Raw genomic sequence first — 457,150 nt, 5'->3', positions numbered from 1 at the left:
CGTGCGGTCGGACCCGGTATGTCGGCCTTCTGGCCCCACAGACGAAACTTCATGTCGTCACTCCCCCGGTTCGGAACGCTACGGGGCAAGGGTGCAGGGGAGGTTAGCAAGGCCGGTGAATCAGCGGTTAAGAACCGGCCTCAATTACCGCCGACTGCACCGGGCGGCGTGCGCTTTGCGAGGCGATGGTAACGGGATAGGTGCAATTGCGGCCCTGCGCCTTGGCGGAGTACAGCGCCAGATCGGCGTGGCCGACCAGATCGGCGGGCCTTTGGCCGGCCGCCGGCCGCAGGCTGGCAACGCCGATGCTCACGGTGACGGCCGCGCCGGTGTTCAGTTCCTCGACCTGGGAGCGGATCCGTTCGCCGAGCTCGATCGCCTGGGACTGCGACAGGCCGGGCAGCAACAGCGCGAATTCCTCTCCGCCGTAACGCGCGGCGCAATCGCTGGCGCGTTGCGCGTGGCCGGCGATGCAGCCGGCGATTTCGACCAGGGCCACATCGCCGGCCTGGTGGCCGAAGGCATCGTTGAACGCCTTGAAATGGTCGGCATCGATCATCAGCAGCGCCAGCGGCGCGTTTGCGCGCAACGCGCGGCGCCATTCCCTGGCCAGCGTGGCGTCGAAATGCCGGCGGTTGCCGAGCCCGGTCAGCGCATCGGTGATCGCCAGCCGCGCCATCTCGTCCTCGATGCCGGCGCGCTTCTTCATCTCGCGCATCAGCAGCAGCAGCACGGCCAGCACGAGCAGGAACAGCGCGCCCATCGCGCCGGCAATCACCAGCGCCTCGCGGCGCCAGTCGGCGAAGATCGCGCGGGTCGAGCGGCCGACGATCACGATCAGTGGATTGCGGGCGTCGCGCCAGACATAGAGCCGCTCGATGCCATCGACCGCGCTCGTCGCGACATGGGAACCGGACAGCGCCGCCAGCGCCTGCTGCACGACCGGCAGCCGGCTGACGTCGGTTCCAATCACCGCCATGTCCAGCGGCGCGCGCATGATCTGCAGCCCGTCCTGCCGGACCACGCTGACAACGTCGTCGGGCTGCAAATGCAGCCCCGCGACCAGCTCGTCGAAATAGCTGTAGCGGATCATGCCGGCGACCACGCCGAGAAAGCGGCCGTCGCGCGTCGCGATGCGCCGGCTCAACACCAGGCCATAGGTGCCGTCGTGCAGCATCGGTTTGGAGATATACAGCCCGGCCAGCGGATCGCGCCGATGCACCTTGAAGAATTCGGCGTCGGCAAAACTGCGCGCCGTCGCGGGCTGCGCGGCGGAATCGATGGTGACGGTTCCGGCCTCGTCGAGCACCTGGATGGCGCCGAACTGCCGCGGCGGCGTGGTGTGATCGAATAGGATCGCCTGCCGGATCGACGGCGTGGCGTTGAGCACTTGTGGCGCCGTCATGTTGGCGGCCACCGCGCTCAGCGACAGGTCGAGCAATTCGACGTTGTGGCTGATGTCGCCGTCGATGCGGGCGGCGACATTGCCGAGCATCTGCTGCGCCAGCCGCTCGTCGCCGGTCCGCATGCCGAGCAGCACGCTGCCGCAGATCGCCATGAAGCCGATCACGGCGAGCAACGCGCCGGCAAGCAGCCAGCGCGGAGATATCCGTCGGATAGGTTCTGGAACTGGCCGTGCTGGCATCAGATGTGGTCGCACCCATTCGGCGGCGTTGCAACGCATCACCTATCATCGCTCCGCGCGATGTCCGACAGATACGACCGATATCCAGTAATGTTTCGCAGCAGCGACGCGACAATGTGAATGCACGGTTAACGACAGCGGCGCATTTCACCGGATCTGTGCCGCCGCGCGCCGGGGACCATGCGGTCCGTAACTGCTTTTGGCGACGTCAAGTTGTGCCGCAGGACATGGCGATGACAGCGCGCCGGCGTGGGCCGGTTGCCGCGCGAGCACGAAGGTTTGGCCGCTGCGGCTGATCGCAGCCACCACGACAACGGCGGCGGGCTGTCGCCCGCCGCCGTTGTCGTGGTCATGCGATCGGTTCGCGTCGTGTTCCGTTACAGCATCGAGCGATCGACGTCGCGGATTTCGCCGGTACGGGCGTCGACATCGACCTCGATATATTTGCCGTTGATATCGCGGCCCTCGATCTCCCACTGATCGCCGTCGAAATTAGTATTCGACACCGTCACCACGCCGATCTCCTGGGCCACCACCAGCGCCTGCTGCAGCGTGAACGGCCCCTGCGCGACCGGCACCTCGCGGACGTAGCGCTCACCGACATAGACGTCCGCCGCCAGCACCGGCGTCGCCGCCGAGATCGTCACCGCCGCCAGCATGGGCAGCATCGCCTTGCGCAGGATGTTATTCATCGGAAACTCCTCGATTGATCTTGCGCTTCGCAGCGCACCAAAAGAAGAACCGCGCGGGCGGCGGCGTGTTCCCGAACGAAATGGGGCGATGTTGTGGTGTGCCATACCGAAATGCTCGCCGCAAATGGCTTTCCGTTTTAAGCGGAGTTATTTGCTAGACCATTTTGATGCCGACCGTTTTATCGTCGCTCGTCGAAAACGCGCCGACAGTATAACTATCATCTTCTAACTCAGGCTCAATCATTGCTGTTGCATAAATAATCTGATGTTCGACCTTGCTCTCTCGGGATATACGAAGCATCTGAAGTTGAAAATTCTGACTTCGTATGGCCTCGACCCCCATGTTTTCGTGAGAGTCGATCATACAAAAGCGTGGGTGTCGAAAAAAAGGATTCTTTGTTGCCGCTGCAAAGAAACCCAGAAAGAAGCTGCTCCTTAGGATTGCTCGCGAACTAGCGGAAAAGTAATTTTCGTCGTCCACCGTGATTTTATTGTCCGAGAATGTAAAGCTGACACTTTGAGGGTCTTCGAAGATATCTTGGCGGCGGAGATCGAGAATCAAGAGCTTCTTAATTTCAGTGCTTATGCTTGTGTATGCAGCCGCCATTCGGGCTTCTTGTTGAGCGCGCAGACCTTCATTGTCAGACTTCAGCTTGTATATTTCACTTTGAAGCGCATTCTTACGATCGGACAATGCGCGAATTGTCTCGGCCAGTTGCGCCTTCTGCTCAATATCTTCAGCTTGCCGCTGCAGATATCCCGATCTGCGATGAAGCTCTCGCAGTCGCTCTCGCTCAGTGCTTGAGGGAAGCGATTGTATGCTAGCGAGCCGCCGAGAGGCTTCTTTCCAGGAAGACTCCATCGCTCGAATTTGAGATTCTAAAATAGTATATTTTTCTTCCCGACGTGCCTGTAACATTTCTGATTGTCGAATTTGAAGCCCGGTTGTCAATATAAGTCCCGCAATGCGTCCCTTTGTCTGCTCTGAATCAAATGGCGTCTTGCAGAGATGGCAAGCATGAGGAGTTTCTAGATCCAAGACGGCATAACACGATGGGCAAGACTCAAATCGAACCGCTCCAATATGTTGTGCGACCGTCGAAGAGTCTTGTAGCGCCTCTAATTTGTTGTTCAGCGCTCTTAAAAAGCCAGCAGAGTCGGCTATGGCGAGGGCTAATGCGTCTCGATCATGTTTAGCCTTGAGCAAACTAGCTTGAATTCTTTGAACTTCTTTGTAGGATTTTTCTTGCTGGACAAGCGTAAGCTTATCCTTCTTTTCTAACGTATAAAAAGCCCTCTCGGCGATTTGGATGGCGTTGCCAATTTCAACGCGTTCTCGTTCGAGGACGCTTCGCTGAGCGTCGATCCAATCATAAGTAAATCCTTGATCTGCTTTTCCCAGCACCGAAAACAGGCTTCTCAATTGTCCGTTTACGGTATCAAATTCCTTGTCGAGTTCCCGCACCCTTTGTTCGTTGTCATAAACGGTGGAGTCGTAGGCCCCGCAGAGCAGGCGGCCGACTGTATCTCGTAAATCGGCTCTATCGAATGGCATTACCCGAAAAATCTGTTCGACCGGGCTGAGTTGGTCCGCGTAGAGCAGACGCAGGATCTGATTCATTGTTATGTGGCCTGAAAGATCGCTTGATACTTCCGGAACGCCCATTAGCTTAAACAACGCTTGAGAAAAGCTCTCGCGGCTTGCGCCGCCTTTATAGGGAAAGCGCAACCATTCACTGCGAGGCGCGCTCTTGGCGTCGTCGTAAGCTCCACCAAAGATATCCATTGGTTGCAAACCGCTAGTTTCAGATATCTCTCGGCTAAGCGTCGCGCTAAGTCCGTTTAGGCTGACCTCCACAATTACCCTTGAGCACAGGCGAGCTACGGCACTCCAATCAGAGAGGTCGCCACCTAATCCATAGAAGATGAAGTTTAGAACTGTGGACTTTCCAGAGGAGTTCTCTCCGCGAACAACGTTGACACCTGCATGAAAACGCTCGTCGTAAACTACCGCCTCGCGTCGCTCTACGACCAACCGCTTCACTATCAGCGTAGGTTCAAATCGCGTCATATCGAGAATCCATCAATTGACTGCGGGCTTTCAGCCCGTTCTCGCCTGAAACATCGTAGCCTGTTGCGAGGATCCTTAAAAAATCGACTAGGTCAGATTGCTCGTAATTGATGCGCGATATTCTGTCGGCGAGTTCAATTGGAATCTCGTTCTGAGTTGGTTTAAAAATTCCTGCTTTAAAACTACCTTCATCGATGTATCCTCTTAGCGCTAGCGTTTCTAAGGCGGCAATTTGCATGGGCTTCATTCTCTCAAAGAGCAGTTCGGAGTCGGGCTGTTCGCCGTAGGGGGCTAGGTGTGCATATTTTTCTGCAAGTGCTTTGTAATGCTGATGCGAGGGTGCAAGTCGCAATGATCGTATTCTGAAAGGGAACAGAAGGAAAAAATCAAGTATGCGAACATGTTCTACGTGTAGCGGGGGAGACTCCGATAAGATGGAGCGTAGGCGTAGGATGCGAAAAGCTGCGTGTAGCGGGTCAAGCGCTGGTTGGAAGACTAGTTGGTTCACCTGTGCCACCGTACGAAACACTGTTCGGCCAACCAATAGACCATCCCTAATGCTGTATTGTGATCGATTTCAAATACGCTTGCGCCGCACTCACTCACGGTCGGCTCGATGACCTGAGCCCCTGAACTTCCGCCAAAAATGGGTAGAATCCGTCACCTGAAGGGAGACGGAGATGAAGCAGTCGAGGTTCACGGAAGAGCGGATCATCGCGATCCTGCGGGAGCACGAGGCAGGCTCAAAGACCGGGGACGTTTGTCGCAAGCACGGGATCAGCAGCGCGACGTTCTACAAATGGAAGGCGAAGTATGGTGGGCTCGATGTGTCGGAGGCCCGCCGCCTGAAGGTTCTGACCGACGAGAATGCCAAGCTAAAAAAGCTGCTGGCCGAAGCGATGCTCGACAACGCCATGTTGAAGGATCTCAATTCAAAAAAATGATGACGCCCGTCGCGAAGCGACAAGCTGTGGCTCACCTTTGTTCAAGTTTTGAGGTCAGCCAGCGGCGGGCGTGTGCGGTCATCGGAGCGGATCGAACCTCGGTACGCTATCGCAGCGTGCGGCCCGACGATGTTGTCATTCGCGCGAGGTTGCGCGAACTGGCCAATATCAGACGGCGGTTTGGCTACCGTCGCCTGCTCCTACTGTTGCGCATCGATGGCGTTTCGATCAATCACAAGAAGCTGCGGCGTCTGTACGCCGAGGAGCGGCTTCAGGTTCGACGGCGTGGTGGTCGCAAGAAAGCGCTGGGAACAAGGGCTCCGATGACGTTGCCCCAAGGTCCCAACCATCGCTGGTCGCTCGACTTTGTCAGCGACACGCTGACCGACAGCCGGCGCTTCCGCATGCTGGCCGTGGTGGACGACTTCACCCGCGAGTGCATCGCATTGGTTGCCGATACGTCGCTCTCGGGCACAAGGGTCGGCCGAGAGCTCGATGCGGTGATCGCCCGGCGTGGTCCCCCGCTAACGATCGTCAGCGATAACGGTACCGAATTTACCAGCATGGCCATCTTGCGATGGTCACAGCAGACCAGGATCGAATGGCACTACATCGCACCAGGCAAGCCGCAGCAGAACGCATTCGTAGAAAGCTTCAATGGGCGCCTGCGCGACGAACTCCTGAACGAGACGTTGTTCTCGTCCCTCAACCATGCCCGCGAAGTCCTTGCTGAATGGCAGGACGACTACAACACCGTCCGCCCTCACAGCGCGATCGGCAATCTTCCACCGGCTACCTATGCCAAGCTCCACGCGTCCGACATGCAACGGGACGGACCGCATGAGCTGATTTGGGGCTCGCGCCCCGTCCCGTTGCATCACCGAGCCACACAGGCTCAAATGATCAAAGGATTCTTCCCATCGCTGGATGAAGCTTGGGGCTCAGGTCATCGACAATAAGTTCATTGACCATTTTATTGACGCCAGCTTCGTCGAGTGATGCGATTTGAGGTAGAATGAGATCATTAAAATGGCGCTCGGCTCTTGCGAGCAGATAGACAAAGATCTGCTGAGCGGAAGCATACAAGGACCATTGCTCAAGGAGTTTCGCGAACATTTCTTTCATCTCTATCGCGTCGGCGTATGCCGTCTCTCTTCCAACGTGTATAAGTTTGGCTTCAAGGCCATTAATTCCGTCGTGAGCTTTGTTGGAGTAATAGCGCTGCAATTTATGGATCGTATTCTGAGTTTTCTGATCGCCCTGCAGTTCCGCGTCCAGCTTTTCAAGCAGTTGCTCGACTATGCCAGCCGCTCGCGGGGGGGCATTGTTGATGATCGTCGAGTTTATGTCGCGACCTGCTATATGTCCCTTCGCGCTCGCGTTGGATTGAATGACGCTCACCGAAGTCGTTTCGCCCGTCATGAGCGCTCTACCGCTTAAGAATTGTAGACTTATCTCGTCCTACGAGATCCCCACCAGCGTGCGCTCCGGTTTGGTCCGTAATGGAACTCGATCCATCTGCCTGATTTTTTCGGGAGACTTTGAATGTGACTAGAGATCCACCAACCGCGCCAGCGCATATGCCGCCGACGAAACTGCCGATCTGGCTAAGGTGATTCACGATAAAATCGAGCACGTATCCTCCCGTCTAAATCACTCAAGCCTTTGTCAACTACAAGGGCGCAATCTCTGATAGCTTCTCGCTAAGGTATATTGCAATTGTCTTGACGGATCTGAACGCAAAAACGGCCGGATCTTGCGATCCGGCCGTTTTCAAATTCTGCAGTTCGAAGCCGCTATACGCTGCCGGCGCAAACCTTACGCAGCCGGCGCTTCCGCGACGCTGACTGGGGCGGCCTCAGTGGCCGGGGTCTTTTTCTCGATGGCGCGCTTGAGCAGCACGGCCTTCTGGGAGAGTTCGCTCTCCTTGGCCTTGATCAGATAGGCGTCGAAGCCGCCGCGGTGATCGACCGACTTCACGGCGTTGGTGCAGACGCGCATCCGCACGCCACGGCCGAGCGCGTCCGACAGGAACGTCACATTGACCAGGTTCGGCAGGAACCGGCGCTTGGTCTTGTGGTTCGAGTGGCTCACCTTGTGGCCGACCTGGGGGCCCTTGAGTGTCAGTTCGCAGCGGCGGGACATGGCGAAATCCTTGTTCATCCCCGCGCCAGCCTTTGCCAGGCAGGGGTTGTAAATCTAAGTCCATTTTCAGGAACCGCGGACCTATAGGGCGGCTGGGCCGCAGCGTCAAGATATCCGGGCGCAATTAGCCTGGGATCGGCTGTTTTACCGCAGCGGCCACGGCGCGCCTCGCGCCGTTTCCGGTGGCAGTTCAATCATATAATCGACGTATTCAAGCCGGAATTATCGCGACATCCGCGGCCTTGCTTGGGCAGTATAGCGGTGGATCGCGCGCGCGGTCCATCGCCGCCAGGGCGCCGCTCGAGGAATTGCCGACGTGAACCTTGTCGAAAAGCCGCTTTTCGCCCGCCTCGTGCTGCTGACGGCGGGCCTTGCTCTGACGAGCTTGCTGGGTGCTATGGCGCCCGCCGCGGCCCAGGGGCGGCTCGACGCGAAATATGAAGCCAGCCTGGCCGGCATTCCGGTCGGCCGCGGCGGCTGGACCATCGAGATATCAGACGATTCCTACAGCGCGGCCGCGCAGGGCGGCACGTCCGGCCTGTTGAAGGCCTTCGCCGGCGGCTCCGGCACCGGTTCCTCGGCCGGCCGTGTCGTGGTCGGCTCGCTGCTGCCCTCGACCTATAATGCCACCACGCTGTCGTCGAAGAAGTCGGAAGCCATCAAGATGGTGCTGGCGTCCGGCTATGTGAAGGAGTTTTCGATCGAGCCGGAGCCGCCGGCCGATCCCGACCGGCTGCCGATCACCGACGCGCATCGCCGCAATGTGCTCGACCCGATGACCGGCTCGCTGCTGCGGGTGCCCGGCAGCGGCGATGTGCTGGCGGCGGATTCCTGCCGCACCGGCACGGCGATCTTCGACGGACGGATGCGCTACGACCTCAAGCTCGATTACAAGCGGATGGAGAACGTCAAGGCCGAGAAGGGCTATCACGGCCAGGCCGTGGTCTGCGCTTTGTATTTCACGCCAGTGTCCGGCTACATCCCGGACCGCGCCGCGATCAAATATCTCGCCGCCCAGCGCAATATCGAAGTCTGGTTCGTGCCGATCGCCGGCACAAGGGTGCTGGTGCCGTTCAAGGTCACGGTGCCGACGCCGCTCGGCACCGCCGCGCTGGAGGCGACCGAATTCGTCACCACCGCCGCGCCGCCCAAAACCGCCGCCAAGACGAATTGAGGTCGCCTGCACCCTCCCCCTCAAGAGGGGAGCGACTGTCTTTCGGGTCAAGCGTTTTTGGGCTGCCATGGCGTTTTGTCCCGGAGGATGGCGTTGAGGATGGTGAGTAGCTTGCGGGCGACCGCAATGATCGCCACCAGCTTGGGCTTGCCGGCGGCAACGAGTTTGTCTCGAAACAGTTTGAGCGTCGGATTGAAGCGAGCGGCGACCATGGCGCCCATGAACAGCACGCCGCGCACGCTGGCTCTGCCGCCGCCGATGAAGCTCTTGCCGCGCCATTGGCCGGATTGCCGGGTCCATGGCGCCAGACCCGCAAGCGCGGCGATCTGACGGCGATCAAGCGTGCCCAGTTCCGGCAATTCGGCGATTAGGCTGCGGGCAATCGTCGGCCCGATGCCCGGGACCGAGGCCAGCAGATCTTCCTTCTCGGCCCAGGCCGGCGTGCCCTGGACGTGATCGCGGATATCGTCGTCCAGTTCAGCCAGCTCTTTCTCCAGCGCCTTGCGCAGCCGGGCGATGCTCTTCTTCAACCGCGGATTACTGACGCGACGGGCACGCTGGCTTTCCGCCGCGATCATCTCGACGATCTGGCGCCGGCGCGCGACCAGATCGGCAAGCAGGCGCGTCATCTCGTCGGGCAGCTGACGCAGCTGCGGTTTGGTCGCCTCGGCAAAATGCGCGATCACCATGGCATCGATCGGATCGGTCTTGGCGCGCTTGCCAACCGCGTTGGCAAAGAAGCGCACCTGCGCCGGATTGACGATCACCACCGGCAGGCTTGCTCCGCCGAGGCCCGCTGCGACAACCGTCTCGAAGCCGCCGGTCGCCTCGATGGCTACCAGCCGTGGCGAGATCGCCTTCAGTCGTCCGATCAGTTCGTCGATCCCCGCGCCATCTCGGGCGACCGCAAAACTCTGGCCCGTTGGGCGTACCGCTACGTCCAGCCGGTCCTTCGAAACATCGATGCCAACGTAAATCGCGTCCATCTGATCCCATCCTTGCGCAAGCGGGCTCGCAAAGCGGCCCAAGCGACTGTTCGGGTTCGATGGAACGGCAGGCGAAGACCCACGCTCCCCAACGGGCTTGGTGTCCCTCAGGTGATGCGGTCTTTCGCCTGCCACCGCTCCGCCAAGCTTAGCAGAAACGGCATTCGGCAAATTACAAGGGTGAAGAAGAGTCCGCTTGACTCAAATCCGCTTCGGAGTCCTCGCGGCGTTAACGAATGCCGCGCCGATGCGGCCCTTGTGACGCCTCCGCAAACTTGATCTAGTGAGCGCAAGCAGGGCGCTGCGCGAGATGTTGGGGTGGTGCGGCCGGGATGGTGCCGAGTCACCGATTCGGGCCGCTTTCGTTCCGGCCCCGTTCCAAAGCTTGCCGCGTGCCTCCGAAAGCGTCGCAAACTGATACACACTTGAAAAGTCGGCGACGCAGAAATACCTGAAAATATGGCCTTTTCTTCCCTCCCGCCGATGTCGAACGGCAGGGCTCCCGGTAGCGGCGTCACCGCCGTGCTCGGGCCCACCAATACCGGCAAGACCCATCTGGCGATCGAGCGGATGCTGGCGCATTCGTCGGGGATCATCGGCCTGCCGCTGCGCCTTTTGGCGCGCGAGGTCTATAACAAGATCGTCGATCGCGCCGGCCCCGAGGCGGTGGCGCTGATCACCGGCGAGGAAAAGATCAAGCCGGCCCGGCCGCGCTACTGGGTTTCCACCGTGGAAGCGATGCCGCGCGACATCGACGTGGCGTTTCTAGCCGTCGACGAGATCCAGATCGCCGCCGATCTGGAGCGCGGCCATGTTTTCACCGATCGCATCCTGCATCGCCGCGGCCGCGACGAGACGCTGCTGTTGGGCGCCGCCACGATGCGCCCGATCATCGAGCGGCTGCTGCCCGGCGCCAGCATCGTCACCCGGCCGCGGCTGTCGCATCTGGAATTCGCCGGCGACCGCAAGATTACAAGGCAGCCCAGGCGCACCGCGATCGTCGCGTTCTCGGCGGATGAGGTCTACGCCATCGCCGAGCTGATCAAGCGCCAGCACGGCGGCGCGGCCGTGGTGCTGGGCTCACTCAGCCCGCGCACGCGAAATGCCCAGGTTGCGATGTTTCAGTCCGGCGACGTCGATTATCTGGTCGCCACCGATGCGGTCGGCATGGGGCTCAATCTCGACGTCGATCACGTCGCCTTCGCCTCCGACCGCAAATATGACGGCTACCAGTTTCGCCGGCTCAACCCGGCCGAGTTCTCGCAGATCGCCGGCCGCGCCGGCCGCGCCACCCGCGACGGCACCTTCGGCACCACCGGGCGCTGCCCGCCATTCGAGCCCGAACTGGTCAACGCGCTGCAGAACCACACCTTCGACAGCGTCAAAGTGCTGCAATGGCGCAATTCCAAGCTGGATTTCTCCTCGATCGCGGCCTTGCAGGTGTCGCTGGCAATGGTGCCGAATCATGAGGCGCTGACCCGCGCGCCGATCGCCGAAGATCTCCGCGTACTCGATCACTGCGCAAGGGATCCCGACGTCCGGGAGTGGGCGCAGGGCAAGGAAGCGGTCGAAAAGCTCTGGGAGGCCTGCCAGATCCCGGATTACCGGCGCATCGCGCCGGCCGCGCATGCCGAGCTGGTGGTGACGATCTACGGCTTTCTGATGCAGAAGGGGCGGATCCCGGATAATTGGTTCGGCGCGCAAATCGCGCAGGCCGATCGAACAGATGGTGATATCGACGCGTTATCGGGGCGAATCGCCCAGATCAGGACGTGGACCTTTGTGGCAAATCGTCCGGATTGGCTCGTCAATCCAGACCGTTGGCAGCAAATCTCTCGCGATTTGGAAAATAAACTGTCAGATGCACTGCATGAACGGCTCACCGAGCGTTTCGTTGACCGCCGTACCAGTGTATTGATGCGCCGCTTGCGGGAAAATACGATGTTGAATACTGAAATTGGTAAGACTGGCGAAGTGATCGTAGAGGGCCATGTGATTGGCCGTCTGGACGGTTTCACCTTTGCGCCGGATGCGGCCGAGGCCGGCTCGGACGCCAAGGCCTTGCAGGCCGCCGCCTTGAAGGCGCTGGCCGGTGAAATCGAGGCGCGCGCCGAGAAACTGTCGAAGGCCCCCGACGACCAGTTCGTGCTGGCCTCCGACGGCACGCTGCGCTGGACCGGCGACGCGGTGGCCCGGCTCAACGCCGCCGACGACGTGTTGCATCCCCGCCTACGCATCATTTCCGACGATCGACTGGCTGGCCCGGCACGCGAGGCCGTGCAAACCCGCCTCGATCTCTGGCTCAAGACACATATCGAAAAACTGCTCGGGCCGTTGTTCGACCTGACGAAGGCCGAAGACATCACCGGCATCGCGCGCGGCATCGCCTTCCAGCTCACCGAGGCGCTCGGCGTGCTGGAGCGGCAGAAGATCACCACCGAGATGAAGGATCTCGACCAGCCGTCGCGCGCCACTTTGCGCAAATACGGCGTGCGGTTCGGCGCCTATCACATCTATGTCCCGGCACTGTTGAAGCCCGCGGCGCGCTCACTGGCGCTGCTGCTGTGGGCGCAGAAGCAGGACAATGTCGACATGGCGGCGCTGTCCACCGCCCAGCATCTCGCCAGCTCCGGCCGCACCTCGTTTCCGGTCGACAAGCTGCTCGACCGCGACGCCTATCGCATCCTCGGCTATCGCCAGTGCGGCGAGCGCGCCGTGCGCGTCGATATTCTCGAACGCCTCGCTGACCTGATCCGCCCTGCGCTGTCGTGGCGCGAGGCCTCGCCCGGCGAGAAGCCGGCCGGCGCCTTCGATGGCCGCTCGTTCGTGGTGACGCAGGCGATGACCTCGCTGACCGGTTCGGCCGGCGAGGATTTTGCCTCGATTCTGCGCGCGCTGGGCTATCGCATGGAGAAGCGCCCGCCGCTGCCGCCAGCCGCACCGAAGCCGATGGCTGCGACGACGCCGGTGGAAGTGGTTGCCGCCGACGCCGCGGTTGAAGAGCCCGCGATCGCCGTGGCGACCCAGGATATCGCCGACATCAGCAGCGATGCGCCGTCCGAAGGCGATACCATTGCCGCAGATGCTGCCGCCGAAGAGCCCGCGGTCGCCGTCGAGACCCAGGATATCGCCGACATCAGCAATGATGCGCCTGCCGTGGCGGAGGTGATCGGTTCGCCGTCCGCCTCGCTGTTGCCGGGCGTCGATCTGGTGCCGGCCGAAACGCGCGACGAAGCGCCCGTCGAATTGCAGCCCGATCCGGTAGCAGCGGTCGAAGAACTTGCCGCTGAAGCTGCTGCTGTTGACGAGGCGGCCCCCGCTGAAGCCGCGGCGCCGGCCGCTGAAGCCGAGCTGATCGCCAATGCCGTCGGTGCCGAGGCGCCGACGGCGGACGCCTCTGCGACGGAAGTTTCCGCGGAAGCCGTCGCGCCCGTCGAGGCCGCCGCACCCGAAATGGTGGAAGTCTGGCGCCCCGGTGGCCGTTCGGAAGAACGCCGCCCGCCGCGTCACGACCGCAACCGCCATCAGCGCCAGGCCAATCCGTCGAACGCCGCTGCGCCCGCCGAAGGCGAAGCGCCGGCCGATGGCGCCAAGCGCGAGCGCAATGACCGTCCGCGCCGCGATCGCAGTGAATTCCGCCGCCCGCGTCCTGATGCGGGTGCGGCCAATGCCGGCGCGCCGGCCGAAGGCGCCCCGAATCGCGGCCCGCGCAACGACGACAACAAGGGCCGTCCGCCGCGCGAGCGGTTCGGCGACAAGAAGCCCGGTGGCGACAAGAGCTTTGGCGACCGCAACAAGGGCAAGTTCAAGGGCGGCGACCGCGACAAGGGCGGCCGTCCCGATCGCAACGATCGCAACTCCGGTGGCGCGACGCGGCCCTACGCCTCGAGCGCTCCGCCGCCGGAGCGTAACCGTCCGATCGATCCCAACTCGCCCTTCGCCAAGCTGGCCGCGCTCAAGGAACAATTGACCGGCCGCAAGGATTGAGACGACGAACTCCGACCTCTCCTCGTCATTGCGAGGAGCCCTTGCGACGAAGCAATCCAGTTCTTGCCGAGTTTACGGCTTTCTGGATTGCCGTGTCGCTTCGCTCCTCGCAATGACGGTGGAGAGGTTTGGATTTGTGCAGCGACAGGTGGTGATTGGAACGCCAGCGTCTCGATAAATGGCTGTGGCATGCGCGGGTGGTGAAAGCCCGCAGCAGTGCTGCTGCGCTGGTGGAAAGCGGCCATGTCCGCATCAACGGCAATCGCGAGAAATCGCCGGGGCACGGCGTCAAGATCGGCGACGTTCTGACCGTGGCGCTGGACCGCACCGTGCGGGTGATGAAGGTCGAAGCCTTTGCGGAACGGCGCGGTGACGCCACCGCCGCGCGGGTACTTTATGCCGACGTGCCGCTGCCGCCGGCGTAGATCCAGAAAGATTCTGTTCCCGATTCACTATTTGCAGCAGCTTCCTGCTAATCGCGTTTTGCAGACCCTGATACGCGCCGCGTCCCTTGCGGCGACCTTGTGGGTGCGCTACGCCACGGCTTGAAAAACTGATCGTTCCGGAGCCGTGGATGACCTACGTCGTCACTGAAGCCTGCATCAAGTGCAAGTATACCGACTGTGTTGAAGTTTGCCCCGTGGATTGCTTCTACGAGGGTGAGAACATGCTCGTCATCCATCCGGATGAATGCATCGACTGCGGCGTCTGCGAACCGGAATGCCCGGCCGATGCCATCAAGCCGGATACCGAAGCGGGCCTGGAGAAGTGGCTCGAGGTGAATACCGAATACGCCAAGCAGTGGCCCAATATTACCCAGAAGAAGGACGCGCCGGACGACGCCAAGGAATTCGACGGCGTCGATGGCAAGTTCGACAAGTTCTTCTCGCCGGCGCCCGGCAAAGGCGACTGAGCCTGACGCCGGCGCTCTGCGCTCGGCCAAGCTATTTACCCTGACCCGATTAAACCCTGCCGATTGCCTCCCCAAAGGCCTCGACGGGGCATAAATCATTGATTTTTGCGGGAAATGTGCTATTATAGGCACAATTCAATAGTCGGACCCCGTGGTGCCGCTTGAGTGGCCCTGTCGGGTTCCCCGTTTAATCATCCAACAGGGGCGCGACAGATTCCGCGCACGGGCTGTGTCACAGAAAACGCGTAAAAAGAGTGTTGTGAAGGCGGCGAAGGCTTCGCCGTCGAAAACTTCTTCGAAGCCCGCTTCGAAGAAGGCAGTTGCGGCCAGCCGCACTGCAAAGAAAGGCCGTGCCCAGGCATCTGTCAAGGATACCCGGAGCAGCGCGAAGGTCGCGGCGGCCAAATCCTCGAAAAATAAAAGAAGTGCAATGCCCAACAAGACTGCAAAACCAGCCGCCAAGGTTGCTCCCAAGGTGGAGACCAAGGCGGCCGCGAAGCCTGTTGCTGCTGCCAAGCCCGTCGCCGCCAAGGCGCCTGTCGCCAAAGCTGCTGAGAAGGTCGCGCCGAAGGAAGCCGTGAAGGTCGCCGCCAAGCCGGTCGCTTCTGCCAAGGCGCCCGTCGCTGCCGCAGCCAAGCCGGCCGTGGCCGAGCCGAAGAAGGCGCTGACCCAGCGCCAGGGCTTCAAGACCGGCGAGTTCGTGGTCTATCCGGCGCATGGCGTCGGCCAGATCCTCGCGATCGAGGAGCAGGAGATCGCCGGCGCGAAGCTTGAACTGTTCGTGATCAGCTTCATGAAGGACAAGATGACGCTGCGGGTGCCGACCGCCAAGGTCGCCAATGTCGGCATGCGCAAGCTGTCGGAGCCGGCGCTGGTCAAGCGCTCGCTGGAGACGCTGAAGGGCCGCGCCCGCATCAAGCGCACGATGTGGTCGCGCCGCGCCCAGGAATATGAGGCCAAGATCAATTCCGGCGACATCGTCGCGATTGCCGAAGTGGTCCGCGATCTGTTCCGCTCTGACTCGCAGCCCGAGCAGTCCTACAGTGAGCGCCAGCTCTATGAGGCCGCGCTGGACCGTCTGTCGCGCGAGATCGCGGTCGTGCAGCACGTCACCGAGACCGAAGCGGTCAAGGAGATCGAAGGTCAACTCGCCAAGAGCCCGCGCCGCGGCGCCAAGGCCGAAGCGGGCGCCGACGCCGGTGCGGATGATGCCGACGGTGACGATGATGTCGCCGCCGCGGACGAAGCCGCGTAAGCGTTACGCAGGTATGAGTTTGAAAAGCCCGGCCGCAAGGTCGGGCTTTTTGCTGGGTGGACTTGTAGCCCGGATGAAGTCAGCGGGCAGCGCGTAGCGCGGCGCGGTGACGCAATCCGGGAAAGGCGCATGTGGTTGGGCCGGTCCCGGATTGTCATCCGGGCTACGCCTCAATCCACCACGATCTTCACGCGCTCGCGCGCCTTGATGCTGGCGTTGTTGTCGAGCCCGTTGAGGACGCGAAAACGCTCCACCGGGCGGTCGACGCCGGTCATGCGGTGGGCCATCGACTCCACGGTGTCGCCCGGCTGCACCGTGACCACCTTGATGCGCAGCGGGCGCGCTGCCTGGATCTCGGCCAGCGTCAGGCGGCGGAACGAGTTGACGGTGTCTCGCGCGTTGCGCTCGCTCTCATTGCCCTTCTGCTTGGCGGCAAAGATGAAGCGGTAGACGTCGCTGCCGAAGCGCAGCGCGTAGACCTTGAACTGCCACTGGTCGCCCTGCGCATTCGCCGACGCGGCGGGAAAGCCGTTGATGGTCAGTTCTTCGGTCGAACTCCTGTCGACATTCTCCATCCAGCCGGAATTGAGATAGTCGGACAATGACTGCTCGGACGGCACCCGCACCACGTCGAAACGCATCGCCTGGTTGCCGCCCTCGCGCACGCCGATCACCGCCTGCGCGGTATTGTCGAGCGTGAAGGATTCCGGCGCCTGGAAGGTGAAGCCGAGTTTCGGATGCAGGAATCGGCGGCCGCGGACGAAGCCTTCGCTGGGATCCTCGCCATAGACGATGTTGTCGATCGCGGCGAGATAGGTCTCGCGGTCGCGCTCGCCGCCTTCCGGCGTCGAATATTGCCGCGCATTGGCCTGCGCATTTTGCACCCGCTCCGGCGTCGCCGGATGCGAGGACAGGAAGTCCTGCGCGCGCGGATCGAGCGGGGTGCGGCCGGCCTTCATCGCGGCGTTGCGCTCCATCGCGGTAAGGAATCGCGCTGCGCCGAACGGATCGAAATGCGCGCGCGCGGAAATGCCGACGCCGATGCCGTCGGCCTCGAATTCCTGCGCCCGCGAGAAGCTTGCCATTGTCAGCTTGGATTTTGCCAGAGCGAGCGCGCTCAAATCGGGGTCAGAGCCCATCTCGGTGACGACGCGCGTCACCACCGCGGCCTGGCGGGCCTGCTCCTCGCGGATCGAGGCGTGGCGGGCCAGCACATGCGCCATCTCGTGCGACAGCACCGAGGACAGTTCGGACGTGTCGGACGCCAGTGCGATCAGGCCGCGCGTGACATAGAGCTGGCCGGACGGCAGCGCGAAGGCGTTGACCGCGCCGGAATTCAGGATGGTGACCTTGTAGGCCAGATCGGGCCGCTCGGACGCCGCGACCAGCCGATCGACGGTCTTGCCGATCAGCGCCTCCAGCCGGGGGTCATCATAGGAGCCGCCATAGGAGGCGAGAATCCGCTCATGCTCCTTCTCGCCAGCCGGGGTCTGCACCACGGCCGGTTTCGCCGGCGGGGCGGCCGGCTTGCCCGGGCTGAACGGCTTCGACGCGGTCTCGAAGCGGCTGACGTCGCCGCAGGCGGACAAGGCAAACGACAGGCACAGCAAAACCGGCGCAGCCCAACGGCGGCGGCTCAGACTGGTTTGCCGTCCCTTACCCGTCACGTCGCTTCTTCCTGCCCTGTGGCCTATTTGTCCCCGACCACTTCGATCTGCCCGACCCGGACTACCTCGATCCGTGGCCCGCCCCGCCGCTCGATGAAGCCGCGAACCCGAATCCGCCGTCTTTCGAAGGACTTCGGCGAAATACCCGCGCCCTCCAGCGTGACCATCATGCGCCTTGAAATAGTCACGGCAAAGTCCTGTGTCCAGTTCCGGCCAAAATTGAGGTAGGTCATGCCGCCTGCGGTGCGAACCGACAGCACCCGGCCTTCGACCAGCCGGAAGCGCCCGACATCGGCCCGAATATCGCCCGGACTTTCCGCGCTTTTTATGACGCCCGCTTGACCCCAAAGGCCGACCCTCGCCCGGCGCGCCGCGGCCTCCGCCGCGGTGAGGTCCGCGGCGCAGTCCTTGTCCGAGACGGCGAGGGAGGCCAAGGCAGTGCCCTGCGCCAGCAACTCGCTCTGCACTGAAGGGGTGGCGCCGTCGAGAAATGCGAAGGCCGGCTGTCGGCCGTAACGGTCCGGCGCGTCGGTCTCGCCGTGCAGCGTGACGCTGCGACCGGCTATCAGCCCGGCCAGCGCCGCGGCGGCGTCGGTCGTATCCGCGGGCTCAATGCCCAATAGTCGAACTTCGCGACCATCCTGCAGCCGAAACGTTCTGACGTCGATCACCTCCGCGACGCGGCCTTCCCCCTGCGGGGCGAACCGGCAGCCGGTCGCGTGCGCCGGACCGGTGGCGGCGAGACCCAGTATCGCCGCCACCATGGCGCGACTCACTCTCATCTTCGCTGCACGCATCCGTGCCCCTGCCACGCGTCGTCAACTACGTCGCGATGATAGCAACATTTCATTCCGCTAGGCGGCACAATGCCGGCCTGATGCGCCCGATATCGCCGTGCTGCTTGCCGCTGCAAAGCGCTTGCGGCATGATCGCGAGAACAATCACGGACATCGCGCAGCAAACCGCGGGTCCACAGGGAGGATAACTTGACGAGACTTATTTCAGCACTGCTGGCTTCGACCTTTATGTTTTCCGCAAGCGCCGCGATGGCGCAGACCAAGCCGTTGAAGCTCGGCGCGATTCTCGACATGTCCGGGCTCTATGCCGACATCACCGGGCCGGGCTCGGAAACCGCAGCCAAGATGGCGGTGGAAGATTTCGGCGGCGAAGTGCTGGGCCGCAAGATCGAGATCGTCGCCGCCGATCATCTCAACAAGGCGGACCTCTCCGCCAACATCGCGCGCGACATGCTGGACAATCAGGGCGTCGAGGCGATCATCGATGTCGCGGCGTCGGCGACGGCGCTCGCCGCCAGCGAAATCGCGCGCGCTCGCAACAAGATCATCATATTCAACGGACCGGGCTCGATCCGGCTCAGCAACGAGGCCTGCGGGCCGTACACTGTGCACTACGTGTTCGATACCTACGCGCAGGCCAACGTCACCGGCCTCGCCACGGTGAAGCAGGGGCTCGACTCCTGGTACTTCCTCACCGCCGACTACGCCTTCGGCCAGGACCTCGAGCGCGACACCACGGCGGTGGTGCAGAAGGCCGGTGGCAAGGTAGTCGGCGGCGTCAAGCATCCGCTCAATACCTCGGACTTCTCCTCGTTCCTGCTGCAGGCGCAGAGCTCGAAGGCCAAGGTAGTGGGCCTCGCCAATGCCGGCGGCGACACCATCAACGCCATCAAGCAGGCCGCCGAATTCGGCCTCACCAAGAGCGGCGGCCAGAAGCTGTCGCCGCTGCTGGCCTTCATCTCCGACATCGACAGCGTCGGTCTGGAGACCGCGCAGGGCCTGATCCTGGCGGAGGCGTTCTACTGGGATCTCAACGACGGCACCCGAGAATTCACCAAGCGCTTCCAGGCGCGCACCAAGCGCGTGCCGACCTCGGCGCAGGCCGGTGTTTATTCGTCGGTCGGCCACTACCTGAAAGCCGTCAAGGCCGCCGGCACCACCGACGCCGCCGCGGTGATGAAGCTGATGAAGGAGACGCCGATCAACGATATGTTCGCCAAGAACGGCAAGATCCGCGAGGACGGCCGCATGGTGCACGACATGTATCTGTTCGAGGTCAAGAAGCCGTCGGAATCGAAGGGGCGCTGGGACGACTACAAGCTGCTCGCCACCGTCCCCGGCGACCAGGCCTTCCAGCCGTTAGAGGCCTCGCGCTGCCCGCTGGTGAAGAAGTAGGAGTAGAGATCGTCATTCCGGGATGTGCTTGCGTCGGCGAAGCCGACTAAAGCGCAGACCCGGAATCCCGAGATGTTCATCGTCCCATGCCGAGGTTCCGGGTTCGCTCGCAGCTCGCGCTGCTTGCGCCTCGGAACGACACCGACAGTAACCCACAGGACTTCCTTATGACCGACCTCGTACTGCAATCGCTCGACAACGGCCTGCTGACCATCACCATGAACCGGCCGGACCGGCGCAATGCGCTGAATGTCGAACTGACGCAGGGGCTGGTGGCGGCGGCGCGGCGGGCGGCGGAGGACCATGCGGTGCGCGCGGTGCTGCTGAAGGGCGCCGGCGGCACGTTCTGCGTCGGCGGCGACGTCAAGTCGATGGCCGCCGGCCACGCGCCGCTGCCGTTCGAGGCCAAGCGCGCCAATCTGCGCCGCGGCATGGAAGTGTCGCGACTCCTGCACCAGATGCCGAAGCCGGTGGTGGCGCAGCTCGACGGCGCCGCGGCGGGCGCCGGGCTGTCGATCGCATTGTCCTGCGACCTGCGCGTCGCCTCGGCCTCGGTGAAGATCACCACGGCCTTCGCCAAGGTCGGCTTCTCCGGCGACTACGGCGGCACCTACTTCCTGACGCAGATGCTCGGCAGCGCCAAGGCGCGCGAATTGTACCTGCTGTCGCCGGTGCTGACGGCGCAGGAGGCACTGGCGCTCGGCATGGTCAGCAAGGTGGTCGCTGACGCCGAGGTCGAGAAGGCCGCGCACGATCTGGCGATGTCGCTGGCGCAAGGGCCGTCGATCACGCTCGGCTACATCAAGAGCAACATCAACAATGCGGAGACGATGACGCTGGAGGCGTGTTTCGACGCCGAGGCGATCCATCACACCCGCTGCAGCGACACCGCCGACCACAAGGAGGCGGCCTCCGCCTTCGTCGAAAAACGCAAACCGGTATTTCAGGGACACTGACATGGGCGAGATGCGGCTTCGGCAGGTCTGTCTGGTGGCGCCGCATCTCGAACCGGTGGTCGGCGATATCGCCGCGATCATGGGCCTGGAGGTCTGCTACCGCGATCCCGGGGTCGCGAAATACGGCCTGGAGAATGCGCTGCTGCCGGTCGACAGCACGCTGCTCGAGGTCGTCGCGCCGACGCAGGACGGCACCGCCGCCGGGCGCTTTCTCGATAAGAGCCGCGGCTTCGGCGGCTACATGGCGATCTTCTCCTGTGACGATCCGGACGAGCTCGGTCGCCACGCGCAGCAGATCGGCGTGCGGATTGCCAATGTGATCGAGCACGCGCCGTATCGCGGCGTCCAGCTGCATCCGCGCGACTGCCGCGCCGCCTTCATCGAGTTCAACCATACCGAAGGCAGCGACAATATTTTCGGCGTCTATCCGCCGGCGGGGCCGGATTGGCCGCGTTCGATCCGCACCGACACCACGCTGGCCTTGCTGGGCGTCGAATTGCAGAGCCCTGATCCAGAAGATCTCGCACGGCACTGGAGCAGGATCATCGGAGTCGATGTCAGCCGCGGCGAGCACGACGCGCCGCAGATCGTGCTGCCGAATGCGTATCTGCGTTTCATGCCGGGTGGCAATGAGGCGTTGACCGGGCTGACGTTCAAAGTGCGCGATGTGGCGCAGGTCATCGACGCCGCGCGCACCCGCGGCTGCCCGTGCGGCGGCGAGAACTTTCTGCTGAGTGGGGTGACGTTTCATATCGCTGGGTAGGAGCCGAGCGTAGCCCGGATGAAGCGAAGCGCAATCCGGGACCGGCCTATCGCTGCTGGCGCTTTTCCCGGATTTCGTCGCCGTACCGCCGGCGCGGCCCGGCGACTTCATCCGGGCTACGAACTACCTGCCCTTGAAATTGGCCACGCGTCGTTCTTCCGTCGCCTTGACGCCTTCCTTGAAGTCGTCGGTCGCGCGCAGCCGGGTCTGTTCGGCCAACTCGTGTTCGGTGGCTTTGGCGACGCGGTCGGCTAGGTCACCTTTCATCGTGGCGCGGGTCGACAGCAGGCCGAGCGGCGAGTTCTCGGCGATCTCTTCCGCCAGCTTGATCGCGGCGTCGCGCACCTCGGCCAGTGGGACCAGCACGTTGACGAGGCCCATCTTCAGCGCTTCCTCGCCGCCGACGCGGCGGCTGGTGTAGAACATCAGCTCGGCGTTGTTCTTGCCGACGATCTCCGGCAGCGCCACGGTCAAGCCGAAGCCGGGATGGAAGCCGAGTTTTGTGAAGTTCGCGGCAAAGCGCGCTTCCGGGCAGGCAACGCGGAAGTCCGCGGAGACCGCGAGGCCCAGACCGCCACCGATCGCAGCCCCCTGCACGGCGGCAACGATCGGCTTCTTCGCCCGAAAGATCCGCACGGCTTCCATATAGAGATGGCCGATCGAGCCGAGATTGTCGGCGGGGTCGCCGCTCTTGGCCGCCGCCTCGGTTTCCTTGCGGTTCGGATCGCTGAAATCCGCGCCGGCGCAGAACGCCTTGCCCTGCGCGCACAACACGGTGGCGCGGATCTCCGGATCGGCATCGATCTCGTCAAGCGCGTTGGCGATCTGCTGGATCAGCATGATGTCGAAGAAGTTGAACGGCGGCTTGCGGATCTCGATGATCGCGATGTGGCCGCGGGTCTCGACGGCGATGTCTTTATAGGTGGTCATGGGAGTCCTCGTTGTGAATTGTCATTCCGGGGCGCGGGCGGCGTCAGCCGGCCGCGAACCCGGAATCCCGATGTGTTTTCATTAGTTCGAGGTTCCGGGTTCGCTCGGGCGTCGCCCTAGCGCCCCGGAACGACAGTGGTGGGTCAGCGCAGCCCCAGCCCGCGCGCGATGATGCCGCGCAGGACTTCGGTGGTGCCGCCCTGGATGGTCAGCTTCGGCGCAGTGCGGATCGCGAAGGTCAGCATCTCGTCGAGCGTGGCGTGGTTGGTGTGGTCGGCATCGGCGAAGGCCGCGAGTTCGCGGACGCGGTGCGGCAATTGCTGCTCCCAGATCGTTCCGATGTCCTTGACGATCGAGGCTTCCACCACCGGCTCTTTGCCGGCCTGCAGCATGCCGGCCACCGACACCGACATCCGCCGCATGGTGTGCAACTGCGCCACCAGCCGGCCGATGCCTTCGGCGCTGCGCGTGTCGGGATGTGCGCCGATGGTACGAACCAGCTCGGTCAGCACATAATAGGTCTCGAGAAAGCGCTCCGGCCCGGAACGCTCGAAGGCGAGTTCGCTCGTCGCCTGTTTCCAGGCGCCGTCGAGCTCGCCGAGCATGTGGTCGTCCGGCACGAAATGGTCGGTGAACACCACTTCGTTGAATTCGGTCTGACCGGTAATCTGCCCGATCGGGTTGACCTTGATGCCCGGCTTCTTCATGTCGACGAGAAACTGCGTCAGGCCGTGGCGGCGATTTTCCTTGGTCGAGGGCGAGGTGCGGAAGATCGCGATCATGTAGTCGGCCATGTGGGCCGACGTCGTCCAGATCTTGCTGCCGTTGATCAGCCAGCCGCCGTCCGTCTTGGTGGCTTTTGTTTTCGCGGCGAACAGGTCGGAGCCGGAATTGGGCTCGCTCATGCCGATCGAGAAGCACACCTCGCCGCGGCAGATCCGCGGCAGGATATCCATCTTGATATGCTCGGGCGCGTATTTCAGCAGCACCGGGCCGCTCTGCCGGTCGGCGACGAAGAAGCGCCGCACCGGCGCGTTCGCCACGCGCATCTCCTCGGTCACGACGTAGCGTTCGAGATAGCTGCGCTCGTGCCCGCCATATTGCTTCGGCCAGGTCATGCCGAGCCAGCCGCGTTGGCCGACACGGCGCGAGAATTCCGGCGCGTCGGCGTCTTCGCGCAAGGGCTTGTGCGGGTCGAAGGTGCCGGCGGCGATTTCCTCGGCGAGGAAGGCGCGGACTTCGCGGCGCAGCACCTCGCATTCGTCGGGCAGGCGGATCGGATCGAAACGAAGGGCGGCAGTCATGACAATCTCGCTTGTTCAGAAGTCTGGTTGAGCGGGTTCACCGCGAGGCGACCAGCGGCCACAATTCGTCGGCGCCGCGCGCGGCGACCATGCGGCCGAGTTCGACCGCCCAGAAACTCTCGGATCCGAAATCGTCGCGCCAGGCCAGCGCGCGCAGCGTGAAGCGGTGCAGGATGTGCTCCTGCGTGAAGCCGATCGCGCCGAATACCTGATGCGCGATCGCCGCGCCTTTTTCGGCCGCCTCGCCGCAGCGGATCTTGGCGGCGGCCACTTCGAGAAGGATCGCATCGTCGAAGGCGGCGCCATCATGGGACAGCGCTTCGGCCGCGGAGGACGCCGCGGCCAGCGCGGCCGAGGTTTCGCCGGCGAGCCTTGCCAAATTGTGCTGCACCGCCTGGAATTTCGAGATCTTCTTCTCGAAGGCGACGCGCTCGCCGGCATAGGTCACGCTGATGTCGAGCATGCTCTCCATCGCGCCCGAGATCTGCAGGCTGCGCAGCAGCGCGCCCATCAGTTGCAGCGACCGGGCGTCGATACCGGCAGGGGCAGCCGCGATCGACAGCGGCCTGACGCGGTCGAAGGTGACGATATCCGACGGATCGTTCGCAAGATTGAGGCCCTGCTCGATGCGGCAGGCGCCGGCCTCGAGCAGCGCGATCGAGGCGCCACCAGTCCCACTGGCGATGACGGCGATATGCTGGACCTGCGACGCGAACGGCACGCTGCGGGCACGGCCGCTGATGGTGCCGTCGGCGTTCAGCGTCAGGCTGTCCTTCGGGTTGGTCGGTGCGACCGTCATCATCCCTTCGGGCGAGGCGATCTTCGCCTGCGACAGCCACCAGCCGGCCAGCATGGTTTCAGCGAGCGGCACGGAAAGGCCGGCGCGGCCGGCGGCGCCGATCACGGCAAAACCCTCGGCCATGCTGGCGCCGGAGCCGTCGCAGTCCTCCGGCACCCAGGACAGCGGCAACCCGGATTCGGCCAGCGCCTGCCACAGCGCGACCTTCCATTTGCCGTCGGTGCTCTTGTTGATGGTCTGCGCGCCGGCGAGATCGGCGAAAATTCGCTCTGCGGTCTCGACAACGATATTATCCGTCTCCGTCACCGCGTTCCTCACTGCAAGCGCACATCTCGTGCGGCGAAATGCCGGCACCGGTGCGACCCCTGTTGTTGCGATCATGATGCGGAAAAGCACCGGCCGTGACAAGCGTTGCTCCCCGCAGGGCGGCCTGCGGTGGGGACATGCGGTCGCCTTCGGTTATTCCGCGCAGCGGCAGCGACGGCAATTTGCATCATTGGTGCCGGCAACTATGCTGCGGCGGCAATCAAGATCAATACGATCAGGGGGAATGCATGTCGAAGGATGGTTTGTGCGTGGTGATTACGGGGTCGGCGTCAGGTCTGGGGGCCGCGACAGCCGCGATCCTGGCGAAGGACGGCGCGCGCCTGGTGATCAATTATTCGTCGAGCGAAAAGGAAGCGATGGCCACTGCCGAGCATTGCCGCAGCCTGGGCGCTGCGGAAGTCGTTGTGGTGCAGGGCGACGTCTCGAAGGATGAGGATTGCAAGAAGATCATCGCCGCCGCGGCGCCGTGGGGCCGCATCGATGCGCTGGTCAACAATGCCGGCGTCACCAAGCACGTACCGCATGACGACCTGGATGGGCTTTCTGCTGCGGACTTCCAGTGGATCTTTGGCGTCAACACGATCGGTCCGTATCAGATGGTGCGCGCGGCGCGGTCGCTGCTCCAGGCCGGCGCTACGGCGTCGTGCCGGGCGTCCGCGGTCGTCAACGTCTCGTCGATCGCCGGCCTCGCCGGCAGCGGTTCGTCGGTGGCCTATGCCGCCAGCAAGGGCGCGCTGAATACCATGACGCTGTCACTGGCGCGCGCGCTGGCGCCGTCGATCCGCGTCAATACGGTATGTCCCGGCTATATCGATACGCCGTGGTTCACCAAGGGGCGTGGTGCCGATGCCGCCGCCAAGGTGCGCGATGCGGTGATCGCCAAAACGCCACTGAAGCTGGCGTCCACGGCCGAGGACATCGCCAGCCTAATCTGCTTCCTTGCCACCTCGCCGTCGAGCAACATGACGGGCGAAGTGGTGCGGATGGATGCGGGCATGCATCTGTCGTGAACCCGCAGACGTAAAAAAGCCCCGGAGGCATAACCTCCGGGGCTTTGTATGCGCGGATCAGCGCTGGCCGGGATCCGAAATCATCCGGCTGGCGACCAGCCTGTTCCAGATGAACAACACCACCAGCGCGCCGAGCGTGGCGGTGATGAAGCCGGCGCCCTGGTTGGGGCCGTAGTGACCGATCTGCTGGCCGATGAAGGTCGCGAGAAACGCGCCGGCGATGCCGAGCACGGTGGTCAGGATGAATCCGCTGGGGTTGTTCGGGCCCGGCGAAAGCATTCGGGCGATGATGCCGGCGACGAAGCCGATCAAGAGTATCCAGAGCATTGCAATATCCTTTGCGTAAATGAAGTGGGATTAAACCCAGCGCGAGGCGGCTTCATCCTCCGTCGGCACACGGCCGTTTGGCGTGAAATCATCGACGGCGTCTGGCAATTCCTGGCTGAGGTCCTGCAGCAGTTGCTCGCGCGACAGGCCGGTGCGCGAGGTCAGCTGGTCGATCTGATCTGCACCGAGGGCTTCGGCGAGATCGTTCGGCGCAATTTGTTTGTTGGGGCCGGGGCTGACCCAGGAGTCCGCCACTTCCCCGTGGCCGTTCTGCTGGAATTGCTTGAGCAGATCGCCGAGGCCGCCCGACAACACCGAGCCGGCCGCGCCGCCGGCCAGCAGCCCGCCGAGCAGGCCACCGAGACCGCCGCCCTGCGCGCCGCCGGCCTGTCCCGGATGATTGCTCTGACCGCCGAAGATGCTGCCAAGCATGCCGCCGAGGCCGCCGCTATCAGCCTGCATGGTGTTGGGGGCCGGCATCGGCGTCGGCGAAGGCGCCTGCTGGACCTTGCCCGGGTGAGTCCCGTTGAAATGCTTGTAGCCTTTGTAGGCCAGCAGCGCGAGGATCGCCACCGTCATCGGCGACATGCCGCCGCTCTTGTCGTTGGGATCGCTGGGGCCGCGCGGGCCGTTCTGCATGCCGTTGAGAATATCGAGCAAACCCATCGCAATCTCCTGTGGTGCCAGCCCGGAAACGAACATAGCGGTGCGGTATGACGCCTTCAAGCCAAACGGGTTCCATCGGCGGCTGGCGGCGCGGAATTTTACTGCTATCAATGATCCGGGAGACAGCGATGACACAGCGGCCGATTGGAATTGCCGGCGCCGGAAGCATCGGCTGCTTTGTCGGCGGCATGCTGGCCGCCGGCGGTCGCGAGGTCACGCTGCTGGCGCGGGCGCGCGTGATCGAAGAGGTCAGCCGCCACGGCCTGCGACTGACTTCCTTCGACGGGCTCGACCGGAAGATGCCGGCTGCCGGGATGCTGTTGTCCGACGATCCCGCCATCCTGCGCGACGCAGCGGTCATCCTGGTCACCGTCAAGAGCGCCGACAGCCCGGAAATCGCCGAACTGATTGCGCGATATGCGCCGGAAGATGCGGTGATCGTCAGCCTGCAGAACGGCATCGGCAATGTCGATGCGCTGCAGACCATATTGCCGCGGCATCGCGTGCTGGGCGGGATGGTGCCGTTCAACGTCGTGGCCATGGGGGAAGGCCGCATGCATCGCGCCACCTCGGGCGACATCGTCGTGGCACGCGACGACGCCGGCACCGCGCAGGCATTGTCGGTAGCGGACCTGCCCGTCCGTGCGACCGACGATATCGCCGGTGTGCAATGGGGCAAGCTGGTGCTTAATCTCAACAATGCGCTCAATGCGCTGTCCGGCCTGCCGCTGCGCGAACAGTTGGCGCAGCGCGAATGGCGCAGGCTGTTTGCCGACCAGATGGCAGAAGGGCTCGCCGCGATCCGGGCGGCGGGCATCCGCCCGGTCTCACCGACGCCATTGCCGATGGCGCTGACGCCGCTTCTGCTGCGGCTGCCCGATGGCCTGTTCAGGCTGCTGCTCGGTCGCACCATGCAGATCGATCCGCACGCGCGCTCCTCGATGTGGGAGGATCTCGAGCGCCGTCGCCGCACCGAGGTCGATTATCTGCAGGGGGTGATCCTGCGCACCGCCGCGCAACATGGATTGAAGGCGCCGCTGGCGCAGCGCATAGTGGCGCTGGTCAAGGCCGCCGAGGTCGCCGGCCGCGGTTCGCCGGGGCTCACGGCGAGGGAAACAAGGGGATAGTTTCTGTTTGTCGTCCGCGCTTTCGCGGGGACGACACGTGGAGCGCGCGAGCGCCGTATCAATTTCCGGCACGCCTAGCAGAGTATGAGCACTAGCTGCGGATGCGGGCGTCGGCAATGGCTTTTTCGAACAGCGCACTCATCGCCTGGGCGATGCCTTGCGTCGGGCTGACTTCGAAATAGAAGCCGGGCGAGGCGCAGCTCTTCATATTGATGGCGATCTCGCTGTTCGGGGAGGGACCATAAGGTCCGGCATTGAACGGGTCGATCCAGGCATTGTACCAGCCGTTGGTCGGCAGGGCGAGATAGGTGGTGTACAGCACCGCCACCTTGATACCGCGGTCCGTCAGCGTCTTGCAGAGAGCGGGGTTGATAGGCGACTGGCAGCGCCCCCCGTTCGTGGGCTTTTTGCAGCCGCCCGGATTGTACTCGTCGGCGACGCCGTCGGATACGAAGAACACGTATTTCTGCGGTGCGGCGGCGGTTCCGGCACCGGGATTGGTGATCTCACTGTTCAGCGCAGCCAATGCCGTGGTGTAGGGCGTATCCTGATCGTTGTTGTCATTCTGGCCGTTGACCGACATCAGGTCGATCTTGCCGGCCTCGGTCTTGGCGTTGTCGAGATTTGCCGACAGTGCAAACAGGGCGCGAAGACCCGCGGTCTGTGCCGAGGCGCCGAAGTCGTAGATCGCCATCCTGAACTGGCTGTTATAGGTCGCGGTCTGCTTGGCCGTTCTCATCAGATCTTCAGTCGCGGTGCGCAACACGTCGATCCGGGTGGTCACGCCGAGCGTCTTGGCGAGATTGTAGTAACTGTTGCTGTTCAGCTTGTCATGGCAGGCAAAGGCGCATTGGTCCGATGTATTAGCGACCATCTTGGCGACATCGGCAGGCGTTGCGCCGACGCCCATCGATGGCGAGTTGTCCAGCAACAAATAGAAATCAATATAGGCCGGCATCGACGCCGCAGATGTCGACGTCCCCGAGATCGCCAGCCGGCTCCAGCCGATGATCGATGTGAAAGTGGTCGGCACGGTTGCTGAGTACTGCACCGTCGAAACCACCTTTCCGGCGATTTTCTGTACGTCGGCCGAAAAGCCGGTCAACGTGTAGCCGTTGCGGCCCGACATGTTGCCGTTGAAGATGTTGGTAGCGTCGGTGACGCCGGCGGGGATGGCGCCGTCGGTGGTCATTGCACCTGCGGCAATAAACCCCGGCGAGCTCCGGGCGACCGAGCCGACGCTGGCCGCATCGATCGCCGCCTGCATCTTGCCGCGGATCTCCACGGTGCGGCTGTAATCAATCGCGCAGCCGATAAAGGCGATCAGCGGCACCAGCGCAACGGCGAAGATAGTCGCAACATTGCCGCTTTTGGCGTGTCGAAAACGAGCCAGCAGGTCGAGAAATCTGGTCAACACCTGGAAGATCCCATGCTGATAAAGACCTCACTGGTAACATTCTCCGCCTAAATATCGCTTAATCCGATTGTCGAAACTCAACGAAATCAACTACGCAAACGGCTGCCCCGCGTTGAAGTAAACAAGCCGTAAATGCCCGCGGACTCATCATTCGCCGAACTAGCATTCGCTTCCTGTGGATGCGAGTGAGAACAAAACAAGAGCAATTCAGTACATCGCGATGTGACATCAAGGGCTATGTCATTCTGTACTTCTTTAGTATAGATAGCTGCGTGATTTGGCGGTGGTCGATGCGTTCGCGCCCTGAAACTGTCGTTTGATCCTTTAATGCATCCGCATTGCGTGTGCTGATCGAAGACCTCAACTTAAGAATCGGAGCTATTATGGCCAAGGCTGCAAAGAAAAAACTCGTGCGTCGCGAATACACCAAGGAAGACGTCAAGACGCTGAAGGAGCACTCCAAGGCCCAGACGCCGCTGGTGAAGATCTCCAAGGCGATGAAGCGTACCGGCGGTTCGCTGCGCCAGAAGGCCATCAAGCTCGGTATCCCGCTCGGTCATCGCCGCCGCAAGGCCAAGGTGACGAAGGTTGCCAAGACCACCAAGGTCGCGAAGTCGGCCAAGGCAGCCAAGAAGACCGTGAAGACCGCCAAGGCGAAGAAGGCCAAGAAGTAAGGTCTAGCGACCGGATATCATCGCCTGGAGCGCAGTTGCGCTTCAGGCGAACTGCAGAGATATCGCTCGTGGCGAGAGGCGGATGCCGCCCTCGCATGGCGGGGCATGTGCTGCGAAGCGGCAGCGCCACGATCGCCTGTTTCTATAGCTGTCACCTCGTCCCCCCGCCGCCGACGGATGTATCACATGACAATTCGCAACCTGCGGGAGACTGCGGTAATGCTTGTTCTTGTTTTGATCCAGATCGCGCCTGTGCAGGCAGCGGATTATGCCGGCCAGATCAGCGCCTTTCGCCGGGCACATGGCCTTTCCGCGGTGACGCCGGACGGCAAGCTCGATGCGGTCGCGCAGTATCAGGCGATGGCGATGTCCGAAAGCGGCAAGGTCAGCCACGAGGTTGGTGGCCCGTTTCCAAAGCGCATCGCCCCCCTGCGCAAGTCCAGGGCTGCTGAAAACATCGCGGCGGGCTCCACCACTTTCCCCGAGACGCTGAAGCAGTGGCAGGACAGCGCCGGCCACCGCGCGAATTTGCTGATGCCGGGCGCCAGGAAGGTCGGCGTGGCCTATGTCGCCAATCCGAAGTCGCCGTACCGGATGTTCTGGGCGTTGGTGATCACCGACTGAGGCCGCCAGCGCGGCCGTGCTTGCGGATAGGTGCTAGCTCTCTCGCGTGCGACGGGTTTTCGGCGGCGGGCCGAACAGCGCCTTCTTGATGTCGCTCAGCCCGCTCGACAGTTTCGACCAGCCGCAGGCCAGCGGATCGGCACAGTCCGGCTGCTTGACGCGCGGTTTCGGCCGGACGGTGGCGACCGGCCGGATGTCTTTCGGCGGCGGCACTGTCGATGACGCCGGGGCGGCGGCTGGCGGTTGCAGCGCTGCCTGCTGCTCCTCGCGCTGCTTCGTGGCAAAGGCTGCGGCGATTACGCTGCGGCGCTGCTGCTCGAGATACGAGGTATAGTGCTCGTCGATGGCCTTGAGCTCCGCGGCCGTCGGATTGGGGCCGGCGATATCGAAGCTGCGGTTCTGCATGAAATCGAAATAGGTGTACCCGACGCCGGGCTTGCGCCGTCCGGCGAACTGGCCGTCACAGGCCGATAGCAGCGTGGCCCTGTCCTTGGTAGCCGAGCGCCCGGCGCGCTCGGCGCATTCCTCGAAGTCGGCGGGCGCCGCGGTCCACCACTGCGCCAGCGCGCAGGTCGGCGTCAGCGCGGACAGGCCGAGCGTCATCACGGTCAGACATATGAATTGGCCGGGTACCGCCATCGAGCCCGCTCCATCCCTGTTGCACGGCAATATTCATCCGTCCGGCGGCCTTTATCAATGCAATAGACGGCCGTCGTCCCGCCAATCCACACCACCCGCATGGTCGCCATGCGCCGCGCCGCCCGGCGCCGGCATTGCCTTGCCGGCCTTCGCTGCGGCATACACGGGATCTCGCGACGCCGGTCGCGCATCATGGACGCGACCTTGCCCGCACTGACCGACGCCTCCGCCCATAATCCCGGCCCTGCACCGACGCGGGCGCGCGAAGTATCGATCGCGTTGCTGGTGGCCGCGGCGTTCTTCATGGAAAATCTCGACGGTACCATCATCACCACGGCGGTGCCCGCCATGGCGCATGATTTTGGGGTGGCGCCCGTCGACCTCAATCTCGGCGTCAGCGCCTATCTGCTGACGCTCGGCGTGCTGATCCCGATCAGCGGCTGGGTCGCCGACCGGATCGGCGCGCGCACGGTGTTCGCCGCAGCCATCGCGGTGTTCACCGGGGCCTCGCTGCTGTGCGGCCTGGCGGATTCGCTGGGCGCGTTCATCGCGATGCGGGTGCTGCAGGGCATCGGCGGCGCCATGATGGTGCCGGTCGGTCGCCTGGTGGTGCTGCGCGGCACGCCGAAGGAGCGCATGATCAACGCGATCGCGATCCTGACCTGGCCCGCACTGGTCGCGCCGGTGCTTGGCCCGCCGCTCGGCGGTTTCATCACGACCTATGCGTCATGGCGCTGGATCTTCTATCTCAATCTGCCGCTCGGCGCCCTCGCTCTCGCCGCCGCGCTGTGGCTGATCCCCAACGAGCGCGCGCGCCAACCGCGGCCGTTCGACTGGCTCGGCTTCGCGCTGACCAGTGGTGGGCTGCTCGGCATCTTGTGGGCGGTCGAGGTGGTGAGCCGGCCCCACATGCAATGGCGCGAGGTGCTGATGCCGCTGCTGGCGGGCGCGTTGCTGCTCGCCGCCGGGGTGGTGCATATGCGTCGCGCCGCGCATCCGATGCTGACGCTGTCGGTCTTGCGGGTGCCGACCTTCGCCGTCACGATCTGGGGCGGCTCGCTGTTCCGGATGTCGACGGGCGCGGTGCCCTTCCTGCTGCCGTTGCTATTTCAGGTCGGCTTCGGCCTCGATGCGTTTCAGGCCGGCATGCTGGTGCTGGCCGTGTTTGCCGGCAACCTCCTGATGAAGCCGCTGACCACGCCGGTGCTGCGGCGATTCGGCTTTCGCACCGTGCTGATCGGCAACGGCTTGCTCAACGCTGTGTTGCTGGCCTGTCTGGCGCTCCTGACGCCTGCCACCCCGGTCTGGCTGATCGCCACGCTGCTGTTTGCCGGCGGCATGACGCGCTCGATGCAGTTCACGGCGCTCAACACGGTCGCCTTCGCCGACATCCCGCAGCCGCAGATGAGCGATGCCAACACGTTGTTCAGCACCGTTTTCCAGCTGGCGATGGGGATTGGCATTGCGCTGGGTGCGGTGGCGCTGCGGCTCGGCGACTGGGCCGCGCCGCAGCTCGGCCTTGCGCAGGTGCCGGCGGCCTCGTTCCGGCTGGCCTTCCTGGTGGTGGGGCTGGTCGCGCTCCTCGGCATTATTGACGCCTTGCGGCTGTCGCGTGATGCCGGCGACCACGTGTCCCGGCCGCAGGGCAAGGTTGCGCGCTGACGCCGGCCGCACTAGCGACCCGCGCGATGCTCTGGTATGGATCGGGTCAAGCCCCGCATCGATTGCGGGTGTTGCGGTCCCGTAGCTCAGCCGGATAGAGCGACGGTTTCCTAAACCGTAGGTCGCATGTTCGAGTCATGCCGGGATCGCCAGCCAGTTCATTGAAAACCTCGACGCCGCAGGCCGCAGCGCCGGCGCATCACGCGCAGGCGGTTTGACGTATGCCCGGGGCGGTCGGGACCCGCCCGTGACGATACGGCAAAGAAAAAGGCCCGCATTGCTGCGGGCCTTTCGCGTTCTGGAAGGGGTCGGAGCTTAGAAGCCGCCGCCCAGGCTGCCGAGGTTGAAGCGGTAGTTCAGGCCGGCCTTGACGGTGTGCTCGTCGTTCTTGAAGCCGACAGCCGCGAGGCCGGGCTGCAGCGCGGTCACGTTGCCGAAGTCATAATACTGGTATTCGATCTTGCCCGACCAGTTCTGGGTGAACAGATATTCCAGACCGCCGCCGACGGTGTAGCCATCACGGCCGCCGTTGCCCGAGAAGCCGTTGGTGAAGCGCGAGTCAGCCCAGGCGTAACCGCCCTTGACGTACAGCAGGGCCGGACCACCCCAGGTGTAGCCGAGACGGCCGGTCACCGAACCGAGGCCACGGTTGGCAAAGCTGCTCGAAGTGTCGAGCCAGGAGTAGTTGGCTTCCACACCGAACACCCAGTTCGGGGAGAACTGCATGTCGTAGCCGACCTGGGCGCCGCCCATGAACGTGCCGTCATTGCTGCCGCCGACCAGGTTGTTGTTGCCCGGGAAGCCCCCGCCGACGTGACCGCCGATGTAGAAAGCGGTCCAGTTGTAGATCGGCGCTGCGGCCATCGCCGGTGCCTTGGTGTAGGGACGGGCGGCGAGGTCAGCGGCCGAAGCCGGAGCGGCCAGAGCGATGAAAGCGGCGGAAGCGAGCAAAAACTTTTTCATTGTGGGTTCCTTGAGGCCATCCCCGGTGGATGGCTGCATCTGACGCGAACCTAGACGATTGCGCATGGATTACTGTCTCCACTCTGCAACAGTCAGCAACTGCCGATGAGTTCCGAATCCACAATGGCGCCTCATTTGAGATGCCGTGCGATTGGAACAAAGGGCATGATCGACTTTTACGGCGCCGAAAGAACGCTGCGTTGTCGGGATGAAGGAAGATACCAACCATGAGCTTGGTATCGTGACCTGAGCCCCAAGCTTCATCCAGCGATGGGAAGAATCCTTTGATCATTTGAGCCTGTGTGGCTCGGTGATGCAACGGGACGGGGCGCGGAGCCCCAAATCAGCTCATGCGGTCCGTCCCGTTGCATGTCGGACGCGTGGAGCTTGGCATAGGTAGCCGGTGGAAGATTGCCGATCGCGCTGTGAGGGCGGACGGTGTTGTAGTCGTCCTGCCATTCAGCAAGGACTTCGCGGGCATGGTTGAGGGACGAGAACAACGTCTCGTTCAGGAGTTCGTCGCGCAGGCGCCCATTGAAGCTTTCTACGAATGCGTTCTGCTGCGGCTTGCCTGGTGCGATGTAGTGCCATTCGATCCTGGTCTGCTGTGACCATCGCAAGATGGCCATGCTGGTAAATTCGGTACCGTTATCGCTGACGATCGTTAGCGGGGGACCACGCCGGGCGATCACCGCATCGAGCTCTCGGCCGACCCTTGTGCCCGAGAGCGACGTATCGGCAACCAATGCGATGCACTCGCGGGTGAAGTCGTCCACCACGGCCAGCATGCGGAAGCGCCGGCTGTCGGTCAGCGTGTCGCTGACAAAGTCGAGCGACCAGCGATGGTTGGGACCTTGGGGCAACGTCATCGGAGCCCTTGTTCCCAGCGCTTTCTTGCGACCACCACGCCGTCGAACCTGAAGCCGCTCCTCGGCGTACAGACGCCGCAGCTTCTTGTGATTGATCGAAACGCCATCGATGCGCAACAGTAGGAGCAGGCGACGGTAGCCAAACCGCCGTCTGATATTGGCCAGTTCGCGCAACCTCGCGCGAATGACAACATCGTCGGGCCGCACGCTGCGATAGCGTACCGAGGTTCGATCCGCTCCGATGACCGCACACGCCCGCCGCTGGCTGACCTCAAAACTTGAACAAAGGTGAGCCACAGCTTGTCGCTTCGCGACGGGCGTCATCATTTTTTTGAATTGAGATCCTTCAACATGGCGTTGTCGAGCATCGCTTCGGCCAGCAGCTTTTTTAGCTTGGCATTCTCGTCGGTCAGAACCTTCAGGCGGCGGGCCTCCGACACATCGAGCCCACCATACTTCGCCTTCCATTTGTAGAACGTCGCGCTGCTGATCCCGTGCTTGCGACAAACGTCCCCGGTCTTTGAGCCTGCCTCGTGCTCCCGCAGGATCGCGATGATCCGCTCTTCCGTGAACCTCGACTGCTTCATCTCCGTCTCCCTTCAGGTGACGGATTCTACCCATTTTTGGCGGAAGTTCAGGGGCTCAGGTCAATCGGAAGAAACGCCGGATATCGGCGGCGACGATCAGCTTCTCAGCGAGAGCTTCGATCATGCGTACGGCGGTCTGCCAACGGATCTGCGTACGCACGCGACCAGCGCGTTCATTGCTACCAGCATTATCGCGCATGTGCGCGCGAGCGACTGTACGCAGGACGCCATGATGCACGCGGCGCTGGACGCCGTGGAGGAGCTGGAGAAACGCCGGCGCTAGCAGATCGCATTGCCAGCCGTCGTACCGGAATCCTCAGTTGCATTCTCCGCTACGCGCAGATCCATGCTTTGTCAGAACAATATCGTCGACAGGGTATAGGCCACCACGGTGGATACCGAGACGCCGATCAGGCCCGGAATCATGAAGCTGTGGTTGAGCAGATAGGAGCCGATATGCGTCGTGCCGGTACGGTCCATGCTGATCGAGGCGAGGTCGGACGGATAGAAGCAGAAGAAGAAATAGGCATAGCAGGACGGGATCACGGCGAGCATCTGGTGCGTTGACAGGCCGAGCGTATAGCCGAACGGCATCATGATCACCAGCACCGCCGCCTGGCTCTTCACGAAGGCGGAGACGGCGAACATCGCCAGCGCGAAGGTCCATGGCGCGTATTGCACCATCTCCTTGATGTTGCGGATCAGGAATTCCTGGTTGCCGGTGACGAAGCAGTCGCTCATCCAGGCGATGCCGAAGATCGCGATCACCGCGGTCATGCCGGCATTGAAGACGCTGGACTTGCCGACATCCGCCGACTTCACATTGCAGCTGAACAGGATCAGGGCGCCGGCGCTCATCATGATGATCTGCACCACGGTGGTGAGCGGCAGCATCCTCCCGTTATAGTGCGGCAACAGCACCGGAAACAGCGCCAGGATGATCACCGTCAGGATGCCGCCGAAGAACAGACACACCGACAGCGCCGCCGTGCCCGGCAGTTCCTTGCCCAGCGTGGTGACGTCCTGCTCGAGCGAGGCGCGGAATTCGGGATCCTTCAGGCGTTCCTGGAAGATCGGGTCCTGATCGAGTTCCTTGCCGCGGTTCATGCTCCACAGCGCAGCCATCAGCACGCCGATCAGGCCGGCGGGGATGGTGATGCTGAGAATCTGGATCAGGGTTGCGGGGTCATTGTTCTTGGCCGACAGCGCCATGAAGCTGGTGACCGCTGCGGCGACCGGCGAGGCGGTGATGCCCATCTGCGACGCGACCGAAGCGACGCCCATCGGCCGCTCCGGCCGGATCCTGGTCTTCAGCGAGACGTCCGCGATCACCGGCAGCAGCGAATAGACCGCGTGCCCGGTACCGACGCACATGGTCAGGAAAAACGTGCAGAGCGGCGCGAGGATGGTGATGCGCGTCGGATGCGCGCGCAGCAGGCGTTCGGTGCGCTGAACCATCCAGTCGAGGCCGCCGGCGACCTGCAGCGTAGCGGAGGCGGTCACCACCGCGAGGATGATGAGCATGACGTCGATCGGCGGGCTGGCCGGCGGATTGTGGAAACCGATGGTGAGGACGGCGACGCCGAGACCGCCGAGCATTCCCAACGCGATGCTGCCGCGGCGGATGCCGATCAGGATGGCCCCGAGCACCAGAAAGAACTGTATCCAGAACTGAAACATCGTTCGCACCCTTCGCGTGGCTCATCCGGGAGGAACGTCGTGTTATCGTTATCCGACCGCGGTCGGTAAAATCTGAAGGCCCCCTGAGCCTGATCACTATTGCCGCAATCGACGGCGCGACGATTGATGCACATCAAGGGACGGCACATGCATCCCTTGATGTGCTTCGCCGACCGGTCAGCGCAAGGCGGCGACCGCGGCATTCCAGAAATCGTTATCGAGGACGCTTTCGGAAAATTTCGGCTTCGACCGCGCGCTCAGCACTACGCTGATGATGTTGTGCTTCGGGTTGATATAGATGAACTGGCCGAAGATGCCGCGCGCGCTGTAGGCGCCGTCGTCCAGCGAGCCGTCGGGTGCCGGCACCGGCCACCACATGTAGCCGTAGTCCAGCCGCGCGCCGCCGACCTGACGGGACGCGCCAGCCTCCTTCATCCAGCCTTCCGGCAGCACCCGCTCGCCATCGATGGTACCGTCGCCGAGGATGAAGCGACCGAAGCGGGCATAGTCGCGCATGGTGGCGAACATCCCGCTGCCGGCGATCTCGAGTCCGTCCTTGGCCTCCAGCCACCACGCGGCGTCGGCCTCCATGCCGAGCTTCGACCAGATCTTTTTCGACAGGTAATCCGACAGCCACTTGCCGGTGGCGGCGCGGACCAGCGCGCCGACCAGATGGGTGTCGCCGGTCGAATATTTCCACACCGTGCCGGGCGCCGCGATGCGCGGCCGGTTGGCCATGTAGTCGATGATGGCGCCGGGCTGCTGCTCGATCTGCAGTTGCAGCATGTGGCGCCGCTCGGAGTTCGGATTGGTCTGGGTGTCGTCCCATTGCACCCCGGAGGTCATCTGCATCAAGGCCTTGATCGAAACTCCCTCATAGGCGGAGCCGGCGAGTTGCGGCAGATAGTTGGTGAGCGGATCGTCGATGCTATCGATCAGCCCGTCCTGCACGGCGGCGCCGACCAGTGTGGTGGCCACCGATTTGGCCATCGACATCGACAGCCACCGCGTCGCGGGCGTAAGGCCGAGGTCGTAATGCTCCAGCAGCACCTCGTCGTCCTTCATCACCAGCAACCCGGCGATGCGGTTGCGCGCGACGTAGTCGTAGATGTCATAGACCTCGCCGCCCGACGGGATCGGAAATTCCGGCAGCGGGCCGGCGGAATAGTTCAGCGGGCGTGTCGTTGCGCCGGCTCGGATGGTGCGCGCCGGGAAGGCCGAGCCGAGATTGCGAAACGTCTCCAGATGCAGGCAGGGCATCTGCCGGCCGGCATAGCTGCTGACGATGGCTTCGATGGCGTCCTGATGCTCGGCCGGTGAGGGGGATGTCGCGGTGTCGAAATCGCCGTGAGGCGCCATGCGGTTGTTCAACTGATTACCTGCCGTGCCGGTAGAGGAGGGCGCACTATGGCTTATGATCGTGCCGACGCAAGCCGGGAGCGCGTCATCCGGACTTCAACGCCTCGCCGGCCGCCTGTTCGTCGCGCCCGGTCAAGGATTTCACCAGCGACGCCTTCACGCCCGCGACGTGCTCGCGCATCAGGATTTCGGCGCGATGGGGCTCGCGCGCCAGAATGGCCTCGTAGATGCGGTGGTGGTCATCATGGCGGCGGCGGACGTCGCGGTGCTCGAAGGCGACGATGTTGCGGCTCGACGACATCGGGACATGGTGACAGATGCGAATCATCTCGGCGAGCATGCGGTTGCGTGCCGCGGCCAGCAGCGTCTCGTGAAAATCGCCGTTGATGCCGCGGTAGACGGAGATCGCGCCGGCCTCGAAGTGGCCCGGCGCCAGCAACGCATCGCCGGCGACCAGGCTCCGTTCGATCACGGCGCGTTCCTCGGCGGACAGTCCGCGCTCGGCGGCAAAGCGCGCGGCGACGCCTTCCAGCGACGCGCGGATCTCATAGGCATCGACGATGGCGTCGAGCGGGAATTCGCGCACCGTGAAGCCGCGGTTCGGCGCGTAGTCGAGCAGGCCCTCGCCGGCCAGCGCCTGCAACGCCGCGCGCACCGGGGTGCGCGACACCGCCAGCGTCTTGCTGAAGCGGACCTCGTTGATGCGCTCGCCCGCATGCACCGAGCCGTTCAGGATCGCGTCGCGGATCTCGTCCATCACCGATAGCGAGCGGTTGCCGGCGCGCAAGGCGGCCGGTTCGAAAGGGGGTGGCGGGGCTATGTCGGCCATGTTCGGGGCTCTGGCTTAGTGGATACACTTATAAAGCGTAAGGAAACATTCGATCATGCAGTCGCCAACAAATCCACATTTTAATGCGTAAATCTGCCGTATATAAATCGGGCATGTCGCGGAAATGATGAGCAGTTGAAAAAGTGTATGTAATTTCTGTTGACTCGCGCCGGCCATTGGCAATGATGCAGGGGTCCAGCGATAGCGAGGTATATTTCCCATGGCGACCGTAAAACCGATCAGCGAAAGCGCCATCGAGGAAATCACCGCCGATCGCGGGCCGCATTATGAGCCGTTTGGCTGGCATCACTGGCCGGAGCATCCCTGGCTCGCCTATCAGTTTCGCCGTGGCCTGGGCGAAACGCAGGAAGGCGGCGGCAGCGTTTCCGAAGTGATGCTGGCGGGATCGCGCATGATCCCCGGCGATCTCGAAAGCTGGCACACCGAGTGGATGGTGATCGCCGACGCCAACTGGCAGCGTGGCCTCGCGGAAGAAAAGCTCGGTCACATCCGCACCGCGATGAACTGCTTTTTGCGCGCCGCGGATTACTACCGTCAGGCGGAATTCCATCTCGAGCCGGACGATGCCCGCCGGCTGCCGACCTTCGAGAAGATGGAGGCCTGCTCGCACAAGTTCATCTCCTATCTCAATCCGCCCGGTGAAGTCGTCGACATCCCTTACGAGGACGGCAAGCCGATCTGCGGCTATTTCATCCGCGCCCCGTTCCCCGGCAAGAAGCTGCCGGTGCTGATCTGCATGGGCGGCCTGGATTCCATCAAGGACGAGATGTGGTTCATGCAGGCGCATGGCTGCCTGCAGCGCGGCATCTCGGTGCTGATGGTCGATCTGCCGGGCCAGGGCGGCACGCTGCGCCGCCATGGCCTTGCCACCCGCGTCGATTCCGAAGTGCCGGTCGGCAAGTGCATCGACTGGCTGGAAAAGCGCGACGATGTCGATGCCTCGAAGATCGGCGTCTGCGGCTCCAGCATGGGTGGCTTCTATGCCGCGCGCGCCGGCTGCTACGAACACCGTCTCGCGGCGGTGATCTCGCACGGCGCGGTCTGGTCGGTGCATGACATGTGGGGCCAGAAGGGCGATGATTTCGGTCTGGCGATGCACATCCGCTGGGTGTTCGGCGCCAGGACCATGAAGGAAGCCCACGTCTTGATGAAGCCGTTCACGCTGGAAGGGCATCTCGAACACATGAAGGCGCCCTATCTCGTGCTGCATGGCGGCCACGACGTGCTGACCGTGACCGCGGCGCGCTCGACCTACGACCACGCCATCGACAACGGCGTCGATGCCACCTTGCGCGTGCTGGAGCCGGACGAGACCGGCGCCGAGCATTGCCAGCATGACAACCCGACGATCGGCCAGGAAGTGCTGGCCGACTGGCTCGCCGACAAGTTCGGCATCGATCAGCGTGCGTTGCTGAAGACCTCGTTCAACCCGCTGGTGTGATGATGAATCTGGGCGTCGATATCATCAAGGCGGCCGTCGTCGCGATCGACCTGCATCGCGGGCATCTCGACATGTCGGTGGCGACCATGCCGACCACGCCGGACGTGGCCGTGCGGATTATTGCTGCCAACAAGCGCCTGTTCGACTGGTGCCGGACGGTGAATATCCCGGTGATCCACCAGGTCACGTCGTATCGCGACGAGGCCGAGATCCGTGCCAATCCGTTCTGGCGCACCCGCGCCGAAGATCCGAACGCCACGCGCAAGAACGTAATGCGGCACAATATCATCGGCGGCCCCGGCTGCACGGTAATGCCGGATTTGCTGGACCCCCGGGACTTCATCGTCTCCACCAAGAAGCGCTACGACTGCTTCCTCGGCTCCGACCTCGATTTCCTGCTGAAATCGCATGGCATCAACACGCTGCTGATTACCGGCGTGAACACCAATTCCTGCGTGCTGGCGACCACGACCTCCGCCAATGTCCGCGATTATTCGGTGATCGTCGTCGAGGACTGCGTCGACAGCATGGATGGTCCGGCGATGCACGAAGCCGGCCTCGCCTGCATCCGCACCGCCTTCGGCTTCGTGATGGACACGGATGCGGTGATGAAGCTCGACGGGCTCAGGGCATGACGATCAACAGCAACAACCTGAAAGGCCAGCCATGACCGGTCCCATGCAGCCGCGCGAGCGCTCCGACTACTCGGCGATCGTCGACCGCCCCAAGATGAAGCTGCCGGGTGGTGCCAAGATCATCATCTGGAGCATCGTCAATCTCGAGGTCTGGGACATTTCCAAGCCGATGGCGCGGCAGGTGATCCCGGCGCCGACCGGCGCGGTGCTGTTGCCCGACGTCGCCAACTGGAGCTGGCACGAATACGGCATGCGCGTCGGCGTCTGGCGCTTCTTCGATCTCTACAAGAAGCACGGTATCAAGCCGACATTGTCGATCAACGCCCGCGTCTGCGAGGACTATCCGCGCGTAGCCCAAGAAGCCAAGGACGCCGGCTGGGAATTCATGGGCCATGCCTATGAACAGGGACCGATCCATAAGGAGCCGGACCAGCAGGCGATGATCAAGCGCTCGATGGACGTGATCGAGAAGTTTACCGGCAAGCGCCCGGTCGGCTGGCTCGGACCCGGCCTGACGCAGACGCTCGACACCCCGGAATATCTCGCCGAGGCCGGCGTCAAATATATCGGCGACTGGGTCTATGACGACGAACCGACCACCATCAACACCGCCAAGGGACCGCTGGTGACGCTGCCCTACACGGTGGAGCTCAACGACATCCCGATGATGATGGTGCAGCACCACGAGAACGACCACTTCAAGAAGCGGGCGATCGACATGTTCGACCGGCTGTATCAGGAAAGTGAAGACCGCCCGAAGATCGTGTCGCTGGCGATCCATCCCTACATTTCCGGCCAGCCGTTCCGCATCAAATACCTCGAAGAACTATACGACTATTTCAACGGCCACGAAGGTGTGGTGCACTGGAACGGCGAGCAAATCCTCGACTGGTACAATGGCCAGAAGGCAGAGATGGACAACAACAAGTGAACGCCATTCTCCCCCGCATGCCGTCTTCCATCCCGGTCACCGAAGTTCCGGTGTTTGGCGGCGGCATGTTCCCAGTGCGGCGCGTCTATTGCGTCGGCCGCAATTATCTCGACCACATCCGCGAGATGGGCGAAGCCGACGAGCGCGATCCGCCGTTCTTCTTCCAGAAGCCGCGCGATGCGATCGTGCATGACGGCGCGCGCGTGCCCTATCCGCCGTTCACCGACGATCTGCAATTCGAGGTCGAGCTGGTGATCGCGATCGGGAGCAGTGGCAAGAACATCCCGGTCGCCGAAGCGCTCGATCACATCTGGGGCTATGCCGTCGGCATCGACCTGACGCGCCGCGACCGCCAGTATGAATCGCGCGATCGCAAATGGCCGTGGGAAATGGGCAAGAGCTTCGACGCCTCCGCGCCGTGCGGGCCGATCGCGCCGGCGCGCGATGGCCGCTATTTCAAGGGCTGCGCCATCACTCTGTTGGTCAACGGCGTCGAGAAGCAGCGCGGCGACATCGGCCAGATGATCTGGAGCGTGCCGGAGATCGTGGCGCAACTGTCGCAGCAGATGACGCTGCATCCGGGCGACCTGATCTACACCGGCACGCCCGCCGGCGTGGGCCCCGTGGTACCCGGCGACGTCATTGACGCCCGCATCGAGGGCCTGCCGTCGCTGACCATCACCATCACCGAGCGGGAAGCCTGACATGCTGCCGACCGAACGCATCACCTATTCACCGATCGCGACCCGCGCGCCGCTGAAGCTGCCGGACGGCAAGCGGATGGCGGTGTGGGTGATCGTCAATGTTGAGGAGTGGGACATCAACCAGACGATGCCGCGCACCGTTCTGACGCCGCCCGCCGGCGGCTCGCCGATGCCCGACATTCCGAACTGGGCCTGGCACGAATACGGCAACCGCGTCGGTTTCTGGCGGATGCTGAAGGTATTCGACGACTATAAAATTCCCGCGGCGCTGGCGATCAACGGCTCGGCGATATCAGCCTATCCGGAGATCGCGGACGCCGCAAAGCAGCGCAACTGGGAATTCATGGGCCACGGCTTCACCCAGCGCAACATGCAGAAGGTCGAGAACGAGCAGGACGACATCCGCAAGACCGCGGACGTGATCGAGGCCGCGACCGGCAAGCGTCCGCGTGGCTGGCTCGGCCCCGGCCTCACCGAGAGCTGGAACACGCCGGACCTGCTGAAGCAGGAAGGCTACGAGTACGTCTGCGACTGGGTGCTCGACGACCAGCCGGTGTGGCTGAAGACTACGACGTCGCCGATCGTGAACATTCCCTACACGCAGGAATGCAACGACGTCGCGATGATGCTGATCCAGCACCACAAGGCGTCCGAGTATTACGACCGGGCGATCGACCAGTTCGAGCAGATTTACGAGGATTCGGCGGATTCGGCTCGCATCATGGCACTGGTTGTGCATCCCTACATCATGGGTGCGCCGCATCGCCTGAAACACTTCCGCCGCATCTTCGAGACCATCCAGCAGAAAACGGACGTGGCCTTCATGACCGGCGAACAGATTCTCGACTGGTATCTCTCCGTTGGTCCGAAGGCTCCATAGGCACAGATATGAGCTTTTTCCAGATCCTCAACGGACTGACCTTCGCCGCGCTGCTCTTCGTGGTGGCAAGCGGCTTCACGCTGATTTTCGGCCTGTTGCGGATCGTCAATCTCGCCCACGGCGCGCTCTATCTGTTCGGCGGCTATGTCGGCTATTCGGTGGCGACCAAGACCGGCAGCTTCCTGCTCGGCGGGGCCGGCGCGATGGCGGCGATTGCCGCGATCGGCTTCGTGCTCGACCAGGGCCTGCTGCGCTTCGTGCGCGGCAATGAATTGCGCCAGGTGCTGCTGACGCTGGGCGTCGCCTTCTTCCTCAACGATCTCGCGCTGGTGATCTGGGGCGGCGACAGCTTCACAGTGCCGATTCCGCAACTGCTGCGCGGCGGCACCAAGGTGTTCGGCACCTATTATCCGATCTACCGGCTATTCGTGCTCGGCATGGGCATCTTCGTGTTCGCGTCGCTGTGGCTGCTGTTGAATCACACAAGGCTCGGCGCGCTGATCCGCGCCGGCGTCGATGACCGTGAGATGGTGGAAGCCTCCGGCGTCAATATCCAGCGCGTGTTTCTCTTCACCTTCCTGTTCGGCGCTTCGCTGGCCGGTCTCGGCGGGTTGATGGGCGGGGCGTTCCTGTCGCTCTATCCGTCGGCGGATGCGGAAATCCTCACCTTCAGCCTCGCCGTGGTGATCATCGGCGGCCGCGGCAGCCTGGTCGGCGTGGCCGTGGGTTCGCTGCTGGTTGGCTTGCTCAATACGCTCGGCCAGGTGATGTTTCCGGAACTCGCTTATTTTGTGATCTTCGGCCCGATGGCGGTGCTGCTCGCATTCCGTCCGCTCGGCCTGTTCGGACGTGCCACATGACACAGCCCGCCAAAACCACGCATGAGAAGACGTCAGTTCTCGCCGGGATGACCAGTCGTAGCGTCGCAATCGCCGCGGCCATAGTCGTGATCGCCGCGCTGCTGCCGCTGGTGTTGTCGAACTACCAGGTCGGCCTTGCCACCGAGGTCCTGATCTTCGGCATTCTGGCGATGTCGATCGATATCCTCGCCGGCTTTGCCGGCCGCACCTCGCTCGGCCATGGCGCGATCTTCGGCGTCTCGACCTATGTCGTGGTGTATTGCACGGCACAGATGGGCCTATCGCCGGCCGCGGCGTTCGCGCTCGGCGTGCTGGCCGCGACCTGCGTGGCCGCGGTGTTCGCGCTGCTCGCGGTGCGTACCTCCGGCGTCTACTTCCTGCTGCTGACGCTGGCGCTCGGCATGATCGTGTGGGGCGTCTGCCTGCGCTGGACTCAAGTGACCGGCGGCGAGAACGGCATGCGCGCCGATGTCCGGCCTCAGATCCTGCTCGGCCACAGCGCCTTCTACTGGGCGGTGCTGTTCGGCGCGGCCGTCGTGTCCTTTGCGATGTGGCGCTTCGTGCGCTCGCCGTTCGGCCTGACCTTGCGCGGCATCCGCGACAGCGAAAGCCGGATGCGCAGCCTCGGCTATAACGTGCCGCTGCATCTGTTCATCGGCTTCACGGTGTCCGGCGTGTTTGCGGGCATCGCCGGCGCGCTGTATGCGATGTTCAACAATTTCGTCAGCCCTTCCACGGTGGCGCTGGCGCAATCGGTCGAAGGCGTGTTGATGGCGATCGCCGGCGGCGTCGGCACCCTGTTCGGAGCCTTCGTCGGTGCGGCCGCGATCATCGCGCTGGAGAACGTCGTCAGCGCCTATACCGAACGCTGGCAGATGGTGCTCGGCATCACCTTCGTTCTGATCATGATCTTTGCCCCCGAGGGCATTGTAGGCAAGCTGCGCGGCATGCTGTCGCGTCGGTCACGTTAATCCAATGCTTCACCGAAAGGAACTCGACATGGATCGCAGGCAATTTCTGAAGAGCACCGCCGCCGTCGCCGCCCTCGGCGCAGGCGTATCTCCCTGGCGCGCCGCATCGGCGCAGAGCGGCCCGATCAAGATCGGCCTGTTGGCGCCGCTGACCGGCGTCGTGGCGTCCGGCGGCAAGGAAATGGTCGAGGGCGTGCAGTTCTACCTCGAGCAGGTCAAGAACGAGATGGGCGGCCGCAAGGTCGAACTCGTGATCGAAGACGACGCCTCGAACCCTGACACCGCGCTGCAGAAGGCCCGCCGCCTGGTCGAGCAGGGCAATTGCCACATGCTGATCGGCAACCTGCTGGCCAACACCGGCCTTGCGGTGGCCAATTACGTCAAGGGCACCGGCACGCCGTATTTCATTCCGATCATCGCCGCTGATGATCTGACCCAGCGGGCCCGCATCACGAACGTGATCCGCGTCGCCGGCTACACCGCGAGCGCCTTTACCCATCCGTTCGCCGACTGGTGCCTGAAGCAGGGTTACAAGCGCATCGCCACGGTGAGCCAGGATTATACCTTCGGCCACGAGCAGTGCGGCGGTCTGGCCCAGGTGTTCACCGAAGGCGGCGGCACGATCGTGCAGCAGTTCTGGCACCCGCTCAACACCGCGGATTTCAGCCCCTATCTCGGCCAGCTGGCGGAACTCAAGGTCGATGCGATCTTCGCGATGGAGACCGGCGCGGACTCCACCCGCTTCATCCAGCAATATGCCTCGTTCGGCCTCAAGGCCAAGACGCCCTTGCTGATGGCGATGAACGGCACCGACCAGTCGGTGATCCGCACCATTGGCGACGAGGCCGAAGGCATCATTTCGGCGGCGCATTTCGCCGAGGGTTCCGACGTGCCGACCACGGCAAAGTTCGCCAAGGATTACGAGGCCAAGTTCGGCAAGATCCCGTCGCTGTACGGCTTCTCGATGTATTCCGGCATGATGTGGATCGATGCCGCGCTGAAGAAGATGGGCGGCAAGGTCGAGGACCGCGAGGCCTTCATCGACACCGTGCTCAAGACCGAACTCGACGGCTCGCCGCTCGGCAAGGCCGTGAAGTTCGACGCCTACGGCAACCCAGTTTACGACGTCTCGATCCGAAAGGTCGTCAAGCGCGCCGACGGCAAGTTCTGGAACGTGCCGATCACCAGCTATCCGGAAGTCGGCCAGTTCTGGAAGTACGATCCGGAAACCTATCTGAAGCAGCCGCCCTATTCGCGCACCTTCCAGGGCATCAAGAAGACCTGATGATTATAGCGCAATCATAGAAGCGGCGACACTCGATCACCTCTCCCCGTTGGGGAGAGGTCGACCGGCGAAGCCGGGCGGGTGAGGGGCAGGGCGCCGTCGATGGGCCGGTGCCCCCTCACCCCAGCCCTCTCCCCAACGGGGAGAGGGGGCGCACGGCCGGTGCTTCGTTAATTCAACCGTGACTTCGCATATCGATCCTGTTCTGATCTAACCCTACTGGAAACCTCGTGTCCGAACCGATCCTGACGCTGACTGATGTCGTGGTGGCCTTCGATGCTCTGAGAGCGGTCGATGGCGTCAGCCTGAGCGTGCCGCGCGGGCAGCGTCGTGCCATTATTGGGCCGAACGGCGCCGGCAAGACGACGCTGTTCAACGCCATCGCGGGCGCGGTGCCGCCGACCTCCGGCAAGATCCTGTTCGACGGCCACGACGTCACGAAACTGCCGCCGCACCGCCGCGCGCAGCTCGGCATCTCCCGCACGTTCCAGATCACCAATCTGTTTCCGACGCTTACGGTGCGCGACAACATGGTGCTCGCGTTGCGTGGCCTGAGCCCTCGAAAATTCTCGCTGTTCGGCGCGCCGGATACCGACGACACCGAAGCCTCGCGGATCGCGGTGGCGTTGACGGCCGCACTGATCGGCGAGCGCGCCGACGTCATCGTCAAGGAAATGTCCTATGGCGAGCAGCGCCAGCTCGAAATCGCGATCGCGCTGGTGACGACGCCGACCTTGCTGCTGCTCGACGAGCCGGCGGCAGGTCTCTCGCCGTCGGAGCGGTCGATGATCGCCGAGGTGATCCGCTCGCTTAGCCGCGACATCACCGTGGTGCTGATCGAGCACGACATGGACCTGGCGCTCGGCCTGGTCGATTACGTCACCTGCATGTTCGAGGGCCGCGTATTGGTGGAAGAGCCGCCGGAAGGCATCCGCCACAACGCCCAGGTCCAAGAAGTCTATCTCGGAAAGCCGCGTCATGCTTGAGGTCAGGGATCTACACAGCGGCTACGGCGAGGCGGTGGTCGTCCGTGGCGTGTCGCTCGACGTCGCGCCCGGCGAGATCGTGGCGCTGCTTGGCCGCAACGGCATGGGCAAGACCACGCTGATCCGCTCGATCATGGGGCTGGTGCCGCCGCAAATTCGCGCCGGCACGGTGGCCTGGCGCGGCGAGAATCTCGTCGGCATGAAGCCGCATGATATCGCCAACCGCAAGATCGCCATCGTGCCGCAGGGCCGCAGGCTGTTTCCGTCGCTGACCGTGACCGAACATCTCACCATGCTGAAAAGCCCGCGCGCCAAGGACGGCTGGACCGTCGACCGCGTGTTCGGGATTTTCCCGCGGCTCAAGGAGCGCCGCCATCACCGCGGCGGGCAGTTGTCCGGCGGCGAGCGCGGCATGCTGGCCGTTGGCCGCGCGCTGATGATCGATCCGCAACTGATCCTGATGGACGAGCCCTCCGAAGGTCTCGCGCCGGTGATGGTGCAGCATCTTGAAAGCATCATCCTCGATCTCAAGAAAGAGGGCCTTTCGATCCTCCTGGTCGAACAGAACCTGTACAGCGCGCTGGCCGTTGCCGATCGCGTCTACATCATGGAAACCGGGCAGATCGTGCATCAGGGCGACGCCAAGGAAATGAGCCAGCAGACCGATGTGCTGTTCCAGCGACTCGGAGTGCAGTGAGTAGTGAGTAAAGCCATGAACGAAGATCTGTTGCGCGGCATCGCGGCCGACATGAACGACGCCGCTGACGCGGCGACCCGCGTCGGCCGCGCGCAGCCGCTGGTGGCGGACACCAACAGCCGGATCGCAGCAGCGGCGATCGCCGCGCTGCCTTTCGATTCCTCGCCTTACGGCTTTGTCGCCTGGCTGGCCGCGGCGGATAAAACCTGATGACGTCTTCTATTGCCTCCCTCGACCTCTGCACGCTCGCCGACGCCATCGCCGCCGGCGAGATTACGTCTGTTGCGGCCACCACGCTGACGCTCGACCGGCTCGACACGGTCGGCCGCAAGCTCAACGCCGTGGTGCGGCTCGACGCCACCCGCGCGCTGGAAGCCGCCGATGCCGCCGACCGCAAGCGCGCCAGCGGCGCCACGCTTCCGCCGCTGCACGGCGTGCCGCTCGCGCACAAGGACCTGTTTTATCGCGCCGGCGATCTGTCGGCCGGCGGCTCAAAAATCCGCACCGATTTCCGCGCCGATACAACGGCGACCGTGATCGACCGGCTCGATGCCGCCGGCGCGCTCGATCTCGGCCGGCTACAGCTCGCCGAATTTGCGCTGAGTCCGACCGGCTACAATGAACACAACGGCCACGCGCTCAATCCGTGGAATCCGGCGCATGTGCCGGGCGGCTCGTCGTCCGGCTCCGGCGTCGCGGTGGCGGCGCGCCTGGTCGCCGGTTCGCTCGGCACCGACACCGGCGGGTCCTTGCGGCATCCGGGCGCGATGTGCGGGCTGGTCGGCCTGAAGCCGACCTGGGGCTTGGTGCCGACCGACGGCGTGATGCCGCTGTCGGCGTCGCTGGACTGCACCGGCCCGCTGGCTCGCAACGCGCGCGATGCGGCGCGGCTGCTGTCGGTCATCACCGCCGGCGACTACGAATCTGCGCTCGGCGACGGCGTCAGCGGCATGACCATCGCGATCCCCGGCGGCTATTACCGCGAACTGCTGCAGCCGGCGATCGCCGTGCGGCTGGAGCAGGCCGTCGTCGCGATGCGCCGGCTCGGCGTGACCACGATCGAGACTGCCCCGCCGGACATGGCTGTCGTCAACGCGCTGATGCATCTGATGATGAGTGTCGAGGCCGCAACGATCCATCGCCGCTGGCTGATCGAAAGGCCGCAGGATTATTCCGATCAGGTGCGCTCGCGGATCGAGCCCGGCCTGTTCTATCCGGCGACGCGCTACGTCGAGGCGCTATCGCTGCGCGCGCAGATCACGCAAGGTTGGATCGCGTCGTGCATAGGCCGCGCCGATCTGGCGCTGCTGCCGGCGATCTCGATCCCGGTGCCGACCATCGCTGCCACCACCGAAGGCGATCCCGCTGACGTGGCGCGGGTGATCGGCCAGCTCACCCATTGCACCCGCGGCATCAACTATCTCGGCCTGCCGGCCGCCTCCGTGCCCTGCGGCTTCGACTGCGAAGGCCTGCCGGTTGCGTTTCAGCTGGTCGGACGACCCTATGCCGAGGCCACCATCCTGCGCACCATCCATGCCTATCAAGGCGTCACCGACTGGCACCAGCGCGTGCCCGACGCCGCCGAACTGAACTGAGTAGAGTCAATATGCCCATCATCGATATGCACTCCCATGCCCTGAGCACCCGCGTCGAACCGCTGGTCTCCGGCAAATACGACCCGATGAGCAATCCGTATCGCCGCGACATGTCGATGCAGAGCCGCGTCACCGACGCCGAGCAGAACAAGATACTGCCGGGCAAGATGCTCGACATCAGCGCCCGTCGCGCCGCGATGCAAAGCATGGGCGTGGACATCCAGATCATCATCCCGGCACCGGCGCAGCAGCACTACTGGGCCGACGAGGAATTGCTGGTCGCGCTGTCGCGCGTGCAGAACGAGGATATCGCCGCGCTGGTGGCGCAGGACCCCGCGCATTTCGCAGGTATGGGCACGCTGCCGATGCGGTTTCCGACGCGCGCCATTGAAGAGGCCGTTTACGCGGTCGAGACGCTCGGCCTGCGCGGTTTCCAGATCGACACCCGCGTCGAGAACCTGGAACTGTCGGATGCCGCCTTCGATCCGCTCTATGCCCGCTTGGCCGAGCTCAAGGTGCCGTTGTTCGTGCATCCGCTCGGCTTCTCGCAGGGCCAGCGGCTCGGCGATTTCTTCATGGTCAACAGCCTCGGCCAGCCGATCGAAGAAGCGATCGCGATCTCGCATTTCATCATGGGCGGCGTGCTCGATCGCCATCCGGATCTGGCCCTGGTGATCGCGCATGGCGGCGGCTTCCTGCCGTTCTATGCCGGCCGCATGGACCATGCCTGGAAGGTGCGCCCCGAAGTGCGCCGCCTCACGGCGGACGCGCCCTCGACCTATCTGAAGCGGATGTGGTTCGATACCTGCGTGTTCTCGCCGGAGCTGGTCGAGCAACTGGTCGGCATCGCCGGCGCCGATCGCGTGATGATGGGCTCGGACTATCCGTTCGACATGGGCGATCCCGATCCGGTCGGCACCGTGCGCGCGACCAAGCTGTCGGAGGCGGACAAGGAGAAGGTGCTGTTCGGCACCGCCAGCCGGCTGTTCGGAATTGCATAGCCGCCCCGGCGGCAGGCCCTCGCGACGGTGACGTGAATCCGGGGCATGATCGGCGCCGGACAGCACGACAGCCACGGGAGCCGGAATGACGATCAGCTTTAACTTCGCCACCTTGAGCGCGCCGCAACGCTACAAGCTCCTGTGCGGGCTGGTGGTGCCGCGCCCGATCGCGCTGATCACGACCATCTCCGCGGATGGCGTCGTCAACGCCGCGCCGTTCTCGTTCTTCAACGTGTTCTCGGAAAATCCGCCGCTGGTGGTAGTCGGCCTGCAGGTCAAGCCCGACCTGTCGATCAAGGACACCACGCGCAATGTCCGCGCCAACGGTCTGTTCGTCATCAATATGGTGGACGAGGCGCTGGCCAAGGACATGGTGGATTGTTCGATTGGCTTTCCGTCGGATATCGGCGAGCCGGAAGCGCTGCGGCTGCCGATGGCGGCCGGGGTCCACGTCCCGGTGCCGCATCTCGCCGCCGCGCCGGCGGCGCTGGAATGCCGCAAGGTGACACTGATGAATTTCGGCGCCGAGCGCGACCTGCTGGTCGGCGAGGTGCTGGGCATCCAGGTCCGGGACGGCGTGGTCGATCCCGTGACGCTGCGGACCGACTATGCGCAATATTGGCCGGTCGCCCGCATGGCCGGGACGACCTATGCGCGTCTGCATGACCGCTTCGAGATCAAGCCGGACACTTTCGAAAGCTGGCAGAACCGGCCGGTTGCTGCCGACGATTAACCTTTTACCGCGAGTTCATGATCAACGACGCCGAAATCGGTTAATGCTCGCATCATGTCCCGCAAGATCTTCACCGCCATTGCCTGGGCCGTCCTGGCCAGCATCGTCTTCGTGACGCTGTCGCCGATCGGCTGGCGTCCGCATTTTGAGGCGGTCAGCCTCGAGCGCGCCGGGGCGTTTGCCGTCGTCGGATTGCTGTTCGGCCTGGCCTACCCGGACCGCCTGTGGCGGGTGTTGTCCCTGATGGCCGCCGCCGCGTTGCTGTTGGAAGCGCTTCAGCATCTGACGCCCGATCGACATGGCCGGCTGTCGGATGCCGTCGTCAAAATCCTCGGTGCGATCACTGGCGTGGGTATCGCCTGGCTGTGCACCCGCGCCCATGCGGCGTTCGCCCCTGTCGCACGGAAGCGCTGACCGCGCGTCGCCGCCGTGATCAGTCCCGCGAATCAGGCCTCGCCGTTTCGTCAGCCTTGGCAAACAGCCGCGACCTTCGGCGGTGCGTGCGATGCTGTCCGCTGTGGTCCGGGTAAGGTCGCACCAGCCTATCCGATCCAACTACCTAAAACATCCGGCGCCTGCATGATTGGCGAGGATCTGAATGATTTGGTTGCGATGTGTAAAAAGACACCGATACAATCAGCGAGGTCGGGTTTGTTGGATAGTACGTTTCGGTCAAACCGGAAACGGATAGGCTCCGGCGGCTGTCGCGGGCGTGTGAGTTTGGATGGCGTTTGCGTCGCGGGCAATCCCGGTGCGCGGCAACGGCGTCGATCGTTAGGGAGACGTCATGCACCGGCGCTATCAGCACCTGAGTATCCCGACTGAAATCATGCGTTCCGTGGTCGGTATTTCCGAAGCGGGAAGCATCACCAAGGCAGCCAAGCTGCTGGGCTTGAGCCAGCCGGCGATCAGCTCGCAGATCAAGCGCATCGAGCATGTGGTCGGCGGCAGCATCTTCCATAAATCCGCCAATGGCTCGGCCACCACCGAGCTCGGCAAGCTGGTGCTGACGCAGGCGCGCAAGATCCTCGAGGCCAATGACCAGCTTCTGCTGTTGCGCGGCGCGACGTCGGACGAGAGTTCGATCCGCCTCGGCATGAGCAACGTCTACTCGCAACGCATGCTGCAGATGATGAGCCCGGCCGATATGGCCAATATCTGCATCTATTCGGACAATTCCGCCGAGATCGCCAAGGGCCTGCTCGACGGCTTCATCGATGTCGGTATCTTTCTGGGTCTGGTCGAGATGCCGGCGGCGGCGGGGATCGATCTGGTGGCGCAGCGCGACGATGAGGTGACCTGGGTGCGGTCGCGAGATTTCACGCTGAGCCCGGGGGCGCCGGTGCCGATCCTGACCTGGCCCGGCCAGATCATGCATGACCTGATGATCCAGGCGCTGGAGCGCAAGGGAATGGTTTACCGGATTGCGTTTTCAAGTCCGGACTATCATGCCCGCATCGACGCGGCGAAGGCGGGCCTCGGCCTGACGCTGTTGCCGAAGCGGCTGGTCCCCGAGCCGCTGATGGCGGCCCATGAGTACTATCTTCCGCAGAACGCCGAAGGTCTTTCTCTGCGCACGCTCCGGCTTCCGCTGCAGGAACGGCGAGCTGATCGATAGGCTGAAGGAAAAACTGTTCGAAATCTAGCGCGACGCGCTTGAGGCGCGAGATCGCTCCGACCTCACAGCCTCACCATTCGCTTGCCGCGGTTCTCGCCGGCCAGCAATCCGATCAGCGCGGCCGGCGTATTCTCCAGCCCGTCGATGACGTCTTCCTGCACCTTGATCTGGCCCGATGCGACCCATTCCTGCAGATCCTTCAGCGCGGCGTCGCGCTGCGCCATGTAATCCATCACGATGAAGCCCTGCATGGTCAGCCGCTTCACCACGATCAGGCCGGGGACGCCGCGCGGGCCGGTTGCCGCCGGCGCGCCGTCATATTGCGAGATCGCGCCGCAGCAGGCAATCCGGCCGCGCAGGTTCATCTGCGCGATACAGGCCTCGAGAATATCGCCGCCGACATTGTCGAAATACACGTCGATGCCGCCGGGCGCTGCGGCCTTGAGCGCCTTGAACACCGCGCCGTTCTTGTAGTCGACCGCGGCATCGAAGCCGAGCTCGCCGGTCAGCCAGTCGCACTTGGCCTTGCCACCGGCGATGCCGACCACGCGGCAGCCTTTGAGTTTGGCAATCTGCCCGACGATCGAGCCGACCGATCCGGCCGCGGCCGACACCACGACAGTCTCGCCGGCCTTCGGTCGGCCTACGTCCAGCAGGCCGAAATAGGCGGTGAGGCCGGCGATGCCATAGATGCTGAGCAGATGCGTCATCGGCTCCAGCTTCGGCATCTTGCTGAGCTGCTTGGCCGGCACCGCGGCGTAGTCCTGCCAGCCGGTGTCGCCGAACACGATGTCGCCCGGCTTCAGCGCCGGCGATTTTGAGGCGATCACCTCGGCGATGCCGCCGCCGGCCATCACCGTGTTGGTCTCGACCGCCGCGCGGTAGGTCGCGCCATGCATCCAGGCGCGGTTGGCGGCGTCGAGCGAGATGTAGCGCACCCGCAGCAAGGCCTCGCCGTCCTTCGGTTCGGGAATTCCGCCCTGCGATAGTTTGAAATGTTCGGAACCGAGCTTGCCGCTCGGCTTCTCCACCAGCAGGACCTGGCGATTGATGTCAGTCATGGACGTCTCACGGATATTTCTGTTGCGGGCACGCTATGCGGCGGCAAGGTGCGCCACAATGGGTATTTGGTGTTTGCTGTTGTTCGTGGGCCGCGAGCGACGCTCTGTCTTCTCAACCGTCATTGCGAGGAGCCCTTGCGACGAAGCAATCCAGTCCTTGCAAAGCTCGTGGCTTTCTGGATTGCCGCGTCGCTTCGCTTCGCTCCTCGCAATGACGAGGGAGAGGCCTGCGCAAAACTAAAAGAACTGCAGCTCTTTCGCGTCCCCGCCGCGCAGCACGGTGGCGTATTCGATCGCGACGAACAGGCCGCCGGCGACATAGATCTTCTGCTGGTTGTCGCGCGCCAGTTGCCGGCTGATGCGCACCGCGTCCTCGATGGCGTTGGCGATGTGGATCTTCGCCTTCGCATTGGCCTTGCGCGCGGCGGCGCCGACGACGCGGGCATCGGCGCCCTTGTGATGCGCGCGGGTGCAGACGATCGCCTCGAACGACGGCGCGAGATGTCGGGCGATGTCGTCGATGCTCTTGTCGCCGGATACGCCGAGCACCAAGAGCCAGTCGCGCTCCCCATGGATGGCGCGCAGGCTTTGCAGCGCCTGCGATACGCCGTCCGGCGTGTGGCCGACATCGATCACGATCAGCGGTGCCTGCTGCACCACTTCGAGCCGTCCCGGCCAGTCGGTGTCGCGCAGGCCGTGGCGGATGGCCGGTTCGATCGCGAGGTCGGGGCGGGCGCGTTTCGACCATTGCAGGAACAGCGCCGCCGCGATCGCCGCATTGTTGAACTGGAAGTCGCCAAGCACGCTCATCCCGAGCCCGTCGAAGGAAAGGCCGAATAGCTGCAGATCGAACTGCTGTCCGGTGGCGGCCATCATCTCATTGTCGATCGCGATATCGTCGCGCACAAAAACACCCGCGACGTCCCGCGGCCGGTTGTACTCGGCGAGATACCGCTTCAGCGGCCGGCAATTCTCGCCATAGATGATGATGCCGCCGGCCGCGCAGGCGTCGCTCTTGTCGGAGGCGATCAGTTCCAGCGTGTTGCCGAGCAATTGCACATGTTCGTAGTCGACGGACGTCACACAGCATACGGTCGCGCCGACCAGCCGCACCGGATCGTAGCGGCCGCCGATGCCGGCCTCGAACACCATGAAGTCGCACTGCGCCTCCTGGAAATACAGGCAGGCCAGCGCGAATTGCGCCTCGAAGGCGCCGAACACCTCGGTCAGGCCGCCACGCGCAAGGTCCGTGATGGCGGTGGCGACGCGCAGCGCCAGCTCGGCCAGCCCGTCATCGTCGATCTCGACGCCGTCGATGCGGAAGCGTTCGTTGAAGCGATACAGATGCGGCGAGGTGAACAGTCCGGTGCGCAGGCCCGCGGCATGGCCTATCGAGGCGGCGAAGGCCGCGGTGCTGCCCTTGCCGTTCGAGCCGGTGACGACGACCGAATGGCGCTGCAGCCTATGACGGTCGATCGACAGCGCGTCGAGCAGGGCGGCGAGACGCGACAGGCAGATGCCCTCACCATATTTCGGCAGGTTAAACATCGAGCAGTCCGATCGATGCAAATGTGTGGCGCCAGACCCTGACGATCAGATCGTCGCGGCCGCTGTCCTCGAGAAAGCGGATCGAGGGATTGGCGTTGACCTCGATGACGCGGATGTCGGCGGGATCGTCCGCGATGTCCGTGAACAGGTCGATCCCCGCGGCGCGCAGCCCGAGCGCCGTGGCGGCACGGCGTGCAACCTCGAAGGCCGCCTCGGCATGGTCGGGATCGGCGAAGTGCATGCTGCCACCGGCGCTGCGATTCATGCGTCCGGGTATGCGCCACGATGCGCCATCCGGCAAGATCCGGCCAAGCAGGGCGGCATCGACCGCGCCGGGCAGGGAAGAAATACCGCGCTGCGCCAGCGCCGCCGCATCGCTGCCGAGCAGTTCGCCGATCGTCCGTACGCCGTCGCCGACCAGCACCGGCGGCATCTTCCGCACCGTGTACAGCACCTCGCCGTCGAGCAGGAAGACGCGGTATTCCCGGCCATCCACGACCGGCTGCATCAGAACGGCATCATAATAGCGCGAGACCTCATTGAGATAGGCGCGAAGTGCGGCGTCGCCTTCGACGGGCTGGGCGAAATCGCCGCGCGAGCCTGCCAGCGGCTTGAGGAAGGCGGTGCCACCCAGATCGTGCAGATGCGCGATCGCGTCGGCGCGCTCGTGGCCCGGCGGGCGGCGGGCGCTATAGCGCTCGTGCAGGAAAAAATACTGCCCGCCCAGGGTCGCCACGCCGGCGCGGGCCATCACCACGCCGGCCAGATATTTGTCGTTGGCCAGCGTCGCCGCGGTGGCGCTGTTTTGCGGGAAGAAAGAGCCGCGCCCGGCGCCGAACGCGACGCTGCCGCCGTGCGAGCCGACGGTGAAGGCCAACCCGGTTCCGTCATCCATTTCGCTGAAATCCAGCCCCAGCACGTCGCATGCGTATTCCGCATAGATTGACTGGTCCGGGTAGTAAGCGGGCTTGATCGCCCGAAGCCGTTGAAGGGGATGCATCGATCAAACCGTTGGGGTAGTCCCCGAAAAGGTATTATAGTGCGATTGTACCGGATCCGCAGCCACCTCGCCAGTCGGGCGACCCAGCTTGCTTCCGTCCGGGACGCGACGCTGGATCCGTCTGATCTGGCTCAATGCTGCGGTTTCCTTGCCTCGTTAGCCTGATTCTGAAATTAATCGCCCGCCTCGCTGAGTCCGCAATTGCGCTGCAAGGGTTCTTTGACTAATTGTCAACTCGCAGCTGCGAGAAACCCGAAATAGCCAATAGCTGCAAGGGTTTCTCAGCGCCCCGACCCAGCCGAACGATAGAATTGTTCTACAAAGCCCTTACCGGATAGTCAGATCTCATGAGCGCCTTCCATCACGCGACAGTTCTTTCCGTCAAGCACTGGACGGACACGCTTTTCTCCTTCACCGCCACCCGCGATGCCGGCTTCCGCTTCCAGAACGGCCAGTTCGTGATGATCGGCCTCGAAGTCGAGGGCAAGCCGCTGCTGCGCGCCTACAGCATGGCGAGCGCCAATCATGAGCCGGAGCTGGAGTTCTTCTCCATCAAGGTGCCGAACGGCCCGCTGACCTCGCGGCTGCAGAAGATCAAGGAAGGCGACACCATCCTGGTCGGCCGCAAGGCGGTCGGCACGCTGATCAACGACAATCTGCTGCCCGGCAAGCGACTGCTGCTGCTGTCGACCGGCACCGGCCTCGCGCCTTTTGCCAGCCTGATCAAGGATCCGGAAATCTACGACAAATACGAGCACGTCGTGCTGGTGCATGGCTGCCGCCAGGTGTCCGAACTGGCCTATGGCGAACGCCTGGTCGAGACGCTGCAGAAGGACGAATTGTTCGGCGAGCTGATGCAGGACAAGTTAATCTATTACCCGACGGTGACCCGTGAGCCGTTCCGCAACCGCGGCCGCATCACCGACCTGATCACCTCCGAGCGGCTGTTCAATGACATCGGCCTTAAGCCGCTGAACATCGAGGAAGACCGCGTCATGATGTGCGGCAGCCCGCACATGCTGGAAGACCTCAAGAACCTGTTCGAGAGCCGCGGCTTCACCGAAGGCAGCACCAGCACGCCCGGCCATTTCGTGATCGAGAAGGCTTTCGTCGAGCGCTGAACCGCCTACCTATCGCATCCCGAAACCCGCGCCCCGGCGCGGGTTTTGTCGTTTGGGGCGAGGCGCGTTGTGATCCCCGTGTCACCTGAAATGGTGTAAAGCTCGTTGAAGCCATTAAAAAGCGGGGATTCATGGAAACGTTTTTGCTGCCCTTCACGCCGCGCTTCATCGTGCTGACCATTTGCTGTGTCGCGACCCTGCTGCTGCTCGGTATTGCAGTAACGGATCATCGCCTCATCAACGTAGTGGTGATACCTGTCCTGGTGTTCGGCGGGCTGAGCGTGCTCGGGCTGCACGATCTCTTGCAAAAAGACCATGCGGTGCTGCGCAACTATCCGATCTCGGCGCATCTGCGCTTCCTGCTGGAAGAGATCCGGCCGGAGATGCGGCAGTATTTCTTCGAGAGCGAAAAGGACGGCATGCCGTTCAGCCGCGATACGCGCGCGCTGGTCTATCAGCGCGCCAAGATGGTGCTCGACAAGCGCCCGTTCGGCACCCAGCGCGACGTCTATGAAGAGGGCTACGAATGGATGCACCATTCGATGGCGCCGAAGCCGCACGCCGAAGAACATTTTCGCGTTACTATCGGCGGGCCGGATTGCGCCAGGCCCTATTCGGCCTCGGTGTTCAACATCTCGGCGATGAGCTTCGGCGCGCTCAGCCCGAACGCGGTGCGGGCGCTCAATGCCGGCGCGAAAAAGGGCAACTTCGCCCATGACACCGGCGAGGGCGGCCTCAGCCCGTATCACCAGGAAATGGGCGGCGACCTGATCTGGGAAATCGGCTCCGGCTATTTCGGCTGCCGCAACCAGGACGGCACCTTCAACCCGCAGCAGTTCGCAGCGCGCGCCGCCGACCCGCAGGTCAAGATGGTCGAGCTGAAGATCAGCCAGGGCGCCAAGCCCGGCCACGGCGGCGTGCTGCCGGCGGCGAAAGTATCGGAAGAGATTTCGCGGATTCGCGGTGTGTCGATGGGCGAGGACTGCGTCTCGCCGTCCTATCACAAGGCGTTCTCGACACCGATCCAGATGATGGAATTCATCGGCGAGATGCGACGACTGTCCGGCGGCAAGCCGGCCGGTTTCAAGCTTTGCATCGGCCATCCCTGGGAGTTTCTCGCGATCTGCAAGGCGATGCTGCAGACCGGAATCTATCCGGATTTCATCGTGGTCGACGGCAAGGAAGGCGGCACCGGCGCGGCACCGCTGGAGTTCATGGACCATCTCGGCATGCCGATGCGCGAGGGCGTCAACTTCGTGCACAACGCTTTGGTCGGCATCGGCGCGCGCGACCGCATCAAGATCGGCGCGTCCGGCAAGATCGCGACCGCGTTCGATATCGCCCGCGCCATGGCGCTCGGCGCCGACTGGTGCAATTCGGCGCGCGGCTTCATGTTCTCGCTGGGCTGTATCCAGTCGCTGAGCTGCCACACCGATCGTTGTCCGACCGGCGTCACCACGCAGGACCCGGTGCGCAGCCGCGCTTTGGTGGTGCCGCTGAAGACCGATCGCGTCGCGAACTATCATCAGGCGACCCTGCACGCGCTGGCCGAACTGATTGCGGCGGCGGGGCTGGAGCACCCGCAGGACATCCAGCCGGTGCATTTCTCGCACCGCGCTTCCGGCACCGACGTGATGTCGTTCACGCGGCTGTATCCCCCGCTGCGCCCGCGCGAACTGCTCGACGGTACCAGCGACGCGCGGTTTCGCGAGGCGTGGGGGATGGCACGAGCGGATTCGTTTGCGGCGGCGGTCGGCTAAGCTGTCATTCCGGGTCGCGAGCGCGCCAGCGCGAGCGAGCCCGGAATCCCGACATGTTCAGCGCAAAACAGTTCGAGGTTCCGTGTTCGCGTGCGGCTGACGCCGCCCGCGCCCCGGAACGACGAGTTTTTAAAACTCCCCGTGCAATCGCCCGGAAAACACCGACACCGGGCCGCGGTCGCGGTTATAGGCGGGGTTGGCGATCAACTGGTAATCCGCGGTCAACGTAAAGCTCCGGTTGATCGCATAGGCATAATACGTCTCGAGAATCCGTTCGGTGCCGTAGTTCAGCCTGCCGTCGCCGATCAGCAGGCCACGGCCGCCGGCGGCAAGGAAATCGCGATGCGCGCCCGAGAGGCCGTTGATGGCGCCTCCGAGGCCGATCGTGTCGCTGACGCGACCCCAGTAACTACCCTTGAGCGAGAGGCCGGCCGACAGGCTGCGGTCGATGTCGGTGAAGGACAGGATCTCGTTCTGGCCGTCGTTCCAGCTATAGCGGCCGAACATGCCGAAATCGGTGGCGATCTGCTGTTCGGCGTTGACGTAGAAACCGTATTTCAGATTGACGCCGCGGATACTGGCGATGACGTCGGTGATATCGAGCGCCGGATCGGCCGCCGCGATCGCCAGCGCGCCGCGGTAGCTGCCGGTGTTGCCGCGATTGGCGAAGGCGCCGAGGCGCAGTTTGCCGGGCTGGTTGAAGATCTGGTGACGCTCCTCGAATTCGGCGACCACGCCGCCCGAATTGAAGGTGAGAATGTCGCTGTTCGGCGCCGACGGCACCTGCAGCACGGCGGCGCGCACCGCCCAGTCCTTGCGGTTCAGCTCGACGACCGCGCCGCGGGTGAAGCCCGGCAGGTCGGCCGGCATGTCGAACGCCGCCGACGACCACATCGCCCAGTTCATGAAATCGGCGCGCGGATCTTTCGCATAGGCGTTGCCGTCGAAGAAATCGCCGACCGCAAAGCGCCCGACCGTAAGCGTGATGCGATCGACGTCGCGCCGGCCGGCGAGCTGGTTGGCGGCGTCGGGCACGTCCTCCTGCTCGCCGCCGAGGCCGAATGTCTGGCGGAAGTAATAACGCTGCGGACGGATCTTCGGGAAGGTGCCGCCGGCCTTCTGCGCCTCGCCATTCGGGAAGCCGGCGATGCCGAGCGTGCCGTTGAAGCCGAAGCCTTGGGCAAGCTCGGGATTGAGATAGAACTCGCCGCCCTGCCACAGCCGGAAGCCGAGGAAAGCCGTGGTGGTGAAGGTCTCGCGGCCCTGGCCCCCGCCCGGCAGGCTGTAGGCGCTGGCATAGGGCGAGCGGATCGACGGATAGGCCGAGGCGATGAAGGTGGTCTGGCCGTGGATGTTCCAGTTGGCGGATTCCGGCAGCGCCGCCCGCGCAACCGGCGAGGCCGGCAGCCACGGCACATCGCCCAACCGGTAATTGAGGCCCGCTTTCAGCGTATGGATGCCGGGCTGCACGGTGACGTCCGGCAGGCCGTTGTCGGCGAGGCCGTAGCGTTGCCGCGCCAGATCGAGATAGGAATATTCCACCTTGGCGGTCCACGGGCCGCCCACGGCGACTTCGACGCCGGCGCCGGCGGTCCAGCCGAGGCTGGTCCGCGTGGCGCTAGCGATGGCGCTGCCATCGGCATCGTTGACGTCGAGCCGGGTGCGTCCCCAGGCAAGGCCGCCGGTGACATAGGGCAGGAAGCTGCCAAAGGCGTAGCCGACGCGACCGCGCGCCGTGGCGAAATAATCGAAGGTGGTGTCGAATGGTGCCGTCGTCTGTCGTGCGATATCGAGCGGGCTGGTGAAGGTGGCATCGAGTTCAGCGCCGAGCACCACGCGGTTGTCCAACTGCCAGTTGACGCCCGCCTGGTAGCCGCCGATCAGCCCGGTCACCGTCGGCGGAAAGATCACGCCCTGCGCGGGCAGCGTGTTGGTGCCGGGGCCGAAGCTGCCGCCGCCCGTGCCGAAATGGCCACCAAGATAGAACCCGCTCCAGTCATAGGCCGGCGTCGTGCGCGGCGCCTTCACGCGCAGATCGGCCGCGACGGCGGAGCCGTCCAGCAGCGCGCCCAGGGCCAGGCCGGCCAGCACGCGCTTCATGGCAGCGGTCTCAAAAAATTCATATCGCTCGTCATTCCCGGCAATTCGCTAACGGCTAGCCAATCGCAATTTAATCCAAGAACCATCGATTCGACGGTAAGGCGAGCAATTTTCGGCTCGATCAGCAGCAAACGGCAGCGTGATGTGGCAGGAGATGATGACATCTAAATAACGGACGACCCGCCCGGGGGACAGCCGGGCGGGTCGATGCGACACGGGGAGGGTGGTACGACACGGGGTGGATGAGGCGCCCGTGCCGGACGCGGATCCACTTCGGTCGGACGGGAAGCTCAGTAGTTGCAGACCCGGGTGCGGCCGACGTAGTGGCCCCAGGCATCGTACTGGCGAACCAGGCCACAACGGCGATAGCCATAGCCGTAGCCGTAGCCGTAGCCGTCACTGGCGGCGATCGCGCTGCCGACGATGGCGGCGCCGGCGAGGCCGGCGGCGATGCCGTAGCCGTAGCCCGGGCCCTTGGCCTCGGCCTGCTGGGTCGAGGAAGCGATGGTGCCGGCGGCGGTCAGCGCGACGAGAGCGAAAGCAGCAATCCTGGTCTTGATCGACATGGGAAACTCCATCCGTTGGTGCGGCCGGTGTGGCCCGCATGCCCAGTAGTCGCAGGCTTCACGGACGGGGTTCGAGTGAGAGGTCGGCTATTTGGTTTCCGAAGGGTTTCATGGGTTTGCGAGAAGCGTTGCGCGGAGCCAAACTCACGGCCGTTATCCTGAGGTGCTCGTCCGAAGGACGAGCCTCGAAGGATGCGGCCACGGATGCCGGCGCTAGCGGCCATCCTTCGAGGCCGTCGCAACAGCGACGGCACCTCAGGGTGACGGCGGAGAGTGTGGCGACTAGCCGCTCTTCGGTCCATGGCTGAGCGCGGCCACGTCGAATCGCGCGACGTCTTCCAGCAACTCGCAGAACGCCTTCGCGCCGTGCGCGAGCAGCGCCTCGCCCTTTTCGGCTGATGCCTGCGTGGCGTTGCCAATCGCGCCGGAGCGGTTGAGGTCTTCGGCCTGCCAGGCGAACGGCGCCGGGCGCGAGGCCGACAGCCAGCGGTAGTCTTGCTCCATGGCGATCGCCGACGACGCGAAGTTCGCGATCTCCTTCTCGCGCACCAGCTGCGGATAGCGCGCCTGCATGATAGAGGTCTCGACCGCGCCGCCATGAATGCCATGTTTCAATTCATCGGCCGTGAACAGCCCGTCCGGCGCACCAAACCGGGCCCACGAGGTCGCGACGACCAGCATGCCGTATTCGGCGCGCAGATCCTGCGCCACCAGCGTCATCGCCGCCGAGTTGCCGCCATGGCTGGTGACCATCACCAGTTTCTCGATGCCGGCGCGCGACACGCTTTCGCCGATCGCCATCCAGTTCTGCAGCGCGACGTCGGTCGGCAGCGTCAGCGTGCCGGGGAAGGAAAGATGCTCGGTCGAGAGGCCGACCGGTTGCAGCGGCAGGAAGGTGGCGGGCACCTCGTCGGCCAGCTGCCTGCGGACCTCTGCCAGATAGGCTTCGGCGATCAGGATGTCGGTGCCGATGGGCAGATGCGGGCCGTGCTGCTCGGTCGCCGCCAGCGGCAGCACGGCGATCCAGTCGGCGGGTTCGCCGCGGGCGATGTCGGGCCAGTGAATGGCGGTCCAGTCACGGGGAGGCAGCGCAGAAGTCATCGCAAGGCACGTTTCTTTGTCTGGATTTGCGGGGTATTTTGCAGCAACCCCCGGCGACGGGTAGCGTGTCAGACCGAACGCCTGTACCACCCTTTCGCTCGTGCATCATGGGCCAAAACGCGCCACGGAGTCCAATATGAGCCCGCTTTGCCTGTTGCGATCGTTAATCCTGGGCGTTGCCATGACCGCGTCGGTGCTGGCGCCGGCCCGTGCGCAAGCTACGCTGGACAAGGTCAGTTTCGGCACCAACTGGGTCGCCGAGGCCGAGCATGGCGGATTCTTCCAGGCCGTCGCCGACGGAACCTACAAGAAATACGGCCTCGACGTCACCATCGTGCCGGGCGGGCCGAATGTGAACAACCGCATCCTGCTGATCTCCGGCAAGCTCGATTTCTTCATGAGCGCCAACACGCTGCAGGGCTTCGACGCGGTGGCCAACAATGTGCCGGTGGTCGCGGTCGCCGCGGTGTTCCAGAAGGACCCGCAGGTGTTTCTGGCGCATCCCAATCCCAAGGTGAAGACGCTCCAAGACCTCAAGCCGATGACCATCCTGATCTCCAAGGAGGGCGTCGCCGGCTACTTCCAGTGGATGAAGAAGGAATACGGCTTCAGCGAAAGCAAGGTGAAGCCCTACACCTACAATGCGCAGCCGTTCATCGTCGACAAGAACAGCGCGATGCAGGGCTACGTGACCTCGGAGCCGTTCGTGGTCGAGAAGCAGGCCGGCTTCAAGCCGATCGTGATGCTGCTCGCCGATTACGGCTTCGACGGCTATTCGACGCTGATCGAGGCGCGCCGCGACACGGTCGACAAGAAGCCTGACCTCGTGCAGCGCTTCGTCGATGCCTCGATGATCGGCTGGTACAACTACCTCTACGGCGACAACAAGGCCGCCAACGAGGTGATCAAGAAGCTCAACCCGGAAATGACCGACGAGTTGCTGGCCTATTCCACCGCCAAGATGAAGGAATACGGCATCGTCGATTCCGGCGACACGCTGAAGGACGGCATCGGCGCGATGACCGAGGCGCGTGTTGCCTCGTTCTTCGGCAAGATGTCGAGCGCCGGCGTGGTCAAGCCGGATATCGATTTCCGTCGCGCCTATACGCTGCAATTCGTCAACAAGGGCGTCGGCGTCGATCTCCGGCCGAAGAAGTAGCGCATGGCGGTATCCGCGATGCCGGCCACGAGCGACGCCGCGATCGCGCTGCGCGGCGTCACCAAGGTCTATGACAACGGCACGGTGGCCCTAGGCCCGCTCGACCTCACGGTGCGGCACGGCGAATTCGTCTCGCTGCTTGGCGCGTCGGGCTGCGGGAAGTCGACGGCGCTCCGCATCATCGCCGGGCTTACCCAGGCCAGCAGTGGCGTGGTCGATGTCGCCACGCGCTCCGGCCATACGATCGGCTTCGTGTTTCAGGAGCCGACCTTGATGCCGTGGTGCAACGTGCGCGACAATGTGCGGCTGCCGCTGAAGCTGGCGCATGTCGCAAATCGTGAGTCGGACGCGCGCGTCATGGAAGCGCTGGCGCAGGTCGGGCTTGCGGACTTCGCCAGCTCCTACCCGCGCGAACTGTCCGGCGGCATGAAGATGCGGGTGTCGCTGGCGCGGGCGCTGGTCACCGATCCAGATATTCTCTTGATGGACGAGCCGTTCGCCGCGCTCGACGAGATCACCCGCTTCAAGCTCAATAATGATCTGCTCGAGCTGTGGCGTCGCTTGCGCAAGACCGTCGTGTTCGTCACCCATTCGGTGTTCGAATCGGTGTATCTCTCGCAGCGCGTGGTGGTGATGACGCCGCGGCCCGGCCGCATCAGCGCAGACTGCCGGATCGATTCGACCGAGCCGCGCAGCGACGCGTTCCGCACCTCGGTCGCCTATGCCGAACATTGCCGCGACGTCTCGCAGGCGCTGATGCAGGCGAGCGCATGAACGGGCTGGAAGAGATCCCCGCCGCCACCCGCGAACCGCGCAGCCACGGACGCTGGCTGCGCATGCTGCTGCCGCTGATCGTGTTCGCCGTCGGGCTGTCCGCATGGGAGGCCATTGTCCGGCTTGGCGAAATCCCGCCCTATCTGCTGCCGGGCCCGTTGCTGATCCTGCAGACGATGATCTCCGACTGGACGGTGCTGTCGGAATCGCTCGGCGTCACGCTGCTCACGGCGCTGGAAGGCTTCGTCGCCGCAGCTATCGGCGGCATCGCGCTGGCGCTGCTGTTCAACCGCTCGCGGTGGCTGGAATATTCGCTGCTGCCCTATGCGGTGATCCTGCAGGTGACGCCGGTGATCGCGATCGCGCCATTGATGCTGATCTATCTGCCGCAGCAGACCGCCGTGGTTGTGTGCGCCTGGATCGTGGCGTTCTTCCCGGTGCTCGCCAATACCACGCTCGGGCTGAATTCCGTGGACCGGAATCTGGCGGGCCTGTTTCAGCTCTACGGCGCCACGCGACGGCAGATGCTGCTCTATCTCAAGCTGCCGGCGGCGCTGCCGGAAATCCTCGGCGGGCTGCGTATTGCCGGCGGGCTGTCGCTGATCGGCGCGGTGGCGGCGGAAATCGCCGCGGGCTCGGCCGGCGCCGGCTCCGGGATCGCCTATCGCATCTCCGAGAGCAGCTACCGGCTCAACATTCCCCGGATGTTCGCCGCCTTGCTGTTGCTCTCGGCCGCCGGGGTTGTCATCTATATGGTACTCGCGCTGCTGTCCCATGGGGTGTTGCGGCGCTGGCATGATAGTGCACTGCGAAAGGACAATTGATGGCCTCGGCAACTTCATCGGACAAGATCGACCTTCTGATCTACGGGCCGAGCAAGCCGCTGATCGAGCGCGGCTTCACCGATCAGTACGAATTGCATAAGTTCGAGACGCTGGCCGATCTCGAGCGACTCTCCGCTGAGGCCGCCGGGCGCATTCGCGGCATCGCAGTGACCGGCCTGGTGCCGACCAACGCGCCGGTGCTGTCGCGCTTTCCGAAGCTCGAAATCGTGTCCTCGTTCGGCGTCGGCTACGATCATATCGACGCCAAATACGCGGCCGAGCGCAACATCATCGTCACCAACACGCCGGACGTGCTGACCGAGGAAGTCGCCGACACCGCGCTCGGCCTGTTCATCGCCACCGCGCGCGAATTCATCAAGGCGGATAAATATGTCCGCTCCGGCCTGTGGGCGACGCAGCCCTATCCGCTGAGCGTCGGCTCGCTGCGCGACCGCAAGGTCGGCATGGTCGGCATGGGCCGGATCGGCCAGGCGATAGCGCGACGGCTCGAGGCCTCGCTTGTTCCGGTGGTGTATCACTCGCGCAACCCGGCCGCCGGCGTCACGCAGCAGCATTACCCGAACCTGATCGAGATGGCGAAGGCGGTCGACACGCTGATCGTGATCACGCCGGGGGGAGCCTCCACCGCCAACATGATCAATGCCGACGTGATGAACGCGCTCGGACCGCGCGGCATCATCATCAACGTCGCGCGCGGCTCGGTGATCGACGAGCCGGCGCTGATTGCGGCGCTGAAGTCCGGCACCATTCTCGCCGCCGGCCTCGACGTGTTCGCGCAGGAGCCGAAGGTGCCGGACGAACTGCGCGCCATGTCGAATGTCGTGCTGCTGCCGCATATCGGCTCGGCCTCGGTGGTGACGCGCAATGCGATGGACCAGCTCGTCGTCGATAATCTGAAAGTCTGGTTCAACGGCAAGGCGCCGATGACGCCGATCCCGGAAACCCCGGTGAGGGGCCGCTGAGATGCGCCTGCTGCTGCAGGCACTGGGGACCGTGCTGGCGATCGTGGGTGCGCTGCCGGCGTCGGCGCAGGATTCGGCAGCCTTGAAGAAAACCATGGTCGGGCAGTGGGAGCTGTCCACCACCGAGCGCAGCAAGACCTGCGTCGTGACGCTGAAGGCCGACGGCTCGCCGCAGGGACTGAAGCTCGAACTCGAGCCGACGTGCCCGAAGGCGCTGCCTTTTACGAAAGACATCGCGACGTGGTCGATCCGCGGTCTCGATATCGTCCGGCTGCAGGACGGCACCGGGCAGTCGGTGATCGACTTTACCGAAGTCGAGAGCGGAATCTACGAGGGCCTGCGCAGCGGCGAGGGCGTCTACATCCTGCAAAATCTGGCAGCGGCACGCTCGCTGGCGAAATCGATGGACCAGATGATCGGCGACTGGTCGATGATGCGCGGCAATGGCCGCAACATCTGCGGGCTGACGCTGACCAACACCGAAACGACATCGGACAATTTTGCGGTGTTCCTGAAGCCGCGCTGCGATCCTCTGGTGGCGGGCTTCAATCCGGTGCAGTGGCGGCTGGAGCGCGGCGCGCTGATACTGATGTCGGCTTCCGGCGAGACCTGGAGTTTTGAGGCCGACGACAACGCGCAGTGGCGACGGATGCCGGACAGCGCCGATCCGCTGATCCTGGTCAGGAATAATTGAAGTTGGAATAACTCGGTGTTCGTGTTGCACGCTGCCTTCGCATGTCGTCCCGCGCGAACGCGGGGACCCATACACGCTGTCGTGTTGCTTTGCTCGCTAGCAATAGCCTTTTTCAACTATAGCGTCGGAGGTTATGGGTCCCCGCGTTCGCGGGGACGACCGGAGAGTGCTGAGCGAACGACTGCGTCCGCGCCTTCCTAGATCAGCTTCAGCCCCTTCAAACTCGCATGACCGTTCTTGCCGACGATGATGTGGTCGTGCACCGAAATCCCGAGCGGCCTGGCGACGTCGATCACCGAGCGGGTCATCTGGATGTCGGCCTGCGACGGCGTTGGATCGCCGGAGGGGTGATTGTGCACCATGATGATCGCGGTGGCGGACAGCTCCAGCGCGCGCTTGACGACTTCGCGCGGATAGACCGGCGTGTGATCGACGGTGCCGACCTGCTGCACCTCATCCGAAATCAACTGGTTGCGCTTGTCGAGAAACAGGATGCGAAACTGCTCCTTGTCGGCGAAGGCCATCGCGGTACGACAATAGTCGATCACGGTGGCCCAGGACGACAATACGGTGCGGCTCTTCAACTGGCCTTTGCTGATGCGGGAGGCCGCCGCGGCGATCAGCCGGATCTCGGTGATCGCGGCCTCGCCGAGGCCGCCGACCTCACGCAGCCGCGCTTCGGGCGCGTTGACCGTTTCGGCGAACGAGCCGAACTTGCCGATCAGCGCCTTGGCCAGCGGCTTGACGTCGCGCCGCGGCAGCGCGCGGAATAGCACCATCTCCAGCAGTTCATAGTCGCTCAGCGCGTCGGCGCCGGCGCTGCGAAAGCGCTCGCGCAGCCGCTCGCGATGGCCGTGATAATGCGGGGCCTCTTCAAGGCCGGGGAGGGGATCGATGGGCTGCTTGGCATCTGCGGGCATGGACACAACAGGGCAGGTGGAACTGCCCGTCAGCATGCCGTGCCCGGCAGCTTTTGCAACTCCGAATTGCCGGCGGCGATCAGGCCGCGGTCGGCGGCTGTTCGTTATGCCGCTTCGACAGCGTGAAGATCTCGACGCCGGTGGCGGTGACGCCGACGGTGTGCTCGAACTGCGCCGACAGCGAGCGGTCGCGGGTCACGGCGGTCCAGCCGTCCGACAGCACCTTCACATGCGGCTTGCCGAGATTGATCATCGGCTCGATGGTGAAGATCATGCCGGGCTTGAGCGGCACGCCCTCGCCGGGGCGCCCGACATGGATGATGTTCGGTTCGTCGTGGAACAAGCGGCCGACGCCGTGGCCGCAGAAATCGCGCACCACGCTCATCTGCTGCGGTTCGACGAAGCTCTGGATGGCGTGGCCGATGTCGCCGGTGGTGTTGCCGGGCTTGACCACGGCGATGCCGCGCATCAGCGATTCATAGGTGACGTCGATCAGCCGCTCGGCCTTGCGGGCGATCGGACCCACGGCATACATCCGGCTCGAATCGCCGTACCAGCCATCGACGATCAGCGTGACATCGATATTGACGATATCGCCTTCCTTCAGCGCGCGGTCGCCCGGCATGCCGTGGCAGACCACATGATTGATTGAGATGCAGCTCGCGTAGCGGTAACCGCGATACATCAGCGTCGCCGGAAATGCGCCATGGCGGAAGCCGAACTCGCGGACGAAATCGTCGATGGTCGAGGTCAGCACGCCCGGCTTCACCAGATCGGTGAGCTCGTCGAGACACAGCGAGGTCAGCGCGCCGGCCTTCCGCATGCCGGCAAAGGCGCCGGGTCCGTGCAGCTTGATCTGCCCGGTCTTTCGCTGGGCGGCTTCGGTGGCTTCGACGTAACTCATCTGATTCTTGCCAGGCGGGTCAGGGACGGTGATGTCTGATTTGAATATTCAACTTAATGGCTTGAGCGCGTAGCGCAAGTCATGGCGGCGGTGTCCTGATGCTCCATTCAGGCAGGCTTGCTTGAGCGGGAGGCATCCAGCCATGCCGCGCAGCACGTACAGGTGTGGCATCCTGCCATATCAAATAGGGCGCATGCGACATTCAGACCTTACTGTTTCATGTTCTGGTCAAGATTGACTAGCACAATACACTTCCAGGTTGTCGTCCGGTCCTTTTTTTCAATTGCGCTCTCACGCCCCAATGCATCACACCGTCAGGAGAGCCAGATGGCGCGCCGATCTCAGGCTGCATCGTCCTCGAAGGCCGCCATTCGCATCGACGGCGCGCCGAGGCTGTGTACGCCGGTCCGGACCCTGATTATCAGCGACGTCCGGCTTTACCGCGATGCGCTTGCGCTACGGCTCGCCCAGAATGCCCGCATCAATATCGTCGGGGCGGCCGAACATCGCGGCGCGATGCCGGATGTCGAACGGCTCGAGCCCGAGATGCTGCTGCTCGATGTCTGCGACTGGCAGCATCTCGATCTGGTTCATACCCTGACGAAGCTGCGGCCCGGGCTTGGCATTGTGGCACTTGCGGTGCCCGAGGTGGCCGGCAACGTGATCTCCACCGCGCTGCAGGGGATTGCGGGCTGCGTGCCGCGTGACGGATCGATCGACGATGTCATCGCACTGATCGAACGGCTCGCGAGTTGCCGCGACGCCATCGCGCGCTCGGTCTCGATCGTGCCGCCTTCGGGGGATACCAACCTCAATGGCGAAGGCGTTCTAATCGATCTGACGCCGCGCGAAAGCGAGATCGCGCAGATGATCGAACTCGGCCTCTCCAACAAGGAGATCGCGCGCCACCTCGGCATCGAGGTCGGCACGGTCAAGAACCACGTGCACAATATCCTGGAAAAATTGCAGGTGCGGCGGCGCCATCAGGCCGCGCACCGGATACGCGGACGGCTCGCCTCGCTGTAAGGCATGCGGCCCGACCAAGCCGGCCGATCCGCTTCGCGCGGATCGGCCGGACGTTCATCACAGCAATCCTGCTGCCCGCAACTGGGCCAGCCGCTGCAGCAGTGCCGGGTGGATGCCCGGCGACGGCATCGGCGCGGCTGCAAACGGCGAGAATTGTCCCTGTTGCCCGCCGAAGGGCGCGTACACATTGCCCGGGAATGCCGCCGGAGCGAATTGGCCGGCCGCCTCGGCCAACGGGACGTTCTGGGCGGGAACCGCGAACGCACCGGGCGCAGCGGCGGCGGGCTGTGCGGAAGCCTGCGCGACGCCGGCCAGGCCGGAGGTCTGCAGATCCGGCAGCCCGGCGCCTTCGCGCGTCGGATCGCCGAGGAAGCGGACGCCGCCATTGGCGAGGATGGCGAAGAGCTGCGCGACCCGCTGCTCGCTGCGCGCCTGGCTGGCGTCGCGGAGCAGGGGGTGGTGGGCGAGCAGCAGCGCGCCGAGGCCCGTGACGTGCGGTGTCGCCATCGACGTGCCGTCCCAGGCCGCGTAGCCGCCGCCCGGCACGGTCGAGACGATCGCGACGCCGGGCCCGGCGATCGCTATCTGCGGACCAAAGCAGGTGAACTTCGGCGAGAACATCTGTCCGGCCACCATGTTGGGCACCACGTTCTGCGCATGGTAGCTGTCCGGCGGAAACTGGCCGAGCATCCCCATCGCCGCGACCGTGAAGACCGACGGCAGCATGCCGGGGAACTGCACCGGGCCGCTGGCATTGCCGGCGGCGACGATGCAGGCGACGCCGCTGCGCCGCGCCTCCACCAGCTTGTTGGCGACCAGCTCGGAGCCCGCGCTGCTGCCGAGACTCATATTGACGATATCGAGCCGGCGATCGATCGCCTGGTCCAGCGCATCGATCAGGTCGCTGAAGCGGCCGCCGGGAAATACTTTCAGCGCATGGACTTCGGCCTGCGGCGCAAAGCCGCGAATTCCGGCCACGGCGTTCGATGCGGCCGCGATGATGCCGGCACAATGGGTGCCGTGCGACATCGTATCGTTGGTCCAGCTCGTGGCATCACGGTTGTTGGTGAGGTCGACGCCGCGCGTGATGTGGGTGAGCTGCGGATGGCTGTTGTCGCAGCCGGAGTCGATGATGCCGATCTTGACGCCTTGCCCGGCGAGCGAGCCGGCGATCTGGTCGAGCTTCATCTGCCGCTGTCCCCAGCCGACCATCCCGGTATTGGGGAAGTTCGGGAAGGTGTCGCTCAGCGGGCGGAGCTGCAGCGTGTTGACGCCGCTGGACAGCCCCGGTCGTTGAATCATGCGATCCCAGTGATCGGCGAACGGCTTCACATAGATCGCCTGCACCGTTTCGATCGGGCCGCCGAACAGAGTGACGGAAACCTCGCCCCTGTCGTCGGTTTGGCCCTGCGCCGGGAAGCCCTGCCCGTACACATAGACGGTGGCCTTCGGCAGCGGACGACCGCCGAGGCCGACCACGCGGATCCGGATATCGATGCCGACGCCCGGCGCGAAGGCGAAGGCATTGTTGAAGGCCGTAAATCCCGCATCGTCGGCGTGCTGCAGCAGCGCGTCGCGCTCGATGATGACATTCGGCGGCGCGGAAGCGCTGAGCGCCAGGCCGCGCGCCGGATCCATCTCCGCGACGATGATCTCGCCGGTGGTGCCGGCACCGGCCGAGAACGCGCCGAAGCCGCGCGGCTGCACGCGCTTGACGATGCGGACGTCCGGCATGCTGTTCAGCGTCGAGAGAATGACCTCGGTCGCCATCGGCTGGACGCCGGGGATCGGCCGCGAGGCGACCAGATAGCGCGCCGGCCGCACCGCGACGGTGGCATCGACCGTTGTGCGTGGCGGCGCGCCGCCATTGCCGGATGAACTACCATTCGTGCCGTTCGTGGAGCCATTGCCAGACCCCTGGGTCTGGCCATGCGGGGAATCATTGTTGGTCGGCTCAGCCATTGCGTGTTCCTCTCACATTGGTACTGGATGAGCGCCGGCCGCGCGGTCAGAACGGCGTCAGCCTGGCGTTGGGCTCGATGATCAGCGTGTCGTTGAAGCGGGAGCGCAGTTCGTCGAACGACTGCGTCGGCAGATTGACGACCAGCCGCGGCTGGTCCGCGCGTCCGCCGCGCTCGAGAATTTGCGCGCCGGGAATTTTTTTGAGATGCTCTTCGAAGGCGGAAAGGTCGGCCGCGTTGCCGCGCGGCGCGATCAGGAATTGGTCGAAGTCGCCTGACCCATTGGCCATGATGTTCGTCCTTGCTGGAGGGAAGCGCCCGCGGCGATTCCGCCGCAGGCGCCTCGCAATGTGTCAGGTCCGCCGCGGCACGCAAGCGCCGCGGCGGACGATGTTGTCGCGTCACCCGATGTAGCTGCCGGGGTAACCGTAGTTCTGATAGATCGGGACATTGCCGAGACCCTGCGGGCCGGCTTCGAATGGCAGCAGGGTGCCAAGAGCCCCGCCCGCTATCCTGCCGATGTTCTGCCCGAGGTTGCGGTTGCCGAACGCCCGACCGATCGCACCGCCGCCGAGGCCGCCAAGCACGCTTCCGGCAAGGCCGCCGAAGAAGCCCTGCGGCGCGAGTTGCCCATTGGCATCCTGCTGCTGGGCCTGGGCGTAGGGGTCATAGCCCTGCGGTCCGGCCTCGAACGGCAGCAGCCGGCCGATCTGTCCGGCGATGCCGCCGACCTGCTGGCCAAGGCCGCGGTTGCCGAAGCGTCCGCCGATCCATCCGCCGACCGGACCTGCGATCTGGCCGATGGCGTCACCGATGAAACCCTGCGGCGCGAGTTGCGCAGCGGCTTGCTGCTGATATTGCCCATAGGGGTCGTAGCCTTGCGGTCCGGCTTCAAACGGCAGCAGCCGGCCGAGTTGTCCGGCGATGCCGCCGATCTGCTGGCCGAGACCGCGGTTGCCGAGACGCCCGCCGATCGCGCCGCCGATCTGCCCGCCGAACTGGCTGGCGAGGTCGCCGAAGAATCCCTGCGGCGCGAGCTGGCCGCCCGCATCTTGCTGCTGGTATTGCGCGTAGGGATCGTAGCCCTGCGGTCCGGCCTCGAACGGCAATAGCCGGCCGAGCTGTCCGGCGATGCCGCCGACCTGCTGGCCCAGCCCGCGATTGCCAAGGCGTCCGCCGATCCATCCGCCAACCGGGCCGGCGAGCTGGCCGATGGCGTCACCGAAGAATCCCTGCGGCGCGAGCTGACCGCTCGCATCCTGCTGCTGATACTGCGCGTAGGGAACGTAGCCCTGCGGTCCGGCTTCGAACGGCAACAGGCGGCCGAGCTGTCCGGCGATGCCGCCGATCTGCTGGCCGAGGCCACGGTTGCCGAACCGTCCGCCGATCGCGCCGCCGAGCGGGGCACCGACCTGTCCGAGCAGATCGCCGAAGAAGCCCTGCGGCGCAAGCTGCGCGGCGGCTTGTTGCTGGTACTGCGCATAGGGATCGTAGCCCTGCGGTCCGGCTTCGAACGGCAGCAGGCGGCCGAGCTGTCCGGCGATTCCGCCGATCTGCTGGCCGAGACCGCGGTTGCCGAACCGTCCACCGATCGCGCCGCCGAGCGGGGCACCGACCTGTCCGAGCAGATCGCCGAAGAAGCCCTGCGGCGCAAGCTGCGCGGCGGCTTGTTGCTGGTACTGCGCATAGGGATCGTAGCCCTGCGGTCCGGCTTCGAACGGCAGCAGGCGGCCGAGCTGTCCGGCGATTCCGCCGATCTGCTGGCCGAGACCGCGGTTGCCGAACCGTCCACCGATCGCGCCGCCGAGCGGGGCACCGACCTGTCCGAGCAGATCGCCGAAGAAGCCCTGCGGCGCAAGCTGCGCGGCGGCTTGTTGCTGGTACTGCGCATAGGGATCGTAGCCCTGCGGTCCGGCCTCGAACGGCAGCAGGCGTCCGAGCTGGCCGGCGATTCCGCCGATCTGCTGGCCGAGGCCCTGATTGCCGAACCGCCCGCCGATCCATCCGCCGAGCGGACCGCCGAGCTGGCCGAGGGCATCGCCGATGACACCCTGCGGTGCGAGTTGCTGGCCGGCCAGCATTCCTGGCGGCGGCGAGGCGGGTTGGTATCCGTAGAACTGCGAATTCATGGTTGCTTCCTTTTCCGGTGCTGTCGCGATGAAGCTCACGCTCTGATGCGATCCCCGCGCGACGATGAGGGATCGCAGAGAGGCCGGACGATAATTTCGGGGAAGCAGGGCTGGGAATGGATCATATGATCCAGACGAAGGCACATGAACGATTGCGCCCGTTACGACGTGATGCGGCCTGCGCCAGTGAACGAGTGCGAAGCCGAAGAATTTCTTTGTTCAGGATAGCGTCGCGCGACGAAAAATTTTCCGCGCTAACCCGGCATCTCGATCACGGCATTCTCCACCGGCAGTGCGCCGCCGCGAATTCGTAGTTCGCGCACGGGATATGGAACGCGTATGCCTTCGCGCTTGAAGGCGTCCCACAGGCCGAGCATCACGTCGCTCTTGACTGCGTCCATGCCGTCCGGCGAGTCGATCCAGAAGGTCAGCGCGAACTTCATGCCGGCTTCGGTGAATTCGGCCAGCAGGCAATTCGGCGGCTTGGCCAGGCTTGCGCGCGGCGAGGCCGCCGCGACCTCGATCGCGAGCTTGCAGACGAGGCGCGGATCGGCGTCGTAATTGGCACCGAAACTGACCTTCACCAGCGTATCCTTGTCGGTGTAGGTCCAGTTCACCACCTTCTGGGTGATGAGGTCCTCGTTCGGAATCAGGAATTCGCGGCCATCGCCGGCAGCGACCGAGATGTAGCGCGTGTTCATCGCGCTGATGCGGCCGGAACTGTCGCCGATGGTGACGAGATCGCCGGGCTTCACCGATTTGTCGGCCAGCAGGATGACGCCGCTGATGAAATTGGCGACGATCTTCTGCAGGCCGAAGCCGATGCCGACGCCGACCGCGCCGGAGAACACCGCCAGCGCCGACAGGTTGATGCCGACCGCGCCCATCACCAGCGCGATGGCGAACACCATCAGCAACAGCCGCACCAGCTTGACCAGCAGCACCTGGATCGACGGCGTGAGGTCGTGCGCCTGGTTGATGCGGCCTTCGAGGAAGTTGCTGGCGAGGTTCGACAGCCACAGCGCCACCGCCAGCAGCACGCCGAGCTTGATCAGCAGCAGCGGCGTCAGGCGGAGGTCGCCGAGTTCGATGCCGACGGAGTCGAGCAGCGCGATGGTGGCGCCGAGCTGGCCGAGAATACTTAATGCGGCGACCAGCCAGGCCGAGATCGCCACCAGCCGGACCATGAACTCGTTGCGGATCACGCTGGTGACCAGCCGGATCACCAGCCAAGCCAGTGCCAGCTTGGCGGCGACCGCGAGCAGGTAGCTGCGGCTCGGCCAGGTCGAGTGTGACATGACGATGCGGGCGATGGTCATCAGCACGGCGAAGGCCGCGGTGGAGGCGCTGCTGATCAGGATGCGCGTCAGCATCCGCAGCGGGCCGGGCCAGCCCATCGCCAGCGCGGTCAGGTCGGTCCGGGCCCGGATGGCCGCGCCGATGGCAAAGGCGACGCCCGCGCCGGTCAGCATCACGCCGAACTGCAGGTAGAACCACGGCGAGGTGACCTCGGCGCCCCATGACCGGGCCGCGGCCAGCAGCATTTCGTAGCCGTCGTTGAGTTCAAGCATCGTGACGCCCCGCCGCGCGCTGGTTGATTCGATGGGCGGTAGATTCACACAAGCGCCGCGCCGGCGCCATCGGCGGGCATGCTCGGCGTGGCAGGCCGTGCTGCAGCGGTTGGATTGCTCCGGGCAGAAATCGGTTGGCCTCCACCGGAGCCGACGATAGACATGCAGGTGCATCCTTTCACCGCGGAGTCTCATGGCCTCACTCGATTCAGTCAGCCTTTCCATTCTGCTCGGCAGCGTGCTGGTGATGGCCGGGATGCTGTCGAGCCTGCTTGCGCTGCGCTTCGGCGCGCCGTTGCTGCTGTTCTTTCTTTTCATCGGCATGCTGGCGGGCGATTCCGGGCCGGGCGGTATTCGCTTTGACGACGTCCACACGACCTATCTGGTCGGCTCCGTGGCGCTGGCGCTGATCCTGTTCGACGGCGGGCTGAAAACGCGCTTCCAGAGTATCCGCGCCGTGCTCGCGCCCTCGATGATGCTGGCCACCGTCGGCGTGTTGCTGACGGCGCTGATCACCGCCCCGGTGGCGAAATTCGCGCTCGGGCTCGACTGGACCGAGGCACTGCTGATCGGCGCGGTGGTCGCCTCGACCGACGCTGCCGCGGTGTTCCTGCTGATCCACGGCCAGGGCCTGCGGCTGCGGCCGCGCGTCGGCGCCACGCTGGAGGTCGAATCCGGCACCAACGATCCGTTCGCGGTGTTCCTTACCCTGATGCTGGTCAAGATCATCGCGCTGGGCAGTGCCACGGCGGGCCATGTCGCGCTGGAATTCGCCCAGGAGGTCGTGCTCGGCACCTTGATCGGCGTGGTCGGCGGCCGGATGGTGGTGCTGTCGCTGAACCGTGTCGCTCTGCCGCAGGGGCTGCATGCGCCGTTCGTCTGCACCGCGGCGCTCGTGATCTTCGGCCTGTCGCAGATGCTGCACGCCTCCGGCTTCCTGGCGGTCTATCTCGCCGGCATCGTGATAGGCAACCGGCCGACGCGGGCGCATAATTCGGTGGTGGCCTTCCTCGATGCCGCGACCTGGCTGGCGCAGATCGTGATGTTCGTGATGCTCGGCCTGCTGGTGTCGCCGCAGCGCCTGATCGTGAGCATCGTGCCCGCGGTCGCCGTGGCGCTGGTGCTGATGCTGGTGGCACGGCCGGTCGCGGTGTTCCTGTGCCTGGCGCCGTTTCGCTTCAACTGGCGCGAGAAGCTGTTTGTCGCCTGGGTCGGGCTGCGCGGCGCGGTGGCGATCTTCCTGGCCTCCATTCCGATGCTGGTCGGGCTGCCCAAGGCCTATCTGTATTTCGACGTCGCCTTCGTCGTGGTCATCATCTCGCTGCTGCTGCAGGGCTGGACGCTCGCCTTCGCCGCGCGAAAGCTGCTGGTCGCGTTGCCGCGCTCTGACAAGGGCCCGCGGCGCATCGAACTCGACCTGCCGGGCCAGCTCGAACAGCAACTGGTCGGCTATTCGGTGCGGCCGAAGAGTCTGTATCTCAAGCGCGGTTTGATTCCGTCGTGGTCGAAGCCGACGTTGGTGATCCGCGACGAGCGGATTCTCACGCCCGCCGAGGCCGATCCGGTCGAGGCCGGCGATTATCTGTATCTGCTGGCGCCGCCGGAAAAGGCCGAGTCGCTCGATCGCTTCTTCGTCGATATGCCGCCGAGCACCGCGCCGGATCCGCATCTGCTCGGCGATTTCGTGGTGTCCGGCGAGATCACGCTCGGCGACCTCGCCGCGATCTACGGCATCGCCGTGGACCCGGCCGAAACCGGCCTGACGCTGGCGGATTATTTCGACGTCCATCTCGACCGCGCGCCCACCGTCGGCGCCGCGCTGCCGGTGGATGCGATCGATCTGGTGGCGCGCAGCCTCGGCGGCGGCCGGGTCAACGTCGTCGGCTTGCGGTTGCCCGAAGACGAGGAGGCGCCGGCGCCAAAGCTGACACGACGGCAGTTCGCCAAGCGTCGGCTGCTGAAGGTCTGGAAGTCGCTGTCGGGGGCGTGACGGTTTCGTAGGGTGGGCAAAGCTCTGGCGCGCGAAGCGCGTCGGGGCGTGCCCACCGCCAATCGTAACGCGGTGGGCACGGCGCAAGGGCGCCTTTGCCCACGCTACGGCTGAGGCAACACCTCGACGCCGCCAAACGCAGCCACCCTGCCGCGCTTCAGGATCACCACATCCGTCGCCACTTGCCGCATCTCGTCGGGGTCGTGGCTGACATAGACCATCGGGATGTCGGCCTCGTCGCGCAACCGCACCAGATAGGGCAGGATTTCGGTCTTGCGCTCGTCGTCGAGCGCGCCCAGCGGCTCGTCGAGCAGCAACAGCCGCGGCCGTGACAGCAGCGCGCGGCCGAGCGCCACGCGCTGGCGCTCGCCGCCGGACAGGCTGCCGGGACGGCGCTGCAGGAGATCGCCGATATCCAGCAGCGCATTGATGCGGCTTTCCTGCGCAGGATCGCGCGGAAGCGCATTCATCCGCCGCCCGTAATCGAGATTCTGCGCGACGTCGAGATGCGGAAACAATCGCGCGTCCTGGAACACGTAGCCGATGCGGCGACGATGCGGCGGGACATCGAGACCGGCCGCGGTGTCGACCAGTGGTTCGTCGTCGATGCTGATGTGGCCGCGATCAGGCGTCTCCAGGCCGGCGATCAGGGAGACCAGCGAGGTCTTGCCGGCGCCGGAGCTGCCGAACAGACCGGTGACCCGGCCCTCGGTGGTGAAGGCGACTTCAAGGTTGAAATGGCCGAGCTTCTTGCTGACATCGACACGCAGCATGGTCAATTCCCGTGCAGGCGAAGGGTGGCGCGGCGCGCGAACCACTCGGAGGCGATCAGGGCCGCGACCGCGATGCCGATCGAGATGATCACCAGCCGAAGTGCTGCGGTGTCGCCGTCGGGCGTCTGGATCAGCGAATAGATCGCCGAGGCAATCGTCTGGGTCTCGCCGGGAATGTTGGAGACGAAGGTGATGGTGGCGCCGAACTCGCCGATCGCCTTGGCAAACCCCAGCACCATGCCGGCCAGCACGCCGGGCATCGCCAGCGGCAGCGTCACGGTGGCAAACACTTTCCACGGGCTGGCGCCAAGCGTGGCGGCCGCCTGTTCGAGCTTGCGGTCGACCGCCTCGATCGACAGCCGGATCGGCCGCACCAACAGCGGGAACGACATCACGCCGCAGGCGAGCGCGGCGCCAGTCCAGCGAAACGCGAATACGATGCCGAAATGCTCGGCCAGGAAGCTGCCGACCATCCCGCGCTTGCCGAGCGTCAGCAGCAGCAGATAGCCGGTCACCACCGGCGGCAACACCAGCGGCAGATAGATCACGGCATCGACCAGCGACTTGCCCCAGAAATTGCGCCGCGCCAGCAGCCAGGCGACGCCGATGCCGAGCGGGGTAGAGACCAGCGTGGCGATCACGGCGACCTTGAGCGAGAGCAGGATCGCCGTCCATTCGGTGGGGGAGATGTCGAACACGTCGTCAGGTCGTCGGGCTGATCAGGAAGTTGAAGCCGTATTTCTCCAGGATCGTCTTCGACGCCGTGGTCTTCAGGAAGGCGAGATAGCCGGCGGCTTCGGGCTTCGCCATTGCGGTCGCGGCGACCGGATAGATGATGGCCGGATGTGACGAGGCCGGGAAGGTGCCGACGATCCTGACGCCGGGATCGATCCTGGCGTCGGTGGCGTAGACGATGCCGAGCGGCGCCTCGCCGCGCGACACCAGCGCCAAAGCGGCGCGGACGCTGTCGGCCATCGCGAATTTCGGCTCGGCGGCCGCCCAGCTACCGAGCTTTTCGAGCGCCGCTCTGGCGTATTTGCCGACCGGCACCGACTTGACGTCGCCGGTGGCGATCCGGCCGTCGCCGGCGAGTTTCGCGAGATCGAAGCCCTGATCGATCGTGACGTTGTCGAGCTTGGAATCCTTGGCGGCGATCAGCACCATGCTGTTGCCGAGCAGGTTGACCCGGGTCGGCTCGTTGATGGTCTTCTTTACAATCGCGTAGTCCATCCAGTCGGTATCGGCGGACACGAACACATCGGCCGGCGCGCCCTGTTCCATCTGTTTGGCGAGGACCGAACTGGCGGCGTAGGACGCCGTGACCTTGATACCGGTCCTGGCGAAATAGGCGGCGTTGATATCGTCCAGCGCGTTCTTCATCGAGGCGGCGGCGAACACTGTCAGGCTTTTGTCCTGGGCCTGCGCGGACGAATAATTCGCTCCGAGCAGCATCATGAAAGCGAGGGCAGTTACAGAGAATCGGTTCATCTGGCGCTCCATGCAGGTCCACAGCGCGAAGCGCACGCATACCCGGCGTTGTCGAGGGAGGGGGCGACAGGCGGAAGCGCCGTTCCAGCAAGCCCGGCGATTTACGATCGTCGGGCATATCGCGTAGCAACATTAGCAGGCTGAGGGACGGCGTAAAGCCCGATGATGAGCCGTCATCTGTGACTACGGTGCGGCCAGCACCTGCCGGCAGGCGGGCGGCAACTCGGCCAGCGTCATCGGCGGCTTCGGTTTCGGCGGCACCAGCGGCGGCTTCGGATGCAGCACCGCGTCGCTGAACCAGTAGCCCAGTTCGGCCGTGCCGCAGCCCTCGCTGTCCGTCGGCGGCGGCTGCGACTCGCAGTCGGCGCTGCCCGCCGGACATTTGATGCGGACGTGGAAGTGATAGTCGTGTCCGTACATCGGCCGCACCTTGGACAGCCAGTTGCGATCGCCTCTGGCCTCGCGGCACAGCGCCTTCTTGATCGCGGCATTGACGAAGATGCGCTCCACCGCCGGCTCCTGCGCCGCCGCGCGGATGACGGGGAGATGGCTCGGCGTCCACACCGCGGGATCGATATCCAGCCGGTCGCGCCGCACCATCATCACCGCCGACATTTCCTCGCGCTCGTTGCGCGACAATTGCCGGTTGGGCATCGGGGTCAGCCAGATGTCGGCATCGAGCCCGACCTGATGGCTGGCATGGCCGGTGATCATCGGGCCGCCGCGCGGCTGCGACATGTCGCCGACCAGCAGGCCGGGCCAGCCTGCGATCCGGTTGGCTTTGGCCGCCAGCCGCTCCAGCACGTCGATCATCTGCGGATGCGCCCAGTTGCGGTTGCGCGACAATCGCATCACCTGCCAGTTCGGCCCGTTGATCGGCAGCGCTTCGGCGCCGGCGATGCAGCCCCGGGCGTAGAAGCCAAATACCTGCGTCGGCGTCCGCGACGGCAGCACCTTGCGGCCGAACAACTCCTTGGCGCCGAGCTGCGGGTCGTTCGGATTGGCCAGCGGCGGCAGCGGCTTCGGCTGCACACTGCCCTTGTCCTGCGCCCACGCGCCGTCGATCAAAGCGATCGCGACGATGGAAGCGATCGCGACCATCGTCGCGGGAAGTAGCAGCGATGCCATCAGACGTCTGTTCATGCCGGTCCATGTTAGCGCAACTGGACGTCCATTTCAGCCGTGATCCGTTAACACTTCGCTAACTTAATCTTCGACTGGCGCAATTATCGGCACCCCTTTCCCGACGCTGTCATGCGCTTATTTTATCTCGATTTATGAGTGCTTTATGCCGGTCATCCGGTGGCCGAGGACGCCGTTCCGCCGGTTTGTGCCTATTGTCCAGGCAGGTCGATGTACAATGACTCACTACCGCCAAAGCAGAACAATATGGTCACGGCGAAGTGATACCAATTTTTTAGAGACTTTCCCGCACAACCACTTCTTGCAGGATGCAAGTGGAAGCGACATGCCGAAATTCCGGCCAGCGGCGAAGAAGAATCTGAAAGCCGGCGAACCTCCGATCCGCATCGGCCGCACGATGCAAGCTGCGCCAAAGCTGGCGACACGCCGGCGCGCCAGCGAGATCGGCGAGATCGTGCGCCAGCGCGCGCAAGCCGAGGCGGCGGTCGCCGACGCCCGCAAATCCCACGAGCGGCTGCGCGAGGCGATCGACATCCTGCCGCAGGGCGTCGTGTTTCTCGATTCCGACGGTCGCTACATCCTCTGGAATAAAAAATACGCGGAGATCTACAACCGCAGTTCGGACCAGTTCGTGCCCGGCGCGCGGCTGCAGGATACGATCCGCGTCGGCGTCGAGCGCGGCGACTATCCGGAGGCGATCGGCCGCGAGGACGAATGGATCGCCGAGCGGGTCGCCCGGCTGTTTCATCCCGGCGAACGCCATGAGCAGACCCTCGCCGACGGCCGCGTCATCCTGATCGAGGAGCGCCTGACCGTGGGCGGCGACGTCATCGGACTGCGCGTCGATATCACCGAGCTGAAACAGCGCGAGGCCTCGTTCCGGCTGTTGTTCGACAGCAACCCGGTGCCGATGATCGTCTGCGCCCTCGACGACGAACGCATTGTCGGCGTCAACGACGCCGCGGTGGAGCATTATGGCTATACCCGCGCCGAGTTCGAGCGGCTGACGATCCGCCATCTGCAGGCGTTCGAAGCCGAGGCGCCCTGGGCGCGCGACCAGTCCAGCGACGAGCAGCCGGCGCGGACCTGGAAGCACGTTAAGGCCGACGGCTCGCTGATCGATCTGGCGATCTATTCTCGCCACCTGACCTATGGTGACGAGCCGGCGGTGATGCTGGCCCTGATGGATATCACCGAGCGCAAGCGCGCCGAGATGCGGCTGGCGTTCATGGCGCATCACGATGGCCTGACCGGGCTGCCGAACCGCAACCTGCTTCGCCAGCGGCTCGACGAGGTGCTCGCGCACTCCCGTCGCGGCGGCGAGAAGGCCGGCATCTTGTTTCTCGGCCTCGACAATTTCAAGTCCATCAATGACACGCTCGGCCACGGCATCGGCGACAAGCTGCTGCGCGGCGTGGCGCGCCGGCTGCGCTCGACCGTGCGCGAGGAAGACGCGGTCGCGCGGCTCAACTCCGATGAATTCGCCATCATTCAGACCGGCATCAACCGTCCCGAGGACGTCGTGCTGCTGGCGCGCCGGCTGCTCCAGGCGATCGGCGAACCCTTTCTGCTCGATGGCCATTCGGTGGTGATCGGCGCCAGCGTCGGCATCGCGATGGCGCCCTCCGACGGCGACGATTCCGAGCGGCTCATGAAGAACGCCGACATGGCGCTGTCGCGCGCCAAGAACGATTCGCGCGGCACGTTCAGCTTCTTCGAAGCCGGCATGGATGCGCGTGCCCAGACCCGGCGCAAGATCGAGCTCGATTTGCGCGCCGCGCTCCAGGGCGACCTGCTGCGGCCGCACTACCAGCCGCTGATCGACCTCAAGAGCGGCCGCATCACCGGGGTCGAGGCGCTGGTGCGCTGGCAGCATCCGGAACGCGGCATGATCTCGCCGGGCGATTTCATCCCGGTCGCCGAAGACACCGGCCTGATCAATGTGCTGGGCGCGCAGATCCTGCGCCGCGCCTGCATGGAGGCCGCGGCGTGGCCGGACCCCGTGCGCGTCGCGGTCAATCTGTCGCCGCTGCAGTTTCGCGTCGGCAATCTGCTGTCGATCGTGATGGATGCGCTGAAGCAATCCGGCCTGCCGGCCCGGCGACTGGAGCTGGAGATCACCGAGACGCTGCTTTTGGAAAAGAGCAGCCAGGTGCTGGCGACGCTGCATGCGCTGCGTGCGCTCGGCGTGCGGATTTCGATGGACGATTTCGGTACCGGCTATTCGTCGCTCAGCTATCTGCGCAGCTTTCCGTTCGACAAGATCAAGATCGACCAGTCCTTCGTGCGCGACCTCGGCGCCAACCGCGATGCCCAGGCGATCGTGCGCGCGATCATCAGCCTCGGCGTGGGCCTCGGCGTCACCATCACCGCCGAAGGCGTCGAGACCGAGGACGAACTGGCCTGCCTGCGCGCCGAGGGCTGCCATGAGGCGCAAGGCTACCTGTTCAGCCGCGCCCGGCCGAATGTCGAGATCGTCGAATTGCTGCGCGCGCAGAGCATCGTGCCGGAAGCGGACGAGGCGCAGGTGGCGTAGAGCCTGTAGCCCGGATGGAGTGGACGTGTCGCGTAAGCGGCGCGACCACGCAATCCGGGAAGCGTAGCTTGATCGATAAGCCGGCCCCGGATTTCGCTTCGCTCCATCCGGGCTACGCTCACTTCACATATTGGCACCCGCCGTCCTTCATCGGGCGAAACACCTGCTCGCCCGGCACTTCGGCCAGCACCTTGTAGTAATCCCACGGCGCCTTGGACTCCTCCGGCTTCTTGACCTCGAGCAGGAACATGCTGTGCACCATGCGGCCATCCTTGCGCAGCACGCCGTTGTCGGTGAAGGCGTCGCGCACCGGCGTCTCGCGCATCTTGGCCAGCACCGGCTTGGTGGCGCGCGTGCCGGCGGCCTTCACGGCGTTGAGATAATGCAGCGTCGCGCTATAGGTCGCCGCCTGGTTCATGGTCGGCATCCGCTTCATCTTGTCGAAGAACTTCTTGCCGAAGGCGCGGGTGCGGTCGTTGAGGTCCCAGTAATAGGCCTCGGTGATGATCAGGCCCTGCGCCATTTTCAGCCCGAGCGAGTGGATGTCGGAGATGAACATCACGATGCCCGCCAGCTTCTGCCCGCCGGCGACGATGCCGAATTCGGAGGCCTGCTTGATGGTATTGATGGTGTCGCCGCCGCCATTGGCGAGGCCGACGATCTTCGCCTTCGACGCCTGCGCCTGCAGCAGGAACGAGGAGAAGTCCGCGGTGTTGAGCGGATGTTTCGAGGAGCCGACGACTCTGCCGCCTGCGGCGCGCACCACGTCGCCGGTGTCGCGCTCGATCGAATGGCCGAACAGATAGTCGGCTGTGATGAAGTACCAGCTATCGCCGCCCTGCTTGACGATGGCGCTGCCGACGGTGTGGGCATTGCCGTAGGTGTCGTAGGTCCAGTGCGCGGTGTAGGGCGAGCATGACTTGCCGGTGATGTCGGACGACGCGGCGTCCGTCACGATCATGATCTTCTCGAACTGCTTCGACATCTCCATGCCGGCCAAAGCGGTCGCCGAGGTCGGCATGTCGATGATCATGTCGACATTTTCCGCCTCATACCATTTGCGCGTGATGGTGGCCGCGACATCGGCCTTGTTGAGCGCATCGGCCGTCACCAGCTCGATCGGCTTGCCGAACATCTGGCCACCGAATTCCTCGATCGCGATCTTCGTCGCCTCGACATTGCCCTGGCCACCGATGTCGGAATAGACCGAAGCGAAATCGGCCAGCACGCCGATCTTCAGCGGCAGATTGGATTGCTGCGCCTGTGCATTCGTCCCCAGCCAGATTGATACAGCCAGCGTCGTCGCCGCCACCATGCGGTGCGAGATCATTCCGTCCTCCCGATGTTATGTCACGCGCCGTTTTCGGCGTCGTCGTCGCAGCATGGGTCGGCATGAAGCTGCAGGCAAGCGGATTGGATGTTGCGGTGCGCTGGGGCACGCTATCAATCGCTTCAATCAGGCTTGCCGCGCAAGGCCAAGAACGACCAGAAGCGAGCGATCGAGTTGTTGGGCGGTTTCGACGTCGATATGGCCGATCAGGCTGCGAATTTGTTCGCGGCGGATAGCAGCCATCTTGTCCGTCATGATCTGCGAGCGCAGACGTAGTCCGTTTTCCGCGCTCGGATCGACATATGGTCTCAGGGGAAAGCCGTCTTGAATGTCGGTTGTCATCGGACAGATAAAGATCGTCGAAAACTCGGCGTTGAATTCATCGGCTTGAACGATGACGCCAGGCCGCGGTCGTCCAAGATCGCGCGGGGCAATCATCAGAACGATGTCCCCGCGTTTTATCTCCATTCGTCCCAGTCGATCGCCTTGTCCAGCCAATCGTCGAGTTCGGCATTCTGCGGATGCTGCGCCATCAGTTTTGCCTGACGCTTCAGGTCGGCGACCACAGCCGGATCGCGCAGATCCGGTACCCAGTACTGCACCGGCCGAAGCCCCTGCGCGCGCAACCGCTCGCGCCGCGACGCCATGCGTTGCTGCGATGTTTGGGCACCAGTTTTCTTTGGCGTCGTAGACATCTAGAGTAACGTAACATGTTACGAGTTAAGTGCAACAGTCAGCGTGCCGCAAGAAAGCGGCAGCCCATCAACTATCCACCTTCAGCGCGGCAATAAACGCTTCCTGCGGGATTTCGACCTTGCCGAACTGCCGCATCTTCTTCTTGCCTTCCTTCTGCTTCTCCAGAAGCTTGCGCTTGCGGCTGATGTCGCCGCCGTAGCACTTGGCTGTCACGTCCTTGCGCATCGCGCGCACCGTTTCGCGGGCGATCACCTTGCCGCCGATTGCGGCCTGGATCGGGATCACGAACATATGCGGCGGGATCAGGTCCTTCATCTTCTCGACCATCGCGCGGCCGCGGCCTTCGGCGCGGTTGCGATGCACCAGCATCGACAGCGCATCGACCGGCTCGTTGTTGACCAGGATCTGCATCTTGACGAGATCCGCGGCCTTGTAGTCGGTGACGTGATAGTCGAACGAGGCGTAGCCCTTGGAGATCGACTTGAGGCGATCGTAGAAATCGAACACCACTTCGTTGAGCGGCAGGTTGTACTTCACCATCGCGCGGGTGCCGATATAGGTCAGCTCCTTCTGCGTGCCGCGGCGGTCCTGGCACAGCTTCAGAACCGAGCCGAGATATTCGTCGGGAGTGAGGATGGTGGCTTCGATCCATGGCTCATGGATCTCGGCGATCTTGACGACGTCCGGCATGTCGATCGGATTGTGGATCTCGATCTCGCTGCCGTCGGTCAGGTGCATTTTGTAGATCACGGAGGGCGCGGTCGCGATCAAATTGAGATCGAACTCGCGGGAAAGGCGCTCCTGGATGATCTCCAGATGCAGCAATCCTAAGAAGCCGCAGCGGAAGCCGAAGCCCAGCGCGGCGGAGGTTTCCATTTCAAACGAGAACGAGGCGTCGTTGAGCCGCAGCTTGCCCATCGCGGCGCGCAGCGTTTCGAAATCGTCGGCGTCGACCGGGAACAGGCCGCAGAACACCACGGGGACGGCGGGCTTGAAGCCCGGCAGCATCTCGGTGATCGGGTGCTTGTCGTCGGTGATGGTATCGCCGACGCGGGTGTCGGCGACTTCCTTGATCGCCGCGGTGATGAAGCCGATCTCGCCGGGGCCGAGTTCGTCGACCGCGGTCATCTTCGGCGTGAAGAAGCCGACGCGCTCCAGATCATAGGCGGCGTTGGTGCCCATCATGCGGACGCGCATGCCCTTTTTCATCACGCCATCGACGACGCGGACCAGCACGACGACGCCGAGATAGACGTCGTACCAGGAATCGACCAGCAGCGCCTTTAGGGGTGCTGCGCGGTCGCCCTTCGGCGGCGGCAGCCGGGTGACGATGGCTTCCAGCACGAGATCAATGCCGATGCCGGTCTTGGCCGATATCATCACCGCGTCGGAGGCGTCGATGCCGATGACGTCCTCGATCTGCTGCTTGACCTGGTCGGGTTCGGCGGCGGGCAGGTCGATCTTGTTGAGCACCGGCACGATCTCGTGGCCGGCGTCGAGCGCATGATAGACGTTGGCGAGCGTCTGGGCTTCCACGCCTTGCGAGGCGTCGACCACCAGCAGCGAACCTTCGCAGGCCGCCAGCGAGCGCGAGACCTCATAGGCGAAGTCGACGTGGCCGGGCGTGTCCATCAAATTGAAGATGTAGTCCTGGCCATCCTTGGCGAGGTAATTCAGCCGCACCGTCTGCGCCTTGATGGTAATGCCGCGCTCGCGTTCGATGTCCATCGAATCGAGCACCTGCTCCTTCATTTCGCGCGCCTGCAACCCCCCGGTCTGCTGGATCAGCCGGTCGGCCAGGGTCGACTTGCCATGATCGATATGAGCGACAATGGAGAAGTTGCGGATGTTCGAAATCGGGACGGTTGTCATGCGCGCGGGATAGCATTCGCGCCCCCTTGCGGCAACCTTATTGCGCTTTTCCAGCCGATTCCGGGGCTGCGGCCTCACGGCATCCTGATTTCCCCGCCGGCGGAAACGCGCTAGGCAGGGCACATGAAGAAAGCTGTTCGACGCGCCGTTGCCCCGCCAATCTCTCGTCTTCGCCGCCGCGGGTTCGGCCGTCGCGGCGCGGCGCGGCTGATCGCCTGGGCCCGGCACGAGCGCCTCGCGACGTGGCTGGTCGCCGGCTTCGCGCTGGCGCATGGCGTGCTGTGGACCGCGATCCTGACCCAGTTGAAGGCCGCGCAGGACGTGCATTTCGACGTCGCCGAGGGCTACGCCTGGGGCCAGAAGCTGCTGCTGGGCTATGGCAAGCATCCGCCGCTGTCGGGCTGGGTCGCGGGGGCCTGGTTCGACGTGTTTCCGCCGACCGACTGGGCGACCTTTGGTCTGGCGATGGCCACGGTCAGCGTCGGCATGATGATCTGCTGGCAGATCGCCTTGCGCGTGGTCGATCGCCGCCGCGCCTTTCTCGTGGTGGTGATGCTGGCGCTCTATCCGATCTTCAATTTCAAGGGCTTCAAATACAATCCCGATCTGCTGCAACTGGTGACGCTGCCGCTGCTGGTGCTGGCCTATCTGGACGCCTTCGACAAGCGAACGTTGCGCTCGGGCATCCTGCTGGGTGCGGCCGGCGCGCTGGCGCTGATGACGAAATACTGGGTGGTGACGATGATCGGCGCGATCGGCCTCGCCGCGCTGATCCATCCGGCGCGGATGCTGTTCCTGCGTTCCCCGGCACCATGGGCGGCGATCGTGACGCTGGCCGCCTTGATGATACCGCATGGCATCTGGCTCAAGCAGGTGAATTTTGCGCCGTTCCTCTATGCCGGCGGGACCTATGCGATCTCCAGCCATCTGCAGAGCGTGCAACTGGTGCTGGGCTATCTCGGCCACAATGGCGCGCTGCTGGCACTTCCGCTGGTGCTGGCCGCGCTGGCGCTGGCGTGGAGCCCGCGCCGCTGGAAGCTGCCGTGGCAGGATCCCCGCGCGTTCCTGGCCGAGCCGTGGTCGATGCGTGACAATCAGGGCGTCCGGCGCGATCAGGCGCTGAACATCTGGCTGATCCAGGGCATCGTCGCGGTCGGGCCGCCGCTCGGCGCGCTGGCATTCAACGTCTATCTGAAGACCGACTGGGGCATTTCGCTGTTTTTCCTGGTGCCGCTGGCCGTGGTCGCGATCCCCTCGCTGCGGGTGCCGGGGGCTGCCGTGGTGCGACTCGCCGCGATCTGGCTGGTGCTGACGCTGTTGACCCTGGTGCTGGCGCCGCAGATCGCCATCGCCACGCTGCCGCACGATGCCGAGGGCCGCTTCACCCACATCTCGTATTCGCAGCTCTCCCGCCAGCTCACCGAGATCTGGCACGCGCGCTTCCATTCGCCGTGGAAGGTGGCCGCCGGCTACACCGACGTCGGCGAGCAGATGACCTTCTACAGCCCCGACCATCCGATGCCGCTGACGCCCTACGAGCCGTGGCCGTCCGGCCTGACGTCGCTGGAAGAGGCCAAGCGCGAGGGCTTCATCGGCATCTGCCAGATCGACGACTGGAAGCAGGCGATGTGCGACCAATGGATGAGGGAAAACGCCGCGAACGGCGAGAGGATCGTGGTCTCGACGCGGCATTTCTTCAAGGGCCAGGCCAGTGCCGCGACGAAGTGGAACGTGGTGATCGTGCCGCCGGGAAGGTAGGTCCCTTTTTCTTCCTTCTCCCCTTGTGGGAGAAGGTGGCACGGCCGAAGGCCGTGACGGATGAGGGGGATTGAACAAGCCCGGAGATTGTGGCGACCCCTCACCCGGCCGCGCTGGCGCGCGTCCACCCTCTCCCACCTAGCGAAGCTTCGCTTCGCGCGGGGGAGAGGGAAGCAAGAAATTCTATTCTTCGCCGAACTTGTTGCCGACCAGTTCCGTGATGGCGTCGAGGGCGGCTTGCGCTTCGGCGCCCTTGGCGGACACCAGGATGGTGGTTCCGGGCCCGGCGGACAGCATCATCAGGCCCATGATCGAGGTGCCGCCGACCTCTTCGCCATTGCGGGTCACGGTGACCTCGGCATTGAAGCGCTCGACCATCTGCACGAATTTGGCGGAGGCCCGCGCATGCAGGCCACGCTTGTTGATAATGGGGATTTCGCGGGACACGCCGCCGGCTGACGACGCTGCATCGGGCGCGGTCTCGCCGCCGTTCGAACTTGCCTGGTCGGTCCCGTCGGTCATTTGCCGGCCAGAACCCGGCTGGCGATGGTGACGTATTTACGGCCGGCCTCCTGTGCCGCGGCAATCGCCTCCGGCAGGGGCATGTCGGCGCGCACCTTGGCGAGTTTGACCAGCATCGGCAGGTTGATACCGGCCAGCACTTCGACCTTCGGCCGGCTCATGCAGGAGATCGCCAGGTTCGACGGGGTGCCGCCGAACATATCCGTCAGGATAGCGACCCCGGCGCCGCTATCGACGCGGGCGACCGCATCGATAATGTCGCTGCGACATAAATCGGAATCATCCTCTGCGCCGATGGTGACGGCTTCGATTTGCTTCTGTGGACCCATCACGTGCTCAAGCGCCGCCTTGAACTCGTCGGCAAGGCGCCCGTGGGTCACAAGTACTAGACCAATCATAGGAAACTCCTCGTGGGCGCTGCTTGGTGCGCCGCACGAAAGGGCCACTTTGACCATCCAGAGCCCGCTTGCAAGGGGACTCTTCGCAATTCTCCCTTAAAATACCATCTATCGGAAGCGGTTGCGGGTCTAGTCGGTGGCGATAGTGGGACTAATATGGTTACCAATTCCCTTTGAGCAATCGTCCTGGACCTGCTGGGATGTCGCACCCTCGGTCGTGGTCAGGGCGGCCATGACCAGCAGCAGCGCCGAATAGCCGGCCCCGACGGGAATTCTCGGCAGTTCGACGCCGTCGATGACGGTCCGCAGCGCGGAAGGTTCCGGCAACCGTGCGGCGTCCGGGGCATCGAGATCGACCACCCATCCGACAATGGCGCTCGCCGCGTGATCGAGCCGGCGGAGGCCGAGGCCGCGCACCTCGATCAGCCCGGCCAGTTGGGTTGCCGGGCGCACCCACAGCCGGCCCTCTCGCGCCTCGAGGTGGACCCGGTCATCGCCGACCAGTAACGCGGCGTCGAGCGGCCCGGCCTGTCCGGCCCAGATCAGCTCCAGCACCAGCCGCGACTTGCCGGCGCCGGAGGGACCGCGGACCAGCACGGCGCGGTCGCCGATCAGCACGGCCGAGGCATGGACCGTGGGGCTCGACGCGCTCATGTCGCCGGCAACCGGACGACGAAGCGGGCGCCGTGGACCTCGATCTGGCCGTCGGCATCGACCGGGCCAATCCGGTTCTCCGCCCAGATTTTTCCGCGGTGTGCCTCGACGATCTGTTTGGAGATCGACAGACCGAGCCCGGAATTCTGGCCGAAACCCTGGTGCGGCCGGTCGGTGTAAAAGCGTTCGAAGATCCGCTCCAGCGCATCGGGCTCGATGCCCGGGCCGTCATCATCGACCAGGATCTCGATGTCGGCCTTGAGCCGCCGGCACACGATCCGGACCTTGCTGCCAGGCGTCGAGAACGACTGCGCATTGGTGACGAGGTTGGTAATGACCTGAAACAGCCGCGAATCATGGCCGGGCACCGAAAACGTATCGGAGGCCGCACCCTCGAAGCGCAATTCGACGCCGACGTCGTGGCCGAGCTTGGTCTCGTTGGCGACGCCGGTCAGCGTCGTCAGAAGCCGCCGCACATCCACCGGGGCGACGTCGTTGCGCTGCAGTTCAGCGTCGAGCCGGCTGGCATCCGAAATATCGGAGATCAGCCGGTCGAGCCGCCTGACGTCGTGTTCGATCACCGCCAGCAGCCGGCCGCGGCTGTTCTCGTTTTTGGCCAGCGGCAGCGTCTCCACCGCGGAGCGCAGCGAGGTCAGCGGGTTCTTCAACTCGTGCGAGACGTCGGCGGCGAAGGTCTCGATCGCCTCGATGCGGTTGTACAGCGCGTCGGTCATGTCGCGCAGCGCGCCGGAGAGGTGGCCGATCTCATCGCGGCGGTCGGTGAAGTCGGGGATTTCGACGCGGTGGCGGATGCGGCGGCGGACGCGCTCGGCCGAGTCGGCGAGGCGGCGAACCGGGCCGGCAATGGTGGACGCCAGCAGCAGCGACAGCACGATCATCACCACGGCGGCCACCGCGAACACTTTCAGGATCGCGAGGCGCTCGGCGGTGACCATCTGGTCGATATCGTCGCCCTGGGTCGACAGCATCAGCGCGCCCCGCACCGCGCGAAACCGCTGCACCGGGACGGCCACCGAGACGATCACCTCGCCGCGTTCGTTGATCCGAACCATGCTGCTTTTCACGCCGTCGAGCGACTGCGTCACTTCCTGATAGCCGTTGCCGTTCTCCGGGCCGAGTTCGCGGTACAAAGGCAGGTCGCCGCGGTTCAGCCAGGTCCGCACCCCGATCATGGCGCGCTCGGCGAAGCCGGGTTTTTCGCTATTGGGGGGCGGCAGTTCGAAACGCATCACGTCGCCGCGCGCGAACTGGCTGCGGCTGTCGAGGATCAGGACGCCGTCGCGGTCATAGATGCGCGCCCGGGTCTTGGTCGGCGAAATCAACTGGCGCAACACGGGGGCGACGCGTTCCGGGTTGATCGGGAAGTCCAGCCCGGAAAACTCATCCGGCGCGCCATAGGTCTCGCCGGGCTTGAGGTCGAGCAGCCGGTCGGGATCGATGGTGATGGTGTTGGTCTCGACCGTCGCCGAGGCCGCGATCGCGCCGGCGATGATCTCGGCCTGGACCAGCAGGCTCTGCGCGCGGGCATCGATCAGGCCGGCGCGGAACTGCGACAGATAGAGAATACTGGTCACGAGGGCGACCAGGCCGAGCAGATTCAGCGACACGATGCGGCGGGTCAGGCTGGAGAAGGTCAGCGCGACGAAGTACTGCCGCAGGCTGCGCAGCCAGTTCAACGGCCGCTGCCAGGCCCGCACGGGGGTTCCGATGTCGGAGTCCGGCTGCGACGGCGCGGGGCCATCGACATCCGGGTTGCCATCGGGCTGCGTTCGATCCAGCAAAACCAAGCCTGCCTGTTTGTGTGCACGACGCCGCGCCGCCCGCGCGAGCAGGCGCAATCTACGCCACGGCGGCGGGGCCGTCAGGCCCCATCCGCGGCTGCGCGCCGGTCCGATCAGGTTTCCTTGAAGCGGTAGCCGACACCGTACAGGGTCTCGATCATCTCGAAGTCGTCGTCGACCACCTTGAACTTCTTGCGAAGCCGCTTGATGTGGCTGTCGATGGTGCGGTCATCGACATAGACCTGGTCGTCATAGGCGGCGTCCATCAGGGCGTTGCGGCTCTTGACCACGCCGGGACGGGTCGCCAGCGCCTGCAGGATCAGGAATTCGGTGACGGTCAGGGTGACCGGCTCGTTCTTCCAGGTGCAGGTATGGCGTTCCGGGTCCATCCGCAGCAACCCGCGGTCGAGCGCCTTAGCGTCGGTTTCCTTCGGCGGGGCGGCTGGATCCTTCGGGGCGGCGCGGCGCAGCACCGCCTTGACGCGCTCGACCAGCAGGCGCTGCGAGAACGGTTTGCGGATGAAATCGTCGGCACCCATCTTGAGGCCGAACAATTCGTCGATCTCCTCGTCCTTCGAGGTCAGGAAGATCACCGGCAGATCCGACTTCTGGCGCAGCCGGCGCAGTGTCTCCATACCGTCCATGCGCGGCATCTTAATGTCGAGGATCGCCAGATCGGGCGGGCTGGTGCGGAAGCCGTCGAGGGCCGACGCGCCATCCGTATAGGTCATGATGCGGTAGCCCTCGGCCTCCAGCGCGATCGACACGGATGTGAGAATGTTGCGGTCGTCGTCGACCAGAGCGATTGTGGGCATGAGCCTGCTTTCCGAAGCGGGAGTGACGGAGGCGAAGATTCGACGATCCGTCGAGAGAGGTGGCCTTAAGAACACAGTCAACGAGCAATGCAAGCTGGGCTGAAATGTGGCCGAGTTCCATTGAACGTATGAGCTGGGGATGGGTTCCATTTCCCTATAGCCACTCCGTGGGCCGAGAAAAAGGCAGTTAGTGCAATGAAATTCTGGATTTAGCCGATGCAGCCGACCCCCGGTTTCGACCCCGCGGCACTGGCCCGGTCGCTGTTGCGACGCAGCCGGCAGGGCGCGCTGGCGACGCTACGGCCACCGAAAGGTGATCCGTATTGTTCGCTGGTGAACGTCGCCAGCGCCGCCGACGGCGCGCCGATCCTGCTGATCTCGCGTCTTGCAGTGCACACGACAAACCTGTTGGCGGACCCCAGGGTGTCCCTGATGCTCGACGAGCGCGCGCCCGGCGATCCCCTGCAGGGCGCACGCATCATGCTGGCCGGCACGGCGCAGCAGGCCGAAGGCGACGCGGCGCTGGCGCTGCGGCAGCGGTATCTCGCGGTGCACCCGTCGGCGGAGATGTTCGTCGACTTCAAGGACTTTTCGTTCTTCAGGATTGTGCCCAGCGGCGCGCATCTGGTCGCCGGCTTCGGCCGGATCCACGATCTTTCGCCCGACGAGTTTCTGACCGACCTGACCGGCGCCGCGGCGATGCTGGAGGCGGAGCAGGGCGCCGTGGCGCATATGAACGCTGACCACCGCGATGCGCTTGGCCTCTATGCCACCCGATTGCTGGGAGCGGCGCCGGGCGACTGGTCGTGCACCGGCTGCGATCCCGACGGACTCGATCTGCAAGGCGGTGCCATGGTGCAGCGGCTGAACTTCCCGCGACGGATCGACACGCCTGCCGCCTTGCGCGCGGTGCTGCGCGAACTGGCGGAACAGGCGCGGGCGATCCCGGATTGAGCGACATCAAGGCGGGCCACCCGAAAAACCAAATATGACCGTTCCGTCTTGTTTCCCCCCACGCTGCCCACTATTAGGTCGCCCGACCGTGACCAGACGGTCTATATTGAAGCCTACCGCGGCTGACGGTGCCTGGTGACAGGCGACCGGTGGTGACCGCGGACTCAAGGAGGATACTTCGTGAAAGAAACGGGCGTACGCAACGCGGCCTATGGTGCCGACAAATTCGGACTGACCAACCTCAAGGCCGTGAACTGGAATTTCGGCGCCCCTCAACTCTATGAGCACGCGCTGCGGGTCGGTGAGGCCGAACTCTCCGCCGATGGCGCGCTCTGCGCCGACACCGGCGTCTTCACCGGCCGCAGTCCGAAGGACAAGTACACCGTCAAGGATGCTTCCACCGAGAACATGTGGTGGGCCGGCAACCAGGCGATCACGCCCGAGCAGTTCGAGGCGCTCTACGTCGACTTCAAGAAGCACGCCGAAGGCATGGAGCTGTTCGCGCAGGACCTCTATGGCGGCGCCGACCCGACCTTCCAGATCAAGACCCGCGTCTTCACCGAGCTGGCCTGGCATTCGCTGTTCATCCGCACGCTGCTGATCCGCCCCGAAGCCGCCGCGCTGGCGGACTTCGTGCCGGAACTCACCATCATCGACCTGCCGAGCTTCCGCGCCGATCCGAAACGCCACGGCGTCCGCTCGGAGAACGTCGTGGCCATCGATTTCGCCCGCAAGATCGTCCTGATCGGCGGGTCTTATTATGCCGGCGAGATGAAGAAGAGCGTGTTCACCACGCTGAACTATTATCTGCCCGCGAAGGGCGTGATGCCGATGCACTGCTCGGCCAATGTCGGCCCGGGCGGCGACAGCGCGATCTTCTTCGGCCTGTCCGGCACCGGCAAGACCACGCTGTCCGCCGACCCCAAGCGCACGCTGCTCGGCGATGACGAGCACGGCTGGGGTTCTGACGGCATCTTCAACTTCGAGGGTGGCTGCTACGCCAAGACCATCAAGCTGTCGGAAGAGGCCGAGCCCGCGATCTATGCGGCCTCCAAGCGGTTCGGCGCCGTGCTGGAGAACGTCATTCTCGACAAGCACACCCGCGTGCCGGATTTCGACGATGGCTCGAAGACCGAGAACACCCGCTCGGCCTATCCGCTCGAGTTCATCCCCAACGCCTCTCGCACCGGCCGCGCGCCGCAGCCGAAGAACGTGGTGATGCTCGCCGCTGACGCATTCGGCGTGCTGCCGCCGATCGCCAAGCTGACCCCGGCGCAGGCGATGTATCACTTCCTGTCTGGCTACACCGCCAAGGTGGCGGGCACCGAGCGCGGTCTCGGCAACGATCCCGAGCCGGAATTCTCGACCTGCTTCGGCTCGCCGTTCCTGCCGCTCGATCCCTCCGTCTACGGCAACATGCTGCGCGACCTGATCGCGAAGCACAATGTCGATTGCTGGCTGGTCAACACCGGCTGGACCGGCGGCAAATACGGCACGGGCTCGCGGATGCCGATCAAGGTGACGCGCGCGCTCTTGACGGCGGCGCTCGACGGCTCCTTGCGCAACGTCGAATTCCGCACCGACAAGTACTTCGGTTTCGCGGTACCGACCGCGCTGCCCGGCGTACCCTCCGAGATCCTCGACCCGGTCAACACTTGGGCCGACAAGGCCGAGTTCGACGCCACCGCGCGAAAACTGGTCGGCATGTTCCAGAAGAACTTCGCCAAGTTCGAAGCGCAGGTCGATGCGGATGTGCTGGCCGCAGCACCGGATCTGAAGCTCGCGGCGGAGTAGTTTTCGCCGCTATCGTCACGATTGAAAAGGCGGCTCATCGAGCCGCCTTTTTGTTGATGCCACTCACATGAATTGCAGCGCGCCGCGGATGCAGACGTAGCCGCCGGTGACGATCACCACGCCGGCGAAGACGGAGCGCAACACGCGGTCATGCGCGCCGATCAGTCGGCCGGCCGCAATGCCGGCGAAGCCGCCGAGCAGGCCGCCGGCGATGAAGATCGCCGCCAGTCTCCAGTCGGTCAGGCCGGAGAACGAATAGCTCGCGGCGGTCGAGGCGCCGAAAGCGACGACGGCCACCAGCGAGGTGCCGATCGCCGCATTCATCGGCATGCCGGTCGCCAGCATCAGGCCCGGCACGATCAGGAAGCCGCCGCCGATCCCGAAGAAGCCCGACAGAATGCCGACGGCAAAGCCGATGCCGACCAGCATCGGCAGCAGTTTTCGCGCGGTGGCCTTGGTGAGGCGGATGGCAGCATCGCCGCCGCCGCCGCGCCGGTGCAGCATCAAGGCGCCGATCGCGATCATCAACAGGCCGAACAGCACCAGCAGCTTCTGGCCGTCCACCTGCTTGGCGACGGCAGAGCCGGCGAAGGCGCCGACGATGCCGGCCAGCGAGAACACGATGGCGCAGGGCCAGCGGACATTGCCGGCGCGCCAGTGCGACAGCATGTTGGCGAAGGCGCTGACCGCCACCGCAACCGCGCTGGTGCCGATCGCGACATGCGGCGAGGCGACGCCGACCCCGTAGACCAGCAGCGGCACGGCGAGGATCGAGCCGCCGCCGCCGACCACGGCCAGCACGAAACCGACCAGCCCGCCGGACAACAGCGTCGCGATGTCAGCGGCAGTCATCAGCATCGTGAGACCTCGTTCAGCCGTGCGCCGGCGTGGCGCGGCGATTCCACGGTGCCAGCGCCAGCACCTTCGCCATCATGCAGGTGCCGGAGACGCCGGCGAAGACCAGCCCGGCGCCGACGAAACCCGACAGCGCGTAGAAGCCGGGATGCAGCAATGCGCCGAGCACGGCGCCGGTCACGACCATTGAACCGGCGACGATCTGCACCTGCCGCATCATTTCGATCGGCTGTTTCTTGTCCTCGACGACCGGCAGGCCGGCGCTCTTCCAGGCCTCGATGCCGCCTTCGAGGATGAAGGCCTCGCAGTCTGTCGATGACGCCAGGCGCTCGACATTGGCCGCGGTCCGGCCGCCGGACTTGCAGTGGAAGATCACGGCCGGCGCGTCGGCGCCCGGATCGATGGCGCCGAGCTTCGACAGCGGCTCATGGCGAGCCTGCGCGATGCGGCTGCGCGCGTGTTCGTCGGCCTCGCGGATATCCACGAGCACGGCGCCGCTGGCAACCATCTGCCGGGCCTTTTCGGGGGAAATGTGGGGAAGGGTCATGCTGAACTCCTGGGTTAAACGGGTTGGGTGCGGCAGAACAGGCGATGCAGTTCGGCCATCAATTGCTCGATGCGAGGGTCGGCGATCCGGTACCAGAGGGTCTGGCTGTCGCGGCGGAAAGTCACGATGTTCTCGTCGCGCATTTTCGCGAGGTGCTGCGACAGCGCCGACTGGCTGAGGCCGACGGCCTCGACCAGCGCGCCGACCGTCATCTCGCCGGATTCCACCAGCTTGCACAGGATCATCAGCCGCCGCTCGTTGCCGAGCGCGCGCAAGGTGTTGGCCACCTCAAGGGCGTTGGCGGCGAAGTCGTTAATGTCGAGCGAAGGGCTGGCCGTCATGGTGATCTCATCTATTAGCTATTGCTTATTTAGAATAAGCTAATATAAATGTCAACAGCAATCGACACAGGAGTTCGAGACATGACGTCATCCAAATCCCCGAGCCCGGTCATCAGGGCGTTTTTTGACGAGCCGACCAACACCATCAGCTATCTGGTCAGCGATCCCGTGACGCGGCGTGCGGCCGTGATCGATCCGGTGCTCGACTACGACCACCGCGACGGCAGCGTCGATGTGCGCTCCGTCGAGGCGATGCTCAAGGCGGCGGCCGACGACGGCCTGACCATCGAATGGGCGCTGGAGACCCACGCCCATGCCGACCATCTGTCCGGCGCGCCCTACATCAAGGCGAAGACCGGCGCGAAGATCGGAATCGGCGAGCACATCAAGGACGTGCAGAAGATCTTCCGCCCGGTGTTCAACGCCCAGGATTTGCGCACCGATGGCAGCGACTTCGACCATCTGTTCGTCGATGGCGAAACGTTCCGGATCGGTGATCTGACGGTGGAGGCGCTGTACACGCCCGGCCATACGCCGGCCGACCTGTCCTACAAGATCGGCGATGCGGTGTTCGTCGGTGATACGCTGTTCATGCCGGATTACGGCACGGCGCGCGCGGATTTCCCGGGCGGCGATGCGAACCAGCTCTATCGCTCGATCCATCGGCTGCTGGCGCTGCCACCGGAAACCCGATTGTTCATGTGCCACGACTACAAGGCGCCGGGACGCGACGATTATGCCTGGGAAACTACCGTGCAGGCGCAGCGCGACGGCAATGTCCACGTCAAGGCGGGCGTGACCGAAGACCAGTTCGTCGCGATGCGGACAGCGCGCGATGCCACGCTGTCGGCACCGACCCTGTTGCTGCCGTCGATCCAGGTCAACATGCGTGCCGGGCATTTCCCGAAGGCACAGCAGAACGGCGTGCATTATCTGATGCTGCCGGTCCACGCCAAACCGGGCGCCGAAGCGGGGATCGCCTGACGGCGCGCGCCGCCACAACACATCGATAGCATCGGCGTTTACTGAGTCGTCCGGTCAAGCCGGGCGACGACAGCGGAGTGTGGGCAGACGGCCGCATTTCGCCAGCGGCGGACGCCCGGTTACACCTGCTTCCGCCGAATCTGCTAGCAGTGGCGCATGACATCTGCGCCTTCCGCGTCCGAATCGCCCGTGTTGAAACCCCGTGCCAGCTGGCGCGAGAGCATGGCGGTGTATTTGCAGCCGCGCGTGCTGATCGTGCTGCTGCTCGGCTTTTCCTCCGGGCTGCCGTTGGCGCTGTCGGGCTCGACGCTGCTGGTGTGGATGCGCGAGTCCGGCGTCGACCTCGGCACCATCGGACTGTTCGCGCTGGTAGGCACGCCCTACACGCTGAAATTCCTTTGGGCGCCGCTGGTCGATGCGCTGCAGGTGCCGCTGTTCACCCGCCGCTTCGGACGCAGGCGGGGCTGGCTGGTGTTCTCGCAATTGCTGCTGATCGCCGCGATCCTGCTGCTGGCGCTGACGGACCCTGCGAAGTCGCCGCTGTTCGTGGCGCTCGGCGCGCTGCTGGTGGCGGCGATGTCGGCGACGCAGGACATCGTGGTCGATGCGTTTCGCGTCGAAAGCCTGCCGGAGAGCGAACAGGCCGCCGGCATGGCGTCCTATGTGGCGGCGTACCGGATCGGCATGCTGGTCTCCACCGCCGGCGTGCTGTTCCTGGTCAGCGGATTCGAGAGCGCCGGGCTGGCGCGCTCCACCGCCTGGATGTGGGGCTATGTGGCGATGGCGGCGATGGTGCTGCTCGGCACCATCACCGCGCTGGCCGCCACCGAGCCGGAGGCGTCGGCCGTTGCCGAAGCGGCAACGCGCGGCGAGAGCGCGTTTGCGCGCGTGCTGAAGGCGGCGGTTGGCGCGTTCTCGGAGTTTCTGGGACGCAAGGATGCCTCGGCGGCTTTGGCTTTCGTCGTGCTGTTCAAGCTGACCGATGCATTTTCCGGCACCATGACGGCGCCGTTCGTGATCGATATCGGCTTCACCCGCAACGACTATGCCGCGATCGTCAAGGGCGTCGGCCTCGCTGCGACCCTGATCGGCGGCTTTGCCGGCGGCTTTGTCGCGCGGCGCTATTCGCTGGCGGCGAGCCTGTGGATCGGCGCGGTGCTGCAGGCGCTGTCGAACCTCGCTTTTGCGTGGCTGGCTCTGGTCGGCGTCAACCAGTGGGCATTGGCGCTGGCGATCACGGTAGAGAATTTTACGGGTGCGATCGGCACGGTGATCTTCGTCGCCTATCTCTCGGCGCTCTGCAAAAACCCGCTGCACACCGCCACGCAATACGCGCTTCTCACAGCACTGGCCGCGGTCGGGCGCACCTACCTCTCGGCCGGCGCCGGCTATGTCGCGCAGGCGACGGGCTGGCCGGTGTTCTTCGTCATCAGCATGGCGGTGGCGCTGCCCAGTCTCGTGCTGCTGCTGTGGCTGCAGCGGCGTGGACATTTCGAGGCGCTGGGACCGGTGCGGATTTAGCGTCGGAAATTTTGCGTGAGGTTACAAAGCTCAGGCGGTGCGACACCTCTCCCCGCCGGGGAGAGGTCGACCGGCGAAGCCGGGCGGGTGAGGGGGGGGGGCCGTCGATGGTGCCGCCCCCTCACCCGGCGCTACGCGCCGACCTCTCCCCAACGGGGAGAGGTGACCCAACACCGCTGCCGATGCCTGACTTGCTAGTTCGGCGTCGACACCACGCTCCACTTCGTCACCAGCGCTTCGCTCATCTGCCCGGCCTGTTCGGCGCAGGCGACCTCGGTGACTTTCAGCGACACGTCCTTGTTGAGCAGCTTTTGCAACTGTTTGGTCTGCGCGTCGTTGGCCGCGACGATCTCGAAGGTTTCCGGACCGGTCTCGAGATTGCACAGGCCGGCCGGGGCGGGCAGCCGGCGTGGCTCGCTGACCAGCTGGAAGCTGTTGGCGCGCTTGCCCTTCGCGGCGCGGACGCGCAGCGCGCTGAGCTTGCCGCTCAGCACGTCGCCGAGTTGCATCGGCTTTGGCACCACCGGCGCTGCCGGGGCGGGCGCAGGCGCCGGCGTCTGCGCGTGGGCCGCGCCGGCGAAGGACAGCGCCAGCACCAGGCTGCCGAACAGATTCAGAATAGAGGACCGTGTCATTCAGTTTCTTCCAGTGTCTAGAACAGCGTCCGCTGCTTCATCGCAGCCGACAGCGTGCCTTCGTCGAGATAATCAAGTTCGCCGCCGACCGGCACGCCATGCGCCAGCCGGGTGATTTTGACGCCGGCCTCCGTCAGGAGGTCGGTGATGTAATGTGCTGTGGTCTGGCCATCGACCGTGGCATTCAGCGCCAGGATGATTTCCGTCACCATGGGGTCATGGCTGCGCGCGACCAGCGCATCGATGGTCAGATCGTCGGGACCCACGCCATCCAGCGGCGACAATGTGGCGCCGAGAACGTGATAGCGTCCGGTTGTGGCATTTGCGCGTTCGAGCGCCCACAAATCCGAAACATCGGCGACCACCACGATGGTCGCGGGGTCGCGGCGCGGATCGGTGCAGATCGTGCACGGATTCTGCGTATCGATGTTGCCGCAGCTTTTGCAGACCTGGATTTTATCGATCGCCACCTGCAGCGCGCCGGCGAGCGGCGCCATCAACGCCTCGCGCTTCTTGATCAGGTGCAAGGCCGCGCGCCGCGCCGAGCGCGGGCCAAGCCCCGGCAAGCGCGCCAGGAGCTGGATCAGCCTTTCGATTTCCGGTCCGGCGACGCCAGCGGCCATCTCAGGTGAGGCCCAGCCCCGGCGGCAGGCCCATGCCACCGGTCAGCGACTGCATCTTCTCCGCCATGGCGGCCTCGGCCTTGCGGCGGGCATCATTGAGCGCGGTGACCAGCAGGTCTTCGAGAATCTCGATCTCGTCGGCCTTGACCAGCGACGGGTCGATCTTGACGTTCTTGACTTCCATCTTCGCCGTCATGCGGACCGTGACGAGGCCGCCGCCGGACAGGCCCTCGACCTCGACGTGCTCGAGCTCGTCCTGCATCGCCTTCATCTTCGACTGCAGCTGCGCTGCCTGCTTCATCATGCCGAGAAAATCAGCCATGGGCGTATCCTTGCGTGTCTAGAGATCGTCGTCGCTTTCGAGCGCGTCGGTCGAGTCCTCGCCGGTAAGGTCGGCGTCGGTGGTGCCGGTGCCTGGCAATTCTTGAACAATCGGGCGCACCGTCACTTCCGTGCCGGGAAACCGCGCCAGTACTTCCTGTACCCGCGGGTCGGCTAGAGCTGCTTGCTTGCGGGCGTCCTTCTGCTGGTCAAGTTGCCAACGCAGCGTCGGCTGGCCTTCTTCGTTGGAAACGATCACGCTCCAGCGCCGGCCGGTCCACTGCTCGAGCTTTCGCGAAAGATCGTTGATCAGCGTGCGGGACGCGGTGCGCTCCATCGCGAGCTCAAGCCGGCCGTCCTCTATCCTGATAAGCCGGACGTCGGCTTCGAGTGCGGCGCGCACCATCAGGTCGCGTTTGGCGCCGGCCAGGGCCACCAGTTCGGGAAAGGTCGAGATCGTCAGCACGGCGGGCTGCGCGGCGGCCGGTGCCGGCGCGCTCATCTGGGGGCGCGGCGACATCTCGACGCCGCCACGCTGCAGCGAAGCGCGCGGCGAAGAGGATGGCATCGACGATACCGTCGAACCTGACGATGACGACGCACCGCCTCCATTGCCGTTGCCGCCGATCATCGGCGCCGATCCGCCATTATTCTGGCCGATCATCTTGATCGCCTCGTCCGGCGTCGGCAGGTCGGCGACATAGGCGATCCGCACCAGTACCATCTCGGCGGCCGCGGCGGGGCGCGTCGCGCCCTGCACCTCGGTGATGCCCTTCAGCAGCATCTGCCACATCCGCGACAGCACGCGCATCGACAGCTTCGAGGCATAGTCGCGCGCGCGCAGCCGCTCGGTCTCGCCGAACGCGACATTGTCGGCGGTGGCCGGGACGATCTTCACGCGGGTGACGAAATTGACGAATTCGGCAAGATCCGACAGCACCGCGATCGGGTCGGCGCCGACGTCATATTGCTCGCGGAATTCGGCGAAAGCGCTGGCGATGTCGCCGCGCGCCAGCGAATCGAACAGGTCGATGACCCTCGTACGGTCGGCCAGGCCCAGCATCTGCCGCACCGAATCGGCGCGCACGGTGCCGGCCGCATGCGCGATCGCCTGGTCGAACAGCGACAGCGAATCGCGCACCGAGCCTTCGGCGGCGCGGGCGATGATCCCCAGCGCTTCCGGCTCGACCTCGACGTTCTCTTTGCCTGCAATATTCGCCAGATGCTTCATCAGCACGTCGGCATCGACGCGGCGCAAATCGAAGCGCTGGCAGCGCGACAGGATCGTCACCGGAACTTTGCGGATTTCGGTGGTGGCGAACACGAATTTGGCGTGTTCCGGCGGCTCCTCCAGCGTCTTCAGGAAGGCGTTGAACGCCGCCGTCGACAGCATGTGGACTTCGTCGATGATGTAGACCTTGTAGCGCGCGCTAGACGGCGCATAGCGCACGCTGTCATTGATCTGGCGGACGTCGTCGACGCCGGTATGCGACGCGGCGTCCATTTCCAGCACGTCGATGTGACGGCTTTCCATGATCGACTGGCAGTGCACGCCAAGGCCGGGCATCTGGATGGTCGGGCCTTTGATCGAGCCGTCGGCCAGTTCGTAATTCAGTGCGCGCGCCAGAATGCGCGCGGTGGTGGTCTTGCCGACGCCGCGCACGCCGGTGAGGATCCAGGCCTGCGGAATTCGCCCGGTCTCGAACGCATTGGAGACGGTGCGGACCAGCGCGTCCTGGCCGATCAGGTCGTCGAAGCTGTTTGGGCGATATTTGCGGGCGAGGACGCGGTAGGGCTTGCCGACGGCGGGCGCACCGCCGATGTCGAAGCCGCCCTGCGTGTCATCGGTGGGCGGGACAGGCAAGCCGGCGTCGGTCATCGATCAATCCGCAATGTGTTGTCTCAAGGGGCCGGATTGCGGAACAACGGGCGGCGGGACGGCAAACCGGTCGCTGCCGAAAGTGCTGGTCTTCTGATCGAGCAGAGCACTGATTTTGCTCGACAAAACAAGTAGGAGACTGACGAGCGACCCGATCCGGATCTCGTTAGGGCTGCTTCCTTCCGGACCTGACCCGATTGGCGAGTGGCTCGTCCACCGCCAATCTCCCGGGGCTTATTTGGGGCCAAAGCGGGCGGAAAGCAAGCGGGGCTTGCGCCGGGACCGCCTGCGAATTCAAATTGGCCCGGAGGCAGGGAGCCATGGCGATGCTCGGTCAGGTCAGGCAATGGGCGCGCGGAATCGTGCGCGATGTTCTGGCGCTGTGGCTGGCCGCGCGCGACCCGCGGGTGCCGTGGATCGCCAAGGCGGTCGCGGCCGTTGTGGCCGCCTATGCGCTCAGTCCGATCGATCTGATTCCGGATTTCATCCCGGTGGTCGGCTATCTCGACGATCTCGTGCTGGTCCCGCTCGGCATTCTGCTGGCGGTGCGCCTGATTCCGCCGGACCTGATGGCGGAATTCCGCGCGGCGGCGCAGGATCGCGCCAAGCCGGTCAGTCGGGCGGGGGCGGTGATCATCGTGGCGATCTGGATCGCCTGCATCGCGATCATCAGCTGGATCGCATGGCCGATGCTGGCGCAATAGCACCTCGGCAAATGCCGCAACGTTATGGGCCACCGATACCCGTTTGCCGTCCCCGCAAAACCCTCTAGACTCCCTGCAGCCTCATCCGGAATCCCCATGACCTCCTCTTCGACCTGGTCGCTGCACCCACAATTGCAGAAAGACACCATCGACATCGGCGATCTGCCGCTCAGCCGCGTGCTGGTGGTCAAGGACGCGCATTATCCCTGGCTGATGCTGGTGCCGCGCCGCGTCGATACGGTCGAGATCATCGATCTCGACGAGGTCGCGCAGGGTCAGTTGATGACCGAGATCAATCGCGTCGGCCGCGCGCTGAAAGAGATCACCCAATGCGACAAGCTCAACGTCGCGGCGCTTGGCAACGTCGTGCCGCAGCTGCACGTCCACATCATCGCGCGCCGCACCTCGGACGCCGCCTGGCCGCGGCCGGTGTGGGGCGTGATGCCGCCGCTCGCCCACGATGCCGCCGAAGTGCAGCGCTTCATCAGCGAACTGCGCCGCAAGATCTGGCTTGGTTGACCCATGACACCCAATGATTTGTTTCCGCTGGACCATCCGGCGTTCGTCTCGCACCAGCTCGACCGCGCCGCGCATCTGCGCTTCAGCGACGAAAAACTGTTCGCGCTGGAGGCCCACCGCGACAGTCGCGCCTATGTGGTGCATCGCGATTCGCTGGTGCTGAAGCAGCAACCGAATGGCCCGCGGCCACTGCTGACCGTTCCCGAGGCGCTGCAGGCCGGCGCTAATCCCGGCACCATCTTCCTCGGGCTGCGCGACGGCGCCGCGGTGTTCGGCATGGGAATATCAGCGCCGGCGGTGGAAGCGCTGCTGACCCGCCAGGACTACGTATTGTCCGAGCTGCGCGGCATGGCGATGCAGGGCGTGGTGCCGCCGGACCAGCTTTCGGCGATCGCGATGGCCAAGTCGCTGGTGTCGTGGCATCAGCGCCACGGCTTCTGCGCCAATTGCGGCGTGCGTTCCGCGATGGCGGAGGGCGGCTGGAAGCGCGTCTGTCCCAGTTGCAAGATCGAGCACTTTCCGCGCACCGATCCGGTGGCCATCATGCTGGTGGAGAACGGCGACAAATGCCTGCTCGGCCGACAGAAGCAGTTTCCGCCCGGCATGTATTCGTGCCTCGCCGGCTTCATCGAGGCCGCCGAAACCATCGAGGACGCGGTTCGCCGCGAGATATTCGAAGAGGCCGGCATCCGCTGCACCGACGTGACCTATTACATGACGCAGCCGTGGCCGTATCCGTCGTCGCTGATGATCGGCTGCCAGGCGCGCGCTTTGACGGATTCGATTACCATCGACCGCATGGAACTTGAAGACGCCCGGTGGTTTGACCGGGACGAGGCGACGTTGATGCTGAACCGCGAACACCCCGACGGGATCGCCGGACCGCATCCCTTCGCCATCGCCCATCATCTGCTCGGCCGCTGGCTGCAGCCGGCCTGAGACCTACCGGGGAAACGTCATGAGCTCGAAAAAGAACATCCTGTGCATCGGCATGCCGGTACGCGACCTCACCTTCGGCGTCCAGGCGGTCCCCGGCCGCGGCCAGAAATTCCACGCCGACCGCTTTGCGCAGATCTGTGGCGGCAATGCGCTGAATGCCGCGATCGGCATCAACCGGCTCGGCGGCCATGCCCTGCTGACCGGCCCGATGGGCGACGCGGGCGAGTCCTCCAGCCAGTATATTTTCGACGACCTCGCCAAAGAGGGTATCGACACCACGCATCTGGTGCACATGCCCGGCCTGGTGACGCCGATCTCCGGCATCATGATGGACCCCTCCGGCGAGCGCACCATCATCTCGTTCCGCGATCCCGAATTGTGGAAGGTGAAACTGCCTTCTGCAGACGTGCTGCTCAAGGATTGCGACGCCATCCTGATCGAGAGCCGCTGCGCTGGCTTCAGCACCGACCTCTGCCACGAAGCGCGCCGTCGCGGCATTCCCGTGGTCGTCGATATCGACAGCACGATGTCGCTGAGCGAGGGCCTGCTCAGCGCCTCGTCGCATCTGATCTTCTCTGATGAGGCGCTGCAGGGCACCGCGGGGATCACCGACGACGGGGCCGCGTTGCGCAAGATGGCCAAGCACACCACGTCGTTCCTGGCGGTGACGCTCGGCCCGAAGGGCACGCTGTGGCTCGACGACAAGCACGAGCTGCAGCGCACGCCGGCGTTTCCGGTCCATACCGTGGACACGCTGGGGGCCGGCGACATCTTCCATGGCGCCTTCGCGTTGGAATTTGCGGCCGGCAGCTCCATCCCCGAGGCGCTTCGCTTCGCTTCCGCCGCGGCGGCGCTGAAATGCACGCGCCACGGTGGCGCCTTTGCCTGCCCGCAACGCGCTGAAGTGGAAGAGCTTTTGGCCAAGTGAGGCGGTTTGGCCTGATGTTGCCGAGAACTCGGGCTTGATTTGGAATAATGTTCTATGTATGAGGGTTCCTGGCCTCAATATTAGAACAAAGTTCTTCCCATGACCGATCTCGCCACTCCGCTACCGGAATCCACCCGCCGCCTCGATGCCATCGATCGCAAGATCCTGATGGTGTTGCAGGAAGACGCCTCGCTGTCGGTCGCCGAAATCGGCGATCGCGTGGGACTGTCGTCGACGCCGTGCTGGAAGCGGATCCAGCGGCTGGAGGCCGACGGCGTGATCCTGCGCCGGGTGGCCCTGGTCGACCAGAACAAGATCGGGCTGGGTCTTTCGGTATTTGTTTCGGTGGAAAGCGGCGACCATTCCGACGCCTGGCTGAAGAAATTCGCCGACGCCGTCAGCGCGATGCCCGAGGTGATGGAATTCTACCGGATGGCCGGCGACGTCGACTACATGCTGCGCGTCGTCGTCGCCGACATGCAGAGCTACGATATTTTCTACAAGAAGCTGATCGCTGCGGTGTCGCTCAAGAACGTCACCTCGCGTTTCGCGATGGAGAAGATCAAGTCGGTGACGGCGCTGCCGGTGCCGGCGATGCCTGCGGCATGATGACTATCGCCGCACAGGATACCAGCTTCGGCTACAATGATACCTGCTCGTCGACGACACCGTAGTATCCCGGTGTTTCACCGTTCATGCTCGATTAGTCTTGTAGGGCTACTCCGGGCATATGGGGCGGATTGCGCAACTCGATACGGGGACCAGATGGCCGGCGTGGTTGAACGCCGGGCTCTTGCTGCTCGTCAGCTGGATCGCGGTTGCCGCTCTGTCGTTGCAGGTGCGTGCCGGGGCCGAGGTCGTCGCGGTGGCGTTCCCGCCGTGGTGGAGCACGCAGCAGGTATTTCTAGCCACGGCGTCGGCCAATGCGGCGATCGTGCGCACCAGCGCGCTGAGCTCAATTCTGATCGTGCGACCGGACGACAGCAACGGCCTGACGCGATTGCGTGACGCCGGCGTATGGCTGGCTGTTGATCCCCAGGCGATTGCCGCCTGCTTCACCGATATCAACAAGGACATTTGACGATGACTCTCGGCAATAGCGGTCTCGACGCGCTCCGTGAAACCGCCAGCAAGATGCTGATCGCGCTGCTCTGGCTGCATGTGCCGATCGCCTTGGCCATCGGCATGACGCGCGGCGGCGACTGGCTGCTGCCGACGCTGTTCACCGCGATCCTTGCCGCCGTGGCGACGGCTTCGTGGAAAACGAGCGGCAACGGCCTATCGACGTGCCTGGTGGTCGCGGTCGCGGTGATGGGCGGCGTCTCGATGTTTACTTACCAGTTGGCCGGCCACGCATGGCAGATCGACGTCCACATGTACTTCTTCGCCGCACTGGCCTGCCTGGTCGCCTATTGCGATTATCGGACGGTGGTGGCCGGCACCGTGGCGGTGGCGCTGCATCACCTGGCTCTGAACTTCCTGGTCCCCGCGGCGATCTTCCCGGGCGGCAGCGATCTCGGCCGCGTCGTTCTGCATGCCGTGGTGCTGGTGATGGAAGCCGGCGTGCTGGTCTGGCTTGCCCACCAGCTCGAGCGGCTGTTTGCGACCACGGCTGCGAAGACCGCGGAGGCCGACATGGCAAACGCCGCAGAAGCCCGCGCCAACGCCGAGCGTGGCGAGGCCGAGCGCCGCGCCAAGCTGGAATCGGACGCCGCCCTGCGCGGCCTGGCCGATGCCTTCGAGCGCAAGATCGGGCATATCGTCGAGGCCGTCGCCGTGGCGGCCGTCGAAATGCAGGGCATGTCGGCGGTGATGAGCTGCAACAGCGAGGAGACGTCGCGCCAGACCGACGCCGCGGCCGCGGCCTCCCGGCAGGCCTCCATGAATGTTGGCACCGTGGCGTCGGCCACTGAGCAACTCTCGGCCTCGATCAGTGAGATCGCTCATCAGGCAGCCCGTTCTGCGGAAGTTACCGGCAAGGCCGCCGAAGAGGCGCGCCGCACCAATGCCGTGGTCGAGTGCTTGGCCGGCGATACGCAAAAGATCGGCGACGTCGTGACGTTGATCCAGAACATCGCCAGCCAGACCAACCTGCTGGCCCTCAACGCGACCATCGAGGCGGCGCGCGCCGGCGAGCACGGTCGCGGTTTCGCCGTGGTTGCCTCTGAAGTGAAGGCGCTGGCCAACCAGACCGCGCAGGCCACCGGAGAGATTTCGGCGCAGGTGCAGAGCATCCAGGCCGCCACCGGTCAGGCCGTGGCCGCGATTCTGGCGATCGGCAACACCATTGCCGAGATCAACGACATCAGCAACGCGATCGCCTCTGCCGTCGAGGAACAGGGCGCGGCGACCCGCGAGATTTCGGGCAACGTGCAGCAGGCTGCCAGCGGCACCAGCGAGGTCAATGACAATATCGGTGGCGTCGCCCAGGCCTCCTCGGAAGCGGGTGCTGCGGCGTCGAAGCTGCTCGGCGCGGCTAACGGCCTGTCCGCGCAATCGGAGCGGCTGCGCTCGGAAGTGGACGGCTTCCTGGCCTCGGTCCGCGCGGCGTAGTCCTTTTTTTCCTCTCCCCCAGCAAAGCGAAGCTTTGCGTCATGGCAGAGAGTGCCGAGCGTAGCGAGGCGGGAGAGGGAAAGCCGCTAGCGACGGTGCTTTGCGGCAAGCGCCCCCTCTCCCGTCTCGAACCCCGCTTCGCGGGGCTTCGAGCCACCCTCTCCCGCCAGCCGCCACTATGCGGCGGCCGTGGGAGAGGGGAAGAAAGAGCCGCGCCGCTCCTCAGATCGTCTGGTTGTACGCGCCGACTTCCGCATGCGTTCGCAGCACCACGTTCATCGCCTCGAACATGTCGTGCATACGCTGCTCCGACACCGGGCTTTCGACCACCACCACCAGTTCCGGCTTGTTGGATGACGCCCGCACCAGGCCCCACGAGCCGTCGGCGCAGGTGACGCGGACGCCGTTGACCGTGACGAGATCGCGGATCGGCTGGCCGGCGACCTGATCGCCATTCGCCTGCGCGGCCTCGAAGTGCTTCACGACGTCGGCGACGACGCCGTATTTGGTCTCGTCGGCGCAATGCGGCGACATGGTCGGCGACGACCACGTCTTCGGCAGCGCGTCCTTGAGATCAGCCATGGTCTTGCCCGGCGCGCGGTCGAGCATCTCGCAGATCGCAATCGCCGACACGAGCCCGTCATCATAGCCGCGGCCGACCGGCGCATTGAAGAAGAAGTGCCCGGACTTCTCGAAGCCCGCCAGCGCCTTGGTCTCGAAGGTCCGGCGCTTCATGTAGGAATGGCCGGTCTTCCAGTAGGTGGTCTTGGCGCCCTGCGCCTGCAGCACCGGATCGGTGACGAACAGGCCCGTCGACTTCACGTCGACCACGAAGGTCGCGTCCTTGATCACCGCCGACATGTCGCGCGCCAGCATCACGCCGACCTTGTCGGCAAAGATTTCCTCGCCGGTGTTATCGACCACGCCGCAGCGGTCGCCGTCTCCGTCGAATCCGAGGCCGACATCGGCCTTGTGCTCGAGCACGGCATCGCGGATCGCGTGCAGCATCTCCATGTCTTCGGGATTCGGATTGTATTTCGGAAACGTGTGATCGAGCTCGACGTCGAGCGGGATTACCTCGCAGCCGATCGCTTCCATCACCTGCGGCGAGAACGCGCCGGCGGTGCCGTTGCCGCAGGCGACCACGACCTTGAGCTTGCGCTTCAGCTTCGGGCGATTGGTGAGATCGGCGATGTAGCGCGCCGGATAGTTCTCGTGAAACTGGTAGGAGCCGCCGGGCTTGTTGTCGAACTCGGCGTTCAGCACGATCTCCTTCAGGCGGTTCATCTCGTCCGGGCCGAAGGTCATCGGGCGGTTGATGCCCATCTTGACGCCGGTCCAGCCATTGTCGTTATGCGACGCGGTGACCATCGCGACGCAGGGCACGTCGAGATCGAACTGCGCGAAATAGGCCATCGGCGTCACCGCGAGGCCGATGTCGTGGACCTTGCAGCCGGCAGCCATCAGGCCGGTCATCAGCGCATATTTGATCGAGGCGGAATAGCCGCGGAAATCGTGGCCGGTGACGATCTCCTGCTTCTGCCCGAGTTCGGCGATCAGTCGGCCGAGCCCCATGCCCAGCGCCTGAATGCCCATCAGGTTGATTTCCTTGCCGAACAGCCAGCGCGCGTCGTATTCGCGAAAACCGGTCGCCTTCACCATCGGCTCGGATTCGTAGGCATAGGTGTTGGGGACGAGAAGGGGCTTCGGCTTCGGAAACATCGGCGGCCTCGCTGTAGGGAACAGTTCCCCAGCCTTAGCCAAACCACGCGGCGCTGGAAAGGCAAGCGCGTGTCATCGCTGCGACACTGGCCCGATGTCGGGATGCCTTACTGCTCGAGCACCATGCGGCCGTTGGCATATTCGAAGCGCTTCAGCCGCGACAGGAACGACAGGCCGAGCAGGTTCTCCGACAGCGCCTCGTCGGGCAGCACCATCGCTTCGACATCGCGCACCACCAGCCCACCGATTTCGACCATCGCGAGCCTGGTGCGGGCGGCCTTGATGGTGCCGTTGGCGGTGGTCACGTTGGCGTTGTAGTCGGCGCGCGACGGCCGCAGGCCGAATCGGGCGGCGGATTTTTCGTTCAAAGCGATGACCGAGGCGCCGGTATCGACCATGAAGCCGATGCGCTGGCCCTCGATGCGGCCTTCGGCCTGGAAATGACCGCGCGGATCGCTCGACAGGCTGAGGCTGCGGCCGGTGGGCGGGCTGTCCTGCCGGGCGGCGCTCAGCGTGCTCTTGGCCATCGCCGGGGTGACGGTCGTCATCCGGTCAGCGACCTGCGCCATCACGGTGCCCAGTCCGATCAGGATCGCCGCCAGGAACATGATGCCACGCATACGCCAACCCCACTGATCGCCGCCGATAGAGGACGATCTCATCACATGCCTTCGGCACCGTCCGTTCCGGACGGAAGCCGTTGCTGCTATTTTGGCGAAAAGGATGAGTAACGGGTTAATGTGGGCGGATTAGCCGCCCCAAACTCAGGTGTCGTCCTCCGCGAAAGCGGTAGCGAACCAACCCGCTGGCGTTGCCTTCTCTTCACCTCTCCCCAGCGGGGAGAGGTGAACGCCGACGCCTGAGCTTCACGTCCCCCGCGGCTTGACCCGCCGTGTCGGCGCGGCGCTGGCGGGGTCTTCCGGCCAGGGATGGCGGGGATAGCGCCCGCGCAGGTCGGAGCGGACGTCCTGGTAGGAGCCGCGCCAGAAGCCGGGCAGGTCGCGCGTCACCTGCACCGGGCGGTGTGCCGGCGACAGCAGTTCGAGCACCAATGGCACCTTGCCTCGCGCGACCGCGGGATGGCGGTTCATCCCGAACAGTTCCTGCAGGCGCACCGCAATGGTCGGGCCCTGTTCGGCCTCATAGTCGATCGGCAGCATCGTGCCGGTCGGCGCCTCGAAATGCGTCGGCGCTTCCTTGTCGAGCCGGGCACGGCTTTCCCACGGCAACAACGCGATCAGCGCGTCCGACATGTCGCCGGCCGAAAACTCCTTCAGCGACAGCGTGTCGTAGAGCGCCGGCATCAGCCAGGCCTGCCGGTTCTCGGCCAGCGCCGTGTCGGACAGGTCCGGCCAGGCGTCGCCCTCCGCGGCGCGCAAAAACATCACCCGGCCGCGCCACTGTTGCAGCGGTTTCGACCATGGCAGCCGATCGATCCCGGCGGCGACAAGGCCGTCGGCGAGAACCGGCGCCGTGGCCATGGAGGCAGCCAGCGCAAACGGCTGCTCCGACAGCGTGATGGCGTGCAGGATGCGTTTGCGCCGGCCGCGCAGCGCCATCGCCGCGCGGTCGAAGGTGATCTCGTCGATCGCCTCGATCTGGTCGGCGAAGCGCGTCTCGATATCGGCCTGGGCGATTGGCGCCGCCAGCAGGATGCGGCCGTTGGCGGCGGTGCCCGTGAGTTCGGCGACGGCGATATAGGGCGCGCGTGCCAGCGCCTGGGTCTGGTCGATCGACGCGCCGCGGCCATTGGCGAGCACGAAGGAGCCCTTGCCACGGTTTTTGGCGACGCGATCGGGGAAGGCGAGGGCGAGCATCACGCCGGTGGTTAGATTATCTGCGGCTGGGTGCAGGCCGTGGTGCTCCCTTCCCCCTTGCGGGGAAGGGTCGGGGATGGGGGTAGCCCCAAACGCGACTCTCTCGCCTGTGGACCCCCCTCCCCGACCCTCCCCCGCAAGGGGGGAGGGAGCTGATAGCGCGGAGCTTGTGGCTTTTTCATTTGATGCAACTTGTGAAGCCCAGCGCTGCGCCAGTTGTCGGGCGCTCTGCGCACGTTGCGAGCGGTCGCGGCGGAATTGCTCAAGCCGGTGATCGAGATCGACGCTGTCGCCGCCGAGGCCGCGTTCGGTGAGGATCGCGGCGATATCGGCGGCGTCCTCGCCGCAGCCGAGCCGATGCGAATCCACGATCATGCGCGCCAGCCGTGCCGGCAGCGCCAGCGCGCGCAGCGATTCGCCTTCGGAGGTGATGCGGCCATCGCCATCCAGCGCGCCGAGCTCGCGGAGCAGCGCGCGGGCCTCCTTCAGCGCGGGCGCGGGCGGCGCGTCGAGGAAGGCGAGCTGCGCCGGGTCGGCGACCCCCCATTGCGCCAGATCCAGCACCAGCGAGGTGAGGTCGGCGCTGAGGATTTCCGGCTGGGTATAGGCCGGCAAGGACGCGGTCTGCGGCTCGTCCCACAGCCGATAGCAGATGCCGGGCTCGGTGCGCCCGGCGCGGCCGCGGCGCTGGTCGACCGCGGCGCGCGAGGCGCGCACGGTTTCCAGCCGGGTCAGGCCGATGTCGGGCTCATAGCGTGGCACCCGGGCGAGGCCGCAATCGACCACGATGCGGACGCCCTCGATGGTCAGCGAGGTCTCGGCGATCGAGGTCGCCAGCACCACCTTGCGCAGTCCTTTAGGCGCCGGCTGGATCGCGCGATCCTGCACGGCGGCGTCCAGCGCGCCGAACAGCGGCACGATCTCGATCGAAGCATCATGGATGCGCTCGGCGAGAAACGTCTGGGTGCGGCGTATTTCGGCGGCGCCCGGCAGGAACGCCAGCACCGAGCCGGGATCGGCACGCAAAGCGGTGGCGATGGCGTCGGCCATCTGCCGCTCGATCTGGGCGTCCGCCTTGCGGCCGAGGTAGCGCGTCTCGACGGGGTAGGCGCGGCCGAGGCTTTCAATCACCGGCGCGTCGCCGAGCAGCCTGGCGATCCGCGCGCCGTCGATGGTCGCCGACATCACGAGGATGCGCAGGTCCTCGCGCAGGCCGATTTGCGCGTCGCGCGCCAGCGCCAGCCCCATGTCGGCATCGAGCGAGCGCTCGTGGAATTCGTCGAACAGCACGGCGGCCACGCCGGTCAGTTCGGGGTCGTCGAGGATCTGGCGCGAGAAGATACCCTCGGTGACGACCTCGATGCGGGTGTTGCGCGAGATCTTCGAGCCGAAGCGGACGCGGTAGCCGACGGTGTCGCCGACGCGCTCGCCTAGCGTCTTCGCCATCCGTTCGGCGCTGGCGCGGGCGGCGATGCGCCGCGGCTCCAGCATGATGATCTTTCTGCCCTTCAGCCACGGCGCATCCAGCAGCGCCAGCGGCACCCGCGTGGTCTTGCCGGCGCCGGGAGGGGCCACCAGCACCGCGGCATTGCTGCGCGCCAGCGCCTGCGCGATGTCGCCGAGCACGTCGTCGATCGGGAGGGGCGTGTCGAAGGAGCGGGTCAATGGTTAATGCTTTCTCGCGGCTTCGGGCGTCTTAGCGCAGGCAATGCCGCAGGGCAAAAGCGGTAATCCATTCATCACAATCCGCTGAGAACCGCAGATTCCGCGATCCCGGAAAGGTGGTATAAACTGGTGCTCCCCGATAATGGCGCCAACAGGCAGGGCGGACCACGAGGGATCACCATGACCACCAGCGGCAGTTTCGCGGTCGTCGACCGGGCGGCGCTTTCCGGCTCGGAGCGGATCGACTGGGTCGACTACGCCAAGGGCATCTGCATCGTCATGGTGGTGATGATGCATTCGGTGCTGCGGGTCGAACTGGCCGCCGGGCAGACCGGCTACATGCACGGGCTGGTGGAATTCGCCAAGCCGTTCCGCATGCCGGACTTCTTCCTGATCTCCGGCCTGTTCCTGGCCCGCGTCATCGATCGCGACTGGCGCACCTATCTCGACCGCAAGGTGGTGCACTTCGTCTATTTCTACGCGCTGTGGGTGACCATCCAGTTCGCCTTCAAGGCGCCGGGCCTTGCCGCCGAGCACGGCGGCTGGGGCGGGGTCGCAGCGCTCTATCTGCAATCCTACATCGAGCCGTTCGGGACGCTGTGGTTCATCTACATGCTGCCGGTGTTCTTCATGCTGACCAAGGCGCTGCGCCGGGTGCCGCCGTGGCTGGTGTGGGGCGTCGCGGCGCTGCTGGAGACCGCGCATATCGTCACCGGCTGGACGATGATCGACGAGTTCTGTTCGCGGTTCGTGTATTTCTATTCCGGCTATTTGTTTGCCACGCAGGTGTTTGCGCTGTCGGACCGTGCCCGCGCAAAACCCGTGCTGGCGCTGGCGGGCCTCGTCGCCTGGGCGCTGGTCAATGGCGCGCTGGTCCATGCCGGTATCAGTGGATGGCCGGTGGTGTCGCTGGCGCTTGGCTTCGCCGGCGCGGTGGCCATCATCGTGGCGGGAACGCTGCTGGCAAAAATGCAGTGGCTGCAGTTGCTGCGTTTCTGCGGCGAGCATTCGATCGTGATTTATCTCGCCTTCTTCCTGCCGATGGCCACGGCGCGGGTGTTGCTGCTGAAGTTCGCTTCGCTCGACATAGGCACCATCGCGCTGCTGGTCACGCTCAGCGGCATCATCGGCGCGCTGATTATCTGGCGGCTGGCGCTGCTGGTCGGCGCGACCTTCCTGTTCGAGCGGCCGGAGAGGTTCTGGATCGCGCCAAAGCGCAAACCCGCAGCACTGCAGCCGGCGGAGTAGCGGCTCACATCGCGTTCGGGGGGCGGTCCAGCTTCACGCCATCCTTCAGCGCCGCCATCCTGTCGCGAAAACCCTGGGCGTCGCCGAAATCGGCGAAGCCGACGTAATGCGGGTGCGGGCCCAGCATGCGGCGGGCGTGTTTGATCGGGCACCAATAGATCTCGGTGCGCGCGGTGACCTCGCGGACGAAGCCGGCGACGCCATTGCAATAGGAGCAGTAGGCGCAATTTATCTTCTCGATGATGTTGAGATAGGCCAGATGGTGGCGGTCGAACACGAGGTAGTCGCGGCGCCGCACCTTGGGGATGCCGTAGACCGGAAAGCAGATCGCCTGATAGGCCATCACCATCAGGTCGACCAGCACGAAGGGGACGATCAGCGAATAGATCACCGGCGCGGTCAGCACGATCAGCGGATTGGCGTTGAACAGATATTTCGAGGCCCGCACCTTGATGGCGCGCTGCAGCTCCTCGATGCTCCGGTCGAATACGATTTTGCGGTTCTCGATGTGGAAACGCAGCTCCTCGCGCCGCCGCGACAGTTCGGTCTCGATCTCGGTCTCCACCGCCTTCATCTTGTCCATCAGTTCGGCGAGTTCGGGCATCGGGGGTCTTCCTGCGGGCGATATGGTCGTTCAGGGGCTCATGGAACTGCCGTGGATGCAAGGTTCCTTACACTCAACTGTCGTCGCCCGGCTCGACCGGGCGATCCAGTAAACACCGGCCGGCGTGTACTGGATCGCCGCTTTTCGCGGGCGATGACAAAGGAGTTGGGGGTGTCTTTCCCCGCCAAAAATCCCTAAATTGCCGCCATGCCGAAAACCTCAGAAACCGCCGCCGCCCAGCCCGTCGCCGCCAAAGCCCTGTCGAAGGGCGACCATGTCTTCCTGGTCGACGGCTCCGGCTATATTTTCCGCGCCTATCACGCGCTGCCGCCGCTGACCCGCAAGTCCGACGGGCTGCAGGTCAATGCCGTGCTCGGCTTCTGCAACATGCTGTGGAAGCTGTTGCGCGACATGCCGCCGGACAACCGGCCGACCCATCTGGCGATCATCTTCGACAAGAGCGAAGTGACTTTCCGCAACAAGCTATATCCCGAATACAAGGCGCACCGGCCGCCGGCGCCGGACGATCTGATCCCGCAATTCTCGCTGATCCGCGACGCCGTGCGCGCCTTCGATCTGCCGAGTATCGAGCAGGGCGGGTTCGAGGCCGACGACCTGATCGCGACCTATGTACGCGAGGCCTGCGAACGCGGCGCCACCGCGACCATCGTGTCGTCTGACAAGGACCTGATGCAGCTCGTGACCGATTGCGTCACCATGTACGACACGATGAAGGACCGTCGGCTCGGCATTGCCGAGGTGATCGAGAAATTCGGCGTGCCGCCGAACAAGGTGGTCGAGGTGCAGGCACTGGCCGGCGACAGCGTCGACAATGTGCCGGGCGTGCCGGGCATCGGCATCAAGACCGCGGCGCAGCTGATCAACGAGTATGGTGACCTCGAAACGCTGCTGCAGCGGGCGGGCGAGATCAAGCAGCCGAAGCGGCGGGAGTCGCTGATCGAACACGCCGAGAAGGCGCGGATCTCGCGGCAGCTGGTGCTGCTCGATGATAAGGTGGTGCTCGACGTGCCGCTCGACGAGCTCGCGGTTCATGAGCCGGACGCGCGAAAACTGATCGCGTTCCTGAAGGCGATGGAATTCTCCACGCTGACGCGGCGCGTCGCGGAATATTCGCAGCTGGATCCAAGTGACATCGAGGCCGAAGGCGGTGTCGCTGGCAAGCGTCGCGACGGCAGCGACTGGAACGCCGGCAGCAATGCCCCCTCCCCCCTTGCGGGGGAGGGCCGGGAAGGGGGGGGCACCGGCTCCGACGCCGGCGCTTTGGGCTCACCCCCCTCCCCAACCCTCCCCCGCAGGGGGGGAGGGAGCGACCTCAAGGGTGGCACGTTCAGCGCGCACACCACGGGCCAGGGCGACAAGCAACAGCTCACCACGGTTGCCTTTGCCGCCGCGCGCGCCGCCGCTGCGCGAAAGACCCCGGTCGATCGCGAGGCCTACAAGCCCGTCCGCACGCTCGATGATCTCAACAGATGGATCGCGCGCATCCACGATACCGGCCATGTCGCTTTCGAAGCCAAGGCGTCATCGATCGATCCGATGCAGGCCGATCTGGTCGGCATCGCGCTGGCGCTGGGGCCCAATGATGGTTGCTACGTGCCGCTGAACCACAAGCAGTCCGGCGACGCCGCCGGCCTGTTCGCGTCGGGGCTGGAGCCCGACCAGATCAAGGCGTCGGACGCGCTCGACGCGCTGCGGCCGCTGCTGGAGTCCGCGGGGCTGCTGAAAATTGGCTTCAACATCAAATTCACCTCGGTGCTGTTCGCGCAGCACGGCGTCACCATCCGCAATCATGACGACGTGCAGTTGATGTCCTATGCGCTCGATGCCGGGCGCAATGCACACAGCCTCGAGGCGCTGGCGGAAGTATGGCTCGGCCACAAGATGCTGAGCTACGGCGAGGTGATCGGCTCCGGCAAGGCCAAGGTGGCGTTCGACCAGGTCACGATCGACCGCGCCACCGCCTATGCCGCGGAAGATGCTGACGTGCTGCTGCGGCTGTGGCGCGTGCTGAAGCCGCGGCTGGCCGCTGAGCACATGACCACGGTTTACGAGACGCTGGAGCGGCCGCTGATCTCGGTATTGGCGCGGATGGAGCGGCGCGGCATTTCGATCGACCGCCAGGTGCTGTCGAGATTGTCGGCGGATTTCGCGCAGACCGCCGCGCGCATCGAGGCCGAGATCCGCGAGATCGCCGGCGAGGAAATTAACATCGGCAGCCCGAAGCAGCTCGGCGATGTGCTGTTCGGCAAGATGGGCCTGCCGGGGGGCTCGAAGACCAAGACCGGCGCGTGGTCGACCTCGGCGCAGGTGCTGGATGAGCTGGCCGAGCAGGGCCACGAATTGCCGCGCAAGATTCTCGACTGGCGGCAGGTCTCGAAACTGCGCTCGACCTATACCGACGCGCTGCCGAATTACGTGCATCCGCAGACGCACCGCGTCCACACCACCTACGCGCTGGCCGCGACCACCACCGGGCGGCTGTCGTCGAACGAACCCAACCTGCAGAACATTCCCGTGCGCACCGAGGACGGCCGCAAGATCCGCCGCGCCTTCGTCGCAGCCCCCGGCCACAAGCTGGTATCGGCGGATTATTCGCAGATCGAGCTGCGGCTGCTGTCGGAAGTCGCCGACGTGCCGGCTTTGCGCACCGCGTTCCAGGAGGGCATCGACATTCACGCGATGACGGCCTCGGAAATGTTCGGCGTGCCGGTCAAGGACATGCCGGCCGATATCCGGCGTCGCGCCAAGGCGATCAATTTCGGCATCATCTACGGCATCTCGGCGTTCGGCCTCGCCAATCAGTTGAGCATCCCCCGTGAGGAAGCCGGCGCCTACATCAAGAAGTATTTCGAGCGCTTCCCCGGCATCCGCGCCTACATGGACCAGACGCGGGATTTCTGCCGGTTGCACGGCTATGTCGAGACGTTGTTCGGCCGCAAGTGCCACTACCCGGACATCAAGGCGTCGAACGCCTCGATTCGCGCCTTCAACGAACGCGCCGCGATCAATGCGCGGTTGCAAGGCACCGCCGCCGACATCATCCGCCGCGCCATGGTGCGGATGGAGGAGGCGCTCGCCGAGAAGAATCTGTCGGCGAAAATGCTGCTGCAGGTGCACGACGAACTGATTTTCGAGGTGCCCGACGACGAGGTCGCGGCGACCTTGCCGGTGGTGCAGCACGTCATGCAGGACGCGCCGTTTCCGGCGGTGCTGCTGCATGTGCCGCTGCAGGTCGATGCCCGCGCGGCGAACAACTGGGAAGAGGCGCATTGAGGTTCGTAGCCCGGATGAAGTCGCCGCGCCGCTTCAGCGGCGCGTCGACGCAATCCCGGGGGGAGAGCTTCAATGGAAGCGCCGGCCCCGGATTGCGCTTCGCTTCATCCGGGCTACTGCATCAATCCAGCTTCACCTCGAAACCGCGCTTCACGCCAGGGCGCGCCATCAGCGTTTCGTACCAGCGCGCCACATGCAGGAAATCCGCCAGGTCGACCTTGTGGCGCTGGTGGCGCCAGACCCAGCCGAGGATTGCGAAGTCGGCGATCGACAGCTCATCGGCGACGAAGTCGTGGGTCGCCAGCCTCCGGTCGAGCACGCCGTACAGCCGGCGGGTCTCGTCGGAGAAGCGCTTCAGCCCGTAGGCGCGCTCCGCCTCGTTCTCCAGCGCGATGAAATGATGCACCTGGCCGGGCATCGGGCCAAAGCCGCCCATCTGCCACATCAGCCATTCATACACCGGGATCCGCTGCAGCAGCGGCTTGGGCAGGAATTTGCCGGTCTTCTCGCCGAGATAGAGCAGGATCGCGCCGGATTCGAACACGCTGACCGGCACGCCGTCCGGGCCCTCGGGGTCGACGATCGCCGGAATCTTGTTGTTCGGGCTGATCGCCAGGAAGTCCGGCTTCTGTTGTTCGCCCTTGGCGATGTTGATGGGGACGACGCGGTAAGGCAGCCCCATTTCCTCGAGCGCGACCGCGATCTTGCGGCCATTCGGCGTATTCCACGTATGCAGTTCGATGGTCATGCGGGCTCCCCGGGGGTTTAACGTCTGTAGCATCGCCGGCAGGCCCGGCCAAATTGACCTGCATCTATTGCAGATCGTGCTTCGGCGCTGGAATGTCTGCGCCGTGGGGTCTAGATTGCCGCGACTTCATGGAAAGAGATTACCTTGACCAAATCAGCCGCCCGCGCCCGCCTGTTCGACATCATCCGTGAACGCTCGTTCGGCTATGGCGAGATCACGCTGGCCTCGGGCCGTACCAGCAACTTCTATTTCAACCTGAAGCCGACGATGTGCCACCCCGAAGGGGCCGCGCTGCTCGCCGAGCTGACCTATGACGCGCTGCGCGAGGACAATCTCGATTACGTCGGCGGGCTGGAAATGGGCGCGGTGCCGCTGGCCGGCGCCATCGCGCAATTGTCTTGGCTGAAGAACCACCCGATTTCGGCGTTCTTCGTCCGCAAGAAGCCGAAGGAGCATGGCGCCCGCCTCGCCGTCGAAGGTCTCACCAAGGGCGAGACGCTGGAAGGCAAGCGCATCGTCATCGTCGAGGACGTCACCACCACCGGCGGCTCCGCGGTCAAGGCGCTGGACGCGGTGCGCGAGGCCGGGGGCAATGTCGTGCTGGTCTTTACGATGGTCGATCGCGACGAGGGCGCCGCTGAGACCTTCGCCAAGGCTGGCGTGGAATTCCGCTCGCTCTATAAGGCCGGCGAATTCCTCAAAGGATGACGGGTCACGCGCAGCTTGACGGCGCGGCGCTGTCGCTGTGGTGGGGATTGCTGCTGCTGTCGATTGCGATCGGCTGGTGACGCATGCCGACGGCACGCCGAACATCTCCGCCTACTTCTCGCTGACCGGCGCGCTGTCCTCCTTCCTCGACAATGCCCTGACCTATCTGGTGTTCTTCGAATTCGCCGGCGGCAATGCGAAATTCCTGATGACCACTGGGACGGCCATGCTGGCGGCGGTCTCGGCCGGCGCGGTCTTCATGGGCGCCAACACCTATATCGGCAACGCGCCGAACTTCATGGTCTATGCGATCGCGCGATGCCGGCGTCAGGATGCCGAGCTTCTTCGGCTACATGCTGTGGTCCGGCGCCATCCTGATGCCGGTGTTCCTGTTGACCAACTGGGTATTCTTCCGATGAGGGAAGCTATGGCGTCGGCTCTCCCTCCACGGAGAGAAGGAACGGGGCTCCGCGGTGCCTCGCCTGTAAACCTCTCATTTACCATACCGATGTAGGCTGACTTCGCGTGGGGCGGTGTCCGCCCGGCCTTTAGTGCGTTGCGGAGTTGGCGTTGCGTCACAATCGGAAATTGTCGCGGAAATTCGCGCGTCCCGGCCTGTTCGCCGCCATCGTGCTCGGCCTTGCGCTGTCATTGACGCCGAACCTGGCGGCCGCCGAAGGCTTTTTCGACTTTCTGTTTGGCGGCGGCCCGCCGCAGAAGCAGCAGCCGCGCCGCGGCGCGCCGCCGGAAACCAATTTCTTCGCCGATCCGTTCGGCCTCAACACCCCCGCGCCTCCGCCGCCGCGCCCGATGGCCAGCAGCGGTGGCGGCAGCTCCGGCCCGTCCTTCTGCGTGCGCAGCTGCGACGGCAAGTATTTTCCGCTCGGCCGCACCGCCAGCCCGGCGCAGATGTGCCAGGCGTTCTGCCCGGCCAGCCCGACCAAGGTGTTTTTCGGCAGCACCATCGAGGGCGCCTCATCGACCAATGGCGAGCGCTATGCGGAGTCCGAGAACGCCTTTGCCTATCGCAAGGCGCTGCGCGCCGACTGCACCTGCAACGGCCGCGATCCCGCCGGCCTCGCGCCGGTCGATCTGACGCTGGATTCGTCGCTGCGCCCCGGCGACGTCATCGCGACGTCGAGCGGGCTGGTGGCGTTTTCCGGCGTCCGCACCGGCAACGGCCAGACCGCCGAATTCACCCCGGTGGCGTCCTATCCCGGCCTGACGGCGGACGTCCGTTCCCGGCTCGGCGAGATGAAGGTCGCCCCGGTCGCTGCCGAAATGATCGGCCAGGAAGCGTTGCCCGACACCCCGGCCGTGACCAATGTGCCGAAGAGCGCTCCGGTGGCCCGTCCGGCAAAGCGCGCCGAGCTGCCCTGATCAGCGCCCGACGATGACGCCGATCACATTCGGCGCCGCCAGATACCTGTCCTCGATGGCGGCCCGCGCCGCGGCGCGGTTTTCCGGGGTCAGCAGGCCGCGCTTCTCGGCCAGGATCATCCAGCAATAGCCCCACCAGTCGGTCAGCATGCCGTCATCGTCGATCAGGTCGTAGCCCTGTTCGGCGGCAAAGATCCGCGCATGGGCCTCGTCCAGCGAATCCAGCCAGGCGTGGTCGTCCAGCGTGAACAACTCATCGCTGACGTCGTCGGTGGTGTAGCCCCACACCGACAGGCAGACCGCGTTGAACTCGCGGTCGATCTGGTCGTCGTCGATCCGGTACTGCCGCGCGACCTGATGCAGCCGCGACAGCGATCGTGCGAAGTCGGCAATCCGGGTCAGGGCGAACTGGTCAAAGGCAATGGTGGACATATGGTCCTCACAAGCTGGGACAGGCGCTAGATATGGAGGGCGGTGGCCGCCGAATCACGATGGTATATCAGTGACTTGCTAAAGTGTTCTTAATTTGTTCCTATATATTTTCGTTCCGGCAAGCGAGCATCGCGAGCGCAAGCCGAGGCGCAATTGAATGAGTTGCCCATTCCGCAGGCAGGGGGGTGGCAAAAGCTCTGCAGGGGGCCGGGTTCCTGATAGGGGCAAAAGCGCGTATGCTGGTCGCCTGAAACACAGCATCGGGGATTGTGCGATTGCCAGACCAGACCATGCCGGCGAAATTTGAGCCCCACCATGCGCCGCTCGACGAGCTGGCGCTGGCCGAGATCAAAAGCGCCATCATCACCAAGCTGACGCTGTCGATCGGCAAGGAAGCCTCGTTCGCGACGCGCCATGACTGGTACAAGGCTGCCGCGCTGACGCTGCGCGACCGCATGGTGCATCGCTGGCTGGTGTCCGAGAAGGAGAGCTACGACAACGGCGCCAAGCGGGTTTATTACCTGTCGCTGGAATTCCTGATCGGCCGGCTGTTCACTGACGCGCTCAACAATATGGGCCTGCTGCCCTTGTTCGAGGCCGCGCTCGGCGATCTCGGCGTCGGTCTCGACGATCTGCGCAAATCCGAACCCGACGCAGCCCTCGGCAATGGCGGCCTGGGCAGGCTCGCCGCCTGTTTCATGGAGAGCATGGCGACGCTGGCGATCCCGGCGTTCGGCTATGGCATCCGCTACGATTTCGGCCTGTTCCGGCAAGTCATCTTGCATGGCTGGCAGCAGGAATATCCCGACGAGTGGCTGGGCTTCGGCAATCCCTGGGAGCTGCAGCGGCCGGAGGTCCTGTACCACGTCCATTTCGGCGGCAGCATCGAGAGCATCGAGGATGGCCGCGGCCGCACCAGCGTGGTCTGGCATCCCGGCGAGACCGTGGAAGCGGTCGCCTATGACACGCCGATCGTCGGCTGGCGCGGCCAGCACGTCAACGGGTTGCGGCTGTGGTCGGCGCGCGCGCCGGACCCGCTCAAGCTCGACGTGTTCAACACCGGCGACTATCTCGGCGCCTCCGCCGAGCAGGCGCGCGCCGAGGCGATCTGCAAGTTCCTCTATCCCAACGACGAGAGCGCGGCGGGCCGCGAACTGCGGCTGCGCCAGGAATATTTCTTCGTCTCCGCCTCGCTGCAGGATCTGGTGAAGCGGCATCTGGAGTCCGACGGCAATCTGCGTGGCCTGGCCAACAAGGCCGCCGTGCAGATGAACGACACCCATCCGTCGCTGGCGATCGCCGAGCTGATGCGGATCCTGGTCGACATCCACAATATGCGCTGGGACGCTGCCTGGCAGATCACCAACGCGACCTTGAGCTACACCAACCACACGCTGCTGCCCGAAGCGCTGGAGACCTGGCCGGTCGAACTGTTCCAGCGGCTCTTGCCGCGCCACCTGGAGATCATCTACCGCATCAACGAGGCGCATCTCGACCGCGCCGACGCCAACATGCCGGGCGACACCGCGTTCCGCGCTTCGGTCTCGATCATCGACGAGGGTGCGGGCCGCCGCGTCCGCATGGGCAACCTCGCCTTCATCGGCTCGCACCGCATCAACGGCGTCTCGGCGATGCATTCCGAATTGATGAAGGAGACCGTGTTCCACGATCTCAACCAGCTCTATCCCGGCCGCATCACCAACAAGACCAACGGCATCACCTTCCGCCGCTGGCTGATGCTCGCCAATCCGAAACTCACCAACCTGCTGCGCGCGACCTGCGGCGAGGCGGTCCTGGACGATCCGACGCGGCTGACGCGGCTGGAGGCCTTTGCCGGCGATGCGGCGTTCCAGCAGGAGTTCGGCCGCGTCAAGCTGCACAACAAAATCGCGCTGGCGCGCGTGATCGGCGAGAAGCTTGGCATCCAGGCCGATCCCAGCGCCCTGTTCGACGTGCAGATCAAGCGCATCCATGAATACAAGCGGCAGCTTCTGAACCTGCTGGAGACCGTGGCGCTGTATCAGGCGATAAAGGACGAGCCCGACAGGGATTGGGTGCCCCGCGTGAAAATTTTCGCGGGCAAGGCGGCGGCGAGCTATCGCTACGCGAAGCTGATCATCAAGCTGATCAACGACGTCGCCGAGGTCGTCAACAACGACACGACCATTCGCGGCAAGCTCAAGGTCGCGTTCATGCCGGACTACAATGTCAGCCTCGCGGAGATCATCATTCCCGCGGCCGACCTGTCCGAGCAGATCTCCACGGCCGGCATGGAAGCCTCCGGCACCGGCAACATGAAGCTGTCGCTGAATGGCGCGCTGACCATCGGAACGTTGGACGGCGCCAATATCGAGATCCGAGACCAGGTCGGCCCGGAGAATATCGCGATCTTCGGCATGGACGCCGCCGAGGTCGTGGCGCGCCGCGCCCGCGGGCTCGACGCCTCCGACGTGATCGGCAAGTCGCCGAATCTCGGCCGCGCCATCACCGCGATCGAGCGTGGCGATTTCTCGCCCGACGATCCCGGCCGCTTCCTGTCGGTCGGCCACGCGCTACGCCACCTCGATCATTACGTCGTTAGCGCGGATTTCGATTCCTATTGGGACGCGCAGCGCGGCATCGATGCGCGCTGGCAGGTGCCATCGGCGTGGAGTCGCGCCAGCATCCTCAACGTGGCGCGGATGGCGTGGTTCTCGTCGGACCGCACGATCCGCGAATATGCCGAGGACATCTGGGACGTGCCGGTCGCCGGCGAGCCGCCATCGTCGCTGGCGCTGCCGCATCTGCGCAAGGGCAGCTAGCAAATTACGGCGTGACGAGATGCGCTGATTTCCATCAGCGCATCTCGAACAGTTCCTGATGAAACTGCGCCGCCGGCAGGCCACGCCCGATCATCGCGTTACGCAGCGAATTGCCGAAGCCCGCCGGGCCGCAGAACCAGATATCGGACTCCTTCCACGCCGGAATCCATTCTGCCAGGCGATCCAGCGTCAACAAGCCGTCGCGGGGCGCCACCACCATGTGGAATCCGACGCCGGCCTTTGCGGCCAGCGCACCGATCTTCTCGATAAACGTCCCGGAAGGAGCGCCGGTACAGTAGATCAGGTCGATGTCGCCGTCGTGATCCGCGGTCGCCAGGGCTGCCAATCGGGCAATGAACGGGGTAATCCCGACGCCGCCGGCGACCCACACCTGACGCGGTCGCTCGCCCGCAAAATCGAACCGCCCGTAAGGCCCCTCGATCGTGGCTTCCTGACCGACCGTGAGTTGGTGGGGCAACGTCCGCGTATAATCGCCAAGCCCCTTGATGCTGAACAGCAGCCGTCCGTCGTTCTGCCACGCCGACGAGACGGTGAACGGATGCGCGCCCTCGCCGTCGCCAAAGCTGACGAAGGCAAACTGGCCCGCATGGTGCCCGGGCCATGCGGTCTCCAGACGTACCGCGACGTCGAGCACCGCATTTTCCTCATAGCGGGCCAGCGATTCAATGCGGCCGACCGATTTGCGCGTGCTGCCGATCCGCCGGAACAGCGCCACCAGCGCGGCGGCGCTTCCGCCGGCGAGCAGCAAAGCGAGTACGGGCCCGAGCGGCATCAGCCAATAGCTGCGGTCGATCAGGATGACGGCGTGAAACACCAGCACCAGATAGATCGGCGCCATCAGGCGATGCGTCGTCAGGAAAGACCGGTAGGGAAACCGCTTCCACAGCGCCAGCACCACCAGCGCCAGCAGCAAATAGAGGCTCCATTCGCCGAGATCGACGGCGATGTCCTTGAGATCGCGAAATGGATCGAAACCGGTGACGACCTCTGCGGCCCGTGGTGGCCGCGCCGGGCGTGTCAGCCAGCCGAGCTGCGTCAGCCAGCCCGGGCCGACTTCGAGCAGCCAGTGAACCACCGCGAGGCTGAGAGCGGTAACGCCAAACCATTTGTGCAGGCGATAGAACCTGTCCAAGCCGCCGAGCGCGCTTTCGATCTGCACCGGGCGCGCCGCCAGCATGACGCCGAGCGACATCGATCCCATCGCGAGCACGCCGGTCAGGTAGATCAGCGCCTTGCGCCACACCCAGAAATCGCCACTCAGCGTTCCATCGGGAACGCTGACGAACCACAGCCCGGCCAGCAGGCCGAGCGATATCGCGACGACTAGCCAAAGTCGGTGGATTTGCATGATAATGCCTCGAAACGGCAATTGTCATCCAGCCGACGCCCCGGCGCATTGATCAAGCACAAACGGCGATCGCCCTCGTTGCGCGAATCTGGGCTGCTTCCGCTACAACGGGCAACTCGATCGGCCTGCCTTATTCTCCGGCGCGCAACTCGCGAGCGAGCGGCGCGAACATATCGGCGGGCTGCGCGGCGGGCCGGGTGGTTGCCGGCGCTTCCGCGGGCTCCGTCTTGCTGAAATCCAGCTCCTCGATCCGTCCGGCGCGTTTCTCGATCTTGTCGGCGGAGATCAGGATCTGGCGGACGTCTTCATTGGCTTGCCCAAAGTGCGTCTGCAACTTCAGCACGCGGTCGCGCAGCCGGCCGAGATCGTCGCCGAGATTCATCACCTCGGTGCGGATCTGGTCGGCGGCGTCGCGCATCCGCGCGTCCTTCAGGATCTGCTGCATCACCTGGATCGCCAGCATCAGCAGCGACGGCGACACCAGCACCACGCGGGCGCGATAGGCCTTCTGGATGATGTCGTCGAATCCGTCGTGGATCTCCGCGTAGACCGATTCCGACGGCACGAACATCAGCGCGGTGTCCTGGGTCTCGCCGGCGATCAGGTATTTTTCGGAGATGTCGCTGACATGTTTCATCACGTCGGCGCGCAGGCGCTGCGCGGCGTATTTCTTTTCCTCGTCAGAGCGCGCGTCGTGCAACGCGGTGACGGCTTCCAGCGGAAACTTGGCGTCGATGCACAGCGGCCGCTGGTCCGGCAGGAAGATCACGCAGTCCGGCCGCTTGCCGGAGGACAGCGTGTGCTGGAACGCATAGGCGCCGTTCGGCATGCCGTCGCGCACGATGGTTTCCATCCGCGCCTGGCCGAACGCGCCGCGCGACTGCTTGTTGGCCAGCACGTCGCGCAACGTGGTGACCTGTGAGGTCAGATCGGTGAGGTTCTTGTGGGCGCTGTCGATGATGCCCAGCCGCTCATGCAGCACGCGCAGGCTGTCCATCGTGTGGCGGGTCGACTGCTCCATGCTTTGCCCGACCCGGTGGGTCACCGAATCCAGTCGCTCGCTTACCGCGCGGGCCATTTCGGCCTGTCGCCCGGCCAGCGCCTGGCCCATCGCGTCGACCCGGCCGGTAGCGACATTCTGCGCCTGCAGCATTTCGCTGAACCGCTCCTCGAGTTCGTCGGCGCGGATCGCCTGCGCCATCGCCAACATGGCACCGCGGCGACCGGAGCGGGCGATGACGATCGCAATCACCAGCAACAGCAGCAGCACGGCTGCGGCAAAGCCGATCAAGGCGGTGGCGGAGCTGATCGGCGTGTCGCCGAGCATGAAGAGGGTGTCATCCATCGGGCTACCCTAGCCGATTCGCGGCACTTTAGAACGAAGCAGGAACGTTTATGGATAACCAAAGGCTAACCAACTTGGTTAACGATTCCTGAAGAAACGCGGTTAACAGATCCTTAAAAGCGATGGTTAACAGCGCGTTAAACTGCCGCGAGGGCTGGGGCGGATTGACCCCGGCAGGCCGTCGCATTACATCGCCGGCATGGCCATTCGTGAAATCATCGTCCTGCCGGACAAACAGCTCCGCCTCGTCTCCAAGCCGATCGAAAAGGTCACGGCGGAGGTACGCAAACTCGCCGACGACATGTTCGAGACCATGTATGACGCGCCGGGCATCGGGCTTGCCGCGATCCAGATTGCGGTGCCGCTGCGTCTCATCACCATGGACCTTGCCAAGAAGGACGACGAGGACGGCGGCAAGAAACCGCGAATCTTCATCAATCCCGAGATCGTCTCGGCGTCCGAGGAATTCTCGGTCTATGAAGAAGGCTGCCTGTCGATCCCGGAATATTACGAAGAGGTCGAGCGCCCGGCGAACGTCCGCTTCCGCTATCTGGATATCGACGGCAAGTTGCAGGAAGAGGACGCCGATGGCCTGTTCGCCACCTGCATCCAGCACGAGATCGACCACCTCAACGGCGTGTTGTTCGTCGACTACCTCTCCAAGCTGAAGCGCGACCGCGTGCTGAAGAAGTTTACCAAGCTGGCGAAGCGGGCGGAGTAGGCTCCTCCCGATCTCGCGCACAGATCGGCTCGCAATATGTCGCTACGTTTGATCTTCATGGGCACGCCGGATTTCGCGGTGCCGACGCTGCTCGAACTCGTCGCCCATGGCCACGAGATCGTCGCGGTCTATACGCGGGCGGCAAAGCCGTCCGGGCGCGGCATGAAGCTGCAGCCGACGCCGGTGGAGCGCGAGGCGACACGGCTCGGCATTCCCGTTCTGACGCCGACCACGCTGAAGACGCCCGAGGCCGAAGCCACCTTTCGCGCGCACAAGGCGGATGCGGCGGTGGTGGTCGCCTATGGCATGATCCTGCCGCAGGCCATTCTCGATGTGCCGGAGTTCGGCTGCTTCAACCTGCACGGCTCGTTGCTGCCGCGCTGGCGCGGGGCGGCCCCGCTGAACCGCGCCATCATGGCGGGTGATGCCGAGAGCGGCGTCATGGTGATGAAGATGGATGTCGGGCTCGACACCGGCGACGTTGCGATGGCCGAGCGCATCAGTATCACCGAGGCGATGACCGCGGAGGATTTGCACGACGCACTGGCGCCGCTCGGCGCCGACCTGATGGTGCGCGCGATCGGCGCGCTGGAGCGCGGCCGATTGCAGCTCAGCCCGCAGAGCGAGCAAGGCGTGACCTACGCCGCCAAGATCGACAAGGCCGAGGCCAGGATCGACTGGACGAGGCCGGCGCGCGAGGTGCTGCGCCACATCCACGGCCTGTCGCCGTTTCCCGGCGCTTGGTGCGAGGTGCCGCTCGACGGCGAACCGACACGGGTCAAAATCCTGCGCTGCGCGCTGGCCGAAGGCGCAAGCGCGCCGGGCGACCTGCTCGACGGTCAGCTCACCATCGCCTGCGGCGACGGAGCCATTCGCCTCATCGAGCTGCAGCGCGCCGGCAAGCAGCCGATGAAGGCCATCGACTTTCTGCGCGGCACGCCGCTTGCGCCGCCGCTGCGGCTGTCCTGATGCCACGCTACAGGCTGCTCATCGAATATGACGGCGCGCCGTTTTCCGGCTGGCAGGTGCAGGACAATGCGCCATCGGTGCAGGGCGCGCTGGAAGACGCCGTGATGGCGATCTGCGGTGAAAAGGTTCGCGTGCACGGCGCTGGTCGCACCGATGCGGGCGTGCATGCGCTGGGCCAGGTCGCGCATTGCGATGTCGCCCGGCCGTTCGTGCCGGGCCGGCTGCGCGACGGGTTGAACGCGCATCTGCGGCCGCATCCGATCGGCGTGCTGTCGGCCGACATCGTCGCCGACGACTTTGAGTCACGCTTTCACGCGACCAGACGGCATTACGTCTATCGCATCGTCAATAGGCGGGCGAATCTGGCGATCGATCTCGGCCATGTCTGGCGCGTGGCGCGGCCGCTCGATGCGGACGCCATGCACGAGGCGGCGCAGCGGCTGATCGGCAACCACGATTTCACGACGTTTCGCGACACCGAATGCCAGGCCAAGTCGCCGCAGCGCACGCTCGACCAGCTCGACGTGGTCCGCGACGGCGAGGCGGTGAACATCGTCACCTCGGCGCGTGCCTTCCTGCACAGCCAGGTGCGCTCGATGGTCGGCTCATTGGTATGGGTCGGCCACGGCCGCTGGAGTGCGGATGATCTGGCGGGGGCCCTGGCCGCGAAGAGCCGCAACGCCTGCGGCCCGGTGGCGCCGCCGGACGGGCTGTATCTGATGAAGGTGGATTACTAGTTTCTCCCAGGCGCTGAACCGACAGGTGCGCTCCTCGACCTCTCCCCACCGGGGAGAGGTCGACCGGCGAAGCCGGGCGGGTGAGGGGGCTGGCGACATCGATCATCCTGCGCCCCCTCACCCGGAGCCCTCGCTATCGCTCAGGCTCCGACCTCTCCCCGATGGGGAGAGGTGAAGGAAAGCCCTTCGCCTACAGCAGATGTTTCACCGCATCCCAGAACAGCTGCTGGCCGTCCGCGACGTTGGCGGTCCAGTGCTCGTGCGCGAAATCATTGGCGTCGTCGGTGATGAACTTGAACGCCCGCCACGGAATGTTCTGGTGCCGGCACACCGAGGCCAGCGCGAACAATTCCATGTCGACGATGTCGACCCGGTTGGCGGTCAGCCAGGGATCGGACGCGGTAACGAAACTGTCGCCGGTGCCGCAGATCACGTCGCCATGGCCGGACGACAGCCTATCCAGCTCCGTCGCATAGGGCGTGGTGCCGCGCGGCGCCAGCGGCTCGGCGTTCATGTCGCGCTGGATGACATGCGCGACCTCGACGAGACCGCGCAGCGATGACGTGATCTTGCCGGCGGTGCCGTAGTTGATCACCAGCGCCGGCTTCTTCGCCTGCACTGCCAGCAGCGTGGCGATCGTGGTGTTGATCTTGCCCACGCCGGTGAACCGGACATCGACGCCTGCCGGCGCGCGCGCGGTGTCGAGTTCGGCATCGAGCGCGGTGAGGATGAGAATGCTCATGCGAAGTATCGATCCAGCACGCCGCGATAGATTTTTGTGAGCTTCTCCAGGTCGGAGACGGACGTGCGCTCGTCGACCTGGTGCATGGTCTGGCCGACCAGGCCGAATTCGATCACCGGGCAATAGCGCGTGATGAAGCGCGCGTCCGAGGTGCCGCCGCCGGTGTTGAGATCGGGCCGGCGGCCGGTGACCTCTTCGATCGCGGCAGACACGAGGTCGGTAAAGGCGCCGGGCTGCGTCACGAAGCTGTCCGCGTTGCACGGCTCCCAGACGATATGCGCCTTGACGCGGTTGCCGACGGCGTCGGCCAGCCGCGCGTCGATCAGCTCGCGCAGGCTGGCTTGCGTGTGGTGATCGTTGAAGCGGATGTTGAAGCGGGCGCGCGCCTGCGCCGGGATCACGTTGCTGGCAGTGTTTCCGACATCGACGGTGGTGAATTCGAGATTAGATGGCTGGAACTGGGCGTTGCCCGCATCCAGCGGTTCGTTGCTCAGCGCCACGATCAATACTGCGATATCCGGCACCGGATTGGAGGCGCGGTGCGGATAGGCGACGTGGCCCTGCACGCCGTCAACGATCAGCGTGCCGGACTGCGAGCCGCGGCGACCGATCTTGATGGTGTCGCCGATAACCTCAACATTGCTGGGCTCGCCGACAATGCAGTGGTCGAACTTTTCGCCGCGCTCCGCGGCCCACTGCAGCAGCTTGACGGTGCCGTTGACGGCAATGCCTTCCTCGTCGCCCGTGATCAGGAACGAGATCGATCCCTTGGGCTGCCCGCCGTTCGCTGCAAGATAATCCAGCACGGCGGCGACGGAGGCGGCGATGCCGCCCTTCATGTCGACCGCGCCGCGGCCGTACAGCAACCCGTCCTGGACGTCGCCGGCGAACGCGCCGTGCGTCCACGCCGCCTCGTCGCCGACCGGCACCACGTCGGTATGGCCGGCGAACGAGAGATGCGGCGTCTGCGTGCCGATGCGGGCATAGAGATTGTCGATGTCGGCTGCGCCCGGTTCGCTGAAGGTGACGCGCTGCACGGCGAAGCCGGCGGCACTGAGCAACCGCTCCAGCACGCCGAGCGCGCCGGCGTCCGCCGGTGTTACCGACGGACAGCGCAGCAGCGCCTGCGCGATGGCCAGCGTGTCGGCCATCAGTCGCGCAGCAATTCGTTGATGCTGGTCTTGGAGCGGGTGCGCTCGTCGACGCGCTTGACGATCACGGCGCAGGCCGTCGAGGGGCCGATCTCGCCGTTCTGCATCGGCTTGCCCGGCAGGTTGCCCGGCACCAGCACGGAATATTCCGGCACTTCGCCGATGAACACCTCGCCGGTGGCGCGGTCGACGATCTTGGTCGAGGCGCCCAAAAACACGCCCATCGCCAGCACGGCGCCCTTGCGGACGATGACGCCTTCAGCGACTTCCGAGCGCGCGCCGATGAAGCAGTCGTCCTCGATGATCACGGGGCCGGCCTGCAGCGGCTCCAGCACGCCGCCGATGCCGACGCCGCCGGAGATGTGCACGCGCTTGCCGATCTGCGCGCAGGAGCCGACCGTCGACCAGGTATCGACCATCGTGCTCTCATCGACATAGGCGCCGAGATTGACAAAGGACGGCATCAGCACGACGTTCTTCGCAATATAGGCCGAGCGGCGCACGATGGCGCCGGGCACGGCGCGGAACGCGGCGTCGCGAAACGCGTTCTCGCCCCAGCCGTCGAATTTCGAGGGCACCTTGTCCCACCATGACGAGCCGCCGGGGCCGCCCGGGATCGCGGTCATGTCGTTGAGCCGGAACGACAGCAGCACGGCCTTCTTCAGCCACTGGTTGACCTTCCAGGTGCCGTCGGCCTGGCGCTCGGCGACGCGGGCCGCGCCCTTGTCGAGCAGATCGAGCGCGTAGTCGACGCCTTCGCGGACTTCGCCCTGGGTCGCGGCATTGATGGTGTCCCGCGCCTCAAAGGCGACGTTGATGGTGGATTCCAGGGCGGATAGCGACATCGGAAATTCCTCGGGATGGAGCGGAGCCGGACAGGCGAATTGAGCGGCTTTTGTCGGGATTTGACGGGGGAGAGTCAAGGTGAACTGTTCCTTCCCTCTCCCCTTGTGGGAGCGGGTGGACGCGCGTAGCGCGGCCGGGTAAGGGGGCCGCAAACTCGGAGCTTTATCTCTACCCCTCATCCGACGCGGCCTTCGGCCGCGCCACCTTCTCCCACAAGGGGAGAAGGAAGAAAACTCACCGCGCCTCGTTCAGTCGCGTCAGAAACCCTGTCAGGTCATCCGTGACATGATCGACGAATGTGGCGTCGCGGCCTTCCAGCTCCCAGTCTTCGCGCACCACGTCCTGGCCGCCTTCGGGGACCACCAACACGGTGGTCATGCCGAGGTCGTGCGGCACCACCAGATTGCGCGACAGGTCCTCGAACATCGCGGACCTCAAAGGATCGACGCCGTGAAGCTTGAGGAATTTGTCATAGGTCTGTGGCGCCGGCTTCGGCTCGAGGTCGGCGGCAATGATGTCGAAGATCGCCTCGAACTGACCGGCGATGCCGAGCCGTTCCAGCACCTTGCCGGCGTGGTCGACCGAGCCATTGGTCAGGATCAGTTTTCGCCCGGGCAGCAGCGCGATCTCGGCGCCCATCTCCGGGTTCGGATCGAGCGGCGAGTGGTCGATGGCGTGGACGAAGGCGAGGTAGTCGTCGGCATGCACGCCATGCTCGGTCATCATGCCGCGCATCGTGGTGCCGTAGCGCTTGTAATAGTCCTTCTGGATCTTGAAGGCCTCCGCCGGCGGCACCTTGAGATAGGTCGAGACGAAGTCGCGGATCCGGTCGTCGACCTGCTGCCACAGATTGACGTGGTGCGGGTACAGCGTGTTGTCGAGATCGAACACCCAGGTCTCGACATGGGTGAAGGGGCGGCTCTGCTTCGGCTCGGTCATGGTATTCCCGGTTGTCGCGAGAGTTTCGTCCGGCGCGCCTGCGCGCGCCGGACGAAACGCTACTTGTGGATCAGCGTGCCGGTGCCCTGGTTGGTGAACAGTTCGAGAAGCACCGCATGCGGCTGCTTGCCGTCGATGATCACCACGCCCTGCACGCCCTGTTCGAGTGAATAGATGCAGGTTTCGACCTTCGGGATCATGCCGCCGGAGATAGTCCCGTCGGCGATCAGTTTGCGCGCGTCCTTGATCGACAGTTCGGGGATCAGCTTCTTCGACTTGTCGAGCACGCCCGGCACGTCGGTCAGAAGCAGCAGGCGCTTGGCCTTCAGCGCGCCGGCCACAGCCCCGGCGAAGGTGTCGGCGTTGACGTTGAAGGTCTGGCCGGAGGCCGAGGTCGCCAGCGGCGCCAGCACCGGGATCAGTTCGTAGCCGATCAGCTGGTTGAGCAGGGTCAGGTCGACCTTGTCGGGTTCGCCGACGAAGCCGAGATCGACCACGCGCTCGATATTGGAATCGGGATCGACCATGGTGCGGGTCGCCTTGGTGGCGGTGACCATGTTGCCGTCCTTGCCGCACAGGCCGACGGCCTTGCCGCCGGCCTCGTTGATGTAGCCGACGATCGTCTTGTTGATCGAGCCGGCCAGCACCATCTCGACGATCTCGATGGTGGCGGCGTCGGTGATGCGCAGGCCGGCGGCGAATTCCGACTGGATGCCGAGCCGCTTGAGCATGGTGGCGATCTGCGGACCGCCGCCGTGCACGACGACCGGGTTGATCGCGGTCTGCTCGAGCAGGACGATGTCGCGGGCGAACGCCTTGGCGGTGTCCTCGGCGCCCATGGCGTGTCCGCCATATTTGATGACGATGGTTTCTTCGTCATATTCCTGCATATGCGGCAGCGCTTCCGACAGGATGCGGGCCTGATCGAGCGGACTGATGTTCGGCGCGTCGGTCATGAAGCGGGTCTCACTGGGCCAATCTGCGGCGCGTTCTAGCGGATTGAGGCCAGCGGTGCAAAGGCAGGTGGGCTACCTTCCTTCTCCCCTTGTGGGAGAAGGTGGCACGGCCGGAGGCCGTGACGGATGAGGGGGCGCGGCGGGCGCCGAGCTTGCCGCTACCCCTCACCCGTCTCGAACGCTTCGCGTTCGATCCACCCTCTCCCACAAGCGGAGAGGGAAGGAAGAGCAGCACTCAGACCTTGCGCGGCCACGCCGCGGAGACCGCCAGCGCCAGCCAGCTGGCGATCAGCAGCATGCCGCCGGTGGGGGCGGCCATCGGGAACAGGCCGGTGCCGGCATATTGCCGCATCACCAGGTCGCCGGCGAACAGGGCTGTCGCGACAACGAAGCCGATCGCGGCAGCAAGGCCGATCTGCAGATGCACCACGCCGCGCTCGATCAAGGCCACGGTGCCGATCACGGCGGTGGCATGAAACAGCAGCATCATCGAGGCCGAGGCCAGCCGGGTCGCATCCGGCTGGTGCGCGGCGGTGGCGGCGAGGATGACGCCGTCGGCGCCCATCACGCCGGCCAGGATAATCAAAATGCGGAAAGCGCCCGTGCGGGTCATCAGCTGCGCTCGCCGAGCAGGCGCACCATCGCGGCGCGCAGCTCGGCCATGCCGGCGCCGGTGCGCGAGGATGTCACCAAGAGCTCCGGGAACGCCGCCGGATGCTTCAACAGCGTGGTGCGAACCTGCTCGGTGGTCGCCTCCAGCTCGGATTTCTTGACCTGGTCGGCCTTGGTCAGCACGACCTGGTAGCTGACAGCGGACTTGTCTAGCGTCTTCAGCACGTCGAGATCGACGTCCTTGAGGCCGTGGCGGCTGTCGATCAGCACATAGACGCGCGCCAGGTTGGTGCGGCCGAGCAGGAAATTGTGGATCAGCGAGGTCCAGGACGCGATCTTGACCTTCGGCGCCGAGGCGTAGCCGTAGCCGGGCATATCGACGAGGCGCATGCCGGACTTTTCCGGGCCCTCGAAGAAGATCAGCTCCTGGGTGCGGCCCGGCGTGTGAGAGGTCCGCGCCAGCGCGTTGCGGCCGGTCAGCGCGTTGATCAGGCTGGACTTGCCGACGTTGGAGCGCCCGGCGAAGGCGACCTCGACGCCGGCCATCGGCGGCAGCGTCTCGATCGAGGGCGAGGCCCAGATGAAATTCCATTCGCCGGCAAACAAGAGCCGGCCCTGTTCGAGCATCTTCTTGTCTTCGATCAGCTTCGCATCGGTTTCCGCGTTCATGCGAAGGTTCCTCATTCGTCATCGCGGGCGAAACGAAACAATCCAGAATCGCCACGCGAGACTGGATTGCTTCGTCGCAAAGGCTTCTCGCAATGACGGGAGAAGCCTTTGAGTATGGTCGTTACGTCTTCTTCTCGGCCGGCGGCTTCTTGGCGAAGGTCGATTTCACGTTGTCGAACAGCTCCACTTTCACGCCGTTGCGGTTCATGATGTAGGCCTGCTGCAGCACCGAGAGGGTGTTGTTCCAGGCCCAGTAGATCACCAGACCGGCCGGGAAGCCGGCGAGCATGAAGGTGAAGATCAAGGGCATCCAGTCGAAGATCATCTTCTGGGTCGGGTCCGGCGGGGTCGGGTTCAGCTTCATCTGGAACCACATCGTGATGCCCATGATGATCGGCCAGATGCCGAGCGCGAGATAGTGGCCGAACACCGGCAGCTGGGTCGGATCGAACGGCAGCGCGCCGAACAGGTTGAACAAATTGGTCGGGTCGTGTGCCGACAGATCCTTGATCCAGCCGAAGAACGGCGCATGGCGCATTTCGATGGTGACGAACAGAACCTTGTAAAGCGAGAAGAACACCGGGATCTGCAAGGCGACGGGAAGACAACCGGCGATCGGGTTGATCTTCTCCTTCTTGTAGATCTCCATCATCTCCTGCTGCTGCTTCATCTTGTCGTCAGGATAGCGCTCCTTCAGAGCGGCGAGCTGCGGCTGCACGGCCTTCATCTTGGCCATCGAGGCGTAGGACTTGCTGGCCAGCGGGAAGAAGATGATCTTGACCAGCACCGTCACCAGCAGGATGGCGACGCCGAAATTGCCGAACAGGTGGAAGAAGAAGTCGAGCGCCAGGAACATCGGCTTGGTGATGAAGTAGAACCAGCCCCAGTCGATCAGGAGATCGAAGTGGTTGAGGTTGAGCGACTGGTTGTAGCCGCCGAGGCCGACCGCGAACGGGAAGTTGATGCCGACGCTGACGGCTTCCTTGGCGCCGGCGAACAGCCGGGCGTTGGCAGTGCCGGTGGCGCCGGCTGCGATGGTCTGGGCATCCTGCAGGTAGTCGGTCTGGTAGGTATGAATGTTGCCGACCAGATTGGACGAGAACTTGGCCTGCAGCTGCGCGGCGGGATCCGGCAGCAGCGCGGATGCCCAGTATTTGTCGGTGATTCCAAGCCAGCCGTTGGTGACCTTGAAGTTGACCGCCTTGGCTTCGTCGATCTTCTTGTAACCGTATTCCTGCAGGCCCTGGTCGCCGAGATAGCCGACGAGGCCTTCATGCAGGATGTAATAGCCTTCGACATGCGGCGTGCCGTGGCGCGAGATCAGCGCGAACGGATACAGCGTCACCGGCGCGGTGCCGTTGTTGATGACGTCGTCCTTGACGGTGAACAGATAGCGGTCGTCGATCGCGATGGTGCGGCGGAAGGTCTGGCCCGCGCCATTGTCGTATTTCAGCGTCACGGGGCTGGTCGGCGTCAGGCTGCCGGTGCCTTCCTGGGTCCACTGCGTCGTCGCATCGGGAATCTTGACGGTCGAGCCGGCGGCGGCGACCCAGCCGAACTCGGCATAATAGGGCGCGGCGGTGCCGGACGGCGAGAACAGCACGATGGCCGGCGATTTCGGATCGACGGTCTCGCGGAACTGGTTCAGTGCGACGTCGTCGATGCGCCCGCCCTTCAGCGAGATGCTGCCGGAGACGCGCGGGGTTTCGATCTTGATGCGCGGGGCGGCGGCAATGGCGGCGTCGCGGCTGACGATGGTCGCGGCGGCCGGCTGCTGGCTGGCGGGAGCTGCGCCCGGCGCCGGGGGATTGGTGGTGGCCGGCGGCGAATTGGCCGGCGCCGCGCCCGGCTGCGGGGTCGGATTGGCCAACTGGCTCTGGATCTGCTGCTGCGCGCGCTGCCGCTCCATCTGCGGGATGTTGTAGAAATATTGCCAGCCGATCAGCACCAGACCGGACAGAATGACGGCAAGGATGGTGTTGCGATTGTCAAGCATCGTTCAGGTCTCGTCATTCATGCGGGTGCGGCTTGGGCTACCGGCTGCGCGCTTGTCGCAGACTGGAAGGTTCAGGTCACGCTTGGTCTAGAAGATTGCAATTTCGCAGTTTGCCGGTCGAGGCGTTGCAGCGCCACGCGGAGATCGTCGAGCATGGTCGAAAAGTCGCGGTTGAGCGCGACACGACGGCCGACTAGCACATAATCGCTGTGAGGTCGCATGGATACGACATCGGCGCGCTTCACCAGTTCGCGAAGCCGGCGCCGAATCCGGTTCCGCTCGGTGGCGGTTCCGTTCTTCTTGGTCACGGTGAAGCCGACCCGGACCGGGCCGTCATCATCGCGAAGCCTGCTCTGCACGACAAAGGCAGGGCTGTTCATCCGCGGCCCATTGGCAACGGCAAGAAAATCCGCCCGCTGCCGCAACCGATCCATGATGAGATCTCGGGTAAAAAACGCCCGATCAGGCGCTGAGGCGCTTGCGACCACGCGCGCGACGCGCAGCCAGAACCTTGCGGCCGCCAACAGTCGCCAAGCGAGCGCGGAAGCCGTGACGGCGCTTGCGCACCAATTTACTGGGTTGATAAGTCCGCTTCACGGGTAGTTCTCCGCTGACCGGGCAATTCGCCGATTAATTGAGGTGAGTCCTGATGCTGGCCCAAACGAGCCGTGTCCGGCCACAAATGAGCCGCCCCGGTCAGACCGGGCCATCGCGGACAGTTGGCGGGCTTATACGGGAGCGTCCTGTTTTCGTCAATCTTGCCCTGCAGGACGCAAGCCGATGCTGGCTGCCACGGATTATACCGATTCTGGCGGTGTTTATAGGTCGCTGGTGACGGCATCTTTGCCGTCTTGCCAGCAAAATTCGGGCGGGGCGACGCAATGATGGCCATTAATGCTAAAATATTGGCATCGAATCGCCGTGTCGTTCGTATCTCTCCCAGACGCCATGTTTCATCGTGAACTCCGAGGCAGGTCCTGTGTCCACAGCCGGCGATAGTGCAGAACGCGGGGCGCCGTCGCGACGGGCAGGGCGGGGGCTCGGGCTGTCCGGCAAGCTGTTGCTGCTGACGATTCCGCTGGTGCTGATCGCGGAAATCCTGATTTACGTGCCGTCGATCGCCAATTTCCGGCTTAACCGGCTCAACGACAAGCTGGCGGCGGCCAATACCGCGGCGCTGGTGCTCGATGCCGCCCCGCTCGGCCTGGTGCCGGAATCGCTGGCCCGGCAGATTCTCGGCAGCATCGGTGCCCGCGCCGTGGCCATCAAGATGGGCCAGCAGCGTCGCCTGCTAGCCAGCGCCGATCTGCCGCCGCAGATCGACCATGACATCGACATGCGGGCGGTAACGGTGTGGTCGGCGATCGTCGATGCCTTCCAGGTGATGCTGGACACTGGCGGTGAGACGATTCGGGTGATCGGTCCGATGCCGGCCGGCGCGCAATCCGGCGCGCAATATATCGAGGTGGTGATCGACGAACTGCCGCTGCGCCAGGCGATGTACCGGTTTTCCAGCAATCTGCTGCTGGTGTCGCTCGGGCTGGCGATCCTGACCGCGGGCCTCGTCTATCTGGCGCTGCACTATCTGTTCGTGCGGCCGATGCGGAATCTGACCGCCAACCTGGTCGATTTCCACGAAAACCCCGAAAGTTCGTCGCGCATCATCATCCCCAGCGATCGCGGCGACGAGATAGGTGTCGCCGAGCGCGAATTGTCCGACATGCAGCGCGACCTCGTCTCGATGCTGCATCAGAAGAGCCGGCTCGCCGCGCTAGGCCTCGCGGTCTCCAAGATCAATCACGATCTGCGCAACCTGCTGGCCTCTTCGCAGCTATTGTCCGACCAGCTCGCCAGCGTGCCCGACCCGCGGGTGCAGCGCTTCGCACCGAAGCTGATGCGATCGCTGGAGCGGGCCATCGCGTTCTGTCAGTCGACGCTGTCCTATGGCCGGGCCCAGGAGGCCGCGCCCGACCGCCGCATGATCCTGGTCGAGCCGGTGGTTAACGAGGTCCGCGAATCCGTCGGTCTGGCCTCGCAGGCCTCGATCGGCTGGATCAATGCCATCGAGCGCGGGCTGACCATCGACGCCGATCCCGACCAGCTGTTTCGCGTGCTGCTCAATCTGGTGCGCAATGCCGCGCAGGCGCTGGAAGGCCAGCCGCACTCCGATGCCGCTCCGCAGCAGATCCGCATCACCGGCCGCCGCGAGGGCGCCGTGACCATCCTGGAGGTCTCCGACACCGGCCCCGGCGTGCCGCAGCGCGCCCGCGACCATCTGTTCGAGGCGTTCCAAGGCTCGGCGCGGCCGGGCGGCAGCGGGCTCGGTCTGGCGATCGCCGCCGAGCTGGTGCGCGCCCATGACGGCGACATCCGGCTGGTGGAGGGTACGATCGGCGCCACGTTCCGGATCACGCTGCCCGACCGCCCGGTGCAGCTCTACGGCCTTCGCCCCGAACGCGTCCGGGCCTGAGGCCGCCGCCCGCGCGGCGATTCGCCCAATCCGACGAACCTGGCGGTACAATTTTGCAGGCGCTGTCGCTCTCGTTTCGGCGGATTTCGATAAAGGCGCCGCAAACCCGGCTATTTTGCCGGGATTTCCGGCAATTTGCGAATGACATGAAAGGTGGCGTTCGGCGCTTGCAATGCCGGACCGGAGTCGGTAGCTATTGCGCGCTTTCGCAAATAATGTTTTCGAAACGCATCGACGAAAGCGGGCTCCACGCCCGCCGCCGTCACGGCACGCGCCCGTAGCTCAGCTGGATAGAGCACGTGACTACGAATCACGGGGTCAGAGGTTCGAATCCTTTCGGGCGCGCCACACCGCAACAGCTTTTCCGATCAACGGCACGGATGGGCTTTAATCCCGATTCTTGATCGCAAGCGATGTGGGCCTCGTTCTGCTCTTGAACGGATGACGGCATCGAGTATGGCGACCGGACTCCAAATGGAGTCGTTGTCCAGGTTGTCTCAGCCTCCACGGTGACGTTCATGAGATGGGTTTCTTATTTCGCCTTTCCGAGTACTTCGAATATCTTTCCGCTGGTCAGCAGGGCTATTTCGGAAGCCGGTAGCGGCTTCTGGCATTCCGACAGCGGGTTCAGCCAGAAATTCGAGTGCGGCAACATGTCGAACAGGTTGCGCGCGACGGCACCGAGACAGGTTTCGGGCTCTTTGACGTAGTCGGAAATCCGCGCCTTCGAGGTGAACGCCGGATGCCATCTCATACCCTGGAATTCCACGGTCGCGATGTTGATCTTCTCCTGGTACTTCAATGACCGGCGGCGGCCGGGGATCATGGGTACGTCCGGCGTCAAGATGTAGATCTCGGTTTCCAGGAGCGCTTGATAGAACGCCGGCGCGGCGTCGGTATCCGTAGCTGCGGCCTGCATCAGGGCTTCGAGGCTGTTTTTTGGTTCAAACATGACGATCCTTTCACGGTAATCGTTGCTGGGTGAAATTCTCGCAGCCGCATCAGTCGTGGTTTTCCCGAAGAACGCGGTAGATCATGTTGCGCGAGACGCCGAGACGGCGCGCAGTCTTGCTGACGTTGTTGCCGGACTCGGCATAAGCGGTCAGCAGATGGGCTCGCTGCAGATCTCGCAGATCGCTCTTCAGCCCGCCGCTCGCCGATCGGCCACCGGGAAGCGGCTTGCTCCGGGGATGCCCGACAAGTTCTTCCACCGCGGCCTCGCCGATCAGGCCACCTTGTTCGGTCAGCGATAGCCGGGACAGCACATTGCGTAGTTCCCGAATATTGCCATCCCAGTCCTGTTCGGCCAGTCGATCGATCGCGCTCTGGGTCAGGCCGGCTGAAGGATCGATCTTGGCCAAGAGATGCCGCGCAATGTCGGCGAAGTCAGACCGCTCGCGCAGCCGCGGCAATGTCACCTCAAGGGTGTTGAGGCGAAACAGCAGGTCGGATCGAAAACGGCCTTTGGCGATTGAATCGTCGAGATTGGCATTGGTGGCGGATACCAGCAGGACATCAACCTGCCGCTTGGTGCCGCCGACCGGGCGCACCGTCCAATCGTCCAGGAAACGCAAAAGCACGGCCTGCAACGCCACCGGCATATCGCCGATCTCGTCGAGGAACAGCGTGCCGCCGTCGGCCTCCTTGAACAAGCCCGCAGAGCCGCCCTTCTTGGCGCCGGTGAAGGCGCCCTCGGAATAGCCGAACAATTCCGCCTCGATCAGGCTTTCCGGAATGGCCGCGCAATTGACCGGCACGAACGGCCCCGTCCGCCGGCTGGCGGCGTGGGCGTGACGCGCCAGTTGCTCTTTGCCGGTGCCGGTTTCGCCGCGCACCAGGATCGGCATCTTGCGCGCTGCCGCGATCTCGACCTGTCTCACGATCGCGGCGATCGTCAGGTCGGAGGAGACGAACTCCCGCCCAATTGCGTTCGGCGGAGACAGGCGCGGCTTCGCCAGCGCGCGCACCATCGGAAACAGTCGGGTGTTCTCGATCGTTGCGACGAACTGGCTGCCGACCTCATCCTCCAGACCTTGGCGCTCCTTGTTTCGGCCCTCATCGACAAAGCGGCTGAATTCGGTGCGGAAGATGTCGACGAAGCGCTTCCCGGGCGCGGCCGGGAGGCCGTGCAGCAATACGCGCGCGGCCCGATTGGCCGCCAGGATCTTGCCGTCTTCGTCGACGGCAAGCAGGCCGGCACTCAGCGTATGCAGATACTCGCCGCGATTGTGGAACGCGATCAGGATATTGCCGCGATGAAATTCGCGAAACAGGCCGTTCTCGATCTGTGTCGCGGCCATTGCGACCAGCGCCTGGGTATGAGTCTGGCGCGACAGGCAATCGGACGACGCGTCGAGGATTCCCGCGACTTCTCCATCAGGCGCGAAAATCGGTGCCGCCACGCAAGTGAGATTGTTATAGCGACGGAAGAAGTGTTGATCGCCATGTACGGCGATCGGTCGCTTCAGCATCGCCGCGGTGCCGAGGCCGTTGGTGCCACAGCAACGCTCTGTCCACACCGCGCCGGGTTTAATGCTGGCAGCGTCGGAGGCGTCGCTGAAGCTTCGGTCTGTAATGATATCGAGTAGCAATCCATCCGCGTTGGCAAAGGCCACCATGAAATTGGAGCCGGAGATCTGCTGGTGCAGTGTGTGCATCTCCGCGAGCGCCAGACCTCGAACCAGCGAACAACGCTGCTGCTCGTGGCGGAGCGCCGCGGGGCTGACGAATTCCTGCGGCGGCGGGTGGCGCATGTCGAGGCCGAGCGCAATGCAGCGCATCCAGCTATCGTAGATATCGACCGAAAGAAATCCGGCCGGCGGCGCCCCTCGCTGCTCCAGCGCCATCCATGCGTTTTCGACGCGCCGACCCGCAACCAGCATCGACTGTCCTCCCTGAACAGTGTTTCGGCGTTTCCTCAAACGGGCGGCCGTTGACGGCTCTTCCTGTGAACAGTGTCTCACAACTACGGAGCAATTGTAAAAAATTACAAAGTATAGCTCAGCCTTGCTGACTGTTTCGCCGCGGAACAGATTTGCATCCGGCCCTGATCCGATGCGGATCGGAACACGATGGGCGCAACGCCGGGAATTCCAAATAGCTCAATATGTTAGGTGTTTGGCACGGCTCTTGCTGTTCTCTTGTTCAATCGAACTACGAGCTACCATAAAAACAAAAAACTGTTTGGGGAGTGAACAGCCGATGAAAGCCGCGGTTCTGCATGCCTTCGACGACAAGCTGACGGCAAAGGAATTTGTCAAATACGAAGATGTCGCAGACCCGAAGATCACGCGTCCCTCGGACGTGATCGTGCGGATCGGCGGCGCCGGCGTCTGCCGCACCGACCTGCACATCGTTGAAGGGATCTGGCGGAGCAAGGTCGATGTCAATCTGCCCTACATCATGGGGCACGAGAACGCCGGATGGGTCGAGGCGATCGGGCCCGGCGTCGAAGGCATCAAGGTCGGCGACAGCGTGATCTGCCATCCGCTGGTGACGAGCGGACATTGCCTCGCATGCCGCCGCGGCAACGACATGCACGCGCTGGACAGTGCCTTTCCCGGCATCAATGCCAATGGTGGCTACGCGGAATATCTGCTGACCGGCCAGCGCTCGCTGATCAAGCTGCCGAAGACGCTGGCGCCGAAGGATGTCGCGCCCTACACCGACGCCGGCCTGACCGCCTACCGCGCTGCAAAGAAGGCGTCGCGGCATCTGTTGCCGGGGCAATATGTTGCGGTGATTGGCGCCGGCGGGCTCGGCCATATCGGCATCCAGGTTCTCGCGGCATTGTGCGCCGCCGAAATCATCGTCGTCGACCGCGACGACAAGTCGCTCGAGCTGGCCAAGACCTGCGGCGCGCATCATCTGGTGAAAGCTGACGGCAACGAAGTGGAAACCGTGCTGGCGAAGACCGGCGGCCGCGGCGCGGAGGCCGTGATCGATTTTGTCGGCGAGGGCGACGCCGTCGCCCGTGGCTTGGCGATGACGGCGAATGACGGCTACTACTATGTCGTCGATTACGGCGGCAAGATCGAGCTCCCGACCATCGACCTGATCACCTCGGAAAAGACCATCGTCGGAAACCTGGTCGGCACCTATGCCGAGCTGGTGGAGCTGATGGCGCTCGCCGATCGCGGTCTCGTCGATCTCCATACCAGGGAATACAAACTCAGCCAGGCCAACGATGCACTGCACGACCTGCATCATGGGCGCATTCACGGCCGCGCCGTGTTGATCCCATGATGACCAATTGCGAGGCGGTTCGCCTTTCTCCGGATGATTGGGTGGGGGTCATGACAAGCATGGATAGAGGCGATCAGCCGCCGCTGACCGCCGAGGAAGCTGCCGAACTGGAGCGGGGCCGGGAGCGAATGCTCGCGCGCCACAAGCTGATCGAGGCGATGATACGCAACAACGAACTGCAACTGCGCAACGAAAGCGCGCGCGGCGGAGCAGAAATCGAAATGCATTGCGCGCTGCGCGACAGCGCGCTGCCGGGCACTGGCGCCGCCGCCTTGCTGGAACTGGCACAGGCGACAGCGAGGTTCGAGGCGCTGAAGGTCGAGCACGAGCGGCTCGTCGCCGAGCGCGAATGGCTGAACGTGGCGCTATTGGAGTTCGAGAGCGGTCCATCGACCTATGACCACAACCGATCGGGACATGCATGATGAGCAAGAGCGGAACACTGCGCGCGGGACGCGCATCGGCTGGAGACGGCAAAGTGCCTCCGAACGCTCAGATCGAATTGAGCGAAGAAGATAGATCCAAAGATGCCTTCTTCGTTCAACTGGCCGACATCGCCGAGGCGATGATCGCCAGGCACGGCAAGGATTTCGCCATGGGCACATTGGTGCTGACGGCGCGGTTCATCGCCGAGGACAAGCCACTGACCAAACCTGCCGTCAACCACAGTTAGTTACGGCGGAGTTTGATCGAGCGGGGAGGTATCGAAGGGCGGGGGCGCCCGACGATACAGCGACCCAGACAATTTACGGCGGACGGTTCTGAAGAGTGCGTCAAGCAAGCGGGCGTCCGGGAATAAGGCGAGCAGCGAAGTCCACGCAATATTCAATGGATTCAATGGAGAAGGAAATGTCTGAAACTCTAACGCTGAACAAGATCGTAAATCAGAAGGGCATCAGTACCGCGGAGGCGGCCAATCGCGTCTCCGATCTCGGCTGGACGCCAAGCTACGTCCAGGAAGCGATGACCTTCCCGACCGACTACAAGATCTCGAAGGTTCCGCGCGATCCGATGAAACAGGTGCTGCGGTCCTACTTCCCGATGCAGGAAGAAAAGGACAACCGCGTTTACGGCGCGCTCGATGCGGCACTGCGCGGCGACATGTTCCGCAACGTCGAGCCGCGCTGGGTCGAGTGGATGAAGCTATTCCTGGCGATCATCCCATTCCCGGAAATCTCTGCGGCGCGATCGATGGCAATGGTCGGGCGGCTGGCGCCAGGCGAGGAGCTGCGCACCGGCTTCACCATGCAGATGGTCGATGAATTCCGCCACTCCACGATTCAGATGAACCTGAAAAAGTGGTATATGGAAAACTACATCGACCCGGCCGGGTTCGACATCACCGAGGCCGCGTTCGGCAAGTGCTACGCCACCACGATCGGCCGGCAGTTCGCCGAGGGCTTCCTGACCGGCGACGCCATCACCGCCGCCAACATCTATCTGACGGTGGTCGCCGAGACCGCCTTCACCAACACGCTGTTCGTCGCGATGCCGTCCGAAGCCGCCCGCAACGGCGACTACGCACTGCCGACCGTGTTCCTGTCGGTACAGTCCGACGAATCCCGCCACATCGGCAACGGCCACTCGATGCTGATGGCGATGATCCACGATCCGTCGAACCACCAATTGCTCGAGCGCGACCTGAAATACGCGTTCTGGCAGAACCACGCCATCGTCGATGCTGCGATCGGCACCTTCATCGAATACGGCACCACCAATCGCGACAAGAACAAGGAATCCTACGCGGAGTTGTGGCACCGCTGGATCTACGAGGATTATTATCGGACCTACATGCTGCCGCTCGAGAAATACGGCATCAAGATCCATCACGACGACGTCGCCGCGGCCTGGGACCGTATCGTCAAGAAGAACTACGTCCACAAGACCGCGCAATTCTTCACGGTCGGCTGGTCGTTCAACTTCTGGCGCATCGAGGCCCAGACCGAGAAGGACTTCGAGTGGTTCGAGCACAAGTATCCAGGCTGGTACGCCGAGTTCGGCGATTTCTGGAAGTGGCACGCCAAGCTGTCGGTGCCGGGCGAGAAGAACATCGCCTTCAACGGCGACGTTGGTTACGTCTATCCGCACCGCTGCTGGAGCTGCATGGTGCCTTGCCTGATCCGCGAGGACTTCTGCTGCGACGAGGTGGACGGCAAGATGTACACCTACTGCTCGGAAGGCTGCCGCTGGACGCACAAGGTGGCGTTCGCCGCCGAGTACGAAGGCCGCGCCACGCCGGCAATGGGTCGCTTCAGCGGACGCCGCGAGTGGGAGGAGTGCTACCACGGCTGGGATCACGCCGACGCCATGGTGGATCTCGGCTTCGTTCGATCCGACGGCAAGACGCTGGTGCCGCAGCCGCATCTGCGCTTCGAGCAGAAGGACATGTGGACCCTCGACCACATCCGCGGCAACACGCTGGGCAGTCCGCTGCGCGGCTTCCGCGCCCTGAAGGCCGGCGAAGAACGGGACGCCGCGATCGCCGAATATCGCAAGGGGTTCAAGATCAACCCCTGCAACTAGGCCGAATGGGGAGAGGGGACCGCGTTCGCGGTCCCCTCGAACCGCCGCCCAAAGCGCCAATCCCCGCATTCAACGCAGGCCGCAAGATCATGTCGCAAATGACGACCACCACGTACAAGGTCCGGCTCGAACCGGTCGGCATCGAGATGGATGTCGAAGAGGGGGAAACCGTTCTCGACGCCGCCTTCCGCCAGGGCATCTCGCTGATGCACGGCTGCAAGGAAGGCCAATGCGGCTCCTGCAAGTCCAGGCTGATCAGCGGCGAAATCGAACTGCTTAAATATTCCACCTTCGCGCTGCCCGATTACGAACGAGAGACGGAGCACATTCTGCTCTGCAAGACCCACGCCTACAGCGATATCGAAGTCGAACTTCTGAATTTCGACGAAGACCTGCTGTCGCATGCGATCGCAGTAAAGGGTTTTGAGGCCACGGTGAGCAAGGTCACCGCGCTGACCCACGATATCCGCCTGCTGGAGATCGAACTCGACAATCCGATGAAATTCTGGGCCGGGCAATATATTGATCTGACGCTGGTCGATGCCGGCGTGACGCGCGCGTTTTCGATGGCGAATGCGCCGGTCAACGGCAAGCATCTGTCCTTCATCATCAAGAAATATCCCAACGGGGCATTCTCGTCGCAGCTCGACCGCGCACTGCAGCCGGGTGCACCGCTGCAGGCGAAGGGGCCATACGGCACCTGCTTCCGGCGTGAGGGACGAACCGGGCCGATGCTGCTGATCGGCGGCGGTTCCGGCATGTCGCCGCTGTGGTCGATGCTGTGCGACCACGTGCAGAGCGGCGATCAGCGGCCGGTGCGGTTCTTCTATGGCGCGCGGACGCGGGCCGACCTGTTCATGCTCGACGAAATCGCCGCGATCGCGGCGGCGCATCCCGACTTCGAGTTCATCCCGGCGTTGTCGCACGCCACCGCAGAAGATGATTGGCAGGGCGAGACGGGATTCATCCATGAAGTCGTGCAGCGCCGGCTACGCGACGAGGCGCTGAGCGGCACGATCGATGCCTATGGCTGCGGTCCCGTGCCGATGATCGATGCGCTGCTGCCGGTCCTGCAGATGGCCGGCGTCGAGCCCGACCACATCTATTTCGACAAGTTTACGCCAGCCACGCGGTGACGGCATCCTCGCCCCACCGTGCACAACAACCGCAACAACAATCGAAGACATCTCCAGGGAGGACACCATGAGCGCAACCCCACAGCAAGTGCATCAGTCCGGCGCCGCCGGTGCCGCGATTTTTGCCGGTTCCGACAGCCGGAAATACAATTATTTCGAGCCGAAGGGCCGCAAGGCAAGCCATTACGAGGATATGACCGTCGACGTCCAGCCGGACCCGGAACGCTATCTGCTGCAGGACTGGATCATCTCGTTCCCCGACGGCACTCCGACCTATTCGAAGACCTGGACCAAGGCGCTGAGCTCGAACTGGCACCAGTTCCGCGCGGTCGATCAGGAGTGGGAGCGCACGCATTACCAGCGCCAATCGACGATCTGCGGCATGGTGCAGGGTGTCATCGAAAATGCGCGGAAATCGGGCGCGCCGAAGCGCTTCGACAAGGCGTGGGTCAAGGTGCTGCGGGATCATCTCGGCGCCTACAAGCATGCCGAATTCGGGCTCGGCACCTCGTTGATGCAGGCGCAGCGCTATGGCTACACCCAGATGGTCAACAACGCGATTCTGACCAACTCGTCCTACAAGATGCGGTTCTCGCAGGATCTCACGCTATACCTTGCCGAGATCGGACTCGATATCGAAGGCTTCGACGGCAACGCCGGCAAGCAGCACTGGCTCGAGGATCCGATCTGGCAGGGCACCCGCAAGTCGGTCGAGGCGATCATGGGCGCGACCGACTTCCTCGAACAGTATTTTGCGATCAACCTGGTGTTCGAGCCGCTGGTCGGCGAGCTGTTCCGCAGCGGCTTCATCATGCAGATGGCGGCTTCGCAAGGCGACTTCGCGACGCCGTCCGTGGTCGCCGCCGCCGAAGCGGACTACGAGCGCAACCTCGCCAACACCGTCGAACTGATCCACATGCTGACGCATGACAAGGATCACGGCACGCATAACAAGGGACTGTTCAACGGCTGGATGGCGCACCACGGCGCGCTCGCCCACGAAGCGGCATCGAACCTGCAACCGATCTGGTCGCAGCCGCGGGTCAAGGTGTCGGGCTTTGCCGAGGCGCAGTCTCTGGCGAAGAACCGCATCGAGGCGATCTGCGCGCAGGTCGGCCTTAAGGCGCCGTGACACGGCTGTGCTGACAAACCAATCCGAAACCGGCGCAAGCCAGTCACCCTCTCAGGAGAATGCAATGTCCGAAGTCCAGGCCAATATCTTCAAATCGATGAAAGATATCAAGTTCGAGGACACCATATCGCACCAGTGCGGTGTCACCATGAACGACAGCGTCGAGGCCCGCGCCATCGCCGAAGTGATGGAGCCGAAGAAGGGCGTCACCGTCACCTACATGCCGGCGATGATCCGGATCGATGGCGAAGGCAAGCTGGTGTTCAAGATGAGCGAGATCAGCGAGGCGCTGGGGCGCGAGATGACGCCCTACATCTTCGAGATTTCGACCTCCACGCATTATGGCCGCATGGTGATGGTCGACGACGATACCGTTGTCTGCTTCGGCGATATGAACGAAGCGCTCGCCTATATCGAACACTGATCGAGGCCGGCCGGCGTCCGCGCCGGCCCGCCTTGCTGCCTCAGGTAATCAAAGGATTAGAAACAATTGCCCAACGTGGCGGGATAGGGAGAAGCGCGATGTACAAGACGGCATCCGGAGAAGAAATCTTTGTGATCGACGGGCACACCCATTTCTGGGACGGCAGCCCTGCCAACCAGAAGAATATTCATGGCAAGCAATTCATCGAATGTTTCTATGCGTATCATGCCAATCTCAGCCCGCCGGCGGAGAAATGGCCGTTGGACAAGTTCGAAAAATACGACGCCAAGACCATGCATGACGATCTGTTTATCAACGGCTACGACGACATGGCGATCCTGCAGCCGACCTATCTGACCGATTTCTACAACCACGGCTTCAACACCACCGAGCGCAATTCGGCGCTGAAGAAAAGTCATCCGGAGCGGTTTATCCTCAACGGTGCGTTCGATCCGCGCGACGGTAACAAGGGGCTCGAGGATCTCCATGCCAAGGCCGAGAAGTATCAATTGCAGGGCGTCAAGCTCTATACGGCGGAATGGCGAGGCGAATCCAAGGGCTATCGGCTCGACGACAAGGAAACCTACAGATTCCTCGAGGCGGCGCAGAAGCTCGGGATCAAGAACATTCACATCCACAAGGGCCCGACCATTATCCCATTGAACAAGGACGCGTTTGACGTCGGTGATGTCGATGACGTGGCGACCGCCTTTCAGGATCTCAACTTCATCGTCGAACATTGCGGTCTGCCGCGGCTCGACGATTTCTGCTGGATCGCGACGCAGGAGACCAACGTTTACGCCGGCATCGCGGTGGCGCTGCCGTTCATCCACACCCGGCCAGCCTATTTTGCGCATGTGATGGCGGAGTTGTTGTTCTGGGTCGGCCCTGACAAGATCCTGTACGGCAGCGATTACGGCATCTGGACGCCGAAATGGCTGATCGACAAGTTCATGGCCTTCGAGATTCCGGAGGAGATGACCAAGGAGACCGGCTCCGTCCTCACCCTCGAGAACAAGAAGAAGATCCTCGGTCTCAACGCCGCGCGGATCTACAATATCGACATCGAGGCGCAGAAGAACAAGATCGGCGCGGCGGGCGGCTATGCCCATCTCGCCTCCGCTCGCGCGGCGGAGTAGCCGCCATGACGGCCAGGACGATTGCCGATCGCAAGGCCGAAGTCTGGGCCCGGTTGCAGACCGTGACCGACCCGGAACTCGACGAGCCGGTCACGGACCTCGAATTCGTCACTCGGGCCGATGTGGACGCGCAGAACCGCGTCCACATCGAATTCCGGTTGCCGACCTATTGGTGCGCGGCGAACTTTTCATTCCTGATGGCGGACGACATGCGCACGGCGGTGAAACAATTGCCGTGGGTCAACGCGGTGAGCGTCACGCTCGGCGAGCACATGTATGCCGACAAGATCAATGCCGGCCTGGCGCAGGGGCTCTCCTTTCAGGAGACTTTCGGCGTCGAGGCTGACGGCGATCTCGACGAACTCAGGCGCACGTTTCTGGTCAAGGCGTTCCAGCGCCGGCAGGCGGCGCTGCTCGCATATCTGATCGCCGATGGATTCGCGCCGGAGGTGTTGGTCGGGCTCACCCTCGGCGAACTCGCGGCGCTGCCGTTCGACGAAGCGGGCGACCGGTTGCTCGCACGCTATCTGCAGCGGCGTCCGGTGGTGGCCGCCGTGACCGAGCCGCTCGCGTTCCTCGATGCCGATGGCGATCCGCTGCAGAGCGAGACCCTGCCGACCTATGTCCGCGCGCTGCGGCGCGTCGACGTGAATGCCGAATTCAACAGTGCCCTGTGCCGCGGTCTGCTGCACGCCCGCTTCGATACCGAAACGCCGTTCACGCCCCGGCGCGCCGGACAAGCCGCCGAACCACCCGAACTGTCCGTGCAGCGCGTGCAACTATAAGGAAAGCGACGATGGCAAAGATGATGCTCCATGATTCCCAGGCGCGCGAAGCACTCGCACGCGGCGTTGCAAAGCTGGCGAAGGCGGTCAGCGGCACGCTCGGCCCGAAGGGCATGAATGCGGTGATGGACCGGCCGATCGGCACGCCGATCGTGTCGCGCGACGGCGTCAGCATCGCCGCCGAGATCGAGCTGGAGTGCCCGTTCGAGAATATGGGCGCCCAGGTGCTGCGCGAAGTCTCGAAGCAGACCAACGAGGTTGCGGGCGACGGCACCACGACCGCGACCGTGCTGGCGAACTACCTCGTACAGGACGGTTTGGCGCTGCTGGCGGCCGGCGCCAACCCGGTCGAACTGGTTGAAGGGCTTGAGCTCGCCGTGGACGAGACCATCTCGGCGCTGAAGCGATCCGCGAAGAGCGTCGACGGCGCCAAGGGCATTCGCGCCATCGCCACCATCGCCGCCAACGATGTCAGGCTCGGCGCCATGGTCGCGGAGGCCTTCGAGCGCGCCGGCAATCATGGCATCGTCGCCGTCGAATTCGGCTCAACCGTCGAGACGACGCTGGAAGTGGTCGAAGGCAGGGCGTTCGAGCGCGGCTATCTCTCGCATCACATGGTCACCGACGTCGAGCGGATGCAGGTGGTGCTCGACGAGCCGTATATTCTGATGACGGATCACAAGATTCTCGCCATCGACGAGTTGAAGGGGGTGTTTGCGCTGATCGAAAAGAGCGGCCGACCGCTCCTGATCATCGCCGAGGAGGTGGCGCCCCCGGTCATCATGATGCTGCTGTCGCGACGCGAGAAGAATAATTTCAAGGTCGCGGCGATCCATCCGCCGGAATATGGCCATTGGCGCAAGGCGATGCTGGAAGACATCGCGGTGGCGACCGGCGGCCGGGTCATCTCCAAGGATCTCGGCGGCACCGTCGAGCGCGCCAGTCTCGAGGATCTCGGCTCCGCGCGGCAGGTCCGGATTTCGTCGTCGAAGACCCTGATCACTGCCGGCCATGGCAAGCCGAAGATGGTTGAGGCCCGGCGCGAGCAGGTGTCGCGGCAATACGAAGCCGCGCCGGAAAACATCGAGCGCGACAAATTTCTGGAGCGGCTCGCCAAACTGTCCGGCGGCACCGCGATGATCCTGGCCGGCGGCGCGACGCCGGTGGAGCAGAAGCGGCGCGCGCAGCTGATCGAGGATTCGATCAATGCGACGCGTGCGGCGATCGAAGAGGGCGTCGTGCCCGGAGGCGGCGTGGCGTTGATCCGGGTAGCCGCGGAGCTCGACGGCTTGATCAATCGGCTGGAAGGCAGCGCGAGGCAGGGCGCCGAACTGGTGCAGCGTTCGCTCAGTCAGCCGCTTGCCTGCATCGTTGCCAATTGCGGACGCGGCGACAGCAAGGCTGCGGTTGAGAAGGTCGCCAAGGCCAGCAATGGCTACGGCTTCGACGCCCGCACCGGCACCACGGTCGACATGATCAAGTCCGGCATTATCGATCCGGTCAAGGTCAGCTACTGCGCGATGCGCAATGCCGGCTCGGTGGCGGCTCTGATCCTCACCACGCAGACGCTGATCGCCAAGAGGCCGGACAATTACGATCCGACGTCGGGGCCGGCCATCGGCGGTGGCGCGGAGTTGCTTTGATATCGTCATTGCGAGCGAAGCGAAGCAATCCAGGGCAACGGCGCAGACTGGATTGCTTCGTCGCAAGAGCTCGTCGCCATGACGAACGTCCCGTCACCGCGGCGCGGTTTGGCCGAGTGCGCGATACACGGTGTTGCGGGAGACGCCGAGACGTCGGGCGGTTTCGCTGACGTTGCCGGCGGTCTCGGCATAGACCGCGTGGATCGTGGCAAGCTGGATCTCCTGCAACGAGCAGGGCTTCGGCTGCGCGACCTGACCGATTGCGGCTGCTCCGCCGGACTGCTCGAGCAGGCAGTCGGAGCAGGCAAGGGTATGGCGCGCCAGGATGTTGCGCAGCTCGCGGATGTTGCCGGGCCACGGCCGCGCTGCGAGATCGGCCATGGTTTGCGCTGCGATTTCACAAGTCGGATCGATGCCATCGAGCAGATGCTGCACAATGGACTCGAAGTCCGTGCGCTCATTCAGGCGCGGCAGCGTCACTTCGAGCGTGTTGAGGCGATACAGCAGGTCTGAGCGAAAGCGCCCGGCGGCGATCGCCTTGTCGAGCGCGGCATTTGTCGCCGAGACCAGGAAGATATCGACCTTGGTTCGGGCGCCGCCGATCGGGCGCACGGTCCAGTCGTCGAGCAGCCGGAGCAACACGGCTTGCAGCGCGACCGGCATGTCGCCGATCTCGTCCAGAAACAGCGTACCGCCGTCCGCTTCCTTGACCAGCCCGGTCGCGCCGCCGCGCCGCGCGCCGGTGAAGGAGCCGTCGGCATAGCCGAAAAGTTCGGCCTCGATCAGGCTTTCCGGCAACGCCGCGCAATTCACCGGGACGAAGGCGCCGCTGCGCCCGCTGGCGGCATGGGCATGCCGCGCCAGTTGTTCCTTGCCGGTGCCGGTCTCGCCGCGGATCAGGATCGGCATCTTGCGGGCTGCGGCGATCTCGACCCGGCGCACGATCGCCTGCACGGCGGGATCGGCCGCGACGAAATTTGTGGGGGACGCGTGCGGCTGGACTGCGCGCCGCTGTTCAGCTTCGGGGGAGCGCGGCATCGGCTGTTTCGCAGCAGGCGCCGAGGCAGTCTTGCGCGCCTCCTGCGCGGGCGCTTGCCGGGACACGCTGCGATCGATGCTCGCCGCGCGCCGCCTGGCGTGCAGCACGATGATCGCGCCGATGCCGGAGCTTTCGCTAGCGACGAAATCGAAGCTCGCATTCGGCAACAGGCCACTCAGGCGTGCTGGCCACTCGTCGAAGCCCAGTGTTTTCAGGAACCGGGTTGGCGGCTCGTCGCCGGCACCGCGGTTGACGTCGCGGATTGCCTTCAGCGCTTGCTCGCTGGCATGCAGAATGGTGCCGCGACGATCCACCAGCACGCAATCGTCGTTCGCCCAGATCGCCCGCTTGGCGAGGAAGTGGTGCAGCAGCAATTCGTGATCCTGCTTGATCGAGCGGGCGAGAACGCTTTCGACATGCTGGCCGACCGAAACCGCCAACGCCAGGCTCTGCGGATTGAAGGTTTCCGCGGGCCCGGAAATATCCACCACGCCGAGCAGCTCGCCGTCAGTGGGTTCAAAGACGGGGACCGCGGCGCAGGTCCATCGCTGCACCTGCGAGCAGAAATGCTCAGCTCCATGAATCTGAACCGGCTTCGCCTCCGCCATCGCAGTCCCGATCGCATTGGTGCCGATATCGGCTTCGCTCCATCGTCCCCCGTGTTCGAGGTGAACCGTTCGTCCGGCCTCGATCACCCGAGCGTCGCCCTCGGTATCGATGATCAGCCCGGAGGGATCGGTGAGGATCATGATCGAGTTGGCGTCGCTGAGGAACGTTCGCGAATTCTCCAGCGCATGACGGGCGGCGTGACGGAGCCGCGCATGCTTGGAGCGGTGGCGGAACAGCTCGGCTTCCGCGACCAGGGGCGCCATCGCCCGATCGACGGTGACGCTATGGTTCCTTGATCGCTGCCAGGAATTGACCACCGACGGCCTGAGATCTGTCGGCAACGCGCCGCGCTCGACGAATTTTTCCCATGCGGCCCTTACGTCTCGCTGGTTCATGCCGGATCCTCTGACGCCACAACGTCCAAAACCTGGAAATCGACAGGTCCTGCGCAGTCACCCGAATGTGGATTGGGTCGCCATCATCGCCAATGCTGTTGCGCAAAGCGCAAGCTCTGACCTCACCAAGGCATTCCAAGTGGCCGCCTTTGATCGCGTCCAACCCTGTGGTGGTCACTTTGGAAAAGCATCTAAGGCGCTACTCGACGCAACAACCCATTCCGCGCTCACTTCCCAGACACAACGGCGGCTCTCAGGTCCGCCTTGCAATCAGCCTATACTTCTTCGCTTCAAGCGCAAGAAAGAGTCAGCGGCAGCGATCGGTGAAGTAAAAGAATCGATGCTGCGTTGCGGCGTTCGCGAAGTCCGGCAGCAAGCATCGGCGGATCGTTCGCACAAGCATCACGGTCGCGGCTAGTTCAGCAAGATCTTCTCAGACCGAATGCGATGCCGATATGGCATCCAATCTGCGTGCCGATTGATCGATGAAGCGATTTGAACGATCGATCGACATACCGTTTTTCTACATGCAATTATACACGTATAGATTGTATAACCTGAGCCGGCCCGTCACTGGCTAAAACGTCGTGACGGCAACCAGATACCGGCTACCGGCAATCTGTGTTGCTCCCTGTTGAGAAGCTGAGGACGTCACCATGACAATGTTCGCGACAACCGAAGCTGCGGTAGCGCGCGCCGGCGCTCCGACGGCGGGCGTCGGATACGCGGCCCACTTGCCCTCTGCTGCAAACGTCATGACGGGAGATGACAGCGCCGACGCACCGATGCTGCAACGCTTGCAGCGGACAGCGAGCGCTTCGATCCGGGCGCGGCAATTGAAGCGACAATCGGAGATGATCGCGTCCAGCCCCGCCGCTTTGTCGCTGCAACGCTTTCGGCAGATGGCGAACAATTCTCCGCAGGCGCTGCAATTGAAGCAGCAGGCGGAGAATATGACGGTCAGCGCCACTGGCGAAACCGGACCGCCGCAGTTCCGCTCCGACCGACAGCACTGGCGTCGCATCAGCCCCGCCCCCACCCGCGCGGCAGAGGTCGCCGAGGCGCCCGGCGCCGTGTTGCAGGCGGTCTGGAAGCCTGACGCGGAACAAGAAGACCTGTACCGGTGGGACGCCGTGATCGATGGCAAGCAGTGGTACTACGACGCCTCGACAAACAAGTATCGCTACGTCGTCGTCGATGAACACGCTTTGACCTTCGCCGGGCTCAACGATGCGTTTGAAGTCGATGACGAGGAAATCGAGGATCTCGACTTGATGACCGGCAAGGTCAAGACGCAAGCCAACAAGGATCTCTCTTACGGTTTCTACTTTAACGCCGCGGATGACGACGCTCTGCAACGCTTTGATCCGTTGAGCCTGAAGCAGAAGCTCACGGACCAGGCGTCGGTACATTGCCTCAATTACATCTTTATGGAAGATTCACTGGAGCTGGAGAAGGCGGCTGCCGCCGAGATAGGCAATGAAAAATCCGTGTTCCATAGCGCCACGGCATCGTTCGCGCTCAAGACGACGTTCGATGCAAAGCTTGCAGACACCCATTTTAGTATCAGGCACGACAACGGAGCGAACTTATTCGGTCTCGGTCCCGATCAATACGGCATCGAAGACGGCGGATATTGGGTTTCTCGAACCGAGGCCGCCAAGCTGACCCTTCGCCGCTTGCTGCGCCCGGCGATCTGGGCCGCCATGAATCACGAGATCGGATCGATCGTTTCCGAGAAGAAGCTGGAGAGCGCCGAAACCGCGCTTGACCTTGAAGGGCAGATTGCGGTCGGAAACATGACGGTCCGCTTCACGCCGCGGGTGGAGCGGTCGCGTCGGGGCGATTGCGTGGCTTTGGTCAGGATGTTTCAGGACGTGATTGCCCGACTGGACACGAGACAATTGCAGGCGGCCGTGATGGAGGACATGACCCCGACGTTTAGCGAGGCACTCCAGGAAAAGAACAAGGGCCTCGGTCATTCGCCGGATGCCGCGCGTAGCAATTTCGTCGCCGAATAGATCGCCAAATCCGGGACGTTGACCGAGGAGAAACTCACGGCCTACGCCGCCGCGACGGTGCGACGTTGGCATGCGCTTCTGGACTCCCGGGTGATGGTGGTGTTCGACGCCGCCGGCTTTGGGGAGGTTTACGGCAAGACGCCGTCTCTTCCAGAGGCCACGCCTGCCAATATGATGAGCGGACCGGTGGAGGAAGCGGGCAAGGAACCGGGGCTCCCCGACGAAACCTATGTCCTGATCAACGTCGACTCGCCGGACAACATCGTCACCCTCGCCCACGAACTCGCGCATGTGGCCGGCTATAATCCGACCGGCGTCGAGCCCAGCGGCCACTTCACCGACTCCACGAGCTACCAGCAGGCCGAAGCCGAGTATGGCCCCAAATTGCTGTTCGACGCCTATTACTTCGAGGTTCTGTTCCGCCGGCTCTCCGGCGGCTAGGTCGCCGGGGCCGCGTTCAGCCGCCATCCCTGTACGACTCCGGTCGGCCTGGTCGCAACCGGTGAACCTGCGGCAAAAAAGGTCTCATTGTACCTTGTATTGTGGATGGGACCGCGTTTGCGCTTTGACGTTTCGGCCGCATAAGGCTAACAGCAAGGCCGCATTGTCCGGTTTGACCGCCGGATCGATCAAACCCCAGACCGACCCGGTAACGGGCCCGACGATTTCGACGATCCCTCCCCGACGATCCAGGGGGTGGAGGTTCGCATCCTTTTCGGGCGCGCCACCATTGATGACCTCGCTTGCATTGCTCCCGGTTGGCACCGAGACCCGGTCGCACAGGCAGCTCCTGCGATTGAGCAGGAGAAGCCCCCGCTCGTATTCGTTACTTCTACCCAGCCATTCATAAGGAATCACCATGGCCAAGATGACCAAGACCCAATTGATCGAAGCGCTCGCCGAAGCCAGCGGCGTGTCGAAGAACGACGTGAAGTCGGTCGTCGAGAACCTCGCCACCGTCGGCTACAAGGAGCTCAGCGAGTCCGGCGAGTTCACCGTCCCCGGTTTCGCCAAGCTCTCGGTCGTCAACAAGCCGGCCACCGAAGCGCGCGAAGGCATCAACCCCTTCACCAAGGAGCCGATGCAGTTCGCCGCCAAGCCCGCCAGCAAGACCGTCAAGGCGCAGCCGCTGAAGGTCGTCAAGGACGCCGTCTAAGGCAGAATTTTCCCGCTGTCCGCAGCAAGCGGACAGCGGGATGCCTTCTTCCGTGTGCGTGCAATAAATACAACCGCAAGCTTTGTTTTAGCCTGACTTTCGTTAGACTGCCTCCCGATGGCGCTTCGCTGTAACGGAGATGGCGGTCATGGGCGGTTACGTTCAACACACCGACGCGGCGCGAATGTCGCATGCCTCGGCCATGCGCGCCGACCCGGCGCCCTCTGCAACATCCTCATCTTATGCCTCTCCACCGAATGGCAGCGCCGGAATGCAGCCGCTGCTGCAATTGCGCCGCGCCTTGAACGCGACGCCGCGCATGCAACACCAGCACGCCCTGCAGCGAATGTTGCATCGCGGTTCGGAGCGGGTGAACGAAACTGGCCGGGCGGCCCAGCCGGTATCGAGCGCCCCATCGATCATCCAGCGGAAGCCGCGCAAGGATGCCGATACCGGGCTGTGGCACGACGACCTGTTCCCGTCGCTCAAGCTCACCCAGCCCGAGGGATTTGATGAAAAACAATTCCTCCTGGGCGATGGCAAAGTCGTCTGGTGGGAGGACAACGAATATTATCTGGATCAGGATTGCGAAACACTCTATCAGCCGACGGCCGAGCTATCGTCCGATCGAACTCACTACATTCCCCTGGCCGCGGAGGGCACCCTTATCCTCAGTGTGTCCGACGTGCTGTCCGGCTTCGATACCCACAGCAAGGCATTGATGAATGATCCGGATCCATTGAAGCTCGATGGGGTGATCAAGGAAATCAATGCGGGAAAGGCAATTTACCCGATCCAGATCATACGCAGGCCGGACGGCAAATATTCGCTAAACCAGGGTCGACACCGTTTGCTCGCATCGAGAGAAATGGGATTTGAGGAGATCCCGGCGCTGGTGGAGGACGAGGGGACTCCACCCACGCTCGGTTTTGCGAAGACGGTCACGCTGTCAAAAGATCGTTCGGCTTCAAGCCGAGATACCAATCGGAATACCGTCGTCAGCGAGTCGAGCTCGATGGAGAGCACTTTGGAACCTGCGATAGAAACCGGATTCGGCACGCATTTCGGTAGCAGCGCGGTGCACCTTGAGATGCAGATACCGCCCGCTAAGGATGCTGAGAGCGACAGACTGTCGGGTTACCATATCATTGAAAATGGCTATCAGGTCCATAACGAGCGCTGGATCGAGTCCACCTTCAACAGTGTGAAATCGACTCCAACGAGATTGTATGAGCTGGCACAAATGATGATGGTCGAATTCGACGACGTCGATCGCCGGATGAAGAAGATCTATCTGTCGTACCTCATCGACATCAACCATCGAGTGGCTACGCAGCCGATGTTCGAAAGTGAATCCGACGAACTTGAGACGTTTCTGCATGAAAACGCCTGACGAACCGGCAAGCGTTATGGGCTTTCACCCGCCCAGAAACTTTCCATCCTTGTGCAGCTCCTTGCGCACGCCGTCGCGCAGGTCCTGCGCTTCGATGATGGGCGGCTCGCGTACCACCGCCTGCAGACAGGCATAGCGCAGCACGTTGATGATGCTGCCGCCGGACAGTTCATGCGCCTGCGCCAGCCGGCGCAGGTCGATATCCGCTGCGAGCCGGTAGGGCTTGTCGGCGAAATTGTCCTGCCAAAGGCGCAGCCGCTGCTCGGCATTGGGCATCTTGAACAGCGTCACCGACTGGAAGCGGCGGGTGAAGGCTTCGTCGAGTTGCGCGCGCAGATTGGTGGCGAGGATCACGACGCCGGGAAAATCCTCGATCCGCTGCAACAGATAGGACACTTGCTGATTGGCCGCGCGGTCGTTGGCGTTGCGGGTCTCGGTGCGCTTGCCGAACAGCGAATCCGCCTCGTCGAAGAACAGGATCCAGTTGCCGTGCTGGGCGTGATCGAACAGGCTGGCGAGATTCTTCTCGGTTTCGCCGATATATTTCGACACCACCTTCGACAGGTCGATGCGATAGACCGGCAGCCCCGTCAGCCGGCCTAGCAGCGCCGCGGCCATCGTCTTGCCGGTGCCGGGTGACCCGTAGAACACGCAGCGATAGCCCGGCTTCAGCCGCTTGTTGAGCTTCCAGCCGCGCATCAGCCGGTCGTGATGGCGGATCCAGGCGATGATGTCCTGCAGGTCCAGCCGGGTCGGCTGGTCGATCACCAGATCCTCCCAGTCGAACGGCGTGGTGATCAATTGCGCCGGAAATTCCGAACTGTACGGCGGACGATAGGATCTTCCCGTGCTGAGGCGCTCGACATATTCCGCCGTCAGCCGCAGGGTCGAAGACATCGGTGGCTCGTCGGTGTGGCGGTGGTCGAGCTGCAGGATGTTGCGGCGGTGAAAGGCGTGCTCGGCGCCGAACAAAGGATGGTAGCGCAAGCGCGCCGCGATGTTGCTGCCGGCCAGCATGAACATCGCGGTCTCGCCGGTCGGCAGGAAGCCGGTGTGCGACTGCCCGGTGACGCCGCCGAACTCGCTGAACCTACGCTGCACCGACTGGTTATGGATCAGGAAGGGGTCGAGCGTCTCCGGCTTGATATGCGGCAGATAGGCCAGGATCAGCACCAGCCGTTCCGCCGCATTCAGCTCGAATTCGCGGAGCACGGCGGCGTAGGGCGGGCTCAACCGCGGCAGCGGCGGCGCCGGGAAGTGATCGAGCGGATCGGGGCCGGTGCCGGGCTGGCCGTGCTGCTGGAAGCGCATGGTGAGAATGTCGCTGAACCAGGCGATCTCGCGGTCGATGACGGCGGCGTTGGTGAGCAAGGTATCGGCGTTCATGGCGCTACCAGGTGACGTGAACGGGGGCCGGCATCCACGGCGCCAGCAGGATCGAAATGCTCCACGGCACCTGATCGACCAGCACGTCGAGCGTCCTGCGCTGGACGCGCAGCTTCCAGCCGTCATCGACGCGCTGCAATTTGCCTTCGCGCTGCAGGAAGGTTTCGCGCAAGCCGGCGACCGAGGTGCCGCGCAGCACGGTCCAGTTGTCGAGCATCGATCGCAGCAGGAGCTCGCCGAGCCGGCGCTCTTGATCGGTCATGACGATGGCGCGCGCGACCGGCGTGGCGGTGGGCACGCCGCACAGGATCTTGTTGAGCACCAGCAGCGGCTCCGGCGCGGCGCTGCGGCCATCGACGAGATATTGCAGCAGATGTACCGCGCGCGAGATGGCGTCGCGATCGCGCAGCCGCGGGCGCTTGCGATCATCGACGTCGAGCCAATCGAGTTCACGAAACAGATGCGGCAGGAAGGGTGACGCCAACACCAGGCCGGCATTGCCGATATAGATCGGATCGCCGCGCGCGTGGTCGTCATCCTCGACCAGGCTGAAGGCGGTCTTGCTAGTCAATGGCGGCGGCGGTGTCCGGCGTGGCGGCGCGTCCGGGCGCGGTTGCAACGGCGGGGCATTGGGCCCGGCCTCGATTGACGCGCCGGCTGTCGCCGCGGTTTTCTCGTGTAGCGCGGCGGCGAGCCGGCTGTTGCCGGCGGCCCTGGCCAGTTCGCTCGCCTGCGCTCGCCATTGCGTCGCCACATCGCCGCCGAAGGCCGCGACGCGGGCCAGAAAATCGGCGACGAGCTGTTCGACCGAACGCTCGATGCCGCGATGCGCGGCGAGAAAATCGAACAGCATCGCCCACACTTGATCCCGTGCTTCCCCGGTGCCGGCGCCGTGGGGGGCGACCTGCCGCCAGGCCGACAGCAGGATCTCGGCGGCACCCAGCAAGGCGTGATGCTGCCGGGGCTCGATCACCTGGCCGAGCCGCAGCAGCGCGGCGCCGGGCAGCGCGCGGATCCATCGCGCGCGCTGGCGCGGGTCCTGGGCCAGTTGCCGGACCAGATCGCCGACGTTGTCGGCGTCGTCTTGCAGCGTCTGGATGAGGGCGGCCGCCAGAACGTCATCGGGCATGGCCTGCGGTGGCGGCGTGTGGCCGTCGGTGGCCGCCGGGCGCGCGTTCTCGCCAAGCAGAAACTGCAGCACGACCGCGCGCCGCGCCGCGGCGCCGGCCGCAGCCTCGCTGGTCTCTTCGGTCAGCAGCAGGTCTTGCAGAACGAAAGCCTCCTCGTCGGGCAGCCAGTCCGGCCATGATGCCGCGCTGCCCTCGAACTCGCCGGAGGCAGCCACGGCCAGTTGCGCGAAATCGATCACCTCGCCTGCCAGCATCGCGACCAGCACCGCAGCGTAAAAGCTGCGGCGATCGCGGGCTTGCCAGGCGAACCGCGCCAGCGACGCGCGAAACGGATCGGCCTCGGCCGCCGCCGGCAGCAGGCGCAGCAACAGCGCACGCAAGGCGGTTTCCGGCAGCGCCTGTGCCAGATGCTTTCTCGCCTTGGCGGGGCCTGGGCCCGGCGTCCCAGCAAAGATGGCGCGCAATGTCTCCGGCGCCAGCAGGGCCAGATCCGTCAGGCGGAGATCGCTTTCGTCGTCTGTCGGTGGGGTGTCCGGCAGCCGCCCGTGTTGCAGGATGTGGCGCAGCAGACCGCCGTGGTCGAGCGTCGCGAAGCCAGGCCTGTCAGGCGATACGGCCGTTCCTCGGTCGTCGCCAAGGGCGGCCGGTGTTTCGCCGGCGAGTTCGCGGATGATCGCCGGCAGCGAGGCCGCCGATGTGAGGTGCGACTCGATCGCCGCCAGCGCGCGCCGCAGCGTCTCGATCAGATCGCCGAGATCGAGGCCCTCGCTCTGTGCCATGCCCTGCAGCAGCGACAGCACCAGGCTCTTGCGATTGAATTGAGAGCCGGGATTGCCCATGACGTAGTTCAGCACCAGCAGCCACAGCAGCCGGTTGAAACGCCGGTCGTCCAGCGCCACCAGCGCGGTGACGCGATGCACGGCCCGGATATCGACCAGATAGGCGACGATCAAGGCGGCGTGCTCGGGCTCCAGCAGATGCAGCAGCCGTACCAAAGCGGCCTCGCTGAGCCGATCGACCAGCCGGGCGATCAGCCGGGCGTCGTGGCGATGGCTGCGCATGAAGTCGCGCAGCCGGTCCGGATGATCCTGCAGAAGGCGAAGCAGGCCTTCATCGAAAGTCCGGTCGGCCAGGTCGAGCGCGGAGGATAGCGTGCCGCTCAACAGCTCGTCGAGCGACGGCCATCTGGCATCGACCTCCTGGATGGTGAGGGCGACGGCACCGGGCTTCGCCTGTTCGCTGAAGGCCGAGCGGCTCGCGTCAGCGATGCCTTCGACCTGCAATTCCTGCAGCAGCTCGTCGAGTGCCGCGGGCAGCGACGAGGTCGGTGCCTGATGCCGCTTCATCTGCTGCAGGCCGCGCCGCAGGGTCTCGATCAGTTGCTGATAATCGAGCGACTCGGATTCCGCCAGGCCCTCCAGCAGCCAGCGCAGGAAGCTGCGGCGGTTGAACTGCGAACCGGCGTCGCGCAACAGATAGCTCAGCACCAGGATCCACAGCAGGTGCTCGAAGGCGGTGTCGCGCAGGCTGAGCAGCGGCTCCACGCGGTGGATGCGATGAAGATCGAGCATGTAGGCCAGGATCAGCGCGGCGTGTTCGGGCGTGACCAGATACAGCAACCGCTGCAGCGCGGCGTCGTCGAGCTGCAGCACCAGGCGCTCCAGCAGGCGCCGGTCCTGCGAGTGACGCCGGATCAGGCTGACCAGCCCGGCCGGATCGTCGCGAATGAGCTGCTGCAACAGGGTTTCGACCGAGAATGCGGCGCCGCTTTGCCAGAACGGCAGCGTGCCCTGAGACAGATAGTGCTGCAGCAGCTCGAGCCGGGACGTCGTTTCGGAATAGAAGTGGTCGTCGGCTGAATCCGCTGCGCTGCGCAGCGCGTCCTGGAGGGCGGCGCGCAACGCCGTGTACAACGCGTCTTCGGCGGCCTGGGCAAAATTGTCGAGCGGCAGCTCGCCGAGGTCGATGTCCAGCCGCGCGATCCGGATGCGCTGCTCCGGCACCGCGAATTCGTCGAACACCCGCTCGATCACCGGCAGCAACCGCTGCCGGTTGATGTCGCTGATCCCGGCCTGCAACGCCAGCGCCGCTGCTTCGCTGTCGGTCCGGATGTCTAGGGTTTGCTGCCGGATGGTGTGGGGCATCGTCAAATCGCACCTCCATTGGGGGCCCGGTCGTGATTATGCCGGTGGTGCATCAGGAACCGGCGCAGCCGGTCCGAGGTGATGATGATCTCGTTGCGATCGCCGCGCCGCAGCGCCCAGCGCCAGCCGCCGTACAGCGTCCTGAAGTGCCGCATTTCACGGAATGCCAGAAAGCAGTAGTCGATGGCGATATGCGCCGGCGTGTTGTGCCGGATGATCTCGCGCACCTCCGTCGACGAATTTGCAGCGTGCTCGTCACTGCGCGGCAGGACCGCGGTGATGGTGAAGCTGTAGACGAAGGAGCGCCATCGGGACGAGTCCGGATCGTCGTCGGTGCGACCGAACCGCAAGAGATTATGTTCGACGATATAGAGCTGCCGTGCATGGCGGTCGAGCGCGGCGGCCATGGTGCGCAACTGATCGATCACGGCGCAGGCGCGGCCGTGATCGGCGTAGCGACCGATGAAATACCAATGCGTCTGGTCGAGCGAGCGGCAGACCACGACGATGCCGTCGCTGCCCGGCAGCGCTCCGATCCGGAAATTCTCCGGCGTGGCGGCCGCGCGCAGGAAATCGCGCGTCACCTTCTGGCCGCGCAACGGCGAGGGGTGCAGCGCATCGTCGCGCGGCGGCGGCCGGCTGTCGGCGGGCGGCACGGTGAAATGGTCCTCGAAATAGTCCTCATAGCCCGCGAGCGGCGGGCCGATCGAGGCCTCGGTCTCGGCATCGACGATCTCGATGGAAAGTTCGGTCAGCAGATTGTCCTGCGTGGCGGATTCCTGCGCGTCCATGCCCAGTTCGATGCGGCACTTGATCTCCATGCCGGCGATGTTGACTGGCGACATCGGCGCCAGATAGTCGAAGCCGCGTCCGCGGTTGCGCGTGCTGGCCACCAGCCGGTGCAGCAGCGCCAGCTTGGCCTCGATCTCGCGCCGGCCTTGCTCGGCGCCATCATCGCCGTCGAGCGGCGCGCCCAGCGTCTCGCCATACAGCGCCAGCAGGAAGTCCAGCAGGCGATTGTGCCGCAGGAGGACCGGGTCGGAGCGGCGGATCAACGCTTTCAGGCCCGCGCGATAGTCCGGCTGCAACAGCGGCTCGACATCCGGCACGGTGCGCTCCAGATATTGAAAGAAGTAGGTCTGGTGCAGGTGGCGCTCGGTCGAGAACAGGTCGCGGACATGGGCGAGCTGGGCGAAGAAGTTCGCCAGCAACTGGTCGTAGACGAGCAGGTAGCCCTTGAGCTGTTTGGCCTGCGCCTGCCGCGCCGTCGGCGGGTTGTCGGGCAGGCCGTTGGCATTAATGCCATATGTGTTCGGATACTGGTTCTGCACCGAATAATAAGCCCGGAGGTCGCGCGGGCTGGCTTCCGGCACGGCGTAATATTCGAGATATTGCGGCGTCAGCGGATAGAGCCGGCGATATTCCGACCACAGGCGGTCGAGTTCGCGCTGGACGCGGGCGGGGTCGGGTTTCACGGCAACGCCGCGGCGGATCATCCGGATGCCATAGCCGGCCGGGCCGGGCCGGGGGTCGAGCTGCGGGATATGGCCATGCGGGATTGCAATGGTGCCGCCGGAATGGCTGCGCTCGGGGTCGCCGACATGCACCCTGAGATCCCGCAGCCCCGTGACGCCGGGGATGCGTACCAGCACCCTAATCAGGCCGGAGATGACGATATGCGTCGGCTGCGGCTGCAACTGCTCGTCGCCGATGAAGCCGTGGCGCAGCAGCGGGCCGTTGAAAATGGCCGTCGTCGTCATGCCGGCCGAAAGCAGGCTCTGCAGCGGCTGGCGTTGCAGCTCGGGCGCGAGAAAATTGCCGGCATTGAACAGCATCGCGGCAAGGATGGCTTCCGGCGCGTGGCGGTCATCGATCGAGGCGAGCGCGCTGATCCGCGTCGCCCAGGGCTGCAGCACATGGATGGCATGGACGTCCTCGCATAGATTGCGATGGCGGCCATAGACGCGCTCCGCCCGCGCGCGGATCGCGTCGGGCAGCACATCCGGCTCGCAGCCGCAGGGGTCGGCGCCGGGGGCATAGAGCGCGATGTCGTAGAGCCCGTTCACGGCCTCGGCCGTCCGCGCCTTGCGCGGCGTCAGCCAGGCATTGGCGACGCCGGCCACGCGGTCGACCAGCAGCTTGCGGTAGTCGTCCGGCGTGACCGGGTTGCATGGCAGGATGCGGCGCGGCACGAACAGCGCCTGCCGCCTGGTATCGATCCGGCCGCTGCGCGGATCGACCAGCAGCGCGTCGATCGGAAACCCGGCGCGGTAGGACAATTAGGTCAGCGCGTAGCAGAGTTGCTCGAGCGTGGTGACGCCGGGGTCGTGTTCGTTGTAGTCGGTCCAGATCTGGCCGGCGAGCTGCTGGATCCGTTCGGTGCCATGCTGCTTCAGCCACGCATAGTCGAGCCCGTGATTGGCGGGCGCGGCCGGGGTGATCGTCGATGGTTCGATACTCATGGTGCTTCGACCGGGCGCGCCTTACGACGTGCCATACTGTCATTTCTGCTGCTGTTTTTTCTTGTAGTTGATGTAGTCGTCCATGCGCTTGTTGCCGAGCACAAGGCGCGAAAGCTTTTCCAGTTTGGGTGCAAGCAAAGACGGTTTGGACAGCGGCTGGATGTGCTCCCGCGTGCCGCCCATCAGGTTTTCGAGGTTCGCGCTGACCGGCTTGACGACTTTGTCGTCCTCTGCTGCGAACGTTGGCCGGGCCGGCGTGTCGCGCTGCAGGCCGTATTTTCTCGCGGCGGTCTCTGCGAACAGCTCATCCGCATCCCTCTTGTTGCGTTGCTGCGCGAGAACATCGATTGCCGGCGGCGTCCCGGATTTAGCGACCGTTTTTGTGACATCGCGCGTCTGCTGAATTCCTTCAAGAACATGCCTCCCGAATTCTTCGTGGCTGCTCGTGGGGCTGTTCGGTTCGTTGAGGATGGCTGGATCGAGCCCGTTTTCGGCGAGAAGCTTGTTCAGGACGAGATGATTGGTTCGCGATGTACCATCCTTGAAGGCGTGCAGGGCTTCCAGCGATTCATAAAGCGCAATGATGGCGGAGAAGCGCGTGACGCTGTCGCTCGCGACATCCATGGCCATGTAATAGCGGTCGAGCAGGTCCTGAACGCGTTTGAAGATTCCTTCGGCGGGCATTGGAACATGGACGGTTGTGCCCCCTGTCACCTGATCCGGTGTAAGATTGTCCAGTCCCTTTTCCGCCAGGGCGGTCTGCTGCTTTGACCCCAGATTCGGCGGCAGAGACCAGGTCACTTCGGCGGTTCTCACGCCCTTCAGCATGGCGCTGGTGATGCCCTGGGATGCCAGCGTATTGATATGAACGTATTCTTCGGCGGTCAGCCGCGTATTCAGCCGGTCGCTGACGAAGGCATCGGCATCCATGTAGGCACTGAAGTGATTGCCGACCTTGGTCAGGGGGCCCTGGGCCTGAGTGCGGCGAAAGTCGTAATATTCGCCAGGATGCTTGATATTGTTGGTGCCGACGGAGGCCAAGGCGGCGTCGTGATCCTTTGCGTCGATGAATTCCCGCCATTTGTTCGGGCCCAGGACGTCGTACTGAATTCGGGTATTGATCAGCTGGCTAACAGTCCCAATGTCGGTATAGCTGGTCGGCTGGGCTTCCAGCCCGGAGAGGTAGCGCGCTAGCATCGCTTTCGAGGTCGATGCACCGAACTGCTGGAATAGCCATTCCAGTAACTGGGGCTGGGTCGTCAGCGTCCCGCCGCTGATCGCGAGCGGATTGGCGATCCTGGCCTGAACGATGGCGTTGCCGGTCCTTGCCGGTGATCGGACGCTTCGCAACTGGGCCAAGCTTTGGAACGACGACAGCCGCTCGCCCATCCGGTCCGCCTCGCTCTCCAGCGTTTCGTCGTCGTTGATTGCCACGCCCTTGGCCTGCATCGTCGGCTGCACGCGGCCCTGGCGCTGCTGCACGACGTGCCAGGCCTCATGCGGCAGATGTCGTTCCTGGCCCGGCGCGACATGGATGTCGGAGCCCTGCGCGAAGGCCAGCGCCTGCAATTGGCGCGGCTCGGGTGAATTGTAGTGCACGCGGACGTCGTCCATCGCTAGGCCGGAGAGGTTTTCCATGCCGGCCCTGAGATGGTCGGGCAGGCCGGTGCGGTTGCTGGGCTGCCGCTGCACCGTCTCGGGCCGGTGTACGGATTTCGTCTGCAGGAGATCGTCGTCATCGTCGGGCATTTCCGCGCGCTGCAGCGGCCGGTGCGACAGGGTCGCGGCCAGCCGCCGCTGGCCGAGCAGGGCCGGGCTGTGTTGCAGCGTGGCGCGTAGCTGGGTCTGCGAGTGCATCGCCGGGCTGCTGTCCAGCGTCGCCGCAAGCCGCATCTGCGCCGTCATGTCCGACGTCGGTTCGCTTTGTCGTGCAAGGATGGGAGGGTTGGATGGCTGTTCGGCCTGCGCTCGCTGTTGCCGTGGAGAGTCGTACTGCATGGCGGCCTCCGGTTTGTTCAGGCGTGTTCGCGATCGAATGTCGGCACCGTCGTGGTCGCAAGCGTCAGGTTGTGCTGCGGCGCCGTCGTCAGAAAATACCAGTCGAGCTGCCGGGGATCGGGCGCGTAGTCGAACCGGATCGTGATCAGCGCATCGACATACGAGCGGGTCTGGATGAATTCGCTGATCTCGTCTTCAGACGCGTAGTCGCCGGCCTTGGCAGCGCGGGCGGCGTCGTCGAACCAGGGCGACAGATATTGCACCAGATCGGCATTGAGCCGGTCGATGCTGGCGCCGTCATTATTGACGAACTGCACGCAGGCACTGACGGTGATGCGGACATAGACCGGATTGCTGACGCGAAGCCGGATGAACGGACTGATGCGCGACACCAGCATGGCATGGATCCGCGCCAGCAGGTCGGCGCTGGCCATCGGCGCGGTCGGGTCCATCGCCTCAAAGCCGTTCGGCCCGGGCACCACGACGACCAGCACGTCGCCCGGGCTGTCGCCATGCGTGAGGCTGCGCGCCGGCAGCGCCTGTACTTTCCAGATGGTCGGAAAATCCTCCAGCACCAGGCGCTCGTAATCCCAGCCGAGGATGCCGCGATCCTTGTGGCGCAGCCGCTCGCCGATCCAGGTCTGGAAGCTGCGCCCGGTCTCCGGCGGCCGGCCGCCGAAGGACGGCATCGGTTGGTCGATACTGGCGATATCCGGCAGATCCTGCACCGACGCGGTGATGGTATGCGCCGGCAGCGGCTGGGCGAGGTGGTCGATGCTGCCATTGTCGACCCAGGTCGCCAGCATCGCGTGCGGGGTGATGTGGCTGGTCAGCGGAAACCGGGCGGCGCCGCGCGGCACGCTGGCGCCGAGCCACTGGCCGCTGCCGAGCAGCGTGTTCTGGCCGGTCATGGCCGGCAAAGCGAGCGACAGGATGCCGGAATTCTGCAGCCCGTTGGTGCCGTCGCTGAGCACCTGCTCCGGTGCCATCGGGATCCAGAGGTTGTCGCGCAGATATTGCCATTGCACCGGCGGCAATGGCCCGCTGTCGCCGCCGGCCGTGGTCATCTGGAACAGCAGCGTCAGCGGTTGCGAGGGGGCAAGGCCGTCGAGTCCAATATAGAGGTTACCCGGATCGCGAAAGCGCGGCAGCAGCGACGCGACCGGCGGCTGCACGCTGTCGAAGCCATCGAACGGCGTCAGATGAAAGAACTGCCCGGCGCCGGCATCGGCATCCGCGACGATCGCGACATAATCGACGCTGACGCTTTCGGCCTGCGGCAGCCATGGCGCGTTCGGGTAGGTGAAAGCCGGCGGGTCGGGCGTCGGCGTGGTCGGCGGCAGGTCGTTGATGACGGCGTTCAGCACATTGGCGGCGTAGAGATCGTCGCCGAAGGCATAGGCGGGCGCGACCAGCCGGATCCGCACCGTACTGTCCGCCGGATCGTAATAGGCGGGTGCGTTGCGGGCGATGATGGTCAGTTGGTCGTAACAGGTCGATGGGCACAATGGTCCTGCGGCCTCGGTGTCCTGACAGTCCGGCACCATCCCGTCCAGGCTGTGGGTCCGGAACAGGCAAAGCGCGTCGCCGCCGTCGAGTTGCCAAGTGCCCGGATCGACCACATCGATATCCGCCTTGAACACGGTGTTGTCGAACAGGTTCGGCTGCGGCTTGCCGTCCATGCCGAGTACGTAGTCGCTGTACCAGCCGTCGAAACCGTCGTCATTGGGCGGCAGGTTGAACCAGGTGATAGTGATCTGCAGGCTGTGCAGCGTCTTGACGAACAGTTCGCGGTGGAAGAACTCGAGGTACGAGCCTTTCACCACCGGCGCCCCGAACGGCAGGAACGGCTTGCTCGCATCGATCGTGCCGTCGGTGTTCGATAGCTGCACCTCCGTCAGTCCCGCGACATGTGTTTCGATCTGCCAGCCGGTGCAATCGAGTTCGCAAAGCAGCGACAGCGGATAGACCTCCGCAATGCAGGGCTTGACGCCGATCAGTACCGGCGACGGGTTGACCAGGGCCTTGACGGTCGGCCGGGCAGGGTCCGGATTGGCGCCGTCTGCCACGGCCGTGTCTGGCGCATAGGCCTCCACGGCAGGCGCCGCGGGCGGCAGCGTGCACTTTAGCTCGAAGCCGGGATCGCCGACCGAAGTCTCGACCAGCCGCACGTCGTAGGGCTGTTCGATCGCCTGCCAGCCGGTAACGGTCGAGACCTGCAGCGTAAAGGCCTGGCTCAGGACGGTAGTCCAGATCTCGGCATCATCCAGCCCGGTCGCTTCGGCCAGCATGGCGAGCAGCGCGGCCAGTCGCGCCGCGGCGTCCTGCGAATAATACAGCCGCAGCTTTATCTCGCGGTCGCCGCCGGTCAGCAGCAAATAGGGCGAAGCGATTGCGAAGCCGATGGTCGCCGGCGTGGTCAGCGTGGTGTCGGTGGCGCCGGTTTCGGCGTAGCCGAAGGTCGGCCATGCGCCGGTCGCCTTGGGGTCCGTGGTGATCTCGGTGCCAAGCACGCGCTGGATGACGTCGCTTGTCCTGGGCGCAGCATGGTCGGAGGGGATCAGCGGCCCAGACATCACCCGCAGCGCTCGCAGTCTGACGATGGCGGCGCTGGTGACGAGCAGGCTGCGGTCGGCCTTGAACAGGATGTCGAGGCCGCTGGCATCCTGCCCCGCCGCAAACAAGGTCTGCTGCGGGACGCTGCTGCTGGTCACGCTCTCGTCCTCTGCGAGCACGAAGGTGAGGTAGGTGCTGTCCGGCTGCGCCGGGCGGAAATCCTCATGCAGCATGTCGTGATAGTAGAAACGGGCAAAGCGGGAGGACACCGTGTTGACGGTGTCCTGCGCCGTCCGGAACAGCTCGGCGAAGGCGATGTACAGGGCCGTTTGCGGCGGGTGGTCGGCAGTGTCCAGCGAGGCGTCGAATTCGCTGTGCGCGCGGGCCTGCAGGTTGCCCAGCGTGTCCAGGCATTGCGTGAACAGCGCATGGATCGCCGGGCAGGCGTGGTCGATGCGCCGGTTGCGCGACGCCCCGCGATAGATCGAGGCGTCGGGACAGTCGTGCGTCAGCCGCCAGATCGGCAGGAATCCCGCGAGATCGAGCGGGATGGGCTGCCCGAGCGCATCATGCTGGCCGGCGCCTTCGGCATAGGCCGACAACCGCCGCAGATGCGGGCCGAGCGACGCTTTGATGGCGGCCACCAGTTGCGCGCGCAGCAGCCGCGCCGTGGGGCTCTGCGGCTGCGGGCCGAGGCCTTCGAGCCAGTCGTTGGCGAGACGTGCGAGCTGCACGACCGCGTTGAACATCAGCGTCAAGCGCTCGAACTTTGGCGCGAAGTGCCGGGCTTCCAGCGCCTGCCGCTGCAGGTCGACAAAGGCCCGTTCGGCACGGTCCGTTCGCAGGGCGGCGATGCACGCCAGCACGATGGTCGGATCGGCGGCGAAGAAGCCGGACCAGTCGCCGTCGGGCCGGTCGTCGAGATCATAGAATCGGATCAGCCGGCCGAACCCGACCGAGAACGCCAGCAGATCCGACAGGCTGCGGTCATCGACATTGGCGTAGCCGTCGCCCAGCGCCGGCAGCCAGCGGTTGACCTGGCTGGTCGCGCCGTTGAGAACGATTTTCCCGGCATGCCTGTCCATGGCTCAGATCGGCGGCGAGGGGATGGTCTGCTCCCCCTGGGTGTAGAAGGGATAGACCAGGTTGCTACGCACATTGGTCTTGCGCACGGTGTAGTCGACGTTGATCAGCAGCAGCCCGTTGACGCTGTCGTCGGCGTCGATCCGGACGAGATCGACATCGATGCGCGGCTCCCAGTAAAGGATCGCCTGCGCCGCCATGTCCTGCAGTTGCGTGATCAGCGTCGTCGTGATGCCGCGAAATACCATCTTCCATAGCTGGTTGCCGTAGCTCGGCAGCATGATGCGCTCGCCGAGCGAGGTGGAGAACAGGATCCACAGGCTTTCACGGATATCGACGTCGTCCTTCACCATCACCACGGCATGATTGGCGCGCGAAAAGGTCGGCGGAAAACTCCAGCCGGTGCCGAGAAAGGATTTGTCCGCGCTGGCCATCACTCATCCACCGATCATCACGGTGGGAAGACCGAGCATGATGGTGCCGCCATGCGCGGTCTTGTCGCCCATCCGCGCCGCCGGCATGCCCATGATCTTCACCGTCATCGAGCCCTTGATGATGGCATCGGGCGGCCCGATGCAGATTGCGAGATCGCCGACCTTGGCCGCCGGCAACCCGCCGATCAGCACGGTCGGCGCGCCGGGCCCGGCGATCGGCCCGCCGACATGCGGGATCGGTGCCGGAAAGGCGGGCGTCATCATCGGGCACTGGTGGAAGTCGGTCAGTCGGGCGGCCGGCGGCATGTCGATTCCATTCCCTGGCTCAGTTGATTTTCACCATCGCGCCCTGCAGCGTCAGCATGCCGGAGGCCTTCACTTCCGCCTGGGCGGTGCCTTGCGCGGAGAATTTGGTCTTCGCGGTGTGCGCCACCTGCAGCCCTTCCATCGTCGCATTGGCTGCCGCGCTCAGTTTCAGATTGCCCTTGGCGTCGATCGCGATGTTGCCCTTGGCGCTCATGCTGATATTGGACGCGCTCTCGATCGTGATGCCGCTGTTCGACAGCGTCACGCTGTTCTTGTTACTGTCCAGGATCGTGATCGACTTGCCCTTGTCGTCGAGCTTGATGGATTGGTTGCCGGGCGTCCTGATCTCGATGATCTTGCCTTCCTCGTCGAACGAGATCTCAAGCTTGCTGCGCGTCATCAGCAGCTTCTTGCTGTTCTTCTCGTCCGGCGGCACCGGCGGCGCCAGCTTCTTGCTGTAGACGCTGCCGAGAATGATCGCGTAGCGCGGGTCTTCGTTCATGAAGCCGACCACCACCTCGTCGCCGACCTCCGGATAGAACACCGCGCCGATCTTGTTGGAGGCGTAGAACGTGCCGAGCCTCGCCCACACGCCCTTGGCGTCGTCCTGCAAGAGCGGCAGGCTGACCAGCACGCGGAATTCCCCGCCGGGATCCGCCGCCACTTTCTTGACGAGGCCCGTCTGCAGCCCCTTGACCGGCGGCAACTGCCCGGAGGCGCCGGGCGCCGCGATCTCCGGGGCTTGCGCCGCGAACCACTGGTCCGACAGGCCGAACGCGGCGGTGGAGATCCAGTCGCCGTCGGTGATGCTGTGATGGATGGCGCTGAGATAGGCGTTGCCGTTGAAGCGCGAGCCGAGGCCGCCGAGCGCCACGGTCTTGCCGGCTTGCGCCAGCGCGCTGCCCTGGAACGAGACCTGGCCGCGGATCTTCGCCAGCTTCGATTTGAGCAGCTCCGCCGACGACCAGTCCTTCAGCGCGGTCTTCTCGATCGGTGCGCCGGTCTGCTGCGCGAATTTCTTAACGTTGAAGACTTTCGCCAGCTCGGCGGAGGACAGATCGCCCTGTTCGGTGACCTTGACCGGGCCGGCGCCGCTGTCGGCCAGTTTCTGGGTGTCCGGGTCCCAAGCGTAGCTGGTGATCGCCGACGATGCCAACTGGCTCGCCGCATCGATCCCGGCCTGCAGGTCGAAGATGGAATCGCCGTATTCGATCGCCAGTACTGGCGATTGCGTATTGTCCGGCGCCTTCACCGTCACCTTGCCGGCATTCACCGACACGACCAGGCCGTTGATCTGCGCCCGCGTCAGCATCAGGTCCCAGTCGCTCGCGTAATACTGCACGACGGCTTCGTTGACCGTGTTGGTGGCGGCGACCTCCTTGGCCAGACCGTTGGCGCTGATCAGCTTTCCGATCAGGTCGCCGTCGGTAATCTTCTCGAACAGCGCATTCTTGCGCTCCAGCGTCATCTTGATCGCCTCGTCGGTGACGTCGACGATCAGCCTGGAGGGACCGTCGCGAATGATCTCGATGCCCTGGCTCTGCACCACGCCCTTGAAGATCGTGCTGTTCTTGCCGTCGTAACCGGCGGCGATCTCTATCTTTCGGCCGGGGATGAAGGTCGGTCCGCTGCTGATCGCAAAGTCGCTTTCGGCAGCACTGCCGTCATAGAGCACGATCTGCGCCTTTGGCACCTTGTTGAGGGCATTCCAGACATCGATCGAAACCACCTGAAAGGTGCTGTCGATCGGCTCGCCGTCGGACTTGATGGCGAAACTGCACAGCGAGCCGGAGGTCAGGAGCGGCGAGGGCGCGGTCATGTCACGGATTCCTGCAACGGCGGGAACATGAGTTGCGTGCCGGCTACCAGGTTGCGGAAATGATCGAGGCCGTTGACCCGCGCGACTTCGAGGTAGGGCAGGCTGGTGCCGTAGATGTCGAAGCACAAGAGCGGCAGCGTATCGCCGCCCTTCACCGTGACGACGTGAGACAGGTCCGGCGAGCTCTTCTTGGCCTGACGCGCCAGGTCGGCTTCGCTGAGAAAGCTGGTGAACAGCGCGTTGGCGCGGGCCCGCAGCGGCGTGCCGTCCGGCTTGAACAGCGTGTAGTTGATGTCGAGCGTCGATAGCCGGCACTTGAATAGCAGTGTCCCCCAGCTAATTTCGAGAAAGTTGGGGCTGTGAATGTTGCCATTGTAGCTGAACACCAGCTTCATGAAGGTGTCGATCTGGGTCCGGATTCCGTCTTCCATGAACGGCACCACGCCGGGCAGCGGACTCCCGACGACGCCGGTGCCGTCGAACACCAGCTCGAACTTCACGGTGTCCGACAGCGTGCGGTTGAATTTCGGCGACGGACCGTTGCTGCCCTGGGCCTGGCGGTCGTTGTACAGAATCTTGTAGGAGCGCGCGTAGGACGCCGGATTGATGAAGACGGAGAACTCGCCGACCGAGCTGGCGAACTTGTCGTCGCTGAAGGCCAGGATCTTCATCTTGCTGAGGCTGCCGGAATAGCTCATCTAGCGCTCCTTTGCCGCGCGCAGCTCGCGCAGCACGCGCCGCACGCAGAGTTCGACGAGCTCGTCGCGCGCGGTCGTGGCGCTGGCCGGCGCGCCCGGCACATCGGCGTCTGTCACGGCGGCCAATACGGGGTCGCTGCGGACACGCATCGTGATGCCGATCTCGTTGATCTCCAGGGTCATCGTTGCGTTTCCCGGCGCTCAGCCATATTTTACCGCCACCTTGGCAATCTGCGCGGCTGCGGTCAGCGGATCGCCGAGGTTCAGCCGCTCGAAATAATTGTACGACAGCTCCAGCGACTCGATCAGCACCCGGCCGTCCTGCGAATTGAGGTTCGACATGCTCCACTTCAGCGGATAGGCGTTGATCACCGCCCAGGCGATCATCGGAATGCCGCTCTGCCCGAGCAGCGACACCAGCAGGTTCTGTGGCAGCACCGGCAACGACAACGTCGAGCCGATGGTGCCGCCGAACCATTCGGCGAAGAACGACAGCGTGCTGACGGCGCCGCGCTTCAGCACGAGGTTGGCGTATTTCGACTGCTTCGGCAGCCGGTGGACGAAACGGTTCTCGCCGCCCTCCGGGACGTCGTCGGTGCCGATCTCCGATTGCAGTCCCGAGATGTCCTGGAAGCTGGCGTCGACACCGGACGCCAGCGCAAATACCGATCCCGACCCCAGCACGGTCACCGTAAAGTAGAAGTTCGGCGGCGGGATGTAGTCGGGCATCGACGCATCCGCCCTACGGTGCCGCCACCGTCAGCGTCTCGAAGGCAATCTCGACGGATTCGACCGCCACCTCGTTGCCTTCGGATTTCAGGTCGGTGCCGGTGATCTTGGTCGGCCACGCATTGTTCAGCGTCCACACCATTTTCGGATTGCCGGTCTCGTCGAGCAGGTTGATCACCACCGTACGGCGTTTGATGGTGTTCATCTTGATCTCGCTGTACCAGGTCCACAATTTGGCATCGGTGACGAAGATGCCCTTGCGCATGGTGACGTTGCCGACCTTGCCGAGGCCCGGCATCTTGATCGGGTAGAAGCTCGGGCTGTTGCCGTGACGGTACTCGATCGGTCGGGTCTCGCTGTCGAGGCCGTTGACCTCCTGAAAATTGACGGTGTCGTCGTCGCCGAGTTTGACGGAAAAGTAGAATTTCGGGAGCGGCCATACCTGGTCCTGAACTTCGCCTGCCATGATGGGATCCTCCGATGCGCGGCTGCGGGTTACACGGTTGCGGGGCTAGAACGAGACGCCTGAATCAGGCGCCTTCCATCTTCTGCTTGAAGGTGAGTTCGATGAATTCGGCCGGGCGGATCATCGCCAGCGTGACCTGCACCACCATGTAGCCGTTGAGGATGTCGGTGGCGGTCATGGTGCTGCCGAGGCCGCATTGCACGGTGAAGGCCTCGTCGGGCTTGTCGCCCATCAACCCGCCCTGCGCCCACAGGTTTCGCAGGAAGGCAGATACCATCGCTACCACCCCGACCCAGGTCTTGCCGTCATTGGGCGCGAACACGAACTGGTTGAGCGCGGTCTTGATCGAGCTCTCGCAATAGATCAGCGTGCGGCGTACCTGGATGTAGCGAAAATCCAGGCTGTTGCCGTCGAGCGTGCGCGCGCCCCACACCACCGGGCCGCGACCGACGAAATCGCGGATCACGTCGATCGCCTTGCCGTTGATCGGCACGTTGAGCGGGCCCTGCTGCGCGCCGTTCAGCTTGATGCTCGGCTGCACCACCGAGTTCAGCACCACATTGGCCGGGGCATTCCAGACGCCGCGCGAGGCATCGTTGGCCGTGAAGATGCCGGCCATCGCGCCGCTCGGCGGCAGCATGCTCATGACATAGGACAACACGTTGGTCATCTGCTTGTAGTTCGGGATGCCGTTGACCAGGTTCTGGTTCAGCTTGGTGATCCGGCTGCGGCCCTCGGTCGTGGTGTCGTCGCGGTTTTCCGCTTTGGAAATCGAGTCGATCCATTCCTTCAGCGTCAGATAGGTCGCATTGTCGTCCTTGTCGGCAGCGGCATTGGCCGGTTTCTCGGGCGGGTACAGATAGGCTGCCTCGTCGGTCAGGATCGTCTGCAGCGGCGCCGTGCTGTAGTTCAGATAGGTGATCTCGCCGGGCTGGATGATCGAGGTGATCAGGAACGGGAAATACGTCATGCCGTAATTGAGGTTGGTGTCGCCGACCGCTTCCTGGAAATTGGCGATCACGTTGTTGAGCTCGGTCGTATAGTTCAGGCTCTTCGGGTCGAGATCCTGCGTGCCGTAGACATCGAAGATCGCGATGCGGTCCTGCAACGCGGCACACTGCGCCAGCATGTCCCGGCACAGACTCTGAAATCCTGCCGATTTCGGCATGTAGCCCGGAGGCGGCGGCGGGTTCGTCGGCGGCGCGTCGGCCGGCAGCAGCACGGCGTCCGGGATCACCAGCATGGTCGGCCCGACCTGCTCGCCGATGGCGGCCAACCCTTTCGACAGGTCGTCGTAGCTGACGGCGGCGGAGGCGCTGAACAAGCCGACCGAGACGACGTAGCAGGTGCCGCCGCCATTGGCGTAGAACATCCGGAGGCTGTTGTAGAGGTTGTAGGCGGCCAGGCCAGGCTTGGCGGCGCCATCTTCATCCAGCAACGATGGCCCGAACGATTCCTCGTCATCGGCGTCGAGACGGTTCCGCCGGTTCTGCTCGGACTGGCGTGGGAACGTCGTGCTCGACCGGGTGAAGACATAATAGGTGGTATCGTAAGCACTGGTGGTGGCATTCCAGACCTGCGAGGAGAAGTCGCTGTTCTCGGCGTCATACGCCTTACCGTCCTTGTCCTTGTCCGCCATGTCGTAGACGGCATTGAACTCATCGCCGAAGATGGCGACGTAGTCGGCCAGCGAATTGATCAGGAACGGCGTGAACAGCGCCTGCTTGCCGCTGACATCGCATTTTTCGGTATAGCCGATGAAAGCCGGTATCGCGGTCGCGACGCCTGGGATGGATTTGGGAAATGCGCTGAACTCGGTCAGGTAGACGCCGGGTGTCGTTCTGTTCATATAAGTAGACATGACCTGCTCCTCATCTGATGGCGGGATTCCGTTGCACAGTCGAACTCACACGTAGACGTAGATGTCGGAATAGTTGCGCGCCGCGCCGGCCTCGTCGGTTTGCGGCAAGACTTGTTGCGGGGCTGCGACGGGCAGGCGATCGACCAGCGTGTCCTCTTCGAGACGGCGATGGCGCAGCCTCCCTTTCAGGCGGAAGCGGTAGATCGACTGCTGCTGTAGCAGCAGCGGCTGCTCGGAGACGAAAAGATAGGCCGGCGCGCCGTTGGCGAGGATGACCGAGACGGGGCCGGCAAAGCTCAGCGCCGGATCCGGCGCCAGGCATTCGATTGCCAGATCGTCATAGGCCGTGTCGGGAGCAGGCGGCACGATATAATAGCGCCACAACGTCGACCTCGCGCCGAAGTTCAGGACATAGTCGACGCCGCTGATGGTGACGTCATCGCGCGCGGGATCGCTGACGGGATAGATCCCGCCGGCGCCGGCAAAGGGCTCGCTGAACAAAAGGTCGATCAGGCCCAGCGGCGTCGGCGCGTCGGCGGTGTAGAGCCGGACCTCCTGCCGGATCACGTCGCCGCTGTCGGCGATCGTGTCGATCGTGTATTTGTCTTCAGGAAGCATTCCGAAATTGAGGTAGATCGTGTCGCGGCAGCGATCCGGCGTCGTGGCGGGCAGGCCGGCCAACCAGCCGAGGCAAACTGCCGGCGGCGCGGACTGGTTTTCCGGGACACAGCGCGGCTCGCACAGCACCACCTCGCCGGAAATCGCGCGCACCGCGATGCCGCGAACGTCCATCGAAACCCGCGCCTGATACTGCGACCCGGTGACGGGGATCAACTGCTCGGCGCTGACGATGCGGCCGGGATTGAGCAGGATCCCGACTTCCGGATCGTCATGCGCGGCCTGATTGGCGAGATAAAGATTCTCCCGGAGCGGATCGAGGTCGATCGGAAGGTCGGTGACATTGATGAAATAGGGGCTGCGTGACGTCAGCACGAAAGTCAGCCGGGTCCAGAACTGTCCGCCGCGGCCCTGGCGCGCCAGCCAGGAGGCCAGCGCATCGCTGCGGGTCCGGTTGTACAGCACCGAGAACGAGGCGCCGTCGTCGCGGAACAGCAGGCCGAGCGCGGACATCGCCTGTTGCGCGGCCGCCGTCGGGCGCGCCGCAAGATCCGGGCAGGCATCGTCGTTGCGGTTGTAGTACGGATGCCGGAACCTGACCTGCATCAAGGTCTCGTAATAGGCCGCGCGATCCTCCGCGTCCCGCTTCAGTGCATGCGTCGTCGGGTAGTGATAGCGTACGGCGCTGTCGATCGGGTCGGCGGTCTGCGGCATCGCGCCCCCCTATGTCGACTTCGGCGCATCGACGCCTTGCGCGGCCGGCACCGCCGCCTGCATCGCGTCGCTGGCGAACGGGATCATCCGCAGTTTGTAATAGACCGAGGGCAGGTATTTCGTGCCCAGCATGCCCATCAGGTAATTGGCCTGCAGCAGATCGAGATTGGTGATCTCCATCGTGATCTTGTCGATCCGCGCGTCGAGGTCCGGCATGTTGGCGTGGGTGAACCTGGGATTCTGCTGAAAGAAGCTGATGGTCCGCGAAATCATCGCGAGGCCTTGCGCATATTGCCGGTCGTAGAAATTGGCGAAGAACAGGATGAACAGGTTGATGTAGATCGGCGGCTGGACGATGGCGTAGCTGGTGGAACTGGTGCGGGCGGCCGAATTGTAGGTGCTGACAATGGTCTCATGGGTGATGTTGGTCAGCACCATCACGACCTTGTCCTTGGCGCCCTGGCAGATTGCGCCGTCATGATCGACGATGTTGGAGAGCACCACCCGGTCTTCGTCGCTGCGATCGATGTTCTGGAAGTAGGCGTTGAGCCGCTGCCGAATGAGTTCGCAAACCGTCTCTATCAGTTCCATGATCTACCCGCGGGCTACGTTGATCGAACGTCATCCGAAACTCAGCCCATGGTCGCAGCAATCCGATGTTAATGCAACCCTGAGTAGAATTAATTGTTGGCTTTCACAACGCGATCCGTTTTGCGGCATGCCGGCGGGGTGAGCGCCAAGCGGGTCGGGCTATAGTGTGATTAATTGTTTCGCTGTCATAAATTTGTTGTATGTGTGAGCGGCCTGATTGAAGACGTGTCTCTGCTGATTGTTCGGGGGATTGGTCATCGTTGCTATCGACAGCGCGCCTCCGTTCTATGATCCGCGGGGATGGATGCAGTGGCCCGGCCACGACGAATGCTCGTTTCAGTTTCTGCGCGTGCTCGGTGCCGCCCAGGAAGGCGGCAGCACGATTTCCGAATGCCTGCTGACGGCGAGTGCGATCGATCCCGCCTGCGAGGATAGCTGGCACCGCCAGTGGATGCGGATCGCCGACTTCAACCGGCAGCGCGGCGAGACGGCGTTTGCCGCAGGCCACGTCAAGACGGCGCTCAGCAACTGGCTTCGGGCCGCCAATTATTACCGGACGGCGCTGGCCTTCGTCGGCGATCGGGACGTGCGTAACGACCGCGCGCTCGAACACATGCACCGATGTTCACAGCTCTATCTGATGCATTCGACGCCGGCCGGCGTGGTGGTCGGTCTCGCTCTGCCGGACGGCCGCGCCATGCAGGGTTATTTCCTGCCGGCGCCCGGCCGGTCGCGTCGGCCGGTGGTGATCTGCATCGCCGCTCCCGACCATTACAAGGAAGATCACCTTTACCGGATGCCGCGTTATGCCCATGAGCGCGGGCTGTCGCTGTTGCTGGTCGATCTGCCCGGGCACGGCCCGCGAGGCTCCTCCGAGCGTAAATCCGAGCGTAAATCCGGGCGCTACGAGATCGAAGCCGCGATCAGCAGTTGGGTGGACTATCTGGTGGAGCGCCCGGACGTCGATCAGAACAGGATCGCCGTGTTCGGCGACGGGCTGGGCGCCGCCTTCGCCACCCGTTGCGCCAGTTTCGACGATCGGTTCAGGGCTGCCGTCTGCGACGCCGGGATCTGGGATCTGCACGAGCGGGCTTTTCTCGCCGCGCGCCCCGCTGCGAATCCGGCTTCGCTGAATTTTGCCGAACATATCGACCGGCTGACCCGCAGCAATACCGCGCAAAACATCCGCTGCCCGATCCTCGTCGCGCTCGGCGAACATGACTGGCTCGATGCCGATCACGTCGCGCGGTGTTGCGATGCGCTGATCGCCGACGGCGTGAAACTCGACCTGAAGATTTTTTCAGCCTCGGAGACGGCGGCCTCGCACGCCCAGCGCGACAATCCCACCATCGGCAGCGAATTCATCTTCGACTGGATCGCCGACCAGCTGGTGCGCCGCAAGAAGTAGAATGCGCGGCTGCCGGGGCGTCAGCCGACGATCGAAAGCATCAGCGTCGCCTTTTCCAGCCGGCTCTTGAGCGCGCTGAGCTGATCGCTGATGTCTCGCAGGGCCGCCTCGTCATAGCCGGAGAATACGAACGCGGTGAGGTTGTCGCGCCGCGACGACAGCACTGCGAGTTTCTTGCCGGCCTTGTCGGACAGCGACATCAGCACCACCCGGGCGTCTTCGGTCGACGGGACGCGGCGTATGAAGCCGTTCTTTTCCAGCATCTTGGACTGGGTGGTGACGAAGGACGGATCGACGTGGAGCATTGCCGAGACCTCCTTGACGGAGACGCCGTTACCGCGGTCGAGATCGCCAATGGCCATCAGGATCATCCATTGCGGACCGCTGATACCGATCTCCTTGGCCCAGAATTGGCGAATTTCGTCGATGTGAACGTTGATCGACGCGATGTCCCAGACCACCTGGCTGACGAGGTCCTGATTCTTGCCAGGATTCTTGCCAGGATCCTTGCCAGGATTGCCGGTGGTGGCGGTGCGCGCGGTATTGCGCTCGCGGTCGGCCGGTTTTCGCGGGCGCTTGGTGCTGGTAGATCGGTCGGCCATATCGGCTCTACTTACTGGAATTGCATAAGTGAATCAACTGACTGATCGTCGCAATGGCTGTCACATCGCTGTTGCATGGAAACCACACCGCATCGCGGAAACGTTACCAGAGTTCATAAAGTAATTTCCTTATGCAACCCGGCCATGCATTGTTCCTCACGACGAAGGGGGCAACCCGCGGTCGTCCCGTTGAAGGTTTCGCTTAATTGCCTCGCGTTATGCGGGCTGTCCGAAAGCGCGAAGCACTTGGCGGTTAGTTTGGGGTCTAGGGGAACTAATCTTCGGGTGGTCGTCACCAGCGGATCCGGAACCTTCCCTTTAAGAACAACTTGGAGGTTAACATGACGATGATTAAGAGCCTTATCCTCGGTTCAGCGGCGGGTCTGATCGCCATGAGCGGAGCACAGGCGGCCGATCTTCCGGTGAAGGTCAAGGCTGTCGAATACGTGAAGATCTGCTCGCTCTACGGCGCAGGCTTCTACTACATCCCCGGCACCGACACCTGCTTGAAGATCGGCGGCTTCATCCGCGTCGATACCAGCTTCAACTCGTCGGGCGTCTACAGCACCCCGCAATTCCAGGGCACTGGCGCAACCAATACGCGCAACAAGGACTACTTCGTCGGCCGCGCACGCGCCAACTTGAACATGGACACGCGCACCGCTACCGAATACGGCGTCGTCCGCACCTTCGTGAACACCCAGTTCCAGTGGTCGGACAACACCGACGGCATCGCCGGCGGCAACAACGAAGTCGACTACGCCTTCATCCAGTTCGCCGGTTTCACCATCGGTAAGGCCGTGTCGCAGTTCGACCCCCAGTGGGTGCTGGCGCATCAGTCGATCTCGTCGGGCTTCACCGGCGGTTCGGACCAAAAGACCGGTATCCCGCAGCTCGCCTACACCGCTTCGTTCGGTAACGGCTTCTCGGCCACCATCTCGGCTGAAACCCCGCGTCCCTACCGCGTCGCCGGCATCTATGACGGCAACGACTCGATCGGCGTCCCGGGCATCACCGGCTACACCAACTCGATCGCCGGCCAGCAGATTCCCGATTTCGTCGGTAACCTGCGTCTCGATCAGGCCTGGGGCTCGCTGCACTTCGCTGGCGCCGTGCACCACGTTTCGGCTCAGTACAACGGCCTTGCTGGCACCGCGACCGGCGAAAACACCGGTCATCCCGATGACAAGTTCGGCTACGCTCTGACCGCCGGCTTCGAAATCAAGAACCTGCCGACCGGCGTTGGCGACTCGTTGAAGGCGGATGTCACCTATGCGAACGGCGCCAGCCGCTACGTGTTCGGTGGTACCTCGAACGTCAGCGGTAGCGGCTACACCATCTTCAACGGTAACGGTGCGGCCTTCGGCCAGTACATGGACGCCGTTTTCGCCAGCCCGGGCGGTGTCGTTCCGGCTGCCGATCTGCAGCTGTCGACCGATTGGGGCGCTCGCATTTTCTACGAGCACTACTGGAACCCGGCTTGGCGCACCTCGCTGTACGGCGTTTACGCCCGTCACGAGAACACCGGTACGGGTAACGCCATCCTGGTCAACCGTTACAACGCGGCTTTCGGCGGTGGTATCACCGGCGATGCAAACTTCTCGATCTATCAGGTTGGTTCGCGTACCGCCTGGACCCCCGTCAAGAACCTGACGTTCTCGGCTGAAGTCCAGTACGCCTGGATGGATACCGGTCTGTCCGGCACGATCACGCCGACCGGCTTCACCAACCGCACGAACCCTGTGGTTCTCGGCAGCCAGGGCACCCTGGTCGGTCAGGTTCAGGCTCTGCGCTCCTTCTAATATGAGCGTTTAGTCAGCCAACTGAAGAAATCCCCGGCGGGCAACCGCCGGGGATTTTTTTCGAGCGGAAGTGCACAGCGCTCCCTCCAAATTGCTCGATATATTACTAAATCAGCTATTGAAATTAACGTTCAAGCTCAATTAAGATCAGCGTACGCAGCAGGCAGATGCTCTGCCGGCCAGTCTTCAAGGAGACCCGCGTAACTATCGACTTATACCTCCGAAACCACCGGCAATGCCCTGCCGGTGGTTTTTCGGTTTTTTTCTGTGGGGAGCCGAGCGACGGATGGTTGGCCGATGACCGGTGGGTCCGGCCGGTGCCATGGTATTTGATTTGCGCTCGAAAGCGTTCAATCCTGCCGAATTTCCTGCTTATCCGCCAAAAGTTCCAGGGGGCTCTGGCGAAAACGGTCGCAAACTGCGCTCGAACGCTGTCACCAGCGCTGGCTGCATATCAGGCACGACGTGCTATCTGACCGAAATTGCTACAGATTTATTGCTTTTTGGCGCAGTTGTGGCTAAAAGCCGCTCCATCGTGGAGAGTATCAATTATGGCGCATAACTACGCAATCAATGACGACGTCCATCATCAGCTCCAGGGGCCGCAGGGCCGCTCGATGGTCAAGGAACGCAGCGTCTATACGATCACTTCCTGCCTGCCGATCGAAGCCGATGGCCGTCCGCGCTACCGCATCAAGAGCAAGACTGAAAACGTCGAGCGCGTCGTGACCGAAGAGCAGATCAGCCGCCTCGGCTGATTCGTCCGATACCCCAGCTGCGCACGGGTCGCGCGGCAGCTTCTGTTGAACCAGGCGTGCCTTCGACGAGGCGCTGCATCCGTCATCCCGGGCCGTGGCCTTGCGCCTCGCGCCTCTGGACGGCTGCGCCACCGTGCTGCGGCCTCCGCCGCGGATCATGTCAACCGCGACCAAAGACAGCCCCATTGCGCCGGCGCGCCGGTTGCTAGCCGGGCTGGCTGCGCCGTATGGTGCGGCAGGGCGGAACAAAAGATCGCGATCATCGCGCGGCACGGCCGCCTGTGGCGGGCTCGGAGCAAGACGCATTGATCGAAAAGCTTGAATTGCTGTTGTCGCTGGCCAAGGAACGGCATTTCGGCCGCGCCGCCGAAGCCTGCGGCGTCACCCAGCCGACCATGTCCACCAGCCTGAAGCAGCTCGAGGAGCTGCTCGGCGTCATGCTGGTGCAGCGCGGCTCGCGCTTCCAGGGCTTCACGCCGGAGGGCGAACGCGCGCTGGAATGGGCGCGCCGCATCGTCGGCGATGCCCGTGCCATGAAGCAGGAGATCAACGGCCTCAGGGACCGTCTGTCCGGCGAGATCCGCATTGCCGCGATTCCCACCGTGCTCGGCATGGTGGCGTCGCTGACCACGCCGTTCCGCGCCCGCCATCCCGAGGTCCGCTTTCGCGTGGTGTCGTGCACGTCGGATTCGGTGCTCGGCCTGCTGGAAAACCTCGAGGTCGATGCCGGGTTGACCTATATCGAGAACGAACCGCTCGGAAAGGTGCGCTCGATCCCGCTCTACAAGGAGACCTATTGCCTGCTGACCTCGCCGGAGAGCCTGTTCGGCGCCCGCGACAAGGTGACGTGGCAGGAGGTCGCCCAGGTGCCGCTGTGCCTGCTGACGCCGGACATGCAGAACCGCCGCATCATCGACCGCGCGCTCAAATCGGTCGGCGCCGAGGCCATGCCGATGCTGACCTCGAACTCGATCATCGTGCTCTATACCCACGTCAAGACCGGCCGCTGGGCCAGCGTGATGCCGGCCAAGCTCGCCGAGACGCTCGGGCTGAAAGCCACGGGAACCGTGCGTATGATCCCGATCGTCGATCCCGAAATTACCTATGGCGTCGGTCTCGTGGTGCCGCAGCGCGACCCGATGACGCCGCTGGTGGCGACGCTGGTGCAGATCGCCCGCGAAGTGGCGCCGTCGCTGGAAGCATAGCGGCCGCAGCCCATGACGCCGCCGTCTGGTCTCTGCTTCGATGTCTCGGCTTCGATAAGGATTCCGTATCGCCGCATGAGACTGCTTTATTGATCTTTGGAGCAATTCCAACTTTCATGCTGCGCAGGACATAACAAGTCGGGAATACGATGACCTCAATCTATGAGCCATGGGAAGAGACGCGCGGCGCGGAGATCATTGCCGGCCTGACCCACGTCGAGGGCGGCACGCTGGTCATGTTGCATGCCTTGCAGGAAGTCTTCGGCTACGTGCCGGCGCCGGCGATCCCGATGATCGCCGAAGCGCGCAACCTGTCGCGCGCCGAGGTGCATGGCGTTTTCACCTTTTATCACGACTACCGCCACGAGCCGGCTGGCCAGCACGTACTGAAGATCTGCCGCGCCGAGGCCTGCCAGGCAGCCGGTGGCGATGCGCTGGCCGCGCGCGCGGAAAACAAGCTGGGCATCAAGCTGGGCAGCACCACGCCGGATCATCGCGTCACGCTGGAGCCGATTTATTGCCTCGGGCTGTGCGCTACCGCGCCGTCGGCGATGCTCGATGGCCGGGTCGTCGGCCGGCTCGATGAGAAGCGCCTCGACGCGCTCGTTGCGGAGGCCCAGCGATGATGAAGATCTTTATTCCCCGCGACGCGGGCTCGCTGGCGGTCGGCGCCGAGGAAGTGGCGGAAGCCTTTGCAGCGGCGACCGAAAGCCGCGGCCTGCAGATCGAGGTCGTCCGCAATGGCTCGCGCGGCCTGTACTGGCTGGAGCCGATGGTCGAGCTGGTGACGCCGCAGGGCCGCGTCGCCTTCGGCCCGATGACCGAAGACGATGTCGGATCGGTGCTCGATGCGATGATCGCCGACGGCGCGCATCCGCTGCGGCTCGGCCTTACCGAGGATATCCCGTGGCTGAAGCGCCAGACCCGCCTGAGCTTCGTCCGCTGCGGCGTGGTCGATCCGCGCTCGCTGGACGATTACCTCGCGCATGACGGCTACAAGGGCCTTGAGCGGGCGCTTACCATGACGCCGGCCGCGATCGTCGCCGACGTCACCACGTCGGGGCTGCGCGGCCGCGGCGGCGCCGGCTTCCCCACCGGCATCAAGTGGAAGACGGTGGCGGATACCGCCGCCGACCGCAAATTCATCGTCTGCAATGCCGACGAGGGCGACAGCGGCACCTTTGCCGACCGCATGATTTTCGAGGGCGACCCCTTCGTGGTGATCGAAGGCATGACCATCGCCGGCATCGCCGTGGGCGCCAACAAGGGCTACATCTACCTCCGCTCGGAATATCCGCACGCGATCGTCGCGACCAACCTGGCGATCGAGGCGGCGCAACGCGCGGGCTATCTCGGCGCCAATATCTGTGGCTCGGCCTATCATTTCGATCTCGAAGTCCGGGTCGGCGCCGGCGCCTATGTCTGCGGCGAAGAGACCGCGCTGATGGAAAGCATCGAGGGGCGCCGTGGCATAGTTCGCGCGAAACCGCCGCTGCCGGCGCATAAGGGCCTGTTCGGCAAGCCGACCGTGATCAACAACGTGCTGTCGCTGGCCGCGGTGCCCTACATCCTGGCCGGCGGCGCGCAGCACTATGCCGAGTGCGGCATGGGCCGGTCGCGCGGCACCATGCCGATCCAGCTGGCCGGCAACATCAAGCATGGCGGGCTGTTCGAGGTCGCCTTCGGCATCACGCTCGGCGAACTGATTGATCAAGTCGGTGGCGGCACCTTCAGCGGCCGCCCGGTTCGCGCCGTGCAGGTCGGCGGCCCGCTCGGCGCCTATTTCCCGCGCGAATTGTTCGATACGCCATTCGACTACGAGGCCTTCGCCAAGCGCGACGGGTTGATCGGCCATGGCGGCATCGTCGTGTTCGACGACACCGTCGATCTGTCGAAGCAGGCGCGCTTTGCCATGGAGTTCTGCGCCGTGGAATCCTGCGGCAAGTGCACGCCGTGCCGGATCGGCTCGACCCGTGGCGTCGAGACCATCGACAAGATTCGATCCGGCGAACGCGTCGCCGAAAACAAGGTGGTTCTCGAGGACCTCTGCAACACGTTGAAATTCGGCTCGCTATGCGCGCTGGGCGGCTTCACCTCCTATCCGGTGATGAGCGCCCTGAAGCATTTCCCGGAAGATTTCGGGCCGGTACCGGCCCGCCTGCAAGCAGCAGAATAAAGGAGCACGCAAATGTCGCTCATTCACGAAATCGATTTCGGTACTCCGCGCTCCAAAGCTGAGAAGATGGTCACGCTGACCATCGACGGCCAGAGCATTTCTGTGCCTGAGGGCACCTCGATCATGCGCGCCGCCATGGAGATGGGCACGCAGATTCCGAAACTCTGCGCCACCGACATGGTGGACGCCTACGGCTCGTGCCGACTCTGCCTGGTCGAGATCGAGGGCCGCGCCGGTACGCCAGCGTCGTGCACCACGCCGGCGATGGAAGGCCTCGTCGTTCACACCCAGAACGAGCGGCTGAAGCAGCTCCGCAAGGGCGTGATGGAGCTGTACATCTCCGACCATCCGCTGGACTGCCTGACCTGCGCCGCCAATGGCGACTGCGAATTGCAGGACATGGCCGGCGCCGTCGGCCTGCGCGACGTGCGCTACGGCTATGATGGCGAGAACCACGTCTTCGCCAAGACCAAGGGCCACTCGCACGACCACTCGCCGCATGACTGCGAGAACGATCACTGGATGGCGAAGGACGAGAGCAATCCGTACTTCACCTACGATCCCTCGAAATGCATCGTCTGCTCGCGCTGCGTCCGCGCCTGCGAGGAAGTGCAGGGCACTTTCGCGCTGACCATCTCGGGTCGTGGTTTCGAAAGCCGCGTCTCGCCCGGCATGAACGAATCCTTTCTGGGCTCGGAATGCGTCTCCTGCGGCGCCTGCGTGCAGGCCTGCCCGACCGCGACGCTGACCGAGAAGGCCGTGATCGAGATCGGCCAGCCCGAACATTCCGTCGTCACCACCTGCGCCTATTGCGGCGTCGGCTGCACCTTCAAGGCGGAAATGCGCGGCGAGGAAGTCGTCCGCATGGTGCCGTTCAAGGACGGCAAGGCCAATCGCGGCCATTCCTGCGTCAAGGGTCGCTTCGCCTGGGGCTATACCAACCACAAGGAGCGCATCCTCAACCCGATGGTGCGCGAGAAGATCACCGACCCGTGGCAGGAAGTGTCGTGGGACGAGGCGTTCAATTTCGCGGCCAAGAAGTTCAATGGCATCCAGGCCAAATACGGCCGGGATTCGATCGGCGGCATCACCTCGTCGCGCTGCACCAATGAAGAAGTGTTCGTGGTGCAGAAGCTGATCCGCGCCGGCTTCGGCAACAACAACGTCGACACCTGCGCCCGTGTCTGCCACTCGCCGACCGGCTACGGCCTGTCCTCGACCTTTGGCACCTCGGCCGGCACGCAGGACTTCGACTCGGTGGAAGACACCGACGTCGTGATGATCATCGGCGCCAACCCGACCGACGGCCATCCGGTGTTCGCCTCGCGCCTGAAGAAGCGGCTGCGCGCCGGCGCCAAGTTGATCGTGGTCGATCCGCGCCGCACCGACATCGTGCGCTCCGCCCACATCGAGGCGCAGCACCATCTGCCCTTGATGCCCGGCACCAATGTCGCCGTGCTCACCGCGATCGCGCATGTCATCGTCACCGAAGGCTTGGCCGACGAGGCCTTCATCCGCGAGCGCTGCGACTGGAGCGAGTTCGAGGACTGGGCGGCGTTCGTCGCCCAGCCAAACCACTCGCCCGAAGCCACCGCCATCATGACCGGCGTCGATCCGAAGGAATTGCGTGAAGCCGCGCGTCTGTTCGCCACCGGCGGTAACGGCGCGATCTATTACGGCCTCGGCGTCACCGAACATAGCCAGGGCTCGACCACGGTGATCGCGATCGCCAACCTCGCGATGGCCACCGGCAATATCGGCCGTCCCGGCGTCGGCGTGAACCCGCTGCGCGGCCAGAACAACGTGCAGGGCTCCTGCGACATGGGCTCGTTCCCGCACGAGCTGCCGGGTTATCGCCATATCTCCGGCGACGCGGTGCGCGAGCAGTTCGAGGCGATGTGGAACGTCAAGCTCAACAACGAGCCGGGCCTGCGCATTCCCAACATGTTCGACGCGGCCGTCGAAGGCACCTTTATGGGGCTTTACGTGCAGGGCGAAGACATCCTGCAGTCCGATCCGAACACCAAGCATGTGGTCGCGGCGCTGTCGGCGATGGAATGCGTCATCGTCCACGACCTGTTCCTCAACGAGACCGCCAACTACGCCCATGTGTTCTTTCCGGGCTCGACCTTCCTCGAGAAGAACGGCACCTTCACCAATGCCGAACGCCGCATCCAGCGCGTCCGCAAGGTGATGTCGCCGAAGAACGGGCTGGAGGACTGGGAAGTCACGCTCGGCTTCGCCAAGGCGCTCGGCTACGAGATGCACTACAACCATCCGTCCGAGATCATGGACGAAATCGCAGCCCTGACCCCGACCTTTGCCGGCGTCTCCTACAAGAAGCTGGAAGAAGTCGGCTCCGTGCAGTGGCCATGCAACGAGAAGCAGCCTCTGGGCACGCCGATCATGCACATGGACGGCTTCGTGCGCGGCAAGGGCAAGTTCATGCTCACCGAATACGTGCCGACGGATGAACGCACCGGGCCGCGCTTCCCGCTGCTGCTAACCACCGGCCGGATACTCAGCCAGTACAATGTCGGCGCGCAGACGCGGCGCACCGCAAATACGGTCTGGCACGAGGAAGACCGGCTGGAGATGCACCCGCACGATGCCGAGAACCGCGGCATCCGCGATGGCGACTGGTGCCGGCTGGTCAGCCGCGCCGGCGAGACCACCTTGCGTGCCTTGCTGACTGAGCGCGTCGCGCCCGGCGTCGTCTACACCACGTTCCACCACCCGACGACGCAGGCCAACGTCATCACCACCGAGTTCTCGGACTGGGCGACCAACTGTCCGGAATACAAGGTGACGGCGGTGCAGATCTCGCCATCGAACGGGCCTTCGGAATGGCAGAAGGAATATGACGAGCAGGCGCGGCAGTCGCGTCGGATCGCCATGCCGGTGGTGGAAGCCGCGGAGTAACCATGCTCGACCCGGTCCGCTCGGTCACACGCACGATCTGGCGCAGCATTGGCGCCAGCACGGGCGTGCGCGCGGTGCCGGAAGAGACCGCGCTGGCGATCACCTATAATGGCGGCACCTATGCCGTCATGATGGGGACGCCGCAGGATCTGCACGACTTCGCCATCGGTTTCAGCCTCAGCGAGGGCGTGGTGGCCACTGCCGCCGAGATCCAGTCGTTCGAGGCGGTGGAGTTCGACGACGGCGTCGAACTGCGGATGTGGCTCGCGCCGGACACGGCCGAGGGCATCAGCGCGCGGCGCCGCCAGATCGCCGGTCCCACCGGCTGCGGACTATGCGGCATCGACTCGATCTCCGAGGCGGTGAAGCCGGCGGCGATCGTGGGCGAGGGCAGGGCGTTTGCGCCCGAGGTGATCATGGCGGCGATGGCTGCGCTGTCGCCGCTGCAGGCGATCAACATCGAGACCCGCGCCGTCCACGCCGCGGCGTTCTGGACGCCGGCGCGCGGCATTGTCGCTTTGCGCGAGGACGTCGGTCGTCACAACGCGCTCGACAAGCTGGCGGGCCACCTCGCGCAGGCGAAAATCGACGCGTCCGAAGGCATGGTGCTGCTGACCAGCCGTGTCTCGGTCGAAATGGTGCAGAAGACCGCGGCGATCGGCGCGTCGCTGATGGTCTCGGTGTCGGCGCCGACAGCGCTGGCGATCCGCATGGCCGAGGAGGCCCACGTCACGCTGGTGGCGATTGCCCGCGCCGACGGCTTTGAAATCTTCACCCATCCGCACCGCGTCGGCCTCGATGCGATGCAAGAGAATGACCATGGACATGAGCACGCACACATCGACGTCGCCTAACCGGCTGATCTACATGGCCAACCAGATCGGCACGTTTTTCAACAGCCAGGGTGAAGGCAAGGCCGTGCCGGGGATTACCGAGCACATCCGCAAATTCTGGGACCCGCGCATGCGCAAGCAGATCATGGCGCATCTGGAAGCCGGTGGCGAAGGGCTCGATCCGAATGTGAAAGATGCGCTGGCGGCGCTGAAGAACTGAGACTGCCCAAAGCCAGAAGCTGCGGTTCCGGGGGCGCGAGCGCGCCAGCGCAAGCGAACCCGGAATCTTGCCATGGGACGATGAACATCCCGGGATTCCGGGTTCGTGCGAGCTGCGCTCGCCCGCCGGCAGGATGACAACGGGTAACCCGGCCTTAATCTTGCAAGCTCACGATCTGCCCGGCAAATTACAGGCTGGTGCCAACGGAGCGCGTGATGAGGAATTTGCTGCAGTGGTCGTGTCTGGCCGCCATTCTACTGGCGCCGTTGGCGGCACACGCCGACACCTGGCCGTCGAAGCCGATCAAGGCCGTCAACCCGTTTGGCGCCGGCAGCGCCGGGGACGTCGTGCCGCGGCTGTTCTTCGAGCGGCTGAGCGCCGAACTGGGCCAGCCGATCATCATCGAAAACCGCGTCGGCGCCGGCGGCTCCATCGGCACCGGGGCGGTCGCCAAGAGCGAGCCCGATGGCTACACGCTGCTGTCGCAGACCAATGCGATCTCTATCGCGCCGGCGATCTTTCCCAATCTGGCCTATGACACCAGCCGCGATCTCGCCTCCGTGCTGATGATCGGCTACAGCGCCAATGTGATGATCGTGGCGAACGAGCGGCCGTGGAAGACCGTGCAGGACTTCCTCGCCGCCGCACGCACCAAAGGCACGGTGATCGATTTCGGCTCGGTCGGCGTCGGCAGCGCGGTGCACATCACCTCGGAAAAATTCCGCGCCGCTGCCGGCTTCCACGCCTCGCATATTCCCTATCGCGGCGGCTCGGAGGTCATCACCGACATCATCGGCGGCCGCATCGACTTCTACTTCTGCCCGCTGGCGACGGCGCTGCCGCTGATCCGCGAGGGGCAGGTGCGCGCCCTCGTCGTCTCGACGCCGACGCGGCTGCGCGACCTGCCGGAGGTGCCGACCCCGATCGAGGCGGGTCTCACGGATGCCGACAGTTCGATCTGGTTCGGCGTGTTCGTGCCCGCAAAGACGCCGGCGGAGATCATCGGGAAGCTCTACGCCAGCGGCACGAAAGTCCTGAACACCGCGGAGATGCAGGCCAGCCTGAAGAAGCTCGGCGTGGAGCCGATGCCAATGCAGCCGGCGGAGCTCGATGCCCTGCTGGTGAAGGAAATTGCGGCGAACAAGCTGTTGCTGAAGGGCGAGGGGAAGTAGCTCACCTTGTCGTTCCGGGGCTCGAGCGCGTGAGCGCGAGAGAACCCGGAACCTCGGAATGTTCAGCCCGATTTCCAGATTCCGGGTTCGCTCGCAGCTTTCGCTGCTCGCGTCCCGGAATGACAATCTATCCCGGTCCATTTCTTGCTTTCCTTTCGCGCGTCGGCCCATTATCGGGCCACGCCGTTCCCCTGGAACGGCGCAACCGGAGCGCGTGATGAAGAAGTTTGTTCGGTGGTCCTGTGCGGCCGCCCTCCTGCTGGCGCCGTTGGCGGTGCAGGCGGATACCTATCCCTCCAAAATGATCCGGGCCACCATCCCGTTCGGCGCCGGAAGTGCCACGGACGTGGTGCCGCGCATCGTATTCGAGCGGCTCGGCGTCGAACTCGGCCAGTCGATCGTGGTGGAAAACCGCGTCGGCGGCGGCGGCTCGATCGGCACCGGCGCCGTCGCCAAGGCTGACCCCGATGGCTATTCGATCCTGGCGCATTCCTCGGCAATCACCATTACGCCGGCGATCTTCCCGAACCTGCCCTATGACACCAGCCGGGACCTGTCCGGCGTGTTGATGATCGGCTCCAGCGCCAATGTGATGATCGTGCCGACGTCGCGGTCGTGGAAGACGGTTCAGGATTTCCTGGCCGATGCCCGCGCCAAGGGCGCGCAGATCAATTTCGGATCGGTCGGCATCGGCAGCAACGTGCATATCAGCGCGGAGAAGTTCCGCATCGCCGGCGGCTTCGAGGCAACCCACATTCCGTATCGTGGCGGCCCCGACGTGATCGCCGACATTCTCGGCGGCCGGATCGATTTCTACTTCTGCCCGCTGTCCACCGCGCTGCCGCTGATCCGCGATGGCCAGGTCCGCGCGCTCGTGGTGTCCTCGGCGACCCGCTCGCCGGATCTGCCGGACGTGCCGACCCCGGCCGAGGCCGGCGTGCCCGGCGGCGACAGCTCGATCTGGTTCGCGATGTTCGTGCCGTCGAAGACGCCGCGCGACATCATCGAGAAATGGCATGCCGCCGGCGTCAAAGTACTGGCGCAGCCCGACATGCAGGCCAGCCTGAAGAAGCTCGGCGTCGGCCCGATGCCGATGACGCCTGCCGAGCTCGACGACCTGGTCGCCAAGGAAATTGCGGCGAACAAGTTGTTGCTGAAGAACGTGAAGCAGTAACCAAACACGCCATGTCGTCCCCGCGAAAGCGGGGACGACATGCGGAAAGGCTTTTGTTACTTGCCCTTGCTGGCACCCTTTTCTGCCGCGCGTCGCAAGGCTTCGGCAAACGCGCCGCCGACCGCCGGCTCACCCTGCTTCTTCGGCGCCGACGATGTCATAGACTGCCGCTCGTTGACGCGCGGGCCGCGGTCGGCCTGCGGGCGATCGGCCTTGGGGCCCACCGCGTCGTCCATGCGCAGGCTCAGCGCGATGCGCTTGCGCTGCACTTCGACTTCCAGAACTTTCACCTTGACGATGTCGCCGGATTTCACGACCTCGCGCGGGTCCTTGATGAAGGTCTTCGACATCGCCGAGATGTGGATCAGGCCGTCCTGATGCACGCCGATGTCGACGAAGGCGCCGAACGCCGCGACGTTGGTCACGGTACCCTCGAGGATCATGCCGGGCTTGAGATCGCTGAGCTTCTCGACGCCCTCCATGAACACCGCGGCCTTGAACGCCGGACGCGGATCGCGGCCGGGTTTTTCCAGCTCGCGCAGAATGTCAGTCACCGTCGGCAAGCCGAAGGTGTCATCGACATAGGCCTTCGGCTGCACGGTGCGCAGGATCTCGGCATTGCCGATCAGCGCCTTGATGTCGCTTTTGGTCGCCGCGAGAATTTTGCGCACGATCGGATAGGCTTCCGGATGCACGCCGGACCTATCCAGCGGATCCTCGCCGTCGCTGATGCGCAGGAAGCCCGCGCATTGCTCGAACGCCTTGGGACCCAGTCGCGGAACTTCCTTCAGCGCCTTGCGTGACTTGAACGGGCCGTTGGCGTCGCGGTGCTGCACGATGCTCTGCGCCAGCCCCGAGCCGATGCCGGAGACGCGCGCGAGTAGCGGCGCGGAGGCCGTATTGGCATCGACGCCGACGGCGTTCACGCAGTCTTCGACGACGGCATCGAGCGATTTCGCAAGCTTGCTCTCGCCGAGATCGTGCTGGTACTGGCCAACCCCGATCGCCTTCGGATCGATCTTCACCAGTTCCGCCAGCGGATCCTGCAGGCGGCGGGCGATCGACACCGCGCCGCGCAGCGTGACGTCGAGTCCCGGCAATTCTTCCGAAGCAAAGGCCGAGGCCGAATAGACCGACGCGCCGGCTTCCGACACCACGATCTTCGACATCTTCAGATCCGGCAGCAACTTCACCAGCTCCATCGCCAGCTTGTCGGTCTCGCGCGACGCGGTGCCGTTGCCGATCGCGATCAGCTCGACCTTGTGCTTGACGGCGAGCTTGCCGAGCGTCGCGAGTGACGCATCCCATTGCCGCTGCGGCTCGTGCGGATAGACCGCGAGCGTGTCGACAACTTTGCCGGTGGCGTCGATGACCGCGACTTTCACGCCCGAACGGAAGCCGGGATCGAGGCCCATCGTCACCTTGGCGCCGGCAGGCGCCGCCAGCAGCAGGTCGCGCAAATTGGAGGCGAACACGCGCACCGCTTCGGTCTCCGCGGCGGTCCAAAGCCGCATCCGCAGATCGATGTTGAGATGTACCTGGATCTTGGTACGCCACGCCCAGCGCACCGTCTCGACCAGCCATTTGTCGCCCGGCCGCTTCTGATCGCTGATGCCGAAGCGCTGCATGATCTTCATCTCGTAGGACGACACGACCACGGCGGTGGAGGGCTCCGCCGGCGGGCGGTCGGGCTGCATCTGCAGATCGAGGATCTCTTCCTTCTCGCCGCGGAACATCGCCAGAATGCGATGCGACGGCAATTTGTTGAGCGGTTCGCTGAATTCGAAGTAGTCCTTGAACTTCTCGCCTTCGGCCTTCTTGCCTTCGCGGACCTTCGAGGCCATCAGCCCGTTCGACCACATCTGCTCGCGCAGCGCGCCGATCAGGTCGGCATCTTCGGCAAAACGCTCGACCAGAATGGCGCGCGCGCCGTCCAATGCCGCGACGACGTCGGCGACGGCCTTGTCGGCATCGACGAAAGCCTCGGCGACCTGCTTCGGATCGTTCTGCGGCTCGGTCAGCAGCAATTCCGACAAAGGCTCGAGGCCGGCTTCCTTGGCGATTTCCGATTTGGTGCGGCGCTTCGGCTTGAACGGCAGATAGATGTCTTCGAGGCGGCCCTTGCTGTCGGCGGCCATGATCGCGGCCAGTACCTTGTCGTCGAGCTTGCCCTGTTCCTTCACCGAATCCAGGATCACGAGGCGGCGGGCTTCCAGTTCGCGCAGATAGTTCAGGCGCTCTTCCAGGTTGCGCAATTGCGTGTCGTCGAGCTCGCCGGTGACTTCCTTGCGGTAGCGGGCGACGAACGGCACCGTGGCGCCACCGTCGAGCAGTTCGACGGTCGCCGACACCTGCTGCTCGCGGACGCCCAGTTCTTCCGCAATCTGTCGAATAATATTTGCCAACGCGCAGTTCCTTCGCAACATCGCGGCGGGTCACTTCCCCGCCGTCGGGAGACGCTTATGAACCCATGCCGGGCGATTCATCAACCCCGATGGGGAGCCATTCAATGTTCTGTGGATGGCCTTGTTTTATCCCGTAAATTGCGGCTTTTCCCGCCAAATCTGCGCTTGCGTGCAGTGCAAAAAGATAAAGCTAGATCGGCGGCGTCGATCTGTGTAGACGGACGTTCCTTCCGGGAGCGATGATGTCTACTTGCGGTCTAGATTTTGGAACGTCGAACACGACGCTCGGCACCCTGAAGGGCGATGTCCCGGTCCTGGCGGAGCTGGAGGCCGGCCACACGACAATTCCCTCGGCGATCTTCTTCGAGGCCGACGGCGCCACCCTGATCGGCCGCAGGGCGATCGAAGCCTATGTCGAAGGCACGTCCGGCCGGCTGATGCGCAGCCTAAAATCGGTGCTGGGTACGTCGCTGATCGACGAGACCACCCGGACCGGCCGCGAGCGCATCTCGTTTCGCGATATCATTGCGTGGTATCTCACCGCCGTGAAACGGCGCGCCGAGACGGCGACCGGAAAACCGTTGCGCAACGTGGTGCATGGCCGCCCGGTGCATTTCGTCGACAACAACGAAGCCAACGACCGCAAGGCGGAGGCGACCCTGCGCGACATCGCCACCGAGGTCGGCTTCGAGCAAGTGACCTTCCAGTTCGAGCCGATCGCCGCGGCACTCGATTACGAGCGCACGCTGCATTCCGAACAGATCGCGCTGATCGCCGACATCGGCGGCGGCACCTCGGACTTCTCCATCGTGCGGCTCTCGCCGGAGCGGCATCTCAAGGCCGAGCGCCAGGCCGACATTCTCGCCAATGACGGCGTGCGGATCGGCGGCACCGATTTCGACCGCCAGCTCAGCCTCGGCGTCATCATGCCGTTGCTCGGCTACCGCACGGCGATGAAGCGCGCCGGGCTCGACGTGCCCTCGGGCTATTTCCACGATCTCGCGACCTGGTCGAACATCAACCGGATGTACGAATCCAAGGTGATGAACGAGGTCCGCCAGGTCCGTTACGAGGCCAAGCAGCCGGAATTGCTCGATCGCCTGGTCCGCGTGCTCGACGAGCAGCGCGGCCACACGCTGGCGATGGAGATCGAGGACGCCAAGATCGCATTGTCCTCGGCGCCGAATTCGAGCATCGCGCTGGACTGGATCGAGCCGGGGCTCAAGGCCGGCGTCGCGCGGAAAGAGCTGGTCGGTCACACCACCTCGCTCGCCGATCGCATCACCGCGCGGATCGGGATCTGCCTCGAGCAGGCCGGCCTGCAGGCTGATGACATCGACGCCGTGTTCCTCACCGGCGGCTCGGTGCAGCTCGCCCATGTCCGCAAGGCGATCACCTCCGCCGTGCCGAATGCCCGCGCCATCGAAGGCGACACGTTTGGCGCGGTTGGCAAGGGCCTGACCATCGAGGCGGTGAGGCGCTACGGGCCGGGCTAGGCGCGCGCTCTTGATCGGCACCGCCGCGCCGCCATATTAAGCCCATGACCAAGCTTTCGAATCGCGAACGTATGCTCGCCGCCGGCCTCGAGGTCGTGCATGCGCACGGCTATGCCGGGGCCAGCGTGCGCGACATCGTCAGCGCGGCGGGCGTGCCGCAGGGCTCGTTCACCAACCACTTTGCCTGCAAGGAAGAGTTCGTCCTCGAGATCCTCGATCTCTACGTTGCCGCCGGCCGCGAGCTGATGGCGGCGACGCTGCTCAACGAAAAGCTGTCACCGTTGCAGCGGTTGAGCGACTACCTCGACGCCAACCAGTCACGGCTCGACGCCAACCAGATGCGCAACGGCTGCCTGTTCGGCAATTTCTCCGCGGAAGCCACCGACCATAGCGAGCCGATCCGTGCGCGGCTGGTCGAGATTTTTGCGGAGCTGCAGCGTCATCTGGCGATCTGTCTGCGCGCCGCCGTCGAGGCCGGCGAATTGCCGGAAGACTTTGCAACTGACGAGGTGGCCGGCTTCATCGTCTCGTCGCTGCAGGGCGCCTGCCTGCTGGCCAAGGCGGAACGCAGCCCCGCGCCCTTCACCCGCTTCAAGCAGGTGCTGTTCAGCCAGGTGCTGCGCTAGTGTCGCCGTAGGGTGGGCAAAGGCGTTCTCGCGCCGTGCCCACCGACTGCAGAGCGTGCGATGGTGGGCACGCCGTGCCGCGCTTTGCGCGATGCAGCTTTGCCCACCCCACAAGTGGTCGGCCCGGTTGCCGCCCCCCTCCCACTTCGATAGACCCCCCGGGCAACGCTGCGGCAATCTGCCGCCGCCAAGAACGACGTCCGGGAGACCCTATGAGCCAGACCGCCAGCGGCGCTGACGCAATGATGCGCGCCAAATCCGACATCGAGACCGCAACCATCCGCGCGATCTCGTGGCGGCTGATCCCGTTCCTGGTGCTGGCCTATTTCCTGGCCTATCTCGACCGCGTCAATCTCGGCTTCGCCGCGCTCACGATGAATGCGGAACTCAATTTTTCGCCGACGGTGTTCGCCTGGGGGGCCGGCATCTTCTTCGTCGGCTATTTCCTGTTCGAGGTTCCCTCCAATATCGCGCTCGAGAAATTCGGCGCCAGCCGCTGGATCGCGCGCATCATGGTCACCTGGGGGCTGATCTCGGCGCTGATGGCGGTGGTGTCGGGGCCGTGGAGCTTCTACTCGCTGCGCTTCCTGCTCGGCATTGCCGAAGCCGGTTTCTTCCCCGGCATCATTCTCTATCTGACCTACTGGTACCCGGCCGAATACCGCGCACGCTTCCTGGCCGCCTTCGCCATCGCCGTGCCGGTATCGACCGTGATCGGCGCGCCCGTCTCCGGCATGCTGCTCGGGCTCGACGGCATGATGGGCCTGAAAGGCTGGCAGTGGCTGTTCATCATCGAGGGCATTCCCTCGGTGGTGCTCGGCGTCGTCTGCTGGTTTTACCTCACCGACCGGCCGTCGCAGGCGACCTGGCTGTCGGCCGAGCAGAAAGCCTGGCTGGAACAGCGCATCGACGCGGAAGTCGCCGCCAAGAAGGAAGCCGGGCAGCTGACGCTGTGGCAGACCATGGCCTCGGGCCGCGTGCTGATGCTGTCGCTGATCTATTTCTGCTTCGTCGCGGCATTGTACGGCATGCAGTTCTGGCTGCCGCAGATCGTCAAGGCGTTCGGCTTCAGCAACGTGCAGACCGGCTTCGTCACCGCGATTCCCTATGCGTTCGGCTCGGTGGCGATGATCCTGTGGGCGCGGCATTCCGACAGGACGCGCGAACGCGTCTGGCACGTCGGGCTGCCGATGATCCTGATCTCGGTATCGCTGGGCACGGCCGGCCTGCTGACCGACCCCACCTGGACGATGGTCGCGCTCTCAGTCGCCGCGATCGGCGTGTTCTGCACCTTTGCGCTGTTCTGGACGCTGCCGACCTCGTGGCTGACAGGGGCCGCCGCCGCCGGCGGCATCGCCATGATCAACTCGATCGGCAACCTTGCCGGCTTTGGCGGGCCCTATCTGATCGGCTGGATCAAGGAGGCGACCGGCTCGACCTCGACCGGCCTGCTGGTGCTGGCGGTAATGCCGCTGATCGCCGGTGCCTTGGTATTGTTCGGCAAGCACGACACCTCGGCGGAGTTCGCAGCAGTGCGAAAACAACCCGCGATCTAAACAAATTCTGACCACTGACGAATATTGACATTCGTCAGTGGTCAGGCCAGTTTCCGCGGGACGCCACCCGAAGGAAGCTCAGCGATGTCCGGCCTCTCCATTCTCCATTTCCGCCAGCCACTCGTGCTAGCTTTGATGCTGCCCGCCCTGGCGCTGGCCGGTTGCGGCAAGAAGGAAGAGGCCAAGGCCGAGCCGCCGCGGCCGGTGCTGGTCGCGACCGTCAAATTCCAGCCGGAGCAGCCGGCGCGCAGCTTTGTCGGCACCATCAAGCCCAGGGTCGAGACCGACATCGGCTTCCGCGTCCCCGGCAAGATCGCCAAACGCCTGGTCGAGGTCGGCCAGACCGTCGAAATAGGCCAGCCGCTGGCCACGCTCGACGAGGTCGACCTGTCGCTGCAGGCCGAGCAGTCGGTCGCCGAACTTTCCGCCGCCACCGGCGTACTGGCGCAGGCCGCCGCCGCCGAGGGCCGCGCCAATGAATTGCGCGCCAAGGGCTGGTCGACGCAGGCCCAGCTCGATCAGGCCAAGGCCTCCGCCGACGAGGCCCGCGCCCGCCTCAACCGCGCCGAGCGCTCGGTCAATCTGACCAAAAACTCTCTATCTTATGCGACGCTGCTGGCCGACACCCGCGGCGTCGTCACCGCGACTCTGATCGACCCCGGCCAGGTCGTGGCCGCCGGCCAGACCGCGGTGCGCGTCGCGCGCTTTGCCGAGAAGGAGGCCGTGGTGGCCATCCCGGAGACGCTGGTCGGCCGTGCCAAGGATGGCACCGCGAGCGTGTCGCTGTGGTCGGAGCCCGGCCGGCGCTATGCCGCGAAGCTGCGCGAAATCGCGCCGAATGCCGATCCGGCGACCCGCACCTATCTCGCCAAATTCTCGCTCCCCGATGCCGACGACAAGGTGTCGCTCGGCATGACCGCAACCCTGACCCTGTCGGACGTCACCTCCGAACGCGTCGCGCGGCTGCCGCTGTCGGCGCTGTTCAGCCAGGGCGCCAATCCTTCGCTCTATACCGTCAACGACAATGGCGAGATCGCGCTGCAGCCAGTGAAAGTGAAATCCTACGAGAGCAACGACGTGATCATCACCGGCGGCGTCGAGGACGGCGCGCGCGTGGTGACGCTCGGCGTGCAGAAACTCGACCCGTCGCAAAAAGTCCGCATCGTTTCCGCATTGACCTTTTAAGGGCCACGCCGATGCATCGCTTCAATCTCTCTGCCTGGGCGGTCAGCCATCCCGCGCTGATCCTGTTCCTGATCGTGGCGCTCGGCATTGCCGGGTTCTTCTCCTACGAGAAGCTCGGTCGCGCCGAGGATCCGTCATTCACGGTCAAGGTGGTCAACATCACAGCGGTCTGGCCCGGCGCTACCGCACGCGAAATGCAGGAGCAGGTCGCCGATCCGATCGAGAAGAAGCTGCAGGAGCTGCCCTATTTCGACAAGGTGCAGACCTATTCGAAACCGTCCTTCAGCGCGATGCAGATGACCTTCAGGGACAATACGCCGCCGAAGGACGTGCCGTATCTGTTTTATATGCTGCGCAAGAAGCTCGCCGACGTGCAGGGCAGCCTGCCGACCAATCTAATCGGGCCGACGGTGAACGACGAGTTTAGCGACGTCGATTCTATTCTCTATACGATGACCGGCGACGGCGCCGACTACGCGCAACTGAAGAAGGTCGCCGAAGGGCTGCGACAGCGGCTGCTGAAAGTGCGGGGGGTCAACAAGGTCAATTTCTACGGTACCCAGGACGAGAGGATCTTCGTCGAATTCTCGCACGCCAAGCTGGCGACGCTCGGCATCACGCCGCAGACGCTGTTCGACTCGCTGGCCAAGCAGAACGCTATTGCGCCCGCCGGCACGGTCGAGACGTCGTCGCAGCGTGTGCCGTTGCGCGTCACCGGCGCACTCGACGGCTTCAAGGCGGTGGCGGAAACGCCGGTCGAGAGCGGCGGCCGCACCTTCCGCCTCGGCGATATCGCCACCGTCAGCCACGGCTTCGTCGATCCGCCGGATTTCAAGGTCCGGCAGCGCGGTACGCCGGCGCTGGCGCTGGGCGTGGTGACGGCGAACGGCGCCAACATTCTCGATCTCGGTCGCGAGGTCGAAAAGGCCAAGAACCAGTTCATGGCGGCGGTGCCGCAGGGCATCCAGGTCGAGCAGATCGCCGACCAGCCGGTGGTGGTCGAAAAGGCCGTCGGCGAATTCGTGCATTCCTTCATCGAGGCGCTGGCGATCGTGCTGTTCGTCTCGTTCCTGGCGCTTGGCTGGCGCACCGGCATCGTGGTGGCGCTGTCGGTGCCCTTGGTCCTGGCGATCGTCTTCATCGTGATGAATGCGATGCATATCGACCTGCACCGCATCACGCTCGGCGCGCTCATCATCGCGCTCGGCCTCTTGGTCGATGACGCCATCATCGCCGTGGAGATGATGGTGGTGAAGATGGAGCAGGGCTGGGACCGCGTCCGCGCCGCGTCCTACGCTTGGGAATCCACCGCGTTTCCGATGCTGACCGGCACGCTGATCACCGCGGTCGGCTTCCTGCCGATCGGCTTCGCCAATTCCGCGGTCGGCGAATATGCCGGCGGCATCTTCTGGATCGTGGCGATCGCGCTGATCGCCTCGTGGTTCGTGGCGGTGATCTTCACCCCCTATATCGGCGTCAAGCTGCTGCCGGATTTTACCTCCTATGCCAAGGCGCATCCCGATCCGCATGAAATCTACGAGACGCGGATGTATCGCGCCCTGCGCCGCGTGATCGCTTGGTGCGTCGATCACCGCATCAAGGTGGTGGTCACCACCGTCGGCATTTTCATCGCGTCGATCGTCGGCTTCGGCCATGTGCAGCAGCAATTCTTTCCGCTGTCGGAGCGGCCCGAACTGTTCCTGCAGTTGCGTCTGCCGGAAGGCACCGCCTTCGGCGTCACGGAAAAGTCCGTGCAGACCGCCGAGAAACTGCTCAAGGACGACAAGGACATCGCGACCTACACATCTTACGTCGGCCGCGGCTCGCCGCGTTTCTGGCTCGGCCTCAACCCGCAATTGCCGAATGAAGCCTTCGCCGAGATCGTCATCGTCGCCAAGGGCGTCGCTGAGCGCGAGCGCATCAAGGCGAAGATCGAGAAGGCGGCGGCCGAGGGCCAGCTCTCGGAGGCCCGCGTCCGCGTCGATCGCTTCAATTTCGGCCCGCCGGTCGGTTTCCCCGTGCAGTTCCGCGTGGTCGGGCCGGACACCGCGACGGTGCGCGGGATCGCCTACAAGGTCCGCGACGTCATGCGCGCCAACAAGAACGTCAAGGATCCGCATCTCGACTGGAACGAGCAGACGCCGTACCTCAAGCTGGTCGTCGATCAGGACCGCGCCCGTGCGCTCGGCCTGACGCCGCAGGAGCTGTCACAATCGCTGGCGATGCTGATCTCCGGCGCGCCCGTAACCACGGTGCGCGATGGTATCGAGAAGGTCGGCGTGGTGGCGCGTGCGGTGCCCGGCGAGCGGCTCGACCTCGGCCGCGTCGGCGACCTCACCATCACCTCCCGCAACGGCGTTGCCATCCCGCTGTCGCAGGTCGCCACGATCGAATACGCCCATGAGGAGCCGATCCTGTGGCGGCGCAACCGCGACATGGCGATCACCGTGCGCGGCGACGTCGTCGACGGCGTGCAGTCGCCGGATGTCACCAGCCAGATCGCGCCGCAATTGCAGGCGATCCGCGACAGCCTGGCGCCGGCCTACCGGATCGAGGCGGGCGGCGCGTTCGAGGAATCCGCCAAGGGCAACGTCTCGATCGCCGCCCTGTTTCCGCTGATGGTCATCCTGATGCTGACGCTCCTGATGATCCAGTTGCAGAGCTTTTCGCGGCTGGTGCTGGTGTTTCTGACCGCGCCGCTCGGCATCATCGGGGCCTCGCTGGCGCTGAACGTCGCCAATGCCCCGTTTGGCTTCGTGGCTTTGCTCGGGCTGATCGCGCTGGCCGGAATGATCATGCGCAACGCCGTGATCCTGGTCGACCAGATCGAGAGCGACGTCGCCCACGGCCTGACCCGCCATGAGGCGATCGTCGAGGCCACGGTGCGCCGGGCGCGCCCGGTGGTGCTGACCGCGCTGGCGGCGATTCTGGCGATGATCCCGCTGACGCGCTCGGCTTTCTGGGGACCGATGGCGATCACTATTATGGGCGGGCTGTTCGTCGCGACCTTCCTGACGTTATTGTACCTGCCGGGGCTTTATGCGCTCTGGTTCCGCAAGACGCTCGAGGAACGCGGCCCCGGCGAGGACGTCGATCACCACGCCCCGCAGCATCACGACGAACGGCAGCTGCCTCGGCTTGCCGCAGCCGCGGAATAATAGAAGACCGTGCGATCATGACCCTCGTTTCCGACACCGTCGAAGCCGACATGCAGGCCCGCATCATCGTGGTGGCGGAACGCCTGTTCCGCGACATCGGCTACCAGAAGACCACGGTGGCCGACATCGCCCGCCAGTTGCGGATGAGCCCGGCCAATGTCTACCGCTTCTTCGACTCCAAGAAGTCGATCAACGAAGCGGTGGCACGGCGGTTGATGGGTGAGGTCGAGGACGCCGCGCATCGGATCGTCGCCGGGCCGCAGCCGGCGCAGCTGCGGTTGCGCGAGCTGCTGTCGTCGATCCACCACATGAATGCGGAGCGCTATGTCGGCGATGCCAAGCTGCACGAGATGGTCGCCATCGCGATGGAGCAGAGCTGGGACGTCTGCACGGCCCATATGGAGCACATCACCGGCAATATCGCCGAGGTGATCGCCGCGGGTGCGGCCTCCGGCGAATTCCACGCGCCCGACGTGGCGCTGGCCGCGATGTGCACCTGCACCGCGATGCTGCGGTTCTTCCACCCGCAGATGATCGCGCAATGCTCCGACAAGCCCGGCCCCTCGCTCGACCAGATGATCGACTTCGTCCTTGCCGGGCTCGCGCCGCGCGGCTAGACGACAGCGCGAACGCCAGCACAGGGGATTTCAGCGTGAACGCCAGCGACCTGCATTCCTACCAGCCGAAGGACGGCCACGGCCTCAAGCACGATCCCTTCAACGCCATCATCGGCCCGCGGCCGATCGGCTGGGTGTCGTCGCGTGATGCGGACGGCCACGTCAATCTGGCGCCCTACAGCTTCTTCAATGCTTTCAATTACACGCCGCCCTTGATCGGTTTCTCCTCGATCGGCGTCAAGGATTCCACCCGCAACATGCAGGCAACGGGCGAGTTCGTCTGGAATCTGGCGACGATGGACCTGGCAAAACAGATGAACGCGACCGCAGCCCATGTCGGCCCCGAGGTCGATGAATTCGAGATCGCCGGATTGACGGCGGTGCCGAGCACGCTGGTCAACGTACCCCGGGTCGGCGAAAGCCGCGTCGCGTTCGAATGCAAGGTCACGCAGATCATCGAACTCACCGGCGCCAATGGTGCGTCGGCCAACGCCTTCCTGACGATGGGCGAGGTGGTTGCCATCCACATCGACAAGAGCCTGATCGTCGATGGCGTCTACCAGACCGCGCTGGCCGGCCCGATCCTGCGCGCCGGCCGCCGCGGCGACTATTTCCATATCCGGCAGGACGCCATGTTCGAGATGAACCGGCCGGATTAGTTCCATCATCGGCGTGCCGGCCAATGTTCAGTGCACCTCTCCCGGAGGGAGAGGTCGGATGATCGAGCGTAGCGAGATCATCCGGGTGAGGGGTTAGGGACCTCTCGATGGCGCTGTGCCCCCTCACCCGACCGGCTTCGCTGCGCTTCGCCGATCGACCTCTCCCCAACGGGGAGAGGTGACAAAACATATCCCTTTCGACTCGATCGACGGCGAACTTGCTATTCACTTGAAATTCCCGTGACGACAAGTCACGGCGTTGCACCGCGCAATTGCGGAACGGTTGCGGTATCCTGCCGTTGAAAATGGCTCGGTTCCCGAACCCAAACATCCCAGAGCAAATGCGCCCGGCGGCGCCGGCCCCAGGCATGCCGCCGCTGCGATCCCGGAGGGTCTTCCCATGAGCTCCACCCATTTCCGTCGCGACCATATCTCCAAGCCGATCTTCCGCTGGGCGAAGGGCGTGCTGCCGACCATGTCGGACACCGAGCGCGAGGCGCTGGAAGCCGGCGACACCTGGTGGGACGCCGATCTGTTCACCGGCCATCCGGACTGGGCCAAGCTGCTGAAGGTAAAACCCGCGGCGCTGACAGCCGAGGAGCAGGCGTTCATGACCGGGCCGGTCGATACGCTGTGCGAGATGCTCGACGACTGGAAGATCAACTGGGAGCTGCGCGACCTGCCGCTGGAGGTCTGGGACTTCATCAAGCGCGAAAAATTCTTCGGTATGATCATCCCGAAGGAATATGGCGGGCTCGGCTTCTCGCCATTTGCTCACTCCGAAATCGTGCGAAAAATCTCGTCGCGCTCGGTGGTCGCCGCGGTGACCGTGATGGTGCCGAACTCGCTCGGGCCCGGCGAATTGCTGATGAAATTCGGCACCGACGACCAGCGCCAGAAGTGGCTGCCGAAGCTGGCCGATGGCCGCGACATTCCCTGCTTCGGCCTGACCAGCCCGGAAGCCGGCTCGGATGCGGCGGCGATGGTCGACAGCGGCATCATCTGCAAGGGCACGTTCGAGGGCCGCGAGGTGCTTGGCCTGCGCCTGAACTGGCACAAGCGCTATATCACGCTGGGTCCCGTCGCGACCCTGATCGGCCTGGCCTTCAAGGCTTATGACCCCGACCACCTCGTCGGCACCGAGGACGAACTCGGCATCACCGTGGCGCTGATCCCGTCGCATCTCGACGGCGTCGAGATCGGCCGCCGCCATCTGCCGTCGATGCAGGTGTTCCAGAACGGCCCCAACAAGGGCCACGACGTCTTCATCCCGATGGACTACATCATCGGCGGGCAGGAGCGGCTGGGGCAGGGCTGGAAGATGCTGATGTCGGCGCTGGCCGCCGGGCGCGGCATCTCGCTGCCGTCGCTGTCCGCCGCCGGCGCCGCCTACGCGGCGCGCACCACCGGGGCCTATGCGCGGATCCGCGAGCAGTTCAACATCCCGATCGGCAGGTTCGAGGGCATCGAGGAGCCGCTGGCTCGGATCGCCGGCACGGCCTATCTGCTCGATGCGTCCCGGCGCATGACCTGCACCGCGCTCAATCTCGGCCATCATCCCGCGGTCATCTCCGGCATCATGAAGCTGCACGCCACCGAGCGGATGCGTACCGCGATCGACGATGCGATGGACATCCATGCCGGCAAGGCGGTGATCGACGGGCCGCAGAACTACCTGGGCAATCTGTATCGCTCGGTGCCGGTCGGCATCACGGTGGAGGGCGCCAATATATTGACGCGCAATCTGATCGTGTTCGGCCAGGGCGCGATCCGCGCGCATCCCTATCTGCTCTCGGAAATGAACGCGCTGGCCGACCCCGACAAGGCGCGCGGCCTCGATGCCTTTGACAGGGTTTTCTGGCGGCACGTCGGTCACAGCATCAAGACGCTGTTTCGCGCCTGGGGCCGTAGCTGGACCGGCGGCGTGCTGGCGCCGGCGCCGAATGCCGGCGATGCCACGATGTTCTATCGCCAGCTGTCGCGCTATTCCGCGGCGTTCGCACTGTGCGCCGACATGGCGCTGCTGACGATGGGCGGCGCGCTGAAGCGCAAGGAAATGCTGTCGGCGCGGTTCGGCGACATCCTGTCGGAACTGTATTTGCTCTCCGCCGTGCTGAAACGCTTCGAGGATGAGGGCCGCCAGCAGATCGATTTCGCGGTGCTGGAATGGTGCATGCACACCGGCTTCCGCACCATCGAGATGCGCTTTGCCGAAATCCTCGCCAACTTCCCGAACCGCTTCGTCGCGGGCCTCCTGAAGTTCATCGTGCAGCCCTATGGCGCCCGCACGCTCGGGCCTTCCGACCTTGTGACACGGCTGTGTGCGCTGAACATTCTTGAGCCCGGCGCCGCACGCGAGCGCCTGACGCCGGATCTCGCGCATGTCGATGACGATCGCGGCTTCGCGCGGCTGGAGCAAGCCTTTGCACTGGTTACGGCCGCCGACGGCATTGCCAAGCGGCTACGGACTTCGAAGATCAAGAAGTGGCAGGATGCCGTGGCCCGCGGCGTCATCACCCAGGCGGAGGGCGAACAGCTCGCGACGGCGCAGGCGGCGGCCGCGGCCGTCATCGCGGTCGACGACTTCGCGCCCGACGAACTCTCGCCGGGCTACAAGAAACCGGCGGACGTGCACCAGTTCTTCCAGCACCTCGGCGAGCAGAGGGCGGCCTCCTGATGGCAAGTTTCTCATGACAAGACCGGTCTATATCGTCGACGGCAGCCGCACGCCGTTCCTGAAGGGGCGCTCCGGGCCGGGCCCGTTCACGCCGGTCGATCTCGCCGTACAATGCGGCCGGCCTCTCCTGGCGCGGCAGAAGTTTGCGCCGGACGCTTTCGACCAGGTGATCCTCGGCTGCGTCAACGTCATTGCCGACGAGATGAATCCCGCGCGGGTCGCAGCCCTGCGGCTCGGCATGGGCGAGGCGATGGTCGCCTTCACCGTGCAGATCAATTGCGGCTCCGGCATGCAGTCGATCGATACCGCCTACCGCACTATCCGCGAAGGCTCTGCCAATATGATCCTGGCCGGCGGCGCGGAAGCGCTGAGCTACGCACCCTTGGTCTGGCCGCAGAACGGCGTGCGCTGGTTTGCTGGCCTCGCGATGGCCAAAGGCATGGTCGCCAAGGCCGCAGCCTTCGCCAGAGCGCGGCCGGCCTACTTCAAGCCGGTCATCGGCCTGGAGCGTGGCCTCACCGATCCGATCACCGACCTCAACATGGGCCAGACCGCCGAGAAGGTCGGTCACCTGTTCGGCATCACGCGGGCGCAGTCCGATGCCTACGCCAACGAGAGTCACAAGCGGCTGGCCCATGCGCAGGCGCAAGGCTGGCTGAAGGGCGAGGTCGAAACGGCCTTCGCCCGCGACGGCAAGTTTTATGACTTCGACGACGGCGTGCGGCCGGACTCGACGGTTGAGAAGCTGGCGTCGCTGAAGCCGGTGTTCGAGCGGCCGTGGGGCCAGGTCACCCCCGGCAATTCCTCGCAAATCACCGACGGCGCGTCTTGGACCATTCTCGCTTCCGAAGACGCCGTGCAAAAATATGGCCTGACGCCAAAAGCGAAAATCGTCGACAGCCAGTGGTCGGCGCTCGATCCCTCGATCATGGGGCTCGGTCCGGTGCTGTCCTCGAACGATCTCTTGAAGCGCAATAATTTGACGATTCACGACATCGACACCTGGGAGCTGAACGAGGCGTTCGCCACGCAGGTGCTGGGCTGCCTGGCGGCTTGGAATGACGAAAAATTCTGCCGCGAGGTGCTCGGCCTCGACGGCGTGGCCGGCGAGATCGATCGCGCGAAACTCAACGTCGACGGCGGCGCCATCAGCCTCGGCCATCCCGTCGGGACCTCGGGTAACCGCATCGTGCTGCATCTGGTCAATGCGATGCAGCGGCTCGGCACCAAGCGCGGCATCGCCACCGAATGTATCGGCGGCGGATTGGGCGGCGCGATGCTGATCGAAGCGTTATGAGGAACGGCATGCATAGCAAGATCATGGACGTCCTCGCCGACCGCGTGCTCGAACTGGGGCCCAGCAACACTGAATCGGCGGAGCAGGGCGCCTACAAGCACTTCAGGCTGACGCGCGACGCCGACGGCATCGCCTGGCTGTTGTTCGACCGCGCGGGCGCCAGCGCCAATACGCTGTCGGCCAACGTTCTGGAAGAATTCGATGCCGTGCTGGCGGCGCTGGAAGTCCACCGCCCGGCCGGGTTGGTGATCCGATCCGCCAAACCCTCCGGCTTCATCGCCGGCGCCGACGTCAATGAATTCCGCGGCGCCACTGACGCGCGGCTGGTGGAGACCGGGATTGGCCGGGCGCACGCCGTGATCGACCGGCTGGAAACGCTGAAGATTCCGACCGTCGCCGTGATCCACGGCTTCTGTCTCGGCGGCGGGCTCGAAGTCGCACTGGCCTGCCAGTCGCGCATCGCGATCGAGGATGCGCGGTTCGGCTTTCCCGAAGTGATGCTCGGCCTGCATCCGGGCCTTGGCGGCACCGCGCGCTTCACCAGCCTGGTCAATCCGATGCAGGCGATGACCCTGATGCTGACCGGCAAGACGATCGATGCGCGCAAGGCGAAATCGCTCGGCCTGGTCGATGCCGTGACGCAGGAGCGCCACGTCCGCAACGCGGTGAAGGACGCCGTATTCGGCCGGCTGCGCCGCGCCAGGCCCGGCCTGCTCCATGCGTTGCTCAACTTCTCGCCGGTCCGCGGTATCCTCGCCTCGCGCATGATCGCCGAGGCCGGCAAGGCCGCGCCGCGCGAACACTATCCCGCGCCCTATGCGCTGATCGCTCTGTGGGAGCGCCACGGCGGCAACCGCGCTGCGATGCTGCGCGCCGAGCAGGCGTCGTTCGCCGATCTGATGGTGACGCCGACGGCGCAGAACCTGATCCGGGTGTTCTTCCTGCGCGAGCAGATGAAGAAGCTGGCGGGCGCCGGCCACACGATCGAACATGTCCACGTCATCGGCGCCGGCGCGATGGGTGGCGACATCGCGGCGTGGTGCGCGAATCAGGGGCTGCGCGTCACGCTGGCCGACATGAAACCGCAGCCGATCGCCGGCGCGGTCCAGCGCGCTGCCGATCTGTTCGGCAAGATCATGCGAAAGCGCACCGACCAGCGCGATGCGCTCGACCGGTTGATCCCAGACATGGACGGCGAAGGCGTGCGCAGCGCCGATTTGATCATCGAGGCCGTCAGCGAAAATCTCGATCTGAAACAGAAGGTTTTTGCGGCGATCGAGCCCCGCATGAAGCCCTCGGCGATCCTTGCCACCAACACCTCCAGCATTCCGCTGGAAGATATGCGAAGCTCGCTGGCCAATCCGGCCCGCTTGCTCGGGCTGCATTTCTTCAATCCGGTATCGCGGCTGCAACTGGTCGAGGTCGTCAGCCATGACCGCGTCGATGCCGGCCTGCTGAAGCAGGCGATGGCCTTCGTCGGCGCCATTGACCGGCTGCCGCTGCCGGTGAAGTCGTCGCCGGGCTTCCTGGTCAACCGCGCGCTGACGCCCTACATGCTCGAAGCCATGGTGATGCTCGACGAGAAGATCGACAAGACCACCATCGACGCCGCTGCCGAGCAGTTCGGCATGCCGATGGGGCCGATCGAACTCGCTGATCAGGTCGGGCTCGATATCTGCCTTGCGGTCGGCGACATGCTGCGCTCGAAATTCGGCGATCTGCTGCCGCCGACGCCGGCCTGGCTGCGCGAAAAGGTCTCCCGCGGCGAACTCGGCCGCAAGACCGGGCAGGGCTTCTATACCTGGAAGGACGGTCGCGCCGACAAGACCTCCGGCGCCGTGGTAACGACCAAGCCGACCCAGGAAATGATCGACCGCCTGATGCTGCCGATGTCGAACGTCTGCGTCGCCTGCCTGCGCGAGGGCACGGTGGACAACGCCGACATGGTCGATGGCGCGATGATCTTCGGAACCGGCTACGCGCCCTTCCGCGGCGGCCCGATGAACTATGCCCGCAACCGCGGCGCGGAGAATATTGTGGCCACCTTGCGTACCCTGGCGGTAAAGCATGGCGACCGGTTTGCCCCTGACGAGGGATGGGAGAATTTCAAGTGACTCAAAGCGCGGCAGGTGACTGCCTATGACGGACGCAACATTGGCCCGGGGAACCGATCCGCGCAAAGAACCCACCGGCGACCTGACCATCCGGCAGCTTGCCATGCCGGCCGATACCAATGCCAATGGCGATATTTTCGGCGGCTGGCTGCTCGGCCAGATGGATCTCGGCGGGGGCATTTTCGCCTCCAAGATGGCCCGGTCGCGCACCGTCACCGTGGCCATCGACGCGATGAATTTCCGCAAGGCGGTGTTCGTCGGCGACGTTGTCTCGGTCCATGCGCTGGTGCGGATCGGAAAGACCTCGATCACCGTGCATCTGGAAGCCTGGGTGCTGCGCCGTAATGAAAACGCCTCGATCCTGGTGACCGACGGCCACTTCACCTATGTCTCGATCGACGAGCAGGGCCGCAAGCAACCGATCCAGCGCGAGGGCCAGCCGGTTTCCGCGTAGTCCGAATTGGAACGGAAATGGCGCCGCTCGGTTGATGGCCCGGAATATGCAGAGTTATGCATATCGGGGAATCGTCATGTCATCAGACACCTACATCATCGAAGTCAGCCAGCAGGCCGCCGGCATCGTCGTTCGCAATCCCGACGGCTATCGTTTCTTTGCCGCAACGCATCGGTTCAACCCGATGGAAGGTCAGCTGTTCGCCAACGCCCGCGAGGCCGAGCGCGCCGCTTTCCTGTTCGCGAGCCAGGGATTTCTGACCGCGCCGGTCATTGCCGCAGCTTGAGCGTTTCGCCGGTCTCCTGACGGGGCAAGGTGGGACAGGGGGCGCGCGACGTTGACGCGCGCGGTCAAATAACCGCACCATGGACGCCTTTGCTGAGGTGTTCCCGTGATCTGCCTGTCCCATCGCCAGACTGAAATACTCAACCTTGCCCGGACGACCGGGCGGGTGATGGTGGACGACCTCGTGCGCCGTTTCGAGGTCTCTGCGCAGACCATTCGAAAAGACCTCAACGACCTCGTCGACCATCGCTCGCTGACCCGGATCCACGGTGGCGCCATTATCGCCTCCGGCGTCGAGAATCTCGCTTACGAAGCGCGCCGCTTCGTCGCTGCCGACGAAAAGCGCGCCATCGGCATCGCGGCAGCCGCCCAGATCCCAAACGGCTCTTCGCTTTTCATCAACGTCGGTACCACCACCGAGGAAGTCGCCAGCGCGCTGACGGCGCATGAGGACCTGCTGGTGATCACCAACAACCTCAACGTCGCGATGATGCTGTACCGCCACCCGCGCATCGAGGTGATCGTCGCCGGCGGCACGGTGCGGCGAAGCGACGGCGCGGTGATCGGCTCCACCGCGATCGGTCTGATCGGCCAGTTCAAGGTCGATTATGCCATTATCGGCGCCTCGGCGATCGACGCCGAAGGCGCCCTGCTGGATTTCGACTATCGCGAGGTGCAGGCCGCGCAGGCGATAATGGCCAATGCCCGCTCGGTGATGCTGGTGGCCGATTCCACCAAGCTGCGACGTACCGCGGCGGTGCGTATCGCCCATATCAGCCAGGTCCAGACCTTCGTCACCGACGCGCCGCTGCCGCCGGGATTGCAGGCGATCTGCCAGAGCAAGGGCGTGCTGGTGATCGAGGCGCTGCCCGGCCGGGTGGAAGAAGCCGACGAGTTGAACCCGGAACCGACCGCGCTCTGAGCCAGCGAAGGCGCTCCGCTTCACCTCTCCCCGGCGGGGAGAGGTCGGAAGGCGCGAAGCGCGTTCCGGGTGAGGGGGCCGCGCGCCGACGAAACGTTCCTAACCCCTCACCCGGATGTTCTCACTCCGCTCCAACATCCGACCTCTCCCTTCGGGAGAGGTGGCCAATACAGCGGCAACCTCGCAAATCAAAACGCCCAAATTCCCCATTGCTTTCGTTTTTGGTTGTGTTTTAATCCAAACCGAAAGCCAAATCGCTCAAAGCGAAGATGGCGCGTCCTTTTCTCATGGAAGGCGCCGGATCAATTGGCGCAAGGGAGTCCGGGTGAGTTCAATTTTCGACCTCGCTATCATTGGCGGCGGCGTCAACGGCGTCGGCATCGCGCGTGACGCGGTGGGCCGCGGCAATTCCGTTTTACTGTGCGAAATGAACGATCTGGCCAGCGGCACCTCGTCATGGTCGACCAAGCTCGTGCATGGCGGGCTGCGCTACCTCGAATATTACGACTTCAAGCTGGTGCGCCACGCGCTGCTGGAGCGCGAGATCCTGTGGGGGATCGCGCCGCACATCATCCGGCCGCTGCGCTTCGTGCTGCCGCACCACGCCGGGCTGCGGCCGGCCTGGCTGCTGCGGCTCGGCCTTTTCCTCTACGACCATATCGGCGGCCGCAAGCTGCTGCCGGCCACCCGTACGCTGGACCTGGCGCATGACGCGTTAGGCAAGCCGCTCGCGCCCGGGCGCTTCAAGCGCGGCTTCGAGTATTCCGATTGCTTCGTCGACGATGCCCGGCTGGTGGTGCTGACCGCCCGCGATGCCGCCGACCGCGGGGCCGACATCCGGACCCGCACCCGCGCCACCGAGATCCGGCAGGTCGACGGCGTCTGGCAGGTCACCGTGCAGGATGCAGGTGGCGAGCGCAGCACGATCCGCGCCCGCGCGCTGGTCAATGCCGGCGGGCCGTGGGTCGAGCAGGTGCTGACGTCGGGGGCCGGATTCAATGCTAAAGCCAAGGTGCGGCTGGTGCAGGGATCGCACATCGTGGTGCCGAAAATATACAACCACGACCGCGCCTACATCTTCCAGAACGCCGACGGCCGCATCGTGTTCGCGATTCCCTACCAGGACGATTTCACCCTGATCGGCACCACCGACCTCGATTACGATGGCGATCCCGCGCAGGTTAAGATCTCCAAAGCCGAGATCGACTATCTCTGCGCGTCGGTCAGCGAATATTTGGCGAAGCCGGTGAAGCCCGAGGACGTGGTCTGGACCTATTCCGGCGTTCGCCCGCTGTATGACGACGGCGCCGACGAGGCCAAGGCGGCGACGCGCGATTATGTGTTTGAACTCGATCTGCCCGGTGGCGCGCCGCTGCTGTCGATCTACGGCGGCAAGATCACCACTTACCGCCGGCTCGCCGAGGAGGCGCTGCAGAAACTGGCCCCCTGGCTGAAGGGCAGCAAGGCGCCGGAAGGCTGGACCGCGCACGCGGCGCTGCCCGGCGGCGATTTCGACGTCTCGGCGCTCGACGCGCTGGTCGTCGAACTCAGGCGCGACTATCCGTTCCTGACACCGGCCCATGCCGATCGTCTCGCGCATGCCTATGGTACGCGCGCGCAAAAAATGCTCGGGCAGGCGAAGGCGCTGGCCGATCTCGGCGTACCGTTCGGCGCCACGCTGACCGAGCGCGAGGTGAACTATCTCATCGCCAACGAATTCGCGGTCACCGCTGAGGATATCGTGTGGCGGCGCTCCAAGCTCGGACTGCGGATGTCGGCGGCCGAGATTGCAACGCTGCAGGACTGGATCACGGCGCATCACCAGCCATCGGCCAGCCCGGTCATCGCCGCAGGAGCACGTCCATGAGCGTCAGCCTCGACCATGTATCATGCACGGTGGAGGGGATGACGACGATCCGCGACGTGTCGTTGACACTGCAGCCGGGCACGCTGAGCGTGCTGCTCGGCCCGACGCTTTCCGGCAAGACGTCGATCATGCGGCTGCTCGCCGGGCTGGACAGACCGACGACGGGGCGCGTGCTGGTCGACGGTGTCGACGTCACCGGCGCCGACGTGCGCAAGCGCTCGGTGGCGATGGTCTACCAGCAATTCATCAACTATCCCTCGTTCACGGTCTACGAGAATATCGCCTCGCCGCTGCGCGTGCAGGGTAAGTCGAAAGCGGAGATCGACAGCCGCGTCCGCGACGCCGCGCGATTGCTCAAGCTCGAGCCCTATCTCGACCGCACACCGTTGCAACTCTCCGGCGGCCAGCAGCAGCGCACCGCGATTGCGCGGGCGCTGGTCAAGGACGCCGACCTCGTGCTGCTCGACGAACCGCTGGCCAATCTCGATTACAAGCTGCGCGAGGAACTGCGCATCGAACTGCCGCGCATCTTCGAGGCGTCCGGCGCGATCTTCGTCTATGCGACGACCGAGCCTTCCGAAGCGCTGCTGCTCGGCGGCAATACCGTGTGCCTGTGGCATGGCGAAGTGCTGCAGATGGGCGATACATCGCGCGTCTATCGCCAGCCCGAAACGCTGCGCGTGGCCGAAGTGTTCTCCGATCCGCCGCTCAATCTGGTCGGCATCGAGAAACGCGATGGCTTCGTTCAATACGCCGGCGGCATCCGCGCGCCGGCCAGCGGCCTCTACGCAGCCCTGGCGGACGGCGCCTATCGCGTCGGCTTTCGCGCGCATCAGCTCGAAGTCGCCAGCGGCATCAAAGGTCGTCATGCCTTTGCGGCGGAAGTCACGGTGACCGAAATCACCGGTTCCGAAAGTTACGTGCATCTCAAGCGCGACGCCTCGAACTGGGTCGCGGTGCTGCAGGGCGTACATGATTTTCCGCCCGGCCATCACCTCGATGCCGTGCTCGATCCCGACAATCTCTTTGTGTTCGACGCCGGCGACCGGCTGGTCGCCGCGCCGACGTCGATGTAGGAGCGAAGATGGCCCGCATCGATCTCGTCGATCTCGCGCATTCCTACGGCGGCAATGCTGCGGCGGAAGAAAGCTTCGCGCTGAAGCCGATCTCGATGACGTGGCGGCAGGGCGGCGCCTATGCGCTGCTCGGGCCAAGCGGCTGCGGCAAGACCACGCTGCTCAATCTGATTTCCGGCATCGTCACGCCGTCGCGCGGCAAGATACTGTTCGATGGCGCCGACATAACCCGTGCCACCACGCAGCAGCGCAACATCGCGCAGGTGTTCCAGTTTCCGGTGATCTACGACACCATGACGGTCGGCGAAAACCTGGCTTTTCCGCTGAAGAACCGCGGTGTCGCTAGGCCGGAGATCGAGAAGCGCGTCAGGGAGATTGCCGAGCTGCTCGATCTCACGCCGGTGCTGAACCGCAAGGCGACGCGGCTCACCGCCGACGCCAAGCAGAAGATTTCGCTCGGCCGCGGCCTGGTGCGTTCCGATGTCGCAGCCGTTTTGTTCGACGAACCGCTGACGGTGATCGATCCCGCGCTGAAATGGGAACTGCGTTCCAAGCTGAAGGCGCTGCACCGCGCGCTGGATCTCACCATGATCTACGTCACCCACGACCAGACCGAGGCGCTGACCTTCGCCGACACAGTGGTGGTGATGCATGACGGCCGCGTCGTTCAGGCCGGCACGCCGCAGCAATTGTTCGACAGACCGGAGCACACCTTTGTCGGCTATTTCATCGGCTCGCCCGGCATGAATATCGTACCCGCCACGGTCAATGGCCGCGAGGCTGTTATCGACGGCCACACCATCGCACTCCAGCGCAACTACGATGCGTTGCCGGCCGGCGCCAGGGTCGAGATCGGCGTGCGCCCCGAATTCGTCGAGGTCGCCGCTCCGGCGCCGGGGCGGCTGGCGGCGACCATCGAGCGTATCGACGATCTCGGCCGCGTCCGCTTTGCGCGGGTGCGGATCGGCGATGTGAAGTTCGCCGCGCGCGTCCCGAACGGTTTTTCGATTCCCGGCAGTGAAGCTGGCTTGATCTTCGATCCCGCCCGGGTCCACATTTATGCCGACAGCCGCCTCGTCGAGGGCCAAGATCTTGAAGGTCGCGCGTGATGGACAAGACGGTCAACCAAAAAGCCTGGTTCCTGGTGCTGCCGGTATTTCTGGTGGTGGCGTTCTCCGCCGTGCTGCCGCTGATGACGGTGGTGAACTATTCGATGCAGGACACCTTCGGCAACAACCAGTTCTTCTGGAATGGCGTCGGCTGGTTCAAGGAATTGCTCGATCCATCCACCGATCTCGGCGGACGTTTTCTGGCCTCGCTGGGCCGCAACCTGGCCTTCTCGGCGATCATCCTCGCCATCGAAGTGCCGCTCGGCATCGTCGTCGCATTGTCGATGCCGCGCGAGGGCTGGCGCGTCGCTGCCTGCCTCGTCATCATGGCATTGCCGCTGCTGATCCCGTGGAATGTGGTCGGCACCATCTGGCAGATCTTCGGGCGCCCCGACATCGGCCTGCTCGGCTACACGCTCAACCACATGGGCATCGACTATAATTACGTCTCCAACGAGTTCGACGCCTGGGCCACCGTGATCGTGATGGACGTCTGGCACTGGACCAGCCTCGTGGCGCTGTTGTGCTATGCCGGGCTGAAATCGATTCCGGATGCCTATTATCAGGCAGCCCAAATCGACGGCGCCTCGCGCTGGGCGGTATTCACAGCCATCCAGCTGCCCAAGCTCAACCGCGTGCTCTTGATCGGCGTGCTGCTGCGCTTCATGGACAGCTTCATGATCTATACCGAACCCTTCGTCGTGACCGGCGGCGGGCCGGGCAATTCGACCACCTTCGTATCGATTGAGCTGGTCAAGATCGCGCTCGGCCAGTTCGACCTCGGCAAGGCTGCGGCCTTGTCGCTGGTCTACAACCTGATCATCCTGATCGTGTGCTGGGTATTCTACACCGTGATGACCAATGTCGGCGTCGATCACAGCAAGCATGAGGGGGCGGTCTGATGCATTCGATCCCGGGGCGCCGTCTGATCCTGTCGCTGTTCCTGATCTTCCTGTTGCTGCCGATCTACTGGCTGGTCAACATGAGCTTCAAGACCAACGGCGAGATCGTTTCCACCATGACGCTGTGGCCGCACGCGCCCACGCTGGAGAATTACGCGCGCATCTTCACCGACGAGAGCTGGTATTCCGGCTACATCAATTCGCTGAAATACGTCGTCATCAACACCGTGCTGTCGATCTCCTTCGCGCTGCCGGCTGCCTATGCGTTCTCGCGCTACCGCTTCCTCGGCGACAAGCATTTGTTCTTCTGGCTGCTGTCGAACCGCATGGCGCCGCCGGCGGTCTACGCGCTGCCGTTCTTCAACCTCTATTCGGCGATCGGCCTGTTCGATACGCCGTGGGCGGTGGCACTGGCGCACTGCCTGTTCAACGTGCCCTTGGCCGTCTGGATTCTGGAGGGCTTCGTCTCCGGCGTGCCGCGCGAGATCGACGAGACCGCGTTCCTCGACGGCTACTCGTTTCCGAAATTCTTCGTCAAGATCCTGGTGCCGCTGATCGCCTCGGGCATCGGCGTGGCGGCGTTCTTCTGCTTCATGTTTTCCTGGGTCGAACTGCTGCTGGCGCGGACGCTGACCTCGGTCAATGCCAAGCCGATTTCCGCGGTGATGACGCGCACGGTATCCGCGTCGGGCATGGACTGGGGCCTGCTCGCCGCCGCCGGCGTGCTCACCATCATCCCCGGCGCGCTGGTGATCTGGTTCGTCCGCAACTATATCGCGCGCGGCTTTGCGCTGGGACGGGTGTAGCCATGGACAACATCGCATGGATGGCGTGGACGCCGCCGACCGCGATCTTCTTCGCGCTGCTGGCGATGACGCTCGGCACGATGACGGTGCTCGCCGTGAAATATCCCGAGGCCGAGCGGATCGGCATCCTGCGGATCCCCACCACGCGCGGCGACCGGCTGTTCCTGTCGCTGATCTCGGCCGCGGTGATTCACCTGTTGTGGATCGGATTTTTCGGCACCGATCCGATCGCCACGCTGCCGCTTGGCGAGGAAGGCTTTGAGATCTCGAGCCTGTGGCTCGCGACACTGATTTCGTTTGGCACGGCGTTCGCGATCTTTCGCACGGTGTGACAGGCGGAGACGACCAGACCCGGGATCAACCCGGGCCTGAAGCACCACCAGGGAGAAGACGAATGAAGGACCTGACCGATCAAGGCCGTCGTGTAGCTTCGACGCGCCTGATGACGATGACCAGCGCCGCGGCGCTGATCGCTGCGACGGTAAGCCTCGCGGCGCCCGCTCGCGCCGACGACGCCACCGCGAAGAAATGGATCGACAGCGAATTCCAGCCCTCGACGCTGTCCAAGGAAGAACAGCTCAAGGAACTGCAGTGGTACGAGAAAGCTGCAGCGCCGTTCAAGGGCATGGAGATCAACGTCGTCTCCGAAACCATCACCACCCATGAGTACGAAGCCAAGACGCTCGCCAAGGCGTTCTCGGAAATCACCGGCATCAAGCTGAAGCACGACCTGATCCAGGAAGGCGACGTGGTCGAGAAGATCCAGACCCAGATGCAGTCCGGCAAGAACGTCTATGACGGCTGGATCAACGATTCCGATCTGATCGGCACGCACTTCCGTTACGGCCAGGCCATCCCGCTGTCGGATTTCATGACCGGCGAAGGCAAGGACGTCACCTCGCCGACGCTGGACCTCAACGACTTCATCGGGCGCTCCTTCACCACCGCTCCCGACAAGAAGCTGTACCAGCTCCCCGATCAGCAATTCGCCAACCTTTACTGGTTCCGGTACGACTGGTTCACCAATCCCGACTACAAGTCGAAGTTCAAGGCCAAGTATGGCTACGATCTCGGCGTGCCCGTGAACTGGTCGGCCTATGAGGACATCGCCGAGTTCTTCACCAACGACATCAAGCAGATCGATGGCGTCAAGGTCTATGGCCACATGGACTACGGCAAGAAGGATCCGTCGCTGGGCTGGCGCTTCACCGACGCGTGGCTGTCGATGGCCGGCAACGGCGACAAGGGGCTTCCGAACGGTCTGCCGGTCGACGAATGGGGCATCCGCATGGAAGGCTGCCGTCCGGTCGGCTCGTCGGTCGAGCGCGGCGGCGACACCAACGGCCCGGCGGCGGTGTATTCGATCGCCAAATATCTCGACTGGATGAAGAAATATGCCCCGCCGCAGGCGCAGGGCATGACCTTCTCGGAATCCGGTCCGGTGCCGGCACAGGGCAACATCGCCCAGCAGATGTTCTGGTACACCGCCTTCACCGCCGACATGGTGAAGCCGGGCCTTCCGGTGATGAACGCCGACGGCACGCCGAAGTGGCGGATGGCGCCGTCGCCGCATGGCGCCTACTGGAAGGAAGGCATGAAGCTCGGCTATCAGGACGTCGGCTCCGGCACCTTGCTGAAGTCGACCCCGCCGGATCGTCGCAAGGCCGCCTGGCTGTATCTGCAGTTCATCACCTCGAAGACGGTCAGCCTGAAGAAGAGCCATGTCGGCCTGACCTTCATCCGCGAATCTGACATCTGGGACAAGTCGTTCACCGAGCGTGCGCCGAAGCTCGGCGGTCTGGTCGAGTTCTATCGCTCGCCGGCCCGCGTGCAGTGGTCGCCGACCGGCAACAATATCCCGGACTATCCGAAGCTGGCGCAGCTGTGGTGGCAGAACATCGGCGATGCGTCGTCCGGTGCTAAGACCCCGCAGGCGGCGATGGATTCGCTGGCAGCGGCGCAGGACTCGGTGCTGGAGCGGCTCGAACGCTCCAAGGTCCAGGGCGATTGCGGTCCGAAGTTGAACAAGAAGGAGACGGCGGAATACTGGTACGCCAAATCCGCCAAGGACGGCAACATCGCCCCGCAGCGCAAGCTGGCCAACGAGAAGCCGAAGGGCGAGACGGTGGACTACGACACGCTGATCAAGTCGTGGCCGGCGTCCCCGCCGCAGAAGCGCGCGGCGAACTGAGGCGCCTCACTTCCCTCTCCCCAACCGGAGAGTGAGCGCATCAGTGTAAAACAACAAAAAGGCCGGGAGCGATCCCGGCCTTGGTTTTATCTGTCGTTCCGGGGCGCGTGCTCGGCGAAGTCGAGAACGCGAACCCGGCACCTCGTGCGGCTTTATCATATCGGGATTCCGGGTTCGGGCGCAGCAAGCTGCACCCGCCCCGGAATGACAGTGTGTTACTCAGCCGCCTGCTTGGTTTCCGCCAGCTTCGGGTAGTCGGTGTAGCCCTTGTCGCCGCCGCCGTAGAAGGTCGACTGGTCGGGCTTGTTGAGCTCGGCGCCGGCCTTGAAACGTTCCACCAGATCGGGATTGGCGATGAACAGCTTGCCGAACGCGATCAGGTCGGCCTCGTCCGCTGCCAGCACCTTCTCCGCCAGCGCCAGGTCGTAGCCATTGTTGCCGATGTAGGTGCCCTTGAAGCGCTTGCGCAAGCTCGCATAGTCGAACGGCACATTGTCGCGCGGGCCGCCGGTGGCGCCTTCGACGACGTGCAGATAGACCAGTTTCTCGGCGCTGAGCCCGTCGACGAGATAGTCGAACAGCTTCTGCGACTGGCTGTCGGGCGCACAATCATTGGCCGGGGTCACCGGAGAGATGCGGATGCCGGTGCGCTCGGCGCCGATTTCCTTGACCACGGCGCGGGTGACCTCGAGGATCAGCTTCGCGCGGTTCTCGATCGAGCCGCCATATTCATCGGTGCGCTTGTTCGTCGAATCGCGGGCGAACTGCTCGAGCAGATAGCCGTTGGCCGCATGGATCTCGACGCCGTCGAAGCCGGCCTCGATCGCGTTCTTCGCCGCCTTGCGGTAGTCCTCGATCAGGCCGGGGATTTCCGACAATTCGAGCGCGCGCGGCTCGGACGTGTCGGTGAAGGCGTTATTGACGTAGGTCTTGCCCTTGGCGCGGATCGCGGAGGGCGCCACCGGCGCGCCGTGGTTCGGTTGCAGGTCGGTGTGCGAGATGCGGCCGACGTGCCAGAGCTGGATGAAGATCTTGCCGCCCTTGGCGTGGACCGCGTCGGTGACTTTCTTCCAGCCGGCGACCTGCTCGGCCGTGTAGATGCCCGGGGTGTCCTGATAGCCTTGGCCCTGCTGCGAGATCTGGCTGGCTTCGGTGATCAGAAGGCCCGCGGAGGCGCGCTGGGCATAATATTCGATCGCCAGCGGATTGGGCACGAAGCCTGCGACCGCGCGGTTGCGCGTCAGGGGCGCCATCACGGCGCGGTTGGACAGGGTGATCGGGCCGAGTTTGTAGGGCTCGAAGAGTTTGGATGCGGTCATGTTGGTTTTCCGGGAAATGGTCAATACGCTTGAAGTGTGCATTGCGGCATGCATTCGCAATGGCCGGCGAGAGGGGATCGCTGAAAAGACGAAACGTGCTCCCTGCGCCGCCTGACAGAGCACGAACGTCGTTCAACCATCTGAAACAGGCGAAAGTTTTTGCGTGACCTTCGGGACGTCATGGCCGGCATCTCCGTGCCGTGGCGAAGATCGGCTTCGACCTTCAGGCGCCGCGCAGCCGCGCCAGCAATTCGGCGGTCGGCCAGGAATCCGCCGGCAGGCCGTACTTGACCTGCATCGCCTTCACCGCGGTGCGGCTGAGCTGCCCCATTATGCCGTCGACCTTGCCGACATTGAAGCCGGCGCGCACCAGCAATTGCTGCAGCTCCTTCAATTCGGCGAATGACAATTGCGGCACCGCTGCACCCGGCGTTCGCATCCTTGGCGCGCCGGTGATGCGGGTGGCGAGATAGGCCGCGGTGGTGGAATAGATCAGCGAATTGTTCCATTCCGTGTAGGCGGCGAAATTGGCATAGGCCAGGAACGCCGGGCCGAAGCGGCCCATCGGCAGCAGCAGGGACGCCGGCATGTTGTCGTTCGGCAGCGGCCGGCCGTCGGCAGTGGTCACGCCATAGGCCGCCCATTTGGAGCGCGGCAACTGGATGGTCAGGTCGGCCTGGTCCCAGGGAATGTTGGCCGAGACTTGCACCTCCTGCAGCCACGGCTCGCCACGCCGCCATTTCAGCCCGTTGGCGATGTAATTGGCGGTCGAGCCGATCACGTCGTCGGGCGAGCGCAGCAGGTTGCGATGGCCGTCGCCGTCATAATCGACCGCGTAGTTGTAGTAATGCGTCGGCAGAAACTGCGTCTGGCCGAGTTCGCCGGCCCAGGAGCCGATCATTTCCTCCGGCGAAAGATCGCCGCGGTCGATGATCTTCAGCGCGGCGATGGTCTCGTCCTGAAACATTTTCGAGCGCCGGCAGTCATAGGCAAGCGACACAAGCGAAGGCAGCGTCGGCAGGTTGCCCATCTGCGCGCCGAAATCGCTCTCCAGCGCCCAGAACGCCGCGATCACCGCGGGCGGCACGCCGAACTCCTTCTCGGCGCGGGCGAAGGCGGCGGCGTGCTGCTTGATCTTGAGCTGCCCGTTCTGCATCCGGTAATCCGCCGCCATCCGGCGCGAGAATTCGGTGAACAATTGGCCGAACACCCGCTGGCCGCGATCGCGGTTGACGATTTTTGGATCATAGACCAGCCATGGCGCAGCGGAGGCGATCGCCCGTGGCGAGACGCCGGCGGCTGTGGCCTGCTGCTTCAGCCCGGCGAGGAACTGGTCGAAGTTTTGGCCACCGTGGCAGGCGGCGGCACGCGGGCTGGCGGCGGGTCTGGCTGTCGCAGCGGGCCGAGCCGTCGGCGCGGGTTGGGTTTGCGCAGGGAATGCGAATTGCGCGGAGGCCGGCGAGGCAAAGGCAGTGATAGCAAGGGCCGTCACAAAACGAATTGGTCGCATCCGCACCGACATCTGCATCATGAACCCCGGCCTCTCCCCGCCATGCCGGCCTCGTGCCGGGCATCCACGTTGCATTAAGGAATACAGACGTGGATGGCCGGGACAAGCCCGGCCATGACGCAGACTGCTGGAGCGTCATTCGTCGAACAGATCGGCATGGGTGCCCGTTCTGACCAGCAGCACGCGGGTGGCGTCCGTCTGGTAGATTAGCAGCCAGTCGGTTCGATGTGGCATTCGAAAAAGCCCTTCCATCGGCCTTTCAGCGAATGCGGTCGATTGGAGATAGGCAGCGGGCTGTTGGCTTGCAGAAGATTTAAGACCGTTGCCAGCTTCGAGAGATCGTAGCCACGCTTCGTGACCCGCTTCAGATCGCGCTTGAATGAACCGGTCTGGTCCAGCGTCTTCATCGGAAGGGGTTAGCGGCGTTTCTTGCCGAGAACGTGAGCGAACAGTTGCTCAGCCGTACCGGTAAAACTCTCCGTCCGACCAGCCTCGGCGTCCCGCATCGCCTTGATGGTCTCGCGATTGGGGACCTTTACTTCGAACGGCATGCCCTTGTGGGCGACGACCTGCTTGAAGAAGATCGTCAGGGCATCGGTGGTCGACAGACCGATCTTGTCGAGCACCGCCTCGGCGCTCTTTTTCAGCTTCGGCTCGATGCGCGCGTTGATGAAGCCGCTCTTGGCAGGCTTGCGAACGGCGACCGCCTTCAACGGCGGCTTGGCTTGCCGTTTGGCGGTCGAGACAGTTTGCGGTTTCGTAGCCATACCAGAATGTAACACGATTGCGTTGCGTTTTCCAGTAGCTGCATCCTGAAATCAATCCGATGGTCGGCCCCGGCCAACTAATGCTTGAAGCAATTTTCCCGATGCCAGTTCAAGAAATGCGGGTGCGGGCGATGGGAGATGCGTTGCGGAGCTAACGCAAAGCCGGTTTTATTAACCAGAGCGCGTATGGTTTCGTAATCGTTGACCTGTCGCGAAATCAATATTTCCAGTTCGTCCGAAAGCCCAATCAGACCGCGATCGAACATCCAGTGAGCCGTGCCCGAAAGTGCGATCCCATTGTTCACGGTGTCCGGGCCATTTGCTTCGACTGGTCGGATATGGGCCGCGTCCACCTCCGCTCTTCCACCACCATTGATTAGCTTTAGCCCAGTCACTGCACATCGGCGGTCGTAAGCATCCAGGATAACGCGGCGAAAGGCCCGGTCGCGCACGATCCTTGACGTGAGATAATTTAATCGATCTCGGGGCTCCTCGTACTGGAAAGGAGCCTGAATTTCGTCAAGCTGCGGAAAAGATGATGTCTCGCCAATCCTCGGTAGAATTTGAACGTTCTCATCTAGTCCGAGCGTGACTATGCGCTCGAAATCGTCAGGGCTGATTGGACGGACCGCGGATTGGGCCCTTCCCGAAATACGACCTTGGTCATTGAGGATGCCGCGCTCAATGACGCCATCAGCATTAGTAAATGCAACAGGTGTTGCGAAATCGAGATAACTCGACGGCTCGATCAAGGCCAAGTACATGCCCGTAGCTGATGGATCGGGAATGATCTGTTGAACCTTCGCGATGGCAAAGTAGCCGCGCGTCGCGTCGACCTTACGCGGCTCATAATAGACGATCCAGTCACCGACGAACGTTTGCGCTCGACTCAGATACTGGCTGTGGAATTGATATTTCTCAGCCGGGCTGTCGTCGTAAATCGAATCCGTCCGATGGATGAAGACCCCAAATCCCATGTCATCTGTATAGCACGGTATTTTCGATTGCCCAGGCTGGCAGCAGTCTACAACTCCCTTGCATTGCTGAACGCAAAGCTCGACACCCGCCGCGTGTTCTCATCCAAAATCAGCGTCCGCGTGATCGGCGGCTCGGCGCGTTGCGGGCAGTTTTCGCGTTCGCAGAGCCGGCAGTTGACGCCGATCGGAGTGCCTTCGGCTTTTTCCAGATCCATGCCGGAGGCATAGACCAGCTTCGCGGCGTGGCGGATCTCGCAGCCGAGGCCAATGGCGAAGCGCGGCTGCGGCTGGCCGTGCGGCGCGGACGGACGTCGCACCATCTGCGCGATCGAGAAATAGCGGCTGGCGTCCGGCAGTTCGATGACCTGCTTCAGCAATCGGTCCGGCGTGTCGAAGGTCGAGTGCACGTTCCACAACGGACAGGTGCCGCCGAATTTGGAGAACGGGAAGGTGCCCGACGAGAACCGCTTGGAGACGTTGCCGGCATTGTCGACGCGCAGCATGAAGAACGGCACGCCGCGCGCGGTCGGGCGCTGCAGCGTGGTGAGGCGGTGGCAGACCTGCTCGAAGCCGACATTGAAACGCTGGCCCAGCACCTGCAGATCATAGCTCAGCGCCTCCGCGGCACCGTGGAACGCGGCATAGGGCATCAGCACGGCCGCGGCAAAATAGTTCGCCAGCGTGATGCGGTACAGCCGCCGCGGCGTGTCATCGAGCGGCCCGGCGCGGCCGACAATGCTCTCGAAGGCGCTGCCGCACTCCATCAATCCCAGCTGGAAGGCGAGCTGGAAGGCGCGGCCGGGGCCATCGACCAGTTCGGAAATCAGCAGTTGGCGGCGGTGGCGATCGAACCGCCGCAGCGTTTCGCGCATCACGTCGACCGGCATGATCCGCGACACGATCGAATGCTTTTCCCGCAGCCGTGTGGCGAGGGCCGCGTAGAGATCCGGCGCGCTCTCGTTGATCTGGTCGCGCAGCGTCTCGGCGGCCTGTTCGAGCTCCGGGAAGTAATTGCGGTTGGCCTCGATCAGGTCGCGGACGCGCTCGATCGGGTTGGCCTCGAAGTGCCCGCCTTCGTTGCGGTCGGCGAATTGCGCCGCGACCAGCGTCTCGCCGCGCCGCGCCTCGGCGTATGCCGCATAGAGCCGCTGCAGCGCATGCGTCACGCCGGGGCAGAGCTCGGCGAGGTCGCGCAATTCCTGCTTCGGCAGGTCGATCTGGCGGAACAGCGGGTCGGAAAAGATCTCGTTGAGCTCGGCGAAGAAGCGGTCCTCGTCGGCGGTGGCCAAGTCCCGCAGATCGAGGTCGTAGGTCTGCGCCAGCCGCATCAATAGCTGCGCCGTCACCGGGCGCTGGTTGCGCTCGATCAGGTTGATGTAGCTCGGCGAGATGCCCAGCCCCTCGGCGATCTGGGTCTGCGACAGCCCGAGCTGCTGCCGGATCCGCCGGAACCGCGGTCCCACGAACAGTTTCTTGGACGCGTCGCCGGCCATCGCCTGATATCCCGTTTGTGACAATTATTACAAAATGACATTAGTGACAAGTCGAGATGTTACATTGCATCACCATTCAAACGCAAGACATCTATCCGAATAGCTGCGTTTGTCGTTTAAGTCCTGACACGTTTCGCGACGAGGTTGTCACATCTGTCGATAAGAACAGGCGTCGCGAGTAGACATTACAAGGGGTTACCAACATGAACTTTCAGCCACGCGGCATCAGCGACCTCGCCCTCGAAGGGCCGGCCTCCTATCGCAGCGAAATCGAGACGGCCGAAGCGCTGCTCAAGGACAAGGACACCTGGAACGGCGTCAAGGCCGAAGCCGTGGCCCGGATGCGCCTGCAGAACCGCTTCAAGACCGGCCTCGACATCGCGCGCTACACGGCGGCGCTGATGCGCGCCGACATGGCCGCCTATGACGCCGACAGCACCAAATACACCCAGTCGCTGGGTTGCTGGCACGGCTTCATCGCGCAGCAGAAGCTGATCTCGGTGAAGAAGCATTTCGGCACCACCGACCGCACCTATCTCTATCTGTCCGGCTGGATGATCGCCGCGCTGCGCTCGGAATTCGGGCCGCTGCCCGACCAGTCGATGCATGAGAAGACCTCGGTGCCGGCGCTGATCGAAGAGCTCTATACCTTCCTGCGCCAAGCCGATCAGCGCGAGCTGAACGAGATCTTCCGCAAGCTCGACGCCGCCCGCAAGGCCGGCGATCAGGCCGCCGAGCAGGCGCTGATCGAAAAGATCGACACCTTCCAGACCCATGTCGTGCCGGTCATCGCCGACATCGACGCCGGCTTTGGCAATGCGGAAGCGACCTATCTGCTGGCCAAGAAGATGATCGAGGCCGGCGCCTGCGCGCTGCAGATCGAGAACCAGGTGTCGGACGAGAAGCAGTGCGGCCATCAGGACGGCAAGGTGACGGTGCCGCACGAGGTCTTCCTGGCGAAGATCCGCGCCTGCCGCCACGCCTTCCTCGAACTCGGCGTCGAAGACGGCGTGATCGTGACCCGCACCGATTCGCTGGGCGCCGGCCTGACGCAGCAGATCGCCGTCAGCCACAAGCCCGGCGATCTCGGCGACCAGTACAACAGCTTCCTCGACTGCGACGAGGTCGATGTGAACTCGGTCGGCAATGGTGACGTCATCATCAGCCGCGACGGCAAGCTGCTGCGTCCGAAGCGGCTGCCGAGCAACCTGTACCAGTTCCGCGAAGGCACCGGTGTGGATCGCTGCGTGCTCGACAGCATCACCTCGCTGCAGAACGGCGCGGACCTTTTGTGGATCGAGACCGAGAAGCCGAACATCGAGCAGATCGCCTCGATGGTCGACCGGGTGCGCGAAGTGATCCCGAACGCCAAGCTCGCCTACAACAACTCGCCGTCGTTCAACTGGACGCTTCACTTCCGTTGGCAGGTGTTCGACGAGATGAAGCAGGCCGGCAAGGACGTCGCGAAGTACAACCGCGCCGAGCTGATGAAAGCGGAATATGACGACACGCCGCTCGCCCAGGAAGCCGACGAAAAGATCCGCACCTTCCAGGCGGATTCGGCCAAGCGCGCCGGCATCTTCCACCACCTCATCACGCTGCCGACCTATCACACGGCGGCGCTCTCGACCGACAATCTCGCCAAAGAGTATTTCGGCGAGCAGGGCATGCTCGGCTACGTCAAGAACGTTCAGCGCCAGGAGATCCGTCAGGGCATCGCCTGCGTCAAGCATCAGGACATGGCCGGCTCCAACATCGGCGATGACCACAAGGAATACTTCGCCGGCGAGGCGGCCCTGAAGGCCGGCGGCGCGCACAACACGATGAACCAGTTCGGCTAACGCCAACAACAGGAGAGCAACATGTCAGGCAGCAATTTTTGGGTGATCGGCGGCGAGTTCGGTTCGATGAACTTCCACAAGCTGGTCGAAGGTTCGGCGCAGGTGCAGGGTCCGTTCAAGACCCGGCAGGAAGCGGAAGAGGCCTGGAAGAGCGTCTCGCAAGAAAACCGCCACCGCGCCGGCGTGCGTTTTTCGATCGTCGAGGAACCGCAGCGCGCGATGGCGTAAGGGCCCAAGACTAAGTTCAACAAAAGTCCAAGGACATCGCGGCTCCATCCGGCAACGGATGGGGCCGTTGGTGTTTAGGGGGGGGCTGATCACAGACAGGAGTGTCCCCTCCCCCACCGGGCGAAGCGAAGCTTCGCTAGGTGGGGGAGGGTCAGGGAGAGGGGGAGCCAGAGGCTCTGTCGCCCGTGGCACCCCTCTCCCGTACGCGCTGCGCGCGGCCACCCTCCCCCGCAAGCGGGGAGGGGACCCAAACATGGCCAGTCGAACTCATGGCTGGCCGAAGTGTCTGGAAACAAACGGCCTTTTCGAGGCTTATGGTTACTGATAGGTTAATTGCCGTGCAGGCCAGCGTTGAGGCCGGGAGTATGTCGAGCGTGTCACCCTACGGGACCCCTTCGGACGATGACAAACCCTTGCGGCTGCGCGATGCGTTGCGCCGCGCCCGGATCGAAGCCGCGGACCGCAGCGGCGTGGTGGTTGAATTGCGCGATGCCGAAGTGGCGCGGCTGGAAATCCTCAACGACGCGCTCGACCCGCTGTTCGACGAAATTCCGGCGCGCGTCGATCTCTTTGATCGCGGCATCAGCCAGGGCGACGCGCCGCGGCTGTGGATCGACATGGTCGCCCATGTCGCGATGGGACGCGACAAGCGGATGTATCGCTTCGTGCAGGACGCCCGCTTCGGCCGCGTGGTGCTGGCCGAATCGCATGACGTCACCGCGATCGTCAAAGCCGTCACCGACTACATCGCCCGCCGCCTGATCGAGCGCGAGCACGCGCTGGCACCGGCGCCGGCGCCGGCCACGGCGCTGGCGAAGCCGCGCAGCCGGTTCTGGCCATTCCTGCTGGGCGTGATCGTCGGCGCGCTGGCACTGTTCGCCGTGGCACTCGTGGTGGCGGTGCAGGGGGACTGAAGGTTCACTGTCGTTCCGGGGCGCGAGCGCATCAGCGCGAGCGAACCTCAGCCACTCCAATTGGAGTGGCGGGGAACCTCGAAGTGTTACGATGAACATCTCAAGATTCCGGGCCTGCGCCATCCGGCTTCGCCGTCTGTCGCATCCCGGAATGACAAACTGTTAGGTCAGCGCGGCCCGCTGCAATTGCTGAATCCCCGTTCCATCCCCGAACCCGCGCACCGTCTGCTCGCAGCGCCACGCATCGCCCGCGCGTTCGATCGCAAACAGGTTATATGCCGCCGCCGGCCGATGTCCGTGCGCGATCGCTGACGCCGAGGGCACGCCGATCGCCGGGATGCGGCACGACGGCCCCTCGAACCACATCGTCGAATGGATGTGGTCGTGGCCATGGAGGATCAGCTCAACGCCGTGGCGCTTCAGCACCATTTGCAGCGCGTCGGAATCGGTCAGCCGCTTGTGCTTGTGCTTCGACCGCAGCGGGTGATGGATCATCAGCACGCGAAACAGCTCCGCGCCGGACACTTCGCCGAGCATGCGGTCGAGTGTGGCGAGCTGCGCCGCACCCAGCGTTCCCGTCGCCATGAACGGCGCCGTCGGCACGGCGGTGGACAGCCCGATCAGCGCCAGCGGTCCGCGCCTCTGCAGATAGGGAAACCCCACAGCCCCGGTGTCGCTGCGCATGTAATCGCCAAAGGTCTGCTCGAAGCGCGGCACGGCGTTGCGCGTATAGGCGTCGTGATTGCCGGGCACCAGACTCACAAGCTGAGGCGCGCCGACTCCCTCGATCCATTGCCGCGCCGGCGCCAATTCGGCGGCGTGTGCGAGATTGACGAGATCGCCGGTGACCGCGATATGGTCGGGCGCCTGCGCCTTGATGTCGGCGACCAGCGCGTCCAACACGTCGCTCTGGTGGATGCGGTGCCGGTTGCGCTTCCAGTTGATATAGCCGAGCATCCGCTTGCCCAGCAGTTCGCCGATCGCGGGTTGCGGCAGCGGCGGCAGGTGCACGTCGGACAGATGCGCGAGCGTGAACGCCGTCATCGCGGGCGGCCGGTTCGGCAAGTTGTGTTCAGCCGGGTCACGTCCGTACCATCCCTGTGAAATCTTTCAATGTTTTGGCAAGGTAGCGGATGTTACGCAAGACCCAGCCGCCAGCCAGACCAGGACTTCGCCCGCGATGACCACCCCGACCCTGCGGCTGCGGCTCGAGCCGTATCTGCGAAAAATCTTCCATCTGTATTTCCGCGTCGCCCGCGGCATGACGCTCGGCGTCCGCGCCGTGGTGCTCGATGCCGACAACCGCGTCTTCCTGGTCCGGCATACCTATGTCTCCGGCTGGTACCTGCCGGGCGGCGGCGTCGAGGTCGGCCAGAGCTTTCGCGAGGCGATGCTGCGCGAATTGATGGAAGAGGGCCGCATCGAGGTGCTGGGCGAGCCTGTGCTGCTCGGCGTCTATCTCAACAGCCACGTCTCGCCGCGCGACCACGTCGCGGTCTATGTGGTCCGGCAGTTTCGCCAGGACCGGGCTCCCGAGCCGAACCGCGAGATCGCCGAAACCGGCTTCTTCGCCCTCGATTCGTTGCCGTCTGACACCACCGAGGGCACAAGGCTACGGCTTGCCGAGGTATTGCACGGCCGGCCGGCCGGCATCACCTGGCGCGACTGACCGCGATGGACCGGGGCGCCGCCAGATGCTATTCCGCGCCCGACATGAACGATCTCTCTTTGACCATTCTGGCGGAAACCGCCAACGACGCCCAGATCGTCGAGCGGCTGCACGCCCGCACCTTCGGCCCCGGCCGCTACGTGCTGTCGGCCTACCGGCTGCGCGAGCAGGTCGGCCATCTGCTGGCGCTGTCCTTCACCGCCCGCATCGGCACGCTGCTGGTCGGCTCGGTGCGGCAACTGCCGATCTGTGTCGGCGACACCAGGGCGCTGCTGCTCGGCCCCCTCACGGTGGAGCCGCCGTTCCGCAGCCGCGGCGTCGGCCGGGCTTTGCTCGACCGCGCCATCTCTGACGCGCGAAAGGCCGGCCACCGGCTGATCGTGCTGGTCGGCGACGAACCCTATTATGCCCGCGTCGGCTTCAAGCTGATTCCGCCGGGCACCGTGACGATGCCCGGCCCGGTCGATAAGAAGCGGCTGCTGGTGCTGGAACTGGAAGAGGGCGCCGCCGAGGGCCTCGCCGGCGCGGTGCGCCCGGACTGGGACGCGGCCAAATAACGCGCTGTAGCCTTACCTCTCCCCGGCGGGGAGAGGTCGACCGGCGAAGCCGGTCGGGTGAGGGGCACACCGTCATTCGAAGTCCCAAACCCCTCACCCGGATGTCCTCGCTGCGCTCGCACATCCGACCTCTCCCTACGGGAGAGGTGACAGCGAGCGGAACTCAGAACTTCAAATTCGCAAACGCCCTTACATTCAACCCCGGCTGCAGCACGTCGTTCTTGTTGTAGGACGACGCGTTGCGGATGTTCTCGTTGAGTAGGTTGTTGCCGACCACGCCCACCGTCATCTCCTTGGCGCCGTAGATCCGCGGATCGAGCCTTGTGTTGTAGCTTACCTCCGCCTTCAGCAGATTGTAGCCGTTGGTCGGCGTCTCCGCGATCACGGCGACGTCGTTCTGCGCGAAGGCATGCAGCAGGTTGACCCGCGTCAGCCAGTTGGCGTCGCGCCAGAACAGGCCGCCGCCGGCGCGCACCGGCGGAATCCGCGGCACGTTGGTGCCGTCGGCAAAGGTCGCGCGCACCACGTCGGCCTGGGTCTCGATGCCCCAGGTGCCGCCGTAGAATTGCGAGACGTCGAGCTGGCTCTGGAATTCGCCGCCGCGGAAGGTGGCATCGCGCTGCGAGTAGATCGCCTGGTTCAGCTCTAGCCCGGCGCCCGCGATGCAGCTCGCGCCGTCGCACGAGTTGCCGGTGAGGCGGCGGTAGATGAAGCCGTTGAACTGCGTGTAGTAGCCGGTGATCTCGAAGCGGAACGGGCCGGTCGCCTTGCTTAGCGCCACTTCCACCGACTTCGCCGTCTCGATGCCGAGGTTGGGATTGCCGATGTCGAAGGTGGTCGTCGCATCATGCCCGCCGCGCGAAAACAGCTCGGCCGCCTTCGGCGCGCGCTCGACATATTGCCCGGTGACGCTGGCGATGAGGTCGTAAGGCAGCGCCTGGATCAGGCCGAGGCTGAAGCTCTTCGGCGCGAACGACAAATCGCGCCCGGTCGCAGCACCGATGTCGCCGGGATTGGCGGCGAGATCGAACAGTTGCGGGATCAGGCTCGGCGTGGTGCCGGTGAGGTTGACGTGCTCGATGCGGCCGGCGACCTGGGCCTTGGTGGTCTCGGTGAACTTCAACTCGTTGAACACGTAGCCGGCGACGCGGGTGTTCTTGTTGGGCGAGAACAATCCGTTGAGCGGGCTGTTCGGATCGTCCGGGCTCGGCGCCGTCAGCTCCTGATGGCTGGCCTGCACGCCGAACGCGGTGGTCACGGTAGCGAAGCGGGCGTCGAACGGCATCATCTGCAGCTCGACGCGGCCTTCCTGCTCCTTGTTGGTGAAGGTCTGGCGGACGCCGTCGCTGGCGGGATCCGCGGCATCGGCGCGGCCGACCTCGTTGTGGCGGTAGTCGGTGATCCCGGCCCAGAACCGGACCGCCTCGATCGCCGCCGAATCCGGACGGTACTCGCCCTTGGTGGTGAACTTGGTCTGGTGGCCGACGATCCGCGTCCCCACTTGAGCGCCTTCGGGGCCGGGAATCCGATAGACCGTATCGTTCTGCGTCAGGGCCGCGCCGATGAAGCCGCCGTCGAAAATATAGGAGCCGCCGATCGAGGCGCCGCTGGATTGGTTCGATGAGTTCGGCTGCCGGCCGTTGAAGGCGAGGCCGGGGGCGGCATAGGGGTAGCTCGGCACATTGTAGTCGCCGCCGCGGCGGCCGTAGACGTCGGCATGCAGGGCGACATTGCCGCCGGCGGCATCGAGCAGCACGCCGCCCTCCACGCCGCGATCGGCCGAGGAGATCGAGGTCCGCGTTTCGGCATTCATGCAGGGCGCGGCGCCCAGCACAGGCGCCTTCGCCGGCAGGCCGTAGCTCTGGAACGGCGCGGTGGCGCAGGCCGGCATCGCGTCGGGGATCCGGTTGTTGCTCGACGACACCACGCCGCCGATCGATTGCGAGCCGTAGCGCAAGGTCGCGGGGCCGCGGATCACCTCGATCTGATTGGCCGCGAACGGATCGACCGGCACGAAGTGGTCCTCGCCGAGATCGGAGGCGCCGTTGCTGGCGATGCCGTTCTCGACGATGCCGACGCGGTTGACGTCGAGGCCGCGGATGATCGGCCGGCTGGCCGCGCCCGGCGCGTAGCCCGAGGCGGTGATGCCGGGCTTGTTGCCCAGCAGGTCGCCGAGCGTGGTGGCGCCGGAGCGGCGCAACTCTTCGGTGGGCACCACGGTGACGGTGGCGAACTGGTCGGTGACGACGGGCAGCACGCCGCGCTGTGGCGCCAGCGCGGCCACGGTCTCGGGGGGCGTACCGGCATTGCGGCCGGGCGCGGTGCGGGCCACGCGCACCGGCGCGCGGGCGACGGCCGGCTTGCGCCGCACGATCGGGCTCGGCGCGGTGACGGAGATGGTGGGCAGTTCAATGGGCGCGGCGCTCTGGGCGAGCGCGGTGCCATCAAGCAGACCGAGGCCGGCGATGGCGGAGCCGCCGAGCAAGACGGCATGGTGGAAGCGGATGGGCATGGAGGTGTCCTGACTGTACCAGCAGCGCCGCAGGAGCGGCACGCCAACCGGGACCTGCACGGCGCAGGTCGACTTTAGAACGACCGCCGCGACGGGGCGGCGATCAGCAAAGGTCGGAGGTCAGGCGAGGGGTGGGCCGCGCGGCTGGAACGCGACGCCGGACGCGGCGCGATCAACGAACTGCTCGCGCGCATCGAGCAGCCGGAAGTCTGTTGCAGGCGGCGGCGGCAGCGCGGGTGGCGATGCGGCCAGCACGGTGCCGGCCATCGAGAGGACGGCGCAGATGTCGCAATGGTCGGCGGGATGCTGGTCGGATGCAGGAAGCTGGTCGGCCGGAAGGTGAAGCGACTCGATGGCCGAGCCGGCTGGCGCCTGCGCTCGCGCCGGGTGGACATGGCCGAACGACAGCACGAGCTGGATCGCCAGCGCGAGCAGCGCCAGTCGCGATCCATTCCTGATGTGTGTCCGAAACCACTTCATGCCGTCAGGCGCCTTGCCTCGGGCATGGATACTCTCCATATCGCCCCGATGTTACATTGTAACATCGCAGGCGATGGAAGCCGATGTCAATGACGGACCGGGGCTCTCAATGAAGGGGGCTCTTACTGTGGGATTACGGCAACGCTCGCCGCCGCCTTCCGTTGCCCGGCCCCTGCAGAGGTGACCATACAGGTATCCCGCGCTATGCGACTGGGCGCCGCGCAATGGCTGTGGCGTGTGCGCTGGCGACGACGCGAGCGGTCATTTTCTGAAATTGTCGCGCTGCCGGTGACAGCCCGCGGCCGGTCTGCTGGATCCAGGATAACTGGCGCATGATCGCCGGTCGCACCAGCGGGAAGGCGATCAGTCCCGGATACTGTTCCGTAGGCATCATATAGGACGGCAAGATCGCGTAGCCGATGCCCTTCGCTGTCATCGACAGTGCGGTGTTGATAAGGGACACCTCGTGGGTCGGAACAAGTGTTTTGCCGTCGCGCGCCAGCCGGCGGTCGATCTGGGCGCGGATCAAGGTGTCGTGCCGCATCGCGATGGTCGGCAACGTGGCGAGTTCGTCCCAAGACAGCGTTTGCATCGATGCGATCGGACAGCCCGGCCAGCCAATGGCGCTCAGGCGCCCTTTGACCAGGGGCGTCAGTGTGACATCGGGCACTGGCCCATCGACGCTGCCGATCGCGAACTCGGCGTCCGACGCGAGAAGCGTGCCGACAAGCTGGTCGGCTGCGACATCGCGCATGATGACGTCAACGCCGGGATACGCCGTGCGAAAATCGGCCAGCACCGCAGGCATAAGTGCCGAGGCTGCGCCGGCCGATGCGACGAACACTACCGTGCCGGTTCGAGCTTCCGACAAACTGCGCATCTGGCGCGAGAGGCCGAGGGTGTCGCCGAGGATGCGTTCTGCGGCCTGTATGGCCTCACGCCCGGCTGCCGTCGGCGTGCAAGACCTTGTCGTGCGATCGAACAGCCGGACGCCCAAATGCAATTCAAGCTGGCGGAGCAGCAAGCTGATTGCCGCTTGGGTGACGTGCAGTTGTTCGGCTGCGCGCGTCATGGAATTGGCGCGGCTTACTGCGACCAGGGCTTCTAGCTGGCGAAGCGTAATGTTCATCAGGTAGACTTATCAAGTATACCTGAGAAAGAGAATTCTCTTATCAAGATTTCTTGTTAGCCTCGAGGCAATGCGCGCAGACGCAGTCGGGGAAGGTAACGATGCAGAATTATGAGACGTCCGTCGTCGTCGTCGGCGCAGGTCCGGTCGGACTCACCGCGGCGCTGGACCTCGCGTCCCGAGGGATCGATGTCATTGTGATCGAGACCCGGCACGCCGGTGAGCCGCCCAACGTCAAATGCAATCACGTTTCGGCCCGGTCGATGGAGGTCTTTCGCCGACTCGGCATCGTCACCAAGCTCCGCGATGCCGGCCTGCCGGCCGACTTCCCAAACGATTGTTCGTATCGCACTACCGCAACCGGCATCGAACTCGCCCGCATCGTCATTCCGTCGCGTGCGACACGCTATACTGCGACCGATGGTCCTGACACGTGGTGGCCGACCCCCGAACCCCCGCACCGCATCAACCAGATCTATCTGGAGCCCATCCTGTTCGCGAGTGCTGTTGCCAATCCCAAGATTACGATCCTGCCTCGCACCGAGATGGTGCATTTCGATCAGGATCTCTCGGGTGTCTCGGTCGACGCTCGCGAACTCGATGGGGACCGCGCTTTCACCATCCGCTGCCGCTTCCTCATTGGGTGCGACGGAGGGAGGTCGTTGACGCGCAAGCTGATCGGCGCAGCTTTCGTCGGAACCCCGATTATCCAGCGCGTCCAATCGACGCTCATCGATGCCCCCGATCTCAAGACCTTGATGCAGCCGCATACGCCGGCCTGGATGGTGCTGTCGCTCAACCCGCGCCGGACCGGCACAGTCGTTGCCATCGACGGGCATGACCGGTGGCTGATTCACAACCATCTGAAACCGGACGAGCCCGAATTCGATACTGTTGATCGTGACTGGGCGATCCGCACGATCCTCGGTGTTGGCCCTGACTTTGTTTACCGGGTCGTCAGCAAGGAGGATTGGGTGGGTCGCCGTCTCGTTGCCGATCGCTTCCGCGACCGTCGCGCGTTCATCTGCGGCGATGCCGCGCATCTTTGGATGCCATACGCCGGCTATGGGATGAATGCCGGGATCGCAGATGCGGTTTCGCTGTGCTGGATGCTGGCTGCGCATCTCAACGGCTGGGCGGACGTCGGCCTTCTCGATGCCTATGAGGCCGAACGTCAGCCGATCACCGAACAGGTGTCGCGGTTTGCCATGGAGCACGCGATTGCCAGCATCGGCCAGCGCGCCGCGGTGCCTGCGTCGATCGAGGAAGACTCAGAGGCTGGCGCGGAGGCCCGCGCGACGGTCGGTCGGGCTGCCTACGAGCTCAATGTCAAACAGTACTGCTGCGCGGGACTGAACTTCGGCTATTTCTACGACCGGTCGCCGGCGATCGCGTATGACGGTGAGACGGCTCCATCCTATACGATGGGTGATTTCACACCATCGACCGTGCCGGGCGCCAGGATGCCGCATATCTGGCTGAAGGACGGCCGCTCCGTCTTCGACGCGATGGGCCCCGGTTACACACTGTTGCGTTACGACCCGGCTTGCGACGTGACGGATTTGCTTGAGGCCGCTGTCCGCAACAGCGTTTCCCTGACGCTGATTGAACTGTCGCCTGACGAGGCCGGCCCGGAGCGGCCTGTCGAAGGTCTCTTGCTGGTGCGACCCGACTACCATATTGCGTGGCGCGGCCATCATGCGCCGTCGGATCCTGAAGCGTTGGTCCATCGCCTCACCGGCAGAGCCGTGCCGTCGCATCCACAACCTGCAGGCAATCGCGCTGCGGCACATGCTCTTTCGGGAGAACGCGCATGAGTGCCATTATCCTCACCCGCAGAACGCTGCTGGCAGGGGCGGCAACCTCGATCGTGGTTGGTGCGACAACGGCATGGACCTATCCCGATCAACTGATCAAGATCATCGTCACTTTCCCGCCCGGCGGCAGCGCCGACATGTTCATTCGTGCGCTCGAACCGGTGGTCGCCGCCGACCTCAAGCAGGGCTTCGTCATCGAGAATCGCGGCGGAGCGGGTGGCAATATCGGTATGCAGGCCGTGATGCAGGCCAAGCCCGATGGCTACACCCTCGGCGTGGGACCGGCAGGCGCGCTGAGCATCAACCCTCATCTCAATCCTTCGACGCCGTTCGATCCGATCAAGGATCTGGCGCCGATTACGTTGCTCGCCGACATCCCCTTTGTGCTGGTGGCAAACGCTGACGCTCCATTTGCCACGCTGAAAGAAGCGCTGGCAGCGGCCGCCGCAAAGCCCGGACAATTGTCGATCGGATATGGCGGCAACGGCACGGTGATGCACATGACGGCAGCGCTGCTCCTGCAATCCGCGCGGATCAAGCTCACGCTGGTTCCTTATCGGGGCACAGGTCCGGTGGTCACCGACGTGCTGGCCGGTCATATCTCGCTCGCTGTTCTCGATATTCCCAGTTCGCTGGAATTGATCCGTGCCGGTCGGCTGAAACCGCTAGGCGTCACCAGCGCCAAGCGCGTCCCGTTTCTGCGCGAAGTGCCGACACTCGACGAGCAAGGCGTGACCGGGTTCGAATCGACCGGTTGGTTTGGACTCGTCGCTCCCGCCGCCACGCCAGCCGACATCGTGGCGCGTTTGAACGGTGCTTTTGTCAAGGCGCTCGGAGATCAGGACGTGATCGAAAAGCTGCGAACGATCGGGGCCCAACCGGCGCCGTCGACGACTGAAGCCTTCGCCGCCTACATCCGCTCGGAAAGCGCAAAGTGGGGGCGCCTTACACGGGATATGAACCTCACCGCGCAATAGCAGCGCCAACTGCCTCTGCTTTACCGGCTCTCGCGCAGCCATGTCGCCGCGAACGCGCCGAGCAGCAACAGCAGCCCGATCAGCCCGGCGAATACCGGCAGCACGCCGACGCCGCGGACCACGCTGGCATCGCGCATGTGGACGCCCATCCAGCCGTCGCCGCGGAAGATGGTCGAGGCGCGGATCGGCACGATGCGCGGCAGCTCGACGCCCGACCCCTCGTGGATACGACGGGAATCGCCACCGGTGGCCTGCGCCAGCGGGCGCAGCGTCTCGGTGGTCGAGGTGACTTCCGAAAACTCCTTCGGATTGATCGGGCCGACATTGATCAGCGCCTTCAGCGTGCCGTCGGTGGCGGCCCACAGGCCGAGTTCGTCGGCCGGCGTGGTAGCGCGCCACAGGCCGGGCTCGCCGGCGGAAAGCGCCAGCTCGCGGGTCTTGCCGGACGGCGAGGTGACGGTGACCGGCGCCACGCTGTCGCCCATGGTCTGGCGGTTGACGACCAGATCCTTGCCGGCGCTCGACAGCTTGAGCGCCTCCTCGTCGAGGTCGGGCTGCTTCATCAGCCAGTGCGACATCCGTCGCAAGAGATCCAGATGCGGGCCGCCGCCCTCATAGCCGCGCGCCCACAGCCAGATGTGGTCCGACAGCAAGAGCGCCACGCGGCCCTCGCCGGAGCGCGACAGCAGCAGCAGCGGCTTGCCGTCGGCGCCGGTCATCACCGGCGGCGTGGTGGTGTTGCGGGTATCGACGGTGCGGAAGAAGCGCGACCATTTCGGCGGCTCGGAGGCGCCGCCTTCCAGCCCGCGCGTCACCGGGTGGCGTTTGCCGACGTCGCTGAGATGCGCATAGAATGGCTTCTCGGTGACGCCCACCGGCTCGGCCGGCAGCACCGAATCCAGCGGCGTGCGCCAGATTGACGTGTTCGATGCATAGTCCGGCCCGGCCGAGACCAGCACCGCGCCGCCATTGCGGACATAGCGCGCGATATTGTCGAAATAGGCGATCGGCAGCACGCCCTGGCGGGCGTAGCGGTCGAAGATGATCAACTGGAATTCGTTGATCTTCTGCTGGAACAGTTCGCGGGTCGGAAACGCGATCAGCGACAATTCGTTGATCGGCGTGCCGTCCTGCTTTTCCGGCGGCCGCAGGATGGTGAAGTGCACGAGGTCGATCGAGGCGTCGGACTTCAAGAGATTGCGCCAGGTGCGCTCGCCGGAATGCGGCTCGCCGGACACCAGCAGCACGCGGAGCTTGTCGCGCACGCCGTCGATCGCCACCACCGCGCGGTTGTTGACCAGCGTCAGTTCGTTCTCCAGCGGCGAGGCCTCGATCTCGACGATGTTCGAGCCTGCGTGCTTGATGTTGATGTCGATGCTGACGGTCTGGCCGCTGAACACGGTGCGTTCGTTGATCGTATCGCCGTCGCGGCGCACCACGACGCGCGCGCTCTGCCCGGTGACGCCCTGGTCGTCGAGTCGGTAGGTGACGGTCTGGCTTTGGCCCACGATGCCGAAGCGGGGGGCTGCCACGATGGCAATGCGGCGGTCGCGCTCGTTGCTGCGGCCGGTGATCAGCGCATGCACCGGCGCGGTGAAGCCGAGCGCGGCGGCATTGGCGGGAATGTCATGGACGCGGCCGTCGGTGATCAGGAAGGCGCCGGCGACGCGGTCGGTCGGCACGTCGGAGAGGGCGGAGGACAATGCGCCGAACAGCCGGGTGCCGTCGGTCTCGCCATCGGCCTGGCCGGCCTCGACGACGCGGACCTCGAGGCCCTTGACCTGCTTCAGCCGGTCGACGAGCTGCTTCTGCGCCTCGTCGGTCTCCTTGTTGCGCTCGCCGAAGTTCTGGCTCGGGCTTTTGTCGATCACTACGGCCGCGACGGAGGACAAAGGCTCGCGTTCCTCGCGCGTGAACGACGGATTGGCCAGCGCCAGCAGGATCAGTACGAGCGCCGCCAGCCGCATAAACGCGCCGCGCGCGCGGCCGACCAGCAGCAGCACCGCGATGACGACGATCGCGGCAAGGCCGATCCACAGTACCAGCGTGGGGACGAGCGGCGTGAAGACGATGCCGTATTGCATTTTACTGTCCCAGCCGTTCGATCAGCGCGGGGGCGTGGACCTGGTCCGCCTTGTAGTTGCCGGTCAGCGTGTACATCACGATGTTGACGCCGGCGCGGAAGGCGAATTCGCGCTGGCGCGGTTCGCCGGGCACCATCGGCAGCATCGGCTGGCCGTCGGGGCGCAGCGCCCAGGCGCCGGCCAGATCGTTGGAGGTGATGATGATCGGCGACACGCCGTCGCCGCCGCGCGCAGGACGCGACGCCGCGTCGTCGCCGTCGTCGCGCGGCAGCGTCTCGACCCAGGTCGGTCCCGAATTGAAGCGGCCGGGGAAGTCGCGTAGCAGAAAGAACGTCTTGGTCAAGACGTGCTCGCGCGGCACCGGCTCCAGCTCCGGCACGTCGAGCGACGACAGGATGTTGCGCAGGGTCAGCATGCCCGGCGTCTGCGACTCGCCGTTCGGTCCGGGCGGCGCCTCGACGGCGTCGCGGGTGTCGAACAACACCGTGCCGCCCTGTTTCATATAGGCGTCGATCCGGTTGAGCGCGTCCTGCGACGGCTTCGCCGCGCCGGGGATCACCGGCCAGTAGATCAGCGGGAAGAAGGCGAGTTCGTCGCGCGCGGGATCGATGCCGACCGGCTCGCCGGCCTCCAGCGCGGTGCGCTGGGCCAGAAACAGCGTCAGCCCGGTCAGGCCCGCCTTGACGATCGAATCGACGTCGGCATTCCCGGTCACCACATAGGCCAGCCGCGTCTGCGATATTGCCTTGATGGCGAAGTCGTCGGACGCCGCATCGGCATGCGCGGATGTGTACGAACCCGTCACCGCCGACAGCGCCAGCATGATCGCGAGGGCTGCCGGCACGGTTCGCCGGCGCAGCAGCGCGGCAAAGCCGCCGCCGAGCAGTGCGACGATGATGGCATCGATCAGGAACAGCAGCAGCGCGGTCGACAACAGGATGCCGCGAAGGTCGCGCGGCTCGGCCGATGTGTAGCTCGCACGTCGCGCCTTCAGCGCGGAGGTGTCGAGCTGCGCGATGCGGTCGGCGGCGGCCAGCGCGTTGACGGCGAGCGGGCCGTCGGCGGGACCGTAGAAGCCGGGCGGATGGTCGATACTGGCGCGGTCGCGGAAATCGGCCGGCAGCGGCTTGGCGGTCGAGGGCGGCGGGCCGAAGGCGCCGAAGCCGTCGAGCGTGCGCAGCGGCGCCACGCTGGCGCTGCCGGTTTGGCCTTCAACGCCGGCGCCCGGCGTCGATGTATAGCCGGACAGATCGACGACGCGGCGGAGCATCTCGACGAAGGTGCCGGACAGCGGCAGATCGGACCAGCGCATGTCGGCGCTGACATGGAACAGCGATACCATGCCCTTGCCGCGGCGCTCGCCGGTGACCAGCGGCGTGCCGTCCACCAGCGAGGCCCAGGTCTTGTTGGCGAGTGCCGCGTCGGGCTCGGCCAGCACCTGGCGGTTGACGGTGATGTCCTTCGGCACGGCGAGGCCGGCGAACGGGCCGTCGGCGGTGAAGGAGGCGAGAAGCTGCGGCTTCTCCCAGGTCAGGCTGCCGCCGAGCTGGCGGCCGCCGCGGCGCAGTTTGACCGGCACGAGATCGTCATCGGCTTGCGCGAGGCGCGGGCCGGCAAAGCGCACCAGCACGCCGCCCAGGTCGATCCACGCATTGAGGCGCTCGCGGATTTCCGGCGACAGCGTTCCGACATCGGCCATGACGATCATCGGCAGCTTCTGGTCGAGGAATTGGGCAATCGCCTGCTGCGGCGCGCCGCGGTCGCCGAGCCGGACGTCGGCGAACGGCGCCAGCGCGCGGGTCAGGTAGAATGTCGAGGCCAGCAATGGCTGCGCGGTATCGGAGGTGGCACCCGAGACAATGCCGATGGAGCGGCGGCGCCAGCGCTTGTCGAGCAGTTGCACGGCGCCGGCCGAACGCTCGCCGGCGATCTCCAACCTTGCGATGTCGTTGCGCAATTCCACCGGCAGTTCGAACGAGGCTTCGGTCTCGCGTTCGTTCAGCGCGAAGGAGAATGCAGCTTCGCCGACCGGCGAGCCCTTCTGGTCCAGCCCGCGCACCACGCCGGCATCCAGCCCGCCGCCCTGCGCGCGCAGCACTTTGACGGTCATTTTGGCGGCGGCGTTTTCGGCCGCGACCAGCGCATGCGCCGGCACGGCGCCGTTGTCATAGATCGTCAGCACGCGCTCGCCGATCGTCTTGCCCAGCGCCTGGGTGAACTCGACGCCGCGTCCGGTATCGACGCCGTCGGACAGCCACACCAGCTCGCTGTCGCCGGTGGCTTTCAGGAAACGGTCCAGCGACGGCAGCGTCTCGATGCGCTCGATCGCGTAGGGCTTCGGCGAAAGCTGCCGCAGCGCCACGCGCGCGGTGCCGGACGGCAGCAGCGTGATGTCGCGGGCAGGCTCCGACAGAGGTACCAGCGCCACGCCGCGACGATCCGAATCCGCATTGGCGATCAACTCGTCGGCGGCCTTGATGCGGGCGTCCCAGCTCGACGCCGCCGACCAGCCGTCGTCCAGCAGGATCACCAGCGGCGCCTTCGAGGCGGTGGCGCCGGTCTGGGGATTCCAGATCGGGCCGGCGGCGGCGAAAATGATCAGCGCGGCGGCGAGCAGGCGCAGCAGCGTCAGCCACCATGGCGAGCGCGACGGCGTCTCTTCCTTAGGCGCGATCTCGAACAGCAGCCGGGTCGGCGGAAAGGCGATGCGCTGCGGGCGCGGCGGCATCACCCGCAGCATCCACCACAGCACCGGCAGGCTGACGAGGCCGAGCAGCAGCAGCGGTTGGGCGAAGGCGAGGGGGAACGCTGCCATCATGCCGACCGTCCCGCCTTGACCATAATGCCGCCGCCGGCTGCTTTATTAACGGCCATGCCGCTGTGCAGGAACAGCAGCAGCTCGGCGGCCGAGCGCGTCGTGGTGTGAGTCGAGAACAGCCAGCCGAGCTTCCCGGTCTCATTGCGGATTTCGTCGCGGTGCGCGGCGACTCGCGCGACGTAGTCCGTCGCCCACTTCTCGGCACGGCCGGCGGTGATCACATTGCCGCTTTCCGGCTCGGTGAATTCGACGCGGCCGGAATAGGGGAATGTCTCTTCCGCGGGATCGACGATCTGCACCAAGGTGCCATGCGCGCCATTCGATGACAGGCCGGCGAGCATGGTCTTGATGTCATCGATGGGCGACCAGAAATCGCCGAGCACGACGACCTCGGCCAGCGCCGCCGGCACGAAATTCGGCGGCAGGCTGTCGCGGGTCAGCGTATCGTGCAGCATCGACTGCGCCATCTTGTCGACGACGTTGCGGCTGGAGGTCGGGTTCATCAGGCCGGGCACGCCGACGCGTTCGCCGCCGGCGACCAAGAGTTCGGCCAGCGCGAAGGTGACGATCAGCGCCCGCTCCAGCTTGGAGTTCAGCGCGCCCCGGGAGGCGAACGCCATCGACAGCGAACGGTCGGGCCACAGCCAGATCGTGTGCGCGGCCTCCCATTCCTGCTCGCGGACATAGAGATGATCGTCGCGCGCCGAGCGGCGCCAGTCGACGTTCTGCGACGGCTCGCCGGAGACGAAGCGGCGATATTGCCAAAAGCTCTCGCCGTGCCCGGCGCGGCGGCGGCCGTGCAGGCCGTGGATCACGGTGGCGGAGATGCGCCGGGCCTCCAGCACGAGACGCGGCAGCGATGCTGCGAGCGAACGGCTTTCACCATCGGCGCGGCGGACTGCGAGGATCTCCTGCGTGGCGTGGTCCGGCGCAGCCGCCATCAACCGATCCGCGACTTCAACTGGCGGATCACGTCGAGGATGGTGCGACCTTCGGCGCGGGCCGAGAAGGTCAGCGCCATGCGGTGCTTGAGGATCGGTTCGGCGAGGTCGAGCACGTCGTCGATCGAGGGCGCCAGACGGCCGTCGAGCAGCGCCTTGGCGCGCACCGCCAGCATCAAGGATTGCGAGGCGCGCGGGCCGGGGCCCCAGGCAATCAGCTTGGAGGCATCGCCGGCATCCGGGCCGGGACGCGCCGAGCGTACCAGGGTCAGGATCGCCTCGACCACGCTGTCGCCGACCGGCAGCCGGCGCACCAGCCGCTGCGCGGTGACCAGCACGTCGGAGGTGATCGCGGCCTTGGCGATCGTCTCGTCGGCGCCGGTGGTCTCGAACAGGATGCGGCGCTCGGCGTCGCGGTCGGGATAGTCGACGTCGATTTCCATCAGGAAGCGGTCGAGCTGGGCTTCCGGCAGCGGGTAGGTGCCTTCCTGCTCCAGCGGATTTTGCGTCGCCAGCACATGGAACGGCTTCGGCAGATCATGCCGCGCGCCGGCCACCGTGATGTGCTGCTCCTGCATCGCCTGCAGCAGCGCAGATTGCGTGCGCGGCGAGGCGCGGTTGATCTCGTCGGCCATCAGCAACTGCGCGAAGACCGGGCCGGCGATAAAGCGGAACGACCTTTTGCCGGCGACGCTCTCGTCCAGCACCTCGGCGCCGAGAATGTCGGAGGGCATCAGGTCGGGGGTGAACTGGATGCGCTTGGCGTCGAGGCCGAGCGTGGTGCCCAGCGTCTCCACCAGCTTGGTCTTGGCGAGGCCGGGGACGCCGATCAGCAGCGCGTGTCCACCAGACAGGATCGTCACCAGCGTGTTCTCGACGACCTTGTCCTGGCCGAAGATGACCGTGGAGATCGCCTGCTTGGCGGTCAGCATCTGGCCGGCGACCGTTTCCGCCGAGCGGACGATCACGTCTTCGAGTTTTTCGACACTGTCTGCGGCCATCGTCGTTCCCTTGTGATCGTCTGTCGGCGTCGTCTTGCCGCAACCCCCATGCTAGTCCCTAGCGAAGGTCATGGTTTTGCTGAATGAAACTATCCCCACATTATCCGCAGGCAGCTATGAACTGCATCACGTTGTGGCGAGTTGGTAGCGGTAAAACACGACATTTGGCCTGCACCAATCATGCCAGATCGATGCGATAACCTCAGGGATAACCATGGCGAAGCAAGGGCAGATGGCGCAAGGGAAGCAAGCGAAGATCGCCGCCGGCCTCGAGGGCCTGACCACGGCGGCCACCCAGGCTACCGGCGGTAAAGTCCGCGGCCTGCCGCCGGTGCATCTGTGGAATCCGCCATTCTTCGGCGATCTCGACATGCGGATCGCCTCCGACGGCACCTGGTATTATCTGGGCTCGCCGATCGGCCGGGTGGCGCTGGTGCGGCTGTTTTCGACCATCCTCAAGCGCGAGGACGGCAAGCACTTTCTCGTGACCCCGGTGGAGAAGGTCGGCATTACCGTCGATGACGCGCCGTTCCTGGCGGTCGAGATGGAAAAGCAGGCGGACGAGAGCGGGCCGCGGCTGCGGTTTCGCACCAATGTCGACGACTGGGTCGATTGTGACGCCGACCACCGGCTGCGCTTCGAAACCGCCGCCGATGGCGGGCTGATGCCCTATCTGCATGTCCGCGCCGACCTCTGGGCCAAGGTGACCCGGGCGCTCTATTACGATCTGGTTGACATCGGCGAGGAGCGGGTGGTCGATGGCAAGCCGATGTTCGGCATCGCTTCCGCCGGCGCATTCTTCGCCATGGCGGATGCGGAGCAGATGAGGGAAGCGCCTTGAACGGACCGATGTTGACGACCGAGCCTCAGGCTGCAGAGATCGGTTCATCGGAATTTTTCGCCCGCGCCCGCGCCCGGCTGAATTTCGAGGTGCCGGCCGGCCTCACCGACGCCAGCGTCGTGCCTTTGTCCGGCGATGCCGGGACCGACCAGATGCTGCAGATCATCGCCGCCGAGCGCCCGATCCGGCCCGCCGCGGTGCTGATCGCCGTCGTCGAGCACGAACAGCCGACCATCCTGCTGACGCAGCGCGCCGCGCATCTCAACGACCATGCCGGGCAGATCGCCTTTCCCGGCGGCAAGATCGACGCGTCAGACACCTCGCCCCTCGACGCCGCGCTGCGCGAGGCCGAGGAGGAGGTCGGGCTGGATCGCTCCTTTGTCGAGCCGATCGGCTATCTCGATCTCTATGGTACCGCGTTCGGCTTCCGCATCCTGCCGACGGTGGCGCGGGTCAAGCCGGGCTTTCAGCTCACCATCAACGAAAACGAAGTCGAGAGCGCCTTCGAGGTGCCGCTGTGGTTTCTGATGGACCCGCTCAACCACCAAGTTCACAGCAAGGAATTTCGCGGCATGGCGCGGTCGTTCTACGCGATGCCGTTCGCGGAACGTTACATCTGGGGCGCGACCGCAGGGATCCTGCGCATCATGTATGAACGGATTTGCCTGAAATGATCCGCCCCGTCTTTACCGAAGTCGGCATCTTCCTGATCCCGTTCGCCGTCTATGCGATTTTCCTGATCGCCAGCAAGAACGGCGTCACGCTGAAATCGTCCTGGCCGCTCCGTGTCGTCGGCCGGCTGGCGTTGGTCGCTTTGCTGCTGGTGGTGCTCAGCCTGGTGCTGCTGGCGCACTATTCCGGGGCGCCGCCGAACTCGACCTACGTGCCCGCGCATCTCGAAAACGGCCGGCTGGTGCCGGGGGTCGAAAAATGACTGCGCTGCGCACGCTGCACGACGCGCCATGGCTGAATTCAGGGCCGGCGGCGCGGGTGCTGGCGCTGCTCAATGAAGAGGGCGAAGAAGCCCGGGTCGTCGGCGGCGCCGTGCGCAACGCGCTGTTGAAACTGCCGCTCGGCGATCTCGATATCGCCACCACCGCCCTGCCGGAGGAAGTGGTGCGCCGTGCCCGCGCCGCGCACATCAAATGCGTGCCGACCGGGCTGGAGCACGGCACGGTGACGCTGGTGGTCGATGGCACGCCGTTCGAGGTCACGACGTTGCGCGAGGACGTCGAGACCTTCGGCCGCAAGGCCAAAGTGGCGTTCGGCCGCGACTGGCAGCGCGACGCCGAACGGCGCGATTTCACCATCAACGGCCTGTCGGTGTCCTCCGACGGCGTGGTGCACGACCATGTCGGCGGGCTCGTCGACATCGACGCGCGCCGCGTGCGCTTCATTGGCGATCCCGACCGCCGTATCGCGGAAGATTACCTGCGCATCCTGCGGTTTTTCCGCATCCATGCCGCCTATGGCAGGGGCGCGCCGGACCGCGACGGCTATCTCGCCTGCATCCGCGGCCATGCCGGCATCGCCGGCCTGTCGGCCGAGCGGATCCGGATGGAATTGCTGAAGCTGCTGGTCGCGCCGGGCGCTCACGCGGCCGTGCAGGCGATGGCTGGCGGCGGCCTGCTGTCGCAATTGTTCGGCGGCGTGACCTATCCCGGAACGCTGGCGGCCATGATCGCCGCCGAGGAGACACTGGCACACGCGCCCGATCCCGTGCTGCGGCTCGGCGCGCTCGGCGTTGCGGTGACCGAGGACGCGCGGCGTCTGGCGACGCGGCTGCGGCTGACCAATGCGGAGTTCAGGAAACTGGATTCGATGGGCCATCGCTGGTGGCGGCTGAAGGGCATGGACGATCCGATCGCGCGGCGGCGGCTGTACCGCCTCGGCGAAGCGCGCTACCGTGATCGCCTGATGCTGGCCTGGGCACGCGACGGCCGCGGCGCCGACGATGCGGCGTGGCAGGCGCTGGTGACGCTGCCGGAGCGCTGGAAGGCGCCGGTGTTTCCGCTCAAGGCGGCCGATTTTATCGCCCGCGGCGTCGCTCCCGGCCCCGGCCTCGGCCACGTCATCGCGCTCGCCGAAGACGTCTGGCTGGCGCAGGATTTCCCGCTGGAGATTGACGTGCTCACGGTGATCGCGGATCAGACCGTGGCGCGATTTTCGCGGGAGCACCGGCTGTAGCGCCAATCGTAGCCCGGATAAGGCGGCGCGACGCACAGCGTCGCGGTGCCGCCATCCGGGGACAGCGCTTCAACGATAGGCCGGCCCCGGATGTCGCTCGCGCCTTCGCTCTGCGAGCGCCGGCGCAAGCTCATCCGGGCTACAAAAAAAACCGCCGGGCTAGGAACCCGGCGGCTTTATTCACAACGCTTCGACGTGGCTTACGCCTCGTCTTCGTCTTCATCTTCTTCGTCGTCGGAGGCCAGCAGCGCCAGTTCCAGCACCGACAGCGGCAGGGTCTCGCGGAACAGGTCGCCTTCGTCGCCCATCCACACGCAGACGACGTTGTCGCCGTTCACTTCGGCAACGGTCATCGGATGGCCGCCTGATTTCAGCATGGCGACGTCGCCGGATTTCAATTCCATGATTCTGTCCTTTGGGTTTGCAAGCGGTCTGACACCGGCCCGGTTCATAGCGGCCTGTGATGACAGGCCGAACACAGCGATGCGCGAGGGTCGGCTTCTACGCCCCCCGGAGCGATTTAGCGAGGTCGGATGACAGCCCTACGCTGTTTATTGCCGGCGGGGTTTCGCGCCTGAAGGGCGCCGCCGCGGCAGCCACCGCCGCGCGGGTGCCGGCTGCGACGGAACACAGCAGCTGCACCGGTACAATCGGCTGGATTCGTTCGGCAATCCCGGCCAGAGCCGCGCCGCCGAGAATCACGACCTCGGCGCCGTCCTGCGTCGCGCAGGCCGTGCAGGCGTCCGCGAGCAGTGCGAGTGCGGCGTCGGGATTTTCCGCGATCTCGCCGCCGGTGGGCGCGACCGTGCGTATCGCGGCAAGCCGGTCTTTGAGGCCCATCGCGGCCACGAACTCCGTCAGCATCGGCCCCCACAGCGCGCCGCCGGTGACGATGGCGAAACGCCGGCCATTTCGCGCAGCCTCCAGACACGAGGCCTCGGCCATGCCGACCACCGGCACCGGCGCCAGCTCACGCAGCGCCAGCAGGCCGGGATCGCCGAAACAGGCGAGATAGACCGCGTCGCAGCCCGCGCCATGGCGCGCCAGCGCGTCCAGCGCGGCGTGGCCGGCAATCGCCGCCGAAGCCCGGCTGGAGATGTAGCGGGCGCCGAAGGCACCCGTCACCGGTTTGATGCTCGCGGCATCGCCGGCGATGGCCGCGACATGGCGCGCCACGAGCTCGGTGACGCTTTCGGTCGTGTTCGGATTGATCAGCAGGATGCGCAAGAGCGGTCCTTCCGGTGTTCAGCCCTGCGGGCCGAAATAGACGCAGCTTTCGTTGCACGAGTCGCGAAACACGCCGACGCGGACGAGGTGGCCTGCATGCCCGACGCGGTCCCAGATGAATCGCGACAGGTTTTCCAGCGTCGGCGCGCCAAGCGCTTCGATGTTGTTGAGAAACTTGTGGTCGAGCATCTTCTGCACCTCGGCCATGCGGCCTTCAAGGAGGCCCAGGTCCAGCACCATGCCGGTCGTGGCATCCTGCGCGCCGCGGATCGTCACCTCGGCGCGAAACGAATGGCCGTGAATTTCCTGGCTGGCTTCGCCCAAAGTCGTGCCGGGCAGCGCATGCGCCGCCTCGAAACGAAACGATTTCGTCAATTCCCACATCGCACGTCTTGTCCTGGAGTCCGTCGTTCTATCGAATGCCCAGCGTCTTGTGCGTTTGCACGGAGAGCCGCCATTGCGGGTGGCGCAGACAGTAATCCACCGCCTGCGCGGTATTTTGCAGCGCGTCCGGCCCGTCCATCGGCTGCAGCGAATAGCGCTCAAAGCGCATGGCCGCGAAATCCTCCGGCATCGCCTGCGGCTGCGGATAGACCAGCTTCAACTCGTGGCCGTGCTGCACCACCAGCTCGGCGCCGGCCTTCGGGCTGACGCAGACCCAGTCGATCCCGTCCGGCGGCAAAATGGTGCCGTTGGTCTCGAGGCCGATTTCGAAACCGTGGCGGTGCAAGGCCGTGATCAGGGCGGCATCGACCTGCAGCAGCGGTTCGCCACCGGTCAGCACCACGTAACGATGCCCCGCCGGGCCGACCCATTGCGCGGCGATCGTCGAGGCGAGCTGATCGGCATCGGCGTAACGGCCGCCCAAAGTGCCGTCCATCCCGATGAAATCGGTATCGCAGAACCGGCAGATCGCATTTTCGCGGTCCTGCTCGCGCCCGGTCCACAGATTGCAGCCGCTGAACCGGCAGAACACCGAGGCCCGGCCGGCATGCGCGCCTTCGCCCTGCAGCGTTAAAAAGATCTCTTTTACCGCGTAACTCACCGCATCCACTCACTGATTGGCGCATCGTCTAGCGCAGAGACCGGGGCAAAGCCATGGCATGGCAGCCATCCGGCGCTCTCCTTATTGGTGATCACCGAGATTTCAATTGCTCTAACCTGTCGCCGGGCCCAAAGCCCGCACTCGCCTAATTGCCGCAGGCCCCATGTCGACCGTTCAGCCGCCCCTGGTTTCAGCTCCCGCCCCCTCTGCCGCGCCCGCCCGCGCCTGCGGGACGTGCACGATGTGCTGCAAGGTCTATCGCATCGACGATCTCGCCAAGCCGGCGGGCAAATGGTGCCCGCATTGCGCGATCGGCTCGGGCTGCAAGATCTACGACAGCCGCCCGGAGCAATGCCGCGCTTTCGATTGCGTGTGGGTGCAAAGCGAGGAACTGCCGGCTTCGTGGAAGCCGGAACTGTCCAAGATCGTATTTTCCGTGTGGCCGTCGACCGGTTTCATCTATGGACAGGTCGATCTGAAATCGCCCTTCGCCTGGCAGAAGGAACCGTATCTCACCGGCATGCGTAAATGGTCGGAGCAGTTGCTCGAACAGCGCCGCCATCTGCTGGTGTTCGTCGGCTCGGATGCCACGCTGATCATGCCGAGCGGGCCGGTCCCGATCGGACCGATGTCGCCGGCCGACGGCTTTGTCGTGCGCGAGACGTTCAATGCGCGCGGCAAGCACTACGTCGCGGAGCGCGTCGGCCGGTAGCACGGTTCTTCGGTCAGGTACGAGGAGAAAGGTCGAGGCCACCAACCTTGGACGAAGGCTCGTTTTCGACCAGTTGCAGCCAGGCCGCCGCCATTTCCCGCAACTGAATGCGACTATCCCGATCATTCATGGAGCCGGCCAGATGCAGGCAGGTTTCGGCGTGTCTCAGGTAGTCCTGCTTAATATCTTTGGACATTGGATATCCCACCTGTCGAGCGCGCGCACCATAACGTTGCCATGGCGACTTAGCAACGTCGATTCTGTATATGTCGCGTGTTGATGAGTCGGATTGTGACGTATTGCGAATTGGGTTGGGTGTAGGCGTCGGGATACTGGCTACGGCCGGTGACTCGCAAATCGACATTCGCGCCTTGATGGCGCGTGGCGCCCGGTTCGACGGTGAGACCTCACCACCCCATCGCGGCAAGAGCTGTGTTGCTACGTATATCGAAACCTTTTGGTCGGCGGCGCTTTCACCCAGCAAAAAAAGAGACTTGCGATGGATCAAACCGACACCAACGCCGAGTTGCGTGTCCGGGTCGCCGAATATCGCGCTCTGGCACGCTTGACGACCGATCAGGAAATTGCACAGCGGATTCACGAACTGGCGAATGAACTTGCAGCGCGGATCCGCGAGATCGCGAGCGTCGACCGTCGATTCGTCGCAGGGCCCGAATAAGGTCGCTCAACGGACATACATCGTGTATGGTACCTCATCACCGCGCGCCCTCGGCAGTTATCGGTGACAGAGAGTTCTTGTGCTCCCGCCTTGCGCAGCAGAGCACCATGACCGAATCCCATTCGCTTCATCACGTCCACCCCAATCATCTGCTGGCTGGTCTGCCTGCCGACATTCTGGCATTGCTGACGCCGCATTTGACGACGCACGCCTTGAAGCAGGGCCATGTTCTGTATGAAGCCGGCGACGAGGTCGAGCTGGTGTATTTTCCTCACAGCGGCATGGTGTCCCTGCTGTCGGTCATGCAGAACGGCAAGGCGATCGAAAATGCCACCATCGGCCGCGAGGGCGTGGTCGGCGCAATGGCCGGACTCGGACTCTACACCTCGATGGTGCGGGCCGTCGTGCAGTTGCCGATCGTTACCAGCCGGATCAGTTCGGCGCGTTTCCGCCAGGTCACCGCCCACTGCAGGGCGATAGAAAATCTCTGTATCCGCTACAACGAAGTGCTGCTGACGCAGGCGCGCCTGACCGCGGCCTGCAATGGCCTGCATCCCGTCGAGGCCCGGTTTTGCCGCTGGCTGTTGCAATCCGCCGATCGCGCCGAGAGCAACACCTTGCCGCTGACGCAGGAATTGCTGTCGGAGATGCTTGGCGTGCGGCGCACCTCGGTGACCGACGTCGCCGGCCGGCTGCAGCGGGAGGGGTTGATCATGTTTTCGCGTGGCGTGATCCAAATTCTCGATCGCCCGGCACTCGAAGCGATGACCTGCGAATGCTACCGCGCACTGATCGATCAATCCGCCATGCTGGGTACGCGCGCGTTAAGTTCCGTATAAGTACGATACCGGGCAGACGGTGTGTAATGTCCGGTCTATGACTTTATCATTATCGTCCGATCTTCTGGCTTTTGCCGGTGACAGAGAGCTTTTTGGTGCTCCCGCATTCAGTGCGAGTAGAGCTATGCCGGCTAGCGAACGCCTTCCAGATCGTGCGCAGTTTTACACGTCTGAGGAGTTGCACCATCTGCGCCGCACCGTCGTGCGCTTTGCGCGGACATTCCCGCCGGGCTCGGAGCGTAACCAGCATCGCCAGATCGCGCTGTCGTTGCGCGCTTTGTTCAGGAACTCCGCCTGGCTGATGAAACACGTTGTCGAGGACCGGGTGGCCCTGTCATGAGCCACCCGCCAAGCTGCACCGGGTGCGGCTCACCGATGCAGGCGGATGCGCCGGTTGACGGTTGGCGGTCGTTCAAATGCCCGCACTGCCGCCGCATCCAGCGCGCCGCGGTAGTCGGCGAAAGCCATTCTTCTCTCTCTGTCGAACCGGTCCAGCCATGAAAATGCGAAAACCTTCCCGTCCCGATCTGCATGATTGGGATGCTCGCGCCACCGAAGCGCTAGACGCGGCACGTTTGTTGCCGGTTGGTGCGGCCCGTAACGAAGCCCTGAAGAAAGCCGGCGTGCTGCGCTGCGCTGCCGACGCGCGCGGCATTTTTGCGCCGAGTCTTTCGCACCCCGCCAAGACGTGAAACGTCGCGGCGGCAACGGCGACGATCAGGTGGCAGACTGCAGGTGCGCCGGCCCGTCCACCTCGATGGTGACGTGCGACAGATCGTGGATGCCAGCCAGCCGCGCCCGGTAGGCGGCCAGCGATTTCGGCGCCGGTGACGACAGCGAGATGATCGCGGCGTGGTGGCCGGGGCCGACCTGCCAGACGTGCAGGTCATTGACCTTGTCGCCGTCGATCTCGATCAGGCCGCGGATTTCCGCCGGCAGGTCTTCGTCTTCCGGCACATAGTCGAGCAGCACGGAGCCGGCATCGCGCATCAGGCCGAAAGACCAGCGCGCGATCACCAATGCACCCACCACGCCGATCGCGGGGTCGAGCCACAGCCAGCCATAGACGCTGCCGAGCAGCAGCGCCCCGATCGCCAGCACCGAGGTCAGCGCATCGGCCATCACATGCAGATAGGCCGCGCGCAGATTGTTGTCGGTCGCGCCGTGACCGTGATCGTGGCCATGCGCATGGTCGTGATCATGATCGTGCGAATGGCCGTGATGATGGTGGTCGTCCCGCAACAGCCAGGCGCTGACCAGATTCACGGCCAGGCCGACGGTGGCGACCAGGATCGCCTGCGCAAAGTCGATCGGCACCGGACTGGCGAACCGCAAAAAGCTTTCCCAGCCGATCAGGAGCGCGACCAGCGCCAGCACCACGGCGCTGGCAAAGCCGGCGAGGTCGCCGAGCTTGCCGGTGCCGAAGGTGAAGCGCGGGTTGCGGGCCTGCTTGCGCGCATAGAGATAGGCCAGCGCGCTGATCAGCATCGCCGCCGCATGCGTCGACATGTGCCAGCCGTCCGCCACCAGCGCCATCGAGCCGTAGGCGGTGCCAGCGATGATCTCGACCACCATCATCGCAGCCGTCAGCGCGATCACGAACCAGGTGCGGCGCGCATTGCGGTCGTGATTGTCGCCGAGATAGACGTGCTCGTGCTGCGAGGCGAAGGCGTGGTCGGTCATGGCGCAAGTTCCGTGGCGGCGATCCGCCGGGGTCATTTGAGATAAGTCCGGATCACGTCGATCAGCTCGCTGGCGCCGCGGGCGCGCTCGGCATCCGGTTCGCGGTGCGGGTCGACGACGTGGTGGACGATATGGTCCTCGATCAGCTCGACCGTCAGGCCGTTCACCGCGCCGCGCACCGAGGCCACCAGTTGCAGCACGTCGCCGCAGCCCAGCTCCGCCTCGAGCGCGCGTTCGACGGCCTCGATCTGCCCCTTGATGCGGCGGACGCGCGCCAGAAGCTTGCTCTTTTCCTTGATCGTATGCGCCATCGGCGGCTCCGTGGGATAGGGGGGTACCCTATATTGGGAAGCGGACCGTTTCGCAAGCGACTTGCGTCAGCGCGTCTGCCGCAGCGCCTCGCCGAGCGCCATCGCCGCCGCCATGGCAAGGTTCAGCGAGCGCAGGTCGGGCCGGATTGGGATCACCACGCGGGCATCGGCCGTGGCCGCGACGTCGTCCGGCACGCCGGCGGATTCGCGGCCGAACAGCAGGATGTCGTCGGCCGCGTAGCGATGCTCGAGATAGGGCGTGGCGCCCTTGGTGGTGAACAGCACCAGGCGCAAATGCTGCTCGGTGCGCCAGCGCGCAAAATGGCCCCAGGAATCGTGCCGGACGATGCTGACCTGATCGAGGTAGTCCATTCCGGCGCGGCGAAAATGCCGGTCGGAGACCGGAAAGCCGGCCGGCTCGATGATATGCGCCTCGACGTCGAGGCAGGCGCACAGCCGCAGGATGGTGCCGGTGTTCTGGGGGATGTCCGGCTGGTAGAGCGCGAGGCGCATGAGGTCTCCGGGGCGGCTTCATCCGCCATCCCGGCAGGCGATAGCGCCCCGGCGGCCGGGCCGCAAGCCGGCTATTCCGCCGGCGCCAGACGGCCGTTCGACCGCGCTTCGGTGGTGTCGCGGACGCGCACCCGGGCGCGGCGCTTGCGCCACCAGATCACCACGCCGGTCACCGACAAGGCCGCCACCACCAGCCCCATGATCGAAATCAGGATGCGGCCGGGCAGGCCGATGATGCGGCCGGAATGCAGCGGAAACTGCAGCTGCACGAAAATGTCGGCGGCGGTGCCGACCCACGGCACGCGATCGCCGATTCCGCGGCCGTCCTCGCTGTCGTAATAAAGCTGCGCCGGGGCGACACCAGCGGCACCGTGGTCGTCGCCGGAATGAAAGAACGCCGCGGCATAGACGCCGTGCGCCGGCCCATAGAACAAGGACCCGACCGGCGCCTCCCAGCCGCGGGCTTTGCCGTCGGCGGTGGCTCGCGCCAAAATATCGGACCATGTCATCTTCGGCTCGATCGGATGGTCGAGGTCGCGATATTCGCGCAACTCGTAGGGCGTCGGCGTGTAGTCCGAGACCTGCTTCATGATCGGCGAGAACACTTCGAAATACAGGTTCAGCGAAAATGCCGTAAACGCGACGATGAACAGCAGCCCCCAGGTCCACAGGCTGAAGGCGCGGTGGATGCCGAAATTGATGCGATAGGCGCTACCCGCGGTCTTGATCTTCCATGCCGGCTTCCAGCGCGCCCAGAAGCCGCGGCCGAATGCGCGCGCCACCGAGGGTGCGGCACCGGCCCGGATCAGCCGCCGCGCCGGCAGCGTCAGATAGAAACCGACGAAGCAGTCGATGGTCCAGATGATAGCGATGATGCCGAGCAGCCGGGCACCCCAGCGGTCGCTGCCGCAGAATTCCGGAATGTGCATGGTGTAATGCAGCTTGTAGAAAAACGAGACGAAATTCTCCGACGTGACCGGCCACGCCGCGCCCCAATAGCGCTTGCCGAGTTCGGCGCCGCTGTTGGGATCGAGGAACACCTGGTTGTAGGCCACGTCGGTGTAGCGCTTGCCGGTGGCGGGATCGATCCGCGGCTGTACGAAGAACGACAGCGACTCGCCCTTTTCCGGCGTCGTCATCAGATAATTCACCCGCACCCGCGGGTCGCGCTGCTCGATTAGTGCGGCCAGTTCGACCGACGGTTTCGCTGGGCCGCTCGAGGTGACGTCGTGAAATTGCTTGTTCAGGAGATCGTCGAGCTCGTGATCCCACGAGATCACCGTACCCGTGACGCCGGAAAAGAACAGAAAGCCGGCGGTGGCAAGCCCCGCCTAGCGATGCAGTTTTCCGAATAACGATCTCATTCCGCGCGCCCGTGTTGTTGCCGTGGCCCTACCTAGCAAAGGTCGATACTGTCGGCGACCTGCCGGTGGTATCGATTAGGAGGGTTCTAATCGGCCAGCGGCCACTACCGCTTGCGAGCCTCGATAGAGGCTGAGCCCCGGATCCGGTTTCGATCTCGCGGCTTCCCGGTCGCGTCGGTGTCGGGCCGGCTGGCTGCCGAAAGCCCGGCATTCGGTCGCCGATAGTCCGCGGCGCGGAAACGGCGATTTTGATGGTGCATCGCATCTTTCTGGACCTCCAGCAGACTTGCACTACCGCGGCAACGGTGCGAATAGAACGATTCTGGACTGTTTGCTGCCGCATTGCGGCCGTAAGTGAGGTCCTGCCGCCGCGGGGAAACACCGCGGGCGCCGGTTCGTATCAGGTAAACGCGTTTGCGTGGCCGGTATGGCAGTCACCGGCCGCAGATAGAAAGGGCTCGGAATCGTGACGACAACGTCTTCGGCGGAACACACGCGCCGTGATTTCCTTTTCGTGGCCACGGGCGCCGTGGCTGCCGTGGGAGCAGCCGCCGTCGTCTGGCCGCTGATCTCCCAGATGAACCCGGACGCTTCGACCATCGCGGCGGGTGCGCCGATCGATGTCGACCTGGCGCCGATCGCCGAAGGACAGGACATCAAGGTGTTCTGGCGCGGCAAGCCGATCTACATCATGCACCGTACCAAGAAGCAGATCGACGAGGCGCGCGCGGTTACGATCGCGAGCCTGCCCGATCCGCAGACCGACCAGGCCCGCGTCAAGGAAGGCCATGACCAGTGGCTGGTGGTGATCGGCATCTGCACCCATCTCGGCTGCATTCCGATCGCCCATGAAGGCAAGTACGACGGCTTCTTCTGCCCGTGCCATGGTTCGCAGTATGATTCTTCGGGCCGCATCCGGTCCGGCCCCGCGCCGCTGAATTTGCCGGTGCCGCCTTACGCCTTCGCATCCGACAGCAAGATCAAGATCGGCTGAGCCGTGGCGATGCCGCGGCGTTTCGCCCGACCTCTCGCTTGTCCCAACGTTTCTCTCCTCAGGATCGCATCATGAGCGGACCATCCACCTACCAGCCCACAAACCCAGCTTTGAAGTGGCTCGAGCGGCGGCTGCCGATCGTCGGCCTCATGCATTCGGCATTCGTCACCTATCCCACTCCACGCAACCTGAACTACTGGTGGACGTTCGGCGGTATCCTCTCGTTCATGCTCGGCGTGCAGATCATCACCGGCGTGGTGCTGGCGATGCACTACACCCCGCATGTCGACATGGCCTTCAACTCGGTCGAGCAAATCGTCCGCGACGTGAACTACGGCTGGCTGCTGCGCTATCTGCACTCGAACGGCGCCTCGATGTTCTTCATCGCCGTCTACATTCACATGTTCCGCGGCCTGTATTACGGGTCGTACAAGGAGCCGCGCGAGGTCCTCTGGATTCTCGGCGTTATCATCTACCTCCTGATGATGGCGACCGGCTTCATGGGCTATGTGCTGCCGTGGGGCCAAATGAGCTTCTGGGGCGCCACCGTCATCACCAACCTGTTCTCCGCTATCCCCTATGTCGGCGACAGCATCGTGACGCTGCTGTGGGGCGGCTACTCGGTCGGCAATCCGACGCTGAACCGCTTCTTCTCGCTGCATTACCTGTTGCCCTTCGTGATCGCCGGCGTCGTCGTGCTGCACGTCTGGGCGCTGCATGTCGCCGGCCAGAACAATCCGACCGGCGTCGAGCCGAAGACCGAGAAGGACACCGTGCCGTTCACGCCCTATGCCACCATCAAGGATGGCTACGCCATGGTCTGCTTCATGATCTTCTTCGCCTGGTTCGTGTTCTACGTGCCGAACTACCTCGGCGACCCCGACAATTACATCATGGCCAACCCGGGCGTGACGCCCGCGCACATCGTGCCGGAATGGTACTACCTGCCGTTCTACGCCATCCTGCGCTCGATCCCGAGCAAGCTCGGCGGCGTGATCGCGATGTTCGGCGCCATCCTGGTGCTGGCCTTCCTGCCCTGGCTCGACAACGCCAAAACGCGCTCGTCGCGCTATCGCCCGCTCGCCAAGCAGTTCTTCTGGATGTTCGTGGTAACCTGCATCCTGCTCGGCTGGCTCGGCGGCAAGCCGGCGGAAGGAATCTACATCATCGCCGGCCGCATCCTGACCTTCGTGTACTTCGCCTACTTCCTGATCGTGCTGCCGGTGCTCAGCAAGATAGAGAAGCCACGCGCGGTACCGAATTCGATTGCCGATGACGTGCTGGCCAAATACGGCAAGAAGGTCGCCGGAGCGCTGGTCGGCCTGATCGTCGCCGGTGGCCTGGTGTTTGGCGGCGCGCAGGACGCCAGGGCCGCAGAGGGCGGACCGACGCCGCCGTCGCTGAGCTGGTCGTTCGCCGGTCCGTTCGGCAAGTTCGACCGCGGCGCGCTGCAGCGCGGCTACAAGGTCTACAAGGAAGTCTGCGCGACCTGCCATTCGATGAGCCTGATGCACTTCCGCAACCTTGCGGATCCCGGCGGTCCGGGCTTCACCGAGGCGCAGGCGCTGGCAGTGGCCTCCGAGATCCAGGTCAAGGACGGTCCGAACGACGCCGGCGACATGTTCGACCGGCCGGGCCGTCTCGCCGATCCGTTTCCGAAGCCGTTCCCGAACGAGAACGCCGCGCGCGCGGCGAATGGCGGCGCCTATCCGCCGGACCTCTCGCTGATGGCCAAGGCGCGTAACTACGACCGCGGCTTTCCGCAGTTCGTGTTCGACTTCTTCACGCAGTTCCAGGAGAAGGGCCCGAACTACATCGACGCGCTGCTGCAGGGCTATGTCGATCCGCCGCCGGCCGATTTCACGCTCCCGGAAGGCTCCTATTACAACACCTACTTCCCGGGCCACGCCATCAAGATGCCGAAGCCGCTGTCGGACGATCAGGTGACGTATGAGGATGGCACGCCGCAGAAGCTGGCGAATTACGCCCACGATGTTTCCACCTTCCTGATGTGGACCGCCGAACCGCACCTTGAGGCGCGCAAGAAAATGGGCCTGCAGGTCATGGTGTTCCTGATCATCCTGGCGGGGCTGTTGTACTTCACCAAGAAGAAGGTCTGGGCCGACGCGCATTGAGCGGTTGCCGGTTCGACTGGATGAAAAAGCCCCTTCGGGGGCTTTTTTGTTGCGCGACGTGTACGCTCTCCCTGTCGTCCCCGCTTTCGCGCGGACGACGAGCGAGGCAGTTGCCTTGTCATCCGCCCGCCGTCTAATTACCTCTCAATACAGCGGCAACACCCCTCGGAGGACATCATGGGCACCACCATCAGCTTCAAGCGACCGGACGGCCAGGACGCCACGGGCTATCTTGCCAATGCGGCGACCGGCAACGCGCCGGGCGTGATCGTGATCCAGGAATGGTGGGGCCTGTCCGAGCAGATTAAGGGCCTCGCCGACCGTTTCGCGCTGGCCGGCTTCGACGCGCTGGCACCCGATCTCTACAACGGCGTGGTGGTGCCCTATCACGACACCGACGCCGCGGCGAAGGAGATGAACTCGCTGGACTTCATGGACGCCACCACCCAGACGGTGCGCGGCGCCGCGCAATATCTCGCGCGCAACGGCGCGAAAGTCGGCCTCACCGGCTTCTGCATGGGCGGCGCGGTGTCGATCATCGGCGCCTGCAAGATCCCCGAACTCGGCGCCGCCGTGGCGTTCTACGGCATCCCGCCGGAAGGCGCCGCCAAGCCGGCCGACGTCAAGATCCCGCTGCAGGGCCACTTCGCCAGCCGCGACGACTGGTGCACGCCCGCCGTGGTCGACGCCTTCGAGGCGGGGCTCAAGGCCGCCGGCAAGGCCGCGGAATTCTTCCGCTACGAGGCCGACCACGCTTTCGTCAACGAGCAGCGCATGTCGGTGCACGACCGCGAGGCCGCCGAGCTCGCCTGGGGCCGGGCGACGGCGTTCTTCCACAAGCACCTCGCTTAACGAGGCCGCCAACTCCTGATATGCTCGCTCCGGCTGCATATCAGGAGCATGGCCATGATCGTCACCAAGATCGGAGACAGCCTCGCCGTCCGTCTCTCCGCGGACGACGTTGCCCGCCTCGGCTTGAAGGAGGGCGACGAAGTGGTGGTGGAAGTGAAGCGGGCGGAGCCGCAGGTGTCAACCGAGGAGGCGGCAAAACGCCGGGAGGAAGCGTTCGAGCGGTTGAGAAACTTCCAAGGGATGATGCCGCCCGATTTCAAATTCGACCGTGATGAGGCGAATGAGCGGTAGTTTCTTCGATTCGAACGCTCTGCTCTATCTGGCTGCTCCCGAAAGCCAGAAGATCGAGCGCGTTCGTTCGCTGCTCTACAAGGGTGGCTTCATCAGCGTTCAGGTCTTGAACGAGATGAAGCGCGTCTCACGCCGAAAATCTGGAATGTCGTGGAGCGAGATCCATCGCCTGCTAAACACCGTGCGCGAGTTTGTAAAGGTCGAGCCTTTGACGCTCGAAACTCACGAAGCCGGCCTGCGCCTCGCCGAGCGCTACGGCTTCGCCATCTACGACAGTTTCATCGTCGCCGCGGCGCTCGCGGCGGAATGCGAGACGCTGTGGTCGGAGGACATGCAGCACGGCATGCTGGTCGATAACCGGCTGCGCATCGCAAATCCGTTTGCGCCATGAGCATCACGCCCGCGATCTCCGATCTCCGCCAAAGACCTGAATTCTTCGACGCCGTCGCCGATCGCATCTGGCGCGCGTGGTGGCAGCCGAATGGCGTGCCGCTCGACTACATCGTTGGCCGGCTGCGCGAAAACATGGTCGCAAGCCCCATTCCATGCGCTTTTGTCGCTCACGTCGGCGAAGCGTTCGCCGGCACCGCCTCGATCATCGCCTCTGACCTCGACGAACGCCCGCAATATACCCCGTGGGTGGCTGCGGTGTGGATAGAGCCAGCGTTCCGTTCGCGCGGCGTCGGGCGGCAACTGGTCGATCACGCGACGGCTTACGCCTTCGGCCTCGGCGTCCCGCGTGTTTATCTGACGGCCCGGCCGGCGCGGCGGTCGTATTACGAGGAACTGGGCTGGACCCCGATCGAGGACGGTGTCGGCGGGCTCCGGATGACGGTTTTCGCCCGCGACCGCCCTTGACCTCGCCCGCCCGCCGTGGCTCATTCCGGCCATGAACGCAGCCCTTCGCACCCTCCTGCTCTGGTGGCGCACCTCCTGACCCGAGGTGGCTGTGCGATTTTTCGTGTTTCGATCGTCTAAGGCCGCCCTCGCAGTGCGACGGCCTCTGTTCGTATGTCCTGTGTGGCGCGCCTCTCCCGGATTTTGTAAGAGGACCCCATGAACAGGACGGTTTTTTCGCTTCCCCCCGAAACGGCCTACCAGACCCGCGGCGGCCTTGCCGTGCTCCGGCACGCCGATGCCTTCACCGGCGGCGCTGCGCTCGACCATCTGATCGAGCATCTCGACCACCGCCGCGGCGTGGTGCTGTCGTCCGGCACCACGGTGCCCGGCCGCTACGAGAGCTTCGATCTCGGCTTTGCCGACCCGCCGCTGCTGCTGGAGACCACCGGCCCGGAGTTTGCGCTGACCGCGCTGAACGCCCGCGGCGAGGTGCTGATCTCTTTCCTCGGCGACACGCTGGCCGAGGCCTGCGTCGTCATTGACGAGCGCACCGTAAGCCGTCTCAAGGGCCACATCGTCCGTGGCGATGCGCCGATCGATGAGGACCAGCGCACCCGCCGCGCCTCGGTGATGTCGCTGGTGCGCGAGATGGTGGCGCGGCTGTTTTCGTCGGAAGACCCGATGCTCGGTCTGTTCGGCGCCTTCGCCTACGACCTCGTGTTCCAGATCGAGGACCTCCAGCAGAAGCGCGCCCGCGAGGCCGACCAGCGCGATATCGTGCTGTACCTCCCGGACCGGCTCCTGGCCTATGACCGCGCCACCGGCCGTGGCGTCACTCTGAGCTATGATTTCACCTGGAACGGCCGCTCCACCGCCGGTCTTTCGCGCGACACGCCGGACAGTGGCTACACCAAACAGCCGCGCCAGGGTTTTTCCGATCACGCGCCGGGCGATTACCAGCGCACGGTGGAGACCGCGCGCGCCGCCTTTGCCCGCGGCGACCTGTTCGAGGCGGTGCCCGGGCAGTTGTTTGCCGAGCCTTGCGAACGTTCGCCGGCCGAAGTGTTCCAGCGGCTCTGCGTGATCAATCCCTCGCCCTACGGCGCGCTGATGAATCTCGGCGACGGCGAATTCCTCGTCGCGGCCTCGCCGGAAATGTTCGTGCGCTCCGACGGCCGCCGCATCGAGACCTGCCCGATCTCCGGCACCATCGCGCGCGGCGTGGATGCGATCGGCGATGCCGAGCAGATCCGCCAACTCTTGAATTCGGAGAAGGACGAGTTCGAGCTCAACATGTGCACCGACGTCGACCGCAACGACAAGGCGCGGGTCTGCGTGCCCGGCTCGATCAAGGTGCTGGCGCGCCGCCAGATCGAGACCTATTCGAAACTGTTTCACACCGTCGACCATGTCGAGGGCATGCTGCGCCCCGGCTTCGACGCGCTCGATGCATTCCTGACGCATGCCTGGGCCGTCACCGTCACCGGCGCGCCGAAGAAATGGGCGATGCAGTTCGTCGAGGACAACGAGCGCTCGTCGCGCCGCTGGTACGCGGGCGCAATCGGCGCCGTGACCTTCGATGGTGGGCTCAACACCGGCATCACCATCCGAACCATCCGCATGAAGGACGGCCTCGCCGAAGTCCGCGTCGGCGCGACCTTGCTGTTCGACTCGGATCCCGTCGCCGAGGAGATCGAGTGCCAGACCAAGGCCGCGGCTTTGTTCCAGGCGTTGCGCGGCGACGCGCCGAAGCCGCTGTCGTCATTCGCGCCGGATGCGTCGGGCTCCGGCAAGAAGGTGCTGCTGATCGACCACGACGACTCGTTCGTCCACATGCTGGCGGACTATTTTCGCCAGGTCGGCGCTGATGTCACGGTGGTGCGCTATGTGCACGCGCAGACGGTGCTCGCGCGTGAAAAATTCGACCTGCTGGTGCTGTCGCCGGGGCCGGGCCGGCCGGAGGATTTCGGCATCAAGGGCACCATCGACACCGCGCTGGCGAAACATTTGCCGGTGTTCGGCGTCTGCTTGGGCGTGCAGGCGATTGGCGAATATTTCGGTGGTGTGCTGGGTCAGCTGGCGCAGCCGGCGCATGGCCGGCCGTCGCGCGTGCAGAACCGCGGCGGGCGGCTGATGTTCAACCTGCCGAACGAGATCGTGATCGGCCGCTATCATTCGCTGTTCGTCGAGCAGGCCAGCATGCCCGCGGTACTCACCGTCACGGCCGCCACTGAGGACGGCGTCGCGATGGCGCTGGAGCACAAGACGCTGCCGATCGGCGGCGTGCAGTTTCACCCGGAATCGCTGATGTCGCTCGGCGGCGACGTCGGCCTGCGCATCGTCGAAAACGCGTTCCGGCTCGGTGACAAATTCAACCAAACATCAATCCTCTGAAAGACGTCGATGACCCCCGAACTTGAACACGACCTCAAAGCCTCCGTCCGCACCATCGCGGATTACCCGAAGCCCGGCATCCTGTTTCGCGACATCACCACGCTGCTCGGCGACGCGCGCTCGTTTCGCCGCGCGATCGACGAGCTGGTGCAGCCCTGGGCCGGGCTGAAGATCGACAAGGTCGCCGGCATCGAGGCGCGCGGCTTCATCATCGGCGGGGCGATCGCGCATCAGCTGTCGGCCGGCTTCGTGCCGATCCGCAAGAAGGGCAAGCTGCCGCATACCACGGCGCGGATCGCCTATTCGCTGGAATACGGCCTCGACGAAATGGAAATCCATGTCGACGCCATCAAGCCGGGCGAGCGCGTCATCCTGGTCGACGACCTGATCGCCACCGGCGGCACCGCCGAGGGCGCGGTCAAGCTGATCCGCCAGATCGGCGCCGAAGTGATCGCGGCCTGCTTCATCATCGACCTGCCGGACATCGGCGGCGCGGCGAAACTGCGCGCGATGGGCGTGCCGGTGCGCACGCTGATGAGCTTCGACGGGCATTAAGGAAAACTGTCGTTCCGGGGCATGCGCGGCACCCGCCGCGCGTGAACCCGGAACCTCGGACTGTTCAGCGCTGAACATGTCGGGATTCCGGGCTCGCTCGAGCTACGCTCTCGCGCCCCGGAACGACACGATTTTGCTACGACCTCTGCAACAACAGCTGCAGCTCGATCTCGCGGAAGCTGAAGTAGTTCTTCCGGATCCACTGGTGCAGCTCGGTCGATGAATCCTTCTCGCTGCGCAGGTAGTTCGTGAACGAGAAATTCAGCCGGTCGATATAGGTCTTCAGGAACACCGGCAGCGCCGCGATGGGAATCACATGGCCGCGGCCGAGCGGCGGCGGCATCTCGCCGCGCAGCACGTGCTCGTTGTCGATCGTGTACAGCGCGCGATCCGGAAACTGCTCCTGCAGCGTCGCATAGGCGCGTAAGGAAGCGCGGTCGGTATCCGCCATGAACAGCACGATCGGCGCCACGCCGCGGCGCGCCGCTTCCTTGGCGAAGCCGATCTCGGCGGTCATGCGGAAGAATTCGTCGAAGGCGTGGTAGCCGAGGTCGATCACCTTGCCCTGGTCGTCATTGACGATCAGCCGGTCCATCAGCGCCATCTTGCCGAACGTATCCTCGACGCTGGCGGTCTCGGTCAGTTTAGGCAGGAAATCCAGCAGCGACGGTTCTTTGAGATTTACGTCGAACGCCGTCACGCCGCCGCGCTGCAGCGCGAGAAATTCGGTCAGCAGCCGCGCCATCAGCGTCTTGCCGACCTGCGGGCGTGTCGAGCAGATGATGTAGACCGGGGTGCGGCGCATGGGGCGAATATATCGGGCGGCAGGGATTGTAGTTGCGTTTTATTGAAGGCTGGACGCCGGCCTCGCGCCCCCTCTCCCCGTTGGGGAGAGGGCTGGGGTGAGGGGGCACCGGCCTCTCGAAAAAAGCGAAGGCCCCTCACCCGACCGGGCTTCGCCCGGTCGACCTCTCCCCCCACGCGAAGCGAAGCTTCGCTAGAGGGGAGAGGTGAAGAAAGCGGCTGCCTTACTTCTCGCCGGGGCGGCTCGGCTTGTCGTTGACGAGGTCGGTCAGCTTGATGCGGTCGAACTCGCTCCAGACGTTGGCCAGCCAGTGTCGGACATAGCCGCGCAGCACGAAGGAGTAGTTCGCGGCCTCGTCGTTGACGCCCTTGTTGGCGACGAATTTCAGGAACGGCACCGAGGACACTTCGACCTGCTCGTAGGCCATCTCGTTGAGCTTCGGGATGGTGATCTCGGTGGCGCCCTTGATGCGGTGGAAATACGAATTGTAGGTCGCCTGGTCCCACTCGAAGAAGCTGGTGTTGTTGATGAAGTTCTTCACCAGGAAGTATTTCGCGCCGTCCATGAAGCCGGCGGTCTCGGCGATCTCGTCCAATGATGCGATCGACGGGCCGAGGATATGAAACACGGCGAAGGTGATCTGACCGGATTTGGCGGCGTCGAGGAAGCCGATGTCGCGCAGATCGGCGAGCGCCTTGGACATCAGTCCGGCCCGGATGTCGATCACGGTGACCGACGGCGCCGAAGAGTTCAGCGTATCGAAGATCTTCATCTGGTCGGCCGTGGTCGTCATGTCGACGATCTCGGTGATGTCCGAATGGAAGCGCTTCAGGGTACCGCGCGGCGCCTCGGTGTCGAAGGCGCGGGTCGGCACGTTGTTGGCGCTGAAATAATCCAGAACCGTCCGCGACACGGTGGTCTTGCCGACGCCGCCCTTGTCCGCGCCGACCACAATCACTGCTGGCTTAGCCATGGAATTCCTTTACGTGCCGGATAATTTCGCGCGATGGAGAATCGCTTGGGCGAACAATAGCCCAAGCCGGGTTTGGGCGCGAACATGGCAGAAAGATGGGGGATTTCAATGACCCGAAAGCGTCGCTTGGGCGAATTAATCCACCGCGTCGCCCCAGCCCCATTTGCGGGCGCGGGCATAGGCCGCCTTGTCGCGGCGCGGGGCGACGGCGGCGACCACGCCGTCCGGCGTACACAATTTCGCCGTCACCGCGACCTTGCTGACCACCGGCTGCGCCAGCACCCGCGACGGCCGCCGGGTCGCTGGCGAGCGCGACAGCGCGAGGTAGATGAAGCGTTCGTCCTCGTAGGGCAGCTCGGCGGATTTCAGCTGCTTGTGCACACGGGAGCGCTGCAGCCGCTGCGAGAAGTGGCACCAGTCGGGTGCTGTCAGCGGGCAGGCGTCGTCATGCGGGCAGGGGGCGAGGACGTGGCCACCGTCGGCGATCAACATCGCGCGGGCGTCGAGGATGCGTTGGTAGCCGGCGGGCGTGCCGGGCTCGACGATCAGCAGCGTGTCGAGCGTCTTGGCCCACATCGCCGCGACCAGTTTCTGCCGGGCGGCGTCAGGGAGTTCATTGATGACGTAGCTGGCGATCACCAGATCGGCCGCGGGGGCTTTCGCGATCGTTGCCGTGGCATCGCCGAGCTCGTAGCGCAGCGCGGGCAGACGCATGCTGTCGCGGGTAAGGTCGAGCGCGAGGCTGCGCAGCGCAGGATTGGCATCGAGCAGCGTGAATTCGTTTAGGGAGGCGAAGGCCTCGGCGCAGGCCCAGCTTGCGGTGCCCGGCCCAGCGCCGCAATCGAGCAAAGAGCGCGGGGGGAAATCCGGCCGCACCTCCTGCAACGCGTTGAGGCTGGCGGTCACCGCCGCATAGGTCGCCGGCATCCGCGCCAGCGCATAGGCCAGCGCATCCGCTTCACTACGGATCGCGATGGAGCCACCGCCGGATCGGTAGGTTTGCGAGATCGTATCGGAGCGCAAGGCGGCATCGTTGCGCGACAGCCCGTGCAGGCGGGCATTCAGCGCGGCGGTGAGTTCGGCGGGCAGCTCGGGGGCGGTCATCGGAGCGCGGTTCTTTCCCCTCCCCCTTGCGGGGAGGGTGGCCCGGCGAAGCGTAGCGAAGCCGGGTCGGGTGGGGGTAGCCACAAACTCCGAGCCCGTGGCACCCCCACCCCGGCCTCCACTCTCAATGATGCTATCGCATCATCGCTCGTTCGGCCGACCCTCCCCGCAAGGGGGAGGGAGGCCACTGCCGCCGTCGTTCCGATTAGTTACGCGACTTCCATGTCCAAAATCTTCACGGCGTTCTCGAGATCGACCGAGACCAGCTGCGAGACGCCGCGCTCCGCCATCGTCACGCCGAACAGCCGGTGCATGCGCGCCATGGTGATCGGGTTGTGGGTGATGGTGATGAAGCGGGTTTCGGTGGTGGCGCACATTTCGTGCAGCAGGTTGCAGAACCGCTCCACATTGTGGTCGTCGAGCGGCGCGTCGACTTCGTCGAGCACGCAGATCGGCGAAGGGTTGGTCAGGAACACCGCAAAAATCAGCGCCAGCGCGGTCAGCGCCTGCTCGCCGCCGGACAACAGCGACAGCGTCTGCGGCTTCTTGCCGGGTGGCTTGGCGACGATCTCGAGGCCGGCCTCGAGCGGATCGTCGCTCTCGATCAGCTTCAACTCGGCTTCGCCGCCGCCGAACAATTCGACGAACATCCGCTTGAAGTGGCCGTTGACCACCTCGAACGAGGTCAACAAACGCTCGCGGGCTTCCTTGTTGAGGCTCTGGATGCCCTGGCGCAGCCGCTTGATGGCTTCCACCAGATCGTCGCGCTCGCCGGCAAGCCCGTTATGCGCGTCCTCGACTTCGCCCAGCTCTTCCTCGGCGCGAAGGTTGACGGCGCCGAGGCGCTCGCGGTCGCGGCGCATCTTCTCCAGGTCGGATTCGACTTCGTGCAAGGGCGGCAGGGCGGCGCCTTCCTTGATCTCGGCCATGGCGGCGACGCCTTCCGGCTCGACTTCCAGCATGTCGCGGATTTCGCGCTCGATGTCTTCGAGCCGGCGCTTGCCGCCTTCCATGCGCTCCTCGACGCGGGCGCAGGCTTCGCGCGCGGCCGACAAGGCTTCCAGCGAGGCTTTCGCCTCGCGGTCGGTTTCCTTCATCGCGTTCTCGGCGACCTGCAGCGCGTCGGCGGCGAGCTGGCGGGCTTGCTCGGCGCTCTCGACTTCCGAGATCAGCGCGCGGCGCTTCTGCAGGAACAAGGCCGGCGCGTCTTCCAGCTCGGCGCGCTCGGCGGTGACTTCGGCCATCCGCGAGGTCACGGTCTGGATCTGCGACGCCGCGCCCGACTTCCGGCTCTCCCACTGCGCGCGCTCACTGATGATCGCCTGCAAGCGCCGGTCGGCCAGTTCGGCATCGCGCGCCAGCGCCTGAGCTTCGGCGCGCACTTGCGCGGCGAGCCGGCGATGGCCCTCGATCTCGCTGCGCAAGGCGGCAAGCTGCGCTTCGGCATCAGACGAATCCGGCAAATATTCCAGCGCGGCATGCGCGCTTTCCAGCGACGCCTCGGCTTCCAGCCGGTCGTTGTCGAGGCGCGACTGCGCCTCGGTCAGCGCCGAGCGGCGGGCGGCGTGGCGATTGATCTCGCGCTCGGCATTGGCGTGGCGCTCGCGCGACTGGTCGATGTCGCGGCGGGCATTGCGCAGCGCGTCGCGGGCGGCTGCTTCGGCGGAAGACGCCGTCTTCAGCGCGGCCTCGGCCTGCTCCAGCATTTCGCGCTTGATCTGCGCATCGACGCGCGAGGCTTCCAGATCGGCCTCGATGTCGGTGAGGCGGGCGCGTTCGGCGAGGCGGCGGGCGGCGCCGGTCGGCGCATGCGCGCCGGCGACGAAGCCGTCCCAGCGCCATACGTCGCCTTCGCGCGACACCAGGCGCTGCCCGGTCTTGAGGTGCGCGACGAGCGCTGCGCCCTGTTCCTTTGAGACGATGCCGATCTGCTTCAGGCGGCGCGCCAGCTCGGGCGGCGCATTGACGTGGTCGGCCAGCGATTCGACGCCGTCCGGCAGGGTCGGATCTTCGGCATGCACGCCGGCATCGGTCCAGCGCATCGGCGCCGAGGGATCGACGGGGGCGTCGAGATCGTCACCGAGCACGGCGCCGAGCGCCTTTTCAAAACCCTTGGTGACGCTGACGCCGTCGATGATCGGCGGCCACAAATTCTTGGTCTCGCCGTTGAGAATCTTCGAGATAGTGCGGGCTTCGGTCTCGAGCCGCTGCACCTTTTTGTCGGCCTCGTTGAGCGGCGCACGCGACGCTTCAAGCGTTTGCCTGGCCGCAACATGGGCCTGCTCGGCGTCCGAAACCGTGGCTTCCGCCATCAGCAGGATTTCCTGCGCGGTCTCCATCAAGGCGGCGAGTTCGTCGATGTCGCCGAAGCCGGAGGTGGTCTGCGTCAGCCGCTCGATCTCGGCCTCGACATTGGCGATTTCCTGACCCAGGCGCGTCAGCCGGTCGGCGTGGGTCCGCACGTTGGACTGCAGCTGGTTGCGCTGCGCGGTCATCGACGCATGCGCGGTGGTGAGTTCGGAGAAGGTGCGCTCGGCCGCGGCGAGCACGGCTTCGGCCTCGGAGACGCGATCGTCGACGCCGCCGCGCTGGTCGAGTCGTCCTGCGATCTCTTCCTTCAGCATGACGTCTTCTTCGTCGAGCTTCATCAGCGCGATTTCGGCGTCTTCCGCCTGCTGCATCTCGCGCGCGGTGTCGCTTTCGAACTGCGCGAGGCGGCGGTCGAGTTCGCCGACGCGCTCCTTGGCGCGGATTTCCTCGCGGTCGAGCAGCTCGCGGGCATTGGTCAGGCGCTGCAGAGACGCGGCGGCGCGGGCCTCGGCCTCGCGCAGGCCGGGCAGGTCGTTGGCACGGATCGCCTGGATGCGCGCGGCCTCGCCCTGTTCGCGGGTGCGCTCGGCGAGCTCGCGGACGTTGAGGTCGTGGGTCTGCTGGGCCTCGGCGACGTCGGCATGGGCCTGGATCCAGCGCATGTGGAACAGCATGGCCTCGGCCTTGCGGACCTTCTGCGCCACTTCGCGGTAACGGATCGCCTGGCGGGCTTGCTTCTTCAGGCCCTCCATCTGGCCGGAGAGCTGGCCGATCACGTCCTCGACGCGGGTGAGGTTGGTTTCGGCGGCCTTGAGGCGCAGCTCGGCCTCGTGGCGGCGGGCGTGCAGGCCGGCGACGCCGGCGGCGTCTTCCAGCACGCGGCGGCGCGCTTCGGGCTTCGCCTGGATGATTTCGCCGATCTTGCCCTGGTGGACGAGGGCGGGCGAACGCGCGCCGGTGGCGGCGTCGGCAAACAGAATCTGCACATCGCGGGCGCGGACGTCGCGGCCGTTGATGCGGTAGCTGGATCCGGCGTCGCGCTCGATACGGCGGGAGATTTCGAGGATTTCGGCGTCATTGACCGCCGCGGGCGCGGTGCGGTCGGTATTGTCGATGGTCATCACCACTTCGGCGTGGTTGCGCGAGGCGCGGTTGCCACTGCCTGCAAAGATCACGGCGTCCATGTCGGCGGCGCGCAGCGACTTGTGCGAGGTCTCGCCCATCGCCCAGCGCAAAGCCTCGACGAGATTCGACTTGCCGCAGCCGTTCGGCCCGACCACGCCGGTGAGGCCGGGTTCGATCATGAGATCGGTGGGTTCGACGAAGGATTTGAACCCGTGCAGGCGCAGGCGCGTGAGTTTCATGGACACGTTACTCTATGGTCGCCGCCGGCCGGAAAGCCGGTGGAATCTGGGCGAAACGCGAATCGTGCAGCACGAACAATACCATAGAGGGATCGCCCACGCCCGCCGGGACTCGCCGCCCCGCTTCTCTCAAGCGCCGGACAATGGCGGCCAGGGGACGGGGGCGCAACGCGCGGCGGGGGGTTTTCCAGAGGTTTGGGAGGGGGGGCTACACCGCGCCGTAGTCAAAGACGGGCGAAAGTGTCCGCAATTCTGGGTACAGTTGCGTGAGAGGGTCCGTTATATGGCAAGTGTATTTTTGAAGTGGGCCGGTCAGAATGCCTTTTTGACATAAGAGGCCCATGCAAACCTGCAATATCGAAGCGCTTCTAGGGAACGTGTCGATCGTTAACGTTCGCAGTTCTCGCTCCAATTCACTCAGCGCATCTCCCATTTTTGGTTTTCTTTTTGAAGATTGAATAAGGGAAACTAGGTTCTCTGAAAATCGAGAAAGATCTTTAGGCGCCGCTTCCGCCGGAATGATTTCGTCATCGACGAGCCTATGGATCATTTCGATTATGAGTGCTTTTTGCTGGATCTCAGGCCATGGAGCTTCTGCTACGGATTCTGCGAGAACGTCAAAAGAATTAATTGCGAGGTCAAGCTGTTCAGCAGATGCTTTTAGCTGTGCAGCAAGACGAAATCGCTTCCAGTCGACCGTTTCAGACTTATAAGTTAAGGGATGGGTCGCTACGATCCAAGCGTGCTCAAACGCAGTACGAATCTGAATTTCAAAAACAATATCGTAAATCGATATTCCCCTTATATCGACGCCATCTGGTTTCTGCAGGCGCCCATATAGTCTAGTACTATCAAATCGAAAGACGTCCGGCGCTTTCTTGGCTGAAGTGCGATTTCTAATAGAGGAGATCACAAAGGAGTTAGCGCAATGCGCCACCGCCTCTTCCTCATGTTTTAGTGTTGGGACGACAACGGTGAAAGCTACTAGATCGTCAATTTCCTCGAACGATCGGTAGCGTCCTGTCTCAATTTTCTCTGCGGCGGATTCAATGGTTTTGATTCTGGATATGAAAGGTAGAAGTCTGCTGTCAGCATATGCCCGCAATGCTTGATTGACGCGCCCTTCTACATTTTTCAGTATGGGGGTTAGCTCAGCATATACCGAGATGAGAGCTTGGGGAATGTTCACTTTAAGATGCCTGAAGCAAGGCGACCTCACCGAGCAAAATCTCTTTCATGATATTTATTCTCGTTTGTCGCGGGCCGGCGTCGTTCGAAGCGGCTCGACTTGCGGCAAAATAGCTTGCCGCGCTCGGGATTTCCGCGCGCCGTTCTTCGTTGTCGACCGTTGCTAAAAACTGACGAAGACGCTCCCGAGCTTCATCAGGTGCAATGTCGTGCCCCGTTTCGGATAGGGCGTAAACGCCTCCCACCAACGAATAGAAATCGGCCTGATTTCTTAACCGGCTTCGTGTAATATCCAATGTTTGGTCGCTCCGAACGATTTGATCAATCTTCTGAATGGCCATTCTATACTTGTCTGTTACCTCTTCGGCTCGCTCCCATACGGGATCTCGAGAGCTGAAGGCTTTATCCAAATCGTCTTGTGAATACGATTTCGGCCCCTCCTCGATTTGGAGCAGGAGTTGCGCAAGAAACTCGTCATCCCTCATTTGCTTTCGCGAAGACGGCTGAATAAAAGGAAAGTTTTTGGGCAGCGTGCTAAATGTCCACTCCGACAGCTCTTCGACCTTAGTAATAAAGGCTCCTGAGAATTTTGCGTGACGTAATTCTTGTCGAGTTAACTTTGCAACGTTTCGATTGATGCGATCAAATATCGTGTTGATCAAAGTTTCATCTTCCGATGGGATAAACTCCACAGCAAATTGGTATCGCCAAAATCCTCGCTTTGTGTCGTCGTCAAGGTCCTTAAAATATTTGTCCTTGTGCTTCGCAATCGTTGCTTCTGACGAAACGGGGAATTCGTTGTTTGCAAATTCAAAAAGTGTAATGAGTCGTTGCTTGCCATCCACCACGCTGTACTTTGCAACCCCGTCGGGCGTGATGTTTTCGTAGAGAAATATCGCCGGGCATGGATAGTCATTCAATACAGTATCGATGAAGAACTCTTTGTAAGGAGCGTTCCAAATGCTCCTCCTTTGATATGGAGGATCAAGATCGAGCAATCCTCGCTTATATATGTCCCAAAGCCAGGATAGGGACTGGAAGGTTGCTTTTCGTTGCATGGGATCGCTGTCTTTCGATGTGGTAGAGATACTTCAACCACAGGTTATATCGGGCTTTAACTTTTACCAAGTCTGATCGAGTGTATCCTTGGTTTAACGTGCCGTAGCGCTTGGCGCAGGCCGCGTGCATTTCAGTCGCTACTGGTTACTGTCGGCCACGTTCGTGCGATGCCGCAATATAACACTGGGCCGGCGTGTAAGTAGCCGTGGAGCGACAAAAATTTCAAGACCGGTTTATTGACAATAATCCTTTCTTGACTATATTCTCCTTCGTCCTGTCCGCGAGGGGCGCTTCATGAGGCGTTCTGGAGTGGGGCGGGATGCGGCGCCTGCGGACGTGGCTCGCACCCACGGACCCGGGAGGCCGGGGGGCACCGTCCGGGCCCACTACGGGGCTCTGCCGCTCTTTGTCGGCTGGACGTGGACAGGGAAAGGCGGGGAAATCCCGCCGGAAGCTGTCCCGGAAGCACGGTCCTCCGGACAGAAACGCCGCGGTGGCGCGCCGAAAGGCGATGCGCGTGGTGTGGTGGCTCTCGCACAGCCGTCACGCTCCGCGACGAACGATCCCCGCGCCTTTCGGCGCGTCGCTCCCCTCATGCGTGAGGGGAGATCTCGCAAAGCTCGGGCGCATCGGCGTCGCGAGGATGCGGACGGCTGTTTGAAATTGAGAGATGATGAATGCGGGAGTGGTGAGGGTCAGGCGTGCACAGCGATGCGCGTGCGACACCCACCTCTGTCGTCGCCCGGCTTGACCGGGCGACCCAGTAAACGCTGCCGTTCGAAGATCTGTCGCAGACGCCTGCGTATACTGGATCCCCGCTTTCGCGGGGATGACAGCCTGAGTGAAGCGCCTGACCTCAGCTCTTCAAGAGCGGCGTGATCTTCTTCGAGAATTCCTCGAAGCTCTGCTCGCCCTTGAGCATTTCGCCGTTGATGAAGAAGGTCGGGGTCGAGTTGACCTTGAGCACTTCGTTGGCGAATTTCTGGTCGGCGGCGATCTTGTCGAGCAGCGCCTGGTCCTTCAGGCAGGCTTCCACCGCCTCCTGGCTGAGGCCGGCCTGCTTGCCGATCCGGGTCAGGCTGGCGGCGGTGTCCTTCAGCACCCAGTCGTCCTGGGTCTTGAACAGCAGGTCGTTGACCGCGAAATATTTGGCGGAATCGTCCTTGGCGATGCAGCGCGCCAGCATCGAGCCGGCGGCGGCCTTGATGTCGAGCGGGAATTCGCGGAACACGAAGCGGATCTTGCCGGTGTCGATGAAGGCTTCCTTGATCTTCGGGAACACTTCCTTGGTGAAGGTCGCGCAATGCGGGCAGGTCATCGAGGCGTATTCGGTGACGGTGACGGCGGCGTCCTTCGGGCCGAGCGCCATGTCGGGCAGCGACACCGGCTTGGCGACGTCGGCCGCCGAGGCGGTCTGCGCGAACGCCTGCTCGATCAGGAACAGCGGCGAGACGCCGGCCAAAGCGGCGAGGCCGGTGAGGGAAAGGGCTTGGGTGACGGCGCGGCGCGTGATGATCAAGGAAGGCTCCTGTTGGCGCGGCGCGCCCGGAAATGCTGTCTGTGGCTAACTTGAAACCCGAATTGTGGCAAGCGCAGGCCGCGGCCCGGCCTTTGCGAAAAGCTCACTTCCGCTTGATCGTGGCGCCGAGCCGCGCCAGCGCCTCGCGTAGCTCGTCGTCCTCGACGCGGCCCAGGCTTTTGGCGACTTCGGCGACGGCGGCAGCCTCGATCGGCTTTATGGTCTTGCGGACCTTGGGGCGTGAAAGCGGCGCCTGGCGCAGCGCGATCTTGCCGACCGCATTCCAGCCGAAGAACCGGTTGACCCGCTGCAAAATGGCGTCGGAGGAATGCTGGATCTCCAGCGCCATCGGCCCCTCGACGCGCAGGATCAGCGTCGCCGGCACCTGGTTCTGGCCCTCGACCGGCCGCGGCCACTGGATCTTCAGCGGCTCGGAGAATTTGGCGATGTCGGCGCCGGCGATCTCCGCCCAGCGCGTCACCAGCTCGCGCGACGCAAAGCCCTGCTTGGCAAAGGCGTCGGAAAACACCCCGCCGAGCAGCACGGAGAGCGGTTTGGCGGAAATGTAGCCGGGCTTTCTCATCGCGTATCCCTAGCACCTGCCGCCGGCAAAATCAGGCCGCATGCGGCCGGATCGTCTTCAGGTCGCCTTCGATCTCGCGGCGCCGCTGCATCAGGTCGAAATCCATCTGCAGGCCGAGGAAGAAGCCTTCCGAGAGGCCGAAATACCGCGCCAGCCGCAGGTCGGTATCCGCCGTGACCACGCGCTTGCCGAGCACGACCTCATTGATCCGCCTTGGTGCGACATGGACCGCGCGGGCCAGCGCGTTCTGGCTGAGCCCCATCGGCTTCAGAAACTCCTCCAGCAGGATCTCGCCGGGGTGCGGGTTCGGCAAGAGGCCGGCTTTAGCCGTGGTAGTCGACAATTTCGACATCGCGGGGTCCCCCGTCGTCCCAGACAAAACATATCCGCCACTGGTCGTTGATCCGGATCGAATACTGGCCAAGCCGATCGGCTTTCAGCGCTTCGAGCCGGTTACCCGGCGGCACGCGGAGATCGCCGCGCGCGCGCGCCTGATTGAGAAGACGCAGTTTTCGCAGGGCAACGGCCTGGATGTCCGACGGCAGCTTTCGGCTGCGGTGGCCAGACCAGATCACCTCCGTCTCGAAGCTGGCGAAACTCTGGATCATTATAACGCGCCGCGTTATGGCCGGCAACATCACGTTCGGCGCTGGCCTTGCCCCGATTCTGATTTTACAATGCTTCGTGCCCGCATCCCCAGCCACCAAAATCCGCAAGCTTGCCGTCGCCGACCGGCCGCGCCAATTGCTCGACTGGTACGACCGGCACCGGCGAAAACTGCCGTGGCGGCCGCTGCCGGGCGGGGCGATCGATCCGTACCGGGTCTGGCTGTCTGAAATCATGCTGCAGCAGACCGGGGTGCAGACGGTCGGTCCGTACTTCGAGAAATTCCTGGCGCGCTGGCCGACGGTCGCCGATCTCGGCGCGGCCTCGCAGGACGACGTGCTGCGGATGTGGGCGGGGCTCGGCTATTATTCGCGGGCGCGCAACCTGCATGCCTGCGCGGTGGCGGTGTTGCGCGACCATGGCGGCGCGTTTCCCGACACCGAGGAGGGCCTGCGCACGCTGCCGGGCATCGGGCCGTATACGGCCTCCGCCATCGCCGCGATCGCGTTCGGCCGCCAGACCATGCCGGTCGACGGCAATATCGAGCGCGTGGTGTCGCGGCTTTATGTAGTGGAAGAGCCGCTGCCGAAATCCAAGCCGCAAATCCAGGCACTCGCGACGACGCTGCTGGCGGCGACCCGCGCCGGCGACAGCGCGCAGGCCCTGATGGATCTGGGCTCCACCATTTGTACGCCGAAGCGGCCAGCCTGTGCGCTGTGCCCGATCAACGACGATTGCGCGGCGCGCTTGCGCGGCGACCAGGAGACGTTTCCGCGCAAGGCGCCGAAGAAGGCCGGCACGCTTCGCCGCGGTGCGGCCTTCGTGGTGACGCGCGGCGACGAACTGCTGGTGCGGACGCGGGCGGAAAAGGGCCTGCTCGGCGGCATGACCGAAGTGCCGTCATCGGAATGGCGCGCCGGCCACGACGATGCGGCGGCACTGCAGCAAGCGCCGTCCGTGAAGGGCGTCGCGACCTGGCACCGCAAGGTTGGCGTCGTCACCCACGTCTTCACGCATTTTCCGCTGGAGCTGGTGGTCTACACCGCGCGCGTTGCGGCACGCAGCCGCGCGCCGGCCGGCATGCGCTGGGTGCCGATCGCCACGCTGCATGGCGAAGCGCTGCCCAATCTGATGCGCAAGGTGATCGCGCACGGGCTCGGCTGAGCGCGTCAGGCGGCGCGAACGCGGTCGATGTCAGTATCCGGCAGCAGCACACAGCGATCGCGACCGGAGTTCTTGGCGACATACAGCCCCTGGTCGGCGCGTTCGATCATGTCCTGCACGTCACGGTCGGACGCGCCCATCATGGCGATCCCGATCGAAACCGTGACCTTGAGGCGGGTCGCCTTGTCATAGATGACCGTCATCCCGACGGCGTGGCGGATCCGCTCTGCCAGCAGCTGCGCGCCGGCCTCGTCGACCTCGCGCAGCAGCACCAGGAATTCCTCGCCGCCAAAGCGCGCCGCGCGGTCGGTGCTCCGGATCGCTCCGGAAATGATGTCCGCGATCTTCCTGATGACGACGTCGCCGGCGGCATGGCCATGGGTGTCGTTGATCGCCTTGAAGTGATCGATGTCGATCATCAGGGTCGCCATGCCGCGCCGGTAGCGCTTCGAGAAGTCCATGGCGTCATGGGCGGCTGCCAGAAACGCGCGGCGGTTCAGCAGGCCGGTCAGGAAATCGGTATCGGCCAGCATGCGCAGCCGGGTGATGTCGTCCTTGAACTGCATCGCATTCTCACTGGCGCGCGCTTTGGCCTCCTTGGTCCGCTCCTCGGCGAAGCCGATCCGGCGCAGCAGCGAGCGCAGCGCGCGGGTCAGCTGCACCACCTCCCGCGAACCGTTCAGCCGCGGCAGCATGGTGGGGCCGGAAGCGCGGCCGATGCGGTCGGCTTCGATCGTGAGGGCGCGGATCGGGTGGGAAATCCGTCTTGCAATCACGAACGCCATCAGCACGCCGACCAGTCCGGCAAGTGCGCCGATCGCCAGAATGGTCGTAGCCGTCTCGATCGCGGCGGCCAGCGCGACGCTGGCCGGCTGGCTGGCGGTTACGATCCAGTTCAGGCCCTGATAGTCGCGATGACCGCGGCTGACGAAGAACGCCCGCAACATTTTATCGTTGGCCGTTACATCGCTGAAGGTACCGGATTTTTCGGCGATCATGCGGGACAGCTCGCCGGCATATTTGCTGGTGCCCATGCCGGGGCCGAGCAGCACGGTGCCGGTCTTCGACAACACCGCCATTGTGGTATCGGTGCCGCCGTCATTGGCCTCGGCGCTTGCGATCACGCCGCGCGCCCAGTCCCAGTTCAGGTGGGCGCCGAACACGCCGATCAATTGACCGTCGGCATCGCGCACCGGCAGCGCGACATCGACGAAGCGATGCGGTTCGCCGTCGGCGCGTTGCGCCAGCAGCGACGATAGCAGAGCCGCCTCGTGAACGTCGCCGACCACGGATTCGTGCAACCCGGTGCGAAACCACGGCCGCTGCGCGACCGAGGCGCCTTCCAGCAGGCCGCCGGTCGAGGCGGCGACAATGCCATCGGGACGGGCAAAGCCGATCCAGGCAAAGTCGGTGAAGGAGGCTTGCAGCTGTTCCAGCGATCGGCGCAGCGCGGCCGGATCATCCTGCCAGAGCTTCTTCATCGGCTCCAGCTGCGAGAACAGTTTGATCTCCTGCTGGCGCACCGCCATGTAGCGGTCGAGCCGCTCCGCGGTCGTGGAGGCGACGCTGGTCAGCCGGCTGTTCACCAGCGTCGCGGTGGTGCGGTAGCTGACGAAAGCCGCACCAGCGGCCAGCGCACCGACGAGGATGATCGTCATGAGGCCGACGGCGGCGGCAATCTGGCTGCGTACGGACAGGCTGTCCCGGGTTGCGTTGAGTAAATCATTCAGGCGTCGCCGCGAAATGTGCATCAGAAGGCCCCGGTTGCCTCGTTTCTTTCACGCGGCCATTGCGAAACCCTTATACCTCTCTGTCCAATGCCCTCATGCTGAACAACAGATGAATCCCGACGCGCTTCTGCAGCGCCTGCCGCTGGCCCATCGGCGCCACGCACAACCTTAACGTCATCTTCAGGCTGGCGACGTAACACGGCGTCACAACCGTATTCGATTTCGGCAGGCCCCATGTCCCATAACGTCATGTCCCATACCGTCAAGCCGACCAACCGCGAGGTGTTCTTCCCGGCCTCCGAACTGATCGTATCGAAGACCGACCTCAAGGGGCGGGTGACCTACGCCAACCAGTTGTTCTGCAGGATCGCCGGCTACAGCGAGGCGGAAGTCATGGGCCGGCCGCACAGCATCATCCGGCATCCCGACATGCCGCGCAGCGTGTTCAAGCTGTTGTGGGACGCCATCGAGGACCGCCGAGAGATCTTCGCCTATGTGAAGAACATGGCGAGGACGGGCGATCATTACTGGGTGTTCGCCCATGTAACGCCGTCGTTCGGCGCCGACGGCCGGATCAATGGCTACCATTCCAATCGCCGCGCGCCGGCACCCGACATCATCCGTACCACCATCGCCCCGCTGTATACGCAGGTGCTCGCGATCGAGCAGCGTCATGTCAACGGCAAGGACGCGCTCGCCGCCGGATACAAGGCGCTCACGGATTTCGTTGCCAGTCAGAAGGTCAGCTATGACGAACTCATGTTTTCTATCAAGAGCGCAGCTTAGCACGGCGCTCGTCGTCCTCGCTCTCGTGGCGTCGCTGGCGTTGCAACTGGCGGGCATGGGCACATTGGCGATGGCGCTGCAGGCACTCGCGATCGCGGCGGCCGGGGTGACGCTGTGGTGGATGTCGCGCGCAGCCGCCCTGATCGTGCTGGCGCGCGATACCTGCCGCCGCATCGTGCAGGGCGATTTCGAAGCCCGGATTCTCGGCATTCCGACGCAGGGTGCTACGGGCGAACTGCTGCACGCGATCAACGACATGATCGATGGCTGCGATGCCTTCGTACGCGAGGCCACCGCGGCGATGACCGCCGTCAATCACAACAAGTATTATCGCCGGATTCTTCGTGCCGGCCTGCATGGCGGCCTGCTGCACGGCGCGGATGTCATCAACGCCGCGACCCACAGCATCGCCGCGCGGATCGGCCGGTTCGAGCACCAGACCTCCGAGCTCGAAGTCACCGTCAACGGCATCGTGTCGGCGCTCGATAGCGGCGCCAGCGAAATGAGCGGCAATGCCGGCAATTTGCGCGCCGGGGCGTCCTCGACGCTGCACAGCGTCACCTCGGTGGCGGCAGCGTCGGAACAGGCGGCGACCAACATGCAGTCGGTCGCATCGGCCACGGCGCGGCTGTCCTCCAGCGCCGGCGAAGTCGGCGCCGACGTCAGCCGCTCGGCGACGATAGCGCACCGCGCCGTCGATCGGGTGGCCGATGCGGCGGGGCATGTCGATGTGCTGCGCGAGGTCGCCGTGCGGATCAGCGAGGTCGCCAAATCGATCAACGGGATCGCCAGCCAGACCAATCTGCTGGCCTTGAACGCCACGATTGAAGCGGCGCGCGCCGGCGAGGCCGGCCGCGGGTTTGCCGTGGTGGCCCATGAAGTGAAGGCGCTGGCGACGCAGACCGCCACTTTCACCGCCGAAATAGAGGCCCAGATCGGCCAGGTTCAATCGGCGACCGACAAGGTCAGCGATTCCATCGCCGAGATCGGCACCGTGATCGCCGAGGTCAACGAGATCACCAGCAAGGTCGCCGGCGCCGCCGAAGCGCAGTCGGCGGCGACGGCGGAGATCGCCCGCAACATCGACGAGGCCTTCGCCGTGGTGCGCGAAATATCCGTCAACGTACAGTCACTGGCGGAAACCGCGCGCACCACCGAGCAACTGGCAACTTCGACGATGCAGGCGTCGGGCGATGTTTCTTCGCAATCCGGCCTGCTGACGCAGGAGATCCGCAGCTATCTCGGCGAAGCCCGGCAGAACCTGGTGGATCAGGCCGGCACCAAGGCGGCGTAGGACGAAAAGAACGTAGGGTGGGCAAAGCCGGCGTCCGCGCGCAGCGCGGGCGGCGGCGTGCCCACTAATCGGCCGGCGACAAATGGAAGACCGTCGATAGAAAAAAGGGTGGGCACGGCGCAAGCCCGCCTTTGCCTACCCTGCATCTGAACGATCCGATTCGACCTCAGCCGAACTGGCTCTAGCCCAATCCCATCTCGCTGCGGATCTTGGCGCGCAGTTCGTCGATCAGCGTCAGGCCTGTCTTGGTTTCGACGTGCCAGAACGTCCAGCCGTTGCAGGCGGCCGAGCCTTGCGCCATCGCGCCCATGCGGTGGATCGAGCCGACCTTGTCGCCGAACAGGATGGCGCCGTCGGCGCGCACCAATGCGCCGTGGCGCTTCTTGGCGTCGACCAGTCTGGTGCCCGGCGCGATCATGCCGCGCTCCAGCAGTTCGGAGAAGGCGACGCGGGGCGCCGAGCGCGCCGTCATGAACGGCGCCAGGGTGGCTTCCGGCAAGGGCTCGATCGCGGCGATGCGCGCTTCGGCCGCGGCGGCATAGTCGCGGTCGCGCTCGAAGCCGATATAGTTGCGGCCCAGGCGCTTGGCGACGGCGCCGGTAGTGCCGGTGCCGTTGAACGGATCGATGACGAGATCGCCGGGCTTCGATGACGACAGCAGCACGCGCGCCAGCAGGCCCTCCGGCTTCTGCGTCGGATGCACCTTCTTGCCGTCGGCGCCCTTCAGGCGCTCGTCGCCGGTGCATAGCGGGATCAGCCAGTCGGAGCGCGCCTGAACGTCCTCATTGGCAGCCTTCAGCGCTTCGTAGTTGAAGGTGTAGCCCTTGGCATTCTCGTCGCGCGCGGCCCAGATCATGGTCTCGTGCGCGTTGGTGAAACGGCGGCCGCGGAAATTCGGCATCGGGTTCGACTTGCGCCACACGATGTCGTTCAGCACCCAGAAGCCCAGATCCTGCATGATCGAGCCGACGCGGAAGATGTTGTGATACGAGCCGATCACCCACAACGTCGCCGACGGTTTCATGATGCGGCGCGCTGCCAAGAGCCAGGCGCGCGTGAAATCGTCATAGGCGGCGAACGACGAGAACTTGTCCCAGTCGTCATTGACGGCATCGACATGCGATTCGTCGGGGCGCTTCAGGTCGCCCTTGAGCTGCAGGTTGTACGGCGGATCTGCGAACACCAGATCGACCGAATGGGCCGGCAGCTTGGACATTTCGGCGACGCAATCCCCGATGACAATGCGGGAAGAGGGGCCGGATTCAAATTTGATGCGGGGCGCCCTTGCAGACGCCCCGCGAAGCGAAACAACCATGACTCAATTACTCTGACTCAGGCGACGCTGTCGGCGACGCGGGACTAACAAACCGACTACCCACACCATGACGCCGCAAAGTAAAAATCGACTTAATTGCAATCCTGTTTGCGGCCGTTCATGCTAGGCATTATTTGCCGGGCAGTTTAGTGCTAGGGCGATGGAAATTTTCCGCGATTGACGCGTTAGGGTCGGCCCCGATCCGCGGATGAAATGAAGGACCATACTTATGCGTTACGATGACTTTCGTCGCAGCGACAATATCGACGACCGTCGTGACGACAGCGGTGGTGGCGGTGGCGGTGGCGGCGGTTTCGGGATGGGCGGCGGCGGGCTCGGCATCGGCACGGTGATCGTGCTGGGCTTGGTCGGCTGGGCGTTCGGCATCGACCCGCGCATCCTGATCGGGGGCGCCGAGGTCCTCACCGGCGGCGGGCAGGCGCCGACCTACCAGACCGACCGGCGCTCCGCGCCGTCGAAGGGCGCTGCGCCGACCGATGAAATGGGCAGCATGATTTCCGGCGTGCTCGGCGAAATCGACGATCGCTGGGACGAGATCTTCAAGGAGAGCGGCCAGAAATATGTCGGTCCGCGCATTGTGCTGTTCAAGAACGCCACCAATGGCGGGCGCTGCGGTCAGGCCCAGGCGGCGATGGGTCCGTTCTACTGCCCGCCCGACAAGCAGATCTATCTCGACACCGGCTTCTTCCGCCAGGTCGAAACGCGCTTCCGTGGCTGCTCCGGCAATGCGTGCAAGTTTACCGCCGCCTACATCATCGCGCATGAGGCCGGCCACCACATCCAGAACCTGCTCGGCATCCTGCCCCGCGTGCAGCGCCTGCAGGAGCAGGCCGGCAGCAAGGCGGCGGCGAACCTTTTGCAGGTCAAGGTCGAATTGCAGGCCGACTGTCTCTCGGGCGTCTGGGTCAACCGCGAAGAGAAGAAGCGCCCCGGCTTCCTCGAGAAGGGCGACATCGACGCCGCGCTGACCACGGCGGCGGCGATCGGCGACGACACGCTGCAGCGCCAGGCGCAGGGCCGCGTGGTGCCGGATTCCTTCACCCACGGCTCCGCCGAGCAGCGCAAGCGCTGGTTCATGACGGGCTACCAGCAGGGCACCGTGACGTCGTGCAACACGTTCGCTGCCGAGCGGCTGTAAGGCGTGCATTCCGTTCCCCGGACGCGACGCAGCACGAAGTGCTGCTTCGCAGAGCCGGGGCCATTGCGGGCGCCGGCGTCTGATACGGTCCCGGCTCTGCGAAGCGGCATAGGAATGCCGCATCGCGTCCGGGACAAGTGAGAGAGCATCATGTCATCCACCGACGACGCCAAAACCTTCATCCCGCTCAACATCGCGGTGCTGACGATCTCCGACACCCGCGTGCTGGCCGATGACAAGTCCGGCACGACGCTGGCCGATCGCCTCACGTCGGCCGGCCATCATCTCGCCGCCCGCGACATCGTCACCGACGACGTCGAAGCCATCCGCGTCATGATCCGGAAATGGATCGCCGATCCCGGCATCGATGTGATCATCAGCACCGGCGGCACCGGTTTCACCGGCCGCGACGTCACGCCGGAAGCCGTCGAGCCCTTGTTCGAAAAACGCATGGACGGCTTCTCGATCGCCTTTCACATGCTGAGCCACGCCAAGATCGGTACCTCGACGATCCAGAGCCGCGCCACGGCGGGCACCGCTGGCACGACCTTCATCTTCTGCCTGCCGGGCTCGCCCGGCGCCTGCCGCGACGGCTGGGACGGCATTCTCGCCGCGCAACTGGATTATCGCACGCGGCCCTGCAATTTCGTCGAGATCATGCCACGGCTCGACGAGCATTTGCGGCGCGGCAAGGCGAAGGGCCCGTCTGTATCATCTCAGTCGCCGTCATCCTGAGGCGTTCGCCGGAGGCGAGCCTCGAAGGATGCGGCGACAAGCGCGGGTGTGGGGGTCGGCGCAAGCCTGGTGCGGCGGGCGTGCCCGGCATATTGGCGTCGGGGATACTTGGCTTGGCCGGCGCTCAGGCTCAGGCCACGATGATCCGGCTGCGCAGCAGCGTGCGCGAGGAGCGGCCGAGCCGGCGCAGCAGGCGCGCTTCGGCGCGGCGGGCGTCGGCATAGCCGCCGAGCCGGTCATAATGCTCCCGGGCGATCAGCAGGCCCTGGTCGGCAGACGGCCCCTTCAGGATCCGCGCCAGATATTTCAGCCCGTCGACCACGCCGCTTTCATCATAGGGCGAGCGTGCATAGCGAAAAATGCCGGCGCGCGGCCGGCCACTCATCGAAACCCGCTGGATGAACTGGCTGGTCTCTTCGGTCCAGCCGGCATCGAGCACCGCGCCGGCATGCAGAAACATCAGCCATGGCGAACGCGCCTGTTTGGCGCCGGCGGCCATCGCCGCCGCGCGGCTGCCCTGGAACGGCAGGAAGCCGCAGCCGGCGACATCGGCGACGTGTTCAATCACCCCGGTTCCGGCGCGATCGACCAGCAGCACTTCCTTGATCACTCCCGCAGCAGCGCCCGGCACCAACGCGGCCAGGGTGGCCACGGCGGGTTGTTCATTACCATCGGTGGGAATGATGACGCTCAGCATTGACGGGTAAAATTACCTTATGATGTGAAACCGTCGCACGGTTACCATCTTGTCGCAATCAAATCAGCGAACTGCTCGTCAATTTTTGCCGCTGCGGCAAGCTGGCTTAGTGGCTGGCGGGATGTTGGCTTGCCGGGTCCGTCCGGTGATGGCCATGGCCCTTGCCGTGCTTGTTCGATCGCCAGCCCTCGATCTCGGCGAGTTCGGCGTCGGGACGGCTGACGATGATCTCGCGCTTGCCGAGATAGATCCGGCCGCTGTCGCCATCGATGGCGATCCAGTCGCCCGCCGACACCGCCGAGCTGCCGAGCATGGCGCGGTCCGTGTCGCTATCGATCACCAGGCCGGCGCAGCCGACGATGCAGGGCCGCCCCATCTGCCGCGCCACCAGGGCGGCGTGCGCCGTGCGGGCACCCACCGCGGTGACGATACCGGCCGCCACCGCAAAGCCGGCGACATCTGCGGTCGAGGTCTCGGGCCGCAGCAGGATCACCGGCTCGCCCGATTCAGCCAGCCGTTGCGCGCTGGCGGAGTCGAACGCCGCGCGGCCGACCGCAATGCCGCCGGAGGCGCCGATCCCGGTGATCGCCGGATGGCCGGTATCGGCGAGCCGCGTCAGATCCAGCGCGGCAATGTCGATGCCGTCGATCCGTTGCAGCGCTTCCTTTGGTGCGATCAGCCCTTCTTGGACGAGGTCGATGGCGATACGTAGCGCGGCGCGTGGCGTCCGCTTGGCGGTGCGGGTTTGCAGGATCCAGAGCTTGCCATCCTCGATGGTGAATTCGATGTCCTGGACGTCGCCGAATTCCCGCTCGAGCTGCTTCAGGATGCCGGCAAGCTCCGTGGCGACCGCCGGCAGAACACGGGCGATGGTCTGCTCGGTATCCGGGGTGCGGCGGCCGGACACCACGTCCTCGCCCTGCGCGTCGAGTACCAGATCGATCATCGGTTTCGGCAGGCCTGTGGAAGGATCGCGCGAGAATGCCACGCCGGCGCCGGAACTGAGCCCGCCATTGCCGAACACCATGGCCTGCACGGTGACCGCGGTGCCCCGGAGATCGTCGAGCTGCTGCAGCCTGCGATAGGTCTGCGCGCGTTCGCTGATCCATGAGCGATAGACCGCGCGCGCCGCGCTGTCGAGCTGGACTGCGGCATCCTCCAGCCAGCCATCATCGTCGTCGTCAATCAAAGCGCGTTGCGCGCCGGCCAGTCGCTCCAGCGCCTCGCTGTCGAGGTCGCGATCGCTTGACGCCTGCTCGGCGGCGATCAGCTCGTTCAGCCGCGCGGCCAGCGACGCGGGATCGATGCCGAGCACGGTTTCCGCATAGCTCTCGATGAAGCGCCGGCGGCAGTCCCATGCCAGCCTTGGGCGCCCGGTCGCGCGGATCAGGCCGTGGACGGCGGAAAGCGTACAGCCGACGTCGAGCACGGTCTCCAGCATGCCGGGCATCGAACGCGCCGCGCCCGATCGCACCGACACCAGCAGCGGGTCGCGGCGATCGCCGAACCGCTTGCCGGTCGCGGCCTCCAGAAAGGCAATGCCGTCCTTCAGCCCGTGGCGCAGGTCCCGCTCGGCATGCGCATCGCCGGCGAGAACGGCGGCGCACAGCTTGACCGGCAGCACGAAGGCCGGCGGCACCGGCAGGCCGAGTGCCGCCATGCGCGCGAGGTTCGCAGCCTTGTTGCCGATGCTGTCGGCGGAATGATGTTTGGCGGAGCCGTCGCCAATTCGCACGATATGCATTGTCAGCCCCTCGGTTACGCCAGCAGGTCGGAAATGATGTAGCGGCGCAGCAGGTGACCGAATCCTGCGAGCCGGTCGGTCGCGCGCTCGATCGCCCGCGCCAGTTCCAGCACCGCCAGCGAGGTCGCCACGTCGAAGCCGCCGGTCAATACCTGCGCCGTAATCTCGCGTTCGCGCAGGTCGGCGCTGTGCTCGGCGTCGATCAGGCGGAGCACGCAGGCCAGTGCGTCCTCGGAATCGACGCGCTGGACGTCGGGCACTTCGGCGGCGGCGGCGACGCCTGAGGCGGTTGCCTGCAGGGCCGAGACGGACGAGCCGCACAGCCCCGCCAGCGCTTCCAGCAGCGCCGGGGCAACCGCTTCAGGCAGCAGCGAGGCGATGAACGCCGCTTGTTCCAGTTCGTCGATGGCCTGCTCGACGCGGTCCATCATCTGCTCGATGACCGGACGGGCGTTGAGGCGCGTCACCTCCTTGCGGGCTTCGATGGCGATGCGGTCGGCCTTCTGCTCGATCCGGCTGGCGCGCGCGGCGAGGGCCTTGCCGTCGCTGCTGCGCCCGGCCTGCAGCGCGGCGATATGAGACGCGAGGCCGGCGGCGATATCGTTCGCCAGACCGGCCTGGCGCAGGATGATGGCAAGCAGGGTGCTATCGACCCGCTCCAGATGCCGGACCAGTTCGGCTTCGATCTGGTCGCGTACCAGGCGTACCGAGCGGCCCTCGCGCAGTGCTTCGGTGGAAACCCGCATCGCGGTCTTGAGGAATTCCACCGCGGCGTCGCGGCCCAGGGCCTGGTCGAGCCGTTCGCCGAAACCGATCCTTGTTGGGGCCGCGTTGCGTACCGCGGCGCCGATCAGTTCGTCACCGCCAAGTTCGAGGAACGCCCGGTGGCCGATCCGATGGCGCGCCGCCCAACCGAGCAGGTTGGCGGCGTCGCCCTTGGCGACCCAGCTCCGCAACAATTTTCGCGCCTTGTTCCAGTCGATCAGGAACACCAGAGCAGCGCCGATCGCGGCCAGGAAGGCATCGCGCTCATCGGCGCTGTCGGCCTGATAGTCGCCGGTCACCAGATAGAACGTGCCGTCGTCGCCGAGTCCGCTGGCGGCGTGCCGATCCAGCCCGCTCCACGCCGCCGGGAATTTCTCGAACTGCGCCACGAAGAACCTGGCGCGGGCGCGATGCACGTCGGTATAGGTGACGGTGACGGTGTTCGCCTTCACGGCGATTACGACGACATGGGCATCGGTGGTGCCGATATCGTTCTGGATCAGCAGCCGCCCGCCGGAACGCGTCGCCATGGTGTCGAGGCCAGGGTGATCGAACTTCAGCATTTTCGTCTCGCCGAGCCCACGCATGAAGCTCTGCACCGGCGCATGGTCTTCAGGCTGCAGACCGAAGACATGGGCGCCATCGACGATTTCCTCGGCGCAACGGGCGGCAAGACGGTTAAGCGCCTTGTGCAGGTCCATCACCAGCCGATGCAGGCTGTCGGCGCCGTTTTCGGCCATGCCGGTCAGTCGCGCGATCCGCACCACCTCGATCTCGGTCGCCGCGTCCAGCACGCCGGCCGCCAGCATCGCCGCCAGCCGGGCGTCGAAGGCCTCGCCCTCCTGCGGGGCGCCGGCCCGGACGGCGCGGATCATCGCCGCGATGTCGTCGGCGATGTCCTTCATCAGCTTGGCAAGATTTGGCGCGGCGATGCGACCGTCGGCTGCCATATGGGCGCCGCCGATCAGCGTCGCGATCGCCGCCGGCGGAATCGAAGCGGCGCGGCATTCGGCCTGCAGATCCGAAACGGCCTGATCCGGCTGTCGCGCATGCTGCGCGGCGCCCTGCAACGCGCTCATCCGCACCTTGATGCGGTCATTGGCGCCGAGACCTTCCGCGACCAGAGAGGGCAGCAGCATGCCGGTCTGGCCAAGTTGTTCGATGATCTGGGATTTCATTTGCCACCACCAGTTCGATCCGACCTGTGCATGTATGGCGCGCCTTCGCGACAGTTTGATTGCGCTGGATCATTCATCGAAACGTCACAGAACAGCTGCCCGACCGGCACGGATTGCCGCCGGCTGTTTCGAACAGGGATGTTTATTTGTTCTTGATATGTTCCGGTTGTTTGTTATGTTGTCGGCATGACTCGCACCCATGCTGCCGCCCGCAAGCACCCGCCGGTTCTGCCGCCCCCCGAACCGGGCGGGGCCTCGCCGTTTCCCGAGATTGCGGTGGCGATCGAGAAGCAGCGGCGGCGCGGTCGCGGGGCGCAATCCAATGATAGCGGTCGCTTCGAGGCCGAAGCCCGCGTCGCCTTCGACGACGGCTGGCAGAGCCTCGATGAACTGCCGGCCTTCAAGACGACGGTGGCGGTCGATACCGCGCGAAAGGTGATCACCCGCAACGAGTCGCCGGATATCGGCTTCGACCGCTCGATCAATCCCTATCGCGGCTGCGAGCACGGCTGCGTCTATTGCTTCGCGCGGCCGAGCCACGCCTTTCTCGGCCTGTCGCCCGGACTGGATTTCGAATCGAAGTTATTCGTCAAGCCGGACGCGCCGGGGCTGCTGGAGAAGGAGCTGGCGGCGCCGGACTACGAGCCGAGGATGATCGCGATCGGCACCAACACCGATCCCTACCAGCCGATCGAACGCGAGCGGAAGGTGATGCGCGGCATTCTCGAAGTGCTCGAGCGCGCCAACCATCCGGTCGGCATTGTCACCAAGGGGGCTTTGGTGACCCGCGATATCGACATTCTGGCGCGTATGGCGAAGCGCAACCTCGCCAAGGTGGCGATCTCGGTGACGTCGCTCGATCCGAAGCTGTCACGCACGATGGAGCCGCGGGCGTCGTCGCCGGAAAAGCGGCTGGAGGCGCTGCGGCAATTGTCGGAGGCGGGCATTCCGACCACGGTGATGGTGGCGCCGGTGATTCCCGCGCTGAACGACGCCGAGATCGAGCGCATTCTCGATGCCGCGGCGCATGCCGGGGTGAAGGAGGCGAGTTACGTCCTGCTGCGGCTGCCGCTGGAGGTCCGCGACCTGTTTCGCGAATGGCTGATGGCGAACTATCCGGATCGGTATCGCCACGTCTTCACGCTGATCCGCGACATGCGCGGCGGCCGCGACTATGATTCGCAATGGGGCACGCGGATGAAGGGTACCGGGCCGATGGCCTGGATGATCGGCCGGCGCTTCGAGATCGCCTGTACCAAGCTCGGCCTTAACAAGCGCCGCTCCAAGCTGACCACGGATCACTTCGTGCGGCTGAGCAAGGCGGGCCAGCAATTGAGTTTGTTTTAGAAGGCTAAGTTTCGCTGCCAGAAGTTTCGCTGCCAGAAGTTTCGCTGCCAGGACTTTCGCTGCCAGGACTTGGCCCCTCGCTTCCATGCGGAACGAGGGTGCCTGAGCAGCGCCATCGGGTGGAGGGGAGTTCGTGAGTTCGCGGCTCCCCTCGCCTGAAAGGCAATGCATCGATTGATGCCGACCTCTTGACGGAGCGTCGGTCGGTAGCCCGGATGAAGTCGGCGCGCGGGAAGCGCGCGACGACGTAATCCGGGAATGGCTGTTGTGGATAGGCCGGCCCCGGATTGTCATCCGGGCTACGCATTACCCCAGATCGCTGCGCGGATTGTAGGTGTTTCCGTCGCGCCATTTTTCCATCAGCGCTTCCAGTTCGGCGTCGTTGCCGTCGGGCAGCATGATGCGGGTGATGAAATACAGGTCGCCACTTGTGCCACCGACCTTCGGCAGGCCCTTGCCCTTGAGGCGGAAAATGCGGCCGCTCGACGTGTTCTTCGGAATCGACAGCTCGACCGCCCCCGACAGCGTCGGGGCCCGCACCTTGGCGCCGAGCACCGCCTCGTACAGCGTGATCGGCAGTTCGACGCGCAGATCGCTGCCGTCGATCTTGAAGAAGGCATGCGGTGCAATGCTGACCGTGATCATCAGGTCGCCGGGCCGATGGCCGGGGGCGGTTTCGCCCTGGCCCTTCAGCCGGATCTGCTGGCCGGCGGAAACGCCGGCCGGAATCTTGACGTTCAATTCCTTGCCGGTCGGCAGCCGGACGCGCTTCTCGGCGCCCTTCACGGACTCCTCCAGCGACACCGTCATGGCGACAGCGACGTCGAGATCCACCGGCATCATGCGCTCATCGAAGCCGGCGCCTTGCGGCCCGCCGCGGCCGCGCCCGGAGCCGGCAAACATGCTGTTGAGAATATCCTCGAAACCGCCGCCGCCAAAGCCCTGCTGCGCGCCGGGACCGCCGCGGAAGGCATGTTCGAATCCGGGCTGCGCCGAAGCGCGCCCGCCGCCCGGGAAGCCCTGGAATTTCGGCTTGCCCTCGGCGTCGATCTCGCCGCGGTCGAACTGCTTGCGCTTGTCTTCGTCACCGATGATCTCGTTGGCCGAGTTGACTTCGGAGAAGCGTTCGGCGGCCGTCGGATCCTTCTGGTTATTGTCTGGATGATGTTTCTTGGCGAGCTTGCGGTAGGCGCTCTTGATCGCCGCAGCGCTGGCGCCCCGCTGCACCCCCAAGACCTCATAGGGGTCGCGCATCCGTCGTCACTCCTTCAGGCAAAACTACGAAATGCGGGCAAACGGCCCGCTTGATCTCTCATTTGGGGCCTTGGTGTCTTTTTTGCAACTGCGATGTGACAAATCCGCCAAGACGACCGGTCATCGCAACCGCTGGTCGCGACGGTCGTCAGCCGCGCCGCCACGGCTTCAGCGAGTGGACATCCCAGCGCGCGCCGTCCTTGCAGGCGGCGCCCTGCATCCAGGTTTCCGAGCGGCCGTTGACATAGCTGGCCAGGAACGCCCGGCAGGTTCGACCGTCTTCGCTGTAGGCATTGGCCAGCGGCGTCACCGAGCCGCGCGCGCCGGTCGAAGGGTTCTCCCACGGCTGGCTGGAATCCTTGTCGCCCTTGGTCAGGACGTCGGAGGCGGCGGTGCGGGCGAACACCAGGTCGGCCTCGGTCGGCTCGGGGCCTGCGGCCGGCACCAAAGGCGTGATCGAGCCGGTCACGTCGCTGCCTTCCATTCTGGCAAAAGCGCCCTCGTTGCGGCCGATACTGCAGCCGCCGACGCCGGCACCGATCATAATAGCTGCAATCGCCGCCACGGGCGGGCAGATAGCCGATAGGCCAATGCCAATACGTGTCCTATATAGGACTGGCCTACGCAGGAACCGCAGCAAGCTCGAAGCCTCAGGCCAACGCAAGACGGAACTCCGGACATGACCGACACGATCAACCCTATCCAACACCCGACTCCGTTAACGTCCGGTGATTTTACGGCGGCCGATGAGCCTTTTGCGTTGTTTGCCGACTGGTTTGCCGAAGCGCAGGCCGCCGAGCCCAACGATCCCAACGCCATGGCGCTGGCAACGGTCGATGCCGACGGGCTTCCCGACGTCCGCATGGTGCTGATGAAGGGCTTTGATGCCGACGGCTTCGTGTTCTACAGCCACATCGCCAGCCAGAAGGGCCAGGAGCTCGCCGCCAATCCGAAGGCGGCATTGCTGTTTCACTGGAAGTCGCTGCGCCGTCAGGTCCGGGTGCGTGGTCCGGTAACGCCGGTCACCGAGGCCGAGGCCGACGAATATTTCGCGTCCCGCCCCAGGCAGTCGCAGATCGGCGCCTTGGCCAGCAAGCAGTCGCAGCCACTGGAGAGCCGCTTTGCCTTCGAGCAGGCCATCGCCAGGGAAGCCGCCAAGCATCTGATCGGCGCCGTGCCGCGGCCGGCAGGCTGGACCGGCTGGCGGATCACCCCCCAGCGCATCGAATTCTGGCACGACCGGCCGTTCCGGCTGCACGACCGCATCGAATTCCGCCGTGACACGACCGACGCGTCGTCCGGCGCTGCGCAAAACTCCTGGAGCAAGGTGAGGCTCTACCCGTGAACCTGCAAAATTCGACGAGACCGGCCAGCAGCATGATGCCCACAGGTTCAAACGCGCCGAAGCGTACGCTGCTCCTGACCGGGGCCAGCCGCGGCATCGGCCATGCCACCGTGATGCGCTTTTCCAGCGCCGGCTGGCGCGTGCTGACCTGCTCGCGGCACCCGTTTCCCGAAGTCTGCCCGTGGGACGCCGGCCCCGAGGACCACATCCAGGTCGATCTCGCTGACCATGCCGACACCACGCGCGCGATCGCGGAGATCAAGGAACGGCTCGAAGGCGGTCAGTTGCATGCGCTGGTCAATAACGCCGCGATCTCGCCGAAGGGCGAGGGTGGCAGCCGGCTCGGCTCGATCGACACCGACGTCGAGACCTGGAGCCATGTGTTCCGGGTCAATTTCTTTGCGCCGATCATGATGGCGCGCGGGCTGATCGAGGAGTTGAAGGCGGCGAAGGGCTCGGTGGTCAACGTCACCTCGATCGCCGGCTCGCGCGTGCATCCGTTTGCCGGGGCGGCCTATGCGACGTCGAAGGCGGCGCTGGCGTCGCTGACGCGGGAGATGGCCTCGGACTTCGGCCGCCTCGGCGTTCGCGTCAACGCCATTGCGCCGGGCGAGATCGACACCTCGATCCTGTCGCCGGGAACCGACAAGATCGTCGCCGAGCAGATCCCGCTCAATCGGCTGGGCACGCCCGATGAGGTGGCGAAGATCATTTACGTGCTGTGCACGGAGACGAGTTCCTACGTGAACGGCGCCGAGATCCACATCAACGGCGGCCAGCACGTCTGATCGTCATTCCGGGGCGAGAGCGCGCCAGCGCGAACGAACCTCAGCCACTCCACTTGGAGTGGCGGGGAATCTCGACATGGAACGATGAACGTTCCGGGATTCGGGGTTCGCGCTCGGCTGTCGCCGTCCGCGCCCCGGAATGACACCATGAATCTACTCCGCGAAAATCCGCCGCGGTGCTGGCGCGGCATCGCTGATGCCGAGGCTGGAGCAATCGTCGTCCGATTCGCCGTCCATCAGCGACGCGCCGCAATGCCGGCAGCACCGTGCCGAGATCGGATGCGCCTTGCCGGCAGCATTCTGACGCGCCTGCTGGTAGGAAAGGAAATTGACGACGTTGGGAGAAGTCACTGGGTCAGTCATTGCAGTCCTCATCACTTGAGCCTGTGTTATGACAGCAACCCTTCGCTCAACCGTTCAGCCAACCACTCAAATTTTACCGTTAGAATTGTGGCGCGGGTCACGCGGCTGCGAAAGCGGTGTGAGTGGTTCGTTAACTGACGCGGAGCTGGACAATCTGTAGCCCGGATGAAGTCGCTGCGCGCGGAGAGCACGGCGTCGAAATCCGGGGCTGAACGTCATGGTGAAAGGCCGGCCCCGGATTGTCATCCGGGCTACGGGCTACAGCCACTTCTTCCATTTGAAGAACATGTAGGGAAGCGCCGCGGCGACCAGCATCATGAGCAGCGCCATCGGGTAGCCGTGTTCCCACTGCAGCTCCGGCATCAAGCGGAAATTCATGCCGTAGACCGAAGCGATCAGCGTCGGCGGCATCAACACCACGGCCATCACCGAGAACAGCTTGATGATGTTGTTCTGCTCGAGATTGACCACGCCCAGCATGGCGTCGAGCACGAAGGTGATCTTGTTCGACAGATACGAGGCGTGATCGGTCAGGGACGCGACGTCGCGCAGCATGGTCTTGAGCTGCGCGCGCATGTCCTTCGACCATTTCACGCCGTCGGCCTCCGCTGTGACGAAGGTGACGACGCGGCCGATCGAAACCAGGCTTTCCCGGACCTTCGAGGTCAGGTCGCCCTTGCGGCCGATCGCGATCAGGATCTCCGAATAGCGCTTGGCATGGCCGGTCCGCATCGATTCGTCGGGCTCGAAAATATCGTGGCTGACCTGATCGACGTCGGCGCCGGCGCGCTCCAGAATGTCGGCGCAGCGATCGATCACGGCGTCGAGGAGTTCCAGCAGCACGGTCTCGCCATTGGCGCTGGGCGGCGTGCCGCGCGACAGCTTGTTTTCCACCAGCGAGAACGGTTTTGGCGCATCATAGCGCACCGTGACGAGCCGATGCCCGGACAGGATAAAGGTGACGGGCGTGATGCGCGGTGAATCGGTGTCGGCCGCGCACATCAGCGACGCCGTCATGTAACGCGCGCCGTTCTCGATATAGAGCCGGCTGGAAATCTCGATCTCCTGCATCTCCTCCCGCGTCGGCACCGCGATGCCGAACAATCGCTCCACCGCATGGTCCTCGCCCGGCGACGGATTGAGCAGGTCGATCCACACCGTGTCGGCCGGCAGCGCCGTCAGATCGGTCGGCTCAGAGCGCTTCAGGGTCGTCTCTTGGGGCGTGAACACAGCGAGCATGGCAACTCCGGAACAATGGCGACGCAAGGTGAACGATTGCAGGCCGGGCGAATCGCAGATCCAGCCCGCATAACCGAAGATCATGGGGGCGGTCATGACAGCCTTCCACGGGCGCGCCAACCCCCCGATCCGGCGGTTTCAACTCACGCGAGCGTGAACGCGGCCGTCGTCCGGATCAGGGCGCCGCGACAAGGCGGCAAAGCCTGCGCGAAACGCCACCGCTAGCCGGCAAAATTGCGACAAATCGGACACACTTCCCGACAGCTTGTGCGCCGCATGAGGGAAGTTCTGGAAGATTGCGATTTTCAAAGCTACTCATCTGGAAGGATTTATTAGCCGTCATGGCGCATCGTTGGCGCCACCCTGTATTGGAACGCTCGCAAATGTCGTCGATGAAGATGAAGCTCGGACTTGTTCTCGCTGCCGGCCTGATGCTGTCGGGCTGCATGCAGACTGGCACCACGTTTCAGGCCGCCCCGGAAGCCAATTTGAAGCCGAATGACAAGGCGCAGCTGGCAAAGGCACGCTACGTCAACACCCCGGTCGCCGAGCCCTTCCGCCGCGCGCTCGTCAGCTATCACCGCAAGGAAGCGCCGGGCTCGATCGTGGTCGATTCCGACAATCACTACCTTTACTACGTTCAGGACGGCGGCAAGGCTATCCGCTATGGTGTCACCGTCGGCGAGGAAGCCCTGGCGTTCTCCGGCGTCGCCCGGGTCGGCAACATGGCCGAATGGCCGAAGTGGACGCCGACTAAGGACATCCACGCCCGTATCGAGGGTCTGCCGGCCCAGGTGCCCGGTGGCGTCGATAACCCGCTCGGCGCCCGTGCTCTGTATCTGTACCAGGGCAACAAGGACACCCTGTTCCGGATCCACGGCACCAACCAGCCGGAATATATCGGCGCCTCGATTTCCTCGGGCTGTATCCGCATGACCAATGAGGACGTCATCGACCTCTACAGCCGCGTCAAGCCCGGTGCGGTCGTGGTCGTGCTCGAGCCGAAGCATGGCGACTCGCCGGTCAATTCCAAGCTCGCTTTGCAGGGCGGCGGCGGCGCTTACTGAACGCGGTTCCCGCTTCATAGATCGGCAAAAGCGCCGGTTCTGCCGGCGCTTTTTTGTTGAGGGTAGCTCTCTTCATTGTTCACGAAGACGGCAGTGGTCTCCCTCCCCCTTGCGGGGAGGGTCGGCCGAACGAAGGCAATGCGTCAGCATTGCCGAAGAGGAGGCTGGGGTGGGGGCGCCACAGGCGATGGCGCTTATGGCACTCCAACCCGTCACGTTTGTTCGCTGAGTTTATCATCGGGCCGGCGAAGCCGGACCCGTTGGCTCTCAAACGCGCCACCCATGGCGGACGAATTCGTCCGCCAGACCCCGAAAGGGGGAGGGAAAGAAGCCGGCGCGTATTGCTGACATGTGCTACCTGAAAATCGGAAACGGCGGATGTTCGGCGCGGCGTTTGCGCGGCTTCGCCTTGGCCTTTCGCTTCACCGGCGCAGGCCTCGGCTCGCCGGCCTCCTGCTCGACCTCGACCTCGGGCTCAACGGCTGCGGCGGCGGCGGGCTGTTCGGCTGGTGTGGGTTGCGGCGGCGTTTGCGCTACCGGCTCCGCGCTTTCGCGCGGCGGCGCGTCGGCCGGGCGCTCCGCCGGCAGCAACGGCGCGATCGGCGGCAGCGGGTCCCAGACGTCCCATTGGCACAGCTTGTAATTGCCGCGGCGTTCGGCGAGGTCGATGTGGATGTGGTCCTCGTGGTAGCCGTCGGAGCCCGGGCCCAGCACCGTCGAGAACCGCGTGCACATCGACCGCAACACCTGCTCGCGCGACGCGCGCGGCGTGTCGCGCTCGGTCAGTGCGAGGCTCTGCCCGTTGCCGAACTTGAGGCCGCGGATGTCGAGCGCGTTGGCGCGGCCATGCTCGGACAGCTTGGCGCCCGCCACGCGGTTGCGGCCGCGGCAGTCGAATGAATCAAAATTATCGAGTTCGACGAGACGGGTGCCGAGCGACGCCGCCAGCGGCGCCATGTCGGTGCGGATCCAGTCGGCCACCGCGGTGGCCATCGCGCAGCGCATGGTGCCGCCGGGCTTCAGCGGCACGCGGGTCTTGTCCGCCAGGATCACGGCCTCGAGGTGCACCAGGTCCGGCCCGCCGCAGGCGCCCGGCCCCTTGATGTCGGGCACGCTCGGCGCAATCGCGATCGCGTCCGTCAGTGCCAGCCGGCAGGCCGAGGGTGGCGGCGGCCCGGCCGGGCGCTGTTCGGCGGCCGGCTTTTCCGGCTCGGCGGGTTTGTCGGCGTCGGCCGGCGTCGGCTGTTCGACCTCAGGCGCCTCGGCCGGGCGCGGCATCGGCAGCGGCACGCGGCCGGCGGTCAAATAGGCCTGGGCCGGCGTTGCGGCGAGCAGCAGCACGGCGAGCATCGCTGCGGCCCCGCTTTGGCCGCGGCCCCACCGCCAAAAGGCCCATTTCCGGACCGCTTTCCCCGCGCTAAACTTCATGCCAAGACCTTGAATAACAAGCCGGGCAAAAACCGCCCGGCAGACCACATCCCGGGAGGAACGTTTATATGCGCGGATTGATGCAGGACTGGCCGCTTCTTTGTACCCGGATCATCGATCATGCCGCGCAGGTTCACGGCGAACGCGAAGTGGTGACGCGCTCGGTCGAGGGCCCGATCCATCGCACCAACTACGCCGAGATCCGCGCCCGCGCGCTGAAGGTCGCGCAGCGGCTCGATCGCGACGGCATCAAGATGGGCGACCGGGTCGCGACGATTGCTTGGAATACGTGGCGGCATCTGGAGACGTGGTACGGCATAATGGGCATCGGCGCCATCTGCCACACCGTCAATCCGCGCCTGTTCCCCGACCAGATCGCCTGGATCATCAATCACGCGCAGGATCGCGTCGTGATGACCGATCTGACGTTCGTACCATTGCTGGAAAAGCTTGCCGATCAGCTCCCCAGCGTGGAGCGCTACATCATCTATGCCGACAGCGCGCACATGCCGCAGACGACGCTGAAGAACGCCGTCGTCTATGAGGACTGGATCGCGGAAGCCGACGGCGACTTCAAGTGGAAGGAGTTCGACGAAAATACCGCAGCCGCGATGTGTTACACGTCGGGCACCACGGGCGATCCGAAGGGCGTGCTGTATTCGCACCGCTCCAACGTGTTGCACGCGCTGATGGCCAATACCGGCGATTCGCTCGGCGCCAATGCCGCCGATACCATGCTGCCGGTGGTGCCGCTGTTCCACGCCAACTCGTGGGGTATTGCGTTCTCCGCGCCGTCGATGGGTACCAAGCTGGTGCTGCCCGGCGCCAAGATGGACGGCGCCTCGATCTACGAATTGCTGGCCACCGAGAAGGTCACGCACACCGCCGGCGTGCCGACCGTATGGCTGATGCTGCTCAACCACATGAGCGCCAACAACCTGAAACTGCCGGATCTGCGCATGGTGGTGTGCGGCGGCTCGGCGATGCCGCGCTCGATGATCAAGGCCTTCATCGACATGGGCATCGGCGCGCGCCACGCCTGGGGCATGACCGAGATGAGCCCGATCGGCTCGCTCGCCGCGCTGAAGCCGCCATTCGACCAGCTCGAAGGCGAGGAGCGGCTCGATATCCTGCAAAGCCAGGGCTATCCGCCGTTCGGCGTCGAGATGAAGATCACCAACGACGACGGCAAGTCGCTGCCATGGGACGGCAAGACGTTTGGCCGGCTCAAGGTGCGCGGCCCCGCAGTGTCGCGGGCCTATTACCGCGTCGAGACGAACATCCTCGACGAGGAGGGCTATTTCGACACCGGCGATGTCGCCACGATCGACGCGTATGGCTACATGCGGATCACCGACCGTTCCAAGGATGTCATCAAGTCCGGCGGCGAATGGATCTCGTCGATCGACCTGGAAAACCTCGCCGTCGGCCATCCCAAGGTGGCCGAAGCGGCGGTGATCGGCGTCTATCATCCGAAGTGGGATGAACGGCCGCTCCTGATCGTGCAGCTCAAGCCTGACCAGAAGGCGACGCGGGAAGAGATACTCAGCTATATGGACGGCAAGATCGCCAAATTCTGGATGCCGGACGACGTCGTGTTCGTCGAGGGCATCCCGCACACCGCCACCGGCAAGATCCTGAAAACCGCTTTGCGCGACCAGTTCAAGACCTACAATCTGCCGACCGCGGCGGCGTGATGCTCTGCATCTTCCCCTCTCCCCCGGCGCAGCGGCGTTGGCGGGAGAGGGGAAAAAGAGGTGCGGCTTCGACTCTTCAATCTCGCCCGAGTTCCGTGTTGATTCGCGGCGCTGGCTTGCGCACGATCCCGGCATGATTCGCCCCCCGAAACAGGACGCCCCCAAGCCGCGCAAAGCGGTGGCTGCGCCGAGCTTCAAGCGGGAATGCGCGTTGCTGAAGCAGGGCATATGGCCGGTCGCGGGCTGCGACGAGGCGGGCAGGGGGCCGCTGGCCGGGCCGGTGGTCGCCGCGGCCGTGATCCTCGATCCCAAGCGCATCCCCAAAGGCCTCGACGATTCCAAGCGGCTGACCGCGGCGCGCCGCGATGAACTGTTCGAGGAAATCTGCGCGACCTCGTCCTTTGCCGTGGCCTATGCCTCGCCGGCGCGGATCGACCGCGACAATATCCTGCGCGCGTCGCTGTGGGCGCTGGCGCGCGCGGTGCATGCGCTGCCGGAAGCGCCCAAGCATGTGTTCGTCGATGGCCGTGACCGGATCGATACCACGGCGGAATGTCAGGCGGTGATCGGCGGCGACGGTCTGGTCCTGTCGATCGCCGCCGCCTCGATCATCGCCAAGGTATCCCGCGACCGTTTGATGTGCCGGCTGGCCGAGCACTGCCCGGGGTACGGCTTCGAGATCCACAAGGGCTATGCGGTGCCGCAGCACCTCGCCGCGCTCAACGATCTCGGGCCCAGCATCCACCACCGCAGCCTCTATGCCCCGGTGGTCGCCGCGCGGATCAGGCGCGACGGTCTCGTGGCCGAGGCCGATTTGTTCGCCGACGCGCGGATGGTGCTTCCGATCCCCGCCTGAACGGCCCCTCTGTTGCCTCCTCTGCACATGCGCCGTATCACACGAGGATAGTATTTCCGCGGGCCGGCCTGGCGATTGATGCGTTTCACCTCCCTGATCGTTGAACTGATCCGCGCCCGGCCACGGCTGATCTTCTGGGTCGCCGTACTGTGCCAGGCGATGTTGTGGCTGATGGTGCCGCTGCTGCTGTACAGCGGCCCGCCCGGCGAGCTAGCGACCGTGCTGGCCTATGGCCGGGAATACCAGGTCGGCACCGATCTCGGCCCGCCGCTGGCGTTCTGGCTGGCCGACCTCGCCTTCCGCGCCGCCGGCGGCCATATCTTCGGCGTCTACGTGCTTTCGCAGCTCTGCTTCATCGCCACCTTCCGCGCGCTGTTCTATCTCGGCCGCACCATCGTCGGTGGCCCGCAGGCGGTGATTGCGGTGCTGCTGACCATGACCGTGACAGCGTTCAGTTCGCCCGGCGTCGAATTCGGACCCGTGGTCCTGGCGCAACCGCTATGGGCGATGCTGCTGCTGCACGGCTGGCTGGTGATCGGCGAGGGCCGCCGCAACGCCTGGTTTGCCCTGTCGATCGTGGCCGGGTTGTTGCTGCTCACCACGACGACGGCGCCGTGGCTGCTGTTGCTGCCGCTCGGCTTTGCGCTGGCGACGTCGCGCGGCCGGCAACACCTCAAATCCCTCGATCCGATCTACGCGCTGCTGGTGATCGCCGTGATCGCGCTGCCTTATGCGATCTGGGTGATCCGTGCCGGCGCCGTGGTGCTGCCGGCGCGGCCGGATCTATCGAATATCGCAGGCACCGCGCAGAATTGGGGCGCGCTGCTGTTCTGGCTGGTCGCAGCGGCGGCGGCCTTGATCGTCCTGAGCGTGCTGAACTCGCGCGCTCTCGCGGCGCAGCCCGAGGATGCGCCGATCATTTTTCGGCCGCCGGTGGATCCGCTGGCGCGCAAGTATGTCTATTTCTTCGCGCTGGCGCCGGGACTGCTGGGCAGCCTGTATGCGGCGCTCTACGGCCAAGGTCGCCCGCTGGGCGGCGCGGGCATCGCGTTGCTGGTGTGCGGGCTTGCGGTGGTGATCGCCACCGGCGATCTCGTCACGCTGCGGCGGCAGCGCATGCTGCGCAAGGTCTGGGCCTTGGCAATTGCGGGCCCGGCGCTGGCGGCGCTGGGCGCGGCGTTCATTTTACCGTGGAGCGGCGCCGCCGAGCAGGCAACGGCTTTGCCGGCACGCGACATCGCGCGCTTCTTCAGCGACAGTTTCGAGCGCCGCACCGGCAATAAATTGCAGGCGGTGGCGGGCGATCCGCAACTGGCAGCGCTGATCGGAATGGGGGCCTCGCGCCCGCACGTTCTGTTCGATGCTTCGGCCGCGCGGACTCCGTGGATTTCGCCGGAGATGTTCGCGCAGACCGGCGGCGTGGTGGTGTGGCGCGCGGCGGACACGTCGGGCGCGCCGCCGGCGGACATCGCCTTCCGTTTTCCCAATCTGGTGCCGGAAGTGCCGCGCGGCTTCGACCGTCTCGTCAACGGCCGCAATCCGCCGCTGCGCATCGGCTGGGCGATCGTGCGGCCACGCCCGTAGCCCGGATGACAATCCGGGGCCGGCCTATCTACGATCGATAGTTCCCGGATTGCGTCGTCGTGCGCTGCGCGCCCGCCGACTTAATCCGGGCTACGGACGCGGCGGCAGCGCCGCCAGAGCGCTGGCGATCGCGCGCAGATCGACCCAGGCCATGCGCTTGTAGCCCGGCGAGCGCAGCAAATATTCCGGATGGAAGCTGGCGATGGCGCGGATTTTCCGCGTCCCGGTGTCGTAATCGACCCAGCGGCCGCGGCTCTTCATGATGCCGTCCTTGGTCTGCAGCAGCGTCTGGGTCGCGGGATTGCCGAGCGTGACTAGGATGTCGGGATCGACCAGTTCGATATGGCGCTGGATGAACGGTACGCAGATCTGGGTTTCCTGCAGCGTCGGGGTCCGGTTGCCGGGCGGCCGCCACGCGATCACGTTGGAAATATAGACACCACTCCGGTCGAGTCCGATCGCGGCCAGCATCTTGTCGAGCAGCTTGCCGGCCTGGCCGACGAAGGGCAGGCCCTCGATATCCTCGTCGCGGCCCGGCGCCTCGCCGACGAACATGATCCGCGCCTGTGGATTGCCGTCGGCGAATACCAGTTGCGTTGCTGTGGATTTCAGCGCGCAGCCCTCGAAGGTCTCCATCAGGCCGCGCAGGGCTGCAAGCGTCGGCGCGGTGCGCGCGGCGTCGCGGGCTGCCGCGATCGCCACTTCCGGCGCGATCTCGATTTTGGCCGGCATCACTGGCCGTGCCGGCACGCCGGGCTGCATCGAGGCCAGCGTCGGCCGTTTCGGCGCGTCGCCCGCCGCGGGATCGGCCGCGGGCCGCGCCGGGGCTGTGTCGATATCCGCCAGCCGGTTGACCGGCTCGTCCATCAGGGCGCAATCGACCCCGGCCTCCAGATAAAAGGCCAGCAATTGCGCGAGGCTGGGCGCGGGGTCATGCGTCAAATGGGGCATGGCCGCAATCTAGGACATATTGCGCGGCGGCGAAACGCCCGCGGGGTATTTCGGCTGTTGTTCTCGGGCTCAAAATCGTAAACAAGAGCCCTTAGAAGCGTTCTGAACGGGTTGAAACGGTCCGAGATCAAATTATGAGCATTGAAGAACTGCCGCCGCGCGAATCCATGGAATTCGATGTTGTCATCGTGGGGGCCGGTCCTTCGGGCCTGACCGCCGCGATCCGGCTCAAACAGCTCAATGCGGAACTCTCGGTCGTGGTGGTCGAGAAAGGCTCGGAAGTCGGCGCGCACATCCTGTCCGGCGCGGTGATCGATCCGGTGGCGCTCGACGAACTGATCCCGGACTGGCGCGACGACGCCGACTGCCCGATCAAGACCAAGGTCAAGGAGGACCAGTTCTTCTTCATGACCAAGACCGGCGGTCTGCCGCTGCCGAACTTCATGATGCCGCCGCTGATGAACAACCATCACTGCTACATCACCTCGCTCGGCATGGTGTCGCGCTGGCTGGGCGCGCGCGCCGAGGCGCTCGGCGTCGAGATCTATCCGGGCTTCGCCGCCGCCGAGACGCTGTATGACGAGAACGGCGCGGTGCGCGGCATCGCCACCGGCGACATGGGCATCGGCCGCGACGGCAAGCCGAAGGATTCCTTCACCCGCGGCATGGAACTCCTCGGCAAGTACACGCTGTTCGCCGAAGGCGCGCGTGGCTCGCTGACCAAGCAACTGATTGCCAAATTCGCGCTCGACAAGGATTGCGAGCCGCCGAAATTCGGCATCGGCCTCAAGGAAATCTGGCAGATCGATCCGGCCAAACACCAGAAAGGCTTGGTGCAGCACTCGTTCGGCTGGCCGCTCGACAATGCCACCGGCGGCGGCTCGTTTTTGTATCACTACGACGACAACCTCGTCGCGGTCGGCTTCGTGCTGCATCTGAACTATGAAAACCCCTACATATACCCGTTCGAGGAATTCCAGCGCTTCAAGACCCACCCGAAGATCCGCGACACCTTTGCCGGCGCCAAGCGCCTAGCCTATGGCTCGCGCGCGATCACCGAGGGCGGCTACCAGTCGGTGCCGCGGCTGACCTTCCCCGGCGGCGCGCTGATCGGCTGCGCCGCGGGCTTCGTCAACGTGCCGCGCATCAAGGGCGTGCACAATGCGATGGCCAGCGCGCTGCAGGCCGCCGGACACATCACCGCCGCGCTGGCGGCCGGCCGCGCCAATGACGAGTTGGTCGAGTACGAGAATGGCTGGCGGTCGTCCTCGATCGGCAAGGACCTCTACCCGGTGCGCAACGCCAAGCCGCTGTGGTCGAAATTCGGCACCGTCGTCGGCAATGCGCTGGGCGGTCTGGACATGTGGTGCAATACGCTCGGCTTCTCGCTTTTCGGCACCCAGTCGCACGCCAAGCCCGACCGCAAGACGCTGAAGCCAGCCAAGGACTACCAGCCGATCGCCTATCCGAAGCCGGACGGCAAGCTGACCTTCGATCGCCTTTCGTCGCTGTTCCTGTCGAACGTCAACCATGAGGAGGACCAGCCGGTTCATCTCAAGGTCGCCGACATGGCCTTGCAGAAATCGTCCGAGCACGACGTGTTCGCGGGTCCGTCGAACCGCTATTGCCCGGCCGGCGTCTACGAGTGGGTCGAGGAGAGCACAGGCCCCCGGTTCCAGATCAACGCGCAGAACTGCGTCCACTGCAAGACCTGCGACGTCAAGGACCCGAACGGCAATATCACCTGGGTGCCGCCCGAAGGCGGCGGCGGTCCGAACTACGAGGCAATGTAACCGAGGCGCGACGCTCCCTTCACCTCTCCCCATCGGGGAGAGGTCGCCTTCCACATGCGAAGCATGTGGAAGGCGGGTGAGGGGGCCCTTGCACCGCTGTCTGAGGAAGCCCCTCACCCGACCGGGCTTCGCTGCGCTCTGCCCGGTCGACCTCTCCCCGATAGGGAGAGGTGAAGTAAGAGCCTTCGCTCCACCGATCACGTCATCGTCACCAGACGCGGCAGCAGCGGCGCGTCATGCCTCGCGTCACGATGCCGCCACAGAACAAGCGTTTTCAGGGATGATCGTGATATCTGCGGCCTATCGCCGGGGATTGGCGGTATTGCCGGCGACTCCGTCCGAAGGCCCCCGATCCTTGCGATCGGGCGCCAAACGCGGCATTGTTGGCGGCCTGTGCTGCCAGTTGGCTGCGCAGCAAACTGGCTTGCCAAAGCCTGCACGTCTTCTTGCCTGTCATTTCTGGAGCTCGGCGCACCTCATGTTTTCCAACCGTTTTCATCGCCTGATGCTCGCTACCTCCGCCGTCGCCATGCTGGCGATGCCGCTGCCGTCGTCGGCCCAGACGCCCGATCACACCGGGGACAGCACGGCGCAATTTCCTTCCAAGCAAGACCTGAAATCGCTGACCACCGCCGGCAGCTATCTGGCGGCCCGCCATGCCAGCGTCGAGCGCGACGCCACCTCGGCTGCGGCCTTCTACCGCTCCGCATTGCGCACTGATCCGAAGAACAACGAGTTGCTCGACCGCGCCTTTATCTCCTCGCTGGCCGATGGAGACATCGAGGAAGCCGTCAAGCTCGCCGATCGCATCCTGCTGATCGACAAGTCGAACCGCGTGGCGCGCCTCGTGGTCGGCGTCCGCGATCTCAAGCTGAAGAAATACACGGCGGCGCAGAGCAACATCAACCAGTCGATCCGCGGCCCGATCACCGATCTCGTCGCCACCTTGCTGTCCGGCTGGGCGAGCTTCGGCGCCGGCGACAGCAAGACCGCGATCGCCAATATCGACAAGCTGGTCGGGCCGGAATGGTATCCGATCTTCAAGGACCTGCATGCCGGGCTGCTGCTCGACCTGGCGGGCAAGCAGAAGGAAGCCGGCGCCCGCTTCGAGCGCGCCTACAAGCTCGACGATTCCGCGCTGCGCGTCGCCGACGGCTACGCGCGCTGGCTGTCGCGCAACAAGGACGACGCCGCGGCGCAGGCGGTCTATGAGAATTTCAACGCCAAGCTGGCGCGTCATCCGCTTGTGCTGGAAGGCATCCGCGACACCAAGGCCGGCAAGAAGCTGACCCCGCTGGCCGACAGCCCGCAGGCGGGCGCCGCCGAAGCCCTGTACGGCATCGGCGCGTCGCTGACCCGGCGCGGCGGCGAGGATCTGGCGCTCGTCTATCTGCAACTGGCGCTATACCTGAAGCCCGACCATTCGCTGGCGCTGCTGTCGCTCGCGGACCTCTACGAGTCCGTGAAGAAACCGGCGATGGCCATCAAGGTCTATGAGCGCGTGCCCGCCGCCTCGCCCTTGAAGCGCAACGCGCAGATCCAGCAGGCGACCGATCTCGATGCCGTCGATCGCTCGGAGGAGGCCATCAAGATCCTGAAGGGCGTGATCTCGGAGGATGCGAAGGATCTCGAAGCGATCATGGCGCTCGGCAATATCGAGCGCGGCAAGAAGAAGTTCGCAGACTGCGCGCTGACCTATACCCAGGGCATCGACGTGCAGGCCGCCCAAGGCGACAAGCCGAACTGGGTGTCGTTCTATTTCCGCGGCATCTGCCAGGAGCGTTCCAAGCAGTGGGCGAAGGCCGAGGCCGACATGCGCAAGGCGCTCGCGCTGCAGCCCGAGCAGCCCCATGTGCTGAACTATCTCGGCTATTCCTGGATCGACCAGGGCATCAACCTCGACGAAGCCATGAAGATGATCAAGCGCGCCGTCGATCAGCGCCCCGATGACGGCTACATCGTCGATTCGCTGGGCTGGGCCTATTACCGGATCGGCAATTTCGAGGACGCGGTGAAGACGCTGGAGCGCGCCATCGACCTCAAGCCGGAAGACCCGACCATCAACGACCATCTCGGCGACGCCTACTGGCGCGTCGGCCGCACGCTCGAGGCCAGGTTCCAGTGGCAGCACGCCAAGGATCTGAAGCCGGAAGCCGAAGAACTGCCGAAGATCGAAGCCAAGATGGAAAACGGCCTGCCCGACGACGCAAAGCCGGCGGCGGCATCCAATGACGGCAAAAAAGAAGACGGCAAGGGCGGCTGACCGCGGGCTGGGGGATTAGAAGATGCCGGCGCTGGGGGACGACGCACGCGCTAAGGTCAACCTCACCCTTCGGGTGATGGGCCGGCGCGTCGATGGCTATCATGATCTGGAAAGCGTCGTAGCGTTCGCCGATTGCGCGGACCGCTTGACCTTCGAGCCGGGAGCGGAACTCGCGCTCGTGACCACCGGGCCTGGCGCCGCCGAATGTGGCGATGGCGCCAACAACCTCGTCATCAAGGCGGCACTGCTGCTCGGCGAGCGCGTCGAGGGCCTGACGCTCGGTGCCTTTGCGCTCGACAAGCATCTGCCGGTCGCGGCCGGGATCGGTGGCGGCTCGGCCGATGCCGCCGCGGCGCTGCGCCTGCTGGCGCGCGCCAACGGCCTCGAGCTCGACGATCTCCGCCTGATCGACGTGGCCCTGCTGACAGGCGCCGACGTGCCGGTCTGCCTGCCATCGACCGCCTGCGTGATGTCCGGCGTCGGCGACCATCTGATGCCGCTGTCGCTGCCGCGGCTGCCTTGTGTGATGGTCAATCCGCGGGTGCCGGTGGCCACGAAAGATGTGTTCAAGGAACTCGGCCTGAAGCACGGACAGCTTCGCGTCGGCGTCACCGACGTGCTGAAGGCGCCGAAATGGCCCGGCGAGGGCGCTCCGGTCGAGGCCTGGATCAAGGCGCTAGCCGCGGGGACCAACGACCTCGAAGCGCCGGCGCTGAAGGTCGAACCGGTGATCGGCGAGGTGCTATCCGCGCTGCGCGATGCTAAAAATGTGCGGCTCGCGCGCATGTCCGGCTCGGGCGCGACCTGCTTTGCGATCTTTGACGACGATGCGGCAGCAAAGCGCGCCGCCGCGGCCATCACGCTCGCGCATCCCGAGTGGTGGGTGCACGCCGGGGCGTTGAGTTAAGACCGTTGTCCGTAGCCCGGATGACAATCCGGGGCCGGCCCATTCAGATCGGCTCTTTTCCCGTATTTCGTCACCGTCGCGCGCTTGTGCGGGCGTCGCCGACTTCATACGGGCTACGCGCCCCTCAGTGCGATCTTGCCAGACAGAACGCCACGACCTGCTCGAGCGCGGTCTTCATCGGCGAGGTCGGGAACAGCGCTAGCGCGTCCACCGCCATCGCGCCGTAATGCTGGGCGCGGTTCATGGTGTCTTCGAGCGCGCGATGCTTGGTCATCAGGCCGATCGCCTGGTCGATATCGCTGTCGTTGATCTCGCCGCGTTCCAGCGCCTTTACCCAGAACGCGCGCTCGGCGTCGTTGCCGCGGCGGAAGGCCAGCACCACCGGCAGCGTAATCTTGCCCTCGCGGAAATCGTCGCCGACGTTCTTGCCGAGCTTGGCGGCCTTGCCGCCGTAGTCCAGCACGTCGTCGACCAGCTGGAAGGCGATGCCGAGATTCATGCCGACCGAGCGGCACGCGGTCTGCTCGGCCTTCGGCCGGCCGGCGATCACCGGCCCGACCTCGCAGGCCGCGGCGAACAGTTCCGCCGTCTTGCCGCGGATCACCGCCAGATATTCGTCTTCGGTGGTGGCAGTGTTCTTCGCGGCAGCAAGCTGCATCACCTCGCCTTCGGCGATGGTGGCGGCGGCCGACGACAGGATGTCGAGCGCGCGCAAGGAGCCGACCTCGACCATCATGCGGAACGCCTGGCCGAGCAGGAAATCGCCGACCAGCACGCTGGCCTCGTTGCCCCACAGCATCCGCGCCGACAGCTTGCCGCGGCGCAGCTCGCTCTGATCGACGACGTCGTCGTGCAGCAGCGTGGCGGTGTGCATGAATTCGACGGCGGCGGCGAGCTTGATATGGCCTTCGCCGCTGTAGCCGGTGAGGTTGGCCATCGCCAGCGTCAGCATCGGCCGCAGCCGCTTGCCGCCCGACGAGATCAGATGGTTGGCAACCTCGGGGATCATGGTGACTTCGGAACCGGTGCGCGACAGGATCGTCGCGTTGACGCGCTCCATATCGGGAGCGACAAGGCCGACCAGTTGATCTATCGATGCAGTCGAGGGGCTCTCGAAGGGTACAATCACCGCCACGCGAAAAATCTCCGAAGTGCGAGAGCCTTGCCAGACGGACGGGATGGACCGTGCCGGAAGACGCTGATGGTCAAATAGGACGAATTCAGGTGAAAAACAGGTGTCGTGTCGCTGAACCAGCCCGGAAACGCTGTTCCGCACAATAGAAACTGCCGGCCAGTGCGGCAAGGGCGACGGGCCGGGCAATGGCCGCGGGACGACCTTGTGATGACAAAGGAGCGCCAATTGCGCGAATTGCTGCGAACCAATGATGTCGTGCTGGTGTCCGCGGTGGGCGCGCTGCTCGACGGCGCCAATATCCCTCATCTGTTGCTGGACCAGAACATGAGTATTCTGGAAGGCTCGGTCGGGGTCATCCCGCGCCGGATTCTGGTTCACGAGGACGATGCATCCGAAGCGCGGCAGGTCCTGACCGATGCCGGGCTGGCCCACGAGCTGCGCGACGATGGCTGAAATGGCGCCGGAGGCGGAAATCGCGACCACCTGCGATGGCTTTCTCGGCGGGCAGCTGCAGCTATGCCAGCCGGCACGCGGCCATCGTGCCGGCCACGACGCCATCCTGCTGGCGGCATCGACCGCCGCGCGGCCTGGCGACCGCGTGGTCGATTTCGGCGCCGGCGTCGGCACCGCCGGTCTGGCGCTGGCCTGGCGCGTCAAGGGTATCTCGCTGACGCTGGTGGAGATCGATCCACGGCTGGCCAGGCTGGCGTGCGACAATGCGGCGGCCAATGGGATCGCTGCGAAGGTGATCGGGATGGACCTCTCGTCGCCGGCCGACGTCTTTGCCGCAGCCGGCCTGCCGCCGGATGGTGTCGATGTCGTGCTGATGAACCCGCCATACAACGATGCGACGCGTCATCGCGCCTCGCCGGATGCGGCCCGCGCGGTCGCCCATGTTGCAACATCTTCGACGCTGCAAAATTGGATTCATGCGGCGCGACGACTGCTCCGGTCAGGCGGCGCGCTGACGCTGATCTGGCGGGGCGACGGGTTGTGCGAGGTGGTGGCGGCGCTGGAGAAAGGCTTCGGAAGCATCTCGTTGCTGCCGGTGCACGGCGATCCGGCCAAGCCCGCGATCCGGATTTTGGTGAAGGCGATCAAAGGGGGCCGCGCGCCTGCGGCGATTTATCCGGGGATCAACCTGCGGGATGCAACCGGAGCATCCGATCCCCACATGTCAGAAGTTCTGGCCGGAAAAGCGACGCTTTCACTGGCGTCGCTATAGCGCCTTGCTGGGTGATTATTGCGGCTGGGTTTCGGAGCGTTTCTGCGGCGTCGATGTGAAATGGATCGCCGTGAGCAGGGTGCCGATGATCAGCATGAGCAGATAGATTTTCATGTCTTCTCCCGGAGACGGCGCGCTGGCCTGTTATCTTTGCAACGCGAAACGCGGCTGCTGGTTCATGCCATCGGCGCGATAAAATACGGTTAAGATCGAGGTAAACTTAATGATCGAATCCAACCTTTTGACGACGCTGAAAGGCCTGCTGCCGGCCCGGTTCCGCACGCGCGCCCCGGTGGTGCCGGTGGTCCGGCTGTCCGGCGTAATCGGAGCGGCGACGCCGCTGCGGCCGGGCCTTTCGCTGGCGGGCGTCGCCAAACTGCTCGACAAGGCGTTCGCCACCAAGAACGCCAAGGCGGTGGCGCTGGTGATCAATTCGCCGGGCGGATCGCCGGTACAGTCGCGGCAGATCTATCTGCGCATCCGTCATCTGGCCGAAGAAAAGAAACTGCCGGTGCTGGTGTTCGTCGAGGACGTCGCGGCCTCCGGCGGCTACATGATCGCCTGCGCCGGCGACGAGATCTTCGTCGATCCGTCCTCGATCGTGGGCTCGATCGGCGTGGTCGGCGGCACCTTCGGGTTCCAGGAACTGATCCGCAAGATCGGCGTCGAGCGCCGGCTTTATACCGCCGGCGAGCGCAAGGCGACGCTCGACCCGTTCCTGCCGGAAAACCCGGAAGACGTCGCCCGCATCAAGACCCTGCAGCGCGAGATCCACGCCATCTTCATCGCGCTGGTGAAGGGCAGCCGCGGCGCCCGTCTGAAGGGCGCCGAGGACGTGCTGTTCTCCGGCGAATACTGGGCCGGCGAAAGCGGGATCGCGCTCGGCCTGGTCGATGCAATCGGCGACCTCCGCAGCGTGCTGCGCACCCGTTTCGGCGAGAAGGTACAGATGCCGGTCATCACGCAGCCGGCGGGCATGCTGGCCGGGTTGATCGGCCGCAGGTCTGGCGCCGGGGCCCAGCTCTCGCTCGACGGGCTGTCCGGGCTGCCGGAGCAGGTGATTTCGGCGCTGGAAACGAGAGCGATCTGGGCCAGATTCGGCTTTTGAGGGTGGTTTGGTGCCGCAAAAGTTAATTGCGGGACGGTTCGGTCTGCGCGACAATGCTTTGATGAGGTGTGAATCATGACCGACAAGGATCGCGCGATGCCGCCGCTGGTTGCCATTGCCGGCGCGCTCGGAAGCGCCGCCGTCGTTCGCTGGGCCTACCGGACCGCGAAGCGGATCAATCAGGAGCTGGAAGAGGCGCGGCTGGCGCGGGTCACCGAACCTGCCGAGCCGGCCGACGTCCGGACCCTGCGACGCGATCCGGCGACCGGGGCGTATCGGCCGGGCTGAGGCCGCAAAGCACGAAAAAGACCCCCAAAATATTTGCGCCGGTTTCAGGATGGGGCACCATCCTTGAAACCGGCGAGCAAACGTTTGGAAGTCTACGTTAGTCTGGACTTGGAGGTCCGTAGTCTGGGCCAGAGCGGGTCGTCGGCGCGCTGGCCTTCGCTTTAACAAGCACGGACGGGGACTTTCGTTCCGTCCGATCGTCAATTGGTAAAAGACAATTCCTAACGATCGACAGACGGCGGACCGCACCCGACCGGCATGGTTAGCGCCGGGTTAAGCGGCAGGCACCTGCAATACCCCGCATTGCCTTGATTCCCCGGCCCCCCGCCGATACGGTCCGCGCGCCCAGCCCCTTGAAATTTGCCCCTTGAATCCAGAGATCGTGACCCCCGACGTGACCGATTCCATCCCCCCGCACATGCGCCCGGAAAAATCCTTCCAGGGCTTCATCCTCGCGCTGCAGCGCTTTTGGGCCGACCAGGGCTGCGTGATCCTGCAGCCTTACGACATGGAGATGGGCGCGGGTACCTTCCATCCGGCGACCACGCTGCGGGCGCTCGGCCCGAAGCCCTGGAAGGCCGCCTATGTGCAGCCGTCGCGCCGGCCGAAGGATGGCCGCTACGGCGAGAACCCGAACCGGCTGCAGCATTATTACCAGTTCCAGGTCATCATCAAACCGTCGCCGCCGGATTTGCAGGATCTCTATCTGCGTTCGCTGAAGGCGATCGGCATCGACACCGCGCTGCATGACGTGCGCTTCGTCGAGGACGACTGGGAGAGCCCGACGCTGGGCGCCTGGGGGCTTGGCTGGGAGTGCTGGTGCGACGGCATGGAAGTCAGCCAGTTCACTTACTTTCAGCAGGTCGTCGGCGTCGAATGCGCGCCGGTGGCCGGCGAACTCACCTACGGCCTCGAGCGGCTGGCGATGTATGTGCAGGGCGTCGATAACGTCTACGACCTCAATTTCAACGGCCGCGACGGCGACGAGAAAGTCACCTATGGCGACGTCTTCCTGCAGGCCGAGCAGGAATATTCCCGGCACAATTTCGAGCACTCTGACGCCGACATGCTGTTCGAGCAGTTCAAAATGGCCGAGGGCGCCTGCAAGAAATATCTCGACGCCGGCTGGAAGAACGACAAACGCGACGCGCATCTGATGGCGCAGCCGGCCTATGACCAGTGCATCAAGGCGAGCCACGTCTTCAACCTGCTGGACGCCCGCGGCGTGATTTCGGTCACCGAGCGCCAGAGCTACATCATGCGCGTCCGCGACCTGGCGAAAGCCTGCGGCGAAGCCTGGATGCATACGGACGCGGGTGGTTCTTCCCTCCGTGGGGAGAAAAACTGATGCCCGATCTTCTGCTCGAACTGTTTTCCGAAGAGATCCCCGCGCGCATGCAGGCAAAGGCGGCGGAGGATTTGCGTCGCATGGTCACCGATCGCCTCGTCGCCGAGGGCCTCGTCTACGAAGGCGCGAAAGCCTTTGCGACGCCGCGGCGGCTGACGCTGACGGTGCACGGCATTCCCAACAGGCAGTCCGACCTCAAGCAGGAACGCAAGGGCCCGCGCGTCGGCGGCGCCGAGGCCGCGATCGCCGGCTTCCTCAAGGCCACCGGCCTGAACTCGCTCGATGAAGCCAAGATCCAGCGCGATCCGAAGGGCGACTTCTACATCGCGCTGACCGAGAAGCCGGGCAAGCCGACGGTCGACGTGCTGGCGGAAATCCTGCCGCTGATCATCCGCACCTTCCCGTGGCCGAAGCAGATGCGCTGGGGCGCGGCCTCGGCCAAGTCCACCGCGCTGACCTGGGTGCGCCCGCTGCATTCCATCATCGCCTCGTTCGGCATCGAGACCGAAGAGCCGGAGGTGGTGCCGTTCGAAGTCGGCGGTATCGTTGCCGGGCAGGTCACGCGCGGTCACCGCTTCATGGCTCCATCAGAGATCCCGGTGCGCCGCTTCGACGATTATGTGAGCAAGCTGCAACACGCGAAAGTCGTGCTCGACCCCGAGCGGCGCCGCGAGATCATCCTGGCCGACGCGCGCACGCTCTGCGCCGCGCAGAATTTCGAACTGGTCGAAGACCCCGCGCTGCTCGACGAGGTCGCCGGTCTCGTCGAATGGCCGGTGGTGCTGATGGGCTCGTTCGACGAGGCGTTTCTCGCGATTCCCGACGAGATGATCCGCGCCACCATCCGCACCAACCAGAAGTGCTTCGTGGTGCGCGAACCCGCCACCGGCCGTCTCGTCAACAAGTTCATCCTTACCGCCAATATCGAAGCCTCCGACGGCGGCGCCGCTATCATTGCGGGCAACGAGCGGGTGATCCGCGCGCGATTGTCGGATGCAAAATTCTTCTACGACACCGACCTGAAAACGAAGCTGGAAGACCGGCTGCCGAAATTCGAAAACATCGTGTTTCACGAAAAGCTCGGCAGCCAGGCCAATCGAATTCAGCGTCTCGTCGATTTATCTGCCCAGATCGCGCCGCTGGTCGGTGCCGACGTTAAAAAAACAAAGCGCGCAGCCCAACTCGCGAAGGCCGACCTGCTCACCGAAGCGGTCGGCGAATTCCCGGAGCTGCAAGGCCTGATGGGCAAGTACTACGCGCTGGCGCAAAGCGAGGATGCCGCCGTTGCCACGGCATCCGAGGATCATTACAAGCCGCAGGGTCCGGCGGATCGTGTGCCCACCGATCCCGTCAGCATCGCCGTGGCGCTGGCCGACAAGATTGACACGCTGGTAGGCTTCTGGGTCATCGACGAGAAGCCGACCGGTAGTAAAGATCCATTTGCACTGAGGCGTGCTGCTCTGGGCGTTGTTCGGATTCTCATAGAACACCAACTTAAGTTACCTCTCGTAGACATTTGCATGTCGGCGGATATTTCTGTTCGAATTGACATGGCGCATCAGAATTTGGATCGCAAATATCGGGCGTTGGAACAGCTTGAAGTTGAAGGTCTTTCCGCTCGTCGAGCGAAGCGTATATTCAAAGATTTTGAGAAAAAGGTATTGCCTAAGGAGATCTCGTTCGAGGAAGCCGAATTCGCGATTAGTGGGATCTTCAACTTGGTTGACTTCTTCGCCGACCGTCTCAAAGGCCAACTCCGCGAGCAGGGCTCGCGCCACGATCTGGTCGACGCCGTGTTCTCGCTCGGCGGTCAGGACGACCTCTTGATGGTGGTCCGCCGCGTCGAGGCTTTGGCCAAATTCCTCGACACCGACGACGGCAAGAATCTGCGGGCCGGCGTCAAGCGGGCGTCGAACATTCTCGGCATCGAGGAGAAGAAGGACAAGCGCGCCTATGACGGCGCGCCGGAGCCTTCGCTCTACAAGCTCGACGAGGAGAAGGCGCTGGCAGCCGCGATTGTCGAGGTCGGGCCGGAGGCGTCTGCTGCGGTGGCGAAGGAAGACTTCGCCAGCGCGATGACGGCGATGGCCAAGCTGCGGCCGGCGGTCGATGCGTTCTTTGACAAGGTGAAAGTCAACGACGACGACGCAGCCGTGCGCGAGAACCGGCTGAAGCTGCTCAACGAGATCCGCGCCGCGACGCGCGCGGTCGCGGATTTCTCGAAGATCCAGGACTAGCCCGCCAATTCACGCGCGGTCCCTCCCCGTCATTGCGAGGAGCCCTTGCGACGAAGCAATCCCGCCCTCGCGTAGCCTGCGGCTTTCTGGATTGCCGCGTCGCTTCGCTCCTCGCAATGACGGGGAGGGCCGGCGCGCAGGCAAAGAAAAGCCCCGTCCGGCGGGGAAGTCCGGGCGGGGCTTTCTCGCTCAGTCGCCTTGAATGCGCCTGAACGAATTCGGCGTCAGATGATCGACTAGTCGATCACCTGGACAATGCGTCGCGTACGCGGCTCGACCAGCACCGTCTTTTCGTTCACCACGGTGTAGCGATACGGCGTCTGCGCCACGCTCTGCGGCACGTCGTAATAGGTCACGCCAGCGTCTGGCAACGTCGTGCCGACGACGACGCGCTCCGGCACGGTGTAGGTCGGCACGCGCTCGCGCACGACGTATTCCCGGAACGCCGGGCGCTCGGATACCGTAATGCCGTCGGGGTCGTTGTCGCCGACGATCACGGCCTGGCCGCTGCGGGCGACGCCCATGGTGGTCTCTTGCGCCTGAGCCGCCAGCGGCGCGCTGAGAGCGCCTGCCAATGCGACGATCGCGATGATCCTGTTTCGCATCAAGTTCTCCTTCGGGATGAACCCGGCCTGCGCCGGGCTGCTCGCCGCCCAGCCTCCTTCCCCAATCCCGCGTCGCCCAGAACGTTCCGGAATGCAGCGGCACGGAATGCCGGTATTTGATGCAATGCGCGCGAAGATCGGGAACTCCTGCGTCCGGCAGGCGTCTGTATCGGCAACCCCTTGTGCGGGTTAGATTTCCGCAGCGATTCGACCCACCCCTCAGCTCCTGGAGTTTCCCATGGTCCTCACGGCCGCCCATATCCAGCCGATCGTCGCCCTCATCGCCGGCGTCCTGATTCTCGTGATGCCTCGTCTGCTCAACCTGATCGTCGCCATCTACCTGATCTTCATCGGCCTGGCCGGCCTCGGCGTGTTGAAGATGTTGAACATTTCGTAGCGCGCTTGATCTGGTTGCCTTGCGCCAACCCGCCAAAACGTGGTGTAAGGCGGCAGCTTTTCCCCACGTTTCCTCTCGCGGATCGATTGTAGATCATGGCTAAAACCGCATCGAAGACCACGAAGGCCGCCGCCAACTCCAAGGCGGCTGCCAAAACCAAAAAGGTCGCGAAGGCCGCAGCGGCTCCCGCCCGCAAGGCGTTGAAGAAGCCGCCGGCGAAGGCCGTGGCGAAAAAAGCCGGGAAATCCGCGAAGAAGCCTGTCGCGAAAGCGAAGCCGGCCGCCAAGGTCGCCCCGAAGGTCGTCGCCAGGAAGCTGGCGCCGAAGAAGCCGCCGGTCGTGGCGAAGCCCACCGCCAGCAAGAAGCCGGTTATTGCCAAGGGCAAGACCGTTGCCGCCAAGCCCGCGGCCAAGCCGATCGCCGACAAGATCCAGGCCGGCAAGTGGGTGTATTCGTTCGGCGGCGGCAAGGCCGAGGGCAAGGCCGGTCTGCGCGACCTGCTCGGCGGCAAGGGCGCCAACCTCGCCGAGATGGCCAATCTCGGCCTGCCGGTGCCCCCCGGCTTCACCATCCCGACCTCGGTCTGCGTGTATTACTACGCCAACGACAAGACCTACCCGAAAGACCTCAAGGCGCAGGTCGAGAAGGCGCTGGCCGCCGTCGGCAAGATCACCGGCAAGGGCTTCGGCGATCCGAAGAACCCGCTGCTGGTGTCGGTGCGTTCCGGCGCCCGCGCCTCGATGCCGGGCATGATGGACACCGTTCTCAACCTCGGCCTCAACGACACCACCGTGGAAGCGCTGGCCGAACTGTCCGGCGACAAGCGCTTCGCCTATGACAGCTACCGCCGCTTCATCACGATGTATTCCGACGTCGTGATGGGCTTCGAGCACCATCATTTCGAGGACATCCTCGACACCTACAAGGACAGCAAGGGCTACAACCTCGACACCGATCTCGACGGTGACGACTGGGTGGCGCTGGTCGGCAAGTACAAGGAAGCCGTTGCGCACGAAACCGGAAAGGAATTCCCGCAGGATCCGCACGAGCAGCTGTGGGGCGCGGTCGGCGCGGTGTTCTCCTCCTGGATGAACGCGCGCGCGATCACCTATCGCCGCCTGCACGACATTCCGGAATCCTGGGGCACCGCGGTGTCCGTTCAGGCCATGGTGTTCGGCAACATGGGCGACACCTCGGCCACCGGCGTAGCGTTTACGCGCAATCCCTCGACCGGCGAGAGCCGGCTGTACGGCGAATTCCTGATCAATGCGCAGGGCGAGGACGTCGTCGCCGGCATCCGCACCCCGCAGGACATCACCGAAGCCGCGCGCCTCGAATCCGGCTCCGACAAGGCGTCGATGGAAGCCGCGATGCCGGAAGCCTTCAAAGAGCTGACGCGGATCTACACGCAGCTCGAGAAGCACTATCGCGACATGCAGGACATGGAGTTCACGGTCGAGCAGGGCCGGCTCTGGATGCTGCAGACCCGCAACGGCAAGCGCACCGCCAAGGCCTCGATCCGCATCGCGGTCGAACTCGCCAATGAAGGCGTGATCTCGCAGAACGACGCGGTGTCGCGCATCGATCCCGCCTCGCTCGACCAACTGCTGCACCCGACCATCGATCCCGCCGCGCCGCGCGACATCATCGCGACCGGCCTGCCGGCGTCGCCGGGCGCCGCTTCGGGCGAAATCGTGTTCTCGTCGGAAGAAGCCGCACGGCTGCAGGCCGACGGACATCAGGTGATTCTGGTGCGCGTCGAAACCTCGCCGGAAGACATTCACGGCATGCACGCAGCGGAAGGCATCCTCACCACCCGCGGCGGCATGACCTCGCACGCGGCCGTCGTGGCGCGCGGCATGGGCAAGCCCTGCGTCTCCGGCTGCGGCACCATCCGGGTCGATTACAGCCGCGGCACCATGTCGATCGGCGACCGCTCCTTCAAGGCGGGCGACATCATCACCATCGATGGCTCGATCGGCCATGTGATGGCCGGCCGCATGGCGATGATCGAGCCGGAACTGTCCGGCGAGTTCAACACGCTGATGGGCTGGGCCGACAAGGTTCGCAAGCTCAAGGTCCGCGTCAACGGCGATACCCCGAACGATGCGCGCACCGCGCTGAAATTCGGCGCCGAAGGCATCGGCCTGTGCCGCACCGAACACATGTTCTTCGAGGAGACCCGGATCCGCACCGTGCGCGAGATGATCCTGGCGGACGACGAGGAGAGCCGCCGCGCGGCGCTGGCCAAGCTGCTGCCGATGCAGCGCGAGGACTTCGTCGAGCTGTTCGAGATCATGAAGGGCCTGCCGGTTACCATCCGGCTGCTCGATCCGCCGCTGCACGAATTCCTGCCGCACACCCAGGCCGAGGTCGAAGAAGTCGCCAAGGCGATGAATACCGACGCGAAGAAGCTGGCCGACCGCGCCCGCGATCTCGCCGAGTTCAACCCGATGCTGGGCTTCCGCGGCTGCCGTCTGGCGATTGCCTATCCAGAAATTGCCGAGATGCAGGCGCGCGCTTTGTTCGAAGCCGCGATTGAAGCCGGCAAGAGCACCGGCGAACTGGTGGTGCTCGAAGTTATGGTGCCGCTGATCGCGACCAAGGCGGAGTTCGACCTCGTCAAGGCCCGCATCGACGCCACCGCGCAGGCGGTGCTGAAGGAGACCGGCGGCAAGCTGAACTACACCGTCGGCACCATGATCGAACTGCCGCGCGCCTGCCTGATGGCCGGCGAGATCGCCGAGACCGCCGAGTTCTTCTCGTTCGGTACCAACGATCTCACGCAGACCACCTTCGGCATCAGCCGCGACGATGCGGGTAGCTTCTTGGGCACCTACATCGCCAAGGGCATCCTGCCGATCGACCCGTTCATCTCGATCGACCGCAGCGGCGTCGGCGAACTGGTGAAGATCGGTGTCGAGCGCGGTCGCAAGACCCGGGCGAATATCAAGGTCGGCATCTGCGGCGAACATGGCGGCGATCCGGCGTCGGTAGCGTTCTGCCACCAGGCGGGCCTCGACTACGTGTCCTGCTCGCCGTATCGCGTGCCGATCGCACGTCTGGCGGCCGCACAGGCGGCGCTCGGCAAGGAGATTTCCAGCCAGGCGTGAGCCAGACTGGGATTTCTTTAGTGAATTGAAGACGAAATGGCCGGGGATCTTCCCGGCCATTTTAGTGTGATGAGAGCGCTGTCATCGCGATGCCCACCGGCCTCTCCTCGTCATTGCGAGGAGCCCTTGCGACGAAGCAATCCAGCTCTTGCAGATTTCGTGGCCTTCTGGATTGCTGCGTCGCTTCGCTCCTCGCAATGACGTGCAGGGTGCGGCGCACCCTGCAAAACTACTCCCCCGCCGTCGTGACGATTCGAACTTCAGATGTCAGTGTCCGGTGCACCGGGCACTTGTCGGCGATCTCCATCAATTTCTGGCGCTGCTCCGCATCCAGCGCGCCGCTGATGGCGATCACGCGCTCGATCTGGTCGAGCATGCCATCCTTCGTCTCGCACTCCGCGCAATCCTTCGCGTAGATCTTGCCGTGCCGCAGCGTCACCGTGACGCGATCCATCGGCAGCGCCTTGCGGTCGGCGTAGAGCCGCATCGTCATCGCGGTACAGGCGCCGAGCGCGGCGAGCAGCAGGTCGTAGGGACTGGGACCGCTGTCCGCCCCGCCCGCCGAAAGAGGCTCGTCGGCGAACAGCCGGTGCGGGCCGATCGTCACCTGCTGGTGGAATTTGCTGGCGCGGGTTTCCTGCACCACCACTTTGCGCGGGTCTTGCTCGATCACGACCGGCGCCGCTGTCACGACCGCATCGAGATAGCGCGCCGCCCAGGCGACGATCAGGTCGGCGACGTACACTGCATCGTGCTGTTTCGTCAGCATATGGTCCATGCCGTCGAGCGACACGAAGCTCTTGGGATGTTTCGCAGCCAGGAAGATCCGCGTCGCGTTGTCGATGCCGACGGTGTCGTCGGTGGGCGATTGCAGGATCAACAGCGGCTTGCGCAGCCGGGCGATATGGGTCGCCAGATTGTGATCGGCGACGTCGTCGAGGAATTCGCGCTTGATACGGAACGGCCGGCCGGCGAGTTGCACCTCGACCTCGCCCTTTGTGCGTATGTCGTCGAGACGGTCGGCGAACAGGTGCGTAACGTGAGAAGGATCCGACGGCGCCGCGATGGTCACCACCGCTCTGGCCTCGGGGATCTGCGCGGCGGCGGCGAGGATTGCGGAACCACCGAGGCTGTGGCCGATCAGCAGCGCCGGCGCCTTGCTATGGCCCCGCAAATGATCGGCGGCCAGCACGAGGTCGGCGACGTTGGAGGAGAAGGTGGAATTGGCGAAATCGCCTTCGCTGGAGCCCAGGCCCGTGAAGTCGAACCGCAGCACGGCAATGCCGCGCGCGGTCAGCGCGGTCGCGATCCGTTTGGCGCCGAGCGAATCCTTGCTGCAGGTGAAGCAATGCGCGAACAAGGCCGTGGCGCGGATGGGACCATCCGGCAGATCGAGTGCTGCGGCCAGCAGATGGCCGTCAGTGCCGGGAAACTGGAAGCGTTCGGTGGGCACGGCGGGCTCCTTGATCTGTTTGGTGCCACCCACTCTACCGTCATCCTGAGGTGCCGTCGCCCTTGCGACGGCCTCGAAGGATGACAGCTCGGGAGATCAATCGTCCGAATACCTCTGCTCCAGCCACGGGTCGCCGCGGTTATGGTAGCCGCGGACTTCCCAGTAGCCGGGCCTATCCTCCGTGACGAACTCGATGCTTTGCAGCCACTTGGCGCTCTTCCAGAAATACAGATGCGGCACGATCAGCCGCACCGGCCCGCCGTGGTCGCGCTCGATCGGCGCGCCCTGCCAGGCATGGGCCAGCAGCGCGTCCTCGGCCGCGAAATCTTCCAGCGCGAGATTTGTCGTGTAGCCGTCATGCGAATGCAGCACGACGAAGCGCGCCTCGTTACGCGGCTTGCACGCCGCCAGCAATTCGCGCGTCGAAAGGCCGTCCCAGGCATTTTCGTAGCGCGACCAGGTGGTGACGCAGTGGATGTCGGAGATGAATTGCTGCTGCGGCTGCGCGGTGAACTCCGCGAAATCCCAGAACAGCGGCTGCTCGACCGCGCCGTAGACGTCGAGCCGCCAGCGTTCTTTCGAAATGTTCGGCGTGACACCGAGGTCCAGCACCGGCCAGTCCTTCGTCAGGTGCTGGCCGGGCGGGAGCCGCTGGTCTTCCGGGCGCGCGATCTTGCCGGTGAGGAATTTCCCCTCGCGCGCCCAGCGTTGCTTGCTGGTGGTCAGCTTTGAGTCCGGCGGGAGATTATCGTCGGTCATCGCTGTGCTCCGTCGTTTCCGACGCCGCCGTCAGTCGTGACGGTGCATCGCCGAGTTGTGCTTGGTGTCGCGCATGGTGGCGTAAATGATCAGAGAGAGGAAGATCATGCCGCTGAGATAATAATAGAACCATTCCTCGTGGCCCAGGCTCTTGAAATACAAGGCGATCGCCGGCGCGGTTCCGCCGAAAATCGAGACCGTCAGCGCATAGGGCAGGCCGACACCCAGCGCGCGGATGTTGGTCGGGAACAATTCGGCCTTCACCACCGCGTTGATCGAGGTATAGCCGGCGACGAACACCCAGGCGCAGCAGATCAGCAGGAACGCCACGAAGGGCGACTTGGTGTCCTTCAGCAGCGTCAGGATCGGGATCGTCGAAAGCGTTCCGGCAACGCCGAAGAAGATCAGCAGCGGCTTGCGGCCGATCTTGTCGGACAGCGCGCCATAGAGCGGCTGCAAAAGGCAGGCGAAGATCAGCGTGCCGAAGATCACCGTAGTGGTCTGGTCGGTGGTCAGGCCGACCGAGAGCTTGACGAAGGTCTGCATGTAGGTGGTGAACGTATAGAACGCCGCGGTTCCGCCGGCGGTGAGGCCGACCACCAAGAGTAGTTCGCGCGGGTACTTCAGCAGGCCGCGGATCGAACCCATCGGCTTCTTCAACCGCTTGGCTTCGAGGAATTGCGGGGTCTCGTGCATGTCGCGGCGCATCACGGCGGCGAACACGGCGAGGAGGGCACCGATCACGAACGGAATCCGCCAGCCCCAGTCCTTCAGCTCCTGCTCGGTGAGAAACACCTTCTGCAGCAGCATCAGAACGATGATCGCGGTCAACTGGCCGCCGATCAGCGTGACGTACTGGAAGCTCGAATAGAAACCGCGATGCTTGGGATCAGCGACTTCGGAGAGGTAGGTGGCGCTGGCGCCGTATTCGCCGCCGAGGCTGAGGCCCTCGATCATGCGGGCGAAGGCTAGGATCACCGGGGCGGCAAAGCCGATCGTCGCATAGGTCGGCGTGCAGGCGATGATCAGCGAGCCGAAGCACATGCACAGTACTGACAGGGTCAGCGACAGCCGCCGGCCATATGTGTCGGCGAGGTAGCCGAACAGCCAGCCGCCGAGCGGACGCATCAGGAAGGTCGCGGCGAACAGGACGGCGGCGTTGAGCTGCTGCACCACGGGGTCACTGTTGGGGAAGAAGGCCGGTGCGAAGTACAGCGCGAAAGCGGTGTAGGCGTAGAAATCATACCATTCGACCAGGTTGCCCATCGAGCCGATGAAGATCGCCTTGATGCGCTTGCTGGCGTCGTCGAAATGGAGTTTGCCGTCCGGGTTCGGCGCCGCAATCTGTTCTGCCACGTGTCAGTCCTATTCCGTGAAATGAAATGCTGCGTTGCCACGATCCTGCCCAAAAGCCAATGCTCGTGGCTGCAATGCAGCATCCAAATGATGGAGGCTGAGGTGCCGAGGTGTGGGTTTGCTGCAACGCAATGTCGCGAAGGTCGGACTGCGGGCGCGTCCTATGCGACGAAAGTCTAAAGCGACCCCGTTGCCGGGGGACAGCAACACGCCCTCAGCCGTCGTTGCGAGGAGCAAAGCGACGAAGCAATCCAGTCTTCCCTTGTAGCTTTCTGGATTGCTTCGCTTGCGCTCGCAATGATGGCGGCATCGGCAGAGGTTTTGTCGAAACGAGCAGCGCTCTTGCCGCGGGCCTTACTTCGCGGGGCGCGGATCGATCGGCGTGGTGCCGCGCAGGCCGAGGATGTCTTCCAGCACGCGCGCGCCGGCCAATAGCTGCGCCTCGGCGCGCGGCCGGGCGACGATCTGCAATCCGACCGGCAGGCCCTTGGAGGTAAAGCCGCACGGCAGCGACAGCGCCGGGCAGCATACCAGCGTGATCGCCGACACCAGCGTCAGCCACTCGATGTAGTTGTCAAACTTGTGGCCGGCGCATTCGGCGACGTAGCGATCCTCGATCGGGCAGGGCGGCACGATGGTCGAGGGGATCATCAGGAGGTCGTAGGTCTTGAAGAACTCCAGCGTGCGATTCATCATCGCCAGGCGCTGCGCCTCGGCGCGTTGCACGTCGTCGAAGCTGAGCTTGATTCCTTCCTCGATGTTCCAGATCACTTCCGGCTTCAACAGCTCGCGCTTGTCGCGCAACAGGTCGGCCTTGGTCAACGCGAAGTCGTGGGCGCGCAGCACATGGAAGCAGTCATGGGTTTCGCGCAGGTCGGGCGAGGCTTCCTCGACGAGGGCGCCGGCCTCGATGAAACGCATCGCCGCCTTGCGGGTGATTTCGATCACTTCGGGATCGACCGGGCTGATGCCACCGAGGTCCGGCGAATAGGCAACGCGGACTGGGGCCTTGCCGGAGCGCGCGGCCGACAGGAACGACGTCGGCAACAGCGGCAGCGACAAGGGGTCGGCGACATGCTCGCCGCTCATCGCGTCGAGCAGAAGCGCGAGATCCTCGACATTGCGCGCCATCGGACCCTGGACGCCGAGCGTGCGGTCCACCGCCGCCGAGGGCGTGTTGGCGACGCGGCCGATGCTCGGGCGAAGGCCGACCACGCCGCAGAACGAGGCCGGGCTGCGCAACGAGCCGCCCATGTCGGAGCCCTGCGCCAGCCAGGCGGTGCCGGAGGCCAGCGCCGCGGCCGCGCCGCCGGAGGAGCCGGCGGAGGATTTCGACAGGTCCCACGGGTTCAAGGTCGGGCCGAACACGTCGTTGAAGGTGTTGGCGCCGGCGCCGAATTCCGGCGTGTTTGATTTGGCGTAGATCACCGCGCCGTTCTCTTCGAGGCGCTCGACCAGGATGTTGGACTCGGCGGGCACGACGTCCTTGTAGATCAACGAACCCTGCGTCGTTCGCACGCCGGCAACTGCGGTGAGGTCCTTGATCGGCACCGGCATGCCGGCGAGCAGGCCGCGGCTTCCGACCGGCTGCTTCATCAATTCCCTGGCGGAGGCGCGGGCACGATCGAAGCACAGGGTCGGCAGCGCGTTGACCTGGCCGTCGACTTCCGCGATGCGGGCTTCCAGCACGTCGAGCAATTCCAGCGGCGAGACCTCGCCGGCATTGAGCTTGTCGACAATGGTGCAGGCCGTGGCCTTGATGAGTGTTTGATCAGTCGCCACGCACGTCTCCAGTTCGTTGCCGCATTGTTGTCGATCCCGACGAAATAGCCGTGTAGACCATTTTGCGGATTTGTGGAATCGCGGGCTGTCGCCCGCATAGCGGGGATGCAACCATGGGTAAGCCTTTCGGCGAAACAGACTGGCGCGCGATGAGCCGTGAGCAGCTCGATGCCGGGCTCAACAACGGCCTGGCCGTTTCCAACAGTTCCGAGATCTCCGCCGGTTGGGTGAAGCGCTCCGAGACGATGAAAGCGAAATACCCCGCGCATCTCGACCTCTCCTACGGTCCCGCCGAGCGCAACAAATTCGATTTCATGAAGGCCGCCGAGGGCGGGCCGACCCTGCTGCTGATCCACGGCGGCTACTGGCAGATGCGCTCCAAGGACTTCTTCACCTGCTTTGCGGCCGGCCCGATGGCGCATGGCATCAACGTCGCGGTGGTCGGTTACACGCTGGCGCCTGAGGCCTCGCTCGACCAGATCGTCGCCGAACTGCACGCCAGCGTCGATGCGCTGGTCGAGCAATTGCCGGCGCTGGGCGGCGACCCCCAGCGCATCGTGGTCTCCGGCTGGTCGGCCGGCGGTCATCTCACCGCCACCACGCTCAATCATCCGGCAATCAAGGGCGGCGTCGCGATCTCCGGGATCTACGACCTGGAGCCGATCCGGCATTCCTATCTCAACGAGAAGCTGCAGCTCGACGAGGCGATGGCGCAGCGCCAATCGCCGCTGATGCAGGACGGCGGCCCCGCGGCGCCGCTGTCGATCGTGGTCGGCGGCGGCGAATTGCCGATTCTTCGCCAGCAGAGCGCGGATCTCGCCGCGTTCCGCGCGCAGCACGGCCTGCCGGTCAGCTACGAGGAAATTCCCGGCGCCAACCATTTCACCGTGATGGAGCAACTGGAATCGCCGACTGGCCGCATCACCACGCTGATCAAGCAGATGGTGGAGCGGATCTAGCGCTCCGTCGTCATTGCGAGGAGCGAAGCGACGAAGCAATCCAGAGAGCCACGAGATCGGGAAGAACTGGATTGCTTCGTCGCAAGTGCTCCTCGCAATGACGGGCTGCAAGTACCTCGCAGCCCTACACCCACCCCGCGCTCAGCCCGCCGTCCACCGTGTAGATCACGCCGGACGTATATCCCGCGCGGTCCGACGCGAGGAACGTCATCAGGTCGGCGATCTCGGCAGGATGCGCGGCCCGGCCGAGCGGCAGGCCGGACTGCAATTCGCGAAACCGGTTGTCGTCGCCGAACTGCGCCTTGGCGCGGGTCTTCATCAGCGTAATGTGGCGCTCGGTCTCGACCGGGCCCGGATTGATGCCGACGACGCGAATATTGTCCTTCAGGCTCTTGCCGCCGAGAGCGCGGGTGAAGGCCATCAGCGCGGCGTTGCCGGCGCTGCCGCAGATATAGTTGGCGTCGAATTTCTCACCGGCGGCGCCGATGTCGTTGATGATGACGCCGTGCCCCTGCGCCTTCATCCTTGCATAGACCAGCCGCGTCAAATTGATGAAGCCGAATACCTTCAGGTCCCAGGCGTGGCGCCAGGTCGGTTCGTCGATTTTCTCGAGCGAACCGCCGGGGATGTCGCCGGCATTGTTGACCAGGATGTCGATTTCGTCGGCGGCCTCTGCCAGCGCTGCGAGCTGGTTGGGCTGGCGCAAGTCGACCGGATGGATGGTGACGTCGATCTGGTGCCTGGCGCGCAGCCGGTCGCCCAACGCCTCCAGCAGCGCGACGTTGCGCGCGGCCAGATGCAGATGCGCGCCCTCGGCGGCAAAAGCCTCGGCCGCGGCGGCGCCGATGCCTTTTGACGCACCGGTGATCAGAACGCGCTTGCCGTGCAGATGAAGGTCCATTCGATTTTCCTGTAGCCCGGATGGAGCGAAGCGGAATCCGGGGCTGTCGTCGATGTTTGATCCCGGATTCCGCTTCGCTCCATCCGGGCTACGATCCGAGTTAGGCCGGTGCGGCAAAAGCGGTCAACATTGCACTGCAGCGTTGATCGCGGGGCCGGTTTGGTCCACAGCTCGCTTCAGTTTTTCTGACGCGAAGGAACCTGAAGTGAGCACCCAGAAAGAATACCGCATCGCTGTCATCCCCGGTGACGGCATCGGCAAGGAAGTGATGCCCGAGGGCCTGCGCGTGCTGGAAGCCGCCGCCAAGGCGCACCGCATCAAGCTGCATTTCGATCATTACGACTTCTCATCTTACGATTATTACGCCAAGCACGGCCAGATGATGCCGGACGACTGGAAGGACCAGATCGGCACCCATGACGCGATCTATTTCGGCGCCGTCGGCCTGCCGGCCAAGATTCCGGATCACATCTCGCTGTGGGGCTCGCTGATCAAGTTCCGTCGCGAGTTCGACCAATACGTCAATCTGCGCCCGGTGCGCCTGATGCCGGGCGTGCCGAGCCCGCTGGTCGGTCGCAATCCCGGCGACATCGATTTCTGGGTCGTGCGTGAGAACACCGAAGGCGAATATTCGTCGGTCGGCGGTCGCATGTTCCCCGGCACCGACCGCGAATTCGTCACCCAGCAGACGGTGATGACGCGCATAGGCGTCGATCGCATCCTGAAATATGCCTTCGACCTCGCGCAGTCGCGGCCGAAGAAACATCTCACCTCGGCGACCAAGTCCAACGGCATCTCGATCACCATGCCGTATTGGGACGAGCGCGTGGAGGAGATGGCCAAGGCCTATCCGGACGTGCGCTGGGACAAGTTCCACATCGATATTCTCACCGCACATTTCGTGCTGAATCCCGACAAGTTCGACGTCGTGGTCGGCTCCAACCTGTTCGGCGATATTTTGTCGGATCTGGGTCCCGCCTGCACCGGCACGATCGGCATCGCGCCGTCCGGCAACATTAATCCGGCCGGCGATTTTCCGTCGGTGTTCGAACCCGTGCACGGCTCGGCGCCGGATATCGCCGGGATGGGCATCGCCAATCCGATCGGCATGATCTGGTCCGGCGCGATGATGCTGGAGCATCTCGGCGAGAAGGCCGCGTCGGATTCGATCGTCAAAGCGATCGAGCGTACCCTCGGCGAACGCACGCTGCGCACGCGGGATCTCGGCGGCCAGGCCGACACGGGCGCGTGCGGCAAGGCTGTTGCGGAAATGGTGGAGTAGGCCGTCAGGTCGCTCCCGCGTCCTATTAAGTAGCGCAGGCGAAGTGCTCCCTCCCCCCTTGCGGGGGAGGGTCGGGGAGGGGGGAGCCACAAACTCTGTCGCCCGTGGCACCCCCACCCCGGCCTCCACTCCCGATGATGCTATCGCATCATCGCTCATTCGGCCGACCCTCCCCGAAAGGGGGAGGGGGACCATTGGCATCGTCGCGCAACTATAGAATTACCCCGCAATCCGTCGGCAATGCGCCCACGCCGCGGCGATCAGATTGTCGCTGGCTTCCGGCGTGCGGAAGGCGGAATGCGCCGACAGCGTCACGTTCGGCAGCGTCGTCAGCACATGGCCCGCCGGCAGCGGTTCGATGTCGAACACGTCGAGGCCGGCATGGCGCAGATGGCCGGATCTGAGCGCATCGACCATCGCGGCTTCGTCCACCACCGCGCCCCGCGCGGTGTTAACCAGGATCGCGCCCGGTCTCATCTGCGCGATGCGTTCGCGGGACAGGAAGCCGCGGGTGTCATCGTTGAGCAGCAGATGGATCGAGAGCACGTGGCTCTGTCCAAGCAGCGTGTCGAGGTCGACGAAGGTGACCCCGGGATGGGTCTTTGGCGTCCTGTTCCAGGCCAGTACCTTCATGCCCGATCCATGCGCGATGCGGGCGGCCTCTGCGGCAATGCCGCCGAAGCCGAGCAGGCCGATGGTCTTGCCGGTCAGCTCCATGCCCTCGTCGCGCAGCCAGTTGCCGGCGCGCATCTCGCGGTCCATTTCGGCGAGGCCCCGCGCACCCGCCCACATCAGCGCGATGGCGCATTCGGCCACCGCGGTGTCGCCATAGCCGCGGATCAGGTGCACCTCGATGCCGAGCCCGGCGAGCTCCTCGATATGCATGTAGCTGCGCGCGCCGGTACCGAGAAACACGACGTGCTTGAGTTTAGGGCACTGCTTTGCAATCTCGGTCGGCAGATAGGTGTGGTCGACGATGGCGATCTCGGCGCCGTCGAGCACTTGCGGCAGCTCCGCCGGCGTGATGTCGGCATCGCGATGGATCTTCACCGCGATGTCGCCGCTCTCTTTCAGGCGTTCCATGATGAGCGCCAGCTCTTCGCTGGCATCGACGAATACGGCGCGCATGAGATGCCCCTTCCTTACTTCGACGCGACGCCGGTCAGCGCCAATACCGTGTGCAGCAGCACGTTGGCGCCCGCCGCGCAGTCGTCCTGGGTGGAGGATTCCAGCTCGTTGTGGCTGATGCCGTCCTTGCACGGCACGAATACCATCGATACCGGCATCACCGTGTTGAGGTTGCAGGCATCGTGTCCCGCGCCGGAGGTGATGCGGCGATGCGAATAGCCCAGCGTCTCGGCGGCGTGCTCGACCGCGGCGATGTAGTCCTTGTTGAAATGCGTCGGCGGCTTGTGCCAGACCTTGTCGAAGGTCACCTCGACCTTGCGATGCGCGGCGATCTCCTTGATGGCGTCGCGCACGCCACGCTCGATGGCTTCCAGCTTGCCGTCATCGACGCTGCGCAGGTCCATCGTGAAGGCGATCTCGCCGGGGATCACATTGCGCGACGCGTTGGCGATCACCGCCTCGCCGATGGTGCCCAGCGCGCCGATATTGCTGACCACCCGTTCGGTCGCCAGCACGATCTCGGACAAGGTCGCCAGCGCGTCGCGGCGCAGCGGCATCGGGGTCGAGCCAGCATGGCTTTCGAAGCCGGTGATCTTGCCGTCGAACCACAGCACGCCCTGGCCGGAATCGACCACGCCGATGGTCTTGCCTTCGGCCTCCAGGATAGGGCCCTGCTCGATATGCAGTTCGACGAAGCCGGAGAATTTCTGCGTGCCGACGGGCACGTCGCCGCGGTAGCCGATCTGGTCCAGCGCCTCGCCGACGCTGACGCCGGCGATGTCCTTGCGGGAAAGGATGTCATCGGTGGTGAAGTCGCCGACATAGGCCGCCGAGCCCATCATCGCCGGTGCAAAGCGCGAGCCTTCTTCATTGGTCCAGTTGGCGATGCAGATCGGCAGCTCGGTCTCGATGCCGGCATCGTTCAACGTGCGGATCACTTCGAGCGCGCCCAGCGTGCCGAGAATGCCGTCGAACTTGCCGCCGGTCGGCTGGGTGTCGAGATGCGAGCCGATCCCGATCGGCGCCTTCGACATGTCGCGTCCCTTACGCAGGCCGAACATCGAGCCCAGCGCATCGATATGCACGTCGAGCCCGGCCGTCTCGCAGGCGGTGCGAAACCAGTCGCGGACTTGCTTGTCCTCGGCACTCAGCGTCAGCCGTCGCACGCCGCCTTTCGCGGTCGCGCCGAATTTCGCCGTCTCGCCAATCGTGTCCCAGAGCCGCGCCGAATCGATTTTGAGATTATCGCCAAGCTTGGTCATGGGCATGTCCTGGATAGTTCGCGTTGAGGAGGCATTCTTCAATGACGCGGCGCCGCGGAGACGTCAACCGACGGGCTGGGCTGCAAAGACGTCTTTTGCGTCAGCTGTGCGGCGAGCTCGGCGACGAGTTCGATCGCGACCGTGTCGGGCGACGCCAGCCAGCTTGCCGAGAATGTCAGCGGCTGCATTTCCACATCGGTATTGAGGAGCTGCAGCCGGCCGTCCGCCAGCTCGTTCTGGACGATCGCGGTGGGGATCACGGCGATGCCGAGACCTTCGATCGCCATGTGGATCACGGTCGCCAGCGAGGCCGAGGCATGCAGCCGGATCGGCGGCAGTTCTGGCCGGTTGAACAGCGAACGCACGATCTCGTAGGGCTGCGTCTTGCGCGGAAAGGTGATGATCGGATGCCTGGCGAGATCCTGCACCGTCAGCATCCGATCGCCCAGTCCGAGCGCGGGGCTGGCGAGGAAGCCGATAGGATAGTCGCACAGCAACCGGTTGCGCACCGTCGAACTGCTCACCGGGCCCATCAGCAGCGCCAGCTCGATTTCCTGCGCCAGCAACCGGGTCCGCAGATTGGAGGTGATGTCGACCTCGATCTCCAGCGTCAGATTGGGGTAGGCCTCGTTGACGCTTTTGATCAGCCGCGACAGCAGGGTATGCACGATGGTCTCGGCGACGCCGAGCCTCAGCACGCCGCGCATCGCCGAGCGGTCGCTGACCGCCGCCATCATCTCCGCGCGCATGCCGATCAGCTTCTCGGCATAGACCATCAACTGCCGGCCGGAAGGCGTCGGCGAGGCGATCTTGCGGTCGCGCTGCAGCAGCCGCACGCCCATCTCGCGCTCGAGCTGCGCGATGCGCTGCGAGATCGCTGGCTGTGTGGTGTTCAGCTTCTGCGCGGCGCCGCGAAAGCTGCCCAGCGTCACCACCCAGAGGAAGGTTTCCAGCCCTTTGAAATCGGCCATGCCGCTGCAACGTCCTTAGTCGATAACAAGGATTTATCGATTGATATTAAAAAACATGATTAGACATTATCTTAGTCCTAGGTTTCAGTCCCTGTCGAGGCGAAATTAGGCAGGGACCTGCGATGGCGAGTTTTTCAGCAGAGCGACCGGGGGATGCCGAGATGCTGCCGAGTGCCGTTGCGCGCCGCGGCTATCGCGCCGGCAAATATGGCAGCACGGCCGGCGTCGCGCCGGGTTTTGTCCAAGGCAATCTGGTGATTCTGCCGCAATCCCAGGCCGCTGACTTCCACCGCTTCTGCCAGCTCAATCCGAAGCCGTGCCCGATCATCGGCATGTCGGATCCGGGCGATCCGCGCATCCCATCGCTCGGCCTCGACCTCGATATCCGTACCGACATCCCGCAATACGTCGTGTGGAAGGATGGCGAGGCGATCGACCGTCCGGCGGAGGTGATGAAATACTGGCGCGACGATCTGGTGTCGTTCGTGATCGGCTGCTCGTATTCGTTCGAGGAGGCGATGATGGCCGACGACCTGCCGATCCGCCACATCGAACAGGACGTGCTGGTCCCGATGTACCGCACCAACATCGCCTGCCAGCCGGCCGGCCCGTTCGCAGGTCCCATGGTGGTGTCGATGCGGCCGTTGAAGCCGCGCGATGCGATCCGAGCCGTGCAGATCACCTCGCGGTTTCCCGCGGTGCACGGCGCGCCGGTGCATCTCGGCCTGCCGCATTCGATCGGCATTGCCGACATCAACAAGCCCGACTATGGCGATGCCGTGCACATCAACGACGACGAGATTCCGGTATTCTGGGCCTGCGGCGTCACCCCGCAGAGCGTCATCGCGGCGGCGCGCGTGCCGTTCGCGATCACGCACGCGCCGGGTGTGATGCTCATTACCGATCTCAAGAACAAGCACCTGGCTGTTTTATAAGTTTTACAAGAAGCAGCTTGCCGTTCTTTCAGGCTTTACCGTAACCTTGTTTAGTCTCATCGATAGCCGCCAGTCACAAAGGATCACGACATGACGATATCTCGCCGAAACGTATTGCTGGGCGGCGCTGCCGCAGCGACCCTGATGCCGCTTGCAAGGCGCGCTCGCGCGCAGGTCAAGGAAGTCGTGATCGGCGTGATTTATCCCTTGTCCGGTGCCTCCGCGCAGATCGGCGTCGATGCCCAGAAGGCGTTCGAGACCGCCGCCGACATCATCAACAAGAACTACGATTTCGACCTGCCGCTGGCGCGCGGCGAAGGCTTTTCCGGCCTTGGCGGCGCCAAGGTGCGACTGGTATTCGCCGATCATCAGGCCGACCCGCAGAAGGGCCGCGCCGAAGCCGAGCGCCTGATCACCCAGGAAAAGGTTTGCGCGATCGTCGGCACCTACCAGAGCGCGGTGGCTGTCACCGTCAGCCAGATCTGCGAACGCTACCAGATCCCGTTCATCTCGGCCGACAACTCGTCGCCGAGCCTGCATCGTCGCGGCCTGAAATATTACTTCCGCGCCGCCCCGCATGACGAGATGTTCTCGACCGCGATGTTCGACTTCTTCGACGCGATGAAGAAGAAGGGCCAGAAGATCGAGACGCTGGCGCTGTTCCATGAGGACACCATCTTCGGCACCGACTCCGCCAATGCGCAGCTCAAGCTCGCCGCCGACCGCGGCTACAAGATCGTCGCCGACATCAAGTACCGCGCCAACTCGCCGTCGCTGACGGCGGAAGTGCAGCAGCTCAAGGCGGCCAATGCCGACGTGCTGATGCCCTCCAGCTACACCACCGACGGCATCCTCTTGATCAAGACGATGGGCGAACTCGGCTACAAGGCCAACGCCATCGTGGCGCAGGACGCCGGTTTCTCCGAAAAGGCGCTGTATGACGCCGTCGGCGACAGGATCCCCGGCGTCATCTCGCGCGGTTCGTTCTCGCTCGATCTCGCCGCCAAGCGCCCGATGGTCGGCAAGATCAACGACATGTACAAGGAGAAGTCCGGCAAGGACTTCAACGATTACTCGTCGCGCCAGTTCATGGGCCTGATCGTGATGGCCGACGCCATCAACCGCGCCAAGTCGACCGACGGCGAGAAGATCCGCGAAGCCCTGGTCGCCACCGACATGCCGGGCGAGCAGACCATCATGCCGTGGGCCAAGGTCAAGTTCGACGAACTGGGCCAGAACAATTTCGCCGATCCGGTGCTGCTGCAATACACCGGCGGCAAATTCGTCACCGTGTTCCCGCCGCAGGGCGCGATCGCGGAAGCGACCTGGCCGATGAAGTAAGAAAGCGCGGCGCCTCTGTTTGGCGCCGCCGCCACTCCACACGCCGTGTCGTCCCCGCGAAAGCGGGGACCCATACCCTCCGAGGCCGTGTTTTCGCATAGCCTTACCGCCGTCTTCCGATTTAGAGGACGGAGGCTATGGATCCCCGCTTTCGCGGGGACGACAACATGGATGACGTCACTTGTATCAAGATACGCCCGATTGACCGAGAGGATCGCCCCTTGACCGCCGCCACCATCATCCAGTCTCTTGCCAGCGGTCTGCTGATGGGGCTGCTCTACGGCCTGATTGCGGTCGGTCTGGCCCTGATCTTCGGCCTGATGGACGTCACCAACTTCGCGCATGGCGAATTCCTGATGCTGGCGATGTATGGCGCGTTCTTCATGTTCGCCTTCTTCGCCATCGATCCGCTGCTGGCGGCTCCCCTGGTGGCGGCCGGCATGTTCGCCTTCGGGGCGGCGATCTATCTTCTCGTCGTGCGGTTCGCGATGCGGGCCAAATCCAATATCGGCATGGTGCAGATCTTCGCCACCTTCGGCCTCGCCATCCTGATCCGTGGCCTGGCGCAGTTCTTCTTCACGCCCGACTATCGCAGCATCCCGACCTCGTGGCTCGGCGGCAAGACGGTGTCGCTGGGCGGCATCTTCCTGCCGGTGCCGCAGCTGGTCGGCGCGCTGATCTCGCTGTGCGCGTTCGGCGCGCTGTACTTCTTCATCAAGAAGACCGATTTCGGCCGCGCGCTCGAAGCGACCCGCGAAGACGCCGGCGCGGTGGCGCTGGTTGGCATCGACAAGAATAAGGTGTTCGCACTCGGCTGGGGCCTCGGCTCCGCGCTGGTCGGCCTCGCCGGCGCGGTGATGGCGATGTTCTTCTATATCTATCCCGATGTCGGCGCGTCGTTCGCGTTGATCGCCTATGTCACCGTGGCGCTGGGCGGCTTCGGCTCGGTGTTCGGCGCCTTTGCCGGCGGCATCATCGTCGGTCTGGTGGAAGCCTCCACCGCGCTGATCCTGCCGCCGTCGCTGAAGTCGGTCGGCATTTACGCCGTCTATCTGCTGGTGGTGTTCATCCGGCCCCGCGGCCTGTTCGGATCGATCTGATGGACCAGACCTACACCCAGACCCGCCGCCGCGACCTCACGCTCGCTATCTTCCTCGCGGCGCTTGCCGCCGTCGTGCCGTTCTTCGTCAAGGACGTCAACGTCCAGAACATCATGGTGCTGACCCTGATGTGGGCAGCGCTGTCGCAGAGCTGGAACATCCTCGGCGGCTATTGCGGCCAGATCTCGCTCGGCCACGCGCTGTATTTCGGCCTCGGCGCCTACACCACCACGCTGCTGCTGACCAAGTTCGGCGTGCTGCCATGGTTCGGGATGATCGCAGGCGGCGCGATCTCGGCGCTGATCGCGCTGGGCCTCGGCTATCCGACCTTCCGGCTTCGCGGCCATTACTTCGTCATCGCCACCATCGTGATCGCCGAAATCGGCCTGCTGCTGTTCCACAACTGGGAATATGCCGGCGCCGCACTTGGCATCGACGTGCCGGTGCGCGGCGACTCGTGGGCGCGCTTCCAGTTCACCCGCAGCAAGCTGCCCTACTACTACTTCGCGCTGGTGTTCTGCTGCGTCGCCTGGTTCGTCACCTGGAAGCTGGAAAACTCCAAATGGGGCTATTGGTGGCGCGCGGTGAAGGATAATCCCGAAGCCGCCGAGAGCCTGGGCGTCGTGGTGTTCAATTCCAAGATGGGCGCCGCGGCGATCTCCGCCTTCCTCACCGCGATCGGCGGCGCGATGTATGCGCAATACGTCTCCTATATCGACCCCGAAAGCGTCATGACCTTCCAGTTCTCGCTGCTGATGGCGCTGCCGGCGGTGCTGGGCGGCATCGGCACGCTGTGGGGGCCGGTGCTCGGCGCGGTGATCCTGATCCCGCTCACGGAGCTCACCCGCAACTATCTCGGCGGCTCCGGCCGCGGCGTCGACCTCATCCTTTATGGCGCGGTCATCGTGCTGATCTCGCTGGCGCGGCCGGAGGGGCTGATCGGCCTGTTTTCGCGCAAACCGGCTTCCAAAGGAGTGCCGCAATGACGACACCCCTGTTAGAGACCCGCGGCGTGTTTCAGCGTTTCGGCGGCCTGATCGCCAATAGCGACGTGTCGATCTCGGTCGGCCGTGGCGAGATCGTCGGCCTGATCGGCCCGAACGGCGCCGGCAAGTCCACTTTGTTCAACCTGATCGCCGGCGTGCTGCCGCCGACGCAAGGGTCGATCTGGTTCAACGGCGAGGACGTCACTAATCTGCCGGCGGCGGCGCGCTGCCAGCGCGGCATCGCCCGCACTTTTCAGGTGGTGAAGAGCTTCGAGACCATGACGGTGATCGATAACGTCATCGTCGGCGCGCTGATCCGCACGACGGTGATGAAGGAAGCGCGCCGCAAGGCGCATGAGGTGCTGGAATTCTGTGGCCTCGGCGCGCGCGCCCATGTGCTGGCCAGCCAGCTCATTCCGTCCGAGAAGCGCCGGCTCGAAGTGGCGCGTGCGCTGGCCACCGAGCCCAAGCTGCTGCTGCTCGACGAGTGCCTCACGGGGCTCACCCCGCTTGAGGCGCAGTCGGGCGTGGCATTGGTCCGCAAGGTGCGCGAGACCGGCGTTACTGTCCTGATGGTCGAGCACGTCATGGAAATCGTGATGCCGCTGGTCGACCGCGCCATCGTGCTTAATCTCGGCAAGGTCCTCGTCGAGGGCAAGCCCGCGGATGTCGTCCGGCATCCCGAAGTCATCAGTGCCTATCTCGGGGATCGCCATGCTGTCGGTGCGTGAAGTCTCCACCGCCTATCAGGGGCTGGTCGCCATTTCAGAAGTCACGATCGATGTCGCGAAGGGCGAAATCGTCGCGGTGTGCGGCGCCAATGGTGCCGGAAAGTCGACGCTGATCAAGACCATTGCGGGTGCCGAGCGCCCGCGCTCGGGCACGGTCACCTTCGATGGCGAGCAGATCAACGGCATCCCGCAGCATCTGATCACCGCGCGTGGCATCGCCTATGTGCCGGAGAACCGTCGGCTGTTTCCGCGGCTGTCGGTCGGCGACAATCTGCGGCTCGGCAGCTACATGTATCGCGGCAAGCCCGACCGCGACGAACCGCTAAAGCTGGTGTTCGACCTGTTCCCGCGTCTGGCGGAACGCCTCGAGCAGCGCGCCGAAACATTGAGCGGCGGCGAACAGCAGATGCTGGCGATCAGCCGCGCGCTGATGACCCGCCCGCGGCTCCTGATGCTCGATGAGCCCTCGCAGGGCATCATGCCGAAGCTGGTCGACGAGATCTTCCAGGCCGTGGTCAAGATCCGCGACATGGGCATGACCGTCTTGATCGTCGAGCAGCGGATGTCCGAAGTGCTGGAGATCGCCGACCGCGCCTATATCTTGCAGACCGGCCGCGTCCAGATGCAGGGCAAGGCCGCCGACATCATGGGCAATGCGGATGTCAGGAAGGCGTATCTGGGGCTGTAGACCACAACGCAGCAGTTCAAAGTCTGCGGCATTCGTGCTATGCCTGCACCCATGAGCAGTGTCGAAGACATCGAGAAAGCCATCGAAATGCTGCCGCCGGCAGAGCTGGCGGCATTTCGGTCATGGTTCGAGGCGTTCGACGCCGCCACATTCGATCGCAAGATTGCGCAGGATGCGGTCAGTGGCAGGCTCGATGATCTCGCAGACCAGGCGTTGGAATCCAATCGGCAAGGGCTGGCACGCGAGCTGTGAAGCACTTCGCCAGTCCGGAATTCTGGACGGCCTATCGGCTTCTACCCGAAAACATCCGCGCGCTAGCCGACAAGAATTTTGACTTGTTGAAAAGCGACCCACGGCATCCCTCGCTACAGTTAAAGAAAATTGGCCGGTATGTTTCGGCCCGGGTCGGATTGCGCTACCGGGCTCTCGCCGTCGAGACGGAGGGCGGCCTGATGTGGTTCTGGATCGGATCGCATGCCGATTACGACGCGCTGTTGAAGTAGTTGGGCGATCAATCGTGCCGATGCGGCTCCTCCGGCAGCCCCAGCCCGAACACCTCCGACAGATCCTTCACCTGCGCCGGTGACAAATATCGCGGGTTCAACCCGCGCAGCAGCAAATACAGCTTCGCCGTCTCTTCCAGTTCCTCGATCGCGTACACCGCGGCCTCCAGCGAGTCGCCGGCCACCACCGGGCCGTGATTGGCCAGCAGCACCGATGAATACTTCCCCGCCAGCCCCTTGATCGCCTCGGCGACCGCCGGATCGCCGGGCCGGTGATATGGCACCAGCGCGGTGGCGCCGCATTTCATCAGGTAGTACGGCGTCAGCGGCGGCAGCGCGGCGCGCGAGTCGATCTCGGGCAGCATCGACAGCGCCACCGAATGCGTCGAGTGCAGGTGCACGACGGCGTGCGAAGCGGCGCGGGTCTCGTACAAGGCGGTGTGCAACGGCACTTCCTTGGTCGGCGCGTCGCCCGAAATCAGCCGGCCGGAGGCATCCAGCCGCGACAGCCTTGCCGGATCGAGCGAGCCCAGCGAGGCGTTGGTCGGCGTTACCAGCCAGCCGCCGTCGTCGCAGCGCACGCTGATATTGCCGGACGAGCCCGGGGTCAGCCCGCGCTCGAACAATGAGCGGCCAAGCCGGCAGATCTCTTCGCGCAGTTTCGTTTCCATCGCGGCGTCCTTTTCGGCTTTCTCCCACGCTTTCGCGTGAGGGCCAAGCCGTGTTACCCAAGGCCAAGGCCGCGCAAAAAGCCGGCAATGAGGAAACCGAGGGATGCTGCATGCCGCCGACTGAATCCGGGAAACCGCGCGTCGCCGTGATCGGGCTGGGCTCGATGGGCTTTGGCATGGCGACATCGCTGCGCCGCGCCGGCCTCGACGTCACCGGCTGCGATGTTTCTCCGGATGCGGTCGCCAAATTCGTCGGCGAGGGCGGGCAGGGCGCCGCTTCCCCGGCCGCCGCGGCGCAACACGCCGATATCGTCGTCAGTGTCGTCGTCAATGCGGCGCAGACCGAAACCATCCTGTTCGCCGCCGACGGCGTGGCCTCGACGCTGGCAAAAGACGCCGTGTTCATCTCCTCGGCAACGATGGACCCCGACGTCGCGCGCCGGCTCGCTCGGCAACTCGAGGCCACCGGCCGGCATTATCTCGATGCTCCGATCTCCGGCGGCGCGCAGCGCGCCGCGCAGGGCGAACTGACCATCCTGGCTTCGGGCAGTCCGGCCGCGTTTGCCAAAGCGCGCCCGGCGCTCGATGCGATGGCCGCCAAGCTCTATGAACTCGGCGACGAACCCGGCCAGGGTGCCGCTTTCAAGATGATCAACCAACTGCTGGCCGGCGTGCACATTGCCGCGGCGTCGGAGGCGATCGCCTTCGCCGCCAAACAGGGGCTCGACATCCGCAAGGTCTACGAAGTCATCACCGCCTCGGCCGGCAATTCCTGGATGTTCGAGAACCGAATTCCGCATGTGCTCGATGGCGACTATGCGCCGCGCAGCGCGGTCGACATCTTCGTCAAGGACCTCGGCATCATCCAGGACATGGCGCGCACCGCGAAGTTTCCGGTGCCGGTGTCGGCTGCGGCGCTGCAGATGTTCCTGATGACCTCCGCTTCCGGCATGGGGCGCGACGACGACGCCTCGGTGGCGCGGATGTACGCGAGGGTGACGGGTACGAAACTGCCCGGCGATCCGGCCTGACCGACAACAGAGGACGCACCATGCCCCGCTTTGCCGCCAACCTGTCGATGATGTTCACCGAACATCCGTTCCTCGATCGCTTCGATGCCGCCGCGGCCGCCGGCTTCACCGCGGTCGAATTCCTGTTCCCCTACGAGCATCCGCCGGAAGTGATCGCCGAGCGCCTGCAGCGCAATGACCTGCAGCAGGTGCTGTTCAACCTGCCGCCGGGCGACTGGGAGGCCGGCGAAAAAGGCTTCGCCGCGCGGCCCGACAAGTTCGACGAGTTGCGACAAAGCGTTCATACCGCGCTGCCCTATGTGAAGGCGACAGGCGTGCGACGGCTGCATATGATGGCGGGCCTCGCCGATCGCCGGGATCCCAAGGCGGTGGCGGCGTTCCGCAAGTCGGTGGAATGGACCGCGAACTTTTTCGGCGACCAGGGCATCGACGTGATGCTCGAGCCGATCAACAAGCGCGACGTGCCGGGCTATTTCCTCAACGACTTCGAATTTGCGCGCGACCTGATCGTCGACATGAAGATTCCGAATGTCGGGCTGCAGTTCGACATCTACCACTGCCAGATCCTGCATGGTGATGTCACCATGCGGCTGCGCGAGATGCTGCCGCTGATCGGCCATATCCAGATCGCCAGCGTGCCGTCGCGCCACGAGCCGGGCGAGGAGCTGAACTATCCGTTCCTCTTTGCCGAGCTCGACCGGCTCGGCTACGAGCACTACATCGGTTGCGAATATCGTCCGGCCGCCGGCACCGTCGCGGGTCTCGGCTGGTTTTCGCCCTATGCCGCGGTGAAGCAATGACGCTGGCGCTGGGCTGCATCGCCGACGACTACACCGGCGCCTCCGATCTCGCCAATACGCTGACCCGCTGCGGGCTGCGCACCGTGCAGACCATCGGTATTCCTTCTGACGATCTGGCCTTGCCGGAGGTCGATGCCGTCGTGGTATCGCTGAAGAGCCGTTCGATTGCGGCAGATATTGCCGTCTCGCGTTCCCGCGCGGCGGAGCGATGGCTGCGTGGCCGCGGCGCCGGTCATGTGTTGTTCAAGATCTGCTCCACCTTCGACTCTACCGAGCAGGGCAATATCGGTCCGGTGATGGACGCGCTGCGCGCCGATGCCGCCGAGCCGATCGTGCTCGTCACGCCGGCGTTTCCGGAAACCGGCCGCACCGTCTATCAGGGCCACCTCTTCGTGGGCCATGTGCCTTTGCACGAAAGCCCGCTGAAGGACCATCCGCTCAACCCGATGCACGATTCCAATCTGGTCCGCGTGCTGGCACGGCAGAGCCGGACGAAAGTGGGGCTGCTCGATCTCGCAACCATCGCTCGCGGGCCGCAGGCGGTGCGCGCGCATCTCGATGCGCTCGCGACGCGGGGAATCGGTGCGGCGATCGCGGATGCGGTGTTCGGTCCTGATCTCGGAACCATCGGCGCGGTAGCGCTGACACATTGCGTCTCGGTCGGCGCCTCCGGCCTCGGCCTTGGTCTCGCGCGCGCGCTGATCGCGTCCGGCCGCGTTGCGGCGCATTCCGCCGCCGCGCCGGCCGGCGAGGATATCGGCGGCGCTGCGGCCTGTCTCGCCGGCAGTTGTTCGCAGGCGACGCTGCAGCAGATCGCGCGCGCCGAGCAGACCATGCCGATATTGCGTCTCGATGCGAAGCAGATCATCGGTGGCGACGCGGTGGTGCGCGCGCTTTCGTGGGCCACACCGCGGATCGGCAGCGGCGCTTTCCTGATCGCCAGCAGTTCGACGCCGGAAGACGTGGCTGCGATACAGGCGCGTCACGGCCGTGATGTCGTCGGCCATGCCATCGAGCAGGCGATGGCGGATATCGCCGAAGCCCTGGTGCAGGCCGGCGTGCGACGACTGGTGGTCGCGGGCGGCGAGACCTCCGGCGCGGTGGTCGATCGATTGGCGATCCCCGGCTTCATGGTCGGTGCGGAAATTGCACCCGGCGTGCCGGTGCTGCGCGCCGTCGGCGCCAAGCAAGGCGCGATGTTGCTGGCGTTAAAGTCCGGCAATTTCGGAGGGCCTGAATTCTTCAGCGAAGCAAATAATTTGATGCGCTGACGGGCAGGTGGTTGCGCAGTACCGAATGCGACGTATTTTATTATCAGGTTACCTCATGTACGAGCCAGAACGTGTATGCCCGGTACCTGTCTTTAACGAAATTATTGTTAGCTGATCTGGCGATCATTGACCGTACGATTGGTCAGACGCCCGGGCAATTTCCTCGTTCCCGGATTAACACGATCGAATTTCAACGCCGCGACAGCGGGCCAACGGTCGACGACCGAAGGACAGGACCATCATGTTTGCGACCATTTCCATTCGTACCAAGATTTCGGCTGTTGTCGCGATCCTGCTTCTTGTCATGAGCTGCATGGGCGCTCTGGCGATCAAGCAAATGTATGGCATCAACGCCGCGACCGTCGATATCGCCAGCAACTGGTTGCCAAGCATCCGTACCCTCTCGGAATTGCGGTCCGCGACGATCGCCTACCGCGGTGTTATCCGTTCGCACCTTCTGGCAGACGACGACGCCGGCAGAAAGGTCCAGGATGCTTCGATCGCCCGCTACACCGATCAGATCGCAAATGCTCGCAAGGAGTACGAGCCGCTGATTACTTCGCCAGAAGAGCAGGCGTTGTACGACGAGTTTGCCAAGTACTGGAGCGCCTATGTCGCCGAGCTCGTTCCCGTGCTGGAAGGGTCTCGTAAGGGAGCCGACAAGGCGATCCGTGATCTCAACCTGAAGGCCACCAAGACCGGAATGTTGGCCAGCGCCGCCCTCGAAAAGGACGTCGAACTCAACAACAGGGGCGCGTTGCTGGCCAGTGACCGGGCGACGCAGGATTTCAGCCTCGCCATCAAGTTGCTGATCGGATCCGTCGTGTTTGCCATCATCGTCGGCATCGTCGCTGCGATCATGCTGGTTCGAGACGTGTCGCGCGGCATCAATTCGATCATCGTGCCGATGCAGGCGCTGGGCAATGGCGATCTTGCGGCGACCGTGCCGCATCAGGGCGAAGCTACCGAGATCGGCAAGATGGCGGATACGCTGCAGGTCTTCAAGCTGGCGCTGATCGACAAGAAGGCCGCGGACGAAGCGGCCTCGACCGACGCCGAAGTAAAGATCGAGCGCGGTCGTCGCGTCGATGGTATCACCCGCGCCTTCGAAGCCATGATCGGCGACATCGTGGAGACGGTGTCGTCGGCGTCGAACCAGCTCGAGGCCTCCGCCGGCACGCTGACCTCCACCGCCGAGCGTTCGCAGGAATTGGCCACCGCGGTGGCAGCAGCCTCCGAAGAGGCTTCGACCAACGTACAGTCGGTGGCGTCCGCGACGGAAGAAATGGCTTCGTCGGTCAACGAGATCAGCCGTCAGGTGCAGGAGTCGGCGACCATTGCCAGCCAGGCCGTCGAACAGGCGCGCAAGACCAACGACCGGGTCAGCGAACTGGCGAAGGCGGCCTCCCGGATCGGGGACGTTGTCGAACTCATCAACACCATCGCCGGCCAGACCAACCTGCTGGCACTGAATGCGACGATCGAGGCGGCGCGCGCCGGCGAGGCCGGCCGCGGCTTCGCGGTGGTCGCCTCCGAAGTCAAGGCGCTGGCCGAGCAGACCGCCAAGGCGACCGGCGAGATCAGCATGCAGATTTCCGGAATCCAGGCGGCGACGCAGGACTCGGTCAACGCGATCAAGGAGATCGGCGACACCATCGGACGGATGTCGGAAATCTCCTCGACCATTGCTTCGGCCGTCGAAGAGCAGGGAGCGGCCACCCAGGAGATCTCCCGCAACGTCCAGCAGGCCGCGCAGGGCACCATGGAAGTGTCGTCCAACATCACCGACGTGCAACGCGGCGCCAGCGAGACCGGCTCGGCGTCCTCCGAGGTCCTCTCGGCGGCTCAGTCGCTGTCGGGCGAGAGCAGCCGTCTCAAGCTCGATGTCGGCAAGTTCCTCAGTGCGGTCCGCGCCGCGTAAGCAGATAATGCGATCGCAGGGTGGGGAGGCGTGCAACGCCTCGTCCACCCTGCATTGTCTTTATCTGGGTTCTTTTGAACGGTCTTCGGCAAGCGGTGCAAGCAGGCCAGGGTCCACCCGCCCAGTCGCCATGCGGCCCGGCGCCTCGACAGGCAGTCCGCTGCGCAGCGACCGCGCATTACAAATCCTTCATGTGGCCGCAGCATTAGTTGAAGCCTCAAACTGTTGTGCTCGCGCCACGAGGGATGGTAAATTCACCTAATGTCGTCGAAGTGAAGTGCCGGGAAGCCGCAGGCGCTGGCTATTGCGCGCGCTTCGGGTAAATCTGGTGCGACGGTCGGTCTGGATTCCGGGCCCGTATCTCACTGCAACCCAGGGAATTCCCGTTCGATGATCTCGTTGGTACGCATAGCGTTGAGCCGGCCCTATACCTTTGTCGTGCTCGCGCTGCTGCTGTTGATCGTCGGACCGCTCGCAGCGTTGCGTACGCCGACCGACATTTTCCCCGAGATCCGCATCCCCGTGATCGGCGTGATCTGGCAGTATACCGGCCTGCCGCCGGACCAGATGGCCGGGCGCATCACGACGCCGTTCCAGCGCGCGCTGACCACCACCGTCAACGACATCGAACACATCTCGGCGAATTCCTATGCCGGCTTCGGTATCGTCAAGATCTTCTTCCAGCCCAATGTCGATATCCGCACTGCCAACGCCCAGGTCACCGCGATTTCTCAGACGCTGATCCGCCAGATGCCGCCGGGCGCGACACCGCCGCTGATCTTGAACTACTCGGCCTCGACTGTGCCGATCATCAACATCGCGCTGTCCGGCGAAGGCTTCAACGAACAGCAGCTGCAGGACATCGCCTTCAACCAGCTACGCACGCAACTCGTCACCGTGCCGGGGGCGGCGATCCCGTTTCCGTTTGGCGGCAAGCAGCGCCAGGTCACAATCGATCTTAACCCCGGTGCGTTGCAGTCGCGCGGACTGTCCGGCCAGGACGTCGCCAATGCGCTGGCGGCGCAGAACCTGATCACGCCGGTCGGCACGCAGAAGATCGGCGGCTTCGAGTACACCATCAACCTCAACAACTCCGCCCGCCGGATCGAGGAACTCGGCAGCCTGCCGATCAAGACGGTCAACGGCGCCATGGTCTATGTCCGTGACGTCGCCACCGTGCGCGACGGCAACTCGCCGCAGACCAACATCGTGCATGTCGATGGCAGCCGCTCGGTGCTGATGCAGGTGCTCAAGGCCGGCTCTGTGTCAACGCTGGATATCATCGCCGGCATCAAGCAGAAGGTGATCGCCTATCGCCCGGCGCTGCCCGACGGCATCAAGATCGCCTATATCGGCGACCAGTCCGGCTTCGTCCGTGGCGCGATCGCGGGCGTGGCGATCGAAGGCGCCATCGCCGCGCTGCTGACCTCGATCATGATCCTGCTGTTCCTCGGCAGCTGGCGCTCCACGGTGATTATCGCGGTGTCGATCCCGCTCTCGATCCTCGGCGCCATCATCATGCTGTCGCTGATCGGCGAGACGCTCAACATCATGACGCTGGGCGGCTTGGCGCTGGCGGTCGGCATCCTGGTCGACGACGCCACGGTGACGATCGAGAACATCAACTATCACCTGGAGAACGGCAAGGACGTCGAGCCGGCGATTCTTGATGGCGCCAACCAGATCGTGGTGCCGGCCTTCGTCTCGCTGCTGTGCATCTGCATCGTGTTCGTGCCGATGTTCTTTCTCGACGGCATCGCGCGCTTCCTGTTCGTGCCGATGGCCGAAGCCGTGATGTTCGCGATGCTGTGGTCGTTCCTGCTGTCGCGCACGCTGGTGCCGACCATGGCGAAGTATCTGCTGCAGAACCACGTCCATCATGCCGAAGGCGAGCGCCCTGCGACCCGCAATCCGCTGGTCAAATTCCAGCGCGGCTTCGAGGCGCGGTTCGCGCGTTTTCGGGCCGGCTATCACGGCCTGCTGGATGCGGCGCTCGGACGCCGACCGGTATTCGTCACCGGCTTCCTGGCCGTCGTCGCGCTGTCGTTCCTGCTGGTGCCGTTCCTCGGTCGCAACTTCTTCCCGACCGTCGATGGCGGCAGCATCCTGATGCATGTCCGCACCCAGGTCGGCACCCGCGTCGAGGAGACCGCCAACCAGTTCGCCGACATCACCAAGGCGATCCGCACCATCGTGCCGCCGGACCAGATCGAGACCATGACCGACAATATCGGCATGCCCGTCTCGGGCATCAACCTGACCTACAACAACACCGGCGTGATCGGATCGCAGGACGGCGACTTCCAGATCAAGCTGGTCGAAGGCCACAGACCGACGGCGGACTACGTTCGGGAATTGCGGGAAAAGCTGCCGCGGCTGTTCCCGGGCGTCAGCTTTGCGTTCCTGCCCGCCGACATCGTCAGTCAGATCCTGAATTTCGGCGCGCCGGCGCCGATCGACCTGCAGATCCGCGGCGCCAACCTCGCCGCCAACTACGAATATGCCGGCAAATTGCTGAACAAGATCCGTCGCATCCCCGGCATTGCCGACGCCCGCATCCAGCAGTCGCCGAATAATCCCGGCTTCAACATCGATGTCGATCGCACCCGCGCGCAATATGTCGGGGTCACCGAGCGCGACGTCACCAACTCGCTGGTGGTCAATCTCGCAGGCTCCTCGCAGGTCGCGCCGACCTACTATCTCAACCCCGACAACGGCGTTTCCTATTCGATCGTGATGCAGACGCCGCAGTACAAGATGGATTCGCTGGGCGCGCTGGAGACGCTGCCGGTCACCGCCGTGGGTGCCGCCACCGCGCCGATGCTCGGCGGCATCGCCAGCATCAATCGTACGGCCACCAATGCCGTGGTGTCGCAATACGACATCCAGTCGATGGTGCAGATCTACGCCACGCCGCAGGGCCGCGACCTGGGCGCGGTCGCAAAGGATATCTACAGGGCGATCGAGGAGACCAAGGCGGAGGTGCCGCGCGGCAGCCGCGTGGTGCTGCTCGGCCAGGTCGAGACCATGAACTCGGCGTTCTCCGGCCTGCTGTTCGGCCTGCTCGGCGCCGTCGTGCTGATCTATTTCCTCATCGTGGTCAACTTCCAGTCGTGGTCGGATCCGTTCGTGATCATCACGGCATTGCCGGCGGCGCTTGCCGGCATCGTCTGGATGCTGTTTGCCACCGAGACGACCATGTCGGTGCCGGCCTTGACCGGGGCCATCATGTGCATGGGCGTCGCCACCGCCAATTCGGTGCTGGTGATCTCGTTCGCCCGGGAACATTATGCCATGTATGGCGATCCGATCGCTGCGGCGTCGCAGGCCGGTTTCGTCCGGTTCCGCCCGGTGCTGATGACGGCGCTGGCGATGGTCATCGGCATGGCGCCGATGGCGATGGGGCTGGGCGAGGGCGGCGAACAGAACGCGCCGCTCGGCCGCGCCGTGATCGGCGGCCTGATTTTTGCTACGATTGCAACGCTGATGTTCGTGCCGGTGGTGTTCAGCATGGTCCACAAGAAGCAGCAGCCCGCGCCAGAGGCATGCTCGCCGGAGTTGTCGCATGTCCACTGATCTGAAGCAGCCGTCCCGCCGCAAGCTTGGCCTCATTGGGGTCATCGGGCTGGTGGCCGCGGGCGCGGTCGTGGTGACCGGCATCATGGCGCGCGCCAAGACCGATAGCGAGTTGAAGACCTGGACCGATGCGCAGGCTATTCCCAGCGTCGCGGTGGCGCCGGCCGACGCACGGACGCTCAACGCCACGCTCGATTTGCCGGGCCGGCTGGAGGCCTATTCGCGGGCGCCGATCTATGCCCGCGTCAGCGGCTATGTCGCCAGCTGGAGCGCCGACATAGGCAAGCAGGTCAAGGCCGGTGAGGTGCTCGCCGAGATCGAGGCGCCGGACCTCGACCAGCAGCTCGTGCAGGCCCGCGCCGATCTGGTCAGCCAGCAATCCAGCGCGCGATTGTCGGAGGCGACGCTGAACCGCCGCAAGTCGCTGGTGGCCTCGAACTTCGTCTCGGCGCAGGAAATTGACGAACGCAGCGCCGACCTCGCCAACAAGCGGGCCGCGGTGAATTCCGGGACCGCCAATGTCGAGCGGCTGGAGGCGCTGGCCGGCTACAAGAAAGTCACCGCGCCGTTCGACGGCGTCATCACCCAGCGCAATACCGACGTCGGCGCGCTGATCTCCGGCGGCACCGGCACGGGTCTGGCGATGTTCGTGGTATCCGACATCACCAAGCTGCGCGTCTATGTCGATGTGCCGCAGACCTATGTGCCGGCCATCCAGATGGGCGCGAAGGCGGTCATCACCGTGCCGGATTATCCGAACCGCACCTTTCAGGCCACGTTAGAGGCTTCGTCGCAATCGGTCGACGTCGCCTCCGGTACCGCGCGGATGCAGCTCGCGCTCGACAATCCGAAGGGCGAGTTGCTGCCCGGCGGCTACGCCAATGTGAAGATGAGCCTTGCCCGAGACGCCGCGCCGTTGCACATCCCGGCCAGCGCGCTGATCTTCAACAAGGACGGCACACGGGTCGCCACCGTGACGCCCGGCGACAAGATCCTGTTCAAGACGGTCGTCATCGCGCGCGACCTCGGCCGCGAGATCGAACTGGCCTCCGGCATTGCCGCCGATGACCGCATCGTCACCACGCCCCCCGACGGCCTCCGCGACGGCGATCCGGTGCGGGTGTCGAACCCGTCGAAGACCGACAAGCCGGCCACGGCGTCCGAGAAGCAGGACGCGAAGGGCTGAGCTCTTTCTACCCCTCTCCCACAAGCAGCGAAGCTGCGCAGGCGGGAGAGGGTGGATCGAAGCCCCGCGACTTGTCCGCCGTAGCTTGATGAGCGATGGCGGAAGTGGGTTCGAGACGGGAGGGGACGACAGCGTCCGAAGCTGCTACCCGACCTTCCACTCCAGCACGCCATCGGCCGCGGCGCTGATCGCCCCGCGCGAGCCTACCGGCGAGCGGTCCATGTCCAGCAGATGCGCCAGCGTGGCTGTGTCCTGCACCGGCACCCGTGCCAGCGCCCGCGCGTTGTCGGCGGTGCGGAGGATGACGACGCCATGTTCGGCGACGTTGTTGCGGCCAAAGATCACCGTGAAACTCTCCACCGTGCCGGTCCCCGAAGCCTGCGTCACGAACGCCGGCAAGGCCCCGCGTTGGCGATCCGCTTCCGCCTGGACGCTAGTATCCTGCGCCAGGGCCTCGCCGGCCTGTCGCGACAGCACCAGCGCATGGTGCTTGGTGACGAAGCCACCCTGCCCGTAGAGCAGCCCGAGCTGCGCGCCGGCGCGCAGCTTCCGCACCATCGCGCAGGCCGCATGCGCCATGTAGTCGTTGAGCGGCGCGCCGAAGAAGGTGAGGCCACCGGCCACGGTCGGCTGTACGTCCGCGCCGAGTTTCAGCGTGCGGCGCGCCATCTTCGGCACCACGGGGAAGCAGCTGTACAGCTCGATCGCATCGAAGGCATTGCCATCCGCCAGCGCCATCGCCGCTTTCAGCACGGCATTCTGCGCGTGGCTCTCGACATACTGGTCGCGGTCGAGATAGTCGCGCGGCTCCTCCGCCGAGGCGCCGCCGTGGATGTAGACCATGCGATCCTCGGCGATGCCGGCCGCGCGCGCTTTCGCCAGACTGGTGACGAGGATCGCCGCCGCCTGGTTGACCATCGGATTGGCCACCATCAGCTTGGTATAGGGCCAGGCGATCAGACGGTTGTCCGAGGTCGGCGTGGTGATCTCCTCCGGCGCATAGGCGTGCTTCAGCCAGGCTTGCGGATTTTGCGCGGCCACCGCCGAGTAGCGCGACCACAGCTCGCCGGATTCCGCGAGTGCCTGGCGCGGCGTCTGGCCCCAATGCGCGGCCGAGGCGGCCTCATAGAACGGATACACGGTGACCGGCTTGGCGACGCCGAGCGTGGTCGCCATCGGCTTCTGATAATTGGCGCCGCGTAGCGGCTCCGGTGCGTCATGGGCGAACGGCGTCCACGGCAGCGTGACGCCGGCGCGCTCGGCCTTGGTCGCCGTCGATTGCGCCTCGGCGCCGCAGATCGCGGCGACCGTGGCTTCGCCGCGCGCGATGCGCTTGGCAGCCTCATGGATGAAGCGGATCGGGCTCTCGCCGCCGACCGGGCCGTAATGCGCCTGGGTTGGCGCGATGCCGAGCCGTTCGCTCAACTGCCTGGCGGGATCGCTGTAGCGCCAGCTCAGGAAATTGACGATGTCGAGCGAGTCGATCTCGGAAAGCAGCTTTGCGCCGGCGTCCTGCTCGGCGCGCTTCAGCGCCTGTTCGATCAGCGCCAGCGGCTCGAGCCCGGCGGTGAGCTCGCTGGGGTGATCGGAGAATTCGCCGACGCCGACGATGACGGGGATGCGGTGCTCGGGAGTATTGGTCATTTTTTTCTCGTTGAAGTTTCAGTCTGAAGGCGGCGCGATCTCGATTCCTTCTTCCCTCTCCCCCGCGCGAAGCGAAGCTTCGCTAGGTGGGAGAGGGTGGATCGACCGCGAAAGCGGTCGAGACGGGTGAGGGGAAGCCACAAGCACTGTCGCTAAGACCCCCTCATCCGACGCGGACTTCGTCCGCGCCACCTTCTCCCACAAGGGGAGAAGGAAAAAGAAAGAACTAGAACGCAGTGTAGCCGCCGTCGATCACGAACGTGTCCGCCGTATGATACGACGACGCGCCGCTCATCAGATACACCGCGATGCCGCCGAAATCCGAAGGCTCGCCGAACCGGCGCACGGGAATTCGCGGCATCACATTGGCGACGAACTTCTCGTTGGCCATCAGGCCTTGCGTCATGTCGCTCCTGATCCAGCCCGGCAGGATCGCGTTCGCCGTCACGCCCTGCCGCGCCAGTTCGACGGCCAGCGCGCGCACCAGCGCATTGATCGCGGCCTTGGTCGCGGCATAGTGCTCGTTGCGCGCGGTACCGAAGATAGAAGCGAGGCTCGACGTCGCCACCAGCCGGCCGAATTTGTCGCCGGCCTCGGCGCGCTCGGTCATATGCCGCGCGGTGGCCTGAAAGACATGAAACACGCCGTCGAGATTGGTGGCGAACATGGTGCGCCACTGCTCTTCGGTGCGATCGATGAAAGCGTGCCGCCCGCCGCCGCCGATCCCGGCATTGGCAAAGCAGCCATCGACGCGTCCGAACTTTTGCAGCGTGGCGGCCATCGCCGCCTTCACCGAGCCGGTGTCGGTGACGTCGCAGATCTGCGTATCGACCGTGCCAACGCAGCCCGCCATCGTCGCAGCGGCAGTCTCGTTCTTGGCCGCGTTGCGGCCCCAGATCGAGACGTTGCATCCGGCCGCAGCCAGAGCCTGCGCGATGCCGAGACCGATGCCGCCATTGCCGCCGGTCACCACCGCGACACGTCCTGTGAGATCGAAGATGCTCATCGGCGTTTCCTGTGCTGGCGCACGTTGGCCGTGCGTCCGTGTGAGATCAGATGTTCGCTGCAAGCATGGACAAGCGCCGTCAAAAAATCAAATATGCAGCGAGTAAACACTTCCACACCGCGGAATAACACGCGGATCAACAATCGAGGAAACCATGCAGTTCAAACACGCCACGCTCGACTTCGACGGCCACGTCGCGATCCTCACGCTCGACCATCAGGAGGTGATGAACGCCGTGTCCATGGATATGTTGGGCGGGCTCGGCGAGGCGCTGGACGAGATCGAGGAGCGCAAAGCCTCGGTGCGCTGTCTGGTGATTACCGGCGCCGGCCGTGCGTTCTGCACCGGCGCGAACCTGCAGGGCCGCAACAACAGCGTCACCAAGAAGAGCGGCGCCGGCGCTTCGCTGGAGATCGGCTTCCATCCGTTTCTGCGGCGGCTGCGCGGGTTGCATTGTCCGATCGTCACCGCGGTGAACGGTCCCGCCGCGGGTGCGGGCATGAGCTTTGCGATGATGGGCGATCTCATTCTCTGCGCGCGCTCGTCGTATTTTCTGCAGGCCTTCCGCCGCATCGGCCTGGTACCGGATTGCGGCTCGACCTGGATGCTGCCGCGGCTGATCGGCAAGGCGCGCGCGGTGGAGCTGTCGCTGCTCGGCGAGAAGCTGCCGGCCGAGAAGGCGCTGGAATGGGGCCTGATCAACCGCGTCCATGACGATGCCGTCCTGATGGCCGAGGCAATGAAGCTGGCGCATGAGTTGGCCAACGGCCCGACCATCGCGCTGTCGCAGATCCGCAAGCTGTATTGGGACAGCCCGGAGAATTCTTTCGAGGATCAGATCAATCTGGAGGTGCAGTCGCAGCGTATCGCAGGCGCCGCGGAGGATTTCAGGGAAGGCGTCAGCGCGTTTCTCGAGAAACGCCCGGCGAAGTTCACGGGGAAATAGCAGCGCGCTGTTGCTGGCGCTGCAGGAGATACACACGCGATGTCGTCCCGGCAAACGCCGGGACCCATTGCCTCTGTCCGTGCGGCTCACGCGCCAGAGGGCGACGCCTTGCTTCAATCACACATGACGATGGTTATGGGTCCCGGCGTTCGCCGGGACGACATCGAGTGTGGGGCGCGGTCTACGCGCCAACGCGGTCAGGGTGAAAGCTACTTGCCCTTCCAGTCCGGCGCGCGCTTCTCCGCAAACGCCTTCGGTCCCTCGATATAATCCTGCGACGCCACCATCGCCTTCACCGCCGGATAGTCGCGCTGCTCGGCGATCGCCTGTTCGAGCGATACGTTCGAGCCCTTTTGCATCACCTGCTTCGAGGCGCGGATCGACATCGGCGAGTTCTTGGCAATCGTCTCGGCCCAGCGGATTGCGGCCGTCAGCGCTTCGCCCTGCGGCACAACTTCATTGACGAAGCCGAGTTCGAAACCCTCCTGCGCCTTCACATGGCGGCCGGTGAGGATCATGCCCATCGCGCGCTTCAGGCCGATCTGGCGCGGCAGCCGGTGCAGGCCGCCGGCCATCGCGGCAAGGCCTACCTTCGGCTCCGGCAGCGCGAAGGTCGCGTTCTCCGATGCGATGATGAGGTCGCAGGACAACGCGACTTCGAAGCCGCCGCCCATCGCGACGCCATTGACGGCGGCGATGATAGGCTTGTCGCAATCGAACCGCGCGGTGAGGCCGGCGAAGCCCGAAGTATTCCAGCCGCGCTTGCCGCCGGCGGCCTGCCATTTCAGGTCGTTGCCGGCGCAGAACGCCTTGTCGCCGGCGCCGGTGACGATAGCCACCCACTGCTCGGGATCGCTGGCGAAATCGTTGAAGACGTCGTGCAACTCATTATGCGCGTCGGTGTGCAGCGCGTTGTACACTTCCGGCCGCGACAGCGTGACGATGGTGATCGGGCCCTGACGGGTCACGGTCGAGAATTGCAATGCCATCGACGTTTCCTCTTTTCATTGGGCAGAATTTGCGCGGCGCAGTTGCGCCGGGCGTGATGTGCCAACGTCACCTTAGCCGGGCGCCGAGCAAGATCAAGAACCCGCCCGGGCTGCCCGGAGCTAGAAGCAGCCCGGAATTTCGCCGGGTGCGCTGCACAGATGCATGGCGCCGGCGTCGCGTAATTCCTCGCGGCTGCCATAGCCGTACAGCACGCCGATGGTGCCGATGCCGTTATTGGCGGCGCCGATCATGTCGTGCATGCGATCGCCAATCATAATGGCCCGCTTGGGATCGCTGGCGGTTTCGTCGAGCGCATAGCGCAGCAGGTCGGTCTTATGGGCGCGGGTGCCGTCGAGCTCCGAGCCGAAAACGCGGCCGAAATACGAACGCAGGCCGAAATGGTCGATGATGCGGTCAGCGAACACGTGCGGCTTGCTGGTGGCGACGAACAATCGGCGGCCGGGCGCAGAAACGGCGCTGAGCGCATCCTCGATACCGTCATACAGCGTGTTTTCGAACAGTCCGACGTCGGAAAATCGTTCGCGATAAAATTCGACGGCGCGATGCGCGTCGGCGTCGCCGGTTCCCAACAAAGTCTTGAAGGCGGCGTGCAGCGGTGGGCCGATGCACCAGGTCAGTTCCTCCTGCGTCGGCACCGCGATGTCGAACCTGGCCAGCGCATACTGGATCGAGGTGGTGATGCCGATCTTCGGATCGGTCAGCGTGCCGTCGAGGTCGAAGAACACCGTGTCGACGGCGGGGGATGTCGGCGTGAACAGGCCCATCAGTTGGCGTAACGCGCGGTCAGATCGCGCGAGATCTTGGCGCCTTCCTCGATGTAGCGGCGGATGGCGATGCCGGCGGCCGGGGTGCAGGTCCGGTAGGTCTGCTGGAAGCCGTTATAGCCGCGGTTGAAGCTGTTGATCATGCGGGCGCGGCGCTCGCCCGTGGGCGTTTCGGCATCGACGAGCGCCTGCATCTCGTTGCGCCATTTGGCGCCTTCATTGTTGCCGCAGATGCCGCGCAGGTAATGCAGCGTGCCGAGGATCTCGGACAGCCGCGCCAGATCGCCATCGAAAGGCGCAGCCGCCTCCTGCGCCCGGGCGGAGCCCAGGGTCGCGACGATCAGCAGGGCGGCAAGGAACAGCTTGGGCATCGATCGATCCAGGAACCCGGCTGATATGCCTTTTCGGCGCGAACGAAGCAAGGCGGAGGGGCGGTGTGTCAGGCTTTCGCCAGCACGCGCGCCGCATCGACGATGTCCTGCAGGCCGGGCGTCAGCTGGCGGGACCCCAGCGCATCCGGCGGCAGCCAGGCGAAATCGTCGCATTCGCCGTTCAGGACCGGCTCCCCGGCCACCCAGCGCGCGGCAAACGACATCACCACGTAGTGCTTGCCGGCCCCGGAGACGGCGGGGAGCACCTCACGCCAGCCGGCAAGTCCCAAAATCTCGATCTCAAGACCGGTCTCTTCCATGACCTCCCGCGCCAGCGCGATGTGCAGCGGCTCGCCGAATTCGACACGGCCGCCGGGCACCGACCATGAACCCTTCGCGGGCGGATGGGCACGCTGGATGAGCAGCACGCGGCCATCACGGAAAATCGAGGCCGAAACGGCAAGCTGCGGACGAATCGGGGAGTCGGACGTCATGACGTCGCGTCGGCCATGATGTCGTCGACGCTGGATTCCACATCGTGACCATTGATGACGCCGCCGGCGACGCCGACCAGCGGCTTGACCCACTCGGCGGCCTGTTCGGCCAGTTTGGCGCGGGTCCTGTCCTGCTGCACCTCGCGCATGGCATCGCTTACCGCGGTGAGGATCGAGGTCATGGTCGCGACCACGGTGTCGAATTCGGCGCGCACTTCGGGCCTGGCCGATTCATAGGCGGCGATCGCCAGATCGCGCGCCTTGAAGTTCGATTTGATGAAGTGTTCAGCGTAGGACAAAGGCTGCCATTCCAGAAACAGCTCGTAGCAGTCCGGCATATCCGGGATCAACTCGAGCAGCATGATGGCTTCGTTGAAGTGGTTCAGATAGTCGGTAGCCAGGCCCGTGCGCGGGTTGATGTTGGCCGCCGACAGCTCCGCCGCCGATGCAATCGGAACTGCATCGTCATTTCCCGAATTCTGGCGATCCTGCTGCGCCGGTTTGATGGCCGTCATGGTCATGTTTCGCACTGTTGGCATTTCAGGTTAAAACCGGCTGAAGACATCAGGTGTGGGACGCAAATGTGCGGGCGATTTGTTATCACAACGGCGCCGGAAGCGCTTCGGCAGGTATTTGGCTATGTCGAGCAGCCAAATTTTCCGGCGCGTTACAATGTGGCACCCACCAAACCTGTTCCCGTCGTCATCCTGGAAAATGGCGCGCGGCATTTTCGGCTGATGCGCTGGGGCTTGCTGCCGTCCTGGGTCAAGGATCCCCGCCAGTTTACGCTATTGATCAACGCCCGCGCCGAGACCGTGCAGGAGAAGCCCGCCTTCAGGAATGCGATCCGGCGGCGTCGCTGCCTTGTGCCCGCTGACGGCTATTATGAGTGGCACACCTCCGATGGCCGCAAGCAGCCGTATTTCATCCATCCGCGCGCCCGCGGACCGATCGGCTTTGCCGGTCTTGCGGAAACCTGGATGGGACCGAATGGCGAAGAACTCGACACCGTCGCTATCATCACCGCGGCGGCGAGCACCGGCATGTCGGTGCTGCACCATCGCGTTCCGGTGACCATCGCGCCGGATGATTTTGCGCAATGGCTGGATTGCAGCGCCGACAATGCGACGGATGTGATGACGCTGCTGCGCGCGCCGGAGGATGGCGCGTTCGTGTGGCATCCGGTCTCCACCGCGGTGAACAAGCCCGCCAATGATGATGCGCAACTGATCCTGCCGATCTCCGCGGAAGAAATGGCCGCTGCCGACAGCCTGAAGCCGGCGAAGAAAACGGCCGCTCGAAAAGTGGCGGCCGCGGCGGGCGATGGCGGGCAGGGCTCGCTTTTTTAAGTTCGCAGGCGCGTGTATAGGCGACGTTTTCGTTGACCGGATGTTTACCAGTTTCGTGGACGCGCGGTTTACCACGCCGCACGATTGCGGCTCGCACGCGCAGACGCCGCTTGCCTGTGTCGCGGCGGTATCGCGGATTAACTCCGCGGCAACTTTGATTCCGTACTAACGAAACAGATCGAAATGTACGGAAGTGCAGATCAATCCAGTTTTGTAAGCGTTGCGTAGGCGTATCATGTCAGTAATGCGTAACCGGCCGAAGGGCGCGCCCATTGCGCTCTTCGGTCTCGGCCTCTGCTTCTTTGCAGTGTTCCCGACCGAGGTGGGCTACCAGGATATCGCTTCGTTGCTGGCGCGCCAGCCGGGAGTTGCCGAGCGCTGGCAGAAGCGCGTGGTTGCCTCCGCCGTGAGTTCGATCCAGGTCGCGACCTTCTCATTCGGCCGTCCGATCGGCACCTCGTCGCGCAATCCCACCTTCCAGCTCGCCCGTTTCGAAACCTCGGGCGACGACATCACCGGGGCGCTGACGCGCAATCCGCTGGTGCAGGCGCCGCGCCGCTACGAAGCCGCCGATTTCCCGACCGTCGATCGCACGCTGAAGGGCGATCGCCTCGCGCTGCATACGCCGAATCCGGCGATGTCCGGCGAACAGCCGGCGACTGGCCATTCGCTCGACGACAATGTTTCGGTGCGTGGCGCGAAGACCGTGGATGCGTCGCCGGCAGACAGCGCGCCGCTCGATCCCGAACTCGCCGAAGCGCTGCAGGCGCCGCCGTTGCAGCAGTATGATGCTTCGCTCGAAACCCAGCCGGTCTCCGATCCTCGCCTGGTGCCGGACACCGCTGTCATCGCCGTCGTCCCCGCGCCGCCGAAAGATGGCTTCTCGGTCAAGACCGCCAGCCTGTTCTTCGGCCGTTCGTCGCTCGGCGCCGCCGGCAGCGCGCTGGAGAGATGGCAGCCCGGCGAAGAGCCGATGATCGTGATGCCGGCGCCGTCGGCGCGCGATCCCGACATGAAGACCGGGGCGCAGCTCCCGGCTGCCGCCGATCCCGCCAAGGGCGGCGAGAGCGTCGCCGGGAAGGGTGAGGTCAACGCCGTGACCCACGTCAAGACGCCGGCCGAACGGCTCGGCCTGTTCGACGACAAGGCCCGCGCCAGGCAGGAGAAGTGCCTGACGGAGGCGATCTATTTCGAAGCCCGCGGCGAGGCGGTGCGTGGCCAGATGGCGGTGGCGCAGGTGGTGTTGAACCGCGCGTTCTCCGGCTTCTATCCGACCACCGTGTGCGGCGTCGTGTATCAGAACAAGCACCGCAAGCTGGCCTGCCAGTTCACCTTCGCCTGCGACGGCATTCCCGACGTGGTCAAGGAACCCGACATGTACGAGCGCGCCCGCAAGATCGCCAAGGCGACGCTCGACGGTCGTATCTGGCTGCCGGAAGTGGCGAAATCGACGCATTATCATGCGTATTGGGTGCATCCGTCCTGGGTGCACGAAATGAAGAAAATGTACCGCACCGGCGTTCACACCTTCTATCGCCCACGCAACTGGGGCGACGGCCGCGAGGCGCCAAGCTGGGGTACCGCCGCGCAGACCGCGGAAATATCCGCCAAGCTGGCCGTGCTGAAGCCGTAAGGGCACCGACAATCCACGCTCTTTCTTCCTTCTCCCCTTGTGGGAGAAGGTGGCACGGCCGAAGGCCGTGACGGATGAGGGGGCGTTGGCGACAGTGCACGTGGCACCCCCTCACCCGTCTTCGCTTCGCGAAGCCACCCTCTCCCACAAGGGGAGAGGGAAGAAAGAGCGCGCCGCTCACCAGCCATGCAGCATGTCCGGCCGCCTGCTGTGGTGTTTGCCGCCATCGCGCGGCATATTGCAACAAAGCAACATCATCATTCAGGGAGCGGCGCGTTGGGCATGTTCAAGGCAATCCGGATCGACAAGGCCGACAAGGGCACCTCGGTGGCGCTGACGCAGTTCGACGAGGCCGAACTGATGGAGGGCGACGTGACAGTGCGCGTCGAGTGGTCGACGGTGAATTACAAGGACGGCCTCGCCGTCACCGGCAAGGCGCCGGTGGTGCGGCGGTTTCCGATGATCGCCGGCATCGACTTCGCCGGCACTGTGGAGAGCTCCAGCCATGCCGGCTGGAAGCCTGGCGACAAGGTGATCTGCAACGGCTGGGGGATGGGCGAGACCCATCTGGGCGCCTATGCCGAGAAGGCGCGGGTCAAGGGCGACTGGCTGGTGCGGCTGCCGGACGGCATGACGACGCGTGACGCGATGGCGATCGGCACCGCCGGCTATACCGCGATGCTGTCGGTGCTGGCGCTGGAGAAGCACGGGCTGACGCCCGCTGACGGCCCGGTGGTGGTGACGGGGGCCGCCGGCGGCGTCGGCTCGGTCGCGATCGCGGTGCTGTCGAAGCTCGGCTACCACGTCATCGCGTCGACCGGTCGCACCGCGGAGGAGGGCTACCTCAAGGGGCTGGGGGCCGCGGAAATCATCGACCGCGCCGAACTGTCCGGCCCCGCCAAGCCGCTGGCCAAGGAGCGCTGGGCGGGCGGCATCGACAGCGTCGGCTCGACCACGCTGGCGAACCTGCTGTCGATGACGAAATATCGCGGCGCCATCGCCGCCTGCGGCCTCGCCGCTGGCATGGACCTGCCGTCCTCCGTCGCGCCGTTCATTTTACGCGGCGTGTGTCTTCTCGGCATCGATAGCGTGATGTGCCCGATCGAGTTGCGCAAACAGGCCTGGGCGCGGCTGGCGACGGATCTGGATTCTGCAAAACTCGCTGAAATTACTCAGGAAATCGATCTCGACGGCGTCGTCGACGCCGGTGCCCGGGTGCTGGCGGGCCAGGTCCGCGGTCGAATCGTGGTAAAGATTTCCTGAGCGCGTTCAGACTTTACCAACGTCCGTGCTCCATTGTTGCCACGGTTGGTATGGTAAGCAGCGGGTAAAGGCGTCTGGCGGTCATCCGCGCTCAGTTGGTCGGAGTATCCTATGGTTGCGCGTTTCTTGTTGGGAGCCGTGTTTGCCGCATTCGTCGCGATGCCGGCAATGGCTGGCTCGATGACGGCGGATGAAGCCCGCAAATTCGTCGCCGGAAAGGTATTTGCCTTTACCTGTTTCGACGGCACCCGCGGCGCCGGCCGCGTGTTCGACGATGGCGGCGCGGCAGGCGCCGTCCAGTTTTCGGGCTCCGGCCCCTCGCGCAACATGCGGCTGCCCGGCAATACGCTGCAGGTGCGCGGCCAGGCGATCTGCGCCTCGATCAAGGGCCTGCCGTTCGAGCCCTGCTTCAATCTCGTCAAGAACGATGAGCGCAGCTTCCGCGGTGCCGTCTCCGGCATGGGCTTCGCCTATTGCGACTTCCGCCACCAAGGCGGCCAGATGCTGATGGCCCGCGCCATCGCCCGCCCGCGCTCGCTGCGCGCGCCCGACGCGCCGCGCACCGCTGATGCCGGCGCCTCAGCCGGTGAGACCGTCACCCGCGTCGCCACCCCGCGCGTCGAGATCGGCAAGATCGAATCGATCCCGACCGGCTCGGTGAAGCCGGATGCGGCCCGGGCCGAAGGCGCCTCCGAACTGCGCAAGTCGACGGACTGACGATTACCGCTGCCATCATAGGGTGGGCAAAGCGACGTGGCGCGCAGCGCGACGGCGCGTGTCCACCATTGCCCGCGTGCAAGGTGTAGGCACGGCGCATCCGCCTTCGCCCACCCCACGATTTGCCGCATATCGATTGCACTTCGATGTAGCCCGGATGAAGTCGGCGCGAGCAAAGCGCGCGGCGACGCAATCCGGGGACAGCGTGCATGAGGATGTGCCGGCCCAGGATTGTCATCCGGGCTACACGCACCTGTGAACCCGCCATGGCCACCTGTCGATTGCAGCCTAATCGATAGCATCCTATCTAATTCGGCATGGTGCATTCGCAAACCCATATCCAGGCGGAACTCGGACTGCTGGTCGCGCGGCTGGCGCGGGTGTGGCGGCGGCGCGCCGACCAGGCGCTGCGCGCGCATGGGCTGTCGGAGGCCACCGCCCATCCGCTGCTGATCCTGTCGCGTCATGGTACTTGCGTGCGCCAGGGCGTGCTCGCCGACGAGATGGGCCTGGAAGGGCCGTCGGTGGTCAGGCTTATCGATCTGCTGGCCGCCGAGGGCCTGGTCGAGCGCCGCGAAGACCCGACCGACCGCCGCGCCAAAATGCTGCATCTGACGGCGCTGGGCGCTGCCAAGGCCGACGAGGTCCAGCGGGTGATGCGCCGCGTCCGCAGTGCGTTGATGAAGGGCGTCTCGCCCGACGAACTCAACGTTACCTTCGATGTTCTGCGCCGGATCGAACGATCTGCCAACGACGCCGTTGACGCAACAGGGGAGACGGAAGCTCGATCATGACCGCCACTCGTCCGTCCTTCCTGGTCCGTCACGCCGACATCATCTTCTCGCTGAAGACCTTTCTGGCGGCCGTGATGGCGCTGCTGTTCGCGTTGGCGATGGACCTGCCGCGACCGTATTGGGCGCTGGCCACGGTCTACATCGCCTCGCAACCGCTGGCCGGCGCGACGCGCTCGAAAGCCTTCTTCCGCGTAGCCGGAACGCTGATCGGCGCCTGCGCCAGCGTCGTTCTGGTACCCAATCTCGTCAATTCGCCGGAGCTGCTGAGTCTCGGCCTCGCTTTGTGGGTCGGGCTCTGCCTCTACATCTCGCTGCTCGACAAGACGCCGCGCGGCTACATGTTCATGCTGGCCGGCTATACCGCGGCGCTGATCGGCTTTCCCTCGGTGTCGGAGCCGTCTTTGATCTTCGATACCGCGGTGTCGCGCAGCGAGGAGATCATCTTAGGCATTCTCTGCGCCAGTATCGTTTCGACCATCGTGTTGCCGCGCAGCGTAGGTCCCGCGGTGTCGGCGCAGGTCGATAGCTGGCTCGCCCGGGCGCGGAAGGTCAGCCAGCAGGTCCTTGCCGGCCACGGCACCGACCAGGCGACGCGCGAGCTGCGGCTCAAGCTCGCCGCCGACATCGTCGATCTCGACATGCTGTCCTACCATCTCGCCTATGATCGCAACGTCAGCCGCGACACGCCACGCTGGCTGCGCGCGCTGCGGCTGCGCATGCTGACGCTGCTGCCGCTGTTGTCCTCGATCGCCGATCGCCTCGCCGCGCTCGGCGAGGATGCGCGCACCAGCCAGCCGAAGCTGATGGCGCTGGTCGACGATCTGTCGCGCTGGATCGGCAGCGGCATGGAACGCGATCCAGCGGATGAGCTGCGCGCCACGATCTCGGCGCAACTGCCGGTGCTGCATGGCGGGTCGTCGTGGAACGAGATCATGATCGTCAGCCTGTTGATGCGGATGCGCGAATTGGTCGACATCTCGCAGGATTGCCGCGCGCTGAGCCAGGCGATCGCGAGAGGTGGCCGGCCGGACGGCGCGAGATTGATGTTCCGGCCCGAGGCCGGCGTCGCGCCGGTGCGCCATGTCGATCACGGCATGGCGCTGTGGTCGGCGGGTGGCGCGATCCTCGCGATTCTCATGTGCTGCGCGTTCTGGATATTGACCGGCTGGGCGGACGGCGCCTCGGCGCCGATGATGGCTGCGGTCGGCTGCTCCTTCTTCGCGCAGATGGACGATCCTTCGGTCGGCCTGCGCAATTTCGCCAAATGGACGCTGGTCAGCATGATCATCGTCGCGCTCTATCTGTTTGCGATCCTGCCGGGGATCAGCAATGTCGAAGTGTTGCTGGTCGCGCTGGCGCCGCCGTTCCTGCTGTTCGGCCTCCTGATCGCGCGGCCTTCGACCTTCTTCATCGGCATGATTCTCGCCGCGAACACGGCCAGCCTGATGGCGCTGCAGGCGACCTACAGCGCCGATTTTGCCTCGTTCGCCAATGGCGGCCTGACCTTCTTCGTCGGCACCGAGATATCGACCATCACCATTCTGCTGGCGCGCTCGGTCGGCGCCGAGTGGAGCGTGCGTCGTCTGATGCGCAAGGGGTGGACCGCGCTGGCCTTTGCCGCCGAAAGTCGCGGCAACCGTGATCGCGCGGCGTTTGCCGGTTTGATGCTGAACCGGATCGGCCTCCTGGCGCCGCGCCTTGCTGCGATGCCCGACAGTAAACTCAGCCAGATCGACAGTCTCCGCGAATTGCGCGTCGGTCTCAATATCGTCGATCTGCGCCGCGCGAGGCACCACCTGTCGCCGGCGACGCTGGCTGCCATCGACGCCATGCTCGATGAACTCGCCGCCGATTTCCGCCGCTACGAGGGCGGCGCGATGCCCGGGGCGCTGCTGACGCGGATCGATCACGCGCTGGCCGAGGCCATGACCGAGACCCGCGACGACGCACGCGGCGATGCGCTGATCGGCCTCGTCGGCATACGTCGCGGGTTGTTTCCTGACGCCGCGGCCTATCGGCCGGAGCACCTTTCCAACGCCGGGAGTGTCGCGGCATGAGATTCGAGATCGATCTGTTCGGGATACTCGTGCCGGCGCTGCTGCTGTGGCTGATCCTCACCTATCTGATCGGCGCGCTGCTGCGGCCGCTGATGGTCCGCGGCGGGCTGTATAATTACGTCTGGCACCCCGCGCTGTTCGACCTTGCCCTTTTCGTCTGCCTGTTGGGCGGCGTTGTCTATCTTTCGTCGGGATTGCTGCCATGAAGAATACTGTCGGGTTCGTTCGCCGCTTTGCCGTCACCCTGCTGATGGTGGCCGCCGCCGTCGCGGTCGGCCGCTATCTCTGGGTCTACTACATGGACGCGCCGTGGACGCGCGACGGACGCGTGCGCGCCGACGTCGTCACCGTGGCGCCGGATGTTTCGGGCTTCGTCACCGAAATCGTGGTGAAGGACAATCAGAAGGTGACGCGTGGCGATGTCATCTTCCGGATCGACCGCGAGCGCTTCAGGCTGGCACTGCAGCAGACCGAGGCCGTCGTGGCGGGCCGGCGGGCCAGTCTCGAACAGGCCGAACTCGACCTCAAGCGCTATCGCGACCTGAGCCCGGCGGCGGTGACGCAGCAGAAACAGGAACAGGTGCAGGCGACACAGCTCTTGGCCAAGGCGTCGCTGGATCAGGCGGTTGCAGACCAGGCGATCGCGCAGCTCAACCTCGATCGCAGCGAGGTGCACGCACCGGTCAACGGCCAGATCTCCAACATGGATCTGCGGCCCGGCACCTATGTCAGCGCCGGCAAGGGCGTGATGGCGCTGGTCGATACCGACAGCCTGCATGTCGAAGGCTATTTCGAAGAGACCAAGCTGTCGCGCATCCATGTCGGCGACGCCGTCAACATCCAGCTGATGGGCGATTCCCGGCGGTTGACGGGGCGCGTCGAAAGCGTCGCCGCCGGCATCGAGGATCGCGACCGTAGCGAGGGCAGCAATCTGCTCGCCAATGTGACTCCGACCTTCAGCTGGGTGCGCCTCGCCCAGCGCGTCCCCGTCCGCATCGCGCTCGACCCGCTGCCGCCAGGCACGGCGCTGGTGGCGGGGCGCACGGCGACGGTGGAGATCGTGGCGAAGGATGGGACGAGTGTGGCGAAGGCGTTCTGAGCGCTTCTGTTTAGCTCCGACAACGCTTCAAACACTGTGTCGTCCGCGCGAAAGCGGGGACCCATACACGCCTAGCTATCGGTGGTGCGCGATCGAATTAGCTCTGCGAGCTATTGTGCTCCGATTGAGGTTCTTTACCCTCCCCCTCAAAAGGGGAGGGTAAGGAAACTACACTTTACGCCCCAGTCTCTTCGCCAGATAGTCCAGCAGCACTTCGACGCGTGCCGGGCGCGGGCCGCCGGGCGGGGTGACCAGATACACGCCGCTGGCCGATTGCGACCAGTCGGTAAGTACCGCTTCCAGCTCGCCGGACGCCAGCGCCTCGCCGCAGATGAATTCCGGCAGGTCAGCAATCCCCAGCCCGGCCAGCAGCGCCGGCAGTACCGCCTCGCCATTATTGGCCCGCAGCGGGCCGGCCGGCCGCACGCTGGCGGTCCCGCCGGCGGCATTGCTGAAATGCCAGACGCCGGGTGTCGAGAGATAGGTGTAGCCGAGGCAGGCGTGATCGGCGAGATGCATCGGGTGGGTCGGCCGGCCGTGCTTTTCAAAGTACGCAGGCGAAGCCACGACATGGCGCGGCATGTCGCACAGCCGCCGGGCGAGCAGCGAGGAGTCGGGCAGGGTGGCGATCCGGATCGCAGCGTCAAACCCTTCGCCGATCAGGTCGACGGTGGCGTCACTGAGGCTGAGGTCGATGGACACCTCGGGATAGGTCGCCAGAAATTCCGGCAGCAGCGGCGCCAGCGTCTTGGTGCCGAAGGTCATCGGCACCGCGAGCCGTACCAGCCCACGCGGCGTCGCCGATTGCGCCAGCGCCTCGCTCTCGGCGAGCTCGCCATCCACCAATAGCTGCGACGCCCGCAGCGCCAGCGTGCGCCCCGCATCGGTCAGCGCGATCCGCCGCGAGGTGCGGTTGAACAGCCGTGCGCCCAGCCGCTCCTCAAGCCGGCTGACGGCCTTGGAGACGGTCGCGGTGGATAGGCCGAGGGTCCGCCGCAGTGGCCGCAAAGGAACGCAGCTCGACAACCTTGGCGAAAATGGCCAGGGCCTCGAAATCGGGAAGCTTTGCCATCAAAACCCTGAACGATGAGTTTCTATCATTTCTATTTATGCACGTTTTGAGCGGGCCTATCTAGGGTGACGTTTCACCGGAGACCTCGTCATGATCAAGCTTCGACCCTTTAATGAACTCGGAGCCGCCGATCACGGCTGGCTCAAGGCCAAACATCATTTCTCGTTCGGCAGCTACCGCGACCCCGCGAATTCCGGCATCGGCAATCTGGTCGTCTGGAACGACGACGAGATCCATCCCGACACCGGATTCCCGGCGCACCCGCACGCCAATATGGAAATCATCACCTATGTCCGCGAGGGCGCCATCACCCATCAGGACAGCCTCGGCAACAAGGGCCGCACCGAGGCCGGCGACGTCCAGGTGATGAGTGCCGGCTCCGGCATCCGCCATTCCGAATATAATCTGGAGCCGGGCACTACCAAGATTTTCCAGATCTGGATCGAGCCCAAGGTCGAGGGCGGCCAGCCATGCTGGGGCGCCAAGCCGTTTCCGAAAGCCGATCGCTCCGGCAGCTTTGTCACCATCGCCAGCGGCTTCGCGGCCGATACCGCGGCGCTGCCGATCCGGGCCGATGCAAGGGTGATGGCGACCTCGCTGAAATCGGGTGAGACCGTGCCCTATGCGCTCGACGCCGCACGCAATGGCTATCTGGTGCCGGCCACGGGCTCCGTCGAGATCAACGGTGTTTTCGTCAATACACGCGACGGCGTCGCAATCCACGATGAAGCCAACGTCACCATTACCGCGCTGGAAGATTTCGAACTCGTGCTGGTCGATGCGGCCTGACGACGAACCCGTCCTCCAACCGATCCAACCCCGAAGGAGCCCACCATGACCAAAGTTCTCGTTCTTTACTACTCCGCCTATGGCCACATCGAGACGATGGCGAATGCCGTCGCCGAGGGTGCCCGCGAAGCCGGCGCCACCGTCGATATCAAGCGGGTGCCCGAGCTGGTGCCGGCCGAGGTCGCCAAGGCGTCCTATTACAAGATGGATCAGGCCGCCCCGATCGCTACCATCGATGATCTCGCGAATTACGACGCCATCATCGTCGGCACCGGCACAAGGTTCGGCCGCATGGCCTCGCAGATGGCCAACTTCCTCGACCAGGCCGGCGGGTTGTGGGCGAAGGGTGCGCTGCACGGCAAGGTCGGCGGCGCCTTCACCTCGACCGCTACTCAGCATGGCGGCCAGGAGACCACTTTGTTCTCGATCATCACCAACCTGCTGCATTTCGGCATGACCATCGTCGGCTTGAATTACGGCTTCCAGGGCCAGATGAAGCTCGACGAAGTCACTGGCGGCTCGCCCTACGGCGCGACCACGATCTCGGCTGGCGACGGCAGCCGCCAGCCCAGCGAGAATGAACTCGCCGGTGCCCGCTATCAGGGCCGTGTGATCGCCGAGACCGCCAAGAAGCTGCATGGCTGATGCGTGAACGGGGCGGCATTCCGGTTTCCGGATGCCGCCCCTTATACGCCTGGATTCAAGGACATCCCGCCATGCTTGACATGTATCTGATCTACCAGATGGCCCGACGGCCGATCCACGCCATGGCGCGCCAATGGGTGTGTCGCGGCCTGCACCGCGTCACCACGGGCGAGTACCGCTGTCCGGAATGCGGTCCGCGCTGATCTGCATTTGATTTTTGCGCGCTGCGGCAGCATGCTTGCCGGATGTCCGACACGCCCCGCATCGCTGCCTTGATCTACGACGAAAGCCAGGATCCCGACGCGCTGCTGCGCGGCTTTGCGGCCGATCTCAACGGCCGCGGAATGCGTGCTGTCGGTCTGGTGCAGCTTGGCGATCCGCTGGCAGATCCGCCGCAGCTCTCGGCGCTGCTGCTGCACAGCAACGAGACGATGCGGCTGTTTCAGGATCTCGGCCGCGGCTCCACCGGCTGCAAGCTCGACGTCGGACAGTTGCTGGCTGCCGGCACTCTGGTAGCGAAAGCGATCGACGACGGCGCCGACCTTGTCATCATCAACCGCTTCGGCCGCCAGGAAATCGAAGGCAAGGGCCTGTCCTACCTGATCGAGCGCGCGCTGAGCGCAGAGATCCCGGTCGTCATCGCCGTGCCCGACGCGCGACTGGCGGCCTGGAAAATGTTCTCCGACGGCATGGCCGTCCAACTCACCTGTGACCGTCCGGCGCTTGATGGCTGGTGGAGCACGGTTGCGGCCGATGCCGAGCCCGCGCTGTCGGCCTGAGCTCCGCATCCTGCACGCTCGACTTTAGTTTGGCAGCGGTTGCATCGACACCGCTTGCCCGCCCTGCGGGCCGGTGCTAGATGTCCGGTCATCGTACAACTTTGCGGCGTTGTGCGTGGCCGGGTTGCCGGTGGACGAAGGCTGCGGGCGCTCCTACACTGTTGCTGCTAAACTTGTTCTGATCGACCCCGAACGGGGCGAGAATGTCACCGGCCAACGCGCCGGAATCGGGAAATTCACAGGGAGGATTTCGTCCATGAAGAGAAGAGATGTGATCAAAGGCGGCCTCGCCGCACTGGCCGTCGGCGCCACGGGTCTCGGGCGTATCGCGCCGGCGCTGGCCCAGAGCAAGATGGTGCTGAAGGCCTCCGACGTCCACCCGCTGGGCTATCCCACGGTCGAATCCGTCATCGCGATGGGCAAGAAGCTGGAAGCCGCGACCAACGGCCGGCTCAGCATCCAGATGTTTCCCTCCATGCAGCTCGGCGGCGAGAAGGAAGCCATCGAGCAGGCCCAGGTCGGCGCGCTGCAGATCGCGCGCATCTCGGTCGGCGCGGTCGGACCGGTGGTCGATGACGTCAACGTCTTCAACATGCCGTTCGTGTTCCGCGACGCCAAGCACATGGAAGCCGTGCTCGACGGCGAGATCGGCAACGAACTGCTGAACAAGATCACGGCCAACGAGAAGACCGGGCTGGTGGCGCTCGGCTGGATGAATGCCGGCTCGCGCAACATCTACAACAGCAAGCGGCCGATCAAGAGCCTCGCCGATCTGAAGGGTCTGAAGATCCGGATGATCGGCAATCCCCTGTTCATTGACACCATGAACGCGCTCGGTGGCAACGGCGTGGCGATGGGTTTCGACCAGGTCTACAGCGCGATGCAGACCGGTGTGGTCGACGGCGCCGAGAACAACCTGCCGACCTTCGTGGCGCAGAACCATTTCCAGGTCGCAAAACACTTCTCGATGACCGAGCACCTCATCATTCCGGAACTGCTGGTGTTCTCGAGGGCGTCGTGGAGCAAGCTCACGCCGGACGATCAGGCGCTGGTAAAGAAGTTCGGCCGCGAAGCCCAGGCCGAGCAGCGCGTGCTGTGGTACGCGGCTGAGAAGACCGCGCTCGACAGGATGAAGGAAGTCGGCACCGAGGTCATCACATCCATCGACAAGGCGCCGTTCCGCGATGCCGTCAAGCCGGTGTGGGACAAGTACGGCACCAAATACGCCGAGATGACCAAGCGTATCGCGTCGGTGAGCTAGTTACACGCGGTTCTCTCAACACGTTGTCCCCGCGAAGGCGGGGACCCATACTCGATGTCGTCGTGTTGCGGGACGGCCGAGATGGTCGCGTCCTGATGGATAGGACCGAGGTTATGGATCCCCGCTTTCGCGGGGACGACGGCTGAGAAGCTACCGCATCATTACTTCTGGGGTGTGATGTCTGAAGTTGTGTCGAAGATCACCATGCCAATTGAACGGTCCGAAGGAGGTCATACCGGCCCTGCCGCCGCCGCCTTCCGGCGCGCGATGAACATGCTGTACTGGACCGGTGCGGTCGCGTCCTGCATCGCGCTGGTGCTGATCTCGGCGATCATCCCGTGGGCGGTCTATACCCGCTACATCCTCAACAGCGCGGCGTCCTGGCCGGAGCCGCTCGCGGTGCTCCTGACCATCGCCGTCACCTTCATCGGCGCGGCGAACTGCTATCGCCAGCGCATCCACATGAACATGACCGTCGGCACCAACCTGTTGTCGCCGCGGCTGCGCGTCGGTGCAGCCTTCATCAGCGAATTGCTGATGGGCGTAGTGGCGTTGTTCATGCTGATCTGGGGCATGAAGCTGGTACTGGCGACGTGGGGAAACTCGGTCGACGAATTTCCGGCGTTGTCGGTCGGCATCACCTACCTGCCGGTCCCGGTGTCCGGTGCCATGATGCTGCTGTTCGTCATCGAACGCCTCACCATCGGTCCGCCGCCGCAGGATGGCAGCGACGCTCACGTGCCGCTCGACTAGTCCGCAACAAGAAAAAGAAAACCACATGGACATCGCCGTTCTGCTGCTCAGTATGTGTCTGTTTTTTGCGGTCGGCATGCCGATCGCCTTCGCGCTGGCGCTATCGGCGCTGGTCGGCGCGCTGTGGATCGATCTGCCGGTGGCGGCGGTGATGCAGCAGCTCTCCAGCGGCGTCGGCAAGGTGTCGATGCTGACGGTGCCGTTCTTCGTGCTGGCTGGCGCCATCATGGCGGAAGGCGGCATGGCGCGGCGGCTGGTCGATTTCGCGGCGGTACTGGTCGGCTTCACACGGATTCGCGGCGGCCTGTCGCAGGTCAACATTCTCGCTACCACCATCATGTCCGGCATCTCCGGCTCGTCGGTGGCCGATACGTCGGCGATCGGATCGGTGATGATCCCGCAGATGGCGGCCAAGGGCTATCCGCGGGTGTTCGCCACCAATGTTACGATCTCCACCTCGGTGCAGGCGATCCTGGTGCCGCCCTCCCACAATGCGGTGATCTATTCGCTGGCCACCGGCGGCGTGGTCTCGATCACCAGCCTGTTTCTGGCCGGCATCGTGCCGGGCCTCTTGCTAGGCTTCGCCATCATGCTGCTGTGCCTCTACATCGCCTATCGCGACGGCCACCCCAAGGGGGAGCCGGTGCCGATGCGCCAGGCGCTGAAGATGCTCGGCGACGCGACCTGGGGCATCATCACGCTGGTGATTGTGCTGGGCGGCATCCTGACCGGCGTTTTCACGCCGATCGAGGCGGGGGCGGTGGCCTGCGTCTGGGCGTTCTTCGTCACCATGTTCATCTACCGCGACTACAAATGGTCGGAACTGCCGATGCTGACCTATCGCACGCTGCAGACGGTGGCGATGGTGCTGACGCTGGTGGCGACCGCGTCGTGCTTCGGCTATGTCGCGGCCTTGATGCAGATGCCGGCCAAGATGACCGAGTTCTTCGTCGCGATCTCGTCGAACAAATACGTGTTGCTGATGTATCTCAACATCATGCTGCTGGTGCTCGGCACCGCTCTCGACCTTGCACCCTTGTTGCTGATCTGCACGCCGATCCTGCTGCCGGTGGTGAAGAGTTTCGGCATCGACCCCGTGCATTTCGGCATCGTGATGCTGCTCAACCTCGGCATCGGCCTGTTGACGCCGCCGGTCGGCACTACGCTGTTTGTGGGATGTGCCATCGCCAAGGTCTCGGTCGATGAGGTCATGAAGGGCATCTGGCCGTTCTACTGGGCGATGCTCGCGGTCTTGATGCTGGTTACCTATGTCCCGTGGTTCTCGATGGCCCTGCCGCACGCATTCGGGTTTCGCTAAGCGCATGTCGTCCCGGCTCTGCGTTCGCTGCGCAAACTGGTCCGGGACGACAGTGTAAGGGCCTGCGCTAGACGTCGTCCGCCAACCGCCGATACCGCTCCTTGCCGTTCACCAGATGCTTGCGCATCGCGTCGCGGGCCTTGCGCGGATCGCGCGCGGTAATGGCGTCGAGAATCAGCCGGTGTTCGCGTTCGATGCTTTCGAGGTAGCGCTGCTGCAGATCGGCCTTGCCCTCGAAGGTCCGGATGCTTTGCCGCGGAATGATCAGCCCGCCCAGGAATTCCAGGAAGCCGACGAAGCGCGAATTCTGCGTGGCGATGGCGATTGCGAAATGAAAGTCGAAATCCTCCTTCACCGCACGGTCGCCATGGGCGATGGCGCGGCTGAAGGTGGCGGCGGCCTTGGCGATCGCCTTGAGTTGCGCCGCCGTGGCGCGCTCGGCCGCAAGGGCGGCGGCCTCGATCTCGACCGCGGTGCGCAACTCCAGGATCTCGATCACGCTGCTCAGCGATCCGAGCCCGTCCGGGTCGATCGCATAAGGCTGCCGGTTTGCCTCCGCGTTGACGAAGGCGCCGGCGCCCTGCCGGGTGATCACCAAGCCACGGGCGCGCAGCGCCGCAATCGCCTCGCGTACGACGGTACGGCTGACGCCCATCGCCGCCATCATCGCCGCTTCGGTCGGCAGCCGGGCGCCGGGTGCCAACTGGCCTTCGGTGATCTGTGACTTGATGCGCTCGACCACGTCCTCGGTGCGCCGGCGCACCGGATCGAGCGGCCGCAGCAGCGACGTCGAACGGGCGCCCTTGCGCGCTGGTTTGTGGCGTTCTTGTAGGGTCATCGTACAAGTTGGCTAGCATCGCGCCGAAACGCGTGCAAGCACGGACGTCGGCCAAAAGGTCGCGCATCGACCGCGCCTGCCGCGCTGCATTGGCGGCTTCAACCAGTGTTGTTCAGGGAGAGATCAGACCCCGGCGGCGGGCAGGCTGCGCGCGGCGAGGGAAAAGAACGACGACACCAGCCGCCAGGCGCGGCCAAGGCCGGTTTTGGCGCGCAGCTTGTTCGGCGACGGGTTGTTGGGCGTCATGATCGCGTTCCGGTGTTCGATCAGCATTACGAGTGGAACGTCGTGCGCCGCAGCCACCTTGTCGAGGCCTCCACGAAAATAGCGACAGGCGTATCGCGCCTGCTCTGGCGGCGTTGGTGTTGTTCTCTCCGTCGGGCGTTAGGCAGGCGAAACGTTCTCGCCGGCTGGCTTGGAGACAGCCGCGCCCCTGAAGGTCGGCACGCCGACCGGCATTTCCAGACGGGTGTTTTTTGCCTATACCGGCGGCGCAGAGGCGCAGCCGCGCCTCGGGAGACGGTTCGATGCTGCCGGCCTATGTGATCCACGCCAAATCGCTGCCCGAGCGCACCGCTCATATCCAGCGCGAACTCGACCGCGCCGGCATCGCCTTCGAATGGGTGCTGGATTTCGACGCCGACGAGATCACCTCGGATGTTGACCGGGCGTATTTTGCGGAGGGCGCCGATCTCACCTTGCGGCAGAAATCCTGCGCGCTGAAGCACATCGTCGCGATGCAGCGGATCCGCGAGCGCGGCCAGGATCTGGCGCTGGTATTCGAGGACGACGCGCAACTGGTGCCGGATTTTTGCGCGCAACTCGGGCGCGTGCTGGAGGAAGCGCAGAACTGGCCGCGGCCACGCATCCTGCACCTCGGTGCGGCCACCAATTTCTACACGCCAGCGGCGCAATTGCGCCCGGGCCAATTGATCTATGAGGGCAACCGCGTCCGCAACATGGAGGCCTATGTTCTCGGCGCGGTCGAGGCAGAAGCGCGGCTCGACTGGATCTCGCGGCATCCGATGCATGAGCCGATCGACATCGCCTTCAACACCGCCGATCCCGCGCTGGGCATCCCGTTCCTGTGGCCGGAGCCGCCGCTGGCCGAGCAGGGCAGCCTCAACGGCGCGTTCAAGAGTTCGCTCGACCGCAAGGGTCACGGCCAGACCCGGCTGCGCGTGCAATTCGCCGTGCAGAAATTTCGAAGGCGCTATTTGAAGCGCTGGCTAAAGCTGAAGTAGCTAAGGCCTACAGCTTCTTTTCATTCGCGATCACCATCGCGCCGAGCAATCCCACCGCGAGGCAATACAGCATGCCTTGCGTCACCGCCGAGATGTGGCTGTTGAACAACCCGCCGATCACGTTCTGCAGCACGATTGCCTGGCCGAACACGCTGGCCATGTCGCGAGCCAGGAACAGCCGCGCATGCGCGATCCACATCGCCCAGAGCAGCGCGCCGCCGATCAGGCCGAGCTGTAGCACGACGTGCAGCGTCTGATTATGCGGATCGGGCGTGGCCTCGCCATAGGGTGAGGGCCGGGTCGCTTCCAGGCTTTGGTAGAGCGGCTTAATGCTGCCGGTGCCGTGGCCGAGCAGGGGGGCCGCCTTCACGAAATCGACGGCCTTGCGCCAGAAATCCAGCCGCGCGCCGGTCGATACGGTTTCGCCGCCGCCGACCGTGCCCTGGCTGGCGCTGATATCGGTGCCGATCTCTGCCAGCCGGCGTTGCGCCGGCGCCGAAGCCAGGAGCGCCACCGCGACCACGATCACCGCCGGCATCCCGACCAGCATCATGCGTTTCCAGCCGCCGATATGGAGCAGGAACAGGCCGAGCAGCGCCGCGGCCATGATCGCGCCGGTCTTCGACAGATAGATCAGGAACACGTCGGCCAGGAACAGCAGCGCCAGTGCGCCCATCGCAACAGCGCGGCGGCGATCGATGCCCCAGATCCGCAACGCGCCGAAGGCCAACCCGAAGGCGCACAGCGCAAAGCAGCCGCTCTGCACCGCATTGTCCTTGACCGGTACGCCGGGCGCCTTGAACCAGGTCCACGGCCCGGTCGGCCACAGGAACGACGCCCATGACAGGGCCAGCAGGATCAGGCAGGCAGCGAGAAAACCGTAGCCGATCTGCAGCGCCTGTCTTCGCGTGATGGCGGTGGCCATCACCAGCGGGATCAGCAACAGCTTGGCATAGGGGCCGATCCACTTGGCCGCGAGGCCGAATGTCGGCTGCACCGACCACAGCGTGCCGAGCGCGATCAGCGCGAACAGGGCCACCGGCAGCCAGGCCGCCGGCATCCGCAACGTCGCCTCGAAGCGCGCGCGGTCGAGCGTCACTATCGCCAGCACCGCGAAGATCGACACCGCGATCGCCTGCGCGCTGGTCGATAGCGGCAGCGCGAAGGCGGTCGCGATCGCCGCATAGTGCCGGGCGTCCGCCAGCCTGCCCGACAACTCTTTTTTCGTCATATTCCGAGCAGCTTCCGTGCGTTGTTCTTCAGGACCTTCGGCCGGATCTCGTCGCGGATGTCGAGCTTGGCGAAATCGGCCATCCAGCGGTCCGGCATGATCACGGGCCAGTCCGAGCCGAACAGCATCTTGTCCTGCAGGATTGAGTTGATATAGCGCACCAGGATCGGCGGGAAGTATTTCGGCGACCAGCCTGACAGGTCGATATAGACGTTCGGCTTGTGGGTGGCGACCGACAGCGCCTCTTCCTGCCAGGGGAAGGAGGGGTGCGCGAGAATGATCTTCATGTCGGGAAAATCCACCGCGACATCGTCGACATACATCGGGTTGGAGTATTTCAGCCGCATCCCCATGCCGCCCGGCATGCCGGAGCCGACGCCGGTCTGGCCGGTATGGAACAAAGCGATAGCGCCGCCTTCCTGGATCGCCTCGTAGAGCGGATAGGCCAGGCGGTCGTTGGGATAAAAGCCCTGCATGGTCGGGTGGAATTTGAAGCCCTTGATGCCGTAATCGGCAATCAGGCGGCGCGCCTCGCGGACGCCGAGCTTGCCCTTGTGCGGATCGATCGAGGCGAACGGGATCAGCACGTCGGCGTTCTGGCGTGTCAGCTCGATCATCTCGTCATTGCTGTAGCGGCGGAAGCCGGTCTCGCGCTCGGCATCGACCGGAAAGATCACCGCGGCGATCTTGCGCTCGCGGTAATAGGCCGCGGTCTCCGGCACGGTCGGCGGGTGCTTGTGCGGCGACTTGAAATATTCCGCCATCTTGGCCTGGAAGTCGTCATAGCCGTCGTCGCCATGGCAGCCGCACGGCTCCTCGGCATGGGTATGAATATCGATGGCGACCAGTTCGTCCGGATCGATCAGCTTCATGCCGGCAACTCCCTCGGCCTGCACATTCATCTCGCAGGCCTGTCGCCTTAACAAAAAGGCCTGCGCATTAAAAGCCGTGTCGCGCCGTAGCGTTCATCCGGCCGGCGAGGTTTGGGTGCGGATATCCTGGGCCGTACGCCGCAGTGCGACCAGAAATTTCGCTTTGGCCGCGGCCTCGTCGATGGTGCCCGAGATCGTATTGATGCTGATCGCCGCGACCACCTTGCCGGCGTGGTCGCGTACCGGAACGGCGATGCCGCAGATCGCGGGATCGAGTTCGCCATCGACCCAAGCGTAGCCCTGCTCGTCCGTCAGCTGCAATTGTTCGGCAAGCGCATCGGCATCGATGACGGTGCGCGGGGTCACCTTTTTCAACTCGGCTGTGGCCAGATAATGCGCGCGCGGCTCTGCCGGCAGCGCTGCCAGCAACACGCGGCCGAGCGACACCAGATGCGCCGGCAGCCGGCTGCCGACGCCGAGATTGGCCGACAGGATCCGCCGCGCCGGCAGCCGCAGCGCATAGACGATCTCGGTTTCGTCGAGCACCGCCAGCGCGCAGGATTCGCCAATCTCGTTGCGCAGACCCTCCAGCGCGCGCTGCGCATAGCCCCAATAGGGCAGGGCGTTCAGATAGGACAGGCCCAGCCCGAGCGCCCGGGGTCGCAGGCTGAAGTAGCGTCCGTCGGCCTCGCAGTATTTCAACGCCACCAGCGTCGTCAGCATCCGCCTGGCCGTGGCGCGGCTGAGCTCCGCAACGTGGGCAACCTCGGACAGCGTATGTCGCCCCGGCGGCAGGCCGAGCGCTTCCACAACGGCAAAGCCGCGGGCAATCGACCGTACGAAGCCGTCGCTCTCCTTGACCATGAAGTTTCTCCCGGGCTTGCCAGTGGCAAAAATCCCGCTCTATAATGTTCACAAGGCGGCTATAAAGTTCGCCTAGCGAACAATATTGGAGAGGGCGCCATGGCGCAAGCGAAAGCTTTCGAGACCGATTTCTGGAAGGACGCCAATCTACGCAAGGTCTGGGACGACATCGTCCCGGGCGAGCCGCGCAAGACGCTTCCCTATGTCCTGACCCGGGAAGCCATCGAACTGTACTGCCGCTCGGTCGGCGAGACCCACCCGCTGTATTTCGACGAGGCCTATGCCAGGACGACGCCGTTCGGCGGCCTGATTGCGCCGCCGTCGATTCACATCCTGCTGATGTTTTCCTGTACGCCGGCCGACGACTGGATGCGTACCCCCGGCACCGTGAATGCCGGCCAGTCGTGGAGCTACAACAAGCCGGCGCGGCCGGGCGATACCATCACCCTGCAGGCCCGTGCGCTCGACAAGTTCATCAAGCGCGAGCGGCTGTTCGTCGTCCATGACAACGTGTTCTTCAACCAGCACGGCGACGTCATCTGTTCCGGCCGCGGCCACACCATCCGGCCGATGTGAGAAAGAAAAGGATTTGAACATGACGATGACATTCGACTCGCTGTCCATCGGCGATACCATCGACGGCCCGGCCTTTCCGGTTTCACGGGAATCGATCCGGTTGTTCTGCGACGGATCGCTCGACTACAATCCGCTGCATCTCGACGACGACTACATGAAGAACAATTTCGGCAAGACCAATTTTGGCGGCATTATCATGCATGGCATGAACAATTTCGGCCTGATCACCCGCATGATCACCGACTGGGCCTATCCCGCCGGGGCGGTGCACCGCAGGCTGGAAACGCGCTGGGTCAAGCCGGTGAAGCCGGGCGACACCATCCAGCCCGTTGGTATCATCAAGGCCAAGCAGAGCACCGAGCGCTCGCGCTGGGTGCTGATCGATGTGCTGGTTCGCAACCATAACGACGAAAAAGTAGCCATCGGTGAGGCGATGGTTGAGTTTCCGCTGACGGCCTAATGGTAGTTGCGACCTAAGTCGCGCACCTCAAAAAAGACAGGGATCGAAATGGAGAAGCTCGCAGGGCTGGCGTTTTCGTGTCTATTGCTCGCGTGCGGCGGCGTCGCCGGCGCACGGGCGCAGGGTGTTCCGGCCGGACAGGTCCGGATCATTGTGCCGTTTCCGGCCGGCGGCACCACCGACATCCTGGCGCGCTTCGTCGGCCAGTATCTCGGCGACAAGCTCGGCGTCATAGCCGTCATCGAGAACCGGGCCGGCGCTTCGGGCACGATCGGCTCCGAGGCGGTGGCGAAATCGCCGGCCGACGGCAGCGTGCTGTTACTCACGGCGACGCATCACGTCATCAACCCCAGCCTGCGCCGCAATCTGCCCTATGATACGCAAAAAGACTTCTCGCCGATTGCGGTGGTCGCCACAGCGCCCAACGCACTGGTGGTGTCGAAGGATTTTCCAGCGCGCAGCGTCGCCGAATTGATCGCGATGGCGAAGCGCGAACCGGGCAAGCTGTCGTTCGGCTCCAGCGGCATTGGCGGCGCCAATCACCTGTCCGGCGAATTGTTCAAGCAGATGGCCGACATCAAGATCGAGCACATTCCCTACAAGGGGGCGGCGCCAGCGATGAATGACCTGATCGGCGGGCACATTCCCATCATGTTCGACACCCTGCCGACCGTGCTGCCCGCTGCGGAAGGCGGCACCATTCGGGTACTGGCGGTGACCAGCCTGCAGCGCGCGGCCGCATTGCCCGATGTGCCGACCTTGGACGAGGCGGGCGTGAAGGGCTTTGAGGCCACCGCCTGGTTCGGGCTCTATATGCCCAGGGCGGAGGGCAATCCGGCCTATCTCAGACTGGTGCGGGCGATGCAAGAAATTCTGGTGACGCCGGCGATCCGAGAGAAATTCGCGACTCAAGGTGTCGAGCCCGGCAAGTTGACCGGAACCGAGTTTGCCGGCTTCGTCGATTCGGAGATTAAAAAGTGGAACGCGGTGGCACGTGCCGCCAATGTCCCCCAAGAATGACCTTCCCGACGCAGAGCCACGACCGCAGTAATTTGCGTCCCACGCGAAATGGCGCCGGATATAGCCGCTCTGGCGGTCCGACGCCTCTGCTTCGGATTGACAATTGACCCTGCAATGGCCTAGAAACCGCGCGTCCCGGGCGGCTTGCCGTCGTCGGGGCTGATCCCATTTTGCACACTTTCGGCCTGTCGCGTACGGCCTTTCAAGAATTCAGGACCAGACCCATGAAAGTCCGTAACTCGCTGAAGTCGCTCCGCGCCCGTCATCGCGACAACGTTCTGGTCCGTCGCAAGGGCCGCGTCTACGTGATCAACAAGGTGCAGCGTCGTTTCAAGGCCCGCCAGGGTTGATCCGCGACTGATTCCGCGCTGATCGGCTCTCGATCGCGCGAAATACTCCGATATCACGGCTGTGTGACGCGCTGCTGCTTTGCAGCGCGTTTTTTCGCGTCTACACTTTGCGGATGGCACCTCGAGTCCTGACCGTCGTTTTTGAAATTCTGCTCACCGCGCTGCTTGCTGCTGCGCCCGTCCAGGCACAGATCCGCGAGCGCAGCGTGCCGCCGCCCGATTCGCAGAAAAAGCTGCCCGAACCGCCCGCCAAGCTGCCCAAAGTCGGCGCCGACAAGACCCGCGGGCTGGATTTCCTGTTTGGCGCGCTGAAAGTGGCGCCGGATGACGCCAGCGCCAGGCATGTCGAGGCCCGGATCTGGGCGCAGTGGAGCCAGACCTCCAGCGACACCACCGCTTTGCTGATGTCCCGCGCCAAGACCGCGATGGAGGCCAAGCAGGTCGATGTCGCGCTGAAGCTCTTGACCGCCGTGGTCAAACTCCGCCCGGATTACATCGAGGGCTGGAACCGCCGCGCCACGATCTATTATCTGCAGAACGACTACACCCAATCCCTGCAGGACATCGAGCAGGTGCTGGTACGCGAACCCAGGCATTTCGGGGCGCTGGCCGGGCTCGGCATGATCATGCAGGAACTCGGCGACGATAAGCGCGCGCTGGACGCGTTCCGCAAGGCGCTGGCCGTCAATCCGCGGCTGGAAAAAGTGCCGGATCTGGTCAAGACCCTTACCGAAAAGGTCGAAGGCCGCGATATTTGAGGCTTCGACCATTTGGTCGGTATCCCGATAGTCGTTTCGGGGCATCCAAATCTATCCCGCATTGCAATAAAAACGACCTCGGACGCTCGGACCGGCAAACTTCTGACACGCAAGGCTGGGAAACAGCCTGGTGATCTGGAAGGGATTTCATGCTGCTCAAAGCCGTCTCCATCGTCGTGTTCGCCTGCCTGTTGTCGATAGCTCCGGTTTCTGCCCAGCAGGCGGCGCCTGCCGCCAAAGCCGCCGCTCCCGCAGCATCGACGTTGACGCCGGAGCAGGCCAGCCGGGCGCTGGAGACGCTGCAGGACGACGGCAAGCGCAACCAGATGATCGAGACGCTGCGCGCCATCGCGCAGACGGCGCCGGGTGCCAAGGCTTCGGGTGCCAAGGCTTCGGATGCCAAGCCTGCCGATGCCAAGCCTGCGGACAGCAACGAAGCCAAACCCGAAGCCAAGCCGGCGATCCCCTTGGCCGACGACAGCCTGGTCGCCCAGTTGCTGCTGACGGTGTCGCAACAGATCACGGAAACCGGTCGCGACATTGCGGATGCCGTTCGCTCGGTCGTGCGCTTCCCGGTGCTGTGGCACTGGCTGCAGCGCACCGCGGAGGATCCTGCTACTTATAATCTCCTGATCGATATCGCCTGGAAGCTGGCGCTGATCTTCGGCGTGGCACTCGCGCTCGAGTGGCTGGGGCATCGCCTGCTGCAACGGCCGCTGGCCGCGCTGGAGCGGCGTATTCCTTATTCCGCCCGCGCGCCTGCGCGGGTAATCGAGCGGATCGATCCGCCATCCTCCACCGCCGACCTTTCCGAGGTGCCTGATCTGCACCGTCGCCATCGCAGCCTGACCCGGGCATGGCAATCGCTGGTGCGGCTGCCCTTTGTGCTCGGGCGCCTGCTGCTCGAATTGCTGCCTGTGGTGGTGTTTGCCGGTACTTCCACGCTGATCCTCGGCACCGAGATTGGCGACGCCGGCGTAACGCGTCTGGCGATCCTGGCGATCGTCAACGCCTATGTGTTCGCCCGTGTGTTCGTCTGCATGGTCCGCGCCCTGTTCGGCCCGCTCAGCCTGTTCACGATGCGCGAGGAGACCGCGGCCTATATCGAGATCTGGACGCGCCGCATCGTCGCGCTCGGCGTCACCGGCATCGCTTTTGCCAATGTCGCGCTGCTGCTCGGCCTGTACCGCGGCGGCTATCTGGCGATCATCCGGCTGGTGATGCTGGCGGTGCATCTGCTGGTGGTCGTCGTCATCCTGCAATGCCGCCGCCCTGTCGCCAAGGCGATCCGCGCGCCATCGGGGGCGACCGGCATTCCCAGCCTGATCCGCAATCGCTTCGCCAGCCTGTGGCACGTGCTGGCGATCGCCGTGGTGATGGCGCTGTGGGCCGTATGGGCGCTGAGCATTCGAAACGGCTATGCGCTGATGCTGCAGTATTTCGTCGGCACCATTGTCGTGGCGCTGCTGACGCGGCTGGCCTCGATGGTCGTGCTCAGCCTGATCGACCGTGGTTTCCGCATCAAGCCGGACATCCTGCAGCGCTTTCCGGGACTGGAGACGCGGGCCAACCGCTATTTGCCGCTGCTGCGCCGTGTCGTCGGCATCGTCATCGGCGTAGTCGGCTTCATCGCGTTGCTTGAGGTCTGGGGCGTCAATGCGCTGGTGTGGTTCTACGGCGGACAGATCGGCGGTCGCGTCGTCTCCGCGGTGGCCACGGTCGGCATTGCAGCATTGGTGGCGGCCGCGATCTGGGAAGGCAGTAATGCGCTGATGGACCGGCAACTCACTTTGCTGACGCGGAATTCGCATTTCGCCCGCGCGGCCCGGCTGCGGACCTTTCAGCCGATGCTGCGAACGACGCTGCTCTGCGTAATCCTGGCGGTCGTCGCCCTGACGGCGCTGAGTGAGATCGGCGTCAACGTGGCACCATTACTGGCCGGCGCCGGCATTCTCGGTATCGCGATCGGCTTCGGTTCGCAGAAACTGGTGCAGGACGTCATCACCGGGCTGTTCCTGTTGCTGGAGAACACCGTGCAGGTCGGCGACACCGTCACCGTGTCCGGCCTCTCCGGCGTGGTCGAGAATGTTTCGATCCGCACCATCCGGCTGCGCGCCGGCGATGGCGCCGTGCACATCATTCCGTTCAGCGCGGTGACGACCATCACCAATGCCAGCCGTGGCGCCGGCAATGCCGCCGTCAGCGTCAACGTGGCCTACAAGGAAGATACCGACCGCGCCGGCCAGATACTCAAGGACATCGCGCTGCAGATGCGCCGTGAATCCGAGTTCAAGCCGCTGATGCGCAGCGACCTGGAATTGTGGGGTGTCGACAAGGTCGATGGCGCCATGGCGACGCTGGTCGGCCAGATCCGCTGCACGGATTCTGGGCGCTGGTCGGTGCAACGTGAGTTCAATCGCCGCATGAAACAAACATTCCAGGAAGCCGGAATCCAGATTGCAACCCCCGGCCAGACCATCCTGATGCAGGTTCCGTCACCGTCGGACGACATCGACGCCGCCCCCGAAGCGACGCCAGCACGCCAGCTGGCGGGACGGGCGGGTTGAACTATCACCCGCCGCCTTCCTGAAGCGGCATTACTGCCGCTCCTTACAGTTGGCTCAGTGCAACGCCGAATTTCCGGGATGCGCCGAGCCGTGCGCGGCGCGCGCATACATCTGCTGCAGTTGGGCTTCGAGCTGCTCGTTGACGATCAGAAGTGCCTTCAGCGCGCCGCGCAGATCTCCATCGCAGCTGGCGATAATGTGATCGATAGCGGCCTCGGTCGGTTCGGACATGGAAGTGCTCCGGTTGCTCGTCGTTTCGCTAACTTCGAAGCAGCGTAGCTGTTCCGGACGGCGATGAATGGCGCTGCATTCAGCGCGCCAGATGGCGCAGCCGCAAATCGCGCCTATATCAGCCCGATCAATCCATACGGACTGCTTCGGTGAGAAAATTCGTGATTGTACTGCTGGCTCTGCTTGTCATTCCGCTCGGCGTGTCGGCGGCAAAATATTATTGGTTCGGCGACCGCTCGGTGAACTGGCAGAGCGCCGACCGTTCCAGCGCGGGGCTGCTGCCGCAACCATCGGCCCATCCGGAGGCGCTGGTCCGTGTCTTTGCCGCCCGCACGGTGCGCTGGCGCGGCATCTTTGCTGTGCACAGCTGGATCGTATTCAAGGAAAAGGGCGCGTCGCGCTACACCCGCTATGACTACACGGCCTGGGGCGAGCCGATCCGCGTCAACGGCTTTGCCGCCGACGGCCGCTGGTTCGGCGACGAACCGATGGCGATTGCTGCGGCCGAGGGCGATGCCGCAGCCGCCATGATTCCGAAGATACAGGCGGCGATCGCCCAGTATTCCTGGCGGGCCTACGGCGACTATCGCGCGTGGCCGGGGCCGAATTCCAACACCTTCGTTGCCGCGGTGATCGCCGCCGTGCCGGAATTGCGTGTCAGCCTGCCGCCGACTGCGATCGGCAAGGACTATCCGTGGAACGGCGAGGCGTTCGGCTGGACCCCGTCGGGCACCGGCGTGCGGGCGACGCTGGGCGGCTATCTCGGCCTCACGGTCGGCTGGGTGGAAGGGCTGGAGCTCAATCTCCTTGGCGCGGTATTCGGCCTCGATCTTCGACGCCCGGCGATCAAGCTGCCGGGCATCGGCCGACTCGGTCTCAGCGCATGAGCGGCGGCAGACGAAACCCAATCAGCTCTGCGGCGTAGTTGAGGGGTGCGCAAACTCCCCCGGAAAACTCTCATGATCACTCTGACTGTGGTGGCCACGCTGGCCGTGCTGGCGCTGGTCACGCAGGCCGGCGTCTATTTTTTCGAACGCAAATATCCGGCGCAGGGCCGCTTTGTCGATGTGGCGGGCGGACGGCTGCATGCCGTCGAGATCGGCCCGCAAGACGCGAAGGGGCCGCCGATCGTGCTGATCCACGGCGCCACCTCCAGCCTGGAAACGATGCGGCTGCCGCTCGGCAACCGACTTGCGAAGGACCACCGCGTGATCCTGATCGACCGGCCCGGTTTCGGCTGGAGCACGCGTGACGAACTCAGCAACTCATCGCCCGCGATGCAGGCCAGAATGATCGATGAAGCGCTCGGCAAGATCGGCGTCGATCGCGCCATCGTCGTGGTGCACTCGCTGGCCGGCGCGCTCGGAGCGCTGCTCGCGCTGGATCATCCGCATCGCATCGAGGGCCTGGTGATGCTGGCCGGGGTAACGTACCCGTGGCCGGGCGGCGTCGGCACCTACAACGAGGTGGTTACCACGAAAGTGATCGGACCGCTGCTCGCTAGCACGATCACGCTGCCGCTCGGTTATTTCATGACCGATATCGGTGGCCGGGCCGTGTTTGCGCCGCAGATCATGCCCGCGAACTATATCGAGAACACAGCGACGCCTCTGGTGCTGCGACCCCGCAATTTTCTCGCCAATGCCTGGGATCTGGTGAGGCTGAAACCGGCGGTCGCCGAGCAAGCCCCGCGCTACCGTGACATCCGGGTGCCGACCGTCATTATCGCCGGATCCGCGGACACGATCGTTTCGACCGACATCCATTCCCGGCGGTTTGCCGCTGCCGTTCCGGGTGCGAAACTGATCGTGCTGCCGAACGTTGGGCATATGGTGCAGGACGCCGCTCCGGATCTGATCTGCCGTGAGATCGAAAGTATGATTTCGGCGGCTGACATAAAACCGAAGGCGGCGACGCGCTAGCGTTATCCCGATCGAACCGCAACCACATCAGGAGATTTGCATGAGCACGACTTTCGGATCGGCCAAATGGAAGGGCGGCATCAAGGATGGCGTCGGATCAATCTCGACCAAGAGCGGCGCGCTGGCGGATTATCCCTACGGCTTTGCCAGCCGGTTCGAGGGCAAGCCCGGCTCCAATCCGGAGGAACTGATCGGTGCGGCCCACGCTGCCTGTTTCACGATGGCGCTGTCGCTGATCCTCGGCGAAGCCAAGCTCACGGCGGAGTCGATGGAGACCAAGGCCGACGTGACGCTCGAAAAAGACGGCGAAGGTTATGCCATCAAAAAGGTGCACCTGACGCTGTCCGCCAAGGTGCCCGGCGCCGATCAGGCCAAGTTCGACGAACTGGCGATGATGGCCAAGGCGGGCTGTCCGGTGTCGAAGCTGCTGAAGGCGGATATTACGCTGGATGCGAAGCTGGTGAGCTGAGGCAGTAGCCAAACACTTCGTTGTCACCCGCGCAGGCGGGTGATCCAGTAATCGACGCTGTCCAGGCTTTGTCACCGGCCGCGCCTGTTACTGGATCGCCCGGTCAAGCCGGGCGACGACAGTGAGTTTGTGGCGGTGCCGCGCTACGGCACTGCCGTTCTGCGGCTCTACGGCTTGGCCCCCGGCGTTGCCGGCGGCAACGCGGTGCCCGGCGGGCCGCCCGGCGCATTGGGCACGCCGGGAAAACCCTGGCCGGGCGGCCCGACCGGTCCGGGCACGCCGGGCAGCCGCGGCGGCTGCTTCTCATTGGTCTCGGTCAACTGCACGGTCCAGGCGCGCTGTTCGCCGGTATCGACCTCGAAGAAGCCGGTGCGGTCGAATCCGCGCGCCAGGCAGTTTTCGGTGCCCTTGATGGTAAATTCCTTGTCACGCGAGCACATGAACGCCTGGCCCGACCATTCGCCGCCGCGGTCATAGTCCAGCGCGTAGATGTAATAGAACCGCGCCACCAGCGTGCCGCGCAGCAGCGTCTCGCAGGCCCGCGAGGACACGTTCCACCAGCCCTCGGTGGTCCAGCCCTCGGCGTCCTTATAGCCAAGCGCGATGCCGACCCGGCTCGACGTGTTGTTGCAGAGCCGGAAGTCCGCCGCGGCGGGGCTGCTCCACAGGCCCATCCAGGCGAGCGCAAGCGCCGGCAGCAGGCCGGCGATCAGGCTGCGTCTCGACACGGGGCGGCGGTACTCAAAATCTGCAATGGTCATTGGTCGACGCTATATCACTTCATTGCCGATTTCGCTTCACCCCGTCGCAACTGTCAACGGTGGTAGAACCCGATGGTGATGGTCGCGTCATGCCCTGACATCTGGCAAATTCTGTGGCCGCGCCCACCTTAGACCGATAGCCTGAACCGACAGCGGCGCAAAGAGCGAGATCACAGCATGGCAGAGATCGACGACAAGACCAGGACCGAACTGGAGGCGGCGGTGTTCCGCCGCCTGGTTGAACATTTGCGCCATCGCACCGACGTCCAGAACATCGACCTGATGAATCTGGCCGGTTTCTGCCGCAACTGCCTGTCGAACTGGATGAAGGACGCCGCCGACGCCCGGAGCGTACCGCTGAGCAAGGACGATAGCCGCGAGGCGGTGTACGGCATGCCCTATGAGGAGTGGAAGGCGCTGCACCAGGCGCCCGCCAGCGCCGAGCAGCTCGAAGCGATGAAGAAGGCCGCGATCGGGCACTGACGGGAGAGGTCAAGCGGGATCGCGATTCAGACGGCATTAACCGCGTATTATTCCGGGGGTGCTGTGGATGTCGGTGATGGCGGCTTGACCTGAGTCGCCTCACCAATGAAGTGTCATCTCCAGCGACGGGCCCCGATTGGCGCCTGTTCCAGCCTTCCCACATCAGTTTAGGAGTTTTCATGGCCACCTCTGCAGCGTCCGTTCTGGACGATCAGGCGACCCATTCCTTCGCCAAGGACCAGCTCAAGGCTATCGTCGAGCGTATCGAACGGCTGGAAGAGGAAAAGAAGACGATTTCGGACGACATCAAGGACGTCTATGGCGAAGCCAAGGGCAATGGCTACGACGTGAAGGCGCTGCGCACCATCATCCGCATGCGCAAGCAGGACGCCAACGAGCGCGCTGAGCAGGAGACCATCCTGGATACGTATCTCCAAGCGCTGGGGATGCTGTAAACGGCCGTCAACGATTTGATCTTTCCCTCTCCCGCGCGCGAAGCGAAGCTTCGCTAGGTGGGAGAGGGTGGATCGAACCGCGAAGTGGTTCGAGACGGGGGAGGGGGAGCCGCGGACACCGAGTCTAACGCCGCTCATCCGACCGAGCTATCGCGCGGCCACCTTCTCCCGCAAGGGGAGAAGGAAGAAGCAAGCCGGGTCGATTGATAAATGCCGCCCGCGCCTCAGCGCATCGCAGCCGTTCGCATGAAGGCGGTCGTGGTCAGCGTGGCGGCAATCGAGCCGGTGAAGCGTTCGCAGACCAGGCCCATCAGCGGATCTTCCGAGAAGCTCATCGCCACGACATTGTGCGGCTTGACGAAGTGGCTGCGCAGAACGGTGAGGTCGCTGTCGCCCATCACGGTGGAGGACATCGAGGTGGTTGCGGACGGCGCTACGATCATCGCGCGCATCCAGACATTGTCATCCGGAATCGCCGCGGCGGCCAGCCGGGTCGAGACCGATACCACGCGACCCTGCGCCGGGGTGTTCTTGCCAACTACTGTGGTGACGTTGTTGACCGCCATCGGATTGCGCGCCACCGAGGTCGGCCGCATCCCGCGCGGCATCGGCGCGGAAGCGGTCACCACCTGCGGGCGATCGGGCGCGGACGCTGCGGGGGCATAGGCCATCGCCTTCTCGAACATCGACGTCTTGTCGGCGGCGACGTTGGCCGGCTGCGGATCGACGGCGTTGGCGAGCGCCTGGCGGGCGGTGAGGGCGGCGACGAGCTGCGGCGCCGCCTGCTTCGGCACCGCCGGCATGTCATCCCAGAAGCCGCGCGCATTGATGATGTCGGCGGGTGACTGCGGCCTTGAGCCTGCGATGTCGCCGGGCGGTCGCGGCAGCGGGTTGCCGTCCGACGCCATCTTCGGGGCGGGGGCGGGGCCCGGCGTCGGCAAGGACGGCATGTCGGCTGACGCGACCTGGAAGCTCGCGGTGCGGGCCGGCTTGGCGCGCGGCATCGGCACGGGTTCGGATTTCTCCGGCGCTGCCGCGGCCATCAGGCTGGCCTGAGAAGGCTTGGTCGGAGCGATCGCGGGGGCTGCGCCCTCGTCATCGTCGTCATTCCCCGCCTTGCCCTTGAACAGCGAGGTGAACAGGCCGGGCTTGTTCTTCGCCAACGAAGCATCGTCGCCATCGCCGCGCTTCTCGATATCGGCCATCGCGAGCTGATAGCCCGGCAGCGGCTGGCCATTGGAGGGTACGTGCACGGTGCGGCCGTTCGGGAACACCCGGGCCAGCTGGTCGTGGTTCAGGCGCGGCCAGTGCCGGATGCTGCCGGTGTCGAGATGCACGAAGGGCGAGCCCGAGGTCGGGTAGAAGCCGACGCCGCCGCGCTGCAGGCGAAGCCCGGCGTTGCGGATCTGCTCCAGCGGTACGCCGGGAATGAAGAAATCCATCGCGTGGCCTAGCATGTGCTGGCTGGAACGCGCCACGCCGGAGGAGCGGCGGCGCAGCATCGCGTTGGTGGTGGGGGAACGGTAGGCAGAAATAATCTGGATGGGCTGTTTGGCATCGACGTCGCGGGTGACTTCCCAGAGGATGTCGAACAGCCGGCGGTCCATGTTGGTCTGGTCCTGGCTGCGCCAGTCGCGGAGGAAGTAGTTGATCTTCTTCATCGCGTCTTCGTCGTAGCGGCCACTGCGCTTGAACGTGACGGTCAGGTCTTCGCCGGAATGCGTGTGGTGGAAGGATAGCGTGCGGCTATCGCCCAGCGCGGTGGCGTCATGCACCGTACCGGCCCCGGCCATCAGCAAAACCGACGTCAACCCGGCATGAAAGCCGGCGCGCGACGGCAGCGATGTGAAACGGCGTGCGAAGATAGCCAGCACGTATGAGCCCACCCAGTTCAGTCGAACTCCCCGCGACCCCATGCGGCGGAAGAGCGTGAACACGTCTTAAACAGGGAGGGTTAATCGAGATTTACACCCATCCCCCCAAGTAGAGCGTCAAACCTAATGCCTCGACTATGGCAAAAACTAGCCCGCTGCTGAAAGGCAGATGGAGAATGGTTAACTTTGGTACTGGGGGTAGTCACCAAAAAGGGCTCCGCAAACCTGCGAAGCCCTTGATGTTACAGAGTATTGGCTGTTTTAGCGGGTGACGGTGCGGCGTGGCCGCTGGCCCGGCGCCATCGGCGGCGGGCTGGGCTCGCCGAACAGCCGCTCGAAGAACGATAGGCCGCCGCCGGCGCTGGCCGTGGTGCTGCGGCCGTTGTCATTGAACGCCACGCCCTGCGGGATATCGGCGCGGGGACGCGAATAGCTCGGCTGCGCCTTGGCGACGACGCTCTCGAGGTCCTTGCCCTTGGAATTACGCAGGATCGACAGCATCTGGGCGTCGCGGCCATAGATGTCGGGGCGGGTCTGCAGCTTGCCGGCGTCGTCGACCCAGGTGGTCTGGTAGGTGATGTTGACCGGGATCGGCGTCGGGAATTTAAGGTCGATCTCGCTGCGGCCGTACATCGAGCGGATCTTCTCCGGCGTGTAACGCTCATTCGGCATCGTGATGTTCAGCAGCACCGCGGCATACTGGTCCGGGTTCTGCACGCGCATGCAGCCGTGGCTGAAGGCGCGGACATCGCGCGAGAACAGGTTCTTGTCCGGGGTGTCGTGCTGATAGACGAGGAACTTGTTCGGGAAGTTGAAACGGATGCGGCCGAGCGCATTGGCCTCGCCGGGCGGCTGCGCGATGTGAATGCTGCCGTCGCGGTTACGCGTCAGCTTCAGGCCCATGCGGTCGAGCACGGTGGGGTCCTGCTGCAGAGCCGGCAGGTATTCGTTGTAGATGATCGAGGGCGGCACGTTCCAGGTCGGGTTGACGGTGATGTACTTCATCGTCTCGACCATCAGGGGCGTCGCGTGGTTGCCGACCTTGCCGACCACGACGCGCGTGGTCCAGGCCTGCTGGTCGTTATGCATCACCTTCAGCGTGAAGTCGGGAATGTTGAGCATCACATAGGCGTTGCCGGCCGCCGGCGCGCCGAGCTGGCGCGGCAGCCAGCGCCAGCGCTCCATGTTGACGATCAGCGTGTCGATGTGACGGTCGCGCTTCGGCGTGTTCATGGCGCGCACGGTGGCGTCATCCAGCACGCCGGTGACCTTCAGGTCGCTGCTCGCCTGAAACTTGCGCACGGCGTCGGCGACCGCGGCGTCATACTTGGTGTCGTCGGGATTCTCGACATTGAGCCGGGCGCGAAGCTGCGGCACGCGCGGATCTTCCATCACCGCCACGCTCTGCTTCTTGGTCGGCTTGACGAATTTCAGCGCCGGGCCTTCGGCCACCGGCTGCACGGGCAGGCCGGTTTCGCCGCGCAGTTCGGCCAGCTTTTTCTTCAGTTCGCGATAGGCCTTGTGGGGCGGGTTGTAGCCGGCCAGCGCCGCGGAGGCGTCCTTCGCGGTGGAAACGTTGGCCAGCACCTCGGCCGGATCGACAGGGTGTTCGGGGAAGGCAATATCGCCGGAAATCTGCGACCAGTGCATGCGGCCGCTCTGCGCCTGGCGGGCATAATCCAGCATGTTGGCGGTGAGCTTCAGCTCGGCCTCGGCCAGCGAGTCCGGCGTGTTGGCAAGGGTGAAATCAGGGGCCGGGTAATCGGCCGCGTTGAGGCCGTCGGAGCCGGCGTCCTTGAGGCGCGCCATCACGCTTTTGGCGGTCGCGGTCGGCATGCCGTTCTGGGTCCACAGCGGCGCATAGTTGCGCGCGGTATAGAACTTCTCGACCGCGGCGCGCTCGCCCTTGCGGTCGAACAGCTTCGAGGCTTTGGCGCCGAGCAGTTCGCGAAGCTTCTCGGCGACCGGCTGTTCGGAGGCGGCGACGGTGGTCGCGGGCGTGGTGACGTCCCTGGCCTGTTCCTTGACGGGTTCGGCAGCCGGCACCGCGGCAGGGGTTGTCGCCGTGACCGGGGCGGGCGATGCGGCCGGTGTCGGCGCGACCGCCGTGTCGGCTGGCTTAAGCATGTCGGGCGAAGTCGCGCCGACGGTGGTGTCCAGAGCTTTCGCTGCGTCAGGTACAGACGCGGTGGGGTCGGCCTTGAAGTCGCTCGCGGTCGGCGGCGCGATATCGACGGGTTCGGGCTTCGGCACGGCGGCGTCGATGGCGAGCTCGGACACGCTGTCGCGCGGCGAGGGAGACTGCGCGAAAGCGGCGCCGGCGGAGACTGTCAGGAACGTCGCGGCGACCGCCATCAAGACGCGGTCAAATCCGGAGCGGCGATTCGAGTAGTCACGCATTCTCGTACCTCTTGGCTGAAGCTGCCCGGCATGGACCAGCATCGGTCGTCTGATTCATCGAATTCTGCTGAAGCGCCCGCGCTATCAGTCCGCACGCCACGATTCCCACGCAGACGATACACGCCCGGTACGAGCGACCGGGGCTGTTCAAGGTGCTAGCAACAAACTGACTTCAATACGTCTCTTTTGCAACGAATTACGCCGTTTTGACGGGCGCTTTTGGTCGCTGTGTCACTGCGCCGCCACGGTTTTGGTTCCCGTTGCGGCGCCGTCCATGCTCCATCGTGCAGCTGCGGCGCGTCAGTCAGTTCCTTCCGATTCGAGACTCGCGGCCTCCTTCGCGGCCGCTTCGTCGAGCTTGCGGTATAAGGTCGAGCGGCCGATCTTGAGCCGGCGTGCGACTTCCGACATCTGGCCGCGGTAATGCGCAATCGCAAAGCGAATGATCTCGGACTCGATCTCCTCCAGCGGGCGAACCTCGCCCGATTGCGTCAGCATGCCCAGGCTGCCAGCCGGCCACGGCGGGAAGGGCGTCGTCTCGCCACCTGGCGCAATCGCAGGCGCGGAGGTGAAAGCCGGCTCCATCAGCAGCGCCTCGCTTGGCTGTTCTGCGATCGAGGGGGCGTGGGCCGCGGCATGCGGAAAATCGTCGAGGCCGAGCTGGTCGCCTTCGCTCATCACCACGGCGCGGTAGATCACATTCTCAAGCTGGCGGATGTTGCCGGGCCATTCCAGTTGCGCCAGCCGGGTCATCGCCTCGCCGGAGATGCCGGTGATGTGGCGGTTTTCCTCGGCGCAGAAGCGGGCGAGGAAATGCCGCAGCAGATGCGGGATGTCCTCGCGGCGCGCGCGCAGCGGCGGGATCGTGACCGGCAAAACGTGCAGGCGGTAGAACAGGTCCTCGCGAAAATGGCCGCCCTTGACGCGATCGAGCAGCTTGCGGTTGGTTGCCGAGATGATGCGGACGTCGACCTTGACCGGCCGGCGACCGCCGACGGCTTCCACCGAGCCTTCCTGCAACGCGCGCAGCAGCTTGACCTGCGCGGCGAGCGGCAGCTCGCTGACCTCGTCGAGAAACAGCGTGCCGCCGGAGGCCTCGACGAACTTGCCGAGGTGGCGTTCGGTAGCGCCGGTGAACGAGCCCTTCTCATGGCCGAACAGGATGGACTCGACGAGGTTGTCGGGGATCGCGCCGCAATTGACCGCGACGAACGGCTTGCTGCTGCGCTCGCCGGAGCCATGGATGGCGCGCGCGAACAGTTCCTTGCCGACGCCGGATTCGCCTTCGATCAGCACCGGAATGGTGGAGCTGGCCGCCTTGCGCGAGGTGCGCAGCACCGCGTCCATGGCGGCCGAGCGGGTAATGATGTCCCGGAACGTCAACCGGCCTTCGCGGCTGTGCTTGATGCGCTGCAATTCGCCCTTCAGCGCACTGGCGTTGAGTGCGTTGCGCAACGACACCTGCAGCCGCTCGACGCCGACCGGCTTGACCACGAAATCATGCGCGCCGGCGCGCATCGCCGACACCACATTGTCGATGCCGCCATGCGCCGTCTGCACGATGACGGGAACGTTCAGGCCGGCGTCGCGGATCTTGGTCAGGACGCCCATGCCGTCGAGGCCGGGCATCACCAGATCGAGCACCACGGCGTCGATCGCGGGCGCGTCGCTGTCGGTCAGCCGCGCCATGGCAGCGTCGCCGGAATCGACCACGACGACGTCGTAACCGCAGCGCTGCACCATGTTCTCGACAAGACGCCGCTGCACGGCGTCATCATCGGCGACGAGGATACGTTCGGCCATAGATACTCCAAAGCGGGAATTGTCCCGAATTGGAGCACCATGGCGATGAAAGCCTTAAAGCTTTCATAACGTTGCGACGTCGCCGGTCAGCGGGCCGAAAGGCTCGCTGTGGCGTGGGGCCACACTTCGAGCGCACCGCGATAGATCATGTCGCCGGCCACATAAAGAATGATGGCGAGGCCGACATAGGCGATCCAGCGATGGTTCTGCAGCAGCTTGGCGATGAAGCTGGCGGCGAGGCCCATCAAGGCGATCGACAGCACGAGGCCGAAGATCAGGACGTTGGGGTGGTCGCGCGCGGCACCGGCCACGGCGAGCACGTTGTCCAGCGACATCGAGACGTCGGCCAGCGTGATCTGCCAGATCGCCTGGCCGAGCGTCTTGCGCGGACCGGTCGGCGTGCCGTCGGCATTGAGCTGGTTGTCCAACGCGTCGATGTCGTGCTCGTGGCCGGCTCGCAGCTCGCGCCACATCTTCCAGCACACCCACAGCAGCAGCACGCCGCCGGCGAGCAGCAGGCCGATGATCTGCAGGAGTTGCACCGTGACGCTGGCGAAACCGATGCGGAGCACGGTGGCGGCGATGATGCCGATCAGGATCGCACGGCCGCGCTGCTCCTTGGGCAGGCCGGCGGCGGCGAGGCCGATCACAATCGCGTTGTCGCCGGCCAGCACGAGGTCGATCATGATGACCTGCAACAGCGCCGCTAATGCATCAGAGGAAAAAAGTTCAGTCATTGGGGCCGCTCCGTTTTGAAACGTCCAGTCCGACATCACAGCTCGTATGAACTGCCAGAGGGGCCCGGGCCTGGACGTGATAGGCGCAACGCGTCGCGTTGGCGGGATGGTGGTTAGTCGGGTTGCTCCGAAAAGCAAACAAGCCGGACTATCTGCTCAGGCTCTATCAGAAGTGTGATGGCGACGCCAACAAAGGTCAGCACGCCTGCTACATCGTACCACAGGGGACGAACATCGCGCCGGCAAAGCATGGTGATACCAGCCGTCGTGGCGGCGATCGCAAACAGCAGCGTGGCTACGGCCGGTGCCAAGGCGTCGAGCGGCAGCATCGCGCGCAACGCCAGCGCCGCCATCAGTGTGACCAGCAGAACCGCCGCGAAAAGCTGCATCGGCCGTCCGGTCGAAGCGACCGGTGGATCTGCGAGGGGGCTGCGGTCCAGGAAGGCCATGCTGCATCTCGTCGCGTCCGGCGGCGTTCACGCAGCACGCCGATCATGCTACGACTAGTCGTCGGTTGGATCAATTCAAACTGGATAGTTTCGTAATCATGAAACTACGTAAGAAGCAAGCGAAGTTTGCCGCGGCCGAGCCGGCCAAGCCGGTTCCGGAAGCCAGGATGCTGCGCAAGCAGGCCGGCGACTGGCTCAAGCAGAAGCGCGCCGAGGCCGGCCTGTCGCAGGTCGATCTCGCGGCCCGGCTCGCCCTCAAATATTATACCTTCATCTCGCAGGTGGAGAACGGCTTCAGCCGGGTTCCGACCGACCTGATGCAGGCCTGGGCGATGCATCTGGGGCTCGAGCCCGCCGCCTTCGCCAAACACCTGCTGATTAATTACGAGCCGGAACTGCATCGGCTGCTGTTCGGGACATCAGAAAAATGACCGTCATCCCCTTTGAGCGCCCATCCATCGCCGGGGCCTGGAGCGAGGCCGAATTGAACGTCGTCGAAGGCGCGCTAGGCCGCCTGCGTGACGGCGAGTGGGACACCGGCCTCACCGAAATGGGCGACGCGCAGCTGTATCTCCTGGCACCGCGCCCCGACCAGGCCTGCGAACTCTGTGTGTCGCGGGTCGGCGGACGCTACATCCTGGAGGACGGCAATGGCCGGCTGCTGTTCGAGCACCGCAGCCTGCTGCTGGTGGCGATGCACGCCAGATCCGCGCTGCGCATCACGCGCTGGTCACTTGTGGGGCGCGTCGTTGTGGTGTGGTGTACGATTCGCGCTGCGATCCACGATCGCGTCGAGCCCTTGCTCGGCGAAAGCGAGGAATTGCTGGCGCAGTTGACGCCGCAATTGACCGCCTTCGTGTGACGACGATGCCAAACTGAAAGTGCCCATGTCGAAATCTGCGATGTCGAAATCTGCCCCCGCCCGCACGACCAAAGTAGCCCGCAAGCCCGTTGTGGCCACGAAAACGGCCGGCAAGGCCGCCAGCAAGTCGGCGGCGAAATCCTCGCCAAAGGCTGCGGCCAGGGCGAAGCCGGCGAAGCTGCCGGAGTGGAATCTGGCGGATCTCTATTCGGCGATCGATGCCCCTGAGATCGCGCGGGATCTCGACCGGATCGACGCGGACTGCGCCTCGTTCGAGGCCGACTTCAAGGGCAGGCTGGCGACCGAGACGGCCAAGGCCGGCGGTGGTGCCTGGCTGGCGGGTGCGGTGAAGCGCTATGAGGCGATCGACGATCTTGCCGGACGGCTGGCCTCCTATGCCGGGCTGATCCATGCCGGCGACAGCGTCGACCCGGCAATCTCGAAATTCTACGGCGACATTTCCGAACGCCTCACCGCGGCCTCGGTGCACCTGCTGTTCTTCGGGCTCGAACTGAACCGCGTAGACGACGCCGTGATCGAAGAGGCGATGCAGACGCCGGAACTTGGCCACTACCGGCCGTGGATCGAGGACAGCCGCAAGGACAAGCCGTACCAGCTCGAGGACCGCGTCGAGCAGCTGTTCCACGAAAAATCCCAGACCGGCTACGGCGCCTTCAACCGATTGTTCGACCAGACCATCTCGGGCCTGCGCTTCAAGGTGGCCGGCAAGGATCAGGCGATCGAGCCGACCCTGACCCTGCTGCAGGACCGTCAGCCTGCCAAGCGCAAGGCGGCGGCGCAGGCGCTGGCAAAAACCTTCAAGGCCAACGAGCGCACCTTTGCGCTGATCACCAACACGCTCGCCAAGGACAAGGAAATCTCCGACCGCTGGCGCGGCTTCGAAGACGTCGCAGATTCCCGCCACCTTTCCAACCGCGTCGAGCGCGAAGTGGTCGATGCGCTGGTAAGCTCGGTGCGCGCCGCCTATCCGAAGCTGTCGCATCGCTACTACGCATTGAAGGCGCGCTGGTTCGGCAAGAAGAAGCTGGCGCACTGGGACCGCAATGCGCCGCTGCCCTTCGCCGCCACCGGCAACATCCCCTGGGCCGAGGCGCAGGACATGGTGCTGACCGCCTATACGGCGTTCTCGCCGGAGATGTCGGCGATCGCCAAGCGCTTCTTCACCGACCGCTGGATCGACGCCTCGGTGCGGCCCGGCAAGGCGCCGGGCGCGTTCTCGCATCCGACCACGCCGTCGGCGCATCCCTATGTGCTGATGAACTACCAGGGCAAGCCGCGCGACGTGATGACGCTGGCGCATGAACTCGGCCACGGCGTGCATCAGGTGCTGGCCGCGAAGAACGGCGCGCTGATGGCGCCGACGCCGCTGACGCTGGCCGAGACGGCGTCCGTATTCGGCGAAATGCTGACCTTCAAGCGGCTATTGTCGCAGACGAAGAATGCGAAGCAGCGCCAGGCGCTGCTGGCCGGCAAGGTCGAGGACATGATCAACACCGTGGTGCGGCAGATCGCGTTCTATTCCTTCGAGCGCGCCATCCACACCGAACGCCGGAGCGGTGAATTGACCGCCGAGCGGATCGGCGAGATCTGGCTGAGTGTGCAGCAGGAAAGCCTCGGGCCGGCGATCGAGATCAAGCCGGGCTACGAGAGCTTCTGGGTGTACATCCCGCACTTCATCCATTCGCCGTTCTACGTCTACGCCTATGCGTTCGGCGATTGCCTGGTGAACTCACTCTATGCCGTCTACGAGAACGCCCAGGAGGGCTTTGCCGAACGCTATCTGGCGATGCTCGCCGCCGGCGGCACCAAGCATTATTCCGAACTGCTGATGCCATTCGGGCTCGACGCCAAGGACCCGACCTTCTGGGACGGCGGGCTGTCGGTGATCTCCGGGATGATCGATGAGCTGGAGGCGATGGGGTAGCTAAATCTCGTATTACATCTGTTGAACATCGTGAAAGGATGCGTTATACAATTGTATAACGCATCCTTTTCTTTGGGACGGCCAGTATGACGATGAAAATTGAAATCAAGAAGATCGGCAATTCCGACGGCCTGCTACTGCCCAAGGAATTGATGCAGCGGCTCGACCTCAAGCGGGGGCAGGAGCTCCATGTGACGGAGTTGGCGGGCGGTGGCTTGCAGTTGATGCCATACGACCCTGACTTCGAAGAGACGATGAAGATTGCCGACCAGACGATGGACCAATACCGGGACACGCTCGCAGCGCTTGCAAAATGATCGGGGCGTCACATGGACCAGAAGGAGCCGCGCTGGATTACCTATGAGCAGGCGATTGCTATTCATGGCGCGCAACTGCGCCGTTTTGGCGGTGCGCCTGGGTTGCGGGACGAGGGCATGCTGCGATCGGCGCTCGATCGCCCGATCAACAAATGGCAATACGAACAAGCTGAACTAGCGGAGTTGGCAGCGGCCTATGCCTATGGGCTGGCGAAGAACCATGCTTTCGTCGATGGCAACAAGCGGATCGCGTTTCTGAGCCTGCGGATATTTTTGGTGAAGAACGGCATCCAGTTCGATCCAGATCCCGCGCAAGCGACCTCCATCATCCTCTCCCTCGCTGCCGGCGAAGTGAGCGAGGAGAGCCTTACACGCTGGATCCGGGATAACTGGCCGGCATGATGCAGTGCGGTATGCAATGATCGCCGTGGCATGCCAGCATTGTTGCCCTGCTTTGCCAATTGAGCTAATTCCAAGGCAACAATTTATACCGGCTGGAGACGTCCCATGGCTGACCATAGCGAAATCGCCTACACCGCCGCCGACGGCAACGACTATCCTGCCCATGAGCAGACCTATGAAGGCTTCATCGCCCTGGTGAAGTACGGCACCATCGGCGTCGTCGCCATCGTGCTGGGCATGTACATTTTCCTCGTCTGATCCATCGCCGGTTGCGTCGCGCCCGCGGCGCCGTCGCCTGATTTGCTCGCGCGCGCGCATTGCGCCGCCGGAGGCCCCATGAAGATTGCCGTTGCCAAGGAAATCGACGCTGCCGAGCCGCGCGTGGCGATCTCGCCCGACACGGTGAAGAAGTTCAAGGCGCTGGGCGTCGATGTCGCCATCGAGCCGGGTGCCGGCCTGAAGTCCGGCATGCCGGATTCGGACTACACCGCGATGGGCGCGACCATCGAGGCCGATGCGGTCAAGGACGCCGATATCGTCATCAAGGTGAAGCGCCCCGAGGCGGCCGAACTGGCGACCTACAAGCGCGGCGCGCTGGTGGTCGCGATCATGGACCCCTACGGCAACGAGGCCGCGCTGCAGGCGATGGCCGAGGCCGGCGTGTCCAGCTTTGCGATGGAATTGATGCCGCGCATCACCCGCGCGCAGGTGATGGACGTGCTGTCCTCGCAGGCCAACCTCGCCGGCTACCGCGCCGTGATCGAGGCCGCCGAATCGTTCGGCCGCGCCTTCCCGATGATGATGACGGCGGCCGGCACGATTCCCGCGGCCAAGGTGTTCGTGATGGGCGTCGGCGTCGCCGGCCTGCAGGCGATCGCCACCGCGCGCCGGCTCGGCGCCGTGGTCACCGCCACCGACGTGCGGCCTGCCACGAAAGAGCAGGTCGAGTCGCTGGGCGCCAAATTCCTCGCGGTGGAAGACGAGGAATTCAAGAACGCGCAGACCGCCGGCGGCTACGCCAAGGAAATGTCCAAGGAATATCAGGCCAAGCAGGCCGCGCTGACCGCCGAGCATATCAAGAAGCAGGACATCATCATCACCACGGCGCTGATCCCCGGCCGGCCCGCGCCGCGTCTGGTCACCGCCGAGATGGTGGCCTCGATGAAGCCCGGCTCGGTGCTGGTCGATCTCGCCGTCGAGCGCGGCGGCAACATCGAGGGCGCGCGCGCCGGCGAAGTCGCCGACGTGGGCGGCGTCAAGATCGTCGGCTACACCAATGTCGCCGGTCGCGTCGCGGCCTCGGCTTCCAGCCTGTATGCGCGCAACCTGTTCGCCTTCATCGAGACCATGATCGACAAATCGACCAAGGCGCTCGCGGTGAACTGGGACGACGAACTGGTCAAGGCCACCGCCTTGACGAAGGACGGCGCCGTCATCCATCCGAATTTCCAGCCAAAAACTGTTTGAGGACAATCGCCATGGATCACGCCTCGCTGGTCAGCCCTTTCGTCTTTCAGCTTTCGATTTTCGTGCTCGCCGTGTTCGTCGGCTATTTCGTGGTGTGGTCGGTGACACCCGCGCTGCATACGCCGCTGATGTCGGTCACCAACGCGATCTCCTCGGTGATCGTGGTCGGCGCCCTCCTGGCGGTCGGCGTCAACATGGTCGGCAGCGGCGGCGTCTGGGCGCGGCTGTTCGGCTTCGTCGCGTTGATTTTTGCATGCGTCAATATTTTCGGTGGGTTCCTGGTCACGCAGCGCATGCTGGCGATGTACCAGAAGAAAAAGAAGTAAGGGCCACCCGATGAACGCCAATCTCGCCGCCGTCCTGTACCTCGTCGCAGGCGTCCTGTTCATTCTGTCGCTGCGCGGGCTGTCCAGCCCGGCGTCCTCCCGCCAGGGCAACTTCCTCGGCATGGCCGGCATGGTCATCGCGGTGGTCACCACGCTGGCCGCGCACCCGCCGGCCGACGCGCTCGGCTGGGTTCTCGTCGTCCTCGGCATCGCCATCGGCGGCAGCATCGGCGCGGTGATCGCCCGACGCGTGCCGATGACCTCGATGCCCGAACTGGTCGCCGCCTTCCACTCGCTGGTCGGCATGGCCGCGGTGCTGGTCGCGGCGGGCGCGTTTTATGCCCCGGAAGCGTTTGGCATCCTCGATCCGGTCACCGGCAAGATCGTCGGCGCCAGCCTGATCGAAATGTCGCTCGGCGTCGCCATCGGCGCGCTGACCTTCACCGGTTCGGTGATCGCCTTCGCGAAACTCTCCGGCCGCATGTCGGGCTCGCCGATCATCTTGCCGTTCCGCCACATCATCAACATCGTGCTGGCGATCCTGCTGGTCGTGTTCATCGTCGGCCTGGTCAAGACCAGCAGCGCGCTGGATTTCTGGCTGATCGTGATCATCGCACTCGCACTTGGTGCCTTGCTGATCATCCCGATCGGCGGTGCCGACATGCCGGTCGTGATCTCGATGCTGAACTCTTACTCGGGCTGGGCCGCGGCGGGCATCGGCTTCACGCTCGGCAATTCCGCGCTGATCATCACCGGCGCGCTGGTCGGATCAAGCGGCGCGATCCTGTCCTACATTATGTGTCACGCCATGAACCGCAGCTTCATCTCGGTGATCCTCGGCGGCTTCGGTGGTGAAACCGCTGCGGCCGGCGCGGGTGCCGGTGGCGAAGCGCGCCCGGTCAAGCTCGGCTCGGCGGATGACGCGGCCTTCATCATGAAGAACGCGCAGAAGGTCATCATCGTGCCCGGTTACGGCATGGCGGTGGCGCAGGCGCAGCACGCTTTGCGCGAAATGGCCGACAAGCTGAAGGCCGAAGGCGTCGAGGTGAAGTACGCCATCCATCCGGTCGCCGGCCGCATGCCCGGCCACATGAACGTGCTGCTGGCCGAAGCCAACGTGCCCTATGACGAGGTGTTCGAGCTCGAGGACATCAACTCGGAATTCGCGCAGGCCGACGTCGCCTTCGTGATCGGCGCCAACGACGTGACCAATCCGGCCGCCGAGGACGATAAGACCTCGCCGATCTACGGCATGCCGGTGCTGCAGGTCTGGAAGGCCGGTACCGTGATGTTCATCAAGCGTTCGCTGGCGTCTGGCTATGCCGGCATCGACAACCCGCTGTTCTACCGCGACAACACCATGATGCTGCTCGGCGACGCCAAGAAGATGACGGAGAACATCGTCAAGGCGATGTAGAGCTAGGCTCTTCACAAGCCCAATACGAAACGCCCGGTCGCGAGACCGGGCGTTTTTGTTTGATCCTTATCGCGGATCGAGCGGCGGCACTCGGCACCTCTCCCGGAGGGAGAGGTCGGATCGGGAGCGAAGCGAGCGATCCGGGTGAGGGGTTACGAATCATCGACCCAAACAAGACCCTCACCCGGCTCGCATCTGGCGATGCGAGCCGACCTCTCCCCGCTGGGGAGAGGTGACCTGAGCGTCGATGTGCGCAAGGTGTCGTGGCAGGGGCAGTCGCCTTACGCCGCGGCATCCTTCGGCATGCGGTACAGCGCACAGAGCTTGTTGCCGTCGGGATCGCGCAGGTAAGCGAGGTAGAGCTTCACGCCGCCCATGTCGCGCACACCCGGCGCATCCTCGCAGGTCGTTCCGCCATTGGCGATGCCGGCGGCATGCCAGGCATCGACCTGCGCGGTCGACGCCGCGGCAAATCCGATGGTGCCGCCGTTGGCCGGGGTGGCCGGATTGCCGTCGATCGGCTTCGACACCGAAAAGGTGCCGGTCTTGGTGCGATAAAACACCCTGTGGCGATCGACCGCACCGTTCGGCACGTCCAGCGTGCCAAGCAGTCGGTCATAAAACGACTTTCCGGCTTCGAGATCGTTGGTCCCGATCATAATATGTGAAAACATGGCATTCCCTTCGTTTGTGCAGGCTCACCTTGAGGTGATTGCTTCTTATACGCATGAAGGGCGGCCTGGCGAAGCGCCAGACCGGGCTGAGCAACCGATGGCCCGGTTTCGCGTTGGTGTGCGTCACTCCCTCTCTTGCTTCCCGGATCCTCAACGATGTCGATGAACACGATCCCGCGGTCGTCATGGCTGTTTCCTGCGCTGGCCGCCGTGTTCGTCGCCGTATCGACCGGATTCGGATTGACGTTCACGCCGTCCGTTTCGGGAATGGCGTTCGCCGTGGTGCTGCTGATCATTCTGTTCGGCACGGTGTTTGCGGCGGTCCACCATGCCGAAGTCATTGCGCAGAAGATTGGCGAGCCCTATGGCACGCTGCTGCTCACCTTGTCGGTGATCATCATCGAGGTCGCGGTCATCGCCACGATCATGCTGGGCGACAAGGCCGTGCCCACCCTGGCGCGGGACACGGTGTTTGCCGTCGTCATGATCGTCTGCAACGGCCTGGTGGGTCTTTGCATCCTGGCGGGCGGTCTGCGCTTTCAGGAGCAGATATTCCAGGTCAGCGGCGCCAAGGTCTACTTGATCGTGCTGATCGTGCTCGCCACCATTTCGCTGATCCTGCCGAACTACACGCTGACTACGCCGGGCCCGCTGTACTCCGCCCTGCAGCTTGCCTTCGTCAGCGTCATCACGCTGGTTCTATATGGCCTGTTTCTCTACACGCAGACGATGCTGCACCGGGACTACTTCATTTCCAGCGACGATGATGGCGACGATGAGTCCGTGCCCGCGTCGGGCCGCGTTCTCACGATCAGCGCCATTCTGCTGGTGGTCTCGCTGGTGGCCGTCGTGCTGCTGGCGAAATCGTTCTCGGTGGTGGTGGACGCCGGCGCCGCCGCGATCGGCGCGCCGCCGGCCTTCTCCGGCATCGTCGTCGCGCTGCTGGTGCTGTTGCCGGAGAGCGTCGCGGCGATCTCCGCGGCACGCCACAACCAGCTGCAGAAAAGTATCAACCTGTCGTTGGGCTCCGCACTGGCGACGATCAGTCTGACCGTCCCGGCGGTGGCACTGGTGGCCTGGCTGCTCGATAAGCCGCTGGTGCTCGGTCTCGCCCCGCGCGAGATGGTGCTGCTGGTGATGACATTCGCGATCAGCATGCTGACCTTCGCCACGGGCGTGACGAATATCCTGTTCGGCATGGTGCATCTGCTGGTGTTTGCGGTATTCCTGCTCGTGGTATTTGTGCCGTAACGATCGAAGGAAACGTTGATGCTCGCTGCCCAGTTAGACGTCCAGCAGGACACCGCCGAAGTTCGCGTCACCGAATGGCGCCTCGCGCCGGGGGCCGCGACCGGGCACCACACCCATGGCATGGACTATGTGATCGTTCCGATCACCACGAGCGTGATGACGATCGTGCATCCGGACGGCAGCCGCACGCAGGCGCCGATCACCACGGGAAAATCGTATTTCCGCAAGGCCGGCGTCGAACATGACGTGCTCAATGAGACGGACCATGAAATCGTCTTTCTCGAAGTCGAGGTGAAGAAGGCCTGATTGCAGCCCGCCGCTGCTGTCAGCCAGCTCTGACGCAAATTTGCACGACGGACCGGTAGCTGCCTCCGATCCGTCGTGATTGATCCCTGAATCAGCCTCAAAGTTCCCGCATCAACCGGATGGGGAAGAGGCCATCCAATGATCATGAAGTACATTTCCAAGTTTACGATCGACATTTTGCCGTCGATCATCGCGACCATTGTGGGCGCGTATATTGTCACGCACTACATCAATCCGAAGAACGATGCCGACAAGCCGGCCGCTTCCGTGGCCTCGACGCCGGATGCGGCGATCGACAGCAAGGCCGCCGTCGCCAGCCCGGCCGAGAAGTCCGCCGACATCGTGGGCGCGCCGGCCGTGCCGGCTGGCAAGCCCAGGGTAGAGAAGGCCAGTATCGACAAATCCGAGAAAGACAGCGCCAGTGCGCCAAATCCTGGCCGGCATCAGCCGGTGATCCGGGATAAGCCGGTCGCCAAGGCGACGCCAGCTGTCGTGACGCCGCCGGTGGCCACCGTCAGCATCGCACCGGCTGCCTCCCCGACGCCGGAGGAGCGCCGCGACGCCAATGAGCTGGCGCGCGCCGCGATCGAGCGGTTGCGCACCACCAGGGAGGCCCAACCGGTCGTGCAGGAGGCGGCCAAGCCGACCGAGCCCTCGCATGTGCAGGAAGCCGCGCGCAGCGTGCCGGCGCCGCAGACGCTGCAGCAGCTGCCGCCGCCGATCAACGTCTCAACGCCGCCGATCGAAAGCTACGGCTCCACTCCGTCGCGTCCGCCCTATGCCGCCGATCGGAATGCCGATTCCCGCGGGCCGGTGCCGCCCGGCGATATTCCGTCGCCACCGCCGCTAGATCTGCAGGCCGATTCGGCCAGGTCGAACCGCGGCGAACGCACCAATGTCGCCGAAGACGTGCTGTCCGCCGCGAAGTCGGTGTTTCACTCGGTGATTCCCAAGCAGTTCGACCGGTAACGCGAAGAGAACTCAGCCCGCGCGGCCCCCGGTGCGCGCGAGGCCGCTCCTTGCGGCTTCGTCCTTCGGGCGCAGCAGCAGCGCCCGGCTGTAGGAATCCGCGGCCTTGTCTTTGTCGCCAAGTTTCTCATAGGCGGCGCCCCGGATGACCCACAGCTGGCCGTTCTGCGGCCAGGCCTGCACGGCCTCGTCGAGATCCACCGTGGCTTCCTTGGCCTTACCAAGCGCCAGGTAGCTGGTCGCACGGCCTAGCAAGGGATCGGCCTGCTGCGGCGTCAGGCCGTTGGCGGAGGTGAAATCGGCGACCGCCAGTTCATGCTGCTTTTCGGCCTGGTAGAGCAGGCCGCGCTGGTAGAACGTTTTAGCATTGTGCGGATCGAGATCCAGCGCCTCGTTGAATTCGGCGAGGGCTTCCGCCGTCTTGCCGGCCTGCGCCAGCGTCTGGGCGCGCGCGGCGTGGATCTGGGATTCGCGGGGATTGGTGCCCGCGGCGGCCGTCTCTGTTGCGACCGGCTGCGTGGTCTGCGGAGTTGCGTCCTTGCCGGAGCCCGGCGTCAGCGATCCGATATCGAACGAACAGGCAGCGCAGCAGAAGCCCGTCGCAAGCACGGCGGCCAGCGTCAGAGAACGGCGCAGGATCGGTTCGCCAACCAATAATGCCATGGATGCCAAATCTCGCGTGGCGATCTGCCCGTATTGGTAGCCCGGCAAGCGAACAATTGCACCCGGTCAAAAAAACGCGGGCCCGAGGACCCGCGTTATTCAATTCAGAACCTGCGCGATAGTTCAGCGCGGCGTGCGCGGGGCACCAGCACCGGCACCAGCGGCGCCCGGGCGGCCACCACGGTCGCCACCGGGACCAGCACCGAATACCGGCTTCGGCTTCATCGGCAGCAGGCCTTCGCGCTGCAGCTTCTTGCGGGCCAGCTTGCGCGCACGGCGCACGGCTTCGGCCTTCTCGCGGGCCTTCTTCTCAGACGGCTTCTCGTAATGACCGCGGAGCTTCATCTCGCGGAAAATACCCTCACGCTGCATCTTCTTCTTGAGCGCCTTGAGAGCCTGATCGACATTATTATCGCGAACGAGAACCTGCACGCGGCATCCTCTTCAATTGATCGGATTGGAATTCGGGTAAAGCAAAGGACCGACGAGGGCCATGTCCTCAACTTCAAGGCGCCGGATGTACCAGATGGAATCCGGAATGTCCACCTTGCCAACGCTCAGTTTTCCCGCCTGACGCACGAAAAATCGCAGATTTGCTGGGCTTTTCCAGCAAAGCCCCGCTATTTGCCGCCCGGTCGGGTCACTTCGGTGACGTGGCCCATCTTGCGGCCCGGTTTCGGCGCGCCCTTGCCGTACAGATGCACCGTGGCGCCGGGGACCGTCATCCAGTTCTCGTAGGTCAGGATGTCGTCGCCGATCAAATTGGTCATGGTGACCTGGCCGTGGCGCACCGGCTTGGCCAGCGGCCAGCCGGCGATGGCGCGGATGTGTTGCTCGAACTGCGATACCGAGGCGCCGTCCAGCGTCCAGTGCCCGGAATTGTGAACGCGCGGCGCGATCTCGTTGACCAGCAGGATGGTGCCCTCGGGGCTCGCCACCACGAACAGTTCGACGGCGAGCACGCCGACATAATCGAGCGCGCCGGCGATCTTCTCGGCGATGCCGCGCGCCGTGGCGGCGAGTTCGTCCGAGACGTCGGCGGGGGCGTAGGAGAATTTCAGGATATGGTCGCGGTGCTCGTTCTGGGTGACGTCGAAACATTCGACCTGGCCATCGACGCCGCGCGCGGCGATCACCGAAATCTCGCGCTCGAACGGTACGAACGCCTCGAGGATCGCCGATTTGGTGGCGAGGGCTTCCCAGACCTGGTCGAGGTCGTCGCCGGCCCGGATCATCGTCTGGCCCTTGCCGTCATAGCCGAAGCGGCGGGTCTTGATCACCGCGGGCAGGCCGATGGTTTCGACCGCGGCGCGCAGGGTTTCGGCCGACGACACGTCGGCATAGGCCGCGGTCCCGATGCCCAGCCCCGTGATGAAATCCTTTTCGATCAGCCGGTCCTGCGTCGTGCTCAGGATCGCCTGTGCCGGCTGCACCGGGCGGCGTGCGGCAAGAATCATCGCGGTGGCTGTGGGCACGTTCTCGAATTCATAGGTGATGACGTCGCAATCATTGGCGAACAGTTCGAGCGCCTCGACGTCGGCATATTCGGCACAAGTCGCGTGCTGCACCACGTCGAAGGCCGGCGAATCCGGATCCGGCGAGAATACCTCGCAGCGCAGGCCGAGCCGGCTGGCGGCCAACGCGAGCATGCGGCCGAGCTGGCCGCCGCCGAGGATGCCGATGGTGTCGCCGGGCTTCAGCTTCTTGAAGGGGGGAGTGGTCACGCTTTTTCCTCTGGGCGAAGGGCGACCGCATCGGTCTGTGCCTGACGCCAGGCCTTGAGTCGGCCGGCGAGTGCGTCGTCATGCAGCGCCAGCACGGCAGCGGCGAGCAAGGCTGCATTGATGGCGCCGGCCTTGCCGATCGCCAGCGTGCCGACCGGGATGCCGGCCGGCATCTGCACGATCGAATACAGCGAATCGACGCCGGACAGCGCCTTGGACTGGATCGGCACGCCGAACACCGGCAGCTCGGTCAGCGCCGCGGCCATGCCGGGCAGGTGCGCTGCACCGCCGGCACCCGCGATGATGATCTGCACGCCGGCGGCCTTGGCGCCTTTGGCAAAGCTGTACAGCCGCTCGGGGGTGCGGTGTGCGGAGACGATCTGCTTGTCGCACGCGATGCCGAGCGTTTCGAGCGTCTCGGCCGCGTGGCGCATGGTGTCCCAGTCGGACTGGCTTCCCATGATGATGGTGACGGCGGGCATTCCGTGATTTCTTTCGCGAATCCAGAAAGATAGGCTGGAAATACAGGTGTCGCCCCTTGCCAGGCAAGGTGCGTCGTCAAGATGATGCAGTCTTGGTGAAGACGCCCAAGTCTTGTAGCAAACCCCATGAAAAAGAAACCCCCACCCGCGCGGAAGCGGGCTATTCGCCCGGTCCGGGTCGGTAAAACGCCGCGATCCCCGGCCAAATCGGCGGTTCCCGTGACCGCGCTGGTGCTGCACCGGCTCCGGGCGGAACTGGCAAAGGCGCAGGCCAGGATCGCCGAGCTGCAGGCCTCGGCCGAAACGGACTTCCTGCTCGATATCCTCAACCGCCGCGGCTTCGCCCGCGAACTGACCCGCGCGATGGCCTACATCGCGCGCTACCGGGCCAACGGCGCGCTGGTCGTGCTCGACGTCGACCGGCTGAAGCCGATCAACGACGCCTTTGGCCACGCCGCCGGCGACGAAGTCCTGAAGGCGGTGGTAGGCCAGCTGCGCCGCCATGTCCGGGCCTCTGACGTGATCGCCCGGCTGGGCGGCGACGAGTTCGTGTTGCTGCTGTGGAACCTCAGCGAAGCCGACGCGCTCGCCAAGGCGCTGCAACTCGAAGCCGCGATCGACGCGCTCAGCTTTTCGTTCGGCGGCAGCCACGTCTCGGCCGGCGCTTCGGCCGGCATAGCCGTGCTCGGTCCGGACGTGCCAGGCATCGAGGCTTTGGCGCTCGCGGATAGCGCGATGTATGCGCGGAAGAATGAACGTCGCGCGAGCCTGGCGGCAGGATGACGTGGCGCGCTGCATTTGTTATCGCGAAGCCATCGTCGCGGCGGGTTGGTCGGATTGAAACCGGATCAGGCGTCCGGCGTATCGGCGACTGCGAAGTGTAGTTGGCTACGCCATCATCTGGGCGTTCGACTGCGCCCTCATGACGCACGTTATCCCGGCACCTCATGGACCAGCCCGCAGGTCCGTATTGGAAAACCAAGCGACGCCAACGAACGATCTGGCTCACAAATCCTGATCAAAGTCCGCTGAAGTCGTCGGGAACGTCGCCAAATTTGCGGATTACCTGGGCATCGCTGAACTCGCCCACCATCGGATCGCCCGTGCGGCTGAAGGCAACCGCGCCGATGCTGCCCGGCGCACGCGAAAGCACTTCGGCGCGGCGAATCGCACCGGAGGCGCTCTGGCATTCTTCCGCAGCGCCCGCGGCGGGAGTGCCGGAATCGTCCTGCAAGAACGGCAGCGCGACATAATAGGTAACATCAGGCATCGGCGGGCTCCCTGCAGCAGGCGACGCCGAGGTTTGTTCCCAATTTGTTCCGAAGTCAATCAGGTTGCCGCGATGGCCGATGGTCGAATTCGTGCGTGCCGGCCTGCACAGACGTTGCGGACTTCGCCTTGCGAATTCTATCGCTAGATGTTCAGGCGCAAGACATGCACGCCGCGGTCTCTCCGCTTCACGCGGGTTCCGGTATCCCGACGCCTGGTCAGGCGATGATGTCCGGCGTGATCTGGTCTTCGATGAACGAGATGCGATCGCGCAATTGCAGCTTGCGCTTTTTTAACCGCTGCAGCCGCAGCAGGTCCGGTGCAGGTGAGTGATGCAGGGCATCGATGGCCGCGTCGAGATCGCGGTGTTCCTGTTGCAGTCTGGACAGTTCGGCGGGGAGGGCGCGATCTTCGTCGTCGTTCATGGGGGCGGCTGACTGGCTTGGTGAGCAGGATCGTGCAAATCGATCTGCGGACTATCGCCGGTGCACGCGCACCGCGCAAGCGTCAGGTTCCTCGATCATCCGAGGTAATCCGGTCACGATTCGTTTCATATGGATCGATAATCTGAAAATGCAATTTTCAAGACCCATCGACAGATGTCCACTGTCATGTAGACTTCATCGTCCACCGAATCCGAGGTTCAACCTTACCCAGGAGATTTCGAATGGCACTTCAGGCGCATCTCGTCGAACTCGAACGCAAACACAAGGTACTGGAATCCGAACTGCACGAAGCCCTCGTGCATCTATCGACGGACGATCTGCGGATCGTCGAACTCAAGCGCCGCAAGTTGATCCTTCGCGACCAGATCGCGCGTCTCAAGAGCGAGACCGACACGCTGCATTAGCGCACTCCCCCGACTGACTCTTCACCACGTTTAATCACTGAGCTCCCGTTCGTTCGGCGTGCGCGCCGGGTGAACGGGCTGCAACGATGATGCACCAGCGCGGGTATCGATCATCGACTGTTCGGTACCACGCTCGGCGCGACTAGGCCGCGTCCGCCTTTACGATCTCTTCGACATGGTTTGCAATCGCCAGCGATGACGTCAGACCCGGCGATTCGATACCGAACAGGTTGACCAGGCCGCGTACGCCATGCGCCGACGGCCCCTGGATCATGAAGTCCTGCACGGCGACCGCCGGCGGCACGATCTTCGGGCGCATGCCGGAATAGCTTGGAAGCAGCGCGCCGTCGGGCAGTGCTGGCCAATAGCGCCGGATTGCGGGATAGAATTTGTCGCCGCGCGCGGGATCCACCGTGTAGTCGATCCGGTCGACCCATTCCACATCGGGGCCGAACCGCGCCTGGCCGGCAAGATCGAGCGTCAGATGCACACCGAGGCCACCGGGTTCCGGGACCGGATAGATCAGATGCGAGAATGGCGCGCGGGTGCTGCAACTGAAATAGCAGCCCTTCGCGAGATAGGCCGGCGGAATGAGGTCGAGCGGCATGCCTTCAAGGCTGCGCGCGATCGTGGTTGCCGACAGGCCCGCTGCATTGATCAGCGTCGCGCAGGCCAGTCGCATCGGCGCTTCACCGCCGACATCGAGTTCGAAACCATCCGCCGTGACCCGGCCGTGGCGCAGTGGCGCCAGCAGCGCAAACGCCGCCCCGGCCGCCTCCGCCTCGCCGCGCAGCGACAGCATGTAGCCGTGGCTGTCGATGATTCCCGTCGAGGGCGATAGCAGCGCGGCTTCGCACGCCAGTTCGGCCTCCAGTGCGTTGGCCTCTGCGCGCGATAATATTTCGAGGTCATCGACGCCATTGGCTTCGGCATGCGCCTTGATCGACTGCAGCCGGGCGATCTCTTCGGGGCGGGTGGCGACAATGAGCTTGCCGGAATTGCGGTGCGCGATGCCGCGTTCGCGGCAATAGGCATACATCGCCTGCCTGCCCTGCACGCAGAGCCGCGCCATCAGGCTGCCGGCGGGGTAATAGATACCCGCATGGATCACCTCGCTGTTGCGCGATGACGTCACGGTGCCGATCGCATCCAGCGCCTCCAGCACGATCACTTCGCGGCCAGCCTGCGCCAGTTGCCGGGCAATGGCGAGCCCGACCACGCCGGCGCCGATCACGACGCATTCAACTCTGTCCATGTACCATCCGGTCATTCATCGCAGAAATCGCCAGGGTGCGGCGGGCCAATTCAAGCGGAACTTAGCAATGAATTAAGCATCGCATTGGATTGCAGTTCGATCTTGCACCATCTCGTGTTGTAGCCGAGGCTCGTTTACCTGATCCAAATACCTTCCATTAAACACTAATCTTCCGAATACGCGGGTGCGGAATGGCTGGCAAGATGGAATGGACGGGCGGCAAGGCGTTGTTTTTCGCCCTCGCACCGGCGTGTCTGCTCGCAGCCGCTGCCGGCGGAACCGCCCGCGCGCAGTTGGCCGCGGTGCCGGCAGCGAACGCCGGAGGGGGCGAACCGCAGATGGTCTGGGAAGTCCTCATCGGCGGCATTGTGACGCTGGCTTTCATGGCCGCGCTGGTGCTGTGGGGCATCGCGGCGCTGCGTGATGTCCGGAGCCAGGAGCGGCGGCGCAATGCCTTCATCGGCTCGGCCCTCAACCATCTGGGCCAGGGCATCGTGATGGTGGACGCGCAGAAGCGCGTGGTGTTCTGCAACGATCGCTACCTCGAAATTTACGGACTGGATCGCTCCGACCTGACCCGGGATATCACCGCCGACGGGCTGCGGCACTTGCGGCGCGCGCGTGGCCAGCTCGATGCGAATTCCGAGAAGTTCTACGAGACATCTCCGGTGCAAGGCAGCTACGTCGCAGAGCTTCCCGGCGGGCGCTACGTCCGGGTCAGGCTGAATCCGTTGCCGAATGGCGGCGTGATCGGAATTCACGAGGATTGCACCGAGCAGCACCAACTTGCAGACGAACTGGAGAGCACCCGGACATTCCTTGAAACCGTGGTCGACAACATCCCGGTGTCGCTGATGGTGCAGCGCGCCAGCGACGGCCGCTATCTGTTCGCCAATCGCAACTCCGAGATCATTCTGAACCGCCGCCGCGAAGATGCTATCGGACTGACGGTCGCCGACATGCTGCGGCCGGAGGAGGCGAAGCTGATCGTCAGCCGCGATGAAGCGGCGATGAAGAGCGGCAACATCATGGCGGAGGAACACCCGATCAGCACCCGCGACGGGTTGCGGCTGTTCCTGACGCGGCGGGTGACGGTGCGCGACGAGGCCGGCGAGCCGCAATATCTCATCAAGACCTATGAGGACGTCACCGACCGCCGCCAGACCGAGGCGCGGATGGCGCATATGGCCTATCATGACGGCCTTACCGATTTGCCGAACCGCGCCGCCTTCCTGCAAGGGCTGGCGCAGATGATCGACGCCTGCGGCGAGGAAGAAGAAGAGTTCGCGGTGCTATCGATCGACCTCGACGGCTTGAAGGAAATCAACGACGTCTTCGGCTACGCGATGGGCGACCGGCTGCTGGTCGAGGTATCTCGCCGGATCGAAGTCGCCGCCGGCGGCGGCATGGTGGCGCGCCTGGGCGGCGACGAATTCGGCGTGATCATCGACGGCAAGCAGCCGCAGGTCGGGCAGGCGATTGCCGAGCGGATTTCCGAGGCGCTGGCGCAGGGTATTCCGATCGACGGCAAGTCGGTGCGCACCGGCGTCACCACCGGCATCGCCCTGTTTCCGCGCGACGGCGCCGATGCCGCAGCATTGCTGGCCAATTCCGGCGCGGCCTTGTTCCGCGCCAAGGCGCATTCGCGCGGTTCGATCAGCGTGTTCGAACCGCAGATGGACAAGCTGCTGCGCGATCGCCGCGTGCTGCATCAGGATCTTTCGGTGGCGATCCGCAACGGCGAATTGTCGCTGCACTACCAGCCGCAAGCCCGCGCCGGGCAATCGATCGTCGATGCCGACATCACCGGATTCGAGGCGCTGGCGCGCTGGATCCACCCGACCCGCGGTTTCGTGCCGCCCGGCGACTTCATTCCGCTCGCCGAGGAAAGCGGGCTGATCGTCGAAATGGGCGAATGGATCCTGCGGCAAGCCTGTCTGGAGGCGGCATCATGGCCGGTGCCGCTGCGCATTGCCGTCAACCTGTCGCCCGCACAGTTCATGCACGGCGATCTCGTCGGTCTGGTCGATTCGATCCTGCTGGAAACCGGCCTGGAGCCCGGCCGGCTCGAACTGGAAATCACCGAGGGCGTGCTGATCGAGGATTTCGAGCGCGGCGTCGCGCTGCTGACGCGGCTGAAGGCGCTCGGCGTCCGGATTTCGATGGACGATTTCGGTTCCGGCTACTCATCGCTGACCTATCTGCAGGCCTTCCCCTTCGACAAGCTCAAGATCGACCGCGCCTTCGTCATCAACCTCGGCAGCAACCCGCAATCCGCCGCCATCGTCCGTGCCGTGATCGGGCTCGGCCATGGCCTCGACGTGTCGATCGTTGCCGAAGGCGTCGAGACCCATGAGCAGCTCTGCTTCCTGGCCAATGAAGGCTGCGACGGCGTGCAGGGCTATTTCATCGGCCGTCCGGCTCCGATCGCGCAGTATGCGGGATTGGTAGGACGCACCGCGACGGCGTTGAGGACGGGGTAATGTTCAGAGCCAACGGTTGAGCCCGCGGCGATCCGCCGCTAGCTTGCGGCGATGACGACATCTGACATCACCTTTGACGAAACGGCCGCCGCCCCGGCGCCGGTCGTCGCCTATCCCACGCCGTTGCTGCGGATCGAGGCCGTGCGAAAGACCTTCGGTCGCTCGACCGCGGTGGATGGCCTCTCGCTCGATATTCATGCCGGGGAATTCTTTGCGCTGCTGGGTCCTTCGGGATGCGGCAAGACCACGCTGTTGCGGATGCTGGCGGGGTTCGAGACGCCGGATGCCGGCCGCATCCTGCTGGACGGCGCAGACATTGCCGCCGTGCTGCCGCACCAGCGGCCTGTCAACATGATGTTTCAGAGCTATGCGCTGTTTCCGCATCTCAACGTGCGCGACAATATCAGCTTCGGCCTCAAGAACGCCGGTCTGACGCGAGCGGGCATCGATGGCCGCGTCGGCGAGATGCTCGATCTGGTAAAGCTGAAAGGGCTGGAATCGCGAAAGCCGCATCAATTGTCGGGCGGGCAGAAGCAGCGCGTGGCATTGGCGCGCGCGCTGGCGCGGCGACCGCAGCTCCTGCTGCTCGACGAGCCACTCGCCGCGCTCGATAAGAAGCTGCGCGAGGAAACCCAGTCCGAACTGATCGCGCTGCAGCGCAGGCTCGGCACCACCTTCGTCATCGTCACCCACGACCAGAACGAGGCGATGACGATGGCCGACCGGATCGGCGTGATGAACGACGGCCGGCTCGAGCAGGTGGCCACGCCGCGGCAGCTCTACGAGGCGCCGGAATCGCGCTGGGTCGCGGGCTTCGTCGGCGATATCAACTTGATCGAGGGCGATGTGACGCTGCACGACGGCCATCGCCTGACGGTGGCCACGGCGCAGGCCGGGACGCTGCTCGCCACCGAGCCGCGACAGAAGCTGGACGGCCCGTCCGTCTGCCTCGCGATCCGGCCGGAAAAAATCCGGCTGTCGCGTAAGGGCCCGGCCGGCGAACGCGGCATGTCCGGCGCCATGAACAGTGTCGAAGGCGTGGTCAGCGAGGTCGGCTATCTCGGCGGCCTCTCTGTTTACAAACTCAGGCTCGACCATGGCGCGACATTGCGCGCGGCGCTGGCCAACACCGCGCGGCTCGATGTCGATGCCTACAGCATCGGCCAGCGCGTCGTGGCGTGGTTCGCGCCGGACGATTGCGTGGTCCTGCAACGATGAACGCGCGCCGCATCTTCACCGCGCCCGCGCGCCGCGCGGCGATCGCGCCCTATCTCTGGATGGTGCTGTTGTTCCTCGTGCCGTTCGGCTTCGTGCTCAAGATCAGCCTGTCGCAGACGGCGATCGCACAGCCGCCCTATCTGCCGGTGTTCGGTGTGATCGACGGCATCAAAGGGTGGAGGGCGTCATTTGCCGCGCTGTCGCTGGATAATTTCCGGCTGTTGCTCTCCGACACGCTCTATATCAATTCTTACCTGCGCAGCCTCGGCGTGGCGCTGTGCGCAACGACGTTGCTGCTGCTGATCGGCTATCCCATGGCCTATGCGATGGCGCGGCTGCCGTCGCGCTGGCAGGGCGTCGCGATGATGCTGGTGATCGTGCCGTTCTGGACCTCGTTCCTGATCCGCATCTATGCCTGGATCAATATCCTGCAGCACGACGGCCTGCTCAACCAGGCCCTGCTGGCGCTGCACATCGTCTCCGCGCCGGTGGTCTGGCTGTCGACCGACAGCGCGATGATGCTCGGCATCGTCTATTCCTATCTGCCGTTCATGATCCTGCCGCTGTATGCCACCTTGGCCAAACAGGACGGCGCGTTGCTGGAAGCCGCCGCCGACCTCGGCGCGTCGCGCATCGACGCCTTCTGGCGCGTGACGTTTCCGCTGTCGATGCCCGGCATCGGCGCCGGCGTGCTGCTGTGTTTCATCCCGATTACAGGCGAGTTCGTGATCCCGGATCTGCTGGCCGGCTCGGATTCGCTGATGATCGGGCAGACGCTGTGGCTGGAGTTCTTCACCAACAAGGACTGGCCGGCGGCCTCGGCGATTGCCATCGTGCTGCTGGCGCTGCTGCTGGTTCCGCTTGGAATTTACGATCAGCTGCAGCGCCGGCAGTTGGGGGCGAAATGATGTTGCCAGTGGTGATGTTTGAGTTTGCCACGAGCGCTGGAGGCTCCCTCCCCCCTTGCGGGGGAGGGTCGGGGAGGGGGGTAGCCGCGAGCTCGGAGTTTGTGGCACCCCCACCCCCGGCCCCTCCCCGCAACGGGGAGGGGAGTCCATGAAGCTCTCTCGCTTCAATATCACCGCTCTCGCGCTCGGCGCCGCGTTTCTCTATCTACCGATCGTCATTCTGGTGATCTATTCCTTCAACGCCTCGCGGCTGGTGACGGTGTGGGGCGGCTGGTCGACGCGCTGGTACAGCGAACTCTTCAATGACCGTGCGATGCTTGAAGCCGCCTGGATGAGCGCGCGTGTCGCCGTCGCCTCGGCGACGCTGGCGACGCTGCTCGGCACGCTGGCTGCAATTGCGCTGACCCGCGGCGAGCGCTTTCGCGGCCGCACGCTGATGTCCGGTATGCTGTACGCCCCGCTGGTGATGCCGGAAGTCATCACCGGCCTGTCGCTGCTGCTGCTGTTCGTGGCGCTGGGTGCCGAGCGCGGCTTCTGGACGGTGACGATCGCCCACACCACGCTGACGATGTGCTTCGTCGCCGTGGTCGTGCAATCGCGTCTTGCCGGTCTCGACCGCAGCCTGGAAGAGGCCGCGATGGACCTCGGCCGTGATCCCGCGCGCGCCTTTGTCGCCGTGACGCTGCCGCTGATCTGGCCGGCGATGGCGGCGGGCTGGATGCTGGCTTTCACGCTGTCGCTCGACGATCTCGTCATCGCCAGCTTCACCACCGGGCCGGGCTCCGCGACGTTACCGATCCGGATCTATTCGGAAGTACGTCTCGGCGTGAAACCGGAGATCAATGCGATATGCACGCTGATCATCGGCTTCATCGCGTTGATTATTGCGAGCGCCTCGTTGCTGTCGAAGCTGTCCGGCGCCCGCGGCGAGAGCGCCGCGCCGCTATAGGCTGATCGAGGAAACCCTCCACGTCGTTGCGAGGAGCGCAGCGACGCGGCAATCCAGGAAGCCGCAAGCGAAGACTGGATTGCTTCGTCGCAAGGGCTCCTCGCAATGACGGCTGATGTTATTCCGCTTTCGCTGCCGCCGGTGCCTCCGCCGGCTTTTCAACAGCCGCTTCCGGCTCTTTCTTCGCGCCGCCGGTAAACCGTTCCAGCACCGAGCGCACGGCGTCGCGGGTCTTGCGGTCCTTCACGGCGTCGAGCAAAGGCGCGGCACCCGGCGAGCGGCGGATCAGGCTTTCCGGGTCGGGGAAGATCAATGGGTCGTCCCACGGGCCCTGGATCACGAAGGGCAGGTCAAAGCCGCCGGGGGCGTTGGCGACCGAGACCAGGCTGGCGACGCCTTTCAGGTCGTATTCTCTGGAGGGCACCGACGCCGTGCCGGTCAGGCTCAGCCGTGCCGCCGGCCCCTCGATGCGGATGTCCTGCGCGGTGGCCGTGCCGTCGTTGAACCTGACGCTCATGTTGAGCGTCGTGAACGGCGTCGAGCCGGAGCGGAAATTGCCGGCGCCGGACAGCGGCCGGCGCTCCAGCCGCTTCAACAATTGCTCGACATTGAAGCCGCTGATGGCGCCGTCATGGCCGGTCAGCGTCGCGGTGCCGTCGAGCGATTGCGCCAGGCCGAACGGCGACGAGCCGGAGGCTTCCAGCGCCATTGACAGGTTGCCGCGGCCGGACAGCTTGTTGGTGCCGAACAGATCGGAGGCCGTGGCCTGCAGGTCGACGTCGCTGAACTGGAACTGGGCCTTCACGTCGGCCACCGCATCGGAATGCGCGATGCCGAACGAGCCGCGGACGATGCCGCCATAGATCTGCGCCTCGCCGACCGACAGCGCCAGGGTGCCGCCGCGCAGATTGGCGCCGAGCGCAGTGCGTCCGAGTACCGAGGAGCCGACCGTGACCTTGGCGGCCGACAGCCGCATGTCGAGATCGGTTGTCGATAGTGCATTCAGATCGAACAATTGCCGGTTCCAGTCGCGGGCACCGGAGGCCAGCAACCGCACCGTCGAGATGTAGGGCGTGAAGTCGAGCGCGCCGGCGGCGAGCGTCGCCTGCAGGGTCTGGCGGCCATTGTTGCTATAGGTCATGACGCCTTCGGCGACATTGCCGTCGAGTTCGACATTGACGTTGGTCAGCGCGATCGCCGGTCCCACCAGGCTGGCGCGGGCCTTCAGCGCGAAGCGGCCGAAACCGCCGGCGCCGGGCGGCGCCTGGCCGACCCAGCGCAGCGCGTTGCGCAGTGACGGGCTGTCGGCCGTGACGGTGCCTTCCATGATCAGGCTGGCGCGGTTGGCCACCGATCCGTCGAAGGCCAGCTTGATCGGGGCGCTGACCATCCTCGCCTTCAGCCCGGAGCGGTCGCCGGACAAAGCGGCGATGAAATCGCTGACGCTGATGCTGCCGTCGATCCGCTCGCCCCGCCAGTCGAACTGGCCGGTGGCGGCGAACGAGCGCGAGATCGAGGGCCAGGCCAGCGACAGGTCGATGTCGCCGATCCGCTCGTTGTTGACGGGGTCCTGATAGCTCAGCTCGCCGTCCTGAATGCGGATTTCCGAGAACGACAGCGGATGGTCGGCACCGGGCTTCATGGTGCGCGCGATGGTTTCGATGAACGGCGTCCAGTTGCTGTTGCCGGCGGCGTCGCGGACCACGTTGATGCGCGGCCGCAGCATCATCAGGTCGGAAATCTCGAAGCGCTGCGTCAACAGCGGCAGCAGGCGCAGATTGGCCGTCAGTACGTCAACCGACAAAGCGGGGTCGATCGAGCCGCCGCCCTTCAGGCCGACATCGTGGAACGAGACATAGCTGCCGGGGAATACCGAGACATCGACGGGGCCGTGGACGACGAGGTCGAGCCCGGTGACGGCGCGGATCTGCGTTTCCACCGCGCTGCGCAGGGCGTCGCGGTTGAGCAGCCAGGACATCGCGAACAGCCCGACCAGCGCAATGCCGAGGAGCGCCACAACCGGCATCCCCAAGCGTCGTATTCCTTGGGCAATCGTCAATGAACTATCCGGGTTGGTTGGACCATCGCAGGCACGGGCGCGTCCGATGCCCAGCTCCGCCAAGGCGCGCAATTTGCTCGGTTTTCTTGACGCTTTCAAGGCCGGAGGTGGGGGGATGGGGTCGCAGCTTGTGCCGGAATCGGGGTCAGATTGACCTGCCGCGACAATTCCGCCAAATAATCCGCACAATAGGATCGGCTCACGCCATTCAGCGCTTTCCTCCATCAGGTCGAATCCCCCATGAACAAGGTCTATCCCGACGCCAAGTCGGCTCTCGAAGGAATACTCAAGGACGGCATGATGGTCATGTCGGGCGGCTTCGGCCTGTGCGGCATCGCCGAGGCGCTTTCCGACGCGCTGCGCGAATCCGGCGTCAAGGATCTCACCGTGGTCTCCAACAATGCCGGCGTTGACGGCATCGGCCTGTCGCGGCTTTTGGAAACCCGCCAGATCAAGAAGATGATCTCGTCCTATGTCGGCGAGAACAAGCTGTTCGCCCAGCAGTACCTCGCCGGTGAACTGGAACTCGAATTCTCCCCGCAGGGCACGCTGGCTGAGCGCATCCGCGCCGGCGGCGCCGGCATTCCCGGATTCTACACCAAGACCGGCGTCGGCACGCTGATCTCGGAGGGCAAGCCGACGATGGATTTCGACGGCGAGACCTACATGCTGGAAAAGGGCCTGTTCGCCGACCTCGCGATCGTCCATGCCTGGAAGGGCGACACCGCCGGCAACCTCGTCTACCGCAAGACCGCGCGCAATTTTAACCCGATGATGGCGACCGCCGCCAAATTCACCATTGCCGAGGTCGAGCACCTCGTCCCGGCCGGCGAGATCGATCCCGACCACATCCACACCCCCGGCATTTTCGTCAAGCGCATCATCGAGGTCGGCACCGCCAACAAGCGGATCGAGAAAGTGACCTCGCGCAAGCGCCCGGGCGAAGCGACCCCCGAAGCAGCAACCGGAGTTGAAATCTGATGGCCTGGACCCGCGATCAAATGGCTGCCCGCGCAGCCAAGGAATTGAAGGACGGATTCTACGTCAACCTCGGCATCGGCATCCCGACCCTGGTGTCGAACTACATTCCCGAGGGCGTCGATGTGCAGCTGCAAAGCGAGAACGGCATGCTCGGCATGGGCCCGTTCCCCTATGAGGGCGAAGAAGACCCCGACCTGATCAACGCCGGCAAGCAGACCGTGACCGAACTGCCGAGCACCAGCTATTTCTCGTCCGCCGATTCGTTCGGCATGGTGCGCGGCGGTCACATCGATCTGTCCATCCTCGGCGCGATGCAGGTGGCGCAGAACGGCGATCTCGCCAACTGGATGATCCCCGGCAAGATGGTCAAGGGCATGGGCGGCGCGATGGACCTCGTCGCCGGCGTCAAGCGCGTCGTGGTGGTGATGGAGCATTCCGCCAAGGACGGCCCGAAACTGCTGAAGAGCTGCAACCTGCCGCTGACCGGCACCCATGTCGTCGACATGGTGGTCACGGATCTCGCGGTGTTCACCATCGACAAGCACGGTAATGAAGGGATGGCGCTGATCGAGCTCGCCGATGGCGTGACGCTGGATCAGGTCAAGGCCAACACCGAAGCCGAGTATCGCGTCGCGCTGACAAATACGTAAGGGCGTCCTTCTTCTTCCTTCTCCCCTTGTGGGAGAAGGTGGCCGCGCGAAGCGCGGCCGGATGAGGGGGAATGTTTGGCTCGGAGCTTGTGGTACCCCTCACCCGTCTCGAACCGCTACGCGGTTCGATCCACCCTCTCCCACAAGGGGAGAGGGAAGGAGGAAAGAACGCCTTCCCATGCGCGACCGTCTTGAAGACAAGGCCTTCCTGATCCTGATCGTCGCGGTTTCGCTGGCGTTCGCCTGGATACTGACGTCGTTCTACGGCGCCATCCTGTGGGGCGTCGTGATCGCGATCATGTTCGCGCCTTTATACCGGCGGCTGTTGCGCATGATGCCCGAACGACCCACGGCAGCGTCGGTGATCATGTTGCTGGGAATCGTCCTGATCGTGATCCTGCCGCTGACCTTGATCGCAGCGGCGTTGACCCAGCAGGGCGCGGCCGTGGTCGGCCGGATGCAATCCGGGGAGCTGAATTTCGGCAAGCTGTTGCAGCAGGTTCTCGATGCATTGCCGGGCTGGGCCACCGGCCTGCTCGACCGGTTCGGCGTGGCAAGCCTCGGCGAAATGCAGGAGAAGGTGACGTCCGGCCTGATCAAGGGCGGGCAGACCATCGCCTCGCAGGCGCTCGACATCGGCCAGAGCACCTTCTCCTTCATGGTCAGCCTGGCGATCATGCTGTATCTGCTGTTCTTCCTGTTCCGGGACGGCGACAGGCTGGCACGCGGCGTCAAGGAGGCGATCCCGCTGCAGCCCGGGCTTCGTGACGAGTTGCTGGAAAAGTTCACGATCGTGATCCGCGCCACGGTGAAGGGCAACCTGCTGGTGGCCCTGGCGCAGGGCGCGCTGGGCGGCATCATCTTCTGGATTCTCGGCATCAACGCGGCGCTGCTGTGGGCGGTGCTGATGGCGTTCCTGTCGCTGCTGCCCGCGGTCGGTGCCGGTCTGGTCTGGATACCGGTCGCCGTCTATTTGCTGGCTACCGGCTCGTTCTGGCAGGGCGCGATCCTGATTGCCTATGGTGTCCTGGTGATCGGCCTGGTCGACAACATCATGCGCCCGATACTGGTCGGCAAGGATACTAAACTGCCGGATTATATCGTGCTGATCTCGACGCTTGGCGGCATCGAGGCCTTCGGGCTGAACGGCTTCGTCGTCGGCCCGGTGATCGCGGCGATGTTCATTGCGGCGTGGCAGATTTTCTCGCATCAGCGCAAGCAGGAAAACATGGGTCCGTAAACGCTACGCCGGCCCCTGCGGGACGTCGGCAAAGCGCGTCAGCCACATCACCGGCGGAATGCTGGCCGCTACGATCAAGAGTGCCGCCAGCGCGCCTTCCTCGAAACTGCCGCGGCTGGCGTATTGATAGATCGAGGTCGCCAGCGTCTCGACATTGAGCGGGCGCAACAGCAGCGTCGCCGGCAACTCCTTCAGCCCATCGACAAACACTACGATCACGGCGCCGAGCAGCGCCGGTCGCAGCAGCGGCAGATGAATCCGGCGCAACGTGGTGAGATCAGGCGCGCCGGCCGATCGTGCGCTGTCGTCGTAGTCGACGGGAATCCGTTCAAACCCGGCCTTTATGAAACCGGTCGGCACCGCCAGAAAGCGGATCACATAGGCGGTCACCACCGCCGCGCCGGAGCCGATCATGATCAATCCGGGGGGCACCATGCCGAGCCACGCGGCCACCGCGTTGAACGCGCCATCGATCGCGAGCAGCGGCGTCAGCAGGCCGAGCGCGAGCACCAGACCGGGCACCGCATAGCCGGCCTGCGCCACCGCCAGCGACAGATCGGCCAGTCCGGAGGCCCGCCAGCGCCGGGCGACGATCACGGTCAGGCCGAGCAGCAGCGCGATGGCCGTGGCGGTGCCGGCGAGCACGATGCTGTGGCCGGCGTCGCGCCACACGGAGCCCGCGCCCGACCACAATTCGCGGCGAAGGGTCTCGCGCAACAAATACAGCAGAGGCACCGCAAAGCCGAGCAGTGCCGGTGTCATACAGGCCGCGAACGCCAGCGCGGCCCTGATGCCATGAAGCGGCTTGCGGGGCGCCAGCCGCGGATTTTCCGCTGAAAACTCGACGCTGACTTGGTTGCGGCCGATGCGCTCGACCGCGATCAGCAACGCGACGATCGCCAGCATCAACAGCGAAAGCTGCGCCGCACCGGGCAGGCTGCCGCGGTTCAGCCAGGTGGTAAAAACCGACACCGTCAGCGTGCGTACGCCGAGATATTCGCTGGCGCCGATATCGTTCAGCGTTTCCAGCGACACCAGGGCCACGCCCACCGCCAGCGCCGGTCGCGCCATCGGCAGCGACACCCGGCGGAAGGTGGTCCAGCGGCCGGCGCCCAGTACTTTGGCCGCTTCGGCGAAGTCGGCGCTGCGATGCTGAAACATGGCGCGCGCGGAGAGGTAGACATAGGGATACAGCACGAGGCCGATGACGAAGATCGCGCCCGGCAACGAGCGCAGGTTCGGCAGCCAGCGGATGGCGTCGGCTGTCGGCATGGCGGTGGCGAGCGCCTGATGCACGAGGCCGAGCGGCTCGAACAGGTCGACATAGACATAAGCCGCCAGATAGGTCGGGATCGCCAGCGGCATCGGCATCAGCCAGATCAGCAGGCGGCGTCCGGCGAAGTTATGCGTCGAGATCAGCCAGGCCGAGCCGGCGCCGATGCCAAGCGTCACGATGCCGACACCGAGCAGCAGCAACGCCGTATCGCCCAACGCCTGCGGCAGCACATAGGCGACCAGATGCGGCCACAGCTCCGGCACGGGCTGCAGCGCCAGCAGCAGGATGCTGACCACCGGCGCCGCCACGGCCAGCGCGGTCAGCGCGGCGATGGTGGTGGCTGTGAACTGGATGTGACGTGATTTCACGCTCGCGCTTTCTTACCCGCTCCCCTTGTGGGAGAGGGTGGCCGCGCGTAGCACGGACGGGTGAGGGGTTGTGTTCTGCGGCACCCCCTCATCCGACGCGGACTTCGTCCGCGCCACCTTCTCCCACAAGGGGAGAAGGAAGAAGAAGTGCCGAGCTGTGCGCCATCCTCAATTATCGAACCCGACCTTGTCGACCAGCGTCGCAGCGGCCTTGCGGTTGGCGGCGATCTTCGCCATCGGCATCGGATCCGGATCGAGCTTGCCGTAGCCGGCAATGGTCGGGTTGATCGCGACGCCCGCGCGCACCGGATATTCGTAATTGGCGTCGGCATAGATCTGCTGGGCCTGCTCGCCGGCCAGCCACTCGATCAGCTTCAGCGCATTGGCCTTGTTCGGCGCGTGCTTGGCCAGCAGCACGCCGGACAGGTTTACATGGGTGCCGCCGCCTTCGAAGGTCGGCAGGATAACGCGGGTGGCTTCCGCCCACGGCTTCTTGTCAGGATCGGCGTTCATCATCAGCGCCCAGTAATAGGTATTGCCGATGCCGAGGTCGCACTTGCCGGCCGCGACGTCGCGCGCCGTCTCGCGGTCGCCGCCCGACGGTTTTTGGGCGAGGTTGGCCTTGACGCCGTGCAGCCACGCTTCGGCCTTCGCCTCGCCGTGGTGAGCGACATAGGCGGCAAACAGCCCGTTGTTGTAGATATGCTGGCCGGAGCGGATGCAGATCCGGCCCTTCCACTTCGGGTCCGCCAGTTCTTCGTAAGTAATGGTGTCCTGCTTGACGCGGTCCCTCGCGGCATAGATCACGCGGGCGCGCATCGAGATGCCGGCCCAGTGGCCGTCGGGATCGCGATATTGCGCAGGCACGTTCTTGTCGATCACGTCCGACTTGATAGGCTGCGTCACGCCGGCCTGCACGGCCTCGTCGATGCGGCCGATATCGACGGTCAGCAACACGTCGGCCGGGCTGTTGGCGCCCTCGGCCTTCATGCGTTGCTCGAGGCCGGACGAGGCGGAGATCACGTTGACCTTGATGCCGGTGTCCTTGCTGAACGCCTCGAACAGCGGCTGCACCAGTTTGGTTTCGCGGTAGGTGTAGACGTTGACCCCCTCGGCGGCGTGCGCGGTGGAGGCGCCGAAACAGGCGAGGGCAAAAACGGCGGTAACAACGGGACGCGCGATCATGAACAACTCCGGACAGCGGGCAATGTGGATGGAGTAGCGCAGTAGGTGGCCACAGACGCGCGACGCAATGTCGCGATTCTACCGTTCTAGAGAGATTCCAGATTTCCGCTGCTGCGAGCTGTGCGGTCGTGCGCCACGGCATTCCGTTGCGCGTGGTCACACGCAACGTTGTAGATTCCCGGATGACAGAACGGGCCCTGGGCGGGCACACATCGCAACTTCGGTGTCTGGATATGCGATCCTGTGCAATTAGGTAGCAGGGTAAATGGAGGGTGGACCGCTTCACCGGTTGCGGTTCGTATTAAGTTAAGGGTAAGACGCTAGCCTTAGCTGCAATTCTGGCACGGAACGGCAGCTCAGATGATGTCCATGGTGAAGCTACAATTGCATCCGCGAACAGGCCTTCGCCGATCCGCGCTTGTGATACTCGGCGTTGTCCTCGGTCTTGTGCTGCCGGGCGGGGCCAATGCTCAGACGCTGCGCGTCGGTGGTACCGGCGCAGCGGCAGGAATGATGAAGACCCTTGGCGAGGCGTTCTCTGCGGCGACCCCGGGCGTTCGGCTGGACATCGTGCCGAGTCTCGGAAGTTCAGGGGGGATCGCCGCCGTCCGGGATGGGGCGCTCGATCTTGCCGCCTCGTCGCGCGAACTGAAGCCCGAGGAAGCTGCGGCGTCGCTGCGGGCCATGCATTTTGCGACGTCTCCATTCGGTCTGGTCAGTTCGAATTCCGCTCCGGGAGATATCAAGAGCGCTGATATAGCGGGGTTCTACGCCAGCGCAGCTTCGACCTGGCCGGATGAATCGCCGGTGCGCGTTATTCTGCGTCCGCGCAGCGAAAGCGATTCCACGCTACTTGGTGCGACATTCCCGGGCATGGTTGCGGCGATCGCCACCATGCGGGAACATCGTGACATCCCCGTCGCGGCGACCGATCAGGACAACTTCCGGATGGCTGAACGGATCGATGGTTCACTGGTCGCCGCCAGCCTGACGCAGGTTCTGATGGAAAAGCCGCGCCTGCGATTTGTCGCCATCGACGGGGTGGCGCCATCGCTGGAAGATCTGGCGCGGGGCAGCTATCCCTACGGCAAGAAATTCTATCTGATACGATCGGCGCGACAAAACCCGACCGTCGATCGCTTTGTCGAATTCCTTCGCTCGCCCGCCGGTGAACGGCTGCTGTGGCAGACCGGAAATCTGACGGTTGCGCATGAGTGATCATGACCATATCGAGCGCCAAGGGCGCTCGTTACGCCGCACCGTGAACGCGGTGGCGCTCTCGATTGCCTGTCTGATCGGCGTGGGCGTGCCTGCAGGCTATGCCGTGGTCGGCTACGGTTTCGAAAGCTCGCGCGCTGCGTTCCGCGTCCAGCTCGGTGCCCATCGCCTGTCGAGGTTCATCTACGAAAACGCGGTGATGTGGCAGTACCAGACGGTGCGCCTTGCCGAAGTCGTCGAGTTGCCGGAGGCGTCGATGGAGGGCGCACGCGAGTGGATCTTCGACCAGGACGGCAATCAGATATTTTCCGGCGGCACGCAGGCGTCTCGCTTCGAACTGAGCCGCGTCGCGCCGGTGGTCGTCGCTGGGGCAACGGTTGGATCGTTTCAGTTCTCCGTCCCGCTCGATCCGCTGCTGCGTCGCCTGGGTATTGTCTCGCTGCTGTCGATTCTGCTCAGCCTTGGCAGCTACTTCGCAGTTCGGGTGCTGCCGCTGCGCGCGCTCGACCGGGCCCTGCGGGAGCTCAGTGCGGCCAATGCGGTCATATCGCGAAAGAATGCCGATCTGCTCGACCAGAACCAATCGCTCGAGGCGCGCGAAGTTGAACTGCGGCGGGCGGAAGCCACCCTCACGCAACGTTCCGGCCAGCTCGTCGAGGCCCAGCGGATGGGGAAAATCGGCGACTGGAGCTATCGACTGGGCGACGACGACATCTGGTGGTCGCCGGAGCTGTATTCGCTTCTGGAATATGATCCGGTGAGCTTCCGTACCAGCCACGCTGCGGTCGTGGGCGGCTACATCGACGACGGCGCGCAGCGCGTGCTCGAAGCCCAGGCCGAGGTGGCGCGCACCGGAGCGATCAAGAGCGTCGATATCAAGTATCGGCGGGGCGATAATTCGATCGGCGATCTGGTCGTAACCAACAAGGCGACGAGCGATGCCGACGGGCATATCATCGGCTTTCACGGCACCATTCAGGACATCTCGGAACGAAAGCGCGCCGAGGAGCAGCTCGAACAGTTGGCCTATCATGATCCGCTGACGGCGCTGGCCAACCGCGCGCTGTTCCACCGCGAACTCAATAGTCTGCTGGTGCGGCAGCTGGTTGGTAAAAGCGGTGCGCTGCTATTGCTGGACCTCGACCGTTTCAAGGAGGTCAACGACTCGCTGGGGCACGCGGCAGGAGACGAACTGCTGGTTCGCGTCGCGCATCTGCTCTCGCGCCAGCTCGGTAGCCGTCACGTTCTCAGTCGTCTCGGCGGAGACGAGTTCGCGATCATCGTGCGAAGCTATACTGCCCTCGCAGAGGTCGAGACGCTGGCTGCACAGGTAATCTCGGCGATCGCCGACCCGATCTCGCTGAGCTCCGGTGAAGTGCTGGTTGGCGCCAGCATCGGGATCGCGCTGTTCCCGCATGACGGCAACAATGTCGGCGATCTGTTGCGCCATGCCGATCTCGCGCTTTACCAGGCGAAAGAGGAAGGTCGCGGACGCGCCAAGTTCTTCAATCCCGACATGAGCGAAATCGTCCAGCACAAGATTGCGCTCGCGCGCGACCTGCGCGGCGCCGTTCAGCAGAACTGCGGACTTGCGGTGCACTACCAACCGCAGGCGGATCTTTCGTCTGGCCGGGTGGTTGGCTTTGAGGCGCTGCTGCGCTGGAACCATCCGGTGCGCGGCAACGTCCCTCCGGCGGAGTTCATCCCGATCGCTGAGAGTTCGCAGCTGATCTGCGATCTCGGTCTGTGGGTGTTACGCGCGGCCACCAACCAGGCCAAGCGCTGGATCGATGCCGGTGAGCCGCCGCGAGAGGTCGCGGTTAACGTGTACGCCGCCCAGATATGGCATTCGGACTTCATCGGCGATGTCGTACGCGTGCTTAACGAGACCAGGCTGCCGCCGCATCTGCTGTGCCTCGAACTGACGGAAAGCCTGATGGCCGACCATGCCGTGGGACGGGTCCGCAAGGTGCTCACCGAGCTCAAGAAACTGGGCGTCACGCTGGCGCTCGATGATTTCGGGACCGACTATTCGTCGCTCGGCTATCTGACCCAGTTGCCGTTCGACAAGCTGAAGATCGACCGCATCTTCATCGACGGCATCGCTGAATCCGCCAGGGCCCGCAAACTGCTCGAAGGCATCGTTGCGCTCGGGCGCGGTCTGGGCATGACCATCGTGGCCGAAGGCGCGGAGAAAGTCGCCGAAGTGGAGATCCTTCGCAGCTTCCGCTGCGACATGGTCCAGGGCTACGTCTATGCCCGGCCAATGATCGGGAGCGAGGCGATCGCCTTCGCGCGGAGCAAGGATCACGACGCGGACGCGGGCCTGATGACAGTTCAGGCAGCGGTGGCCTGAACCGCGCGTGCTATGCCTTCACCCTGGCGTCGGCGAATACCACTTCGATCAGCGTGCCGGAGCTTGGCGCGGTCTTGATCTGGAAGAGGGCGCGGTTGGCTTCGACCAGCGCCTTGGTCAGCGACAGACTGACGGCCGCGCTGTCCGGCGCCTGGTCGTTCGGGGCCTGGTGGCTGAACGGCTCCATGGCCGCGGCGAGCTCGCTGTCATTGAGGCCGTGGCCGGTGTCGCGGACGCGCAGCACCACGTCGCCCTCGTCCGACAGCGCGGTGGAGACGATCACCTGCCCACCGGCATTGGCGAGATGGATCGAGTTGCCGATCAGGTTCAGCGTTATCTGGCGCAGCGCGCGGGCATCGGCGGTGACCACCGGCGCGAGATGCGACAGCGAGGTACGGATGATGATGCGACCGCGATTGGCTTGCGGCTGCATCACCGAGACGCATTGCTCCACCATCTCGTTGAGGTTTTGCGCGGCGAAAGACAGATCCAGCTTGCCGGTCTCGATCCGTGACAGGTCGAGCAGGTCGTTGACGATCGTCAGCACACGCTCGCCAGAGGCGCGCACGTCTTTCATGTAATCCAGATATCGCTCGTTGCCGAGCGCGCCGAAACGCTCGTCGATCATCACTTCGGCGAAGCCGATGATGGCGTTGAGCGGCGTGCGGACCTCGTGGCTGATCCGCGCCAGCACGTCGGCCTTGGCGGTCGCTGCGTGGTCCGCCTGGCGCCGTGCGGCGAGCAGTTCGCTTTCGGTCTTCTTGGCCTGCGTCAGATCGCGCAGCACGGCGAAGAAGTTGCCGGCGTCCGAGCGGGTGCGGCCGATCATCACCGACATCGGCACTAGGCCCCCGGCGCGAACCTGGCCAAGCGCCTCGCGGCCCTGCTCGAACAGGCTGGCGACATTGTCCTGCTTGATGGCCTCGATATATTCGCGCAGCACGCGCTGGCTCTCCTGGGCGAACAGGTCGATCAAATTGCGCTGTGTCAGCAGCGCGCCGTCATAGCCGAACAGCGCCTCGGCGCTGCGGTTGCAGGCGTGGATATTGCCTTCGGCGTCGAACATCACGACGCCTTCCGCCATGGTGTCGAGGATCGCGGCGAGTTCTTCCGCATTGGCCTGGCCGGCGACCGGCGCTTCGGCGGCTATCGCGGGTGCTGCAACCTCGGCCGGCTGCCCGGCAGCAACGACTGGCGCCGTGCCAAAAATCAGTCCTTCGGCGGGTTCGCCGTCCCACTCGACCGCGAACATGCGGACATCGGTCGGCACCGCAGAGCCGCCAAGGCCGGGCTCTGCATAATGCGCGTCTAGCCCGCCGGCCTGTTCGAGGGCGTCCAGGCTGGGATAGCCCATCATGGACAGGAAAGCCGGATTGGCGTGTATCAGCCGATCCTCCCGGGTGACCAGCACCGGCACCGGCAACAGGTCGAGCAGAGCCTGTTCGCGCGCCACGCCAGAGCCTGGCGCCACGTCAGGGCTTGCACCTTCGTCGGTCGACGCAGCTTCGAACGAGGAATCGGAAGACTGTACGCCTTCGATGCCCACCTCGGCCTCAAGCCTCGCCGACAACTGCCGCGCCAATTCGTGGAAGGCGTTGTTTTCGACCGGCGTCAGTGTCGGCGATTTGAGATCGCCCGGCTGGAACAGCACGACGTTCTGCAAAGGGTCCGCGTGAAGGTCCGGTTCGATGGTCGTTGTCATGTCGGATTCGGTCTCGGGGGTAAGCGCGTTCGGTTCGTCTTCGAGGCTGTCGCCAACCGGTCCGGCCTGGGCGATGTCCGCAGACAGCGATGGCGGCAGTGGATCGTCCGGCGGGACGGGGCGGGGCGGGGCGACCAGCTGAGCGATCGCTTCGAAATTGCGGCAGATGCCGAAGCCGCGCCAACCGTATACATGGTGATCGCGGTCGAACAACGGCAACCCGGCCATTTCGACCGGCAACCGGCCGCCGCCATCGACCGGCCACAGCAGCGTGATGCCGCTCCACGGCGCGCGTGTCGTGAGCGCAGCGGCCATGCGCCCGTCGGGATCGAGGCCGCGATCGGCGGCAATCTCGGTCCAGGGACCGGAAGCGGCCGCACTCGGCGCGCCGATCAGACGCAGGAATTCGTCCGAATTCAGCGCAAAGCGGCCGTCGGCATCGATCTGCCAGGTGAAGCGCAGCGGCGTGCTGCGCGGCGCCAACGCTGCAAGCTCCGGCCCGGCCGCGGGTTCGTCGGCCACGGCTTCGACAAAGGGCGATGGTTCGGAATCGGCCCGCGGCGATACCGCGGCCTGCGAGGGCGCTCCGGTCCGCGCGACGGTCTCGGCAATCGCGGCTTCCAGTTCGGACGTCGGCTCGGGCTCGGGTGCCACTTCGCGATCTTCGAGGACGGCTTCCCGTTCGATGGCGTGATCGACTTCGGTCTCGTGCGCGGTCAGTTCGGGCGGTGCCCGCCTGGCGTCGGCCTCGACCGCATCCTCGGCATCCGCCGGTTCGGTTGGCGGGGCTTGGCTTTCGACGCGCGTGGATTGCAGCATCTCGGCCGGCGGTTCGATCGGCGTAGCCTGCGCCACGCGAGGCACGATCAGCGCGACCAGCCCGACATCGGCGCCGCTGCCGACGCGTTGCAGCACCATATGGCCGAAGCCGATCGGGGTCTCGTGGCGTCCCACCTGCAGTGCATCGTTGCGCGCGCTGTCGAGGTCAGCCCCATTGAGGTCGTGGAAACCGAGCAAAGCCTGCGCTGCCGGGGAGGCGCCGATGAATTGCCCGTCGCGCGCAAACGCGGCAATCGGCGCGTCGATGCCCTCGACCAGATTTTGCAACCGCTGCAGGAGCGGCATGAAGCGGCCCGTCGGCTCCACCGCCACCACCAGCAGGCCGGCGCCGCCATCGGTGAAGTCCAGCCGTGCGCAGGCGCAGGTCATCAGGCTGCCGAGCGCTGCGCCAAATCCGCGCAGCCGCTCCAGCCGTACCGCGCCGTTTTCCGGCAGCCGCTCGCCGAGTTGCGCGATCTGGCGGCGATGCGGATCGGCGGGGCCGAAGCTTCTGGTGAACAGGGCTGCGGCGTGTTCGGCATCGAACAGCCTTGCGCCGACCGGATTGGCCCACAGGATTCGCGTGCCGTCGAGCGACCACAGCCAGGCCGGCTGGTTGCTTGTCGCGTGCAAGGCCAGCCTGGCATCGCTGACGCCTCGCAACTGGATTTCCGCGCTGTTCATCGGCACTTCATGGCTTACGAATGGAGACCCGCGGGGCGAGTCGGCGGCTTCATCGTTTCAGCATTAACACTTAATTCAGTATCGCGCGCGGTGACGCGCAGGTCCACGGCAGCGCCGTTTTTGCATCGTCGAATGTGGAACAACGTTAATTTGCAAGAGCTGCCGAACGGCTGGCCGGCCATTGTGTGGGGAGTTGCAAAACCAATGCAATGGTTCACGATGGAGCGCGGGACAGCACGCCGCCTCAACATCGACGTCTGGCTCGCAAGAAGGCAGAGATCACGGGAAACAGCCCAAACGGAGCAGCGGATGGCTCCGTCAACGTACAGAGGAGTGGGACATGAGCGGCGACAAGTTCGAAATTCCCAAGGAAATGCGGACCATGGCCGAGGCCAGTTTCAACCAGGCGCGTGCATCATTCGAGAAGTTCATGGCCGGAGCACACGATACGGCCGCCACCATCGAGGACCGCGGCGCCACCGTACGTGAAGGCGCCAAGGACATCAGCAGCAAGGCCATTACCTTCGCCGAGAAGAACGTCGCCGCGTCGCTGGACTACGCCCAGCAATTGCTGCACGCCAAGGACCTCGGCGAGGTGATGCGATTGCACAGCGAATATGTGCAGGGGCAGATGAAATCTCTCGCCGAGCAGGCCAGTGAGATGGGCCAGATCGTCAGCCGGGCCGCGATGGATGCCGCCAAGCCGAAGACCTGACCAAATTTGGCAACGGTGACCAAACTGCTCGATCTTTCGGCAGAAAACCTATCAAGAACCTATCAAGAGTTGTGAATTCTCAGATGGTCGGCCGAGACGTGAATCTTGGCCGACCAGTTATGCTATATTGCCATGCAATATTTCGTTGCAATGCACAAATCCGATATGATATTCTGTTTACGATGCTTAACGCCGGTTTTGACGGCGTTTCGTTCCGGCTGTCCTGGGGACATTGGCGTCTTTAGCGGCAGTTGACCGGTCTCGTTTTCATTTATTGCAGCGAAGGATGCACGTCATGGCCGACTCCATCGATCCGTTCTCATCTTCCGTCATTCCGTTTCAAGTGCCCGAGCAGGTTCGCGAATTGGCCGAGAAGGGCGTTTCGCAGGTCCGCGAAGGTTACGCCAAGTTCAAGGACGCCGCTGAAACCCATAATGGTACCGTCCAGGCTGTGGTGACCACGGCCGCCCGCGGCGTGACCGATTTGTCGGCGAAAATGCTTGAAATCGTCAAGACCAACACCAATTCGGGGTTGGATTTCGCGCAGGATCTGATCGGCGTGAAGTCGCCGTCGGCGGCGCTGGAACTCTGGATGTCGTTTAACCGCAAGCAGGTCGAAGCCTTTACTGGCCAGACCAGGGAACTCGCCGAACTGACCCAGAAGATTGTCTCGGAAACTGCCGAGCCGATCAAAACCGGCGCCTCCAAGCTGTTCCAGCCCGCAGCCTGATCGGTTTGAACGCACCGAATGCGGAAAGCCCGGGCGTCAGCCCGGGCTTTTTGCTGGCATCGACCCGATCCGCCGACGCTCCGCCGGATTCGAGGCAAGATTCATCGATTTCAGCCGCTTGGCGGCCTTGCCAAAGCGCTGCGTTGCACCTAGTTTCCCGCCTGTTCGCGACCCCTGTTTCGGGGCCGTCAGGATGCAGTTGTAGCTCAGTTGGTTAGAGCGCCTGTTTGTGGAGCAGGAGGTCGCTGGTTCGAGACCAGCCAACTGTACCATGCGCTCGCCCGCACGCGTGGCCGAGGCTGCCTTGATAAACGCTCACAATCTCCCCACGCATGGTTGCCCCCACGCATGTCCGCCCCGGGCAAGCATGTGCTGCCGTCAGGTCAGTTGTCCACTGATGCTGCCTCCGTCACGTGGGAACCAGCATGTCAAAGCTTCGTTGCCTTTTTAAATCGGCAGGAGGCCAGCATGAACAACGTGACCATCAGCGACAGTGGCATTGCAGTGATGTGCGATATCGCGCGGGCGTCAGGCCTTGATCTTAATGATGACAAGCAACAGGTGCTTGATCAACTGATTGCCGATGGACTGGTCGAACAGTCGAGCGCTGCGAAAACGACCGAAGCCACCAAATTTGCCGTGACGCCGAAAGGCCAGCAGCTACTCGACGAACGCGGTGTCGGCGTCAACGAGTCCTGAAACGCGAATTGTTGAGTTGGACCCGCACCTCGTTGGCGGCAAGGAGAGTTCGTGAGCATCGAAGTCAACGCCGATCATAAGGCCGAGATCGATCGGCATTTTACGTGGCTTGAGCAGCGGTTGCCGGCCGGACCTGCAAGATATGTCAATTGGCTACGGCGGCCGTCGTCGAAACTGGTACGGATTCCGCTTTCGCTGCTGCTCATGGTCGGTGGTGTCTTCAGCATTTTGCCGGTACTCGGCCTGTGGATGCTTCCGCTGGGCATGCTCCTGATCGCGCAAGACGTGCCCGTTCTGGAAAAACCCGTCGCACGATCGTTGGGATGGGCTGAGCGCAAATGGACGGAACGTCAGCGCAAGAAGCAGCTCGAAAAAGAACGCGTCAGGAACATCGACCGCGTGACGAAATAACAATGCGCTGAATATGTCGCAACGCGTACCACGATCCGCTGTTTGGACAGTGCTGCGGTGCAGCTTGTGACTCAAAAACCCGCTTACTCATAAATCGCTCTCATACCCTTGAACGGCTTGCAAATTCTGCTTTGACGAATCAGTGGCTTGATTCATTTTCGTGTTCTGGGGTCAATCTGGAGGCGGATCATATGAACGTAATTGTTTTTGCGTCGCGTAAAGGTGGCTCAGGCAAGAGCACACTGGCGGCGCATCTTGCTGCTCAAATTCAAAAGTCGTCCAAGAAATGTCTGTTGATCGATGCCGATCCGCAGGCGTCGCTGACGCTGTGGCACAAGCTGCGCGGCACCAATGAACCGATGATCAAGACGGCGACCCGTTCGGTTGCCGAGCTGATCAATGCAGCAAAGAAGGAGGGCGTGGAGTGGGTGTTCATCGATACGCCGCCGACCAACGCGGCCGTGGTCGATGACGCGATCAAGCATGCGACAATGGTCATCATCCCGGCTCGTCCTGGCGTGTTCGACGTCGATGCGGTGCAGGACACGATCCAGAGCTGCCGCACCTCGCGCAAGCCCTATGCGGTCGTGATCAACGGGGCCCCGGCGCGTCGCGATGAGGTCGAGAGCCGCATCGTCACCGTCGCACGCGAGGCGCTGAGCAAGTTCAAGGCCCCGGTGTGGTCGGGCCAGATCACCAACCGCGCGGATCTGCTGCTGGCTTTGGCCGAAGGCGAAGGCGCCCGCGAATATGCCGCCGATGGCCGCGCCGCCGGCGAGATCGCCAAGCTCTGGGCCGCCATCGAACGCTCGATCAAGGCTATCCGCGGCACCATGTCGGCCACCGGCACGATGCACAAGCAGGCCGCGTAACATCCACCAAGCCGCTGACAAAGACGCGCGTACACCGGTACGCGCGTCTTTGTCATGTGCGCTTCAGCGATGTCATGTGCGCTTCAGCGATGTCATGTGCGCTTCAGCGGTCGGCGCGGCTGACCACGTCCATCAGTTCAGCAATCTTGCGCCGCTGGTCGGCCTTGTTGCCGGATGAGATCGCGTGCTCGACGCAGTGCGCGACATGGTCACGCAGGATCTCCTCCTCTACCCGCCGCAATGCCGCGCGCGCCGCCGCAATCTGTGTCACGACGTCGATGCAATAGCGGTCGGTTTCGACCATGCCGGCGATGCCCCGCACCTGGCCTTCGATTCGTTTGAGGCGTTTCAAACATGATGTCTTGATCTCGCTGCTCATGGGCCTAATATACCCCCTCAGGGTATCCGCTTCAAGCGACGAGGGTCCAATGGCAGAGATTGTTCACAAGCATGGCGCGTGCTGTTGCGCGCCGAACGAGACGCCAGCCGCCGTCGATATGCGCGAGACCGATCCGGTGTGCGGCATGAAGGTCGAACGCGCCACGGCCAAGCATCGCTTCAGCTACAAGGATGTGGAGTACCTGTTCTGCGGCGGCCGCTGCCGCGAGCGCTTTGCCGCCGATCCGGAATCCTTTTTGAAACCGAAACAGCCGGCGCCTGCGGCGCCCGCCGGCACGATCTACATCTGTCCGATGGATCCGGAGGTCCGGCAGGTCGGCCCGGGTACCTGTCCGATCTGCGGGATGGCGCTGGAGCCCGAACAGGTCTCCCTCGAGGATGCGCCGGATCCCGAACTGGTCGATATGAGCCGGCGTTTCAAGATCGCGCTGGCGCTCACGCTGCCGGTGTTCGTGCTGGAGATGGGCGCGCATCTCGGCCTGATGACCCTGGTCGCGCCGGCCACTTCGAACTGGATTTCCTTCGTGCTGGCGACGCCGGTGGTGCTGTGGGCCGGCGCCCCGTTCTTCGTGCGCGGCTGGCGCTCCGTGGTCACGCGCCACCTCAACATGTTCACGCTGATCGCGATGGGCACCGGCGTAGCCTGGATCTACAGCGTGATTGCTACGCTGGCGCCGCAGCTTTTCCCGCCGGCGTTCCGCGATCATCATGGCGCGGTCGCGGTGTATTTCGAAGCGGCTGCGGTCATCATCGTGCTGGTGCTGCTCGGCCAGGTGCTGGAATTGCGCGCCCGCAACCAGACCTCGGGCGCGATCCGGGCGTTGCTCGGCCTTGCGCCGAAGACCGCGCGACGGATCGGCGCCGATGGCGACGAAGACATATCGCTCGACCTCATCGCGGTCGGCGACCTCTTGCGCGTCCGCCCCGGCGAGAAAATCCCGGTCGACGGCCTCGTTACCGAAGGCCGTTCCGCGGTCGATGAATCGATGGTGACCGGCGAGTCGATGCCGGTGACCAAGGCCGAAGGCGCGCGCGTCATCGGCGGCACGGTGAACCAGAGCGGGGGGCTCGTATTGCGCGCCGACAAGGTCGGCCGCGATACCATGCTGTCACGTATCGTCGAGATGGTCGCCAAGGCGCAGCGCTCGCGCGCACCTATCCAGCGCCTTGCCGACAAGGTCGCTGGCTGGTTTGTGCCGTTGGTGATCGCGGCTGCGGTGCTGGCGTTTGCGGCCTGGGCGATGTTCGGGCCGGAGCCGCGCCTGACCTATGCGCTGGTTGCCGCCGTCACGGTGCTGATCATTGCCTGCCCATGCGCGCTCGGGCTGGCGACGCCGATGTCGATCATGGTCGGCATCGGCCGCGGCGCTCAGGCCGGCATTCTGGTGCGCGATGCCCAGGCGCTTGAGCGGCTGGAAACCATCGATACCGTGGTGATCGACAAGACCGGCACGCTTACCGAGGGCCGGCCGAAAGTCGTTGCCATCACCGCCGCCGAAGGCGTTGCGGAAGACGAGGTGTTGCGATGGGCCGCTTCCATCGAACGGGCCAGCGAACATCCGCTGGCGCAGGCGATCGTCCAGGCCGCGCATGAACGCGGCATGGCGCCAGGCGAGGTCCGTGATTTTGCCGCGCCTTCCGGCAAGGGCGTATCGGGCCGCATCGACGGCAAACAGGTGGCGCTCGGCAATGCGATGCTGATGGCGGAGCTGAACGTGGATACGTCGGACCTGAACGGCATCGCCGAAGCCGCGCGCGCCAACGGCGCCACCGCGATCTATATCGCCGTCGATGGCCGCGCAGCGGGCGTGATCGCGATTGCCGATCCGGTCAAGCCGTCGGCCCAGGCCGCCCTGCAAGAGCTGCGCAAGGATGGTCTGCGGATCGTGATGCTTACCGGCGACAACCGCACCACCGCGCTGGCGGTGGCGAAGACGCTGGGGATAGACGAGGTCGAGGCCGGCGTGTTGCCGGACCGCAAGAGCGAGGTGGTGGAGCGACTGCGCGCTTCGGGCCGCCGCGTCGCGATGGTCGGCGACGGCGTCAACGACGCACCGGCGCTGGCGGCCGCCGATGTCGGCATCGCGATGGGCACCGGCACCGACGTCGCGATCGAGAGCGCGGGCATCACTTTGCTCACCGGCGACCTGATGGGTCTAGTCCGTGCGCGGAAATTGTCGAAAGCCACGATGAGCAACATCCGGCAGAATCTCACCTTCGCCTTCGTCTACAACGCCGCCGGCGTGCCGATCGCGGCCGGTGTGCTGTATCCGGTGTTCGGGCTGCTGCTGTCGCCGATGGTCGGCGCCGCGGCGATGGCGCTGTCGTCGGTCAGCGTGATCGGCAACGCGCTGCGGCTGGCGAAGGTCAAATTGTAGCCCGGATGGCGCGAAGCGAAATCCGCGATCGGCTGAACGATCGCACTGTTCCCGGATTGCGCTACGCTCCATCCGGGCTACGACCACTACGCCAAAAAAAAAGCCGGGCTCACACGAGCCCGGCCGAGATATTGGCCTCGAGAGGCCGACACAATCACCTTCCAAGAGGGATGACCAAGGCTCCGCACCACTGGAGGAGGGGGATAAACGCGGCGCGACGCCTCAGCTTGCACCAAATATGATCCCCGTTCTGCGCGCCCGGCAACGCCCCGCTCGGCATGTCAGTCATGCAGCAGGCGGTTACCGCGGTGGAATATCAGCCCGGCCAGCGTTGCGCCTTGCTGACGATGAAATCGCGGAACACCTGGACGCGGGCGACCGATTTCAATTCCTCGGGATAGACGAAATAGGTGTCGAGCTGGATCGAATCGGATTCGCCGAACAGTTGCACCAGCCGGTTGTTCTCCTCGACCAGATAGTCCGGCAACGCGGCGATGCCGAGCCCCTGCTGGCAGGCGCGCACCAGGCCCAGGATGTTGTTGACCTTGAAGTAGGATTCGCGCGGGCCGGAGCCGTTGCGACCGGCCTCGACCAGCCAGTTGCGGTTCTGCAGATGCGGGGCCACGCCGCCGTCGCTCAGCGTGATGATGCGGTGGCCGTCGAGTTCGTCCAGCGTCCGCGGCGTGCCGAAATGCTTGACGTATTCCGGCGCGCAATAGGCGTGAAAACCCATCGCGAACAGCTTGCGCTGGATCAGGTCTGGCTGGGTCGGCTTGCGGGTGCGGATGGCCACGTCGGCCTCGCGCATCGACAGATCGAGCTCCTCGTCGGTGACGATCAGCGAGATGCGGATTTCCGGATACAGCGCGGTGAATTCGCCGAGCCGGGGGATCAGCCAGTTGATGCCGACGCCGGGGGTGGTGGTGACCTTGAGGTCGCCGCTCGGCCGCTCGCGGCTGTCGGTCAGTTTGGCGCGCGCCGCCTGCAGCTGCATGAACACGTCATGCGCGGTGCGGAACAAAAGGTCGCCCTGTTCGGTGAGGATCAGGCCGCGGGCATGTCGGTGAAACAGCGAGACAGACAATTCCTGTTCGAGCGCGCTGACCTGGCGCGACACCGCGGATTGCGACAGGCCGAGTTGCTCGCCGGCATGCGTGAAGCTTCCCGCCTCCGCTGCCGCGTGAAACACCTTCAGCTTGTCCCAGTCCATGTCGTTAAATCCATCACGAGAGCGTCCCATGTCTACTCCGCCGCTGCGCGGTCGTGGGCGTGGGCCGCCAGATAACGTTCGGCTTCGAGCGCTGCCATGCAGCCCATGCCGGCGGCGGTGACCGCCTGGCGCCAGGTTTCATCCGCCACGTCGCCGGCGGCGAACACGCCGGGCACCGACGTTGCGGTGGAGTTCGGTGCTACCTCGATATAGCCGGACGGCCGCAGCTTGATCTGATCCTTGACCAGCTCGGTTGCGGGCGCATGCCCGATGGCGATGAACACGCCGTCGGCCGGCACGTCCTGCGTTGTGCCGGTCTTGACGTTCTTCAGCCGGACATGGGTGACCTTGGCCGGGCCTTCGGTGCCGCAGATCTCATCGATCGCCGAGTCCCAGATGACCTCGATCTTGGGATGCTTGAACAGCCGTTCCTGCAGGATGCGTTCGGCGCGGAAATGGTCGCGGCGGTGCACGACCGTCACCTTGGACGCGAAATTGGTCAGGAACAGCGCTTCCTCGACCGCCGTGTTGCCGCCGCCGACCACCACGACCTGCTTGCCGCGATAGAAGAAGCCGTCACAGGTGGCGCAGGCGGAGACGCCGCCGCCGGCAAATTTCTCTTCCGAAGGCAGGCCGAGCCAGCGCGCCTGCGCGCCGGTGGCGAGAATCACGGTTTCGGCGAGATAGACATCGCCCGAATCGCAAGCGATACGGAACGGGCGCTGCCTTGTGTCGAGCTCAGTGACGAGATCGGTGACAAGCTTCGTCCCGACATGCGCCGCCTGCTTTTCCATCTGCTCCATCAGCCACGGGCCCTGGATCACGTCGGCAAAGCCCGGATAATTCTCCACGTCCGTGGTGATGGTGAGCTGGCCGCCGGGTTGCATGCCCTGGATCAGGACGGGCTCCAGCATCGCACGGGCGGCATAGATCGCCGCCGTGTAGCCGGCGGGGCCGGAACCGATGATGACGACTTTCGCGTGGATGGGGGCGGCCATGGTCTATCCCTTTCTGAAGGGAGGGCTGGGGACGACGTGCTTGCGCCAGGGCGGCAGCGTCGAAAGTGTCAGATCGAAGTCCGTCAAACTCTAGGATATCTGTGGAGCTATGCAAGAATTGCAATCCGCATCGGCATTTTTTCCCCAGATCGCGCTTAATTTTTGCGTCGCACGCGCAATAAAATTGCGTCAGCTAACGCTCCTGCGTTAAGAGAGTCGGCCACTGCTCATAAGGATCTGCCGCGCGTGCCGAAAAGCCTAGACGAGATCGACCTCGAGATCCTCACCGAGATCCAGGCCGACGGCCGCATCACCAATGTCGAACTGGCCAAGCGGGTCGGCATCTCGCCGCCGCCCTGCCTGCGCCGGGTGCGGACGCTGGAAGAGGCCGGTTACATCCAGGGTTACCGCGGCCTGCTCGATCCACGGCTGCTCGGCTTCGACGTCACGGTGTTTGCGTCGGTGCATCTGTCGAGCCAGGCCGATGCCGATCTCAAGGCATTCGAGGATTTTGTCCGCCAGGAGCCTTTGGTGCGGGAATGCTGGATGCTATCGGGCGAGATCGACTTCATTTTGAAGTGCGTGGCGCCGGACATGGCCACCTTCCAGGAATTCGTCGGCCAGCTCACCGCCGCGCCGCATGTACGTAACGTCCGCACCTCGCTGGTGCTGCACAATTCCAAATACGCCGCAGCCGTGCCGTTGGAGTTGAAAGTCGCGGACTGACTCTTTCCCTTATCCAAGCAGCGAAGCTATGCAGAGGAGAGAGTAGCGCGTTGGTCAGCCAAGCGAACCACCGGGACGGGTTGGGTCAACACGTGCAGTCGCGCTTGCCGCACCACCCACACCCGGCCGGCCACCCTTGTAACTTGCCGAATGCCGTTTCTGCTAAGCTTGGCGGAGCGGTGGCAGGCGAAAGACCGCATCACCTGAGGGACACCAAGCCCGTTGGGGAGCGTGGGTCTTCGCCTGCCGTTCCATCGAACCCGAACAGTCGCTTGGGCCGCTTTGCGAGCCCGCTTGCGCAAGGATGGGATCAGATGGACGCGATTTACGTTGGCATCGATGTTTCGAAGGACCGGCTGGACGTAGCGGTACGCCCAACGGGCCAGAGTTTTGCGGTCGCCCGAGATGGCGCGGGGATCGACGAACTGATCGGACGACTGAAGGCGATCTCGCCACGGCTGGTAGCCATCGAGGCGACCGGCGGCTTCGAGACGGTTGTCGCAGCGGGCCTCGGCGGAGCAAGCCTGCCGGTGGTGATCGTCAATCCGGCGCAGGTGCGCTTCTTTGCCAACGCGGTTGGCAAGCGCGCCAAGACCGATCCGATCGATGCCATGGTGATCGCGCATTTTGCCGAGGCGACCAAACCGCAGCTGCGTCAGCTGCCCGACGAGATGACGCGCCTGCTTGCCGATCTGGTCGCGCGCCGGCGCCAGATCGTCGAGATGATCGCGGCGGAAAGCCAGCGTGCCCGTCGCGTCAGTAATCCGCGGTTGAAGAAGAGCATCGCCCGGCTGCGCAAGGCGCTGGAGAAAGAGCTGGCTGAACTGGACGACGATATCCGCGATCACGTCCAGGGCACGCCGGCCTGGGCCGAGAAGGAAGATCTGCTGGCCTCGGTCCCGGGCATCGGGCCGACGATTGCCCGCAGCCTAATCGCCGAATTGCCGGAACTGGGCACGCTTGATCGCCGTCAGATCGCCGCGCTTGCGGGTCTGGCGCCATGGACCCGGCAATCCGGCCAATGGCGCGGCAAGAGCTTCATCGGCGGCGGCAGAGCCAGCGTGCGCGGCGTGCTGTTCATGGGCGCCATGGTCGCCGCTCGCTTCAATCCGACGCTCAAACTGTTTCGAGACAAACTCGTTGCCGCCGGCAAGCCCAAGCTGGTGGCGATCATTGCGGTCGCCCGCAAGCTACTCACCATCCTCAACGCCATCCTCCGGGACAAAACGCCATGGCAGCCCAAAAACGCTTGACCCGAAAGACAGTCGCTCCCCACGCGAAGCGCGGGGGAGGGAAAACCAGGCATGCAATTGTAGTTATTACGCCTTGTTGCGCAGCATCGCGTCCGCGCTGATCGGACCACCGCCCGCCGTCGCCAGATACAAACAGGCGAAGCAGAACAGGATCGCGGCGGTGCCGCCGTTCAACAGCGGCAGGAACACCGGATCGGCGCCCTTGAACATGTGGCCGATGAAATAGGCAAAGGCCATTTCGCCGGCCAGAATGAAGGCGACGATGCGGGTGAACAGGCCGATCAGCAGCAGCGCACCAAGAATCAGTTCGAGCGTTCCGGCGGCACCGATCAGCGAGAACAATTCAACCTTGGCGAAATACGGCACGGCCGGGAATTTGAAGATCTTGGCGATGCCATACTGCAGTAGCAGCAGGCCGGTGATGAAGCGAAACAGGCTGAGCGCCGTCGGCTGGTATCTCGAAAGAGTCTGGTCCATGTCATTTGTCCCCCATGTGATGACAAATCGCTCTTAGCATTATTGCAGCGCGAGATGCCCTTCACTCTCATGTGAGGAACACGTTATCGCCGCAATTATTCCTGCCGGCCGGAGCCCAGTTCAACCGTGCGCGCAGCAAAAAGCCGCGCACCAAGCGCGGCCTTTGCATTTCGGTCAGCGTGCGATCTTAGCGCCACTCGACCTTGGTGATCTCGTAAGCCTTGGCGCCGCCGGGGGCGACGACTTCGACGGTGGCGCCCTTGGCCTTGCCGATCAGCGCGCGCGCCATCGGCGAGGTGATCGAGATGCGGCCCTTCTTGGCATCGGCTTCCGGCTCGCCGACGATCTGCCAGACGGCCTTCTTCTCGGTGTCCTCGTCGACCAAAGTCACGGTGGCGCCGAACATGATGGTGTCGCCGGACAGCTTCGAGATGTCGATGATTTCGGCGCGCCCGATCTTGTCCTCGAGCTCGTTGATGCGGCCTTCGTTGTGCGACTGCTCTTCCTTGGCGGCGTGGTATTCGGCGTTTTCCGAAAGGTCACCATGCGATCGCGCCTCGGCAATCTGTTCGATGATCCGCGGACGGTTCACCGACTGACGCTCCTTCAACTCGACTTCCAGCGCGGCATAGCCGCCTGCGGTCATCGGGACCTTTTCAACCATCGCTTTTCGTCCTTTAACGTCATGCCGGCGCCATCGCGGCGCGCACGAAACCATTCAATCTGCGAGATGTCGGCGACTGCGCTTGCAGCCAAGGACTGCAAACAGGCCCGGCAAGTGCCGAAACAGAACAATATCACGACCGGTGAGTTCCGGTCGTGTCAGGTTTATTGCCGATCGCGGCCCCGGCGTGCCGCCCGGCCTTAATCAGGTTTCGGAAAAGTAACTCTGCAAGGTGCGGACCTCAAGGTCTCCGCCCAGATAGGCGCGGATGCCTTGGGCTGCCGCCACAGCGCCAGAAAGAGTGGTGTAATACGGAACTTTATGCAAGAGGGCAGCGCGCCGCAGCGACCGGCTGTCGGCCAAAGCCTGCGGCCCGTCGGTGGTGTTGAAGACCAGCTGGATCTCGCCATTGGTAATGGCGTCGACGATATGCGGCCGGCCTTCCAGCACCTTGTTGATCTTGACGGCGGGTACGCCATTGTCGGCCAGGAAGCGCTGCGTGCCCGAGGTGGCGAGCACCTTGAAGCCATTGTCCGACAGCAGCTTCACGGTCGGTAGGATCCGCGTCTTGTCGCTTTCGCGTACCGAGACGAACACGGTGCCCTTACGCGGCACGCGGGTGCCACCGCCGAGCTGGCTCTTCGCAAATGCCACCGCGAAGGTCTGGTCGATACCCATCACCTCGCCGGTGGAGCGCATCTCCGGGCCGAGCACGGTATCGACGCCGGGGAAGCGGGCAAACGGGAAGACCGATTCCTTGACGCCAACATGGCCGAGCGTGCGCTTCTTCAGATTGAACGAAGCGAGCTTCTCGCCGGCCATGATGCGGGCGGCAATCTTGGCGACCGGGATGCCCATCACCTTGGCGACGAACGGCACGGTGCGCGACGCGCGCGGATTGACTTCGAGCACGTAGATGTCGCCGTCCTTGATGGCGAACTGCACGTTCATCAGGCCGACGACGTCGAGACCGAGCGCCATGTCGCGGGTCTGCTGCTCGAGCCGTTCGATCATTTCAGGATCGAGCGAATGCGGCGGCAGCGAACAGGCGGAGTCGCCGGAGTGGATGCCGGCTTCCTCGATGTGCTCCATGATGCCGACGACGAACGTGTCCTTGCCATCGCACAGGCAGTCGACGTCGATCTCGATGGCGTCCGACAGATAGCGGTCGAACAACAGCGGGTTCTTGCCGAGCACGGTGTTGATCTGGCCGGTCTTGTCGTTCGGGTAGCGCGACTTGACGTCGGCGGGCACCAGCTCGGGCAGGGTGCCGAGCAGGTAATCGCCGAGCTGGCTCTCCTCGCGGATGATCTGCATGGCGCGGCCGCCGAGCACGTAAGACGGACGCACCACCAGCGGCAGGCCGAGGTCAGCGGCAACCAGGCGTGCCTGCTCGACCGAATAGGCGATGCCGTTCTTCGGCTGCTTCAGCTTCAACTTGTCGAGGATGCGCTTGAAGCGGTCGCGGTCTTCGGCCAGATCGATGGCGTCGGGCGAGGTGCCGAGGATCGGCACGCCGGCGTCTTCCAGTGCATGCGCCAGCTTCAGCGGGGTCTGGCCGCCGAACTGCACGATGACGCCGTGCAAGGTGCCGTTCTGCTTTTCGGTATCGATGATCTCGAGGACATCCTCGGCCGTCAGCGGCTCGAAGTACAATCGGTCCGCCGTGTCGTAGTCGGTCGACACGGTTTCCGGGTTGCAGTTGATCATGATCGTCTCATAGCCGGCGTCATGCAGCGCGAAGCAGGCGTGACAGCAGCAATAATCGAACTCGATGCCCTGGCCGATCCGGTTCGGACCGCCGCCGAGGATGATCACCTTCTTCTTGTCGGTCGGCGCGCTTTCGTCGGAGAAGCCGCCGGCGAACGAGGATTCGTAGGTCGAATACATATAGGGCGTCGGCGAGGCGAATTCGGCCGCGCAGGTGTCGATGCGCTTGAACACCGGGCGGACGTCGAGTGAACGCCGCAGCGTCTTCACTTCTTCCTCGGTCTTGTTCGCCAGCACCGAGAGCCGGGCGTCGGAGAAGCCCATCGCCTTCAGCGTCCGCATGCCGAACGCATGGCCGGGCAGGCCGTTTTCCTTGACCTTGGCTTCCATCTCGACGATGCCGCGCATCTCCGAGAGAAACCACGGATCGATCTTGCAGGAGGTGAAGATCTCGTCGTCGCTCCAGCCGAGCCGCATCGCCTGCGCTACCTGCAGCAGGCGGTCCGGCGTCGGCGTGCCCAAGGCGGCGCGGACGGCGTTCTTGTCGTCACCGCGGCCGAGATCCTCGATCTCGATCTCGTCGAGGCCGGTGAGGCCGGTCTCCAGGCCGCGCAGCGCCTTCTGCAGGCTTTCCTGGAAGGTACGGCCGATCGCCATGACCTCGCCGACCGATTTCATCGAGGTGGTCAGCGTGCGGCTGGCGCCGGGGAATTTCTCGAAGTTGAAGCGCGGAATCTTGACGACGACGTAGTCGATGGTCGGCTCGAACGACGCCGGCGTGGCGCCGCCGGTGATGTCGTTGGCGATCTCGTCGAGCGTGTAGCCGACGGCGAGTTGCGCCGCGACCTTGGCGATCGGGAAGCCGGTGGCCTTGGAGGCCAGCGCCGAGGAGCGCGACACCCGCGGATTCATCTCGATCACCACCATGCGGCCGTCGGCCGGATTGACGCCAAACTGCACGTTGGAGCCGCCGGTCTCGACGCCGATCTCGCGCAGCACCGCCAATGAGGCGTCGCGCATGATCTGGTATTCTTTGTCGGTCAGGGTCAGGGCAGGCGCAACGGTTATGGAATCGCCGGTGTGCACGCCCATCGGATCGATGTTCTCGATCGAGCAGACGATGATGCAATTGTCGTTCTTGTCGCGCACCACCTCCATCTCGAACTCTTTCCAGCCGAGCACGGATTCCTCGATCAGCACTTCGGAGGTCGGCGAGGCGTCGATGCCGCGCTCGACGATCTCGATAAATTCGGCCTTGGTGTAGGCGATGCCGCCGCCGGTGCCGCCCATCGTGAAGGACGGGCGGATCAGGGCCGGGAAGTCGATCACGTCGAGCGCGCGCAGCGCGTCCGGCAGGTTCTTAACCTGCACCGAGCGCGGCGTTTCCAGGCCGATCTTGGTCATCGCCTCGCGAAAGCGCTGGCGGTCCTCGGCCTTGTCGATGGCATCCGCGGTGGCGCCGATCATCTCGACGTCGAATTTCTCCAGCGTGCCCTGCTTGCGGAGGCTAAGGGCGCAGTTCAGCGCGGTCTGGCCGCCCATGGTCGGCAGCAGCGCGAAGCCCTTGGAGCGGTCGCCGCGCTCCTTTTCGATGATCTTGGCGACGATTTCCGGGGTAATCGGCTCGATATAGGTCGCGTCCGCCAGATCCGGGTCGGTCATGATGGTGGCCGGATTCGAATTGACGAGGACGATCCGGTAGCCCTCTTCCTTCAGCGTCTTGACCGCCTGGGTGCCCGAATAGTCGAATTCGCACGCCTGGCCGATCACGATGGGACCGGCGCCGATGATCAGGATGGTGGATATGTCAGTGCGTTTGGGCATTGCATCTCGCGATTGGTCGAAACTGGGCACAAAAAAAGGGCGCGCGTCGCGCGTCCCTTGAGCCGGGCGCGGGTCGATCCTCGCGCGCGGCTGTCTTTAGACCAGTATAGCCGTGCAAGGAAGGCTTTTAAAGCCGCCTTCGACCGGGAATGCACCGCTTTAGGGCTCCGCCTGAGCCGGCTCGCCGAGCCGAAGCTGCGGAGCAGCGAAGGATGGAGGCCCAGCCTGGATTTGAACCAGGATAAGGAGCCTTGCAGGGCTCCCGCGTAACCTTCCGCCACCGGGCCACGCTTATTGATACCGCTTATTGGGTGCGCCAGCCAGCGTTACCCGTCGTTAGACTTAATCCGGCGGCTCGGGCCCGCTTACGAAGCGGGGTGCGCCACGAAGGTCATCCGCCAGCGGTTGTGGCCGATATTGTTCGGCGCCCGTACGGCCGAAAAACCGGCGGCGGCGAGCTTGGCCAGCATGTCGGCTTCGCTGTAATGCTGCAGACCGATTCGGGTTCGCAACTGCCGGTAATCCGACAGGGCGGTGCGAACCAGCCCCCAGACGGCATCCGTCAGAAATCCGTGCTTCCAGGCCAGTTGCAACAAGGCGGCGATATCGCGACCCATGCCGGCATCCGGCTGCAGGATGTCGCCGACCACCAGCCTTCCGCCGGGCTTGAGCAGCCGTTTGATGACGGCAAAGCCGTCGTCGAGCTCGGCGGGGGTCATGTATTGCGCGACCGAATTCATGACGGCGAGGTCGACCGACTGCTCTTCCAACTGCCGCAATTCGTCGAGCGAGTGCACCCGGATCTTCGGCATGTCAGCGAATCGGGCGATCAGCCGGCTGCGCACGCCGGGTGCCGGCTCGGCCAGGATCAGCCGGCCGCACGCCGCCGCCACCTTGGCGGCCGATAGGGCCTCGCCGCAGGCAAAATCCAGCACCACGGCATCGGGTGTGGTGACATACCCCACGATCTCGCGTGCAATGATGTCGAAATGCACGTCGCGGTGCAGCCGGCTCGCGTAGATCGTATGGGCGGAGTCGTAATAATCGATCCAGTCGTCCATCGCTTGGCCTGGCCTATCTTTGTTCCGTCACGGGAACCGGTATAAAATTGAAGCGTTAAGGGATCGGAGCGTTTTCAGGTGCGTTGGAATCGCCTTCACCCGCAAAACTCTCGTTCAATATTGAAGCGATTTCGACACCACCAACGGTCTGCCTTGATGTTCGTCGAAGCCCGTCTGTTCGATATCGCCCTACAGGAAGGTTGTACACCGTGTCCCCAGCCAAGAATGCCAAAGTTGCCGCCGATCTCGATACCCCCTCGGATCTGCCCCAGGAAGCTACCGACAAGATTTCGAAGGCGCTGAACGGGTTGCTCGCCGATGCCTTCGCGCTTTACCTGAAGACCAAGAATTTCCATTGGCACATCAGCGGCCGGCACTTTCGTGACTACCACCTGATGCTCGACGAGCAGGCCGCGCAGATTTTCGCGACCACCGATGAATTGGCCGAGCGCGTCCGCAAGGTCGGCGGCACCACGATCCGTTCGATCGGTGGCATCGCCAAGCTTCAGACCATCAAGGACAACGACGAAGCCTACGTCCCGCCACGCGAGATGCTGCGCGAGTTGATGAACGATAACAAGGCGATGGCCGCAGCGATGCGCAAGGCGCACAAGATCGTCGACGATGTCGACGACGCGGCCTCGGCTGGCTTGCTGGAAAACTTCATCGACGAGACCGAACGCCGGACCTGGTTCCTGTTCGAAGCCTCCCGCCAGGAAGGCGGCAACGAGGACTGAGGTCGTAGCCCGGATGGAGCGAAGCGAAATCCGGGGCCAGCTTCATCGTCTCACGCAGCGACTTCCCGGATTGCGTCACCCGCCTTAAATGGCGGGTGACTTCATCCGGGCTACCGACAGCGACCTACACCGGCGGCATCGACGGCAAGGCGCTGACGATGCGCAACGACAGGCCTTCATAGCCGGCGAGGTGAATGGTCAGTTCGCCGTTCTCCGACAGATCGCCTTCCAGCGTCTCCTTGACCATATCGACCACCGGCCCTGGCGCCACATTGGCGAGGGTGAACGTTTCGTCGATCGGGGTCGGGCCGAAATTGAGCACCGTGAGCTGGGTGCCGCGGCCGCCCGGCAAATCGTGCACCATCACCAGAAGGGCGGGATGCTGCACCTTGGGCAGCGCCAACTGGTGGGCACGGTGAATGCCATAGGCCTGGCGCACCGCCAGCAGCCGTTGCAAGTGGCTGGCGAATGATTCCGGGTGCTTGAGCTGCTCGTCGACCGGGCCGTACAGCGTTCGGGCCTTTGGCAGGCCGGCGCTGGACAGCGTCGCGTCCGGATTGAGGCTGACGAGATCATAGGCCCCGCGCTCGATCCATCTTGTGTCGCCATCGGCCACCAGTTCGCTGACGTCGGACATCGGCAGCGGCAACGCGCCGACCAGATCCCAGCCGGAAATCGCGAATACGCCGGGCTGGAACGCATTGTACATCACCAGCAGCAGATGCACCTTCTGGATCGCCGCGCGGTCATCATCCGTCAGTCCGTCGAGGTCCTGGAAACCGAGCGCCGCCGCGATCACGCTGGCCGTGGTGCAGGCCACGCCGTTGGTGACGAAACGCTGATTGTACGGCGCGTTGGCGCCGGTGAGCTTTTCATACATGACGTCGCGAATGTGCTCGCGCAGCACCTCGCCGGGCCAGGTCTGGCCGCCGAATGTGTAGGTGTCCTTGGCGTGGCGGGTCCAGAAGTGCACCAGTTCGAGCGTCAGTTCGTCGTGGTTCTGCATCGCATGGATCAGCGACGCCGGATCGATTTTTGCGTCGTGCATGGTGTGCAGCATCAAGCGCAAAAATTCGGTGTCGCCTGTCAACAGCGCGTGGTGATAGGCCGGCCGGGTGATGAAATCATAGGACAGGTCGGCGCCGCCATGCGACATCGCGGCGATGTCGTCGACCGTGAGGTTGAGCTCCTGAAAGCTGAAGCCGCCGGCCTTGCGGACCATGCCGGCGATGATCTGGTTGCCGACGATCGACAGCGGATGTCCTTCCGACCAGGCCGGGCCGTTGGCGCGTTTTTCCACGCCGAGAAAGCCGTTGGCGTCGAGCCGAAGCCCACGCGCGCCGAGCACGTCGAGGGAATGCAGCGCGTCGCCGACGATCATCTGCTGCGCGGCGAAGGACGGGTCGAGCCAGTTCAGCGCCGGCTGGCCTTCCTTGAAGTAGTGCAGATAGACCCAGCGGCGGGCGACGCCATCGACGCCGACCACGACGTCGGTGGCGCTCCAGTCGGTTTCCTTCACGCCGGGTTCGAAGAAAATCACGCGGCTGAGCTGGCCGACGATGTAATTCTTGTCGCGCAGCGCATCCACCGTCTTGGGATCGAGGTTGACCGCGTGACGGCCTTCCAGCACGTCGGGCAGCAGCGGCCAGTCTTCCTCGCGGATCGCGACCATGTGATACAGGCCGGGATAATCTTCATAGGCCAATTCGGCGAGGCGGAAATCCGCGCCCTTGCCGGTGTGCGACGGGATTACGTCGTCGATCACGATCGAGTTGTGCGCGGCCGCGACGCGGCACATCGTCATGAACTCGTCCTGCGTGCCGTAGATCGGATCGATGTCGAAGCTGATGCGGTCGAAATTGCCATCCACGGTCGGCGTGTGCTTGCGGTCGCGGATGCCACCGGACACCTTCATCGGCCCCATATGCACGCCCTGGACGCCCAGCGTGGACAGGGCTCGCCAGAACGAATCGCTGCCGAGCGTCGCCAGCACCGAGGTGCCCTCAGCCGTGACGATCGAAGCGGGATAGGCGGTGAACCAGACCGAGGCCAGCGCGGAGGCGGCGCGCGGGCGCGTCTCGGCATAGGGATGCATCCACATCCGCGACTGGCCGGAATAATGATGCGCCAGTCCCCTCGCACAACGCAGCATCGACTGGCCGAGCAGCCACTCGACATATTCGGGCTGGGGTCTTTCGGTTCTAGGGCTCATGCAGTCTCCGGGGTGTGGAATGGGCGGCAATACTCACGCTGCACGAATCGTAGAACGATTCGCTGAAATGACTTGGGCTCTGATCGTGATGAAATCAGGTCGGCTTCCAGAGGCGAACGAGCGAGCAATCGTCGCCGAACGCAGGATAAGCCAGTACCAAACGTGAATGGCCGGGACGAGCCCGGCCATGACGTCACAATAGTTTGGTTTGGGACGAAGGCGCTACGACGCCTTCTTCTCGCGCATCAACTGGGCAAACCGCTTGAACAGATAGTGCGAATCGCGCGGGCCGGGGGAGGCTTCGGGGTGATACTGCACCGAGAACACCGGCTTGCCTTCGAGCTGGATGCCGCAGTTGGAACCGTCAAACAGCGAGATGTGGGTCTGCGTCGCGCCCGCGGGCAGCGTCGCCTCATCCACCGCGAAGCCATGGTTCATCGAGGTGATCTCGACCTTGCCGGTGGTCTCGTCCTTGACCGGATGATTGGCGCCGTGATGGCCCTGATGCATCTTCTTGGTCTTGGCGCCGACTGCCAGGCCGAGCATCTGGTGGCCAAGGCAGATGCCGAAGGTCGGCAGGCCGGATTCGATCACTTCGCGGATCACGGGCACGGCATATTTGCCGGTCTCGGCCGGGTCGCCCGGGCCGTTCGACAGGAACACCCCGTCCGGCTTCAACGCCATGATGTCTTCGGCCGAGGTGGTGGCGGGCACCACGGTGATGCGGCAGCCTTCGCCGGCCAGCAGGCGCAGGATGTTGCGCTTGATGCCGTAATCGATGGCGACGACATGGAATTCCGGTGCGGTCTGGGTGCCGTAGCCTTTTTCCCATTCCCACGGCGTCTCGTCCCAGGTGAAGCGCTGGCTTGAGGTCACCATCGGAACCAGGTCCATGCCTTCGAGGCCGGGCCATTCGCGGGCTTCCTGCTTGAGGCCGGGCAGATCGAACTGGCTGTCGCGGGCGTGCACCAGCACGGCGTTCGGCATGCCCTTGCTGCGGATCAGTGCGGTCAAAGCGCGGGTATCGATGCCTGAAATACCGACAATTCCGCGCGCCTTAAGCCAGGCGTCGAGGTGCCGCGAGGAGCGGTAGTTCGACGGGTCGGTGATCGCCGAGCGCAGGATCAGGCCGCGCGCGCCGGGCGTCGCCGCCATGTTGATGGTTTCGAAATCTTCATCGTTGGTGCCGACATTGCCGATATGCGGGAACGTGAAGGTGATAAGCTGTCCGGCATAAGAGGGATCGGTAAGGATCTCCTCATAGCCGGTCATCGCCGTGTTGAAGCAGACTTCGCCGACGGCCTGGCCTTCCGCGCCGAGGCCGAAGCCCTCCAGCACGGTGCCGTCCGCAAGCACGAGGAGCGCGGTCGGTTTGTGGTCCGGCCAGGCTGAGGATGTTTCAGAGGGGGTCATGAGGTCACTACATAGTCCGCGGGGCGGCCAAGGTCAAAGCCGGAAAGCGCGGATTCACACCTGCGGCGAGACGGTATGGCGGCCAATTGGCGCGCCAGCCCCGCTCGCACGCCGGGCAGGACTGGCGACGCGGCACGTGCCGGGCCAGGAGCCCGAGGGAACCGGCGACACCCGTTCGCCTCAAGCGCGCACATGAGACGCAGAATCAATCAAAATAAACATATGGACGCTTGCCGACGGTACCTTTCGCAGCTAGCAAGCCGTACACCTTCCGTGTTTCCGGACATTTCAGTGCTGTTGGACTATTTTGCCGCGATGGCCGCGCGTTCGGCTGTCGCTCCAGCGCGATGGCGCAGGCCCTTTTTGAAATGGCTCGACGGGATCGAGCAGGGCTGGGCTATTCCCTTGCTGATCGTGGCGTTTGCCGCGGCCTGGCTGGTGTTTCTGACCATCGCCTATCTGAGCGGCGATCTGCATGCCGACGCGCTGGAAACCTGGACGATCGGCCGCGAATTCGCCTGGGGCAATGCCAAGCATCCGCCTTTGATGGGGTGGGCCGCCTGGGGCTGGACGCTGGTGTTTCCGCTCAACGACTGGTCGTTTCAACTGCTGTCGATGACCAATGCGGCGGTGGCGCTGTGGGCGGTCGACCTGATCGTGCGGCGGTTCGTCCGCGGCGATGGCCGCGCCGGCGTGCTGCTGCTCTTGATGCTGCTGCCGGCCTACCAGTTCCACGCCCAGCGCTTCAACGCCAATACGGTGCTGCTCGCCGTGTGGCCGCTCGCGACCTATTGTTTCCTGCGCTCCTATGAGAGCCGCGCGATCGGCTGGGCGATCGCGGCCGGCGTCTTCGGCGCGCTGGCGATGCTCGGCAAGTATTATTCGGTATTTCTGACCGGCAGCTTTCTGCTGGCGGCGATCGCACATCCGCAGCGCGCGTTGTATTTCAGCTCCTGGGCACCGTGGGCCAGTGCGCTGGCCGGGCTGATCGTGCTGGGGCCGCACATCCATTGGTTGGCGACTTCCGGCGCGGCGCCGTTCGCCTATGCGATGCAGGTCCATGGCGGCGTGCCGTTCGGCCCGTCGTTTCTGGAGGCCGGCGCTTTCCTGCTTGGCATTGCGGCGACGGTGGCATTGCCGGCGTTCGTCTGGATGCTGTCGGCGGGCCGGCGTCTGTCGCTCTTTGGTGCCGATTTCCGCGCCATGAACCCGGGGCTCCAGCTGCTGTTCTGGATCTTCGTCGGCACCGTGGCACTGCCGACCCTGGTTGCCATCGTCGTCGGAACCGATATGCCGTCGCTTTGGGCCTTGCAGGGCTTGTTCCTGTTGGCGATCCTGGTGGTGTGCGGCGCCAGCTACACGCTGGAGCGTTTGTACGTCGTGAATCTGGTAGTGATGGTCGGCGCGATCGCCGCCGTGGCGATCATCGTGGCAGCACCGATTCACGCTTATTATCGCAACAACATCAATCCGAACGAGCGCAGCTATTATAGGCTTGCCGCCTTCGAACTGACCAAGCGCTGGCGTGCGATATCGGACAAGCCGATGCCGGCGATCTCGGGCGATGACGGACTGGCTTTTGCCACCGCCTTCTACAGCCCCGATCACCCGGTGTACCGCCGCCCGTTTCAGTATCAATATACCTGGGGCATGCCGCGGGTAACGACGCTGGAAAAAGGCTGGGCCGCGATGTGCTTTGCGGACGACCAGGCCTGTCGGGGCTGGATGGACAAGGTCGTTGCGATTGCGCCTGAGTTCACCCGTGTCGACTTCGAGGTCATCCCCTATCTGTGGGGGCGGGCCGGCCCGCCCGGTCGTCTGATCGCACTGATGATGCCGCCGCAGGACGACCGGCCCGTGGCCACGCAGGCCCCGTCCACCGCTGCCTCCGCGGATTTCTCCTCCAGTCACCGCCAGCCGGCGCCCTGAGCCGTCGCGCAGTTGTGCGGAACCGGCAAAGCGCCTAGATCGGGCCTCACGGGTCAGCCCGATCGAATTTGAGCCGGAACCGCCCTTGCGGTCCGAAGGAGACATCATGACGCTGCGCGACAACATCAACAATGCGGTCAAGGATGCGATGCGCGCCAAGGATGAGCGCAAGCTCTCTACGCTGCGGATGGTCAATTCGACGATCAAGAACGCCGATATCGAAGCCCGCGGCCAAAGCAAGCCGCCTCTGTCCGATGGCGACCTGCTCAGCGTGCTGCAGAAGATGATCAAGCAGCGCCAGGAATCCGTCGAACTGTACGAAAAGGGCGGCCGCGCCGAACTGGCCGAGCAGGAGCGCGCCGAGATCGCCGTGATCTCCGCCTATCTGCCGCAGCAGATGTCGGAGGACGACGTCAAGGCGGTGATCTCGGCCGAAATCGCGGCTTCGGGCGCTGCGGGTATCAAGGACATGGGCAAGGTGATCGCCGCGCTGAAGGCGAAATATGCCGGCCAGATGGATTTCGGCAAAGCCTCGGGCCTGGTCAAGGCCGCGCTGACGAGCTGATTGTTACTTCCCTCTCCTCAACGGGGAGAGGGAGCGCACGACCCGCCCGTCGCTGCAACCAAACATGAAGCATGCGGGCGCTATCCGCCCGTCTTCTCCGTCTGGTCATAGACCAGCCGCGCCACCTGGTTGAGCCGGTCCTTGTCGGTCGGGCCGCTCACGACGTAGCCGACGCCTTTGTCGGCCCAGAACAGTGCGCCGTCCTTGTCCTGCGAGGCATAGCGCATCTGGGTGGTGTCGGTTGCCGCGCGGGACGTGTAGAGCGTGTAGCGTTCGCCGGTCGGGCTTTCATACATGAAGAACGCCGCCGGCGCTTCCGGGCCGGGCAGCAGCCGGCCGCCGACCAGCTTCAGCCCGGTGCCATCGAGCTCCGGTGCCTTGACCGCGTAGCCGACGCGCTTCGACAGCCACTGCTGCAGATGCGCGCGCTCGGAGCCCGCGACTTCCACGGGATGGCGCACTTCGACGACGTAGAGCCGGTGTGCGCCAAGCGCATCGAGCGTGAAGTTCTGGAACACCGAGGGCGCGGCTGCGGCGCCATGCGCCAGCCAGCCGACGCTGCCGCCGACCACGAAGGCCAGCAACGTCGCGGCCACCGCGCCGATCAGAAATGACCGTGGCTGCCGCACCAGCCGGTCGATCTCCAGTCGGGCCGGCACGCTCTCGTCGGCGACGGCGTCGTAGCGCGCATGCAGCAGCTCGGCCATTGCGCGCCACGACTGCACCCGCGCGGCATCGTCGGGATGCGCAGCGAGCCACGCCTCGACCTCGCCGCGGCGCTCCGCCGGCAACTCATTATCGACGTAGGCGTGCAGTTCGTCTTCGGTGACGGGCATGCGGGGTTCGGTCATCGGCGTGGTCTCGGGTGGGTCGCAATGGTGTTCAACGAAGCGCTCTCGGAATCCCTCCCCCTTGCGGGGAGGGTCTGCCGAACGGAGGACGATACGCAGCATCGTTCGGAGTGGAGGCCGGGGTGGGGGTGCCACGGGCGACGTCGCTTGTGGCAACCCCCACCCGACCGCGCTTCGCGCGGCCACCCATGGCGGACGAATTCGTCCGCCAGACCCCGCAAGGGGGAGGGGAAAAAAACCGCCGCTGCTTGATAAATCATGCTCATCACTTCACCGCCCGCAGCGCCGGGCGCTGGCCTTCGAGATAGGCCTTCACATGGGCGCGGGCGCGGGCGAGGCGGCTCATCACGGTGCCGATCGGCACGCCTTGGATCTCGGCGACCTCGCGGTAGCTCAAGCCCTCCAGCATCACCAGCAGCAGCACCGCACGCTGATCCTCGACCAGCGCCGCCAGCGCGCGCGCGATATCGCGGCCCTCGGCTTCGGTGCCGGAGGCGTCCGCATTGTTGTCGAACAATTCGGTCATCAGCGGCCGGCGCG

General features: G+C 64.4%; 424 protein-coding genes, 4 tRNA genes, 1 other RNA gene and 3 pseudogenes (1 of these 432 cut by a window edge). 238 read left to right on the top strand and 194 right to left on the bottom strand.

Annotation, left to right across the window (positions count from 1 at the left end):
- Positions 1–127: 127 nt before the first annotated feature.
- From FNL56_RS25860 to FNL56_RS28900, 5 genes are all read right to left on the bottom strand, one after another.
- Positions 128–1,645 carry a GGDEF domain-containing protein gene (locus FNL56_RS25860; RefSeq protein ID WP_143575674.1) on the bottom strand — a complete coding sequence of 506 codons (1,518 nt, stop codon included), beginning with the start codon at positions 1,643–1,645 and terminating at the stop codon, positions 128–130.
- Between the two features lie 377 nt (positions 1,646–2,022).
- Complete coding sequence (locus tag FNL56_RS25855) at positions 2,023–2,337, bottom strand: PepSY domain-containing protein (protein ID WP_246660793.1); 315 nt, start codon at positions 2,335–2,337, stop codon at positions 2,023–2,025.
- Positions 2,338–2,491: 154 nt separating this feature from the next.
- Positions 2,492–4,408 carry an ATP-binding protein gene (locus FNL56_RS25850; RefSeq protein ID WP_143575673.1) on the bottom strand — a complete coding sequence of 639 codons (1,917 nt, stop codon included), beginning with the start codon at positions 4,406–4,408 and terminating at the stop codon, positions 2,492–2,494.
- On the bottom strand, positions 4,395–4,916 hold the full coding sequence (locus FNL56_RS25845; protein WP_368039320.1) for an ABC-three component system middle component 5: 522 nt from the start codon (positions 4,914–4,916) through the stop codon (positions 4,395–4,397). The genes FNL56_RS25850 and FNL56_RS25845 overlap by 14 nt, the downstream gene beginning before the upstream one ends.
- On the bottom strand, positions 4,913–5,026 hold the full coding sequence (locus FNL56_RS28900) for an ABC-three component system protein (RefSeq protein WP_368039360.1): 114 nt from the start codon (positions 5,024–5,026) through the stop codon (positions 4,913–4,915). Before FNL56_RS28900 ends, FNL56_RS25845 begins: the two co-directional genes overlap by 4 nt.
- A 62-nt stretch (positions 5,027–5,088) precedes the next feature.
- Between FNL56_RS28900 and FNL56_RS25840 the strand changes: the two genes are divergently transcribed.
- Positions 5,089–6,311, top strand: a protein-coding gene (locus FNL56_RS25840) for an IS3 family transposase (RefSeq protein ID WP_246661480.1) whose coding sequence is annotated in 2 segments (ribosomal slippage) — positions 5,089–5,338 and positions 5,338–6,311 — 1,224 coding nt in all. Because the reading frame shifts where the segments join, the coding sequence is not laid out codon by codon here.
- Here the strand turns inward: FNL56_RS25840 and FNL56_RS25835 are convergent.
- Together FNL56_RS25835 and rpmB are read right to left on the bottom strand one after the other, a co-directional pair.
- Positions 6,256–6,774, bottom strand: a complete 519-nt coding sequence (locus FNL56_RS25835; protein WP_143578412.1) for an ABC-three component system protein — start codon at positions 6,772–6,774, stop codon at positions 6,256–6,258. The two genes, FNL56_RS25840 and FNL56_RS25835, sit on opposite strands and share 56 nt — an antisense overlap.
- A gap of 396 nt (positions 6,775–7,170) precedes the next feature.
- Positions 7,171–7,497, bottom strand: coding sequence for a 50S ribosomal protein L28 (gene rpmB / locus FNL56_RS25825; RefSeq protein WP_143575671.1), 327 nt, complete (start codon positions 7,495–7,497; stop codon positions 7,171–7,173).
- A 397-nt stretch (positions 7,498–7,894) separates the two neighbouring features.
- Here rpmB and FNL56_RS25820 point away from each other — a divergent pair, with 397 nt between their 5' ends.
- A complete protein-coding gene (locus FNL56_RS25820; RefSeq protein WP_143576380.1) occupies positions 7,895–8,671 on the top strand; it encodes a DUF3108 domain-containing protein in 777 nt (258 codons plus the stop codon).
- A 47-nt stretch (positions 8,672–8,718) separates the two neighbouring features.
- Here FNL56_RS25820 and FNL56_RS25815 read toward each other — a convergent pair whose 3' ends face one another.
- Positions 8,719–9,657, bottom strand: coding sequence for an IS110 family transposase (locus tag FNL56_RS25815; protein ID WP_143572486.1), 939 nt, complete (start codon positions 9,655–9,657; stop codon positions 8,719–8,721).
- A gap of 459 nt (positions 9,658–10,116) precedes the next feature.
- On the opposite strand from FNL56_RS25815, the gene FNL56_RS25810 reads away from it, so the two are divergent.
- The 4 genes from FNL56_RS25810 (at position 10,117) to FNL56_RS25795 (ending at position 15,812) form a co-directional block, all read left to right on the top strand.
- Positions 10,117–13,644, top strand: a complete 3,528-nt coding sequence (locus FNL56_RS25810) for a helicase-related protein (protein WP_143575670.1) — start codon at positions 10,117–10,119, stop codon at positions 13,642–13,644.
- A 155-nt stretch (positions 13,645–13,799) separates the two neighbouring features.
- The gene (locus tag FNL56_RS25805; protein ID WP_143575669.1) at positions 13,800–14,069 is read left to right on the top strand and encodes an RNA-binding S4 domain-containing protein; all 270 of its coding nucleotides are present in this window, start codon (positions 13,800–13,802) and stop codon (positions 14,067–14,069) included.
- 149 nt (positions 14,070–14,218) lie between these two features.
- Positions 14,219–14,557, top strand: coding sequence for a ferredoxin FdxA (gene fdxA / locus FNL56_RS25800; RefSeq protein WP_143575668.1), 339 nt, complete (start codon positions 14,219–14,221; stop codon positions 14,555–14,557).
- Positions 14,558–14,750: 193 nt separating this feature from the next.
- Positions 14,751–15,812, top strand: a complete 1,062-nt coding sequence (locus tag FNL56_RS25795) for a CarD family transcriptional regulator (RefSeq protein WP_441351315.1) — start codon at positions 14,751–14,753, stop codon at positions 15,810–15,812.
- Between the two features lie 170 nt (positions 15,813–15,982).
- Here FNL56_RS25795 and FNL56_RS25790 read toward each other — a convergent pair whose 3' ends face one another.
- Both FNL56_RS25790 and FNL56_RS25785 read right to left on the bottom strand, forming a co-directional pair.
- Entirely contained in the window at positions 15,983–17,479 is a 1,497-nt protein-coding gene (locus FNL56_RS25790; protein ID WP_143575667.1) for a M48 family metalloprotease, read from the bottom strand.
- 23 nt (positions 17,480–17,502) lie between these two features.
- Positions 17,503–18,261 carry a thermonuclease family protein gene (locus FNL56_RS25785; protein WP_210245439.1) on the bottom strand — a complete coding sequence of 253 codons (759 nt, stop codon included), beginning with the start codon at positions 18,259–18,261 and terminating at the stop codon, positions 17,503–17,505.
- A 243-nt stretch (positions 18,262–18,504) separates the two neighbouring features.
- Here FNL56_RS25785 and FNL56_RS25780 point away from each other — a divergent pair, with 243 nt between their 5' ends.
- From FNL56_RS25780 to FNL56_RS25770, 3 genes are all read left to right on the top strand, one after another.
- Positions 18,505–19,671, top strand: a complete 1,167-nt coding sequence (locus tag FNL56_RS25780) for an ABC transporter substrate-binding protein (protein ID WP_441351314.1) — start codon at positions 18,505–18,507, stop codon at positions 19,669–19,671.
- Positions 19,672–19,838: 167 nt separating this feature from the next.
- Positions 19,839–20,627: an enoyl-CoA hydratase gene (locus FNL56_RS25775; RefSeq protein ID WP_143575665.1), complete on the top strand. Its 789-nt coding sequence runs from the start codon at positions 19,839–19,841 to the stop codon at positions 20,625–20,627.
- Position 20,628: 1 nt separating this feature from the next.
- Complete coding sequence (locus tag FNL56_RS25770; RefSeq protein ID WP_143575664.1) at positions 20,629–21,390, top strand: hypothetical protein; 762 nt, start codon at positions 20,629–20,631, stop codon at positions 21,388–21,390.
- A 123-nt stretch (positions 21,391–21,513) separates the two neighbouring features.
- Here the strand turns inward: FNL56_RS25770 and FNL56_RS25765 are convergent, their stop codons facing one another.
- From FNL56_RS25765 to FNL56_RS25755, 3 genes are all read right to left on the bottom strand, one after another.
- Complete coding sequence (locus FNL56_RS25765) at positions 21,514–22,320, bottom strand: enoyl-CoA hydratase/isomerase family protein (RefSeq protein WP_143575663.1); 807 nt, start codon at positions 22,318–22,320, stop codon at positions 21,514–21,516.
- A gap of 143 nt (positions 22,321–22,463) precedes the next feature.
- Positions 22,464–23,624 (bottom strand): acyl-CoA dehydrogenase family protein, encoded by a 1,161-nt coding sequence (locus FNL56_RS25760; protein WP_143575662.1) that lies wholly within the window; start codon positions 23,622–23,624, stop codon positions 22,464–22,466.
- A 37-nt stretch (positions 23,625–23,661) separates the two neighbouring features.
- Positions 23,662–24,729 carry an acyl-CoA dehydrogenase family protein gene (locus tag FNL56_RS25755; protein WP_143575661.1) on the bottom strand — a complete coding sequence of 356 codons (1,068 nt, stop codon included), beginning with the start codon at positions 24,727–24,729 and terminating at the stop codon, positions 23,662–23,664.
- Between the two features lie 248 nt (positions 24,730–24,977).
- On the opposite strand from FNL56_RS25755, the gene FNL56_RS25750 reads away from it, so the two are divergent.
- Positions 24,978–25,760 carry an SDR family NAD(P)-dependent oxidoreductase gene (locus FNL56_RS25750; protein ID WP_143575660.1) on the top strand — a complete coding sequence of 261 codons (783 nt, stop codon included), beginning with the start codon at positions 24,978–24,980 and terminating at the stop codon, positions 25,758–25,760.
- 57 nt (positions 25,761–25,817) lie between these two features.
- Here the strand turns inward: FNL56_RS25750 and FNL56_RS25745 are convergent, their stop codons facing one another.
- Complete coding sequence (locus FNL56_RS25745) at positions 25,818–26,087, bottom strand: GlsB/YeaQ/YmgE family stress response membrane protein (protein WP_143575659.1); 270 nt, start codon at positions 26,085–26,087, stop codon at positions 25,818–25,820.
- A 30-nt stretch (positions 26,088–26,117) separates the two neighbouring features.
- Positions 26,118–26,753 (bottom strand): YidB family protein, encoded by a 636-nt coding sequence (locus FNL56_RS25740; RefSeq protein WP_143582451.1) that lies wholly within the window; start codon positions 26,751–26,753, stop codon positions 26,118–26,120.
- 128 nt (positions 26,754–26,881) lie between these two features.
- Between FNL56_RS25740 and FNL56_RS25735 the strand changes: the two genes are divergently transcribed.
- Positions 26,882–27,880, top strand: a complete 999-nt coding sequence (locus FNL56_RS25735; protein WP_143575657.1) for a 2-dehydropantoate 2-reductase — start codon at positions 26,882–26,884, stop codon at positions 27,878–27,880.
- A 91-nt stretch (positions 27,881–27,971) separates the two neighbouring features.
- Here the strand turns inward: FNL56_RS25735 and FNL56_RS25730 are convergent, their stop codons facing one another.
- The gene (locus FNL56_RS25730) at positions 27,972–29,294 is read right to left on the bottom strand and encodes a TadE/TadG family type IV pilus assembly protein (RefSeq protein ID WP_143576375.1); all 1,323 of its coding nucleotides are present in this window, start codon (positions 29,292–29,294) and stop codon (positions 27,972–27,974) included.
- A 386-nt stretch (positions 29,295–29,680) separates the two neighbouring features.
- On the opposite strand from FNL56_RS25730, the gene FNL56_RS29035 reads away from it, so the two are divergent.
- Positions 29,681–29,971 carry a hypothetical protein gene (locus tag FNL56_RS29035; RefSeq protein WP_246660792.1) on the top strand — a complete coding sequence of 97 codons (291 nt, stop codon included), beginning with the start codon at positions 29,681–29,683 and terminating at the stop codon, positions 29,969–29,971.
- A 219-nt stretch (positions 29,972–30,190) separates the two neighbouring features.
- Complete coding sequence (locus FNL56_RS25720) at positions 30,191–30,595, top strand: CAP domain-containing protein (RefSeq protein ID WP_143576374.1); 405 nt, start codon at positions 30,191–30,193, stop codon at positions 30,593–30,595.
- A 33-nt stretch (positions 30,596–30,628) separates the two neighbouring features.
- On the opposite strand, the gene FNL56_RS25715 is transcribed toward FNL56_RS25720, so the two are convergent.
- The gene (locus FNL56_RS25715) at positions 30,629–31,234 is read right to left on the bottom strand and encodes a hypothetical protein (RefSeq protein ID WP_246660790.1); all 606 of its coding nucleotides are present in this window, start codon (positions 31,232–31,234) and stop codon (positions 30,629–30,631) included.
- A gap of 192 nt (positions 31,235–31,426) precedes the next feature.
- On the opposite strand from FNL56_RS25715, the gene FNL56_RS25710 reads away from it, so the two are divergent.
- Both FNL56_RS25710 and FNL56_RS25705 read left to right on the top strand, forming a co-directional pair.
- A complete protein-coding gene (locus FNL56_RS25710) occupies positions 31,427–32,896 on the top strand; it encodes a DHA2 family efflux MFS transporter permease subunit (protein ID WP_143575656.1) in 1,470 nt (489 codons plus the stop codon).
- A gap of 75 nt (positions 32,897–32,971) precedes the next feature.
- Positions 32,972–33,048: transfer RNA gene (locus tag FNL56_RS25705), tRNA-Arg, on the top strand.
- A gap of 163 nt (positions 33,049–33,211) precedes the next feature.
- On the opposite strand, the gene FNL56_RS25700 is transcribed toward FNL56_RS25705, so the two are convergent.
- Together FNL56_RS25700 and FNL56_RS25695 are read right to left on the bottom strand one after the other, a co-directional pair.
- Positions 33,212–33,859 (bottom strand): outer membrane protein, encoded by a 648-nt coding sequence (locus FNL56_RS25700; RefSeq protein ID WP_143575655.1) that lies wholly within the window; start codon positions 33,857–33,859, stop codon positions 33,212–33,214.
- Between the two features lie 260 nt (positions 33,860–34,119).
- A protein-coding gene (locus FNL56_RS25695; RefSeq protein WP_441351235.1) for an IS3 family transposase occupies positions 34,120–35,315 on the bottom strand; the annotation gives its coding sequence in 2 pieces (ribosomal slippage) (positions 34,120–35,054 and positions 35,054–35,315; 1,197 coding nt in all).
- Between FNL56_RS25695 and FNL56_RS25690 the strand changes: the two genes are divergently transcribed.
- A complete protein-coding gene (locus tag FNL56_RS25690) occupies positions 35,296–35,598 on the top strand; it encodes a hypothetical protein (RefSeq protein WP_143579227.1) in 303 nt (100 codons plus the stop codon). The two genes, FNL56_RS25695 and FNL56_RS25690, sit on opposite strands and share 20 nt — an antisense overlap.
- 71 nt (positions 35,599–35,669) lie before the next feature.
- Here FNL56_RS25690 and FNL56_RS25685 read toward each other — a convergent pair whose 3' ends face one another.
- The 3 genes from FNL56_RS25685 to FNL56_RS25675 form a co-directional block, all read right to left on the bottom strand.
- A complete protein-coding gene (locus tag FNL56_RS25685; protein ID WP_143575653.1) occupies positions 35,670–36,995 on the bottom strand; it encodes an anaerobic C4-dicarboxylate transporter in 1,326 nt (441 codons plus the stop codon).
- A gap of 177 nt (positions 36,996–37,172) precedes the next feature.
- A complete protein-coding gene (locus tag FNL56_RS25680; protein ID WP_143575652.1) occupies positions 37,173–38,354 on the bottom strand; it encodes a serine hydrolase domain-containing protein in 1,182 nt (393 codons plus the stop codon).
- 85 nt (positions 38,355–38,439) lie between these two features.
- On the bottom strand, positions 38,440–39,183 hold the full coding sequence (locus FNL56_RS25675; RefSeq protein ID WP_143575651.1) for a GntR family transcriptional regulator: 744 nt from the start codon (positions 39,181–39,183) through the stop codon (positions 38,440–38,442).
- Between the two features lie 220 nt (positions 39,184–39,403).
- Here FNL56_RS25675 and FNL56_RS25670 point away from each other — a divergent pair, with 220 nt between their 5' ends.
- The 16 genes from FNL56_RS25670 (at position 39,404) to FNL56_RS25595 (ending at position 53,541) form a co-directional block, all read left to right on the top strand.
- Positions 39,404–40,645 carry an alpha/beta hydrolase family protein gene (locus FNL56_RS25670; RefSeq protein ID WP_143575650.1) on the top strand — a complete coding sequence of 414 codons (1,242 nt, stop codon included), beginning with the start codon at positions 39,404–39,406 and terminating at the stop codon, positions 40,643–40,645.
- Positions 40,645–41,280 carry a cysteine hydrolase family protein gene (locus tag FNL56_RS25665; RefSeq protein ID WP_143575649.1) on the top strand — a complete coding sequence of 212 codons (636 nt, stop codon included), beginning with the start codon at positions 40,645–40,647 and terminating at the stop codon, positions 41,278–41,280. Before FNL56_RS25670 ends, FNL56_RS25665 begins: the two co-directional genes overlap by 1 nt.
- Positions 41,281–41,311: 31 nt before the next feature.
- On the top strand, positions 41,312–42,211 hold the full coding sequence (locus FNL56_RS25660) for a polysaccharide deacetylase family protein (protein WP_246661479.1): 900 nt from the start codon (positions 41,312–41,314) through the stop codon (positions 42,209–42,211).
- Between the two features lie 17 nt (positions 42,212–42,228).
- The gene (locus FNL56_RS25655) at positions 42,229–42,915 is read left to right on the top strand and encodes a fumarylacetoacetate hydrolase family protein (protein ID WP_143582580.1); all 687 of its coding nucleotides are present in this window, start codon (positions 42,229–42,231) and stop codon (positions 42,913–42,915) included.
- A gap of 1 nt (position 42,916) precedes the next feature.
- Positions 42,917–43,795, top strand: coding sequence for a polysaccharide deacetylase family protein (locus FNL56_RS25650; RefSeq protein ID WP_143578408.1), 879 nt, complete (start codon positions 42,917–42,919; stop codon positions 43,793–43,795).
- Positions 43,796–43,803: 8 nt separating this feature from the next.
- Positions 43,804–44,655, top strand: coding sequence for a branched-chain amino acid ABC transporter permease (locus tag FNL56_RS25645; protein ID WP_143575647.1), 852 nt, complete (start codon positions 43,804–43,806; stop codon positions 44,653–44,655).
- A complete protein-coding gene (locus FNL56_RS25640) occupies positions 44,652–45,626 on the top strand; it encodes a branched-chain amino acid ABC transporter permease (RefSeq protein ID WP_143575646.1) in 975 nt (324 codons plus the stop codon). Before FNL56_RS25645 ends, FNL56_RS25640 begins: the two co-directional genes overlap by 4 nt.
- 4 nt (positions 45,627–45,630) lie before the next feature.
- Positions 45,631–46,911 carry an ABC transporter substrate-binding protein gene (locus FNL56_RS25635; RefSeq protein ID WP_143578407.1) on the top strand — a complete coding sequence of 427 codons (1,281 nt, stop codon included), beginning with the start codon at positions 45,631–45,633 and terminating at the stop codon, positions 46,909–46,911.
- Positions 46,912–47,141: 230 nt separating this feature from the next.
- The gene (locus tag FNL56_RS25630; protein WP_143575644.1) at positions 47,142–47,897 is read left to right on the top strand and encodes an ABC transporter ATP-binding protein; all 756 of its coding nucleotides are present in this window, start codon (positions 47,142–47,144) and stop codon (positions 47,895–47,897) included.
- A complete protein-coding gene (locus tag FNL56_RS25625; RefSeq protein ID WP_143575643.1) occupies positions 47,890–48,594 on the top strand; it encodes an ABC transporter ATP-binding protein in 705 nt (234 codons plus the stop codon). Before FNL56_RS25630 ends, FNL56_RS25625 begins: the two co-directional genes overlap by 8 nt.
- Before the next feature lie 15 nt (positions 48,595–48,609).
- Positions 48,610–48,804 carry a hypothetical protein gene (locus FNL56_RS25620; RefSeq protein WP_143575642.1) on the top strand — a complete coding sequence of 65 codons (195 nt, stop codon included), beginning with the start codon at positions 48,610–48,612 and terminating at the stop codon, positions 48,802–48,804.
- Positions 48,804–50,189: an amidase gene (locus tag FNL56_RS25615; protein WP_143575641.1), complete on the top strand. Its 1,386-nt coding sequence runs from the start codon at positions 48,804–48,806 to the stop codon at positions 50,187–50,189. Before FNL56_RS25620 ends, FNL56_RS25615 begins: the two co-directional genes overlap by 1 nt.
- A gap of 11 nt (positions 50,190–50,200) precedes the next feature.
- A complete protein-coding gene (locus tag FNL56_RS25610; RefSeq protein ID WP_143575640.1) occupies positions 50,201–51,190 on the top strand; it encodes an amidohydrolase family protein in 990 nt (329 codons plus the stop codon).
- 85 nt (positions 51,191–51,275) lie between these two features.
- Entirely contained in the window at positions 51,276–51,923 is a 648-nt protein-coding gene (locus tag FNL56_RS25605) for a flavin reductase family protein (RefSeq protein WP_143575639.1), read from the top strand.
- Between the two features lie 54 nt (positions 51,924–51,977).
- The gene (locus tag FNL56_RS25600) at positions 51,978–52,337 is read left to right on the top strand and encodes a VanZ family protein (protein ID WP_143575638.1); all 360 of its coding nucleotides are present in this window, start codon (positions 51,978–51,980) and stop codon (positions 52,335–52,337) included.
- A 373-nt stretch (positions 52,338–52,710) separates the two neighbouring features.
- Positions 52,711–53,541 (top strand): LysR family transcriptional regulator, encoded by an 831-nt coding sequence (locus FNL56_RS25595; RefSeq protein WP_143578406.1) that lies wholly within the window; start codon positions 52,711–52,713, stop codon positions 53,539–53,541.
- A gap of 62 nt (positions 53,542–53,603) precedes the next feature.
- On the opposite strand, the gene FNL56_RS25590 is transcribed toward FNL56_RS25595, so the two are convergent.
- The 3 genes from FNL56_RS25590 to FNL56_RS25580 form a co-directional block, all read right to left on the bottom strand.
- The gene (locus FNL56_RS25590; RefSeq protein ID WP_143575636.1) at positions 53,604–54,602 is read right to left on the bottom strand and encodes an NADP-dependent oxidoreductase; all 999 of its coding nucleotides are present in this window, start codon (positions 54,600–54,602) and stop codon (positions 53,604–53,606) included.
- Between the two features lie 237 nt (positions 54,603–54,839).
- Positions 54,840–56,150, bottom strand: coding sequence for a bifunctional folylpolyglutamate synthase/dihydrofolate synthase (locus tag FNL56_RS25585; protein WP_143578405.1), 1,311 nt, complete (start codon positions 56,148–56,150; stop codon positions 54,840–54,842).
- Positions 56,143–57,150: an ATP-grasp domain-containing protein gene (locus tag FNL56_RS25580; RefSeq protein WP_143582450.1), complete on the bottom strand. Its 1,008-nt coding sequence runs from the start codon at positions 57,148–57,150 to the stop codon at positions 56,143–56,145. The genes FNL56_RS25585 and FNL56_RS25580 overlap by 8 nt, the downstream gene beginning before the upstream one ends.
- Positions 57,151–57,497: 347 nt before the next feature.
- Here FNL56_RS25580 and FNL56_RS25575 point away from each other — a divergent pair, with 347 nt between their 5' ends.
- Positions 57,498–58,271, top strand: coding sequence for a ferredoxin--NADP reductase (locus FNL56_RS25575; protein WP_143582449.1), 774 nt, complete (start codon positions 57,498–57,500; stop codon positions 58,269–58,271).
- A gap of 131 nt (positions 58,272–58,402) precedes the next feature.
- On the top strand, positions 58,403–60,031 hold the full coding sequence (locus tag FNL56_RS25570; protein WP_143575632.1) for an FMN-binding glutamate synthase family protein: 1,629 nt from the start codon (positions 58,403–58,405) through the stop codon (positions 60,029–60,031).
- A gap of 129 nt (positions 60,032–60,160) precedes the next feature.
- Here FNL56_RS25570 and FNL56_RS25565 read toward each other — a convergent pair whose 3' ends face one another.
- The 3 genes from FNL56_RS25565 to FNL56_RS25555 form a co-directional block, all read right to left on the bottom strand.
- Positions 60,161–62,131, bottom strand: a complete 1,971-nt coding sequence (locus FNL56_RS25565; protein ID WP_143575631.1) for a carbohydrate porin — start codon at positions 62,129–62,131, stop codon at positions 60,161–60,163.
- 290 nt (positions 62,132–62,421) lie between these two features.
- On the bottom strand, positions 62,422–62,697 hold the full coding sequence (locus FNL56_RS25560; RefSeq protein ID WP_143578404.1) for a hypothetical protein: 276 nt from the start codon (positions 62,695–62,697) through the stop codon (positions 62,422–62,424).
- 282 nt (positions 62,698–62,979) lie between these two features.
- The gene (locus FNL56_RS25555; protein WP_143578403.1) at positions 62,980–63,798 is read right to left on the bottom strand and encodes a creatininase family protein; all 819 of its coding nucleotides are present in this window, start codon (positions 63,796–63,798) and stop codon (positions 62,980–62,982) included.
- Positions 63,799–63,934: 136 nt separating this feature from the next.
- Between FNL56_RS25555 and FNL56_RS25550 the strand changes: the two genes are divergently transcribed.
- The 5 genes from FNL56_RS25550 (at position 63,935) to FNL56_RS25530 (ending at position 68,232) form a co-directional block, all read left to right on the top strand.
- Positions 63,935–64,957, top strand: a complete 1,023-nt coding sequence (locus tag FNL56_RS25550) for an ABC transporter substrate-binding protein (protein ID WP_143578402.1) — start codon at positions 63,935–63,937, stop codon at positions 64,955–64,957.
- Between the two features lie 3 nt (positions 64,958–64,960).
- The gene (locus tag FNL56_RS25545; RefSeq protein ID WP_143575627.1) at positions 64,961–65,731 is read left to right on the top strand and encodes an ABC transporter ATP-binding protein; all 771 of its coding nucleotides are present in this window, start codon (positions 64,961–64,963) and stop codon (positions 65,729–65,731) included.
- 62 nt (positions 65,732–65,793) lie between these two features.
- Complete coding sequence (locus tag FNL56_RS25540; protein WP_246661042.1) at positions 65,794–66,555, top strand: ABC transporter permease; 762 nt, start codon at positions 65,794–65,796, stop codon at positions 66,553–66,555.
- Entirely contained in the window at positions 66,555–67,538 is a 984-nt protein-coding gene (locus FNL56_RS25535; protein WP_143575625.1) for a 2-hydroxyacid dehydrogenase, read from the top strand. The genes FNL56_RS25540 and FNL56_RS25535 overlap by 1 nt, the downstream gene beginning before the upstream one ends.
- Before the next feature lies 1 nt (position 67,539).
- On the top strand, positions 67,540–68,232 hold the full coding sequence (locus FNL56_RS25530; RefSeq protein ID WP_143575624.1) for an AprI/Inh family metalloprotease inhibitor: 693 nt from the start codon (positions 67,540–67,542) through the stop codon (positions 68,230–68,232).
- A gap of 197 nt (positions 68,233–68,429) precedes the next feature.
- On the opposite strand, the gene radC is transcribed toward FNL56_RS25530, so the two are convergent.
- A complete protein-coding gene (gene radC / locus FNL56_RS25525; RefSeq protein WP_143575623.1) occupies positions 68,430–69,152 on the bottom strand; it encodes a RadC family protein in 723 nt (240 codons plus the stop codon).
- A 79-nt stretch (positions 69,153–69,231) separates the two neighbouring features.
- Positions 69,232–70,056 carry a type I methionyl aminopeptidase gene (map, locus tag FNL56_RS25520; protein ID WP_143578401.1) on the bottom strand — a complete coding sequence of 275 codons (825 nt, stop codon included), beginning with the start codon at positions 70,054–70,056 and terminating at the stop codon, positions 69,232–69,234.
- A gap of 327 nt (positions 70,057–70,383) precedes the next feature.
- Here map and FNL56_RS25515 point away from each other — a divergent pair, with 327 nt between their 5' ends.
- Positions 70,384–71,082, top strand: a complete 699-nt coding sequence (locus tag FNL56_RS25515; protein ID WP_168203027.1) for a LuxR C-terminal-related transcriptional regulator — start codon at positions 70,384–70,386, stop codon at positions 71,080–71,082.
- Positions 71,083–71,139: 57 nt separating this feature from the next.
- Here the strand turns inward: FNL56_RS25515 and FNL56_RS25510 are convergent, their stop codons facing one another.
- The 4 genes from FNL56_RS25510 to FNL56_RS25495 form a co-directional block, all read right to left on the bottom strand.
- Entirely contained in the window at positions 71,140–73,044 is a 1,905-nt protein-coding gene (locus tag FNL56_RS25510) for a S8 family serine peptidase (RefSeq protein ID WP_143575620.1), read from the bottom strand.
- 46 nt (positions 73,045–73,090) lie between these two features.
- On the bottom strand, positions 73,091–73,333 hold the full coding sequence (locus tag FNL56_RS25505; RefSeq protein ID WP_143575619.1) for a hypothetical protein: 243 nt from the start codon (positions 73,331–73,333) through the stop codon (positions 73,091–73,093).
- A 111-nt stretch (positions 73,334–73,444) separates the two neighbouring features.
- A complete protein-coding gene (locus FNL56_RS28075) occupies positions 73,445–75,172 on the bottom strand; it encodes a hypothetical protein (protein WP_210245438.1) in 1,728 nt (575 codons plus the stop codon).
- A 254-nt stretch (positions 75,173–75,426) separates the two neighbouring features.
- On the bottom strand, positions 75,427–76,743 hold the full coding sequence (locus tag FNL56_RS25495) for a mechanosensitive ion channel family protein (protein ID WP_143575618.1): 1,317 nt from the start codon (positions 76,741–76,743) through the stop codon (positions 75,427–75,429).
- Between the two features lie 193 nt (positions 76,744–76,936).
- Here FNL56_RS25495 and FNL56_RS25490 point away from each other — a divergent pair, with 193 nt between their 5' ends.
- Positions 76,937–78,733 (top strand): potassium/proton antiporter, encoded by a 1,797-nt coding sequence (locus FNL56_RS25490; RefSeq protein WP_143575617.1) that lies wholly within the window; start codon positions 76,937–76,939, stop codon positions 78,731–78,733.
- 104 nt (positions 78,734–78,837) lie between these two features.
- Here FNL56_RS25490 and modC read toward each other — a convergent pair whose 3' ends face one another.
- The 4 genes from modC to mepA form a co-directional block, all read right to left on the bottom strand.
- Positions 78,838–79,506, bottom strand: coding sequence for a molybdenum ABC transporter ATP-binding protein (gene modC, locus FNL56_RS25485; protein WP_143575616.1), 669 nt, complete (start codon positions 79,504–79,506; stop codon positions 78,838–78,840).
- A 2-nt stretch (positions 79,507–79,508) separates the two neighbouring features.
- The gene (gene modB / locus FNL56_RS25480; RefSeq protein WP_143575615.1) at positions 79,509–80,204 is read right to left on the bottom strand and encodes a molybdate ABC transporter permease subunit; all 696 of its coding nucleotides are present in this window, start codon (positions 80,202–80,204) and stop codon (positions 79,509–79,511) included.
- A 4-nt stretch (positions 80,205–80,208) separates the two neighbouring features.
- Positions 80,209–80,994 (bottom strand): molybdate ABC transporter substrate-binding protein, encoded by a 786-nt coding sequence (gene modA, locus FNL56_RS25475; RefSeq protein ID WP_143575614.1) that lies wholly within the window; start codon positions 80,992–80,994, stop codon positions 80,209–80,211.
- Between the two features lie 183 nt (positions 80,995–81,177).
- Positions 81,178–82,137 (bottom strand): penicillin-insensitive murein endopeptidase, encoded by a 960-nt coding sequence (mepA, locus tag FNL56_RS25470; protein WP_143575613.1) that lies wholly within the window; start codon positions 82,135–82,137, stop codon positions 81,178–81,180.
- Between the two features lie 397 nt (positions 82,138–82,534).
- On the opposite strand from mepA, the gene FNL56_RS25465 reads away from it, so the two are divergent.
- Positions 82,535–84,673, top strand: coding sequence for a putative bifunctional diguanylate cyclase/phosphodiesterase (locus FNL56_RS25465; protein ID WP_441351313.1), 2,139 nt, complete (start codon positions 82,535–82,537; stop codon positions 84,671–84,673).
- Positions 84,674–84,791: 118 nt separating this feature from the next.
- On the opposite strand, the gene FNL56_RS25460 is transcribed toward FNL56_RS25465, so the two are convergent.
- The 4 genes from FNL56_RS25460 to lepA form a co-directional block, all read right to left on the bottom strand.
- Positions 84,792–86,003, bottom strand: coding sequence for an ABC transporter substrate-binding protein (locus tag FNL56_RS25460; RefSeq protein WP_143575611.1), 1,212 nt, complete (start codon positions 86,001–86,003; stop codon positions 84,792–84,794).
- A 126-nt stretch (positions 86,004–86,129) separates the two neighbouring features.
- Positions 86,130–86,471 carry a type II toxin-antitoxin system PemK/MazF family toxin gene (locus FNL56_RS25455; RefSeq protein WP_168203026.1) on the bottom strand — a complete coding sequence of 114 codons (342 nt, stop codon included), beginning with the start codon at positions 86,469–86,471 and terminating at the stop codon, positions 86,130–86,132.
- The gene (locus tag FNL56_RS25450; protein WP_246660788.1) at positions 86,462–86,650 is read right to left on the bottom strand and encodes an antitoxin MazE family protein; all 189 of its coding nucleotides are present in this window, start codon (positions 86,648–86,650) and stop codon (positions 86,462–86,464) included. The genes FNL56_RS25455 and FNL56_RS25450 overlap by 10 nt, the downstream gene beginning before the upstream one ends.
- Before the next feature lie 115 nt (positions 86,651–86,765).
- Entirely contained in the window at positions 86,766–88,571 is a 1,806-nt protein-coding gene (lepA, locus tag FNL56_RS25445) for a translation elongation factor 4 (protein WP_143575609.1), read from the bottom strand.
- Positions 88,572–88,694: 123 nt separating this feature from the next.
- Between lepA and FNL56_RS25440 the strand changes: the two genes are divergently transcribed.
- Positions 88,695–90,329 (top strand): glycosyltransferase family 39 protein, encoded by a 1,635-nt coding sequence (locus FNL56_RS25440; protein ID WP_143582447.1) that lies wholly within the window; start codon positions 88,695–88,697, stop codon positions 90,327–90,329.
- A 183-nt stretch (positions 90,330–90,512) separates the two neighbouring features.
- Here FNL56_RS25440 and FNL56_RS25435 read toward each other — a convergent pair whose 3' ends face one another.
- The 5 genes from FNL56_RS25435 to FNL56_RS25415 all read right to left on the bottom strand — a co-directional run bounded on the left by FNL56_RS25435 (position 90,513) and on the right by FNL56_RS25415 (position 94,520).
- Positions 90,513–90,851, bottom strand: a complete 339-nt coding sequence (locus tag FNL56_RS25435) for an HPr family phosphocarrier protein (protein ID WP_143575607.1) — start codon at positions 90,849–90,851, stop codon at positions 90,513–90,515.
- On the bottom strand, positions 90,848–91,249 hold the full coding sequence (locus FNL56_RS25430) for a PTS sugar transporter subunit IIA (RefSeq protein WP_143576368.1): 402 nt from the start codon (positions 91,247–91,249) through the stop codon (positions 90,848–90,850). Before FNL56_RS25430 ends, FNL56_RS25435 begins: the two co-directional genes overlap by 4 nt.
- Positions 91,250–91,378: 129 nt before the next feature.
- On the bottom strand, positions 91,379–91,903 hold the full coding sequence (locus tag FNL56_RS25425) for an HPr kinase/phosphorylase (protein ID WP_143575606.1): 525 nt from the start codon (positions 91,901–91,903) through the stop codon (positions 91,379–91,381).
- The gene (locus FNL56_RS25420; RefSeq protein WP_143575605.1) at positions 91,900–93,705 is read right to left on the bottom strand and encodes a sensor histidine kinase; all 1,806 of its coding nucleotides are present in this window, start codon (positions 93,703–93,705) and stop codon (positions 91,900–91,902) included. Before FNL56_RS25420 ends, FNL56_RS25425 begins: the two co-directional genes overlap by 4 nt.
- Positions 93,706–93,818: 113 nt before the next feature.
- Positions 93,819–94,520: a response regulator transcription factor gene (locus FNL56_RS25415; protein WP_143575604.1), complete on the bottom strand. Its 702-nt coding sequence runs from the start codon at positions 94,518–94,520 to the stop codon at positions 93,819–93,821.
- A 216-nt stretch (positions 94,521–94,736) separates the two neighbouring features.
- On the opposite strand from FNL56_RS25415, the gene FNL56_RS25410 reads away from it, so the two are divergent.
- Positions 94,737–95,474, top strand: coding sequence for a HugZ family pyridoxamine 5'-phosphate oxidase (locus tag FNL56_RS25410; RefSeq protein ID WP_143575603.1), 738 nt, complete (start codon positions 94,737–94,739; stop codon positions 95,472–95,474).
- 180 nt (positions 95,475–95,654) lie between these two features.
- On the top strand, positions 95,655–97,268 hold the full coding sequence (locus tag FNL56_RS25405; protein ID WP_143575602.1) for a phosphoenolpyruvate carboxykinase: 1,614 nt from the start codon (positions 95,655–95,657) through the stop codon (positions 97,266–97,268).
- A gap of 63 nt (positions 97,269–97,331) precedes the next feature.
- On the opposite strand, the gene FNL56_RS25400 is transcribed toward FNL56_RS25405, so the two are convergent.
- The 3 genes from FNL56_RS25400 to FNL56_RS25390 are packed head-to-tail and all read right to left on the bottom strand — an operon-like array spanning position 97,332 to position 99,011.
- Positions 97,332–98,126 (bottom strand): sulfite exporter TauE/SafE family protein, encoded by a 795-nt coding sequence (locus tag FNL56_RS25400; RefSeq protein WP_143575601.1) that lies wholly within the window; start codon positions 98,124–98,126, stop codon positions 97,332–97,334.
- Between the two features lie 13 nt (positions 98,127–98,139).
- The gene (locus FNL56_RS25395; RefSeq protein ID WP_143575600.1) at positions 98,140–98,670 is read right to left on the bottom strand and encodes a rhodanese family protein; all 531 of its coding nucleotides are present in this window, start codon (positions 98,668–98,670) and stop codon (positions 98,140–98,142) included.
- 14 nt (positions 98,671–98,684) lie between these two features.
- Positions 98,685–99,011, bottom strand: a complete 327-nt coding sequence (locus tag FNL56_RS25390) for an ArsR/SmtB family transcription factor (RefSeq protein WP_143575599.1) — start codon at positions 99,009–99,011, stop codon at positions 98,685–98,687.
- Positions 99,012–99,092: 81 nt separating this feature from the next.
- Here FNL56_RS25390 and FNL56_RS25385 point away from each other — a divergent pair, with 81 nt between their 5' ends.
- Together FNL56_RS25385 and FNL56_RS25380 are read left to right on the top strand one after the other, a co-directional pair.
- Positions 99,093–99,995 (top strand): MBL fold metallo-hydrolase, encoded by a 903-nt coding sequence (locus FNL56_RS25385; RefSeq protein ID WP_143575598.1) that lies wholly within the window; start codon positions 99,093–99,095, stop codon positions 99,993–99,995.
- A 156-nt stretch (positions 99,996–100,151) separates the two neighbouring features.
- Positions 100,152–101,516, top strand: a complete 1,365-nt coding sequence (locus tag FNL56_RS25380) for an AmpG family muropeptide MFS transporter (RefSeq protein ID WP_143575597.1) — start codon at positions 100,152–100,154, stop codon at positions 101,514–101,516.
- A gap of 194 nt (positions 101,517–101,710) precedes the next feature.
- Here the strand turns inward: FNL56_RS25380 and FNL56_RS25370 are convergent, their stop codons facing one another.
- The 5 genes from FNL56_RS25370 to ffs all read right to left on the bottom strand — a co-directional run bounded on the left by FNL56_RS25370 (position 101,711) and on the right by ffs (position 105,202).
- Entirely contained in the window at positions 101,711–102,151 is a 441-nt protein-coding gene (locus FNL56_RS25370) for a hypothetical protein (RefSeq protein WP_168203025.1), read from the bottom strand.
- A gap of 17 nt (positions 102,152–102,168) precedes the next feature.
- On the bottom strand, positions 102,169–102,774 hold the full coding sequence (gene recR / locus FNL56_RS25365; protein WP_143575596.1) for a recombination mediator RecR: 606 nt from the start codon (positions 102,772–102,774) through the stop codon (positions 102,169–102,171).
- A gap of 1 nt (position 102,775) precedes the next feature.
- The gene (locus FNL56_RS25360; protein ID WP_143575595.1) at positions 102,776–103,096 is read right to left on the bottom strand and encodes a YbaB/EbfC family nucleoid-associated protein; all 321 of its coding nucleotides are present in this window, start codon (positions 103,094–103,096) and stop codon (positions 102,776–102,778) included.
- Positions 103,097–103,114: 18 nt separating this feature from the next.
- Positions 103,115–104,974, bottom strand: coding sequence for a DNA polymerase III subunit gamma/tau (locus FNL56_RS25355; protein ID WP_143575594.1), 1,860 nt, complete (start codon positions 104,972–104,974; stop codon positions 103,115–103,117).
- A gap of 131 nt (positions 104,975–105,105) precedes the next feature.
- Positions 105,106–105,202: signal recognition particle sRNA small type (gene ffs / locus FNL56_RS25350), an RNA gene on the bottom strand.
- A gap of 92 nt (positions 105,203–105,294) precedes the next feature.
- Here ffs and FNL56_RS25345 point away from each other — a divergent pair.
- The 7 genes from FNL56_RS25345 (at position 105,295) to FNL56_RS25315 (ending at position 110,617) form a co-directional block, all read left to right on the top strand.
- Positions 105,295–105,678 carry a YkvA family protein gene (locus FNL56_RS25345; protein ID WP_143575593.1) on the top strand — a complete coding sequence of 128 codons (384 nt, stop codon included), beginning with the start codon at positions 105,295–105,297 and terminating at the stop codon, positions 105,676–105,678.
- Between the two features lie 96 nt (positions 105,679–105,774).
- Positions 105,775–106,197, top strand: a complete 423-nt coding sequence (locus FNL56_RS25340; RefSeq protein WP_143582446.1) for an HIT domain-containing protein — start codon at positions 105,775–105,777, stop codon at positions 106,195–106,197.
- 3 nt (positions 106,198–106,200) lie between these two features.
- The gene (gene nudC, locus FNL56_RS25335) at positions 106,201–107,136 is read left to right on the top strand and encodes an NAD(+) diphosphatase (protein WP_143578398.1); all 936 of its coding nucleotides are present in this window, start codon (positions 106,201–106,203) and stop codon (positions 107,134–107,136) included.
- Positions 107,137–107,155: 19 nt separating this feature from the next.
- The gene (locus FNL56_RS25330; RefSeq protein WP_143575590.1) at positions 107,156–108,064 is read left to right on the top strand and encodes a sugar kinase; all 909 of its coding nucleotides are present in this window, start codon (positions 107,156–107,158) and stop codon (positions 108,062–108,064) included.
- A gap of 99 nt (positions 108,065–108,163) precedes the next feature.
- Positions 108,164–108,673: an Lrp/AsnC family transcriptional regulator gene (locus FNL56_RS25325; RefSeq protein WP_143575589.1), complete on the top strand. Its 510-nt coding sequence runs from the start codon at positions 108,164–108,166 to the stop codon at positions 108,671–108,673.
- Positions 108,674–108,842: 169 nt separating this feature from the next.
- The gene (locus FNL56_RS25320; RefSeq protein ID WP_246661478.1) at positions 108,843–109,145 is read left to right on the top strand and encodes a hypothetical protein; all 303 of its coding nucleotides are present in this window, start codon (positions 108,843–108,845) and stop codon (positions 109,143–109,145) included.
- Positions 109,146–109,147: 2 nt separating this feature from the next.
- Positions 109,148–110,617 carry a methyl-accepting chemotaxis protein gene (locus FNL56_RS25315; protein WP_143582445.1) on the top strand — a complete coding sequence of 490 codons (1,470 nt, stop codon included), beginning with the start codon at positions 109,148–109,150 and terminating at the stop codon, positions 110,615–110,617.
- Positions 110,618–110,839: 222 nt separating this feature from the next.
- Here FNL56_RS25315 and FNL56_RS25310 read toward each other — a convergent pair whose 3' ends face one another.
- From FNL56_RS25310 to hrpB, 3 genes are all read right to left on the bottom strand, one after another.
- Entirely contained in the window at positions 110,840–112,339 is a 1,500-nt protein-coding gene (locus FNL56_RS25310) for a phosphomannomutase/phosphoglucomutase (protein WP_143575586.1), read from the bottom strand.
- Between the two features lie 107 nt (positions 112,340–112,446).
- Positions 112,447–112,959, bottom strand: a complete 513-nt coding sequence (locus FNL56_RS25305; protein WP_143575585.1) for a TIGR02281 family clan AA aspartic protease — start codon at positions 112,957–112,959, stop codon at positions 112,447–112,449.
- 246 nt (positions 112,960–113,205) lie between these two features.
- Positions 113,206–115,821 carry an ATP-dependent helicase HrpB gene (gene hrpB, locus FNL56_RS25300; RefSeq protein ID WP_143575584.1) on the bottom strand — a complete coding sequence of 872 codons (2,616 nt, stop codon included), beginning with the start codon at positions 115,819–115,821 and terminating at the stop codon, positions 113,206–113,208.
- 180 nt (positions 115,822–116,001) lie between these two features.
- Between hrpB and FNL56_RS25295 the strand changes: the two genes are divergently transcribed.
- Positions 116,002–117,069, top strand: a complete 1,068-nt coding sequence (locus FNL56_RS25295; protein ID WP_143578397.1) for an acyltransferase family protein — start codon at positions 116,002–116,004, stop codon at positions 117,067–117,069.
- A 4-nt stretch (positions 117,070–117,073) separates the two neighbouring features.
- On the opposite strand, the gene FNL56_RS25290 is transcribed toward FNL56_RS25295, so the two are convergent.
- On the bottom strand, positions 117,074–117,673 hold the full coding sequence (locus tag FNL56_RS25290; protein WP_143575582.1) for a hypothetical protein: 600 nt from the start codon (positions 117,671–117,673) through the stop codon (positions 117,074–117,076).
- Between the two features lie 207 nt (positions 117,674–117,880).
- Between FNL56_RS25290 and polA the strand changes: the two genes are divergently transcribed.
- The gene (gene polA / locus FNL56_RS25285) at positions 117,881–120,967 is read left to right on the top strand and encodes a DNA polymerase I (RefSeq protein WP_143575581.1); all 3,087 of its coding nucleotides are present in this window, start codon (positions 117,881–117,883) and stop codon (positions 120,965–120,967) included.
- A 121-nt stretch (positions 120,968–121,088) separates the two neighbouring features.
- On the opposite strand, the gene FNL56_RS25280 is transcribed toward polA, so the two are convergent.
- Entirely contained in the window at positions 121,089–121,715 is a 627-nt protein-coding gene (locus FNL56_RS25280) for a glutathione S-transferase family protein (RefSeq protein WP_143575580.1), read from the bottom strand.
- A 144-nt stretch (positions 121,716–121,859) separates the two neighbouring features.
- Between FNL56_RS25280 and pyrE the strand changes: the two genes are divergently transcribed.
- The 3 genes and pseudogenes from pyrE to FNL56_RS25265 all read left to right on the top strand — a co-directional run bounded on the left by pyrE (position 121,860) and on the right by FNL56_RS25265 (position 123,803).
- Positions 121,860–122,423: an orotate phosphoribosyltransferase gene (gene pyrE, locus FNL56_RS25275; protein WP_143575579.1), complete on the top strand. Its 564-nt coding sequence runs from the start codon at positions 121,860–121,862 to the stop codon at positions 122,421–122,423.
- Positions 122,424–122,496: 73 nt separating this feature from the next.
- Positions 122,497–122,842: pseudogene (locus FNL56_RS25270) on the top strand (sodium:proton antiporter); the annotation flags it as partial.
- 151 nt (positions 122,843–122,993) lie between these two features.
- A complete protein-coding gene (locus FNL56_RS25265) occupies positions 122,994–123,803 on the top strand; it encodes a DUF2865 domain-containing protein (protein ID WP_143575578.1) in 810 nt (269 codons plus the stop codon).
- Here FNL56_RS25265 and FNL56_RS25260 read toward each other — a convergent pair whose 3' ends face one another.
- Entirely contained in the window at positions 123,804–124,235 is a 432-nt protein-coding gene (locus FNL56_RS25260; RefSeq protein ID WP_143575577.1) for a hypothetical protein, read from the bottom strand.
- Between the two features lie 290 nt (positions 124,236–124,525).
- Between FNL56_RS25260 and FNL56_RS25255 the strand changes: the two genes are divergently transcribed.
- Positions 124,526–127,036 (top strand): glycogen/starch/alpha-glucan phosphorylase, encoded by a 2,511-nt coding sequence (locus FNL56_RS25255; RefSeq protein ID WP_143575576.1) that lies wholly within the window; start codon positions 124,526–124,528, stop codon positions 127,034–127,036.
- A gap of 34 nt (positions 127,037–127,070) precedes the next feature.
- On the opposite strand, the gene FNL56_RS25250 is transcribed toward FNL56_RS25255, so the two are convergent.
- Positions 127,071–128,405 (bottom strand): ferredoxin reductase family protein, encoded by a 1,335-nt coding sequence (locus tag FNL56_RS25250; protein ID WP_143575575.1) that lies wholly within the window; start codon positions 128,403–128,405, stop codon positions 127,071–127,073.
- A gap of 130 nt (positions 128,406–128,535) precedes the next feature.
- A complete protein-coding gene (locus tag FNL56_RS25245; protein ID WP_143575574.1) occupies positions 128,536–129,750 on the bottom strand; it encodes a DNA recombination protein RmuC in 1,215 nt (404 codons plus the stop codon).
- A 199-nt stretch (positions 129,751–129,949) separates the two neighbouring features.
- Here FNL56_RS25245 and def point away from each other — a divergent pair, with 199 nt between their 5' ends.
- From def to truA, 3 genes are read left to right on the top strand one after another with little or no spacing between them, the layout of a single operon-like run.
- Complete coding sequence (def, locus tag FNL56_RS25240; protein ID WP_143575573.1) at positions 129,950–130,471, top strand: peptide deformylase; 522 nt, start codon at positions 129,950–129,952, stop codon at positions 130,469–130,471.
- Positions 130,472–130,507: 36 nt separating this feature from the next.
- Positions 130,508–131,440, top strand: coding sequence for a methionyl-tRNA formyltransferase (fmt, locus tag FNL56_RS25235; protein WP_143578394.1), 933 nt, complete (start codon positions 130,508–130,510; stop codon positions 131,438–131,440).
- Positions 131,440–132,177 carry a tRNA pseudouridine(38-40) synthase TruA gene (truA, locus tag FNL56_RS25230; protein WP_143575571.1) on the top strand — a complete coding sequence of 246 codons (738 nt, stop codon included), beginning with the start codon at positions 131,440–131,442 and terminating at the stop codon, positions 132,175–132,177. The genes fmt and truA overlap by 1 nt, the downstream gene beginning before the upstream one ends.
- 190 nt (positions 132,178–132,367) lie before the next feature.
- Here the strand turns inward: truA and FNL56_RS25225 are convergent, their stop codons facing one another.
- The 10 genes from FNL56_RS25225 to rpmH all read right to left on the bottom strand — a co-directional run bounded on the left by FNL56_RS25225 (position 132,368) and on the right by rpmH (position 140,685).
- On the bottom strand, positions 132,368–132,919 hold the full coding sequence (locus FNL56_RS25225) for a phosphorylase family protein (RefSeq protein WP_143575570.1): 552 nt from the start codon (positions 132,917–132,919) through the stop codon (positions 132,368–132,370).
- Entirely contained in the window at positions 132,916–134,070 is a 1,155-nt protein-coding gene (gene dapE / locus FNL56_RS25220; protein ID WP_143575569.1) for a succinyl-diaminopimelate desuccinylase, read from the bottom strand. The genes FNL56_RS25225 and dapE overlap by 4 nt, the downstream gene beginning before the upstream one ends.
- Positions 134,070–134,915 carry a 2,3,4,5-tetrahydropyridine-2,6-dicarboxylate N-succinyltransferase gene (gene dapD, locus FNL56_RS25215; protein WP_143575568.1) on the bottom strand — a complete coding sequence of 282 codons (846 nt, stop codon included), beginning with the start codon at positions 134,913–134,915 and terminating at the stop codon, positions 134,070–134,072. Before dapD ends, dapE begins: the two co-directional genes overlap by 1 nt.
- Positions 134,916–135,150: 235 nt before the next feature.
- Positions 135,151–135,855, bottom strand: a complete 705-nt coding sequence (locus tag FNL56_RS25210; protein WP_143578393.1) for a pyrimidine 5'-nucleotidase — start codon at positions 135,853–135,855, stop codon at positions 135,151–135,153.
- Positions 135,856–135,914: 59 nt separating this feature from the next.
- Positions 135,915–136,811 carry an acetylglutamate kinase gene (argB, locus tag FNL56_RS25205; protein WP_143575566.1) on the bottom strand — a complete coding sequence of 299 codons (897 nt, stop codon included), beginning with the start codon at positions 136,809–136,811 and terminating at the stop codon, positions 135,915–135,917.
- A gap of 235 nt (positions 136,812–137,046) precedes the next feature.
- A complete protein-coding gene (locus FNL56_RS25200) occupies positions 137,047–137,424 on the bottom strand; it encodes a DUF423 domain-containing protein (RefSeq protein WP_143575565.1) in 378 nt (125 codons plus the stop codon).
- Positions 137,424–138,050, bottom strand: coding sequence for a ribosome biogenesis GTP-binding protein YihA/YsxC (gene yihA / locus FNL56_RS25195; RefSeq protein WP_365947511.1), 627 nt, complete (start codon positions 138,048–138,050; stop codon positions 137,424–137,426). The genes FNL56_RS25200 and yihA overlap by 1 nt, the downstream gene beginning before the upstream one ends.
- 163 nt (positions 138,051–138,213) lie before the next feature.
- Positions 138,214–140,088 carry a membrane protein insertase YidC gene (gene yidC, locus FNL56_RS25190; RefSeq protein WP_143575563.1) on the bottom strand — a complete coding sequence of 625 codons (1,875 nt, stop codon included), beginning with the start codon at positions 140,086–140,088 and terminating at the stop codon, positions 138,214–138,216.
- Positions 140,089–140,159: 71 nt separating this feature from the next.
- Positions 140,160–140,522, bottom strand: a complete 363-nt coding sequence (gene rnpA / locus FNL56_RS25185) for a ribonuclease P protein component (RefSeq protein WP_143578632.1) — start codon at positions 140,520–140,522, stop codon at positions 140,160–140,162.
- Between the two features lie 28 nt (positions 140,523–140,550).
- Entirely contained in the window at positions 140,551–140,685 is a 135-nt protein-coding gene (gene rpmH, locus FNL56_RS25180; protein WP_011471298.1) for a 50S ribosomal protein L34, read from the bottom strand.
- A gap of 382 nt (positions 140,686–141,067) precedes the next feature.
- On the opposite strand from rpmH, the gene FNL56_RS25175 reads away from it, so the two are divergent.
- On the top strand, positions 141,068–142,558 hold the full coding sequence (locus FNL56_RS25175) for a sensor histidine kinase (RefSeq protein ID WP_143575561.1): 1,491 nt from the start codon (positions 141,068–141,070) through the stop codon (positions 142,556–142,558).
- 271 nt (positions 142,559–142,829) lie between these two features.
- Positions 142,830–142,906 (top strand) — tRNA-Arg (locus FNL56_RS25170).
- Positions 142,907–143,090: 184 nt separating this feature from the next.
- On the opposite strand, the gene FNL56_RS25165 is transcribed toward FNL56_RS25170, so the two are convergent.
- Positions 143,091–143,510: an SseB family protein gene (locus tag FNL56_RS25165; protein ID WP_143575560.1), complete on the bottom strand. Its 420-nt coding sequence runs from the start codon at positions 143,508–143,510 to the stop codon at positions 143,091–143,093.
- A gap of 49 nt (positions 143,511–143,559) precedes the next feature.
- Complete coding sequence (locus FNL56_RS25160; RefSeq protein ID WP_143582444.1) at positions 143,560–145,440, bottom strand: sigma-54-dependent Fis family transcriptional regulator; 1,881 nt, start codon at positions 145,438–145,440, stop codon at positions 143,560–143,562.
- Positions 145,441–145,759: 319 nt separating this feature from the next.
- On the opposite strand from FNL56_RS25160, the gene FNL56_RS25155 reads away from it, so the two are divergent.
- The 10 genes from FNL56_RS25155 (at position 145,760) to FNL56_RS25110 (ending at position 155,585) form a co-directional block, all read left to right on the top strand.
- The gene (locus FNL56_RS25155; protein WP_143582443.1) at positions 145,760–146,803 is read left to right on the top strand and encodes an NAD(P)-dependent alcohol dehydrogenase; all 1,044 of its coding nucleotides are present in this window, start codon (positions 145,760–145,762) and stop codon (positions 146,801–146,803) included.
- Positions 146,800–147,228: a hypothetical protein gene (locus FNL56_RS25150; protein WP_246660786.1), complete on the top strand. Its 429-nt coding sequence runs from the start codon at positions 146,800–146,802 to the stop codon at positions 147,226–147,228. Before FNL56_RS25155 ends, FNL56_RS25150 begins: the two co-directional genes overlap by 4 nt.
- Positions 147,225–147,476: a hypothetical protein gene (locus tag FNL56_RS25145; RefSeq protein ID WP_143575557.1), complete on the top strand. Its 252-nt coding sequence runs from the start codon at positions 147,225–147,227 to the stop codon at positions 147,474–147,476. Before FNL56_RS25150 ends, FNL56_RS25145 begins: the two co-directional genes overlap by 4 nt.
- Before the next feature lie 176 nt (positions 147,477–147,652).
- A complete protein-coding gene (locus FNL56_RS25140) occupies positions 147,653–149,326 on the top strand; it encodes an aromatic/alkene/methane monooxygenase hydroxylase/oxygenase subunit alpha (protein ID WP_143575556.1) in 1,674 nt (557 codons plus the stop codon).
- A gap of 98 nt (positions 149,327–149,424) precedes the next feature.
- Positions 149,425–150,462, top strand: coding sequence for an NADH:ubiquinone reductase (Na(+)-transporting) subunit F (locus FNL56_RS25135; protein WP_210245436.1), 1,038 nt, complete (start codon positions 149,425–149,427; stop codon positions 150,460–150,462).
- 67 nt (positions 150,463–150,529) lie between these two features.
- Positions 150,530–151,594, top strand: a complete 1,065-nt coding sequence (locus tag FNL56_RS25130; protein WP_143582441.1) for an aromatic/alkene monooxygenase hydroxylase subunit beta — start codon at positions 150,530–150,532, stop codon at positions 151,592–151,594.
- A gap of 64 nt (positions 151,595–151,658) precedes the next feature.
- Positions 151,659–152,018, top strand: coding sequence for an MmoB/DmpM family protein (locus tag FNL56_RS25125; RefSeq protein WP_143575553.1), 360 nt, complete (start codon positions 151,659–151,661; stop codon positions 152,016–152,018).
- 98 nt (positions 152,019–152,116) lie between these two features.
- On the top strand, positions 152,117–153,157 hold the full coding sequence (locus FNL56_RS25120) for an amidohydrolase family protein (RefSeq protein ID WP_143575552.1): 1,041 nt from the start codon (positions 152,117–152,119) through the stop codon (positions 153,155–153,157).
- 5 nt (positions 153,158–153,162) lie between these two features.
- A complete protein-coding gene (locus FNL56_RS25115; protein WP_143582440.1) occupies positions 153,163–153,942 on the top strand; it encodes a metal-sulfur cluster assembly factor in 780 nt (259 codons plus the stop codon).
- 11 nt (positions 153,943–153,953) lie between these two features.
- A complete protein-coding gene (locus FNL56_RS25110) occupies positions 153,954–155,585 on the top strand; it encodes a molecular chaperone GroEL (protein ID WP_143578380.1) in 1,632 nt (543 codons plus the stop codon).
- Between the two features lie 93 nt (positions 155,586–155,678).
- Here FNL56_RS25110 and FNL56_RS25105 read toward each other — a convergent pair whose 3' ends face one another.
- Positions 155,679–157,628 carry a sigma-54-dependent Fis family transcriptional regulator gene (locus FNL56_RS25105; RefSeq protein WP_143582439.1) on the bottom strand — a complete coding sequence of 650 codons (1,950 nt, stop codon included), beginning with the start codon at positions 157,626–157,628 and terminating at the stop codon, positions 155,679–155,681.
- On the opposite strand from FNL56_RS25105, the gene FNL56_RS25100 reads away from it, so the two are divergent.
- From FNL56_RS25100 to FNL56_RS25080, 5 genes are all read left to right on the top strand, one after another.
- Entirely contained in the window at positions 157,627–158,046 is a 420-nt protein-coding gene (locus FNL56_RS25100; RefSeq protein WP_143575548.1) for a hypothetical protein, read from the top strand. The two genes, FNL56_RS25105 and FNL56_RS25100, sit on opposite strands and share 2 nt — an antisense overlap.
- A gap of 238 nt (positions 158,047–158,284) precedes the next feature.
- A complete protein-coding gene (locus FNL56_RS25095) occupies positions 158,285–159,649 on the top strand; it encodes a hypothetical protein (protein ID WP_143582438.1) in 1,365 nt (454 codons plus the stop codon).
- An 18-nt stretch (positions 159,650–159,667) separates the two neighbouring features.
- A complete protein-coding gene (locus tag FNL56_RS25090) occupies positions 159,668–160,090 on the top strand; it encodes a M3 family oligoendopeptidase (protein WP_143582437.1) in 423 nt (140 codons plus the stop codon).
- Positions 160,091–160,508: 418 nt separating this feature from the next.
- Entirely contained in the window at positions 160,509–160,805 is a 297-nt protein-coding gene (locus tag FNL56_RS25085) for an HU family DNA-binding protein (RefSeq protein ID WP_143578378.1), read from the top strand.
- Between the two features lie 148 nt (positions 160,806–160,953).
- Positions 160,954–162,198 carry a ParB/RepB/Spo0J family partition protein gene (locus FNL56_RS25080; protein WP_168203024.1) on the top strand — a complete coding sequence of 415 codons (1,245 nt, stop codon included), beginning with the start codon at positions 160,954–160,956 and terminating at the stop codon, positions 162,196–162,198.
- Positions 162,199–162,222: 24 nt separating this feature from the next.
- Here FNL56_RS25080 and FNL56_RS25075 read toward each other — a convergent pair whose 3' ends face one another.
- From FNL56_RS25075 to FNL56_RS25000, 16 genes are all read right to left on the bottom strand, one after another.
- Entirely contained in the window at positions 162,223–163,584 is a 1,362-nt protein-coding gene (locus FNL56_RS25075) for an ATP-binding protein (protein ID WP_143578376.1), read from the bottom strand.
- A gap of 4 nt (positions 163,585–163,588) precedes the next feature.
- Entirely contained in the window at positions 163,589–166,858 is a 3,270-nt protein-coding gene (locus tag FNL56_RS25070; protein ID WP_143575543.1) for a contractile injection system tape measure protein, read from the bottom strand.
- Positions 166,859–166,860: 2 nt separating this feature from the next.
- The gene (locus FNL56_RS25065) at positions 166,861–169,137 is read right to left on the bottom strand and encodes a hypothetical protein (protein ID WP_143582436.1); all 2,277 of its coding nucleotides are present in this window, start codon (positions 169,135–169,137) and stop codon (positions 166,861–166,863) included.
- Positions 169,138–169,320 (bottom strand): hypothetical protein, encoded by a 183-nt coding sequence (locus FNL56_RS25060; protein ID WP_143582435.1) that lies wholly within the window; start codon positions 169,318–169,320, stop codon positions 169,138–169,140. It lies immediately after the preceding gene.
- A gap of 39 nt (positions 169,321–169,359) precedes the next feature.
- Complete coding sequence (locus FNL56_RS27900) at positions 169,360–171,318, bottom strand: eCIS core domain-containing protein (RefSeq protein ID WP_168204698.1); 1,959 nt, start codon at positions 171,316–171,318, stop codon at positions 169,360–169,362.
- 17 nt (positions 171,319–171,335) lie between these two features.
- The gene (locus FNL56_RS25050; protein WP_143578373.1) at positions 171,336–174,959 is read right to left on the bottom strand and encodes a hypothetical protein; all 3,624 of its coding nucleotides are present in this window, start codon (positions 174,957–174,959) and stop codon (positions 171,336–171,338) included.
- 3 nt (positions 174,960–174,962) lie between these two features.
- Entirely contained in the window at positions 174,963–175,391 is a 429-nt protein-coding gene (locus FNL56_RS25045) for a GPW/gp25 family protein (protein ID WP_143582434.1), read from the bottom strand.
- A gap of 3 nt (positions 175,392–175,394) precedes the next feature.
- Positions 175,395–175,697 carry a PAAR domain-containing protein gene (locus FNL56_RS25040; RefSeq protein WP_143575539.1) on the bottom strand — a complete coding sequence of 101 codons (303 nt, stop codon included), beginning with the start codon at positions 175,695–175,697 and terminating at the stop codon, positions 175,395–175,397.
- Between the two features lie 19 nt (positions 175,698–175,716).
- On the bottom strand, positions 175,717–177,516 hold the full coding sequence (gene vgrG, locus FNL56_RS25035; protein WP_143578370.1) for a type VI secretion system tip protein VgrG: 1,800 nt from the start codon (positions 177,514–177,516) through the stop codon (positions 175,717–175,719).
- Positions 177,513–178,214: a CIS tube protein gene (locus FNL56_RS25030; protein ID WP_143575537.1), complete on the bottom strand. Its 702-nt coding sequence runs from the start codon at positions 178,212–178,214 to the stop codon at positions 177,513–177,515. Before FNL56_RS25030 ends, vgrG begins: the two co-directional genes overlap by 4 nt.
- A complete protein-coding gene (locus tag FNL56_RS25025) occupies positions 178,215–178,397 on the bottom strand; it encodes a DUF5908 family protein (protein ID WP_143575536.1) in 183 nt (60 codons plus the stop codon).
- An 18-nt stretch (positions 178,398–178,415) separates the two neighbouring features.
- Positions 178,416–178,943 carry a phage tail protein gene (locus FNL56_RS25020; protein ID WP_143575535.1) on the bottom strand — a complete coding sequence of 176 codons (528 nt, stop codon included), beginning with the start codon at positions 178,941–178,943 and terminating at the stop codon, positions 178,416–178,418.
- Positions 178,944–178,956: 13 nt separating this feature from the next.
- On the bottom strand, positions 178,957–179,409 hold the full coding sequence (locus tag FNL56_RS25015) for a phage tail protein (protein WP_143575534.1): 453 nt from the start codon (positions 179,407–179,409) through the stop codon (positions 178,957–178,959).
- A gap of 64 nt (positions 179,410–179,473) precedes the next feature.
- Complete coding sequence (locus FNL56_RS25010; protein ID WP_143582433.1) at positions 179,474–181,270, bottom strand: phage tail sheath family protein; 1,797 nt, start codon at positions 181,268–181,270, stop codon at positions 179,474–179,476.
- A 45-nt stretch (positions 181,271–181,315) separates the two neighbouring features.
- Positions 181,316–182,602: a hypothetical protein gene (locus FNL56_RS25005; protein WP_143575532.1), complete on the bottom strand. Its 1,287-nt coding sequence runs from the start codon at positions 182,600–182,602 to the stop codon at positions 181,316–181,318.
- A gap of 9 nt (positions 182,603–182,611) precedes the next feature.
- Positions 182,612–183,193: a DUF4255 domain-containing protein gene (locus FNL56_RS25000; protein ID WP_143582432.1), complete on the bottom strand. Its 582-nt coding sequence runs from the start codon at positions 183,191–183,193 to the stop codon at positions 182,612–182,614.
- A 304-nt stretch (positions 183,194–183,497) separates the two neighbouring features.
- On the opposite strand from FNL56_RS25000, the gene FNL56_RS24995 reads away from it, so the two are divergent.
- Positions 183,498–184,601, top strand: coding sequence for an alpha/beta hydrolase family protein (locus tag FNL56_RS24995; RefSeq protein ID WP_143575530.1), 1,104 nt, complete (start codon positions 183,498–183,500; stop codon positions 184,599–184,601).
- Positions 184,602–184,621: 20 nt separating this feature from the next.
- On the opposite strand, the gene FNL56_RS24990 is transcribed toward FNL56_RS24995, so the two are convergent.
- Positions 184,622–185,203, bottom strand: coding sequence for a MarR family winged helix-turn-helix transcriptional regulator (locus tag FNL56_RS24990; RefSeq protein WP_143575529.1), 582 nt, complete (start codon positions 185,201–185,203; stop codon positions 184,622–184,624).
- 341 nt (positions 185,204–185,544) lie between these two features.
- On the opposite strand from FNL56_RS24990, the gene FNL56_RS24985 reads away from it, so the two are divergent.
- From FNL56_RS24985 to FNL56_RS24935, 11 genes are all read left to right on the top strand, one after another.
- Complete coding sequence (locus FNL56_RS24985) at positions 185,545–187,005, top strand: porin (RefSeq protein WP_143582431.1); 1,461 nt, start codon at positions 185,545–185,547, stop codon at positions 187,003–187,005.
- A gap of 322 nt (positions 187,006–187,327) precedes the next feature.
- Positions 187,328–187,567: a hypothetical protein gene (locus FNL56_RS24980; protein WP_143575527.1), complete on the top strand. Its 240-nt coding sequence runs from the start codon at positions 187,328–187,330 to the stop codon at positions 187,565–187,567.
- Entirely contained in the window at positions 187,557–187,763 is a 207-nt protein-coding gene (locus FNL56_RS24975) for a hypothetical protein (protein WP_143575526.1), read from the top strand. The genes FNL56_RS24980 and FNL56_RS24975 overlap by 11 nt, the downstream gene beginning before the upstream one ends.
- 305 nt (positions 187,764–188,068) lie before the next feature.
- Positions 188,069–188,968 carry a LysR family transcriptional regulator gene (locus FNL56_RS24970; protein WP_143575525.1) on the top strand — a complete coding sequence of 300 codons (900 nt, stop codon included), beginning with the start codon at positions 188,069–188,071 and terminating at the stop codon, positions 188,966–188,968.
- 149 nt (positions 188,969–189,117) lie between these two features.
- On the top strand, positions 189,118–189,594 hold the full coding sequence (locus FNL56_RS24965; protein WP_143575524.1) for a formate dehydrogenase subunit gamma: 477 nt from the start codon (positions 189,118–189,120) through the stop codon (positions 189,592–189,594).
- Positions 189,591–191,144: a formate dehydrogenase beta subunit gene (locus FNL56_RS24960; RefSeq protein WP_143582430.1), complete on the top strand. Its 1,554-nt coding sequence runs from the start codon at positions 189,591–189,593 to the stop codon at positions 191,142–191,144. Before FNL56_RS24965 ends, FNL56_RS24960 begins: the two co-directional genes overlap by 4 nt.
- 12 nt (positions 191,145–191,156) lie before the next feature.
- Positions 191,157–194,066 carry a formate dehydrogenase subunit alpha gene (gene fdhF / locus FNL56_RS24955; RefSeq protein ID WP_143575522.1) on the top strand — a complete coding sequence of 970 codons (2,910 nt, stop codon included), beginning with the start codon at positions 191,157–191,159 and terminating at the stop codon, positions 194,064–194,066.
- Between the two features lie 2 nt (positions 194,067–194,068).
- Positions 194,069–194,920, top strand: coding sequence for a formate dehydrogenase accessory sulfurtransferase FdhD (gene fdhD, locus FNL56_RS24950; RefSeq protein WP_143582429.1), 852 nt, complete (start codon positions 194,069–194,071; stop codon positions 194,918–194,920).
- Positions 194,892–195,119 carry a formate dehydrogenase subunit delta gene (locus FNL56_RS24945; protein ID WP_143575520.1) on the top strand — a complete coding sequence of 76 codons (228 nt, stop codon included), beginning with the start codon at positions 194,892–194,894 and terminating at the stop codon, positions 195,117–195,119. The genes fdhD and FNL56_RS24945 overlap by 29 nt, the downstream gene beginning before the upstream one ends.
- A 215-nt stretch (positions 195,120–195,334) precedes the next feature.
- Positions 195,335–196,291 carry a tripartite tricarboxylate transporter substrate binding protein gene (locus FNL56_RS24940; RefSeq protein WP_143575519.1) on the top strand — a complete coding sequence of 319 codons (957 nt, stop codon included), beginning with the start codon at positions 195,335–195,337 and terminating at the stop codon, positions 196,289–196,291.
- Between the two features lie 217 nt (positions 196,292–196,508).
- Positions 196,509–197,465 carry a tripartite tricarboxylate transporter substrate-binding protein gene (locus tag FNL56_RS24935; protein ID WP_143578367.1) on the top strand — a complete coding sequence of 319 codons (957 nt, stop codon included), beginning with the start codon at positions 196,509–196,511 and terminating at the stop codon, positions 197,463–197,465.
- A 56-nt stretch (positions 197,466–197,521) separates the two neighbouring features.
- Here FNL56_RS24935 and FNL56_RS24930 read toward each other — a convergent pair whose 3' ends face one another.
- Positions 197,522–199,870 carry a Tex family protein gene (locus tag FNL56_RS24930; RefSeq protein WP_168203022.1) on the bottom strand — a complete coding sequence of 783 codons (2,349 nt, stop codon included), beginning with the start codon at positions 199,868–199,870 and terminating at the stop codon, positions 197,522–197,524.
- 242 nt (positions 199,871–200,112) lie between these two features.
- Here FNL56_RS24930 and FNL56_RS24925 point away from each other — a divergent pair, with 242 nt between their 5' ends.
- From FNL56_RS24925 to FNL56_RS24830, 20 genes are all read left to right on the top strand, one after another.
- Positions 200,113–201,366: an Hsp70 family protein gene (locus FNL56_RS24925; protein WP_143576363.1), complete on the top strand. Its 1,254-nt coding sequence runs from the start codon at positions 200,113–200,115 to the stop codon at positions 201,364–201,366.
- A 44-nt stretch (positions 201,367–201,410) separates the two neighbouring features.
- Positions 201,411–201,992, top strand: coding sequence for a TetR/AcrR family transcriptional regulator (locus tag FNL56_RS24920; RefSeq protein ID WP_143575516.1), 582 nt, complete (start codon positions 201,411–201,413; stop codon positions 201,990–201,992).
- 212 nt (positions 201,993–202,204) lie between these two features.
- Positions 202,205–203,548, top strand: a complete 1,344-nt coding sequence (locus tag FNL56_RS24915) for an MFS transporter (protein WP_143578366.1) — start codon at positions 202,205–202,207, stop codon at positions 203,546–203,548.
- A gap of 84 nt (positions 203,549–203,632) precedes the next feature.
- Positions 203,633–204,733, top strand: coding sequence for an efflux RND transporter periplasmic adaptor subunit (locus tag FNL56_RS24910; protein ID WP_143575514.1), 1,101 nt, complete (start codon positions 203,633–203,635; stop codon positions 204,731–204,733).
- Positions 204,734–204,744: 11 nt separating this feature from the next.
- Positions 204,745–207,891, top strand: a complete 3,147-nt coding sequence (locus FNL56_RS24905) for an efflux RND transporter permease subunit (protein WP_143575513.1) — start codon at positions 204,745–204,747, stop codon at positions 207,889–207,891.
- A gap of 17 nt (positions 207,892–207,908) precedes the next feature.
- The gene (locus FNL56_RS24900; protein ID WP_143575512.1) at positions 207,909–208,508 is read left to right on the top strand and encodes a TetR family transcriptional regulator; all 600 of its coding nucleotides are present in this window, start codon (positions 207,909–207,911) and stop codon (positions 208,506–208,508) included.
- A 35-nt stretch (positions 208,509–208,543) separates the two neighbouring features.
- Complete coding sequence (locus FNL56_RS24895) at positions 208,544–209,167, top strand: flavin reductase family protein (protein WP_143575511.1); 624 nt, start codon at positions 208,544–208,546, stop codon at positions 209,165–209,167.
- Between the two features lie 400 nt (positions 209,168–209,567).
- A complete protein-coding gene (locus FNL56_RS24890; RefSeq protein ID WP_143575510.1) occupies positions 209,568–211,844 on the top strand; it encodes an acyl-CoA dehydrogenase in 2,277 nt (758 codons plus the stop codon).
- Positions 211,845–211,857: 13 nt separating this feature from the next.
- The gene (locus FNL56_RS24885; protein ID WP_143575509.1) at positions 211,858–213,141 is read left to right on the top strand and encodes an acetyl-CoA C-acetyltransferase; all 1,284 of its coding nucleotides are present in this window, start codon (positions 211,858–211,860) and stop codon (positions 213,139–213,141) included.
- 8 nt (positions 213,142–213,149) lie between these two features.
- On the top strand, positions 213,150–215,255 hold the full coding sequence (locus FNL56_RS24880) for a 3-hydroxyacyl-CoA dehydrogenase NAD-binding domain-containing protein (RefSeq protein ID WP_168204697.1): 2,106 nt from the start codon (positions 213,150–213,152) through the stop codon (positions 215,253–215,255).
- A 25-nt stretch (positions 215,256–215,280) separates the two neighbouring features.
- Positions 215,281–215,709, top strand: coding sequence for an acyl-CoA thioesterase (locus FNL56_RS24875; RefSeq protein WP_143582427.1), 429 nt, complete (start codon positions 215,281–215,283; stop codon positions 215,707–215,709).
- Between the two features lie 76 nt (positions 215,710–215,785).
- Positions 215,786–215,995 (top strand): hypothetical protein, encoded by a 210-nt coding sequence (locus tag FNL56_RS24870; protein WP_143575506.1) that lies wholly within the window; start codon positions 215,786–215,788, stop codon positions 215,993–215,995.
- 105 nt (positions 215,996–216,100) lie between these two features.
- On the top strand, positions 216,101–216,916 hold the full coding sequence (locus tag FNL56_RS24865; RefSeq protein WP_143575505.1) for a DeoR/GlpR family DNA-binding transcription regulator: 816 nt from the start codon (positions 216,101–216,103) through the stop codon (positions 216,914–216,916).
- A 325-nt stretch (positions 216,917–217,241) separates the two neighbouring features.
- The gene (gene glpD / locus FNL56_RS24860; protein WP_143575504.1) at positions 217,242–218,783 is read left to right on the top strand and encodes a glycerol-3-phosphate dehydrogenase; all 1,542 of its coding nucleotides are present in this window, start codon (positions 217,242–217,244) and stop codon (positions 218,781–218,783) included.
- Positions 218,780–219,859 (top strand): ABC transporter ATP-binding protein, encoded by a 1,080-nt coding sequence (locus tag FNL56_RS24855; RefSeq protein WP_143578365.1) that lies wholly within the window; start codon positions 218,780–218,782, stop codon positions 219,857–219,859. The genes glpD and FNL56_RS24855 overlap by 4 nt, the downstream gene beginning before the upstream one ends.
- A gap of 8 nt (positions 219,860–219,867) precedes the next feature.
- Positions 219,868–220,968, top strand: a complete 1,101-nt coding sequence (locus FNL56_RS24850; RefSeq protein WP_143575502.1) for an ABC transporter ATP-binding protein — start codon at positions 219,868–219,870, stop codon at positions 220,966–220,968.
- On the top strand, positions 220,968–221,870 hold the full coding sequence (locus FNL56_RS24845; RefSeq protein ID WP_143576362.1) for a carbohydrate ABC transporter permease: 903 nt from the start codon (positions 220,968–220,970) through the stop codon (positions 221,868–221,870). The genes FNL56_RS24850 and FNL56_RS24845 overlap by 1 nt, the downstream gene beginning before the upstream one ends.
- Complete coding sequence (locus FNL56_RS24840) at positions 221,870–222,676, top strand: carbohydrate ABC transporter permease (RefSeq protein ID WP_143575501.1); 807 nt, start codon at positions 221,870–221,872, stop codon at positions 222,674–222,676. The genes FNL56_RS24845 and FNL56_RS24840 overlap by 1 nt, the downstream gene beginning before the upstream one ends.
- A 2-nt stretch (positions 222,677–222,678) precedes the next feature.
- On the top strand, positions 222,679–223,008 hold the full coding sequence (locus tag FNL56_RS24835) for a DUF2160 domain-containing protein (RefSeq protein ID WP_143575500.1): 330 nt from the start codon (positions 222,679–222,681) through the stop codon (positions 223,006–223,008).
- A gap of 62 nt (positions 223,009–223,070) precedes the next feature.
- A complete protein-coding gene (locus FNL56_RS24830) occupies positions 223,071–224,867 on the top strand; it encodes an ABC transporter substrate-binding protein (protein WP_143575499.1) in 1,797 nt (598 codons plus the stop codon).
- A gap of 215 nt (positions 224,868–225,082) precedes the next feature.
- Here the strand turns inward: FNL56_RS24830 and FNL56_RS24825 are convergent, their stop codons facing one another.
- From FNL56_RS24825 to FNL56_RS24800, 7 genes are all read right to left on the bottom strand, one after another.
- Positions 225,083–226,186 carry an alkene reductase gene (locus tag FNL56_RS24825; protein WP_143578364.1) on the bottom strand — a complete coding sequence of 368 codons (1,104 nt, stop codon included), beginning with the start codon at positions 226,184–226,186 and terminating at the stop codon, positions 225,083–225,085.
- A 223-nt stretch (positions 226,187–226,409) separates the two neighbouring features.
- Positions 226,410–227,696 (bottom strand): lytic murein transglycosylase, encoded by a 1,287-nt coding sequence (locus tag FNL56_RS24820; RefSeq protein WP_143576361.1) that lies wholly within the window; start codon positions 227,694–227,696, stop codon positions 226,410–226,412.
- 135 nt (positions 227,697–227,831) lie between these two features.
- Complete coding sequence (locus FNL56_RS29030) at positions 227,832–227,930, bottom strand: type II toxin-antitoxin system YafQ family toxin (RefSeq protein ID WP_441351253.1); 99 nt, start codon at positions 227,928–227,930, stop codon at positions 227,832–227,834.
- The gene (locus FNL56_RS24815; RefSeq protein WP_441351252.1) at positions 227,903–228,103 is read right to left on the bottom strand and encodes a type II toxin-antitoxin system YafQ family toxin; all 201 of its coding nucleotides are present in this window, start codon (positions 228,101–228,103) and stop codon (positions 227,903–227,905) included. Before FNL56_RS24815 ends, FNL56_RS29030 begins: the two co-directional genes overlap by 28 nt.
- Before the next feature lie 9 nt (positions 228,104–228,112).
- The gene (locus FNL56_RS24810) at positions 228,113–228,463 is read right to left on the bottom strand and encodes a type II toxin-antitoxin system RelB/DinJ family antitoxin (RefSeq protein ID WP_143575497.1); all 351 of its coding nucleotides are present in this window, start codon (positions 228,461–228,463) and stop codon (positions 228,113–228,115) included.
- A gap of 77 nt (positions 228,464–228,540) precedes the next feature.
- Entirely contained in the window at positions 228,541–229,440 is a 900-nt protein-coding gene (locus FNL56_RS24805; RefSeq protein WP_143578363.1) for an HNH endonuclease, read from the bottom strand.
- Between the two features lie 47 nt (positions 229,441–229,487).
- Positions 229,488–230,933 (bottom strand): helix-turn-helix domain-containing protein, encoded by a 1,446-nt coding sequence (locus FNL56_RS24800; protein WP_143575495.1) that lies wholly within the window; start codon positions 230,931–230,933, stop codon positions 229,488–229,490.
- A gap of 203 nt (positions 230,934–231,136) precedes the next feature.
- Here FNL56_RS24800 and FNL56_RS24795 point away from each other — a divergent pair, with 203 nt between their 5' ends.
- From FNL56_RS24795 to FNL56_RS24785, 3 genes are all read left to right on the top strand, one after another.
- The gene (locus FNL56_RS24795) at positions 231,137–232,774 is read left to right on the top strand and encodes an isocitrate lyase (RefSeq protein WP_143575494.1); all 1,638 of its coding nucleotides are present in this window, start codon (positions 231,137–231,139) and stop codon (positions 232,772–232,774) included.
- Positions 232,775–232,795: 21 nt separating this feature from the next.
- Entirely contained in the window at positions 232,796–233,002 is a 207-nt protein-coding gene (locus FNL56_RS24790) for a DUF4170 domain-containing protein (protein ID WP_143575493.1), read from the top strand.
- Between the two features lie 365 nt (positions 233,003–233,367).
- A complete protein-coding gene (locus FNL56_RS24785) occupies positions 233,368–233,916 on the top strand; it encodes a hypothetical protein (protein ID WP_143575492.1) in 549 nt (182 codons plus the stop codon).
- A 162-nt stretch (positions 233,917–234,078) separates the two neighbouring features.
- Here the strand turns inward: FNL56_RS24785 and FNL56_RS24780 are convergent, their stop codons facing one another.
- Entirely contained in the window at positions 234,079–234,960 is an 882-nt protein-coding gene (locus FNL56_RS24780; protein ID WP_143582579.1) for a metallophosphoesterase family protein, read from the bottom strand.
- 136 nt (positions 234,961–235,096) lie between these two features.
- Between FNL56_RS24780 and FNL56_RS24775 the strand changes: the two genes are divergently transcribed.
- Together FNL56_RS24775 and FNL56_RS24770 are read left to right on the top strand one after the other, a co-directional pair.
- Positions 235,097–235,585: an NUDIX domain-containing protein gene (locus FNL56_RS24775; protein WP_143575491.1), complete on the top strand. Its 489-nt coding sequence runs from the start codon at positions 235,097–235,099 to the stop codon at positions 235,583–235,585.
- A gap of 44 nt (positions 235,586–235,629) precedes the next feature.
- The gene (locus FNL56_RS24770; protein ID WP_143575490.1) at positions 235,630–236,142 is read left to right on the top strand and encodes a GNAT family N-acetyltransferase; all 513 of its coding nucleotides are present in this window, start codon (positions 235,630–235,632) and stop codon (positions 236,140–236,142) included.
- A gap of 163 nt (positions 236,143–236,305) precedes the next feature.
- On the opposite strand, the gene FNL56_RS24765 is transcribed toward FNL56_RS24770, so the two are convergent.
- From FNL56_RS24765 to FNL56_RS24755, 3 genes are all read right to left on the bottom strand, one after another.
- Positions 236,306–238,654 (bottom strand): TonB-dependent receptor, encoded by a 2,349-nt coding sequence (locus tag FNL56_RS24765; RefSeq protein WP_143575489.1) that lies wholly within the window; start codon positions 238,652–238,654, stop codon positions 236,306–236,308.
- 120 nt (positions 238,655–238,774) lie between these two features.
- Positions 238,775–239,134 carry a hypothetical protein gene (locus tag FNL56_RS24760; RefSeq protein ID WP_143575488.1) on the bottom strand — a complete coding sequence of 120 codons (360 nt, stop codon included), beginning with the start codon at positions 239,132–239,134 and terminating at the stop codon, positions 238,775–238,777.
- A gap of 202 nt (positions 239,135–239,336) precedes the next feature.
- On the bottom strand, positions 239,337–240,263 hold the full coding sequence (locus tag FNL56_RS24755) for a LysR family transcriptional regulator (RefSeq protein ID WP_143575487.1): 927 nt from the start codon (positions 240,261–240,263) through the stop codon (positions 239,337–239,339).
- Between the two features lie 101 nt (positions 240,264–240,364).
- Between FNL56_RS24755 and FNL56_RS24750 the strand changes: the two genes are divergently transcribed.
- Together FNL56_RS24750 and FNL56_RS24745 are read left to right on the top strand one after the other, a co-directional pair.
- Entirely contained in the window at positions 240,365–242,080 is a 1,716-nt protein-coding gene (locus FNL56_RS24750; protein ID WP_143575486.1) for an FAD-dependent oxidoreductase, read from the top strand.
- Positions 242,081–242,217: 137 nt separating this feature from the next.
- Complete coding sequence (locus FNL56_RS24745; RefSeq protein ID WP_246661605.1) at positions 242,218–243,057, top strand: Bug family tripartite tricarboxylate transporter substrate binding protein; 840 nt, start codon at positions 242,218–242,220, stop codon at positions 243,055–243,057.
- A gap of 20 nt (positions 243,058–243,077) precedes the next feature.
- Here the strand turns inward: FNL56_RS24745 and FNL56_RS24740 are convergent, their stop codons facing one another.
- From FNL56_RS24740 to FNL56_RS24725, 4 genes are read right to left on the bottom strand one after another with little or no spacing between them, the layout of a single operon-like run.
- Positions 243,078–245,141: a hypothetical protein gene (locus tag FNL56_RS24740; protein WP_143575484.1), complete on the bottom strand. Its 2,064-nt coding sequence runs from the start codon at positions 245,139–245,141 to the stop codon at positions 243,078–243,080.
- 1 nt (position 245,142) lies between these two features.
- Positions 245,143–247,956 (bottom strand): DUF4159 domain-containing protein, encoded by a 2,814-nt coding sequence (locus tag FNL56_RS24735; protein WP_143582578.1) that lies wholly within the window; start codon positions 247,954–247,956, stop codon positions 245,143–245,145.
- Positions 247,956–248,900, bottom strand: coding sequence for a DUF58 domain-containing protein (locus tag FNL56_RS24730; RefSeq protein WP_210245435.1), 945 nt, complete (start codon positions 248,898–248,900; stop codon positions 247,956–247,958). Before FNL56_RS24730 ends, FNL56_RS24735 begins: the two co-directional genes overlap by 1 nt.
- Positions 248,900–249,901: an AAA family ATPase gene (locus tag FNL56_RS24725; protein WP_143582426.1), complete on the bottom strand. Its 1,002-nt coding sequence runs from the start codon at positions 249,899–249,901 to the stop codon at positions 248,900–248,902. Before FNL56_RS24725 ends, FNL56_RS24730 begins: the two co-directional genes overlap by 1 nt.
- Before the next feature lie 214 nt (positions 249,902–250,115).
- Between FNL56_RS24725 and FNL56_RS24720 the strand changes: the two genes are divergently transcribed.
- The 4 genes from FNL56_RS24720 to FNL56_RS24705 are packed head-to-tail and all read left to right on the top strand — an operon-like array spanning position 250,116 to position 252,929.
- The gene (locus FNL56_RS24720) at positions 250,116–250,742 is read left to right on the top strand and encodes a DUF1285 domain-containing protein (protein ID WP_143578360.1); all 627 of its coding nucleotides are present in this window, start codon (positions 250,116–250,118) and stop codon (positions 250,740–250,742) included.
- Between the two features lie 8 nt (positions 250,743–250,750).
- Complete coding sequence (locus tag FNL56_RS24715; RefSeq protein WP_210245434.1) at positions 250,751–251,416, top strand: CoA pyrophosphatase; 666 nt, start codon at positions 250,751–250,753, stop codon at positions 251,414–251,416.
- A complete protein-coding gene (locus FNL56_RS24710) occupies positions 251,413–251,676 on the top strand; it encodes a DUF6111 family protein (RefSeq protein WP_143575479.1) in 264 nt (87 codons plus the stop codon). Before FNL56_RS24715 ends, FNL56_RS24710 begins: the two co-directional genes overlap by 4 nt.
- Complete coding sequence (locus FNL56_RS24705) at positions 251,673–252,929, top strand: CCA tRNA nucleotidyltransferase (protein ID WP_143575478.1); 1,257 nt, start codon at positions 251,673–251,675, stop codon at positions 252,927–252,929. The genes FNL56_RS24710 and FNL56_RS24705 overlap by 4 nt, the downstream gene beginning before the upstream one ends.
- Positions 252,930–253,129: 200 nt before the next feature.
- On the opposite strand, the gene FNL56_RS24700 is transcribed toward FNL56_RS24705, so the two are convergent.
- From FNL56_RS24700 to queE, 4 genes are all read right to left on the bottom strand, one after another.
- On the bottom strand, positions 253,130–253,333 hold the full coding sequence (locus tag FNL56_RS24700; RefSeq protein ID WP_143575477.1) for a YodC family protein: 204 nt from the start codon (positions 253,331–253,333) through the stop codon (positions 253,130–253,132).
- A 97-nt stretch (positions 253,334–253,430) separates the two neighbouring features.
- Positions 253,431–254,156, bottom strand: coding sequence for an aspartate/glutamate racemase family protein (locus FNL56_RS24695; RefSeq protein ID WP_143575476.1), 726 nt, complete (start codon positions 254,154–254,156; stop codon positions 253,431–253,433).
- An 18-nt stretch (positions 254,157–254,174) separates the two neighbouring features.
- Entirely contained in the window at positions 254,175–254,540 is a 366-nt protein-coding gene (locus FNL56_RS24690; RefSeq protein ID WP_143575475.1) for a 6-pyruvoyl trahydropterin synthase family protein, read from the bottom strand.
- A 28-nt stretch (positions 254,541–254,568) separates the two neighbouring features.
- Positions 254,569–255,201, bottom strand: coding sequence for a 7-carboxy-7-deazaguanine synthase (gene queE / locus FNL56_RS24685; RefSeq protein ID WP_143578359.1), 633 nt, complete (start codon positions 255,199–255,201; stop codon positions 254,569–254,571).
- Positions 255,202–255,442: 241 nt separating this feature from the next.
- Here queE and FNL56_RS24680 point away from each other — a divergent pair, with 241 nt between their 5' ends.
- On the top strand, positions 255,443–255,913 hold the full coding sequence (locus tag FNL56_RS24680; RefSeq protein ID WP_143575473.1) for a hypothetical protein: 471 nt from the start codon (positions 255,443–255,445) through the stop codon (positions 255,911–255,913).
- Between the two features lie 13 nt (positions 255,914–255,926).
- On the opposite strand, the gene FNL56_RS24675 is transcribed toward FNL56_RS24680, so the two are convergent.
- Positions 255,927–256,109 (bottom strand): hypothetical protein, encoded by a 183-nt coding sequence (locus FNL56_RS24675; protein ID WP_143575472.1) that lies wholly within the window; start codon positions 256,107–256,109, stop codon positions 255,927–255,929.
- 303 nt (positions 256,110–256,412) lie between these two features.
- Between FNL56_RS24675 and FNL56_RS24670 the strand changes: the two genes are divergently transcribed.
- From FNL56_RS24670 to FNL56_RS24655, 4 genes are all read left to right on the top strand, one after another.
- Entirely contained in the window at positions 256,413–256,592 is a 180-nt protein-coding gene (locus tag FNL56_RS24670; protein WP_143575471.1) for a hypothetical protein, read from the top strand.
- A 107-nt stretch (positions 256,593–256,699) separates the two neighbouring features.
- Positions 256,700–257,431, top strand: a complete 732-nt coding sequence (locus FNL56_RS24665; protein WP_143582425.1) for a Crp/Fnr family transcriptional regulator — start codon at positions 256,700–256,702, stop codon at positions 257,429–257,431.
- Between the two features lie 124 nt (positions 257,432–257,555).
- Complete coding sequence (locus tag FNL56_RS24660; RefSeq protein ID WP_143575469.1) at positions 257,556–257,771, top strand: hypothetical protein; 216 nt, start codon at positions 257,556–257,558, stop codon at positions 257,769–257,771.
- A 157-nt stretch (positions 257,772–257,928) separates the two neighbouring features.
- The gene (locus tag FNL56_RS24655) at positions 257,929–258,123 is read left to right on the top strand and encodes a hypothetical protein (protein ID WP_143578358.1); all 195 of its coding nucleotides are present in this window, start codon (positions 257,929–257,931) and stop codon (positions 258,121–258,123) included.
- Positions 258,124–258,148: 25 nt separating this feature from the next.
- Here FNL56_RS24655 and dmeF read toward each other — a convergent pair whose 3' ends face one another.
- The 4 genes and pseudogenes from dmeF to FNL56_RS24635 form a co-directional block, all read right to left on the bottom strand.
- Positions 258,149–259,114: a CDF family Co(II)/Ni(II) efflux transporter DmeF gene (gene dmeF, locus FNL56_RS24650; protein WP_143575467.1), complete on the bottom strand. Its 966-nt coding sequence runs from the start codon at positions 259,112–259,114 to the stop codon at positions 258,149–258,151.
- A 32-nt stretch (positions 259,115–259,146) separates the two neighbouring features.
- Entirely contained in the window at positions 259,147–259,425 is a 279-nt protein-coding gene (locus FNL56_RS24645; protein ID WP_143575466.1) for a metal/formaldehyde-sensitive transcriptional repressor, read from the bottom strand.
- A gap of 66 nt (positions 259,426–259,491) precedes the next feature.
- The gene (locus tag FNL56_RS24640; protein WP_143575465.1) at positions 259,492–259,938 is read right to left on the bottom strand and encodes a tRNA (cytidine(34)-2'-O)-methyltransferase; all 447 of its coding nucleotides are present in this window, start codon (positions 259,936–259,938) and stop codon (positions 259,492–259,494) included.
- 71 nt (positions 259,939–260,009) lie between these two features.
- Positions 260,010–261,302, bottom strand: a pseudogene (locus FNL56_RS24635) (PepSY-associated TM helix domain-containing protein).
- Between the two features lie 466 nt (positions 261,303–261,768).
- Between FNL56_RS24635 and petA the strand changes: the two are divergent.
- From petA to FNL56_RS24595, 8 genes are all read left to right on the top strand, one after another.
- Positions 261,769–262,296, top strand: coding sequence for a ubiquinol-cytochrome c reductase iron-sulfur subunit (gene petA, locus FNL56_RS24630; RefSeq protein ID WP_143575464.1), 528 nt, complete (start codon positions 261,769–261,771; stop codon positions 262,294–262,296).
- A gap of 71 nt (positions 262,297–262,367) precedes the next feature.
- Positions 262,368–264,431 (top strand): cytochrome c1, encoded by a 2,064-nt coding sequence (locus tag FNL56_RS24625; protein ID WP_143575463.1) that lies wholly within the window; start codon positions 262,368–262,370, stop codon positions 264,429–264,431.
- A gap of 177 nt (positions 264,432–264,608) precedes the next feature.
- Positions 264,609–265,283, top strand: coding sequence for a dienelactone hydrolase family protein (locus tag FNL56_RS24620; protein WP_143575462.1), 675 nt, complete (start codon positions 264,609–264,611; stop codon positions 265,281–265,283).
- Positions 265,284–265,337: 54 nt separating this feature from the next.
- Complete coding sequence (locus FNL56_RS24615; protein ID WP_143575461.1) at positions 265,338–265,574, top strand: AbrB/MazE/SpoVT family DNA-binding domain-containing protein; 237 nt, start codon at positions 265,338–265,340, stop codon at positions 265,572–265,574.
- The gene (locus FNL56_RS24610) at positions 265,564–265,965 is read left to right on the top strand and encodes a PIN domain-containing protein (RefSeq protein ID WP_143575460.1); all 402 of its coding nucleotides are present in this window, start codon (positions 265,564–265,566) and stop codon (positions 265,963–265,965) included. Before FNL56_RS24615 ends, FNL56_RS24610 begins: the two co-directional genes overlap by 11 nt.
- The gene (locus FNL56_RS24605) at positions 265,962–266,432 is read left to right on the top strand and encodes a GNAT family N-acetyltransferase (RefSeq protein WP_143575459.1); all 471 of its coding nucleotides are present in this window, start codon (positions 265,962–265,964) and stop codon (positions 266,430–266,432) included. Before FNL56_RS24610 ends, FNL56_RS24605 begins: the two co-directional genes overlap by 4 nt.
- Positions 266,433–266,630: 198 nt before the next feature.
- Positions 266,631–268,808 carry an anthranilate synthase component I gene (locus FNL56_RS24600; protein ID WP_143575458.1) on the top strand — a complete coding sequence of 726 codons (2,178 nt, stop codon included), beginning with the start codon at positions 266,631–266,633 and terminating at the stop codon, positions 268,806–268,808.
- Positions 268,809–268,817: 9 nt separating this feature from the next.
- Entirely contained in the window at positions 268,818–269,363 is a 546-nt protein-coding gene (locus FNL56_RS24595) for an adenine phosphoribosyltransferase (RefSeq protein ID WP_143575457.1), read from the top strand.
- A gap of 136 nt (positions 269,364–269,499) precedes the next feature.
- Here the strand turns inward: FNL56_RS24595 and FNL56_RS24590 are convergent, their stop codons facing one another.
- From FNL56_RS24590 to FNL56_RS24545, 10 genes are all read right to left on the bottom strand, one after another.
- Positions 269,500–270,168 (bottom strand): hypothetical protein, encoded by a 669-nt coding sequence (locus FNL56_RS24590; protein ID WP_143575456.1) that lies wholly within the window; start codon positions 270,166–270,168, stop codon positions 269,500–269,502.
- Positions 270,169–270,391: 223 nt separating this feature from the next.
- Positions 270,392–271,141, bottom strand: a complete 750-nt coding sequence (locus tag FNL56_RS24585) for a hypothetical protein (RefSeq protein WP_143575455.1) — start codon at positions 271,139–271,141, stop codon at positions 270,392–270,394.
- Between the two features lie 135 nt (positions 271,142–271,276).
- Positions 271,277–272,245 carry a small ribosomal subunit Rsm22 family protein gene (locus FNL56_RS24580; RefSeq protein WP_143575454.1) on the bottom strand — a complete coding sequence of 323 codons (969 nt, stop codon included), beginning with the start codon at positions 272,243–272,245 and terminating at the stop codon, positions 271,277–271,279.
- A gap of 209 nt (positions 272,246–272,454) precedes the next feature.
- Positions 272,455–275,919, bottom strand: a complete 3,465-nt coding sequence (gene smc / locus FNL56_RS24575; protein WP_143582424.1) for a chromosome segregation protein SMC — start codon at positions 275,917–275,919, stop codon at positions 272,455–272,457.
- A 208-nt stretch (positions 275,920–276,127) separates the two neighbouring features.
- Entirely contained in the window at positions 276,128–277,108 is a 981-nt protein-coding gene (locus FNL56_RS24570; RefSeq protein WP_168203020.1) for a hypothetical protein, read from the bottom strand.
- Position 277,109: 1 nt separating this feature from the next.
- Positions 277,110–278,105, bottom strand: a complete 996-nt coding sequence (locus FNL56_RS24565) for a DUF262 domain-containing protein (RefSeq protein WP_210245433.1) — start codon at positions 278,103–278,105, stop codon at positions 277,110–277,112.
- A 917-nt stretch (positions 278,106–279,022) separates the two neighbouring features.
- Positions 279,023–279,685 carry a DsbA family protein gene (locus tag FNL56_RS24560; RefSeq protein ID WP_143575450.1) on the bottom strand — a complete coding sequence of 221 codons (663 nt, stop codon included), beginning with the start codon at positions 279,683–279,685 and terminating at the stop codon, positions 279,023–279,025.
- 103 nt (positions 279,686–279,788) lie between these two features.
- Entirely contained in the window at positions 279,789–280,268 is a 480-nt protein-coding gene (locus FNL56_RS24555; protein WP_143575449.1) for a DUF721 domain-containing protein, read from the bottom strand.
- Between the two features lie 31 nt (positions 280,269–280,299).
- On the bottom strand, positions 280,300–280,620 hold the full coding sequence (locus FNL56_RS24550) for a HigA family addiction module antitoxin (protein ID WP_143575448.1): 321 nt from the start codon (positions 280,618–280,620) through the stop codon (positions 280,300–280,302).
- Positions 280,592–280,876 carry a type II toxin-antitoxin system RelE/ParE family toxin gene (locus tag FNL56_RS24545; protein WP_143578355.1) on the bottom strand — a complete coding sequence of 95 codons (285 nt, stop codon included), beginning with the start codon at positions 280,874–280,876 and terminating at the stop codon, positions 280,592–280,594. The genes FNL56_RS24550 and FNL56_RS24545 overlap by 29 nt, the downstream gene beginning before the upstream one ends.
- Before the next feature lie 76 nt (positions 280,877–280,952).
- On the opposite strand from FNL56_RS24545, the gene mutY reads away from it, so the two are divergent.
- Complete coding sequence (mutY, locus tag FNL56_RS24540; protein ID WP_246660784.1) at positions 280,953–282,038, top strand: A/G-specific adenine glycosylase; 1,086 nt, start codon at positions 280,953–280,955, stop codon at positions 282,036–282,038.
- A 5-nt stretch (positions 282,039–282,043) separates the two neighbouring features.
- Here mutY and FNL56_RS24535 read toward each other — a convergent pair whose 3' ends face one another.
- Positions 282,044–283,789, bottom strand: a complete 1,746-nt coding sequence (locus FNL56_RS24535; protein ID WP_143575445.1) for a sensor domain-containing diguanylate cyclase — start codon at positions 283,787–283,789, stop codon at positions 282,044–282,046.
- A gap of 228 nt (positions 283,790–284,017) precedes the next feature.
- Here FNL56_RS24535 and FNL56_RS24530 point away from each other — a divergent pair, with 228 nt between their 5' ends.
- Positions 284,018–284,554, top strand: coding sequence for a PAS domain-containing protein (locus FNL56_RS24530; RefSeq protein WP_143576358.1), 537 nt, complete (start codon positions 284,018–284,020; stop codon positions 284,552–284,554).
- Positions 284,517–285,848 carry a methyl-accepting chemotaxis protein gene (locus FNL56_RS24525; protein ID WP_143579213.1) on the top strand — a complete coding sequence of 444 codons (1,332 nt, stop codon included), beginning with the start codon at positions 284,517–284,519 and terminating at the stop codon, positions 285,846–285,848. The genes FNL56_RS24530 and FNL56_RS24525 overlap by 38 nt, the downstream gene beginning before the upstream one ends.
- Positions 285,849–286,029: 181 nt before the next feature.
- On the opposite strand, the gene FNL56_RS24520 is transcribed toward FNL56_RS24525, so the two are convergent.
- Positions 286,030–287,163 carry a site-specific DNA-methyltransferase gene (locus FNL56_RS24520; protein WP_143575443.1) on the bottom strand — a complete coding sequence of 378 codons (1,134 nt, stop codon included), beginning with the start codon at positions 287,161–287,163 and terminating at the stop codon, positions 286,030–286,032.
- A gap of 229 nt (positions 287,164–287,392) precedes the next feature.
- Between FNL56_RS24520 and ypfJ the strand changes: the two genes are divergently transcribed.
- Both ypfJ and moaB read left to right on the top strand, forming a co-directional pair.
- Positions 287,393–288,322 carry a KPN_02809 family neutral zinc metallopeptidase gene (ypfJ, locus tag FNL56_RS24515; protein ID WP_143575442.1) on the top strand — a complete coding sequence of 310 codons (930 nt, stop codon included), beginning with the start codon at positions 287,393–287,395 and terminating at the stop codon, positions 288,320–288,322.
- A 150-nt stretch (positions 288,323–288,472) separates the two neighbouring features.
- Positions 288,473–289,057: a molybdenum cofactor biosynthesis protein B gene (gene moaB, locus FNL56_RS24510; protein ID WP_143575441.1), complete on the top strand. Its 585-nt coding sequence runs from the start codon at positions 288,473–288,475 to the stop codon at positions 289,055–289,057.
- A gap of 130 nt (positions 289,058–289,187) precedes the next feature.
- Here moaB and FNL56_RS24505 read toward each other — a convergent pair whose 3' ends face one another.
- The 3 genes from FNL56_RS24505 to FNL56_RS24495 all read right to left on the bottom strand — a co-directional run bounded on the left by FNL56_RS24505 (position 289,188) and on the right by FNL56_RS24495 (position 293,441).
- Positions 289,188–289,754 (bottom strand): glycosyl transferase, encoded by a 567-nt coding sequence (locus FNL56_RS24505; protein ID WP_143575440.1) that lies wholly within the window; start codon positions 289,752–289,754, stop codon positions 289,188–289,190.
- 106 nt (positions 289,755–289,860) lie between these two features.
- Positions 289,861–291,498 carry a PEP/pyruvate-binding domain-containing protein gene (locus tag FNL56_RS24500; RefSeq protein ID WP_143575439.1) on the bottom strand — a complete coding sequence of 546 codons (1,638 nt, stop codon included), beginning with the start codon at positions 291,496–291,498 and terminating at the stop codon, positions 289,861–289,863.
- A 14-nt stretch (positions 291,499–291,512) separates the two neighbouring features.
- Positions 291,513–293,441, bottom strand: coding sequence for a hypothetical protein (locus tag FNL56_RS24495; RefSeq protein ID WP_143582423.1), 1,929 nt, complete (start codon positions 293,439–293,441; stop codon positions 291,513–291,515).
- A 186-nt stretch (positions 293,442–293,627) separates the two neighbouring features.
- Here FNL56_RS24495 and FNL56_RS24490 point away from each other — a divergent pair, with 186 nt between their 5' ends.
- Positions 293,628–294,788 (top strand): PA0069 family radical SAM protein, encoded by a 1,161-nt coding sequence (locus tag FNL56_RS24490; protein ID WP_143575437.1) that lies wholly within the window; start codon positions 293,628–293,630, stop codon positions 294,786–294,788.
- Positions 294,789–295,094: 306 nt separating this feature from the next.
- Here FNL56_RS24490 and FNL56_RS24485 read toward each other — a convergent pair whose 3' ends face one another.
- Complete coding sequence (locus tag FNL56_RS24485; RefSeq protein WP_143575436.1) at positions 295,095–296,042, bottom strand: DnaJ C-terminal domain-containing protein; 948 nt, start codon at positions 296,040–296,042, stop codon at positions 295,095–295,097.
- Between the two features lie 148 nt (positions 296,043–296,190).
- Positions 296,191–296,586, bottom strand: a complete 396-nt coding sequence (locus FNL56_RS24480) for an RT0821/Lpp0805 family surface protein (RefSeq protein WP_143575435.1) — start codon at positions 296,584–296,586, stop codon at positions 296,191–296,193.
- Positions 296,587–296,721: 135 nt separating this feature from the next.
- Between FNL56_RS24480 and pdxH the strand changes: the two genes are divergently transcribed.
- Together pdxH and FNL56_RS24470 are read left to right on the top strand one after the other, a co-directional pair.
- Positions 296,722–297,387, top strand: coding sequence for a pyridoxamine 5'-phosphate oxidase (gene pdxH, locus FNL56_RS24475; protein WP_143575434.1), 666 nt, complete (start codon positions 296,722–296,724; stop codon positions 297,385–297,387).
- Positions 297,388–297,422: 35 nt separating this feature from the next.
- Positions 297,423–298,175, top strand: coding sequence for an SDR family NAD(P)-dependent oxidoreductase (locus FNL56_RS24470; protein WP_143576357.1), 753 nt, complete (start codon positions 297,423–297,425; stop codon positions 298,173–298,175).
- Positions 298,176–298,328: 153 nt separating this feature from the next.
- On the opposite strand, the gene FNL56_RS24465 is transcribed toward FNL56_RS24470, so the two are convergent.
- Positions 298,329–298,538 carry a hypothetical protein gene (locus FNL56_RS24465; protein WP_143575433.1) on the bottom strand — a complete coding sequence of 70 codons (210 nt, stop codon included), beginning with the start codon at positions 298,536–298,538 and terminating at the stop codon, positions 298,329–298,331.
- A gap of 258 nt (positions 298,539–298,796) precedes the next feature.
- On the bottom strand, positions 298,797–299,777 hold the full coding sequence (locus FNL56_RS24460; RefSeq protein ID WP_143576356.1) for a magnesium transporter CorA family protein: 981 nt from the start codon (positions 299,775–299,777) through the stop codon (positions 298,797–298,799).
- A gap of 383 nt (positions 299,778–300,160) precedes the next feature.
- Between FNL56_RS24460 and FNL56_RS24455 the strand changes: the two genes are divergently transcribed.
- The gene (locus tag FNL56_RS24455) at positions 300,161–300,844 is read left to right on the top strand and encodes a L,D-transpeptidase (RefSeq protein ID WP_143575432.1); all 684 of its coding nucleotides are present in this window, start codon (positions 300,161–300,163) and stop codon (positions 300,842–300,844) included.
- A 354-nt stretch (positions 300,845–301,198) separates the two neighbouring features.
- Here the strand turns inward: FNL56_RS24455 and FNL56_RS24450 are convergent, their stop codons facing one another.
- On the bottom strand, positions 301,199–302,194 hold the full coding sequence (locus FNL56_RS24450; protein ID WP_246661474.1) for an extensin-like domain-containing protein: 996 nt from the start codon (positions 302,192–302,194) through the stop codon (positions 301,199–301,201).
- A 146-nt stretch (positions 302,195–302,340) separates the two neighbouring features.
- On the opposite strand from FNL56_RS24450, the gene FNL56_RS24445 reads away from it, so the two are divergent.
- From FNL56_RS24445 to FNL56_RS24435, 3 genes are all read left to right on the top strand, one after another.
- Positions 302,341–303,969, top strand: coding sequence for a fatty-acid--CoA ligase (locus FNL56_RS24445; RefSeq protein ID WP_143578351.1), 1,629 nt, complete (start codon positions 302,341–302,343; stop codon positions 303,967–303,969).
- A 133-nt stretch (positions 303,970–304,102) separates the two neighbouring features.
- Positions 304,103–304,825: a ribonuclease HII gene (locus FNL56_RS24440; RefSeq protein ID WP_143575429.1), complete on the top strand. Its 723-nt coding sequence runs from the start codon at positions 304,103–304,105 to the stop codon at positions 304,823–304,825.
- Between the two features lie 78 nt (positions 304,826–304,903).
- Positions 304,904–306,409, top strand: a complete 1,506-nt coding sequence (locus FNL56_RS24435; protein WP_143582422.1) for a glycosyltransferase family 39 protein — start codon at positions 304,904–304,906, stop codon at positions 306,407–306,409.
- Between the two features lie 90 nt (positions 306,410–306,499).
- Here the strand turns inward: FNL56_RS24435 and FNL56_RS24430 are convergent, their stop codons facing one another.
- Positions 306,500–307,351 carry a uracil-DNA glycosylase gene (locus tag FNL56_RS24430; RefSeq protein ID WP_143576355.1) on the bottom strand — a complete coding sequence of 284 codons (852 nt, stop codon included), beginning with the start codon at positions 307,349–307,351 and terminating at the stop codon, positions 306,500–306,502.
- A gap of 143 nt (positions 307,352–307,494) precedes the next feature.
- Here FNL56_RS24430 and FNL56_RS24425 point away from each other — a divergent pair, with 143 nt between their 5' ends.
- From FNL56_RS24425 to FNL56_RS24415, 3 genes are all read left to right on the top strand, one after another.
- Positions 307,495–309,153 (top strand): electron transfer flavoprotein-ubiquinone oxidoreductase, encoded by a 1,659-nt coding sequence (locus tag FNL56_RS24425; protein ID WP_143575427.1) that lies wholly within the window; start codon positions 307,495–307,497, stop codon positions 309,151–309,153.
- A 478-nt stretch (positions 309,154–309,631) separates the two neighbouring features.
- Complete coding sequence (locus tag FNL56_RS24420) at positions 309,632–311,416, top strand: tetratricopeptide repeat protein (protein ID WP_143575426.1); 1,785 nt, start codon at positions 309,632–309,634, stop codon at positions 311,414–311,416.
- A gap of 22 nt (positions 311,417–311,438) precedes the next feature.
- Positions 311,439–312,323: a 4-(cytidine 5'-diphospho)-2-C-methyl-D-erythritol kinase gene (locus FNL56_RS24415; RefSeq protein ID WP_143578350.1), complete on the top strand. Its 885-nt coding sequence runs from the start codon at positions 311,439–311,441 to the stop codon at positions 312,321–312,323.
- A 124-nt stretch (positions 312,324–312,447) separates the two neighbouring features.
- Here FNL56_RS24415 and FNL56_RS24410 read toward each other — a convergent pair whose 3' ends face one another.
- Positions 312,448–313,458, bottom strand: a complete 1,011-nt coding sequence (locus FNL56_RS24410; protein ID WP_143578349.1) for a polyprenyl synthetase family protein — start codon at positions 313,456–313,458, stop codon at positions 312,448–312,450.
- 225 nt (positions 313,459–313,683) lie between these two features.
- On the opposite strand from FNL56_RS24410, the gene FNL56_RS24405 reads away from it, so the two are divergent.
- The 6 genes from FNL56_RS24405 to glyS all read left to right on the top strand — a co-directional run bounded on the left by FNL56_RS24405 (position 313,684) and on the right by glyS (position 319,664).
- Positions 313,684–313,911 (top strand): putative signal transducing protein, encoded by a 228-nt coding sequence (locus FNL56_RS24405; RefSeq protein ID WP_143575423.1) that lies wholly within the window; start codon positions 313,684–313,686, stop codon positions 313,909–313,911.
- Positions 313,904–314,683, top strand: coding sequence for a tRNA1(Val) (adenine(37)-N6)-methyltransferase (locus FNL56_RS24400; protein ID WP_246661604.1), 780 nt, complete (start codon positions 313,904–313,906; stop codon positions 314,681–314,683). The genes FNL56_RS24405 and FNL56_RS24400 overlap by 8 nt, the downstream gene beginning before the upstream one ends.
- A gap of 223 nt (positions 314,684–314,906) precedes the next feature.
- Positions 314,907–315,791, top strand: coding sequence for a S49 family peptidase (locus FNL56_RS24395; RefSeq protein ID WP_143575422.1), 885 nt, complete (start codon positions 314,907–314,909; stop codon positions 315,789–315,791).
- Between the two features lie 96 nt (positions 315,792–315,887).
- The gene (locus tag FNL56_RS24390; protein ID WP_143576353.1) at positions 315,888–316,079 is read left to right on the top strand and encodes a hypothetical protein; all 192 of its coding nucleotides are present in this window, start codon (positions 315,888–315,890) and stop codon (positions 316,077–316,079) included.
- 418 nt (positions 316,080–316,497) lie between these two features.
- Positions 316,498–317,427, top strand: a complete 930-nt coding sequence (locus FNL56_RS24385; RefSeq protein WP_441351312.1) for a glycine--tRNA ligase subunit alpha — start codon at positions 316,498–316,500, stop codon at positions 317,425–317,427.
- Positions 317,427–319,664 carry a glycine--tRNA ligase subunit beta gene (glyS, locus tag FNL56_RS24380; RefSeq protein ID WP_143575420.1) on the top strand — a complete coding sequence of 746 codons (2,238 nt, stop codon included), beginning with the start codon at positions 317,427–317,429 and terminating at the stop codon, positions 319,662–319,664. The genes FNL56_RS24385 and glyS overlap by 1 nt, the downstream gene beginning before the upstream one ends.
- A gap of 236 nt (positions 319,665–319,900) precedes the next feature.
- On the opposite strand, the gene FNL56_RS24375 is transcribed toward glyS, so the two are convergent.
- The gene (locus FNL56_RS24375; RefSeq protein ID WP_143575419.1) at positions 319,901–320,269 is read right to left on the bottom strand and encodes a DUF1236 domain-containing protein; all 369 of its coding nucleotides are present in this window, start codon (positions 320,267–320,269) and stop codon (positions 319,901–319,903) included.
- A gap of 238 nt (positions 320,270–320,507) precedes the next feature.
- Here FNL56_RS24375 and FNL56_RS24370 point away from each other — a divergent pair, with 238 nt between their 5' ends.
- Positions 320,508–320,666 carry a DUF3096 domain-containing protein gene (locus FNL56_RS24370; RefSeq protein ID WP_143575418.1) on the top strand — a complete coding sequence of 53 codons (159 nt, stop codon included), beginning with the start codon at positions 320,508–320,510 and terminating at the stop codon, positions 320,664–320,666.
- 95 nt (positions 320,667–320,761) lie between these two features.
- Entirely contained in the window at positions 320,762–323,779 is a 3,018-nt protein-coding gene (gene ppdK, locus FNL56_RS24365) for a pyruvate, phosphate dikinase (RefSeq protein ID WP_143578348.1), read from the top strand.
- Between the two features lie 229 nt (positions 323,780–324,008).
- On the opposite strand, the gene FNL56_RS24360 is transcribed toward ppdK, so the two are convergent.
- The 4 genes from FNL56_RS24360 to FNL56_RS24345 form a co-directional block, all read right to left on the bottom strand.
- Positions 324,009–325,232, bottom strand: a complete 1,224-nt coding sequence (locus FNL56_RS24360; RefSeq protein ID WP_143576352.1) for a bifunctional alpha/beta hydrolase/OsmC family protein — start codon at positions 325,230–325,232, stop codon at positions 324,009–324,011.
- A gap of 96 nt (positions 325,233–325,328) precedes the next feature.
- Positions 325,329–325,991 (bottom strand): sulfite oxidase-like oxidoreductase, encoded by a 663-nt coding sequence (locus FNL56_RS24355; protein ID WP_143575416.1) that lies wholly within the window; start codon positions 325,989–325,991, stop codon positions 325,329–325,331.
- 30 nt (positions 325,992–326,021) lie between these two features.
- On the bottom strand, positions 326,022–327,257 hold the full coding sequence (locus FNL56_RS24350; protein ID WP_143576351.1) for an MFS transporter: 1,236 nt from the start codon (positions 327,255–327,257) through the stop codon (positions 326,022–326,024).
- A 444-nt stretch (positions 327,258–327,701) separates the two neighbouring features.
- Positions 327,702–329,129, bottom strand: a complete 1,428-nt coding sequence (locus FNL56_RS24345) for an amidase (protein WP_143578347.1) — start codon at positions 329,127–329,129, stop codon at positions 327,702–327,704.
- 113 nt (positions 329,130–329,242) lie between these two features.
- On the opposite strand from FNL56_RS24345, the gene FNL56_RS24340 reads away from it, so the two are divergent.
- On the top strand, positions 329,243–330,088 hold the full coding sequence (locus FNL56_RS24340; RefSeq protein WP_143575414.1) for an alpha/beta hydrolase: 846 nt from the start codon (positions 329,243–329,245) through the stop codon (positions 330,086–330,088).
- A 124-nt stretch (positions 330,089–330,212) separates the two neighbouring features.
- Here FNL56_RS24340 and FNL56_RS24335 read toward each other — a convergent pair whose 3' ends face one another.
- Entirely contained in the window at positions 330,213–330,989 is a 777-nt protein-coding gene (locus tag FNL56_RS24335; protein WP_143575413.1) for an SDR family oxidoreductase, read from the bottom strand.
- A gap of 205 nt (positions 330,990–331,194) precedes the next feature.
- Here FNL56_RS24335 and FNL56_RS24330 point away from each other — a divergent pair, with 205 nt between their 5' ends.
- A complete protein-coding gene (locus FNL56_RS24330; RefSeq protein ID WP_143575412.1) occupies positions 331,195–332,271 on the top strand; it encodes a tartrate dehydrogenase in 1,077 nt (358 codons plus the stop codon).
- A gap of 219 nt (positions 332,272–332,490) precedes the next feature.
- On the opposite strand, the gene FNL56_RS24325 is transcribed toward FNL56_RS24330, so the two are convergent.
- The 3 genes from FNL56_RS24325 to FNL56_RS24315 are packed head-to-tail and all read right to left on the bottom strand — an operon-like array spanning position 332,491 to position 335,632.
- Complete coding sequence (locus tag FNL56_RS24325) at positions 332,491–333,399, bottom strand: NAD(P)-dependent oxidoreductase (RefSeq protein WP_143575411.1); 909 nt, start codon at positions 333,397–333,399, stop codon at positions 332,491–332,493.
- A gap of 14 nt (positions 333,400–333,413) precedes the next feature.
- Positions 333,414–334,661 (bottom strand): Zn-dependent hydrolase, encoded by a 1,248-nt coding sequence (locus tag FNL56_RS24320; protein ID WP_143575410.1) that lies wholly within the window; start codon positions 334,659–334,661, stop codon positions 333,414–333,416.
- Between the two features lie 38 nt (positions 334,662–334,699).
- Positions 334,700–335,632, bottom strand: coding sequence for a LysR family transcriptional regulator (locus tag FNL56_RS24315; RefSeq protein ID WP_143575408.1), 933 nt, complete (start codon positions 335,630–335,632; stop codon positions 334,700–334,702).
- A 122-nt stretch (positions 335,633–335,754) separates the two neighbouring features.
- Here FNL56_RS24315 and FNL56_RS24310 point away from each other — a divergent pair, with 122 nt between their 5' ends.
- The 8 genes from FNL56_RS24310 to FNL56_RS24275 all read left to right on the top strand — a co-directional run bounded on the left by FNL56_RS24310 (position 335,755) and on the right by FNL56_RS24275 (position 341,916).
- Positions 335,755–336,567 carry a putative hydro-lyase gene (locus FNL56_RS24310; RefSeq protein WP_143575407.1) on the top strand — a complete coding sequence of 271 codons (813 nt, stop codon included), beginning with the start codon at positions 335,755–335,757 and terminating at the stop codon, positions 336,565–336,567.
- Between the two features lie 90 nt (positions 336,568–336,657).
- A complete protein-coding gene (locus tag FNL56_RS24305; protein ID WP_143575406.1) occupies positions 336,658–337,908 on the top strand; it encodes an ABC transporter substrate-binding protein in 1,251 nt (416 codons plus the stop codon).
- A 221-nt stretch (positions 337,909–338,129) separates the two neighbouring features.
- On the top strand, positions 338,130–339,008 hold the full coding sequence (locus tag FNL56_RS24300) for a branched-chain amino acid ABC transporter permease (protein WP_168203019.1): 879 nt from the start codon (positions 338,130–338,132) through the stop codon (positions 339,006–339,008).
- Positions 339,008–339,994 (top strand): branched-chain amino acid ABC transporter permease, encoded by a 987-nt coding sequence (locus FNL56_RS24295; protein WP_143575404.1) that lies wholly within the window; start codon positions 339,008–339,010, stop codon positions 339,992–339,994. Before FNL56_RS24300 ends, FNL56_RS24295 begins: the two co-directional genes overlap by 1 nt.
- Positions 339,991–340,725 carry an ABC transporter ATP-binding protein gene (locus tag FNL56_RS24290; RefSeq protein ID WP_143575402.1) on the top strand — a complete coding sequence of 245 codons (735 nt, stop codon included), beginning with the start codon at positions 339,991–339,993 and terminating at the stop codon, positions 340,723–340,725. Before FNL56_RS24295 ends, FNL56_RS24290 begins: the two co-directional genes overlap by 4 nt.
- Complete coding sequence (locus FNL56_RS24285; RefSeq protein ID WP_143575401.1) at positions 340,709–341,413, top strand: ABC transporter ATP-binding protein; 705 nt, start codon at positions 340,709–340,711, stop codon at positions 341,411–341,413. Before FNL56_RS24290 ends, FNL56_RS24285 begins: the two co-directional genes overlap by 17 nt.
- A gap of 51 nt (positions 341,414–341,464) precedes the next feature.
- Positions 341,465–341,665, top strand: a complete 201-nt coding sequence (locus FNL56_RS24280) for a hypothetical protein (protein WP_143575399.1) — start codon at positions 341,465–341,467, stop codon at positions 341,663–341,665.
- A complete protein-coding gene (locus FNL56_RS24275) occupies positions 341,662–341,916 on the top strand; it encodes a ParE family toxin-like protein (RefSeq protein ID WP_143575397.1) in 255 nt (84 codons plus the stop codon). Before FNL56_RS24280 ends, FNL56_RS24275 begins: the two co-directional genes overlap by 4 nt.
- Before the next feature lie 8 nt (positions 341,917–341,924).
- Here the strand turns inward: FNL56_RS24275 and otnC are convergent, their stop codons facing one another.
- Positions 341,925–342,587, bottom strand: a complete 663-nt coding sequence (gene otnC, locus FNL56_RS24270; RefSeq protein ID WP_143575396.1) for a 3-oxo-tetronate 4-phosphate decarboxylase — start codon at positions 342,585–342,587, stop codon at positions 341,925–341,927.
- Here otnC and ltnD point away from each other — a divergent pair.
- The 6 genes from ltnD (at position 342,542) to FNL56_RS24240 (ending at position 352,372) form a co-directional block, all read left to right on the top strand.
- A complete protein-coding gene (gene ltnD / locus FNL56_RS24265) occupies positions 342,542–343,618 on the top strand; it encodes an L-threonate dehydrogenase (protein WP_143575395.1) in 1,077 nt (358 codons plus the stop codon). The genes otnC and ltnD overlap by 46 nt on opposite strands.
- A 20-nt stretch (positions 343,619–343,638) precedes the next feature.
- On the top strand, positions 343,639–344,418 hold the full coding sequence (gene otnI / locus FNL56_RS24260) for a 2-oxo-tetronate isomerase (RefSeq protein ID WP_143575393.1): 780 nt from the start codon (positions 343,639–343,641) through the stop codon (positions 344,416–344,418).
- A complete protein-coding gene (gene otnK, locus FNL56_RS24255; RefSeq protein ID WP_143575391.1) occupies positions 344,415–345,689 on the top strand; it encodes a 3-oxo-tetronate kinase in 1,275 nt (424 codons plus the stop codon). Before otnI ends, otnK begins: the two co-directional genes overlap by 4 nt.
- A 241-nt stretch (positions 345,690–345,930) precedes the next feature.
- Positions 345,931–347,610 carry a methyl-accepting chemotaxis protein gene (locus FNL56_RS24250; RefSeq protein ID WP_143578346.1) on the top strand — a complete coding sequence of 560 codons (1,680 nt, stop codon included), beginning with the start codon at positions 345,931–345,933 and terminating at the stop codon, positions 347,608–347,610.
- Positions 347,611–348,000: 390 nt separating this feature from the next.
- Entirely contained in the window at positions 348,001–351,186 is a 3,186-nt protein-coding gene (locus FNL56_RS24245; RefSeq protein ID WP_143578345.1) for an efflux RND transporter permease subunit, read from the top strand.
- Entirely contained in the window at positions 351,176–352,372 is a 1,197-nt protein-coding gene (locus FNL56_RS24240) for an efflux RND transporter periplasmic adaptor subunit (RefSeq protein WP_143575387.1), read from the top strand. The genes FNL56_RS24245 and FNL56_RS24240 overlap by 11 nt, the downstream gene beginning before the upstream one ends.
- A gap of 144 nt (positions 352,373–352,516) precedes the next feature.
- Here FNL56_RS24240 and FNL56_RS24230 read toward each other — a convergent pair whose 3' ends face one another.
- Both FNL56_RS24230 and FNL56_RS24225 read right to left on the bottom strand, forming a co-directional pair.
- Positions 352,517–354,016: an acetyl-CoA acetyltransferase gene (locus FNL56_RS24230; protein ID WP_143575386.1), complete on the bottom strand. Its 1,500-nt coding sequence runs from the start codon at positions 354,014–354,016 to the stop codon at positions 352,517–352,519.
- A gap of 226 nt (positions 354,017–354,242) precedes the next feature.
- Positions 354,243–355,022 carry an SDR family NAD(P)-dependent oxidoreductase gene (locus FNL56_RS24225; RefSeq protein ID WP_143575385.1) on the bottom strand — a complete coding sequence of 260 codons (780 nt, stop codon included), beginning with the start codon at positions 355,020–355,022 and terminating at the stop codon, positions 354,243–354,245.
- A gap of 154 nt (positions 355,023–355,176) precedes the next feature.
- On the opposite strand from FNL56_RS24225, the gene FNL56_RS24220 reads away from it, so the two are divergent.
- Positions 355,177–355,968 (top strand): enoyl-CoA hydratase/isomerase, encoded by a 792-nt coding sequence (locus tag FNL56_RS24220; protein WP_143575383.1) that lies wholly within the window; start codon positions 355,177–355,179, stop codon positions 355,966–355,968.
- Positions 355,969–356,177: 209 nt separating this feature from the next.
- On the opposite strand, the gene FNL56_RS24215 is transcribed toward FNL56_RS24220, so the two are convergent.
- The 5 genes from FNL56_RS24215 to FNL56_RS24195 all read right to left on the bottom strand — a co-directional run bounded on the left by FNL56_RS24215 (position 356,178) and on the right by FNL56_RS24195 (position 359,129).
- Positions 356,178–356,957 carry an enoyl-CoA hydratase-related protein gene (locus FNL56_RS24215; RefSeq protein ID WP_143575380.1) on the bottom strand — a complete coding sequence of 260 codons (780 nt, stop codon included), beginning with the start codon at positions 356,955–356,957 and terminating at the stop codon, positions 356,178–356,180.
- Between the two features lie 120 nt (positions 356,958–357,077).
- The gene (locus FNL56_RS24210) at positions 357,078–357,743 is read right to left on the bottom strand and encodes an HAD family hydrolase (RefSeq protein WP_143575379.1); all 666 of its coding nucleotides are present in this window, start codon (positions 357,741–357,743) and stop codon (positions 357,078–357,080) included.
- On the bottom strand, positions 357,743–358,114 hold the full coding sequence (locus tag FNL56_RS24205) for a TIGR02301 family protein (protein WP_143575378.1): 372 nt from the start codon (positions 358,112–358,114) through the stop codon (positions 357,743–357,745). Before FNL56_RS24205 ends, FNL56_RS24210 begins: the two co-directional genes overlap by 1 nt.
- Positions 358,115–358,182: 68 nt before the next feature.
- A complete protein-coding gene (locus FNL56_RS24200; protein WP_143575377.1) occupies positions 358,183–358,608 on the bottom strand; it encodes an NUDIX hydrolase in 426 nt (141 codons plus the stop codon).
- A complete protein-coding gene (locus FNL56_RS24195) occupies positions 358,605–359,129 on the bottom strand; it encodes a hypothetical protein (RefSeq protein WP_143575376.1) in 525 nt (174 codons plus the stop codon). The genes FNL56_RS24200 and FNL56_RS24195 overlap by 4 nt, the downstream gene beginning before the upstream one ends.
- A 60-nt stretch (positions 359,130–359,189) precedes the next feature.
- Here FNL56_RS24195 and FNL56_RS24190 point away from each other — a divergent pair, with 60 nt between their 5' ends.
- From FNL56_RS24190 to FNL56_RS24155, 8 genes are all read left to right on the top strand, one after another.
- Complete coding sequence (locus FNL56_RS24190) at positions 359,190–359,957, top strand: SOS response-associated peptidase (RefSeq protein ID WP_143582419.1); 768 nt, start codon at positions 359,190–359,192, stop codon at positions 359,955–359,957.
- A gap of 235 nt (positions 359,958–360,192) precedes the next feature.
- A complete protein-coding gene (locus tag FNL56_RS24185) occupies positions 360,193–361,590 on the top strand; it encodes a cell wall hydrolase (RefSeq protein ID WP_143578343.1) in 1,398 nt (465 codons plus the stop codon).
- 276 nt (positions 361,591–361,866) lie between these two features.
- Positions 361,867–362,853, top strand: coding sequence for an acrylyl-CoA reductase (NADPH) (acuI, locus tag FNL56_RS24180; RefSeq protein WP_143575373.1), 987 nt, complete (start codon positions 361,867–361,869; stop codon positions 362,851–362,853).
- 111 nt (positions 362,854–362,964) lie between these two features.
- Positions 362,965–363,570 carry a hypothetical protein gene (locus FNL56_RS24175; RefSeq protein ID WP_143575372.1) on the top strand — a complete coding sequence of 202 codons (606 nt, stop codon included), beginning with the start codon at positions 362,965–362,967 and terminating at the stop codon, positions 363,568–363,570.
- Between the two features lie 317 nt (positions 363,571–363,887).
- Complete coding sequence (locus tag FNL56_RS24170; protein ID WP_143575371.1) at positions 363,888–364,364, top strand: MarR family winged helix-turn-helix transcriptional regulator; 477 nt, start codon at positions 363,888–363,890, stop codon at positions 364,362–364,364.
- Complete coding sequence (locus FNL56_RS24165; protein WP_143575370.1) at positions 364,361–366,421, top strand: FUSC family protein; 2,061 nt, start codon at positions 364,361–364,363, stop codon at positions 366,419–366,421. The genes FNL56_RS24170 and FNL56_RS24165 overlap by 4 nt, the downstream gene beginning before the upstream one ends.
- On the top strand, positions 366,418–366,627 hold the full coding sequence (locus FNL56_RS24160) for a DUF1656 domain-containing protein (protein WP_143575369.1): 210 nt from the start codon (positions 366,418–366,420) through the stop codon (positions 366,625–366,627). The genes FNL56_RS24165 and FNL56_RS24160 overlap by 4 nt, the downstream gene beginning before the upstream one ends.
- The gene (locus tag FNL56_RS24155; protein ID WP_143575368.1) at positions 366,624–367,520 is read left to right on the top strand and encodes an efflux RND transporter periplasmic adaptor subunit; all 897 of its coding nucleotides are present in this window, start codon (positions 366,624–366,626) and stop codon (positions 367,518–367,520) included. Before FNL56_RS24160 ends, FNL56_RS24155 begins: the two co-directional genes overlap by 4 nt.
- Positions 367,521–367,688: 168 nt before the next feature.
- On the opposite strand, the pseudogene FNL56_RS24150 reads toward FNL56_RS24155, so the two are convergent.
- Positions 367,689–368,592 (bottom strand): annotated as a pseudogene (locus FNL56_RS24150) (LysR substrate-binding domain-containing protein).
- Positions 368,593–368,682: 90 nt separating this feature from the next.
- Between FNL56_RS24150 and FNL56_RS24145 the strand changes: the two are divergent.
- From FNL56_RS24145 to FNL56_RS24120, 7 genes are all read left to right on the top strand, one after another.
- Complete coding sequence (locus FNL56_RS24145) at positions 368,683–369,381, top strand: pirin family protein (RefSeq protein ID WP_143578342.1); 699 nt, start codon at positions 368,683–368,685, stop codon at positions 369,379–369,381.
- Positions 369,382–369,426: 45 nt separating this feature from the next.
- Positions 369,427–370,026 (top strand): NAD(P)H:quinone oxidoreductase, encoded by a 600-nt coding sequence (gene wrbA, locus FNL56_RS24140; protein ID WP_143575365.1) that lies wholly within the window; start codon positions 369,427–369,429, stop codon positions 370,024–370,026.
- A gap of 71 nt (positions 370,027–370,097) precedes the next feature.
- Positions 370,098–370,229 (top strand): hypothetical protein, encoded by a 132-nt coding sequence (locus tag FNL56_RS28665; RefSeq protein WP_256365913.1) that lies wholly within the window; start codon positions 370,098–370,100, stop codon positions 370,227–370,229.
- Positions 370,230–370,271: 42 nt separating this feature from the next.
- Positions 370,272–370,805: a DUF2478 domain-containing protein gene (locus FNL56_RS24135; protein WP_143575364.1), complete on the top strand. Its 534-nt coding sequence runs from the start codon at positions 370,272–370,274 to the stop codon at positions 370,803–370,805.
- A gap of 256 nt (positions 370,806–371,061) precedes the next feature.
- The gene (locus FNL56_RS24130) at positions 371,062–372,066 is read left to right on the top strand and encodes a TRAP transporter substrate-binding protein (RefSeq protein ID WP_143578340.1); all 1,005 of its coding nucleotides are present in this window, start codon (positions 371,062–371,064) and stop codon (positions 372,064–372,066) included.
- A gap of 204 nt (positions 372,067–372,270) precedes the next feature.
- The gene (locus FNL56_RS24125) at positions 372,271–372,819 is read left to right on the top strand and encodes a TRAP transporter small permease (protein ID WP_246660777.1); all 549 of its coding nucleotides are present in this window, start codon (positions 372,271–372,273) and stop codon (positions 372,817–372,819) included.
- Positions 372,820–372,844: 25 nt separating this feature from the next.
- A complete protein-coding gene (locus FNL56_RS24120; protein WP_143582418.1) occupies positions 372,845–374,137 on the top strand; it encodes a TRAP transporter large permease in 1,293 nt (430 codons plus the stop codon).
- A gap of 67 nt (positions 374,138–374,204) precedes the next feature.
- Here the strand turns inward: FNL56_RS24120 and FNL56_RS24115 are convergent, their stop codons facing one another.
- Both FNL56_RS24115 and FNL56_RS28660 read right to left on the bottom strand, forming a co-directional pair.
- Positions 374,205–374,975 carry a FadR/GntR family transcriptional regulator gene (locus FNL56_RS24115; RefSeq protein ID WP_143575361.1) on the bottom strand — a complete coding sequence of 257 codons (771 nt, stop codon included), beginning with the start codon at positions 374,973–374,975 and terminating at the stop codon, positions 374,205–374,207.
- Between the two features lie 123 nt (positions 374,976–375,098).
- Entirely contained in the window at positions 375,099–375,221 is a 123-nt protein-coding gene (locus FNL56_RS28660) for a hypothetical protein (protein WP_256365959.1), read from the bottom strand.
- A 281-nt stretch (positions 375,222–375,502) separates the two neighbouring features.
- On the opposite strand from FNL56_RS28660, the gene FNL56_RS24110 reads away from it, so the two are divergent.
- Positions 375,503–376,219: a glycosyltransferase family 25 protein gene (locus FNL56_RS24110; RefSeq protein WP_143575360.1), complete on the top strand. Its 717-nt coding sequence runs from the start codon at positions 375,503–375,505 to the stop codon at positions 376,217–376,219.
- Positions 376,220–376,226: 7 nt separating this feature from the next.
- On the opposite strand, the gene FNL56_RS24105 is transcribed toward FNL56_RS24110, so the two are convergent.
- The 3 genes from FNL56_RS24105 to FNL56_RS24095 all read right to left on the bottom strand — a co-directional run bounded on the left by FNL56_RS24105 (position 376,227) and on the right by FNL56_RS24095 (position 379,186).
- Complete coding sequence (locus tag FNL56_RS24105; RefSeq protein ID WP_143575359.1) at positions 376,227–377,450, bottom strand: O-antigen ligase family protein; 1,224 nt, start codon at positions 377,448–377,450, stop codon at positions 376,227–376,229.
- A complete protein-coding gene (locus FNL56_RS24100) occupies positions 377,447–378,322 on the bottom strand; it encodes an amidohydrolase family protein (protein ID WP_143575358.1) in 876 nt (291 codons plus the stop codon). Before FNL56_RS24100 ends, FNL56_RS24105 begins: the two co-directional genes overlap by 4 nt.
- 93 nt (positions 378,323–378,415) lie before the next feature.
- Positions 378,416–379,186: an IclR family transcriptional regulator domain-containing protein gene (locus tag FNL56_RS24095; protein ID WP_143582417.1), complete on the bottom strand. Its 771-nt coding sequence runs from the start codon at positions 379,184–379,186 to the stop codon at positions 378,416–378,418.
- Between the two features lie 99 nt (positions 379,187–379,285).
- On the opposite strand from FNL56_RS24095, the gene FNL56_RS24090 reads away from it, so the two are divergent.
- The 6 genes from FNL56_RS24090 (at position 379,286) to FNL56_RS24065 (ending at position 384,917) form a co-directional block, all read left to right on the top strand.
- A complete protein-coding gene (locus FNL56_RS24090; protein ID WP_143575356.1) occupies positions 379,286–379,762 on the top strand; it encodes a MaoC family dehydratase in 477 nt (158 codons plus the stop codon).
- Between the two features lie 19 nt (positions 379,763–379,781).
- A complete protein-coding gene (locus FNL56_RS24085) occupies positions 379,782–380,222 on the top strand; it encodes a MaoC family dehydratase (RefSeq protein WP_143575355.1) in 441 nt (146 codons plus the stop codon).
- Between the two features lie 48 nt (positions 380,223–380,270).
- Positions 380,271–381,242, top strand: a complete 972-nt coding sequence (locus FNL56_RS24080; protein WP_143575354.1) for a tripartite tricarboxylate transporter substrate binding protein — start codon at positions 380,271–380,273, stop codon at positions 381,240–381,242.
- 224 nt (positions 381,243–381,466) lie between these two features.
- Complete coding sequence (gene ykgO / locus FNL56_RS24075) at positions 381,467–381,592, top strand: type B 50S ribosomal protein L36 (protein WP_143575353.1); 126 nt, start codon at positions 381,467–381,469, stop codon at positions 381,590–381,592.
- Positions 381,593–381,705: 113 nt separating this feature from the next.
- On the top strand, positions 381,706–382,350 hold the full coding sequence (locus FNL56_RS24070; protein WP_143582416.1) for a tetratricopeptide repeat protein: 645 nt from the start codon (positions 381,706–381,708) through the stop codon (positions 382,348–382,350).
- Positions 382,351–382,499: 149 nt separating this feature from the next.
- Positions 382,500–384,917 carry a mechanosensitive ion channel family protein gene (locus FNL56_RS24065; protein WP_143575351.1) on the top strand — a complete coding sequence of 806 codons (2,418 nt, stop codon included), beginning with the start codon at positions 382,500–382,502 and terminating at the stop codon, positions 384,915–384,917.
- Between the two features lie 54 nt (positions 384,918–384,971).
- Here the strand turns inward: FNL56_RS24065 and FNL56_RS27895 are convergent, their stop codons facing one another.
- Complete coding sequence (locus tag FNL56_RS27895) at positions 384,972–385,148, bottom strand: hypothetical protein (protein WP_168203017.1); 177 nt, start codon at positions 385,146–385,148, stop codon at positions 384,972–384,974.
- Positions 385,149–385,297: 149 nt separating this feature from the next.
- Between FNL56_RS27895 and FNL56_RS24060 the strand changes: the two genes are divergently transcribed.
- The 3 genes from FNL56_RS24060 (at position 385,298) to FNL56_RS24050 (ending at position 387,539) form a co-directional block, all read left to right on the top strand.
- Entirely contained in the window at positions 385,298–386,035 is a 738-nt protein-coding gene (locus FNL56_RS24060; RefSeq protein ID WP_246660776.1) for a DUF3750 domain-containing protein, read from the top strand.
- A 72-nt stretch (positions 386,036–386,107) separates the two neighbouring features.
- Positions 386,108–387,070, top strand: a complete 963-nt coding sequence (locus tag FNL56_RS24055; protein ID WP_143575350.1) for an alpha/beta fold hydrolase — start codon at positions 386,108–386,110, stop codon at positions 387,068–387,070.
- 40 nt (positions 387,071–387,110) lie between these two features.
- Positions 387,111–387,539, top strand: a complete 429-nt coding sequence (locus FNL56_RS24050; RefSeq protein WP_143575349.1) for an OsmC family protein — start codon at positions 387,111–387,113, stop codon at positions 387,537–387,539.
- Between the two features lie 167 nt (positions 387,540–387,706).
- Here the strand turns inward: FNL56_RS24050 and FNL56_RS24045 are convergent, their stop codons facing one another.
- Positions 387,707–388,300, bottom strand: coding sequence for a DUF1036 domain-containing protein (locus FNL56_RS24045; RefSeq protein WP_143575348.1), 594 nt, complete (start codon positions 388,298–388,300; stop codon positions 387,707–387,709).
- 177 nt (positions 388,301–388,477) lie between these two features.
- On the opposite strand from FNL56_RS24045, the gene FNL56_RS24040 reads away from it, so the two are divergent.
- Entirely contained in the window at positions 388,478–388,783 is a 306-nt protein-coding gene (locus FNL56_RS24040; protein ID WP_143575347.1) for a DUF1244 domain-containing protein, read from the top strand.
- Between the two features lie 179 nt (positions 388,784–388,962).
- Positions 388,963–389,238 (top strand): DUF2312 domain-containing protein, encoded by a 276-nt coding sequence (locus tag FNL56_RS24035; RefSeq protein WP_143575346.1) that lies wholly within the window; start codon positions 388,963–388,965, stop codon positions 389,236–389,238.
- 224 nt (positions 389,239–389,462) lie between these two features.
- Here the strand turns inward: FNL56_RS24035 and FNL56_RS24030 are convergent, their stop codons facing one another.
- The 5 genes from FNL56_RS24030 to FNL56_RS24010 form a co-directional block, all read right to left on the bottom strand.
- Entirely contained in the window at positions 389,463–391,112 is a 1,650-nt protein-coding gene (locus tag FNL56_RS24030; protein WP_246660775.1) for a DUF882 domain-containing protein, read from the bottom strand.
- Between the two features lie 261 nt (positions 391,113–391,373).
- On the bottom strand, positions 391,374–393,512 hold the full coding sequence (locus tag FNL56_RS24025) for a L,D-transpeptidase family protein (RefSeq protein WP_143575345.1): 2,139 nt from the start codon (positions 393,510–393,512) through the stop codon (positions 391,374–391,376).
- Between the two features lie 300 nt (positions 393,513–393,812).
- Complete coding sequence (locus tag FNL56_RS24020) at positions 393,813–395,315, bottom strand: sigma-54-dependent transcriptional regulator (RefSeq protein ID WP_143575344.1); 1,503 nt, start codon at positions 395,313–395,315, stop codon at positions 393,813–393,815.
- 86 nt (positions 395,316–395,401) lie between these two features.
- Positions 395,402–396,052, bottom strand: a complete 651-nt coding sequence (locus FNL56_RS24015) for a TerC family protein (protein ID WP_143575343.1) — start codon at positions 396,050–396,052, stop codon at positions 395,402–395,404.
- 113 nt (positions 396,053–396,165) lie between these two features.
- Positions 396,166–396,501 carry a hypothetical protein gene (locus FNL56_RS24010; RefSeq protein WP_143575342.1) on the bottom strand — a complete coding sequence of 112 codons (336 nt, stop codon included), beginning with the start codon at positions 396,499–396,501 and terminating at the stop codon, positions 396,166–396,168.
- A gap of 98 nt (positions 396,502–396,599) precedes the next feature.
- Between FNL56_RS24010 and FNL56_RS24005 the strand changes: the two genes are divergently transcribed.
- From FNL56_RS24005 to FNL56_RS23965, 9 genes are all read left to right on the top strand, one after another.
- Positions 396,600–396,932, top strand: a complete 333-nt coding sequence (locus tag FNL56_RS24005) for a helix-turn-helix domain-containing protein (RefSeq protein ID WP_143582415.1) — start codon at positions 396,600–396,602, stop codon at positions 396,930–396,932.
- Complete coding sequence (locus tag FNL56_RS24000) at positions 396,929–397,363, top strand: hypothetical protein (RefSeq protein ID WP_143575340.1); 435 nt, start codon at positions 396,929–396,931, stop codon at positions 397,361–397,363. Before FNL56_RS24005 ends, FNL56_RS24000 begins: the two co-directional genes overlap by 4 nt.
- 40 nt (positions 397,364–397,403) lie before the next feature.
- Positions 397,404–399,308 carry a M3 family oligoendopeptidase gene (locus FNL56_RS23995; protein ID WP_143575339.1) on the top strand — a complete coding sequence of 635 codons (1,905 nt, stop codon included), beginning with the start codon at positions 397,404–397,406 and terminating at the stop codon, positions 399,306–399,308.
- A 92-nt stretch (positions 399,309–399,400) separates the two neighbouring features.
- The gene (locus FNL56_RS23990; RefSeq protein WP_143576347.1) at positions 399,401–399,625 is read left to right on the top strand and encodes an AbrB/MazE/SpoVT family DNA-binding domain-containing protein; all 225 of its coding nucleotides are present in this window, start codon (positions 399,401–399,403) and stop codon (positions 399,623–399,625) included.
- Positions 399,626–399,637: 12 nt separating this feature from the next.
- The gene (locus FNL56_RS23985) at positions 399,638–400,027 is read left to right on the top strand and encodes a type II toxin-antitoxin system death-on-curing family toxin (protein ID WP_143578338.1); all 390 of its coding nucleotides are present in this window, start codon (positions 399,638–399,640) and stop codon (positions 400,025–400,027) included.
- Between the two features lie 105 nt (positions 400,028–400,132).
- The gene (locus FNL56_RS23980) at positions 400,133–400,285 is read left to right on the top strand and encodes an aa3-type cytochrome c oxidase subunit IV (protein ID WP_143575337.1); all 153 of its coding nucleotides are present in this window, start codon (positions 400,133–400,135) and stop codon (positions 400,283–400,285) included.
- A gap of 78 nt (positions 400,286–400,363) precedes the next feature.
- Positions 400,364–401,494, top strand: coding sequence for a Re/Si-specific NAD(P)(+) transhydrogenase subunit alpha (locus tag FNL56_RS23975; protein WP_143575336.1), 1,131 nt, complete (start codon positions 400,364–400,366; stop codon positions 401,492–401,494).
- Between the two features lie 11 nt (positions 401,495–401,505).
- The gene (locus FNL56_RS23970) at positions 401,506–401,820 is read left to right on the top strand and encodes a proton-translocating transhydrogenase family protein (protein ID WP_143575335.1); all 315 of its coding nucleotides are present in this window, start codon (positions 401,506–401,508) and stop codon (positions 401,818–401,820) included.
- A 10-nt stretch (positions 401,821–401,830) separates the two neighbouring features.
- Entirely contained in the window at positions 401,831–403,237 is a 1,407-nt protein-coding gene (locus FNL56_RS23965; RefSeq protein WP_143575334.1) for an NAD(P)(+) transhydrogenase (Re/Si-specific) subunit beta, read from the top strand.
- Positions 403,238–403,518: 281 nt separating this feature from the next.
- Here FNL56_RS23965 and FNL56_RS23960 read toward each other — a convergent pair whose 3' ends face one another.
- On the bottom strand, positions 403,519–403,911 hold the full coding sequence (locus FNL56_RS23960) for a VOC family protein (RefSeq protein WP_143575333.1): 393 nt from the start codon (positions 403,909–403,911) through the stop codon (positions 403,519–403,521).
- Between the two features lie 156 nt (positions 403,912–404,067).
- Here FNL56_RS23960 and FNL56_RS23955 point away from each other — a divergent pair, with 156 nt between their 5' ends.
- The 3 genes from FNL56_RS23955 to FNL56_RS23945 all read left to right on the top strand — a co-directional run bounded on the left by FNL56_RS23955 (position 404,068) and on the right by FNL56_RS23945 (position 406,437).
- Positions 404,068–405,162, top strand: coding sequence for a calcium:proton antiporter (locus FNL56_RS23955; RefSeq protein WP_143578337.1), 1,095 nt, complete (start codon positions 404,068–404,070; stop codon positions 405,160–405,162).
- A gap of 18 nt (positions 405,163–405,180) precedes the next feature.
- The gene (locus tag FNL56_RS23950; protein ID WP_143578336.1) at positions 405,181–405,468 is read left to right on the top strand and encodes a cupin domain-containing protein; all 288 of its coding nucleotides are present in this window, start codon (positions 405,181–405,183) and stop codon (positions 405,466–405,468) included.
- A 138-nt stretch (positions 405,469–405,606) separates the two neighbouring features.
- Positions 405,607–406,437, top strand: a complete 831-nt coding sequence (locus FNL56_RS23945) for a hypothetical protein (RefSeq protein WP_246660774.1) — start codon at positions 405,607–405,609, stop codon at positions 406,435–406,437.
- 12 nt (positions 406,438–406,449) lie between these two features.
- Here the strand turns inward: FNL56_RS23945 and FNL56_RS23940 are convergent, their stop codons facing one another.
- The 4 genes from FNL56_RS23940 to purE all read right to left on the bottom strand — a co-directional run bounded on the left by FNL56_RS23940 (position 406,450) and on the right by purE (position 409,306).
- Positions 406,450–407,100, bottom strand: coding sequence for a tetratricopeptide repeat protein (locus tag FNL56_RS23940; RefSeq protein WP_143575330.1), 651 nt, complete (start codon positions 407,098–407,100; stop codon positions 406,450–406,452).
- Positions 407,101–407,223: 123 nt separating this feature from the next.
- Entirely contained in the window at positions 407,224–407,532 is a 309-nt protein-coding gene (gene rpsU, locus FNL56_RS23935; RefSeq protein WP_143575329.1) for a 30S ribosomal protein S21, read from the bottom strand.
- Between the two features lie 188 nt (positions 407,533–407,720).
- Complete coding sequence (locus FNL56_RS23930; protein WP_143575328.1) at positions 407,721–408,824, bottom strand: 5-(carboxyamino)imidazole ribonucleotide synthase; 1,104 nt, start codon at positions 408,822–408,824, stop codon at positions 407,721–407,723.
- A complete protein-coding gene (gene purE / locus FNL56_RS23925; protein ID WP_143575327.1) occupies positions 408,821–409,306 on the bottom strand; it encodes a 5-(carboxyamino)imidazole ribonucleotide mutase in 486 nt (161 codons plus the stop codon). Before purE ends, FNL56_RS23930 begins: the two co-directional genes overlap by 4 nt.
- Positions 409,307–409,525: 219 nt before the next feature.
- Between purE and FNL56_RS23920 the strand changes: the two genes are divergently transcribed.
- Positions 409,526–410,089 carry a GGDEF domain-containing protein gene (locus FNL56_RS23920; protein WP_441351251.1) on the top strand — a complete coding sequence of 188 codons (564 nt, stop codon included), beginning with the start codon at positions 409,526–409,528 and terminating at the stop codon, positions 410,087–410,089.
- A 235-nt stretch (positions 410,090–410,324) separates the two neighbouring features.
- Here FNL56_RS23920 and FNL56_RS23915 read toward each other — a convergent pair whose 3' ends face one another.
- Positions 410,325–410,576 (bottom strand): hypothetical protein, encoded by a 252-nt coding sequence (locus FNL56_RS23915; RefSeq protein WP_143575325.1) that lies wholly within the window; start codon positions 410,574–410,576, stop codon positions 410,325–410,327.
- Positions 410,577–410,793: 217 nt separating this feature from the next.
- Complete coding sequence (locus FNL56_RS23910; protein ID WP_143575324.1) at positions 410,794–411,000, bottom strand: YdcH family protein; 207 nt, start codon at positions 410,998–411,000, stop codon at positions 410,794–410,796.
- A gap of 242 nt (positions 411,001–411,242) precedes the next feature.
- Here FNL56_RS23910 and FNL56_RS23905 point away from each other — a divergent pair, with 242 nt between their 5' ends.
- Positions 411,243–411,425 (top strand): YdcH family protein, encoded by a 183-nt coding sequence (locus FNL56_RS23905; RefSeq protein WP_143575323.1) that lies wholly within the window; start codon positions 411,243–411,245, stop codon positions 411,423–411,425.
- Positions 411,426–411,567: 142 nt separating this feature from the next.
- On the opposite strand, the gene FNL56_RS23900 is transcribed toward FNL56_RS23905, so the two are convergent.
- The gene (locus FNL56_RS23900; protein ID WP_143575322.1) at positions 411,568–412,680 is read right to left on the bottom strand and encodes an NAD(P)/FAD-dependent oxidoreductase; all 1,113 of its coding nucleotides are present in this window, start codon (positions 412,678–412,680) and stop codon (positions 411,568–411,570) included.
- 191 nt (positions 412,681–412,871) lie between these two features.
- On the opposite strand from FNL56_RS23900, the gene FNL56_RS23895 reads away from it, so the two are divergent.
- The 4 genes from FNL56_RS23895 to FNL56_RS23875 all read left to right on the top strand — a co-directional run bounded on the left by FNL56_RS23895 (position 412,872) and on the right by FNL56_RS23875 (position 418,238).
- Positions 412,872–415,163 carry a sensor domain-containing protein gene (locus FNL56_RS23895; RefSeq protein ID WP_143575321.1) on the top strand — a complete coding sequence of 764 codons (2,292 nt, stop codon included), beginning with the start codon at positions 412,872–412,874 and terminating at the stop codon, positions 415,161–415,163.
- A 51-nt stretch (positions 415,164–415,214) separates the two neighbouring features.
- Positions 415,215–416,381, top strand: a complete 1,167-nt coding sequence (locus FNL56_RS23890) for an ABC transporter ATP-binding protein (RefSeq protein WP_143575320.1) — start codon at positions 415,215–415,217, stop codon at positions 416,379–416,381.
- Positions 416,378–417,289: an ABC transporter permease gene (locus FNL56_RS23885; RefSeq protein ID WP_143575319.1), complete on the top strand. Its 912-nt coding sequence runs from the start codon at positions 416,378–416,380 to the stop codon at positions 417,287–417,289. The genes FNL56_RS23890 and FNL56_RS23885 overlap by 4 nt, the downstream gene beginning before the upstream one ends.
- Before the next feature lie 148 nt (positions 417,290–417,437).
- Positions 417,438–418,238, top strand: coding sequence for an ABC transporter permease (locus FNL56_RS23875; RefSeq protein ID WP_143582414.1), 801 nt, complete (start codon positions 417,438–417,440; stop codon positions 418,236–418,238).
- Between the two features lie 118 nt (positions 418,239–418,356).
- Here the strand turns inward: FNL56_RS23875 and FNL56_RS23870 are convergent, their stop codons facing one another.
- Positions 418,357–420,264: an AsmA family protein gene (locus FNL56_RS23870; RefSeq protein ID WP_143576345.1), complete on the bottom strand. Its 1,908-nt coding sequence runs from the start codon at positions 420,262–420,264 to the stop codon at positions 418,357–418,359.
- A 273-nt stretch (positions 420,265–420,537) separates the two neighbouring features.
- Between FNL56_RS23870 and FNL56_RS23865 the strand changes: the two genes are divergently transcribed.
- The 3 genes from FNL56_RS23865 to FNL56_RS23855 all read left to right on the top strand — a co-directional run bounded on the left by FNL56_RS23865 (position 420,538) and on the right by FNL56_RS23855 (position 423,168).
- Positions 420,538–421,278, top strand: coding sequence for a CoA transferase subunit A (locus tag FNL56_RS23865; RefSeq protein WP_143575317.1), 741 nt, complete (start codon positions 420,538–420,540; stop codon positions 421,276–421,278).
- Positions 421,278–421,928: a 3-oxoacid CoA-transferase subunit B gene (locus FNL56_RS23860; RefSeq protein ID WP_143575316.1), complete on the top strand. Its 651-nt coding sequence runs from the start codon at positions 421,278–421,280 to the stop codon at positions 421,926–421,928. The genes FNL56_RS23865 and FNL56_RS23860 overlap by 1 nt, the downstream gene beginning before the upstream one ends.
- Before the next feature lie 178 nt (positions 421,929–422,106).
- Entirely contained in the window at positions 422,107–423,168 is a 1,062-nt protein-coding gene (locus FNL56_RS23855; RefSeq protein ID WP_143578335.1) for an AI-2E family transporter, read from the top strand.
- Between the two features lie 3 nt (positions 423,169–423,171).
- Here the strand turns inward: FNL56_RS23855 and FNL56_RS23850 are convergent, their stop codons facing one another.
- The gene (locus tag FNL56_RS23850; RefSeq protein ID WP_143575314.1) at positions 423,172–424,812 is read right to left on the bottom strand and encodes an ABC transporter permease; all 1,641 of its coding nucleotides are present in this window, start codon (positions 424,810–424,812) and stop codon (positions 423,172–423,174) included.
- A 168-nt stretch (positions 424,813–424,980) separates the two neighbouring features.
- The gene (locus FNL56_RS23845) at positions 424,981–425,997 is read right to left on the bottom strand and encodes a Fe(3+) ABC transporter substrate-binding protein (protein ID WP_143575313.1); all 1,017 of its coding nucleotides are present in this window, start codon (positions 425,995–425,997) and stop codon (positions 424,981–424,983) included.
- A 360-nt stretch (positions 425,998–426,357) separates the two neighbouring features.
- Between FNL56_RS23845 and FNL56_RS23840 the strand changes: the two genes are divergently transcribed.
- Both FNL56_RS23840 and FNL56_RS23835 read left to right on the top strand, forming a co-directional pair.
- The gene (locus FNL56_RS23840; RefSeq protein ID WP_143575312.1) at positions 426,358–427,215 is read left to right on the top strand and encodes a substrate-binding domain-containing protein; all 858 of its coding nucleotides are present in this window, start codon (positions 426,358–426,360) and stop codon (positions 427,213–427,215) included.
- The gene (locus FNL56_RS23835) at positions 427,208–429,571 is read left to right on the top strand and encodes a putative bifunctional diguanylate cyclase/phosphodiesterase (RefSeq protein WP_143582413.1); all 2,364 of its coding nucleotides are present in this window, start codon (positions 427,208–427,210) and stop codon (positions 429,569–429,571) included. The genes FNL56_RS23840 and FNL56_RS23835 overlap by 8 nt, the downstream gene beginning before the upstream one ends.
- Positions 429,572–429,581: 10 nt before the next feature.
- Here FNL56_RS23835 and FNL56_RS23830 read toward each other — a convergent pair whose 3' ends face one another.
- Positions 429,582–432,776 carry a PAS domain-containing protein gene (locus FNL56_RS23830; protein ID WP_143582412.1) on the bottom strand — a complete coding sequence of 1,065 codons (3,195 nt, stop codon included), beginning with the start codon at positions 432,774–432,776 and terminating at the stop codon, positions 429,582–429,584.
- A gap of 340 nt (positions 432,777–433,116) precedes the next feature.
- Here FNL56_RS23830 and FNL56_RS23825 point away from each other — a divergent pair, with 340 nt between their 5' ends.
- The 6 genes from FNL56_RS23825 to FNL56_RS23800 all read left to right on the top strand — a co-directional run bounded on the left by FNL56_RS23825 (position 433,117) and on the right by FNL56_RS23800 (position 436,203).
- Positions 433,117–433,491: a phasin gene (locus FNL56_RS23825; RefSeq protein ID WP_143575309.1), complete on the top strand. Its 375-nt coding sequence runs from the start codon at positions 433,117–433,119 to the stop codon at positions 433,489–433,491.
- Between the two features lie 295 nt (positions 433,492–433,786).
- The gene (locus FNL56_RS23820) at positions 433,787–434,221 is read left to right on the top strand and encodes a phasin (RefSeq protein ID WP_143575308.1); all 435 of its coding nucleotides are present in this window, start codon (positions 433,787–433,789) and stop codon (positions 434,219–434,221) included.
- A 195-nt stretch (positions 434,222–434,416) separates the two neighbouring features.
- A tRNA-His gene (locus FNL56_RS23815) sits at positions 434,417–434,493 on the top strand.
- Positions 434,494–434,689: 196 nt separating this feature from the next.
- Positions 434,690–434,920, top strand: coding sequence for a hypothetical protein (locus FNL56_RS23810; protein ID WP_143575307.1), 231 nt, complete (start codon positions 434,690–434,692; stop codon positions 434,918–434,920).
- A gap of 51 nt (positions 434,921–434,971) precedes the next feature.
- On the top strand, positions 434,972–435,331 hold the full coding sequence (locus tag FNL56_RS23805; protein WP_246660772.1) for a hypothetical protein: 360 nt from the start codon (positions 434,972–434,974) through the stop codon (positions 435,329–435,331).
- A 191-nt stretch (positions 435,332–435,522) separates the two neighbouring features.
- Positions 435,523–436,203, top strand: a complete 681-nt coding sequence (locus FNL56_RS23800) for a ParA family protein (protein WP_143575306.1) — start codon at positions 435,523–435,525, stop codon at positions 436,201–436,203.
- 103 nt (positions 436,204–436,306) lie between these two features.
- Here the strand turns inward: FNL56_RS23800 and FNL56_RS23795 are convergent, their stop codons facing one another.
- Positions 436,307–436,582, bottom strand: coding sequence for a metal-sensitive transcriptional regulator (locus FNL56_RS23795; protein WP_143575305.1), 276 nt, complete (start codon positions 436,580–436,582; stop codon positions 436,307–436,309).
- A gap of 49 nt (positions 436,583–436,631) precedes the next feature.
- On the opposite strand from FNL56_RS23795, the gene FNL56_RS23790 reads away from it, so the two are divergent.
- The gene (locus tag FNL56_RS23790; RefSeq protein ID WP_246661603.1) at positions 436,632–438,980 is read left to right on the top strand and encodes a heavy metal translocating P-type ATPase; all 2,349 of its coding nucleotides are present in this window, start codon (positions 436,632–436,634) and stop codon (positions 438,978–438,980) included.
- 316 nt (positions 438,981–439,296) lie between these two features.
- Here the strand turns inward: FNL56_RS23790 and FNL56_RS23785 are convergent, their stop codons facing one another.
- Both FNL56_RS23785 and trxB read right to left on the bottom strand, forming a co-directional pair.
- Positions 439,297–440,220 (bottom strand): LysR family transcriptional regulator, encoded by a 924-nt coding sequence (locus FNL56_RS23785; protein WP_168203015.1) that lies wholly within the window; start codon positions 440,218–440,220, stop codon positions 439,297–439,299.
- 2 nt (positions 440,221–440,222) lie between these two features.
- Positions 440,223–441,188, bottom strand: a complete 966-nt coding sequence (gene trxB, locus FNL56_RS23780; RefSeq protein ID WP_143575303.1) for a thioredoxin-disulfide reductase — start codon at positions 441,186–441,188, stop codon at positions 440,223–440,225.
- A 246-nt stretch (positions 441,189–441,434) separates the two neighbouring features.
- On the opposite strand from trxB, the gene FNL56_RS23775 reads away from it, so the two are divergent.
- Both FNL56_RS23775 and FNL56_RS23770 read left to right on the top strand, forming a co-directional pair.
- Complete coding sequence (locus tag FNL56_RS23775) at positions 441,435–441,914, top strand: Lrp/AsnC family transcriptional regulator (RefSeq protein WP_143582410.1); 480 nt, start codon at positions 441,435–441,437, stop codon at positions 441,912–441,914.
- A 314-nt stretch (positions 441,915–442,228) separates the two neighbouring features.
- A complete protein-coding gene (locus FNL56_RS23770) occupies positions 442,229–443,167 on the top strand; it encodes an IS110 family transposase (protein ID WP_143572486.1) in 939 nt (312 codons plus the stop codon).
- Between the two features lie 66 nt (positions 443,168–443,233).
- Here FNL56_RS23770 and FNL56_RS23765 read toward each other — a convergent pair whose 3' ends face one another.
- The 5 genes from FNL56_RS23765 to FNL56_RS23745 form a co-directional block, all read right to left on the bottom strand.
- Positions 443,234–443,644, bottom strand: a complete 411-nt coding sequence (locus FNL56_RS23765; protein WP_143575301.1) for a DoxX family protein — start codon at positions 443,642–443,644, stop codon at positions 443,234–443,236.
- Between the two features lie 187 nt (positions 443,645–443,831).
- Entirely contained in the window at positions 443,832–444,308 is a 477-nt protein-coding gene (greA, locus tag FNL56_RS23760) for a transcription elongation factor GreA (RefSeq protein ID WP_143575300.1), read from the bottom strand.
- A gap of 204 nt (positions 444,309–444,512) precedes the next feature.
- Positions 444,513–447,842, bottom strand: coding sequence for a carbamoyl-phosphate synthase large subunit (gene carB, locus FNL56_RS23755; RefSeq protein WP_143575299.1), 3,330 nt, complete (start codon positions 447,840–447,842; stop codon positions 444,513–444,515).
- Between the two features lie 213 nt (positions 447,843–448,055).
- Positions 448,056–448,129, bottom strand: a tRNA-Cys gene (locus FNL56_RS23750).
- 78 nt (positions 448,130–448,207) lie between these two features.
- Positions 448,208–448,903 carry a class I SAM-dependent methyltransferase gene (locus tag FNL56_RS23745; protein ID WP_143575298.1) on the bottom strand — a complete coding sequence of 232 codons (696 nt, stop codon included), beginning with the start codon at positions 448,901–448,903 and terminating at the stop codon, positions 448,208–448,210.
- Positions 448,904–449,112: 209 nt separating this feature from the next.
- Here FNL56_RS23745 and FNL56_RS23740 point away from each other — a divergent pair, with 209 nt between their 5' ends.
- Positions 449,113–449,640 (top strand): Dps family protein, encoded by a 528-nt coding sequence (locus FNL56_RS23740; protein WP_143575297.1) that lies wholly within the window; start codon positions 449,113–449,115, stop codon positions 449,638–449,640.
- 124 nt (positions 449,641–449,764) lie between these two features.
- Here the strand turns inward: FNL56_RS23740 and treS are convergent, their stop codons facing one another.
- Together treS and carA are read right to left on the bottom strand one after the other, a co-directional pair.
- Entirely contained in the window at positions 449,765–451,852 is a 2,088-nt protein-coding gene (gene treS / locus FNL56_RS23735) for a maltose alpha-D-glucosyltransferase (protein ID WP_143575296.1), read from the bottom strand.
- A 222-nt stretch (positions 451,853–452,074) separates the two neighbouring features.
- Positions 452,075–453,265 carry a glutamine-hydrolyzing carbamoyl-phosphate synthase small subunit gene (gene carA, locus FNL56_RS23730; RefSeq protein ID WP_143575295.1) on the bottom strand — a complete coding sequence of 397 codons (1,191 nt, stop codon included), beginning with the start codon at positions 453,263–453,265 and terminating at the stop codon, positions 452,075–452,077.
- Between the two features lie 291 nt (positions 453,266–453,556).
- Between carA and FNL56_RS23725 the strand changes: the two genes are divergently transcribed.
- Positions 453,557–455,194, top strand: coding sequence for a glycosyltransferase family 39 protein (locus FNL56_RS23725; protein ID WP_368039318.1), 1,638 nt, complete (start codon positions 453,557–453,559; stop codon positions 455,192–455,194).
- A 106-nt stretch (positions 455,195–455,300) separates the two neighbouring features.
- Complete coding sequence (locus tag FNL56_RS23720) at positions 455,301–455,759, top strand: GatB/YqeY domain-containing protein (protein WP_143575293.1); 459 nt, start codon at positions 455,301–455,303, stop codon at positions 455,757–455,759.
- Between the two features lie 80 nt (positions 455,760–455,839).
- On the opposite strand, the gene FNL56_RS23715 is transcribed toward FNL56_RS23720, so the two are convergent.
- Entirely contained in the window at positions 455,840–456,610 is a 771-nt protein-coding gene (locus FNL56_RS23715) for an anti-sigma factor family protein (protein ID WP_143575292.1), read from the bottom strand.
- 265 nt (positions 456,611–456,875) lie between these two features.
- Positions 456,876–457,150, bottom strand: the 3' portion of a protein-coding gene (locus FNL56_RS23710; RefSeq protein WP_143575291.1) for a sigma-70 family RNA polymerase sigma factor. The gene runs 214 nt beyond the window's last position; only the last 275 of its 489 coding nucleotides appear in the window; its start codon lies off the right edge, out of view — the gene reads right to left on this strand; the stop codon is at positions 456,876–456,878.

The organism is Tardiphaga sp. vice304 (assembly GCF_007018905.1).
Lineage (GTDB): Bacteria > Pseudomonadota > Alphaproteobacteria > Rhizobiales > Xanthobacteraceae > Tardiphaga.
Note: the sequence above shows the minus strand (reverse complement) of the source record. Positions and strands in the feature narration are given on the sequence as shown.

Bases quoted from the DNA above. Each gene is read 5' to 3' on its own strand.
- FNL56_RS25860 (WP_143575674.1), bottom strand. From the start codon at position 1,645: ATGCCAGCACGGCCAGTTCCAGAACCTATCCGACGGATATCTCCGCGC.
- FNL56_RS25855 (WP_246660793.1), bottom strand. From the start codon at position 2,337: ATGAATAACATCCTGCGCAAGGCGATGCTGCCCATGCTGGCGGCGGTG.
- FNL56_RS25850 (WP_143575673.1), bottom strand. From the start codon at position 4,408: ATGACGCGATTTGAACCTACGCTGATAGTGAAGCGGTTGGTCGTAGAG.
- FNL56_RS25835 (WP_143578412.1), bottom strand. From the start codon at position 6,774: ATGACGGGCGAAACGACTTCGGTGAGCGTCATTCAATCCAACGCGAGC.
- rpmB (WP_143575671.1), bottom strand. From the start codon at position 7,497: ATGTCCCGCCGCTGCGAACTGACACTCAAGGGCCCCCAGGTCGGCCAC.
- FNL56_RS25820 (WP_143576380.1), top strand. From the start codon at position 7,895: ATGGCGCCCGCCGCGGCCCAGGGGCGGCTCGACGCGAAATATGAAGCC.
- FNL56_RS25815 (WP_143572486.1), bottom strand. From the start codon at position 9,657: ATGGACGCGATTTACGTTGGCATCGATGTTTCGAAGGACCGGCTGGAC.
- FNL56_RS25810 (WP_143575670.1), top strand. From the start codon at position 10,117: ATGGCCTTTTCTTCCCTCCCGCCGATGTCGAACGGCAGGGCTCCCGGT.
- fdxA (WP_143575668.1), top strand. From the start codon at position 14,219: ATGACCTACGTCGTCACTGAAGCCTGCATCAAGTGCAAGTATACCGAC.
- FNL56_RS25785 (WP_210245439.1), bottom strand. From the start codon at position 18,261: ATGAGAGTGAGTCGCGCCATGGTGGCGGCGATACTGGGTCTCGCCGCC.
- FNL56_RS25780 (WP_441351314.1), top strand. From the start codon at position 18,505: ATGTTTTCCGCAAGCGCCGCGATGGCGCAGACCAAGCCGTTGAAGCTC.
- FNL56_RS25775 (WP_143575665.1), top strand. From the start codon at position 19,839: ATGACCGACCTCGTACTGCAATCGCTCGACAACGGCCTGCTGACCATC.
- FNL56_RS25770 (WP_143575664.1), top strand. From the start codon at position 20,629: ATGGGCGAGATGCGGCTTCGGCAGGTCTGTCTGGTGGCGCCGCATCTC.
- FNL56_RS25765 (WP_143575663.1), bottom strand. From the start codon at position 22,320: ATGACCACCTATAAAGACATCGCCGTCGAGACCCGCGGCCACATCGCG.
- FNL56_RS25760 (WP_143575662.1), bottom strand. From the start codon at position 23,624: ATGACTGCCGCCCTTCGTTTCGATCCGATCCGCCTGCCCGACGAATGC.
- FNL56_RS25750 (WP_143575660.1), top strand. From the start codon at position 24,978: ATGTCGAAGGATGGTTTGTGCGTGGTGATTACGGGGTCGGCGTCAGGT.
- FNL56_RS25745 (WP_143575659.1), bottom strand. From the start codon at position 26,087: ATGCTCTGGATACTCTTGATCGGCTTCGTCGCCGGCATCATCGCCCGA.
- FNL56_RS25740 (WP_143582451.1), bottom strand. From the start codon at position 26,753: ATGGGTTTGCTCGATATTCTCAACGGCATGCAGAACGGCCCGCGCGGC.
- FNL56_RS25735 (WP_143575657.1), top strand. From the start codon at position 26,882: ATGACACAGCGGCCGATTGGAATTGCCGGCGCCGGAAGCATCGGCTGC.
- FNL56_RS29035 (WP_246660792.1), top strand. From the start codon at position 29,681: ATGGCCAAGGCTGCAAAGAAAAAACTCGTGCGTCGCGAATACACCAAG.
- FNL56_RS25720 (WP_143576374.1), top strand. From the start codon at position 30,191: ATGCTTGTTCTTGTTTTGATCCAGATCGCGCCTGTGCAGGCAGCGGAT.
- FNL56_RS25715 (WP_246660790.1), bottom strand. From the start codon at position 31,234: ATGGCGGTACCCGGCCAATTCATATGTCTGACCGTGATGACGCTCGGC.
- FNL56_RS25710 (WP_143575656.1), top strand. From the start codon at position 31,427: ATGGACGCGACCTTGCCCGCACTGACCGACGCCTCCGCCCATAATCCC.
- FNL56_RS25700 (WP_143575655.1), bottom strand. From the start codon at position 33,859: ATGAAAAAGTTTTTGCTCGCTTCCGCCGCTTTCATCGCTCTGGCCGCT.
- FNL56_RS25685 (WP_143575653.1), bottom strand. From the start codon at position 36,995: ATGTTTCAGTTCTGGATACAGTTCTTTCTGGTGCTCGGGGCCATCCTG.
- FNL56_RS25680 (WP_143575652.1), bottom strand. From the start codon at position 38,354: ATGGCGCCTCACGGCGATTTCGACACCGCGACATCCCCCTCACCGGCC.
- FNL56_RS25675 (WP_143575651.1), bottom strand. From the start codon at position 39,183: ATGGCCGACATAGCCCCGCCACCCCCTTTCGAACCGGCCGCCTTGCGC.
- FNL56_RS25670 (WP_143575650.1), top strand. From the start codon at position 39,404: ATGGCGACCGTAAAACCGATCAGCGAAAGCGCCATCGAGGAAATCACC.
- FNL56_RS25665 (WP_143575649.1), top strand. From the start codon at position 40,645: ATGATGAATCTGGGCGTCGATATCATCAAGGCGGCCGTCGTCGCGATC.
- FNL56_RS25660 (WP_246661479.1), top strand. From the start codon at position 41,312: ATGACCGGTCCCATGCAGCCGCGCGAGCGCTCCGACTACTCGGCGATC.
- FNL56_RS25655 (WP_143582580.1), top strand. From the start codon at position 42,229: ATGCCGTCTTCCATCCCGGTCACCGAAGTTCCGGTGTTTGGCGGCGGC.
- FNL56_RS25650 (WP_143578408.1), top strand. From the start codon at position 42,917: ATGCTGCCGACCGAACGCATCACCTATTCACCGATCGCGACCCGCGCG.
- FNL56_RS25645 (WP_143575647.1), top strand. From the start codon at position 43,804: ATGAGCTTTTTCCAGATCCTCAACGGACTGACCTTCGCCGCGCTGCTC.
- FNL56_RS25640 (WP_143575646.1), top strand. From the start codon at position 44,652: ATGACACAGCCCGCCAAAACCACGCATGAGAAGACGTCAGTTCTCGCC.
- FNL56_RS25635 (WP_143578407.1), top strand. From the start codon at position 45,631: ATGCTTCACCGAAAGGAACTCGACATGGATCGCAGGCAATTTCTGAAG.
- FNL56_RS25625 (WP_143575643.1), top strand. From the start codon at position 47,890: ATGCTTGAGGTCAGGGATCTACACAGCGGCTACGGCGAGGCGGTGGTC.
- FNL56_RS25620 (WP_143575642.1), top strand. From the start codon at position 48,610: ATGAACGAAGATCTGTTGCGCGGCATCGCGGCCGACATGAACGACGCC.
- FNL56_RS25615 (WP_143575641.1), top strand. From the start codon at position 48,804: ATGACGTCTTCTATTGCCTCCCTCGACCTCTGCACGCTCGCCGACGCC.
- FNL56_RS25610 (WP_143575640.1), top strand. From the start codon at position 50,201: ATGCCCATCATCGATATGCACTCCCATGCCCTGAGCACCCGCGTCGAA.
- FNL56_RS25605 (WP_143575639.1), top strand. From the start codon at position 51,276: ATGACGATCAGCTTTAACTTCGCCACCTTGAGCGCGCCGCAACGCTAC.
- FNL56_RS25600 (WP_143575638.1), top strand. From the start codon at position 51,978: ATGTCCCGCAAGATCTTCACCGCCATTGCCTGGGCCGTCCTGGCCAGC.
- FNL56_RS25595 (WP_143578406.1), top strand. From the start codon at position 52,711: ATGCACCGGCGCTATCAGCACCTGAGTATCCCGACTGAAATCATGCGT.
- FNL56_RS25590 (WP_143575636.1), bottom strand. From the start codon at position 54,602: ATGACTGACATCAATCGCCAGGTCCTGCTGGTGGAGAAGCCGAGCGGC.
- FNL56_RS25585 (WP_143578405.1), bottom strand. From the start codon at position 56,150: ATGTTTAACCTGCCGAAATATGGTGAGGGCATCTGCCTGTCGCGTCTC.
- FNL56_RS25580 (WP_143582450.1), bottom strand. From the start codon at position 57,150: ATGCATCCCCTTCAACGGCTTCGGGCGATCAAGCCCGCTTACTACCCG.
- FNL56_RS25575 (WP_143582449.1), top strand. From the start codon at position 57,498: ATGAGCGCCTTCCATCACGCGACAGTTCTTTCCGTCAAGCACTGGACG.
- FNL56_RS25570 (WP_143575632.1), top strand. From the start codon at position 58,403: ATGGAAACGTTTTTGCTGCCCTTCACGCCGCGCTTCATCGTGCTGACC.
- FNL56_RS25565 (WP_143575631.1), bottom strand. From the start codon at position 62,131: ATGAAGCGCGTGCTGGCCGGCCTGGCCCTGGGCGCGCTGCTGGACGGC.
- FNL56_RS25560 (WP_143578404.1), bottom strand. From the start codon at position 62,697: ATGTCGATCAAGACCAGGATTGCTGCTTTCGCTCTCGTCGCGCTGACC.
- FNL56_RS25555 (WP_143578403.1), bottom strand. From the start codon at position 63,798: ATGACTTCTGCGCTGCCTCCCCGTGACTGGACCGCCATTCACTGGCCC.
- FNL56_RS25550 (WP_143578402.1), top strand. From the start codon at position 63,935: ATGAGCCCGCTTTGCCTGTTGCGATCGTTAATCCTGGGCGTTGCCATG.
- FNL56_RS25545 (WP_143575627.1), top strand. From the start codon at position 64,961: ATGGCGGTATCCGCGATGCCGGCCACGAGCGACGCCGCGATCGCGCTG.
- FNL56_RS25540 (WP_246661042.1), top strand. From the start codon at position 65,794: ATGCTGCTGCCGCTGATCGTGTTCGCCGTCGGGCTGTCCGCATGGGAG.
- FNL56_RS25535 (WP_143575625.1), top strand. From the start codon at position 66,555: ATGGCCTCGGCAACTTCATCGGACAAGATCGACCTTCTGATCTACGGG.
- FNL56_RS25530 (WP_143575624.1), top strand. From the start codon at position 67,540: ATGCGCCTGCTGCTGCAGGCACTGGGGACCGTGCTGGCGATCGTGGGT.
- radC (WP_143575623.1), bottom strand. From the start codon at position 69,152: ATGCCCGCAGATGCCAAGCAGCCCATCGATCCCCTCCCCGGCCTTGAA.
- map (WP_143578401.1), bottom strand. From the start codon at position 70,056: ATGAGTTACGTCGAAGCCACCGAAGCCGCCCAGCGAAAGACCGGGCAG.
- FNL56_RS25515 (WP_168203027.1), top strand. From the start codon at position 70,384: ATGGCGCGCCGATCTCAGGCTGCATCGTCCTCGAAGGCCGCCATTCGC.
- FNL56_RS25510 (WP_143575620.1), bottom strand. From the start codon at position 73,044: ATGGCTGAGCCGACCAACAATGATTCCCCGCATGGCCAGACCCAGGGG.
- FNL56_RS25505 (WP_143575619.1), bottom strand. From the start codon at position 73,333: ATGGCCAATGGGTCAGGCGACTTCGACCAATTCCTGATCGCGCCGCGC.
- FNL56_RS28075 (WP_210245438.1), bottom strand. From the start codon at position 75,172: ATGAATTCGCAGTTCTACGGATACCAACCCGCCTCGCCGCCGCCAGGA.
- FNL56_RS25495 (WP_143575618.1), bottom strand. From the start codon at position 76,743: ATGCTTGAACTCAACGACGGCTACGAAATGCTGCTGGCCGCGGCCCGG.
- FNL56_RS25490 (WP_143575617.1), top strand. From the start codon at position 76,937: ATGGCCTCACTCGATTCAGTCAGCCTTTCCATTCTGCTCGGCAGCGTG.
- modC (WP_143575616.1), bottom strand. From the start codon at position 79,506: ATGCTGCGTGTCGATGTCAGCAAGAAGCTCGGCCATTTCAACCTTGAA.
- modA (WP_143575614.1), bottom strand. From the start codon at position 80,994: ATGAACCGATTCTCTGTAACTGCCCTCGCTTTCATGATGCTGCTCGGA.
- mepA (WP_143575613.1), bottom strand. From the start codon at position 82,137: ATGAACAGACGTCTGATGGCATCGCTGCTACTTCCCGCGACGATGGTC.
- FNL56_RS25465 (WP_441351313.1), top strand. From the start codon at position 82,535: ATGCAAGCTGCGCCAAAGCTGGCGACACGCCGGCGCGCCAGCGAGATC.
- FNL56_RS25460 (WP_143575611.1), bottom strand. From the start codon at position 86,003: ATGATCTCGCACCGCATGGTGGCGGCGACGACGCTGGCTGTATCAATC.
- FNL56_RS25455 (WP_168203026.1), bottom strand. From the start codon at position 86,471: ATGGAGATAAAACGCGGGGACATCGTTCTGATGATTGCCCCGCGCGAT.
- FNL56_RS25450 (WP_246660788.1), bottom strand. From the start codon at position 86,650: ATGGCGTCGCGGCGCGAGCGGTTGCGCGCGCAGGGGCTTCGGCCGGTG.
- lepA (WP_143575609.1), bottom strand. From the start codon at position 88,571: ATGACAACCGTCCCGATTTCGAACATCCGCAACTTCTCCATTGTCGCT.
- FNL56_RS25440 (WP_143582447.1), top strand. From the start codon at position 88,695: ATGAAGAAAGCTGTTCGACGCGCCGTTGCCCCGCCAATCTCTCGTCTT.
- FNL56_RS25435 (WP_143575607.1), bottom strand. From the start codon at position 90,851: ATGACCGACGGGACCGACCAGGCAAGTTCGAACGGCGGCGAGACCGCG.
- FNL56_RS25430 (WP_143576368.1), bottom strand. From the start codon at position 91,249: ATGATTGGTCTAGTACTTGTGACCCACGGGCGCCTTGCCGACGAGTTC.
- FNL56_RS25425 (WP_143575606.1), bottom strand. From the start codon at position 91,903: ATGAGCGCGTCGAGCCCCACGGTCCATGCCTCGGCCGTGCTGATCGGC.
- FNL56_RS25415 (WP_143575604.1), bottom strand. From the start codon at position 94,520: ATGCCCACAATCGCTCTGGTCGACGACGACCGCAACATTCTCACATCC.
- FNL56_RS25410 (WP_143575603.1), top strand. From the start codon at position 94,737: ATGCAGCCGACCCCCGGTTTCGACCCCGCGGCACTGGCCCGGTCGCTG.
- FNL56_RS25400 (WP_143575601.1), bottom strand. From the start codon at position 98,126: ATGCTGATGACTGCCGCTGACATCGCGACGCTGTTGTCCGGCGGGCTG.
- FNL56_RS25395 (WP_143575600.1), bottom strand. From the start codon at position 98,670: ATGACCCTTCCCCACATTTCCCCCGAAAAGGCCCGGCAGATGGTTGCC.
- FNL56_RS25390 (WP_143575599.1), bottom strand. From the start codon at position 99,011: ATGACGGCCAGCCCTTCGCTCGACATTAACGACTTCGCCGCCAACGCC.
- FNL56_RS25385 (WP_143575598.1), top strand. From the start codon at position 99,093: ATGACGTCATCCAAATCCCCGAGCCCGGTCATCAGGGCGTTTTTTGAC.
- FNL56_RS25380 (WP_143575597.1), top strand. From the start codon at position 100,152: ATGACATCTGCGCCTTCCGCGTCCGAATCGCCCGTGTTGAAACCCCGT.
- FNL56_RS25370 (WP_168203025.1), bottom strand. From the start codon at position 102,151: ATGACACGGTCCTCTATTCTGAATCTGTTCGGCAGCCTGGTGCTGGCG.
- recR (WP_143575596.1), bottom strand. From the start codon at position 102,774: ATGGCCGCTGGCGTCGCCGGACCGGAAATCGAAAGGCTGATCCAGCTC.
- FNL56_RS25360 (WP_143575595.1), bottom strand. From the start codon at position 103,096: ATGGCTGATTTTCTCGGCATGATGAAGCAGGCAGCGCAGCTGCAGTCG.
- FNL56_RS25355 (WP_143575594.1), bottom strand. From the start codon at position 104,974: ATGACCGACGCCGGCTTGCCTGTCCCGCCCACCGATGACACGCAGGGC.
- FNL56_RS25345 (WP_143575593.1), top strand. From the start codon at position 105,295: ATGGCGATGCTCGGTCAGGTCAGGCAATGGGCGCGCGGAATCGTGCGC.
- FNL56_RS25340 (WP_143582446.1), top strand. From the start codon at position 105,775: ATGACCTCCTCTTCGACCTGGTCGCTGCACCCACAATTGCAGAAAGAC.
- nudC (WP_143578398.1), top strand. From the start codon at position 106,201: ATGACACCCAATGATTTGTTTCCGCTGGACCATCCGGCGTTCGTCTCG.
- FNL56_RS25330 (WP_143575590.1), top strand. From the start codon at position 107,156: ATGAGCTCGAAAAAGAACATCCTGTGCATCGGCATGCCGGTACGCGAC.
- FNL56_RS25325 (WP_143575589.1), top strand. From the start codon at position 108,164: ATGACCGATCTCGCCACTCCGCTACCGGAATCCACCCGCCGCCTCGAT.
- FNL56_RS25315 (WP_143582445.1), top strand. From the start codon at position 109,148: ATGACTCTCGGCAATAGCGGTCTCGACGCGCTCCGTGAAACCGCCAGC.
- FNL56_RS25310 (WP_143575586.1), bottom strand. From the start codon at position 112,339: ATGTTTCCGAAGCCGAAGCCCCTTCTCGTCCCCAACACCTATGCCTAC.
- FNL56_RS25305 (WP_143575585.1), bottom strand. From the start codon at position 112,959: ATGCGTGGCATCATGTTCCTGGCGGCGATCCTGATCGGACTGGGCACC.
- FNL56_RS25295 (WP_143578397.1), top strand. From the start codon at position 116,002: ATGACCACCAGCGGCAGTTTCGCGGTCGTCGACCGGGCGGCGCTTTCC.
- FNL56_RS25290 (WP_143575582.1), bottom strand. From the start codon at position 117,673: ATGCCCGAACTCGCCGAACTGATGGACAAGATGAAGGCGGTGGAGACC.
- polA (WP_143575581.1), top strand. From the start codon at position 117,881: ATGCCGAAAACCTCAGAAACCGCCGCCGCCCAGCCCGTCGCCGCCAAA.
- FNL56_RS25280 (WP_143575580.1), bottom strand. From the start codon at position 121,715: ATGACCATCGAACTGCATACGTGGAATACGCCGAATGGCCGCAAGATC.
- FNL56_RS25260 (WP_143575577.1), bottom strand. From the start codon at position 124,235: ATGTCCACCATTGCCTTTGACCAGTTCGCCCTGACCCGGATTGCCGAC.
- FNL56_RS25255 (WP_143575576.1), top strand. From the start codon at position 124,526: ATGCCGGCGAAATTTGAGCCCCACCATGCGCCGCTCGACGAGCTGGCG.
- FNL56_RS25250 (WP_143575575.1), bottom strand. From the start codon at position 128,405: ATGCAAATCCACCGACTTTGGCTAGTCGTCGCGATATCGCTCGGCCTG.
- FNL56_RS25245 (WP_143575574.1), bottom strand. From the start codon at position 129,750: ATGGATGACACCCTCTTCATGCTCGGCGACACGCCGATCAGCTCCGCC.
- def (WP_143575573.1), top strand. From the start codon at position 129,950: ATGGCCATTCGTGAAATCATCGTCCTGCCGGACAAACAGCTCCGCCTC.
- fmt (WP_143578394.1), top strand. From the start codon at position 130,508: ATGTCGCTACGTTTGATCTTCATGGGCACGCCGGATTTCGCGGTGCCG.
- truA (WP_143575571.1), top strand. From the start codon at position 131,440: ATGCCACGCTACAGGCTGCTCATCGAATATGACGGCGCGCCGTTTTCC.
- FNL56_RS25225 (WP_143575570.1), bottom strand. From the start codon at position 132,919: ATGAGCATTCTCATCCTCACCGCGCTCGATGCCGAACTCGACACCGCG.
- dapE (WP_143575569.1), bottom strand. From the start codon at position 134,070: ATGGCCGACACGCTGGCCATCGCGCAGGCGCTGCTGCGCTGTCCGTCG.
- dapD (WP_143575568.1), bottom strand. From the start codon at position 134,915: ATGTCGCTATCCGCCCTGGAATCCACCATCAACGTCGCCTTTGAGGCG.
- FNL56_RS25210 (WP_143578393.1), bottom strand. From the start codon at position 135,855: ATGACCGAGCCGAAGCAGAGCCGCCCCTTCACCCATGTCGAGACCTGG.
- argB (WP_143575566.1), bottom strand. From the start codon at position 136,811: ATGACCGACGCGCCGAACATCAGTCCGCTCGATCAGGCCCGCATCCTG.
- FNL56_RS25200 (WP_143575565.1), bottom strand. From the start codon at position 137,424: ATGACCCGCACGGGCGCTTTCCGCATTTTGATTATCCTGGCCGGCGTG.
- yihA (WP_365947511.1), bottom strand. From the start codon at position 138,050: ATGCTCGAACAGGGCCGGCTCTTGTTTGCCGGCGAATGGAATTTCATC.
- yidC (WP_143575563.1), bottom strand. From the start codon at position 140,088: ATGCTTGACAATCGCAACACCATCCTTGCCGTCATTCTGTCCGGTCTG.
- rnpA (WP_143578632.1), bottom strand. From the start codon at position 140,522: ATGGATCGGTTGCGGCAGCGGGCGGATTTTCTTGCCGTTGCCAATGGG.
- FNL56_RS25165 (WP_143575560.1), bottom strand. From the start codon at position 143,510: ATGTTTGAACCAAAAAACAGCCTCGAAGCCCTGATGCAGGCCGCAGCT.
- FNL56_RS25160 (WP_143582444.1), bottom strand. From the start codon at position 145,440: ATGCTGGTTGCGGGTCGGCGCGTCGAAAACGCATGGATGGCGCTGGAG.
- FNL56_RS25155 (WP_143582443.1), top strand. From the start codon at position 145,760: ATGAAAGCCGCGGTTCTGCATGCCTTCGACGACAAGCTGACGGCAAAG.
- FNL56_RS25150 (WP_246660786.1), top strand. From the start codon at position 146,800: ATGATGACCAATTGCGAGGCGGTTCGCCTTTCTCCGGATGATTGGGTG.
- FNL56_RS25145 (WP_143575557.1), top strand. From the start codon at position 147,225: ATGATGAGCAAGAGCGGAACACTGCGCGCGGGACGCGCATCGGCTGGA.
- FNL56_RS25140 (WP_143575556.1), top strand. From the start codon at position 147,653: ATGTCTGAAACTCTAACGCTGAACAAGATCGTAAATCAGAAGGGCATC.
- FNL56_RS25135 (WP_210245436.1), top strand. From the start codon at position 149,425: ATGACGACCACCACGTACAAGGTCCGGCTCGAACCGGTCGGCATCGAG.
- FNL56_RS25130 (WP_143582441.1), top strand. From the start codon at position 150,530: ATGAGCGCAACCCCACAGCAAGTGCATCAGTCCGGCGCCGCCGGTGCC.
- FNL56_RS25125 (WP_143575553.1), top strand. From the start codon at position 151,659: ATGTCCGAAGTCCAGGCCAATATCTTCAAATCGATGAAAGATATCAAG.
- FNL56_RS25120 (WP_143575552.1), top strand. From the start codon at position 152,117: ATGTACAAGACGGCATCCGGAGAAGAAATCTTTGTGATCGACGGGCAC.
- FNL56_RS25115 (WP_143582440.1), top strand. From the start codon at position 153,163: ATGACGGCCAGGACGATTGCCGATCGCAAGGCCGAAGTCTGGGCCCGG.
- FNL56_RS25110 (WP_143578380.1), top strand. From the start codon at position 153,954: ATGGCAAAGATGATGCTCCATGATTCCCAGGCGCGCGAAGCACTCGCA.
- FNL56_RS25100 (WP_143575548.1), top strand. From the start codon at position 157,627: ATGCCGGATCCTCTGACGCCACAACGTCCAAAACCTGGAAATCGACAG.
- FNL56_RS25105 (WP_143582439.1), bottom strand. From the start codon at position 157,628: ATGAACCAGCGAGACGTAAGGGCCGCATGGGAAAAATTCGTCGAGCGC.
- FNL56_RS25095 (WP_143582438.1), top strand. From the start codon at position 158,285: ATGACAATGTTCGCGACAACCGAAGCTGCGGTAGCGCGCGCCGGCGCT.
- FNL56_RS25085 (WP_143578378.1), top strand. From the start codon at position 160,509: ATGGCCAAGATGACCAAGACCCAATTGATCGAAGCGCTCGCCGAAGCC.
- FNL56_RS25080 (WP_168203024.1), top strand. From the start codon at position 160,954: ATGGGCGGTTACGTTCAACACACCGACGCGGCGCGAATGTCGCATGCC.
- FNL56_RS25075 (WP_143578376.1), bottom strand. From the start codon at position 163,584: ATGAACGCCGATACCTTGCTCACCAACGCCGCCGTCATCGACCGCGAG.
- FNL56_RS25070 (WP_143575543.1), bottom strand. From the start codon at position 166,858: ATGCCCCACACCATCCGGCAGCAAACCCTAGACATCCGGACCGACAGC.
- FNL56_RS25060 (WP_143582435.1), bottom strand. From the start codon at position 169,320: ATGAGTATCGAACCATCGACGATCACCCCGGCCGCGCCCGCCAATCAC.
- FNL56_RS27900 (WP_168204698.1), bottom strand. From the start codon at position 171,318: ATGCAGTACGACTCTCCACGGCAACAGCGAGCGCAGGCCGAACAGCCA.
- FNL56_RS25050 (WP_143578373.1), bottom strand. From the start codon at position 174,959: ATGGACAGGCATGCCGGGAAAATCGTTCTCAACGGCGCGACCAGCCAG.
- FNL56_RS25045 (WP_143582434.1), bottom strand. From the start codon at position 175,391: ATGGCCAGCGCGGACAAATCCTTTCTCGGCACCGGCTGGAGTTTTCCG.
- FNL56_RS25040 (WP_143575539.1), bottom strand. From the start codon at position 175,697: ATGCCGCCGGCCGCCCGACTGACCGACTTCCACCAGTGCCCGATGATG.
- vgrG (WP_143578370.1), bottom strand. From the start codon at position 177,516: ATGACCGCGCCCTCGCCGCTCCTGACCTCCGGCTCGCTGTGCAGTTTC.
- FNL56_RS25030 (WP_143575537.1), bottom strand. From the start codon at position 178,214: ATGAGCTATTCCGGCAGCCTCAGCAAGATGAAGATCCTGGCCTTCAGC.
- FNL56_RS25025 (WP_143575536.1), bottom strand. From the start codon at position 178,397: ATGACCCTGGAGATCAACGAGATCGGCATCACGATGCGTGTCCGCAGC.
- FNL56_RS25020 (WP_143575535.1), bottom strand. From the start codon at position 178,943: ATGCCCGACTACATCCCGCCGCCGAACTTCTACTTTACGGTGACCGTG.
- FNL56_RS25015 (WP_143575534.1), bottom strand. From the start codon at position 179,409: ATGGCAGGCGAAGTTCAGGACCAGGTATGGCCGCTCCCGAAATTCTAC.
- FNL56_RS25010 (WP_143582433.1), bottom strand. From the start codon at position 181,270: ATGTCTACTTATATGAACAGAACGACACCCGGCGTCTACCTGACCGAG.
- FNL56_RS25005 (WP_143575532.1), bottom strand. From the start codon at position 182,602: ATGCCGCAGACCGCCGACCCGATCGACAGCGCCGTACGCTATCACTAC.
- FNL56_RS25000 (WP_143582432.1), bottom strand. From the start codon at position 183,193: ATGGAACTGATAGAGACGGTTTGCGAACTCATTCGGCAGCGGCTCAAC.
- FNL56_RS24995 (WP_143575530.1), top strand. From the start codon at position 183,498: ATGCAGTGGCCCGGCCACGACGAATGCTCGTTTCAGTTTCTGCGCGTG.
- FNL56_RS24990 (WP_143575529.1), bottom strand. From the start codon at position 185,203: ATGGCCGACCGATCTACCAGCACCAAGCGCCCGCGAAAACCGGCCGAC.
- FNL56_RS24985 (WP_143582431.1), top strand. From the start codon at position 185,545: ATGACGATGATTAAGAGCCTTATCCTCGGTTCAGCGGCGGGTCTGATC.
- FNL56_RS24980 (WP_143575527.1), top strand. From the start codon at position 187,328: ATGGTATTTGATTTGCGCTCGAAAGCGTTCAATCCTGCCGAATTTCCT.
- FNL56_RS24975 (WP_143575526.1), top strand. From the start codon at position 187,557: ATGGCGCATAACTACGCAATCAATGACGACGTCCATCATCAGCTCCAG.
- FNL56_RS24965 (WP_143575524.1), top strand. From the start codon at position 189,118: ATGACCTCAATCTATGAGCCATGGGAAGAGACGCGCGGCGCGGAGATC.
- FNL56_RS24960 (WP_143582430.1), top strand. From the start codon at position 189,591: ATGATGAAGATCTTTATTCCCCGCGACGCGGGCTCGCTGGCGGTCGGC.
- fdhF (WP_143575522.1), top strand. From the start codon at position 191,157: ATGTCGCTCATTCACGAAATCGATTTCGGTACTCCGCGCTCCAAAGCT.
- fdhD (WP_143582429.1), top strand. From the start codon at position 194,069: ATGCTCGACCCGGTCCGCTCGGTCACACGCACGATCTGGCGCAGCATT.
- FNL56_RS24945 (WP_143575520.1), top strand. From the start codon at position 194,892: ATGAGCACGCACACATCGACGTCGCCTAACCGGCTGATCTACATGGCC.
- FNL56_RS24940 (WP_143575519.1), top strand. From the start codon at position 195,335: ATGAGGAATTTGCTGCAGTGGTCGTGTCTGGCCGCCATTCTACTGGCG.
- FNL56_RS24935 (WP_143578367.1), top strand. From the start codon at position 196,509: ATGAAGAAGTTTGTTCGGTGGTCCTGTGCGGCCGCCCTCCTGCTGGCG.
- FNL56_RS24925 (WP_143576363.1), top strand. From the start codon at position 200,113: ATGTCTACTTGCGGTCTAGATTTTGGAACGTCGAACACGACGCTCGGC.
- FNL56_RS24920 (WP_143575516.1), top strand. From the start codon at position 201,411: ATGACCAAGCTTTCGAATCGCGAACGTATGCTCGCCGCCGGCCTCGAG.
- FNL56_RS24915 (WP_143578366.1), top strand. From the start codon at position 202,205: ATGAGCCAGACCGCCAGCGGCGCTGACGCAATGATGCGCGCCAAATCC.
- FNL56_RS24910 (WP_143575514.1), top strand. From the start codon at position 203,633: ATGTCCGGCCTCTCCATTCTCCATTTCCGCCAGCCACTCGTGCTAGCT.
- FNL56_RS24905 (WP_143575513.1), top strand. From the start codon at position 204,745: ATGCATCGCTTCAATCTCTCTGCCTGGGCGGTCAGCCATCCCGCGCTG.
- FNL56_RS24900 (WP_143575512.1), top strand. From the start codon at position 207,909: ATGACCCTCGTTTCCGACACCGTCGAAGCCGACATGCAGGCCCGCATC.
- FNL56_RS24890 (WP_143575510.1), top strand. From the start codon at position 209,568: ATGAGCTCCACCCATTTCCGTCGCGACCATATCTCCAAGCCGATCTTC.
- FNL56_RS24885 (WP_143575509.1), top strand. From the start codon at position 211,858: ATGACAAGACCGGTCTATATCGTCGACGGCAGCCGCACGCCGTTCCTG.
- FNL56_RS24880 (WP_168204697.1), top strand. From the start codon at position 213,150: ATGCATAGCAAGATCATGGACGTCCTCGCCGACCGCGTGCTCGAACTG.
- FNL56_RS24875 (WP_143582427.1), top strand. From the start codon at position 215,281: ATGACGGACGCAACATTGGCCCGGGGAACCGATCCGCGCAAAGAACCC.
- FNL56_RS24870 (WP_143575506.1), top strand. From the start codon at position 215,786: ATGTCATCAGACACCTACATCATCGAAGTCAGCCAGCAGGCCGCCGGC.
- FNL56_RS24855 (WP_143578365.1), top strand. From the start codon at position 218,780: ATGAGCGTCAGCCTCGACCATGTATCATGCACGGTGGAGGGGATGACG.
- FNL56_RS24850 (WP_143575502.1), top strand. From the start codon at position 219,868: ATGGCCCGCATCGATCTCGTCGATCTCGCGCATTCCTACGGCGGCAAT.
- FNL56_RS24845 (WP_143576362.1), top strand. From the start codon at position 220,968: ATGGACAAGACGGTCAACCAAAAAGCCTGGTTCCTGGTGCTGCCGGTA.
- FNL56_RS24840 (WP_143575501.1), top strand. From the start codon at position 221,870: ATGCATTCGATCCCGGGGCGCCGTCTGATCCTGTCGCTGTTCCTGATC.
- FNL56_RS24835 (WP_143575500.1), top strand. From the start codon at position 222,679: ATGGACAACATCGCATGGATGGCGTGGACGCCGCCGACCGCGATCTTC.
- FNL56_RS24830 (WP_143575499.1), top strand. From the start codon at position 223,071: ATGAAGGACCTGACCGATCAAGGCCGTCGTGTAGCTTCGACGCGCCTG.
- FNL56_RS24825 (WP_143578364.1), bottom strand. From the start codon at position 226,186: ATGACCGCATCCAAACTCTTCGAGCCCTACAAACTCGGCCCGATCACC.
- FNL56_RS24820 (WP_143576361.1), bottom strand. From the start codon at position 227,696: ATGCGACCAATTCGTTTTGTGACGGCCCTTGCTATCACTGCCTTTGCC.
- FNL56_RS29030 (WP_441351253.1), bottom strand. From the start codon at position 227,930: ATGCCACATCGAACCGACTGGCTGCTAATCTACCAGACGGACGCCACC.
- FNL56_RS24815 (WP_441351252.1), bottom strand. From the start codon at position 228,103: ATGAAGACGCTGGACCAGACCGGTTCATTCAAGCGCGATCTGAAGCGG.
- FNL56_RS24810 (WP_143575497.1), bottom strand. From the start codon at position 228,463: ATGGCTACGAAACCGCAAACTGTCTCGACCGCCAAACGGCAAGCCAAG.
- FNL56_RS24805 (WP_143578363.1), bottom strand. From the start codon at position 229,440: ATGGGATTTGGGGTCTTCATCCATCGGACGGATTCGATTTACGACGAC.
- FNL56_RS24800 (WP_143575495.1), bottom strand. From the start codon at position 230,933: ATGGCCGGCGACGCGTCCAAGAAACTGTTCGTGGGACCGCGGTTCCGG.
- FNL56_RS24795 (WP_143575494.1), top strand. From the start codon at position 231,137: ATGAACTTTCAGCCACGCGGCATCAGCGACCTCGCCCTCGAAGGGCCG.
- FNL56_RS24790 (WP_143575493.1), top strand. From the start codon at position 232,796: ATGTCAGGCAGCAATTTTTGGGTGATCGGCGGCGAGTTCGGTTCGATG.
- FNL56_RS24785 (WP_143575492.1), top strand. From the start codon at position 233,368: ATGTCGAGCGTGTCACCCTACGGGACCCCTTCGGACGATGACAAACCC.
- FNL56_RS24780 (WP_143582579.1), bottom strand. From the start codon at position 234,960: ATGACGGCGTTCACGCTCGCGCATCTGTCCGACGTGCACCTGCCGCCG.
- FNL56_RS24775 (WP_143575491.1), top strand. From the start codon at position 235,097: ATGACCACCCCGACCCTGCGGCTGCGGCTCGAGCCGTATCTGCGAAAA.
- FNL56_RS24770 (WP_143575490.1), top strand. From the start codon at position 235,630: ATGAACGATCTCTCTTTGACCATTCTGGCGGAAACCGCCAACGACGCC.
- FNL56_RS24765 (WP_143575489.1), bottom strand. From the start codon at position 238,654: ATGCCCATCCGCTTCCACCATGCCGTCTTGCTCGGCGGCTCCGCCATC.
- FNL56_RS24760 (WP_143575488.1), bottom strand. From the start codon at position 239,134: ATGAAGTGGTTTCGGACACACATCAGGAATGGATCGCGACTGGCGCTG.
- FNL56_RS24755 (WP_143575487.1), bottom strand. From the start codon at position 240,263: ATGAACATTACGCTTCGCCAGCTAGAAGCCCTGGTCGCAGTAAGCCGC.
- FNL56_RS24750 (WP_143575486.1), top strand. From the start codon at position 240,365: ATGCAGAATTATGAGACGTCCGTCGTCGTCGTCGGCGCAGGTCCGGTC.
- FNL56_RS24745 (WP_246661605.1), top strand. From the start codon at position 242,218: ATGTTCATTCGTGCGCTCGAACCGGTGGTCGCCGCCGACCTCAAGCAG.
- FNL56_RS24740 (WP_143575484.1), bottom strand. From the start codon at position 245,141: ATGCAATACGGCATCGTCTTCACGCCGCTCGTCCCCACGCTGGTACTG.
- FNL56_RS24735 (WP_143582578.1), bottom strand. From the start codon at position 247,956: ATGGCAGCGTTCCCCCTCGCCTTCGCCCAACCGCTGCTGCTGCTCGGC.
- FNL56_RS24730 (WP_210245435.1), bottom strand. From the start codon at position 248,900: ATGGCGGCTGCGCCGGACCACGCCACGCAGGAGATCCTCGCAGTCCGC.
- FNL56_RS24725 (WP_143582426.1), bottom strand. From the start codon at position 249,901: ATGGCCGCAGACAGTGTCGAAAAACTCGAAGACGTGATCGTCCGCTCG.
- FNL56_RS24720 (WP_143578360.1), top strand. From the start codon at position 250,116: ATGGCGAAGCAAGGGCAGATGGCGCAAGGGAAGCAAGCGAAGATCGCC.
- FNL56_RS24715 (WP_210245434.1), top strand. From the start codon at position 250,751: ATGTTGACGACCGAGCCTCAGGCTGCAGAGATCGGTTCATCGGAATTT.
- FNL56_RS24710 (WP_143575479.1), top strand. From the start codon at position 251,413: ATGATCCGCCCCGTCTTTACCGAAGTCGGCATCTTCCTGATCCCGTTC.
- FNL56_RS24705 (WP_143575478.1), top strand. From the start codon at position 251,673: ATGACTGCGCTGCGCACGCTGCACGACGCGCCATGGCTGAATTCAGGG.
- FNL56_RS24700 (WP_143575477.1), bottom strand. From the start codon at position 253,333: ATGGAATTGAAATCCGGCGACGTCGCCATGCTGAAATCAGGCGGCCAT.
- FNL56_RS24690 (WP_143575475.1), bottom strand. From the start codon at position 254,540: ATGTGGGAATTGACGAAATCGTTTCGTTTCGAGGCGGCGCATGCGCTG.
- FNL56_RS24680 (WP_143575473.1), top strand. From the start codon at position 255,443: ATGTGCTGCAAGGTCTATCGCATCGACGATCTCGCCAAGCCGGCGGGC.
- FNL56_RS24675 (WP_143575472.1), bottom strand. From the start codon at position 256,109: ATGTCCAAAGATATTAAGCAGGACTACCTGAGACACGCCGAAACCTGC.
- FNL56_RS24670 (WP_143575471.1), top strand. From the start codon at position 256,413: ATGGATCAAACCGACACCAACGCCGAGTTGCGTGTCCGGGTCGCCGAA.
- FNL56_RS24665 (WP_143582425.1), top strand. From the start codon at position 256,700: ATGACCGAATCCCATTCGCTTCATCACGTCCACCCCAATCATCTGCTG.
- FNL56_RS24660 (WP_143575469.1), top strand. From the start codon at position 257,556: ATGCCGGCTAGCGAACGCCTTCCAGATCGTGCGCAGTTTTACACGTCT.
- FNL56_RS24655 (WP_143578358.1), top strand. From the start codon at position 257,929: ATGAAAATGCGAAAACCTTCCCGTCCCGATCTGCATGATTGGGATGCT.
- dmeF (WP_143575467.1), bottom strand. From the start codon at position 259,114: ATGACCGACCACGCCTTCGCCTCGCAGCACGAGCACGTCTATCTCGGC.
- FNL56_RS24645 (WP_143575466.1), bottom strand. From the start codon at position 259,425: ATGGCGCATACGATCAAGGAAAAGAGCAAGCTTCTGGCGCGCGTCCGC.
- FNL56_RS24640 (WP_143575465.1), bottom strand. From the start codon at position 259,938: ATGCGCCTCGCGCTCTACCAGCCGGACATCCCCCAGAACACCGGCACC.
- FNL56_RS24625 (WP_143575463.1), top strand. From the start codon at position 262,368: ATGAGCGGACCATCCACCTACCAGCCCACAAACCCAGCTTTGAAGTGG.
- FNL56_RS24620 (WP_143575462.1), top strand. From the start codon at position 264,609: ATGGGCACCACCATCAGCTTCAAGCGACCGGACGGCCAGGACGCCACG.
- FNL56_RS24615 (WP_143575461.1), top strand. From the start codon at position 265,338: ATGATCGTCACCAAGATCGGAGACAGCCTCGCCGTCCGTCTCTCCGCG.
- FNL56_RS24610 (WP_143575460.1), top strand. From the start codon at position 265,564: ATGAGCGGTAGTTTCTTCGATTCGAACGCTCTGCTCTATCTGGCTGCT.
- FNL56_RS24605 (WP_143575459.1), top strand. From the start codon at position 265,962: ATGAGCATCACGCCCGCGATCTCCGATCTCCGCCAAAGACCTGAATTC.
- FNL56_RS24600 (WP_143575458.1), top strand. From the start codon at position 266,631: ATGAACAGGACGGTTTTTTCGCTTCCCCCCGAAACGGCCTACCAGACC.
- FNL56_RS24595 (WP_143575457.1), top strand. From the start codon at position 268,818: ATGACCCCCGAACTTGAACACGACCTCAAAGCCTCCGTCCGCACCATC.
- FNL56_RS24590 (WP_143575456.1), bottom strand. From the start codon at position 270,168: ATGCGCCGCACCCCGGTCTACATCATCTGCTCGACACGCCCGCAGGTC.
- FNL56_RS24585 (WP_143575455.1), bottom strand. From the start codon at position 271,141: ATGGCTAAGCCAGCAGTGATTGTGGTCGGCGCGGACAAGGGCGGCGTC.
- FNL56_RS24580 (WP_143575454.1), bottom strand. From the start codon at position 272,245: ATGACCGCCCCCGAGCTGCCCGCCGAACTCACCGCCGCGCTGAATGCC.
- smc (WP_143582424.1), bottom strand. From the start codon at position 275,919: ATGAAACTCACGCGCCTGCGCCTGCACGGGTTCAAATCCTTCGTCGAA.
- FNL56_RS24555 (WP_143575449.1), bottom strand. From the start codon at position 280,268: ATGAGAAAGCCCGGCTACATTTCCGCCAAACCGCTCTCCGTGCTGCTC.
- FNL56_RS24550 (WP_143575448.1), bottom strand. From the start codon at position 280,620: ATGTCGAAATTGTCGACTACCACGGCTAAAGCCGGCCTCTTGCCGAAC.
- FNL56_RS24545 (WP_143578355.1), bottom strand. From the start codon at position 280,876: ATGATCCAGAGTTTCGCCAGCTTCGAGACGGAGGTGATCTGGTCTGGC.
- FNL56_RS24535 (WP_143575445.1), bottom strand. From the start codon at position 283,789: ATGCACATTTCGCGGCGACGCCTGAATGATTTACTCAACGCAACCCGG.
- FNL56_RS24530 (WP_143576358.1), top strand. From the start codon at position 284,018: ATGTCCCATACCGTCAAGCCGACCAACCGCGAGGTGTTCTTCCCGGCC.
- FNL56_RS24525 (WP_143579213.1), top strand. From the start codon at position 284,517: ATGACGAACTCATGTTTTCTATCAAGAGCGCAGCTTAGCACGGCGCTC.
- FNL56_RS24520 (WP_143575443.1), bottom strand. From the start codon at position 287,163: ATGGTTGTTTCGCTTCGCGGGGCGTCTGCAAGGGCGCCCCGCATCAAA.
- ypfJ (WP_143575442.1), top strand. From the start codon at position 287,393: ATGCGTTACGATGACTTTCGTCGCAGCGACAATATCGACGACCGTCGT.
- moaB (WP_143575441.1), top strand. From the start codon at position 288,473: ATGTCATCCACCGACGACGCCAAAACCTTCATCCCGCTCAACATCGCG.
- FNL56_RS24505 (WP_143575440.1), bottom strand. From the start codon at position 289,754: ATGCTGAGCGTCATCATTCCCACCGATGGTAATGAACAACCCGCCGTG.
- FNL56_RS24500 (WP_143575439.1), bottom strand. From the start codon at position 291,498: ATGCATATCGTGCGAATTGGCGACGGCTCCGCCAAACATCATTCCGCC.
- FNL56_RS24495 (WP_143582423.1), bottom strand. From the start codon at position 293,441: ATGAAATCCCAGATCATCGAACAACTTGGCCAGACCGGCATGCTGCTG.
- FNL56_RS24490 (WP_143575437.1), top strand. From the start codon at position 293,628: ATGACTCGCACCCATGCTGCCGCCCGCAAGCACCCGCCGGTTCTGCCG.
- FNL56_RS24485 (WP_143575436.1), bottom strand. From the start codon at position 296,042: ATGCGCGACCCCTATGAGGTCTTGGGGGTGCAGCGGGGCGCCAGCGCT.
- FNL56_RS24480 (WP_143575435.1), bottom strand. From the start codon at position 296,586: ATGATCGGTGCCGGCGTCGGCGGCTGCAGTATCGGCCGCAACGAGGGC.
- pdxH (WP_143575434.1), top strand. From the start codon at position 296,722: ATGACCGACACGATCAACCCTATCCAACACCCGACTCCGTTAACGTCC.
- FNL56_RS24470 (WP_143576357.1), top strand. From the start codon at position 297,423: ATGCCCACAGGTTCAAACGCGCCGAAGCGTACGCTGCTCCTGACCGGG.
- FNL56_RS24465 (WP_143575433.1), bottom strand. From the start codon at position 298,538: ATGACTGACCCAGTGACTTCTCCCAACGTCGTCAATTTCCTTTCCTAC.
- FNL56_RS24460 (WP_143576356.1), bottom strand. From the start codon at position 299,777: ATGCTCGCTGTGTTCACGCCCCAAGAGACGACCCTGAAGCGCTCTGAG.
- FNL56_RS24455 (WP_143575432.1), top strand. From the start codon at position 300,161: ATGTCGTCGATGAAGATGAAGCTCGGACTTGTTCTCGCTGCCGGCCTG.
- FNL56_RS24450 (WP_246661474.1), bottom strand. From the start codon at position 302,194: ATGCTCGCCGTGCTGCTGCTCGCCGCAACGCCGGCCCAGGCCTATTTG.
- FNL56_RS24445 (WP_143578351.1), top strand. From the start codon at position 302,341: ATGCGCGGATTGATGCAGGACTGGCCGCTTCTTTGTACCCGGATCATC.
- FNL56_RS24440 (WP_143575429.1), top strand. From the start codon at position 304,103: ATGATTCGCCCCCCGAAACAGGACGCCCCCAAGCCGCGCAAAGCGGTG.
- FNL56_RS24435 (WP_143582422.1), top strand. From the start codon at position 304,904: ATGCGTTTCACCTCCCTGATCGTTGAACTGATCCGCGCCCGGCCACGG.
- FNL56_RS24425 (WP_143575427.1), top strand. From the start codon at position 307,495: ATGAGCATTGAAGAACTGCCGCCGCGCGAATCCATGGAATTCGATGTT.
- FNL56_RS24420 (WP_143575426.1), top strand. From the start codon at position 309,632: ATGTTTTCCAACCGTTTTCATCGCCTGATGCTCGCTACCTCCGCCGTC.
- FNL56_RS24415 (WP_143578350.1), top strand. From the start codon at position 311,439: ATGCCGGCGCTGGGGGACGACGCACGCGCTAAGGTCAACCTCACCCTT.
- FNL56_RS24400 (WP_246661604.1), top strand. From the start codon at position 313,904: ATGGCTGAAATGGCGCCGGAGGCGGAAATCGCGACCACCTGCGATGGC.
- FNL56_RS24395 (WP_143575422.1), top strand. From the start codon at position 314,907: ATGATCGAATCCAACCTTTTGACGACGCTGAAAGGCCTGCTGCCGGCC.
- FNL56_RS24390 (WP_143576353.1), top strand. From the start codon at position 315,888: ATGCCGCCGCTGGTTGCCATTGCCGGCGCGCTCGGAAGCGCCGCCGTC.
- FNL56_RS24385 (WP_441351312.1), top strand. From the start codon at position 316,498: ATGCGCCCGGAAAAATCCTTCCAGGGCTTCATCCTCGCGCTGCAGCGC.
- glyS (WP_143575420.1), top strand. From the start codon at position 317,427: ATGCCCGATCTTCTGCTCGAACTGTTTTCCGAAGAGATCCCCGCGCGC.
- FNL56_RS24375 (WP_143575419.1), bottom strand. From the start codon at position 320,269: ATGCGAAACAGGATCATCGCGATCGTCGCATTGGCAGGCGCTCTCAGC.
- FNL56_RS24370 (WP_143575418.1), top strand. From the start codon at position 320,508: ATGGTCCTCACGGCCGCCCATATCCAGCCGATCGTCGCCCTCATCGCC.
- ppdK (WP_143578348.1), top strand. From the start codon at position 320,762: ATGGCTAAAACCGCATCGAAGACCACGAAGGCCGCCGCCAACTCCAAG.
- FNL56_RS24355 (WP_143575416.1), bottom strand. From the start codon at position 325,991: ATGACCGACGATAATCTCCCGCCGGACTCAAAGCTGACCACCAGCAAG.
- FNL56_RS24350 (WP_143576351.1), bottom strand. From the start codon at position 327,257: ATGGGCAACCTGGTCGAATGGTATGATTTCTACGCCTACACCGCTTTC.
- FNL56_RS24340 (WP_143575414.1), top strand. From the start codon at position 329,243: ATGGGTAAGCCTTTCGGCGAAACAGACTGGCGCGCGATGAGCCGTGAG.
- FNL56_RS24335 (WP_143575413.1), bottom strand. From the start codon at position 330,989: ATGGACCTTCATCTGCACGGCAAGCGCGTTCTGATCACCGGTGCGTCA.
- FNL56_RS24325 (WP_143575411.1), bottom strand. From the start codon at position 333,399: ATGCGCGCCGTATTCGTCGATGCCAGCGAAGAGCTGGCGCTCATCATG.
- FNL56_RS24320 (WP_143575410.1), bottom strand. From the start codon at position 334,661: ATGACCAAGCTTGGCGATAATCTCAAAATCGATTCGGCGCGGCTCTGG.
- FNL56_RS24315 (WP_143575408.1), bottom strand. From the start codon at position 335,632: ATGGCCGATTTCAAAGGGCTGGAAACCTTCCTCTGGGTGGTGACGCTG.
- FNL56_RS24310 (WP_143575407.1), top strand. From the start codon at position 335,755: ATGGCGAGTTTTTCAGCAGAGCGACCGGGGGATGCCGAGATGCTGCCG.
- FNL56_RS24305 (WP_143575406.1), top strand. From the start codon at position 336,658: ATGACGATATCTCGCCGAAACGTATTGCTGGGCGGCGCTGCCGCAGCG.
- FNL56_RS24295 (WP_143575404.1), top strand. From the start codon at position 339,008: ATGGACCAGACCTACACCCAGACCCGCCGCCGCGACCTCACGCTCGCT.
- FNL56_RS24290 (WP_143575402.1), top strand. From the start codon at position 339,991: ATGACGACACCCCTGTTAGAGACCCGCGGCGTGTTTCAGCGTTTCGGC.
- FNL56_RS24285 (WP_143575401.1), top strand. From the start codon at position 340,709: ATGCTGTCGGTGCGTGAAGTCTCCACCGCCTATCAGGGGCTGGTCGCC.
- FNL56_RS24280 (WP_143575399.1), top strand. From the start codon at position 341,465: ATGAGCAGTGTCGAAGACATCGAGAAAGCCATCGAAATGCTGCCGCCG.
- ltnD (WP_143575395.1), top strand. From the start codon at position 342,542: ATGAGCGGCCAAGCCGGCAGATCTCTTCGCGCAGTTTCGTTTCCATCG.
- otnC (WP_143575396.1), bottom strand. From the start codon at position 342,587: ATGGAAACGAAACTGCGCGAAGAGATCTGCCGGCTTGGCCGCTCATTG.
- otnI (WP_143575393.1), top strand. From the start codon at position 343,639: ATGCCCCGCTTTGCCGCCAACCTGTCGATGATGTTCACCGAACATCCG.
- otnK (WP_143575391.1), top strand. From the start codon at position 344,415: ATGACGCTGGCGCTGGGCTGCATCGCCGACGACTACACCGGCGCCTCC.
- FNL56_RS24250 (WP_143578346.1), top strand. From the start codon at position 345,931: ATGTTTGCGACCATTTCCATTCGTACCAAGATTTCGGCTGTTGTCGCG.
- FNL56_RS24245 (WP_143578345.1), top strand. From the start codon at position 348,001: ATGATCTCGTTGGTACGCATAGCGTTGAGCCGGCCCTATACCTTTGTC.
- FNL56_RS24240 (WP_143575387.1), top strand. From the start codon at position 351,176: ATGTCCACTGATCTGAAGCAGCCGTCCCGCCGCAAGCTTGGCCTCATT.
- FNL56_RS24230 (WP_143575386.1), bottom strand. From the start codon at position 354,016: ATGACCAATACTCCCGAGCACCGCATCCCCGTCATCGTCGGCGTCGGC.
- FNL56_RS24225 (WP_143575385.1), bottom strand. From the start codon at position 355,022: ATGAGCATCTTCGATCTCACAGGACGTGTCGCGGTGGTGACCGGCGGC.
- FNL56_RS24220 (WP_143575383.1), top strand. From the start codon at position 355,177: ATGCAGTTCAAACACGCCACGCTCGACTTCGACGGCCACGTCGCGATC.
- FNL56_RS24215 (WP_143575380.1), bottom strand. From the start codon at position 356,957: ATGGCATTGCAATTCTCGACCGTGACCCGTCAGGGCCCGATCACCATC.
- FNL56_RS24210 (WP_143575379.1), bottom strand. From the start codon at position 357,743: ATGGGCCTGTTCACGCCGACATCCCCCGCCGTCGACACGGTGTTCTTC.
- FNL56_RS24205 (WP_143575378.1), bottom strand. From the start codon at position 358,114: ATGCCCAAGCTGTTCCTTGCCGCCCTGCTGATCGTCGCGACCCTGGGC.
- FNL56_RS24200 (WP_143575377.1), bottom strand. From the start codon at position 358,608: ATGACGTCCGACTCCCCGATTCGTCCGCAGCTTGCCGTTTCGGCCTCG.
- FNL56_RS24195 (WP_143575376.1), bottom strand. From the start codon at position 359,129: ATGACCATGACGGCCATCAAACCGGCGCAGCAGGATCGCCAGAATTCG.
- FNL56_RS24190 (WP_143582419.1), top strand. From the start codon at position 359,190: ATGTGCGGGCGATTTGTTATCACAACGGCGCCGGAAGCGCTTCGGCAG.
- FNL56_RS24185 (WP_143578343.1), top strand. From the start codon at position 360,193: ATGTCAGTAATGCGTAACCGGCCGAAGGGCGCGCCCATTGCGCTCTTC.
- FNL56_RS24175 (WP_143575372.1), top strand. From the start codon at position 362,965: ATGGTTGCGCGTTTCTTGTTGGGAGCCGTGTTTGCCGCATTCGTCGCG.
- FNL56_RS24170 (WP_143575371.1), top strand. From the start codon at position 363,888: ATGGTGCATTCGCAAACCCATATCCAGGCGGAACTCGGACTGCTGGTC.
- FNL56_RS24165 (WP_143575370.1), top strand. From the start codon at position 364,361: ATGACCGCCACTCGTCCGTCCTTCCTGGTCCGTCACGCCGACATCATC.
- FNL56_RS24160 (WP_143575369.1), top strand. From the start codon at position 366,418: ATGAGATTCGAGATCGATCTGTTCGGGATACTCGTGCCGGCGCTGCTG.
- FNL56_RS24155 (WP_143575368.1), top strand. From the start codon at position 366,624: ATGAAGAATACTGTCGGGTTCGTTCGCCGCTTTGCCGTCACCCTGCTG.
- FNL56_RS24145 (WP_143578342.1), top strand. From the start codon at position 368,683: ATGATCAAGCTTCGACCCTTTAATGAACTCGGAGCCGCCGATCACGGC.
- wrbA (WP_143575365.1), top strand. From the start codon at position 369,427: ATGACCAAAGTTCTCGTTCTTTACTACTCCGCCTATGGCCACATCGAG.
- FNL56_RS28665 (WP_256365913.1), top strand. From the start codon at position 370,098: ATGCTTGACATGTATCTGATCTACCAGATGGCCCGACGGCCGATCCAC.
- FNL56_RS24135 (WP_143575364.1), top strand. From the start codon at position 370,272: ATGTCCGACACGCCCCGCATCGCTGCCTTGATCTACGACGAAAGCCAG.
- FNL56_RS24130 (WP_143578340.1), top strand. From the start codon at position 371,062: ATGAAGAGAAGAGATGTGATCAAAGGCGGCCTCGCCGCACTGGCCGTC.
- FNL56_RS24125 (WP_246660777.1), top strand. From the start codon at position 372,271: ATGCCAATTGAACGGTCCGAAGGAGGTCATACCGGCCCTGCCGCCGCC.
- FNL56_RS24120 (WP_143582418.1), top strand. From the start codon at position 372,845: ATGGACATCGCCGTTCTGCTGCTCAGTATGTGTCTGTTTTTTGCGGTC.
- FNL56_RS24115 (WP_143575361.1), bottom strand. From the start codon at position 374,975: ATGACCCTACAAGAACGCCACAAACCAGCGCGCAAGGGCGCCCGTTCG.
- FNL56_RS28660 (WP_256365959.1), bottom strand. From the start codon at position 375,221: ATGACGCCCAACAACCCGTCGCCGAACAAGCTGCGCGCCAAAACCGGC.
- FNL56_RS24110 (WP_143575360.1), top strand. From the start codon at position 375,503: ATGCTGCCGGCCTATGTGATCCACGCCAAATCGCTGCCCGAGCGCACC.
- FNL56_RS24105 (WP_143575359.1), bottom strand. From the start codon at position 377,450: ATGACGAAAAAAGAGTTGTCGGGCAGGCTGGCGGACGCCCGGCACTAT.
- FNL56_RS24100 (WP_143575358.1), bottom strand. From the start codon at position 378,322: ATGAAGCTGATCGATCCGGACGAACTGGTCGCCATCGATATTCATACC.
- FNL56_RS24095 (WP_143582417.1), bottom strand. From the start codon at position 379,186: ATGGTCAAGGAGAGCGACGGCTTCGTACGGTCGATTGCCCGCGGCTTT.
- FNL56_RS24090 (WP_143575356.1), top strand. From the start codon at position 379,286: ATGGCGCAAGCGAAAGCTTTCGAGACCGATTTCTGGAAGGACGCCAAT.
- FNL56_RS24085 (WP_143575355.1), top strand. From the start codon at position 379,782: ATGACGATGACATTCGACTCGCTGTCCATCGGCGATACCATCGACGGC.
- FNL56_RS24080 (WP_143575354.1), top strand. From the start codon at position 380,271: ATGGAGAAGCTCGCAGGGCTGGCGTTTTCGTGTCTATTGCTCGCGTGC.
- ykgO (WP_143575353.1), top strand. From the start codon at position 381,467: ATGAAAGTCCGTAACTCGCTGAAGTCGCTCCGCGCCCGTCATCGCGAC.
- FNL56_RS24070 (WP_143582416.1), top strand. From the start codon at position 381,706: ATGGCACCTCGAGTCCTGACCGTCGTTTTTGAAATTCTGCTCACCGCG.
- FNL56_RS24065 (WP_143575351.1), top strand. From the start codon at position 382,500: ATGCTGCTCAAAGCCGTCTCCATCGTCGTGTTCGCCTGCCTGTTGTCG.
- FNL56_RS27895 (WP_168203017.1), bottom strand. From the start codon at position 385,148: ATGTCCGAACCGACCGAGGCCGCTATCGATCACATTATCGCCAGCTGC.
- FNL56_RS24055 (WP_143575350.1), top strand. From the start codon at position 386,108: ATGATCACTCTGACTGTGGTGGCCACGCTGGCCGTGCTGGCGCTGGTC.
- FNL56_RS24050 (WP_143575349.1), top strand. From the start codon at position 387,111: ATGAGCACGACTTTCGGATCGGCCAAATGGAAGGGCGGCATCAAGGAT.
- FNL56_RS24045 (WP_143575348.1), bottom strand. From the start codon at position 388,300: ATGACCATTGCAGATTTTGAGTACCGCCGCCCCGTGTCGAGACGCAGC.
- FNL56_RS24040 (WP_143575347.1), top strand. From the start codon at position 388,478: ATGGCAGAGATCGACGACAAGACCAGGACCGAACTGGAGGCGGCGGTG.
- FNL56_RS24035 (WP_143575346.1), top strand. From the start codon at position 388,963: ATGGCCACCTCTGCAGCGTCCGTTCTGGACGATCAGGCGACCCATTCC.
- FNL56_RS24025 (WP_143575345.1), bottom strand. From the start codon at position 393,512: ATGCGTGACTACTCGAATCGCCGCTCCGGATTTGACCGCGTCTTGATG.
- FNL56_RS24020 (WP_143575344.1), bottom strand. From the start codon at position 395,315: ATGGCCGAACGTATCCTCGTCGCCGATGATGACGCCGTGCAGCGGCGT.
- FNL56_RS24015 (WP_143575343.1), bottom strand. From the start codon at position 396,052: ATGACTGAACTTTTTTCCTCTGATGCATTAGCGGCGCTGTTGCAGGTC.
- FNL56_RS24010 (WP_143575342.1), bottom strand. From the start codon at position 396,501: ATGGCCTTCCTGGACCGCAGCCCCCTCGCAGATCCACCGGTCGCTTCG.
- FNL56_RS24005 (WP_143582415.1), top strand. From the start codon at position 396,600: ATGAAACTACGTAAGAAGCAAGCGAAGTTTGCCGCGGCCGAGCCGGCC.
- FNL56_RS24000 (WP_143575340.1), top strand. From the start codon at position 396,929: ATGACCGTCATCCCCTTTGAGCGCCCATCCATCGCCGGGGCCTGGAGC.
- FNL56_RS23995 (WP_143575339.1), top strand. From the start codon at position 397,404: ATGTCGAAATCTGCCCCCGCCCGCACGACCAAAGTAGCCCGCAAGCCC.
- FNL56_RS23990 (WP_143576347.1), top strand. From the start codon at position 399,401: ATGAAAATTGAAATCAAGAAGATCGGCAATTCCGACGGCCTGCTACTG.
- FNL56_RS23985 (WP_143578338.1), top strand. From the start codon at position 399,638: ATGGACCAGAAGGAGCCGCGCTGGATTACCTATGAGCAGGCGATTGCT.
- FNL56_RS23980 (WP_143575337.1), top strand. From the start codon at position 400,133: ATGGCTGACCATAGCGAAATCGCCTACACCGCCGCCGACGGCAACGAC.
- FNL56_RS23975 (WP_143575336.1), top strand. From the start codon at position 400,364: ATGAAGATTGCCGTTGCCAAGGAAATCGACGCTGCCGAGCCGCGCGTG.
- FNL56_RS23970 (WP_143575335.1), top strand. From the start codon at position 401,506: ATGGATCACGCCTCGCTGGTCAGCCCTTTCGTCTTTCAGCTTTCGATT.
- FNL56_RS23965 (WP_143575334.1), top strand. From the start codon at position 401,831: ATGAACGCCAATCTCGCCGCCGTCCTGTACCTCGTCGCAGGCGTCCTG.
- FNL56_RS23960 (WP_143575333.1), bottom strand. From the start codon at position 403,911: ATGTTTTCACATATTATGATCGGGACCAACGATCTCGAAGCCGGAAAG.
- FNL56_RS23955 (WP_143578337.1), top strand. From the start codon at position 404,068: ATGTCGATGAACACGATCCCGCGGTCGTCATGGCTGTTTCCTGCGCTG.
- FNL56_RS23950 (WP_143578336.1), top strand. From the start codon at position 405,181: ATGCTCGCTGCCCAGTTAGACGTCCAGCAGGACACCGCCGAAGTTCGC.
- FNL56_RS23945 (WP_246660774.1), top strand. From the start codon at position 405,607: ATGATCATGAAGTACATTTCCAAGTTTACGATCGACATTTTGCCGTCG.
- FNL56_RS23940 (WP_143575330.1), bottom strand. From the start codon at position 407,100: ATGGCATTATTGGTTGGCGAACCGATCCTGCGCCGTTCTCTGACGCTG.
- purE (WP_143575327.1), bottom strand. From the start codon at position 409,306: ATGCCCGCCGTCACCATCATCATGGGAAGCCAGTCCGACTGGGACACC.
- FNL56_RS23915 (WP_143575325.1), bottom strand. From the start codon at position 410,576: ATGCCTGATGTTACCTATTATGTCGCGCTGCCGTTCTTGCAGGACGAT.
- FNL56_RS23910 (WP_143575324.1), bottom strand. From the start codon at position 411,000: ATGAACGACGACGAAGATCGCGCCCTCCCCGCCGAACTGTCCAGACTG.
- FNL56_RS23905 (WP_143575323.1), top strand. From the start codon at position 411,243: ATGGCACTTCAGGCGCATCTCGTCGAACTCGAACGCAAACACAAGGTA.
- FNL56_RS23900 (WP_143575322.1), bottom strand. From the start codon at position 412,680: ATGGACAGAGTTGAATGCGTCGTGATCGGCGCCGGCGTGGTCGGGCTC.
- FNL56_RS23895 (WP_143575321.1), top strand. From the start codon at position 412,872: ATGGCTGGCAAGATGGAATGGACGGGCGGCAAGGCGTTGTTTTTCGCC.
- FNL56_RS23890 (WP_143575320.1), top strand. From the start codon at position 415,215: ATGACGACATCTGACATCACCTTTGACGAAACGGCCGCCGCCCCGGCG.
- FNL56_RS23885 (WP_143575319.1), top strand. From the start codon at position 416,378: ATGAACGCGCGCCGCATCTTCACCGCGCCCGCGCGCCGCGCGGCGATC.
- FNL56_RS23875 (WP_143582414.1), top strand. From the start codon at position 417,438: ATGAAGCTCTCTCGCTTCAATATCACCGCTCTCGCGCTCGGCGCCGCG.
- FNL56_RS23870 (WP_143576345.1), bottom strand. From the start codon at position 420,264: ATGCCGGTTGTGGCGCTCCTCGGCATTGCGCTGGTCGGGCTGTTCGCG.
- FNL56_RS23865 (WP_143575317.1), top strand. From the start codon at position 420,538: ATGAACAAGGTCTATCCCGACGCCAAGTCGGCTCTCGAAGGAATACTC.
- FNL56_RS23860 (WP_143575316.1), top strand. From the start codon at position 421,278: ATGGCCTGGACCCGCGATCAAATGGCTGCCCGCGCAGCCAAGGAATTG.
- FNL56_RS23855 (WP_143578335.1), top strand. From the start codon at position 422,107: ATGCGCGACCGTCTTGAAGACAAGGCCTTCCTGATCCTGATCGTCGCG.
- FNL56_RS23845 (WP_143575313.1), bottom strand. From the start codon at position 425,997: ATGATCGCGCGTCCCGTTGTTACCGCCGTTTTTGCCCTCGCCTGTTTC.
- FNL56_RS23840 (WP_143575312.1), top strand. From the start codon at position 426,358: ATGATGTCCATGGTGAAGCTACAATTGCATCCGCGAACAGGCCTTCGC.
- FNL56_RS23835 (WP_143582413.1), top strand. From the start codon at position 427,208: ATGAGTGATCATGACCATATCGAGCGCCAAGGGCGCTCGTTACGCCGC.
- FNL56_RS23830 (WP_143582412.1), bottom strand. From the start codon at position 432,776: ATGAACAGCGCGGAAATCCAGTTGCGAGGCGTCAGCGATGCCAGGCTG.
- FNL56_RS23825 (WP_143575309.1), top strand. From the start codon at position 433,117: ATGAGCGGCGACAAGTTCGAAATTCCCAAGGAAATGCGGACCATGGCC.
- FNL56_RS23820 (WP_143575308.1), top strand. From the start codon at position 433,787: ATGGCCGACTCCATCGATCCGTTCTCATCTTCCGTCATTCCGTTTCAA.
- FNL56_RS23810 (WP_143575307.1), top strand. From the start codon at position 434,690: ATGAACAACGTGACCATCAGCGACAGTGGCATTGCAGTGATGTGCGAT.
- FNL56_RS23800 (WP_143575306.1), top strand. From the start codon at position 435,523: ATGAACGTAATTGTTTTTGCGTCGCGTAAAGGTGGCTCAGGCAAGAGC.
- FNL56_RS23795 (WP_143575305.1), bottom strand. From the start codon at position 436,582: ATGAGCAGCGAGATCAAGACATCATGTTTGAAACGCCTCAAACGAATC.
- FNL56_RS23790 (WP_246661603.1), top strand. From the start codon at position 436,632: ATGGCAGAGATTGTTCACAAGCATGGCGCGTGCTGTTGCGCGCCGAAC.
- FNL56_RS23785 (WP_168203015.1), bottom strand. From the start codon at position 440,220: ATGGGACGCTCTCGTGATGGATTTAACGACATGGACTGGGACAAGCTG.
- trxB (WP_143575303.1), bottom strand. From the start codon at position 441,188: ATGGCCGCCCCCATCCACGCGAAAGTCGTCATCATCGGTTCCGGCCCC.
- FNL56_RS23770 (WP_143572486.1), top strand. From the start codon at position 442,229: ATGGACGCGATTTACGTTGGCATCGATGTTTCGAAGGACCGGCTGGAC.
- FNL56_RS23765 (WP_143575301.1), bottom strand. From the start codon at position 443,644: ATGGACCAGACTCTTTCGAGATACCAGCCGACGGCGCTCAGCCTGTTT.
- greA (WP_143575300.1), bottom strand. From the start codon at position 444,308: ATGGTTGAAAAGGTCCCGATGACCGCAGGCGGCTATGCCGCGCTGGAA.
- carB (WP_143575299.1), bottom strand. From the start codon at position 447,842: ATGCCCAAACGCACTGACATATCCACCATCCTGATCATCGGCGCCGGT.
- FNL56_RS23745 (WP_143575298.1), bottom strand. From the start codon at position 448,903: ATGGACGACTGGATCGATTATTACGACTCCGCCCATACGATCTACGCG.
- treS (WP_143575296.1), bottom strand. From the start codon at position 451,852: ATGAGCCCTAGAACCGAAAGACCCCAGCCCGAATATGTCGAGTGGCTG.
- carA (WP_143575295.1), bottom strand. From the start codon at position 453,265: ATGACCCCCTCTGAAACATCCTCAGCCTGGCCGGACCACAAACCGACC.
- FNL56_RS23720 (WP_143575293.1), top strand. From the start codon at position 455,301: ATGACGCTGCGCGACAACATCAACAATGCGGTCAAGGATGCGATGCGC.
- FNL56_RS23715 (WP_143575292.1), bottom strand. From the start codon at position 456,610: ATGACCGAACCCCGCATGCCCGTCACCGAAGACGAACTGCACGCCTAC.